Annotated in this window: 411 protein-coding genes, 6 tRNA genes, 1 pseudogene and 1 riboswitch (2 of these 419 cut by a window edge); of the genes and pseudogenes, 269 read left to right on the forward strand and 149 right to left on the reverse strand. The window is 67.9% G+C overall.

Annotation, left to right across the window (positions count from 1 at the left end; genetic code table 11):
* From JF543_RS02390 to JF543_RS02415, 6 genes are all read left to right on the forward strand, one after another.
* Nucleotides 1–509: the 3' portion of a carbohydrate ABC transporter permease gene (locus JF543_RS02390; protein WP_179409460.1), read on the forward strand. 373 nt of this gene lie to the left of the window's left edge; only the last 509 of its 882 coding nucleotides appear in the window; the start codon falls outside the window, past its left edge; the stop codon is at nucleotides 507–509.
* Nucleotides 510–522: 13 nt separating this feature from the next.
* Entirely contained in the window at nucleotides 523–1,557 is a 1,035-nt protein-coding gene (locus JF543_RS02395; protein WP_206822621.1) for an epimerase, read from the forward strand.
* Entirely contained in the window at nucleotides 1,557–2,618 is a 1,062-nt protein-coding gene (locus JF543_RS02400; protein WP_179409458.1) for a dihydrodipicolinate synthase family protein, read from the forward strand. Before JF543_RS02395 ends, JF543_RS02400 begins: the two co-directional genes overlap by 1 nt.
* The gene (locus JF543_RS02405; protein ID WP_242519376.1) at nucleotides 2,615–3,616 is read left to right on the forward strand and encodes a hydroxyacid dehydrogenase; all 1,002 of its coding nucleotides are present in this window, start codon (nucleotides 2,615–2,617) and stop codon (nucleotides 3,614–3,616) included. Before JF543_RS02400 ends, JF543_RS02405 begins: the two co-directional genes overlap by 4 nt.
* Nucleotides 3,613–4,563 carry a hypothetical protein gene (locus JF543_RS02410; RefSeq protein ID WP_206822623.1) on the forward strand — a complete coding sequence of 317 codons (951 nt, stop codon included), beginning with the start codon at nucleotides 3,613–3,615 and terminating at the stop codon, nucleotides 4,561–4,563. Before JF543_RS02405 ends, JF543_RS02410 begins: the two co-directional genes overlap by 4 nt.
* Before the next feature lie 175 nt (nucleotides 4,564–4,738).
* Complete coding sequence (locus JF543_RS02415) at nucleotides 4,739–8,467, forward strand: PQQ-binding-like beta-propeller repeat protein (protein ID WP_206822624.1); 3,729 nt, start codon at nucleotides 4,739–4,741, stop codon at nucleotides 8,465–8,467.
* A 3-nt stretch (nucleotides 8,468–8,470) separates the two neighbouring features.
* Here the strand turns inward: JF543_RS02415 and JF543_RS02420 are convergent, their stop codons facing one another.
* Both JF543_RS02420 and JF543_RS02425 read right to left on the reverse strand, forming a co-directional pair.
* Complete coding sequence (locus JF543_RS02420; protein ID WP_206822625.1) at nucleotides 8,471–9,274, reverse strand: hypothetical protein; 804 nt, start codon at nucleotides 9,272–9,274, stop codon at nucleotides 8,471–8,473.
* 34 nt (nucleotides 9,275–9,308) lie between these two features.
* Complete coding sequence (locus tag JF543_RS02425) at nucleotides 9,309–10,091, reverse strand: GntR family transcriptional regulator (protein ID WP_179409440.1); 783 nt, start codon at nucleotides 10,089–10,091, stop codon at nucleotides 9,309–9,311.
* A gap of 141 nt (nucleotides 10,092–10,232) precedes the next feature.
* Between JF543_RS02425 and JF543_RS02430 the strand changes: the two genes are divergently transcribed.
* The 7 genes from JF543_RS02430 to JF543_RS02460 are packed head-to-tail and all read left to right on the forward strand — an operon-like array spanning nucleotide 10,233 to nucleotide 18,604.
* On the forward strand, nucleotides 10,233–11,438 hold the full coding sequence (locus JF543_RS02430; protein WP_206550781.1) for an amidohydrolase family protein: 1,206 nt from the start codon (nucleotides 10,233–10,235) through the stop codon (nucleotides 11,436–11,438).
* Nucleotides 11,439–11,477: 39 nt separating this feature from the next.
* A complete protein-coding gene (locus JF543_RS02435; protein WP_206821324.1) occupies nucleotides 11,478–13,073 on the forward strand; it encodes an ABC transporter substrate-binding protein in 1,596 nt (531 codons plus the stop codon).
* 46 nt (nucleotides 13,074–13,119) lie between these two features.
* Nucleotides 13,120–14,133 carry an ABC transporter permease gene (locus JF543_RS02440; RefSeq protein ID WP_179409437.1) on the forward strand — a complete coding sequence of 338 codons (1,014 nt, stop codon included), beginning with the start codon at nucleotides 13,120–13,122 and terminating at the stop codon, nucleotides 14,131–14,133.
* Nucleotides 14,130–14,927, forward strand: a complete 798-nt coding sequence (locus JF543_RS02445; RefSeq protein ID WP_179409436.1) for an ABC transporter permease — start codon at nucleotides 14,130–14,132, stop codon at nucleotides 14,925–14,927. Before JF543_RS02440 ends, JF543_RS02445 begins: the two co-directional genes overlap by 4 nt.
* Nucleotides 14,924–16,576, forward strand: a complete 1,653-nt coding sequence (locus JF543_RS02450) for a dipeptide ABC transporter ATP-binding protein (RefSeq protein ID WP_206822626.1) — start codon at nucleotides 14,924–14,926, stop codon at nucleotides 16,574–16,576. Before JF543_RS02445 ends, JF543_RS02450 begins: the two co-directional genes overlap by 4 nt.
* A gap of 40 nt (nucleotides 16,577–16,616) precedes the next feature.
* Nucleotides 16,617–18,323, forward strand: a complete 1,707-nt coding sequence (locus JF543_RS02455) for an FAD-dependent oxidoreductase (protein WP_206822627.1) — start codon at nucleotides 16,617–16,619, stop codon at nucleotides 18,321–18,323.
* Nucleotides 18,320–18,604 (forward strand): metal-sensitive transcriptional regulator, encoded by a 285-nt coding sequence (locus JF543_RS02460; RefSeq protein WP_179409433.1) that lies wholly within the window; start codon nucleotides 18,320–18,322, stop codon nucleotides 18,602–18,604. The genes JF543_RS02455 and JF543_RS02460 overlap by 4 nt, the downstream gene beginning before the upstream one ends.
* 64 nt (nucleotides 18,605–18,668) lie before the next feature.
* On the opposite strand, the gene JF543_RS02465 is transcribed toward JF543_RS02460, so the two are convergent.
* The 5 genes from JF543_RS02465 to purL all read right to left on the reverse strand — a co-directional run bounded on the left by JF543_RS02465 (nucleotide 18,669) and on the right by purL (nucleotide 26,552).
* Nucleotides 18,669–21,035: an arylsulfatase gene (locus JF543_RS02465; RefSeq protein ID WP_206822628.1), complete on the reverse strand. Its 2,367-nt coding sequence runs from the start codon at nucleotides 21,033–21,035 to the stop codon at nucleotides 18,669–18,671.
* A 134-nt stretch (nucleotides 21,036–21,169) separates the two neighbouring features.
* Nucleotides 21,170–21,865 (reverse strand): GDSL-type esterase/lipase family protein, encoded by a 696-nt coding sequence (locus JF543_RS02470; RefSeq protein WP_206822629.1) that lies wholly within the window; start codon nucleotides 21,863–21,865, stop codon nucleotides 21,170–21,172.
* Nucleotides 21,866–21,868: 3 nt separating this feature from the next.
* Nucleotides 21,869–22,015, reverse strand: a complete 147-nt coding sequence (locus JF543_RS02475) for a hypothetical protein (protein WP_179409430.1) — start codon at nucleotides 22,013–22,015, stop codon at nucleotides 21,869–21,871.
* 126 nt (nucleotides 22,016–22,141) lie between these two features.
* The gene (locus JF543_RS02480; RefSeq protein ID WP_206822630.1) at nucleotides 22,142–24,163 is read right to left on the reverse strand and encodes a BCCT family transporter; all 2,022 of its coding nucleotides are present in this window, start codon (nucleotides 24,161–24,163) and stop codon (nucleotides 22,142–22,144) included.
* A gap of 67 nt (nucleotides 24,164–24,230) precedes the next feature.
* Nucleotides 24,231–26,552 carry a phosphoribosylformylglycinamidine synthase subunit PurL gene (purL, locus tag JF543_RS02485; RefSeq protein ID WP_206822631.1) on the reverse strand — a complete coding sequence of 774 codons (2,322 nt, stop codon included), beginning with the start codon at nucleotides 26,550–26,552 and terminating at the stop codon, nucleotides 24,231–24,233.
* A gap of 258 nt (nucleotides 26,553–26,810) precedes the next feature.
* Between purL and JF543_RS02490 the strand changes: the two genes are divergently transcribed.
* Entirely contained in the window at nucleotides 26,811–27,044 is a 234-nt protein-coding gene (locus tag JF543_RS02490) for a PLDc N-terminal domain-containing protein (RefSeq protein ID WP_206822632.1), read from the forward strand.
* A gap of 102 nt (nucleotides 27,045–27,146) precedes the next feature.
* Here the strand turns inward: JF543_RS02490 and mtnK are convergent, their stop codons facing one another.
* The 5 genes from mtnK to mtnA all read right to left on the reverse strand — a co-directional run bounded on the left by mtnK (nucleotide 27,147) and on the right by mtnA (nucleotide 33,245).
* Nucleotides 27,147–28,367 (reverse strand): S-methyl-5-thioribose kinase, encoded by a 1,221-nt coding sequence (mtnK, locus tag JF543_RS02495; RefSeq protein WP_206822633.1) that lies wholly within the window; start codon nucleotides 28,365–28,367, stop codon nucleotides 27,147–27,149.
* Between the two features lie 46 nt (nucleotides 28,368–28,413).
* Nucleotides 28,414–29,460, reverse strand: a complete 1,047-nt coding sequence (locus tag JF543_RS02500) for an ABC transporter permease (protein ID WP_179409425.1) — start codon at nucleotides 29,458–29,460, stop codon at nucleotides 28,414–28,416.
* Nucleotide 29,461: 1 nt separating this feature from the next.
* Complete coding sequence (locus JF543_RS02505; RefSeq protein WP_179409424.1) at nucleotides 29,462–30,991, reverse strand: sugar ABC transporter ATP-binding protein; 1,530 nt, start codon at nucleotides 30,989–30,991, stop codon at nucleotides 29,462–29,464.
* 82 nt (nucleotides 30,992–31,073) lie between these two features.
* On the reverse strand, nucleotides 31,074–32,177 hold the full coding sequence (locus JF543_RS02510) for a substrate-binding domain-containing protein (RefSeq protein WP_206822634.1): 1,104 nt from the start codon (nucleotides 32,175–32,177) through the stop codon (nucleotides 31,074–31,076).
* Nucleotides 32,178–32,222: 45 nt separating this feature from the next.
* Nucleotides 32,223–33,245, reverse strand: coding sequence for an S-methyl-5-thioribose-1-phosphate isomerase (mtnA, locus tag JF543_RS02515; protein WP_206821314.1), 1,023 nt, complete (start codon nucleotides 33,243–33,245; stop codon nucleotides 32,223–32,225).
* A gap of 178 nt (nucleotides 33,246–33,423) precedes the next feature.
* Here mtnA and JF543_RS02520 point away from each other — a divergent pair, with 178 nt between their 5' ends.
* Both JF543_RS02520 and JF543_RS02525 read left to right on the forward strand, forming a co-directional pair.
* Nucleotides 33,424–34,140 (forward strand): GntR family transcriptional regulator, encoded by a 717-nt coding sequence (locus JF543_RS02520; protein ID WP_179409422.1) that lies wholly within the window; start codon nucleotides 33,424–33,426, stop codon nucleotides 34,138–34,140.
* Between the two features lie 68 nt (nucleotides 34,141–34,208).
* Nucleotides 34,209–34,844 (forward strand): class II aldolase/adducin family protein, encoded by a 636-nt coding sequence (locus JF543_RS02525; RefSeq protein ID WP_206822635.1) that lies wholly within the window; start codon nucleotides 34,209–34,211, stop codon nucleotides 34,842–34,844.
* A gap of 241 nt (nucleotides 34,845–35,085) precedes the next feature.
* On the opposite strand, the gene JF543_RS02530 is transcribed toward JF543_RS02525, so the two are convergent.
* The 4 genes from JF543_RS02530 to JF543_RS02545 all read right to left on the reverse strand — a co-directional run bounded on the left by JF543_RS02530 (nucleotide 35,086) and on the right by JF543_RS02545 (nucleotide 38,206).
* On the reverse strand, nucleotides 35,086–36,378 hold the full coding sequence (locus JF543_RS02530; RefSeq protein WP_206822636.1) for an MFS transporter: 1,293 nt from the start codon (nucleotides 36,376–36,378) through the stop codon (nucleotides 35,086–35,088).
* Nucleotides 36,368–36,475: riboswitch (TPP riboswitch) on the reverse strand. Its footprint overlaps the gene before it by 11 nt.
* Nucleotides 36,476–36,484: 9 nt before the next feature.
* A complete protein-coding gene (locus tag JF543_RS02535) occupies nucleotides 36,485–37,264 on the reverse strand; it encodes an HAD family hydrolase (RefSeq protein WP_206822637.1) in 780 nt (259 codons plus the stop codon).
* A gap of 4 nt (nucleotides 37,265–37,268) precedes the next feature.
* Nucleotides 37,269–37,697 carry a riboflavin kinase gene (locus tag JF543_RS02540; RefSeq protein WP_347401071.1) on the reverse strand — a complete coding sequence of 143 codons (429 nt, stop codon included), beginning with the start codon at nucleotides 37,695–37,697 and terminating at the stop codon, nucleotides 37,269–37,271.
* A 2-nt stretch (nucleotides 37,698–37,699) separates the two neighbouring features.
* Nucleotides 37,700–38,206: a flavin reductase family protein gene (locus JF543_RS02545; RefSeq protein ID WP_410340484.1), complete on the reverse strand. Its 507-nt coding sequence runs from the start codon at nucleotides 38,204–38,206 to the stop codon at nucleotides 37,700–37,702.
* Nucleotides 38,207–38,389: 183 nt separating this feature from the next.
* On the opposite strand from JF543_RS02545, the gene JF543_RS02550 reads away from it, so the two are divergent.
* Genes JF543_RS02550 through JF543_RS02570 form a run of 5 tightly spaced genes read left to right on the forward strand, consistent with a single transcriptional unit; the run spans nucleotide 38,390 to nucleotide 43,419 of the window.
* Complete coding sequence (locus JF543_RS02550; protein ID WP_206821311.1) at nucleotides 38,390–39,496, forward strand: ABC transporter substrate-binding protein; 1,107 nt, start codon at nucleotides 38,390–38,392, stop codon at nucleotides 39,494–39,496.
* Complete coding sequence (locus JF543_RS02555; RefSeq protein ID WP_274368060.1) at nucleotides 39,493–40,296, forward strand: ABC transporter ATP-binding protein; 804 nt, start codon at nucleotides 39,493–39,495, stop codon at nucleotides 40,294–40,296. The genes JF543_RS02550 and JF543_RS02555 overlap by 4 nt, the downstream gene beginning before the upstream one ends.
* Entirely contained in the window at nucleotides 40,289–41,140 is an 852-nt protein-coding gene (locus JF543_RS02560; protein WP_206822638.1) for an ABC transporter permease, read from the forward strand. The genes JF543_RS02555 and JF543_RS02560 overlap by 8 nt, the downstream gene beginning before the upstream one ends.
* Before the next feature lie 33 nt (nucleotides 41,141–41,173).
* The gene (locus JF543_RS02565; protein WP_179409416.1) at nucleotides 41,174–42,532 is read left to right on the forward strand and encodes an NtaA/DmoA family FMN-dependent monooxygenase; all 1,359 of its coding nucleotides are present in this window, start codon (nucleotides 41,174–41,176) and stop codon (nucleotides 42,530–42,532) included.
* Complete coding sequence (locus JF543_RS02570) at nucleotides 42,532–43,419, forward strand: ribokinase (protein ID WP_206822639.1); 888 nt, start codon at nucleotides 42,532–42,534, stop codon at nucleotides 43,417–43,419. The genes JF543_RS02565 and JF543_RS02570 overlap by 1 nt, the downstream gene beginning before the upstream one ends.
* Here JF543_RS02570 and JF543_RS02575 read toward each other — a convergent pair.
* From JF543_RS02575 to JF543_RS02585, 3 genes are all read right to left on the reverse strand, one after another.
* On the reverse strand, nucleotides 43,401–43,967 hold the full coding sequence (locus JF543_RS02575; protein WP_179409414.1) for a PadR family transcriptional regulator: 567 nt from the start codon (nucleotides 43,965–43,967) through the stop codon (nucleotides 43,401–43,403). The genes JF543_RS02570 and JF543_RS02575 overlap by 19 nt on opposite strands.
* Nucleotides 43,968–44,085: 118 nt before the next feature.
* On the reverse strand, nucleotides 44,086–44,874 hold the full coding sequence (locus JF543_RS02580) for an ABC transporter permease (RefSeq protein WP_206822640.1): 789 nt from the start codon (nucleotides 44,872–44,874) through the stop codon (nucleotides 44,086–44,088).
* Nucleotides 44,874–45,839, reverse strand: coding sequence for an ABC transporter ATP-binding protein (locus JF543_RS02585; protein WP_347401072.1), 966 nt, complete (start codon nucleotides 45,837–45,839; stop codon nucleotides 44,874–44,876). The genes JF543_RS02580 and JF543_RS02585 overlap by 1 nt, the downstream gene beginning before the upstream one ends.
* 88 nt (nucleotides 45,840–45,927) lie before the next feature.
* Here JF543_RS02585 and JF543_RS02590 point away from each other — a divergent pair, with 88 nt between their 5' ends.
* A complete protein-coding gene (locus JF543_RS02590; RefSeq protein WP_206822642.1) occupies nucleotides 45,928–46,617 on the forward strand; it encodes a TetR/AcrR family transcriptional regulator in 690 nt (229 codons plus the stop codon).
* 30 nt (nucleotides 46,618–46,647) lie between these two features.
* Here JF543_RS02590 and JF543_RS02595 read toward each other — a convergent pair whose 3' ends face one another.
* Nucleotides 46,648–47,649 (reverse strand): SDR family NAD(P)-dependent oxidoreductase, encoded by a 1,002-nt coding sequence (locus JF543_RS02595; RefSeq protein ID WP_206821306.1) that lies wholly within the window; start codon nucleotides 47,647–47,649, stop codon nucleotides 46,648–46,650.
* A 74-nt stretch (nucleotides 47,650–47,723) separates the two neighbouring features.
* Between JF543_RS02595 and JF543_RS02600 the strand changes: the two genes are divergently transcribed.
* Complete coding sequence (locus tag JF543_RS02600; RefSeq protein ID WP_242519377.1) at nucleotides 47,724–48,293, forward strand: TetR/AcrR family transcriptional regulator; 570 nt, start codon at nucleotides 47,724–47,726, stop codon at nucleotides 48,291–48,293.
* Nucleotides 48,294–48,771: 478 nt separating this feature from the next.
* Here the strand turns inward: JF543_RS02600 and JF543_RS02605 are convergent, their stop codons facing one another.
* Genes JF543_RS02605 through JF543_RS02610 form a run of 3 tightly spaced genes read right to left on the reverse strand, consistent with a single transcriptional unit; the run spans nucleotide 48,772 to nucleotide 51,061 of the window.
* A complete protein-coding gene (locus tag JF543_RS02605; protein ID WP_242519378.1) occupies nucleotides 48,772–49,656 on the reverse strand; it encodes an ATP/GTP-binding protein in 885 nt (294 codons plus the stop codon).
* 33 nt (nucleotides 49,657–49,689) lie between these two features.
* Nucleotides 49,690–49,944 (reverse strand): hypothetical protein, encoded by a 255-nt coding sequence (locus JF543_RS14340; protein WP_242519379.1) that lies wholly within the window; start codon nucleotides 49,942–49,944, stop codon nucleotides 49,690–49,692.
* A gap of 13 nt (nucleotides 49,945–49,957) precedes the next feature.
* A complete protein-coding gene (locus JF543_RS02610) occupies nucleotides 49,958–51,061 on the reverse strand; it encodes a hypothetical protein (RefSeq protein WP_206822643.1) in 1,104 nt (367 codons plus the stop codon).
* A 102-nt stretch (nucleotides 51,062–51,163) separates the two neighbouring features.
* Here JF543_RS02610 and JF543_RS02615 point away from each other — a divergent pair, with 102 nt between their 5' ends.
* From JF543_RS02615 to JF543_RS02630, 4 genes are all read left to right on the forward strand, one after another.
* On the forward strand, nucleotides 51,164–53,113 hold the full coding sequence (locus JF543_RS02615) for a type I restriction-modification system subunit M (RefSeq protein ID WP_347401073.1): 1,950 nt from the start codon (nucleotides 51,164–51,166) through the stop codon (nucleotides 53,111–53,113).
* Nucleotides 53,110–54,405, forward strand: a complete 1,296-nt coding sequence (locus JF543_RS02620) for a restriction endonuclease subunit S (RefSeq protein WP_206822645.1) — start codon at nucleotides 53,110–53,112, stop codon at nucleotides 54,403–54,405. Before JF543_RS02615 ends, JF543_RS02620 begins: the two co-directional genes overlap by 4 nt.
* A gap of 311 nt (nucleotides 54,406–54,716) precedes the next feature.
* On the forward strand, nucleotides 54,717–57,518 hold the full coding sequence (locus tag JF543_RS02625; RefSeq protein ID WP_242519508.1) for a type I restriction endonuclease subunit R: 2,802 nt from the start codon (nucleotides 54,717–54,719) through the stop codon (nucleotides 57,516–57,518).
* On the forward strand, nucleotides 57,515–58,543 hold the full coding sequence (locus tag JF543_RS02630; RefSeq protein ID WP_206821298.1) for a restriction endonuclease: 1,029 nt from the start codon (nucleotides 57,515–57,517) through the stop codon (nucleotides 58,541–58,543). The genes JF543_RS02625 and JF543_RS02630 overlap by 4 nt, the downstream gene beginning before the upstream one ends.
* Nucleotides 58,544–58,677: 134 nt before the next feature.
* Here the strand turns inward: JF543_RS02630 and JF543_RS02635 are convergent, their stop codons facing one another.
* Both JF543_RS02635 and JF543_RS02640 read right to left on the reverse strand, forming a co-directional pair.
* Complete coding sequence (locus JF543_RS02635; protein ID WP_206822647.1) at nucleotides 58,678–59,676, reverse strand: hypothetical protein; 999 nt, start codon at nucleotides 59,674–59,676, stop codon at nucleotides 58,678–58,680.
* A gap of 43 nt (nucleotides 59,677–59,719) precedes the next feature.
* A complete protein-coding gene (locus tag JF543_RS02640; RefSeq protein WP_206822648.1) occupies nucleotides 59,720–61,285 on the reverse strand; it encodes an SIR2 family NAD-dependent protein deacylase in 1,566 nt (521 codons plus the stop codon).
* Between the two features lie 108 nt (nucleotides 61,286–61,393).
* Here JF543_RS02640 and JF543_RS02645 point away from each other — a divergent pair, with 108 nt between their 5' ends.
* The 13 genes from JF543_RS02645 (at nucleotide 61,394) to JF543_RS02705 (ending at nucleotide 77,863) form a co-directional block, all read left to right on the forward strand.
* Entirely contained in the window at nucleotides 61,394–62,038 is a 645-nt protein-coding gene (locus JF543_RS02645) for a cyclase family protein (protein WP_206822649.1), read from the forward strand.
* Nucleotides 62,039–62,096: 58 nt separating this feature from the next.
* Entirely contained in the window at nucleotides 62,097–62,756 is a 660-nt protein-coding gene (locus JF543_RS02650; RefSeq protein ID WP_206822650.1) for an NAD(P)H-hydrate epimerase, read from the forward strand.
* A 346-nt stretch (nucleotides 62,757–63,102) separates the two neighbouring features.
* Complete coding sequence (locus JF543_RS02655) at nucleotides 63,103–64,749, forward strand: PucR family transcriptional regulator (protein ID WP_206822651.1); 1,647 nt, start codon at nucleotides 63,103–63,105, stop codon at nucleotides 64,747–64,749.
* 171 nt (nucleotides 64,750–64,920) lie between these two features.
* Entirely contained in the window at nucleotides 64,921–66,402 is a 1,482-nt protein-coding gene (locus JF543_RS02660) for a diaminopimelate decarboxylase (RefSeq protein ID WP_206822652.1), read from the forward strand.
* A 17-nt stretch (nucleotides 66,403–66,419) separates the two neighbouring features.
* Entirely contained in the window at nucleotides 66,420–67,643 is a 1,224-nt protein-coding gene (locus JF543_RS02665) for an amidohydrolase family protein (RefSeq protein WP_206822653.1), read from the forward strand.
* 77 nt (nucleotides 67,644–67,720) lie between these two features.
* The gene (locus tag JF543_RS02670) at nucleotides 67,721–68,659 is read left to right on the forward strand and encodes an ABC transporter permease (protein WP_242519509.1); all 939 of its coding nucleotides are present in this window, start codon (nucleotides 67,721–67,723) and stop codon (nucleotides 68,657–68,659) included.
* Nucleotides 68,660–68,669: 10 nt separating this feature from the next.
* A complete protein-coding gene (locus tag JF543_RS02675; RefSeq protein ID WP_206822655.1) occupies nucleotides 68,670–69,521 on the forward strand; it encodes an ABC transporter permease in 852 nt (283 codons plus the stop codon).
* A gap of 24 nt (nucleotides 69,522–69,545) precedes the next feature.
* Entirely contained in the window at nucleotides 69,546–71,093 is a 1,548-nt protein-coding gene (locus JF543_RS02680) for an ABC transporter substrate-binding protein (protein ID WP_206822656.1), read from the forward strand.
* A gap of 35 nt (nucleotides 71,094–71,128) precedes the next feature.
* Nucleotides 71,129–71,920: an ATP-binding cassette domain-containing protein gene (locus JF543_RS02685; protein WP_206822657.1), complete on the forward strand. Its 792-nt coding sequence runs from the start codon at nucleotides 71,129–71,131 to the stop codon at nucleotides 71,918–71,920.
* Nucleotides 71,921–71,940: 20 nt separating this feature from the next.
* A complete protein-coding gene (locus tag JF543_RS02690) occupies nucleotides 71,941–72,753 on the forward strand; it encodes an ATP-binding cassette domain-containing protein (RefSeq protein WP_206822658.1) in 813 nt (270 codons plus the stop codon).
* Nucleotides 72,754–72,826: 73 nt separating this feature from the next.
* The gene (locus JF543_RS02695; RefSeq protein WP_206822659.1) at nucleotides 72,827–74,281 is read left to right on the forward strand and encodes a serine hydrolase domain-containing protein; all 1,455 of its coding nucleotides are present in this window, start codon (nucleotides 72,827–72,829) and stop codon (nucleotides 74,279–74,281) included.
* Nucleotides 74,271–76,277 carry an alpha/beta hydrolase family protein gene (locus JF543_RS02700; RefSeq protein WP_242519381.1) on the forward strand — a complete coding sequence of 669 codons (2,007 nt, stop codon included), beginning with the start codon at nucleotides 74,271–74,273 and terminating at the stop codon, nucleotides 76,275–76,277. Before JF543_RS02695 ends, JF543_RS02700 begins: the two co-directional genes overlap by 11 nt.
* Nucleotides 76,278–76,333: 56 nt before the next feature.
* Nucleotides 76,334–77,863 carry an amidohydrolase family protein gene (locus JF543_RS02705; protein WP_206822661.1) on the forward strand — a complete coding sequence of 510 codons (1,530 nt, stop codon included), beginning with the start codon at nucleotides 76,334–76,336 and terminating at the stop codon, nucleotides 77,861–77,863.
* Between the two features lie 50 nt (nucleotides 77,864–77,913).
* Here the strand turns inward: JF543_RS02705 and JF543_RS02710 are convergent, their stop codons facing one another.
* Complete coding sequence (locus tag JF543_RS02710; RefSeq protein ID WP_347401074.1) at nucleotides 77,914–80,076, reverse strand: malate synthase G; 2,163 nt, start codon at nucleotides 80,074–80,076, stop codon at nucleotides 77,914–77,916.
* Between the two features lie 96 nt (nucleotides 80,077–80,172).
* On the opposite strand from JF543_RS02710, the gene JF543_RS14580 reads away from it, so the two are divergent.
* The 5 genes from JF543_RS14580 to panB all read left to right on the forward strand — a co-directional run bounded on the left by JF543_RS14580 (nucleotide 80,173) and on the right by panB (nucleotide 84,619).
* On the forward strand, nucleotides 80,173–80,934 hold the full coding sequence (locus tag JF543_RS14580) for an IclR family transcriptional regulator domain-containing protein (protein ID WP_206822663.1): 762 nt from the start codon (nucleotides 80,173–80,175) through the stop codon (nucleotides 80,932–80,934).
* 61 nt (nucleotides 80,935–80,995) lie between these two features.
* Nucleotides 80,996–81,982: an acetylxylan esterase gene (locus JF543_RS02720; protein ID WP_206822664.1), complete on the forward strand. Its 987-nt coding sequence runs from the start codon at nucleotides 80,996–80,998 to the stop codon at nucleotides 81,980–81,982.
* Between the two features lie 173 nt (nucleotides 81,983–82,155).
* Nucleotides 82,156–82,893: a DUF2520 domain-containing protein gene (locus JF543_RS02725; RefSeq protein ID WP_206822665.1), complete on the forward strand. Its 738-nt coding sequence runs from the start codon at nucleotides 82,156–82,158 to the stop codon at nucleotides 82,891–82,893.
* Nucleotides 82,890–83,753, forward strand: a complete 864-nt coding sequence (gene panC, locus JF543_RS02730; RefSeq protein WP_206822666.1) for a pantoate--beta-alanine ligase — start codon at nucleotides 82,890–82,892, stop codon at nucleotides 83,751–83,753. The genes JF543_RS02725 and panC overlap by 4 nt, the downstream gene beginning before the upstream one ends.
* Nucleotides 83,750–84,619 (forward strand): 3-methyl-2-oxobutanoate hydroxymethyltransferase, encoded by an 870-nt coding sequence (panB, locus tag JF543_RS02735; RefSeq protein WP_206822667.1) that lies wholly within the window; start codon nucleotides 83,750–83,752, stop codon nucleotides 84,617–84,619. The genes panC and panB overlap by 4 nt, the downstream gene beginning before the upstream one ends.
* A gap of 119 nt (nucleotides 84,620–84,738) precedes the next feature.
* Here panB and JF543_RS02740 read toward each other — a convergent pair whose 3' ends face one another.
* Nucleotides 84,739–86,304, reverse strand: coding sequence for an SDR family oxidoreductase (locus tag JF543_RS02740; RefSeq protein ID WP_206822668.1), 1,566 nt, complete (start codon nucleotides 86,302–86,304; stop codon nucleotides 84,739–84,741).
* A gap of 107 nt (nucleotides 86,305–86,411) precedes the next feature.
* On the opposite strand from JF543_RS02740, the gene JF543_RS02745 reads away from it, so the two are divergent.
* Both JF543_RS02745 and JF543_RS02750 read left to right on the forward strand, forming a co-directional pair.
* Nucleotides 86,412–86,981: a PadR family transcriptional regulator gene (locus JF543_RS02745; RefSeq protein ID WP_206822669.1), complete on the forward strand. Its 570-nt coding sequence runs from the start codon at nucleotides 86,412–86,414 to the stop codon at nucleotides 86,979–86,981.
* Nucleotides 86,982–87,001: 20 nt separating this feature from the next.
* Nucleotides 87,002–88,705, forward strand: a complete 1,704-nt coding sequence (locus JF543_RS02750) for an ABC1 kinase family protein (RefSeq protein WP_206824193.1) — start codon at nucleotides 87,002–87,004, stop codon at nucleotides 88,703–88,705.
* A gap of 50 nt (nucleotides 88,706–88,755) precedes the next feature.
* Here JF543_RS02750 and JF543_RS02755 read toward each other — a convergent pair whose 3' ends face one another.
* Genes JF543_RS02755 through JF543_RS02765 form a run of 3 tightly spaced genes read right to left on the reverse strand, consistent with a single transcriptional unit; the run spans nucleotide 88,756 to nucleotide 91,375 of the window.
* Nucleotides 88,756–89,328 (reverse strand): flavin reductase, encoded by a 573-nt coding sequence (locus tag JF543_RS02755; RefSeq protein WP_206822670.1) that lies wholly within the window; start codon nucleotides 89,326–89,328, stop codon nucleotides 88,756–88,758.
* 2 nt (nucleotides 89,329–89,330) lie between these two features.
* Complete coding sequence (locus tag JF543_RS02760) at nucleotides 89,331–90,392, reverse strand: methionine synthase (protein ID WP_206822671.1); 1,062 nt, start codon at nucleotides 90,390–90,392, stop codon at nucleotides 89,331–89,333.
* Nucleotides 90,389–91,375, reverse strand: a complete 987-nt coding sequence (locus JF543_RS02765; protein WP_179409388.1) for a DUF1852 domain-containing protein — start codon at nucleotides 91,373–91,375, stop codon at nucleotides 90,389–90,391. Before JF543_RS02765 ends, JF543_RS02760 begins: the two co-directional genes overlap by 4 nt.
* Before the next feature lie 123 nt (nucleotides 91,376–91,498).
* Here JF543_RS02765 and JF543_RS02770 point away from each other — a divergent pair, with 123 nt between their 5' ends.
* The 3 genes from JF543_RS02770 (at nucleotide 91,499) to JF543_RS02780 (ending at nucleotide 98,957) form a co-directional block, all read left to right on the forward strand.
* Nucleotides 91,499–92,440 carry a LysR family transcriptional regulator gene (locus tag JF543_RS02770; protein ID WP_206822672.1) on the forward strand — a complete coding sequence of 314 codons (942 nt, stop codon included), beginning with the start codon at nucleotides 91,499–91,501 and terminating at the stop codon, nucleotides 92,438–92,440.
* Between the two features lie 168 nt (nucleotides 92,441–92,608).
* Nucleotides 92,609–98,284: a metallophosphoesterase gene (locus tag JF543_RS02775; RefSeq protein ID WP_206822673.1), complete on the forward strand. Its 5,676-nt coding sequence runs from the start codon at nucleotides 92,609–92,611 to the stop codon at nucleotides 98,282–98,284.
* A gap of 28 nt (nucleotides 98,285–98,312) precedes the next feature.
* On the forward strand, nucleotides 98,313–98,957 hold the full coding sequence (locus tag JF543_RS02780; protein WP_206821279.1) for a hypothetical protein: 645 nt from the start codon (nucleotides 98,313–98,315) through the stop codon (nucleotides 98,955–98,957).
* On the opposite strand, the gene JF543_RS02785 is transcribed toward JF543_RS02780, so the two are convergent.
* The 5 genes from JF543_RS02785 to JF543_RS02805 all read right to left on the reverse strand — a co-directional run bounded on the left by JF543_RS02785 (nucleotide 98,880) and on the right by JF543_RS02805 (nucleotide 103,994).
* Complete coding sequence (locus tag JF543_RS02785; protein WP_206822674.1) at nucleotides 98,880–99,980, reverse strand: TerC family protein; 1,101 nt, start codon at nucleotides 99,978–99,980, stop codon at nucleotides 98,880–98,882. The two genes, JF543_RS02780 and JF543_RS02785, sit on opposite strands and share 78 nt — an antisense overlap.
* A 366-nt stretch (nucleotides 99,981–100,346) precedes the next feature.
* Nucleotides 100,347–101,657, reverse strand: a complete 1,311-nt coding sequence (locus tag JF543_RS02790) for a hypothetical protein (protein WP_206822675.1) — start codon at nucleotides 101,655–101,657, stop codon at nucleotides 100,347–100,349.
* A gap of 35 nt (nucleotides 101,658–101,692) precedes the next feature.
* Entirely contained in the window at nucleotides 101,693–102,187 is a 495-nt protein-coding gene (locus JF543_RS14485) for a HEPN domain-containing protein (protein WP_206822676.1), read from the reverse strand.
* A gap of 29 nt (nucleotides 102,188–102,216) precedes the next feature.
* Nucleotides 102,217–102,987, reverse strand: a complete 771-nt coding sequence (locus tag JF543_RS14490; RefSeq protein WP_206822677.1) for a hypothetical protein — start codon at nucleotides 102,985–102,987, stop codon at nucleotides 102,217–102,219.
* 128 nt (nucleotides 102,988–103,115) lie between these two features.
* Nucleotides 103,116–103,994 (reverse strand): hypothetical protein, encoded by an 879-nt coding sequence (locus JF543_RS02805; protein ID WP_206822678.1) that lies wholly within the window; start codon nucleotides 103,992–103,994, stop codon nucleotides 103,116–103,118.
* 345 nt (nucleotides 103,995–104,339) lie between these two features.
* Here JF543_RS02805 and JF543_RS02810 point away from each other — a divergent pair, with 345 nt between their 5' ends.
* From JF543_RS02810 to JF543_RS02830, 5 genes and pseudogenes are all read left to right on the forward strand, one after another.
* Complete coding sequence (locus tag JF543_RS02810; protein WP_206822679.1) at nucleotides 104,340–106,043, forward strand: restriction endonuclease; 1,704 nt, start codon at nucleotides 104,340–104,342, stop codon at nucleotides 106,041–106,043.
* Nucleotides 106,044–106,119: 76 nt separating this feature from the next.
* A pseudogene (locus JF543_RS02815) lies at nucleotides 106,120–107,372 on the forward strand (IS3 family transposase).
* Between the two features lie 754 nt (nucleotides 107,373–108,126).
* The gene (locus JF543_RS02820; protein ID WP_206822680.1) at nucleotides 108,127–108,522 is read left to right on the forward strand and encodes an ArsR/SmtB family transcription factor; all 396 of its coding nucleotides are present in this window, start codon (nucleotides 108,127–108,129) and stop codon (nucleotides 108,520–108,522) included.
* Nucleotides 108,523–108,532: 10 nt separating this feature from the next.
* A complete protein-coding gene (locus tag JF543_RS02825) occupies nucleotides 108,533–109,516 on the forward strand; it encodes an SRPBCC family protein (protein ID WP_206822681.1) in 984 nt (327 codons plus the stop codon).
* Between the two features lie 107 nt (nucleotides 109,517–109,623).
* Nucleotides 109,624–110,655 carry a mechanosensitive ion channel family protein gene (locus tag JF543_RS02830; RefSeq protein ID WP_206822682.1) on the forward strand — a complete coding sequence of 344 codons (1,032 nt, stop codon included), beginning with the start codon at nucleotides 109,624–109,626 and terminating at the stop codon, nucleotides 110,653–110,655.
* A 9-nt stretch (nucleotides 110,656–110,664) separates the two neighbouring features.
* On the opposite strand, the gene JF543_RS02835 is transcribed toward JF543_RS02830, so the two are convergent.
* Complete coding sequence (locus tag JF543_RS02835) at nucleotides 110,665–111,360, reverse strand: ribonuclease H family protein (protein WP_206822683.1); 696 nt, start codon at nucleotides 111,358–111,360, stop codon at nucleotides 110,665–110,667.
* Between the two features lie 53 nt (nucleotides 111,361–111,413).
* Here JF543_RS02835 and JF543_RS02840 point away from each other — a divergent pair, with 53 nt between their 5' ends.
* Nucleotides 111,414–111,746, forward strand: a complete 333-nt coding sequence (locus JF543_RS02840) for a hypothetical protein (protein ID WP_206822684.1) — start codon at nucleotides 111,414–111,416, stop codon at nucleotides 111,744–111,746.
* Here JF543_RS02840 and JF543_RS02845 read toward each other — a convergent pair.
* From JF543_RS02845 to JF543_RS02855, 3 genes are read right to left on the reverse strand one after another with little or no spacing between them, the layout of a single operon-like run.
* A complete protein-coding gene (locus JF543_RS02845; protein WP_206822685.1) occupies nucleotides 111,727–112,053 on the reverse strand; it encodes a hypothetical protein in 327 nt (108 codons plus the stop codon). The two genes, JF543_RS02840 and JF543_RS02845, sit on opposite strands and share 20 nt — an antisense overlap.
* Before the next feature lie 31 nt (nucleotides 112,054–112,084).
* Nucleotides 112,085–113,215 carry a sensor histidine kinase gene (locus JF543_RS02850; protein ID WP_242519382.1) on the reverse strand — a complete coding sequence of 377 codons (1,131 nt, stop codon included), beginning with the start codon at nucleotides 113,213–113,215 and terminating at the stop codon, nucleotides 112,085–112,087.
* Nucleotides 113,215–113,940 carry a response regulator transcription factor gene (locus JF543_RS02855; RefSeq protein WP_206822686.1) on the reverse strand — a complete coding sequence of 242 codons (726 nt, stop codon included), beginning with the start codon at nucleotides 113,938–113,940 and terminating at the stop codon, nucleotides 113,215–113,217. The genes JF543_RS02850 and JF543_RS02855 overlap by 1 nt, the downstream gene beginning before the upstream one ends.
* Nucleotides 113,941–114,061: 121 nt before the next feature.
* Between JF543_RS02855 and JF543_RS02860 the strand changes: the two genes are divergently transcribed.
* From JF543_RS02860 to JF543_RS02870, 3 genes are read left to right on the forward strand one after another with little or no spacing between them, the layout of a single operon-like run.
* Nucleotides 114,062–114,724 (forward strand): glycosyltransferase family 2 protein, encoded by a 663-nt coding sequence (locus JF543_RS02860; RefSeq protein WP_206822687.1) that lies wholly within the window; start codon nucleotides 114,062–114,064, stop codon nucleotides 114,722–114,724.
* Nucleotides 114,721–115,413 (forward strand): TIGR04282 family arsenosugar biosynthesis glycosyltransferase, encoded by a 693-nt coding sequence (locus tag JF543_RS02865; protein ID WP_206822688.1) that lies wholly within the window; start codon nucleotides 114,721–114,723, stop codon nucleotides 115,411–115,413. Before JF543_RS02860 ends, JF543_RS02865 begins: the two co-directional genes overlap by 4 nt.
* Entirely contained in the window at nucleotides 115,413–116,105 is a 693-nt protein-coding gene (locus tag JF543_RS02870; protein WP_206822689.1) for a class I SAM-dependent methyltransferase, read from the forward strand. Before JF543_RS02865 ends, JF543_RS02870 begins: the two co-directional genes overlap by 1 nt.
* Nucleotides 116,106–116,124: 19 nt before the next feature.
* Here JF543_RS02870 and JF543_RS02875 read toward each other — a convergent pair whose 3' ends face one another.
* Entirely contained in the window at nucleotides 116,125–116,610 is a 486-nt protein-coding gene (locus JF543_RS02875; RefSeq protein ID WP_206822690.1) for a hypothetical protein, read from the reverse strand.
* A 196-nt stretch (nucleotides 116,611–116,806) separates the two neighbouring features.
* On the opposite strand from JF543_RS02875, the gene JF543_RS02880 reads away from it, so the two are divergent.
* The 3 genes from JF543_RS02880 to JF543_RS02890 all read left to right on the forward strand — a co-directional run bounded on the left by JF543_RS02880 (nucleotide 116,807) and on the right by JF543_RS02890 (nucleotide 119,070).
* Nucleotides 116,807–117,838 (forward strand): hypothetical protein, encoded by a 1,032-nt coding sequence (locus tag JF543_RS02880; RefSeq protein WP_179409375.1) that lies wholly within the window; start codon nucleotides 116,807–116,809, stop codon nucleotides 117,836–117,838.
* The gene (locus JF543_RS02885) at nucleotides 117,835–118,281 is read left to right on the forward strand and encodes a GntR family transcriptional regulator (RefSeq protein ID WP_242519383.1); all 447 of its coding nucleotides are present in this window, start codon (nucleotides 117,835–117,837) and stop codon (nucleotides 118,279–118,281) included. Before JF543_RS02880 ends, JF543_RS02885 begins: the two co-directional genes overlap by 4 nt.
* 264 nt (nucleotides 118,282–118,545) lie before the next feature.
* Nucleotides 118,546–119,070 carry a VOC family protein gene (locus JF543_RS02890; RefSeq protein WP_206821273.1) on the forward strand — a complete coding sequence of 175 codons (525 nt, stop codon included), beginning with the start codon at nucleotides 118,546–118,548 and terminating at the stop codon, nucleotides 119,068–119,070.
* 63 nt (nucleotides 119,071–119,133) lie between these two features.
* Here the strand turns inward: JF543_RS02890 and JF543_RS02895 are convergent, their stop codons facing one another.
* Complete coding sequence (locus JF543_RS02895) at nucleotides 119,134–120,159, reverse strand: zinc-dependent alcohol dehydrogenase family protein (RefSeq protein WP_206821272.1); 1,026 nt, start codon at nucleotides 120,157–120,159, stop codon at nucleotides 119,134–119,136.
* Between the two features lie 127 nt (nucleotides 120,160–120,286).
* On the opposite strand from JF543_RS02895, the gene JF543_RS02900 reads away from it, so the two are divergent.
* From JF543_RS02900 to JF543_RS02915, 4 genes are read left to right on the forward strand one after another with little or no spacing between them, the layout of a single operon-like run.
* A complete protein-coding gene (locus tag JF543_RS02900; RefSeq protein ID WP_206822691.1) occupies nucleotides 120,287–121,186 on the forward strand; it encodes a helix-turn-helix transcriptional regulator in 900 nt (299 codons plus the stop codon).
* A gap of 60 nt (nucleotides 121,187–121,246) precedes the next feature.
* Nucleotides 121,247–121,645: a (R)-mandelonitrile lyase gene (locus JF543_RS02905; RefSeq protein WP_206822692.1), complete on the forward strand. Its 399-nt coding sequence runs from the start codon at nucleotides 121,247–121,249 to the stop codon at nucleotides 121,643–121,645.
* The gene (locus tag JF543_RS02910; protein ID WP_206822693.1) at nucleotides 121,642–122,016 is read left to right on the forward strand and encodes a DUF2255 family protein; all 375 of its coding nucleotides are present in this window, start codon (nucleotides 121,642–121,644) and stop codon (nucleotides 122,014–122,016) included. The genes JF543_RS02905 and JF543_RS02910 overlap by 4 nt, the downstream gene beginning before the upstream one ends.
* A 57-nt stretch (nucleotides 122,017–122,073) precedes the next feature.
* On the forward strand, nucleotides 122,074–122,958 hold the full coding sequence (locus JF543_RS02915; RefSeq protein WP_206822694.1) for an aminoglycoside phosphotransferase family protein: 885 nt from the start codon (nucleotides 122,074–122,076) through the stop codon (nucleotides 122,956–122,958).
* Nucleotides 122,959–122,967: 9 nt separating this feature from the next.
* On the opposite strand, the gene JF543_RS02920 is transcribed toward JF543_RS02915, so the two are convergent.
* The 5 genes from JF543_RS02920 to JF543_RS02940 form a co-directional block, all read right to left on the reverse strand.
* Nucleotides 122,968–123,516, reverse strand: a complete 549-nt coding sequence (locus tag JF543_RS02920; protein WP_206822695.1) for an alpha/beta fold hydrolase — start codon at nucleotides 123,514–123,516, stop codon at nucleotides 122,968–122,970.
* A 301-nt stretch (nucleotides 123,517–123,817) separates the two neighbouring features.
* Nucleotides 123,818–124,174, reverse strand: a complete 357-nt coding sequence (locus JF543_RS02925) for an SdpI family protein (protein WP_206821266.1) — start codon at nucleotides 124,172–124,174, stop codon at nucleotides 123,818–123,820.
* Between the two features lie 272 nt (nucleotides 124,175–124,446).
* Nucleotides 124,447–124,980 carry a sigma-70 family RNA polymerase sigma factor gene (locus JF543_RS02930; protein WP_179409367.1) on the reverse strand — a complete coding sequence of 178 codons (534 nt, stop codon included), beginning with the start codon at nucleotides 124,978–124,980 and terminating at the stop codon, nucleotides 124,447–124,449.
* Nucleotides 124,977–125,735, reverse strand: a complete 759-nt coding sequence (locus JF543_RS02935; protein ID WP_179409366.1) for a hypothetical protein — start codon at nucleotides 125,733–125,735, stop codon at nucleotides 124,977–124,979. Before JF543_RS02935 ends, JF543_RS02930 begins: the two co-directional genes overlap by 4 nt.
* 322 nt (nucleotides 125,736–126,057) lie before the next feature.
* Nucleotides 126,058–126,615 (reverse strand): hypothetical protein, encoded by a 558-nt coding sequence (locus JF543_RS02940; RefSeq protein WP_206822696.1) that lies wholly within the window; start codon nucleotides 126,613–126,615, stop codon nucleotides 126,058–126,060.
* A 311-nt stretch (nucleotides 126,616–126,926) separates the two neighbouring features.
* Here JF543_RS02940 and JF543_RS02945 point away from each other — a divergent pair, with 311 nt between their 5' ends.
* The gene (locus tag JF543_RS02945) at nucleotides 126,927–127,958 is read left to right on the forward strand and encodes an LD-carboxypeptidase (RefSeq protein WP_179409364.1); all 1,032 of its coding nucleotides are present in this window, start codon (nucleotides 126,927–126,929) and stop codon (nucleotides 127,956–127,958) included.
* 262 nt (nucleotides 127,959–128,220) lie between these two features.
* Here JF543_RS02945 and JF543_RS02950 read toward each other — a convergent pair whose 3' ends face one another.
* The 3 genes from JF543_RS02950 to JF543_RS14355 are packed head-to-tail and all read right to left on the reverse strand — an operon-like array spanning nucleotide 128,221 to nucleotide 129,654.
* Entirely contained in the window at nucleotides 128,221–128,451 is a 231-nt protein-coding gene (locus JF543_RS02950; protein WP_206822697.1) for a hypothetical protein, read from the reverse strand.
* Nucleotides 128,451–129,056, reverse strand: coding sequence for a molybdopterin-dependent oxidoreductase (locus JF543_RS14350; protein WP_242519384.1), 606 nt, complete (start codon nucleotides 129,054–129,056; stop codon nucleotides 128,451–128,453). Before JF543_RS14350 ends, JF543_RS02950 begins: the two co-directional genes overlap by 1 nt.
* Nucleotides 129,046–129,654 (reverse strand): hypothetical protein, encoded by a 609-nt coding sequence (locus JF543_RS14355; protein WP_242519385.1) that lies wholly within the window; start codon nucleotides 129,652–129,654, stop codon nucleotides 129,046–129,048. The genes JF543_RS14350 and JF543_RS14355 overlap by 11 nt, the downstream gene beginning before the upstream one ends.
* Nucleotides 129,655–129,795: 141 nt before the next feature.
* Between JF543_RS14355 and JF543_RS02960 the strand changes: the two genes are divergently transcribed.
* The 3 genes from JF543_RS02960 to JF543_RS02970 are packed head-to-tail and all read left to right on the forward strand — an operon-like array spanning nucleotide 129,796 to nucleotide 133,117.
* On the forward strand, nucleotides 129,796–130,653 hold the full coding sequence (locus JF543_RS02960; protein ID WP_206822698.1) for an MTAP family purine nucleoside phosphorylase: 858 nt from the start codon (nucleotides 129,796–129,798) through the stop codon (nucleotides 130,651–130,653).
* A 5-nt stretch (nucleotides 130,654–130,658) separates the two neighbouring features.
* Nucleotides 130,659–131,726 (forward strand): NAD-dependent epimerase/dehydratase family protein, encoded by a 1,068-nt coding sequence (locus JF543_RS02965; protein ID WP_347401145.1) that lies wholly within the window; start codon nucleotides 130,659–130,661, stop codon nucleotides 131,724–131,726.
* Nucleotides 131,723–133,117, forward strand: a complete 1,395-nt coding sequence (locus JF543_RS02970; RefSeq protein ID WP_206822699.1) for a hypothetical protein — start codon at nucleotides 131,723–131,725, stop codon at nucleotides 133,115–133,117. The genes JF543_RS02965 and JF543_RS02970 overlap by 4 nt, the downstream gene beginning before the upstream one ends.
* 10 nt (nucleotides 133,118–133,127) lie before the next feature.
* On the opposite strand, the gene JF543_RS02975 is transcribed toward JF543_RS02970, so the two are convergent.
* From JF543_RS02975 to JF543_RS02985, 3 genes are read right to left on the reverse strand one after another with little or no spacing between them, the layout of a single operon-like run.
* Nucleotides 133,128–133,361: a hypothetical protein gene (locus tag JF543_RS02975; RefSeq protein ID WP_206822700.1), complete on the reverse strand. Its 234-nt coding sequence runs from the start codon at nucleotides 133,359–133,361 to the stop codon at nucleotides 133,128–133,130.
* Nucleotides 133,362–133,408: 47 nt separating this feature from the next.
* Nucleotides 133,409–133,771, reverse strand: coding sequence for a protealysin inhibitor emfourin (locus JF543_RS02980; protein WP_206822701.1), 363 nt, complete (start codon nucleotides 133,769–133,771; stop codon nucleotides 133,409–133,411).
* Nucleotides 133,749–134,834 (reverse strand): M4 family metallopeptidase, encoded by a 1,086-nt coding sequence (locus JF543_RS02985; protein ID WP_206822702.1) that lies wholly within the window; start codon nucleotides 134,832–134,834, stop codon nucleotides 133,749–133,751. The genes JF543_RS02980 and JF543_RS02985 overlap by 23 nt, the downstream gene beginning before the upstream one ends.
* Nucleotides 134,835–134,942: 108 nt before the next feature.
* Here JF543_RS02985 and JF543_RS02990 point away from each other — a divergent pair, with 108 nt between their 5' ends.
* The 9 genes from JF543_RS02990 to JF543_RS03030 all read left to right on the forward strand — a co-directional run bounded on the left by JF543_RS02990 (nucleotide 134,943) and on the right by JF543_RS03030 (nucleotide 143,637).
* Nucleotides 134,943–136,451, forward strand: coding sequence for an SDR family NAD(P)-dependent oxidoreductase (locus JF543_RS02990; protein ID WP_206822703.1), 1,509 nt, complete (start codon nucleotides 134,943–134,945; stop codon nucleotides 136,449–136,451).
* A gap of 81 nt (nucleotides 136,452–136,532) precedes the next feature.
* The gene (locus JF543_RS02995; RefSeq protein ID WP_179409352.1) at nucleotides 136,533–137,363 is read left to right on the forward strand and encodes a MurR/RpiR family transcriptional regulator; all 831 of its coding nucleotides are present in this window, start codon (nucleotides 136,533–136,535) and stop codon (nucleotides 137,361–137,363) included.
* Nucleotides 137,364–137,527: 164 nt separating this feature from the next.
* A complete protein-coding gene (locus JF543_RS03000) occupies nucleotides 137,528–138,199 on the forward strand; it encodes a tyrosine-protein phosphatase (RefSeq protein ID WP_179409351.1) in 672 nt (223 codons plus the stop codon).
* Nucleotides 138,196–139,002: a metallophosphoesterase family protein gene (locus JF543_RS03005; protein ID WP_206822704.1), complete on the forward strand. Its 807-nt coding sequence runs from the start codon at nucleotides 138,196–138,198 to the stop codon at nucleotides 139,000–139,002. The genes JF543_RS03000 and JF543_RS03005 overlap by 4 nt, the downstream gene beginning before the upstream one ends.
* A gap of 8 nt (nucleotides 139,003–139,010) precedes the next feature.
* The gene (locus JF543_RS03010) at nucleotides 139,011–140,051 is read left to right on the forward strand and encodes an ABC transporter substrate-binding protein (RefSeq protein WP_206822705.1); all 1,041 of its coding nucleotides are present in this window, start codon (nucleotides 139,011–139,013) and stop codon (nucleotides 140,049–140,051) included.
* Nucleotides 140,051–141,712, forward strand: a complete 1,662-nt coding sequence (locus JF543_RS03015; protein WP_315900737.1) for an ABC transporter permease — start codon at nucleotides 140,051–140,053, stop codon at nucleotides 141,710–141,712. The genes JF543_RS03010 and JF543_RS03015 overlap by 1 nt, the downstream gene beginning before the upstream one ends.
* A gap of 21 nt (nucleotides 141,713–141,733) precedes the next feature.
* Nucleotides 141,734–142,816 carry an ABC transporter ATP-binding protein gene (locus JF543_RS03020; protein WP_206821246.1) on the forward strand — a complete coding sequence of 361 codons (1,083 nt, stop codon included), beginning with the start codon at nucleotides 141,734–141,736 and terminating at the stop codon, nucleotides 142,814–142,816.
* Nucleotides 142,813–143,352, forward strand: coding sequence for a histidine phosphatase family protein (locus JF543_RS03025; RefSeq protein WP_206822706.1), 540 nt, complete (start codon nucleotides 142,813–142,815; stop codon nucleotides 143,350–143,352). Before JF543_RS03020 ends, JF543_RS03025 begins: the two co-directional genes overlap by 4 nt.
* Nucleotides 143,353–143,448: 96 nt before the next feature.
* Nucleotides 143,449–143,637, forward strand: a complete 189-nt coding sequence (locus JF543_RS03030) for a hypothetical protein (RefSeq protein ID WP_206822707.1) — start codon at nucleotides 143,449–143,451, stop codon at nucleotides 143,635–143,637.
* A 49-nt stretch (nucleotides 143,638–143,686) separates the two neighbouring features.
* Here the strand turns inward: JF543_RS03030 and JF543_RS03035 are convergent, their stop codons facing one another.
* Entirely contained in the window at nucleotides 143,687–144,394 is a 708-nt protein-coding gene (locus JF543_RS03035; RefSeq protein WP_315900738.1) for a FadR/GntR family transcriptional regulator, read from the reverse strand.
* A gap of 149 nt (nucleotides 144,395–144,543) precedes the next feature.
* Here JF543_RS03035 and JF543_RS03040 point away from each other — a divergent pair, with 149 nt between their 5' ends.
* From JF543_RS03040 to JF543_RS03080, 9 genes are all read left to right on the forward strand, one after another.
* Nucleotides 144,544–146,142, forward strand: coding sequence for an ABC transporter substrate-binding protein (locus tag JF543_RS03040; protein WP_206822708.1), 1,599 nt, complete (start codon nucleotides 144,544–144,546; stop codon nucleotides 146,140–146,142).
* Nucleotides 146,143–146,205: 63 nt separating this feature from the next.
* Nucleotides 146,206–147,162 (forward strand): ABC transporter permease, encoded by a 957-nt coding sequence (locus JF543_RS03045; RefSeq protein WP_347401075.1) that lies wholly within the window; start codon nucleotides 146,206–146,208, stop codon nucleotides 147,160–147,162.
* A gap of 3 nt (nucleotides 147,163–147,165) precedes the next feature.
* On the forward strand, nucleotides 147,166–149,214 hold the full coding sequence (locus JF543_RS03050; RefSeq protein ID WP_206822709.1) for a dipeptide/oligopeptide/nickel ABC transporter permease/ATP-binding protein: 2,049 nt from the start codon (nucleotides 147,166–147,168) through the stop codon (nucleotides 149,212–149,214).
* Nucleotides 149,211–150,014 carry an ABC transporter ATP-binding protein gene (locus JF543_RS03055; RefSeq protein WP_206822710.1) on the forward strand — a complete coding sequence of 268 codons (804 nt, stop codon included), beginning with the start codon at nucleotides 149,211–149,213 and terminating at the stop codon, nucleotides 150,012–150,014. Before JF543_RS03050 ends, JF543_RS03055 begins: the two co-directional genes overlap by 4 nt.
* Nucleotides 150,015–150,032: 18 nt before the next feature.
* Nucleotides 150,033–150,974, forward strand: coding sequence for a dihydrodipicolinate synthase family protein (locus tag JF543_RS03060; RefSeq protein WP_179409341.1), 942 nt, complete (start codon nucleotides 150,033–150,035; stop codon nucleotides 150,972–150,974).
* Complete coding sequence (locus JF543_RS03065) at nucleotides 150,974–151,924, forward strand: ROK family protein (RefSeq protein WP_206822711.1); 951 nt, start codon at nucleotides 150,974–150,976, stop codon at nucleotides 151,922–151,924. Before JF543_RS03060 ends, JF543_RS03065 begins: the two co-directional genes overlap by 1 nt.
* The gene (locus JF543_RS03070; RefSeq protein WP_206822712.1) at nucleotides 151,924–152,631 is read left to right on the forward strand and encodes an N-acetylmannosamine-6-phosphate 2-epimerase; all 708 of its coding nucleotides are present in this window, start codon (nucleotides 151,924–151,926) and stop codon (nucleotides 152,629–152,631) included. The genes JF543_RS03065 and JF543_RS03070 overlap by 1 nt, the downstream gene beginning before the upstream one ends.
* Nucleotides 152,631–153,551, forward strand: coding sequence for a DUF4862 family protein (locus JF543_RS03075; protein ID WP_206822713.1), 921 nt, complete (start codon nucleotides 152,631–152,633; stop codon nucleotides 153,549–153,551). Before JF543_RS03070 ends, JF543_RS03075 begins: the two co-directional genes overlap by 1 nt.
* An 81-nt stretch (nucleotides 153,552–153,632) precedes the next feature.
* Entirely contained in the window at nucleotides 153,633–156,533 is a 2,901-nt protein-coding gene (locus JF543_RS03080; protein ID WP_206822714.1) for an exo-alpha-sialidase, read from the forward strand.
* Nucleotides 156,534–156,651: 118 nt separating this feature from the next.
* Here the strand turns inward: JF543_RS03080 and JF543_RS03085 are convergent, their stop codons facing one another.
* The gene (locus tag JF543_RS03085) at nucleotides 156,652–159,147 is read right to left on the reverse strand and encodes a DEAD/DEAH box helicase (protein WP_206822715.1); all 2,496 of its coding nucleotides are present in this window, start codon (nucleotides 159,145–159,147) and stop codon (nucleotides 156,652–156,654) included.
* 152 nt (nucleotides 159,148–159,299) lie between these two features.
* Nucleotides 159,300–159,659 (reverse strand): zinc ribbon domain-containing protein YjdM, encoded by a 360-nt coding sequence (locus JF543_RS03090; RefSeq protein ID WP_179409336.1) that lies wholly within the window; start codon nucleotides 159,657–159,659, stop codon nucleotides 159,300–159,302.
* Between the two features lie 62 nt (nucleotides 159,660–159,721).
* Between JF543_RS03090 and JF543_RS03095 the strand changes: the two genes are divergently transcribed.
* From JF543_RS03095 to JF543_RS03125, 7 genes are all read left to right on the forward strand, one after another.
* Nucleotides 159,722–160,087, forward strand: coding sequence for an ArsR/SmtB family transcription factor (locus JF543_RS03095; RefSeq protein WP_179409335.1), 366 nt, complete (start codon nucleotides 159,722–159,724; stop codon nucleotides 160,085–160,087).
* Nucleotides 160,084–161,709: a SulP family inorganic anion transporter gene (locus JF543_RS03100; RefSeq protein WP_206822716.1), complete on the forward strand. Its 1,626-nt coding sequence runs from the start codon at nucleotides 160,084–160,086 to the stop codon at nucleotides 161,707–161,709. Before JF543_RS03095 ends, JF543_RS03100 begins: the two co-directional genes overlap by 4 nt.
* Before the next feature lie 31 nt (nucleotides 161,710–161,740).
* Nucleotides 161,741–163,528, forward strand: coding sequence for a helix-turn-helix domain-containing protein (locus JF543_RS03105; RefSeq protein WP_179409333.1), 1,788 nt, complete (start codon nucleotides 161,741–161,743; stop codon nucleotides 163,526–163,528).
* A gap of 157 nt (nucleotides 163,529–163,685) precedes the next feature.
* Nucleotides 163,686–164,960: a hydroxymethylglutaryl-CoA reductase, degradative gene (locus JF543_RS03110; RefSeq protein ID WP_179409332.1), complete on the forward strand. Its 1,275-nt coding sequence runs from the start codon at nucleotides 163,686–163,688 to the stop codon at nucleotides 164,958–164,960.
* Entirely contained in the window at nucleotides 164,957–165,901 is a 945-nt protein-coding gene (locus JF543_RS03115; protein WP_242519386.1) for a hydroxymethylglutaryl-CoA lyase, read from the forward strand. Before JF543_RS03110 ends, JF543_RS03115 begins: the two co-directional genes overlap by 4 nt.
* 14 nt (nucleotides 165,902–165,915) lie before the next feature.
* Nucleotides 165,916–166,344: a hypothetical protein gene (locus JF543_RS03120; protein ID WP_206822717.1), complete on the forward strand. Its 429-nt coding sequence runs from the start codon at nucleotides 165,916–165,918 to the stop codon at nucleotides 166,342–166,344.
* Nucleotides 166,341–167,729 carry a tripartite tricarboxylate transporter permease gene (locus tag JF543_RS03125; protein ID WP_179409330.1) on the forward strand — a complete coding sequence of 463 codons (1,389 nt, stop codon included), beginning with the start codon at nucleotides 166,341–166,343 and terminating at the stop codon, nucleotides 167,727–167,729. Before JF543_RS03120 ends, JF543_RS03125 begins: the two co-directional genes overlap by 4 nt.
* Before the next feature lie 68 nt (nucleotides 167,730–167,797).
* Here JF543_RS03125 and JF543_RS03130 read toward each other — a convergent pair whose 3' ends face one another.
* Nucleotides 167,798–168,847 (reverse strand): FUSC family protein, encoded by a 1,050-nt coding sequence (locus tag JF543_RS03130; RefSeq protein ID WP_206821234.1) that lies wholly within the window; start codon nucleotides 168,845–168,847, stop codon nucleotides 167,798–167,800.
* Between the two features lie 159 nt (nucleotides 168,848–169,006).
* Between JF543_RS03130 and JF543_RS03135 the strand changes: the two genes are divergently transcribed.
* From JF543_RS03135 to JF543_RS03145, 3 genes are all read left to right on the forward strand, one after another.
* A complete protein-coding gene (locus JF543_RS03135; protein WP_307858882.1) occupies nucleotides 169,007–170,086 on the forward strand; it encodes a DUF998 domain-containing protein in 1,080 nt (359 codons plus the stop codon).
* A gap of 112 nt (nucleotides 170,087–170,198) precedes the next feature.
* Entirely contained in the window at nucleotides 170,199–171,626 is a 1,428-nt protein-coding gene (locus tag JF543_RS03140; protein WP_315900742.1) for a glycosyltransferase family 2 protein, read from the forward strand.
* Nucleotides 171,623–171,829, forward strand: a complete 207-nt coding sequence (locus JF543_RS03145; RefSeq protein WP_241263490.1) for a hypothetical protein — start codon at nucleotides 171,623–171,625, stop codon at nucleotides 171,827–171,829. The genes JF543_RS03140 and JF543_RS03145 overlap by 4 nt, the downstream gene beginning before the upstream one ends.
* Here JF543_RS03145 and JF543_RS03150 read toward each other — a convergent pair.
* Nucleotides 171,791–172,531 carry an EAL domain-containing protein gene (locus JF543_RS03150; RefSeq protein ID WP_206822718.1) on the reverse strand — a complete coding sequence of 247 codons (741 nt, stop codon included), beginning with the start codon at nucleotides 172,529–172,531 and terminating at the stop codon, nucleotides 171,791–171,793. The genes JF543_RS03145 and JF543_RS03150 overlap by 39 nt on opposite strands.
* 33 nt (nucleotides 172,532–172,564) lie before the next feature.
* Here JF543_RS03150 and JF543_RS03155 point away from each other — a divergent pair, with 33 nt between their 5' ends.
* The 6 genes from JF543_RS03155 to JF543_RS03180 all read left to right on the forward strand — a co-directional run bounded on the left by JF543_RS03155 (nucleotide 172,565) and on the right by JF543_RS03180 (nucleotide 178,666).
* Nucleotides 172,565–173,587, forward strand: coding sequence for a GGDEF domain-containing protein (locus JF543_RS03155; protein ID WP_206550700.1), 1,023 nt, complete (start codon nucleotides 172,565–172,567; stop codon nucleotides 173,585–173,587).
* A 120-nt stretch (nucleotides 173,588–173,707) separates the two neighbouring features.
* Nucleotides 173,708–174,772: an ABC transporter substrate-binding protein gene (locus tag JF543_RS03160; protein WP_347401076.1), complete on the forward strand. Its 1,065-nt coding sequence runs from the start codon at nucleotides 173,708–173,710 to the stop codon at nucleotides 174,770–174,772.
* Between the two features lie 46 nt (nucleotides 174,773–174,818).
* Complete coding sequence (locus JF543_RS03165; protein WP_206822719.1) at nucleotides 174,819–175,865, forward strand: FecCD family ABC transporter permease; 1,047 nt, start codon at nucleotides 174,819–174,821, stop codon at nucleotides 175,863–175,865.
* Nucleotides 175,862–176,905, forward strand: a complete 1,044-nt coding sequence (locus JF543_RS03170; RefSeq protein ID WP_206822720.1) for an iron chelate uptake ABC transporter family permease subunit — start codon at nucleotides 175,862–175,864, stop codon at nucleotides 176,903–176,905. Before JF543_RS03165 ends, JF543_RS03170 begins: the two co-directional genes overlap by 4 nt.
* Nucleotides 176,902–177,714: an ABC transporter ATP-binding protein gene (locus JF543_RS03175; protein WP_347401077.1), complete on the forward strand. Its 813-nt coding sequence runs from the start codon at nucleotides 176,902–176,904 to the stop codon at nucleotides 177,712–177,714. The genes JF543_RS03170 and JF543_RS03175 overlap by 4 nt, the downstream gene beginning before the upstream one ends.
* A complete protein-coding gene (locus JF543_RS03180) occupies nucleotides 177,704–178,666 on the forward strand; it encodes a siderophore-interacting protein (protein WP_179409324.1) in 963 nt (320 codons plus the stop codon). The genes JF543_RS03175 and JF543_RS03180 overlap by 11 nt, the downstream gene beginning before the upstream one ends.
* Before the next feature lie 111 nt (nucleotides 178,667–178,777).
* Here JF543_RS03180 and JF543_RS03185 read toward each other — a convergent pair whose 3' ends face one another.
* Nucleotides 178,778–179,443, reverse strand: coding sequence for a DNA alkylation repair protein (locus JF543_RS03185; protein ID WP_206822721.1), 666 nt, complete (start codon nucleotides 179,441–179,443; stop codon nucleotides 178,778–178,780).
* Nucleotides 179,444–179,535: 92 nt separating this feature from the next.
* Between JF543_RS03185 and putP the strand changes: the two genes are divergently transcribed.
* Nucleotides 179,536–181,050: a sodium/proline symporter PutP gene (gene putP / locus JF543_RS03190; protein WP_179409322.1), complete on the forward strand. Its 1,515-nt coding sequence runs from the start codon at nucleotides 179,536–179,538 to the stop codon at nucleotides 181,048–181,050.
* 8 nt (nucleotides 181,051–181,058) lie between these two features.
* Here the strand turns inward: putP and JF543_RS03195 are convergent, their stop codons facing one another.
* Complete coding sequence (locus JF543_RS03195; protein ID WP_206822722.1) at nucleotides 181,059–182,084, reverse strand: LacI family DNA-binding transcriptional regulator; 1,026 nt, start codon at nucleotides 182,082–182,084, stop codon at nucleotides 181,059–181,061.
* An 88-nt stretch (nucleotides 182,085–182,172) separates the two neighbouring features.
* Here JF543_RS03195 and JF543_RS03200 point away from each other — a divergent pair, with 88 nt between their 5' ends.
* Nucleotides 182,173–183,942 (forward strand): glycoside hydrolase family 35 protein, encoded by a 1,770-nt coding sequence (locus JF543_RS03200; RefSeq protein WP_206822723.1) that lies wholly within the window; start codon nucleotides 182,173–182,175, stop codon nucleotides 183,940–183,942.
* Between the two features lie 276 nt (nucleotides 183,943–184,218).
* On the opposite strand, the gene JF543_RS03205 is transcribed toward JF543_RS03200, so the two are convergent.
* Nucleotides 184,219–184,521, reverse strand: coding sequence for a hypothetical protein (locus JF543_RS03205; protein ID WP_206822724.1), 303 nt, complete (start codon nucleotides 184,519–184,521; stop codon nucleotides 184,219–184,221).
* Nucleotides 184,522–184,601: 80 nt separating this feature from the next.
* Here JF543_RS03205 and JF543_RS03210 point away from each other — a divergent pair, with 80 nt between their 5' ends.
* On the forward strand, nucleotides 184,602–185,165 hold the full coding sequence (locus JF543_RS03210; protein ID WP_206822725.1) for a hypothetical protein: 564 nt from the start codon (nucleotides 184,602–184,604) through the stop codon (nucleotides 185,163–185,165).
* 93 nt (nucleotides 185,166–185,258) lie between these two features.
* Here JF543_RS03210 and JF543_RS03215 read toward each other — a convergent pair whose 3' ends face one another.
* From JF543_RS03215 to JF543_RS03225, 3 genes are all read right to left on the reverse strand, one after another.
* A complete protein-coding gene (locus tag JF543_RS03215) occupies nucleotides 185,259–186,167 on the reverse strand; it encodes a carbohydrate ABC transporter permease (protein WP_179409318.1) in 909 nt (302 codons plus the stop codon).
* Nucleotides 186,168–186,169: 2 nt separating this feature from the next.
* Nucleotides 186,170–187,153, reverse strand: a complete 984-nt coding sequence (locus JF543_RS03220; RefSeq protein WP_347401078.1) for a carbohydrate ABC transporter permease — start codon at nucleotides 187,151–187,153, stop codon at nucleotides 186,170–186,172.
* Between the two features lie 88 nt (nucleotides 187,154–187,241).
* The gene (locus JF543_RS03225) at nucleotides 187,242–188,543 is read right to left on the reverse strand and encodes an ABC transporter substrate-binding protein (protein WP_242519387.1); all 1,302 of its coding nucleotides are present in this window, start codon (nucleotides 188,541–188,543) and stop codon (nucleotides 187,242–187,244) included.
* Nucleotides 188,544–188,817: 274 nt separating this feature from the next.
* Between JF543_RS03225 and JF543_RS03230 the strand changes: the two genes are divergently transcribed.
* The 5 genes from JF543_RS03230 to JF543_RS03250 all read left to right on the forward strand — a co-directional run bounded on the left by JF543_RS03230 (nucleotide 188,818) and on the right by JF543_RS03250 (nucleotide 196,897).
* Nucleotides 188,818–189,069 carry a hypothetical protein gene (locus JF543_RS03230; RefSeq protein ID WP_206822727.1) on the forward strand — a complete coding sequence of 84 codons (252 nt, stop codon included), beginning with the start codon at nucleotides 188,818–188,820 and terminating at the stop codon, nucleotides 189,067–189,069.
* A gap of 50 nt (nucleotides 189,070–189,119) precedes the next feature.
* Entirely contained in the window at nucleotides 189,120–191,993 is a 2,874-nt protein-coding gene (locus JF543_RS03235) for an ATP-binding protein (RefSeq protein WP_206822728.1), read from the forward strand.
* A gap of 105 nt (nucleotides 191,994–192,098) precedes the next feature.
* Entirely contained in the window at nucleotides 192,099–192,308 is a 210-nt protein-coding gene (locus tag JF543_RS03240) for a heavy-metal-associated domain-containing protein (protein ID WP_179409314.1), read from the forward strand.
* 37 nt (nucleotides 192,309–192,345) lie between these two features.
* Nucleotides 192,346–194,697, forward strand: a complete 2,352-nt coding sequence (locus JF543_RS03245; RefSeq protein ID WP_206822729.1) for a heavy metal translocating P-type ATPase — start codon at nucleotides 192,346–192,348, stop codon at nucleotides 194,695–194,697.
* Between the two features lie 13 nt (nucleotides 194,698–194,710).
* Nucleotides 194,711–196,897 carry a heavy metal translocating P-type ATPase gene (locus tag JF543_RS03250; protein WP_206822730.1) on the forward strand — a complete coding sequence of 729 codons (2,187 nt, stop codon included), beginning with the start codon at nucleotides 194,711–194,713 and terminating at the stop codon, nucleotides 196,895–196,897.
* Between the two features lie 3 nt (nucleotides 196,898–196,900).
* Here the strand turns inward: JF543_RS03250 and JF543_RS03255 are convergent, their stop codons facing one another.
* From JF543_RS03255 to JF543_RS03280, 6 genes are read right to left on the reverse strand one after another with little or no spacing between them, the layout of a single operon-like run.
* Complete coding sequence (locus JF543_RS03255) at nucleotides 196,901–197,572, reverse strand: response regulator (protein WP_206822731.1); 672 nt, start codon at nucleotides 197,570–197,572, stop codon at nucleotides 196,901–196,903.
* A complete protein-coding gene (locus JF543_RS03260) occupies nucleotides 197,569–200,076 on the reverse strand; it encodes a DUF4118 domain-containing protein (RefSeq protein WP_206822732.1) in 2,508 nt (835 codons plus the stop codon). The genes JF543_RS03255 and JF543_RS03260 overlap by 4 nt, the downstream gene beginning before the upstream one ends.
* A complete protein-coding gene (kdpC, locus tag JF543_RS03265; protein ID WP_206822733.1) occupies nucleotides 200,073–200,684 on the reverse strand; it encodes a potassium-transporting ATPase subunit KdpC in 612 nt (203 codons plus the stop codon). Before kdpC ends, JF543_RS03260 begins: the two co-directional genes overlap by 4 nt.
* 33 nt (nucleotides 200,685–200,717) lie before the next feature.
* Nucleotides 200,718–202,838, reverse strand: a complete 2,121-nt coding sequence (gene kdpB, locus JF543_RS03270) for a potassium-transporting ATPase subunit KdpB (protein ID WP_206822734.1) — start codon at nucleotides 202,836–202,838, stop codon at nucleotides 200,718–200,720.
* A gap of 1 nt (nucleotide 202,839) precedes the next feature.
* Nucleotides 202,840–204,516: a potassium-transporting ATPase subunit KdpA gene (gene kdpA, locus JF543_RS03275; protein ID WP_206821219.1), complete on the reverse strand. Its 1,677-nt coding sequence runs from the start codon at nucleotides 204,514–204,516 to the stop codon at nucleotides 202,840–202,842.
* A complete protein-coding gene (locus tag JF543_RS03280; RefSeq protein ID WP_206550680.1) occupies nucleotides 204,516–204,605 on the reverse strand; it encodes a potassium-transporting ATPase subunit F in 90 nt (29 codons plus the stop codon). Before JF543_RS03280 ends, kdpA begins: the two co-directional genes overlap by 1 nt.
* Before the next feature lie 305 nt (nucleotides 204,606–204,910).
* On the opposite strand from JF543_RS03280, the gene JF543_RS03285 reads away from it, so the two are divergent.
* Genes JF543_RS03285 through JF543_RS03295 form a run of 3 tightly spaced genes read left to right on the forward strand, consistent with a single transcriptional unit; the run spans nucleotide 204,911 to nucleotide 206,868 of the window.
* Nucleotides 204,911–205,801, forward strand: a complete 891-nt coding sequence (locus JF543_RS03285; RefSeq protein ID WP_179409305.1) for an intradiol ring-cleavage dioxygenase — start codon at nucleotides 204,911–204,913, stop codon at nucleotides 205,799–205,801.
* Between the two features lie 58 nt (nucleotides 205,802–205,859).
* Nucleotides 205,860–206,528, forward strand: coding sequence for a GTP pyrophosphokinase (locus tag JF543_RS03290; RefSeq protein ID WP_179409304.1), 669 nt, complete (start codon nucleotides 205,860–205,862; stop codon nucleotides 206,526–206,528).
* A gap of 37 nt (nucleotides 206,529–206,565) precedes the next feature.
* The gene (locus tag JF543_RS03295; protein WP_179409303.1) at nucleotides 206,566–206,868 is read left to right on the forward strand and encodes a hypothetical protein; all 303 of its coding nucleotides are present in this window, start codon (nucleotides 206,566–206,568) and stop codon (nucleotides 206,866–206,868) included.
* Nucleotides 206,869–206,892: 24 nt separating this feature from the next.
* On the opposite strand, the gene JF543_RS03300 is transcribed toward JF543_RS03295, so the two are convergent.
* A complete protein-coding gene (locus JF543_RS03300) occupies nucleotides 206,893–208,350 on the reverse strand; it encodes an alanine/glycine:cation symporter family protein (RefSeq protein WP_206822735.1) in 1,458 nt (485 codons plus the stop codon).
* Nucleotides 208,351–208,450: 100 nt separating this feature from the next.
* Here JF543_RS03300 and JF543_RS03305 point away from each other — a divergent pair, with 100 nt between their 5' ends.
* The gene (locus tag JF543_RS03305) at nucleotides 208,451–209,650 is read left to right on the forward strand and encodes an MFS transporter (protein ID WP_274368170.1); all 1,200 of its coding nucleotides are present in this window, start codon (nucleotides 208,451–208,453) and stop codon (nucleotides 209,648–209,650) included.
* 8 nt (nucleotides 209,651–209,658) lie between these two features.
* On the opposite strand, the gene JF543_RS03310 is transcribed toward JF543_RS03305, so the two are convergent.
* The 3 genes from JF543_RS03310 to JF543_RS03320 form a co-directional block, all read right to left on the reverse strand.
* Nucleotides 209,659–210,663, reverse strand: coding sequence for a LacI family DNA-binding transcriptional regulator (locus tag JF543_RS03310; protein ID WP_179409301.1), 1,005 nt, complete (start codon nucleotides 210,661–210,663; stop codon nucleotides 209,659–209,661).
* 141 nt (nucleotides 210,664–210,804) lie between these two features.
* Nucleotides 210,805–212,466 carry a glycoside hydrolase family 13 protein gene (locus JF543_RS03315; protein ID WP_206822736.1) on the reverse strand — a complete coding sequence of 554 codons (1,662 nt, stop codon included), beginning with the start codon at nucleotides 212,464–212,466 and terminating at the stop codon, nucleotides 210,805–210,807.
* Between the two features lie 182 nt (nucleotides 212,467–212,648).
* The gene (locus JF543_RS03320; protein WP_347401079.1) at nucleotides 212,649–213,584 is read right to left on the reverse strand and encodes a 2-hydroxyacid dehydrogenase; all 936 of its coding nucleotides are present in this window, start codon (nucleotides 213,582–213,584) and stop codon (nucleotides 212,649–212,651) included.
* 70 nt (nucleotides 213,585–213,654) lie between these two features.
* Between JF543_RS03320 and JF543_RS03325 the strand changes: the two genes are divergently transcribed.
* Nucleotides 213,655–214,083, forward strand: a complete 429-nt coding sequence (locus tag JF543_RS03325; RefSeq protein WP_179411689.1) for a DUF1761 domain-containing protein — start codon at nucleotides 213,655–213,657, stop codon at nucleotides 214,081–214,083.
* 379 nt (nucleotides 214,084–214,462) lie between these two features.
* Here the strand turns inward: JF543_RS03325 and purQ are convergent, their stop codons facing one another.
* The 3 genes from purQ to JF543_RS03340 all read right to left on the reverse strand — a co-directional run bounded on the left by purQ (nucleotide 214,463) and on the right by JF543_RS03340 (nucleotide 216,010).
* Complete coding sequence (gene purQ / locus JF543_RS03330) at nucleotides 214,463–215,170, reverse strand: phosphoribosylformylglycinamidine synthase subunit PurQ (RefSeq protein ID WP_179409299.1); 708 nt, start codon at nucleotides 215,168–215,170, stop codon at nucleotides 214,463–214,465.
* Nucleotides 215,167–215,415: a phosphoribosylformylglycinamidine synthase subunit PurS gene (purS, locus tag JF543_RS03335; RefSeq protein WP_179409298.1), complete on the reverse strand. Its 249-nt coding sequence runs from the start codon at nucleotides 215,413–215,415 to the stop codon at nucleotides 215,167–215,169. Before purS ends, purQ begins: the two co-directional genes overlap by 4 nt.
* A gap of 76 nt (nucleotides 215,416–215,491) precedes the next feature.
* Nucleotides 215,492–216,010: an adenine phosphoribosyltransferase gene (locus JF543_RS03340; RefSeq protein WP_179409297.1), complete on the reverse strand. Its 519-nt coding sequence runs from the start codon at nucleotides 216,008–216,010 to the stop codon at nucleotides 215,492–215,494.
* Between the two features lie 175 nt (nucleotides 216,011–216,185).
* Between JF543_RS03340 and JF543_RS03345 the strand changes: the two genes are divergently transcribed.
* Nucleotides 216,186–217,607, forward strand: coding sequence for a glycoside hydrolase family 1 protein (locus tag JF543_RS03345; protein ID WP_206822737.1), 1,422 nt, complete (start codon nucleotides 216,186–216,188; stop codon nucleotides 217,605–217,607).
* A gap of 16 nt (nucleotides 217,608–217,623) precedes the next feature.
* The gene (locus tag JF543_RS03350) at nucleotides 217,624–218,616 is read left to right on the forward strand and encodes a substrate-binding domain-containing protein (protein ID WP_206822738.1); all 993 of its coding nucleotides are present in this window, start codon (nucleotides 217,624–217,626) and stop codon (nucleotides 218,614–218,616) included.
* A 4-nt stretch (nucleotides 218,617–218,620) separates the two neighbouring features.
* Here the strand turns inward: JF543_RS03350 and JF543_RS03355 are convergent, their stop codons facing one another.
* The gene (locus JF543_RS03355; protein WP_206822739.1) at nucleotides 218,621–219,757 is read right to left on the reverse strand and encodes an ROK family protein; all 1,137 of its coding nucleotides are present in this window, start codon (nucleotides 219,755–219,757) and stop codon (nucleotides 218,621–218,623) included.
* A 238-nt stretch (nucleotides 219,758–219,995) separates the two neighbouring features.
* On the opposite strand from JF543_RS03355, the gene JF543_RS03360 reads away from it, so the two are divergent.
* The 8 genes from JF543_RS03360 to JF543_RS14585 all read left to right on the forward strand — a co-directional run bounded on the left by JF543_RS03360 (nucleotide 219,996) and on the right by JF543_RS14585 (nucleotide 228,600).
* Nucleotides 219,996–221,126, forward strand: coding sequence for a substrate-binding domain-containing protein (locus tag JF543_RS03360; RefSeq protein WP_206822740.1), 1,131 nt, complete (start codon nucleotides 219,996–219,998; stop codon nucleotides 221,124–221,126).
* A gap of 63 nt (nucleotides 221,127–221,189) precedes the next feature.
* Nucleotides 221,190–222,200, forward strand: a complete 1,011-nt coding sequence (locus JF543_RS03365) for a phosphotriesterase family protein (RefSeq protein ID WP_206822741.1) — start codon at nucleotides 221,190–221,192, stop codon at nucleotides 222,198–222,200.
* Nucleotides 222,197–223,117, forward strand: a complete 921-nt coding sequence (locus JF543_RS03370) for an ROK family protein (protein WP_206822742.1) — start codon at nucleotides 222,197–222,199, stop codon at nucleotides 223,115–223,117. The genes JF543_RS03365 and JF543_RS03370 overlap by 4 nt, the downstream gene beginning before the upstream one ends.
* Complete coding sequence (locus tag JF543_RS03375) at nucleotides 223,114–224,085, forward strand: ABC transporter permease (RefSeq protein ID WP_206822743.1); 972 nt, start codon at nucleotides 223,114–223,116, stop codon at nucleotides 224,083–224,085. The genes JF543_RS03370 and JF543_RS03375 overlap by 4 nt, the downstream gene beginning before the upstream one ends.
* A gap of 3 nt (nucleotides 224,086–224,088) precedes the next feature.
* Nucleotides 224,089–225,324 carry an alanine racemase gene (locus JF543_RS03380; protein WP_206822744.1) on the forward strand — a complete coding sequence of 412 codons (1,236 nt, stop codon included), beginning with the start codon at nucleotides 224,089–224,091 and terminating at the stop codon, nucleotides 225,322–225,324.
* Nucleotides 225,321–226,106 carry an ATP-binding cassette domain-containing protein gene (locus tag JF543_RS03385; RefSeq protein WP_179409288.1) on the forward strand — a complete coding sequence of 262 codons (786 nt, stop codon included), beginning with the start codon at nucleotides 225,321–225,323 and terminating at the stop codon, nucleotides 226,104–226,106. Before JF543_RS03380 ends, JF543_RS03385 begins: the two co-directional genes overlap by 4 nt.
* A gap of 27 nt (nucleotides 226,107–226,133) precedes the next feature.
* The gene (locus tag JF543_RS03390) at nucleotides 226,134–226,904 is read left to right on the forward strand and encodes a LamB/YcsF family protein (RefSeq protein WP_179409287.1); all 771 of its coding nucleotides are present in this window, start codon (nucleotides 226,134–226,136) and stop codon (nucleotides 226,902–226,904) included.
* Nucleotide 226,905: 1 nt separating this feature from the next.
* Nucleotides 226,906–228,600: a 5-oxoprolinase/urea amidolyase family protein gene (locus JF543_RS14585; RefSeq protein WP_206822745.1), complete on the forward strand. Its 1,695-nt coding sequence runs from the start codon at nucleotides 226,906–226,908 to the stop codon at nucleotides 228,598–228,600.
* 12 nt (nucleotides 228,601–228,612) lie between these two features.
* Here JF543_RS14585 and JF543_RS03400 read toward each other — a convergent pair whose 3' ends face one another.
* Both JF543_RS03400 and JF543_RS03405 read right to left on the reverse strand, forming a co-directional pair.
* The gene (locus tag JF543_RS03400; protein WP_206822746.1) at nucleotides 228,613–229,941 is read right to left on the reverse strand and encodes a uracil-xanthine permease family protein; all 1,329 of its coding nucleotides are present in this window, start codon (nucleotides 229,939–229,941) and stop codon (nucleotides 228,613–228,615) included.
* Nucleotides 229,942–230,060: 119 nt separating this feature from the next.
* Nucleotides 230,061–230,924: a phosphoribosylaminoimidazolesuccinocarboxamide synthase gene (locus JF543_RS03405; RefSeq protein ID WP_423494586.1), complete on the reverse strand. Its 864-nt coding sequence runs from the start codon at nucleotides 230,922–230,924 to the stop codon at nucleotides 230,061–230,063.
* 206 nt (nucleotides 230,925–231,130) lie between these two features.
* On the opposite strand from JF543_RS03405, the gene JF543_RS03410 reads away from it, so the two are divergent.
* A complete protein-coding gene (locus JF543_RS03410) occupies nucleotides 231,131–233,371 on the forward strand; it encodes a hypothetical protein (RefSeq protein ID WP_206821208.1) in 2,241 nt (746 codons plus the stop codon).
* A 59-nt stretch (nucleotides 233,372–233,430) separates the two neighbouring features.
* On the opposite strand, the gene JF543_RS03415 is transcribed toward JF543_RS03410, so the two are convergent.
* Nucleotides 233,431–233,916, reverse strand: coding sequence for a hypothetical protein (locus JF543_RS03415; RefSeq protein WP_179409282.1), 486 nt, complete (start codon nucleotides 233,914–233,916; stop codon nucleotides 233,431–233,433).
* A 110-nt stretch (nucleotides 233,917–234,026) separates the two neighbouring features.
* Here JF543_RS03415 and JF543_RS03420 point away from each other — a divergent pair, with 110 nt between their 5' ends.
* The 4 genes from JF543_RS03420 to JF543_RS03435 are packed head-to-tail and all read left to right on the forward strand — an operon-like array spanning nucleotide 234,027 to nucleotide 237,154.
* The gene (locus JF543_RS03420; protein WP_179409281.1) at nucleotides 234,027–234,221 is read left to right on the forward strand and encodes a helix-turn-helix transcriptional regulator; all 195 of its coding nucleotides are present in this window, start codon (nucleotides 234,027–234,029) and stop codon (nucleotides 234,219–234,221) included.
* A complete protein-coding gene (locus JF543_RS03425; RefSeq protein WP_179409280.1) occupies nucleotides 234,208–234,654 on the forward strand; it encodes a hypothetical protein in 447 nt (148 codons plus the stop codon). Before JF543_RS03420 ends, JF543_RS03425 begins: the two co-directional genes overlap by 14 nt.
* A 29-nt stretch (nucleotides 234,655–234,683) precedes the next feature.
* Nucleotides 234,684–235,214, forward strand: coding sequence for a GNAT family N-acetyltransferase (locus JF543_RS03430; protein WP_179409279.1), 531 nt, complete (start codon nucleotides 234,684–234,686; stop codon nucleotides 235,212–235,214).
* A 59-nt stretch (nucleotides 235,215–235,273) separates the two neighbouring features.
* A complete protein-coding gene (locus JF543_RS03435; RefSeq protein WP_206821207.1) occupies nucleotides 235,274–237,154 on the forward strand; it encodes a heavy metal translocating P-type ATPase in 1,881 nt (626 codons plus the stop codon).
* A gap of 198 nt (nucleotides 237,155–237,352) precedes the next feature.
* Here the strand turns inward: JF543_RS03435 and purD are convergent, their stop codons facing one another.
* Nucleotides 237,353–238,630 carry a phosphoribosylamine--glycine ligase gene (gene purD / locus JF543_RS03440; RefSeq protein WP_206821206.1) on the reverse strand — a complete coding sequence of 426 codons (1,278 nt, stop codon included), beginning with the start codon at nucleotides 238,628–238,630 and terminating at the stop codon, nucleotides 237,353–237,355.
* Between the two features lie 182 nt (nucleotides 238,631–238,812).
* A complete protein-coding gene (locus JF543_RS03445) occupies nucleotides 238,813–239,502 on the reverse strand; it encodes an NUDIX hydrolase (protein ID WP_179409276.1) in 690 nt (229 codons plus the stop codon).
* Between the two features lie 136 nt (nucleotides 239,503–239,638).
* On the opposite strand from JF543_RS03445, the gene JF543_RS03450 reads away from it, so the two are divergent.
* From JF543_RS03450 to JF543_RS03460, 3 genes are read left to right on the forward strand one after another with little or no spacing between them, the layout of a single operon-like run.
* On the forward strand, nucleotides 239,639–239,995 hold the full coding sequence (locus tag JF543_RS03450; RefSeq protein ID WP_179409275.1) for a sterol carrier family protein: 357 nt from the start codon (nucleotides 239,639–239,641) through the stop codon (nucleotides 239,993–239,995).
* A gap of 20 nt (nucleotides 239,996–240,015) precedes the next feature.
* Nucleotides 240,016–240,468 (forward strand): hypothetical protein, encoded by a 453-nt coding sequence (locus JF543_RS03455; protein WP_206821205.1) that lies wholly within the window; start codon nucleotides 240,016–240,018, stop codon nucleotides 240,466–240,468.
* A gap of 38 nt (nucleotides 240,469–240,506) precedes the next feature.
* On the forward strand, nucleotides 240,507–240,833 hold the full coding sequence (locus JF543_RS03460) for a potassium transporter Trk (RefSeq protein WP_179409273.1): 327 nt from the start codon (nucleotides 240,507–240,509) through the stop codon (nucleotides 240,831–240,833).
* A gap of 8 nt (nucleotides 240,834–240,841) precedes the next feature.
* On the opposite strand, the gene JF543_RS03465 is transcribed toward JF543_RS03460, so the two are convergent.
* Together JF543_RS03465 and JF543_RS03470 are read right to left on the reverse strand one after the other, a co-directional pair.
* Complete coding sequence (locus JF543_RS03465) at nucleotides 240,842–241,441, reverse strand: zinc-binding alcohol dehydrogenase (RefSeq protein ID WP_179409272.1); 600 nt, start codon at nucleotides 241,439–241,441, stop codon at nucleotides 240,842–240,844.
* A gap of 83 nt (nucleotides 241,442–241,524) precedes the next feature.
* Complete coding sequence (locus JF543_RS03470) at nucleotides 241,525–241,827, reverse strand: hypothetical protein (protein ID WP_179409271.1); 303 nt, start codon at nucleotides 241,825–241,827, stop codon at nucleotides 241,525–241,527.
* Nucleotides 241,828–242,068: 241 nt separating this feature from the next.
* Between JF543_RS03470 and purM the strand changes: the two genes are divergently transcribed.
* From purM to JF543_RS03485, 3 genes are read left to right on the forward strand one after another with little or no spacing between them, the layout of a single operon-like run.
* On the forward strand, nucleotides 242,069–243,187 hold the full coding sequence (gene purM / locus JF543_RS03475) for a phosphoribosylformylglycinamidine cyclo-ligase (RefSeq protein WP_206822747.1): 1,119 nt from the start codon (nucleotides 242,069–242,071) through the stop codon (nucleotides 243,185–243,187).
* 23 nt (nucleotides 243,188–243,210) lie between these two features.
* The gene (gene purF, locus JF543_RS03480) at nucleotides 243,211–244,677 is read left to right on the forward strand and encodes an amidophosphoribosyltransferase (protein WP_179409269.1); all 1,467 of its coding nucleotides are present in this window, start codon (nucleotides 243,211–243,213) and stop codon (nucleotides 244,675–244,677) included.
* Nucleotides 244,674–245,990, forward strand: a complete 1,317-nt coding sequence (locus tag JF543_RS03485) for an MFS transporter (RefSeq protein WP_179409268.1) — start codon at nucleotides 244,674–244,676, stop codon at nucleotides 245,988–245,990. The genes purF and JF543_RS03485 overlap by 4 nt, the downstream gene beginning before the upstream one ends.
* A gap of 221 nt (nucleotides 245,991–246,211) precedes the next feature.
* Here the strand turns inward: JF543_RS03485 and JF543_RS03490 are convergent, their stop codons facing one another.
* Nucleotides 246,212–246,397 (reverse strand): DUF3073 domain-containing protein, encoded by a 186-nt coding sequence (locus tag JF543_RS03490; RefSeq protein ID WP_179411688.1) that lies wholly within the window; start codon nucleotides 246,395–246,397, stop codon nucleotides 246,212–246,214.
* Nucleotides 246,398–246,548: 151 nt separating this feature from the next.
* Here JF543_RS03490 and JF543_RS03495 point away from each other — a divergent pair, with 151 nt between their 5' ends.
* On the forward strand, nucleotides 246,549–247,091 hold the full coding sequence (locus JF543_RS03495; protein WP_206821202.1) for a universal stress protein: 543 nt from the start codon (nucleotides 246,549–246,551) through the stop codon (nucleotides 247,089–247,091).
* A 166-nt stretch (nucleotides 247,092–247,257) separates the two neighbouring features.
* Here the strand turns inward: JF543_RS03495 and JF543_RS03500 are convergent, their stop codons facing one another.
* Complete coding sequence (locus JF543_RS03500) at nucleotides 247,258–247,890, reverse strand: PadR family transcriptional regulator (RefSeq protein WP_206822748.1); 633 nt, start codon at nucleotides 247,888–247,890, stop codon at nucleotides 247,258–247,260.
* Nucleotides 247,887–248,726, reverse strand: coding sequence for a DUF4097 family beta strand repeat-containing protein (locus tag JF543_RS03505; RefSeq protein ID WP_179409265.1), 840 nt, complete (start codon nucleotides 248,724–248,726; stop codon nucleotides 247,887–247,889). The genes JF543_RS03500 and JF543_RS03505 overlap by 4 nt, the downstream gene beginning before the upstream one ends.
* Nucleotides 248,727–248,880: 154 nt before the next feature.
* Between JF543_RS03505 and JF543_RS03510 the strand changes: the two genes are divergently transcribed.
* From JF543_RS03510 to JF543_RS03540, 7 genes are all read left to right on the forward strand, one after another.
* Complete coding sequence (locus JF543_RS03510) at nucleotides 248,881–249,651, forward strand: MerR family transcriptional regulator (RefSeq protein WP_179411687.1); 771 nt, start codon at nucleotides 248,881–248,883, stop codon at nucleotides 249,649–249,651.
* A gap of 135 nt (nucleotides 249,652–249,786) precedes the next feature.
* Nucleotides 249,787–251,184, forward strand: coding sequence for a sulfatase family protein (locus JF543_RS03515; protein WP_242519389.1), 1,398 nt, complete (start codon nucleotides 249,787–249,789; stop codon nucleotides 251,182–251,184).
* 124 nt (nucleotides 251,185–251,308) lie between these two features.
* The gene (locus JF543_RS03520; RefSeq protein ID WP_206821200.1) at nucleotides 251,309–252,580 is read left to right on the forward strand and encodes an ABC transporter substrate-binding protein; all 1,272 of its coding nucleotides are present in this window, start codon (nucleotides 251,309–251,311) and stop codon (nucleotides 252,578–252,580) included.
* Nucleotides 252,581–252,590: 10 nt separating this feature from the next.
* Nucleotides 252,591–253,553, forward strand: coding sequence for a carbohydrate ABC transporter permease (locus JF543_RS03525; protein WP_206822749.1), 963 nt, complete (start codon nucleotides 252,591–252,593; stop codon nucleotides 253,551–253,553).
* Nucleotides 253,546–254,436, forward strand: a complete 891-nt coding sequence (locus JF543_RS03530) for a carbohydrate ABC transporter permease (protein WP_179409261.1) — start codon at nucleotides 253,546–253,548, stop codon at nucleotides 254,434–254,436. Before JF543_RS03525 ends, JF543_RS03530 begins: the two co-directional genes overlap by 8 nt.
* A gap of 2 nt (nucleotides 254,437–254,438) precedes the next feature.
* Nucleotides 254,439–255,503, forward strand: a complete 1,065-nt coding sequence (locus tag JF543_RS03535) for a LacI family DNA-binding transcriptional regulator (protein ID WP_206822750.1) — start codon at nucleotides 254,439–254,441, stop codon at nucleotides 255,501–255,503.
* Nucleotides 255,504–255,526: 23 nt separating this feature from the next.
* A complete protein-coding gene (locus JF543_RS03540; RefSeq protein ID WP_179409259.1) occupies nucleotides 255,527–256,699 on the forward strand; it encodes a Gfo/Idh/MocA family protein in 1,173 nt (390 codons plus the stop codon).
* Between the two features lie 103 nt (nucleotides 256,700–256,802).
* On the opposite strand, the gene JF543_RS03545 is transcribed toward JF543_RS03540, so the two are convergent.
* Nucleotides 256,803–257,885, reverse strand: coding sequence for a substrate-binding domain-containing protein (locus JF543_RS03545; RefSeq protein WP_206822751.1), 1,083 nt, complete (start codon nucleotides 257,883–257,885; stop codon nucleotides 256,803–256,805).
* A 20-nt stretch (nucleotides 257,886–257,905) separates the two neighbouring features.
* Nucleotides 257,906–258,913: a hydroxyacid dehydrogenase gene (locus JF543_RS03550; RefSeq protein ID WP_206822752.1), complete on the reverse strand. Its 1,008-nt coding sequence runs from the start codon at nucleotides 258,911–258,913 to the stop codon at nucleotides 257,906–257,908.
* 189 nt (nucleotides 258,914–259,102) lie between these two features.
* Here JF543_RS03550 and JF543_RS03555 point away from each other — a divergent pair, with 189 nt between their 5' ends.
* Genes JF543_RS03555 through JF543_RS03570 form a run of 4 tightly spaced genes read left to right on the forward strand, consistent with a single transcriptional unit; the run spans nucleotide 259,103 to nucleotide 264,670 of the window.
* The gene (locus JF543_RS03555) at nucleotides 259,103–260,137 is read left to right on the forward strand and encodes an ABC transporter permease (RefSeq protein ID WP_374222196.1); all 1,035 of its coding nucleotides are present in this window, start codon (nucleotides 259,103–259,105) and stop codon (nucleotides 260,135–260,137) included.
* Nucleotides 260,127–261,068 carry a carbohydrate ABC transporter permease gene (locus JF543_RS03560; protein ID WP_224818326.1) on the forward strand — a complete coding sequence of 314 codons (942 nt, stop codon included), beginning with the start codon at nucleotides 260,127–260,129 and terminating at the stop codon, nucleotides 261,066–261,068. Before JF543_RS03555 ends, JF543_RS03560 begins: the two co-directional genes overlap by 11 nt.
* A 27-nt stretch (nucleotides 261,069–261,095) precedes the next feature.
* On the forward strand, nucleotides 261,096–262,727 hold the full coding sequence (locus tag JF543_RS03565) for an extracellular solute-binding protein (protein ID WP_206822753.1): 1,632 nt from the start codon (nucleotides 261,096–261,098) through the stop codon (nucleotides 262,725–262,727).
* Nucleotides 262,728–262,738: 11 nt separating this feature from the next.
* Nucleotides 262,739–264,670: a DUF2264 domain-containing protein gene (locus tag JF543_RS03570; protein ID WP_206821197.1), complete on the forward strand. Its 1,932-nt coding sequence runs from the start codon at nucleotides 262,739–262,741 to the stop codon at nucleotides 264,668–264,670.
* Nucleotides 264,671–264,739: 69 nt separating this feature from the next.
* On the opposite strand, the gene JF543_RS03575 is transcribed toward JF543_RS03570, so the two are convergent.
* Nucleotides 264,740–266,182: an alpha-L-fucosidase gene (locus tag JF543_RS03575; RefSeq protein WP_179409254.1), complete on the reverse strand. Its 1,443-nt coding sequence runs from the start codon at nucleotides 266,180–266,182 to the stop codon at nucleotides 264,740–264,742.
* A 109-nt stretch (nucleotides 266,183–266,291) separates the two neighbouring features.
* Here JF543_RS03575 and JF543_RS03580 point away from each other — a divergent pair, with 109 nt between their 5' ends.
* A complete protein-coding gene (locus JF543_RS03580; RefSeq protein WP_206822754.1) occupies nucleotides 266,292–267,680 on the forward strand; it encodes a flavin monoamine oxidase family protein in 1,389 nt (462 codons plus the stop codon).
* Here the strand turns inward: JF543_RS03580 and JF543_RS03585 are convergent.
* Nucleotides 267,601–268,317 carry a Pr6Pr family membrane protein gene (locus tag JF543_RS03585; RefSeq protein WP_347401080.1) on the reverse strand — a complete coding sequence of 239 codons (717 nt, stop codon included), beginning with the start codon at nucleotides 268,315–268,317 and terminating at the stop codon, nucleotides 267,601–267,603. The two genes, JF543_RS03580 and JF543_RS03585, sit on opposite strands and share 80 nt — an antisense overlap.
* Before the next feature lie 109 nt (nucleotides 268,318–268,426).
* Between JF543_RS03585 and JF543_RS03590 the strand changes: the two genes are divergently transcribed.
* The 4 genes from JF543_RS03590 (at nucleotide 268,427) to JF543_RS03605 (ending at nucleotide 273,371) form a co-directional block, all read left to right on the forward strand.
* A complete protein-coding gene (locus JF543_RS03590) occupies nucleotides 268,427–268,831 on the forward strand; it encodes a fluoride efflux transporter FluC (RefSeq protein ID WP_347401081.1) in 405 nt (134 codons plus the stop codon).
* The gene (locus tag JF543_RS03595; protein ID WP_206822755.1) at nucleotides 268,828–269,187 is read left to right on the forward strand and encodes a fluoride efflux transporter FluC; all 360 of its coding nucleotides are present in this window, start codon (nucleotides 268,828–268,830) and stop codon (nucleotides 269,185–269,187) included. The genes JF543_RS03590 and JF543_RS03595 overlap by 4 nt, the downstream gene beginning before the upstream one ends.
* 77 nt (nucleotides 269,188–269,264) lie before the next feature.
* Nucleotides 269,265–269,828: a TetR/AcrR family transcriptional regulator gene (locus JF543_RS03600; protein WP_179409251.1), complete on the forward strand. Its 564-nt coding sequence runs from the start codon at nucleotides 269,265–269,267 to the stop codon at nucleotides 269,826–269,828.
* Between the two features lie 57 nt (nucleotides 269,829–269,885).
* Nucleotides 269,886–273,371 (forward strand): efflux RND transporter permease subunit, encoded by a 3,486-nt coding sequence (locus tag JF543_RS03605; protein WP_242519391.1) that lies wholly within the window; start codon nucleotides 269,886–269,888, stop codon nucleotides 273,369–273,371.
* Between the two features lie 299 nt (nucleotides 273,372–273,670).
* Here the strand turns inward: JF543_RS03605 and JF543_RS03610 are convergent, their stop codons facing one another.
* A complete protein-coding gene (locus tag JF543_RS03610) occupies nucleotides 273,671–274,570 on the reverse strand; it encodes an aldose 1-epimerase family protein (RefSeq protein ID WP_242519392.1) in 900 nt (299 codons plus the stop codon).
* 243 nt (nucleotides 274,571–274,813) lie between these two features.
* Between JF543_RS03610 and JF543_RS03615 the strand changes: the two genes are divergently transcribed.
* Nucleotides 274,814–277,138 (forward strand): DEAD/DEAH box helicase, encoded by a 2,325-nt coding sequence (locus tag JF543_RS03615; RefSeq protein ID WP_206822757.1) that lies wholly within the window; start codon nucleotides 274,814–274,816, stop codon nucleotides 277,136–277,138.
* A gap of 269 nt (nucleotides 277,139–277,407) precedes the next feature.
* On the opposite strand, the gene JF543_RS03620 is transcribed toward JF543_RS03615, so the two are convergent.
* Nucleotides 277,408–277,947 carry a YaeQ family protein gene (locus tag JF543_RS03620; protein WP_206822758.1) on the reverse strand — a complete coding sequence of 180 codons (540 nt, stop codon included), beginning with the start codon at nucleotides 277,945–277,947 and terminating at the stop codon, nucleotides 277,408–277,410.
* 22 nt (nucleotides 277,948–277,969) lie between these two features.
* Nucleotides 277,970–280,051 (reverse strand): intein-containing Rv2578c family radical SAM protein, encoded by a 2,082-nt coding sequence (locus JF543_RS03625; RefSeq protein ID WP_206822759.1) that lies wholly within the window; start codon nucleotides 280,049–280,051, stop codon nucleotides 277,970–277,972.
* A gap of 94 nt (nucleotides 280,052–280,145) precedes the next feature.
* Between JF543_RS03625 and JF543_RS14590 the strand changes: the two genes are divergently transcribed.
* Together JF543_RS14590 and JF543_RS03635 are read left to right on the forward strand one after the other, a co-directional pair.
* The gene (locus JF543_RS14590) at nucleotides 280,146–281,075 is read left to right on the forward strand and encodes a M15 family metallopeptidase (protein WP_347401082.1); all 930 of its coding nucleotides are present in this window, start codon (nucleotides 280,146–280,148) and stop codon (nucleotides 281,073–281,075) included.
* Nucleotides 281,076–281,222: 147 nt separating this feature from the next.
* Entirely contained in the window at nucleotides 281,223–282,386 is a 1,164-nt protein-coding gene (locus JF543_RS03635; RefSeq protein WP_179409245.1) for an acyl-CoA dehydrogenase family protein, read from the forward strand.
* 170 nt (nucleotides 282,387–282,556) lie between these two features.
* Here JF543_RS03635 and JF543_RS03640 read toward each other — a convergent pair whose 3' ends face one another.
* Nucleotides 282,557–283,408, reverse strand: a complete 852-nt coding sequence (locus JF543_RS03640; RefSeq protein WP_206822761.1) for an energy-coupling factor transporter transmembrane component T family protein — start codon at nucleotides 283,406–283,408, stop codon at nucleotides 282,557–282,559.
* A complete protein-coding gene (locus JF543_RS03645) occupies nucleotides 283,405–285,075 on the reverse strand; it encodes an ABC transporter ATP-binding protein (RefSeq protein WP_347401234.1) in 1,671 nt (556 codons plus the stop codon). The genes JF543_RS03640 and JF543_RS03645 overlap by 4 nt, the downstream gene beginning before the upstream one ends.
* Nucleotides 285,076–285,133: 58 nt before the next feature.
* Here JF543_RS03645 and JF543_RS03650 point away from each other — a divergent pair, with 58 nt between their 5' ends.
* The gene (locus tag JF543_RS03650; RefSeq protein ID WP_206822762.1) at nucleotides 285,134–286,021 is read left to right on the forward strand and encodes a sugar kinase; all 888 of its coding nucleotides are present in this window, start codon (nucleotides 285,134–285,136) and stop codon (nucleotides 286,019–286,021) included.
* Nucleotides 286,022–286,027: 6 nt separating this feature from the next.
* Here the strand turns inward: JF543_RS03650 and JF543_RS03655 are convergent, their stop codons facing one another.
* Both JF543_RS03655 and JF543_RS03660 read right to left on the reverse strand, forming a co-directional pair.
* The gene (locus JF543_RS03655; protein ID WP_206822763.1) at nucleotides 286,028–286,570 is read right to left on the reverse strand and encodes an ECF transporter S component; all 543 of its coding nucleotides are present in this window, start codon (nucleotides 286,568–286,570) and stop codon (nucleotides 286,028–286,030) included.
* A gap of 35 nt (nucleotides 286,571–286,605) precedes the next feature.
* Nucleotides 286,606–286,899: a GNAT family N-acetyltransferase gene (locus tag JF543_RS03660; protein WP_179409241.1), complete on the reverse strand. Its 294-nt coding sequence runs from the start codon at nucleotides 286,897–286,899 to the stop codon at nucleotides 286,606–286,608.
* A 99-nt stretch (nucleotides 286,900–286,998) separates the two neighbouring features.
* Between JF543_RS03660 and recQ the strand changes: the two genes are divergently transcribed.
* The 32 genes from recQ (at nucleotide 286,999) to JF543_RS03815 (ending at nucleotide 326,765) form a co-directional block, all read left to right on the forward strand.
* Nucleotides 286,999–288,996 carry a DNA helicase RecQ gene (gene recQ / locus JF543_RS03665; RefSeq protein ID WP_206822764.1) on the forward strand — a complete coding sequence of 666 codons (1,998 nt, stop codon included), beginning with the start codon at nucleotides 286,999–287,001 and terminating at the stop codon, nucleotides 288,994–288,996.
* Nucleotides 288,997–289,146: 150 nt separating this feature from the next.
* Nucleotides 289,147–291,216: an acyl-CoA dehydrogenase gene (locus tag JF543_RS03670; protein WP_206822765.1), complete on the forward strand. Its 2,070-nt coding sequence runs from the start codon at nucleotides 289,147–289,149 to the stop codon at nucleotides 291,214–291,216.
* A gap of 37 nt (nucleotides 291,217–291,253) precedes the next feature.
* On the forward strand, nucleotides 291,254–291,829 hold the full coding sequence (locus tag JF543_RS03675) for a DNA-3-methyladenine glycosylase I (RefSeq protein WP_206822766.1): 576 nt from the start codon (nucleotides 291,254–291,256) through the stop codon (nucleotides 291,827–291,829).
* A 186-nt stretch (nucleotides 291,830–292,015) separates the two neighbouring features.
* Nucleotides 292,016–298,084 carry an Ig-like domain-containing protein gene (locus JF543_RS03680; protein WP_206822767.1) on the forward strand — a complete coding sequence of 2,023 codons (6,069 nt, stop codon included), beginning with the start codon at nucleotides 292,016–292,018 and terminating at the stop codon, nucleotides 298,082–298,084.
* A 46-nt stretch (nucleotides 298,085–298,130) separates the two neighbouring features.
* Nucleotides 298,131–299,102 carry an AAA family ATPase gene (locus JF543_RS03685; protein ID WP_179409236.1) on the forward strand — a complete coding sequence of 324 codons (972 nt, stop codon included), beginning with the start codon at nucleotides 298,131–298,133 and terminating at the stop codon, nucleotides 299,100–299,102.
* On the forward strand, nucleotides 299,102–300,355 hold the full coding sequence (locus JF543_RS03690) for a DUF58 domain-containing protein (RefSeq protein ID WP_179409235.1): 1,254 nt from the start codon (nucleotides 299,102–299,104) through the stop codon (nucleotides 300,353–300,355). Before JF543_RS03685 ends, JF543_RS03690 begins: the two co-directional genes overlap by 1 nt.
* Complete coding sequence (locus JF543_RS03695) at nucleotides 300,352–302,736, forward strand: transglutaminaseTgpA domain-containing protein (RefSeq protein ID WP_206821183.1); 2,385 nt, start codon at nucleotides 300,352–300,354, stop codon at nucleotides 302,734–302,736. The genes JF543_RS03690 and JF543_RS03695 overlap by 4 nt, the downstream gene beginning before the upstream one ends.
* The gene (locus JF543_RS03700) at nucleotides 302,733–304,061 is read left to right on the forward strand and encodes an RDD family protein (protein WP_206821182.1); all 1,329 of its coding nucleotides are present in this window, start codon (nucleotides 302,733–302,735) and stop codon (nucleotides 304,059–304,061) included. The genes JF543_RS03695 and JF543_RS03700 overlap by 4 nt, the downstream gene beginning before the upstream one ends.
* Complete coding sequence (locus tag JF543_RS03705) at nucleotides 304,058–304,870, forward strand: PP2C family protein-serine/threonine phosphatase (RefSeq protein WP_179409232.1); 813 nt, start codon at nucleotides 304,058–304,060, stop codon at nucleotides 304,868–304,870. The genes JF543_RS03700 and JF543_RS03705 overlap by 4 nt, the downstream gene beginning before the upstream one ends.
* Nucleotides 304,867–306,261, forward strand: a complete 1,395-nt coding sequence (locus tag JF543_RS03710) for an FHA domain-containing protein (RefSeq protein ID WP_206822768.1) — start codon at nucleotides 304,867–304,869, stop codon at nucleotides 306,259–306,261. Before JF543_RS03705 ends, JF543_RS03710 begins: the two co-directional genes overlap by 4 nt.
* Nucleotides 306,258–307,889 (forward strand): serine/threonine-protein kinase, encoded by a 1,632-nt coding sequence (locus tag JF543_RS03715; RefSeq protein WP_206822769.1) that lies wholly within the window; start codon nucleotides 306,258–306,260, stop codon nucleotides 307,887–307,889. The genes JF543_RS03710 and JF543_RS03715 overlap by 4 nt, the downstream gene beginning before the upstream one ends.
* Nucleotides 307,886–308,599, forward strand: a complete 714-nt coding sequence (locus JF543_RS03720) for a hypothetical protein (protein WP_179409229.1) — start codon at nucleotides 307,886–307,888, stop codon at nucleotides 308,597–308,599. The genes JF543_RS03715 and JF543_RS03720 overlap by 4 nt, the downstream gene beginning before the upstream one ends.
* Entirely contained in the window at nucleotides 308,596–310,044 is a 1,449-nt protein-coding gene (locus JF543_RS03725; protein WP_206822770.1) for an RDD family protein, read from the forward strand. Before JF543_RS03720 ends, JF543_RS03725 begins: the two co-directional genes overlap by 4 nt.
* Before the next feature lie 25 nt (nucleotides 310,045–310,069).
* A complete protein-coding gene (locus tag JF543_RS03730) occupies nucleotides 310,070–314,578 on the forward strand; it encodes an FtsK/SpoIIIE domain-containing protein (RefSeq protein ID WP_206822771.1) in 4,509 nt (1,502 codons plus the stop codon).
* Nucleotides 314,579–314,657: 79 nt separating this feature from the next.
* The gene (locus tag JF543_RS03735) at nucleotides 314,658–314,963 is read left to right on the forward strand and encodes a hypothetical protein (RefSeq protein ID WP_206822772.1); all 306 of its coding nucleotides are present in this window, start codon (nucleotides 314,658–314,660) and stop codon (nucleotides 314,961–314,963) included.
* Nucleotides 314,960–316,186 carry a hypothetical protein gene (locus JF543_RS03740; RefSeq protein ID WP_206822773.1) on the forward strand — a complete coding sequence of 409 codons (1,227 nt, stop codon included), beginning with the start codon at nucleotides 314,960–314,962 and terminating at the stop codon, nucleotides 316,184–316,186. Before JF543_RS03735 ends, JF543_RS03740 begins: the two co-directional genes overlap by 4 nt.
* 43 nt (nucleotides 316,187–316,229) lie before the next feature.
* On the forward strand, nucleotides 316,230–316,847 hold the full coding sequence (locus tag JF543_RS03745) for a hypothetical protein (RefSeq protein ID WP_206822774.1): 618 nt from the start codon (nucleotides 316,230–316,232) through the stop codon (nucleotides 316,845–316,847).
* Between the two features lie 9 nt (nucleotides 316,848–316,856).
* A complete protein-coding gene (locus JF543_RS03750; RefSeq protein WP_206822775.1) occupies nucleotides 316,857–317,477 on the forward strand; it encodes a hypothetical protein in 621 nt (206 codons plus the stop codon).
* Nucleotides 317,465–318,280, forward strand: a complete 816-nt coding sequence (locus JF543_RS03755; RefSeq protein ID WP_206822776.1) for a hypothetical protein — start codon at nucleotides 317,465–317,467, stop codon at nucleotides 318,278–318,280. Before JF543_RS03750 ends, JF543_RS03755 begins: the two co-directional genes overlap by 13 nt.
* Nucleotides 318,281–318,327: 47 nt before the next feature.
* A complete protein-coding gene (locus JF543_RS14510; protein WP_277987081.1) occupies nucleotides 318,328–318,450 on the forward strand; it encodes a hypothetical protein in 123 nt (40 codons plus the stop codon).
* On the forward strand, nucleotides 318,438–319,208 hold the full coding sequence (locus JF543_RS03760) for a hypothetical protein (protein ID WP_206822777.1): 771 nt from the start codon (nucleotides 318,438–318,440) through the stop codon (nucleotides 319,206–319,208). Before JF543_RS14510 ends, JF543_RS03760 begins: the two co-directional genes overlap by 13 nt.
* Nucleotides 319,209–319,362: 154 nt before the next feature.
* Nucleotides 319,363–319,650: a WXG100 family type VII secretion target gene (locus tag JF543_RS03765; RefSeq protein WP_206822778.1), complete on the forward strand. Its 288-nt coding sequence runs from the start codon at nucleotides 319,363–319,365 to the stop codon at nucleotides 319,648–319,650.
* A 41-nt stretch (nucleotides 319,651–319,691) separates the two neighbouring features.
* Nucleotides 319,692–320,258 carry a hypothetical protein gene (locus JF543_RS03770; RefSeq protein ID WP_206822779.1) on the forward strand — a complete coding sequence of 189 codons (567 nt, stop codon included), beginning with the start codon at nucleotides 319,692–319,694 and terminating at the stop codon, nucleotides 320,256–320,258.
* The gene (locus JF543_RS03775) at nucleotides 320,255–321,577 is read left to right on the forward strand and encodes a hypothetical protein (RefSeq protein ID WP_206822780.1); all 1,323 of its coding nucleotides are present in this window, start codon (nucleotides 320,255–320,257) and stop codon (nucleotides 321,575–321,577) included. The genes JF543_RS03770 and JF543_RS03775 overlap by 4 nt, the downstream gene beginning before the upstream one ends.
* Nucleotides 321,474–322,346, forward strand: a complete 873-nt coding sequence (locus JF543_RS03780) for a hypothetical protein (RefSeq protein ID WP_206822781.1) — start codon at nucleotides 321,474–321,476, stop codon at nucleotides 322,344–322,346. Before JF543_RS03775 ends, JF543_RS03780 begins: the two co-directional genes overlap by 104 nt.
* Nucleotides 322,347–322,518: 172 nt before the next feature.
* Nucleotides 322,519–322,971, forward strand: a complete 453-nt coding sequence (locus JF543_RS03785; protein WP_206821165.1) for a hypothetical protein — start codon at nucleotides 322,519–322,521, stop codon at nucleotides 322,969–322,971.
* Between the two features lie 208 nt (nucleotides 322,972–323,179).
* On the forward strand, nucleotides 323,180–323,467 hold the full coding sequence (locus JF543_RS03790) for a WXG100 family type VII secretion target (protein WP_179409214.1): 288 nt from the start codon (nucleotides 323,180–323,182) through the stop codon (nucleotides 323,465–323,467).
* Nucleotides 323,468–323,564: 97 nt separating this feature from the next.
* Nucleotides 323,565–323,774, forward strand: coding sequence for a hypothetical protein (locus JF543_RS03795; protein WP_206821164.1), 210 nt, complete (start codon nucleotides 323,565–323,567; stop codon nucleotides 323,772–323,774).
* Nucleotides 323,771–324,046, forward strand: coding sequence for a hypothetical protein (locus JF543_RS03800; protein WP_179409212.1), 276 nt, complete (start codon nucleotides 323,771–323,773; stop codon nucleotides 324,044–324,046). Before JF543_RS03795 ends, JF543_RS03800 begins: the two co-directional genes overlap by 4 nt.
* A 3-nt stretch (nucleotides 324,047–324,049) precedes the next feature.
* A complete protein-coding gene (locus tag JF543_RS03805; RefSeq protein ID WP_206822782.1) occupies nucleotides 324,050–325,615 on the forward strand; it encodes a hypothetical protein in 1,566 nt (521 codons plus the stop codon).
* A 128-nt stretch (nucleotides 325,616–325,743) separates the two neighbouring features.
* Nucleotides 325,744–326,112, forward strand: a complete 369-nt coding sequence (locus JF543_RS03810; protein WP_179409210.1) for a hypothetical protein — start codon at nucleotides 325,744–325,746, stop codon at nucleotides 326,110–326,112.
* Nucleotides 326,109–326,765, forward strand: a complete 657-nt coding sequence (locus JF543_RS03815; protein ID WP_206821161.1) for a hypothetical protein — start codon at nucleotides 326,109–326,111, stop codon at nucleotides 326,763–326,765. The genes JF543_RS03810 and JF543_RS03815 overlap by 4 nt, the downstream gene beginning before the upstream one ends.
* A 6-nt stretch (nucleotides 326,766–326,771) precedes the next feature.
* Here JF543_RS03815 and JF543_RS03820 read toward each other — a convergent pair whose 3' ends face one another.
* Nucleotides 326,772–327,236, reverse strand: a complete 465-nt coding sequence (locus tag JF543_RS03820; protein WP_410339521.1) for a recombinase family protein — start codon at nucleotides 327,234–327,236, stop codon at nucleotides 326,772–326,774.
* Between the two features lie 35 nt (nucleotides 327,237–327,271).
* A complete protein-coding gene (locus tag JF543_RS03825; RefSeq protein WP_206822783.1) occupies nucleotides 327,272–328,261 on the reverse strand; it encodes a malate dehydrogenase in 990 nt (329 codons plus the stop codon).
* A 51-nt stretch (nucleotides 328,262–328,312) separates the two neighbouring features.
* Here JF543_RS03825 and ypfJ point away from each other — a divergent pair, with 51 nt between their 5' ends.
* Entirely contained in the window at nucleotides 328,313–329,191 is an 879-nt protein-coding gene (gene ypfJ, locus JF543_RS03830; RefSeq protein ID WP_206822784.1) for a KPN_02809 family neutral zinc metallopeptidase, read from the forward strand.
* A gap of 148 nt (nucleotides 329,192–329,339) precedes the next feature.
* Here the strand turns inward: ypfJ and JF543_RS03835 are convergent, their stop codons facing one another.
* Nucleotides 329,340–331,106, reverse strand: a complete 1,767-nt coding sequence (locus JF543_RS03835; protein WP_206822785.1) for an aldehyde dehydrogenase family protein — start codon at nucleotides 331,104–331,106, stop codon at nucleotides 329,340–329,342.
* 48 nt (nucleotides 331,107–331,154) lie between these two features.
* A complete protein-coding gene (locus tag JF543_RS03840) occupies nucleotides 331,155–331,418 on the reverse strand; it encodes a glutaredoxin domain-containing protein (protein WP_206821157.1) in 264 nt (87 codons plus the stop codon).
* 105 nt (nucleotides 331,419–331,523) lie between these two features.
* On the opposite strand from JF543_RS03840, the gene JF543_RS03845 reads away from it, so the two are divergent.
* A complete protein-coding gene (locus tag JF543_RS03845; RefSeq protein ID WP_347401084.1) occupies nucleotides 331,524–332,738 on the forward strand; it encodes a glycosyltransferase family 2 protein in 1,215 nt (404 codons plus the stop codon).
* A gap of 261 nt (nucleotides 332,739–332,999) precedes the next feature.
* Nucleotides 333,000–333,260, forward strand: coding sequence for a DUF6458 family protein (locus JF543_RS03850; RefSeq protein ID WP_179409203.1), 261 nt, complete (start codon nucleotides 333,000–333,002; stop codon nucleotides 333,258–333,260).
* A 148-nt stretch (nucleotides 333,261–333,408) separates the two neighbouring features.
* Here JF543_RS03850 and JF543_RS03855 read toward each other — a convergent pair whose 3' ends face one another.
* Nucleotides 333,409–334,905, reverse strand: coding sequence for a deoxyguanosinetriphosphate triphosphohydrolase family protein (locus tag JF543_RS03855; protein ID WP_206822787.1), 1,497 nt, complete (start codon nucleotides 334,903–334,905; stop codon nucleotides 333,409–333,411).
* A 339-nt stretch (nucleotides 334,906–335,244) separates the two neighbouring features.
* Between JF543_RS03855 and JF543_RS14595 the strand changes: the two genes are divergently transcribed.
* The 8 genes from JF543_RS14595 to JF543_RS03895 all read left to right on the forward strand — a co-directional run bounded on the left by JF543_RS14595 (nucleotide 335,245) and on the right by JF543_RS03895 (nucleotide 342,909).
* Entirely contained in the window at nucleotides 335,245–336,261 is a 1,017-nt protein-coding gene (locus JF543_RS14595) for an Lrp/AsnC family transcriptional regulator (protein WP_206550600.1), read from the forward strand.
* A 115-nt stretch (nucleotides 336,262–336,376) separates the two neighbouring features.
* A complete protein-coding gene (locus JF543_RS03865; protein ID WP_206822788.1) occupies nucleotides 336,377–337,867 on the forward strand; it encodes an aldehyde dehydrogenase family protein in 1,491 nt (496 codons plus the stop codon).
* On the forward strand, nucleotides 337,864–338,616 hold the full coding sequence (locus tag JF543_RS03870; RefSeq protein ID WP_206822789.1) for a gamma-glutamyl-gamma-aminobutyrate hydrolase family protein: 753 nt from the start codon (nucleotides 337,864–337,866) through the stop codon (nucleotides 338,614–338,616). Before JF543_RS03865 ends, JF543_RS03870 begins: the two co-directional genes overlap by 4 nt.
* Nucleotides 338,613–339,083: a DUF3830 family protein gene (locus tag JF543_RS03875; RefSeq protein ID WP_179409198.1), complete on the forward strand. Its 471-nt coding sequence runs from the start codon at nucleotides 338,613–338,615 to the stop codon at nucleotides 339,081–339,083. Before JF543_RS03870 ends, JF543_RS03875 begins: the two co-directional genes overlap by 4 nt.
* Before the next feature lie 55 nt (nucleotides 339,084–339,138).
* Entirely contained in the window at nucleotides 339,139–340,227 is a 1,089-nt protein-coding gene (locus JF543_RS03880) for an extracellular solute-binding protein (RefSeq protein WP_206822790.1), read from the forward strand.
* Nucleotides 340,224–341,057, forward strand: a complete 834-nt coding sequence (locus tag JF543_RS03885; RefSeq protein WP_179409196.1) for an ABC transporter permease — start codon at nucleotides 340,224–340,226, stop codon at nucleotides 341,055–341,057. The genes JF543_RS03880 and JF543_RS03885 overlap by 4 nt, the downstream gene beginning before the upstream one ends.
* On the forward strand, nucleotides 341,054–341,854 hold the full coding sequence (locus tag JF543_RS03890) for an ABC transporter permease (RefSeq protein WP_179409195.1): 801 nt from the start codon (nucleotides 341,054–341,056) through the stop codon (nucleotides 341,852–341,854). The genes JF543_RS03885 and JF543_RS03890 overlap by 4 nt, the downstream gene beginning before the upstream one ends.
* Complete coding sequence (locus JF543_RS03895) at nucleotides 341,854–342,909, forward strand: ABC transporter ATP-binding protein (protein WP_206822791.1); 1,056 nt, start codon at nucleotides 341,854–341,856, stop codon at nucleotides 342,907–342,909. Before JF543_RS03890 ends, JF543_RS03895 begins: the two co-directional genes overlap by 1 nt.
* Before the next feature lie 116 nt (nucleotides 342,910–343,025).
* Here the strand turns inward: JF543_RS03895 and JF543_RS03900 are convergent, their stop codons facing one another.
* Nucleotides 343,026–343,919 carry an HNH endonuclease family protein gene (locus JF543_RS03900; protein WP_347401085.1) on the reverse strand — a complete coding sequence of 298 codons (894 nt, stop codon included), beginning with the start codon at nucleotides 343,917–343,919 and terminating at the stop codon, nucleotides 343,026–343,028.
* 180 nt (nucleotides 343,920–344,099) lie between these two features.
* On the opposite strand from JF543_RS03900, the gene JF543_RS03905 reads away from it, so the two are divergent.
* Complete coding sequence (locus JF543_RS03905) at nucleotides 344,100–345,329, forward strand: Fic family protein (RefSeq protein WP_206822792.1); 1,230 nt, start codon at nucleotides 344,100–344,102, stop codon at nucleotides 345,327–345,329.
* Nucleotides 345,330–345,633: 304 nt separating this feature from the next.
* Here JF543_RS03905 and JF543_RS03910 read toward each other — a convergent pair whose 3' ends face one another.
* The 6 genes from JF543_RS03910 to JF543_RS03935 form a co-directional block, all read right to left on the reverse strand.
* Nucleotides 345,634–346,563: a hypothetical protein gene (locus JF543_RS03910; protein WP_206822793.1), complete on the reverse strand. Its 930-nt coding sequence runs from the start codon at nucleotides 346,561–346,563 to the stop codon at nucleotides 345,634–345,636.
* A 1-nt stretch (nucleotide 346,564) separates the two neighbouring features.
* On the reverse strand, nucleotides 346,565–348,316 hold the full coding sequence (locus JF543_RS03915) for an AAA family ATPase (protein ID WP_206822794.1): 1,752 nt from the start codon (nucleotides 348,314–348,316) through the stop codon (nucleotides 346,565–346,567).
* A gap of 250 nt (nucleotides 348,317–348,566) precedes the next feature.
* The gene (locus JF543_RS03920; RefSeq protein ID WP_206822795.1) at nucleotides 348,567–349,244 is read right to left on the reverse strand and encodes a hypothetical protein; all 678 of its coding nucleotides are present in this window, start codon (nucleotides 349,242–349,244) and stop codon (nucleotides 348,567–348,569) included.
* 162 nt (nucleotides 349,245–349,406) lie between these two features.
* Nucleotides 349,407–349,479: transfer RNA gene (locus tag JF543_RS03925), tRNA-Phe, on the reverse strand.
* 70 nt (nucleotides 349,480–349,549) lie between these two features.
* Nucleotides 349,550–349,623 (reverse strand) — tRNA-Asp (locus JF543_RS03930).
* A gap of 27 nt (nucleotides 349,624–349,650) precedes the next feature.
* Nucleotides 349,651–349,723, reverse strand: a tRNA-Glu gene (locus JF543_RS03935).
* 209 nt (nucleotides 349,724–349,932) lie between these two features.
* Here JF543_RS03935 and JF543_RS03940 point away from each other — a divergent pair.
* Nucleotides 349,933–351,318, forward strand: coding sequence for a peptidoglycan DD-metalloendopeptidase family protein (locus JF543_RS03940; RefSeq protein WP_206822796.1), 1,386 nt, complete (start codon nucleotides 349,933–349,935; stop codon nucleotides 351,316–351,318).
* A gap of 80 nt (nucleotides 351,319–351,398) precedes the next feature.
* Here the strand turns inward: JF543_RS03940 and ppa are convergent, their stop codons facing one another.
* Nucleotides 351,399–351,890: an inorganic diphosphatase gene (ppa, locus tag JF543_RS03945; RefSeq protein WP_179409192.1), complete on the reverse strand. Its 492-nt coding sequence runs from the start codon at nucleotides 351,888–351,890 to the stop codon at nucleotides 351,399–351,401.
* A gap of 101 nt (nucleotides 351,891–351,991) precedes the next feature.
* Here ppa and tilS point away from each other — a divergent pair, with 101 nt between their 5' ends.
* Complete coding sequence (gene tilS, locus JF543_RS03950; protein WP_206822797.1) at nucleotides 351,992–352,987, forward strand: tRNA lysidine(34) synthetase TilS; 996 nt, start codon at nucleotides 351,992–351,994, stop codon at nucleotides 352,985–352,987.
* Between the two features lie 4 nt (nucleotides 352,988–352,991).
* Here the strand turns inward: tilS and JF543_RS03955 are convergent, their stop codons facing one another.
* On the reverse strand, nucleotides 352,992–353,519 hold the full coding sequence (locus JF543_RS03955) for a DUF937 domain-containing protein (protein ID WP_179409190.1): 528 nt from the start codon (nucleotides 353,517–353,519) through the stop codon (nucleotides 352,992–352,994).
* Nucleotides 353,520–353,627: 108 nt separating this feature from the next.
* On the opposite strand from JF543_RS03955, the gene hpt reads away from it, so the two are divergent.
* The 10 genes from hpt (at nucleotide 353,628) to JF543_RS04005 (ending at nucleotide 362,180) form a co-directional block, all read left to right on the forward strand.
* Nucleotides 353,628–354,179: a hypoxanthine phosphoribosyltransferase gene (gene hpt, locus JF543_RS03960; protein WP_179409189.1), complete on the forward strand. Its 552-nt coding sequence runs from the start codon at nucleotides 353,628–353,630 to the stop codon at nucleotides 354,177–354,179.
* A gap of 63 nt (nucleotides 354,180–354,242) precedes the next feature.
* Nucleotides 354,243–356,249, forward strand: coding sequence for an ATP-dependent zinc metalloprotease FtsH (gene ftsH / locus JF543_RS03965; RefSeq protein ID WP_206550590.1), 2,007 nt, complete (start codon nucleotides 354,243–354,245; stop codon nucleotides 356,247–356,249).
* A 1-nt stretch (nucleotide 356,250) separates the two neighbouring features.
* Entirely contained in the window at nucleotides 356,251–356,856 is a 606-nt protein-coding gene (folE, locus tag JF543_RS03970; RefSeq protein ID WP_206550589.1) for a GTP cyclohydrolase I, read from the forward strand.
* A complete protein-coding gene (folP, locus tag JF543_RS03975) occupies nucleotides 356,853–357,662 on the forward strand; it encodes a dihydropteroate synthase (protein WP_206821147.1) in 810 nt (269 codons plus the stop codon). The genes folE and folP overlap by 4 nt, the downstream gene beginning before the upstream one ends.
* The gene (folB, locus tag JF543_RS03980) at nucleotides 357,649–358,014 is read left to right on the forward strand and encodes a dihydroneopterin aldolase (RefSeq protein WP_179409185.1); all 366 of its coding nucleotides are present in this window, start codon (nucleotides 357,649–357,651) and stop codon (nucleotides 358,012–358,014) included. The genes folP and folB overlap by 14 nt, the downstream gene beginning before the upstream one ends.
* Nucleotides 358,014–358,550 carry a 2-amino-4-hydroxy-6-hydroxymethyldihydropteridine diphosphokinase gene (folK, locus tag JF543_RS03985; RefSeq protein WP_206550586.1) on the forward strand — a complete coding sequence of 179 codons (537 nt, stop codon included), beginning with the start codon at nucleotides 358,014–358,016 and terminating at the stop codon, nucleotides 358,548–358,550. Before folB ends, folK begins: the two co-directional genes overlap by 1 nt.
* Nucleotides 358,547–359,011: a DUF3180 family protein gene (locus JF543_RS03990; protein WP_179409183.1), complete on the forward strand. Its 465-nt coding sequence runs from the start codon at nucleotides 358,547–358,549 to the stop codon at nucleotides 359,009–359,011. Before folK ends, JF543_RS03990 begins: the two co-directional genes overlap by 4 nt.
* Complete coding sequence (locus JF543_RS03995; protein ID WP_206822798.1) at nucleotides 358,980–359,711, forward strand: PH domain-containing protein; 732 nt, start codon at nucleotides 358,980–358,982, stop codon at nucleotides 359,709–359,711. The genes JF543_RS03990 and JF543_RS03995 overlap by 32 nt, the downstream gene beginning before the upstream one ends.
* Nucleotides 359,708–361,477 carry a PH domain-containing protein gene (locus JF543_RS04000; protein WP_347401086.1) on the forward strand — a complete coding sequence of 590 codons (1,770 nt, stop codon included), beginning with the start codon at nucleotides 359,708–359,710 and terminating at the stop codon, nucleotides 361,475–361,477. Before JF543_RS03995 ends, JF543_RS04000 begins: the two co-directional genes overlap by 4 nt.
* Nucleotide 361,478: 1 nt before the next feature.
* Nucleotides 361,479–362,180: a DUF2520 domain-containing protein gene (locus tag JF543_RS04005; protein WP_179409181.1), complete on the forward strand. Its 702-nt coding sequence runs from the start codon at nucleotides 361,479–361,481 to the stop codon at nucleotides 362,178–362,180.
* A gap of 41 nt (nucleotides 362,181–362,221) precedes the next feature.
* Here JF543_RS04005 and JF543_RS04010 read toward each other — a convergent pair whose 3' ends face one another.
* A complete protein-coding gene (locus tag JF543_RS04010; protein WP_179409180.1) occupies nucleotides 362,222–364,012 on the reverse strand; it encodes a DUF2207 domain-containing protein in 1,791 nt (596 codons plus the stop codon).
* A 94-nt stretch (nucleotides 364,013–364,106) separates the two neighbouring features.
* On the opposite strand from JF543_RS04010, the gene lysS reads away from it, so the two are divergent.
* Nucleotides 364,107–365,627, forward strand: a complete 1,521-nt coding sequence (gene lysS, locus JF543_RS04015) for a lysine--tRNA ligase (protein ID WP_179409179.1) — start codon at nucleotides 364,107–364,109, stop codon at nucleotides 365,625–365,627.
* On the opposite strand, the gene JF543_RS04020 is transcribed toward lysS, so the two are convergent.
* Nucleotides 365,620–366,741 carry a DUF4192 family protein gene (locus tag JF543_RS04020; RefSeq protein ID WP_206822799.1) on the reverse strand — a complete coding sequence of 374 codons (1,122 nt, stop codon included), beginning with the start codon at nucleotides 366,739–366,741 and terminating at the stop codon, nucleotides 365,620–365,622. The genes lysS and JF543_RS04020 overlap by 8 nt on opposite strands.
* 123 nt (nucleotides 366,742–366,864) lie before the next feature.
* On the opposite strand from JF543_RS04020, the gene JF543_RS04025 reads away from it, so the two are divergent.
* From JF543_RS04025 to JF543_RS04035, 3 genes are all read left to right on the forward strand, one after another.
* On the forward strand, nucleotides 366,865–367,038 hold the full coding sequence (locus JF543_RS04025) for a hypothetical protein (RefSeq protein WP_179409177.1): 174 nt from the start codon (nucleotides 366,865–366,867) through the stop codon (nucleotides 367,036–367,038).
* A 69-nt stretch (nucleotides 367,039–367,107) separates the two neighbouring features.
* Complete coding sequence (gene cls, locus JF543_RS04030) at nucleotides 367,108–368,568, forward strand: cardiolipin synthase (protein ID WP_206822800.1); 1,461 nt, start codon at nucleotides 367,108–367,110, stop codon at nucleotides 368,566–368,568.
* A gap of 42 nt (nucleotides 368,569–368,610) precedes the next feature.
* Nucleotides 368,611–369,333 (forward strand): hypothetical protein, encoded by a 723-nt coding sequence (locus JF543_RS04035; RefSeq protein WP_206822801.1) that lies wholly within the window; start codon nucleotides 368,611–368,613, stop codon nucleotides 369,331–369,333.
* 40 nt (nucleotides 369,334–369,373) lie between these two features.
* Here the strand turns inward: JF543_RS04035 and JF543_RS04040 are convergent, their stop codons facing one another.
* Nucleotides 369,374–370,372, reverse strand: a complete 999-nt coding sequence (locus tag JF543_RS04040; protein WP_179409174.1) for a diacylglycerol/lipid kinase family protein — start codon at nucleotides 370,370–370,372, stop codon at nucleotides 369,374–369,376.
* Between the two features lie 52 nt (nucleotides 370,373–370,424).
* Between JF543_RS04040 and serS the strand changes: the two genes are divergently transcribed.
* From serS to JF543_RS04055, 3 genes are all read left to right on the forward strand, one after another.
* The gene (serS, locus tag JF543_RS04045; protein ID WP_206822802.1) at nucleotides 370,425–371,738 is read left to right on the forward strand and encodes a serine--tRNA ligase; all 1,314 of its coding nucleotides are present in this window, start codon (nucleotides 370,425–370,427) and stop codon (nucleotides 371,736–371,738) included.
* Nucleotides 371,735–372,529 carry an HAD-IIB family hydrolase gene (locus JF543_RS04050; RefSeq protein WP_206822803.1) on the forward strand — a complete coding sequence of 265 codons (795 nt, stop codon included), beginning with the start codon at nucleotides 371,735–371,737 and terminating at the stop codon, nucleotides 372,527–372,529. Before serS ends, JF543_RS04050 begins: the two co-directional genes overlap by 4 nt.
* Nucleotides 372,530–372,600: 71 nt before the next feature.
* Nucleotides 372,601–372,685: transfer RNA gene (locus JF543_RS04055), tRNA-Ser, on the forward strand.
* A 72-nt stretch (nucleotides 372,686–372,757) separates the two neighbouring features.
* Here the strand turns inward: JF543_RS04055 and JF543_RS04060 are convergent.
* The 7 genes from JF543_RS04060 to JF543_RS04090 all read right to left on the reverse strand — a co-directional run bounded on the left by JF543_RS04060 (nucleotide 372,758) and on the right by JF543_RS04090 (nucleotide 381,737).
* On the reverse strand, nucleotides 372,758–374,248 hold the full coding sequence (locus JF543_RS04060; RefSeq protein ID WP_206821141.1) for an arylsulfatase: 1,491 nt from the start codon (nucleotides 374,246–374,248) through the stop codon (nucleotides 372,758–372,760).
* Nucleotides 374,245–376,083, reverse strand: a complete 1,839-nt coding sequence (locus JF543_RS04065) for a glycoside hydrolase family 35 protein (protein ID WP_206821140.1) — start codon at nucleotides 376,081–376,083, stop codon at nucleotides 374,245–374,247. Before JF543_RS04065 ends, JF543_RS04060 begins: the two co-directional genes overlap by 4 nt.
* Nucleotides 376,084–376,177: 94 nt before the next feature.
* Nucleotides 376,178–377,827: an ABC transporter substrate-binding protein gene (locus JF543_RS04070; RefSeq protein ID WP_206821139.1), complete on the reverse strand. Its 1,650-nt coding sequence runs from the start codon at nucleotides 377,825–377,827 to the stop codon at nucleotides 376,178–376,180.
* 23 nt (nucleotides 377,828–377,850) lie between these two features.
* Nucleotides 377,851–378,684, reverse strand: a complete 834-nt coding sequence (locus tag JF543_RS04075; RefSeq protein WP_206821138.1) for an ABC transporter ATP-binding protein — start codon at nucleotides 378,682–378,684, stop codon at nucleotides 377,851–377,853.
* Nucleotides 378,681–379,721 (reverse strand): ABC transporter ATP-binding protein, encoded by a 1,041-nt coding sequence (locus JF543_RS04080; RefSeq protein ID WP_206550573.1) that lies wholly within the window; start codon nucleotides 379,719–379,721, stop codon nucleotides 378,681–378,683. Before JF543_RS04080 ends, JF543_RS04075 begins: the two co-directional genes overlap by 4 nt.
* Nucleotides 379,718–380,632 (reverse strand): ABC transporter permease, encoded by a 915-nt coding sequence (locus JF543_RS04085; RefSeq protein ID WP_206821137.1) that lies wholly within the window; start codon nucleotides 380,630–380,632, stop codon nucleotides 379,718–379,720. The genes JF543_RS04080 and JF543_RS04085 overlap by 4 nt, the downstream gene beginning before the upstream one ends.
* Before the next feature lies 1 nt (nucleotide 380,633).
* Entirely contained in the window at nucleotides 380,634–381,737 is a 1,104-nt protein-coding gene (locus JF543_RS04090; RefSeq protein WP_224817192.1) for an ABC transporter permease, read from the reverse strand.
* A 226-nt stretch (nucleotides 381,738–381,963) separates the two neighbouring features.
* On the opposite strand from JF543_RS04090, the gene JF543_RS04095 reads away from it, so the two are divergent.
* From JF543_RS04095 to JF543_RS04135, 9 genes are all read left to right on the forward strand, one after another.
* The gene (locus JF543_RS04095; protein WP_206821136.1) at nucleotides 381,964–383,346 is read left to right on the forward strand and encodes a sulfatase-like hydrolase/transferase; all 1,383 of its coding nucleotides are present in this window, start codon (nucleotides 381,964–381,966) and stop codon (nucleotides 383,344–383,346) included.
* Between the two features lie 84 nt (nucleotides 383,347–383,430).
* On the forward strand, nucleotides 383,431–384,696 hold the full coding sequence (locus JF543_RS04100; RefSeq protein WP_206821135.1) for an LCP family protein: 1,266 nt from the start codon (nucleotides 383,431–383,433) through the stop codon (nucleotides 384,694–384,696).
* A 47-nt stretch (nucleotides 384,697–384,743) separates the two neighbouring features.
* Entirely contained in the window at nucleotides 384,744–385,337 is a 594-nt protein-coding gene (locus tag JF543_RS04105; protein ID WP_206822804.1) for an amino acid deaminase, read from the forward strand.
* An 80-nt stretch (nucleotides 385,338–385,417) separates the two neighbouring features.
* A complete protein-coding gene (locus JF543_RS04110; RefSeq protein ID WP_206821133.1) occupies nucleotides 385,418–386,086 on the forward strand; it encodes an HAD family hydrolase in 669 nt (222 codons plus the stop codon).
* A 47-nt stretch (nucleotides 386,087–386,133) separates the two neighbouring features.
* Nucleotides 386,134–387,147: a phosphate/phosphite/phosphonate ABC transporter substrate-binding protein gene (gene phnD, locus JF543_RS04115; protein WP_206550568.1), complete on the forward strand. Its 1,014-nt coding sequence runs from the start codon at nucleotides 386,134–386,136 to the stop codon at nucleotides 387,145–387,147.
* Between the two features lie 19 nt (nucleotides 387,148–387,166).
* Entirely contained in the window at nucleotides 387,167–387,952 is a 786-nt protein-coding gene (gene phnC / locus JF543_RS04120) for a phosphonate ABC transporter ATP-binding protein (RefSeq protein ID WP_179409161.1), read from the forward strand.
* Nucleotides 387,949–388,788 (forward strand): phosphonate ABC transporter, permease protein PhnE, encoded by an 840-nt coding sequence (phnE, locus tag JF543_RS04125; protein WP_206550567.1) that lies wholly within the window; start codon nucleotides 387,949–387,951, stop codon nucleotides 388,786–388,788. Before phnC ends, phnE (JF543_RS04125) begins: the two co-directional genes overlap by 4 nt.
* Nucleotides 388,785–389,603, forward strand: a complete 819-nt coding sequence (phnE, locus tag JF543_RS04130) for a phosphonate ABC transporter, permease protein PhnE (RefSeq protein WP_206821132.1) — start codon at nucleotides 388,785–388,787, stop codon at nucleotides 389,601–389,603. The genes phnE (JF543_RS04125) and phnE (JF543_RS04130) overlap by 4 nt, the downstream gene beginning before the upstream one ends.
* A complete protein-coding gene (locus tag JF543_RS04135; protein ID WP_206821131.1) occupies nucleotides 389,581–390,438 on the forward strand; it encodes a MurR/RpiR family transcriptional regulator in 858 nt (285 codons plus the stop codon). The genes phnE (JF543_RS04130) and JF543_RS04135 overlap by 23 nt, the downstream gene beginning before the upstream one ends.
* A gap of 19 nt (nucleotides 390,439–390,457) precedes the next feature.
* On the opposite strand, the gene JF543_RS04140 is transcribed toward JF543_RS04135, so the two are convergent.
* From JF543_RS04140 to JF543_RS04160, 5 genes are all read right to left on the reverse strand, one after another.
* Nucleotides 390,458–391,867: a rhamnulokinase gene (locus JF543_RS04140; RefSeq protein ID WP_206821130.1), complete on the reverse strand. Its 1,410-nt coding sequence runs from the start codon at nucleotides 391,865–391,867 to the stop codon at nucleotides 390,458–390,460.
* Nucleotides 391,864–393,900 (reverse strand): bifunctional aldolase/short-chain dehydrogenase, encoded by a 2,037-nt coding sequence (locus JF543_RS04145; protein ID WP_206821129.1) that lies wholly within the window; start codon nucleotides 393,898–393,900, stop codon nucleotides 391,864–391,866. Before JF543_RS04145 ends, JF543_RS04140 begins: the two co-directional genes overlap by 4 nt.
* A gap of 76 nt (nucleotides 393,901–393,976) precedes the next feature.
* On the reverse strand, nucleotides 393,977–395,275 hold the full coding sequence (locus tag JF543_RS04150) for an MFS transporter (RefSeq protein ID WP_206822805.1): 1,299 nt from the start codon (nucleotides 395,273–395,275) through the stop codon (nucleotides 393,977–393,979).
* Between the two features lies 1 nt (nucleotide 395,276).
* Nucleotides 395,277–396,440: an L-rhamnose isomerase gene (gene rhaI / locus JF543_RS04155; RefSeq protein WP_206550561.1), complete on the reverse strand. Its 1,164-nt coding sequence runs from the start codon at nucleotides 396,438–396,440 to the stop codon at nucleotides 395,277–395,279.
* Nucleotides 396,437–396,817: an L-rhamnose mutarotase gene (locus JF543_RS04160; protein ID WP_206821127.1), complete on the reverse strand. Its 381-nt coding sequence runs from the start codon at nucleotides 396,815–396,817 to the stop codon at nucleotides 396,437–396,439. The genes rhaI and JF543_RS04160 overlap by 4 nt, the downstream gene beginning before the upstream one ends.
* Nucleotides 396,818–396,965: 148 nt before the next feature.
* Between JF543_RS04160 and JF543_RS04165 the strand changes: the two genes are divergently transcribed.
* From JF543_RS04165 to JF543_RS04175, 3 genes are all read left to right on the forward strand, one after another.
* Nucleotides 396,966–397,979, forward strand: coding sequence for a LacI family DNA-binding transcriptional regulator (locus tag JF543_RS04165; RefSeq protein WP_206821126.1), 1,014 nt, complete (start codon nucleotides 396,966–396,968; stop codon nucleotides 397,977–397,979).
* Between the two features lie 57 nt (nucleotides 397,980–398,036).
* Nucleotides 398,037–398,128, forward strand: a tRNA-Ser gene (locus JF543_RS04170).
* 154 nt (nucleotides 398,129–398,282) lie between these two features.
* Entirely contained in the window at nucleotides 398,283–398,915 is a 633-nt protein-coding gene (locus JF543_RS04175) for a hypothetical protein (protein WP_206821057.1), read from the forward strand.
* 9 nt (nucleotides 398,916–398,924) lie between these two features.
* Here JF543_RS04175 and JF543_RS04180 read toward each other — a convergent pair whose 3' ends face one another.
* Nucleotides 398,925–401,015, reverse strand: a complete 2,091-nt coding sequence (locus JF543_RS04180) for a bifunctional lysylphosphatidylglycerol flippase/synthetase MprF (RefSeq protein WP_206821056.1) — start codon at nucleotides 401,013–401,015, stop codon at nucleotides 398,925–398,927.
* Nucleotides 401,016–401,233: 218 nt separating this feature from the next.
* On the opposite strand from JF543_RS04180, the gene JF543_RS04185 reads away from it, so the two are divergent.
* The 6 genes from JF543_RS04185 (at nucleotide 401,234) to JF543_RS04210 (ending at nucleotide 407,920) form a co-directional block, all read left to right on the forward strand.
* Nucleotides 401,234–402,292, forward strand: a complete 1,059-nt coding sequence (locus JF543_RS04185) for an extracellular solute-binding protein (protein WP_206821055.1) — start codon at nucleotides 401,234–401,236, stop codon at nucleotides 402,290–402,292.
* A gap of 26 nt (nucleotides 402,293–402,318) precedes the next feature.
* Nucleotides 402,319–403,311 carry an ABC transporter ATP-binding protein gene (locus tag JF543_RS04190; protein WP_206822806.1) on the forward strand — a complete coding sequence of 331 codons (993 nt, stop codon included), beginning with the start codon at nucleotides 402,319–402,321 and terminating at the stop codon, nucleotides 403,309–403,311.
* Nucleotides 403,308–405,080, forward strand: a complete 1,773-nt coding sequence (locus JF543_RS04195; protein WP_347401087.1) for an ABC transporter permease — start codon at nucleotides 403,308–403,310, stop codon at nucleotides 405,078–405,080. The genes JF543_RS04190 and JF543_RS04195 overlap by 4 nt, the downstream gene beginning before the upstream one ends.
* On the forward strand, nucleotides 405,077–405,970 hold the full coding sequence (locus JF543_RS04200) for a hypothetical protein (RefSeq protein ID WP_206821053.1): 894 nt from the start codon (nucleotides 405,077–405,079) through the stop codon (nucleotides 405,968–405,970). Before JF543_RS04195 ends, JF543_RS04200 begins: the two co-directional genes overlap by 4 nt.
* On the forward strand, nucleotides 405,967–406,824 hold the full coding sequence (locus tag JF543_RS04205) for an endonuclease/exonuclease/phosphatase family protein (RefSeq protein ID WP_206821052.1): 858 nt from the start codon (nucleotides 405,967–405,969) through the stop codon (nucleotides 406,822–406,824). Before JF543_RS04200 ends, JF543_RS04205 begins: the two co-directional genes overlap by 4 nt.
* A gap of 79 nt (nucleotides 406,825–406,903) precedes the next feature.
* Nucleotides 406,904–407,920 carry a substrate-binding domain-containing protein gene (locus JF543_RS04210; RefSeq protein WP_206821051.1) on the forward strand — a complete coding sequence of 339 codons (1,017 nt, stop codon included), beginning with the start codon at nucleotides 406,904–406,906 and terminating at the stop codon, nucleotides 407,918–407,920.
* A 24-nt stretch (nucleotides 407,921–407,944) separates the two neighbouring features.
* Here JF543_RS04210 and JF543_RS04215 read toward each other — a convergent pair whose 3' ends face one another.
* From JF543_RS04215 to JF543_RS04255, 9 genes are all read right to left on the reverse strand, one after another.
* The gene (locus JF543_RS04215) at nucleotides 407,945–408,685 is read right to left on the reverse strand and encodes a potassium channel family protein (protein ID WP_206821050.1); all 741 of its coding nucleotides are present in this window, start codon (nucleotides 408,683–408,685) and stop codon (nucleotides 407,945–407,947) included.
* A gap of 61 nt (nucleotides 408,686–408,746) precedes the next feature.
* Nucleotides 408,747–410,369, reverse strand: a complete 1,623-nt coding sequence (locus tag JF543_RS04220; RefSeq protein WP_206822807.1) for an amidohydrolase — start codon at nucleotides 410,367–410,369, stop codon at nucleotides 408,747–408,749.
* Nucleotides 410,370–410,379: 10 nt separating this feature from the next.
* Nucleotides 410,380–410,844 (reverse strand): VOC family protein, encoded by a 465-nt coding sequence (locus tag JF543_RS04225; RefSeq protein ID WP_206822808.1) that lies wholly within the window; start codon nucleotides 410,842–410,844, stop codon nucleotides 410,380–410,382.
* A 104-nt stretch (nucleotides 410,845–410,948) separates the two neighbouring features.
* Entirely contained in the window at nucleotides 410,949–412,289 is a 1,341-nt protein-coding gene (locus JF543_RS04230) for an ABC transporter substrate-binding protein (protein ID WP_179409147.1), read from the reverse strand.
* A gap of 46 nt (nucleotides 412,290–412,335) precedes the next feature.
* Nucleotides 412,336–413,559 (reverse strand): branched-chain amino acid ABC transporter permease, encoded by a 1,224-nt coding sequence (locus JF543_RS04235; protein WP_206822809.1) that lies wholly within the window; start codon nucleotides 413,557–413,559, stop codon nucleotides 412,336–412,338.
* On the reverse strand, nucleotides 413,556–414,494 hold the full coding sequence (locus JF543_RS04240) for a branched-chain amino acid ABC transporter permease (protein WP_206822810.1): 939 nt from the start codon (nucleotides 414,492–414,494) through the stop codon (nucleotides 413,556–413,558). The genes JF543_RS04235 and JF543_RS04240 overlap by 4 nt, the downstream gene beginning before the upstream one ends.
* Nucleotides 414,491–416,404 (reverse strand): AMP-dependent synthetase/ligase, encoded by a 1,914-nt coding sequence (locus JF543_RS04245; RefSeq protein ID WP_206821046.1) that lies wholly within the window; start codon nucleotides 416,402–416,404, stop codon nucleotides 414,491–414,493. The genes JF543_RS04240 and JF543_RS04245 overlap by 4 nt, the downstream gene beginning before the upstream one ends.
* Nucleotides 416,401–417,237 carry an ABC transporter ATP-binding protein gene (locus tag JF543_RS04250; RefSeq protein ID WP_206550550.1) on the reverse strand — a complete coding sequence of 279 codons (837 nt, stop codon included), beginning with the start codon at nucleotides 417,235–417,237 and terminating at the stop codon, nucleotides 416,401–416,403. The genes JF543_RS04245 and JF543_RS04250 overlap by 4 nt, the downstream gene beginning before the upstream one ends.
* Entirely contained in the window at nucleotides 417,234–418,019 is a 786-nt protein-coding gene (locus JF543_RS04255) for an ABC transporter ATP-binding protein (protein ID WP_179409142.1), read from the reverse strand. Before JF543_RS04255 ends, JF543_RS04250 begins: the two co-directional genes overlap by 4 nt.
* A gap of 330 nt (nucleotides 418,020–418,349) precedes the next feature.
* On the opposite strand from JF543_RS04255, the gene trxA reads away from it, so the two are divergent.
* The 7 genes from trxA (at nucleotide 418,350) to JF543_RS04290 (ending at nucleotide 423,691) form a co-directional block, all read left to right on the forward strand.
* Nucleotides 418,350–418,733 (forward strand): thioredoxin, encoded by a 384-nt coding sequence (gene trxA / locus JF543_RS04260; RefSeq protein ID WP_206550546.1) that lies wholly within the window; start codon nucleotides 418,350–418,352, stop codon nucleotides 418,731–418,733.
* Nucleotides 418,734–418,810: 77 nt separating this feature from the next.
* Nucleotides 418,811–420,433, forward strand: coding sequence for a sodium-dependent transporter (locus tag JF543_RS04265; RefSeq protein WP_179409140.1), 1,623 nt, complete (start codon nucleotides 418,811–418,813; stop codon nucleotides 420,431–420,433).
* The gene (locus JF543_RS04270) at nucleotides 420,430–420,564 is read left to right on the forward strand and encodes a methionine/alanine import family NSS transporter small subunit (protein WP_206822811.1); all 135 of its coding nucleotides are present in this window, start codon (nucleotides 420,430–420,432) and stop codon (nucleotides 420,562–420,564) included. Before JF543_RS04265 ends, JF543_RS04270 begins: the two co-directional genes overlap by 4 nt.
* Nucleotides 420,565–420,625: 61 nt before the next feature.
* Nucleotides 420,626–421,273: a GntR family transcriptional regulator gene (locus tag JF543_RS04275; protein WP_206550544.1), complete on the forward strand. Its 648-nt coding sequence runs from the start codon at nucleotides 420,626–420,628 to the stop codon at nucleotides 421,271–421,273.
* Between the two features lie 30 nt (nucleotides 421,274–421,303).
* Nucleotides 421,304–421,948, forward strand: a complete 645-nt coding sequence (locus tag JF543_RS04280) for an asparagine synthase (RefSeq protein WP_274368312.1) — start codon at nucleotides 421,304–421,306, stop codon at nucleotides 421,946–421,948.
* 71 nt (nucleotides 421,949–422,019) lie between these two features.
* Nucleotides 422,020–422,092, forward strand: a tRNA-Arg gene (locus tag JF543_RS04285).
* A 102-nt stretch (nucleotides 422,093–422,194) separates the two neighbouring features.
* Nucleotides 422,195–423,691 carry an L-serine ammonia-lyase, iron-sulfur-dependent, subunit alpha gene (locus JF543_RS04290; protein WP_206822812.1) on the forward strand — a complete coding sequence of 499 codons (1,497 nt, stop codon included), beginning with the start codon at nucleotides 422,195–422,197 and terminating at the stop codon, nucleotides 423,689–423,691.
* A gap of 21 nt (nucleotides 423,692–423,712) precedes the next feature.
* Here the strand turns inward: JF543_RS04290 and JF543_RS04295 are convergent, their stop codons facing one another.
* The gene (locus JF543_RS04295) at nucleotides 423,713–424,753 is read right to left on the reverse strand and encodes an alpha/beta hydrolase family protein (RefSeq protein ID WP_206822813.1); all 1,041 of its coding nucleotides are present in this window, start codon (nucleotides 424,751–424,753) and stop codon (nucleotides 423,713–423,715) included.
* A gap of 14 nt (nucleotides 424,754–424,767) precedes the next feature.
* Between JF543_RS04295 and JF543_RS04300 the strand changes: the two genes are divergently transcribed.
* The 4 genes from JF543_RS04300 to JF543_RS04315 all read left to right on the forward strand — a co-directional run bounded on the left by JF543_RS04300 (nucleotide 424,768) and on the right by JF543_RS04315 (nucleotide 427,780).
* Entirely contained in the window at nucleotides 424,768–425,352 is a 585-nt protein-coding gene (locus JF543_RS04300; RefSeq protein ID WP_206550541.1) for a GNAT family N-acetyltransferase, read from the forward strand.
* The gene (locus JF543_RS04305) at nucleotides 425,349–426,164 is read left to right on the forward strand and encodes a PaaX family transcriptional regulator (protein WP_206822814.1); all 816 of its coding nucleotides are present in this window, start codon (nucleotides 425,349–425,351) and stop codon (nucleotides 426,162–426,164) included. Before JF543_RS04300 ends, JF543_RS04305 begins: the two co-directional genes overlap by 4 nt.
* A gap of 81 nt (nucleotides 426,165–426,245) precedes the next feature.
* Nucleotides 426,246–427,049, forward strand: coding sequence for an ABC transporter ATP-binding protein (locus JF543_RS04310; protein ID WP_431522682.1), 804 nt, complete (start codon nucleotides 426,246–426,248; stop codon nucleotides 427,047–427,049).
* Nucleotides 427,046–427,780: an ABC transporter permease gene (locus tag JF543_RS04315; RefSeq protein WP_206822815.1), complete on the forward strand. Its 735-nt coding sequence runs from the start codon at nucleotides 427,046–427,048 to the stop codon at nucleotides 427,778–427,780. The genes JF543_RS04310 and JF543_RS04315 overlap by 4 nt, the downstream gene beginning before the upstream one ends.
* A gap of 6 nt (nucleotides 427,781–427,786) precedes the next feature.
* On the opposite strand, the gene JF543_RS04320 is transcribed toward JF543_RS04315, so the two are convergent.
* From JF543_RS04320 to JF543_RS04330, 3 genes are read right to left on the reverse strand one after another with little or no spacing between them, the layout of a single operon-like run.
* Entirely contained in the window at nucleotides 427,787–429,442 is a 1,656-nt protein-coding gene (locus tag JF543_RS04320; protein WP_206822816.1) for an alpha/beta hydrolase, read from the reverse strand.
* Between the two features lie 31 nt (nucleotides 429,443–429,473).
* A complete protein-coding gene (gene hrpB, locus JF543_RS04325) occupies nucleotides 429,474–432,023 on the reverse strand; it encodes an ATP-dependent helicase HrpB (RefSeq protein ID WP_206822817.1) in 2,550 nt (849 codons plus the stop codon).
* Complete coding sequence (locus tag JF543_RS04330; RefSeq protein WP_206822818.1) at nucleotides 432,017–432,670, reverse strand: metal ABC transporter ATP-binding protein; 654 nt, start codon at nucleotides 432,668–432,670, stop codon at nucleotides 432,017–432,019. The genes hrpB and JF543_RS04330 overlap by 7 nt, the downstream gene beginning before the upstream one ends.
* Before the next feature lie 54 nt (nucleotides 432,671–432,724).
* Between JF543_RS04330 and aztB the strand changes: the two genes are divergently transcribed.
* From aztB to aztD, 4 genes are read left to right on the forward strand one after another with little or no spacing between them, the layout of a single operon-like run.
* Nucleotides 432,725–433,615: a zinc ABC transporter permease AztB gene (gene aztB, locus JF543_RS04335; RefSeq protein WP_206822819.1), complete on the forward strand. Its 891-nt coding sequence runs from the start codon at nucleotides 432,725–432,727 to the stop codon at nucleotides 433,613–433,615.
* Nucleotides 433,612–434,829: an ABC transporter gene (locus JF543_RS04340; protein ID WP_206822820.1), complete on the forward strand. Its 1,218-nt coding sequence runs from the start codon at nucleotides 433,612–433,614 to the stop codon at nucleotides 434,827–434,829. The genes aztB and JF543_RS04340 overlap by 4 nt, the downstream gene beginning before the upstream one ends.
* Nucleotides 434,830–434,834: 5 nt before the next feature.
* Nucleotides 434,835–435,755 (forward strand): zinc ABC transporter substrate-binding protein AztC, encoded by a 921-nt coding sequence (aztC, locus tag JF543_RS04345; protein WP_206824218.1) that lies wholly within the window; start codon nucleotides 434,835–434,837, stop codon nucleotides 435,753–435,755.
* A gap of 49 nt (nucleotides 435,756–435,804) precedes the next feature.
* Entirely contained in the window at nucleotides 435,805–437,010 is a 1,206-nt protein-coding gene (gene aztD, locus JF543_RS04350; RefSeq protein WP_206822821.1) for a zinc metallochaperone AztD, read from the forward strand.
* A 96-nt stretch (nucleotides 437,011–437,106) separates the two neighbouring features.
* On the opposite strand, the gene JF543_RS04355 is transcribed toward aztD, so the two are convergent.
* The 4 genes from JF543_RS04355 to JF543_RS04370 form a co-directional block, all read right to left on the reverse strand.
* The gene (locus tag JF543_RS04355; RefSeq protein ID WP_206822822.1) at nucleotides 437,107–438,741 is read right to left on the reverse strand and encodes an SPFH domain-containing protein; all 1,635 of its coding nucleotides are present in this window, start codon (nucleotides 438,739–438,741) and stop codon (nucleotides 437,107–437,109) included.
* A 142-nt stretch (nucleotides 438,742–438,883) separates the two neighbouring features.
* Nucleotides 438,884–440,230 carry an HNH endonuclease signature motif containing protein gene (locus JF543_RS04360; protein WP_206822823.1) on the reverse strand — a complete coding sequence of 449 codons (1,347 nt, stop codon included), beginning with the start codon at nucleotides 440,228–440,230 and terminating at the stop codon, nucleotides 438,884–438,886.
* A gap of 113 nt (nucleotides 440,231–440,343) precedes the next feature.
* Nucleotides 440,344–440,778 carry a MarR family winged helix-turn-helix transcriptional regulator gene (locus tag JF543_RS04365; RefSeq protein WP_206550530.1) on the reverse strand — a complete coding sequence of 145 codons (435 nt, stop codon included), beginning with the start codon at nucleotides 440,776–440,778 and terminating at the stop codon, nucleotides 440,344–440,346.
* 184 nt (nucleotides 440,779–440,962) lie between these two features.
* The gene (locus JF543_RS04370) at nucleotides 440,963–442,219 is read right to left on the reverse strand and encodes a PucR family transcriptional regulator (RefSeq protein ID WP_206822824.1); all 1,257 of its coding nucleotides are present in this window, start codon (nucleotides 442,217–442,219) and stop codon (nucleotides 440,963–440,965) included.
* A gap of 174 nt (nucleotides 442,220–442,393) precedes the next feature.
* Here JF543_RS04370 and JF543_RS04375 point away from each other — a divergent pair, with 174 nt between their 5' ends.
* From JF543_RS04375 to JF543_RS04395, 5 genes are all read left to right on the forward strand, one after another.
* Nucleotides 442,394–443,926: a flavin-containing monooxygenase gene (locus tag JF543_RS04375; RefSeq protein WP_206822825.1), complete on the forward strand. Its 1,533-nt coding sequence runs from the start codon at nucleotides 442,394–442,396 to the stop codon at nucleotides 443,924–443,926.
* Nucleotides 443,919–444,863, forward strand: coding sequence for an alpha/beta fold hydrolase (locus tag JF543_RS04380; protein WP_206822826.1), 945 nt, complete (start codon nucleotides 443,919–443,921; stop codon nucleotides 444,861–444,863). The genes JF543_RS04375 and JF543_RS04380 overlap by 8 nt, the downstream gene beginning before the upstream one ends.
* Nucleotides 444,860–445,555, forward strand: a complete 696-nt coding sequence (locus tag JF543_RS04385; RefSeq protein WP_206822827.1) for a hypothetical protein — start codon at nucleotides 444,860–444,862, stop codon at nucleotides 445,553–445,555. The genes JF543_RS04380 and JF543_RS04385 overlap by 4 nt, the downstream gene beginning before the upstream one ends.
* A gap of 32 nt (nucleotides 445,556–445,587) precedes the next feature.
* A complete protein-coding gene (locus tag JF543_RS04390; RefSeq protein WP_206822828.1) occupies nucleotides 445,588–446,700 on the forward strand; it encodes an alcohol dehydrogenase catalytic domain-containing protein in 1,113 nt (370 codons plus the stop codon).
* A gap of 92 nt (nucleotides 446,701–446,792) precedes the next feature.
* The gene (locus JF543_RS04395) at nucleotides 446,793–446,936 is read left to right on the forward strand and encodes a hypothetical protein (RefSeq protein WP_206821027.1); all 144 of its coding nucleotides are present in this window, start codon (nucleotides 446,793–446,795) and stop codon (nucleotides 446,934–446,936) included.
* Between the two features lie 32 nt (nucleotides 446,937–446,968).
* Here the strand turns inward: JF543_RS04395 and JF543_RS04400 are convergent, their stop codons facing one another.
* Complete coding sequence (locus JF543_RS04400; RefSeq protein ID WP_206822829.1) at nucleotides 446,969–447,754, reverse strand: NUDIX domain-containing protein; 786 nt, start codon at nucleotides 447,752–447,754, stop codon at nucleotides 446,969–446,971.
* Nucleotides 447,755–447,869: 115 nt separating this feature from the next.
* Here JF543_RS04400 and JF543_RS04405 point away from each other — a divergent pair, with 115 nt between their 5' ends.
* Together JF543_RS04405 and nhaA are read left to right on the forward strand one after the other, a co-directional pair.
* Nucleotides 447,870–449,369, forward strand: a complete 1,500-nt coding sequence (locus JF543_RS04405; protein WP_179409119.1) for an arylsulfatase — start codon at nucleotides 447,870–447,872, stop codon at nucleotides 449,367–449,369.
* Nucleotides 449,370–449,505: 136 nt separating this feature from the next.
* Nucleotides 449,506–450,804: a Na+/H+ antiporter NhaA gene (nhaA, locus tag JF543_RS04410; protein ID WP_206824219.1), complete on the forward strand. Its 1,299-nt coding sequence runs from the start codon at nucleotides 449,506–449,508 to the stop codon at nucleotides 450,802–450,804.
* 84 nt (nucleotides 450,805–450,888) lie between these two features.
* On the opposite strand, the gene JF543_RS04415 is transcribed toward nhaA, so the two are convergent.
* The gene (locus tag JF543_RS04415; RefSeq protein WP_179409118.1) at nucleotides 450,889–451,230 is read right to left on the reverse strand and encodes an ArsR/SmtB family transcription factor; all 342 of its coding nucleotides are present in this window, start codon (nucleotides 451,228–451,230) and stop codon (nucleotides 450,889–450,891) included.
* 82 nt (nucleotides 451,231–451,312) lie between these two features.
* Here JF543_RS04415 and JF543_RS04420 point away from each other — a divergent pair, with 82 nt between their 5' ends.
* The 4 genes from JF543_RS04420 to JF543_RS04435 all read left to right on the forward strand — a co-directional run bounded on the left by JF543_RS04420 (nucleotide 451,313) and on the right by JF543_RS04435 (nucleotide 455,245).
* Nucleotides 451,313–452,647: an NAD(P)-binding domain-containing protein gene (locus tag JF543_RS04420; protein WP_206822830.1), complete on the forward strand. Its 1,335-nt coding sequence runs from the start codon at nucleotides 451,313–451,315 to the stop codon at nucleotides 452,645–452,647.
* Between the two features lie 62 nt (nucleotides 452,648–452,709).
* The gene (gene arsB / locus JF543_RS04425; protein ID WP_242519395.1) at nucleotides 452,710–453,849 is read left to right on the forward strand and encodes an ACR3 family arsenite efflux transporter; all 1,140 of its coding nucleotides are present in this window, start codon (nucleotides 452,710–452,712) and stop codon (nucleotides 453,847–453,849) included.
* Complete coding sequence (locus tag JF543_RS04430) at nucleotides 453,846–454,850, forward strand: metalloregulator ArsR/SmtB family transcription factor (RefSeq protein ID WP_206822831.1); 1,005 nt, start codon at nucleotides 453,846–453,848, stop codon at nucleotides 454,848–454,850. Before arsB ends, JF543_RS04430 begins: the two co-directional genes overlap by 4 nt.
* Nucleotides 454,850–455,245, forward strand: a complete 396-nt coding sequence (locus JF543_RS04435) for an arsenate reductase ArsC (protein WP_206822832.1) — start codon at nucleotides 454,850–454,852, stop codon at nucleotides 455,243–455,245. Before JF543_RS04430 ends, JF543_RS04435 begins: the two co-directional genes overlap by 1 nt.
* Nucleotides 455,246–455,516: 271 nt before the next feature.
* Here the strand turns inward: JF543_RS04435 and JF543_RS04440 are convergent, their stop codons facing one another.
* Nucleotides 455,517–456,413, reverse strand: a complete 897-nt coding sequence (locus tag JF543_RS04440) for a sigma factor (RefSeq protein ID WP_206822833.1) — start codon at nucleotides 456,411–456,413, stop codon at nucleotides 455,517–455,519.
* Nucleotides 456,414–456,433: 20 nt separating this feature from the next.
* Nucleotides 456,434–456,877 carry a carboxymuconolactone decarboxylase family protein gene (locus JF543_RS04445; RefSeq protein ID WP_242522211.1) on the reverse strand — a complete coding sequence of 148 codons (444 nt, stop codon included), beginning with the start codon at nucleotides 456,875–456,877 and terminating at the stop codon, nucleotides 456,434–456,436.
* Between the two features lie 325 nt (nucleotides 456,878–457,202).
* Here JF543_RS04445 and thrC point away from each other — a divergent pair, with 325 nt between their 5' ends.
* The 3 genes in view from thrC to JF543_RS04460 are tightly spaced (at most 38 nt apart) and all read left to right on the forward strand, a layout consistent with a single transcriptional unit that may run on beyond the window.
* Nucleotides 457,203–458,621 carry a threonine synthase gene (thrC, locus tag JF543_RS04450; protein WP_206822835.1) on the forward strand — a complete coding sequence of 473 codons (1,419 nt, stop codon included), beginning with the start codon at nucleotides 457,203–457,205 and terminating at the stop codon, nucleotides 458,619–458,621.
* A gap of 38 nt (nucleotides 458,622–458,659) precedes the next feature.
* Complete coding sequence (locus JF543_RS04455) at nucleotides 458,660–459,991, forward strand: M20/M25/M40 family metallo-hydrolase (RefSeq protein ID WP_206822836.1); 1,332 nt, start codon at nucleotides 458,660–458,662, stop codon at nucleotides 459,989–459,991.
* Nucleotides 459,992–460,028: 37 nt separating this feature from the next.
* Nucleotides 460,029–461,373, forward strand: the 5' portion of a protein-coding gene (locus tag JF543_RS04460; RefSeq protein ID WP_206821020.1) for an MFS transporter. Its footprint extends 110 nt past the window's final position; 1,345 of the gene's 1,455 nt are visible here — the first part of the coding sequence; the start codon lies at nucleotides 460,029–460,031; its stop codon lies off the right edge, out of view.

The raw sequence follows: 461,373 nt of genomic DNA on the forward strand, positions 1-461,373 counted from the left end.
TGATGTTCTGGTCATTCCTGGCGATGGTCATGGTGCCGTTCCACGTCACGCTGATCCCCACGTTCTTGCTGATCGCCAACCTCGGCGGTGTTGACGAATACTGGGGTTTGATCGTGCCGACGCTCGCGAATGCCCAGGCGGTGTTTCTGATGCGTCAGTTCATCCAGGGGCTGCCCGACGAGCTGTTCGAGGCCGCCCGCATCGATGGTGCGAGCGAGATGCGCATCTTCCTGCGCATTGTGCTGCCACTGTGCAAGCCGGTGCTGGCGACTCTCGGCATCTTCGTGTTCCTGTGGCACTGGAACGACTTCCTCTGGCCGCTCATCGTCGCCAAATCCAATGACATGTTCACCCTCACGGTGGGCATCTCCTCACTGCAGCAGCAGGATGTTCCGCTGAGTGTGATGCTCGCCGGTTCGGTCGTTGCTCTCGTCCCCATCTTCATGGCGTACCTCATCGCGCAGCGCTACGTCCAAGAAGGCGTCACCGGCTCTGGAATCAAGGGCTGAAAGGAAACACACTGTGACAACGCACACGTTCACCTCCGAGGCGGAACTCGAGCAGGTGCTCGGAACGCCCAGTGACCAGCTGGTCGCCGACTTCGAGAAGCTCACCGGCGACCTCGTGATCCTGGGCGCCGGTGGCAAGATGGGCCCCACCCTCGCCATGCTCGCGCGGCGCGCGATGGATGCAGCGGGGCGCAACACCGACACCGTCTACGCCGTGTCGCGCTTCGGCGACCCCGTGGTCGTCGAACGTCTGAAGGCCGCCCGCGTCGAGGTCGTTCCCTTCGACCTCATCGAGAACGACGACTTCTCGTCGTTGCCGGATGCCCCTCATGTGGTGTTCATGGTCGGGGCGAAGTTCGGTGCCGCGACCAGCCCGTCATGGGCATGGGAGGTCAATGCCGCGCTACCCGATCGTGTTGCCCGTCGCTACCGCGACAGCAGCATCGCCGTGTTGTCTACGGGCAACGTCTATCCGTTCGTGCCGGCCGCTTCCGGCGGCGCCGCAGAAGAAGTGACGCCGGCGCCGATCGGTGAGTACGCGCAGTCATGCCTCGGTCGGGAGCGGGTGTTCGAGTTCGGTGCACAGGAGCGCGGCACCAGAGTGTCGATCATTCGGCTGAACTACGCCGTCGACCTGCGTTACGGCGTGCTCGCCGACATCGGCAGCGCCGTCTTCGCCGGCGAGCCGGTCTCGCTCGCCACGGCGAACGTGAACGTCATCTGGCAGGGGTACGCCAACGAGGTGGTGCTGCGCAGCCTGCTGCATGCCTCCGACGACGTGTTCACGATCAATCTCACCGGTCCTGAGCTGTTGAGCGTCGAGTCGATCGCTCGCCGTTTCGGGGTGCTGCTGAACCGCGACGTGACGTTTGTCGATGAGCCGCAGCCGACCGCACTGCTCAGCGATGCCCGCCGGTGCATGGCCCTGTTCGGCTACCCGACGGTGCCGGCTGAGACGCTCATCGAGATGCAGGCGGCGTGGATGCAGGCCGAGCTGCCGATGACGGCCAAGCCGACCAAGTGGGCCGTCCGGGACGGGAAGTTCTGATGTCCGCTGTTCCTGCCCTTCGTCCTGAAGCCGCTCGAACGCTCGCGCAGGGCGCCGTCATCCCGGCCCATCCGCTGGCACTGACGGCGGATCGCACGCTCGACGAGCGCCGGCAGCGCGCGCTGACCCGCTACTACCTCGCCGCCGGCGCGGGTGGTCTCGCCGTCGGTGTGCACACGACGCAGTTCGAGATCCGTGACCCCGAGCACGCCCTTTTCGAGCCGGTTCTCGCGCTCGCCGCGGAAGAGCTGGACGCTGCCGGGGCCGACATGGTGCGCATCGCCGGCGTTGCCGGGGGAACCGCGCAGGCGGTGGCCGAGGCCGAGCTGGCACGCAGCCTCGGATACGACGCCGTGCTCGTGAGTCCCCGTGTCTCGGGCGCTGACGAGCGCGCGCTGCTCGATCGCGCGCGAGCGGTCGGCGAAGTGCTGCCGGTGGTCGGCTTCTATCTGCAGACGGCGATCGGTGGCCCGGTGCTCGACCGCGACTTCTGGCGCGATTTCGCATCGATCCCCTCCGTGGTGGCCGTCAAGGCGGCACCGTTCGATCGGTACCGCACGCTCGAACTCGTGCGCGGCGTGGCGGCATCCGGTCGCGCGGATGAGATCGCGCTGTACACCGGCAACGATGACGCGATCGTCGCCGATCTGCTCAGCGAGTTCCACGTCGACGCTCCGGACGGCCCCCGCACACTGCGGTTCGTCGGCGGGCTGCTCGGCCAGTGGGCGGTGGGGACGCGGGCTGCGGTGGCGATGCTCGAGGACGCCCAGCGCGCGGCCCGAGGAGACGTTGGGGCCTATCACCGACTGGGCCGCCTGGCCTCGGACATGGTCGACGTCAACCAGGCGGTCTTCGATCCGGGCAACGACTTCCACGGCGTCATCGCCGGCGTGCACGAGATGCTGCGCCAGCAGGGGCTGCTGGAGGGCACCTGGTGCCTCGATCCTGCCGAAGGACTCTCTCCCGGTCAGGCCGAGGAGATCACGCGGGTGCGGGCGGCATACCCCCAGCTGAACGATGACGCGTTCATCGCTGAGAACCTGGAGGAATGGCTGCGATGACCGCTGTGAGCATCCTCGCCGTCGTCTCGGAGGGCCTTTTCGACGAGTTCTTCTCGGGCGAGGATGCTCGTCGCCTGCGAGGCGCTGCAGAGCGGTTGGGTGGAGACCTGCAGCGCGTCGATCGGCTTGACGCCGCCGCCGACCTCCACCGCGTGCGGATCCTCATCACCAGCTGGGGCGTCGGCCCGCTCGACGCAGAACTGCTGGATCGGATGCCGGAGCTCGCGCTGGTGGCGCACACGGGCGCCACGGTGAAGCCGTTCGTCACCGACGCGATGTTCGACCGGGGCATTCTCGTCACCCAGGCCGGCGCCGGCATGGCGCGCTCGGTCGCCGAGGTCTCGCTCGCGTTCACTCTGGCGATGCTGCACCGCATCCCGATGATGCATGACGCGATGCGCGACGGCGGGTGGTACGACGCTCCCACCGTCGGTGTGCAGCATGAGATCCGCGATGCGCCGATCGCCGTGATCGGCGCATCGCGCACCGGCCGGGCGTATCTGCAGATGATCCGCGCGCTCGGCGCTCGCCCGTTGCTGGTCGACCCGACGATCGATCCGGACGCCGCTGCGGACCTCGGGGTGGAGCTCGTGCCGCTCGACGAGGCGATGCGACGCGCGCTCGTCGTGGCTGTGCACGCGCCCACGCTCGCCGAGACGCACCACATGATCGGCGCCCGCGAACTGGCGTTGATGCCCGATGGGGCCGCGCTGGTGAACACGGCGCGTTCGTGGCTGGTCGATGAGGAGGCTCTGCTGGCCGAGGCGCGCAGCGGGCGGATCGTGGTCGCCCTCGACGTCTTCGACGAAGAACCGCTGGCGGAGAACAGCGGATTCCGCGCTCTTCGTGGTGCGCTGCTGACCCCGCACCGGGCTGCGGGAACACGCGAAGGGCGATTGAGTCTCGGGCGCATCGTCGCCGACGAGATCGACTCGTACCTCTCGGACGCTGGCCTCGTCCACGGCATCACCCGCGACATGCTCTCGTCGATGGCATGACGGTTCGTCCGTTGCGCGTCGGCTTCGCCGGACTCGCACATTCCCATCCGTACACCGACGCCGCGAACGCGCTCGCCGAGGGGGCGGAGATGATCGCGGTCTACGACGCCGATCCCGGTGCGGCGGCCGGCTTCGCCGAGCGGTTCGGGGGTCGTGTGGTCGCGACGGGTGCAGAGCTGCTCGCGCAGCGCCCCGATGTGGTCATCGCGACACCGCGCCCAGCCGAGACGGTGCCGTTCCTGCGCGAACTCGCCTCGGCGGATGCCAGGATGCCGGTCTTCGTCAACAAGGTCGTCGCGGCCACGGAGGCGCAGTTCGCTGCGTGGGAACGGGCGCTCGTTGATGTGTGCGCGCCGGTCGGAACCGCTTCGGTACTGCGCTTCGCGCCGGCGTTGCAGCGCCTGGCCCGCGACCTCGATGGTGCTGAGGTCCTCGGCATCCGCGTGCACGTGCAGCACGACAACACCGGATTCCAGCGCGGGAATCGTGCGTGGCAGGACGATCCCTCCTGTGGTGGCGGCACGGTCGTGACCGTCGGAGTGCATGCCTGGGAGATGATCGACGTCCTCCTGCCCGGGGCGATGCTGGGCGAGGCGTCGGGGTGGACTCGGTGCGCATCAGGCTCGCCGACACGATCCGAAGACGCTGCGGGGGTCAATGGCGTGGTGCGGCCCGCCATTGGGGGTCCCACCGTGCCCGTGCAAGCGACCATCACCGGCGTTCCGGGGCCCGACCGCTACGCCGTCGAGGTACTCACCTCGGCGGGCGTGCGCGAGCTCGAGCTCGACGTCGATCAGGCGAATGAGCACCTGGGGTTCGCAGGGCTCGTGCGAGCGCTGCTCGCCGATGCCCCTGCCGGCCGGGTTCCGATGCCCTGGGTGCAGTCGCGCGTCGTCGTCGCCAATACGATCCGCGCCGCCGCGGCGGCGCGGATCGGGTGCGCCTGATCCTATCGACAGGGGCATTGCAATTAACAAACTGCTGTGTGATTATTAACCACAAGCTTTACCCACTCCTGCTCGCACAATGATGTGTTTTTGCATCTTGAGTGTGTGATTCACTTCCGGCGCGCCCGAGTGTCGCCGAGAATCGCCGTGAGCACCCGATCACGACGGAGAAGTCATGAAACGCCTGTCGCAGCTTGTCGCCAGTCTCACCATCGTCGCCGTGGGGGTGCTGTCCGCCCTTACGGCCACCGCGGCCTCGGTCGAGCCCCTTCCGGCACAGTTCCCGAATGCCGACTTCGAGAAGACCTCGGCCGACGGCTCCATCCCCGACTGGTCTGAGCGCTACACCGGCGCGGGCGGGGGGTTCGCTCTCGTGGGCGATACTGCGCTCGGCGGGTCCCAGGCGGTGCGGATGACTGACACCTCTGCCGCCGAGCAGATCGGGCTGCTCAGCGGTGCTGTCGCCGTCCGTGGCGGGACGGATTATCAGATCGCCGCGTGGGGCAAGGTCGCCCAGGGGATGCCCTCAATGATCGTCTGGTTCTTCGACGACACGGGTGCTCGCGTCGGGACGGCTGACACGCGGGTGCGCCAGCCCTCGGGTACCTGGGAAAGGTACTCGTTCGAGGCGACCGCGCCGGTTGACGCGGTCTCAGCCCAGATGCTGCTCTACTCGGCGACCGCGGAGATCACCGACGTGCTGTGGGACCAGGTGGGTATCTCCGAGACGACCGACGCCTCCGTCATCCCCAACGCCGGTTTCGAGGACCTCGTCGTCGACGCGCTCCCCGCCCGGTGGTCTCAGCGGTACGTAGGTGCGGCATCGACCATCGAGGTCGTCAACGATCCTGTGCGCTCGGGTGCGAGGTCGCTGCTGATCGACGATCCGAGTGCTTCGGAGCAGGTCGGCCTGCTCAGCGAGAGCTTTCCGATCGTCGGCGGTGGCTCATACGAAGCGGGCGGGTGGGTCCGCGTCGAGAAGGGCGTGCCGTCGTGGATCCTGTACTACTACGACGCTCTGGGTGCCCGCATCGGCCAGTCGAGTCATCGCGTCCCCGTCGCCGCGGGGGAGTGGTTGTGGGAGTCGGAGTCGGTCGAGGTGCCGGCCGACGCCGTCAGCGCGCGCTTCCTGGTCTATTCGTCCACGCAGGACGTCACCCGCGCCCACTGGGACGACCTCTCGGTGGAGCCTGTGACGCCCTGGGCAGAGGAGTTCCTCGGGCACCCGGTCGAGGCATCGAACATCATCGACACCTCGTACGGCATCGGCAGTGACGGCCGCGCAAAGGTCTATGCCGTCACGGCCGGCGTGCCCGCCACATTCATGGTCTTCGACGTTCTCACGGCGCGTCTGGAGCAGTCTGCAGCGCTGCCGGCCGGATCCACCGGCTCGTGGGCGGTGAAGACGGCATCCGACGGCACGGTCTACATCGGGACCTACACGAACGGCAAGCTGTTCCGCTGGTTGCCGGGGGAGTCGCGGCTCGTCGATCTCGGCGCGGTGACCTCGACAGCGAAGTACCTGTGGGACCTCGAGGAAGACGGTGAGGGTCGCATCTGGGGCGGGAGCTTCCCAGGAGGAGAACTGTTCAGCTTCGACCCCCGTGAGGGAGTCGTCACCGGCCACGGCCGGTTGAGTGCCGACGACTACACGCGCAGCATCGCCGTTCACGACGGCATCGTCTACGCGGGTACCGGCAGCACGTCGCCGACGATCATCACCCACGAGATCGCCACGGGGCAACGCGGCGAGGTGGCGCTTCCCGAGAGCATGCGCGACAACGAGTTCGTGTACTTCATGGATGTGCGCGACGACCTGCTGTTCGCTCGTATTACTCCGATTGGTCACACGCTGGTGTACGACCTCTTGACCGGTGAGTGGGTGGACTCGCTGGGGGCGACGGGATTCGGGTCGGTATCGGAGGCGGACGGCGCGGGCAACGTGTACTACGTCGACAGCGCCGGAACGCTCGCAACGTACAACCTCACCTCGCGGGTCAAGGCGAAGACGGGCGTCACCGGCCTGCACCCGGCCCGTGACTTCGGCATCGTCGAACTCAACGATCCACGCTTCCCCGGCGAGAGCGTCGCTTTCATGTACGAGTCGGGCGATCTGAACATCTACAACATCCAGACCGGTACGCTCGTGCGGGAGCTGACCGACGCGATTACCTCGCCCATCAAGATCCAGGGAATCGCCGTGGGGCCCGACGAGCGGGTCTACATCGGCGGGTACATGTACGAGGGTGTTACCGCGTTCGACCCGCAGACGCAGGAGTTCGAGGCCTATCCGCGAGGTGTCTTCGGGCAGATCGAGGGGATGCTCGCCCACGAGGACGACCTGTACGTCGGAACCTATACCCGCGCGAACCTGTTCCGTTTCGATCCGGCGCAGCCCTGGAACGTGGGAACGAGCCCGAAGCGGTTCGCCTCGCTCGGCGAACAGCATCAGGATCGACCGTACGCCTGGGCGTCGGCGGGTGACGTGCTCGTGGCGGGCACTGTTCCGACGTATGGCGTGCTCGGCGGGCTCCTTGTGACCTACGACCCGGTGACCGGCGCCGTCGAGACGCACGCTGACGTCATCCCCGATCACAGCATTGTGGCGCTGTCGTCGTTCGACGACATCGTGTACGGCGGAACTTCTGTCTACGGCGGGCTGGGCGCTGCGCCGACCGCGCAGGAGGGCGTCGTGTTCGCGTGGGACCCGGCGACCGAGCAGCTCCTGTGGCAGACGCAGGTCGGCGCCGGCATCGCTGCGGTCACTGCCGTGCAGGCCGGCCCGGACGGTCGCCTGTGGGCCGTCGACAGCGGCAGGCTGTATGAGCTCGACCGTGGCACCGGGGCCGTGCTCCGCAGCGTACGCCTGATGGCGGATACGTGGAATGGAAGCTCGATCTGGAAGTCGGGAGACATCAAGTTCGGACCCGACGGTGCGATGTACGTTCTCAGCCGGGGCAGCGTCTTCCACGTCGAGCAGCAGGATCTGCGTCCACGCAAGCTCGCCAGCGGGATCGCGAATTACGTTTTCGCCGTTCAGGGCAACGATATCTACTTCACGAAGGCGGATGCCGGGCTGTATCGGGTGCGTGGTCCGGAGGTGCGGGTCGAGATGAGTCTTGCCGGGGCGACGGAGCGTCAGGCTGTCACGGGTGAGGCTGTGGCGCTGAGGCTCGGGGAGGTTACCGGCACGGGGCTCAGTGCTGAGGGTCTCAGCGTATCGATCGACTGGTCGGACGGGCACGACGCGGACGCACAGGTGGACGTCCTCAGCCCGTTCAAGGGGGTGGTGAGGACGACGCGGACGTTCGCGGCTGCGGGTGAGTACTCGGCACTGGTGCGCGTGAGCGACGGCGAGATCACCCGTGAGGCGAGCGTGCGAGTTGTCGTCGCTGACCGGGTGTACGCCCCCGCCCTGGAGGCGGACGAGGCGGTGACCGCGGGATCGTCGTTGACGCTCAGCGGGACCGGGTTCGCTGCAGGGGAGCACGTGGATGTGGTGCTGGCGCCGAGGGCGGAGGCCCGCTCTGCGGGGCTCGCGTCGAACGGCATTCGGCTCACGGTCGACTCCGACGCCACCGGAGGCATCAGCGGTGTGCTCGCTGTGCCCGCCTCTTCGGCCGCGGGTGATTACACGCTGACGGCGATCGGCGAGGTGTCTGCCGTGCCGGTGAGCGTGGACATGCGGGTGCTCGCGGCGGAGGGTGGCGGCACCACGGGGCCGGGCGAATCGCCCAACGGCACGGACGGCGCCCCGGTCGGCGAACCTCGCAGCGATGACGGCAACGCGAGCGGCGGCTTGGCGATGACGGGAGCTGCCAGCGGAGCCCTCGTGCTTCTGGCGCTGCTGCTGCTGGCTGCCGGCTCTGCGCTGGTTGTGCGGCGACGGCGGCTCCGTGCTTAGCGCCTAGTGCTCACCTGAGTTGAGCGGCCCTCGACCCGGCGACGCACCCGGCTCGGGGGCCGTTCCGGTGCTTCGCGGCGCCGCCAGCTCGCCGGCGACCTTCTTCTTGAGCGCGTCGACGGCCTCGTCAGAGAGCAGGATCAGCCCGTCGAGCTCTTCGCGCACGCGCTTGTAGGCGACGTTGCGCTCGGCCTGGGTCGCCGCGTCGTCGAGGGCGACGGCGAGCATGTGCTGGGCGCGGTCCAGGCGCTTGCGCTCGTCTTCGCTGAAGCCCGAGTCGCGCACCCGGCGCGCGTCGCGTTCCGCGACGTCGAACGCCACGGCGTAGTTGCCGACGGCATCCAGGTACTCGGCGATCTCGGACTCGCTCACGGTGGCATCCGATGACTCCGGGCGCACAGCGTCGGCGGTCTTCTTGGCGCGCAGGAAGGCGGCCGTCAGCGGCTGGCGGCCGTCGCTCATCGCGGGGAACGCGATGAGCTTGGCGACGTCGAGCTCATAGTCGAGCCAGCGCGCAGTGATCTCGTCGTGCTCGGCGAACAGCTTCTCGAGCATCTGGCGGCTCGCGGCGCGTTCGTCGTCGTCGGCGCGACGCTTCTGCTCGCGGGTCGGGACGGTGCCGCGCGCGGCGAGCTGAGCGGCCTTGATCTCACCCTTCACCCGCAGCGTCTCGAGGCGGCGCTCATGGCGCCGTTTGGCGGCGCGCTCCCACGCCTTGCCGGCTCCGCCGGCCATGCCCATGATCGGGAAGATCAGCCACCAGTAGCTTCCGGCGAAACCCCAGAATCCTTCGAGGAACGCATCCATGATGCGCTCAGCCTACTGCGCGTCGCCGCCGCACTCAGCGGGGTCCGACCCGCCACGGCTCCTTGACCGTGCGGATGAACGAGTACGTCACCAGGTCGCGATGGTGCACCTCGCGGGCGTGGTAGATGTGCTTTCCACTCACGGTGACGCCGACCGTGGTCCACATCTTGGCCACTTCGCCCTCGGGCTGCTCCAGCTGCGTGGCCTCTTCGGCGGTGAGGGCCGTCACGCCGGCCGATACGACCTCCCACACGATGCGCTCCGACCACAGGTCCGCGGCGATGTCGAACACCGAACGGGTGGGGTCGATGAAGGGGCGCTCGGTGCCGGCGGGCAGAGGCAGGATGTACGTGCCGACCATGGCCGGCTGGTCATCGGCGAACCAGCGCAGCACGATGCGGGCCGAGACCGGTTCGACGTCGGGGTGCAGCAGCGGCGCGATGTCGGCGGGGGTGGGTTCGAACGAGGCCGACAGTACCTCGACCGAGGGGGTGTACCCCATGCGCGCCAGCACATCGCCGTACTCGACGCAGGCCTCGAACCGTGCGCTCAGCCGCAGGGCAAGCGGGTCGATCGTGGTCGCCGCGCCCTGACGCCGGGTGACGATCCCGAGGTTGCCGAGCTCGGCAAGAGCGTGGCGCACCTGCTGGCGGGTGCAGTCGAGCAGTTCGGCGAGCCGATGCTCGCCGGGGAGGCTTGTTCCGGCGGCGGCGGATTCGCGGACGTGGCGCAGAACTCCGCTGAGGATGCGCTCGTCTTCGGTGAGCGGCGTGCGCGGCCTTCGCTCGCTCCACGCGCTCATCGTGCCATCGGTCATCTGCGTCCCCCCGCCTTGGACAGCATAGGCGTCGTCACAATCATCACAACAAGTCAACAAGTTGGGCGATGATGGAAATAACCTATCAACAAGTGCGGGTGAGTCTGTTAGCGTCAGTCGATCCCTACAAAGGAGTGAGCAGTGACGACGACGGAGAGCATCCGGGGAATCCACCTCTGGGACGGCAGTGCCTATCGCGGCACGAGCCGCATCGACTGGACCGGCGACCGCATCGATGCGGTGCAGTCCGATGAGGGGACGCTCGACGAGCTCTGCGTCATCCCCGGCCTCGTCGATACGCACGTGCACCTGGGCGCCTACTCGGGAACCGGGCATGCCGACTGGTCGTCATGGCCGCTGATCACCCCGTGGGAAGAGCAGGTCTTCCACATCGCCAACAACGCCCAGAAGGCCGCGCGCGCGGGCGTCACCACCCTGCGCGATCTGTCGGGCGACGAACGGCAGTTGGCCGTCAAGCGCGCGTTCGACGAGGGCATCCAGCCGGGGCCGCGCGTGCTCGTCCACGGCGCCGTCGGCATGACGGCCGGTCACGGCGACCTCTTCATCCCGCCGCACTACCCCCACCGTGGCCGCACGGCCGACAGCCCCGACGAGTGCCGCAAGCTCGTGCGCGAGTACGCCCGCATGGGCGCCGACGGCATCAAGATCTTCGTCAGCGGCGGCGTGCTGTCGATGGGCGACAAGGTCGGCTGGCGCAACCAGACACTCGATGAGATCCGCGCCACGATCGACGAGGCCCACGCCCTCAGCATGCCCGTCGCCGCTCACAGCCACTCCGCCGAGGGCAACGAGATCGCCCTCTCGGTCGGCGCCGACTCGCTCGAGCACGGCACGGGCCTCGAAGCCGACCAGTGGGAGCGCCTCGTCGCAGGCAACATCCCCGTCGCGCCGACCCTGCTCATCAACGACGCCATCGCCGATGGTCGCGTCGCCGTCACCGACGATGCCCGCGACAAGGCGAAGGACGTCGTGGCCTACCGCGACTCGCTCTTCGGTGACGCCGGTCGCGCGGGCATCCGCTTCGTGCTCGGCACCGACGCCAACGGCATCTTCGTGCAGTTCGGCGACCAGATGGAGGAAGTGCGCCTGATGGCCGACATGTTCGGCTGGGACGCGGAGCGCGCGCTGCGCGCCGCGACGTCGGATGCTGCTGATGTCGTCGGCCTGACCAAGCGCGTCGGCACCCTCGCGGAGGGCTACGGCGCCGACTTCGTCGTGCTGCGCGGCCGCCCCTGGGAGAACATCGCCGACCTGCGCGTCGAGAACATCGTCGCCGTCGTCTCACGAGGCCGCCTCGTGCACGGCGCCCTTCCCACCGCGGCCTGACCGCCTACCCGACCCGCTGGACCCTGAGAGAGGACGATCGTGAACACCCCCGTACGACACGCATCCACACGCTGGATCGCCGCCTTCGGCGCGGCTGCACTCGGAGCCGGTCTGCTCGCCGGCTGCACCCCCGCCACCACCGACGGTGGCGAGGCGAGTGACGAGCTCTACATCGCCGTCCAGGACGACCCGGTGTGCCTCGACCCGCAGCAGGTCACGCTGACCACGGCGCTGAACATCAGCCGCCAGCTGGTGGACTCGCTCGTCGACCAGGATCCCGAGACCGGCGAGATCGTCCCGTGGCTCGCAGACGCATTCGTCGCGAGCGACACATTGAAGGAGTTCACGTTCACCCTGCGTGACGGTGTCACCTTCAGCGACGGCTCGGCGCTGACGCCCGCGACCGTCAAGGCCAACTTCGACGCGCTGTCCGCGCTCGGCAGCACCGCACCTCTGGCCTCGCAGTATCTCGCCGGCTATCAGGCGACCGAGGTCGTCGACGAGTCGACGGTGAAGGTCACCTTCGCCGAGCCCAACGCGCAGTTCCTGCAGGGTGCGAGCACCATCACCCTGGGGATGCTGTCCGATGAGACCGCCGCGCTGACCGCCGAGGAGCGTTGCCTGGCGCCCGTCGGCTCGGGTGCATTCGTGCTCGACGAGTACACCGCGAACGATGCGGTCGTCCTCTCGGCCCGTGAGGGTTACGGGTGGGGCTCGTCGCTGCGCGCGAGCAGCGGCGACGCGGCGATCAAGAGCATCACGTTCGCGATCACGCCGGAGCCCGGCGTGCGCACGGGTGGTCTGCAGACCGGCGAGTTCGACATGATCTTCGATCTGCCCGCGATCGACGAGCAGCGGTTCAGCACGGGTGACTACGAGATCTACGCGCGGGCGAACCCGGGCATCCCGACGTCGCTCGTGCCCAACACCGAGCGACCGATCGTCTCGGACCCGGTCGTGCGCCAGGCGATGATCCTTGCCACCGACCGCACCGAGATCGCCGAGCTGACCGGCTCGAGCATGGTGCAGCCCGTCGCCGGCGTGCTCAGCTCGGCCACGCCGTCATTCCTCGACCAGGCCGACGCGCTGGCCTTCGACCTCGACGCCGCCGAGCAGCTGCTCGACGACGCCGGATGGAAGGTCGGTGCAGAGGGCACCCGCGAGAAGGACGGCGCGCCCCTGACGGTGTCGGTGACGGCGTTCTACGGGCAGGACGTGCTTGAGGCGACGCAGGTGCAGCTGGCCAAGGCGGGGATCGACCTGAAGATCAACATGGTCACCGCGGGCGACTTCTTCGGTGCTGTCGCGTCGAAGGACTTCGACTTCCTGTCGGCGGGCCTGACCCGCACCGACCCCGACGCACTGCGCGTCATGCTCTCGCCGGCATCCGAGGCGCACTGGGCTGTGATCGACGACGCCGAGCTCGAAGCGCAGCTGACCGCGCAGGCCGCGACGGCCGACCCGGTGGAGCGCACCGCGATCCTCGCAGAGGCGCAGCAGCGCATCGTCGAGCAGGCCTACCTGGTGCCGCTGCTCGAGGTCGCGCAGGTGCACGCCTCGCAGAAGGGCGTCTCGGGCGTCGCGTTCGACTCGTCGTCGCGGGTCAACCTGTACGACGTCACCGTCCAGCGCTGAGCCGGATTCGGTAGGAAGGTGATCAGGAGATGACGGGCACGACCTCATGAACGCGACACTGAATGCGCTGCGCTACATCGCACCGAAACTGGCGCAGTTCCTGTTCGTGGTGCTGGCGACGTACACCGTCGTGTTCCTCCTGGTCACCTTCCTGCCCGGCGACCCGCTGCTCGCCGCGATCGCGAGCAAGAGCGGCGGCGACACCGTCGTCGATCCCGAGACGCTCGAGCGGATGCGCGAGCAGTACGGTCTGGCGGGCACCCCGTGGGAGCAGTACTGGCACCGCCTCGGGATGCTGGCTCAGGGTGACCTCGGGATCTCGATCGCCACCGGCCAGCCGGTCGCGACCATGATCGCCCGCGCGCTGCCGAACTCCGTCGAGATCGCCGCGATCGCCTTGGTGATCGCGATCATCATCGCGGTGGTCTTCTCGTTCCTCGCCTTCCTGGCGCCGACGCGCTGGCTGCGCAACCTGCTGCTGCAGATCCCTCCCTTCGGCGTGGCGATCCCGGCGTTCCTCACGGGTCTGCTGCTGATCAGCTTCTTCTCGTTCACACTGGGCTGGCTGCCGTCATCGGGCAGCCGCCAGCCGGGCAGCGCGATTCTGCCCGCGATCACCCTTGCCCTGCCGGTCGGGGCGATCCTGTTCCAGGTGTTCTCTGCGGCCGTGCTGGAGGCCCAGGCCAGCCAGCACGTGTTCACCGCGGTCGCCAAGGGCGTACCGCCCCGCCGAATCTTCACCGCGCACCTGCTGCGCAACGCGCTGCTGCCGACGATCACCGTGCTGGGATTGACGATCGGCTACCTCGCGGCGGGCACGGCCGTGGTCGAGACGGTCTTCTCCCGTGACGGCATCGGCCGGATGACCGTGAACGCCGTGCTGGCCAGGGACGTCAATGTCATTCAGGGCATCGTGCTCATGGTCGCCGCCGTCTATGCCACGGTCAACCTCATCGTCGACCTGGCGTACGGCGTGATCGACCCGCGCACGCGCCGCTCGGGCCGTTCGGCGGCACGCGGCACTCAACCGGAGACGTCGCAGAAGGAGGCGTCGGCATGAGACTGTTGCGTCAACCCGGATTCACGCTCAGCGTGCTGGTGCTGATCACCGTCGCCGTGGCGATCGTCGCCCCGTCGCTGCTTGCCACGCACGATCCCTACCTCTCGGTGCCGAAGGATCGGTTGCTGCCGCCCAGCCCCGAGCACCTGTTCGGCACCGATAACCTCGGCCGCGACCTGTACTCCCGAGTCGTGCACGGCACAGCGCTGTCGATCGTGTCGGCGGCACTCGCCGTCGTCGTCGGTGTCGTGGTCGGCGGGCTGATCGGTCTCGCCTCGAGCTTTCTCGGGGGTCCGGTCGACTTCGCGATCATGCGCGTGGTCGACGTGCTCGTCGCGATCCCGGGCATCCTTCTCGCCCTCATCGTCGTGGCCACGCTGGGATTCGGGCCGATCTCGATCGGTCTGGGCGTCGGTCTGGGAGCCGCCGGTAGCTTCGCGCGCGTGATGCGCGCGCAGGTGCTGAGGGTGCGCAACGAGGAGTACGTCGAGGCAGCGCGCACGCTCGGCGCGCGCACGCCGGCGATCCTCTTCCGCCACGTGCTGCCCAACGCCGCCCGCCCGGTGATCGCGGTCGCCGCCCTCGAACTGGGCACCGCGATTCTTGGCGTCTCCGCACTTACGTTCCTCGGATTCGGCGCGCCACCGCCCGCGCCGGAGTGGGGCGCTCTGTCTTCGGCCGGCCGCGACTTCATCGCGACGCAGCCGTGGCTGAGCATCATCCCCGGCCTGGTGATCCTGGTGGTCGTGCTGTCCGTGAACCGGGTGGCGCGCGCAATCGGAGGTGAGCGATGACTGCGCCGCTGCTCAAGGTCGAAGATCTGCGGGTCGAGTACGCCACACGTGGCCGGAGCGCCGAGGTCGTGCACGGTGTGTCCTTCGACGTGCACGCCGGCAAGGTCGTCGCGCTGGTCGGTGAATCGGGCTCGGGCAAGTCGACGGTCTCCCAGGCGCTGATCCGGCGTCTTCCCGAGAACGGCCGCGTCAGCGGGGGCGCGATCCACTTCGCCGGTGAGGACCTCGCGCGTCTTCCCGAGCGGATGCTGCGCAAGGTGCGCGGTGCGCAGATCGGCTTCGTCCCGCAGGACCCCGGTTCGTCGCTCAACCCGCTGATGCGGGTTGGTGAGCAGATCGCCGAGACGCTGCGGATCCACCGGCGGATGCCGCGCGCCGCGGCCGCCGCGCGTGCGGTGCAGATCCTCGATGAGGTCGGCATCCCCGAGCCGGCGCTGCGGGCGACGCAGTATCCGCACGAGCTGTCTGGCGGTCTGCGTCAGCGGGCCCTGATCGGCATCGCCTGGGCGTGCGGGCCGCAGCTGGTCATCGCAGACGAGCCCACGAGCGCCCTCGATGTCACGGTTCAGCGGCACGTGCTCGACCAGCTCGACCAGCTCGTGGCCGACCACGGCACTGCGGTGCTGCTGATCACGCACGACCTCGCGGTCGCCGCTGACCGGGCCGACGAGATCATCGTGATGTACCGCGGTGAGATCGTCGAGCGCGGTGCCACGGCCGACGTGCTCAGCGCACCGAGTCACGAGTACACCCGTCGCCTGGTGGCTGCCGCCCCGGGGCTGCGTCAGGGGCGCCTGACGCCCCAGGCGCCGGATGCTGTCGAGAGCGGCGTCTTCGCGGCATTCCGTGAGCGAGAGATGCGCCCGCAGAGCGGCAGCGACAGCATTCTCGAGGTGCGGTCACTGAGCAAGACGTACGGCGTGCGCGGCGGGTCGTTCCTCGCGGCTGACGACGTCTCGTTCGCGGTGCCCCGGGGGCAGACGCTGTCGATCGTCGGCGAGTCGGGGTCGGGCAAGACGACCAGTGCGCGGATCGCGGCTCGGCTCGTGTCGGCCGACTCCGGCACCGTGCTGCTCGACGGCACCGACATCACCCACGCCCGGGGTGAGGAGCTGCGTCAGCTGCGCCGGCGGATGCAGGTGGTGTATCAGAACCCGTTCGGATCGCTCGATCCGCGCATGACGGTGGAGCGCATCGTGTCGGAGCCGCTGCGGTCGTTCCGCATCGGTGATCGCGCGTCGCAGGCGAGCCTGGTGCGCGATCTGCTGGAGCGCGTGCGGCTGGCGCCCGAACTGGCCGACCGTCGTCCGGTCGAGCTCTCGGGCGGACAACGCCAGCGCGTGGCCATCGCCCGGGCGCTGGCGATCGGGCCCGAGCTGATGATCCTCGACGAGCCGGTGTCGGCGCTCGACGTGTCGGTGCAGGAGCAGATCCTGCAGCTGCTCGTCGACCTGCAGGCCGAGTTCGGTCTGAGCTATCTGTTCATCTCGCACGATCTGGGCGTGGTGAGTCAGATCTCCGACCGCATCGTCGTGATGCAGAAGGGGCGCGTCGTCGAGAGCGGCGATGCCGAGCGCGTCTTCGCCGAGCCGGCGCACGATTACACGAGGGAGCTCATCGCCGCCATCCCCGGCACCCAGCGCGCATGATACCCTAGGGGGTATCTTTGAGCGCAAGGGGAGTCAGTAGATGCGCGTGATCATCATCGGGGGCGTCGCCGGCGGTATGTCCGCCGCCACACGTCTGCGGCGCCTCGACGAGTCGGCCGAGATCATCGTGATCGAGCAGGGCGACTACGTCAGCTTCGCCAACTGCGGCCTGCCGTACTACGTCGGTGGGGTCATCCCCGAGCGGCAGGCACTGCTGCTGCAGACCCCCGAATCGCTGCGCGCGCGCTTCGAGCTCGACGTGCGCACCCGCCACGAGGCGGTCGCGATCAACCGTGAGGCCCAGACCGTAAGCATCCGCGATGCGCGCACCGGCGCCGTGATCGACGAGGCGTACGACCACCTGATCCTCGCCGTCGGCGCCACTCCACGCGACGCGTTCGGCCAGATCGACGGCGGCCCGACGGTCTCGACCCTGCGCACCGTCGACGACGTCGACCGCATCACCCTCGCTCTCGAAGAACTGGCCCTCGATGAGGCACCGCGCGCGGGACGCGCGGTCGTCGCCGGCGGCGGCTTCATCGGTCTCGAAGCCGTCGAGAACCTCGTGCACCGCGGACTCGACGTCACGCTCGTGCAGAACGGCGCCCATCCGCTGAGCCCCCTCGACTCCGAGATGGCCGCTCTCGTGGTCGATGAGCTCGCCGCTCGCGGCGTCGACCTGCGCATGCGCACCTCGGTCGCCTCGGTGGATGCCGACGGCGTGCACCTCGACGACGGCACCACCGTCGCCGCCGACCTGCTGATCGACGCCCGTGGCGTGCGCCCGGCGGCATCCATCGTTACGACCGCGGGTCTCGCGACCGCACCCAGCGGCGGCATCGAAGTCGACGCCCTGCAGCGCACCAGCGACCCGCGCATCTTCGCCGTCGGCGACGCCGCGCTGAAGGTCGATGCGATCTCGGCCGAGCCGACCCTGGTCACGATGGCGGGCCTGGCGAATCGGCACGGCCGCACCGCGGCCGACGTCATCGCCTGGGAGCACGGACAGCTCGACGAGCGCCCCGCCGACGCCCTTCCGGCGGTCGGTACGGCGATCGTCGGGGTGTTCGGCCTCGCCGTCGCGATGGTCGGGTGGAGCGAGCGACGCCTGGCGGATGCCGGACGCGCGCACCGCGTCATCCACGCGCACCCCGCCGACCACGCCGGCTACTACCCCGGTGCCGAGCGGCTCACCATGAAGCTGCTGGTCGACCCCGGCACCGATCTGATCCTGGGCGCTCAGGTGATCGGCCGCAGCGGTGCCGACAAACGCATCGACATCATCGCCACCGCGATGCAGGCGGGGCTCACCGCCACGCAGCTGAGCCGCCTCGAGCTCGCCTACGCACCGCAGTACGGTTCGGCGAAAGACCCGGTCAACATGCTCGGCTACATCGCCGACAACGCCGCGACCGACCTCACCGGCAGCATCCAGTGGCACGAGCTCGACGCCGCCGTGGCGGCCGGCGCGACCCTGATCGATGTGCGCAGCGAGACCGAGCACGCGGGCGGCGCCATCCCGGGCAGCATCAACGTTCCGCTCGATGAGCTGCGCGCCCGACTCGGCGAGCTGCCCGACGGTGAGCTGATCGTGCACTGCCAGGTCGGCCAGCGCGGGCACACCGCCACGCGCCTGCTGCGCCAGCACGACCGTCGCGTGCGCAACCTCGACGGCGGCTACCTCACCTGGGTGGCCGGAACGCGGATGCACGCCGACACCCGCACGACTGTGAAGGAGTACGCATGAGCCCTCAGGCATCCGATGAAGAGATCCGCAAGGTCGTCAACCGTCTCAAGCGGGCCCGCGGCCAGCTGACCGCCGTCATCGACGCGATGGAAGACGAAGCCGACTGCCGCGACGTCGTCATCCAGCTCGCCGCCGTCGGCAAGGCCATCGACCGCGCCGGCTTCTCGGTGATCAGCACCGCGCTGCGCAGCTGCGTGACCGACGCCGAGCAGGGCACCGCCCGCGAAGACGACGCCCCCACCGTCGCCGAGCTCGAGAAGCTGTTCCTGACGCTCGCCTGACACCGTCGGATGCCCGAGACCGGCCGGTCTCGGGCATCCGACTCTGCGCGCGTATCAGCGGCCGTCAGTCCATCTGCGTGGCGAGCTTCAGCCGCTCGTGTCCAGTGACGGGTCGCATGTTCGGGAAGTCGAACGTCACCTCGTGGATTCGGCCGGTGAACGGGAACAGTCCGCGGTCGTCGTAGTCGGCGCAGACCGGCGAGACGCAGTCCATGCCGACGTCCATCGTCTCGGTGCCGCACCGCATCGGGATCTGCTCGGGCAGGTGCAGATCACCCGCCGGTGCACCGTCGATCGTCATCGTGACGTCGGCGGGTCCGCCGGGGCGCGGTGTCTGCGGAGTGATCGTGACGGTGAGCGTGTGCCGTCCCGGTGAGAGGTCGGCATCCGACGTCAGGTCGTAGCGGCGGATGCCGAAGAAGTTGTAGTGGAACCGGGCGCGGCCCTCCCACCCGAACAACGACCACCCGGCGGCATCCCCACCGACGGCGAAGACGACTCCTTCCGCACCGGACTCCGGCACGTCGATCTCGGCGGTGAGCGTCAGAGGAACACTGACCATCCGGGGCCCGCTGCCCTCGGGTAGACGCACCATTCCCTCGTGGAAGGTGACCCGGTCGCGTCCGGCGAAGTAGCTCGGGCGCAGGGTGACATCGAGCCGTTCGGCGAAACTGTCGTCGAGGGGCAGCACGTTGTACCGCGCCGCCTCGGCCATGAACATGTCCTGCAGTTCGCGCAGGCGCTCGGGATGCTGGTCGGCGACGTCGTCGGCCTGGCTGAAGTCGTCGGTGATGTTGTACAGCTCCCACGTGTCGTCGTCCCAGCTGTACGTGCCCGAGGTCTCCCAGGGCAACCGGCCGTGCCGGCACGAGGCGATCCATCCGTCGGAGTACATGGCGCGGTTGCCGAGCATCTCGAAGTACTGCTTGGTGTGCCGGCTGGGGGCATCGGCGTTGTCGTCGGCGAACGTGTAGGCGAAGCTCGTTCCCTCAATCGGCTTCTGGATGAAGCCGTTGACCTCGGTCGGATGCGCGACACCGACGATCTCGAGCAGCGTGGGCGTCACATCGATGACGTGATGGAACTGCGAACGCACCTTTCCGGTGTCGGTGATGCGCTCGGGCCACGACACGATCATGCTGTTGCGGGTGCCGCCGAAGTGCGACGCGACCTGCTTGGTCCACTGGAACGGGGTGTCGCCGGCGTGCGCCCAGCCGACCGCGTAGTGCGGTGAGGTGCCCGGCAGGCCCCACTGGTCGATGAACCCGATCGCCTCATCCATCGACGGCTGGCGTCCGTTCAGACTCATCAGCTCATTGGGCGTGCCCACCAGCGACCCTTCGGCGCTCGACCCGTTATCGCCGATGATGTAGATGACGATCGTGTTGTCGAGCTGGCCCATCTCTTCGATGGCGTCGACGACGCGGCCCACCTCGTAGTCGGTGTGCTCCAAGAAGTCGGCGAAGTTCTCGGCCTGGCGGGCGAAGAGCCTGCGGTGCTCTTCGGGCTGGCTGTCCCACGAGGGGATCTGCTCGGGCCGCTCGGTGAGCTTGGTGCCCGGCGGGATGATGCCCGCATCGAGCTGGTTCTGGTGTACCTGGCGGCGGTACTCATCCCACCCCATGTCGAACCGGCCCTCGTTGCGGCCTCGCCAGTCGAGCGGAGGCTGGTGCGGGGCGTGCGCAGCGCCGGGCGAGAAGTAGGCGAGAAAGGGACGGTCGGGTGCGATCGCCTGCTGCGTGCCGATCCACGAGATGGCCTTGTCGGCGAGGTCGCGGGTCAGCTGATAGCCGTCCTCGGGGCGAGCGGGCGGCTCGACCGCGCGGGTGTTCTCGTACAGCGACGGATAGAACTGATCGGTCTCACCGGCGATGAACCCGTAGAAGTAGTCGAAGCCCTGATGGGTCGGCCAGTTGTCGAACGGGCCGGCGGGGCTGGTCTGGTTGTCGGGCACGTTGTGGTTCTTACCGAACCAGGCCGACGTGTAGCCGGCGTGCTTGAGCATCTCGGCGAAGGTGGCCGTGCCCTTGGGGATGATGCCGCTGTAGCCCGGATACCCGGTCGCCATCTCTTGGATCACCCCGGTTGCGACGGTGTGGTGATTGCGCCCGGTGAGCATGGCCGCGCGGGTCGGCGAGCACAGCGCGGTGGTGTGGAACTGGTTGTAGAACAGGCCGCGCCCCGCCAGGCGCTCAGCGGTGGGCATCCGCACGAGCCCGCCGTTCACACTCGGCCAGCCGAAGCCGACGTCGTCGAGCAGCACGAGCAGGATGTTCGGCGACCCCGCCGGCGCTTCGCGCATCGGCGGGAAGTCGGGCTCGGAGTCGACCGCGTGGGTGCGGATGCGGGCCGACGGATACGTCCATTCCGGTTCGGGGAGGTGGTTCCGATCGAGGTGCACCGGAAAGTCGTCGTTGGGCGTGGTCGACATCGTTACCGCCTTCTGCTCGCGTCGGGGGAACTCACGGTGTTTCGTAGCGAGTGTGCCCCGGCAGGCGACGGTCGGCATCGGGGGCATCGCCCGGGCGGGGTGAGAGGGCGGCGTGCGTCCGGCGACGCGCTGCGTCAGCCGGCGTCGGCGACGCGCTGCGCGAGGTGCGGCAACACGCGATCGGATGCCGGTGGCGCCTGCAGCCCGAGTACGCGGGCGATCTCCAGGGCGAGCACGGCGTGGCCGGTTGCACCGGGATGGAACGGGTCGTTCAGCAGGTGGTGGGCCACGCCGCCCGCGCCGAGTTCGGTGAACCGGGCGAACTGGTCGATGAGGATGACGTCCTGCCTCGCGGCGACATCGCGGGTCGCCTGGGCGAACTCGGCGATGCGTGCGCGCTCGGGGGCGTGGGCGATGTCGATCGTCGGCGGCGTCTGCAGCACCGGGATCGCGCCGATCTTGCGCACGCGCTGCACGAACTCCGTCACCGATGCCGCGAACTCGTGCGGCGCGACGACGCCCGCCTTGGCGGTCGTCGAGCAGTCGTTGGTTCCGATCATGAGGGTGACGATGTTCGGATGCCAGTGCGCGACGCGCCGGTCGAAGTCCTTGAGCAGCTGCGTGACGCGCCAACCGCTGATGGCGGTGTTGATCAGGGCATCCTGCACGCGACCCATATCGCCGCGGATCAGCTCATGCAGGTGGTCGACGTAGTTGCGCTCGCCGCGGGTGTGCAGCAGGCCGTGCGTGATCGAGTCGCCGGTCAGTACCCAGGTGAGGGGCGTCTTGGATGCCAGGGCATCGCGCAACCGGTCGCGTTCGCCGCCCACGGATCAGCCGAGCAGCAGGGTCAGCACGGTAGCGCCGCCGCCGACGAGGATCAGCGAGACGATCGTGATCCACGCGACGATGCGGATGCGGCGCTGGCGTCCCTCGCTGTAGACGGAGAGGTCTTCGGCTTCTTCGTGGTGGGAGTTCATCAGGCTCTTCTCTGGTGCGATGCGGTTCGGGCGGGGGACGGCTCGGCGCCCGTCGAAACCCTGCACGAAGCGTATCGCGTGTGTTCCTTCCGGCGCCCGTCACGCGGGCGCCGGAAGGAACGACCGTCACTTCTCGTCGGGTGACTCCGGGGTCGACGGCTCGTCGCCCGGGGCCTGCTCATCCGCGTGCTCCTGCTCGCGGCGCTGGCGGCGCAGCTCGCGACGGTTCTCACCGACGGTGAGCGACGCGTCGCCGGATGCCGTGTGCGTCGGATCGTCGGGACCCTTGGGCTGGATGCGTCCGGGAGTGAGCGTGCGGTTGATGTCTTCGGCGGTGACCATCGGGATCTGACCGGTAGCCGTCTCGTACCATTCGGTGAGCGCCGGGTCGTCCGAGTCGATGGATGCTCCCGCGCCCTCTTCGGCCGCGACCTCGGTCGCACCGAACACGAAGTCGTCGCCGTGCTCGGCGATACCGCGGCGCACGCCCTGCGCGATGGCGGCCTTCGCGTAGCGCTGACGCAGCATGTACGGGTCGGTGGCCAGCTCCTTCGCCCACGAGATCATGATGCCGATCACGATGAACGCGAAGGGCAGTGCCGTCACGACCATCATCGACTGCAGACCCGACAAGGCCGTCTCGCCACCGGCGAGCAGCAGCGCGAGAGCCGCGGCGCCGAGCAGGATGCCCCAGGCGAGTGTCACCCACGTGGCCGGCTCGGGCCGGCCGCGCTGGCTCATCGAGCCCATGACGATGGCGGCCGAGTCGGCCGAGGTGATGAAGAACAGCACGATCGAGACCATCGCGATCACCGACAGCACGACACCGAACGGCAGCTGGTCGAACAGCGCGAACAGCACGCCCTCCGACGAACCGACCTCGCTCAGCTCACCGTTCTGGCTGTCGAAGTACATCGCGGCGCCGCCGAGTACGCCGAACCAGACGATGCAGACCGACGAGGGCACCATGATCACCACGGTGACGAATTCACGCAGGGTACGGCCGCGCGAGATCTTGGCGATGAACATGCCCACGAAGGGCGTCCACGAGATCCACCAGGCCCAGTAGTAGTTGGTCCACGATGACATGAACGCGGCCTCGGCCTCGCCCTGACCGGCGTTGCGCGAGAGCATCACCCACAGCTCGCCGAGGAACGTCGAGACGCTGGCGGGGATCATGTTCAGCAGGAACAGGGTCGGGCCCGCGATGAACACGACGATGCCGATGGTGCCCGCGAGCACCATGTTGATGTTCGACAGGGCGCGGATGCCGCGCTTGATGCCCGACACCGCCGAGACCACGAACGCCGCGGTCAGCACGGTGACGACGATGATCAGCGCGCCGTTGCCGAGCGGTCCGATGCCCGCGACGAACTCGACGCCGCTGGTGATCTGCAGCGTGCCGATACCGAGGGTGACAGCCGTACCGAACAGGGTGACGATGATGGCGAACACATCGATGATGGCGCCGAGCCAGCCCTCGGTGCGCTGCCCGAAGATCGGGTAGAAGATGGCCGAGATCAGCGGAGCGCGGCCGCGGCGATAGGCGGCATAGGCGATCGCCCCACCGACGAGCGCGTAGAACGCCCACGCCATCGGACCCCAGTGCAGGATCGACTGGGCCAGGGCGTCGAGCATCGCGTGTGGGGTGCCCGCCTCGGAGTCGAACCCTGGCGGCACGGCGTTGAAGTAGCCGAGCGGTTCGGCCGGTCCGAAGAACAGCAGCCCGATGCCCATACCCGCCGAGAACAGCATCGCGATCCACGAAACCGTCGAGAACTCGGGCTCTTCGTCATCCGCTCCCAGGCGCACCGCGCCGGTGCGCCCGTAGCCGACGACGAGCATGAACGCGAAGACCAGGATGGCCAGGAGCGAGAACAACCAGCCGAAGTTCGCGGTGACCCACGTCAGCGAGGTCGACCCGGTGGCGCTGAGGTTATCGGGTGCGGCGAAACCCCAGACCACCACCGCGAGCACCAGAATGCCGGCGACGCCGAAGACGAACCAGTTGGTGTTGAAGATGCGAGGCGTGTCCTCGACGCCGATTCCAGGAATCAGCGCGGGGTGCGTCACCTCTTTGAGGATCTTCTTGTCTTTGAGCAGCTTCTTCGGCGCGGGTTTCTGTTGTGTGTTCTCTGGAGGAGACATTCCCCCACGGTAGCGAACCCCCGTGCGGCGCACGGGGGAGGTTCCGCGGCGGGCCGCGGAACCCGCCTCAGGCGTCGGTGGCGATCGTCGGCCCGAAGACGGCCGGCAGCGTGCCGCGCGAGGTCTCGCGCAGCTCGTCGACCGAGACGGTGAAGACGTCCTGCACCTCGAGTGCCGGCTCGGTGTCGGTGACACCGATGCGCAGCACCGGGTAGCCGCGTCCCTCGCACAGGCCGCGGAACTTCACGTCGTCCTCGCGGGGAACGGTGACGATGACACGACCGGTCGACTCCGAGAAGAGCGCGGATGCTGCATCCACGCCGTCCCGCTCGATCAGCTCGGTCAGCCACACCCGGGCTCCGACGCCGAAGCGCATCACGCCCTCGGCGAGAGCCTGACCCAGGCCGCCTTCCGACAGGTCGTGCGCCGACGAGATCAGCCACTCCTCGCGCGCAGCTCCGAGGAGCCCTGCCAGACGACGCTCGCCGGCCAGATCGACCTTGGGCGGCAGGCCACCCAGGTGGTCGTGCACGGTGTCGGCCCATGCCGAACCCGACAGTTCGGTCGAGGTGACACCGAGCAGGTAGATGTTCTCACCGGCGTCCTGCCAGCCCGACGGGATGCGACGCGAGACGTCGTCGATGATGCCCATCACACCGACCAGAGGCGTCGGGTGGATCGGCACATCACCGGTCTGGTTGTAGAACGAGACGTTGCCGCCGGTCACCGGGGTGCCCAGTTCGTAGCATCCGTCCGCCAAGCCGTCGACGGTCTGGCCGAACTGCCACATGACCTCGGGGTTCTCGGGGCTGCCGAAGTTGAGGCAGTCGGTGATGGCCGTCGGCGTCGCGCCGGTGACGGCGACGTTGCGGTACGCCTCGGCCAGGGCCAGCTGCGCACCCGCGTACGGGTCGAGCTGGCAATAGCGGCCGTTGGCGTCGGTCGAGATCGCGAAGCCCAGGCCCGACTCCTCGTCGACGCGGATCATGCCGGCGTCGTCGGGGAAGGCGAGGGCCGTGTTGCCGCCCACGTAGTAGTCGTACTGGTTGGTGATCCAGCTGGTGTCAGCCAGGTTCGGCGAGCCGAGCATCGCCAGGAACTGCGCCCGCAGCACCTCGGGCTCGTTCGAACGGGGCAGGTCTTCGGCAGCATCCGCCTGCAACGCGTCGATCCACGTCGGGTACGCGACCGGACGGTCGTAGACCGGGCCGTCGACGGCGACCGTCGACGGGTCGACGTCGACGATGCGCTCACCCTGCCAGTCGATGACGAGGCGACCGTCTCCGGTGACCTCACCGAGAACGCTGGTCTCGACGTCCCACTTGTTGACGACGGCGAGGAACGCGTCGAGCTTCTCGGGGGCGACGATGGCCATCATGCGCTCCTGCGACTCCGACATGAGGATCTCCTCAGCGGTCAGGGTGGGGTCGCGCAGCAGCACGTTGTCGAGCGAGACGTGCATGCCCGAGTTGCCGTTGGCGGCGAGCTCGCTCGTAGCGCACGAGATGCCTGCGGCGCCGAGGTCCTGGATGGCCTCGACGAGCTCGTCGCGGTACAGCTCCAGGCAGCACTCGATGAGCACCTTCTCGGCGAACGGGTCGCCGACCTGCACAGCGGGACGCTTGGTGGGGCCGCCGTCGTCGAACGAGTCGGATGCCAGGATGCTGGCGCCGCCGATGCCGTCGCCACCCGTGCGAGCACCGAACAGCACGACCTTGTTGCCGACGCCGGTGGCGTTGGCGAGCTTGAGGTCCTCGTGGCGCAGCACACCCACGGCGAGGGCGTTGACGAGCGGGTTGGCCTGGTAGACGCCGTCGAAGACGGTCTCGCCGCCGATGTTGGGCAGGCCCAGGCAGTTGCCGTAGAAGCTGATGCCGCTGGTGACGCCGTGCACCACGCGCGGGGTGTCGGGGTGGTCGATGGCACCGAAGCGCAGGGCATCCATGACCGCGACGGGGCGAGCGCCCATCGAGATGATGTCGCGGACGATGCCGCCGACGCCGGTCGCCGCGCCCTGGAACGGCTCGATGAAGCTCGGGTGGTTGTGCGACTCGGCCTTGAACGTCACGGCCCAGCCCTCGCCCACGTCGACGACACCGGCGTTCTGGCCCATGCCGACCATCAGGCGCTCGCGCATCTCGTCGGACACCTTCTCGCCGAAGCGGCGCAGGTACTTCTTGGACGACTTGTACGAGCAGTGCTCCGACCACATCACCGAGTACATCGCCAGCTCGCCCGAGGTGGGGCGGCGGCCCAGGATCTCCCTGATACGCGCGTACTCGTCGTCCTTGAGGCCGAGCGCGCCGTAGGGCTGCTCCTTCTCAGGCGTCGCGGCAGCGTTCGCGACAGAGTCGGGAACGTGAGTGGTGGTGGTGTTCGGGGTGGTCACGCGGGCTCCAAGCGAAGAGGGAGGCGGGGCAGGATCAGTCTACTGGGGGCGCGCCCCGCCCGCCTTGCGGCCCTTGCTGTGTGCCCTTCCGCCCCTTGCTGCGTGCCCTTCCGCTGAGAAACCACTTCCCGTACGAAAAACCACCTGCCACGTGGTGTCTCACACGGGAAGTGGTTTCTCAACGGGTGAGACGGCGGGCGAGGGGGACGGCAGGCGAGTAGGCGGGCGAGGGGAGGGCGGGGGCGGTAGCGTCGGAGCATGACGTCCAGCAACCCGTTGATTCCGGCCGGCTATGACATCGTGTGGACGGCGCTGGCGATAGCGGTCGTCGTGCTGGCGGTCGTGGCATTGGTCTCGCTCGCCCGTTCGGCGAAGAGGCTCAGCGCACCGCAGGCTTTGATCTGGGTGCTGATCGTGCTGCTCGTGCCGGTGCTCGGCCCGATCGCCTGGCTTGCCGTAGGTCGTCGTAGCACGCGGCCCGTGCGCCGCTGAGAAACCACTTCCCGCACGAAAAACCACCTCCCACGTGGTTTCTCACACGGGAGGTGGTTTCTCAGCGGATGGGTACGCGGCGGGCGAGCGCAGCGCGCCGCGTCAGGGCAGCAGGTGGGTGCGGAGCGTGGTGCGGATGCCCGAGATCGACGTGATGTCGGTCCACTCGGCGGCCAGTGCACGGGCGGCCACGAGCACCGAGCGGGCCGCGGGTGCGCGCAGCGCAGGCTCCAGCGTCTCGATGTCGGCGACCTTCGCGGCCCCGACGATGCGCCGTGCCATCTTGGCCGCGGCGAACAATGCCGATTCCCGCAGGATCTCGGCCACCCGGCGCCGCGCGAACGCGTCATCGAAGAGCTTCGTCTCGTGCCAGGTCGCCGCAGCGGCGAGATAGGCCTCTTCGAAGCCCGTCCAGGTCTGCTCGATCAGCGACAGCGCCCATGCGGCGCGTTCGTCATCGCCCTGGGCGCGGGCGCGGGCAGCGGCGAAGGCGTAGTTCGCGAACAGTGCACCGATGTCGAAGGCGACGGGGCCGTAGAACGCGAACTCCGAGTCGAACACCTTCACCGATTCGGTGGCCTCACCGCGCCGGCCGCTGCCACGCACCATGACCGAGCCGGTGTGCAGGTCACCGTGGATCAGGGCCTCGGCGCGGGTCATGAATCGCCACTTCGCTTCGCTCATCGCCGTCGCGAATGTGGCATCCGCCGCGAGAGCGGCAGCATCCGCCTCATTCTCGGGGAGCACCGCGTTGCGACCGATGTCGAAAACCGGTTCGGTGAAGACGAGGTCCTCGGTGATGACGCACAGTTCGGCGTTCTGCGAACGTGCCGCGGTGTCGGCGACCTCTCCACGGCTCTGTCCGAGCACCGAGGTGCCGACCGCGACGCCGGCGACGTAGCGTCCGAGCTCGATGGCGACGCCGTCGTGGCATTCGCCGTCGTTCAGCGCGCCGCGCCACACGCGGTGGTCCGACAGGTCTTCGAGCGCGAGGATGTACCGGTCGTGGTCGTACTTGACGACCTCGACCACCAGGTCGGGGCTGATGGCGTGGTGCGCCACCAGAGACTCGGCCTCGCGCCGAGCCCGATCGGGCGTCATGGGCCAGCCCTCGCCCGTCATCCGCACGTACGGCAGTGCCTGCTTCAGGATCAGCGAGCGACCCGCCGCGTCGCGCACATGGAAGACGAGGTTGAGGTTGCCGTCGCCGATCTCGCGGATCTCAGCCAGGGCGGAGCCGTCGATGCGCTGCTGAAGCTCGGGGTGAGCGGTGATGTACTCGCCGATGTTCGCCTCGGTGAGGAATTCGTACTCGTGGGACATTCGTCCGTTCCTTCGTTGGGGGACTGATGGTGGGGTCGGCCGCGGGCTATGTCGCCGGCGAGTACCGCGACTTGCGGCGCGACAGGGTGAACGAGAACAGCAGCGCCACGATCAGCACGAGACCCTTCGCCGTGTCCTGGAAGTAGTACTGGAATCCGGCCATCGTCATACCGGTCAGCACGATCGCGATGAGCACGGCGCCGAGCAGGGTGCCCCAGGCGTTCGGCTTGCCCATGCCGAGCACCGAGGTGCCGACCAGGGCGACCGCGACGGCTTCGAGCAGGCTCGACGAACCGGCGTTCACATCGCCCTGTCCGATGCGCGAGACCAGGATGATGCCGGCGACCGACGCGAACAGTGCCGAGATGACGTACGCGCTGCCGCGGTACATGCCCACGCGGATGCCCGAGAGGCGAGCAGCCTCAGGGTTCGCGCCGACCGCGTAGAGCACACGGCCCCAGGTGGTGCGGGTGAGCACGAACCAGGATGCGACGACCAGCACGAGCATGATGACGACGGGGATCGGCACCGGGCCGATGGTGCCGCGGTCGATCAGCAGGAAGGTCGGGTCGAACTTGCCGGGAGCGGTCGAGCCGTTGGGCAGGATCATTCCGGATGACACCGACTGGCCGGCGACGGGGATGAGCTTCACACCCTGGATCACGAACATCACGCCCAGCGTCGCGAGCAGGTCGGGGATCTTGCACACCACGATCAGGAAGGCGTTGAGCACGCCGACCAGCAGACCGGCGATCAGCGCGACGCTCACGGCGGTGACGCCGGTGAGGTTGTAGAACACCATCGTGACGGCGACGAGCTGCACGGCCAGTCCGGCGACCGAGCCGATCGACAGGTCGAGGCCGCCGACGATCATGCTGAACATGACGCCGAGCCCGAGGATCGCGGTGACCGAGGCGAACTTCAGCATCGAGAACAGCGATTCCGACGTCGCGAATGCGGGCTGGGTGAAAGCGAAGAAGACGAACGCGATGACCGTCACGGCGATGAAGCCGTACTTCACCACGCTGTCGCGGACGACGTCGCCCAGATGGGTCTCGCGCTGCTGTGCGCGAAGGGTCGTGGTGTCGGCCATGTCAGGCCACCTCCGTCATGCTCTGGACGATCTCATCGTCGGAAACTGTGTCGATACGGGCGTCGAGGGTGATGCGTCCCTCGACGAGGACGAGGACGCGGTCGGCGATCTCACGCAGCTCGTCGACATCGCTGCACAGCATCACCACGCAGCTGCCGTCGGCCGCCTGCTCGCGTGCGCGCTTGGCGATCTCGCGCCTGGCGCCGATGTCGACGCCGCGGAACGGCTCATCGAGCAGCAGCACCTCGGGCGGGGTCTGCATCCAGCGCGCCACCATGACCTTCTGCTGGTTGCCGCCCGAGAGGGCGTCCACCGACTGCCCGGGGCCGGTCGAGACGACCCCGAAGTCGGTGATCGCCTGTGCCGCCCGGGTCGTCTCGGAACCCTGCTGCAGCAGCGGGCCGCGGGCGAAGCGTGAGAGGAACGGGAGCGAGAAGGTGCGCGCGATCGACCAGCCGGGCAGCATGCCCTGGGCGGCGCGATCCTCGGGGACGAGGAAGACACCGCGCGCGATCGCGTCTTTCGGATGCCGGGGTGCGTAGGCCTTGCCGTCGAGCTTCATCGTGCCGGTGCCCGACGCCGTGGACTCGCCGAACACGTACTCGGCCAGCTCGGTCTTACCGGCGCCGATCAGTCCGATCACGCCGGTGACCTCTCCGCTGCGCAGTGCCACCGACATCTCGGGCGCTTCGGGGAACACGCGCAGGCCGTCGATCTCGAGGGCGACCTGCTCACCGGTCAGGTGCACCAGCTGCTCGATGTCGCGTTCAGCGCCTTCGCCCAGCATGGAGGTGACGGCGGCGGCGAAGTCGAACGGGCGCTCCTGCGTCGCCGTGATCCGGCCGTCGCGCAGCACCACGATGTCATCGGCGAGCTGGTCGATCTCGGCGAGCCGGTGCGAGACGTGCAGGATCGCGACGCCCCGGTCGCGCAGCGCGAGGATGGTTTCGAAGAGCCGCTCGGCCTCGGACTGCGACAGGGTCGAGGTCGGCTCGTCGAGGATGAGCACCTTGGGGTCGGTGACGAGAGCGCGCGCCAGCAGGAGCATCTGGCAGTCGGCGATGCCGAGTTCGAAGACGTCCTGGCGCAGGAACGCGTCGTCCCAGTCGAGTGAGAGCGCCGCGGCGACCTCGCGGGCACGCGGCAGCAGCGACTTCGGCGACGAGATCGAAGGCGTCTCGCCGAGGGCGATCTGCTCGAAGACGAGGTTCTCGGCGACGCTGAGGCCGGGGATGATCGCGTCGTCGATCCGCTGGTGAACGGTGCGCACACCCAGCCGGGATGCGGACATCGGGTTCTCCAGCTGCACCGGGGCACCGTCGAGAAGGATGTCGCCGCCGGTGGGCTGGTGCACGCCCGACAGGGCCTTGATGAGCGTGGACTTCCCGGCGCCGTTCGCGCCAAGGAGTGCGGTGATGCGGCCGGGGCGAAGGGTGAGATCCACGCCCTTCAGTACGGTGTTCGCACCGAAGGACTTGCGGATGTCGCGCAGCTCGAGAACGGGCGGGTGGGCGTCGCGCGGCGTGGTCATGATGTGGGTGCTCCTCGCTGAGCGGGTGTGTGCGATGGGGGCGGTGGGACGGCGTCGGGGCGCCGTCCCACCGTGGGATGCGTCAGAAGCTGACGACCGACATCCAGTCTGCGGTCGACACCTGCGACAGGTTCAACTCAGAGACGGCGGCGCGCAGGTCTTCCATGTTCTTGATGTCGTCCTCGCGCAACATCTCCTGCGTGACGAGCACCGGCGGGAACTCGACGAGCTCGGCATCGAGCTCACCGGCCATCGACAGCGCGAGCGTGCGCAGCACGGCGGCGCCGATCGCGTTGGGGTCGGTCGCGCCGGTGGCGACCCAGCGGCTGCCTTCCGCGCGCATGAGCTCGATGTCGGCGTTCGAGATGTCGGCGCCGTAGACGAGCACGTCGTCGCTACCGCTGACCTGGTCGAGGCCGGTCAGCGTGCCCTTGGTGAACTCGTCGTAGGGTGCGTAGATCGCGGTGACCGACGGGTTGGCCTGCATTGCGGCGGCGACCATCGGGGCGCTGTCGCTGGCGGACGAGCTGGTGAACGAGCCGGTCTTGAACAGCTGGTCCCAGCCGTTGTCGGCGACGAACTGGCGCCAGACGGCGTCACGGCGGTCGAGCGGCGCGATGCCCTCGACGTTGACGTAGCCGACGGCAGCGCCTTCGCCGACGTCTTCGAGCATGCGGTCGAGCACGAGCTGGGCCATGATCTCGTCGGACTGCTGGGTCTGGATCACGCCGTCGGCGCACTCGGACACGTTGACGTCGTAGGCGATGACCGCGATGCCCTTGCTGATGGCGTCGTTGACGCCGGGGCACAGCGTGTCCGGGAAACCGTGGCGCACGATGATCGCATCCACGCCCGACGAGATCGCCTGCTCGAGCTGAGTGGCCTGGGTGGCGTTGTCGCCCTGCGCGTCATAGGCCGAAAGCTCGAAGCCGAGGGCTTCGGCCTGCTGGCGCGTGCCGTTGAGGTACTGCTGGAAGTAGTCGCCCTGGCCGGACTGCTGAACGATGGCGACCTTGGCGCCGACCAGCTCTGCGGGCATCTCGCTGCTCGCCTCGCTGACAGCACCGGAGTCGGCGGACTCCTGTGTGGCCGGCGCGCCCTGGCTGCAGGCGGTGAGTGCCAGTACGGCGGTCAGTCCGACCGTTCCGGTCGCGGCGAGCCTGCGCCGCAGACTCCGGGATGACATGCGCTTCATTGCGATTCCTTTCTTGGATGCTTCGGCTGATCGCGTTCAGGCGAAAGCGGGTTGGGTGACCGTCGGCTCGACCACGCCGTGCTCGGTGACGATGCCGCTGATCAGGTCGTACGGGGTGACGTCGAAGGCCGGGTTGAATCCGCGCACGCCCGGAGCCGACATCGTGGTGCCGCCGAAGGCGAGCACCTCGTTCTCGTCACGCTCCTCGATCTCGATGAGGTCGCCCGAGGCCAGGGTGGCATCGACGGTCGACATCGGTGCCGCCACCAGGAAGGGGATGCCGGCGCGGTGCGCCGCCAGCGCCACCGAGACCGAGCCGATCTTGTTGGCGGTGTCGCCGTTGGCGGCGATGCGGTCTGCGCCGATCACGGCGAAGTCGACCAGTCCGCGCAGGATGGTGCTGCTGGCGGCGCCGTCGACCTCGACGACGTGGGGGATGCCGTCCTTCGCGAGCTCCCAGCTCGTGAGCCGGGTGCCCTGCAGCAGCGGACGCGTCTCGTCGACGTAGACGAGTTCGAGCGCGCCGCGCTCGTGCAGTTCCTTGAGTACGCCGTATGCGGTGCCCCATGCCGTCGTCGCCAGAGCGCCGGTGTTGCAGTGGGTGAGCGCACGCAGCGGACGCTTGCCGATGCGCTCGAGCAGCCAGTCCGCGCCGAGCCGCGAGAGTTCGCGGTTCGCGGCCTCGTCCTCTTCGGCGATGCGGTGTGCCTCAGCGAGAGCCTGTCCCGAGCCGGTGCGGCGCACGGCGTCCACGCGGCGGGCGCCCCATTCGAGGTTCACGGCCGTCGGACGAGCCAGGGCCACCCGCTCGATCTCTGCGTCGAGTCGATCGGCGCTCCATCCTTCTGCGCCGCCCTGGCGCTCGGCGAGGGCGACACCGTAGCCGCCGGCCGCGCCGAGTGCGGGAGCTCCACGAACAGCGAGACGCGCGATCGCGTCGACGAGCTGATCGACGGTGCGCAGGTCGAGGTAGGACTCAACGGTCGGGAGCACGGTCTGGTCGATGATCCGCACGGCCGGGCCGTCGGCATCCTCAATCCATTCGATCGCTTTAACCACCGTGTCTCTCCTTTCGCGTACTCCGTCGTCGGGGTACAGCCGGGACGCTAGCAGTTGTCAGACAACCATGTCAACAAGAGCAAACAACTGGGCGATCTGACATGATGTCTCTACGACCCGTGGCCGCACTGGAGCGGCCGGGTCGACAACGGCAGACCGAGCGATGGAGGGGTTCGCGATGGCACGGAGGGCATCCCGCGTCGATGCGGTGGTCGCGGGCATCCGCGCGGGCATCGGCGACGGCACCTACCCGGTGGGTGACCGCCTGCCGACCGAGTCGGAACTCGGCGAGTCGTTCGAGGTCTCGCGCCCGACGGTGCGCGCCGCGCTGAGTGAACTGAAGACCGCCGGGCTCGTGCACACGCGCCACGGCGTCGGCACCTTCGTCTCCGAGCCGCCGGCCGTCACCGCGGGACTGGAGCGCCTCGAATCCATCACCGAGTCGATCCGCCGCACCGGGCGCGAGCCGGGCATGCGCTACCGCAGCCGCACGATCAGGCCGCTGCTTCCGGAAGAGGCGGCGAAGCTGGAGCTGACGGCGAACGACCTCGCGCTCGAGACGCGCCGTGTGATCCTCGCGGACGACGAGGTCGTCGCGTACTCGTACGACCTGCTGCCGATCGGGGTCTTCCCCGAGGGGGAGTCCCCTGAGGTGCTCGACGGATCGGTGTTCGGGTATCTGCGCGAGGCTCGCGGCATCATCCCGGTGCGCGCGGTCGCCGAGATCCACCCCGTCGTCGCCGACCATGTGATCTGGGATGCCCCGCAGGGGCGCAACGGCCTGGCGCTGCTGCTCGATCAGGTGCACTACGACCAGACCGAGCGTGCGGTCGCCTACTCGCGCACCTACTTCATCGACGGGCGCTACACGTTCTCGATCATTCGACACGCGTGACTTCTCGTCGTCACTTTCGTCCAGTAGTGTTGTCAGACAACAGCTTCTGAGCGATTGGGACAGACTCGATGACGAACCACTCCACATCCGTTGCTGATGCCGTGCAGCAGCTCATCCGCGCCGGCTCTGAGATCGTGCAGTCCGGCTTGGCTCTGGCCAGCGCCGGCAATCTGTCGATCCGACTTGACGCCGACCGTTTCGTGGTGACGGCGTCGGGTACCTGGCTGAATCGCCTGGATGAGACCTCGTTCACCGTCATGGACCTGGGTGGCAACGTCGTCGACGGCGCGACCAAGCCTTCGAGCGAGTGGAAGCTGCACCAGCGCGCCTATCGTGCGCGCCCCGACGTCGGGTCGGTCGTGCACGTGCATCCCGCCCACGCGATCCTGCTCGACGCGCTGCGCCGGCCCATCCGTCTGGTGACTCTCGACCACGCGTACTACGTGGGATCGGTCGGGCGCACGCCGTACTACCCGAACGGGTCGGATGAGCTCGCCGACACCGCCGCCGAGCAGCTCGCCGAGCACAACTGCGTGATCATGGGCAACCACGGATCGACGACCGTCGGCGACGACTGCGACATGGCGCTGCGGCGCGCGCTGAACCTTGAGAACGCCGCCGAGCTGACCTATCGCGCGATCCTCGCCGGCAATGGCGACCTCGACTTCCCCTGGGAGTCGGAGCCTCACCTGCACCACGCCTGACCCGCTCGCGCGCGCGCTCGCGCGCCCGCGCTCGCGCCGCGCCCGCTCGCGCCGCGCCCGCCCGCTCGCGCCGCGCCCGCTCGCATCCGCCGAGAAACCACTTCCTGTTTGAGAAACCACCAGCCACGTGGTTTCTCGAACGAGAAGTGGTTTCTCAGCGGGGGTGGCCGCAGGGCAGGCCAGGCAGGCCAGGCAGGCAGGCGGGCGGGCAGCGGCGCGCGCGGCGCGGGCGCCGCGCGCGCTACGCCAGCGGAGCGTCGCGGGCGGGTTCGGGGCCGAGCGCGGCCCCGGCGACCAGCAGGGCGGATGCCACAGCGAGCACGGCGCACACGGCGAGAACCGGCCCGATGCCGGCCTGCAGGCCCGGCAGCCAGAACGGGTACAACGCCGGCACGACGATCGAGAGCGAGTAGCCGACGCCGTATCCGCTGGAGCGCACTCCGGTCGAGAAGCGTTCGGCGAGGTAGGCGCCGACGGGGCCGTAGGCCGAGACGGTGACGACCTGCACGAGGGTCACGGCGGTGATCAGGCCGGCTCCGTGCGAGCCCAGCGCCCAGGCGAAGGCCAGCGGTGCGGCGATGAGTGCGACTGCGCCGAAGATGACGAAGAACCGGCGGCGCCCGATGCGTTGCGAGACCACCCCGGCGGTGTACATGCTCACGGCCGAGACGAGCGTGGCGATCAGCATGATGAAGGCGACCTCTGACGGCCCGACCTGCGGGGCGTCGCGCAGCATGCCGGTGAGCACCGGAATGGCCATCTGCGTGAACAGCCACAGTCCGGTCATCAGCACGAAGACCTGCCAGAGCTGACGGCGGTAGGGCCCGGCGAGGATGTCGCGCACCGGGTGCGCGCGACGGGGAGCGGATGCTGTCGCCGGCGCGTCCATGACATGCGCGGAGTAGTACCAGAGCAGCCCGAAGGCCATGATGGCACCGACGATGAATGGCAGGCGCCACCCCCAGGCGGCGTAGGCCTGCACGCCGAGTGTCTGCACGAGCAGCAGGGTGAGCGCGGCGATGGTGGCGTTGGCCAGGGGCGACATGGCCATGATGCCGCCGCTGAGCATGCCGCGGCGGCGTGGTGTGGTCCATTCCATGGCGAGGGGGATCGCCGCGGTGTATTCGCCGCCGAGAAAGGTGCCGCCGACGAAGCGCAGGGCCACGAAGGCCCACAGTGTCCAGACTCCGCCGATGTCTTGCCCGGGGATGAAGGCGATCATCAGCGTGGTGATGGCGATGCCGGCGATCGCGATCTTCGTGGTTCTGGTGCGGCCGTGGCGGTCGGCGATGCTGCCGAAGATCGCGGCGCCGAGGGGGCGTCCGAAGAGCGTGGCGACGAAGATGAGTCCGGTCTGGGCGGCCGCGCTCTCGGGCCCGAGCACGAGGGCGGCGACGGGGGCGAGTGCGATGATCGGCAGAAAGATGTCGAACTGGTCGACGAAGTTGCCGAGTAGGCCGGCGCGCACGGCGGGACGGGACCGCGAGCGACGGGTGGTGGGCGTGCGGGTGGGCTCGGCGACGGTGCGCCACATATCGACTCCCTACGGCGGCATGATCCGCATCAGGTAAGACGGTCGGCGCGGTGGCAGCGCCCTCTCAGCCCGTACCCGGGCTCCCGTGTGAACGACAACAGCCTAGCTACGGGATGAGCCGGTCGAGTGTCTGCGCCACGCCTTCTTCGGCGCACGTGGGCACGATGCGGTGTGCGATGGCCTGCACCGAGGGGTGTGCGTCGGCGACGGCGTAGGCCGTGCCGGCCCATTGCAGCATCGGGATGTCGTTGGGCATGTCGCCGAACGCGAGCACCTGTGCCGACGGCACGCCGAGGTCATCGCAGAGCCGCGCGAGTGCGCTGGCCTTGGTGACGCCGGGGGCGCTGATCTCGGCGAGGCCCTGCACCGACCAGGTGACTGTCGCGCGGTCACCGACGACATCTGACAGTCGTGAGGTGAATTCGTCGCCGGCGAGGTCGGGGTGGCGCACCAGCAGTTTGGCGGCGGGGGCGTCCCAGATGTCGGTCAACGCCGCCCGGCGCGGTGCGGCGCCGCCGCGCGCGCTCGCCGGGTAGGTGGGATCGAGGCGGATGCCGTCGACGCACTCGATGGCGAACTGGGCGCCCGTCATCTCGTCGGCGATGTGGCGGCACAGTTCGAGACCGTCGGTGGGGGTGATGCCCGCCAGGTGGGTGACTTCACGACCGGGTACGTTGAAGGTGATCGCGCCGTTGGAGGCGATCGCGACGCCGTGCGCGCCGACGTGCGGCCAGAGCCCTTCGAGCCAGCGCAGCGGGCGCCCGGTGACGAACACGACGGGCACGCCCTGCCGGTCGAGGCGTTCGAGCACGCCGGCGGTGAACGCCCGCACCGTGGTGCCGGCGTTGGGGATGAGGGTGCCGTCGAGGTCGGTCGCGATGAGCATGGTCTCAGTCGGTGCCGGGAGCGTCTGCCGGTGCGTGGTGGATGCCGGGTGGCGGGGCAGCCGCGAGGAGTCGTCGGGAGACGACGAGGTCTGCGGCGGTTCTCTCGATGAGTCCGGCGACATCCTCGAATGATCGCATGTCGCGGATCAGGCTGACCAGCACGACGGTGGCGTGGGTGCCGTACAGGTCTCCGCTGAAGTCGTGGATGTGGCATTCGACGCGAGTGTCGGTGACGTCGCCGAACGTCGGGTTGTCGCCGATGCTGACGGTCGCTTCGCGCCAGAGCGGCTCATCGGCCACGCGCGCCCAGGCGGCGTAGACGCCGTCGGGGCAGCCGACGTGAGGCACGTGCAGATTCGCGGTCGGGAACCCGAGCCCGTGCCCACGGCCGTCGCCGTGCACGACGGTGCCGGCCAGTGTCGTGGGCTGCACGTTCAGGCCACGATCGAGCGATAGCGGCTCTGGTGGAACACGAGCGGCTCGACCTCGTCGAAGTGCTGCAGGCCGTCGATGCCCAGCAGGGCGATGGTGTGATCGCCGGCTTCGACCAGGCGGTGGAAGTGGCAGGTGAGCCAGAGCGCCGCGCCTTCGAGGTGCACTGCTCCGCTCTCGTCGGCGACCCAGTCGACGTTCTCGAACCGGTCGCCCTCGCGGGCCGAGAGGCTGCGGCTTGCGTGCTCTTGCCCGTGACCCAGCACGCTGACGCCGACCGAGGTGGCTTCGGCGAGCCGGGGCCAGGTGCGCGAGGTGTTGGCGACGCTGATGGCCACCAGCGCCGGGTCGAGCGAGATCGACGTGAACGAGTTCATCGCCATCCCGACGGGGGAGTCTTCGCCGTCGGGCAGGGCGCAGACGGCGACGACACCGGTGGGGAACGACGAGAACGCGCGGCGCAGGCGCAGGGCGAGGGGCATCTCGGACGGGGTGGTTTCGATCAACACTGATCCTCCAATGAACTAGTCAAAGTTGTTCAGTCACGCTAGCACTCGATTCCTCGACGTGCGCAAGTTGCGACCTGTGGGGCGCCAGGCCCCGGGGTGGCCGCGGAATCCACTCTTGCATGAATCACTCAAACTTGACTAGAGTCACTCGAACCAGCCCTCAATGACGAAAGGCAGCGTTTGATGAACCTCATTACCCGAGAAAGACGAGCGGTCATCCTGAGCGGGGTCCTCCTCGGAGCGCTCACGCTCGCGGCGTGCAGCAGCTCACCGGCAGACAGCGGCGATACCCCGAATGACGCGCTGATCAGCCAGGAAGACTGCCAACGCAACGCCGATGCCGGCACCATCACCTACATCTCCGGCTATGGATACTCGGCCAGCGCCGGACAGCTCGATGTGTTCATGGCCGACGACCTCGGATACTTCGACGACCTGTGCCTCGACGTCGAGATCAATGCCGCCGGCGGCAACGGCCAGCAGCTCGTGTCGTCCGGCAAGGCGCAGTTCACCGCCCTCGGCTCGGCCGAGGACGTGCTGATGGCCGCCGCGAACAGCAAGAACCTCACCGCCGTCGCCACGTACGGCACGACCTCTCCGTTCTGCATCTTCGCGAACGAGAAGGTGAAGTCGCTCAAGGACCTCGAGGGCGGCACGCTCGGCTACTTCATCAACCTCACGCCGGTGGCGGGGGCGATGCTGGATGCCGCGGATGTCGACGAGTCGAAGGTCGACTTCATCAAGATGACCAACTACGACCCCACCGTCGTGCTGCGCGGTCAGGTCGACGCGGTCGTCGGCTACGCCTCCAACCAGTGCGCCACACTCGACGCGATGGATGCCGCCTACTCGAAGTTCCTGCCCGAGGACCTCGGCGTCGATGGCACCTACAACGTCATGGAGGTCAACTCCGAGTTCCTGGCGAAGCACCCCGAGGCCGTCTCGGACTTCATGCGCGCGAGCCTGAAGGCTCTGCAGCACTGCCTGGATGACGAGGCCGACTGCATGCAGCGCATCACGGCACTCGCCGAAGAGGGCGGGCAGGCCAAGGCGTTCCCGCTCGAGCAGCAGGAGCGCACCTGGGCCGTCGAGTCGCAGTGGGTGCGCGACAGCACCGCCGGCGCGCCGGGCGTGCAGGCGATCGAGGAGTGGCAGCACGCCGCCGAGATCGTGCAGCAGTACGGCACGGTCAAGGACATCCCGGCGGTCGACTCGGTCATCGACGTCGACCTCGTCGCCGACCTGTACGACGCCGATGGTGCCCTGATCTGGCCCGGTGATGCGCAGTGACGACCAATGCCGCCGGTGAGGGTGTGCAGATCTCACACCTGGTGAAGAAGTTCGGCCAGCCCGGTCGCGAGATGCTCGCGCTCGACGACGTCAGTCTGACGGTGGCGCCCGGTGAGTTCGTGTCGGTGATCGGTCCGAGCGGATGCGGCAAGTCGACGCTGCTCAAGGTGGTCGCCGGGTTGCTGGATGCCGATGGCGGATCGGTCATGATCGGATCCGACAGTGTGCGCATGGCCACCAAGCGCAAGACGATCGGTCTGGTGCCGCAGGCGCCGGCGCTGCTGCCGTGGCGCACCGTGCGCGAGAACGTCAAGCTGCCGGTGCGCATCAACCCACGGGCGAACGCCGGCCGTTCGCTGCGCGACCCTGACGAGCTGCTGACATCGTTCGGGCTCGGGCATGCGCTCGACAAGTACCCGAAGCAGCTCTCGGGCGGCATGCAGCAGCGCGTGGCGATCGCCCGGGCGTTCGCGTTCGACCCGAACATCCTGCTGATGGACGAGCCGTTCTCGGCGTTGGACGAGATCAATCGCGATCAGCAGCGGATGGGGTTGTTGGAGTTCTGGCAGTCCAACCGCAAGTCGGTGATGTTCGTGACGCACTCGGTGCCCGAGGCCATCGTGCTCTCAGACCGGATCGTGCTGATGGCCGCCCGGCCCGGGCGGATCGCCGAGATCATCGACGTGAACCTGCCCCGGCCCCGGCATGAGGATGCCTACGCCAGCGACGAGTTCCGCGACCTCGAGGCGTATGTGCGCGATCGGCTGGCCGCGGTGATGGAGGAGGGCGCTCATGTCTGACACGCTGAATATCTCCAACACCCAGGTGATCGCGGCGCAGGGCGCCCGCGGCGCGGAGGGCGGCGTGGCGCAGCTGCGTCGGTGGCTGCGCCCGGCGGTGTGGATGCCGACGGCTGTCGTGTTCGTCATCGTCGCGGCTCTCTGGGAGCTCGTCGCGCTGACGAACCCGTACATTCTGCCCTCGCTTGGGGCGGTTGCCGCGGCACTGCTCGACGACCCGGGCATGTACTGGCAGAACTTCTTCATCACTCTGCAGGAGGTGGCGGTCGGTGCCGGCGCGGCGATCATCCTGGGCTACGCGATCGCCGTGGTGATGAGCGAGTTCGAGATCGTCGAGCGCGCTCTGATGCCGCTGATCGTGCTGGTGATGGTCACCCCGGTGATCGCCATCGCCCCGGCGCTGGTGGTCGCGTTCGGCTTCGGGATGCTGCCGAAGTACATCATCACCGGCATCGTGGTCTTCTTCCCGGTGCTGGTGAACTCGCTGGCCGGTCTGCGCAGTGTCGACCCTCGGGCTCGCGACGTGTTCCGCACCCTGCACGCGACGCGGTGGGAGATCTTCCGCGACCTGCGGTTCCCCGGTTCGATGCCGTACTTCTTCGCCGGGCTGCGCATCAGCCTGCCGTTGGCCGTGGTTGGCGCGGCGGTCGCCGAGTTCGTGGCGGCGGGCACCGCCGCCGGGCTCGGGTCGCTCGTGACCACCTCGGCGGCGCAGGCGAACCTCGAGGTCACCTGGGCCAGCATCTTCATGCTGTGCCTGATGGGGGTGCTGCTGATCAGCATCCTCGCCATCGTGCGCAAGCGCGTGCTGTGGTGGAGCGACGGCGAACCGACCGCGCAGTGACCGACACAACTCTTTGATCTGAAAGGAAGCACCGTGAGGAAACTCCACTTCGGTCTGTTCGAGAACGCACAGGCCAACGACACCGGCCGCGCCACCTGGCGCCACCCCGATAACGAGCGCGACCAGTACGACACGCTCGACTACTGGCTCAAGGTCGCCAAGGTGGCTGAGGAGGGCGGGCTCGACTTCCTGTTCCTCGCCGATGCCTGGGGCTGGGCCGAGGTCGACGGGGTGCGTCCCGATGTGGCGTCGGTCGAGGGGCTGGATCTGCCTCGACTGGATCCGTTCATCGTGGCATCCGCGATTCTCGCCCACACCGACAAGCTGGGCGTCGTGATGACGGGGTCGACTCTGCTCGAGCAGCCGTACGCGTTCGCGCGGCGGATGGCGACCCTCGACCAGCTCTCGAAGGGCCGGGTGGGCTGGAACATCGTCACCACGGGCACCGCCGACACCGCCGTGAAGGCGTTCGGCGTGCCGATGGTGGCGCACGACGAGCGCTACCGCATGGCCGATGACTTCGTCGAGGTCGTCTACAAGCTGTGGGAGGGCGCGTGGGAGCCGGATGCCCTCACCAAAGACAAGCAGGGTAACTTCGCCGACCCGGCCAAGGTGCACCAGATTCATCACGAGGGCCCGTACTTCCGCAGTGAGGGCTACGGCAACTCGGCGTACTCGCCGCAGGGCACGCCCGTGCTGTTCCAGGCGGGGGCCTCGCCGGCCGGTCGCGCATTCGGCGGCAAGCACGGTGAGTGCATGTTCGTCGGCGGCGGCAGCGTCGAGCAGCTGGCCGAGCACAGCCGTGCGATCCGTGCCGCGGCGGTCGAGTCGGGGCGCGATGCCGATTCGGTGCGTGTGATGGCCGAGTTCCGCTGCGTGATCGGTGAGACGCGTGAAGACGCGCAGCGCCGCTACCAGGAGGTGCTCGACTCGCAGACCCCCGAGGTCACGGTGGCGTCGTACGCGTGGTTCACGGGGCTCGACCTGTCGTCGTACGACCCGGCGACCCCGATGACCGATCTGCACACCGAGCTGTCGCAGTCGCAGGTATCGCGCTTCGCCGGCAAGACCGTGGGCGATGTGCTCAAGGACTGGCACGAGCACGGTGCCGGGTCGAAGGCGTTCGTCGGCACCGCCGAAGACGTCGCCGACCGCATCATCGAGCTCGCCGAGGGCGCCGACCTGGACGGCTTCCTGTTGGCGCCGGTGATCCAGCCCGGTTCGACGATCGACTTCGTCGAGCAGGTGCTGCCGATCCTGCGTGAACGCGGTGCCCTGGGTGAGAGCGTGGGGGCCACCCTGCGCGAGCGGCTGGTCGGCGCCGACGAGGCGACGATCCCCGAGAACCACCCGGCTGCTGCGCACCGTGCGCGGGTCGCGAGCGCGGTCTGATGGATTCGGGCCCCGTCTGCGTCGTCGGAAGCATCAACGCAGACCGCTATGTCGGTCTCGCCCGGCTGCCTCAGCCGGGCGAGACCGTGCTCGGCGCCGGGCTCGGCTCGTATCCGGGCGGCAAGGGGCTGAACCAGGCGGTGTCGGCCGCGCGGTGCGGTGCTGCCGTGCGCATGTGCGGTGCGGTCGGGGCGGATGCCGATGGCGCGATGCTGCGGGAGGCGATGGCGGCCAGCGGTGTGGACGGCGACTGCGTCGTCGATACCGATGCCGTCACCGGCGTTGCGTATGTGTTCTCGTTGCCGGGCGCTGAGAACAGCATCGTGGTGGCGCAGGGCGCGAACGGGCGGGTGCGCGGTGAGGACGCGGCGGCCGCGGTGCGCGGCGCCCGCGTGCTGCTGACCCAGCTGGAGATCGAGACCGAGGTGGCCGCCGAGGCGCTGCGCGCGGCGCGTGCGTACGGGGTCACGACGGTGCTCAATGCCGCGCCTGCGCACGTCGCGACGTGGCAGATGCTGCCGTTCGTCGACGTGCTGATCGTCAACGAGTCCGAGGCTGCCGCGCTCGGCGGACTGGATGCCCTGCGTGAGCGCACGACCGTCGTGCAGACCCGTGGGGCAGAGGGCGTATCGGTGTTCGGCCGGGGGGAGGAGCCCTTCCACGTGCCGGCGTTCCCGATCACGCCGGTCGACACCACGGGGGCTGGGGATGCATTCTGCGGCGGCTTCGCCGCGGCGTTGGCGCGGGGCGACAGCATCCGCCATGCCACGTTCGACGGTGCCGCCGCCGGGGCGATCGTGGCGCAGCATCGCGGAGCGCAGCCCGACGCGCTGAGCGCGGAGGCGGTGCGCGGTCTGGTGGCGGGCGTCTACTCGCCCGCGAACTGATACTCGCCCGCCTGCACGCGCTCGAGCAGGGTCTGCGCCCAGGTCTGCTCGGCGCGCAGGCGGGCCGAGGCGAGGTCGAAGATCTCGCGCACGTAGGTGGGCGTCGTCTCAGACTTGAGGGTGTCTTCGACATGGAAGGTGTTGGTGGTGATCAGCGCGTCGATCTTGGTGATGCGGTGCTCGATGCCGGCGACCACCTCGGCACGGGTGAGCACGAACATGAACGACACCAGCGCCAGGGCGCTGCGGGTGTCGAAGGTCTGTACGTCCCACAGCACGTCGCGCACCATGCGCAGCAACTCGACCTCGCCGGTCGATGACATGCGGTAGGTCGTGCGGGCGGGGTAGTTGCCCTCGGAAGAGGTGCCGTCCTCTTCGATGTATCCGTCTTTGACGAGCGACTTCAGCGCGTTGTAGATCGAACCGGGCCGTGTATTGGCCCATTCATCGGCGTGCCACGTCGACAGCTCGCGGCGCAGAAAGTAGCCGTGGACAGGCTGAAACTGGTGAACAGCGCCGAGCACCATCAGAGACGTATATGTGCGCATCGCCCCATGCTAGGGGGCGTGCGTTGTATTGACTAGTCAAACTGGCCGTGTGAATCGCGTGGGGGCCGCGGCACCGGTGCCCCGGCCCCGACGCCGCGGGCTGGTCACTGCGTTCGCATCATCCCCGCCGTACCAACGCGCGCACGCTGGCAACAAGCGCGACGATGCACCAGAGCGACAGCGTGACCAGGTCTCGCGCTTCTGCTGTGTAGGTGTCTGAGAGAAGTCCGGCCCGGATGAGATCTGCGGCCGGGCGGAACGGCAGAACATCATGCACCATCTGAAACCACACCGGCAGCTGGCTACTCGGGAAGGTGATGGGCGAGAACAGCATGACGAAGAAGACGAGGACCTGCGTCACGAGTTGCGTCACCATCGGTGGTAGCGACACCGCGATTGCGTACCCCATCGCGGATGCGGTGATGGCGGTCAGGATGGAGGCGGCGATCAGCAGGGGCCAATCAAATGAGTAGTCGAACCCGTAGCGCCAGTGGGCCACGAGCACGGAGACTGCCACGCCCGGCAAAGCCACAAGAAGCCACACGGTGAGATCGGCAACGAGCAGCAGCGCGCGCGGAATGGGCAACGCGCGAAGGTAGGTGAAGGTGCCCGTGGTGCGGGACTGGGCGACGCCCGCCGAGACTATGGCGAGCCCGACGATCATCAGCAGCACTGTCGGTGCCCCGGTAGAGATGAACTGGGCTGAGGCGGTGTCGATGCCAGGGATCAACAGGCCGAAGCCGACGATGATCCCTGCGGCCAGCGCTACCTGCACGACGATGACGAAGGGCAGCATCGGGCCGGACTGGGTGAGTGTCCAGCGCAGGAGAGTGCGAAACGTCACGCCCAGCCCCGGGCGAGGAAGAGGTGCGGCGGTTCGGGCCATGGGTGAGGTGGTCGTGGCCATCAGACGCCTTCTTTCGTGGCTTCAGCTAGTTCGTCGCCTGCGGAGGTGATGGAGAGATACGTGTCTTCGAGAGTCGTCGGGGTGATCGCGTAGCTCTCGACCTCGCCTCGGTCGCGGAGTGACGCAGCCCAGGCGACGGCGGTAGCTGCGTGAGTGGCGGCGATGGTGAGAATTGTGCGTCTTCCTGCGGTCACCTGGCGTACGACCGGAAGCGGCGGCGAGATCGGTTCTGTCGCAAATGCGTCGGTGCGGAAGAGTTCGACATGGAGGTCATTGTCACGGGTGCCGCGTAGCTCGCGGGGCGTGCCCGTGGCGACGACGCGGCCCCGGTCGAGGAGCACGAGCGAGTCGACGACTCGTTCGGCTTCGAGGACGTTGTGCGTGACCAGAAGCACGCCGGCGCCTTGGTCGCCGAGTCGGCGTACGGTCTGCCAGAGGAGCCTGCGACGTGAGGCATCGACGTCGTTCGTCGGTTCGTCCAGGACGACGAGGGGAACGGGGGCGACTGCTGCCATGGCGAATGCCGTGAGGCGACGCGCCCCGCCAGACAACCCACCCTCTGGTACTGCGCGCCGGGTGAACCACTCGCCGATGTCGAGGTCATCGGCAAGCCGCAGCGCGGCCGCGCGGGCGTCGGAGGTCGATAGCCCGCGCAGGCGCGCGGCGATCTCGATCGCCTCTTTCGGGGTGAGTCCATCCAGTGGCGCTTGCGCCTGCGGTTGGAGCGCCACGGCGCGTCGCGCTGCCGCAGGATCCTTGATCGCGTCGATGCCTGCCACGCGGATAGCTCCACGGTCGGGGCGCAGGAGCCCGACAAGCTGCGAGACGAGTGTCGTCTTTCCTGCCCCGTTGTGTCCGAGCAATCCGACCACTTCGCCGGGGTGCACGCGCAGATGAATGTCCTCGTTCGCGACCACTTTCCCGAACGTGCGGGTGAGGTCGCTCACCTCCAGAACGGCGCTCACAGCAACCGCCCCCTTTCGCATACCGTTGGTATCTGAGATACCGACAGTATCTAGATTTGCGGAGGGGGTCAAGAAGTAGGATCGGGGGATGGCAGATTCCGGCTCCCGGCGCGCTCATGCGCAACGTCAGCAGGAGACCCGCAACGCACTGGTCTTTGCGGCGCTCGCAGCCTTTGCGCGGGACGGATATCACGCAGCAAGCCTCGAGGGAATCGCCAACGACGCCGGGTTCTCGAAGGGTGCGATCTACTCGAACTTTGACGGCAAAGCCGATCTGTTTCTCGCGGTCATGGACAACAACCTGGCAATGGTGCGAGGCGATGGGTGGGATCCGCTCGACAACCACAGTCAGGGGGAGGATGCTGCTGACGAGCCGTCAGAGATGGATCTGCCCGCACTGGTTCGCGGCTTCGCTCTTGCCACACTGGAGTTCATCGCGTCCGCTGCGCGTGACGAGAAGCTCGTCACCGCACTGCGCGCGCGCAATCAGCTCATGATCGACGCCTATCAGCGCATCGCAGAAGAGCAACGCGCCGAAGGTGAGATGCTCTCGACAGGTGATGTCGCGCGCCTGATGGTCGCTCTCAACCAGGGCATCTCGGTGGTGGCGTTGAGCGGCATCAGCGATATGGACGACTCCCTCATGCGCGTGGGAATGCGCCGCCTGCTTGACCCGGCGGGGTCAGCAGGCGACGCTTCCCTGCGGACGCCGGGAGGGTTCCCGGGAGTCGAAGACGTTCAGAGAATGTTGCGAGACGCGGCCGACAGCGAGAGATGATCGCTCGCCGCCGGCGCTGCCGTTGCGGGCTTACTGCACCGACCACCCGCCGTCCGAGGTCAGCACGGCGCCGTTGATGTTGACGGCGTCGTCGCTGAGCAGGAAGGTGATCGAGGCGGCGAGCTGTTCGGCGGTCGCGACCGACGGGATCGCCTGCTGGAACGGCGCGAGGCGCGCAGACCCGTACTCGGACATGTGGGGCGGCATCGGGATGCCCGTGGCGACGCCGCCGGGTGCGACCGAGTTCACGCGGATGCCCTTCGGCCCGTACATCACGGCGGCCGAGCGGGTGACGCCGATGATGCCGTGCTTGCTGGCGGTGTAGGCGTTGCCCGAGGCATTGCCGCGCAATCCCGCTTCGCTGGAGACGTTGAGGATCGCCCCGCGGCCGGCCTGCTCCATGAGCGGCAGTACGGCGCGCATGAGCTTGAACGGAGCGGTGAGGTTGATCGCGATGACGCGGTCCCAGGTGGCATCCGATGTCTCGCCTGCCGGAGAGAAGTCGTCGTTGATGCCGGCGACGTTCGCGAGGCCGTCGATGCGGTCGCCCGCTGCGGCGACTACGGCGTCGATCGCGGGCTGAGTGGTGAGGTCTCCGGCGATGACGGTGATGTCAGCATCCGACAGTTCGTCCTTGAGGGCGTCGAGCTTGTCGGCGGCGATGTCTGAGGCGATCACGCGTCCGCCTTCGCGCGCGATGCGCGCGGCGGTGGCCCGGCCGATTCCGGATGCTGCGCCGGTGACGATCACGGTCTTGCCGGCGAAGCGGGCGGGGGTGATGCGTTCGGTCCAGCCGGTGTCTTCGGTGTCGGTGGGCATCTCGCCGCCGTTGGCGGCGCGCACGAGGTCGTCGACGACCGACTGGGGCATGGCGCCCTGGCTCATGGCGACGAGTTGCTGCAGGGGGAGGCCGAGCACGGGGGTGAGCTGTTCGGGGTCGGCGCCCGATTGGGCGAGCAGGCCGCGGATGAGGTCGCCGCCGATGTCGTCGTTCAGCCACTCGCCGATGGTGGAGTGTGCGGTCAGTGCCATGGGATCTCCTTCACTCGTGCGATAACGCAACGTTGCGTCTCGTAACTCGACTATACGCCCGATACTCTGAATGAATGCCCCGACCTCGCAGTGAGAAAGCCCGCCGGGCCGTGCTGGAGGCGATGCGCAGCGCGCTCGCCGAAGACAGCTACGCCGCCGTCACGATCGAGGGGCTCGCCGCCGAGGCGGGGGTGTCGAAGCAGACGATCTACCGCTGGTGGCCGTCGAAGGCCGCCGTGCTCGGTGAGGCGCTGCTGGAGGGGGAGCTTCCGGGAGCGGATGCTGCCGTTCCGATGACCGACGACCTCGACACGGATCTGCGTGCGTGGCTCACCGCCATGTCGGCACGTCAGAGCGATGGTGCGACGCTCGAGATCGCGCGGGCGCTGATCGCCGTGACCGCCACCGATGCCGAGCTGGGTGCGCTGCTGAACGAGCGCCTGGCGGCGCCCGTGCGCGACTGGGTGACCGTGCGGTTGACTGCCGCTATCGCCGCCGGCGAGGTGCGTGCCGATGCGGATGCTGACGCCATCGCCGACCAGTTCATCGCCTTGGCCAGCTACGCCGCGCTGCTGGGGCAGCCGCTGGGAGAAGAGCGGGTGGATGCCATCGTGCGGATGGTCATGCGGGGGATTGGGGTGTAGGTGGTGGGCGGGATGTCACCTCGCCGGCGTGATTGGACCTGGCGGGTGCTGTCGAGCCTCTGCGCGTATCGGAAGTGGAAAGGCCGGAAGGAGGCGTCGGCGCTCAGCCCACGTAGGGTGACTAGTTGATGACGCCTCACAAGCCGCTACGCTACCGGTGATCCCGAATCCCAAACGTCGGCGTACTCGTCACGGACTTGCGGCCAGATGATGCGGAGGCCTGCTTCGACGGAGCCTACGTTTCTCGCCGTTTGGCCGAGGAGTACAAAATCGTGCGCGATCGGGCGGCCAGCGCGGTCGATTCGCCCCTCGGGGTCAGCCAACCTCAACGCAGCCCGGTCCCCAACGGCTTGATACCCCTGAGGTCCGAGCTCGGTCGCGTCGAAGACTGCTTCGTACGTCGGCAATGGGTCAATGAATCCGCCTGTGCGTAGAAACCTGAATCCCCAAGATCTGCCACGCGTTGCCCAGATAAATGTCACTTCAGGCTCCGCAGCAGTATTCGTTCCTGCTCGGCATCCTCTAGGTCGATGCGGAAACGAGTGAGCACCGCGGTCAGATAGTCATGCCGTGAGAGCGCTTCAGCCTTCGTTTCTTCGAGCTTCGAGCGCCCCATGCCGACCAGCTTGTCAATGGCGTCTTGCGAGAGCGCTCGCGCGAGGAAGGGCCCGATGGCAGCCATAGGCCCGGGGAGCTTGACCTTGCCGAGGAACGGCGCGACGAACGCCATCGCCGTGGCGATCTTGTCGGCGTTGTTGAGCAGTTCTTCTGCGACCTTCTGAGGGAGTTGCTGAGCTCTCACCCAGTGCACGTGTCGCTCGAACGGAAGAACTGCTGCGATCGGGAGGATCAGATCGACGCCGACGCGCTCTGTCACCTCGATCTCTTCGGGGGTGAACTTCGCAGAAGAGAGCAGAAGGAAATCCTCGCCGACCGCGAGGGCGTCTGGCGCTTGCACCATGTCCGCGATGGTGTCGCGCAGACGGTTGAGATCATCCCCGCTCTTCTCGATCACGAGTTCCTTGAGGCGGTGGACGTCCATCTCCGGGATCAGGTCCGATTTGGAAAGCGCGACCATCCAGATCCGAGGAAAAGCGACGAGCGGTTTGCCGTCGTCGAGAATCTGGTCTCGGAGTCGTCCGAGGCCCTCCCGGTAGTTGCGGAAAAGGGACTTCAGGTAGGCCTCTTCTTGACCTGCGTTGTCGAGCAGCCGCTGTGCGTCGACGAGGAGCAGAGCGACATCCGATCCGAGTAGGGAGCGGAATCCTTCGACCCTCCGATCCGCCTCCTCGCCGCTGACGTCTTGTTCGAACCACTCGCCAGGATAGTCGTGCCAAACCAGGCGCAGGGTGTCGAACGGCACGTTCTGTTTCGGCGCCGACGCGAGTGCCTTGGCTCATCGAATCGAGAAGGAGTAAGCGATCGATCGAAACTTGTTGGGTTCAGGGACCCGCGCGGACTTCTTCATCCCGAGGTAGTTCTGATAGAGCTTGACGCCCTGACCGGCATCGTCCGCGACGATATCGAAGAGGTTCCGTTCGCCATACCCCTGTTCCTCGGACGGCCCGAAGAAAGACGACAACAAGACTGTCTTGCCGCTTCCGCTTTCCCCGAAGACGGCGATGTGCTGTTCCAACACCTTGTTCGACATGCTCGTGCTCCTCTCAGCGTCGCCAGCGTAGCGGACCGCTGATGAAGCCATCGCCGGCAGTTGACCTAAGGAGTCGTTCCCAGAATCCGCTCGTCTTGCCCGCGCGCGCCTGTTCGTCATTCCAAAGTTCGCCGGCTTCGGTCCGAGCCGCCGAAGATCGCTCAAGTGAGCGAGAAGTGAAAGCAGCGGCAACTCCCAAGAGCTTCCGTCGGCCGATCCAGGGGGCGGGCAGCCAGAGCGCGATGGCGTGTAGCGCGGTGACAGCGAGAATCAGCCAGCCCAAGCCGCCGACCGTGGGCCCTGCGACGAAGAGGATCCCGGCGAAAAGCGCGCTGGCGAGGGCGCCAACCGCGGCGAATACGCTGACCGTCCACCTACGTGTGGACGGCGAGTCTGCCTTGTTCGCCGTGGCGATCCAGGCGAACGTCAGCAGAATCGGTCCGAAGGAGAGCAAACCCATCATCACAACCGTTGTGGGATGAGTTGCCCATTCGATACCCCAGGTGATCATCGAGTAGAGCGTTCCCGAGATGGTCATCACCACGATCGGACAGATCGTGTAGAGCGTGAGGGTGGGCCAGGTCCTTTGACGTGGTACCGTCTGCCATCCGGCGCCCAGGGCGTCGTTCGCCCATCGCGAGCGGCGAGCATGATTCTGGTATGCGAGGAGGTACCTCTGTTCGGCTGAGAGCAGCTGGGGCGGCGCGAGCCGTTCCGCCAGCACGTAACTTACGAAAGCAAGGAGAACGGCGAACGCGACGAACGCAGCGGACGTCGGTTGAGACCAGACCATGATGGCCGCGCCACTGAGAATGGTGGTCGTTGCGAGTTGCAGGGCGCGGGCGATCTTCCGATTTCCCTCGGCGTAGGCGTCGTTCAGTGGTTGGCCGCTCAGCGCCGCAAGCAGACTGAGGACGGTAGTGAAGAAGAGCAACTCTGTCGAGTACAGAGGACTGATGAACGCATGCAGGACCCCCAGCGATGTGTCAATCGAGACGTTGAGCGGGGTCAATTCCGCTAGCACCACCAACGCGAAGACGATCGTGAAGTTTCCACCAGCCGCGAGCACGAACCAGGCTGCGAGCTTTCTGCCAAGCGATGTTCCTTGTGCGCTCATGCGCATTGGTCTATCAGCAGGCACCGACGTCTCCTTCGCGCGATGGTTCTGCGCCATGATGGAGACGGCGCGCGTTCGGCGCCAGGGACAGGGGCATTCTTCGTGGTCAATCACGTCAACTTCATCTGGAACATCGCCGAGTCGTTGCGGGGGCCGTTCAAGCCGTCGGAGTACGGATCGGTGGTTCTGCCATTTACGGTGTTGCGGCGCCTCGACGCAGTGCTGGCAGAGACGAAGCCGAAGGTCGCCAACGTCGCGAAGGCGACCGAGACGATGCCTGACGTGCTGCGGCATCTGCGGCTGACGGAGGCTGCCGGCCACCAGTTCTACAACACGAGCACGTTCGACTTCGCGAAGCTGGTTGCCGACCCGCAGGACCTTCGTGCCAACTTCTCGGCGTACCTGGCCGGGTTCTCGGAGAACGTGCGCGACATCTTCGAGCGATTCGAGTTCGAGAAGACGCTCAACAAGCTCGCCGAGAAGAACAAGCTCTACTCGGTGACCGAGAAGTTCGCGCAGGCCGACTTCCATCCCAACGTGGTCAGCAACATCGAGATGGGCCTCATCTTTGAGGAGCTGATCCGGTGGGCCAACGAGCGCTCGAACGAGACCGCGGGCGATCACTACACGCCCCGCGAAGTGATCGCGCTCATGGTGCAGTTGCTGTTTGCGTTGGATGACGACGCCCTGTCGAAGTCGGGCGTGGTCCGTTCCATCTACGACCCGACCGCGGGCACTGGCGGGATGCTGTCGGTCGCGGATGAGTTCCTGCGGAAGATGAACCCCGACATTCAGTTGAACCTGTACGGGCAGGACTACAACGACGCGTCCTACGCGATTTGCAAGGCCGACATGGTGATCAAGGGTCAGGACGTCGACAACATCGCGCTTGGCGACACTCTCACTGAGGATGCGTTCGACGAGAAGAAGTTCGACTACGGGCTGTCCAACCCGCCCTTCGGCGTCGACTGGAAGGACCAGCGGGCGTACGTCGACGAGGAGCACGCGCGCCTCGGGTTCAACGGACGCTTCGGTCCCGGAACCCCCGCAGTCAGTGATGGGGCGATGCTGTTCCTGCTGCACCTTGTCTCGAAGATGCGCAAGAAGGAAGACGGCGGCTCGCGCGTCGCGGTCGTCCTCAACGGTTCGCCGCTGTTTTCCGGCGGCGCCGGTGGTGGCGAGTCGAACATCCGCAAATGGCTGCTCGACAACGACCTCGTTGAGGCGATCATCGGGCTGCCGAAGGACATGTTCTACAACACCGGCATCTCCACCTACATTTGGGTGCTCACCAACCGTAAGGACGATGATCGCAAGGGCCGGGTGCAGCTCATCGACGGTCGCGAGATGAAGGAGAAGCTGCGCAAGGGCCTCGGCTCGAAGCGCAACGAACTTTCGACTGACAACATCAAGGACCTCGTCACCCTTTACGCCGGATTCGAGGACGGCGAGCACTCGAAGATCTTCCGCAACGAGGACTTCCTCTACCGCACCATCACCGTCGAACGCCCCCTCAAACTGAACTGGCACGCCACCGCCGAACGGATCGATGCAGTCTTCGCTGCGAAGGCGGTGCAGAAGCTCAAAGAAGAGGACGCTGAGGCTCTGCGGGCCACGCTCAACCGACTCGACTCAGACACGGTGTGGAAGAACCGGATCGCGTTCCAGAAGGCGCTGAAGGATGCTGCGAAGATCGAAGGTCTCGCTGTCCCGGCGCCGCTGCTCAAGACCGTGACGACCGAACTCGGTGAGCAGGATGACACCGCCGACGTTTGTGTGGATGCGAAGGGCAAGCCCGAGCCGGACGCTTCGCTCCGCGACACCGAGAACGTACCGTGGGGCGAAGATGTCGATACCTACGTCGCCCGCGAAGTCCTCCCTTATGCTCCGGATGCGTGGGTCGATCACGCGAAGACCAAGGAAGGCGCGGAGGTCCCCTTCACCCGCCACTTCTACCAGTACATTCCCCCGCGTCCGTTGGAAGAGATCGACCGTGATCTGGATGCTGTCATGGATGAACTCCGCGCGATGCTCATGGTGGTCGAGGCATGACGCGAGAGCTCGGTGACTCCGGAACGGGGTGGCTCGGGGACATTCCGACGGACTGGTCCGTTGTCCCGGCGCGCGCCATGTTCGGCGAACGCAAGCAGAAGAGTTCGGCAACCGACGTGCACCTGACGCCTTCCCAAAAGTACGGCGTGTTGCCTCAGGTCGAGTACATGGACATCACTGGGAACAAGGTTGTACTGAACCTGTCCGGCGCCGACAACATGCGTCACGTCGAGGCGGGCGACTACGTGAGTCATCTTCGGAGCTTTCAAGGTGGCCTCGAGTTTGCGGGTATGCCGGGCAAGGTGAGTGCGGCGTACACGGTGCTGAAGCCGAAGGTGGCGATCGAACCCCGATTCTTCAAGTACCTGTTCAAGAGCGACCTCTATATCCAGGCTCTCCAGACCACGACTGACCAACTTCGCGATGGGCAATCGATCCGTTACGGGCAGTTCGCCCTGATCCCGTTGCCGCGCCCAGCAATCGAGGAGCAGCGGGCGATTGCGGACTATCTGGATCGGGAGACGGCGCAGATCGACGCGTTCATCGCGAAGAACGAGGAACTCATCAGCCTCCTCACCGAACGCCGCGCCGTGGCAGTCGATCGCGCAATCGGCTGGGGAACTACGCCAGATGTGGCAACAGGCGAGTGGCTTGGCTGCGTGCCGAACGGATGGTCGCTCGCGCCGCTACGCCGGTGGATGAGGTTTATAACCAGCGGGTCCAGAGGATGGGGCCAGTTCTATTCCGACGAAGGATCGGACGTCTTCCTTCGGATCGGTGATCTGCAGCGTGACCGACTCGAGTTGCGCCCTGTCGCACGGCAACGAGTAGAGCTTCCGGTCGGCGAGGAGGGCGTTCGCGCACGGACTCAGCCTGGAGACCTACTGATCTCTATCACTGCGGATCTGGGCTCAGTGGCGGTAATCGACATAGCTGATGCTGGCGCCTACGTGAGCCAACACGTCGCGCTTGTTCGACTCGACAAGGAACGGTTGAACTCACGGTTCGGCGCGTACGTTGTTTCTTCCTCCGCCGGGAAGACGCACTTCGAGAAGGCAGCATATGGCGGCACGAAGATCCAGCTCAGCCTGCCCGATGTCAGGGAGATGCCGATCGCGGTTCCCTCGCTGGACGAGCAAGTCCGCATCGTTCAGCACCTCGACGCTGTGACGGACGACGTCGACGAAGCGATCGAAACTGCGCGACGAGCGATCGAGTTGGCGCGCGAGCGTCGTGCGGCGCTGATCTCGGCCGCGGTGACGGGGAAGATCGATGTGGGGGTGGCTGAATGAGTGGCGTTGCGGGAGCACATCTGGAATCGGTGCTGGAGAACGAGATCGCGGAGCATCTCGACGCGAACGGCTGGCTGTACTCGCCGACCGATGCCGGCTACGACCGAGAACTCGCCCTGTTCTCTGAGGACGTGCTCGGCTGGCTGGAGGATTCACAGCCGACCGAGTTCGCGAAGGTGGTTCGTCCGAACGATACAGAAACCCAGCGGGACGCCGCCGGTCGCGACATCCTCGTTCGCCTCGCGAAGTCGCTGGATCTTGACCCGCTAAAGAACGGGGGGACGATCCGCATCCTGCACGAGGGATTCTCGATGGTCCCTCAACAGGGCGGTGCGGTGAAGTTCCGCCTGGCGCAGTTCCGCCCGGTGACGACGAACAACCCGGAGACGCTCGCCGCGTACGCGAAGATGCGGGTGCGCGTGATGCGTCAGGTGCACTACTCGACGAAGCATCCGAACAAGGCCCTTGACCTGGTGCTTTTCGTCAACGGCATCCCGGTCGCCACGATCGAGCTGAAGACGGACTTCACGCAGTCGATCGGGAACGCGGTGAATCAGTACCGGTTTGACCGGTCGCCGTCGGGTGAGCCGTTGTTCGCGTTCGCAAAGCGGTCGCTCGTGCACTTCGTCGTTTCGAACAGCGAAGTGCGGATGACGACCAAGCTCGCGGGAGCCGAGACACGTTTCCTGCCATTCAACCGAGGGCATGATGAAGGGGCCGGCAACCCGCCCAACCCGGCCGGTTCCGCATCCTCGTACTTCTGGGAGGAGATCCTGCAGCGCGACACGTGGTTGCAGGTGCTCGGCTCGTTCGTGCATCTGCAGGTGGAGGTCGACGTTGACCCCGACACAGGGAAGAAGACGCGCACGGAGAAGATTCTGTTCCCGCGCTACCACCAGTGGCGTGCCGTGAACAGACTTGTAGCGGCGGCACGACAGGAGGGTGCCGGCCGCCGCTACCTCGTCCAGCATTCGGCTGGTTCGGGAAAGACGAACTCGATCGCGTGGCTCGCGCACCGGCTGTCGCAGCTACATGACGAGCAGAACGAGAAAGTCTTCGATACGGTGGTCGTCGTCACCGACCGCACCGTTCTGGACAAGCAGCTTCAAGATGCCATCGCCCAGTTCGAGAAGCACGCTGGCGTCGTGCAGTCGATCACGCGCGACGGCGGCGAATCGAAATCGAGCGAGCTGGCCTCAGCGCTGACCGGCGGCAAGCAGATCGTGATTGTGACGATCCAGACCTTCGAGGCGTTGATCACGACGATCCAGTCGAAGCCAGAATTGCGGGGTCGCAGATTCGCCGTGATCGCCGACGAGGCGCATTCGTCACAGACCGGGTCGACGGCCGGCGCGCTGACCAAGGTGCTATCGCCGCAGGAGCAGGCGGCGGTGGCCGAGGGTGCGCCGATCGACTCGGAAGCGTACTTGCAGTGGGCGATGGAAGTCACGGCGAACGCGTCGAACATCTCCTACTTCGCGTTCACCGCGACGCCGAAGCCGAAGACGCTCGAATTGTTCGGTCGGGAGCCCGTCGGCGGGGGAACGCCGGAGCCTTTCGACCTGTATTCAATGCAGCAGGCGATCGAGGAAGGGTTCATTCTCGACGTGCTGCAGAACTACACCCCGTACAAGGTGGCGTGGCAGCTCCAGCATCCGGGATCTGACTACGACGCGCCTGGCGAAGTCGACGAGTCGACCGCGGTGAAGGCGCTCGTTCGGTACGTGCGGCTGCATCCCACAAACATCAGCCAGAAGGCGAAGATCGTCGTCGATCACTTCCGCCAGTTCGCGCAGCCGCTACTCGGCGGCAAAGCGAAGGCCATGGTCGTGACCGGTTCTCGCGTGGAAGCCGTGCGCTGGAAGAAGTACCTCGACGCGTATCTGTCGGACTCGCACATTCAGGGAGTGAAGGCACTGGTGGCTTTCTCCGGCACGGTTGAAGACCCCACAGATGTGGGTGAGGGGCTGACCGAGAAGACGCAGAATCCTGGCCTGTGGACGTCCGACCTCGCGGCCGCCTTCAAGCCATCGACGTACAACGTGATGATCGTCGCGGAGAAATTCCAGACCGGATTCGATCAGCCTCGTCTTGTGGCCATGTATGTGGATCGCAAGCTCGGCGGCGTGCAGGCGGTGCAGACCCTGTCCCGGCTCAACCGGACGTACCCCGGCAAAGACAAGACGTTCGTGCTCGACTTCGTGAACGAACCCCTCGACATTCTCGATGCGTTCAAGGACTACTACCGCAAGGCGGAGCTGACCGCGACGACCGATCCGAACCTCATCTACGACCTGGTCACGAAGCTCGACAGCGCGGGCATCTACACGATGGCTGAGGTGTCACAGGCGTTCGATGCCGCACTTGCCGCTGGCGTGAACGCCAACAGCGCGGTGAGCGCAGCGACTGCGCCAGCCGTCGATCGGTTCGCGAAGCGCTGGTTCAATGCGGTCACCGACGGGGATGCTGCCGAGCAGGATGAACTGAAGCTCTTCAAGAGCGATGCGGGTCAGTTCGTGAAGTTCTACGACTTCATCTCGCAAGCGCGGAACCTCGAGGACACCGACCTGCCTCGCCGGCACTACTTCTTCCGCCGCATCCTTCCACAGCTGGTGACGGCGACCTGGGAAGAGCCGGTCGACATCTCGAAGGTGAAACTGTCGGAGTACAGCGTCACTCCGGGCGATGCCGTCAAACTCAACCTTGAACAGGGCAAGGGTCTGGAGCCGATCACCGCAATCGGCTCGGGTGCTATCCACGAGAAGCACCGCAGCGCACTCGAAGAGATCATCGGCAAGCTCAACGAACGCTTCGGTGACAAGTATGGCGTTGGCGCCGTTGACCTCACGGTGAATCACATCGTCGGGAAGCTCGCGGTCGATTACGACCTCGCGCGCCAGGCCGAGGTGAATACGCCCCAGCAATTCGCCGAATCACCGGCGCTGCCGAAGGCGTTCGCAAAGGCAGTGATCGAGGTGCGGGATGAGACGCCCATGCTCGTCGATGACATGCTCAGCGACAACGGACTGTTCGCGGAGTTGAGTAAGGCTTTGCCGGCGATGCTGTACGAATTCTTGAGTGGCAAACAGTCCAAGGAAAGCGGTGTGGAATGAACGTCTGGGGAGTGCACAACGACTCATTGACGAACGAGCTGGTCGACGAAGGATTCATCAGCATCGGCTGGGATCGCCTCGGTGCCCTCTCAGAGATCAGGCAAGGTCGTGAGGGGCTCAAGCGGGCACTCACGAACCTTGACCCTGATGCCAAGCCGCGTTCTATTGCGGGTCAGGCCGGCGTGCTGGTCCGGTTCCGTGACGAGATGAAGCCAGGCGACGTCGTCGTCGCACCCTACAAACCCACGTCGACGATCAACATCGGTGTGCTTGTCGGTGATTACTACTACGACGCATCGGCGGGAACGCATCGGCACCGTCGGCGGGTCGAATGGCGCAAGACAGAGCTTCCTCGAACAGTTTTCTCGCAATCCGCACTGTACGAGATCGGGTCGGTCCTCACAGTCTTCCGGGTGCGCAATCATGCAGAAGAGTTTCTCGCGGCATTGGAGGAAGACGGGCAGACAGTTGAGCAACTTACCCACAAGGTAGATCAGATCAGCGATGAGCGAGCGGCCGATGAAGAATCGGATGATGAGCCGCGGGCGTCGCGTATCGAGCGTCACACTCGCGACTTCGTCCTGAACGCACTACACCGCAAGCTGACGCACCAGGAATTCGAGGAATTCACGGCGGAACTGCTGCGGGTGCTGGGGTACCAGGCACGGGTCACCCAGTACTCGCAGGACGGTGGTGTCGACGTAATCGCTCACCGCGACCCCCTCGGCGTCGAGCCCCCGCAAATCAAAGTGCAGTGCAAGCATCACACGGGGACCATCTCGGCACCCGAAGTGCAGCAATTGGTCGGGACGCAGGGGCCGAACGAGCTTTCTCTATTCGTGACGCTCGGCAATTACTCTCGGGATGCGCGGATGATCGAACGGCAGCGCACCGGTCTGCGCCTGCTGTCTGGCGAAGACGTTGTCTCGTTGGTGCTCGAGCACTACAGCGATCTCCCGGAATCTCGGCGGGCCTTGATGCCGCTTACCCCGGTGCTCGTTGTCGCTGACGCAGCCGACGTGTGAGTTCTTCTCGAGGCGATTGAGCGGCGCAGTTCTGCGCCGTCAGCCGACCTCCGACCGAACTGCGTGCCAGTTCTGCGGCATCCGTGATCTCTCCCAACGCGAGCTGTTGTGACTCGGTCTGCGCGTCCAGCGGACTACAACTCCGATGTCCAGCGTGCGCCGCTCGTGAGCTTCTCAAGCCGCGTGTAGCGCTGTCCCAACGTCCACGCCCAGCCGCGGCCCGTTGAGGTCTGGGTGTCATTCTTGATCGGCGCATCGAGTTGCACCGTTCGTGGGTCGTCCTCCCGCGAAAGGAGCATGATGCCGTACGCCGCATCGTGGTCGCGACTTCCCTCCTGAAGCAGAGCCGTGACCAGGTCCGCTGCGTGGTGTTGACCGATAGCCCGCAACTCGGCAGCTCCTTCATCGGAGAAGGCGACGGATGGTAGATACTGATCGATCCGCGCGATGGTCGGCTTGATCTCCCCCTGAGCGTAGAAGCCGAAGTGTGTGATGTCGGCACGAAACGATCGATCCGGTTGACAAACGTATGCGCCGTGCCTGATGTACTCGGGCCAAGCGTTTCGCGCTGCAACGACGACGGTGTCGTCCGCACTGAGCAAGCCGTCGGCCTCGTAGAGTGCGATGAGTTCACTCAATAGGAATCTGGTCTGTTCAGGGACGAGGCGTGTGGCGTCCTCCAGGTGCGCCCGAATCGACCTGGTCAGGTCCGCGAACGAGAACCAGACGATGCGTGACGCCGCATCCTCGGCAACACCATCGGGATCAGCGAGCCAGGTAGGCTGCGCGGCATCCGGTGTCAGGACGAAGAGGTAGGCGTCAGGATCGCCGACAAGACGCGCGGCATGCGAGCGGACCTGTTCACGATCGTGCCCCTCGGCGTCATACCCGTGCGGGACGGTCTTCGTCTCAAACCACCAGGTGAAGCGTGCGCTGATGCGAGCATCGGGGACCGAGCCCTTCTCGACGACCTGATTTTCGAACGAGACAGCACGCAATTCCTCGCCGATACCCGACGCGTTTTGCAGTAGCTCTTTGACGGTGCTCAGATCGATACGCTCGAAGACGGCAATAGTCGATGACGTGACGCGGTTTTCGCCCGCGCGGTATGTCGAGAACAACGGGTTCGGCATGTTCACCACGATTCCATATCTCGGTGGCGCTGGCGTAAGTCCATCAACGAAGCCCTTCCGGCAACGGCCTCGGCGACGGCGAGGCTTCGCCCGTCCGCCAGCCGAGATCATCAAGCATCGTCGACACCGCGGCCCAGGCGGTCCCCGACCGCGCAGACTCCGGCACGGAAGCAATCATCGACTTCAACGCATTCGACACAGTCCGGTCTTCCTCTGCCAATGCCGATGCGTAGCCGTGCGCCAGAAGATACGAGTGCGACGTGGCCCCGTACGCCAGGACCGCGTCGAGGAACATTTCGAGCATGCGTGCGGTCGACAGCTGTACGAAGTCGAGATCGTTGTGCCACAACCCATGCTTGATCGGATCCTCGTCGAACGTGAGTACCGTTCCGAGCTTCTGCCGTCCGGCAGGCATGGCCCGGCGCACGTCATGAACGATCTCGTGGAAGTGGGGGTCTCGAACCCCGAACCCCACGAACAGCAGATGCCGGGTCATCAGCGTGGCCTTCACCAATGAGCTGAGCGCCGCGCGGTCGGAGTTGAAGCCGAGATAGTCATCGCGTGTGAGCACGATCGACTCGGGCTTGTCGACCGAGCCGTGCAGCTTCAGCAGCCAACGCACCTCCTCGCCCGGCTCACCAGGGATGACACGTCGCGGGCGCTTCCCATCGAGTGCCGCCCATTCAAAGAGCCGGTCATAGTTGAGCGTGATCGCCTGTTCCGCATCCAGGGCCGCCAACAGCGGCGGTGCGATGCCATAGCGCTGCACGTTGACGGCATCCGCAACGGCTTTGCCGAACGCCGTGTCAGCGGCGCGACGCTCGAACGCGATCTGAACATACGCGGCCTGGTCGAGCGTGTCGTGCTTCTTGAGTTCGGCGACCACTTCGGGATCGAGGCCTACGGCATCCGCCAGACGCGTGATCAAGCCATCCCAGCTCGGTGCGCCACTCGCGATACTGATGCCGGCGCCCATGAAGGGCACAAGCCGGGCTTGCGTCGCGAGCTGTCCGAGCCGACGTGCCGCTGCTTGCTCGTCTGGCGCTAGCTCTGGCCAAGCGTCGCCGCTCTCGCGGCGGATCATCTGGGCGAGTGCGTAGTCTCGCGGGTTCGACAGCACGATGGCGACGTCGATGCCATGCTCGTTCGCTGCCTCGAGACTCTGTTCGTAGACGAGCCGAAAAACGTCTCCACGCACGTAGTCGGCACCACCGCCAGCCGTGCCGAAAAGCGGGACGGCGAGCAACGGCCGCTCACGCTGCGAAAGCACAGCGGTGACACCGCGTCGTCGTGCGATGTCGGTGCCGACTCGGAAGAACTCCTGCAGCCGCGGAACGAACTCTCGCGGGTGCGTGACGCCGTAGTACGGAACAGCAGTGAGGATCGTCGCAGGCTCATTCGGATGCTCGGCGCGATCGAGCAGAGGCAGGGTGAAGCGGTTCTCGGTCTTGTATGCGTCAAGCAGATGCGGATCGAGGCGATTCGGCGCGTCCGGAGCTGATGTGGTCCAGCCGCCTCCGGCGCGCAAATCCCGGTCTGTGGCGTGAAGGTACGCGTCGCATGCAAACCGGCGGATGTCGCCGGGGACGACGAAGACATGACCAGTCATGCTCTGATCCTGGCATCGTCAGCCCGCAGCGGCGACCCCGCCGGCCACCTTGCTCACAACTCTATGCACACGGTGGCACGAAGACCTCCACCACGAGAGGATGCCCTCATGCTCCACGATCTAACCCACCCGATCACGGACGGCATGATGGTCTACCCCGGCGACCCGACCGTGGGCATCCGCCCCGGGCTGACTCTCGACCGTGACGGGGTGGTCGTCGAACGGGTGCAGATGGGCTCGCACACCGGTACGCACATCGATGCGCCCGCCCACACGATCTTGGGCGGGCGCACGATGGCCGATGTCACACTCGATGAGCTCGTCGGCGACGCCCTCATCCTGCGGGTGCTGACCGCGCAGCCGAACCGGCCGTACACCTGGGACGACCTCGTTGTGCCCGGCGGCATCCCCGACGTCGTGCCGTCGATCGTGATCATCGACACCGGGTGGGCGCGCTACTTCGGCCAGCAGGCGGCCTTGCAGCATCCGCATCTCGACGCGGAGACCGCCGCCGAACTGTGGCGCCGCGGCATGCGCCTACTCGCCGTCGACACGCTCAGCCCAGACGAGACGGACGCAACCGGCGCGCCCACCGCCTCGTTCCCCGTGCACGAGATCGTTCTCGGCGGTGACGGCCTCATCGTCGAGAACATCCGCGGCCTGACCGACCTGCCGGCGCGCGTGCGGATCGGTTTCTTCCCGCTGAACCTGCAGGGCGACGGGGCGCCCGTGCGCGCGGTGGCGTTCACCTGAACGCACGACATCCGCGATTCTCTGTGGGTCACTCGCCCGGCTGGCTACCCTGACTCACATGACCGCCACCGTTCCCACATACACCGCCGCACAGGTGCGGGCGGCCGAAGCGCCCCTGCTGGCTGCAGGAGTGCCGCTGATGCGCCGGGCCGCAGCCGCGCTCGCCGCGGTGATCGCCGAGGGGCATCCGCGGCGGATGCTGGTGCTCGCCGGCGCCGGAGACAACGGCGGTGATGCGCTGTTCGCCGCCGCCTCCCTCGCTGGGCAGGGCGTGGACGTCGACATCTTGTGCACCGCTGACCGGGTGCACGACGAGGCCCTCGCCGCGGCGACTCGTGCCGGGGCAAGGGCCATCGCCCTCGGCGCCCTCGACCCGGATGCCTACGAAGTGATCGTCGACGGCATCCTCGGCATCGGCGCCCGTGGGGCACTGCGCGCGGCCGCACGCGACGTCGTGGAGCGGCTTCAGCGGGCACCCGCGCTGGTCGTCGCCGTCGATCTGCCCAGCGGAATCGACCCCGACAGCGGCGAGAACGACGGCGTCGTGCTCACCGCTGCGACGACCGTCACCTTCGGCGCGGTCAAAGCCGGCCTCACCTCGGATGCTGGCGCTCAGCACTCCGGACGCATCGTGCTCGTCGACCTCGGGCTCGACCTCTCCACCGCTGAGGCCACGGGAACAGCATCCGTTTCAGAAGTGCGCGACGGAACGCGCTGACGGCAACGTTTCTGTGGTTGCCGTCAGGTGAGCGACCCGAACCACACGCGTCGGATTCGTGGTCATTTCGGTCAGCGTGGCCGTGAGATGCGGCTGCAATGAGTGCCCGTTTGCCTCGGATCGAGTGGTCAGCATAGCCTGCACTCGCGGATCGAGATACCTCGTTGACGAGGGGTAGGCGAAGGGCTTGAATCCCTTGGCATCCACCCTGCATAGTCCGTCACGTCGCACAAACCGATCCCGTCATGTCCTGTGTCTTCCGGGTCCCCACCGCGAAGGTAGCGATCACGACGATGCCTGATGCCGGGGTGATCGGGGCCAACTCTAGGTCTGGTTTGATGGAGTGATGAGTGATGAGAGCAGCCTGAGCCTCGCCCGACTGCTCCGCGAAACGGAAGGGTATCTGCTGCCGCTCTCGGAGCCCACAGCAGATGCGACTGTCAGCACCATTGACTTCGACCTCGACCTCAAAGACTGCGCGCCGGGCGCAGTGGTGTTGCTCACCCGATCGCCTAGCTCGCATGTGGAACTTGAAGAGATCTGTACGCGCTTCGCGGCGGCGACGGCCCTGGTCGCTGCGCCTGGTCTACACGAACTTCTGGACGAACATGGCATGCGAGCCGAGGACGAGGGCCTGCCCTCTGGGCCTCTTCTTCTCGAGTGCGCTGACGGTGTCACATGGGCCGAGGTGCTTATACATCTTCGGCAACTTGTAGAAGGAGCCACGAGCGCTTTGGCTTGGCCCGACATCGACGACCTTGCCGGACTTGCCTCCGTCATTGCCAACATGACAGGCGCATCGATCACGATTGAGGATCCGCAGTCACGGGTCCTCGCTCATGCAAACCGCGACGGATCAATCGATGAGATCCGGAAAGAGACGATACTGACGGGCGCGATACCGGAGTGGCGGATCGCACAACTTGAGGAGTCAGGTTTTCTCCCGGCGGTGCGCGCCGCGACAGATGTGGTCGAGCGATGCGCTAGCGACGGTGAGCCGGCGAGGTCAGTGTTGCCACTTCGGAGCGGTGGAGAACTGCTCGGGACGATCTGGGCGGCGTACGGCGACGGAGTCGATCCGGCAAGCGTACGGGAGGTTCTGCGCGAGGCAGCAGGTGCCGCGCGTCCAGTAATGCTGCGCACTCTCCGTCGGTCGCCGTTCGAAAAGCGGGTCCGTCGAGAGGCGCTTATGTCTATCTTGACCGGCGCCAGGAACCTGGCCCCGCTCGCCGCGATGCTCGCGCTTCCCTTCCGTAGTCACTACGTCGCTGTCGCGATCGCAGGGGTGCAACCGCAGCACGAGCCTGCCGTGCGATTTCATCTCCGTGCGGCTTTCGCGGACGCGGCGCTGGCGCCGGTCCCATGGCAGACCATGCCGGATGTCAGGTGCATGGCGGCTCTGGTGCAAACCTCGTCACCGCTCACACCCGAGGAAGTCCGAGACCGCATCGCAAGGATCTTGAACCGCGCCGAGGACGGGGAGTATGGCTGGTTGTTCAGCGTTGGCCGCGTCGTGGGGCGGCTTGACCAGGTGAAGGATTCGTGGGACGAGGCCGCATACGCTCTCCAAGCGGCCAAGGTTGCCGAAACTGAGTCAAGCCACTGCGTAGCTTCACGTGTCGCGACGCCACTCGCGCGGCGGGGCTCAAGGGGGATGATTGCCACGGAACTTGAGTCGGAGATTCTCGGACTGCGGGTGGCCGACACCCTGGGCGACGCGTTGCCTGAGATCCTCCGTCCAGCGAAGGTGCTCGTTGCTCACGATCAGGCGCGCCAGGGGCAGTTGTTCGAGACACTGCGAATCTACTTCATGACCGTGGGGAACTCAGCTGAAGCATCGCGCCGACTGCACGTTCATGCGAACTCGCTCCGAAACCGCCTAGCGAGGATCGAGGAGCTGACGGGGTTGTCCCCGTTCTCTCGTGCTGATCGGCGTTGGCTCGAACTGTCCTTGCTCGTGTACGAGCGTTCGCCCCGAAGCCCCGTCGCGTGAGTTCGAGAGCCAAACCGCTGTCCGTGTGAGTGTGAGGATCACACAGTTGGTCGGCAGAAACTCCGGTGGATTGACGATGTAGTTCCTCCCGCGGTGGCCTCTAGCATGGAGACAGTCATAGGCGACCATTCACTATTGGATCGCTGAACGCCACCCAATAGTGAGGACTACATGACTTTCGCGCGCTCTTCCAGTATCGGCACAGCACTTCGGCGCGATGCCGTTGTTGCGGAAATCGCGAACGCTGATTGTCCGACTGTTGAGCTGAGCACGGTTCCCGTTCTCAGTGATGAGAACTTGGTTATCGGTCTGATCGATATCGACCTTATTGAGCAACAGTATGCCAAGCTCGTCCAGGCCTTTGCCAATGGTCGGCGAGAGACACGCAGTCTTCACGCCATCGCGTGCAAAGCCGTTCCGCTACGGCCGATTCTTCGACTTTATGCCCAGCTCGGCGCAGGGTGCGAAGTTGCAAGTGAGGGCGAACTGGAGCTCGCTGTCGCGACCGGATTCCCACCGGAAAACATCGTGTTTGACTCCCCGGCGAAAACGCAGTCTCAACTGCGGCGTGCCCTTGCGCTCGGCGTCGTGATCAATATCGACAACTTCGCAGAGTTGACGCGTATCGATGCGCTTCGCGCCGAGTTGGGCGACACCGATCGGGCATCGACTTTTGGGATGCGTGTGAATCCCCAGACCGGCGCGGGGACGATCGAGGCATTGAGTACAGCCAGCCCCAACGCCAAGTTCGGCGTTGGCCTCGCCGACGAGGGGGCTCGCGAGGCCATCATCGCGGCCTTCCTGGAGCGCCCTTGGCTCACCCAGCTTCACGTGCATTCCGGATCCCAAGGAGTAGCGCTCTTGCACGCGGCCCGAGGGATTCGCGCCGTAGTGGATCTTGCATTGGAGATCAATCGGCTTACGGAAAGAATCGGACGAGGGCAGCAGGTCTCTCGAATCGATATTGGGGGAGGCCTGCCGGTGAACTTCGAAGGAGAAGACGCTGTTCCCACGTTCGCGGAGTATCGCGCCGTACTTGAGCGCGTCGTTCCTGAGCTTTTTGAGTTCGACATCGTGACAGAGTTTGGTCGAGCGCTTGCAGCGAAAGCCGGCACTGTTCTCACTCGCGTGGAGTACGCCAAAGCGATGGGGGAGCGGCGGGTTGCGATCACACATGCCGGCGTGCAGGTCGCGACGCGCACTGCGTATGCTCCGGAGGATTGGCCCCTGCGCATTCTGGCTTACGATGCCTCGGGCCAACCCATTGCATCTCGCGCACTCGTCTCGCACGACGTCGCGGGACCGGCCTGCTTCTCGGGCGACTTGCTCGCTAGTGATCGGGAGCTCCCCGAGTTGCATTCAGGTGACCTGATTGCGATACCGGATACCGGAGCCTACTACTTCAGTAGTCCTTATTCGTACAACCTCCTGCCACGCATCCCGATCTATGGGTATCGCGATGGGCGCATTCAAGAAAGTGAATCCTCCCATCCGGGAAGATCCGAGTCCGCGTTTGACTATCTTGTGGTCCACAAAGGCGAAACCGTCACCGATGTCATCAACAACGTCGGTCCACGCGAACTGGAGCCCTACGTGAATTGGGGGACACAAGACGTCCGCGTTCCGATGGTGGCGGACGGGAAAGGTCGATGATGGAGTCGGGAGATATGGTGAGCAGCGCATTGATCGTGCGCGGCGTAACCGTTCTTGATGGGAAGGGCGGGCGCTCGTCCAGCCCGCGTGACGTCCTCATTGAGGAAGGACGAATCACTGCGGTCAGGCCACGAATCAGCCCAGCCGAGGACGTACGTGAGATCGACGGCACCCGACGCTTCTTGCTGCCCGGCTTTATCGACGCGCACGTACATCTGCGCTTGCCTGGCACGCCAATCAACCCCGCGACTTCTCTTCATGAGCCGCCGACGCTGAGGCTTTATCGTGCGACGAAGAACATGCGCGCAACGCTACGGGCCGGAGTCACTTACGTGCGTGATCTCGGCGGGATTGACTACGGAGCGAAGATGGCGGTCGACTACGGCGAGATCCTCGGGCCCAGGATAGTCCCCGCCCTGCAGGCGATCGGTCCCACCGGCGGCCACACAGACTACCGGACGCTCGGCGGATTCGCGCAAGATCGCGATACACCGGGGCTGAGCATCAGCCCTCTCGCTGATGGCCCAACGGAAGCCGTCCTCCGTACCCGTGAGCTCCATCGCGCAGGAGCAGGTGTCATCAAGGTGATGGGAACAGGCGGAGTGTGGAGCCCGCGTGACTCCCCCGAGCACGATGGATTCTCGCCTGAGGAGCTCAGCGCGATAGTTAAAGAAGCCACTAATCGGGGGCTTCCGGTGGCATCCCATGCGCAAGGAATCAACGGCATAAAGAACTCCATCCGAGCGGGCGTGACGAGCATTGAGCACGGGTACTCCATCGATGACGAGGCTATCGAGCTCATGCGATCTGGTGGTGTCTGGCTGGTGCCGACGCTTCTTACCGGAATGACGCCGCCGACGGGCGCTGACGTGCCAGATTACGCGCGAGCCAAGAAGGTTCGCCTGCAGCAGTCGCTTAGAAACAACATCTCGCGCGCAATAGAGGCGGGCGTCAAGATTGCCATGGGCACCGACTCGGGAGTTGTTCCGCATGGTAGAAATCTGCTGGAACTCGCCCACCTTGTCGAGTGTGGTATGACGCCGATGCAGGCCATCGTGGCGGGCACGTCGCATGCAGCAGAACTGCTTGGAATCGACGAAACGGTTGGCTCAGTTGAGGTTGGCAAGGACGCTGACCTCGTAATCACAGATGTCGACCCCGAGCATGATGTAAAAGCGCTTTCCGATCCCAGGCGCATCAAGATCGTAATGCAACGGGGGCGAGTGGTGCACGCGAATTGATCCGTGACCTTCTTCTGAATCCAGGAGAATGAATCTCGTTCCAACATTATCAAAGGAGATAGGCGACCTCAGTGGGTATGCACCTTTTGAGACAAACCGGCCAGCTCGTGGCCGTGCTACTTGCAGTCTCGGTTATCGTATTTCTCAGTGTTCATCTTGTTCCCGGTGACCCCGCGAGAATTATTGCAGGTGAAGATTCTTCCGAGGCGGACGTGATGGCGGTTCGCGAAAGCCTCGGCCTGGATCGAAGCTTGATTGTTCAGTATTTCGACTACATGATGAACCTGTTTCGGGGAGACTTGGGCTACTCGTATCAGACGAATCGACCGGTGGCCGACCTGATTGCCGCACGACTGCCAGCCACCATTACCCTCGGTGTCTCGTCCCTAGTGTTCGCAATTGTTATTGGTATTCCACTCGGCGTGATCGCAGCCGTCAAGAGGAAGACGGTTTGGGACACCCTCGCGTCGTCCACCGCTCTCCTCGGGGTATCCATTCCGAACTTCTGGCTCGGATCGATGCTGATCCTCGGGTTTGCGGTGGTCCTGCCCATCTTCCCTGTTGCCGGCTTGCAGTATCCGTGGTTCACGAGGGAGGGACTGCTGGAACTCGTGCTCCCGTCTATCACGTTGGGCACCGCAACGGCAGCGCTTCTGGCGCGCATGACCAGGTCTTCTCTGTTGGAGGTTCTCCAGTCGGATTTCGTGAGGACCGCGAGATCCAAAGGAATGCCAGAAAAGCAGGTGATCATGGTACACGCGTTGCGCAATGCAATGATCCCGATCATCACGATCATCGGACTCAGCTTTGGAGGCATTCTCAGTGGGGCGATCGTGACGGAACAGGTCTTTGCAATCAATGGGATCGGGCAGCTCACTGTTAGTGCGTTGACCAACCGAGACTTCCCCGTCATCCAGGCCGTGACGTTGATGATGGCGACCACATTTGTGCTCGTGAACTTTTTGGTAGACGTTGTCTACGCCCTAGTGGATCCGAGGATCAATGTTGTTCAATGAGAAGGCTACGGTGAACAGGGTGACGGGCCGCATTTCGCTGTTCAGGACGCTCCGGGAGAATGTGCTGGCGTTGGTCGGTACCGTCATCATCGTCATTTTCGTAGTGGTCGCACTCGGTGCCAACGTGTTGACGCCTTACGAGCCAAACGTTCAAGACCCCAATGCGGTGGGTCTCTCGCCCGGCTCTCCAGGCCATCTGCTTGGAACTGATAGCTACGGACGGGATACGGCTACACGTCTGTTTTACGGTGCGCGCATCTCACTTTGGGTCGGGATCGCCGTTGTGATCATCACCGTGGTTTTCGGGGTTTTCTTCGGAATATTGGCTGGCTACTACAAGCGTCTAGACGCCGTGATCATGCGAGGCGCGGATATTATGTTCGCGTTTCCGGACATTCTGCTGGCGCTCCTGATCATGTCAATCTTGGGCACCAACATCACGAACATCATCATCGCGATTAGCATTGGTTCCATTCCTTCGTGCGCGAGGGTCGTAAGGGGAAGTGTCCTCCAAGCGCGCGATAAGGACTATGTCGGCGCAATCCGTGCACTCGGCGGTTCAGACCTCCGCATCGCTGTAAAGCACATCTTGCCGAACGTTATGGCGCCGGTAATCGTGTTTGCAACGATGCGTCTGGGGTCCGCAATTCTGTCTACAGCGGCTCTCAGCTACCTGGGTCTTGGCGCCCAACCTCCGACGCCGGAGTGGGGCGCCATGATCTCGGAGGGGCAAAAGTATATGTTTACGCTGCCGCACTTGATCATTGTGCCTGGCGTGGCAATAGCGCTCGTAATATTCTCTTTCAATGTCGTCGGCGATGCATTGCGTGATCGCCTTGACCCCAAACTGGCAAAAGCATAAATGCTCTGAGGAGGGCAAAATTCAATGACTGTAAGAAAGATGGTTCTTGGCGCCGGTGCTTTGCTGATTGCTGGCGTCCTCGTAATGACGGGATGCAGCGCGGCAGACCTCAAGGACGGCGGCGCTGCCGGAGAGGGGACGGGCAAGATTGTTCAGCTGCAGTCTGGCCAGATCTCAGGCCTCGCCCCCTACGCGAACAACAACTCGGCGTCGAACAACGCGATGCTGCAGATCTACGAGGGCCTTGTCGCCAGAGATCTCGAAACGAATGAGGTCGCGCCGCGTCTTGCGGAGTCATGGGAGCTCACCGACGACGTGACTTGGGTCTTTCACCTTGAGGAAGATGTGACGTTCCACGACGGAACGTCACTCAACGCAGACGCCGTTGTCTACAGTCTCGATCAGGTGGAGAGCAACCCCAGGGCGTCCCGAAAGTCGATGATGGAACCGATTGCGGACGTGACAGCGCTCGATGACCTCACGGTGCAGATCACGACGAAGGAGCCGTACGGGCCGCTGCTCGACCTTCTCTCGCGCCCGCAGATGCGCATCATCAGCCCGGACGCCGATCAGAACTCGGACCTCAACCTGCATGGTGTGGGAACCGGTCCGTATGAGTTTGTCGAGTGGGTCCAGGGAGACCGGTTGACACTGAAAGCATACGGGGACTACTGGCGTGGCCGTCCTGTCGCGGATGAGTACATCATCCGTCAGGTGCCGGACTACAACACCGCGTTGTCGATGATGCAGTCCGGTGAGGCGGATTTCGTCGGGGGTATCCCGATGCAGCAGGCCGGACGCGTGGAGTCGATGCAGGGCGTGGACCTCTATGAAAGCAGAGGAACGGGCGTTCGTTACCTGGGCATGAACATGGACCGGGAACCGATGAACAACGTCGAGTTCCGTCGCGCAATCTCAATGGCAATCGATCGGGACGCCTACATCGATCACATCGGCGGTCTGGGCCAGCGCACGGACAGCTACGCAGGTACTGGCACTTTCGGCTATGACCCTTCGTCCGATGACCGTGGTGTTGCATACGACCCCGATGGTGCTCGCGAGATCATCGAAGACAACGGCTGGGTCGGTGAGAGCATCGAGCTGGTCGCAAGCAACGCCGAAGACACGGTGGACATGGCGACGGTGATCCAGGCCGCGCTGGTAGATGTGGGTCTCGACGTCGACATTCAGCTGTATGACGGTCCGACTGCCCTCGAGCGCGGCAGGGCCGGCGATCACGACATGTTCATCGCAGGATTCGCGTCTGGTGGCAGCAGCATGCTGTTCGACACGCTTCACTCGCTGAGCATCGACAACGGGAGCAATATGGCTCGGTTCTCGAACTCGGAGTTCGACGCGATGATCGATACGGCGAACGCGACAGTTGATTCGGAACAGCGCGCGTCGATCCTCGCCGAGGCGAATCTGTTTGCGATGGAGCAGATGCCGTGGGTTGTGATGCGACACGACATGAGCGTCGTGGCCATGGATGAGGAGACCTCCGAGATGATTCGTCTCGGGCCGACAGGCGACGGTCACGTTCGCATCGTTCCGGCTGACGAAGCGAACTGACGTGGCTTCGGTTCATCACTGTGAGGAGAGTTGCCGTGGCATCGCTGCTTGAAGTGCGTGGTCTAACCGTTTCGGCCGAGACCCGCTCAGGGCACCGTGACCTTGTCAAAGGGATCGACTTCACGGTCGAAGAAGGAGAGGTAGTCTGCATCGTCGGTGAGTCGGGCTCTGGCAAGAGCATGTCTTCGCTGTCGATCATCGATCTACTGCCGGCCGGGGTAATGCGGCGCTCCGGAGAGATCATGTTCGACGGTCGGCGAATCGACTCGCTTTCGCGCCGGGATATGTCTCGGCTGCGCGGTTCCGAGATCTCGATGATCTTTCAGGAGCCGATGACGGCACTCAATCCTGTCTTCGAGATTGGATTCCAACTGGTGGAGCCGCTGATGTATCACCAGGGACTCAGCCGCGCTGAGGCGCTGAAGGTCGCAATCGAGAGTCTTCGCCTATGTGGTATTCCGAACCCCGACCAGCGGGTGAAGCAGTACCCTCACCAGCTGTCTGGTGGCATGAGGCAGCGAGTCATGATCGCGATGGCGATGTCCTGCCAGCCGCGGCTTCTCCTCGCCGACGAGCCGACCACGGCGCTTGACGTAACCGTGCAATCGCAGATCCTTCACCTGCTGATGGACCTGCGAAGACGCTTCGGCACAGGGCTCTTGTTCGTGACTCATGATATGGGCGTCGTGGCTGAAATCGCGGATCGCGTGATCGTCATGAAGGCAGGTTCGATTGTTGAATCCGGGCCGGTCGTGACGGTCTTCGAAAACCCGGCGACGGAGTACACGAGGAACCTTCTAGCCGCTGCGCGTGCTGTCGCCTCGTGATCGCGCATTGAGGAAATGGAGTGAGTTTGGTGGATCCGATTCTCGAGTGCGAGTCGCTGGTCAAAACATACAAAGGTCCCTGGTCAAAGGGGAAACGACGGAACGTTGATGCATTGCACGACGTTTCGCTGCAGGTGCGCGCAGGGGCGACCCTTGGCATCGTCGGGGAAAGCGGCTCCGGTAAGTCGACGCTCGGACGACTGTTGATCAATCTTGAGACTCCAACGTCTGGTTCCGTGAGATTCAGGGGACGTGAACTCAGAGGGGGAGGGCGTCGTGAAGCACTGGAGATGCGGAAGCAGCTGCAGATCGTTTTTCAGGACCCGTACGAGTCGCTCAACCCGCGCTTGCGAGTCGGAGATGCGCTGACTGAGGCACTGGAGATCCAGACGCGCATGACGCGTAGAGAGCGGCGGGCAAAGGCGCTTGATTTTCTGGCACGCGTCGGGCTCAGCGCCGAGGACTTCGCGAAGTTCCCGCATCAATTCAGTGGCGGCCAACGACAGCGCGTATGCATCGCTCGCGCACTCATCGTCGATCCTGCGCTTGTGGTGTGCGATGAGGCGGTGTCAGCGCTCGACGTGTCCATCCAAGCCTCGATACTTGAGCTTCTGGGTGAGCTGCAGAGAGACCTAGGTCTCACGTACGTCTTCATCTCCCATGACCTTGGGGTCATCAAGAACATCGCGGATGACGTTGTCGTGATGCAGTCGGGACGCGTCGTGGAGAGAGGAACCGTCAACCAGATCTTCGCGTCGCCGCAGACCGACTACACGCGCGAGCTTCTCGACGCCGCGCCAATCGTAGACCCACACTCCACGCGCTACCGATGACTTGTCTCACCTTGAGCGTTCAGTCGGTGTAGTGCCGTTGTTGGAGGGAGAGCGACTCGTTGGAAGAAAGAACATGACAAACACTCTGAAGTCCCCGTCATTCGACCCGACGCCGTGGGAGTCCTATCTCGCGGAAGTAGCGCGAAGATATCACGTGCCTGGAGTTCTCGCCGGAGTCGCACAGATCGATACCCGAACGGGGCGTCAGAAACGCTTCGTCGCTAGTGCGGGCCTGACGTCGCTGACAACCCGAGTTGCGACCGACCGTAGCACCGTCGGCCAGATCGGGTCCGTGACGAAACTCTTCACGTCGCTGATGATCATGCAGTTACGTGAAGAGGGAAAGCTCAACCTTGACGACAGGGTGATCGATTTCCTTCCCGAGTTTCGGCTCAGCAGTGAGTTCTATCGAGATGTGACTATCCGACACCTGCTCACGCACACGTCCGGTATCAACGGTGACGTGTTCTTCGATGCGGGACGAGGCGAGGATGCCATCGAGAGGTTCGTCGGCTCACTGGCATCGGTCGGGTCGATCTTCGCCCCGGGGCGAGGATGGTCGTACTGCAACGCGGGGTTCACGATCGCGGGACGCGTCACGGAGGTTCTCGACGGGCGCCCATGGGCTGAATCACTGGACCAGCGTGTGAGAAAGCGTCTCGGACTCAAGAACTTCTTCACTCTGCCGGAAGAAGTGATGGCTCATCGCTACCTAGTGGGGCACGTCCGCGAAGGCGGACAAGGACTCTGGAAGCCAGTCCCGGTCCCAGACATGCATCAGGGCAGAAGCCCGGCCGGGATCGTCATCAGCGACGTTGACAGCCTGCTCGACTTCGGGATCGCCTGCATGAGAGGTGGGGACGCAGGGAACGGGCAACGACTCGTGTCGCCCGAAACCGTCGCGGAGATGTGGAAACCCGCGGTGGATCTCGACGCTCGCCTGTCGGCCGCCACGTCGGCGCAGCGCACGCTGGGGTGGATGCACGATCAGTGGGGCTCTCATCGAGTGGTGGGCCACGGGGGCAGCAAGCTGGGAAACAACGCATGGTTCCGAGTCCTCCCCGACGACGGAACGGTTTTCGCTGTTCTCTGCAACGGTGGTCTCGCGGCCGACGCGGGAAACGAGATCTGCGCCGCGCTCGCGGAAACCTATGTCGGTGCTGTGGTGCCGCCCAGGTCAGCCGCCCTCCCCAACGCGAAGGTCGAGATCGAGGACAGCTGGTTAGGCACCTACAATGACGCGGTGACGACGCTGAAGGTGGCGCGCGCGGCTGACGGTGGATACTCGGTGACCGTCGATAGAAGCCGGCTTCGAACACGTCGCTCAGCCATGGCAACGTCCGCACCGCAGCAGATGATGCTGCGTTCTACGGGGATCGCGTATCAGTTCCTCGCGCGAGCAGACGAGCTCTCGAGCTTCACGCCAGTTGCGTTTACCGAGGTTGACGGCGAACGTTGCGTCTACCTCGGGACACGCTGCCTTCCACAGAACCGAGGTACCTATGAAGGCGAGCAAAATGAATCCTGACGACGTCTTCTCTGATTTCGGTGACATCGAAGCCTTCTCACGGGTATGCCGGATCGACTCGATTGCGGCGTCCGCAGCCGGAAGGGTCGTTGCGGAGGTGCGTTGGCCGGTGAGCTCCGGCGCGCGGCTGAAATCGTCGCTCTGGGAGCTTGACCCTCACGGCGAGAAGCGAGCGCGACGCATCACATTCTCGGAGGAGGGGGAGCGAGCGCCGCGATTCTGTGCGGACGGTTCGTTGATCTTCGTCTCACGTCGGCACGGTGGTGCGGGAGAGGGAGAACCGCGCCAGACGTCGCTATGGCGGCTTCCTGAGCACGGGGAGGCCCACAGGCTTGCCGGTTTTGCGGGTGATCTCACCGTTCACGGGATTGCCGAAGACGGCACCGTTCTGGCGTCCACCAGTGTGCTCGTGGGCAGCAATCTGGACAACGACGCAACGCGACGCAAAGAACGTCGCGAGTCCGAGAGGAGCACTATTCTCCACACGGGGATGCCCATCCGTCACTACGACCGGGAGTTGGGGGAGGCCTGCCCCCATCTCGTTCTGGTTCGACCTGATGGCGGCGTCGTCGACTTGACTCCCGACGTCGACGCGATCGCGCTGGTCGGGGTCACCGCTGATATCTCGCCCGACGGGCGGCGGGTCGTGACGACGTGGAAAGAACGACTCACCGGCGCTGCGACGCGTGCGAACCTCATGCTCATCGACACGCACACTCTGGAGCAGACGCCGTACCTGTCCTGTGCCGACGGGGCCGATTTCACCGCACCTGTCTTCTCGCCAAGCGGGGCGCGACTCGCGGTCACCCGCACGACACGCCCCACTCCGACCGACCCGCAGTACGCGTTCCTCGAGATCCGAACCCTCGATGGTGACGCCGACGCCGTTGTAGCCGACGTGGGAGATATGACGGTCAAGGAGTACACCTGGCAAGCTGAGGAGAATCTCCTGGCTACGGGCGACCTGCATTCGTCTGGCGCGGTTATCTCCATCGACTCGGCGAATGGGCGCTCTGTCGCGATCGTGACTGGCGGTGTCTTCGCTTCGTTGGCCACCACGGCTGGAGAAGATGTCTTCGCCCTACGCAACAGCCTGCTCGCGCCGTCTGAACCCGTTCGCCTGCGACATCCGGACCTGCCTTTTGCGTTGCCCGCGCCCGGCCGCATCGGCGCTCTTCCCGGGCGGCTGGAGCGCGTCGAGGTGGAGGTGGACGGCACCCGCGTCGGCGGATGGCTGTGCACGCCGAACTCCGCGACAATTTCCCATCCCGCCCCAGCCATGTTGTGGGTGCACGGCGGGCCCCACAGCTCGTACAACGCGTGGGGATGGCGCTGGAACCCGTGGCTGGCCGTTGCTAGAGGGTATGCAGTACTGATGCCGGACCCCGCGATGTCGACGGGGTACGGGCACAGCGGGCTGAAGCGCGGGTGGCCGAGGCGGCCAGACGTGGTGTATCGGGAATGCGAGGCGCTCTTCGATCAGGTCATTCGCCGCGACGAGATCGACCACACCCGCACGGCGATGCTTGGAGGATCCTTCGGCGGCTTCATGGCCAACTGGATTGCTGGGCAGACCGATCGGTTCGATGCGATCGTGAGTCACGCGTCGCTTTGGGCTCTAGACCAGCAACACCGCACAACGGATCTGGCAACTGACAAGATGCGCGCTCACGGGCACGAGGCCGACAACGCCGATTGGTATCGTGCATTCTCACCCAACGTCAACCTGTCTCGCGTGGTGACTCCCATGCTGATCACGCACGGAAATCAAGATTATCGGGTTCCCGTCAGCGAGTCACTGCGCATGTGGTGGGACCTTGTGTCGAGCTGGGACGGGCCCCCGGAAACAATGCCGCACCGCTTTCTGCAAATGACGAACGAGAACCACGCAATCGTTCGACCGTCGAATACGAAGACTTGGATTCAGGTCGTTCTGGCGTTCTGCGATCAGCACGTCCTGGGCGCGGGCCCTATCAGTGAGGAGCTTGTCTCGTGAACCGCGCGCCAGCTGGAAAGACTGTGCTTGGCCCAAACGGTGACGAAGAGTCACGAATGACGCCCACGGCAGACCGTTCGTTGGATGTCGTTCTGGTGAACGGTCGGGTGATTGACCCCGAGTCGGGCGTCGACGGACTGCGACACGTCGGCATCCGAGGTAGCAAGATCGTGAGCATTCAGTCGGCTAGTGAGCCTCCGCCGCACGCGACTCGATTGATGGATATCGCCGGTTCTGTGATTGCTCCCGGGTTCGTCGATGTTCACAGCCACGCTCAGACGGTGAACGGCCTGCGTCTTCAAGCGCTTGACGGTGTGACGACCAGCCTCGATCTCGAAGCGGGGGTTGGCCCAGTCGCTGCGACCCACGTGGAGGTCGCGGCGCAAGGGCGGCCGACCAACTACGGGTATGCGTCGAACTGGCTTGCCGCGAGAGTAAGCGAGATCGAAGGGATCGCTCTCGAGCCGAACGGGAACGTGAAGAACGGCTCCGCGTCTGTTCTGGGTGCGAAGCTCGGCAGGGATGCCTGGCGCCGGCCCTCTACGCCGGACGTCGTAGACAGGATCATCGACCGTGTCGCGGCGGGGGTTGCGGAGGGCGGCATTGGCGTTGGAGTTCTCCTTGGCTATGCACCGGACTCGGGAAGGGTTGAAATGCTGAAACTCGCGCGACGCGCGAGTGCTCTCGGTGTGCCGCTGTTCGTCCATGGTCGATACAAGGAAGCGGATGATCCGCTCTCCGGGATTGAGGGTGTCTTGGAGCTTATCGCTCTAGCCGCCGCGACCGACGCTCATATTCATCTCTGCCACATCAACTCGACGTACTCTCTCCAGGCGGATCTCATCCTCGATGCCATTGAGGGAGCGCAGAAGAGCGGAATTCGGGTGACGACGGAAGCATATCCATATCACGCATCCTCTACCGTCATCGGTGCACCTTTTCTCTCGCCCGAGCAGATGTCGAGCCGCGGAAAGCGGCCAACGAGTATCCGATACCTAAAGACCGGCGAGCGGGTTTCAGACTTCCAGCGACTCGCCCAGCTGAGATCCGAGGACCCCGGAGGGACCGTTGTCGTGGACTACCTGGATCCCGATGATCCGGCACAGATCGCATTGCTCCACAAGATGGTGAGTTTCCCCGGAACCGTCGTGGCCTCCGACGCGATGCTGCTTCAACTCAACGGCCGCCGGAATGGCGCAGACATCGAGACCCGATGGCCTGTGCCGCCGGGAGTCTTCGCGCATCCGCGGACTGCTGGGACGTTCTCGCGGACACTCGGACACATCAGTCGTGAGCTCGGGCTGATGTCGTTGAACGAGGCGATCTCGCGTTGCAGTTATCTTCCGGCGAAGATGCTAGAGGGTTTCGTCCCGGCGATGCGCACCAAGGGGCGGATCCAAGTGGGTTGCGACGCGGACATCGTGGTGTTTGATCCCGAGACCATCCGTGACCGCGCCGACTTTGAGACTCTGAAACCGTCGATAGGCGTCGAACAGGTGCTCGTCAACGGCGAGTTCGTCGTGCAGAACGGCACGCTTCTTCCTGAGGCACTGCCTGGTCGCGCGATCCGGTCGGAGGTCGGCTGAAGCCACGGCGTGATTCGCCTGTATGGCTTGCGCGCATCCGCACGTCCCACCTACACCAGTACCGCTTTCTTCTCCCGTCGCATGCCATGCAGCAGCGGCTCGGTGTATCCGCTCGGCTGGCTGGCGCCTTCCAGAATCAGTCGCCGTGCGGCGGCGTACGCGATCCTCGGCCCAGCACCAGAGAGGGGCTCGTATGCGGCATCCGATGCGTTCTGCCCGTCGACGACGGGGGCGAGGCGCTGCAGGGCGGCGTCGACGTCGGCCTCGGTGATGACGCCGTGCTGCAGCCAGTTCGCCAGCAGCTGGCTCGAGATGCGCAGCGTCGCGCGGTCTTCCATGAGGGCGACGCCGTGGATGTCGGGCACCTTCGAGCATCCGACGCCCTGATCGATCCACCGCACCACGTACCCCAGGATCGACTGCACGTTGTTGTCGAGCTCGGTCGCGACGACGTCGGCCGTCAGATCGCCCGTACCGGCGAGCGGCGGCTGCAGCAGCACATCCAGCGATGACGGCTCATATGCCGGCAGCGTTTGACGCACCTCGAACGGGTCGACCTGGTGATAGTGCAGAGCGTGCAGTGTCGCCGCCGTCGGCGAAGGAACCCACGCCGTCGACGCCCCCGAACGGACGTGACCGATCTTCTGCTCGAGCATGTCGTGCATCAGATCGGGCATCGCCCACATGCCCTTGCCGATCTGCGCCCGCCCGCCCAGACCCGACGCCAGCCCGATCGCGACATTGCGGTCTTCGTAGGTCTGCATGAACGGCTGCGCCTTGATGCCCGACTTCGGCAGGAACGGCCCGGCGTGCAGCGACGTGTGGATCTCATCGCCCGTGCGATCGAGGAACCCGGTGTTGATGAACACCACCCGGTCGGATGCTGCCGCGATGCACGCCGCCAGATTCGCCGACGTGCGCCGCTCCTCATCCATGATCCCGACCTTCAGCGTGCGCTCGGGCAGCCCCAGCAGCGCTTCGACTCGGCCGAACAGCTCGACGGCGAACGCCACCTCGTCGGGGCCGTGCATCTTCGGCTTGACGATGTACATCGACCCGGTGCGCGAGTTCGCACCGCGCCGAGCGCCCGTCAGGTCGGGCAGCGCACCCAGCGCGGTCATGATCGCATCGAGGATGCCCTCGAAAACCTCACCACCGTCGGCATCGAGCACGGCATCGGTGCGCATCAGATGCCCGACGTTGCGCACGAACAGCACCGACCGGCCCGGCAGCACCAACTCGCCGCCCGACGGCGTCGTGTACCGGCGGTCATCGTTCAGCCGGCGCGTGAACGACTGCCCGCCCTTGCTCACCGTCTCGGTCAACGTGCCATCCATCAACCCGCGCCAGTTGCGGTACCCGAGCGCCTTGTCATCGGCGTCGACGGCGGCGACCGAGTCTTCCAGGTCCATGATCGTCGTGATCGCCGACTCCAGCACGACGTCTTGCACGCCCGCAGCATCCGTCCGCCCGATCGCGCCGTCGCGATCGATGACGATCTCGACGTGCAGTCCGTGATGACGCAGCAGCACCGACGTCGGAGCATCGGCCGGCCCCGCGAACCCGACGAACGTCGCCGGGTCGCTCAGACGTCGGATGCCCGATGCCGTCGCCACGGCCAGGCCTTCGGCATCCACCCGATAGCCGGTGGCATCCGCGTGCGAACCCTCGGTGAGCGGCGCCGCCTGGTCGAGCAGCGCGCGACCCCGTGCAATCACCTCGGCGCCGCGAGCGGCGTTGTACTCGCGGCCCGGGGCGAGCTCGACGGTCTGCTCGATCGCATCGGTGCCGTAGAGCGCGTCGTACAGCGACCCCCACCGGGCGTTCGCGGCGTTCAGCGCGAAGCGCGCGTTCAGCAGCGGCACCACGAGCTGCGGGCCGGCCATCGTCGCGATCTCGGGATCGACGTTCTCGGTCGTGATCCGGAACGGTGCCGGCTCGGGAACGAGGTAGCCGATCTCGGTGAGCAGCGCCCGGTACTGCGCCGGGTCGGGACGCCCGGGGGACGCCCGGTGGAACGCGTCAATGCGCTGCTGCAGGTCATCGCGGATGCGCAGCAGCTCAGCATTGCGCGGCGCGAGGTCATGGATGATCGCGGCGACACCGCTCCAGAATGCGCTCGCATCGAGCCCGGCATCGGCCAGGGCGGTCTCGGCGAACTCGGCGATCGGATCGGCGACCGACAGGCCGGCACGGTCGAGGTACGTGGTCACAGTCCTTGTCCTTCCCTGTGGGCGCCCGGGCGGCGCCGACTCCCACGGTAGGCAGAATGCTCGATTTCGGAGCGCCGATTTCATATCGTGGAACGCGTGACAGCATCCGACAGCTCTCCCGCACCCGGCGGCGTGCAGTCCGTCGCCCGCACCTTCGCCCTGCTCGAAGCCCTCGCCGACGCCGGAGGAGAAGAGGCGCTCGCCGCGCTCGCCGCCGCCACGGGCCTCGCCGTGCCGACCGCGCACCGCCTGCTCAAGACACTGCACGGCCTCGGCTACGTGCGCCAGCTCGAAGACCGCCGCTACGCCCTCGGCGCCGGGCTCATCGCCCTCGGGCAGCAGGCCGTGCCGCCGCTGGCCGATGCCGCACTACCCGCACTTCGGCAGCTCGAAGACGCCTTTCACGAGACCGCCAACCTCGCCGTGCTCGACGGTGACCTCGTGCTGTACGCCGGACAGGTGGCCTCGCGTCAGCGCATGCGCATGTTCACCGAGGTGGGCCGGCGCGTGCTGGCGCACTCGACCGGCGTCGGCAAGGCGATGCTCTCGACCATGCCCGAACCGCACGTCCGCGCCCTCATCGCCCGCACCGGACTGCCGCGCTTCACCCCGCAGACCCTCACCGACCCGGATGCCTTCATCGCCGACCTGCGCCGATCGCGCAGCCGCGGGTTCGCCGCCGACGACAGCGAACAAGAGGTCGGCGTGCGCTGCATCGCCGTCGCCGTGCCCGGACTGGGCCAGCCCGCCGCGATCTCGGTATCGGGTCCCGCCGCCCGCATCACGGATGCCCGGGTGCCCGACGTTGTCGACGCGCTGACGCAGGCGACCGAGCATCTGGCAGCTGCCGGCCGCTGAGCCGCGCGCCACCTGCGGTGCTCGATACACTTCCTTCGACCCCGACTCGAAGGATGCCCCGATGCCGCGTTTCGACCTGCCGCCCGAGCAGCTGCGCACCTACTCGCCCGACGTGACCGAACCGGCCGACTTCGACGAGTTCTGGCAGCGCACCCTCGCCGAGTCGCGCGCCGTCGCTACCCCGCCCGTGCTGCGCCGGGTCGACTCTCCCCTGCGCACGGTCGAGGTCTACGACGTCACCTTCAGCGGCTACGCCGGTGATCCCGTGCACGCCTGGCTCGTGCTGCCCGCGCACATCGACGGCCCGCTGCCGGGCATCGTCGAATACGTCGGGTACGGCGGCGGCCGCGGTGTCGCCCACGAGCAACTGCACTGGGCATCGTCCGGATACGCGTACCTGCGCATGGACACCCGTGGCCAGGGCAGCGTCTGGGGCAACGGCGGCTCGACCGCCGATCCGCACGGCACCGGTTCGTCGTCGCCCGGGTTCATGACCCGTGGCATCCTCGACCCGCACGACTACTACTACCGCCGCGTGTTCACCGATGGCGTGCTCGCCGTCGACGCGCTGCGCTCGCTCGACCGCGTCGACGCAAGCCGTGTCGCCGTCGTCGGCTCGAGCCAGGGCGGGGGCATCTCGATCGCCGTCGCCGGCCTCACCGAGGGGCTGATCGCCGTGATGCCCGAGGTGCCGTTCCTGTGCCACTTCGAACGCGCCATCGGCATGACCGACCGCGACCCTTACCAAGAGGTCGTCCGTTACCTGTCGGTGCACCGCGACGCCGTCGAGCCGGTCTTCCGCACCCTGTCGTACTTCGACGGTGTCACCTTCGCGCGCCGGGCAACGGCCCCGGCGCTGTTCTCGGTTGCCCTGATGGATGCCACCTGTCCGCCCTCCACGGTGTACGCGGCTAAGAATGCCTGGGCGGCCGACGCCGAGATCATCGAGTACCCGTTCAATGACCACGAGGGCGGCCTCGGCGTGCACTGGGCGCCGCAGGCGCAGTTCCTCGCCGCGCACGTGGGGGAGCCCGTCTCCGCCGGGTAAGCGCCCTCCCGAACGGCGAAGGGCGGAGCGAAAAGATAAGAGCGATACTCCTTCGTATGGCGTAAGTGCATGCTCGTGCGTGGCGGGCTGCGCTTTTTGCTCCCAGATTTTGGGAGCCAGCCCATGCGGGCGCATACTCGTGACACCCCATCAGCCTGTTCTTGGGAATCACAATGACGTCCTTCGCACCCGCCCCGAGCGACACGACCATCGCCATCATCGGCGCCGGTCGCCTCGGCACCACACTGGCTCGTGCGCTACGCGCCGCCCGCTTCCGCGTCTTCGGCCCCCTCGGGCCGGGCACCCCGCCCCGCGCCGACATCGCCCTCCTCTGCGTCCCCGACGCCGCCATCAGTGAGACCGCGCGCGCAACCAGACCGTTCGCCCGCCTCATCGGTCACGCCTCGGGTGCGACCCCCCTCAACGACGTCGACTTCAGCATCCACCCGCTCCAGACCTTCATCGGCACCGAGCCGCCCGAGATCTTCCACGGCATCACCGCGGCCATCGCCGGACGCACCCCCGACGCGCTCGCCGCAGCCGACAGCATCGCGCGCGCCCTCGGAGCCCGCCCGATCGCGATCGACGACGTGCACCGCGCCGAGTACCACGCCGCGGCCTCGTTCGCGTCGAACTTCGTGCTCACCGTGCTCGACGCCGCCGAGCAACTCGCAGAGCGGGCGAACATCCCGCCCGCCGACGCGCGCGAGCTGCTGGCACCACTCATTCGGCAGAGCGTCGACAACTGGGTCGCCACCGGGGCGGGCCCCGTGCTCACCGGCCCCATCGCCCGCGGAGATGAGGCCACCGTCGCCCGCCAGCGCCAGGTCGCCGAGGCAGCTGGGCTCGACGAGCTCTTCGACGCACTCGCCGATCGCACCCGCGCACTCACCGACAGACCCGCCGCATGAAGATCGTCCGCACGATCGCCGAGGTGCGCGCCGCCGTGCGCGACACCCGCAGTCGTGGCGGGCGCATCGGCCTTGTGCCCACCATGGGCGCCTTCCATGACGGGCACCTCTCGCTCATGCGTCACTCCCGCCAGCACAACGACCTCGTCGTCGTCTCGCTGTTCGTCAACCCCACCCAGTTCGGCCCCGCCGAAGACCTCAGCCGCTACCCGCGCGACGAGCAGCGCGACGCCGCCCTGGCCGAGCAGGCCGGCGCCGACGTGCTCTTCGCCCCCGATGTGGCCGAGATCTACCCCGATGGCTTCGCGACGAGCATCCACGTCTCGGGTCTCACCGACGTGCTCGACGGCGCCGCCCGCGGTGCGCACCACTTCGACGGGGTCGCCACGGTCGTCACCAAACTGCTCGGCATCGTGCGGCCCGACACCGCCTACTTCGGGCAGAAAGACGCCCAGCAGGTGCTCGTCGTCCGCCGCGTCGTGCGCGACCTCGACCTCGACGTGCGCATCGAAGCGCTGCCCACCGTGCGTGAACCCGACGGGCTCGCCATGAGCTCGCGCAACATCTACCTCGATGCGGATGCCCGCCGCCGGGCCGCCGCGCTGAACAGGGCGCTCACGGTGGCATCCGACCTGCACCGCTCCGGCGAACGCGACGCCGCCACCCTCGTGGCCGCCGCTCGACGGGTGCTCGATGCCGCAGGGATCACCCCCGAGTACCTCGAACTGCGCGACGCGACCGACCTGCGCGCGCTCACCCGTGTCGACGACGACGCCCTGCTCGCGGTCGCCGCGCGCGTCGGCGACGCCCGCCTGATCGACAACCACCTCCTCACCGCCTCGCCGAAGAAGCCGTCATGAGCTCCCACGCCGCCCCGCGCCGACGCGTCACCCTCGCAGACCTCGCCGCCAAGAAACGCGCCGGCGAACCACTCGTGATGGTCACCGCGTATGACCACCCCGGCGCGCAGATCGCCGAGGCGGCGGGCGTCGACCTCGTCCTCGTCGGCGACTCGGCCGCGATGACCGTACTCGGCTACGACAGCACCGTGCCGGTCACCGTCGACGAGATGCTCGTGCTCACCAGGGCTGTGCGCCGCGGACTCGACGCGCCCCTGCTGGTCGGGGATCTGCCGTTCGGCTCGTATGAGGCATCCGACGCCCTCGCGATCGCCACCGCCCAGCGCTTCGTGAAAGAGGCCGGTGTCGACCTGGTCAAGATCGAACGCGGCGGCACGAGCGTTGCCCGGGCCCGCGCCCTCGTCGACGCGGGCATCCCCGTCGTCGGCCACGTCGGACTCACCCCGCAGAGCGTCGCCGCCCTCGGTGGCTACCGCGCGCAGGGGCGCACCGCCGAGGCGGCGCTCGCCGTGATCGACGACGCCATCGCACTGCAGAACGCCGGATGCTCGCTACTGGTCGTCGAAGCCGTTCCCTCGCCCGTCACGGCGGCGATCGTCGACCGCGTCGACATCCCGGTGATCGGCATCGGCGCCGGTGCCAGCGCCGACGGGCAGGTGCTGGTGTTTCACGACCTGCTCGGCATCTACGACGGCCCCGCCGCCCGGTTCGTCAAGCGCTACGCCCACCTGCGCGACGCCGCGATCGACGGCGTCGCCGCCTACGCACGCGAGGTGCGGTCGGGTGCCTACCCCGCGCCCGAGCACGGGTACGCGATGGCGGATGCTGAAGAGCAACGCCTGCGCGAACTGCTCGACCGGCGCTGACGGCGGCCCGCCGTACGTTTGGCGGGAGTCTGAACGTCTGGCGGGCGACACGCCGCGTATACCGCTGGCATCCGTACAATTCCCCGCCAAACGTACGTGACTCCAACTCGGCACGGGTGTCACCCACCCGAACCGGCGGCACCCGACTCGGCCGCGGCCGTGATGCGCGCCGCCATGCCGGCGAAGATGAACCCGTGGAACGGCAGCACGGCCAGCCAGTACAGCCGTCCGGTGAGCCCGCGAGGAAAGAACACGGCCCGCTGCTCGTAGCGCGTGCCCGTGGCATCCGGCACAGCTCTCAGCTCGAGCCATGCGGCGCCGGGCACTCTCATCTCGGCCCGCAACCGCAGCAGGCCGCCCGCTTCTGCATCAGCGGTCGGTTCGCGAACTGCCTCGACCCGCCAGAAGTCCACGGCGTCTCCGGGGCGCACGCGGGTGCGGCTGCGCCGCCCACGTCGCAGACCGACGCCGCCGATCACGCGGTCCATGATGCCGCGCAGCGCCCACAGGAACCGTGACGAGTACCAGCCGTTCTGCCCGCCGATGCCCACGATCACCCGCCAGACCTCTGCCACGGGCGCGCTCGTGTGCACGGTGCGCTCATCGGTGAACACGGTCCGCCCCGCCCAATCCGGGTCGCTCGGCAACGGGTCGCTCGGGGCGCCCGACACCTCGGCATCCTGCCAACTCGTCTCGACGCCATCCGCGTCGACCCGGCCGAGCGCCAGCGACACCGCCCGCCGGTAGGGCATCAGCCCGCCTTCGGGGCCCGGGATCAGGTCGTCGATCGCCCGGTTCTTCATCACGCACTCGTTCTGCAGCGACTCCACGAGTGGGCGCGCGATCGCCCGCGGCACCGGCGTCACCAGATTGACCCACAGCGACGCCAGGCGAGGAGTCAGCACCGGCAGAGCCGCGATCGCCCGCTGCGGCAACCCCGCTTCGAGCGCGTACCCGTTCATCATCTGCCCGTAGCGCAGCACATCGGGGCCGCCGATGTCGACCGCGGCGTTCACCGTGGCATCCACCCGCGCCGCGCCCAGCAGGTAGTGCAGCACGTCGCGGATCGCGATCGGCTGAATGCGGTTGCGCACCCACTTGGGGGCGGGCATGTACGGCAGCACCTCGGTGAGGTGGCGGATCATCTCGAACGACGCCGACCCCGAGCCGATCACCACGCCGGCCTGCAGCACCAGCGTGGGCACTCCCGAGGCGAGCAGGATCTCACCCACCTGCACGCGCGAGCGCAGATGCGGCGACAGCTCGGCGCCGTCCGGGTGCAGGCCACCCAGATAGACGATCCGACGAACCCCGGATGCCGCGGCGGCATCCGCTACGGCGTGCGCGGCCTCGGCATCGCGGGCGTCGAAGTCCTTGCCTCCGCCCATGGAGTGCACCAGGTAGTAGACGACGTCCACATCGTGCATGGCACGGGCGACGGCATCCGCGTTCTGCGCCTCTCCCTCGACGATCTCGACGTCGTCGCCCCACGCGAACGATCGTGCGCGGGCCGCATCGCGCGCAAGCACGCGCACGCGGTAGCCGGCGTTCAGAAGGCGGGGCGTGAGGCGCCCGCCGATGTACCCGGTCGCGCCAAGGACGAGCGCGCGCGGTGCGGTGCCGTCATCGCGGGGCGCCGCGCGCAGTTCGCGTTCGCGGCCGGTCGGTGTGGTCAGGTCGCTCATGCACACAGGGTAGGTCGAGAGAGCCGCACGGCAAAAGGCCGACCCACCCTTGCCGAACGATTCATAGCGACATATCGTTAACCATCGTCCAATTCGAGGAGGACATCATGAGCAACGCATTCCCCAGTGGCGGCTTCGGCTTCGGAGCCAGCAACGGCGCAGGAAACCCGCTCGCGGGTGTGTGGGAGGCGATGGACCAGCTGCGCAGCACCTTCGAGCAGCGTCCCGGCACCTCGCGCATGGCCCGCGGCGACGTACGTGCGGCCGTCATCTCGCTGCTCGCCGAGAAGCCGATGCACGGCTACCAGATCATCAGCGAGATCGGCGAGCGTTCGGGCGGCGCCTGGAAGCCGAGCGCCGGATCGGTCTACCCGACGCTGCAGCTGCTCGCCGATGAGGGCCTGATCACCGCCGAAGAGCAGGGTGGACGCAAGACCTACTCGCTCACCGAAGCGGGTATCGCCGAGTCGGAAGAGGCCGCCGCCAAGCCCGCCCCGTGGGAGAACGCCGGCAACCGAGCGCCCGGACACCTCGCCCTGCTTCCCAAGGCCGGCATGGAGCTCGCCAGCGCCACCGCGCAGCTCGCCCGCACCGGAACCCCCGAACAGGTCGACGAAGGCGTCGCCGTGCTCGAAGACGCGCGCCGCAAGCTGTACGCGATTCTCGCCGAAGGGTGACGATCGACGAGGGAGCATCGATGGCGGATGCCCGAGACTCGCGCGTCGCCGAACCGCGCGCCGGCAGGGACGCCGCGGGACGCGCCCGCTACCGGCGCATCCTGCGCTTCGCGGCGCGCGCGTTCGTGCAGATCTGGTGGTTCGAACTCGTGCTGCCCCGGGTGGGGATGGCGCATGTCGCCGAACGCACGCGCGACGAGCGGATGCTGGCGCTCGCCCGCCGGTTCCGCGCGCTCGCCGTCGCGCTGGGCGGGCTGATGATCAAGATCGGCCAGTTCATGTCGTCGCGGCTCGACGTGCTGCCGCCCGAGATCACGGCCGAACTCGCCGCATTGCAGGACGAGGTACCCGCGGTGCCGTTCGAGCAGATCCGCGTGGTGGCCGACACTGAACTCGGCATGCCGCTCGAGCGGGCGTTCGCCTCGTTCGATCGGATGCCCGTGGCTGCGGCATCCCTCGGTCAGGCGCACCGCGCCACTCTGCTGCCCGCGGATGCGGCCGAGACCGGTCTGGACGCGGTGATCGTCAAGGTGCAGCGTCCCGGCATCGACCGGATCGTCGAGGTCGACCTCGCGGCGCTGCGGCGGGTCGCCCGCTGGGCCCAGCGGGTGCGCATGGTCTCGGACCGCGTCGATGCGCCCGCCCTCGTCGAGGAGTTCGCGCAGACCTGTCACGAAGAGATCGACTACCTGCACGAGGCCGTCAGTGCTGAGCGCTTCGCGCAGGACTTCATCGATGATGACCGTGTCGGTGCCCCCGCGATCGTCTGGGAGCGCAGTACGCGCCGGGTGCTCACCCTCGAAGACGTCACGGCCATCAAGATCAACGACACGGTGGCGCTGCGCGCCGCCGGCATCGACCCGGCCGACGTCGCCCAGGTGTTCGCCGGGGTCATGCTCGATCAGGTCTTCACCCACTCGTTCGTGCATGCCGACCCGCACCCCGGCAACATCTTCGTCACCCCGCTCGACGGCAGTGCGCGGGGCTGGCGGCTGACGTTCATCGACTTCGGCATGATGGCCGAGGTGCCCGATGATCTGCGTGCCGGGCTGCGCACGCTGGTGATCGCGGTCGCCGCCCGCGATAGCCGCGGACTCGTGCGCGCCGCGCAGCAGATCGGCGTGCTGCTGCCGTCGGCCGACACGGTTCAGCTCGAACGTGCTCTCACCGTGCTGTTCGCCCGCTTCGGAGGGATGGGCTTCAGCGAGCTGCGCGACGTCGACCCCGAAGAGCTGCGGCAGTTCGGCATGGAGTTCGGCGACACCGTGCGCAGCCTGCCCGTGCAACTGCCCGAGAAGCTGCTGCTGCTCATGCGCGCCGTCTCGCTGACCTCGGGCATGTGCAGCGCGCTGGATGCGTCGTTCAACATCTGGGAGCCCGTCGAGCCGTACGCCACCAAGCTGCTGCGCGACGAGAGCGGAAACCTGGTGCAGGATCTCGTCGCGCAGTCGACCGCGAACATGGGGGCGCTGTGGCGCATGCCCGCACGCGTGGACGGACTCATCGACCGCTTCGACGCCGGCACCCTCACCTTCGACATCTCCAGCCTGGAACACCGACTCGACCGGATCATCCGCGTGGCGGTGCGGGCCGTGTCGGCGGTGCTGTTCGGTGGACTGCTGATCGGTGGCGCACTTCTCCTCGGCCCGGTCACCTGGCTCGGGGTCACGCTCATGAGCGTTTCGGTGCTGCCGCTCCTGCACGCGGTGTTCGGGCGGCGGTAGGTTCTGCGGGTCGGGATGGGGCAGCCCGGGGCGGGGCAGTCCGGGGCGCGTCAGCCCTCGATACGAGACTGCGCGCTCAGCCGGTGCCACCCGCGGTTGTGATAGACCAGCGCGTCTCCCGGAGCACCGGGATCGACGTCGCGTGCGATGTGCGACTCCAGCGCATGAGCGGCGATGACGGTCGAGGTTCCGGCATCCATGCGGTTGATGACGGCGCACCGCACCCACGCGCGGACGTCGGCGTACACCGGCTCGCCGGTGCTCAGGCGAGACCAGCGGTGCGTCTGAGCGAAGCGATCGATGCCACCGGTCGCGGCGAGCTTTGCGAGGGCGAGATCCTGCGTGTCCAGCAGGTGCACGACCACGCTCTCCGCGCGTGAGAGAACGTCGGATGCTGACGACAGGGCCGAGACCGAGAAGATCAGCAACGGCGGCTCGGCGCTCACCGACACGACCGACGTGGCGGTCAGCGCGACCGGCCCGTCTCCGGCATCCGCGGTGATGACCGCGACGCCACCGGGGTGTCCGCGGAACAGTGCCTTGAACTCGTCAGCCGAGAGCGAGGCCGAGAAGCCGTGCGCCGACTCCTCGGCCCACGCCGCGGCGGGATACGCGTGGAACACGGTCAGACCCCTCGGTCCGCGAGTTCTTCGCGAACGATGCTCGCGCCCGCGCTGAGGGCGCTGAGCTTCGCCAGCGCGACATCGCGACGCAACGGAGCCATTCCGCAGTTCGTGCTCGCGACGAGCTTGTCGGCATCGACGAACGCGAGCGCCTTTCGCAGCGTGTCGGCGACCTCTTCGGGGGTCTCGACCTGCTCGGTCGCGACGTCGATCGCGCCGAGCATGACCTTCTTGCCACGCAGCAGTTCGATCAGATCGGTCGGCACGCGAGAGTGATGCGACTCCAGCGAGATGGTGTCGATGCTCGACTGCTGCAGCAACGGGAACGACTCCTCGTACTGCCGCCACTCCGACCCGAGCGTTGTCTTCCACTCGTTGTTGGCCGTGATCCCGTAGCCGTAGCAGATGTGCACGACCGTCTCGGCGCGCAGTCCTTCGACCGCGCGTTCCAGTGCTGCGACACCCCAGTCCTTGACCTCATCGAAGAAGACATTGAAGGCGGGCTCGTCGAACTGGATGACGTCGACGCCGGCGGCTTCGAGCTCTCTGGCTTCTTGGTTGAGGATCGTCGCGAACTCCCACGCCAGCTTCTCGCGGCTGCGGTAGTGCGCATCATGCAGGGTGTCGACCATCGTCATCGGGCCGGGAAGAGCCCACTTGATCGGGCGGTCGGTCGCCGCGCGCAAGAACTTCGCGTCGTCGACGAACACGGGCCGCTCGCGCGTGACCGCCCCGACGACGGTCGGCACGCTCGCGTCGTAGCGGTCGCGGATGCGGACGGTCTCACGCTGCTCGAAATCGACGCCACTGAGGTGCTCGATGAACGTCGTGACGAAGTGCTGGCGGGTCTGCTCGCCGTCGCTGACGATGTCGATACCGCGCGCCGTCTGCTCCTGAACGGCCGAGCGCAGAGCATCCTGCTTGCCCTCGGCCAGCTCGGTGCCCTGCAGCTTCCACGGCGACCAGAGGGTTTCGGGCTGCGCGAGCCACGACGGTTTCGGCAGGCTGCCGACGGTGGAGGTCGGCAGGAGCGTGTGCGTGCTCGACGCCTCGTGACCGGTCATGCGGCGGGGGTGAGGTAGTCGGCGGCCCACCGCTCAAGGACGTCCTTGTGCGGGGTGATGAAGTGCTCTTCGGTGTACTTGCCCTGGGTGACAGCGAGCTGGCTGCGCTCGACCCGGTCGTACGCGATCCGCGTCTGCGAGTAGTCCTGCTGCTGCAGGCTCGGGCGGTACACGGCCGGAGCGGCCGCGTTGGCGTTGTAGATCTCGGGGCGGTAGATCTTCTGGAACGTCTCCATGGTGCTGATCGTGCCGATCAGCTCCAGGTCGGTGTAGTCGCCCAGCAGGTCGCCACGGAAGTAGAAGGCGAGCGGTGCGACGCTGCCACGGGGCATGAAGTACCGCACCCGCAGCCCCATCTTGCCGAAGTAGTCATCGGTGAGCGACGAGTCGTCCTGCTCGTACTCGACGCCGAGAACGGGGTGGTGGTTGCCGGTGCGGCGGTACGTGCGGCTCGTCGAGACGCTGATGCAGATCACGGGCAGCTTCTCGAAGCGCTCCCGGTAGGCGTCGGATGCCAGAAAGTGCGCGAACAGCTTGCCGTGAAGGTCTCCGAAGTCGGCGGGGATGCCGGCGTCGGCGGACTTGATCGCGGGCAGCAGCACGCTGAAGTCGAAGTCGCGCACGTAGGACGAGAAGTTGTTTCCGACGATGCCGTGGTGGCGGGCGCCGGTGTGCCGGTCGACGATCCAGATGTCGAGCACCTCGAGCAGCGGGAACTCCCGGTCTTCGTCTGCTGCGGTGAACTCCAGCTGTGCCGAGACGATGTCGAGCTCGAGTGCGTAGCGGTCGCCGTCCGGGTTGTCCCAGCCGGCGAGGTCGTTGAAACGACGGTCGATCATGGTCAGCGCATTGCGCAGGTTCTCCTGACGGTGCTCGCCCCGGGCCAGGTTGGCGAAGTTCGTCGTCGCGCGCGAGCTCTGCGAGGGGGAGTAGTCCTCGTCGAAGCGAGTGGTGGTGATGCTGAAAGCGAAGTCGTCCGCCATGAGGGGCCAATCCGGTGTCGAGGGGGCCTGGTGCGGCCTCCGGGAGAAGATTGATCCATCGTGCGTGAGGCACTCGGATATCGGGTAACTCGACTTGGGTATGGGTTGCCATAGAGTTTGCCTATGGCACAAGGATCGAGCGGTCTCACGCTGCAGCAACTGCGCTATTTCATCGACGTCGCAGCGGAGGGGTCGATCTCTGCCGCGGCCGATCTTCTCTTCGTCGCGCAGCCCACGATGTCGGCGGCGATGAAGGAACTCGAGGCTCGTGTGGGCCGCGCCCTTCTTGTCCGTTCTGCGCGCGGCGTCACCTTAACCCCTGATGGTGCTGAGTTTCTGGGCTACGCACGGCAGGTCGTCGAGCAGGTGGCGCTCCTGGAGCAGCGCTATCTCGGTCGGGCGCCGTCCCGGCGACTGCTCGGCGTCTCGACCCAGCACTACTCGTTCGCCGTCGACGCGTTCGTGCGGATGGTGAAGGCCAGCGGCGCGGCCGAATACGAGTTCTCACTGCGCGAAACACGCACGTGGGACATCATCGAAGATGTCCGCACATTACGCAGCGAGATCGGCATCCTGTACCGAAACGAGTTCAACCGCCGGGTCATCGACAAGCTGCTGCGCGATTCGGGGCTCGTGTTCCACCCGCTCTTCCTCGCCGAGCCGCACATCTTCATCTCGCGGGGCAACCCCCTGGTCGCGCAAGAGCGGGTCACGCTCGACGACCTCGCCGAGCTCCCCCGACTCACGTTCGATCAGGGCGTGAACAACTCGTTCTACTTCGCCGAAGAGATCCTCTCGACGCTGTCGAGCAAGCAGGAGATCCGCGTGTCCGACCGGGCGACGATCTTCAACCTGATGATCGGCCTCGGTGGCTACACCATCTCGACGGGCATCATCAGCGACGAGCTCGACCCCGCGATCGTCGCCATCCCGCTCGACGTCGACGAACGCATCGAGATCGGTTGGATCGACCATGCTGCAATCCCGCTCACCGAACTGGCACAGCGCTACCTCGCCGAAGTGCGAGCGGTCGTCGCCGGGTTCGGTGTCGAAGTGCTCGGCTGAGGCAGAGGTTCACCTGCCGTTCGCTTGCCGGAAGGAGCGTGTTCGTCGGCGCCACCTACCGTCGAGCGAGTGCGCGTACTGACCCCTGCCTCCGCCCCTGCCCCTCGCGGTCGTGTCCTCCACGGCGACGAACCACCCGAGACCCGTTCGGGGCGACGCGCGGGCGCGATGATCGCCGGCTCGGTCGCGCTCGGCCTGGTAGCCACGCTGCTGACCGCACCGGCGGCCCACGCGGCCGACCCAGCGATCGATGGCACCAGTGCGCATCCGACGTTCCTGGGCAAGACCCACTACACGGGAGAGTTCCACTCACACACGTCGATCAGCGACGGAGTGAAACTGCCCGAAGACGCCTACACGTACGTCGCCGAGAACACCGACGTCGACTTCTTCTCGGCCAGCGAGCACGACGTGACGATGGACGTGCGCTCGGCAGACGACTGGACGGAAGATCACGAGCACGCGCACTCGAACGAATGGAAGTACCTCAAGAGCGGCGCGGAGCGGCACAACGCCTCCGGTGACAGTGAATTGGTTGCCGTGCCTGGTGAAGAGGTCACCTGGTACGACGCGACCGGACACATCAACCTGTTCAACGCGGAGTGGTTCGTCACCGCGCCGGGATACGTGCGCGGGTCGGGCGACAACCTGGGAGGCGTGTTCCCGGTCGGCGACTTCATGTACGACCTGCCCACGTTCTATGCGCGCCTCGCGGCCGACGGTGACGTCATCGGCCAGTTCAACCATCCTTCACCCACCGGCAAGGGCAACTTCGGCGGTTTCGCGCACCTCACCCCCGAGGCTGACGCGCGCATGTCGCTGTTTGAGCACAAGGGTCCCGCCTATGACGCCCAGTGGCAGCTCGCGCTCGACAGCGGCTGGCACGTTGCTCCGGTCTTCAACGGCGATGAGCACAGCGCCAACTGGGTCACCTCCAATCCCGCACTGACGGGTGTCTGGGCCGACGAGAAGTCGCTCGACGGTGTGCATGGGGCGATGCGCGAGCGCAGCATGTACTCGACGCTCGACGAGAACGCGATCCTCGCGTTCAGCGCGAACGATCAGATGATGGGGTCGATCCTCCCCGGCGACACCGCGAAGATCGACGCGGTCGTGCAGCTGGCCGATCCGGATGTCGACGACTCGTTCAGCCGCGTGCAGATCGTCAGCAACGCGGGGCGGGTGGCGCACGACTTCGGCGCTCTCAGCGGTGCCGTGCAGAACCTCGAGGTGAGCCTCGATGTTGCTGACGGTGACTATTACTTCGTCAAGGCCACGCAGGCCGACGGAGCTCAGCTCGTATCAGCGCCGATCTGGGTCGGTGAGATGGTGCGCGGAGCCGACTACGCACCGCGGATCACCGTCGATGCGGCGGCACCCGAGCACGCCGAACCAGGCGAGCGCATCGCCCTTCCGTCGTTCACCGCCACGGATGACAGCGGAAAGGACCCGGCCACGACAGTCGAGGTCTACAACTCCGAGCACCGCCTCGCGGTGACCGACGGCGCGTTCGTCGTGGAGGGCTACGACGACCACTTCGTCGTCATCAAGGCCACCGACAACAAGGGCAACACCGCGGCGACCGTGCACCGTATCCAGATCGCCGCTGACGACTTCGATCCGGAAGCGGTCTTCCGGCACCTGGGCACCGTCGCCACCGTGGGCGCCGAGGCCGGTGAAGCCGGTCTGAGCGTGGCCACCGACATCGCCGTGGAGAAGGTCTGGGCCAAGGTCGCGCCCGCCGGGGCGCTGTTCGGCCTGGGAGCCACCACGGTGGCATCCACCAACGACCGCGTCTTCGAGGTGGACTCCATCGCCACCGAAGCCGACACGTACCTCGACAGCATCACCGCACACGCCCTGCGCAGCCATGAATTCGATCTGACCGACCTCGACCCCGGCACCCGCTACGAGTACAGTTTCGGTGTCACAGAGAACGGACCCTGGACCGACGTACGCGGTGAGTTCGTCGCCGGCGGTGCCGATGACGCCCCTGTGTACGTGCTCGGTGATGTGCAGGTCAACAGCGGAAAGCAGTCCGATTACGAGCTGCCCGCACAGATGCTCGACCAGCTGCGCGCCCAGCGCACCGGGGGAGACACCGTGATCCAGGTCGGAGACCTCGTCGACAACGGTGGCAACGCCGCGCAGTGGCAGGGTACGTTCGACCACTCGCTGAAGGACCTCGATCTGCAGTTCGCCCCCATGGTCGGCAACCACGAGACATACGGCGACCGCGAGGTCAGCACCGCGCTGTCTGTCGAACGCAGCCGCATCTTCAGCTCGATGTTCGATCTGCCCAAGAACGGCAGCGAGATCGGCGAGAGCAACTACTCGTTCGACCGTGGCAGCATCCACTTCTCGGTACTGAACTCGAACTACGATCTCGACACGCAACTCGCCTGGCTCGAGAGCGACGTGCGCGCCAGCGACGCCGAATGGAACGTCGTGATGGGGCACTTCCCCTACTACGGCGGTCGGCACAGTGGCGATGCCGGTATGTCGGTGGCCCGCGCCAAGATCACCCAGACGCTGCACCAGCTTGGCGTCGGACTGCACATCGGCGGCCATGACCACGTCTACAAGCGCAGCACCATGCTTGACGGTGAGCTCGTGACCGACGACGCACTCAAGGACCGCGGCACCACGTTCGTCACGATGGGGTCGAGCGGCCCCAAGTTCTACGACAACCAGGCGCAGTGGTGGGACGACACCGTGTACGACGTCGACACGCAGACGGGACTCGTGCTCGAAGCCGTTGAGGGTGAACTTCAGGCCCGGGTCTACACGATCGACGGCGAACTGGTCGACGAGTTCGCGGTGAGCAAGCCCGAGGCCGAGTTCCGTGTGACCTCGCACGACGTCGTCGACGGCGCGCTCGCCGAGATCGGTGTGCTCAGTACTGAGGGCGCCCGCGACAATGCCACCCTCATCGCCGCCGCCTACGACCTCACCGGAGAGACGCTGCTCGATGTGCGCACCGCGACCGTCGAACTCGACCACCGCGGCACCGAGCAACTCGTCGCGTTCGAGTCGCCGTTGCCGGTGCGCTCCGACAGCACGGTGCGCCTGTTCGCCTGGGACGGTCTCGACACCGGGAGGCAGCTCGCCGAGGGCATCCTCGTACGCGAGGGAATGCCCGGCGAAGGAACCGCCGAGAGTCCGTATGAGCTACGTACCTGGGCAGACGTCGAGAAGATCGTGCACGCTCCCGATGCCCACTACGCGCTGATGAACGACCTGAAGCTCGACGGTGAAGAGCGCGCACAGATCGGTTCGGGCGCTACCCCGTTCGCCGGTGTCTTCGACGGGCGTGGCCACACCGTCAGCGGCTACGTCTCGGCCGGGCTCAACGGCGCCGGACTCTTCCAGACCAACGACGGCACGATTCACGATCTCGCCGTGGTCGGCGCAGATGCCTCGTCGGCGATCGGCCCGGTCGGCATCCTCGCCGATGTCAACAACGGCACGATCGAACGGTCGTGGACGAGCGGTTCGATCACGGCACCCTCGCGTGCCGGTGGCCTCGTGGGTGACTCGTCGGGGCAGATCCGTGACAGCTACTCGACCGCCGACGTGCACGTCACGCACACCGAGTCGGGCGGACTGATTGGAGTCGCGCTGGCCGGTTCGACCACCGAGAACGTCTACTCGTCGGGCGCGGTCTCTGCTGCTACCCGCAACACCGGTGGCGTCGTCGGATACGGCTACAACGAGACCAGCATCCGCAACGCGATGTCGCTGAACGTCGCGGTGACCGCACCCAGCTACGCACACGCCGTGCTCGGAAGGGTGCTCTCGGGTCACCAGGCGAACCTGGAGAACAACCACGCCTCCGACGAGACGTTCGTCTCGGCCGAGTCGCTGTCTGATGCCCCGGCTGCCGACAACCTCAAGGGCGCACGGGTGACCGCAGCCGTTGCGGGCACGCCCGAGCACTTCGGCACCACCCTGGGGTGGAACCTGGACGACGTCTGGGTCTGGAACCCCGACGCCGAGCGCCCGGTGCTGCGCTCGAACCCTGAAGAGTATGTCAAACCGACCCCGGATCTGCCGACGAACGAAGACGGCTTCTTCGAGATCGGCGACGGCGAGCAACTGCGCATGATGGAGAAGTTCCCCGAAGAGCGCTTCGTGCTCACCCGTGACATCGCGCTCGCCGACCAGCCCTTTGCGCCGCTTGCCGCTCGGGTGCCGTTCACCGGAGAGCTCGACGGTGCAGGCCACATCATCACCGGTCTGCGGTCCCAGGCAGGCGGTCTGTTCGACAAGAACGGCGGCTACATCCACGACCTCGGCATTGAGGACGCCCAGGTGAGTGCTTCGGTGGCGCGGGCGGGCATCCTCGCCAACGTCAGCATCGGCGTCGTCGAACGGGTGTACACCACGGGAGAGATCACCGCTCCGAGCCGCGTCGGTGGCATCCTGGGTGACTCCAGCGGAGAGCTGCGCGACGCCTACACGACCGCAACGGTGCATGGCGCCGCGACCGAGGTCGGCGGTGCCATCGGCGTCGCGCTCGCCGGCTCGCTCAGCGAGCGTGTCTACGCCACCGGATCTGTCGCCGCGGATACTCGCAACACCGGCGGTGTCTTCGGATACGCGTACACCGGCACGGTGATCCGCGACAGCCTTTCTCTCGGTCAGACGGTGACAGCCCCGTCGTGGGCGCACCGCATGCTCGGTCGTGTGCTCTCGGGCAACACGGCGACGCTTGAGAACAACTGGGCATCGGATGCCACCACCGCGGCAACGCAGACCGACACGGCTGCGCCGGCAACGACGAACCTGCACGGCGGCACCGCCACCACCGCCCAGGTGCAGGGCCCCGCGTTCTACCGCGACACGCTGGGCTTCAGCGCCGACGTGTGGCAGTGGAGCAATGAGCGCGAACGACCGCTGCTGATCGGGGTCGGTGACGCCCGTGGGCGCGACGACAGCGACCAGCAGGAGCCAGGGTCGGCCGGGCCGAACCTGCCGACCGGCGAGCAGGGCGAGTACCTGATCGACGCGGCGGCCGACTTCGCCGAGATGGCCGCCTATCCGGGACAGCACTACCGGCTGGTCGCCGACATCGACCTGAGCGGCAGCGGCGTGCGCGTCACGGCGACGTTCTCGGGAACATTCGATGGTGGCGGGCATACGCTCAGCGGCTACACATCGTCGGCGGGAGGGCTCTTCGCCGAGGTTACCGGCACGGTGCAGAAGGTGGCGCTGGCGGATGCCGCGGTGTCAGCGTCGTCGGCCGAGGTGGGCCTGCTGGTCGATCGCCTCGCCGAGAGCGGCGTCGTCTCCGAGGCGCGCACGAGCGGATCGATCACGGGCGCATCCACGGTCGGCGGTGTCGTCGGGTACCTCTTCGGAACGGTGCGCGACACGTACTCGCAGGCCGACGTGACGGCGAACGCCGGGCGGCAGGCCGGCGGGATCGCGGGAATCGCTGGCCGTGGCAGCCTGACGCAGCGCGTGTACGCGACCGGCGCCGTCGAGGTCGTCGCGAACCAGAACGCCGGCGGTCTGGTGGGGTACTCGTACGCCACCACCACCGTGGCCCAGTCGGTGGCCCTCAACGCGTCGATCACGGCGTCGTCGCATGCCGGACGCATCGCTGCGCGCGAGCTCGGCACCGAGAAGGCCACGTTCATCGACAACCTCGCCGTCGACACGATCACCCTCACGGGGCAGACGGTCACCGACGAGGGACACGACACCCGCAACGGTGAGACCGTGACCGCCGCGGCGGCGCAGAAGCAGTCCACATATGAAGGAATCGGCTGGGACTTCGAGAGCACCTGGCGGTGGGATGCCGACACGCAGCGCCCCGTACTGGTCAACGTCCGATAGCCGTCGCAGAGGCGAGGAGAACACACTCATGAACAGCAAGAACACCATGATGCGTGCTGGTTGCGCACTCGCTCTCGGTGCCGTGCTGGCGCTCGCCGGTGCGCAGGCTGCGAGCGCCGCCGAGCACGAGGCGACGACCAGCGAGGGCGTGGCCGAGGTGCGGATCGCCTTCGGCGCAGAGTTCGCCGGCGCAGCCGCGACGGTTCTCGTGCTCGACGCGGATGCCGATCCGTATGCGCCGACGCAGGGCGACATCGCCTACGTCGCCGAGGTGGTCGCCGACGCCGAGGGCGCTGCGTCCTTCCGTGCGGCCCTGCCCGCCGGGCTCGACTATTGGTTGGCCAGCACCCCGGCAGAGGGGGAGCGCTATGTCGCCATGCTCGACGGCAGCGCCGGCGGTGGCGATGGGGGCGGTGACGGTGACGGCTCGGGCGGCGATGGTTCGGGTGGGGACGGCTCGGGCGGCGATGGTTCGGGTGGTGACGGTGAGGCCGACGGTTCCGACGGCGACGCTGACGGTTCGGATGCCGGCGGCGGCGGATCGGATGCCGGTGCCGAGGGCGACCTGGCCACGACGGGCCAGGCCGCCTGGCTGCTACCGCTGGGGATCGTGCTCGCCGGAGGGCTGATCACCACGGGGGCTGTGCTCTACCGCCGTCGCTCGGTCGACTGAGACGGGCCGGTTACGGCGTCTGCGCGCCCGAAACAGTGGTTCGGTCGTCGCGAGTTCATCCTCGGTGGCGACCCGGAAGACACCGGCTGCCCGTGTCTGCACCTCGTGTCGGCCCTGCCCGCGCGTCGCGCGCAGGCTGGCGATGATCGAGACGGCGATGATCGTGGCGACCACGACGAGGCTGACCGTCGTCGGGATGTAGATGACCTCGAGCAGCAGCATCTTGATGCCGACCCAGACCAGCACGAACGAGAGCCCCGCTTTGAGGTAGACGAAACGGTGCACGAGGTCGGCCAGCAGAAAGTACATCGCCCGCAGGCCAAGGATCGCGAAGGCGTTGGCGGTGAACACGAGGAAGGGCTCGTTGGTGACGCCGAAGATGGCGGGGATCGAGTCGACGGCGAAGATGATGTCGGTAACCTCGACGAGCACCAGAACGGCGAGGAGGGGAGTGGCTACGATGGCCCCCGCCCTGCGGATGAGGAATGTCTGCCCGTGGTACGCATCGGTCATCGGAACCAGTCGGCGGAACACCCGCAGGATCCGCGACTTCTCGGGCTGAATGTGCTCGTTGCGCGAGCGGAACATGTGCCAACCGGTGTAGATCAAGAACGCGGCGAACAGGTACAGCACCCACGAGAAGTTGTCGATCAGTGCGGCACCCGCGGCGATGAAGATGCCGCGAAAGACCAGGGCCCCCAGTACTCCCAAGAACAGCACCCGGTGCTGATACTCACGAGGAACAGCGAAGGCGGCGAAGATGATCGCCCAGACGAAGACGTTGTCGACGGCGAGCGACTTCTCGATCAGATACCCGGCGAAGTACTGCTGACCGAACTCGGCACCCCACAGCGACCATACGACGACGCCGAAGCCCACTCCCAGAGTCACCCAGACGATCGACCAGGCTGCGGCTTCGCGCACGCCGATGACGTGCGCCTTGCGGTGCGCGACCAGATCGATCGCGAGCATGGCGAGGATCACGCCCAAGACGGCGAACCAGGCCCACAGGGGAACAGACATGACAAAGACCTCCACGAGAATCGTGAAGGTCTCATCGGCCCGAGGGCTCTTCGCACCGGATCCCACTCGGGAGCGTACTGACGATGCGAAGCGAGGATTACTCCCCTTCGAAACGATGAAAACACGTCAGCGTTCTTGCCGTCAAGTGGGCTCCCACTGTCGGAATCGCAGTGAGATGACACTGAATGTCACGCAAATCGGGGCTTAGAGAGAGCATCCGTCGTTCTATGTCGTGACACTTTCCACCATGCATGCGAGAAGACGTTGGGCTAGGACGATAGTTCTCCCTTGCGGGTAGGATCTCGTCGCTCGTCGGCTGGCTAATTGTTGTGACGGCCTCAGGCGTCGGCCCGGTCCAGATCAATGTCACCCCGTTATTCCGGAGATGACCGAGCGTAGCGGGTCCCGCCAATCCGCTCGCGCGACGTCGACATCGAAGCTGCCTCTAAGAACCTCGTTCACTTCGCCTGCGGTGAGGCGCCAGGTCGCGGTCACCTTGCCGGGGATGCTGTCCGGCTTATCGACAAACAGAACGAGAACCACGTCCTCGTCAGGAGTTGTCACCGTCTGCTCCGCGTGCAGACGGCGGACCTCAACGACGAGTTCGGCCGGCCCCTCAGAAGCAATTCGTATCGAACCGTTGTATGCGTCCGGCGTGACGACAGGCCCCATCCCTCTCAGCGAGATCCCAGTGAGATACGTGTCGTCTCCCCAACCCGACGGTCTATCCGGAAAGAGATTGATTGTGTTGCTCTGCTTTTCCCAGTCCAGCGCAGTGACGGGCACATCGAACGTCACGTCGAGCCTGACTTCCTTCAACGACGTGGTCGCATTGTTGATGATGCGCAGTGCGAACGGGCGAGTCATCATCGCCGCGAGCTCGTGCAGACCCGATGAGGGCACTTCGAGCGCACTATCACGCCAGTCCTCGACCTCATCGAGGAACTCCTGGGGGCTCCGTCGGTCCGACATGTAGGAAGCGTGTAGCGCTGCGAACGGCGAGCGTGTCGGTGTATTTTCGACCTGTTCTTCTAGGCGTTTGGCGTGCCACTCAACAAGCTCGCGGAGTTCGGTCGAGTCGATGACAATCGCCTGCGCCGGGCCTAGAGACTCGACCGTTACATCCAGCAGCGGTTCGTGCTTGGGCGCGTGAGCTCTACCCACCATCGCGGCGAGTTCAGGCCCGGTGACCTTTCGGGTAGCACCTTCAACCCGGATGTAGACGTCCCCGCTCACCAGTAGATCGCTGGATTGAAGCACAGGAAGGATTCGCCCGTCCGGTGGATCAACGATGATGAGAACGAAATCTCGGCCGTCGTCCGCCGGTACCAAGTCGATGTCCCAGCCGGGCGGATGGGCGCCCGCGAACGTCACGATGTCGCGTTCGAGGTCCATGACCTCGAACTTCGGCACTCCCCTTACGTCGTCAAGCGGTAGGCCGAGTACCATCACCGCATGCCCTTCAAAGTGACGAGCGGCTTTAGCGGGGTCACGATGCGCGGCGCCGAGGATGAACTTCACGACTTTGCGTCGGTCTGCCTTGAGGTTTAGGTCGAAGCCGCTCTTGACTTCGAGGTAGTGGCGCTCAACGCGGTCATCGCTAGCTTCCAATGCCGCGACGAACGCCGCCCGCGCTCGGTTTCCCGTCGGCAGCTTGCCGGTCTCTACCACTCCCATGGGTCGATTCAACCCCCATAGGGCGCAGACAGGTGTCAAGACCACGGAGTCTTCAACACTGTTGACGCGGCGCGGCGCTGGACATCGGCAGGCATCCCGAGTTCGGCCATAAGAACGAGGGAGATGACTGATGAGGTGGCACACTCGAGCTCGAAGATGTCTCGCTCAGCATCATCGTTGCCGGTATGAGCGAGCGTGTTGCGCGCTCGGTGAAGGTCTCGAGCCCACGCCTCGATGTCCGGAACGACGTCCGCGATAGCTTGTTGGTCGGGGATGGCGGCAAGCCCCCGAAGTCTCATGCGATACGACACTCCGTCGGTGCCGCCGAGTCCGACGCTTAGCGCCTCTGCGACTATCGCAACGAGCAGCAATCGCGCTTCTGCGTAGGTCGGCCTTGCGTACTGCAAGCCGAAGAACACATTGCATGCATCGGCTGCTCTCCTCCGAAGGCGTATCCAATCGGGGACGATCTGCACGAACGACAATTCGGCGCACCGGAAGCGAAACTCCCAGTCGCGCGGGGCGCTCATTTCGGGCTCTGCGGTGTGAATCCTCCCTCCTAAGGATCCACGCGCGTCTCGAACTCGACGTTGGATCCGTGTCGTTCCGGCAACACTTGATTGTCGCGGTGGATGAGCGTGAGCTTGATCTGCCCACACGGCCTTCCCGAGGCGAGAGTGAGGAGGTCCATGAGTTCAAGAATGACCGAATGGAAGTCATGCGCGGGCCGAGGCTCGGGCGGGCGTAGGACCAGGTAACAGGCGATGTGGCTGCTCACGCTCGCTTTGGCGTGTTCGAGGTGAGAGGAGAACGGCTGGACTGTTCGTCGTGTCGTGATTGTCCACCCATCGATCTCCGCCTTCAGGTCTTCGAGGCGGGTAAGCGCGACAGTCTCCCCGTTATCGTCGCTTCTTCGATGCACCTGGTCGTCGACTCCGAGCCACGCGGTTAGGTTCTCGATCTCGACGATTGCTGAACGGAACGCTGGCTCGTCATGTTCAACGTGAGCTCCGACGAGCGCGCCCTGAACCGAGATGTCGAGGCGCGAACGACCACGGTGTGAAACTCCGTCAGCATTGCCTGCGAAGCAATTGAGAAGGGTGATCGGCTGGCCACGCACTTGTCCGAGTATCGAGTGCACGCGCTCTTGGCGGATCGCTTTCGCTTCCGAGTCATCCGGGTGCTCGAGTGCCGCCGCCGCCCGGAGATCAAGACTTCCGACGAGTTCGAGAGTGCATCGCCCAGACTGATCGACAACCAGCTGACCTGGTGCAACATGAGCAGGCAGTCCGGGAAGCCACCAATGCCCCCGATAGGTGTTCGCGCTCATGAGCTCCCAGATCGTCCGCGAAGTAGTGCGTCAGCCCAGAGTAAGTCCGTGCTCCGACGTTCACGCCCCGTTTGCCAGCTCGAACCTCTGCGCCATTCTCCTGGGATCGCTGCCACTGGTCCATTGGCTCAGCGTGTGAACGTCGGCACGACGGGCACCGGCACAGGACGCTCACCGTTGACACGGATCTTGCTGTCACGCCAAAAGTCCAACGCTCTGTTCGCGGCATGGGCGCCGAAGGAAACCACGCTCGCGAGCCAACTAGTGTGCGTTGAGAGGACGCCTGTAAGCACATTCCCCTCGACGTCTGTCGGGGCGAACTCCAGCACTGATGCTCCGCGCCGAAACGAAGGATGGGTAAAGCCGCTCGCAAGACGCCAGATCACGACGAGTTCATCTTTCTCAAGCCCCATCGTCTCGCTGGCATGCCTGACGATGAACTCCCAGCCGGGAAGCGCGTTCTCATACTCGTCTCGCTCGATGGAGTTTGCATCACCCACGGCACGAATGAGTGCCTTGTGCTTTTGCTGGCGAAGCGCTTCCGAACGCCGAAGCCGCTGCTCGTCTGAGACGCTGCGACCTTTGAGCGCGCTATTGGTCAGAGCCTTCTCGTGGATCAACTCATCGTGAGCCGCTTGCAGTCGTCGCAACACGCGACTCCGCCGATCCGGTCCACTCATGACCCATAGAGCCATGCTGGCGCTCTCGACCTGTGCTCGCACCAACGGGTACATGGCCATGAGTGGGAGCTCCATGGTGCCGTCTTCGCTTCGCGTCATGGCGCACATCGATCGCCCGAGATCGACGGCTTGCACAAGGCAATAGGCAACGAACTGTTCCACCTGTAACGGGTTGGTGGCCGTGTTGTCGGCGCCCATGACCGAGGCCGCCTGCGCCCGCGCGGCCTGTACGCGTTCGTGGGTCTCATTGAGCGCCGCTTGCCTCGTGAGCGCGAGCTCGAAGATTGCAGAGCTCTCCGCATCCTCACCGATCAAAATATTGCCCACAGTTCCTCGCTCTGCCGTGCCGCCAATTATCAGGTTACGAGACGCGCGTGTCAAAGAAATGAGTTGACGTCTTTGCCGAGCGATATGACCAGCACCACATCGTGATCGTGAGCCCGAACGCGAATGGTTGGATAAGTCACAGAGGACTTTCGTGCATCCGCGCTGGACCGGTGCCTTGGTGCTTGGTGTTGCCTCCGCCGGGACTGTGATCTCGACGCTTTGCGATATCACCAGCCGCCAGGGGGAGTGTGGCCGGTCGGCTTGAGTGTTTCGTCGGGTGGGCCCCGCTATGGTGACCTCAGGGTGCGAGCATGGTCGCATCGCTAACGATGAAAGCGGGCTCTGATGACACGCGTCGCTTGGGAACGATATGAGGGCAATGACATCGAAGCTGTCGTCGCGATGCTCATCAACCTGAAACGCCCAAACTCTGTGCGCATCACACCGTCAAGAGGCGATGGCGGAGTCGATATCCTCGACAGAGGCGCGGCCGCGAAGGGCGGCGACGTCGTGTATCAGGTCAAGCGCTACACAGGGCCGCTCTCAACGACTCAACAGAAGAACGTCGAGGAGTCATGGACTCGGCTACAAACCGACCCCCGGTGGGCGACACTCGACGTCCAGGAATGGCATCTAGTGACGCCTTGGGATCCGACACCCGAAGCTGAAGCTTGGCTACAAGGCCTCGACGACAGCGCGCACACTGTCGTCTGGCACGGCCTGACCTACATCGAGGCCCTCGCCGCAAAGTACCCAGAAGTCATTGACTACTACCTGGAGGGTGGTAAGAGCCGCATTGAAGAGGCCTACCAAGCAGTCGTTGCCCTGCTCGCCCCAGCCGACGCAAGTCAGACACTGGATGTCCCCACCGTTTCATCCAAGTTGGCGAAAGCGTTAACAGTTCTCGACGGCGACCCCCACTACCGGTACGAGCTCCGGCTAGGGGACGGAGAGCTGCCGGGCCTGATCAAAAGGCCGAATCTGATGATGACATGGATCCAATCCGACGGCCCGGGCAAGAAGTGGCAGGCCGTCGACGTCATCGCTCGATGCGCAGCCTCGGCAACTGAGCGTCCTATCGTGATATCCGGAACTGTGAGTGCAGAAGGCGGCTCTGATCTGGCGACGGCTCTTCAAGATTTCTTCGACTACGGCGCACCGTTTGCGGCACCGGCTGGGGCTTTTGCAGGCAGTATCGACGCGCCCGGCGGACTCGGCGGGCCCCTGACGAATGCGGCGATGCAAGTCCTTCCGGTTGATGATGAGGTGGGAGCTGACCCGGACCTCATCCTCACCGTCCGCACCGCCGAGGGTGTGACGATCGCTGAGACCGAGGTAACCCGTGTTGAGCGAAGCGAGGGTACGAAAGGCCTCCGCGTGGTGTTACAACAGAAAAACAACGTCTTCGCGATCGAGGACCGCTACACAGCGTCGGAGGGCGGGAAACGACAGTTCCGCTTCGGTGACTACTCGAACCAGCCCGCGCTTGACGTACGCAACGCTTTGGCCTTCATCACATCAGCATCGCCGCCGAACTCTGTCCACGTACGGCGGAAAGGCGCCCCTCCTCTGAGTGCGACGGTCGATCCGAACTGGATCATCGCCTTCCCTGATGAGATTCGCGAGGTCCTCGATGGCATCGCGGTTCCCGTTGACGCGCTTGCACGTTTACAACAGCACACGGGCGCCATCGTCCGAGTTCCAGACCTGACCGAGACCACCTTCGCTCAGGTTGCAGAGTGGCGTCGCGCGGCCACAATCCTCGAGGGGAAGGAGGCCATAGCTGCTTACCCCGAGGCGCACGCCCTGGGGGTCGAGCTACCTGCGGAGGTCGACACGATTTCGGGCCCACTGGCAATCGAAGTCCCTCTTGACGTGGTGATAGGCCAGCAGAAGATCCACTTCGGCACGGCTCTGATGTGGATCGAAGACGCAACCATCCTCGAACGACGCGAAGTCGAAGGTCGTTTGGTGCATTGGCTCACGACCCCCAACAGGCGCATCCGATTCTCCTTACCTAAGGACCATTTAGGCGACACAGCAGGTTGAGGTGGCCCACCCCGGTTGACGGAGCTGACTCGCCCCGGTGTGTCCCGAGACAGGATTCCTTGGAAGGATCTGTCTCATGGGACGTCCCAGTAAGTATCCGCGCGAGCTTCGTGAGCGCGCTGTCCGTATGGTCGCCGAGGTGCGAGCCGACTATCCGAGCGAGTATCAGGCGATGACCGCGGTCGCGCAGATGCTCGGCATAGGTTCGCCGGAAACGATCCGCACCTGGATCCGTCGGGAGCAGGTCGACGCGGGAGACCGGCCGGGTGTGACGACTGACGCGACAGTGGAGATCAAGCGCCTGAAGCGGGAGAACGCCGAGCTGCGGCGGGCGAACGAGATCTTGAAGGCGGCTTCAGCTTTCTTCGCGGCCGAACTCGACCGGCCACACAAGCGATAGTCGCCTTCATCGACGAACACAAGGACCGCACCGAGGGTGGGATCCGATGGGGTGTCGAGTCGATCTGCGCCGTGCTCACCCAGCACGGCGTGTAGGTCGCCCCATCGACCTACTACGACGCCTGCGGGCGCGGACCGTCATCTCAGGCCGTGTCGGATGAGCGGTGGAAGCCGATCATCGTGGCCGCGTGGCAGGCGCACCGCAAGGTGCTCGGGGCCCGCAAGCTCTGGTTGCGGCTGCGCCGTGACGGGCACGACATCGCGCGCTGCACGGTCGAGCGTCTCATGCGTGAGCTCGGGATCGCCGGCGTGCTCCGTGGGAAGCGGAAACGCCCTGTCGACACGGATCCACGCGAGACCCGCCCCGCGGACCTCGTCGACCGGCACTTCGCCCGGTTCCGCACAAACCAGCTCTGGGTCGCCGACTTCACCTACGTGTGGACCTGGTCCGGTTGGGTCTACGTCGCATTCGTCTTCGACGCGCACTCCCGCCGCATCATCGGATGGCGCGCCGCGACGAGCATGACCACCCCGCTCGTGCTCGACTGCCTCGACATGGCGCTCTTCACCCGCCGCCGCGAAGACATCACAGGGTTCGCCGGGCTCACGCACCACACCGACGCGGGCAGCGTCTACACGTCAATCGCCTTCACCGACCGGCTCGTCTACGAAGGCATCGACCCGTCCGTCGGATCCGTCGGCGACGCCTACGACAACTCCCTCGCGGAGTCGCAGATCGGGCTCTACAAGTCCGAACTCATCCACCACGAGGGTCCCTGGCGAGACGTCGATCAGGTCGAGGCAGCGACCGCGTCCTGGGTGCTCTGGTTCAACACCGAACGCCCCCACGGCTCCATAGACGACCTCACGCCCCTCGAGGTCGAGCAACTCGACTACGCTCGCAACGAACCGGTCACGAGAGCCGGCTGACACCAGCAAAACACTCTCCGGACATGCCGGGGCGAGTCAAGCGCTCCGGGCTGTGCCCACAATTGGTCCACCTGGCCGCCGTAGTCCAGCCACAGCACTTCCCACCGTTCCTCCTGGGACTCGCACCAAACGTGGGAGCGGGTGCGGCGCCAGTAGTACATCGCTGGCGTGGAGCGATGCCGGATGCCCTTGGAGGTGCGTACCCTCAGTGGGTCGATGGCGGTCCAGTCACGCTCGTCGAGTTCCCGGTCGACGACGGCGTACTCCTGGAGAGCCGACGAGTTGCGAGGGGTGTCTTGGCTCGCACGAGGGATCCAATGGAGCTCGGCATGACGAGATCTGCGTCGAGCCATGATCTGTCTCGCCCCATCGACCGGTCTCATCATGAACCTCGTCTCGCTTGCCGTGTGTTGTATCGGACTGACATTGGAGGCCCGCCACGCGGTCAAGCGCAACTGGTTGAACAACACCGTAGAGCCGCTGGGAGGGCATGAAAGAAGCGCTTGAGGGGGCTGAGCCCGGTGTCGATCCGGTGCACGCAAATAGGTTTGCTCGTAGATGAGAAGAAGCTGACGAACGCACCGTCATGGGTGGATGAAACCGGTGAGTTTTCAGGCTTTGTCGCCCGGGCGTGTTGCACTTAGTGTCATGTCAACGTGCACCATTGCCACGTAAAGACCGCTAGTGCCACGAGGACGCGTTCCCGACACCCACCTCTTGACAGACTCCTTCTCGAGGCATAACGTACAACCAAATGGTTGCACAAAGTGAACTCAGTGAGACGGCGGTCGACCGTGTCTTTCATGCACTGGCGGCGTCGACACGGCGCGACATCCTGCGCCGCACCGTCGAACGCGAGCAGTCGGTCTCGGCACTCGCCGGCGACTACGACATGTCTTTCGCAGCCGTGCAGAAACACGTCTCGGTGCTCGAAGCCGCGGGCCTCATCATCAAGCGCGCCGAAGGACGCGAGCGCCTCGTGCGCGCCAACCCCGAGATGATCGCGAAGGCGCGGGCTCTGCTGGCCCGCTACGAAGAACTCTGGCGGGCGCGCATCGCCAGACTCGACGACCTGTTCGCAGCCGAGCAACCGCCTGCGTCGCGCGGCCGATCACCGCAAGATCCCACCGAGCAAGACCCTTCCCTATAAGGAGAGTGAAATGCCTGTCATCGATATCGCCACCGACACAGAGAACCTGACGATGACCGTCACCGCCGAGTTCGCCGCGCCGATCGAGCGCGTATGGGACGCCTACAGCGACCCGCGCCAGCTCGAGCGGTTCTGGGGTCCTCCCGGGTGGCCGGCCCGCTTCTACACCTGGGACCACACGGTCGGTGGGCGCGCCGACTATGGCATGACCGGCCCGCGCGGTGAGAGCTCACGCGCCTACTGGGAGTTCCTCGCCATCGAGGCGCCGCACCGGTTCGAGGTGCTCGACGGTTTCAGTGACGACAACGGCGATCCCAACCCCGACTTCCCCTCGATGCGTATGGAGTTCGCGTTCGAATCGGTCGGCGAAGCGACGCGCATGGTCACCACCTCCTACTTCGACTCGCTCGAAGCACTCGAGCAGATCGTCGAGATGGGCGCCATCGAGGGCACGCGCCTGGCCATGTCGCAGATCGACGCGGTGCTGCAAGACCTGCGCGAGTACGCCCAGGGCAAGGGCACGCGCGTCGAGCTGCTCGACGACACCCACGTGCGCATCACCCGCCTGGTCGACGGGCCGCGTGAACTGGTCTGGCGTGCGCACACCGAACCCGAGCTGATCCGCAAGTGGATGCTCGGGCCCGACGGGTGGGAGATGACCGAGTGCGTGGTGGGCAACGCCCCCGGCGAGAGCTACCGCAACTCGTGGGCCCCAGTCGGCGACACCGAGGGCGAGCCCTTCGGCTTCGAGGGCGAGACGCTGCTGGTCGAGGCGCCGCGCCGCTCGGTCACCACCGAGCGGATGCAGGGCATGCCCGCCCCCGAGACGCTCAACGATCTGAACCTCTACGAAGAGGACGGCGCGACGCTGATCACGGTGCTCATCGAGTATCCCGACAAGGACACCCGCGACATGATCCTCGGTACCGGCATGGCCGACGGCATGGAGGAGTCGTTCGCGCGTCTTGAGCGTGAGGTGCTCGTCACCGCCTGACGTTCGTAACTCCGGAGAAACCGGCCGGTTCCACCCGGAACTGGCCGGTTTCTTGTGTGCATCCCCGAGATTTCCGGAGTTGCGAACGGGGCACCTAGGGTGGACGGATGATCGATTGGACCTCCTGGACCGGAACCGGCGTCGCCATCGGTATCGCCCTCGTCGTCGCCCTCGCCATCGTGCTGGGTCTGCGGCTCGTGGCACGGCTGCTGAGCCGCCGGGTGCCGTGGATGCGCGACCTCGATCACCGCGTGCGCCGCGCCTGGGTGACATTCTGCATCGTCCTGGCCATCTGGATCGCCGGCGCCGTGACCGCACCGGGCCGTCAGGAATGGTGGGGGTCGGCCTCGCATGTGATGTTCATCGCCGCGATGGTCACGGCCGGATGGCTACTGGCCGCGCTGGTCTCGTTCGGCTTCGAAGGCCTGATCGCCCGCGAGCAGGTCAGCTTCTCGGGCGCCGACTTGCGCCGCCGCCGCACTCAGCTGATCGTTCTGCACCGGCTGACCCTCGTCGTAATCGGCGTGATCGCCGTCGGCGCGGTGCTCTTCTCCTTCCCGGCGCTGCGCGTGGTCGGCACCAGCCTGCTGGCATCCGCGGGTATCGTCAGCGTCATCGCGGGCCTCGCGGCGCAGTCGATCTTCGGCAACCTCATCGCGGGCATCCAGATCGCCTTCACCGACACGATCCGCGTCGGCGACGTCGTGGTCGTCGAGGGCGAGTGGGGCACGATCGGTGAGATCAACCTGTCGTACGTCGTCGTCTACATCTGGGATGAGCGGCGCCTGGTCGTGCCGTGCAGCTACTTCACGACCAAGCCGATCGAGACGTGGACCCGCAAGTCGGATGCCATCCTCGGCACGGTGTTCCTCGATCTCGACTGGCGCGTGCCGATCGATGACGTGCGCGCGAAGTTCGAGCAGATCATCGAGTCGCTCCCGGAGTGGGACCGTCGTTCGTCGAGCTGCTGGGTCACTGACTCGCAGGGCGGCCATGTGACTGTTCGACTGGTGATGTCGGCGAAGAACTCCGACGACCAGTGGGTGCTGCGCTGCCAGGTGCGCGAGCAGATGGTGACCTGGCTGCAGCAGGAGCATCCCGAGGCGCTGCCGCGCACACGCGTGTCGGTCGAGAGCTGACCGCGCCCCTCAGATCAGGCGCCGCAGGGCCTCTTCGAGCGAGATGCCCTGCGCGTCGGCACGGTCGCGCAGCCGGGCGTGCTCGGCGGCGGTCAGTGAGACGGTGAGCCGCGTGGGAGCGGATGCCTCGGGCTCGTCGAAACCCGAGAACAGGTCGGTCGTCTCAGCCCACAGCGGCGCCGAGAACTGCGGTGCGGGTGGCAGCGGTGCGACAGGCTGGGGTGCAGCCGCTTCGGGTTCCGCGCCGGCGAAGCCGGGCCCCGTGCGCGGTTCCTCGCCCTTCTGATAGGCCCGTGCCGCCGCGTTGGCGCGCTCGTCGGCGGCCTCGTTGAGCGGATGCCCGGCGTGCCCCTTCACCCAGGTGAACGTGACGTCGCGCCCGCGCATGGCCTCGTCGATGCCCTCGAGCAGATCGCGGTTCAGCACCGCGCCGCCATCGGACTTGCGCCAGCCGCGGCGCTTCCACCCGGGCATCCACTTAGTGACCGAGTCGATCACGTAGCGGCTGTCGCACTCGATCACGAGGGCTTCATCGGTGCCGGCGGTCGCGCGCAGCAGTTCGAGCACGGCGCGCAGTTCGCCCTGGTTGTTCGTGCCGTGTGCCGATCCGCCCGCCGCCCATCGTGCGTCGTCGATGTACCAGGCCCAGCCGTTCGGGCCGGGGTTGCCGAGTGCGGAGCCGTCTGCCGCGGCGGTGATCGTCATCCTTCAACCGTAGGGCGTGCGCGGCGGGCATCCGCACTTGGTACCGTCGGGGGATGTCCGGATTCGCGCTGAAGGCCGTGGTGATCGTGATCGTGATCGCCCTGATCGGGGTGATCGCGGCGCGGGCGTTCCGGCGCGTGCGGCCGTCGAAGCCGGCCGCGGCCGCCCCGCCGGCGAAGGCCGGAACGCTGGCTCAGCGGATGCCCGTGCTGTTGCTGCCGCTCGCCGGAGCGGTGCTGGTCGTCGCGGGCTTCTTTCTGGGGCTGATCTCGTTCACCTCGCGGTACACAGCCGACCTGCTGCCACTGCGGATCGCGGCGGTCGCGCTGTTCGTCGCCGGTATCGGTGTGCTGCTCGTCGGGCCGCTCAGACGGCGCGGAAGGTGAAGAACGCCTCGATGCCGCCGTGGTTGACCACGCCCTCGCCGGTTCCCCACATGCGGGACGAGGTGGTGGCGCCGCTCTCGACGAACGCGTAGCCGGTGTGCTCCAGCCGCCACCCGACGCGCTCGACCTCGCTCAGGAAGTAGCCGACGTGGTCGTCGCGCTGCATGCGGTTGTCGGCCGAACCCCACGACGAGGCCTGACCGGTCAGATGGGCGATGTCGACCTGCAGGTGCAGTAGGGCGTCGCCGCGGGTGCGGGCATCGTGGGCGAGACGGAGCAGGCGCGTGGCCTCGTCGGCAGAGGGCATGCCCACGATCCTACGGGCCGACAGCGCCGGCCTATGCGGGCAGGTGCACGTCGAACCGGCATCCGATGTCTTCGTTGCGGGCCGTGATGCGCCCGCTGTGCGCTTCGACGATGCCCTGGGCGATCGCGAGGCCCAGACCCGCCCCGGTGTGTCCGCTGCCGGGTGGCCGCGGCGTGCGCGCATGCGTGCCGCGCCAGCCCGGATCGAAGACGCGATGCAGGTCTTCGTCGGCGATGCCGGCGCCCGAATCGTGCACCGAGAGGGTGACTGCATCAGACTCGCGGGCCGTGCTGATGCGGATCACCCCGCCCTGCGGGGTGTGCTCGATCGCGTTCATCAACAGGTTCGAGACCACCCGAGACAGTTCGGCGGGGTCGCCGACGACGACATGATCAGAGCTGGTGCTCTCGACCAGCTCGATGCGTTTGGCGTGCGCGACCGGTCCGAGCTCGGCGGCGATATCGCTGACGATGTCGCGCAACGACAGCGGTTCCAGCGTCAGCACGAGCGTGCCCGACGAGATCTTCGACAGCTCGAACAGGTTGTCGACCAGCGAGGTCAGGTGGTCGACCTGCAGGCGCATCTGGCGGTGGAAGCGCGCCGGGTCGTCGGCGAGGCCGTCTTCGAGCGCCTCGGTCATGGCGCGCAGGCCGCTGAGCGGAGAGCGCAGGTCGTGCGAGATCCAGGTCATCAGTTCGCGGCGCGACTCGTCGATCGCCTGAACTTGAGCGCGGGCCTCGGCCAGTCGGGCGCTGGTGGCGGCCAGTTCGTCGGCCACCTGCTGCAGTTCACCGCCCGCAGCCAGCGCCGCCCCGCTGGTGACCAGTTCGCCGTCGCCCACCGAGTGCGTCAGGGTCTGCAGGGTGTGTGCGGCGCGCGAGAGGCGCAGGCCGAGTACCAGGGCGATGGCGACCGCCATCAGTGTCGAGACCACCGTCACCACGACGACGACGAGAAAGTCGTGGGCCGAGATGTACATGGCCTGGGCGACGGCCAGCACGCCCGCCGCAAGCGTGAGGGCCTCGGCGAGAACCACGACGCACAGCTGTACGATCAGCCCGCGTCGACGCGCGAGGTGGAGGGCTCCCAGGCCGAGCGCTCCGACGAGCAGTGCGGCGCCGAGAGCGAGGCCGATGATGGCGAGCAGGTCGGGTAGTGGCATCAGGTCTCCTCGATGTCCAGACGGTAGCCGACGCCCCAGACCGTGACCAACAGCGTCGGATGCGCCGGGTCGGCCTCGATCTTCTCGCGCAGCCGGCGGGTGGTGACGGTCACCGTCGAGAGGTCACCGAACTCCCACCCCCACACGCTGCGTAGCAGCGTCTGACGGTCGAACGTCTGCCGGGGATGCTTGAGCAGAAAGGCGAGCAGGTCGAACTCGCGCGCCGAGAGCACCAGTTCGGTGCCGTCGCGGCTGACGCGTCGGGCCGAGGCGTCGAGGTGGAAGGGGCCGATGTCGAAGGGCGCCTCAGGGGTGTGCGGGGCGAGACTGCGCCGTAGCACCGACTGCACGCGCAACACCAGTTCACGGGGTGAGAACGGTTTGGTGAGGTAGTCGTCGGCGCCCGCTTCGAGTCCGGCGATGCGGTCTTCGGTCGATCCCAGTGCGGTGAGCATGATGATCGGCACCGCAGAGGTGGCGCGGATGCGCCGGCACACCTCGGCGCCGTCGATGCCCGGTAGCATCCGATCGAGCACGATCAGGTCGGGTGGGGTGCGCTCGACGGCCGTGAGTGCCGAGAAGCTGTCGGATGCCACATCGGCGAGCAGTCCGGCGGTGCGCAGGTAGGTCACGGCCACTTCGGCGACGGTGGCGTCGTCCTCCACGACGAGAACGCGCCGGTCGGTGAGATCGACGCCCTGTTCACCATTGGACGGGAGGGACATGCCCTCAGAGTAGGCCGCCGAGGGCGCCGGGTGAGGGCATCCGCGCCCCGCGCAGCGACCCTTCTTCACTTCGTAAGGAATGGAGCAACCACGCCGGGGTGCAACTTTCTACGGTCAGAACATGGAAATCGCCGTCGATGTCGTGCTCCCGTGTCTCGATGAGGCCGAGGCGCTGCCGGGTGTGCTGGCGGGGCTTCCCACCGGGTGGCGCGCCATCGTCGTCGACAACGGTTCGACCGACGGGTCGGCCGCGGTGGCTGAGCGGCACGGCGCGACGGTCGTGCATGCGGCGCAGCGGGGGTATGGCGCGGCCGTGCATGCGGGCCTGATGGCGACCACCGCGCCGATCGTCGCGTTCAGCGATGCCGACGGCTCGTTCGACCTGGCGCAACTGGCGGCTGTGGTCGGACCCGTGCGGTCGGGGGATGCTGATCTGGTGTTCGCGCGGCGGGTTCCGGCGCGGCCGGGGGCGTGGCCGCCGCACGCGCGGTTCGCGAATGCGGCGCTGCTGTGGTGGGTGCGGCGACGGATGGGCGTCGACGTGCATGACCTGGGGCCGATGCGGGCCGGGCGCCGGACCGACCTGATCGGACTCGATCTGCGTGATCGGCGTAGCGGGTATCCGCTCGAGCTGCTGTTGCGGGCGCAACGCGCGGGCTGGCGCATCGATGAGGTGCCGGTGCCGTACCTGCCGAGGGTGGGGCGTTCGAAGGTGACGGGCACGGTGCGCGGCACGGTTCAGGCCGTGCGCGATATGACGACGATGCTGCGGAGGTACGCATGACCACTCTGATCGTGATGGCGAAGGAGTGCGTGCCCGGGCGGGTGAAGACGCGTCTGCACCCTCCGTTGAGTCTGGCGGATGCTGCGCGGCTCGCGCAGGCGTGTCTCGACGATACGGTCGCCCGCACCCGTGCGGTGGGTGAGCGCCGGGTGCTGTGCCTGCAGGGCAGTCTGCCCCCGATCGCGGGATTTGCGCAGGTGCCGCAGGTGCCGGGTGATCTCGACGAGCGGATCGGAGCCGTGCTCGATCAGGTGCGTGGGCCGGTGCTGTTGATCGGCATGGACACCCCACAGGTCGATCCGGTGCTGCTGCAGCGCCTGGCCACCGAGTGGCCGCGCGACGTGGATGCCTGGTTCGGGCCCGCCGCGGATGGTGGCTTCTGGTTGTTGGGGCTGTCGGAACTGCCCGGCAGGAGCCGGGGGGATCTGGTGCGCGGCGTGCCGATGTCGCGCAGCGATACGGGGCGCAACACGCGTGATCGGCTGGTGCGGGCGGGACTGCGGGTGCGTGATGTGCCCGAACTGAGCGACATTGATGACATTTCGTCGCTGCGGGTGGTCGCGCGCGAGGTCGATCCGGCGGGCCGCGTCGCTTCGGTGCTGCGGGAGTTGCGTCGGGAGGGCGCGCTCGACGGTGTCGTGGTGCCGCGCGGGGGTCTCGTCGCGCGACGTGGGGCGGAGGTCGCCTGATGCGCCGCGTGGTCGCTCCGGTCGATGAGCAGACGGTGGTCGACGCCTACTATGGCGCCGGGGGAGACGCCCCGTACGAGCTCGCGTTGCGAGGTGGGGGAGGGATGCTGCAGATCATCGAGCACGGTGCCGCGGACGGTGGGCGCCCGGTCGAGCTCGGGCGGTTTCTCTCGGCGGCCGACCATGCGGATGCCGCGGTGATCGCGCGGGCGCACGGCACGGTGCTCGATGTCGGGTGCGGGCCGGGACGGATGATGCGCGCGTCGATCGTCGCGGGACACCTGAGTCTGGGGCTCGATGTATCGGCGGCGGCCGTCGAACACGCGACAGCGCAGGGGTTGCCCGCACTGCGGCGTTCGGTGTTCGACCCCGTTCCGCGCGAGGGTGAGTGGGACACCGTGCTGCTGATCGACGGCAACCTCGGCATCGGCGGCGATCCCGTGGCGTTGCTCGCCCGCTGCGCCGAGCTGCTCGCTCCTGGTGGCTCGGTGTTGGCCGAACTGCACGCCGATAGCCGCCGCGACCGTGGGTTCGCGGCGCGGCTGGTCGACACCGACGGCAGAACCAGCGCGCCGTTCCGCTGGCACGAGGTCGGGCGTCGTCCACTGCCCGGCTACGCCCGGCGCGCCGGCCTGCGATGCGTCGAGGTGTGGGCGGATGCCGGACGCGTATTCGCGCACCTGCGGCGGTGAGGGTTCGGCGGTGCCGCAACTACAGGAGAACGCTCAGCGCCGCGAGGGCGGCACTGATGATGATGGCCCCGACCCCTACCCGTCGTCGGTGACGTGCGGGAATCAGCACAGCCGCCAACGTCACGATGAAGCTGAACGCGAGCACGAACGGCGCCATCACTGCAATGGCATACAGCGCGTGCGACCCGGGTGCGACCACACCGAGCACTGTCCAGAGTGAGGCACCGCCGAGTAGCACGATCGCTGCGGCGAAGAGCGGGGCGACGATACGTGGCTGGCGGGATGCGTGCTGCACGGCGATCGCCGCGCCTCCCACGGTTCCTGCCGTCAGAGCCCAGACAGCGGTGAGTTGAAGTGCGCTTAGCGGATCGGTCGGGGCCTGCGCAGCGAGGAAGAACAGTGCCGGAGGCACAAGGCCCAGCGCCGCCGCGAACCCCGCGGCTGTGGGGAATCGTGTTCGGAATCGTCGCCAGCGATCGGCGACAGACGTGCGCCAGGAGGTCACTTCGCTACGTCCTCTCCGGTGCGAGGTGGAAAGGGGATGCCATCGTCTGAGCCTCGCAGGTGCGTGTTGCTTTCTTTGGCAGGTCGACGGTGATCTTCCCGATGTGAGTGGACCTTCGACCAAAGAAACACACTTTGTGCTTTGAGGATGACACAACTTGTGATAGAAATGTGGCACAACTCGTCTAGGGGGAGCAATGCCAACATCACGCAGTCTTGCTACCGGTGTTACTGAGACGCTGGGCGCCGCGTTCTCGACGCCGTTCGTCTCGCTGTTTGTCGCCCTGCTGGTGAGTGTGGGCTTGCTGGCAATCGTCGCGCGGATGCACCCCCTCGAAGCAGTCGCCGGGGATGTTGCCACCCGACGATACGCGCCAGAGCGAAGCGCGCTTGGAATCACGGCGGCTGCAGTCATCGCCTTGTTCGCTCTTGAGAACGTTGTGCGCGGGTACGTCGTGGATCTCGCCGACGTGGTGTCGTGGTGGCGCTACGCGCTTCCCTTGGCTGGCGCATCGCTCGGGCTCTTCGTCGTCGTTGTGAACGTTCTCGTACGGGGAACGACCCAGCCAAGAGCACCAGGCGCAAGCGTTGCGCGTCGCACCTGGACGACGTTCGGCCCGCGGTGGGGGATCGTCGCAACGTGCATCTCGTTCGTGGCGCTACTGGTCACAACGGTCTGTGCAGGTGTGGTGTCCTCGCCAGATGCGCACGGACGGTACATCTGGCTCGCGATCCCGGTTCCGAATGAGGCCGACGTCGACCCGGTCCGTGTGTGGTTCTATGGCTGGGAGTATGGGCTGCCCGTGCTTGTCTGCCTTGGCGCGCTCTCAGTGGTGACGTGGTCGGTGCTTCACTTCAACGCGTCGCGCCCGTACATCCGCCCAGAGACTGTGACCGATGAGAAGCGGTTCCGTCGCGAGATCGCTGCCAGTACTGTTCGCGTTGCCTGCGCTACGACGCTGATCGCTCTCGCTGGCGCATGGCGGTTCATCGCCCAGGCCGGCACTGTTTCGCAGTTGGCTGTCGGAGCTGAGGATCACGGTCAGCCGTTTGAGGCCACCTGGCGGTACGCAGAGTTCGCGATCGCTGCCGGTTGGCTCGCGCCTGTACTCGAGATAGCGGGCTTCGTGCTTTTGTTCTTCGTCATGGCAGGCGCCGCTCGTCGCACCGGGAGACGCTCAGTGCGACGTCGGGCCGATGCCGTTGCTCGCGAGACGGCGATGCCATGATGGCAAGCCATCTGCAGGCATCCGCCGACGAGGGGAGCCCGACGCTCGACATCTACCGTCGGTTTCGAGGCATGATCGCTTCGGGGCAGCTCGGTGCAGACGAGCGACTGCCGACAGTGAGACAGACGGCCCGCGACTTCGGGGTCGCGCAGGGGACCGCCGCGAAGGCGTACCGGATGCTCGAACAGGAAGGCCTGGTCGTCACCCGTACTGCCGCCGGAACGCGTGTCGCCGCGACAGCAGCAACGTTGCCTCACCGTGTTGTTGGTCCGATCCGTGAACTTGTCGATGCGGCAGAATCAGCGGGCGTGCAGCTCAGCGACGTCATCGATGTGCTGCGGGTGACCTGGCAGAGCCGCGTCGGCGCCGCAGACGACTCCGGGCGCGAGGAAGAGGGCGGTCGCGTCGCCGAGAAGGGCGCGTCGGGCCAGAGGCACGGGTAGCCCGCGTTCTCCGCCCATGCTCACCGAGAAGGTTCGAGCCGCCGCTGTGGCTGGTGATGATCGAGGCTGTCACCGACTCTCTGGTGTCGGGTGTGCCCCGGCCAGAGCGCTGCTGCGGCGAGCCCGAGGAGCGATCGTTGTACAAGTGGCCCGCGCAACCCTCGCGGACAGAGGTTGCTAGAGACAGATCGGCACGCTCTTTAGGGCAGAAACTGACCGCATTGGCCCCTAGGGTCGAGTCACAACGTACATGCGGAGGACAGATTGACTATTCAGCCGAGCTACCAGGCCGAGGGATACACAACTGTTGCGCCATGGGTGGTGACAGACGACACCGGCGCCTTGCTCGACTTCATCGCTGAGGCGTTCGGCGGGGTAGAGGTGGCGCGCGTCGTGACAGAAGACGGTGCGATCGGCCACGGTGAGATCCGTGTCGGCGACACCGTCGTGCTCGCGTTCGATCGTCAGGCCGATTGGCCCTCGCTGCCTGCGCTACTTCGTGTGTGGGTGCCGGACCCTGATCGCGCTGTCGAGCGGGCGGTGCGGGCCGGCGCCACGATCGTCACGCCGCTCAGCGACAACGCGTTCGGTCAAAGGGGTGCCCGGATCCGCGATCCCTTCGGCAACATCTGGTGGGTAGAGACACAGGTCGAACTTGTCGCGGAGGACGAGATGTGGGCACGGCTGCAGCAAACCCCGTACGCAGAAGACATGAAGGTCGCTCAAGAAACCCTCGATGCCGCACTCAGCGGTCGCCATCAAGGACGAAGCAGCGCACCCATCCAATAGCCACGGCCGGCCCGCGTGGGAATCCATCACGATGGTGCTCGGGCACACTCATCGCGTCTCCGATCAGAGGGTCAGGAGCACCTTGATGGCGCGGCGCTCATCCATGGCCTTGTAGCCCTCAGCTGCGTCGTCGAGCGGGAGAGTGAGATCGAAGACCTTGCCGGGGTTGATCTCGCGCTTCCAGATCTTCTCGATGAGTTCGGGAAGGAAGCGCCGCACGGGCGCGGGGCCACCATGCAGGTGCACTTCAGCGAAGAACAGCTGGTCGAGGGGAAGAGTGACGCCTTCGTGCGCCACACCGACGAAACCGATGTGTCCGCCGCCGCGGGTCGCGTGGATCGCCTGCAGCATCGACTCTTCGGTGCCGACGGCCTCGATGACGCTGTGGGCGCCGAGGCCTCCGGTCAGCTCCTTGATGCGTGCGGCTCCTTCTGAGCCACGCTCTTCAACGATGTCAGTGGCGCCGAACTCGCGGGCTAGTGCCTGTCGGTCGGCATGCCGCGACATCGCGATGATTCGTTCCGCGCCAAGCTGCTTCGCGGCAAGAACGCCCATGAGCCCGACGGCACCGTCACCGACCACGGCGACGGTCTTGCCAGGACCGACCTCGGCGGCGACCGCGGCGAACCAGCCCGTGCCGAGCACGTCGGAAGCGGCGAGTAGTGACGGAATGAGGTCGGCGTCCGGCTGACCGGGGGTGGCGACGAGCGTGCCGTCGGCGTACGGGATGCGAGCACGCTCGGACTGCGTGCCGATACCCATCGACACGAACTGGGCGTGCACGCACTTTGAGGGGTAGCCAGAACGGCAGATCTCACACGTGTTGTCAGAGATGACGAACGAGCCGACGACGAAGTCGCCGACCTTCAACGTCTTCACGTCGTCGCCGATCTGCTCCACGACACCGACGTACTCGTGCCCCATCGCGGTGTGATCCACGGGCTCGACACCACGGTACGGCCACAGGTCCGACCCGCAGATGCAGGTGGCGGTGAGCCGGATGATGGCATCCGTCTGATCGATGATCGTGGGGTCTTCGCGTTCTTCGACCCGAACGTCACCCGGGCTGTGCATGACGACTCCGCGCATGATGGTCTCCTTCGTCTGAGGCGTGTTGACATCAGTCAACGCCCCGCGAACCGTGCGGGGGAGTCCCTGATGAGAGGTGTACCAAGAGGGCATCCCTCGTCAGCAAGCGCGGACGTATCGTCGGGGTATGGATAACCGATCAGAGGTGCGGGAGTTTCTGATGTCGCGCCGTGCGAAGGTCTCTCCTGCACAGGCCGGTCTGCCGGCGGGGCCGAACCGTCGCGTCGACGGCTTACGTCGCGCTGAGGTCGCCATCCTTGCCGGGGTGAGCGTGGAGTACTACGCCAAGCTCGAACGCGGTGCCATCGCCGGTGCTTCGGCCGCAGTTCTCGACGCCGTGGCGGGAGCACTGCAGCTCGACGAGACCGAGCGCGCGCATCTGCTCGACCTCGCCAGGGCCGCCGACGGCATCCCCGCCTCGGGTCGTCATCGCCGACGCGCCAGCAAGCCCGGCCCGCTTCGCCCGAGTCTTCAATGGGCGGTGGAGGCTGTGGGAGTCGGCGTCGCCTTCGTCCGCAACACCCGCCAAGACATCCTTGCGACCAATGAACTCGGCAGGGCCTTCTACTCACCCCTCATCGGCGACGGGGGCCGCACTCCGAACCTGGCACGCTTTCAGTTTCTCGATCCGGCCTCGCGCGATTTCTATCCCGACTGGGATCGCTTCGCCGAGATGTGCGTCGCCATCATGCGTGCTGAAGCCGGTCGAGACCCCCACGACAAGGGCATCCAAGACCTGGTCGGTGAACTCTCCACGCGCAGTGACGTGTTCCGGCGTCTCTGGGGCGCGCACGACGTGCGCAGCCACGGTGCCGGAACGAAGCGCTTTCAGCATCCGGTGGTCGGCGAACTGACCCTCGCCTACGAAGAGCTCGCCATCACCGCCGAGCCCGGCAACGTCCTGGTGATCTACACCGCGGAACCGGGGTCACCAAGCGCCGAGCGGCTCGCCCTTCTCGCAAGTTGGTCAGCGCCACGCGGCACTGACCTGGTGCCTGCGGATACTCCATCCGACGATGCCAGGTAGCAAGGCATCGTCCGTCGCATCCATCGTCCGTCGCATCCGAAGCGCAACAGAGAGGTCCCCATGGAAATCGACACCAAGAAGCCCACGGTCAAGAACCCGCCCGAGCAGTTCACCGGTGACGTGTACCTCGACATGATCGCCGCGCCCCGTGCCGAAGGCCAGCGCATGGTCGTCGCCAAGGTGCGTTTCATGCCTGGCGCTCGCACAGCATGGCACTCGCACGCCCTCGGGCAGACCCTTCACATCACGGACGGCGTGGGCCTGATCGGAACGAGGGACGGCCGAGTGATCGAGGTGACGCCGGGGCAGACGATCTACACACCTCCGGGCGAAGAGCACTGGCATGGTGCGACCCCCGACGACTACATGGAGCACCTTGCCATGATCGACACCGCCGACAACCCCGCTGACACCACCATCTGGCTCGAGCACGTCTCGGATGAGGAGTATCGCCGATGACTCAATGGGCGCCTGAAGACATCCGTAGCATCCGTGAAAGCGACGACTTTCACATCGCTCCGTTCCGGGACGACGGGACGACCCCGGGAACTCTGACGTGGATCTGGGCAGTGGTCGTCGACGATGCCATCTACGTGCGCGCCTACAACGGCACGTCGTCGCGTTGGTACGGGTCAGCCGTCGCACAGCGCGCCGGACGAGTCTCGATCGGCGGGACGGTGCACGACGCGACATTCGTTCCCGTCGACGACACCGACCTGAACGAGCGCATCGACGAGGCTTATCGGGCCAAGTACGCGGGAAGCCCCTATCTTCCGCCCATGCTCACCGAGAAGGTTCGCGCCGCCACTGTGCGTGTCGACGCTCGCTGATCGTCGTGCGCCGCCTGGATCTCTGAGCGCTCGCGAATCGCCGACTAGGCTGGCGCGATGACGGCCGCTTCCGGAGAGATCACTTCTGCGTTGGTCCAGTCCCTCGTGTCGGAGCAGTTCCCTCAGTGGGCGCAGCTGCAAATCCGGCCGGTGGAAGCTCAGGGGTGGGACAACCGCACTTTCCGGCTTGGCGACTGCATGGCCGTGCGTCTCCCGAGCGCTGATGGCTACATCGCCGGCCTGGTTCGGGAGGAGCAAACCCTCGCGACCCTCAACTCGCGGATCAGCGTGGCGATCCCTCGCGTCTTAGCGACCGGGGCGCCCTCGGCGGCGTTCAACCGGCCGTGGTCTGTGCGTGAGTGGATCGACGGACACACTCTGGCTGCGGTTGACGCGTCCGACCGAGAGCGCGCCATCGATAGCTTGGGCGACGCCTTGGCGAAGTTGCAGGCCTGTGACACGGGCGGAGGCCCGTGGGCGGGAAGGGCATCTGCCTACCGCGGCTGTCACGTCAGTAGCGTCGGTGAGGACGTGCAGGGTTGGCTCCCGCTTCTGAATGGACGTGAAGCAGACGGATGCCGGAAACTCTGGGATGCGGCAGTGGCCACGGTGTGGACAGGTGCGCCAGTGTGGGTGCACGGCGATGTCGCGCCAGGCAACATGTTGTTCGGCAGCAAAGGTCAGTTGGCGGCGCTCATCGACTTCGGACAGACGTGCGTTGGAGACCCCGCCTGCGACCTGGCCTTCGCATGGTTGAGTTGCAGTGCCGGTGAACGTGATCAACTGCGCGACAGGCTGACACTGCCTGAGGATGCCTGGCTGCGAGGTGCAGCCTGGGCGCTGTGGAAGGCTCTCATCAGTTCCCCCGAAGACGTGCTCGCCAAGTATGGGCGCTCGCGTGACGCCGTGCTGAGCGATGTGGCTGACTTGACAGCGGGCTAGGACTGCCGCTCAGACGCCGGCGAGGAACCGCTCGACCGTGTCAGCGAAGCCTGAATGATCCTGTGGTCTGTGGTTGACGCCGCGTAGCTGAACGTGAGTCGCGCCTTCTTCTATCAAGACACCCGCTATCGTCTCGTACTCCGCATTCCACCCTCCCGTGATGACAAGGGTGGGCACTCCGACAATCGCGGAGCTGGCCACGCCGAATCCCCACGGCGGCTGCTTCGCTTCAAACCTTGCAGCGGTCTCCCGCTCTTCGTCCCACCGAGAACGATCGGCGGGACCTCCGAACATGAGCGGGCGGACGATCGACCAGTAGCCGAACAGGTCACCACTTCGAGAAAGAGCTCGGGCGCGCGTGATCGCATCGATGTGATCTTCGATCACAGGTACGCCCCTCGCAACGTCGTAGAGCGCAGGCTCTACGAGAACGAGGGCACGCGCGGCTATCTGACGCGCCTGTACAGCCAGAAACACGGGCACGGCGCCAGCCGAGTGTGCGAACACGACCGAGTTGCGCGGACTGAGCGCCGCGAGGGATGCAACGTTCGCGTCCATCGGTCCGGTGAAGTCAAGACTCGCAAAACGCGAACCCTGGTCCGGGATTGAAGGCCAAGCGTCGCGGCCTTGACGCCCCGCGCCATGAACATACACTCGCATCCGCCCAGGGTAGTGGTGGCTTCCGGACTCCCTGCCGAAGTTGACCTGTGACGATAGTTTCCGGTGCGCCTCGCGAAGCGAGCGAAGCTCGAGCCGACGACGATCGTTTGCGGCGGTATCCGAGTATCGGAGCCGGCGCGTAGGTCGAGAACGCTCGCACCGAGCGTGCCCGACATTGTTCGGACAGCCCGAGCGTCGATCAATCGCTCGGAGAGTTCTCTGCCTGACGGGCGGCCTTTCCTGCCACCACTGATCCGATGACGAGCCAGATCGCGATCCAGGCACAGCCGACGGCGGCCGCACCGATGGCGTAGTCCTCACCGACGAAGACAGCGGTTGCGGCCGCGGCGATGAGGCCGAACCCACCTATCGCAATGGGAATCGCGGCGGCGGCGTGTCCGTGACTCCAAGCGTCCTCGGAGCGAAGGGTCATTGTGGTCCTGATGCCTGTCCAGAAGTTCATAGGGAGGGCGCGACGGTAGGCCCGATAGGCAGTCCACACCATGATGACCCCCGCGATGAGCAGAGGGATTGCGGTGCTGATGGCGATGATCATGGAGAGGAGCTCCGTCCGTGGTCTTCGAATGTTGTGGCGCTGCCGTCTGGGCCAGAACCCGTCACCGATTGGATCCGCTCAGAATACTGAGCGCCCGTCGAGCAAAGTCCCGCGTACGGGTTTCTCGGTAAAGGTCCTGGACGCTGCCCACACTGCTCAAGGTTGGTGGTTGCCGAAAGCGATCGTTTACGGCGGCGGCGCGCTACATAGCTCGGGACCAGCGCCGTAATCGTGCGCCCCAACCTAGTTTCGGCAGGGGTTATTGGAGACCGTCAATCGGGTGATGACAGCTGTTGACGGAGCTTGCCGCGCGCACGAGAGTAACGAGCCCTCGCAGCTTCCGGGGTGAAGCCGAGAACGCGGCCAGCGTCGGCGACCGTGAACCCGTCCCAGCCGACGAGTAGAACGAGTTCGCGGTCTTTCGCCGTTAGGGTTGCCAGGGCAGCTCGAAGTTCGAGGTCGGGTTCAGGGTTGGTGACGGCATCCTCGCGCACGACAGCGCGGAGACGATCGGCGAGTGCGTTCCTGCGGACTGCTCCTCGACGTGTGCTCTGGAGTACGTGTCGCGCGATCCCGAAGGCGTATCGGCGGGCATCTTCGTGAAGCAACGGTAGAGACTTTTGCTTCCGCCACAGCACGAGAAGAGTATCGGCGACGGCGTCCGCGGCGTCTTCACGGTTGGTGAGGCGGTTGGTGAAATATCCAAGCAGATCGGGCACTAGTTCGGCGATCAAGATGTCGAGAGAGGCCGCGGGCCGCGCGGACGTCACGGCCGGAGGCAGCTCGTTCACGTCCGTGGCGCTCACTTGCTCGCCTCATAGTCATTCAAGAATGTCTCGTAGTACGAGTCAGGTCTGTTGGAGCGATCAACGCCGTCCCAGCCCGAAGCCCCCTCGATCTGTGCAAGTTCCTGCGCCGCTTGCACGTCCTCGGCGGAGATCTCTTTCCCGAACCTGGCCATGATGTACGTGATTCCGCCGCCGTCTGTCTGGACGAACGCAGGCCATGTCGCCGCGTCGGAGATCACCTTCGCCGCGGCCGCCATACGGGTCTTGTCGCCAGCATCGTGCGCAGTAAGCCACTCTTCGATCCAACCGACGTACGCGGCATGTTCGAAGCTCCGGATCAACCCGACTCGCTGTGTAACACCGGGCTCTGCGGAGTGTGCAGCTCGCACCTGTTCGATCAGACCTTTCTTGGTCTGGCCCGGCGCCAGCTGAAGCTGCGCTGGATAGATAGTTTCGAGGTACTCGCCCAGATCAGACGCTGAGGTGTCAACGAACTCGCTGTCCTCGATCACCTCGGAACCGCCGAACACGATCTCGGTCTGGGCGATGAAGTGCCGAATGGTCTCTGCAACAGCCGGCGCTGCGAACACTCCGCCGCCGATCACAGCTGCGCCAGCAACTGCCGCGCAGGCGCGTCTTCTCCATGACGCAGCTGCTGCTTCAGACCGAGCTTCTGAAACGAGGAGCGCGACCATTCCGGACGGCAACGGCTGCTGCTCGCCTCGTCGGCTCTCGGCCGAAAGCCGTCTCGTCAGTTCATCATCGCTGATCATGGTCATCTCCATCTTGTGGCCTGCTTCACCTGAGACATGGCCGGGACGGAAGGAAGCGTGACATCCGTGCGCGGGGGTGATCCACGCCAGGCAGCGCGGACGCCTCCGCCGAACACAATCGTTTCCGGTGCAACGGCGGTCGTCATTGATCCCGGCCGCCATAAACCTGGGCCACACGCGGGGTTCGATAGACGTTGTCGGAGCGAGCCAGATCAGAGGTCACCTAACCGTGCAGCAGTCCCGGGGCATACGGCGCAGCCCTTATGCGTCGGGAAGCTCTCGAGTTCGGGCGTTGCGTCGTTCAGCCCGAGACTGCACTCGCTCAGGTGGGCTGATGGCGCCGGCGCGGTGGGAGGCGAAGATGCATGGTGGCGAACGCCATCAGAGCGAGGGACGGGATCAGCAGCCGCCACTCCGGGACGTAGCCGTCAACGAGCGGCCAGTCGGCTTCGTCGTACTTGATCGGTCCGGCGTCACCCACGACGTACGACAGGAGTATGCAGACGACAGCGAGTCCGAGCAGCGCGAGGAACCAGGACGTGTGTTCCCTCCACCAGCGACGAGCGCGCGGAGCGAGGCGAAGGGGAAGCCCGACAAGAAAGGCTAGGACGGTGAGCGGGGTGGAGGCCAGCGCGATTCCGAAGAGTTGCAACCCCTCTGAGTAGCCGATTGCGGCAGTAGAGCAGATCGCGATCACGATGTAGGTGGTCAAGCCCGTGACAAAGATCTGGATCGCGGTTAGCATCAGGCCGACGCGCCCAGGATCGTAATCCTCAGGTGCGCTGGCGATTGACACGTCGGGGCCGATCTGATTCTCAGAAGTCACGGTCGAATCGTATTGCGTGGACGTGACGTCGAAGCGTCTTAGTTCAACGCTCACGTCTATCCGCCTGCAACTATCGCTTAAGCCGCGACACAGCTCTCGGCCGCGAAACGCCTCCTCCAAGTGCTCATTCGGATCGACAAACCTCGGGCCTTGGGCTGCTTCACACTCGTACCACGCGCGGGCGGTCTGGCTCGCACCTCCAATCGGAGTCCAGTCGTCACCGAAAACGATCGTTTACGGCGGGAGCCTATTCAACTGCGGCCGACTGCCGCCGCAAAGGTTCGTCAGAACCCCCTAGCGGCAGACGTTTTCGGCTGGAGCCGGGTGGGCTGGGCGGTTCCTTCACCTCATTGAGAGAATGACGTGTGACCATCCGCTTTCCTGCACCGCTCAGCCCCGGCGACACCATTGCCGTCACCTCGCCGTCCAGCGGCGTCACACCTGAAGAGATGAAACGGCTGGATTTCGCGGTTGAGGGACTGAGGAATTCCGGCTTTCGCGTCGTCGTCGGCGACTGCATTGGTGGCGCAGCGCATGTCAGCGCCCCAGCATCTGAACGCGCACAAGAACTCACTGCCTTCCTGACCGATCCAAGCGTGCATGCCGTCGTGCCGCCCTGGGGTGGGGTCATGGCGATCGACCTCCTGCCGCTCTTGGATTGGGAAGCGATCACCGCCGCAGAGCCCGCGTGGTTCGTGGGCTTCTCCGACATCTCGACGCTCCTGACACCGTTGACCCTGCGAACTGGCATCGCCACCATCCACGGGAACAACCTCATGGACACCCCGTACCTCGTTCCCGACGGGCTACTCGGCTGGCTCGACATCGCGACCAAGCCTGCAGGCAGCTCATTCGCCCAGACTTCGCCAGGCCGGTTCCGCGCGCATGGGTGGGACGATTACCTCAGCCATCCGGATGTCACCGAGATGACTCTCGACACTGCAGGTTCCTGGACCCGCTTGGACTCCGGAACGGGCGATGTCGATGTCACCGGGCGCCTCATTGGCGGATGCATCGACACGCTTTGTAACGTCGTGGGCAGCCGCTATGGCGATGTGCCGACCTTCGTGGAGAAACACGCGCCGGAGGGAACCATCGTGTACGTCGAGGCGTCCAGCCACGACGCGCTCACTATCTGCCGCAATCTTCATGGCATGCGTCTGTCGGGCTTCTTCGACGAAGCCAACGCGGTGCTCGTCGGCCGAACACTCGCGCCCGACACCTCCTACATGACTCAAGATGAAGCTGTGCTCGACGCCCTCGACGGTCTCGACATCCCAATCATCGGTAATGTCGAATGCGGCCACGTGCAACCGTTCATGCCCATTGTGAACGGGGCTCTCGGCCGTGTCAGGTTCGGTCCTGCCCCCGGTTCACTGACGCAGACGCTCGCCTGAGCTTCTCTCTCCTCAACCTGCCGAAAACGATCGTTTTCGGCAGCCTCCGCCGGCCTGCTCCGAACGGCCCGCCGCAATCTCCCGACGAAACCCGGTATCGGCAGGGGTTTCTGGCGGGTTCCTTGCGGGTGGGGCGCGGTGCGGTGGGCCTGCGTCACCCGACCGAAACCCCCTGCCGAAACCAGCGCCCGCCGAGAGACCCTCGGCACCGTTTTCGGCCGGCGTCGCGTCAGCATCCGACACCGCCCGCTGATGCCCCGCGCTACTGCCCTCGCGCGCGGCGCCGGCGCGCGCCGTCGCGCACCGCGTCGACGCCACGATGCGCTGCGGTGAGCAGCGGCACGAGCAGGGCGTCGTGCACGACGACCGCCGCGACCAACCAGACGGCGACACCGAGCAACTGCTGCGGGTTCTGCGTGGTCATCAGCAGCCACGCGCCGTAGGCGATGCCGGCAGCCCCGACCGCCCACAGCAGCATCCGTGTGGCACTCATCAGAGCACCTCGATCGTGTGCAGCCACTTGGTCTGCAGCACTCCCGGCCGCCCCGGCGCGATCACACGCGCCGGGTAGCCGTGATCGAGCGAGAGGCGCTCGCCGTTGAGGCGCAGGGCGATCAGAGTGAGCGGATCCTGCGCGTACACGGCAGGCATCGTCGTCACCGAGAACGCTCCGCGCTGCTGAAGACTGCGCAGGCGCAGGTCATCGCCGGGTCCCGCCCCGACCAGCATCATCAGCTCAGCCAACCGCACCCCCGACCAGTCGGCCACCGCAGTCCACCCCTCGACGCACGCGATCGGCAGCGTCTCGGTGCGCTGCGGCAGCCCCGCCAACTCCTGCGCCGACAGCACGGCCGTACGCGCCCCGTTGCGCAGTGTGAGTCTCCAGTCGGGATCGGATGCCAGCGCGACCGCTCCGGCCTGCGCAGCCGTGCGGTTCACCGGCACCCGCTGCGGTGCATCCAGCCGGCGCCGCTCATCGGCGAGGCTGAACGGCCCCCACGGCAACACGCTGTGTGTCAGCGCCAACGCCCCCATCGCCGCCGAACCCGCCGCCACCCCCGTCAAGAACCGGCGACGCGAGACACGCTCATCGGTCATCGTCGGCCTCCTCGCCCGCATCGCGCCGCCAATGCCGTCGGATCGCCGGCAGCTGCACGCCGATGTGCACCAGCAGCGCGCCCATCAGCATCCACGACAATGCGAAATGCGTGCGTCGAAAAGAGAACGTCCACGGATACCACTCGAGCGCGTTGAGCACACCCGTCACCGGCACCACCAGCGCGGTCGCCACGAGCACGGCGATCGACGCCCGCTCGATCAGATCGGCCGCGCCGCGCACCGGCGGCCACCGGAACAGTCGCGGGTACACCGTCCACAGCTTCGCCAGCAGCAGAGGCAGCAGCATGCTGCCCGAGACGACATGGACGCCCTGCGTCCATGCATACAGACCGATCGGCCGTATCGGCAACGGCAGCCACGGCAACGGGCTCTGCAGCAGATGGCTGTACACCCCGGTGGCGAAGCACACCACCAGCGCCAGCGCCAGCATCCGTCCGATCACCACCGCCATGCGCGTGTCACGCACCGGTGAACGCAACAGTTCCTGCACCTGCTGCGATCGCCGCTGCAGCATGCCAGACACCCGGTCGACGACCGAGACGGTCGCGCCGGAGTCTGCCGCGTGGGGGGCATCCATGACGACAGTGTGCGCCGGTGCGATCCGGGTGGCATCGGGCATCCGCTTACGAGACCGTGACAGTCACCCCTCGCGGGCGCTGTCACCGCGCTGTAAGGAACAGGGGTACCGCGACGCGCCACCCCGACCCATGCTGGACACATGCACCCCGCGCACACACCCGTCGACATCGCCGTCGTGGGCGGATCCGGCCTCGCCGAGATCCCGCTGGACGATTCCCGTGCTCTCCCGCCCGTCGCGACTCCGTACGGTCCCGTCCCCGGCATCACCGTCGGCGACCTCGCCGGACGCCGCGTCGCGTTCGTCGCCCGCCACGGGGCCGGCCACCGCGTGCCGCCGCACCGGCTGAACAGCCGTGCGCATCTGTGGGCGCTCGCGGCGCTCGGCGCGAAGACCCTGCTGTCGACCAACGCCGTCGGCGGCCTCACCGCGACCTTGCGCCCCGGCGACCTGGTGCTCACCGACCAACTCATCGACCGCACGCACGGCCGCGCCGATACGTACTTCGACGGCGACGACAGCACCGGCGGGGTGCAGCACCTGCCCTTCGCCGAGCCGTACAGCCGCCGACTGCGGCGTCACGCGCACGCCGTACTGGTCGGCATGGACGAGCGCGTGCACCCTGCGGGCGTCAGCGTGGTCATTCAAGGTCCCCGCTTCGCGACCCGCGCCGAAGCCGACTGGCACCGCGCGATGGGAGCCGACCTGGTCAACATGACCCAACTGCCCGAGGCCGCGCTCGCCGCCGAACTGGGCCTGGAGCACCTCAACATCGCCGTCGTCACCGACACCGACACCGACGCCGGGATGGGCGACGACGACACCTCAGCGACCGCCGAACGCGTCTTCGCCGTCATGGCCGCGGCCACCCCGCGGCTCATCGCCGCGGTGCGCATGATCATCCCGGCTCTGCCGCTCGACGGCCCGCCCAGCCCCGCTCTGCCACCCGAAGCGACGCGCGCCATTCTGGAACGGCAGGTGGGGGCGGGGTCACCGTGAGCGCCATCGGTCGGATGCTGGTCACCGGCGGCGCCGGCTTCATCGGCGGCACCGTCGTGGCGCAGGCGCTCGCCGCGGGGTGGCAGGTGCGGGTGCTCGACTCGCTGCGCGCTGACGTGCACGGCAGCACAGCGGATGCCGAGCCGCCTTCGGATGTCGAGACGATCATCGGCGATGTGCGTGACCGCGACGTGCTGGATGCCGCCCTGCGCGACGTCGACCTGGTCTGCCACCAGGCGGCCAAAGTCGGACTGGGCGTCGACATCGCCGACGCCCCCGACTACGTCGCCTCGAACTCGCTCGCTACGGCTGTGCTGCTGACCGCGATGCGTGATGCCCGTATCGACCGGCTCGTACTGGCCTCTTCGATGGTCGTCTACGGCGAAGGGCTCTACCGCGATGGCGATCGGCTCGTCAGCGCACCCCCGCGCGCGCGGGTAGATCTCGAGCGCGGCCTGTTCGAGCCGCGCTCGGCGTCTGGCCGGCCATTGCAGCCCGAGCTCATCGACGAAGACCGGCCATGCGACCCGCGCAATGTGTACGCCGCGACCAAACTCGAACAAGAGCTGCTCGCCCGCGACTGGGCCCGGTCGACCGGCGGCCGGGCCGCGATGCTGCGGTACCACAACGTGTACGGGCCGCACATGCCGCAGGGCACGCCGTACGCCGGGGTCGCGGCGCTGTTCCGCACGGCGCTCGAACGCGGACAGACACCCCGAGTGTTCGAAGACGGGCATCAACGCCGCGACTTCGTGCACGTCAGTGATGTCGCCTCAGCGAACCTGGCCGCCGCGCGCTGGACCGACGGGCAGGCCGCCGGCACCAGTCGGGCCTTCAACGTCGGCAGCGGCGACGTGCACACGATCGGCGAGTTCGCGCAGGTGCTCTGCGATGCGCTGGGTGCCCCCGCTCCGCAGATCACCGGCGAGTTCCGCATGGGCGATGTGCGGCACATCACCGCCTCATCCGCCCGCATCCGCGCCGAGCTCGACTGGCGGCCCCAGGTGCCGTTCGACGCGGGCGTGCGGGCGTTCGCCACCGCACCGCTCCGTCCCGCGGCGGTGCGGGTGTGACCGCGCAGAGGACTGCTGCCGGGTCGGTCGCGCCGCACACCGCCGAGCCGAGCGGGCGGCTCGCGCTCTGGGGCGCCGTCGCCGCGTTCGTGCTGATCGCCGCTGCGATCGCCGTGCCCGCGGTCACCGGGTGGAACGTGCACGTGCGCTGGTTCCCACCCATGCACGCCGAATGGGCACCGCGCGTCGGACCCGGCCTGCCCGTGGCGATCGCCGTCGGAGTGCTGGTGATCGCCTACGGCGACCGGGTCGCCCGAACCCTGCGCTGGGGCGGCCTGCTGCCCGTGGTGTTCGCCGCCGCTCTGGCCTGGTTGCTCTCGCTTGCGCTCATCGACGGCCTCGACGGCATCGGCACGATCCTCGATCACCGCTACGAGTACCTGGGCACGGCGCGCGAGGTCACCGACTTCACCGCCACGCTGCGCGAGTACGTCTCACGCATCCCGTTCGCACATCCCGACAACTGGCCGGTGCACATCGCCGGCCACCCGCCCGGCGCCCTGCTGTTCTTCTACCTGCTGGTCCAGCTCGGGCTGGGCAGCGCGCTCGCCGCGGGATTCGTCGTCACCGTGATCGGCGCCACCATCCCGATCGCCGTCCTCGACACGATGCGCACACTCGGCGCCGAGACCCATGCGCGCCGGGCAGCACCGCTGCTGGCCATCGGCCCGGCGGCGATCTGGATCGCTGTCTCGGGCGATGGCATGTTCGCGGCCGTTGCCGCATGGGGCATCTGGGCACTCGCGCGGGCGACGCGCGCCGGGCGCCACCGACGGGTCGGCAAGACGATGCTCTGGGCGGTGCTGGCCGGCCTGCTGCTGGGATACTGCGTTATGCTCTCGTACGGGCTGCCCCTGCTGGGCGTTCTCGCGGTCGCCGTACTGATCGCCGGTCGCAGCTGGTGGCCACTGCCGGTCGCGGCCGCAACCGCGCTGGCTGTCGTGCTGGCATTCGCCGTCGCCGGGTTCGCCTGGTGGGAGGCATTTCCGGTGCTGCACCAGCGCTACTGGGACGGCGTGGCATCGAACCGGCCGGCCGCCTACTGGTTGTGGGGCAACCTCGCGGCCTTCGCCATCAGCGCCGGACCCATGGTCGGTGCCTCCCTGGCCGGCGCGGTGGGTACCGCCGCGCGCGGCTTCCGCACGCCCCGCGACGAGCATCCGAGTGGCATCCGAATCGTACTGTTGCTCACCCTCGCCGGGTGGCTGATGGTGCTACTGGCCGACGTCTCGGGCATGAGCCGCGCCGAGGTCGAACGCATCTGGTTGCCGTTCGTGCCCTGGGCGCTGCTGGGGCTGTCGCTGTTCTCACCGAAGGTGCGCCGGGTGGCGCTGGCCGTGCAGGTGGTGTTCGCGATCGTCGTGCAGTCGCTGCTGCAGACGGGGTGGTGACCGCGGTGCTTCAGTCGGTGGGGTCGCCGGATACCGCCGAATCGGATGCTGCTCCGTCGGCCTCGTCAGCCGTCGGCGTCACGGTGATCGGAACCGTCACGTGTGTGGTGCCGAGGTCGATGCCGAGCAGATCGACGGGCGGGGCCTCGTCGAGACGCTCGGTGGTGTCGTTCGGCTCCAGCGGTTCACCGGGCAGCGCGGCCCATGCGCTCGGTTCCTGCGGCTTCTGCGTGAACATGCCCATCTGACCATTGTCGCGCGCACCTGCGCCGGGTGGGTCACAGAACGGCGTCAGCCGCGGGCATCCACACCTCTGCCGGCATCCGCATCACGCACGGCGTCGACGAGGTCGCGCCACGGGCCGCGCAGGTGGGAGTCGGGTACGACCTGTTCGAGCTGCTCGTCACGCTCTGAGGCGTTGACCCGCACATGGATGGTCCAGACGTAGCGGTCGGCGCCCGGCATGTCATCGCCGGGTGGGTTCTCGGCGTCGTCGTTCCACGGGCACCGTTCGACCAGCGTCTTCCACTGCGGGGTCTGCGCCGGTGGGGGCTCGGCCCGCCAGCGTCGCCGCAACCCGGCGATCCCGCCAGTGCGCACCACGGCGATCACGAGGTGCTCCGGCTCGCCGTCAGAGGGGGTCTCGGCGGGCATCCGCTGCTCCTCTCTGCGCGTCGAGCACTCCCACCGCGATCCACGCCTCACGCACTGCCCTCTCGACGGCGTCGCCGACGGTTGAGGCTTCGATCAGTGTGCGCTCGGCGAACTGCACGAAGTCGGCGTCGGCCGGCAGGCCGCCCGTCAGCGTGCGATACCAGATCTGACCCGCGCCTTCCCACGCGTACCCGCCGAGCGTGCGAGCCGCCAGCGCGAACGCACGATTCGGGATGCCCGAGTTGATGTGCACACCGCCGTTGTCTTCGGCTGTGTGCACATAGTCGCGCATGTGCGCCGGCTGCGGATCACGGCCCAGCTCGTCATCGTCGTACGCCGTGCCCGGGTGGAGCATGTCGCGCAGCGCGCGGCCCTGCACGGCATCGGTGAAGATGCCTTCACCGACCAACCAACTCGCCTCGTGAGCGGTCTGCCCCTGAAGATGCTGCTCGGTGAGCGCCCCGAGCACGTCGGCGATCGACTCGTTCAGCGCGCCCGGCTGCCCCTGATAGATCAGACCGGCGCTGCTCTGGATCACTCCGTGCCCGAGCTCGTGCGCGATCACCGACACCGAGCAGGTGAACCCGCCGAACACCTCACCGTCGCCGTCGCCGAACACCATGCGCGAACCGTCCCAGAACGCGTTGTCGTAGTCGACGCCGTAGTGCACCGTCGCGTTCAGCGCCGCCCCAGCCCCGTCGAGTGAGTCGCGCCCGAACGCGTCGAGCAACAGAACGAACGTCGCCCCGAGCCCATCGAACGCCTCATTCACCGTTTCGTCGGAGACGGGTGGGTCGTCTTCGCCGCGCACCCGCACACCCGGCAGTCGTTCGGTGTTCTGCGCGTCGAAGATCGTGCGGGTGGGGGCGTCCGTCACCTCGGCGACCAGCGCCCCCGAGGCGTCGATCGACAGCTCGAGCGTGGAGTGGTACGGCGGACGCCCCGCGATCAGCGTCTGCCTGGCCGCCTGCGCGGCGTGCGAATAGCGCCCCGACGCCGCCAGACGGGCCAGCAGGTACCCCGGCACGATGCCCTGTCTCGAATACGGCCGGATGCTGTCCATGCGCCCGACGATACGCCTGGTCGCCGACAGAGGGCAGGGGCATCGCCGCCTCGGGGGCCCTGGTGATGCTGTGGGCCGTGCACACCTGAGCCGCGTAGAATCGGCCCAATGACCGATGCCTCTTCTGCATCCCCGTCCGGCATCGACCCCGACGACCTCGCGACCACGCTGCGGGTGCTCGGCGACCTCGACAAGGTCGATCAGCAGCATCCTGACTACATCGCCGTCCGACGCGCGACCGCGAACATGTTCAAGGCCGTCAAACGTGCCCGCCGCAAAGAGATCCGCGACGCGATCGCCGAGGCCGACAAGGCCGTTGTCGCGCGCACCGCGACCGGAGCCCCCGACCGCATCGATGACGAGACGCGCGGCAACGATCTCGCCTCCAGCGTCGTCGACGCCCCCATCGCGGGCGAGCTGCTCAAGCCCCGCAACTGCTACATCTGCAAGCAGCCGTACACGCTCGTCGACGCGTTTTACCACCAGCTGTGCCCCGACTGTGCGCGGTTCAGCCACGCCAAGCGCAGCGCCCGCACCGACCTGACCGGTCGCCGCGCCCTACTGACCGGCGGTCGCGCCAAGATCGGCATGCACATCGCCCTGCGCCTGCTGCGCGACGGCGCGCACCTCACGATCACCACGCGCTTTCCGCGCGACGCCGTGCGCCGGTTCTCGGCGCTGCCGGATGCCGCTGACTGGCTGCACCGGCTGCGCGTGGTCGGTATCGACCTGCGCGACCCGGCGCAGGTGATCGGCCTGGCCGACTCGGTCGCGGCCCAGGGGCCGCTCGACATTCTCATCAACAACGCCGCGCAGACCGTGCGCCGCTCGCCGGGTGCGTACTCACTGTTGGCGGATGCTGAACTGCAGCCGCTCCCGGATGGACCGCTGCCCGAGATGGAGACCTTCGGGCACACCGCCGATCCGCACCCGCAGGCGCTGCAGGCCTCGGTCGACGCACATCCGCTGCTCTCTGTGGCGGCGCTGGGCGGCACCGTCGCCGAGCAGGGCGGTCAGGCGTTGACGGCCGAAGATCTCGCGCGCCTGGCTATGGCCCCCGGCTCGTCGTCGTTGCAGAAGCACGCCGATGGCACGGCTATCGACGCCGGTGGGCTGGTGCCCGACGTGAACCGCGTCAACAGCTGGGTGCAGTCGGTCGAGCAGGTCGATCCGCTCGAGATGCTCGAGGTGCAGTTGTGCAACACGACGGCGCCGTTCCTGCTGATCAGTCGCCTGCGGGCCTCGATGGCGGCCTCGACCGCCCGCCGCACCTACGTCGTGAACGTCTCGGCCATGGAGGGCCAGTTCTCGCGCCGCTACAAGGGTCCGGGGCACCCGCACACCAACATGGCCAAGGCGGCGCTGAACATGCTCACCCGCACCAGTGCCGGCGAGATGCTCGAGACCGACGGCATCCTGATGACCGCGGTCGACACGGGGTGGATCACCGATGAGCGCCCGCACTACACCAAGGTGCGCCTCGCCGAAGAGGGATTCCATGCGCCCCTCGACCTCGTCGACGGCGCCGCCCGTGTGTACGACCCGATCGTGCAGGGTGAGGCCGGGGTCGACCTGTACGGCGTCTTCCTGAAGGACTACAAGCCCAGCCCCTGGTGATTTCCCTGCGCGTCGCCTGAACCCGCTACGCTGTGCCGCTATGACCAGCGGAACCACGACGCCGCAGCGGAGAGCCCGGCGATGAGCATCGTCCGACCCGACCTCAGCGTTCATGCGCGCGTGCGCGCGTCAGCATCCGCACTCGGTCCCAGTGAGGGCCGGGTCGCCGCGGTCATCATGGAGCGACCCGACGACGTCGTCGACTGGTCGGCCGCCGAGCTCGCGGCGGCGGCCGGCACCTCGACGGCCACGGTGATCCGCGCCTGCCAGAGCCTCGGGTTCCGCGGGTTCCAGCACCTGCGGCTCGAACTCGCCCGCTCGGCGCCGCTGACTCCCCGCGACAGCGACCCGGTCGCCGCCGGCGGCACCTTCGATGATGCGGTGGATGCGCTGCGCCTGGCCCAGGAGAGCGTCGACCCCGAACGCGTCGAGGCCGCCACCGCCGCTTTGCGCGGTGCGCGTCGTGTCGTGCTCGTCGGCAACGGGTTCTCGGGGCCGCCACTGCAGGACCTCGCGATGCGGCTGAGCAGTGTGGGGCGCGCCGTCGAAGCGCCCGTCGACCCGCTCGCCCAGCAGTTCGCGGTGCACTCCCTCTCGGCGGACGACGTGTGCCTGGCGTTGAGCTACTCGGGCGCCAACGTGCAGACGCTGCGTGCCTGCACGGCCGCGTCCGAACGCGGAGCGACCGTCGTGCTGGTCACCAGCTACTCCCGCTCGCCGCTCGGGCGGCTCGCCGACATCGTGATCGCGACCGGGCCGGTGGGCTCGGCCCATGACCTCGACCCCTACCTCGCGCGGCTGGGGCACACCGTCGTGCTGCACACGCTGCACGGCGCGCTCGCCGGCGATGCCCGTCATGCCGACGTCGCCGATCTGCGGCACGTCGTGGCCGACGCGCTCAGCGAGGACTGAGCGAAGGCGCCTTCGCGCGCACCCGCAGGCCCGCGCTCCAGCCGGTTCTGGGGCGTTCTCTGATCGGTCGCGTGTGCTTCACCTGCCGTACACCTGCGGCTGTGATGGTTCCCATGTAACGAGATTCCAAGCGCGGTGAAACGCGCGAAATCAAGAGGGTGCACATGCAGACGATCGCCATCGACGGGCTCTTCAACGTGAGGGCCACCAGCCCCACCGAGCCGTGGCTCGTACGCACCGGCGCCCCCGAGAACGTCACCGCCGACGGCGTGCGCGCGCTGCGCGACCTGGGTGTCACGACGATCGTCGACCTGCGCGAGCCCTCCGAAGCCGGCGCCCGCTCGCACGACATCCCCGTACAGCAGGCGGGCATCTACGGCGCCGAGCCGCCGGCGTCCGGCCGTCTCGAAGACATCTACACGCTCATGCTGCGTGAGCGGGGCGGCGCGCTTACCGCGGCCGTCGCCCTGATCGCCGACACCGAGGGTGCCGCGCTCGTGCACTGCACCGCCGGCAAGGACCGCACCGGCCTCGTCGTCGCGCTCGCGCGCCTCGCCGCCGGCGACAGCGCGGATGCCATCGTCGACGACTACGTGCTCTCGGCCGAGCACGTGCGCCCGGTGCGCGAACCCGCCGTGCGCGACCTCGTGCTGGCGCTGCCCGAGACCGAGCGCGCCGAAGCGCTGCGTCTACACCTCGAAAGCCCCCGCGAGGCGATCGTGCACGCACTGGCGATCATCGACGAGCTCGGCGGCGCGGGCGCCTACCTCGCCCGCCACGGCCTGACCGACGCGCAGCTCACCCGGCTGCGTCACAAGAACGAGGATGCCCGATGAGCCGCGCAACCGGACGCTCGACCGTGCTGCACATCAGCGATGTGCACGTCACCGAGCGCGGCCTGCTGTACGACGCCGTCGACGGCATCGCTCGGCTGCGCGCCGTCGGCGACTACGTGCGCGCTTCGCAGATGACGCCCGAGGCCGTGCTGATCACCGGCGACCTCGCCCAGCGCGGCAACCCCGGCGCGTACGGAGCCCTCCGCGACGCGGTGGCTGAACTGCGCGAAGCAGTGCAGGCACCCGTGCTCACCATCATCGGCAACCACGACGACACCGAGGCCGCGCGCACCCTCGACGGACACGAGCACTCCCACCACCGCACGGTGCTCGTCGATGGCATCCGCTTCGTGCTGCTCGACTCTTCCTCCGGCGAACTCGGCGCCGCCCAGCGGCAGTGGCTCGCCGACGAGCTCGCCACCCCGCACGGCGAGGGCACGGTCGTCGCCGTGCACCACCCGCCCCTCGGTTCCCCTCTGCCCACGCTCGCCAAGGCGGGCCTGCGCGATGCCGAGCAGCTGCTCGACATCCTCGTCGGCACCGACACTCGTGCTGTGCTCGCCGGGCACTTCCACCACCCGCTCGCCGCGCACGTGCGCGACATCCCCGTGATGGTGGGGCCCTCCCTCGCCTATCACCAGGTGATGGACGGCCGTGCCGACCGCATCAGCGGGCACGACCGCGCGATGTTCTCGGTCGTGCACCTGCACGCCGATGCCGTCACCGCCACCAGCGTCAGCCTCGAGACGCCCACCCCGCTCTTCTCATCCTCCGTCGCTGTACCCCCAACCCTGCACAGATAAGGAAACCCATGTTCCGCTCGCACAGCCCCGCAGCGTTCGCCGTCCTCGGCGTCGCCGCACTCGCCCTCACCGGCTGCTCGACCGCGGCGTCCACCGCCGACGACGCCCAGCCGTCGGCCGGCGCGCTGGAGTCGACCACCATCACGCTCTACACCTCGGAGCCGCAGGAGAAGGCCGACGCACTCGTCGAGGCCTTCAACGAGGTGCACCCCGAGATCACCGTCGAGGTGTTCCGCGCCGGCACCGGCGACCTGACCACCCGCGTCGCCGCCGAGAAGGAGACCGGCAAGATCCAGGCCGACGTCTTCCTCGCCGCTGACGCCGCGACCTTCGAGAACTACGCTGCTGACGGCATGCTGCTCGAGCACACGCCCGCAGACGTCGATGCTCTCGACCCCGCCGTCGTCGACCCCGAGGGCTTCTACGTCGGCACCCGCATCATCCCGACCGTCATCGCCTACAACACGTCGATGGTCGACGCGGCCGACGTCCCCGCCTCGTGGGCCGACCTCACCGCAGCCGACTACGCCGACCGCATCGTCATGCCCAACCCCGACGTGTCGGGCGCAGCCGCCTACAACGCGGCCGTCTGGCTCGACGAAGACACCCTGGGTGAGGAGTGGATGACGGCGCTCGCCGCCAACCGCCCCGTCATCGCCGACAGCAACGGCCCCGTCTCGCAGGCCGTCGCCACCGGCACCCAGCCGATCGGCATCGTCGTCGACTACCTGGTGCGCGAGCTCGCCGCCCAGGGGTCGCCGATCGCCGTGTCGTACCCCAGCGAGGGGGTGCCGTTCGTCTCGCAGCCCGCCGGCATCTTCTCGGACACCGAGAACGCCGATGCGGCCCGCGCGTTCGTCGACTTCCTGGTCAGCGCTGACGGCCAGAAGCTCGCCGTCGAGCAGTCCTACCTGCCGGTGCGCGGCGACGTCGGAAGCCCCGAGGGTGCCCCCGAGCTCGAGCACATCGCGCTGCTGGCCCCCGAGCTCGAGACGATCCGCGCCACCCAGCCCGGCGCCGTCGAGACCTTCCGGGAGCTGTTCCAGTAGTGAGCACCATCGCCACCGCCCCGGGTCCGGCCATTGGCCGGGCCCGGGGCCTCGACGGGGTCAGTGCCCTGACCGTGACCCTCTGGGTCGCGTGCGGCGCACTGATCCTGGTACCCCTTGGAGCGATCCTCGCCCTCTCCGCGGGCGGATCCCAGCTCAACGTCCTGCTGCAGGGCGACGTCGTCGAAGCCGGCATCAACAGCCTCGTCTCGGCGACAGCATCCGCCCTGTTCGCGGTCGCCATCGGCGCCGCCTTCGCGCTCATCCTCGAACGCACCGACCTGCGCCACCGCGGCGCTCTGCGCATCATCGCCCTCACCCCACTGCTGATGCCCCCGTTCGTCGGTGCGATCGCATGGCTCGGCGTCGCCGGCCCGGCAAGTCCCCTCAACCTCTGGTGGCGCGAGCACTTCGGCGGTCCGCTCTGGTCGATCTACGGCGCCGACGGCGTCATCATGCTGCTGACCGTGCACAGCTACCCGCTGGCGATGCTCATCGTCTCAGCCGCACTGCGACGCATCCCCTCCGACCTCGAACAGGCCGCCCGCATCTCCGGCGCCGGACCCGCACGCACCATGTTCAGCGTCACCGTGCCGCTGCTGCGGCCCGCGCTGCTGTCGTCGTTCCTGCTGATCGCGGTCGGAAACCTGGCCGACTTCGGCATCCCCTCGATCATCGGTCTGCCTGAGCGGTACGTCACCCTCGCCACCCTGGTCTACCGGTACCTGCAGTCCGGCACGGTCGACGAACCCCTCGCCGTGGTCGCCACCATCGGTGTCGTGTTGCTCGTGCTCGCCATCGGCGCGCTCGTGCTGAACGCCCTGGTCAAGGGCAGCGGGTGGGAGCTCGACGCCTCGAGCACGCCCGTACAACCGCTGCCGCTGGGGCGCGCCCGCACGCCGCTCGGCATCGTCATGTGGACCGTCGTGCTCGGCATCACCCTGCTGCCGCTGCTCGCCCTGCTCACCCAGACCCTGCTGCGCGCGCCCGGTCTACCGCTGACCCCCGAGAACCTCACCCTCGACAACTTCGCCAAGGCGCTCACCTCGAGCACCGCCCTCGACGGGGCGGCCAACTCGATCATGCTCGCCACCGGCGCAGCCCTGATCTGCGGCGTGCTCGGGCTGGCCATCGGCGTGGTCACCACCCGCGTGCGCACCCGGTGGACGCGGGGACTCGGCCCGGTCGCGATGCTGCCGCAGGCCATCCCCGGCATCGTGATCGCAGTCGCGTGGCTCATCATCGCCCCGCGCATCGGCCTGTTCAACACCCCGTGGCTCATCCTGGCGGCCTACATCACCTCGTTCACCGCGTTGGTGGTGCAGTCGGTGTCCGGGCCGTTGGCCAGCACACCGTCCAGCGCCGAAGAGGCGGCCCGCGTCGCCGGCGCCGGGCGACTGCGCGCCCTGATCGACATCTCGTCGCGCATGGCCCTGCCCGCCGCGATCTCGGGAGCCGTCGTCGTCGCCGCCACCGCCGTGCGCGAGCTCACGCTGTCGGTGCTGCTGCTCTCACCGGGCTCGCAGACCCTGGGCGTGGCGATCTTCAACTTCCAGCAGGCGGGCGCCTACAACACCGCGGCCGCATGGTCGCTGGTCGTCGCCGTCGCCGGCATCGCCGTGATCGGACTGGCCACGCGCCGGCCCAGAGACACAAACTGAGAGACAACCTGAGAGGCCACCATGGCATCCGTCACCCTCGACTCCGTATCCGTCCGTTACCCATCCGGGGCCAGCGGCCTGGTCGGCATCGACCTCACCATCGCCGACGGCGAGTTCGTCGCCCTGGTCGGGCCGTCCGGCTCGGGCAAGACCACCCTGCTGCGCACCATCGCCGGGTTCCTCACACCCACCAGCGGAGCCGTGCGCATCGGCGACCGCACCGTCGCCGGCGACGCGCAGTTCGTGCCGCCCGAGCAGCGCGAACTGGGCATGGTGTTCCAGCAGCACGCCGTCTGGCCGCACTGGAACGTCGGCCGCAACGTCGAGTACCCGCTGCGTCGCGCCGGCGTGCCGCGCGATCAGCGCAAGACGCGTGTCGCCGAAGCACTCGACCTGGTCGGACTCGCCGGCTACGAGAAGCGCGACCCCGCAACGCTCTCGGGCGGGCAGCGCCAGCGCGTCGCACTGGCGCGCGCCCTGGTCGCACGCCCGCGCGTGCTGCTGCTCGACGAAGCGCTCTCGGCCCTCGACGAGCCCCTGCGCGACCGGCTGCGCCTCGAACTGCAGACCCTCACGCGCGAACTCGGGCTCACGGTCGTGCACGTCACGCACGACCGCGCCGAGGCGTTGGCGCTCGCCGACCGGGTGGTCGTGCTCGACGGCGGGCGCATCCAGCAGGTCGGCGCGCCCGACGAGCTGGTCACCCGGCCCGCCAGCGGCTTCGTCGCGCGCTTCCTCTCCGACGCCACGCTCGTCGACGGAGTGCTCAGCGACGCCGGCTTCCAGGCCGACGGGCATCCGCTGTCCGTGCCGCGCGACACCTCCATGCCGGCGGCGGGACGCGCGACCGCGGCGATCCTGCCCGCCGCGGTCACCGTGACCCCCTCGGATGCCGGTGACGCGGTCGTGCGCTCGTCGCTGTACACGCCCGACGGCGGCGACGCCGTCATCGACTGGGCCGGAGTGACGCTGCGCGCGCGCACCCGTGGCATCCGCCTGGCGGTGGGACAGACGGTGCGCGTCGACGTCGACCGTGTCGTGGTCTACCCGGCCGAGTCGCTCGACGCGGCCGCGTCTGCCGCGCCGACGCTGGTGAGCGCATGACCGTCGCCCTCGTGCGTCACGGCCGCACCGCGTGGAACCTCGCCCGCCGCATGCAGGGCCGCACCGAGGTGCCGCTCGATGACCACGGGCAGGCGCAGGCGGACGCCGCAGGGGCCCTGCTGGCTCGCGCCGAGTGGATGCACCTGATCGCCTCGCCCCTCGGCCGAGCCGTCGACACTGCCGACCGCATCGGCGAGCACGTGACGGGCGTGGCGCGCGAAATCGACGACCGGCTGATCGAACGCGACTACGGCGCCGCCGAAGGCCTCGCCGTGAGCGAGGTGCACGAACGCTGGCCGGACGGCGGCTATCCCGACGCGGAACCGCTCGACGCCGTCGCCGCGCGCGCGGGTTCGGCACTCACCGAGATCGCCGCGCGACGCGGCAACAGCATCGTCGTCGCCCACGGCACGCTGCTGCGCGTCGGCGTCGAGACGCTCACCGGCAGCCCGTGCCCGCGCATTCTGAACGGACAGATCGTGATGCTCGAAGCCGAAGAGGCGGGCCGGTTCACGGCCCGGTTCCTCACCGAGTAGCGATCGCCCTCAGGGGCCGAGTGACCCTTTCCGGAACGCCCACGCTGTGGCACTCTGGCAGGAATCACGCATCGGTACCCAAAGGAGGGCGATCGTATGCTTTTTGCGACATCTGCGCTGGTCTTCGGACCGCCGGAGTGGCTGTTCACCGGCTTCATGGCCATGCTGATCCTGGGGATCGCCGGCCTCATGAGCTACGTCCGCGTCAAACGCGAGCGACATGCGCTCGAGCGAATGCACCGCTTCGGCGGGGTGAGCGCGGTCAGAGGCGATCGACACCGCTGACGGCGATGACGGCCTCTCCGGCCTCGTCGGATGCTGCCAACCGGAGCAGTCAGGACGACTGGGCGAGCACGCGCTGCAGGGGCGCGTAGTGCTCGATCACGGCACGGCGATATGCCTCGACGTCTCCGGCGCGCACCGCGTCGAGCATGTCGCCGTGCGCTTTCGCGGTTCTCTCGATATCGGCGGGGGGTGCGATCTGCAATTGCGGCAGCACTGCCGTATGCACATCCCAGAATGCGCCGACGAGTTGACCGACCAGATGGTTGCCGGTGCGGGCGAACAACTGCGTGTGGAAGGCTCGATCGGCTTCGAGGAAGTTCTCGCCGCGGCTTGCTTTGTCGACCATCTCGTCGACGAGGTCGGCGAGCGCTGGGTGCTCCGTCTGAGCAGCGCCGGCTTCGACGACCCGGTCAGCCATCGAAAGGTCGAGCGCAAGGCGCACCTCAACGACCTCGCGCAGCGCCTGCAATGACCCTTCGGGGGAGAGCACCCCGCGGAACACCAGGGCCTCCACCATCGGGTCGAGCGACATCTCGCCAACGAAAGTGCCGTGCCCGTGGCGGACATCGACGATGTCGAGAGTCGACAGGGTGCGGATCGCCTCGCGCACGGAGGATCGTGAGACATCCAGTGCCTCGCACAGTTCTGATTCGGTCGGCAGTGGGTCGCCGGGACGCAGACTGCGCGTGAGGATGAGCTGCTTAATCTGATCCGCCGTCGTGGCGCGGCGCATGCGGGACGCACGTGATCGGGTCACTGTCAACTCGCACTTCCTCTCGCGTCACGTTGATCATCTCATTGGGACGGGCGGGTGGCTGTTGTTGAGAACGCCGCCCGTCTGTGTTTATAGTACATCAGACATCTGATGTCCCGACGATGTCGTCCCTCCCACAACTGGAGCATCACATGACCCGTTACATCCCCCGCAGGCGTGGGACCCGATTCGCGACGGCGCTGGCCGGCTCGATCGCGGTCGCCGTCGCGCTCTCCGGCTGCGGTGCCGCAGCCACCGACAAGAACGATTCGGGCGCCAACGCCGGCGAGATCGATCTTGACGCGATCATCGAGGCGGGCATCTCATACTCGCTGAACGGCAGCTTTGACCCGATGGTCGCCTCCGGTGCCGTCACCGTCTCGGCCAACTGGCACATCTTCGAGGGGCTGGTCGACCTCGACCCCGTCACCCAGAAGCCCGCGCCGGCACTCGCCGCCGATCTTCCAAAGAAGGTCGACGACACCACGTACGAGATCGACATCCGCGAGGGCGCGACCTTCCAGAACGGCGACCCGGTGACCTCTGAAGACGTCGTCTTCAGCTACGAGCGCGTGCTCGACCCGGCGAACAACTCGCTGTTCCTCTCGTTCGTCGACTTCATCGACACGGTCACTGCCGTCGACGAGGACACCGTCCAGATCACCACCGACTACCCGTTCTCGCTGATCAACGACCGCCTCGGCGTCGTGAAGATCGTGCCGAAGGCGGTCGTCGAGGCCGACGCCGAGGGCTTCGCCTCGAACCCCGTCGGCTCGGGTCCCTACACCCTCGTCTCGGCAGTGCCCGAGGACAAGATCGTCTTCGAGCGCTACGAAGACTACAACGGCCCGCACCCGGCACTCGCTGCCGGCATGAACTGGAACCTGCTCGCAGACCCGTCCGCACGCGTGACCGCCATGTCGACCGGCACCATCCAGGCCATGGAGGACGTGCCCTACATCGACGTCGACACGCTCGCGTCGTCCGCCGAGGTCGAGAGCGTGCAGTCGTTCGGCCTGCTGTTCATGATGTTCAACACCAAGGCCGCGCCGTTCGACGACCCGCGCGTGCGTCAGGCGCTGCACTACGCGCTCGACATGGACAAGATCATCGAGACCGGCATGCTCGGCAACGCCACCGCCGCCACGTCGTTCCTGCCCGAGAACTACGAGAACTACAACAAGGCGTCGACGGTCTACACGTACGACCCCGAGAAGGCGAAGGGCCTGCTCGCCGATGCGGGCGCTTCCGACCTGTCGATCACGCTCCTGACCACCGACACCGGCTGGGTCAAGGAGGTCGCGCCGCTGATCAAGGAATCGCTGGATGCCGTGGGCGTCAAGACCACGCTCGAGATCGGCCAGTCCGCGGCGATGTACGAGAAGGTCGACTCCGGCGACTACACGGTCGCCGTCGCACCCGGCGACCCCTCGGTCTTCGGCGTCGACCCCGACCTGCTGATGAACTGGTGGTACGGCGACAACGTGTGGTCGAACACCCGCACCGCCTGGGCTGACTCGCCCGAGTACGCCGAGCTGACCGCACTGCTCGACCAGGCCGTCCAACGGGAGGGCGACGAGCAGCAGCAGACCTGGAACCAGGCCTTCGATCTGCTCTCCGAGCAGGCCGTGCTCTACCCGCTGTTCCACCGCAAGCTGCCCACCGCGTGGAGCAGCCAGCAGCTGGTCGACTTCAAGCCGGTCCCGACCACCGGACTGTCGTTCCTCGACGTCGGGGTCGCAGCCAAGTGATCCCCCTCCGGGCGGCGCGCACTCCGCGCCGCCCGGAGATCCTCCTCGAACAAGAAGGCCCCCGTGTCCAGCACCCTCAGTCTCATCGGTCGCAGGCTCCTGCAGCTGCCCGTGATGATCCTGGGCATCACGTTCCTCGTGTTCTTCGTGATGTCCTTCTCGCCCATCGACCAGGCCAGGGTTGCCCTCGGCGAGACCGCTTCGCCCGAGGCGCTCGAGGCATACCGTGAGGAGAACGGCCTCAACCTGCCGCTGATCGCGCGCTACCTCGGCTTCCTCGCCGGGCTGTTCCGCGGCGATCTCGGCACATACTCCGCGCGCAGCCTCCCCGTCATCGACGAGGTGTCCCGTGCCTTCCCTGTCACCCTCTCGCTGACGTTCTTCGGTCTCATCATCGCCGTGGTGATCGCCTTCGCCATCGGCGTCCTCGCTGCGGTGTACCGCGACCGCTGGCCCGACCAAGTGATCCGTTTCTTCGGTGTTGCGGCTCTGTCGACGCCGTCCTTCTGGCTGGCCATCCTGCTCATCCAGGTCTTCACCCTCGGACTCGGCGTGCTGCCGGCATCCGGTCCGCTGCCCGACTTCTGGACCGACCCTTCTGGCTGGCTCGCCCGCATGACCCTCCCCGCGGTCGCCCTCGCCGTGCCGGTGATCGGCCAGCTGTCGCGCGTCGTGCGCACCTCGATGGTCGAGGAGCTTGACAAGGACTACGTGCGCACCGCCCTCGGCGCGGGCATCCCCCGCGTGGTCGTCGTCGGTCGCAACGTCCTGCGCAACGCGCTGATCACCCCCGTAACCGTCCTCGGTCTGCGCATCGGCTACCTGCTGGGTGGCGCGGTCGTGATCGAGATCATCTTCGCCATCCCGGGCATGGGCACGCTCATCCTCAACGGCGTGACCAACAACGAGCCCAACCTCGTGCAGGGCGTGACGCTCGCAGTCGCCCTCGCCTTCGTCGTGATCAACATCATCGTCGACCTCCTGTACGTGCTCATCAATCCCCGAATCCGGGCGGTGTGACCCATGCGACGCAAACTCACTGAACGACTTTCCGTTCCCGGCCTGCGCTTCGGCGGCCTGTCGGTCGGATCCCTCATCTGCATCGCCATCCTCGCGATCATCGCCCTGGCGGCCGTCTTCGCGCCGCTCGTAACGGCGTATGACCCGCTCGCCTCGGGCAGCCCGGTGCAGCCGCCCAGCGCCGACCACATCTTCGGCACCGACCGACAGGGTCGCGACATCTTCTCGCGTCTCGTCTACGGTGCGCGCTACTCGCTGGTGATCGGCCTCGGCGCGACGCTCGTCGCCCTGGCCGTCGCCAGCGTGCTCGGCACCATCGCCGCCACGGCGCCCAAGTGGGTGTCCGAGACGCTGATGCGGGTCATGGACGTCATCATGTCGTTCCCCGGCATCGCCCTCGCGGCCGTCTTCGTGGCGGTGTTCGGCAAGTCGCTGCCCGTGCTCGTGCTGACCATCGCGTTCCTGTACGTGCCGCAGCTCACGCGCATCGTGCGCGCCAACGTGCTCGACCAGTACGGCGAGGACTACGTCTCGTCGGTGCGGGTGACGGGCGCTCGCACGCCGCGCATCATCATCAAGCACGTCGCCCGCAACGCGATGGCGCCGGTGCTCGTCTTCGCCACCGTGCTGGTCGCGGACGCGATCGTGTTCGAGGCCTCGCTGTCGTTCCTGCAGGCGGGTGTGCCGGACCCCGAGCCCAGCTGGGGCAATGTCATCGCGGCCGGCCGCAACCTGCTGATGTCCGGCGCGTGGTGGGCGACGTTCTTCCCCGGCATCCTCATCATGATCACGGTGCTGTGTCTGAATATCCTCTCGGAGGGACTCACCGACGCGATGGTCTCGCCGCGGGCGCGCAAGATCACCGCCGACGCGGCCGGCACTGAGGAGTCGACCACCGCCCTCGAGCACGCCGCGTTCGACGACACGCACGTCGTGCCCACCGTCGACACCTCAGTGAACCTGTCGGTGCCCAGCGGCGTGCCCGAGCCGCGCTTGCCGCAGACCGCCGTGGTGCCCCTCGCCGAGCGCCTAGCCGACCTGCGCACACGCGAGCTCGCGCGCACCGACCGGCTGGTCTACACCGGCGATGACGCGCCGCTGCTCGAGGTGCAGGACTTGTGCATCTCGTTCCCGCGTCACGGCGACGTCGACGTGGTCGATCACGTCAGCTTCACCGTCCGCCCCGGCGAGACCATGTCGCTGGTCGGCGAGTCCGGCTGCGGCAAGTCGATCACTTCGCTGGCGATCATGGGCCTGCTCGACCCGAAGGCGAACATCCGCGGGCGCATCATGTTCGACGGCGAGGACCTGCTGCAGATGGCCCCCGAACGGCGCAACGCGCTGCGCGGACACGACATCGCGATGATCTACCAGGATGCGCTGAGCTCGCTGAACCCGGCCATGCTCATCCGCTCGCAGATGAAGCAGCTCACGCGCCGCGGCGGCACTCGCACGGCCGAAGAGCTGCTCGAGCTGGTCGGCCTCGACCCCAAGCGCACCCTCGCCTCGTACCCGCACGAGCTCTCGGGCGGTCAGCGCCAGCGCGTGCTGATCGCGATGGCGCTGACCCGCGACCCGCGCCTGGTGATCGCCGACGAGCCCACCACGGCTCTCGACGTCACCGTGCAGGCGCAGGTGGTCGAGCTGCTCATGCGGCTGCAGCGCGAGCTCGGCTTCGCGATGATCTTCGTCTCGCACGACCTCGCTCTCGTCGCCGAGCTGACCCACCGCGTCACCGTCATGTACGCCGGTCAGGTGGTCGAGCAGGGGACGACGCGCGAGGTGCTCACCCAGCCAGTGCACGAGTACACCCAGGGCCTGCTCGGCGCGGTGCTCTCGATCGAGGCCGGCTCCGACCGCTTGCACCAGGTGTCGGGTGTCGTGCCGTCGCCGCGCGACTTCCCCCGCGGAGACCGCTTCGCACCGCGCTCGTCCGACCCCGCGCGCTACGCCGGAGTCACGCCGGTGCGCCGGCAGATCGTCGGCACCGAGCACTTCTACTCCGCGCATCCCGATGATGCGCCCGTCGAGCCGATCGGAGCAGGACGATGAGCGAACCCGTCATCGAGCTGAAGGACGTGCACGTCCGCTACCGCACGCGCACCTCGACGCTGTTCAAGCCGAACTACGTCGACGCGCTGGCCGGCGTTTCGCTCACCGTCAAGCGCGGTCAGACACTGGGCATCGTCGGCGAGTCCGGTTCGGGCAAGTCGACGTCCGCCAAGGTGCTGATCGGGCTCGAGAAGCCCACCAGCGGGCAGGTCGTGTTCGCCGGCGAACCGGTGCGCTCGTTCACCCCGGCGGTGCGCAAGCGGCTGGGCCGCATCCTCTCGGTCGTCTTTCAGGACCCGGCCACGGCGCTGAATGCCCGCATGACCGTGCGTGACGCGCTGCTGGATCCGCTGCAGGTGCACGGCCTGGGAGAGGTGGCCTCGCGTCAGCGCAAGGTGCGCGATCTGCTCGGGCTGGTCGGCCTGCCGCACTCCGCCCTCGACGCGCTGCCCGGCCAGCTCTCGGGCGGCCAGCGCCAGCGCGTGGCGATCGCCCGTGCCCTCGTGCTCGACCCGCAGGTGATCATCGCCGACGAGCCGACCTCGGCGCTCGATGTCTCGGTGCGCGCGCAGATCCTCAACCTGCTCACCGACCTGAAGGACCAGCTCGGTCTGGGCATGGTCTTCATCTCGCACGACATCCAGACCGTGCGCTACCTCTCCGACGAGATCGCCGTGATGAACCGTGGCCGGATCGTCGAGTTCGGCGATGCGGCGAGCATCTTCGACAACCCCTCCGATGACTACACCCGCACACTGCTCGGCGCCGCGCCCTCGCTGCTCGAGCCGGCATCTCACTGACTAACGAACCGGAACCTCATGTCCACTGCATCCCCCGCCTTCACCGGCATCGTCCCCCCTGTCGCCACGCCGCTTCTGCCCGACCACACCGTCGACCACGAGTCGCTCACCCGACTCGTCGAGTACCTCGTCGACGCCGGCGTCGCCGGCTTGTTCGCGCTGGGCTCGACCGGCGAGACGGCGTACTTCACCGACGGCCAGCGCGTGGAGATCCTGAAGACCATCGCCGCGGCCAACGCCGGCCGCGTGCCGATCATCGCCGGTGCCATCGAGCTCACCGCGCCGCGGATCATCGAGACCGCTCGCCGGCTCGTGGAGGCCGGGGCTGACGCGATCGTCACCACCGCGCCGCTGTACACGCTGAACTCCCAGGCCGAGATCGCCGACCACTTCCGCACCATCGCCGCCGCGATCGACGCGCCGCTGTGGGCGTACGACGTGCCTGTGCGCGTGCACAAGAAGCTCGGCCTCGAGCTGCTGATCCAACTCGGCACCGAGGGCGTCATCGCGGGCGTCAAGGACTCGTCCGGAGACGACGTCGGCTTCCGCCGTCTGATCGCCGCCAACGAGGCGGCGGGCCGCCCGCTGCAGCTGCTGACCGGCCACGAGATGGTCGTGGACGCCATGCTGCTGGCCGGCGCCGACGGCGTGGTGCCCGGTGCGGCGAACGTCGAGGCCGAGGGCTACGTGCGCCTGTTCGATGCCGCCCGCCGCGGTGACTGGGACACGGCTCGCAGCGAGCAGGAGCGCATCAACCGCATGTTCGACATCGTCTTCCAGCCGACCGGGCTCTCGGGCGACGCGACCGGAGTCGGCGCGTTCAAGGCCGCGATGAAGGCACGCGGACTGATCGAGCACGCGACCATGGCGCACACGGTGACCCCGCTCGACGGCACGGCCGTCGACAAGGTCGGCGGCGTGCTCGCCGGCGTCGGACTGCTCCCCGCCGCGGCACGCTGATGGCAGAGGTCGTCCTGGCCGTCGACGTGGGCGGCACCAAGACCGCAGCCGCGCTCGCCGGCCGGGACGACATCCCGCTCGCGACGCGCGTCGCGCCGAGTCGCGCCGCAGACGGACCGGACGCGGTGATCGCCACGATCACGGACCTCGCCACGTCACTGCTCGACGCGGCGGACGCCGAGACCGGCGAGCGCACGGTGCTCAGCGGGGTCGGCATCGGCACCGCCGGTGTCGTGGATGCCCGCGCCGGCACGATCGTGTCGTCGACCGATACCTTCGCCGACTGGCCGGGCACCGATGTCTCGGCCCGGGTGCATGCCAGGCTCGCCGACCGCCTGATCGAGGGTGCCGTCGTCGCCGTGCAGAACGACGTGGACGCGCACGCCGCTGGCGAGTACCGACACGGCGCAGCCGCGGGCGCCTCGAGTGCGCTGATCGTCGCGGTCGGCACGGGAATCGGCGCCGGAGTGATCGTCGACGGTCGCCCACTGCGCGGGGCTCACCACGTGGGCGGCGAGCTCGCCCACCTGCCGATCCGAGGCGCTGATCACCTGCGCTGCCCATGCGGACGCATCGGCCACCTCGAGGCCATCGGCGCCGGCATCGGACTGCACTGGCACTACCTGTCGCTCGGCGGCGATCCCGCGGTGTCCGACTCCCGCGCCGTCGCCGCGGCGGCGACCGCGGGCGACGAGCGCGCCCGGCAGGCCATCGCCGATTCGGCGGCAGCGGTCGGCCGTGCCCTCGCGGGTGCCGCATCGCTGCTCGACCCCGAGCGGATCGTCGTGACGGGCGGCGTCCCGCGAATCGGCGAGGCGTGGTGGGATCCCATGCTCGCCGCCTATCGCGCCGAGGCCATCGACGCACTGCAGACCACACCCATCCTGCCGGGAGCCCTCGGCGACGACGCACCGCTGCGCGGAGCCGCGGCATCCGCATGGAGGAACTGATGCGATTCACCGATGTCCCCGAGCGGCTCGCGGGCCGCCTGATCGTCTCGTGCCAGGCCTACCCCGGCGAGGCGATGCGCGACCCGCGCACCATGTCGCAGGTCGCGCAGGCCGCGATCGTCGGCGGAGCCGCGGGCATTCGAGTGCAGGGGATCGCCGACATCCGCGCCGTCGCCGATCTCGACGTGCCCGTCGTCGGCCTCTGGAAGGACGGTGACGACGATGTCTTCATCACGCCGACCCTCGATCACGCGCGTGCGGTGATGGACGCCGGTGCCGACATCGTCGCCATCGACGGCACCCGCCGTGCCCGCCCCGACGGGCTGACGCTGGCCGAGACCATCCACGGCATCCGCGCGCACGGCGACGTGCTGGTCATGGCCGACTGCGGTTCGCTCGCCGATGCGGTCGCCGCCGAAGCGGCCGGTGCCGACTTCCTCGGCACCACACTGTCGGGGTACACCGGCGAGCGGCCGAAGACCGACGGCCCCGATCTCGAGCTCATCTCGCTGATCTCCGACGCCTGTGAGCGTGCGGTCATAGCCGAGGGGCGCCTGCACACGCCCGCCCAGGCCGCAGCGGCCATCGGCGCGGGCGCCTTCGCCGTCTGCGTGGGCACGGCGATCACCCATCCCTCGACGATCACCTCCTGGTTCGCCGACGCGGTCGCCGACGCGGGCGGCGGCGCGACCCGGACCGCGGGCTGATGCCCCGCCCCGTCGTTGTCAGCGCGTATCCGCTGTCGCCGGCGTTCGCGAACTGGGACCCGGCGGTCGAGGCCGACGTGCTGCACGGGCTTGCCGGGTTGCCGGGCGTCACGGCGCTCGAGGTGCCGTGGATCGATGGCATCCACCCCCACGACTCCGCCTGGTTCCTCGCGAACGCGCCCGACGTCGCGCTCGCCGTCACGCCGCTGCCGTTCGTCATGCGCCGCCTTGCGACGCCCGGCTACGGCATCGCCTCGCCCGATGGCGACGGCCGCCGGGCGGCGATCGCCGACCTGCGCCGTGTGGCCGCGGACGTCGCCCAGATCACCGAGCGCAGCGCCGCTCACGTCGCCGTCGTCGAGCTGCACACCGCCCCGCGCGGTGAGGCGGATGCTGACGCGCTCGCGCGTTCGCTGGCAGAGCTGGGCGAGTTCGACTGGTCTGGCGCCCGCCTGATGATCGAACACTGCGATGCGCACGTGCCGGGACAGACCCCCGAGAAGGGCTTCCTGTCGCTGCCCGATGAGATCTCGGCGATCCGGGCATCCGGTGCCGACGTCGGACTCTGGATGAACTGGGGACGCTCGGCGATCGAGCTGCGCGACCCCGACGCCGTCGCGGCGCAGATCGCTGCGGCCGCCGACAGCGGGCTGCTCGACGCGCTCGTGCTCTCGGGGGCCTCCGACCGTGAGAGCCCGTATGGCGGGCCGTGGATCGATGCACACCACCCCTTCGCCTCCCTCGACCCCGAGGCCGAGTCGCTGCTCACCGACGACCGCGTGCACGCCGCCGTGCGCGCGCCCGACGACGCGGCGTGGCTGGGACTCAAGGTGAGCCGCCATCCCGGTGTCACCACCGCAGCCGAGGTGCTGCGCGTCGCCGAGCGCCACCTGCAGGTGCTCGCCGCCGCAGCACCCTGACCGACCCCCTCCCCGCACGAACAGAAAGGCCTGTCCATGCACTGTCGTACCGAGTCCTCCCACCGCCACCGGCGGCGCAGGTTGCTCTCCACCGCCCTCGTCGGGGCACTGGCACTCGCGCTCAGCATCCCGGCGCAAGCCGCCTTCGCCGCTCCCGGTTACCTCACCGATCCCACGCTGCCGCCGGGCAGCTACCAGGAACAGAACCTCGGCGCCGATCGCACGGCCGACGACTTCTTCTACCGCATCCCCGCACTCGCTCACCTCGGCGACGGCGTGATCCTCTCCTCGTGGGACGCGCGCCCGGGCAGTGCGGCCGACGCGCCGAACCCGAACTCGATCATCCAGCGCCGCTCCACCGACAACGGCAAGACGTGGAGCGATCTGCAGATCATCGCGGCCGGTGACGCCGCCGCGCCCAAGTACGGCTACTCCGACCCCAGCTACGTCGTCGACCACGAGACCGGCCGGGTGTTCAACTTCTTCGTCTACTCGAAGGAAGTCAGCTTCCAGGGCAGCCGCTACGGCAACGACGACGCCGACCGCAACATCATCAGCGCCGCCGTCATCCACTCCGACGACCAGGGCGTCACCTGGAGCGATCCCGAGCTGATCACCGACGTCGTCAAGCCCGCCAACGGCGCGGTCGTGAACGGGACCTACCAGCCGGTCACAGGTGACGTGCGCGGCGTGTTCGCGACGTCGGGCGAGGGCATCCAGCTGCGCTACGGCGCGCACGCCGGGCGTCTCATCCAGCAGTACGCCGCGCACGTGCGTCAGGCCGACGGCAGCGAGGCCATCCAGGCGTACTCGGTGTACTCCGACGACCACGGCGCGACCTGGCAGCGCGGCGCATTCGTCGGCACGGGCATGGACGAGAACAAGACCGTCGAGCTCTCGGACGGCCGCGTCATGCTCAACTCGCGCGACAGCTCGAACGGCCGTCAGCGCAAGGTGGCGATCTCGACCGACGGCGGCGCGACCTACGGCGCGGTGACGCGCGACGCTGAGCTACCCGACCCGACCAACAACGCCTCGATCACCCGACTGCACCCCGATGCCCCGCAGGGCAGCGCGGATGCTCGCAAGCTGATCTTCACGAACTCCAACAACGGCGTTAACGGCAGTCGAGTGAACGGCTCCGTTCGCCTGTCGTGCGATGACGGCGAGACGTGGCCTGGCCTGCGCACGTTGAAGACCGGCTTCTTCGCCTACTCGTCAGCGACCGCGATCGATGACGGACGCGTCGGCGTGCTGTGGGAGGGCAACTACACCGACCAGATCCGGTTCTCGTCATTCGATCAGGCGTGGCTCAACGCGGTCTGCGCGCCGATCTCGGTGCCCGAGACGGGGCTGCAGCCGGGCGTCGCCGAGACAGTGCCCGTGACGGTCACGAACCAGGAGGACACGGCGCTCACCGGCACCGTGTCGTTCCACACGCCGGCCGGCTGGACAGCATCCGACGCCGCGGTCACCGCCCTCGCACCCGGTGCCAGCGTCACGGTCGACGTGTCGGTCACCGCGCCCGCCGGCGCGGAGGGCGCGCAGCGCCTACAGGCGGCATTCACCGCCGCCGACGGCCGGATCAGCCAGGCCACGGCGACCCTGCAGCTGCCGCTGAGCGCGAAGCTCGGCGCGACGCTCAGCGTGACGAGCACCTCGCCGGCCCGCGACGTGGTCGCCGACCCGTACACGGTGGGCGAGCAACTCGCGTTCACCGTGCGCGTCGCCGGCACCTCGAACGTGGTCAGCACGCTCACCCCGGCCGACGCCACGTTCTCGACCGGTTTCGCGCCGACTGCCTGCCGCTGGCAGAACTTGGCGGTGGGCGGCGCATACAACTGCACCACTCCGCGCCGCACGCTGACGCAGCAGGACATCGACCGCGGCTGGTTCGCACCCGAGTTCTCGTTCACCATCACCGGTGGTGGGCTCGCGCCCGTGACGGTGAGTCACACCGGTGCGGCGGTGCTGTTGCGCGACGGACTGCTCGCCGCCGACATCGCCGGCACGCGCGCCGACGCCGGCCGCGACCTGGCCGCTGACCCGTACGCCGCCGGCGAGCAGGTGCCGTACTCGTTCCGGGTCGACAACGCGACCCCGGGCACGGTCACCGTGGCACCCGTCGCCGGACCCTTCGCGCCGTTCGTCGCGCCGGGCGCCGGCAACTGCCGCTACCAGAACCTGCCGAAGGACGGCGGGTACACCTGCGCCACCCCGCGCCACACCGTGACGCAGGACGACGTGGACCGCGGCTACTTCATCGCCGACACCACCTGGCGGATTGAGGCCGCCGGTCAGACGGCGAAGGACATCGAGGTCACCGGGGGTGAGGTCGACGTGATCGACCGCGCCCCGGCGCTCGCCGCCTCGATCAGCGGCGAGTGGACGGATGCCAACGGCACCGGCGTCGCGGACGCCGGAGACACCGTCACCTGGACGCGCTCGGTGCGCAACACCGGCAACGTCGTGCTCGATGAGGTCGTGGCAGACGGCGCCGAGCTGGGTGCCCTCGCGAAGGGCGAGAGCGGGCAGCTCGATGCGCAGGTCGTGACGCTGACCGTCGACGACATCGCCGCCGCGAAGGTATTGGTCGAGGGGTTCGCGGTGGCCGCGTCGAACGGCCGTCTCGACGTCACCGCTCAGGCCGACGCGAGTGAGCTCATCCTGCCGATCGCACCGCTCTGGTCGGCCGGAACCGTGTACCTCAAGGGCGATCAGGTCACCTACCAGGGCAGGCTCTGGCAGGCGGGCTGGTGGACGCGCGGCGAGAAGCCGGGCTCTGCGGCCAAGGGGGCCTGGCAGGAGATCGCGGTGAACACCGACGGCGAGGTGCTGTGGACGGCGACGCGGGTGTTCCTCGTCGGCGACGTGGTCGTGCACGACGAGCAGCGCTACGAGGCGCGCTGGTGGACCCGCGGCGACGAGCCGGTCGCGACGCCCCAGAGCAAGCGTCCCGGCGCCTGGAAGCCGCTCGGCTGATCGGCTGATCGGCTGAGGCGCGTCGCGGATGGCGCGCGGATGCACACGATTCCCCGTTCTGCACATGATTCCACCGAATCCGTGTGCAGAACGGGGAAATCTGTGCCAGGGTGGCGGGCTAGAGCCGGTCGAGCCCTGTGACGGTCACCACGGCCTCACCGGCCTCGTCGGATGCCGCCAGGTCGACGTTCGCCGTGATGCCCCAGTCGTGATCGCCGGCCGGGTCGTGCAGGATCTGGCGCACCGTCCAGGTGCTCGCGCTCTGTTCGATCAGGAGCAGCTGCGGGCTGCGGGCGTCGGCGTCGGTGAGGATCTCGTCGTGCTCGGCGAAGTAGGCATCGAGTGCGTCGTTCCACCCGTCGGCACCGAAGTCGGCATCGAGCGAGGCCAGCTGCTCGACGTCCTCGCGCGCCGCGAGCAGCACACGACGGAACATCTCGTTGCGCACCAGCACACGGAACGCCCGCGTGTTCGCCGTCAGTCGCTTGGGGGCCGGCGGCACCACCGGCTCGTCACCGGGCCGGTCGAAGGCGCCATTATCGGTACCGTCGATCAACTCCTGCCACTCGTCGAGCAGGCTCGAATCGACCTGGCGGATCAGCTCGCCCAGCCACTCGATCAGGTCGTGCAGCTCGTCGTTCTTGAGGTGCTCGGGAATCGTCTGCGAGGCCGCACGATAGGCATCCGACAGGTATCGCAGCACGACGCCCTCTGACCGTGCGATCTTGTAGTAGGCGACATATTCCCCGAACGACATGGCTCGCTCGTACATGTCGCGCACCACCGATTTCGGGTGCAGCTCGAAGTCGCGGATCCAGGGCTGCGATGCGCTGAAGGTGTCGAAGGCCGCGCTCAGCAGCTCCTCCTGCGGCTTCGGGTACGTGATCTGCTCGAGCAGCTCCATGCGCTCGTCGTACTCGATACCCTCGGCCTTCATCGCGGCAACCGCCTCGCCGCGGGCGAGGAACTCCTGCTGGCCCAGCACGGCGCGCGGGTCATCCAGGGTTGCCTCGACGATCGAGATCATGTCGAGCGCGAACGTCGCCGATTCGGGTTCCAGCAGCTCGAACGCCGCCAGCGCGAACGGCGAAAGCGGCTGGTTCAGCGCGAAGTTCGGCTGCAGGTCGACCGTCAGACGGATCTGACCGTCGACGTTCTCGACGATGCCCGATTGCACCAGGGTGCGGTAGATCCCCAGGGCGCGCACCGCCAGCATCCGCTGTGTCGAACGCGACTCGTGGTTCTCATATACCAGCGCACGCATATTGCCGAACACGTCGCCGCCGCGCGCGATGACGTTCAGGATCATCGCGCTCGTGATCTGCATGTGCGAGGTCAGCGTTTCGGGCTGCGACCCCACGAGCTTCTGGAACGACGGCTCGCCCCACGACACGAAACCGTCGGGAGCCTTCTTGCGGATGATCTTGCGCTTCTTCTTCGGGTCATCGCCCGCCTTCTTGAGCGCGGCGAGATTCTCGGATTCGTGCTCGGGCGCCTGCGCCACCACCGTGCCCGCGGTGTCGTAGCCCGCACGTCCCGCACGCCCCGCAATCTGATGGAACTCGCGGGCGTTGAGCTGCCGCATCCGCTTGCCGTCGAACTTCGTCAGCGCGGTCAGCAGCACCGTGCGGATGGGCACATTGATACCCACCCCGAGCGTGTCGGTGCCGCAGATGACCCGCAGCATGCCGCGCTGCGCCAACTGCTCGACCAGTCGCCGGTACTTGGGCAGCATGCCCGCATGATGCACCCCGATGCCCAGTCGCAGCAGCCGTGACAGCGTCTTGCCGAATGCGGTGGTGAAACGGAATCCGCCGATGAGGTCGGCGATGGCGTCGCGCTGCTCGCGCGTGGCGACCTTTGCGCTGGCCAGCGCCTGGGCGCGCTCCATCGCCGCTGCTTGAGAGAAGTGCACGATGTAGATCGGTGCCTGGCCGGTCTGCAGCAGGTCGTCGATCGTCTCGTGGATCGGGGTCGTCTCGTAGTAGAAGTGCAGCGGCACGGGGCGTTCGACGCCGGTCACGACTGCCGTCTCGCGTCCGGTGCGGCGGGTGAGGTCGGATGCCAGCTCGCTGACATCGCCCAGCGTCGCCGACATGAGCACGAACTGCGCCTGCGGCAGCTCGAGCAGCGGCACCTGCCAGGCCCACCCGCGGTCGGGGTCGCCGTAGAAGTGGAACTCGTCCATCACGACCTGGCCGATGTCGGCATCCGCGCCCTCGCGCAGCGCGAGGTTGGCGAGGATCTCGGCCGTGCAGCAGATGATCGGCGCATCGGCGTTGACCGAGGAATCGCCCGTGATCATGCCGACGTTCTCGGCGCCGAAGACGTCGACCAGGGCGAAGAACTTCTCGCTCACCAGCGCCTTGATCGGTGCCGTGTAGAACGTGGTGCGGTCATCGGCGAGCGCGGCGAAGTGCGCGGCGATCGCCACCAGAGACTTGCCGGTGCCGGTGGGGGTCGACAGGATCAGGTTCTGGCCCGAGACGATCTCGATGACCGCCTCGTCCTGCGCCGGGTACAGGCTGATGCCGGTCGACTCCGCCCACTCGACGAAGGCCAGGTAGATGGCGTCCGCATCGGCGTCGCGCAGGGGAGTGGGATCGAGAACCATGATGTCTCGATCCTTTCATCCCGTGCGGGTCGCCGCCGTTCGCCGTTCGCCGTTCGTAACTCCGGAGAAATGCCCCGTTCCGGGGCGCAGGGGCCCGCTGGTGCGGGATCAGCCGTGGTTTCTCCGGAGTTGCGTGCAGCGGGGTGGCCCGATCAGGCCTTCTTGACCAGGCTCGACTTCAGCAACATTGCCCCGAAGCCCTCGACGCGGCAGTCGATGTCGTGGCCGTTGACGGGATCGATCAGGCGGATGCCGCGCACCTTCGTGCCCGCCTTGATGCCCTGCGGTGACCCCTTGACCTTGATCGAGGTGGTCACCACGACGGTGTCACCGTCGGACAGCACGTTGCCCACGGCGTCTTTGACGACCCGCTGGACGGGCCCGTCGTCCGGTGTCGCAGCGCTCTCTTGCGGTGCCCATTCGTGTCCGCACATCGGGCACACCAGCAGGGCGCCCATCTCATAGGTGTGCTCGCTGGAGCAGTCGGGGCACGGGGGAAGGGAGTCAGCCATGCCTCGATGGTATCGCGATATGATGAATCCGTCAGATCACTGCCCGTGCAAGAGAGGCCTTCATGCTCAGCGACCCGAACCGCCCGCTGTACGAGGTCAAGGCAGGACTGTTCAAGGGGCTGGCCCACCCGATCCGCATCCGCATCCTCGAGGTGCTCTCGGGCACACCCGAGGCCACCGTCAGCGACCTGCTGCGCGTCGTCGAGCTCGAACCCTCGCACGTCTCGCAGCATCTCGCCGTGCTTCGCCGCAACCGCCTGGTCGTCTCCGAGCGCCGGGGCAGCCTGGTGTTCTACCGCCTGGCCTACCCGCAGGTGGCAGACCTGCTGCACGTCGCCCGAGAACTGCTCGGTGAGATTCTGCACACCACCCAGCAGCAGCTCGTCGAGAGCGAACACCTCCCGCACATCACAACACCTCGCCCATGAACGCCTGGTCACCCCGCACTCTGCTGCCGTCGGTCGGTGACTACCGCGACCTGCCCCGCACCTGGCGTGGTGACCTGCTCGCGGGCGTCACCGTCGGCATCGTGGCGCTGCCCCTCGCCCTCGCCTTCGGCGTCAGCTCGGGCGCCGGCGCCGAGAGCGGATTGGTCACCGCCATCATCGCCGGGGTCGTCGCCGCCGTGTTCGGCGGGTCGCACGTGCAGGTCTCGGGGCCGACCGGCGCCATGGTCGTGGTGCTGGCACCGATCCTCGCCGTGCACGGCGCCGGCGCACTGGCCGCCATCTGCCTGATGGCGGGTCTGCTCGTACTGGCCGCGGGCGCCCTGCGCCTGGGGCGTACCGTCGGCTACATTCCATGGCCCGTGATCGAGGGGTTCACCCTCGGCATCGCCGTCATCATCTTTCTGCAGCAGGTGCCCACCGCCACGGGTGCCCCGCCCGGCGAGAGCACCAACGCTCTCATCGCCGCGGTGCAGTCGCTGGGCGCGCTGTCCTGGCCGAAGGCGACCTGGTCGCTGCTGCTCGTGGCGGTCGTGGTCATCATCATGGTGATTTCGATGCGCGTGCATCCGCGCTTCCCAGGGTCGCTGCTGGCGATCGTCGCTGCCTCTCTCATCGCCGCCGTCGCGGGGCTCCCCGTCGACACGATCGGCGAGCTGCCCGCCGGGCTGCCGTCACCGACCCTTCCGACGATCGACGTGGCGACGACCCTGGCGCTGATCGGCCCGGCGGTGGCGGTCGCCGCGCTCGCCGCCATCGAGTCGTTGCTGTCTGTGCGGGTCGCCGCGACCCTCGCCGAGACCGGCCCGTACGACGCGGACCGCGAGCTGGTCGGGCAGGGGCTCGCCTCGATCGCCGCCGGCCTGTTCGGCGGCATGCCCGCCACCGGCGCCATCGCCCGCACCGCCGTCAACGTGCGATCCGGTGCGCGCACCCGCATGGCCGCCATCGTGCACGCCCTGCTGCTGCTGGCGATCGCCTCGGTCGGTGCCGCGGTCGTCGCCCACATCCCCCTGGCCGCCCTCGCCGGTGTGCTCATGGTGACCGCGGTACGCATGATCGCCCCCGCCACGGTGCGCACCGTCCTGCGATCCACGCGTGCCGATGCCGCCGTGTTCGTCGTGACCGCCGTGGTCACCGTGAGTGTCGACCTGATCTATGCCGTGCTCATCGGCCTGCTGGCCGCCGGGTTCTTCGCCCTGCGTCAGCTGGCCAAGGCCAGCGGCGTGCACCGCGAAGAACTGCCAGCACCCTCGCAGCCCGGCGATGAGCGCATCGCCCTGTTCCGCCTCGAAGGGGCCCTGTTCTTCGGAGCCGCCGAACGGATGCTCGAACGCGTCGCCGCACTCGACGACATCGAGGTCGTCGTGATCCGCATGGCGCAGATGCGCATGCTCGACGCCACGGGGGCGCAGGTGATCACCGAGTTGATCGGATCGCTCGAGCGCCGCGGCATCACGGTGCTCATCAAGGGCATCCCCGCAGAGCATCTGCCCCTCGCCGAGCGGGTGGGCGTGCTGTCGTCGTTGCGGCACCAGAACCACCTCTTCGACGACCTCGATGCGGCGATCGCGCACGCACGCAGTCATGTCTCCCGGTCATGAACCGCTGTGCCGCACCGGCGAGAATGGAGGGATGAGCTCCGATCTCGCGGCGATCCTGCGGGCGATCGGCGACGGCGCGACGCCCGAGCCCGATCGCATCCGCACCGCCCTCGGAACCGACTCCGCCACCGCGGATGCCCTGGTCGAGCTCGCGTATCGCGTCGAGGGGCTGCGCCAGCGCAGCGCCGAACTGCGGGTGATGATGTCGTCGACCCGTGAACTGCTCGCCGAACCCGACGCCGACCTGATGCTGCAGCGCATCGTCGATCACGCGCACGAGCTGATCGCGGGCGATGTCACCTACCTGTCGGTCTACGACCCGACGCGCGACGAGCTGCGGGTGCGCGCCGCGAGCGGCACGATCTCGTCGCGCTTTCTGGGCATGGTCGTACCGGCCGGGGTCGGGCTCGCGAGCCGCGCCGTGCACACCCGCCACCCGCAGTGGGTGGAGGACTACACGACGCTGACCTCGGTTCCGCACGATCCGACGATCGACGCCATCGTGCACGAGGAGCGGCTGCGATCGATGCTCGGCGCCCCACTGGTGGTCAAGGGTGAGGTGCTGGGTGTGCTCTTCACCGCCGGGCGCGACGCACGTGCGCACCGGCCCGACGAGATCTCGCTCCTGTCGGCCTTCGCCGGGCACGCCGCGCTGGTGCTGCACCTCGCCCGGTTGCTCGGGCGGGCCACCGACGCCACCGAACAGGCCGCCGTGCGCCAGCGTCAGGCCGAATGGGCGGCGGGACTGCACGAGGAACTGACCCGGTTGGCGGTGACCGGCCATGATGCCGAGGGCATCGCCGCGGCGCTCTCTGACGCGCTCGGGCGCCGCGTCACCCTGCGGCGCGCGGTCGAGGGCGGCGACCCCCTCGGGCAGGTGATCCGGGCCTCCGGTGATGGCGGACGCAGCACCGTGCTCGACGACGGGCCGATCGAACTCGTCGCGCCGATCCTCGGTGCGACCGAGGTCAGCGGAGCGCTGCTGGTCGAGCGCGCCGGTGAACCATTGACGGCCGTCGAACGGCGCACTGTCGAGCGGTCGGCGCTCACCGCAGCGCTCGTGCTGCTGCGCCGCGACGCGCTCGCCGACGCCGAGGAGCGCGTGCGGGGCGAACTGGCCGCAGAGCTGCTGGCCGCCCCGGCGCGCCGAGAGGCGGCGCTGGCGCGGGCGGCCGGCCGCGGGCATCCGATCGCCGCACCCTGGACCGCCCTGGTGGTGACCTGCGCCGCCGAACAGCGCGCGTCCCTGCTCAGTCGCCTGCGTCTGCGCACGGACTGGCTTGTCGCGCCTCACGGCGACGGGATCGCCGTTCTCGCCCCCGGCGACCCCGAGCCGGCGGTGACCGATGCCGAGGCGACGAGCGGCGTCGATGCCGCGCTGCTGGTGTTCGGTCGCGCCCGCAACCTCGACGAGGCCGCTGACGCGGTACGCGACATCGGGCTCACCGCGCGCCTCGCGCACGGTCTCGGCATTCACCGAGGACGGATGGATGCTGCCGTGCTGGCCCCCTACGCGCCGCTGTTCCACGGCGACGGGGCGCGGCTCGCCCGCTTCGTCGACAGCATGTTGCATCCGGTCGTCGACTGGGATGCCGCCAAGGGCACCATGCTGTTCGCGACGCTCGTCGCGCTGTTCGATCAGCGGTGGCAGCTCGCGGCGACCGCCCGCGAGTTGCACGTGCACGTCAACACCCTCGCCCAGCGCATCGCCCGGTTGCGGCAGATGCTGGGCTCCGTTCTCGACGCGCCCGAGGCCCGCTTCCGGCTGGAGATGGCCGTGCGGGTCGAGCAGGCGCGCAGAGCACTCGAACAGACATAGTCAAGCGCCCAACAGTGTGCGAATCGCACCTGTTCTGGCGCGCACCGCACTGGTTGGCTGTCGATCTGGCGGAGGGCCCGACCCGAACGGTGCTCCGCCGGTCCGGCAACGGCGCCCACCGGGAGCCGTCCGGCCGCTCACAAGGAAGGACGACGACGTGGCCACGACATCACGGCTCAGCGGACTGCGGAACCTCAGCATCGCCGACCGGCGCACCGCAGTGACAGACGCGATCGGCGGGCAGCCCGAACTGCTCACCGCACTGGACCCCACCTCGGACGAGGCGCTGACCATGGCGCAGGCCGATCGCATGGTCGAGAACGTCATCGGACAGATCGGCATCCCCGTCGGCGTGTGCACGAACCTCGTGCTCAACGGCCGCGAGGTGCTCGTGCCGATGGCCACCGAGGAGCCCAGCGTCGTCGCGGCGGCCTCGAACATCGCCCGCATGTCGCGCACCCTCGGCGGCGTCACCGCCACGTCGTCCGAGCCGGTCATGCAGGCCCAGGTGCAGCTGCTCGACGTCGCCGATCCGCAGGGCGCCCGCGCACGGATCCTCGAGCGCAAGGACGACGTGCTCGCCCTCGCCAACGCCCAGGACCCCAAGCTGGTCGAGGTCGGCGGAGGCGCCCGCGACCTCATCGTGCGCACCGTGCACGGCCTGCTCGACGACCACCTCATCGTGCATCTCGTGGTGAACGTCGGCGACGCGATGGGCGCGAACGCCGTCAACACCATGGCCGAGGCCATCGCCCCGCTGCTGGCCGAGATCGCCCAGGGCCGGTCGCTGCTGCGCATCCTCACCAACCTCGCCGACATGCGCATCACCCGCGCCCGCATCGCCATCGCCCCCGACCAGATCGGCGGCCCGCAGGTGATCGACGACATGATCGCCGGTGCCGCACTCGCCTATGACGATCCGTATCGCGCCGCGACCCACAACAAGGGCATCATGAACGGCATCTCGGCCGTCGTGCTCGCCACCGGCAACGACACCCGCGCGGTCGAGGCGGGCGCGCACGCCTACGCCGCCCGCGACGGACAGTACCGGGCCCTGTCGCGGTTCGAGAAGGACAGCGCCGGCAACCTCGTCGCGACCCTCGAACTGCCCATGGCCGTTGGGCTCGTCGGCGGAGCCACCAAGTCGCACCCCACGGCCCGTGCGGGCGTCGCCATGACCGAGGTGACCACCGCACGTGAGCTCGGCGAGATCATCTGCGCGATCGGGCTGGCACAGAACGTCGCCGCCGTGCGTGCGCTCGCCGCCGAGGGCATCCAGCGCGGACACATGGGGCTGCACGCCCGCAACATCGCCGTCGCCGCCGGGGCCACCGGCACCGAGGTCGACGACGTCGCCGCCGAACTCGTCGCGCGCCGGGCCGTGCGCGTCGACGTCGCCGAGACGGTGCTCGCCGAACTGCGCGCACGATGAGCGCGGTGCGCCAGCTCGGCCTGCCCATGACGCAGGCCGACCCGGGCATCGATGTCGACACGGTCGAGATCTGGGAGGTCGCCCCGCGCGACGGACTCCAGGCCGAGAGCGTCACCCTCGACGCCGACACCAAGGTCGAGCTCATCGAGCGGCTCGCGCAGGCCGGGGCGCGGATCATCGAGGCGGGCAGCTTCGTGCGCGCCGACCGCGTGCCGCAGATGGCCGACTCGGCCGAGGTTCTCACCCGCACCGCGGCGCTCGACGTGCGCACGCCCGTGCTCGTTCCGAACCTGCGCGGATACGAACTGGCCCGCGCCGCTGGTGCCGACGACATCGCCGTGTTCCTCAGCGTCACCGAATCGTTCTCGCAGCAGAACCTCGGCGCCGCCCGGGCGACCATGGAGACGGCGGCCGGCGAGGTCGTCGCGCGAGCCATCGCCGATGGCGTGCGGGTGCGCGGCTATCTGTCGATGGTGTTCGGCGACCCGTGGGAAGGGGCGGTCGCGACCGACGAGGTCGTGCGTCTGGCATCCGTCATGCGCTCGTGGGGTGTCGAACAGCTCTCGCTCGGCGACACGATCGGCGTCGCGACGCCGGGGCAGGTGCGCGGGATCGTGCGCGCTCTCGTCGACTCGGGCCTTCCCGTGGGCGAGATCGCCCTGCACATGCACGACACCTACGGCATGGCCGTCGCCAACGTGCACGCCGGCCTCGAAGAGGGCGTGCGCGTCTTCGACGCCGCCGCCGGCGGGGTCGGCGGATGCCCCTTCGCGCGGTCGGCGACCGGCAACCTCGCCACCGACGACCTCGTGTGGATGCTGGAAGGGCTCGGCATCCGCACCGGCATCGACCTCGATGCCCTCACCGAAACGAGCATCTGGCTCACCCGGGCGCTGGGCAAGGCGCCCACGTCACGCGTCGCGACGGCGCTGAGCCGCTGAGAAAGGAACTACCCGTGCAACAGCAACGACTGCTGGAGGTGTGGGGCGACACGGTCGACAGCCGGCACCTGCTCGGCGCCATCGGCCTGGGCGTCGGCATCGCCGTACCCGTCTACCTCTTCGCCGAGTGGGGCTTCGCCCAGCTCACCGACGGTGACGCCGTCGGACGCTCCTACGCCCTGGTGACGGGCCTGGCGGCCTGCATCGTCGCCGCCGTGATCGCGGCCAACATCTTCAAGCCCAAGCGAGTGGTCACCATCGGTGCCGCCGCTGCCGGCGGTCGCGAAGACGCGATGGACGCCATCGAGGCAGAGCTCGGCCCGCTGGGCAACCCCGACGAGCTGCCGGCCGCCGCGCTGGCCGAGGTCAAGGAACTCGGGCTGTACGACGATCTGCTCGCCCAGCATCGCAAGAACCAGGCCCGTCAGGAGGCCGCACGATGATCGACACGCTGCTCGAACCCACCCTGTGGGCGCTCGGCATGGCCCTGGTCGGAACGATCGTCTTCGCCCTGATCGGCCTCGTCTCGGGAACGGATGAGACCGCCACGATCGCTCCGCTGACCCTGCTGGTGATCCTGCTCGGCGTGCCGCCGGCGGGCGTGTTCGCCTTCTTCATGGCATCCATCGCCGCCAAGCACATCACCCATGCGATCCCGACCACCCTGCTGGGGATCCCGGGCGACACCATGGCCGCACCGCTGCTGCGCGACGCGCAGATGCTGCGCGAGCTGGGCGTGCCGCACATCGCCCTGCGCAAGGCGATCTCGGGCGGTGTGATCGCCGCGGTCATCGCGGTGCCGATGGCGGTGTTCTTCGCATGGGTGCTCACGCCGTTCTCCGAGGCGATCAGCGCGGTCGCACCGTGGCTGTTCCTCGCCGCAGCGCTGCTCATCGCCGTGCTGTCGAAGGGACGCTGGGCGGCACTGATCGCTCTCATCCCGTTCGTGCTCGTGGTGGTGGGTCTGCAGAACTTCGCCGTCGGCGCCCTCGGCAAGGGCCTGTCGATCAGCTTCTTCCTGGGCATCGCGATCGGACCGCTCATCCTCGACCTGTTCCTGGCGTCGAGCCCGGCCGGTCGTGCCGGCCTCAAGCGCGACGCTCCGCGGTCGTTCGAGCTGGCCGCCGATGTGCGCACCTGGAAGGGACGCATGCCCAACCCGATGCGCGTGCTCGACCGCACCCAGCTGGGTGGCACGGCGGGAGCCGCGGTGATCTCCAGCGCGACGTTCGTGTTCTCGCCGGTGGCGATGACCGTGCTGATGGGTGAGATGTTCGGCGGCCGCATCAAGAACGGCTACCGTCGTCTGACCACGATGATGGCCGTCAAGAACGGCACGACCGAGTCGACCTACATCGCCGAGACGCTCATCCCGCTGATCGCCATCGGCCTGCCGCTCTCGCCCATGGCCGCCGGGCCCGCGAACCCGCTGTTCAACGCCCCGCCGGTGTTCACCATCAACGCCGAGACCGGCGAGACGAACAACCTGCACGACATGCTCGGGCCGTGGGAGTTCCTGGTGTTCGGCCTCGCGGCGGTGCTGATCGCCCTGATCATCACGTATCCGTTCGCCATGACGCAGGCCCACAAGGCTGCGGCCTGGATCATGAAGAAGGTCTCGCACGAGGCCATCATCGGCGCCTTCGCCGGACTGATTGCCGTGATCTGCCTCTACGAAGGTGGCGTGGTCGCGCTGCTGGTGGCGATCAGCATCGGTCTCGTCGGTGGCCTGCTCAACCGCATGTTCCACATGCACACGGGCGTGCAGTTCATGGGCTACTACGTCGCGGTGCTCACAGTTCCGGCGGTCACGGCCCTGTTCGCCTGATCGACCCCCCCCCGGGGTGACAGGGCTCCTCGTGCGTCGCACGGGGAGCCCTGTCGCATTCCGGCGGATCAGTCGCCGGCCAGCTCGTTGTGGATGCGCCGCAGATCTTCCATGAGCGATCCCACGAGGATCCAGTGATCGGATGCCGGCGGCCGCACCACCAAGGGGGCGGTCAGCGCCGGGATCACCGATGTCTCCGGCATGGCCGGGTCGCGGGCATCCGAGGCCTGATGCGCGAGGTTCTGCACCGCGAGACGCACGTCGTGGCCCGCACGGTGCAGCTGCTCGGCGATGGCCTGCACAGCGGGATCGTCGGCGAGGGCATCGTCGTAGTGGTCGAAGTACGCCCGCGTCATGCCGATCACCTGCGTCACGATCGCTGACAGCCGATCATGCAGTGCGCGGATGTCGACCAGGTCATCGCGGTGGCGAGAGCGACGCGGATTCAGTGACAGCGATTCGTCGGCGGCGTGCAACGACTCGTCGGCCGACACCTTCATCGGCCGCAGCAGGCGCACCTGCAGCATCAGCTCGTGCAGCTGCGGTCCGGTGCGCACCGACGGCAGGGCATCGGCCAGGCGGTCGAGCGAGGCCGCCACCTCGCGCCCCAGCATGATCACGTCCCGCCGCGCGGGGGCCGCGAGCACCGGGGGAACGATGGCGATGTTCACGATGAAGCCGATCGCCGCGCCGATCAGCGTCTCGATGATGCGCTCCACGGCATAGGCGGGGTCAGAAGCGCCGAGGGCGAGCACGAGCAGCGCCGAGATGGCGACCTGATTGCCGGTTCCCGGAGACGCACGAAGCGCCCAGGCGACCAGCATCGCCACGACCACCGCGGTCAGCACCACCCACCGCTGCGAGCCGAGCAGCATGGTCAGCAGTACGGCGATCACCACGCCGACGACCACCCCGGCGCTGCGCTCGAGCGCCTTGGCGAGCGACTGGTTGACGCTGGGCTGAACCACCAGAAGGGCGGCGATCGCGGCGAACACCGGCAGCTGCCCGGGGACCAGCCAGCCCGCCAGCAGCCACGCCGCGATCGTCGCGGCGGCCGACTTCAGCACCTGCAGCAGAGGACCCCGCTGCGGGGCGCGGATCGCGGACGGCAGTCGCATACCTTCACGGTAGTCGTGGTCACCGGCGCCCCGCAGTCATCGACACCCCCAGCTGCTGTCGACACCCCGTGCTGTGGGCGTCAACAGGTAGGGGTGTCGACGCGAGGTGGGGGTGTCGGCGGGAAAGGGCTCGACAAGAGACATGGTTCGATAAGAGACGTGGACAATACCCAGCGACTGCTGCACGCTCAGGCGCGCGCCCTGTGGGCGACGCTGTTCTGCTTCGTGCTCGGTGCCGTCGCCGGTCTCGCCGCGCTGTGGGGCACGGCGCGTCCTTTCACCGGCGAGGGGTCGGTGATCGTACCGACGGCCCTGATTACCGGTGTGATCACCGCCGGTGCGTTCGTCGTCAGCACGCTCATGCATCGACGCGGTGAGACGTTCCCGATGCCGCGCTGGCAGGCCGTCATCTCGGACATCGCGGCGATCGCCGTGACGATCGCGATCGCGGGGGTCGCCGGACTGGGCGTGCTGCTGGCCGGTGAGATCATCGGCACCGGACTGCAGGGTCTCGAGCTCTCGCCGATCGGCGGTGGCCTGATCGTCGGTGTCGCGGCCGCCGTGGGCGGGCGCCTGGCATTCGACGCGGGTATCGAGCTGCGCACCGGCGACATCGCTGCGCTGCTGTTCGCCTTCCTGATCATCGGCACGCTGTTCGCGATGATCACCGCCGCCGACCCGACCTGGTGGCAGCGCAACTTCTCGCAGCTCGGTTCGGGAGGTGGCGGCTGGGCCTTCAACGGCACCCTCGTGATCGCCGGCATGCTCGTCGCCACGACCGGCCTGTACATCGGTCGCGATCTGCACCGCCTGTATGGGGATCGGATGCTGCGACGCATCGCCGTCGTGGCACTGGCCTGGGTGGTGTCGGGCACCGCATTGGCCGCCGTCGGCCTGCTGCCGATCAACAGGTTCCCGACCGCGCACGACATCCTCGCGGTCGGCACGATGGTGCTGATCGTGGTGGCGGTGGTGCTGTCGGCCCGCGTGCTCGCGGGTGGGCGGATGCTGCGGGTGATCACGACGGTGCTGGTCGTGCTGGTCGCCGCCGCGGTGGTCATGACGGTGGCGTTCTCACTGATGTCGGTCACCGCTCTGGAGAGCATCGTCATCGGCCTGGTGCTGCTGTGGATGACGACCTTCGCCCGCGTTCTGGCCATTCTCGGCCCCACCCGATCGCGGCCTTCGCACACGGGGTCGCCACTGCGTACCGAGGCGCGCACGCCCCATCCGGCGTAACCTCTCACCGAACGTTCGGCTTCCCAGCGCAGAAGATGGCATTGTTGGTGGTGAAGCGGTGGGGACGCGCGGAAATACGGTGCCATTTCGGGTACCGGAGTGGAGTGCGCGCGTGAACCGGTTCTTCCAGCGGATCGTCGGCCTCGCGGTGGTTCTGATCGTGGCGCTCGCCGCGGGACTGCTGTGGTGGGGCATCGCCGTCACCGACCCGCCGTCGATGTGGCAGCCCGCGCACGTCACGCTCTCGGGCATCTGGGATGTCGTGTACAACACCCAACTGCCCGATCTCGGCGTGCTCGCCGTCGCGCTGGCGATCGCGCTGATCCTGGTGCTGTTCGTCGTGGTGGGCGAGCGCGTGGTCGCCAATCGCTATCGCCGCGCGGGGGTCGAGGTGACACGGCTCACACTCGCCCCGCAGACCGTCATGGCACGCACCCGCGGGGTCTTCGCCGGTGAGGTGACCGTGACGGTGCTGATCCCCGCGCACAATGAGCAGGCGTCGCTGCCCCACACGTTGACGTCGTTGCGTGAGCAGACGCTGGCGCCGCTGCGCGTGCTCGTCGTGGCCGACAACTGCACCGACCGCACTGTCGAGGTCGCGCGCGCCCACGGCGCCGATGTCTTCGAGACCGTCGACAACGCCCACAAGAAGGGCGGCGCACTCAACCAGGCGCTCACCGACCTGCTGCCGAGCATGGGCGACAACGACTGCGTGCTGGTGATGGACGCCGACAGTCAGATCGGAACCGGCTTCATCGCCGAGGCCACCCGCCGGCTGACCGACGACCGCGCGCTGATGGCCGTCGGCGGCCTGTTCGAGGGCGAAGAGGGGCATGGGCTGCTCGGCCAGTTCCAGCGCAACGAGTACACCCGGTACCGGCGCGAGATCAGCCGACGCGACGGGCGCGTGTTCGTCCTCACCGGTACGGCGTCGGTGTTCCGGGCATCCGCTCTGCGCGCGGTCGCCGACGCGCGCGGCCGTGACCTGCCGGGCAAGCCCGGCGAGGTCTACGACACCGCCGCGCTCACCGAGGACAACGAGCTGACCATCGCCATCAAGTCGCTCGGCGGGCTCACCGTCTCGCCGAAGGGCTGCACCGTGATCACCGAGCTGATGCCGACGTGGCGGATGCTGTGGGCCCAGCGGCTGCGGTGGCAGCGCGGCGCGCTCGAGAACCTGGGCGCCTACGGCGTGACACCGCAGACGATGCGGTACTGGGCGCAGCAGATCGCGATCGGCTACGGCGTGATCGCCCTGTTCGCGTACTTCGCCCTGCTGTTGCTGATGGTGCTGGCGATGGACACCTGGGTGTGGTTCCCGTTCTGGCTGTGCATCGGTCTGCTGTTCGCCGTCGAGCGGATGGTCACCGCGTGGCGCGGCGGATGGCGGGCTCGCGTGCTGGCACTGCTGATCTTTCCCGAGCTGGTCTACGACTGCTTCTTGAACCTCGCGTTCCTCAAGGGCGTCGTCGAGATCGCCTTCGGCCGCAGAGCGACCTGGAAACACGTGCAGCACGCGCCCGAGGAGGTGGCGTCATGATCGCGCCGACCGGGATTCTGCTGCCCGAGAGCCTGCTGTACACCGACTGGTTCGGTGTGCTGGCCACGTTCGTCGCGATCAACACCGTGATCTACGTCGTGCTCGGCGTGATCAAGATGACGCCGAAGATCCGATGGGGACGCCGCACCGGCGCCAACCGCAGGTCACAGACCCGGAGCATCCACCCCGATGCGGCGCCGTAGTTCGGAAAGCTCCCTGCCCAGCTCGGGGGCGGGCGTGGGCATCCCGAGATGGAAGCCCTGGCCGAGACGTGCTCCCAGGCCGCGCGCGACATCGAGGTGCTCGGGCTGCGAGATACCCTCGACGACCAGTGGTGCGCCGACCTCGCGCGACGCCGCGAGCGCCGGTTCCAGACGGGCGCGCGCGTCGGCATCCGCCACGATCTCCCAGAACGGGGCGCGGTCGACCTTGACGATGTCTGGACGCGCGGCGAGGATGCGCGCGGCATCGGCGTCGGCGGTGCCGGCGTCGTCGACCAGCAGCATGCCACCGAGGTCCGTCACGAGGGCGCGGATCTCGGCCAGATCAACATCGGTGGGACCCTCGGTCAGCTCCAGCCCCCACGGGCGGCGAAGCCCCGCCAGGACGTCGGGCAATGCCGGATGCCGAAACGTTGCACCCGCGGCATTCACTGTGACGAACAGGCCGTCGGGCAGTGCCGCTGCGGCGACGACCGCGGTGCGGATCAAGGCGATCTCGAGGACAGTCTGCTCGCCGCATCGGGCGGCGTCATCGAGATGCTGCACGGGGGAACGCCCGTCGGCGAAACGCGCGAGTGCCTCACAACCGACGACGCGCCATTCGGCCAGATCGACGATCGGCTGGAACACGGCGCTGTGTGCGACCGGCACTCCTTCAGAGCCAGGTCCACCGCGCGAGATCACGATTCAGTCTACCCCCGGGGAGCGGAGACACTGATGGACACACACCGGATCGCCCTGCCAGAAGCCGACGAGATGCGGTGGCTGCGCTCGGACGTGATGCGCGGCATGCTGCGGCGCACCTCCACGTACTCGATCGTGACGGCCGCGCTCATGCTGCTTTACTCGGCGCTGGGGTTGGCCGAGCTGTTCGAGGACGACATCTCGCTGTTCGAGGTCGTCCTGTCGTGCGCGATCTTCGCCGGCGGTCTGCTGTTCGCCCTTCTGGTGGCCGTCGGTGGCAAGGAGCTGCCGCGATGGGTGGGGCTGGGGCTCGTCGTGGCGCACACGAGCGTATCGGTCTACTACCTGGGGTTCTCGGATGAGCGGCAGAACGCGATCGCCGCACTGCAGGAGGCGCCGATCATGGCGATGTACTTCTCGTGGTTCTACGGTGCCCGTCTCGCGCGGCCCGGGTGGCTGATCATCCTCGGACTGCTGGGAGCGGCGATGCTGGTGGGTCCGTTCGCCGGCCCCGATGCCGATCAGGCGCCCGCGCTGCTCGGGCCGGTGAACATCATCTCGGCGGGTCTGTTCACCTGGCTGTGTCTGGAGGCGGGGCTCTTCGTGCGGCATCGGGTGCGGCTGGAGAGCAACACCGATGAGCTGACGGGCGTGCTGAATCGGCGTGGGTTCCTCGGGCGTGCACGGGGCGAGCTGCGCCGGGCGCACCGCTACCGGCGCCCGGTCAGCATCGCGCTGATCGACCTCGACAAGTTCAAGGAGATCAACGACGGCGCGGGCCACGCAGCGGGAGACGACCTGCTCAAGACGCTCACCGCGCAGTGGATCTCGCTGTCCCGATCCTCTGACACGGTGGGCCGGCTCGGTGGTGACGAGTTCGCGTTACTTCTTCCTGAGACCGATGAGCAGGATGCCCGAGTGGTGCTGCGGCGCATGCGGGGGCTCGCATCGCACCCGTGGTCGTGGGGCGTGGTGCAGGCGTTGCCGAGCGAATCGGTCGACGACGTGCTGGCCCGCGCGGATGCGCAGATGTACGACCGCAAGCGATCGGAGTGAGCGGGGGCGCCTTTTCGGTTTCGACGCCATGGTGTTAGGTTAGGTGAGGCTTACCAAAGCAGGCCTTCGCCGGTTCTCCTCTGCCGGCACCTCCCGAAACCCGACCCGAAAGGGACGCCCGTGCACATTTCCCGTCTGATGGGCCTCGGAGCCGTTGCGGCCGTGGCCGCCGGCCTCGTCGCCTGCTCGCCCGCCACCACGCCGGAATCGATCGCCGGCGCGGACTCCTCCGGCGCGTTCCCGGTCACCATCGAGCACGTCTACGGCGAGACGACCATCAACAGCGCGCCGGCGCGCGTCGCCACCGTCGCCTGGTCGAACCACGAGGTTCCGCTGGCGCTCGGCATCGTGCCGGTCGGCATGAGCAAGGCCACCTGGGGCGATGACGATGGCGATGGAGTGCTGCCCTGGGTCGAAGACGAACTCGCCGAGCTCGGCGTCGACACCTCATTGATCGGCGACGAGCAGGCCGCGGCCGCCGGTGAGGTGCCCGTGCTGTTCGACGAGACCGACGGCATCGACTACGAGGCGGTCGCCGACACGAACCCCGACGTCATCCTGGCCGCCTACTCGGGCCTGACCCAGGAGGAATACGACACGCTGTCGAAGATCGCTCCCGTCGTCGCCTACCCCGAGGTCGCCTGGGCCACTCCGCTCGACCAGATGATCGAGATGAACTCGGCTGCGCTCGGCCTCGCCGCCGAGGGCGACGCTCTCATCGACGACCTGCAGGCGCAGATCACCACGGCACTCGATGCCAACAGTGCGCTCAAGGACTCGCGGGTGCTGTTCAGCTACCTCGACATGAACGACCTCAGCCAGATCGGCGTGTACACCAGCCACGACACCCGCCCGGGCTTCCTGGAGGGCATCGGCCTGCCCACCCCGGCCATCGTCGAAGAGGTCACCGAGGGCACCGACGGCTTCTACGTGACCGTCAGCGCCGAGCAGGCCGAACGCTTCAACGACGTCGATGTGTTCGTCAGCTACGGCGACGACTCGACCATCGCCACGCTGCAGGCAGACCCCCTGCTGTCGAAGATTCCGGCAGTCGCCGCCGGCAACATCGCCATCCTGCAGGACAGCACTCCGCTGGCCGCCTCGGCCAACCCCTCGCCGCTGTCGATCGGCTGGGGCATCGACGAGTACTTCGCACTGCTGGCCGACGCCGTCGCCGGCGAGTGACCCCGCAACGCCCGAACCGACAGCATCCGACAGGCACCGCGAGATCATGACCGTGACCGCCGCACCCGCCGCTGTGTCGGGCGCCGCAGACCTGCGTCGCCCGACACTGGTGCGCATCGGCTGGCTCGGCGTCGGGGTGCTCGTCCTGCTGTTGCTCTGCGCGCTCTCGGTGGCCTTCGGATCGCGCTCGGTGACGATCGAGGACATCCTGGCCGGCCTCGCCGGACACACCGACACCGTCTCGCAGGCCGCCGTCGTCAAGCGCATCCCACGCACGGTGCTCGCCATCCTCGTCGGCGCCGCGCTCGCGCTCGCCGGGGCCACCATGCAAGCCGTCACCCGCAACCCGATCGCCGATCCGGGCATCCTCGGTGTCACCAACGGCGCATCGCTCGCGATCGTCATCGGCATCGCGTTCGTCGGTATCACGCATCCGCTCAGCTACATGGGGTTCGCGATCGTGGGCGCCGCGCTCGCGGCGGTGTTCGTCTACCTGGTCGGTTCGCTCGGCCGTGGGGGAGCGACCCCGCTGAAGCTCGCGCTGGCGGGCGCGGCCACCTCGGCGGCCTTCGCGTCGCTCATCAGCGCGATCCTGTTGCCGCGGGTCAACATCCTCGGCAGCTTCCAGGCCTGGCAGGTCGGCGGAGTGGGAGGCGCGGAGTGGTCGCGCATGGCGATGGCCGCCCCTGTGCTCGCCCTCGGCGCCCTGATCTGCGTGCTGAGCGCACGTGGGATGAACTCCCTCGCGCTCGGCGACGACATGGCGGCGGGGTTGGGTGAGAACGTCGCCCGCACGCGGATGCTGTCAGCGCTGGGGGCCGTGATCCTCGCCGGCGTCGCCACGGCGATCGCCGGCCCGATCGGCTTCGTCGGGCTCGTCGTGCCGCACATGTGTCGGATGCTGGTGGGCACCGACCACCGGTGGTTGCTGCCGTTCTCGGCGTTGGCCGGTGCCGCCCTGCTCGTCGCCGGCGACGTGATCGGTCGGGTCGTCTCACCCACCGAGGAGATCCAGGTCGGGATCGTCACCGCGATCATCGGCGCCCCGCTGTTCATCTGGATCGTCCGCCGACAGAAGGTGCGTGAACTGTGAACGTCGTCGCTGCATCGGGTGCGCAGGCCGTCATCGCGGGGCGTCGACGTCGGCGGCGCCGGCATGCCGTGTCGAGCATCGTGCTCGCCGCGCTCGTGCTCGCCCTCTTCGCCGTGTCGCTGATGGTCGGCAACACGTTCTACCCGCTCGAGCAGGTGCTCGCGGTGATCCGCGGTGAGCAGGTCGCCGGAGCATCGTTCACCGTCGGCGAGCTGCGGCTGCCGCGCGCGATCACGGCGGTGCTCGCCGGAGCGGCATTCGGCATCGCGGGCATCACCTTCCAGACCATGCTGCGAAATCCGCTGGCATCCCCGGACATCATCGGCATCACCGCCGGCGCCAGCGCCGCGGCCGTGCTGGGGATCGTCGCCTTCTCGCTGTCTGGAGCGGGCGTGTCGCTGTTCGCTCTCACCGGAGCGCTGCTGACCGCTCTGGCGATCTACCTGCTCTCGTACAAGGGCGGATTCTCGGGAGTGCGGCTGATCCTGATCGGCATCGGCGTCGCCGCGATGCTGCAGGCGGTCATCTCATACCAGCTCTCGCGCGCCGCCGACTGGGACATCCAGTCGGCGATGCAGTGGCTGACCGGCAGTCTCAACTCGGCCAGCTGGGAGCGGCTGCCCCCGCTGCTGGCGGTGTGCGCGATCGTCATCCCGCTGATGCTGTTGCGCCAGCGCAGCCTGAGCGTGCTGCGCCTCGGCGACGACTCGGCCGCAGCCCTCGGGGTACGCGTGTCAGCCACCCGGCTCGTGCTGATCATCGGCGCCGTCGCGCTGCTGGCGTTCGCGACCGCCGCCGCCGGCCCGATCGCTTTCGTCGCCTTCATGTCGGGGCCCATCGCCGCCCGCATCACCGGGCCCGGCGCGAACCTGCTGGTGCCATCGGCGCTGGTGGGCGCGCTGCTCGTGCTCGGCGCCGACTTGATCGGTCAGTTCGCGCTCGACGGGCGCTATCCGGTCGGCGTGATCACCGGCATCCTCGGCGCCCCCTACCTGATCTACCTGCTCATCCGCACCAACCGCTCGGGAGGATCACTGTGACCGAGCCCACGATTCCGCATCACACGCTGAGCGCCGAGGGCGTCACCCTCGGCTACGGCGACCGCACCGTGATCGCCGACCTCGATCTCGCCATCGCACCGGGGCGCATCACCGCGATCGTCGGCGCGAACGGCTGTGGCAAGTCGACGCTGTTGCGTGCGCTGGCGCGCCTGCTGCGACCGGATGCCGGCGAGGTGCGCCTCGACGGCGCGCCACTGCGCAGCATGCACACCAAAGAGGTCGCCCGCGTCGTCGGCCTGTTGCCGCAATCGCCGCTGGCGCCCGAGGGCATCGCCGTCGCCGACCTCGTCGGGCGTGGGCGGCACCCGCACCAGAAGGCGCTCGCGCGCTGGACCGCCCACGACTACGAAATGGTCGCCGACGCTCTGCAGGCCACCGGCATCGCCGACCTCGCCGACCGCAGCATCGACGAACTCTCGGGCGGGCAGCGCCAGCGCGTCTGGATCGCGATGGCCCTCGCGCAGGAGACCGACATTCTGCTGCTCGACGAACCGACCACGTTTCTCGACGTCGCCCACCAGGTCGACCTGCTCGACCTGCTCACCGATCTGTGCCTCTCGCGCGGCACGACGATCGTGATGGTGCTGCACGACCTGAATCTCGCGGCGCGCTACGCCGATGAGCTCGTCGCGATGAGAGCGGGGCGGGTGCACGCCTGCGGTGCGCCCGAGCAGATCCTCACCAGCGAACTCGTCGAGGAGGTCTTCGGGATGGCCAATGTCGTCACCGCGGATCCCGCCTCAGGAAAACCGATGATCACACCGATGGGAAGGCACCATGTCCTCTGAAACGAACGCGCCCACCGCCACCCGCACGCGGCCCTCCTTCGTGCTCGGCCTCGCCGAGGTGAAGACGGTCGAACGCGTCTCGCCGAGCTTCGTGCGCATCACGTTCGGCGGTGATGAGCTCGACGAGTTCGGTACGCCGGGAGATGTCTTCGACGTGCGGATCAAGCTCGTCTTCCCGCCGGCATCGGGCATCCTCCCGCCGGTCGATCGCGACGACGACGATTGGTGGGGCGCCTACCTGGCCGTGCCCGAGGCCGAGCGCGGGTCGATGCGCACGTACTCGGTGCGCGACCTGCGGGTCGGTCCAGACGGCACCGAGATCGTCGTCGACTTCGTGCTGCACCTGGAGCCCGGCCTGACCGGTCCGGCGTCTCTGTGGGCGAGCACCGCGGCGCCGGGTGATGCGGTGCTGATGGCCGGTCCGCGCCGGGGGCGCCCCGACCGCGGCGGCATCGAGTACGCCCCTGGTGATGCGGCGCAGGTCTGCCTGGTCGGTGACGAGACGGCGGCGCCGGCGATCGCGCGCATCCTCGAAGACGCCCCGCGCGACCTGCGCGGCATCGCCTTCATCGAGGTGCCGCAGGCTGCCGACGAACTCGCGATCGACGCGCCGAAGGGCGTCGAGGTGCACTGGCTGCCCCGCGGCGATGCCGCACATGGTCTGCGGGTGATCCCGACCGTGCTCGACTACCTGGGCGAGTCCACGGGCGACGCGATCGTCGTGCAGGACGCCGAGGGCGAGGACCTGGTGTGGGAGACGCCCGTGTACTCGGGATCAGGTGAGAGGATCAACGCCGCGGATACGGCGACCGCCGAGCGCTACTTCTGGATCGCCGGCGAGAGCGGCGTCGTCACGACCCTGCGCCGACACCTCGTGAAGGGGCTCGGCATCGACCGTGCCCAGGTCGCATTCATGGGCTACTGGCGCCGCGGCGTCGCCATGCGCGGCTGAGTGCGGCGTCTCCGAAAACAGACTCGTTACCGAGAACAGGATGGATCCGTGGTATCCGTCCTGTTCTCGGGATTTGTCCTGTTTTCGGGAGGTGGGAGCGGATGCCCGGGCTCAGCCCTGGCGCCGCACCATCTCGGCGATCCACGCCGGAGCGAACGGCGAGGTGCAGTTCGGCGGGGTCGGGTAGTCGGCGAGCACCTGCAGGCGGTTGCCGATCTCGAGGGCGCGCTCGCGGTACGTCGGATGCTGGATGCCGATCTGCGCGAGGGTCTCGTTCATCGCCCACTGCTCGCGCGACGGAGCATCCTTCAGCTCGCGCTCGATGCGGTCGAGCAGCGCGTCCAGGTCGAGCCCCTCGGGCTTCTTTACCACGCGCGCCGTGGTGAGTGACCAGGCCGCGGCGCGCGCATCGGCATCCGCGTCATCGAACCACTGCTCCCGCAACGCCTCGGCGTGGGGTGACTTCTTGGCGATGTAGTTGACCAGCCAGTCGTGCGCCTTTGCCGAACGCGTGCTGCGCAGCATCCGATCCACGTCGGCGACAGACAGCTCGCGTGGCTTGCTGATCAGCACGCCGAGCAGCTGCCCCGCGACGTCGTCACTCGCCCACAGTTCGCGCGCCAGATCGGTGTCCATGCCCACCCGCTTGGCCAGTGCTCGCAGTTTGGCCAGATTCACCCCGTGGGCGTCGCCGTGCCGCTCATTGACGGCACGCGCAGTGGGGTCTTCGAGTGCAGCGATTTCTGCCAAGGCATCAGTTGCAGTCATGGTCGACATGCTCATCATGGTAGGCGTGCTGTTGGCAGAAGTGGCCCCGGTTTTCTAGAATCGGTAAGACCGCGGTGACCGCCACCGCAGGAGGGACGTCGATGTCCGACCAGATCTTCACTTATGCTGCGCTCGCTCTCTACTTCGCGGCAATGCTCTTCATCGGCTACATCGCCTATCGGCGAACCGATGACCACGAGGACTACATGCTCGGCGGGAGGAATCTGCCGCCGTGGGTCGCGGCACTCAGCGCCGGCGCCTCCGACATGTCGGGCTGGCTCGTCATGGGTCTGCCCGGTGCGATCTACCTGACCGGCCTGATCGAGGCGTGGATCGCCATCGGTCTGACGATCGGTGCGTACCTCAACTGGCTGCTGGTCGCCCCGCGACTGCGCGCCTACACCGAGGTCTCGCGCAACTCGATCACCGTGCCGAGCTTCTTCGAGAACCGCCTGCGCGACAACACGCGCCTGCTGCGTATTCTCTCGGGCATCGTCATCCTGGTGTTCTTCACCCTGTACATCTCGGCCGGTATGGTCGCCGCGGGCGTGTTCTTCGAGAGCTCGTTCGGCGGTGAGTACCTGTTCGGCGTGGTGCTGATCGGTGTGATCACCCTGCTCTACACCCTCTTCGGCGGGTTCTTGGGGGCCTCGTTCACCGACGTCGTGCAGGGCGTGATGATGATCATCGCGTTGATCGTCGTGCCGATCGCGGCGGTCATCGCCATCGGCGGTATCGACGAGACCACCAGCCTGATCGCGGCGAACACCGGCGACGGACACCTCTCGTGGTTCGGTGGCACGGCCATCACCGGCGCCACGATCCTGGCGATCGTGTCGTCGCTGGCCTGGGGCCTGGGGTACTTCGGGCAGCCGCACATCATCGTGCGGTTCATGGCGCTGCGCTCGCCGCAGGAGGCCAAGAGTGCCCGCCGCATCGGCATGTCGTGGATGGTGATCTCGCTCTTCGGCGCAATCATCTCGGGTCTGGTCGGTATCGCCTACATGGCGGCCAAGGGCATCGACCTCGCCGACCCCGAGACGGTCGTGCTGGTGATGTCGCAGACGCTGCTGCACCCGTTCATCGCGGGTCTCGTGCTGGCCGCCGTGCTGGCCGCGATCATGAGCACGATCTCCAGCCAGCTGATCGTCTCGTCGTCGGCGCTGGTCGAGGACCTGTTCAAGGTCGTCCGCAAGGACGCGCCGAAGCCGAAGACGCTCGTGCTGATGGGGCGCGCGACGGTGCTGGTGATCGGCCTGATCGCCATGCTGCTCGCGTTCACCCCGAACGACACGATCCTCGAGCTGGTCTCGTTCGCGTGGGCCGGATTCGGTGCCGCGTTCGGTCCGCTGATCCTCCTCAGCCTGTTCTGGCGCCGCCTGACCAACTGGGGCGCCCTGGCGGGCATGTTCGTGGGAGCCGCGACGGTGTTCATCTGGAAGGCGCTTGACACCGGCCTCTACGAGTTGCTGCCGGCGTTCGTGCTCGCCCTCGTTGTGGCGGTCGTGGTGAGCCTGCTCACCTACCGTAAGAACGACGAGATCGAGAAGGAGTTCACCGACACCGGGACGATGCTCACGCTGCCGCGTCCGCACGCGGTCGGCGACATGCCCTGAGTCGGATGCTACGGGCGTGGCGGAGCCGTCGACGCGCGTACGATCAGTTCCGGTCGTACGTCGACGGCATCCGTCACGTCCGTGCCTTCCAGCTGCGAGATGAGTCGCAGCGCCGCCGCACGCCCCATCTGCTCGAAGGGCTGGCGGACCGTGGTCAGGGCTGGTGACGCGAAGCCGGCCAGCGCGATGTCGTCGACGCTGACCACTGAGACGTCCTCGGGCACGCTGCGCCCCGCCTCGTGCAAGGCGCGGATCAGCCCGAACGCCATCTCATCGCTCGAGACGAACACTGCTGTGGCGTCGGGGATCGAGGCGATGATGCGCCCGGCGCGGTAACCCGACTCCGGCGTCCAGTCACCGGCGATGACCGGTGGCGGAGTGATGCCGCGCTCGGTGAGCACCTGTTCCCACGCCTCTTGACGCTGCTGCGTCTCGAGCCAGTACTCGTCACCGGGTACGTGCCAGACGGTCTTGTGGCCGAGATCGAGCAGGTGCTCGACGGCGAGCCGCGCGATCGCATGCTGGTCGAGCAGCAGAGGCGCATCCGGATCGACCGAGGCGCGCTCGTTGCGCGTCGACGGGGTCCGGTCGGTGCGCAGTCGCATCGCCGGGCTGTCGAGTTCGACGGGGACGCCGAGGACGATGCCTTCGGCGCCCTGCCGTTCGAGGCGGTCGAACGCCTCGATGAACGCCTCGGGCGAGGCGTGATCGGCGACCGAGGCGGTGGTCACGGTGTAGCGGTGGGCGGCGGCGGCCTGCTCGATGCCGACGCCGACCGCGGCGGTCGAGTAGCGGTCGGTCGAGACGACGATGACGCCCAGGATGCGCGACCGGCCGGATGCCAGTGATGCCGCGGCCGCGTGCACCCGATAGCCGAGCTCTTCGACGGCGGCGAGCACGCGTCGGGCGGTCTCGGGGCGCACGTTCTGCTGCCCCGACATCACCCGCGAGACGGTCTGCGTCGAGACCCCGGCCATGCGGGCGACGTCGACCTGGTTGGGTGCGCGATCTTCGGAAGGGTGACGCGGAGACATGTGCTCATGTTAGCGACCGTTCAGGATTGGCCGGTTCGCCCGGTGGATGCCACAATGAGAGCGCAAACATCGTCTTCAAGGGAGATTCATGTCCACCTCCGTATCCCCGTCGCTCGTCTGGCGCGACGGCGAGATCCTGCGCGACGGCAAGCCGCACCGCATCCTGTCCGGCGCGGTGCACTACTTCCGTGTGCACCCGGATCAGTGGGAAGACCGCCTGCGCCGGTTGGCGGCGATGGGCGCGAACACCGTCGACACCTACATCGCCTGGAACTTCCACGAGCGCGTCGAGGGCGAATACGACTTCTCGGGCTGGCGCGACGTCGCCCGCTTCATCCGCATCGCCGGCGACGTCGGCCTGGACGTCTTCGTGCGCCCCAGCCCCTACATCTGCGCCGAATGGTCGAACGGTGGCATCCCGTTCTGGCTCTCGGGACGCACCCGCGCCCTGCGCACGATCGACCCCGAATTCCTCGCCGCGGTCGATGCCTGGTACGACCAGCTGATTCCGCAGCTCGTGCCGTTGCAGGCCGCCCACGGCGGGCCCATCCGCCTGATCCAGGTCGAGAACGAGTACGGGTCCTACGGCAGTGACGCCGACTACATGTCGCACCTGCGCGACGCGCTCACCCGGCGCGGCATGGTCGAACTGCTCACCACGGCCGACGGCACCACCGCCGACATGGTGCACAACGGCAGCACGCCGGGCGCCATGGGCACGTTCACCTTCGGCACCGGCGTGCCGGCCGCCGTCGACCTGCGCCGCGACGACGAGCACCTGATGTGCAGCGAGCTGTGGGGTGGCTGGTTCGACCACTGGGGCGAGCAGCACCACGTACGCTCGGCAGACAGCATGATCGCCACCGTCGACGAGCTTCTGCAGGCCGGCGGATCGGTCAGCATGTACATGGCGCACGGCGGCACCAACTTCGGGCTGTGGGCCGGCGCGAACCACGACGGCATCATCCAGCCGACCGTCACCAGCTACGACTCCGACGCCCCAATCGGTGAAGACGGCACGCTGAACGACAAGTTCCACGCGCTGCGCGCGGCCTTCGCCCCGTTCCACGACGGCGAACTGCCCGCGGTGCCCGACGCTCCACGGCGCCAGTCTGCGGCATCCGCACCCCTGGCGACGCAGGCGACCCTGCTCGACATCGTCCGCGCAGTGCCGGTGACGGCGCACGCACCGGTGCCGCTGACGTTCGAGGCGCTCGGCGCCGAAGACGGGCTCGTCGCCTACGAGGCCGACATCACCTACCCCGAGGGCGCGACGGTCGGCATCCTCGGGCTGCGCGACCGCGCCACGCTCTACCTCGACGACGTGCGCCTGGGTACGTTCGAGCACGACGGTGAGCACACCCTTGCGCTGCCCGCAGACGGCGGCAGCGGACGCCTGACGATCATCGTCGAGAGCCTGGGACGCATCAACTACGGCCCGTTCACGGGCGAGGCCAAGGGCATTCTGCAGGGCGTCGTCATCAACGGCCGCCGTTACGTGCATGGCTGGGACCACCGGGTGCTCGGCGACGCCGCGCCGTCGGGTGCGGGTGCGGGTGCGGATGCCGGCGGTGCGGCCGATGCCGCTGGCCTCGCTGCGGCCACCTTCGATGTGACCGATGTCGCCGATGCGTGGCTCGCGTTCCCCGGCGGGGCCAAGGGCATGGTGTGGCTGAACGGCTTCCTGCTCGGCCGCTACTGGGAGCGGGGCCCTCAGGAGACCCTGTACGCCCCGGCACCCCTCTGGCACGCGGGCACCAACGAGATCGTCGTGCTCGACACCGACCGCCTCGGCGCCACCGTCGAGATCCGCGAACAGCCCGCCTTCGGCCCCGTCGAGGAGTTCATCGGCAGCTGACGCGCCGCTCGCGCCGCTGCCGCGCCGCGCTCGCGCCGCTCTTCCGCTGAGAAACCACTTCCCGTTCGAGAAACCACGCCACACGTGGTTTCTCAGACGGGAAGTGGTTTTTCACGGGCAGGGGGCGGGACGAGGGGGCGGAGCGAGGCGGGGAGGGAGTTGTCCACAGGGGGTGGGGGAGAGGGACGCGAACTTTCCACAGGCGGGTTTCGGATGCCCGTGACCCGCCATCATCGTCGGATGCCGTTCCAACTCGTCGACCGTGCCGTCACCGTTTCACCGTTGCCCCTGCTCCTCATCGAAGAAGCGCGGATGCTCGGGCAATCTGTCTCGCGGGCGACGCACCGCCGCATCCGCAAGGGTGTGTATGTCGATGGCGCCGCCTACGATGCGCTGAAGCCCTGGGAGCGGTACGCCGTGCGGGTGCTGGCGTTCGCCCGGCGGCATCCGTCGGCGGTGCTCTGCCTCGAATCCGCGGCGGTCGTGCTCGGACTGCCGACGTTCGGCGAAGCCCGCGACATCCACGTCTACGATCCGGATCGCGCGGCATCCCGGCGCTTCGGCGACGTTGCCGTGCACACCAGCGACGATCCTCGCGCAGTGACGTCGGTCGATGGCATCCTCGTGACGACGATGACCGACACCGTCGTCTCGTCCGCGTGCTGCCGCCCGCCCAGGCCCTCGCCGTGGTCGACGCGTCGATCTCTTCCGTGCAGGGCGGCTCGCAGGCCCTGCCCGAACTGTCGGCGCGGGCGGCGTCGCAGCGCGCTCGTCGAGGCCGCGTGCACCTGCGGTGGCTCTGGGAGTTCGCCGACGGGGCCGCCGAATCGCCGACCGAAAGCGTCAGCCGGGCGGTGATCGAGTGGGCGGGCTTTCCACGGCCGGTGCTGCAGCGCACGTTCCGGTACGAGGGGCACCGCGATCGGGTCGACTTCCACTTTCCCGAATCGGATGCCATCGGCGAGGTCGACGGGTGGGAGAAGTACGCACTGGCAGATCCGGCTGCCGCGGCGCAGCGCCTGGCTGATGAGAAGCGCCGGGAGGACCGGTTGCGGCGCTACGGGCATCCGTTCGCTCGGTGGGATCTGGCCGAGGCGTGGCGGGTGGATCCCCTTGTTCGGGCGCTGCGCGCCGCCGGCATCCGACGACCGTACGCTCCCCACTTCACGTTCCTGGCGACTCTCTCGTCATACTCCCCACGCACGGTCCGAGCCTCTCGCTGAGAAACCACTTCCCGTACGAAAAACCACCTCCCGCGTGATTTCTCAAACGGGAAGTGGTTTCTCAGCGGAGGGCGCGGTGCGCGCGAGCGCGGGTCAGCCCTTCACGGCGCCGGCGGCCAGGCCGCTGCGCCAGTAGCGCTGCAGCGTGAAGAACAGGATCACCAGCGGGATGACCCCGAGCAGCGCGCCGAGCATGACCGCGCCCTTGTCAGGCGAGAAGTAGCTCATCATGCCGTACAGGCCCAGCGTGACGGGCTTGAGCTCGGGGCTCGAGACCATCATCAGCGGCAGCAGGAAGTTGTTCCACGTGGCCACGAAGATGAACAGGAAGATCGTCACCATGGCCGGGCTCAGCAGACGCAGCACGATCGTGAAGAAAATGCGCGCCTCACTGGCGCCGTCGATCCGTGCGGCTTCGAGCAGCTCGGTCGGAACCGACGACTGCGCGAACACCATGCCCAGGAAGACCCCGAACGGCGAGACGGCCGACGGGATGATGATCGCCCAGATCGTGTTGGTCAACCCGAGCGCACTGAACTCGATGTACAGCGGCACGGTGAGCAGCGCCACCGGCAGCAGCAGGCCGGCCATGATGACGCCGACCGCGATCTTCTTGCCAGGGAACGCGAACTTCGCGATCGCGTAGCCGGCCATCACGGCAAACAGCGTGCCGATCACGCCGGCGCTGACCGAGTACAGGATCGAGTTGGCCACCCAGCGCCAGAACAGGCCCTGGGTCCAGCCCATGAGGCTGTCGTAGTTGGTGTGCAGGTTCCAGTCGGCGAACCAGAACCCGAACGACGAGGTGAGGTCGGCGTTGTCCTTGGTGGAGGCGACGATCAGCCAGAACACCGGTACCAGGAAGTACAGCATTGCCACGACGAGGACGATGACGCCGAGCGTGCGGGCCAGCGGCGTCGGCGCGATCGAGCGGGGCGGCTCATCGGCACCGCGGGGCTTGCGTGCGCGACGGGGAACGGTTGTGAGAGTCGTGGATGCCATGATCATGCATCTCCCTTACGGCGCTGCAGCAGCGCGTAGACGATTGCGAGCGCACCGGCGATGACGGCCATCAGCAGGGAGTAGGCCGAGGCGGGGCCGCTGCCCGAGGGCGAGATCTCACCCATCATCGAGTTGTACGTGAGCATCATGGGCGTGAAGTCCTTGCCCATCCATGAGTTGGCGCCCTCCATGATCACCGGTTCGTTGAAGAGCTGGATCGTGCCGATGATCGACAGCAGCACGGCCAGCAGCGCGGCACCGCGCACCATCGGCACCTTGATGCGCGTGGCGATCTGAAAGCCGGTGGCGCCGTCGAGCCGGGCGGCCTCATACAGGTCGCGCGGGATCGCCTGGAGCGCCGACAGGAAGATCAGCATGTTGTAGCCGGTGTACGCCCACGTGGTCATGTTCGCCATCGACAGCAGGATCGTGCTCGGCGCCATGAAGTCGGTGCCGGCGGGCAGGTAGTCCATGAATGGCGACACCTCTGGCGTGTACAGGTACAGCCAGATCATCGCGGCGATCACGCCCGGCACGGCGTAGGGCAGGAAGAACGACAGTCGGAACAGCGCCGGCCGACGCACGATGAACGAGTCCAGCAGCAGCGCCAGGGCCAGCGCCACGATGATCATCACCGGGATCTGGAACGCCGCGTAGAGCACGACGCGGCCCATGCCGATCCAGAAGGCGCTGTTGCCGATAGCAAGGGCGAAGTTATCGAAGCCGACGAAGGTGTCGACCAGTTCGCCGCCGCCGTAGAGCCCTCCGCCGGCGGGCATCTGGCTGTAGAACGCCGAGCGGATCGAGACGATGATCGGCACGAGGAAGACGACCGCGAACAGGATCGCGAAGGGCAGCAGGAACAGCCAGCCCGTGAGTCCTTCACGACGGATGCCCTTGCCTCGTCGTCTGCGCGGATGGAGGGTATCCGGGTTTCCGCCGGGCTGCGGCCCGGCGTTGCGCGTAGCACTGAGGGTAACGGTCACGGCTGGTGCGTCCTTACTGCTCACAGCGACGGCGGAGGGCCCGGGGGTGCCCTCCGCCGTCGGCATCATGTGTTGTCGCGATTCGCGATCAGTCGGCGACCGGAAGGCCGAGGTCGGTCAGCGCGGTCACGGCGCTGTCCTGAGCTGTGGCGAAGATGTCGGCGACCTGAGCGCCGCCCGTGGCTGCCGCGGCGGCCGTCTCGTTCATCTTCGACAGCGTCGAGAAGCCGGGGGCGTACGGGAAGTCCGGGTTCATGTTGGCCGTGGCGGTGGCGAGCTCGGCCATGACGTCCTGGCCACCGAACTGGCGGAGCATCTTCTCGGGCGTCTTCACCTCGCCCTGGGCGGCGACCACCAGGCCCTGCGAGGCGAGGTCATCGATCTGGGTGTTGAACCAGTCGTTGAACTGCATGGCCTCGGCCGGGTACTCGCAGCCCTTGAGCACGGCGACGCCCGAGCCGCCGTCGGGGCCGCTGAGCGCTCCGGCGCCGAAGTCGGGCAGCTGTGCGACGCGCCAGGTGCCTTCGGCGTCGGTGCCGTCGAGCGAGTCGAGCAGGAAGCCGGCCTCCCAGGCCGCGCCGATGTGGCCGATCAGCGTGCCGTCGTTCAGGGCAGCGGTGAAGGCTTCGCCCCAGCGCTCGGTGGCCAGGGTCTGGTCGTTGTCGAGGAGGTCCTGCCAGAAGGCGGCGACCGTCTCGGAGCCCGCACCCTGGGCGTTGACGGTCCACGCGTCGCCCTCGGTGCCGAACCAGGTGTTGCCGGCCGCGGCCGACTGCGCGGCGAGCCAGTTGTGGGCCTCATCGGGGGTGAAGGCGGTGGCGTACTTGCCGGCCGCCGCTGCCGTTGCCGAACCGGCGGTGAGCTCGTCGACGGTGGTCGGCACGTCGAGACCGAGCTCGGCGAAGGCGGCCTCGTCGTAGAAGTAGACCAGGGGGCCCACGTCCTGCGGAAGGCCGACGATGGCGTCGCCGACGCGCATGCCGCTGAAGGCTCCTGCCGAGTAGTTGTCCTCGTACGTGGTCGCCTCGTCCGCGACGTCTTCGAGCAGGCCCTTGACGAACAGCTGCGGCACCTCGGAGTACCCGGTCTGCGCCAGGCAGGCGGCGTTCCCGGCCTTGACGTCGGTCTCGAGCTTGAGGATCATGTCGGTCGCCGCGCCGTCGAACTTCGTGGTCTTGACCTGGATGTTCGGGTTCTCGTCGTTCCAGCGCTGGACGATCTCGTTGACGGACGTCATGCCCTCGCCGTCGGGCAGGCGGTGCATGTACTCGATCGTGATCGGCTCGTCGCCGGCGGATGCGCCGCCGGATTCGCTGCTGCACGCGGCCAGGCCGAAGGCGGACAGAGCGCCGACCGTGACGACGGCGGCGGTGCGGGTGATTCGAGACATGGATGCCATTGCTGTGCTCTCCGGTGAGTGCGTAGGGGTAGGGGCGGATGCGCCCGCGCGCGGGGCCTCCGTGGTCATTTAAACACCAGAGTGTTTGCGCTCACAAACCGAGATGTATGGGGAAAACCCACCTACCAGAAGTTTCTAGGTAACGCTCACATCGAATCTTCAGCGTCGGGATCTGAGGTGGCGCGTGCGCGGAATAGGGCACCTGTCCGATGCGTCGGGCGTGCCTCAGCGAGGAACGTGGACAGCGTCGTCGAGAGGAGCAACCATGTACGACACGATCTATCTGCACCAGCGCGTGGCGACGATCGACAGCGAGCGACGCGACGTGTTGCTGGAGCGGGCCCGCATCGCACGCGAGCACCCCGAGCGGATCGCGCCGCGTCGCACCTTCGTGCGTCGCCTGCTGCGGGGCTCGTTCGCGCCCGGCAAGGCAACCGCCGACGCGACCGTAGCCGCGCCCGCCGTGATCGACGCGCGCGCGTGCGCGACCGGCCGCGCCGCCGCTGAGGCCCTATGAGCTCGTCGGAAAGGGTCCGCGGTGTCGGCGCTCGGTGGCACGATGAACTCATGGCCGTCATCGCACCGAGCGCCGACATGGTGGGCCGCGACGCCGAATCGCGCCGACTCGACGCCGCCCTGCAGCGCGCGCGCAGTGGAGCGGGCGGCGCGGTGCTGGTCTCTGGTGAGGCGGGCATTGGCAAGAGCCGTCTTCTGCGGGAGTTCCGTGGCCGGTGGGACGGCGACCTCGACGTCGTGATCGGCTGGTGTCTGGACTCGGGGGTCGCGCCCTCGCCGTACGGGCCGCTTCCGGGCATCCTGCGGGGAGTCCTCGAGGCTCTCGGCGATCCGACGGCGGCGGCGGCAGGGCCGGCGCGAGCCGCGTTGCGGCTGCTGCTACCCGAACTGGGTGACGGCCCGATCGACCGTGCTCAGACCTCGCCCGAGGCCCTGCGCGAGGCGATCGTCACGCTCTTCGAGGCTGCCGCGGCGGTCAGGCCGGTCGTGGTGATCGTCGAGGACCTGCACTGGGCCGACGACGCCACCCTGGCGATGCTCTCGTACCTGCTGCGCGCGCTCGCCGATGCGCGGGTGCTGTTCGTGCTGACCTGTCGCGTCGACGAGGTGCGTCGGGGGTCGGCCGTGCGGGCGTTCCTCGCCGAGGTCGAGCGTGCGCGGCTGATGGAGCGGGTCGCGCTGCAACGGCTCACCGATGTCGAAGTGCGCACGCTCGTCGAGGCCCTCGTCGGTCCCATCGACGATGGCGTGTTCGAACGGGTGCAGGAGCGGGCCGAAGGTGTGCCGTTCTTCGTCGAGGAGCTCTCGTGCAACGCCATCGGGCCGATTCCCGAGACGTTGCGCGAGGTGCTGTTGGCCCGATACGACGCGCTCGGCGATGATGCACAGCGAGTGGTGCGCACGGTGTCGGGGTCGGACGCCCCGATCGACCATGATCTGCTCACGACCCTGGCCGAACTGCCCGATGACAGGCTCGATGAGGGCATCCGAGAAGCGGCGAACATGGCGATCCTCGCGGTGCGTGCCGACGACACATACGGTTTCCGGCACGCGCTGCTGCGCGAGGCGGTGCATGAGGACCTGCTGCCCGGCGAACGTGCGCGGCTGCACCGCGCCTTCGCCGAGGTGCTCGAGCGACGCGTGCAGGAGGGCAGCGGATGCCAGGAATCCGCGCTCGCGTACCACTGGCACCAGGCGCGTGACCCGCGCCGTGCGCTGATCGCGGCTATCGGTGCGATGGAGCGCTCGCGGAGCAGCTTCGCCTTCTCGACGGCGGCGCGCTACGGCGAACTCGCCCTGGATCTGTGGGACCAGGTGCCCGACGCGGGCGAGGCGACCGGCATCGATCACATCGCCCTGCTGGCGCGCCTTGGGTCGATCCTGCGCAACGCCGGAGACGGTGATCGCGCGCTGATGGTGGTGAACATCGCCCTCGACGAGGTCGACGCGCAGACGGTCGACCCCGGAGTGCTCGTGCGCCTGCTGCGTGACCGGAGCATGTATCTCACCAGCCTCGGCAAGCCTCAGCAGATCGAGGCGCTGCAGCAGGCGCTGTCCGAGTACGAGGCCCGCGCCGTCGACGAACCCCGCCTTCATGCGCTGCTTCTCACGTTGCTCGCCGCCCGGTACATGATCGTCGGTCGACTCGAAGAGGCCGTGCGGCTGGCCGATGAGGCATTCGGTGTTGCTGAGCGCGCCGGCGACGAGGTGCGGATGTCGATGGCGGCGAACGTGCGGGGTAACAGTCGCGTGCACCTTGGTGATGTCGATACGGGGCTGGCCGACTTCCGGCTCGCCTGGAGTCTCGCGTCGAACCTTGAGGCGCAGCTGCGCTACCGGGTCAACTTCTCGGACACGCTGACCAATCTGGGGCGCTTCGACGAGGCTGTGAGGCTCGCCCAGGGTGGGGTCGAAGACGCCCGCCGCTTCGGTGTCGAGCGCACGAGCGGCTCGATCCTCACCCAGAACCGTGCCGAGCCCCTGCTCGAACTCGGTGACATCGCGCGCGTCGAGCAACTGCTTGCCGCCGATCTCACTCTGCGCACGCATCGGATCTTCCGCACGTACACGACGGCCACCCGTGTGCGGGCACTCGCGTGGCGCGGGCGGTTCGCCGAGGCTGATCTGCTGCTCGACGAGTGGCGTCCTCATATGCATCAGATCGCCGAGTCGGAGCGGCAGGTGCGCTATTCGCTGTGGCGCACCGAACTCGATCTGACCCTGGCGCGTGGGGACGTGTCAGGTGCCGTGCGCACTCTCGAGCAGATCCTCGCCGACACCGGTGCCGATCTCGGTCAGAAGCCGCGGCTGCTGCTCGAAGGGGGTCGTGCAGTGAGCGGGCTGCGCGCCCAGGGGGACGAGGCGGCGGCTCTCGTGCTGGCGGAGCGTACGAGGGCATCGTGGGAGCACCTGCCCGCCGCGTTGCGTCCGCGCACCTGGTGCAAGGTGCTGGATGCCCTGCTCTCCGGCGCTCCTGAGGCGTGGCGCGCGGCGATGGCCGCCGCCGACAGTGACGACGTGCCGGTGCTCTTCCAGACGGTCGCGCGCATCGAGCTCGCCCGCGCGCTGATCGTCACGGGTGATCGTCCCGCTCGTCTCGAGGCATCCGCCCTGCTCGTCGACGCCGAGGAGCGAGCGGTCGGGTACGGGCACGCGGGCCTGAAGCGCGAGGCGGCTGCACTCGCCGAGGCGGCCGGGCTCACCGACGCTGCCGCCTCGGGGCTTGCGGCACTCACCGCGCGCGAGAACCAGGTGTTCGCCCTGGTGGCCGAGGGGCTCAGCAATCGGCAGATCGGTGAGCGTCTCTTCATCAGCGTGAAGACCGTGAGCGTGCATGTGTCGGCGGTGCTGCGCAAGCTCGGCGCTGCGACGCGCACCGAGGCGGCTGCGCGCTACCGCAGTGAGGGTGCGCCGGCCGAGCGCTAGCATCCGATTTTCGGATCCGCACCCCTCTGGGAATACCCCAGGGGGGTATCTTGTAGTACCGTGGTGGAGGTACCCCCAGGGGGTACTCGAATCGAAGGAGAGAACATGACCACCACCGAGTTCCAGATCACCGGGATGACCTGCGGCCACTGCGAGATGTCCGTGCGCGAGGAAGTCACCCAGGTTGCCGGCATCGACAGCGTCGACGTCAGCCACACCACCGGTCGCCTCGTCGTCACCTCCGCAGCCCCCGTCGACGAAGCCGCCGTCATCGCCGCCGTCGACGAAGCGGGCTATCGGGCCGTCTCGGCCTGACCCGCAGCATCTGCCCACCCCCACCGTCAGGAGCATCATGACCACCCCCGCGCAGAGCAGCATCGATCTCGAGATCGGCGGGATGACCTGCGCCTCGTGCGCGATGCGCATCGAGAAGAAGCTCAACAGGATCGACGGCGTCACCGCGACGGTCAACTACGCCACCGAGAAGGCGCAGGTGACCGTCGACGGAGACCTCGACACGGCGCGGCTGATCACCGAGGTCGAGAACGCCGGGTACACCGCTACGCTGCCGGCGCCGCCGGCTCCGGATGCCGTCGGAGCGACAGCATCCGATCAGGGTGAACCCGACGACCCCGAGTTGCGCACCCTGCGTCAGCGACTGATCGGCTCGATCGTGCTGTCGGTGCCGGTGATCCTGATGGCGATGATCCCGCCCCTGCAGTTCCCCTACTGGCAGTGGCTGTCGCTCGTGCTCGCCGCGCCGGTGGTCGTGTGGGCTGCCTGGCCGTTCCATCGCGCCGCGTGGATCAACCTGCGACACGGCGCCGCCACCATGGACACCCTGGTGAGCTTGGGAACGAGCGCCGCGCTGCTCTGGTCGCTGTACGCGCTGTTCTTCGGAACGGCGGGCATGCCCGGCATGACGCACGGGTTCAGCTTCACGATCGAGCCGTCCGACGGTGCGGGCAATATCTATCTCGAAGTCGCCGCCGGGGTGACGATGTTCATCCTCGCGGGCCGCTACTTCGAGAAGCGCGCCAAGCGCCGGGCCGGCGCCGCGCTGCGCGCCCTGCTCGAACTCGGAGCGAAAGAGGTCGCGGTCCTGCGCGACGGCGTCGAGGTGCTCATCTCGACCGATGATCTGCACGTGGGTGACGAGTTCGTCGTGCGCCCCGGCGAGAAGATCGCCACCGACGGCGTCGTCGTGTCGGGGGCATCCGCTGTGGACCAGTCGATGATCACCGGCGAGTCCGTTCCCGTCGAGGTGACCGAGGGTGACACCGTCACCGGTGCCACGGTCAACGCGGGCGGCCGACTCGTGGTGCGCGCGACCCGCGTGGGCGCCGATACGCAGCTCGCCCAGATGGCGAAGCTGGTCGAGGAGGCGCAGACCGGCAAGGCCGAGGTGCAGCGCCTCGCCGACCGCGTCTCGGGCATCTTCGTGCCCATCGTGATCGTGATCGCGGTGGCGACGCTCGGCGTCTGGTTGGCGCTCGGCTTCCCGGCATCCGCCGCCTTCACCGCGGCCGTCGCGGTGCTGATCATCGCGTGCCCGTGCGCGCTGGGTCTGGCGACGCCGACCGCGCTGCTGGTGGGCACGGGTCGCGGGGCGCAACTGGGCATCCTCATCAAGGGCCCCGAGATCCTGGAGTCGACGCGACGCGTCGACACGATCGTGCTCGACAAGACAGGCACGGTCACCGAGGGGCGCATGAGCGTCGTCGAGGTGGTTCCCGAGGCCGGAACGGATGCTGGCGAGCTGCTGCGCCTGGCCGGTGCGATCGAGGACGCCAGTGAGCACCCCATCGCCCGCGCGATCGCCAAGGCCGCGAGCATCCGCCCCTCCCACCCCCACCTCTCCTCCCACGAGGGGTCAGAAAACGTCGTGTCGGAGGGCCTCAACACGACAGAAATTGACCCCTCGTGGGGTGGGGCGGGGGCGCTGCCGGCGGTCGAGTCGTTCCAGAACATCGAGGGGCGCGGGGTCACCGGCGTCGTCGAGGGGCACGCGCTGCTCGTCGGGCGGGTGTCGCTGCTGGAGGACTGGTCGATCCAGCCCTCCAAGCACCTGCTCGATCGCAAGGCCGCGGCAGAGGCCTCGGGGCAGACCGCCGTGCTCGTGGCCTGGGACGGCGAGGCACGCGGAATGATCGTCGTCGCCGACGAGGTCAAGCCCACCAGCGCCGAGGCCATCGCGTCGCTGAAGGCTCTCGGGCTGCGACCCGTGCTGCTCACCGGCGACAACCGCGCCGCCGCAGAGCACATCGCCGCGCAGGTCGGCATCGATGAGGTCATCGCCGAGGTGCTGCCCGCTGAGAAGGTCGACGTCGTCACTCGACTGCAGTCCGAGGGGCGCGTCGTCGCGATGGTCGGCGACGGTGTCAACGACGCCCCGGCGCTCGCACAGGCTGATCTCGGCATGGCCATGGGCACCGGCACGGACGTCGCGATCGAGGCATCCGACATCACCCTCGTGCGGGGAGACCTGCGCGCGGCCTCCGACGCGATCCGCCTTTCACGCCGTACCCTCGGCACCATCAAGGGCAACCTGTTCTGGGCGTTCGCGTACAACACGGCCGCGATCCCCCTGGCAGCGCTCGGGCTGCTCAACCCCATGCTCGCCGGGGCGGCGATGGCGTTCTCTAGCGTCTTCGTGGTGGGCAACAGCCTGCGGCTGCGCCGCTTCCGCTCGCTGATCAAGTAGACGGAGGAGCATCATGACCGATCCGCACGCACACGAGGGCCACGAGCAGCACGCTGCGCACCGCGGGCATGCGCCCGCGGCATCCGCTCGGGAGGAGAACCCGGGTTCGGGAGGAGGCCACGCGCACGGGCATCCTCCCGAGGGCGAGAACTCCTCCCGACCGGGAGCGGATGCCAACCACGCGGCCCACAGCAATCACGCCGACCACAGCAACCATGCGGCCCACGGCGATCATGTCGGCCAGTTCCGCAGGCTGTTCTGGATCAACCTGCTGATCGCCGTGCCGGTGGTGGCCCTCTCGCCGATGTTCGCCATGCTGCTCGGCTACGAGATCCCCGATCTGCCGGGGGCGGCCTGGGTCGCCCCCGTGCTGGGCACCGTGATGTACGTGTGGGGCGGCCGGCCGTTCCTCACCGGGGCCGTCAGCGAGCTGAAGGCCCGCAAGCCCGGCATGATGCTGCTGATCGGGTTGGCGATCACGGTCGCCTTCCTCGCCTCGTGGGGCGCGAGCCTGGGGCTGTTGCATCACGAGCTGGAGTTCTGGTGGGAGCTCGCGCTGCTGATCGTCATCATGCTGCTGGGGCACTGGCTCGAGATGAGGTCGCTCGCGCAGACGACGTCGGCGTTGGATTCGCTGGCCGCGCTGCTGCCCGATGAGGCTGAGCGCGTTGCCGGCGATGGTGTCGAGACGGTGAGTCCCGACGATCTGCGCGTCGGCGATGTCGTCATCGTGCGTCCCGGGGGCAGTGTTCCCGCCGACGGGGTGATCGTGGACGGCCGCGCGAGCATGGACGAGTCGATGCTCACGGGGGAGTCGCGCACGGTCGGCCGCGGTGTCGGCGAACGCGTGACCGCGGGAACCGTGGCCACCGACTCGGGGTTGCGCGTCGAGGTGGATGCCATCGGCGACGACACGGCGATCGCGGGCATCCGCAAGCTGGTCTCCGACGCGCAGGCGTCGAGTTCGCACGCGCAGCGCCTCGCCGACCGGGCGGCCGCGTGGCTGTTCTGGTTCGCGCTCGGCGCCGCGGCGCTCACCGCGGTCGTGTGGACCGCGGTCGGCGATCCGGATGCCGCGGTCGTGCGCACCATCACGGTGCTGGTCATCGCGTGTCCTCATGCGCTGGGGCTGGCGATTCCGCTGGTCGTCTCGATCGCGACCGAGCGGGCGGCCCGTGCGGGTGTGCTGGTGAAGGACCGCCTGGCCCTGGAGAGCATGCGCACGGTCGACGCGGTGCTGTTCGACAAGACGGGCACGCTCACGAAGGGCGAGCCGACGGTCTCGGCCATCGCCCCCGCGGGCGGCTGGAGCGCCGAGGAGGTGCTCGCGCTCGCCGCGGCCGCTGAGGCCGACAGCGAGCATCCGCTGGCCAGGGCGATCGTGCGCGCCGCCGCCGATCGCGACCTGACCGTCGCCACGGCGACGGGCTTCAGCTCGTCGCCGGCCGTCGGCGTGACGGCCACCGTCGACGGCGCCGAGGTGCGCGTGGGTGGCCCGTACATGCTCACCGAGGTGGGTGCGGAAGAGATCTCGGATGCCGATGGCTGGCGTTCTGAGGGCGCCATCATTCTGCACGTCGTGCGCGACGGGGAGGTGATCGGCGGGCTGAAGCTGGCCGATGAGATCCGGGCGGAGTCGCGGCAGGCGGTCGAGGCGTTGCATGCGCGCGGCGTCGAAGTGGTGATGATCACCGGTGATGCCGAGGCTGTGGCGAATGCGGTCGGACGCGAACTCGGCATCGATCGGGTGTTCGCCGGGGTGCGCCCCGAGGACAAGGCCGCGAAGGTCGCTGAACTGCAGCGTGAGGGCAAGAAGGTCGCGATGGTCGGCGACGGCGTCAACGATGCGCCGGCGCTCGCCCAGGCCGACGTCGGCATCGCGATCGGCGCGGGCACCGATGTGGCGATCGCCTCGGCCGGGGTGATCCTGGCCTCTGACGACCCGCGTGCGGTGATCTCGGTGATCGAGCTGTCGAGCGCCAGCTACCGCAAGATGAAGCAGAATCTGTGGTGGGCGGCGGGGTACAACCTGATTTCGGTGCCGTTGGCGGCCGGTGTGCTGGCGCCGGTCGGGTTCGTGCTGCCGATGTCGGTGGGTGCGATTCTGATGAGCCTGTCGACGATCGTGGTGGCGTTGAACGCCCAGGCGCTGCGACGCCTCGACCTGCGCCCCGAGGCCGTCATCGGTCGCGATGCCTGAGCGTCAGAGCACGAGTCGGTAGCCCATGCCCTGTTCGGTGAGCAGGTGTACGGGCGCCGACGGGTCTGCCTCGAGCTTCTTGCGCAGCTGCGACATGTACAGGCGCAGGTAGCCGGTGTCGGTGGCCTGCTCGGTGCCCCACAGCTCGCGCAGCAGCTCCTGCCGGGTCACCAGGGCGCCGGGGTGCCGCACCAGGTGCTCGAGCATCCGCCATTCGGTGGGGGTGAGGTGCACGTGCGCGCCCGCGCGTGCGACGGATTTCGCGGCCAGGTCGACGACGACGTCGCCGAACGCCACGGTCGCCTCGCCCGCGCCGGCGCCCGCACGGCGTGACAGCGCCCGCAGACGGGCCAGCAGCTCGTCGATCTGAAAGGGCTTGGTGACGTAGTCATCGGCGCCGGCATCGAGGGCGTCGACCTTGTCGGCCGAACCGGTGCGGCCCGACACGACGATGATCGGCACGGTCGTCCATCCGCGCAGCGCGTGGATCACCTGCACGCCGTCGAGCTGCGGCATGCCCAGGTCGAGCAGCACGATGTCGGGGTGCTCCTGTGCGGCGAGCTGGATGGCTGCGGCCCCGTCGGGCGCCGCCACGACGTCGTAGCCGTGGGCGGCGAGGGTGATGCGCAGCGCCCGCACCAGTTGCGGGTCGTCATCGGCGATCAGCAGTTTCATGCGTCGGCACCGGTCGGGTGGGTGGTGTCGGATGCCACCGGCAGGGCGATCACCATCGTCAGGCCCCCTCCTGGTGTGTCCTCGGGGCTCAGGCTACCGCTCATGCCCTCGGTGAACCCGCGCGACAGGGCCAGCCCGAGGCCGAGGCCGACGGTGTTGTCATGGTCGCCTTCGCGCTGGAACGGGGCGAACATGCTCTGCTGCCGTTCGAGGGGCACGCCTTCGCCGCGGTCGACGATGCGGATCTCGGCGGTCTCGCCCAGGCGGCTGGTCGTCACGAGTACCCGGCTGCCGGGCGGGGTGTGCCGGTGGGCGTTGGCGAGCACATTGACGAGCACCCGTTGCAGCAGCACCGGGTCGGCGCGCAGCGCGGGCAGGTTGGGATCGAGGCCGAGCTCGACGTCATCGGGGCCGAAGCCGAGTTCATCGAGCGCGCTGACGACTGCCGCCCCCGCGTCGACGTCGGTGAGCGATACGGCGAGCACGCCGGCCTCGACGCGGCTGGCGTCGAGCAGGTCGGTGACGAGTTTCGACAGAGTGCCCAGGCTCTCATCGGCGGTCTCGAGCAGCTCGGCGCGGTCGGCACTGGAGAGTCGGCTGGATCCGCGCAGCCCGCCGACGGCCGCCATGGCCGCCGCGAGGGGCCGGCGCAGGTCGTGGCTGATGGCCGAGAGCAGAGCGCTGCGCACGCGGTCGGTCTCGGCGAGCACGTCAGCGCGCCGCGCCGTGGCGGTCAGGTCGGTGTGTTCGATCGCGGCTGCCAGCTGGGCGACGATTGCGTCGAGCAGTCGTCGGGCGGGGGCGTCGAGGGTCGATCCGTGCAGTTCGAGCACCGCGTGGGCGCCGACCGGCACGATCTCGGGGGTGGTGTCGGGCAGCGGTTCGCCGTCGGTCGCGAGGACGTGCCCGTCGCGATCGAGTAGCCGCACACCGCTGAACCCGAAGGCTTCGCGTGCTCTGCTGACCAGGGCCAGGGGGGCGCTGTCGCCGCGTAGCACGCTGCTGGCCACGGCGGCCAGCAGTTCGGCCTCGGCCGAGGCTCGGCGCGCGGTGCGGGCGCGGCGGGCGGCCTGATCGACGACGATACTGACCAGTACGGCGCTTACGACGTACATCACCAGCGCCAGTGTGTGCAGCGGGTCGGCGATGGTCACGGTGAAGAGTGGTGCGACGAACAGGAAGTCGAGGGTGAGGCCCGAGAGCACGGCCGCGAACAGGGCAGGGCGGATGCCCCCGACCAGCGCCACGACCACGACGAGCAGCTGGTAGGCCAGGACATCCGAGGTGATCGATGCGGGGGAGCGGAACGAGTACAGCAGCCACGACAGCAGCGGACCGCCGACCAGGGCGATGGCGAGGCCGAGAGCCTGCCGGCGCCAGCCCAGGGGGCCACCGGTGATGCGCGGCAGCGCGGCGTGCGTGCCAGCAGCGGCGTGGCTCACCATGTGCACATCGATGTCGCCCGAGCGGCGGATCACCTCGGCCCCGATGCCGGGGCCCGTGAACACGGCGGCCAGGCGGCTGCGTCGGCTGACGCCGATGACGAGCTGGGTGGCATCCGACGTCTGGGCGAACTCGACGAGCGATTCGGCCACGTCGTCGCCCACGATCTGGTGGTAGCTTCCGCCGAGCGCGGACACCAGCCGCTGCTGGGCCGACAGCGCCCCGGGCGGGCTGCCTCGCAGGCCGTCCTGCGTCAGCACGTGCACCGCGAGCAGCTCTCCGCCGGCCGAGCGGGCGGCGATTCGCGCACCGCGGCGCAGCAGCGTTTCGCCCTCGGGGCCACCGGTGAGGGCGACGACGACGCGCTCTCTCGCCTGCCAGGTGCTCGCGATGCCGTGCTCGTCTCGGTAGCGGCGCAGTGCCGAGTCGACCTCGTCGGCGAGCCACAGCAGCGCCAGCTCGCGTAGCGCGGTCAGGTTGCCGAGGCGGAAGTAGTTCGACAGCGCGGCATCCACCCGCTCGGCGGGATACACCGACCCGGCCGAGAGACGGTCGCGCAGCGACTGCGGGGCCAGGTCGACCACCTCGATGTCGTCCGCGGCGCGCACCGCGGCGTCGGGCACCGTCTCTTGTTGAGCGATACCGGTGATCTGCTCGACGACCCCGCCGAGCGACTCGATGTGCTGCACGTTGACGGTTGTGATCACGTCGATCCCGGCATCGAGCAGCGCTTCGACGTCTTGCCAGCGCTTCTCGTTCGTCGATCCGGGGGCGTTGGTATGGGCGAGCTCGTCGACCAGGGCGATCTGCGGCGCCCGCGCGATCACGGCATCGAGGTCGAGTTCGCCGAGGGCGACGCCGCGGTGCATCACCGTACGCAGTGGCACCCGTTCCAGTCCGACCACCTGCGCGGCCGTCGCCGCTCGCCCGTGATCCTCGACGACGGCGATCACGACGTCGTACCCCTCTGCCTGAAGCCGATGGGCGTCGGCGAGCATCTCGTACGTCTTGCCGACGCCGGGAGCCGCGCCGAGCAGTACTCGCAGACGCCCTCGGGTCATCGGATCTCTTCCTGTGCGGTATCGAGGGCGACGTTGAGGTCGAGCACGTTGACGCGCTCCGCGCCGATGAAGCCGAGGTCCGGCGTCTCGATGCGCGCGGTGACGATCGCCCGCACGTCATCTTCGCTCATGCCGCGCTCCGCGGCCACTCGCGACACCTGCAGCAGGGCGTACTGCGGGCTGATGTGCGGGTCGAGTCCCGATGACGAGGCGGTGACGGCATCCGCGGGCACCTCATCGGGCGAGACGCCCTCGCGGGCCGCGATCCGCTGGCGGCCCGCGTCGATCGCGGCGACCAGGTCGGGGTGCGAAGGTCCGAGGTTGCTGCCTCCTGAGGAGGCGCCTTCGTAGTCGGATGCAGACGGTCGGGGCTGGAAGTACTGCGGCAGGGCGTTGCCATCCGCGTCGGCGAACGTCTGGCCCAGCAGGGCGCTGCCGACCGGTTCGCCGTCGTGGGCGACGACCGAGCCGTTCGCCTGCCACGGGAAGGCGAGCTGGCCGACGCCCGTCATGGCGAGCGGATAGGCGAGTCCGAGCAGGGCCGTCATCACGAGGACGGCGCGGATGGCGACCCCGGCGGTGCGGGTGGTGGTGCGGGTCTTCGACATGGTCGTTCCTTTGCGAGGTTCAGAAGCCGGGAATCAGAAGCCGGGAATCAGGCTGATGACCAGGTCGATCAGCTTGATGCCGACGAAGGGGGCGATCACGCCGCCGAGGCCGTAGATCAGCAGGTTGCGCTGCAGCATCCGCTCCGCGCTCGCCGGACGGTACTTCACACCGCGCAGGGCGAGCGGGATCAAGAAGACGATGACGATCGCGTTGAAGATCACGGCGCTGAGCACGGCGGATGCCGGCGAGTGCAGGTGCATGATGTTCAGGGCGCTCAGGCCGGGGAATGCGGTCATGAACAGGGCGGGGATGATCGCGAAGTACTTCGCGATGTCGTTCGCGAGCGAGAACGTGGTCAGCGCGCCGCGGGTGATCAGCAACTGCTTGCCGATGCGCACGATGTCGATCAGCTTGGTCGGGTCCGAGTCGAGGTCGACCATGTTGCCGGCCTCTTTCGCGGCCGACGTGCCGGTGTTCATCGCGACGCCGACGTCGGCCTGGGCGAGCGCGGGGGCGTCGTTGGTGCCGTCGCCGGTCATCGCGACCATGCGTCCGCCCTGCTGTTCGCGACGGATCAGCGCCAGCTTGTCTTCGGGCGTCGCTTCGGCGAGCACATCGTCGACGCCGGCCTCTTTCGCGATGGCGGCCGCGGTGAGCGGGTTGTCTCCCGTGATCATCACCGTGCGGATGCCCATCGCACGCAGTTCGTCGAACCGCTCGCGCAGCCCGTCCTTGACGATGTCCTTCAGGTGCACGACACCGAGGATGCGCGTGTTCACCGCGACGACGAGCGGCGTACCGCCGGCCGCCGCGATCTCGTCGGCGTGGCGGGCCGCCTCGGCGGCGGCATCACCGGCATCCGCTCCCTGCGTCGCGAGCCAGGCGCGAATCGCCGACCCGGCACCCTTGCGGATCATGGTGCCGTCGGGCAGATCGATGCCGCTCATGCGGGTCTGGGCGGTGAACGGCACGGTCACCGCACCTTCGGGCGAGGTGACGTGGATGCCACGGGTGACGGCGAGGTCGACGATCGACGCACCCTCGGGGGTGGGGTCGGCGAGCGAGGACAGCGCGGCGGCGCGCAGCAGCTCGTCGGCGTCGACGCCGGCGACCGGCCGCACGTCGTCGGCGCGGCGGTTGCCGTAGGTGATGGTGCCGGTCTTGTCGAGCAGCAGCGTCGACACATCGCCGGCAGCTTCGACGGCGCGCCCCGACATCGCCAGCACGTTGCGCTGCACGAGGCGGTCCATCCCGGCGATGCCGATCGCGCTCAGCAGCGCACCGATCGTGGTGGGGATCAGGCACACCAGCAGGGCGATGAGCACGGGGATGCCGACGGGCGACGCGACGTACGCGGCGAGCGGGTTGAGCACCAGCACGGCCACCACGAAGACGATCGACAGGCTCGACAGCAGGATGTTCAACGCGATCTCGTTGGGCGTGCGCTGACGGTTCGCTCCCTCGACGAGGGCGATCATGCGGTCGACGAACGTCTCGCCGGGGCGGGAGGTGATGCGTACCACGATGCGGTCCGAGAGCACGCGCGTGCCGCCGGTGACGGCGCTGCGGTCGCCTCCGGACTCGCGGATCACCGGGGCGCTCTCGCCGGTGATGGCCGACTCGTCGACCGTCGCGATGCCGGCCACGATGTCGCCGTCGCCGGGGATCGCCTCACCGGCCGCGACAACCACCAGGTCGCCGACCGCGAGGGCCGACGATGCGGTCTCGGTCAGCGGCGTGCGCTCAGCCAGCGGGTCGGACGAGTTGTAGCCGAGCACGAGCCGTGCGGTCGTCGTGGTGCGGGTCTTGCGCAGGCTGGCCGCCTGGGCCTTTCCGCGCCCCTCGGCGACCGCCTCCGACAGGTTGGCGAACAGCACGGTCAGCCACAACCAGCCGGCGATCGCCCACGTGAAGCCCGCCGGGACGTCCGGATCGGCACCGCCGAGCAGCGGCTCGGCGATCGCGAGCACGCTGGTGAACGCGGCGCCTGCCCACACCAGCAGGATCACCGGATTGCGCAGCAAGCGTGCCGGGTTGAGTCGGCGCAGAGCGCCGGGCACGGCGGCCGCGAGCTGCGCGCCGCTGAACGCCCGTGACGGGGCCGGTGCCGGTTCGGATGCCCGGGTGTCCGGGCGGGGGTGCGTGAGGGTCATGTCAGACCAGTCCTTCTGCGAGAGGCCCGAGCGTGAGCACGGGGAAGTACGTGAGAGCAGTGATGACGACGGCGATCGTCGAGAGCATCCCGACGAACAGCGGCCGGTGCGTGGGCAGGGTGCCGGCCGTCTGGGGCACCGGGCGCTGCGCCGCGAGCGATCCGGCCAGAGCCAGCACGAGCACGATCGGGATGAACCGGCCGAGCAGCATCGCCACACCGAGTGCGGTGGCGAACCAGGGGGTGCTGGCCGTGAGCCCTGCGAACGCCGAGCCGTTGTTGTTCGCCGCCGAGGTGAAGGCGTACAGCACCTCGCTGAGCCCATGCGGACCCGGGTTGAGGATGCTGGTCGAGACGACGTCGTCGCGGATCGCGGGGATCGCGAAGCTGAGCGCGGTGCCGCCCAGCACGAGCGCGGGAACGACGAGGATGTACAGGCTGGCGAGGGTCATCTCGCGCGGGCCGATCCGCTTGCCGACGTACTCGGGGGTGCGGCCGACCAACAGGCCACCGACGAAGACGGTGATCACGGCGAGCACGAGCATGCCGTACAGGCCCGAGCCGACGCCGCCGGGGGCGACCTCACCGAGCATCATGTTGAGCATCGGCATCATCCCGCCCAGGGCCGTGTACGAGTCGTGCATCGAGTTCACGGCACCGGTCGAGGTGAGCGTCGAGGCGCTGCCGAACAGGGTGGAACCGAGGATGCCGAAGCGCACCTCCTTGCCCTCCAACGCCGCACCGGCCAGTTCGGGAGCAGGTCCGCGGCCGGCGTACTCGACGATCGAGAGGATCGTCGTCGAGGCGAGGAACAGCACGCCCATCACCGACACGATGGCGTACCCCTGGCGGTCGTCGCCGACCATCCGACCGAAGGCGCGGGGAAGCGAGAACGGGATCGCGAGGATCAGCAGAATCTCGAACAGGCTGGTCCACGGCGTCGGGTTCTCGAACGGGTGCGCCGAGTTGGCGTTGTAGAAGCCACCGCCGTTGGTGCCGAGCAGCTTGATGACCTCCTGTGAGGCCACCGGGCCGCCCGGGATCTGCTGGGTCGCGCCGCTGAGGGTCTGCACCTCGGTGAACCCGGCGAGGTTCTGCGCCACACCGCCGGCGATGAGCACGAGCGCGCCGACCACCGAGATCGGCAGCAGCAGCCGCAGCACACCGCGGGTCATGTCGACCCAGAAGTTGCCGATGGTGGTCGAGCCGTGGCGGGCGAAACCCCGCACGAGCGTGATGGCGATGGCGATGCCGACCGCCGCCGACAGGAAGTTCTGCACGGCGAGCCCGGCGGCCTGCACGAGGTGACCCATGGTCTGCTCGGGCGAGTACGACTGCCAGTTGGTGTTGGCCACGAACGAGGCGGCGGTGTTGAACGCGAGCCCCTCTGGCACGGGCGGCAGACCGAGCGACAGGGGCAGCAGGTGCTGCGTGCGCTGCAGCAGGTAGACCAGCAGCATGCCCGCCGCCGAGAAGAGCAGCACGCTGCGTGCGTACGATCGCCAGGTCTGCTCCGAGGCCGCGTCGACCCCGATCAGACGGTACAGCCCGCGTTCGACGCGCAGATGCTTCGCACTGGAGTAGATGCGGGCGATGTAGTCACCCAGCGGGCGGTACAGCAGCACCAGCATGAGGACGACGGTGGCGGCCTGCAGCACGCCCAGTCCCACGGCGCCCATCAGAACTTCTCCGGTCGCACGAGCGTCACGAACAGGTAGGCGATCGCGGCGACACCGAGCACGGCGGCCGCGATCTCGAAGACGATCATCGCTGCTCAGCCCCCTTCGCGATGAGAGAGACGAAGACGAAGATCAGCGCGGTCAGCGCGAGGTAGATGAGATCGAGCACTCACCGATTTCACCGCCGGAGGCATGCCCGATGGCCGATCCTCACGAGATCCTCACGCCCGGGGCGCGAATCCATGCACCACGTCGACGCTGCGTGCCGACCCCGGCGCTCATAGGCTTCGCAGAGGATACCCACACGTTTTGCGCGGGCGGCACCTATGGCCTCGCCAGTCTCACCTGGTGTCGTGTGATTCTGGGCCGTCGAGCCCGCGAGAGGAAGACAGACATGAGCACCGGAACCGACCCCCGCTGGCTGGACGCGAACGGAACGGAGATCGACGAGGACCACCGGGGTCTGACCTACGACATCCGTACCCTGATCAATCGTCGACGCGCGCTCGGCATCTTCGGCGGGATCGCCGCGACGACGCTGCTCGCCGCGTGCTCGCCGATCACTCAGACCGACGCGTCGACGGCCCCGGCTCAGCCGGGAACCGGCGGCCCGGGCGCACCGGGCGGCGCCGCGCCCGAGCAGGACAACAGCGACCTGCTCGACGGTGAGGTGCCCAATGAAACCGCCGGGCCGTACCCGGCCGACGGGTCCAACGGCATCAATGTGCTCGACGACTCCGGCATCGTGCGCCGTGACATCCGCTCGAGCTTCGGCTCGTCATCCACGACCGCCGAGGGCGTGCCGCTCGAGATCGTGCTGACCGTGCGGGATGCTGCAACGGGCGCCGCGCTGGTCGGGGCGGGTGTCTACCTGTGGCACTGCGACCGCGAGGGCCGCTACTCGCTGTACTCCGACGGGGTGGAAGACGAGAACTACCTGCGCGGGGTGCAGCCCACCGATGACACCGGCACCGTGCGCTTCACCTCGATCTACCCGGCTTGCTACTCGGGGCGTTGGCCGCACATCCACTTCGAGGTCTACGAAGACGTGGCCAACGCGGTCGCCACCGGCCCGATCGTGAAGACCTCGCAGATCGCCCTGCCCGATGAGATCAACGCCAAGGTGTACGCGACCGCCGGGTACGAGGCCAGCATCCGCAACGCCTCACAGGTGACTCTGACCGGCGACAACGTCTTCGGCGACGACGGCGGCGTGCTGCAGGTCGCCACCGTCACCGGCAGCGTCGACGACGGATACGCCGCCGCGCTGTCGATCGCGGTGTGACAGGCAGAGCAGGTGAATCACCCAGCCGTTTCCGAACCCGGAGAGGTAGCGTCGAGACATGACAACGCTCCCCGTCGACGACGCGGCGATCGCCGAGGCCCGGCAGCTGCGCGACGAGTTCCAGCGGTTCCTGCGCGAGTACGAATTCGGCATGCGCGAGATCGAGACGAAGATCTCGATCCTGCAGGACGAGTTCACGCACATGCACGCGTACAACCCGATCGAGCACGTCAAGAGCCGCCTGAAGTCGCCCGACAGCATCGTCGAGAAGGTCGCCCGCCGAGGCATCGAGGCCGACTTTCCCAGCATCCGACGTGAGATCACCGACATCGCCGGCGTCCGCGTCACGTGCAGCTTCGTCAGCGACGTCTACCGTCTGTTCGACCTGCTCACCGCGCAGGACGACGTGACCGTCCGCATCGTCAAGGACTACATCGCAGGCCCCAAGCCGAACGGCTACCGCAGCCTGCATGCGATCGTCGAGGTGCCGGTGTTCCTGTCGACGGGCACGGTCTCGGTGCCGGTCGAAGTGCAGTTCCGTACCATCGCGATGGACTTCTGGGCCAGCCTCGAGCACAAGATCCACTACAAGTTCTCGGGACGCGTGCCCGGTCACCTCGTGCAGAGTCTGACCGAGGCCGCGGATGCCGCCGGCGAGCTCGATGACCGCATGGAGCGGCTGCACCGTGAGGCGCACGAGGTCAACCAGCGGGTGATCGAGGCCTGATCCCGTCGCCCAGGCGCAGGATGGGAAGATAGCGGTGATGCATGCCACCGTGACCCCCGTCGACACCGAGATCGAATCCGCCGAGCACACCGACACGGCGCAGAACGTCGACCTCAGCGAGATGCCCTCGCTCGACGGCGGCGACGCTCCGCGGTGCGAATGCGATCACGGTACCGAGACCGAGTACATCCCGTGCGGGCGCCGCGCCCGCTGGCGGGTGAGCATCGACTGCCAGTGCGGTGAAGGGCATCCGAGGGTCGTCGAGATCCTGTGCTCGCGCTGCCTGCGCACCCTGCGCCGCAACAACGATCGCGAAGCGATCACCGCGCGCCGCCTCTGAGCGACGCGCGGGCGGCGGATGCTGTCAGCGCCGGCGCTGAACCGGGATCGGGCCGGTGACGCTGAGTTCGTCCTCCCAGCACTGGATGCCCGTGACATCCGGCATCCGCTCCCGGGTGAACACCGGATCGAGCCCGGCGCGCCGCTGATCGAGAAAGTCACGCAACAGACGGAACGCGACGCCCGAGAGCAGCGCGATCGCGATGAGGTTCACCAGTGCCATGATGCCCATCACACCGTCGGCCGTGTTCCAGATGAGATCGGCCGAAGCGATCGAGCCGACGAAGATCGCCACGACCGCCAGTGACCGGTAGGTGGTCAGCACGCTGCGGCGCGTGGTGATGAACTCGATGTTCGACTCGCCGTAGTAGTAGTTGCCGAGGATCGAGCTGAACGCGAGCAGGAAGATGATGATGCTCAGCAGCACGTTCGACCATTCGCCGAGGCTGTTCACGATCGCGGCCTGGGTCAGCATGATGCCGCGCTCGGCGCCGGCCAGGTCGGGGGTCGCCACCAGAATGATGAACGCCGTGATGGTGCACACCAGGAACGTGTCGAAGTAGACGCCCAGCGTCTGCACCAGTCCCTGCTTGACGGGGTGCGTGACGGCGGCGCTCGCGCCCGCGTTCGGGGCCGAACCGAGGCCGGCCTCGTTCGAGAACATGCCGCGCTTCACACCGGTCATGATGATCGTGCCCAGCGCCGCGCCGACGACCTCGTTGAACCCGAACGCCTGCGTGTAGATCGACGCGAACACCGCCGGGAGCTGTTCGATGTTCAGGGCGACGATCACGAGCCCGACCAGCAGGTACAGCAGCGCCATCGACGGCACCACCGCCTGCGTGACGTGGGCGATGCGGCGCACGCCACCGAAGATCACCAGGCCCGTCAGCACCGCCAGGGCGATGCCGACCACCCAGGGGATCCAGCCCACGTCGCCGCCGAAGCTCGACGACACCGTCGCGCTGATCGTGTTGGCCTGCAACGAGCTGAACGCGAAGGGGAAGCACACGATGAGGATCACCGCGAAGACGATGCCCATCCAGCGGGCCTTCAAGCCGTGCTGCATGTAGTACGCCGGACCACCGCGGAAGCCATCGGCGTCGCGCACCTTGAAGAGCTGGCCGAGCGTTGACTCGATGAAGCTCGAGGCGCCGCCGATGAACGCCATCGTCCACATCCAGAACACGGCCCCCGGGCCGCCGATGGCGATCGCCGTGCCGACACCGGCGATGTTGCCGACGCCGACGCGGGAGGCCGCCGAGATCGTGAACGCCTGGAAGGCCGACACCGACTGCGGGCGACCGTCCGCGTCGGTGGGCGTGCGGTTCGTCAGCGTGCGGAACATCTCAGGGATGAGGCGGAACTGCACCACCCCGGAACGCACCGTGAAGTACACGCCGAGCAGCACGACGACGGGCAGCACGGCCCACGTCCACAGGCGGTCACCGAGGAAGAGCACGATGTCGTTGAGGGCTTCCATTGGGAAACAGTAACGCCGCGGATGCCCGGAAACACGGTGCCGTGCCGATCGCTTGACGCAAACAGGCGACCACAGGTCGGATGTCTGATTGGATAGTGCGGTGAACAAAAGCGACGAGGCTCGTCCCGCCGGATTCGGCGCCCTGCTGTGGCTCGCCCTGGCGACTTTCTCGATGGGTATCGACGGCTATGTGCTGGCCGGGCTGCTGCCGCAGATCTCCGAAGACCTCGACGTGTCGAACGCGGCAGCCGGGCAGTTGGTGGCGGTGTTCGCCCTCACCGCCGCGATCGCCGGTCCGGTGCTCAGCGCCTTCACCGGGCGCTGGGAGCGCAAACTGGTGATCTCGCTCTCGCTGGCGGTGTTCCTGGTCGGCAACCTGATCATCGCTCTGGCCGTGGACTACGCGATGGCGATGACCGGTCGCATCGTCTCGGCCGTCGGCGGTGCCCTGCTCAGCGCCGTTGTCAGCGCCTACGTGCTCGCCAAGACCGCACCCGAACGGCGCGGGCGCGCGCTGTCGTTCGTGCTGGGCGGATTCCTCGCAGCCACCGCCCTCGGTGTGCCGGTGGGACTGGTGATCGGCCAGGACGACTGGCGCATGCCGCTGTTCCTCGTCACCGGCGTCGGCGCGGTTGCCCTTGTCGGCATCCTGATCAAGGTGCCCCGGCTGCACCTGCCCGCCCTGTCGCTGCGCGCGACGCTCAAGCCACTCACGCAGCCCGCGCTGATCGGGGCGATCCTCGTCGCCACCGGCATCATGTGCGCCAGCTACCTGTGCTTCACCTACGCGACCCTGATCTTCGGCCCCCGCGTCGGTGAGGGGCTGCCGATCATCGCCGCGATGTTCGGCTACGGCGTGGTCAGCCTGATCGGCAACATCATCTCGGGACGCGCCACCGACCGCTTCAACCCGGTGCACGTCATCACGCTGATCATCGGGATCCTGATCGCTGTCGCCGTGCTCGGCACGTTCGGTCTGATGCTGCCCGGTCTCGCCGGGGCGGTGGCCGCCTTCGTGTGGTTCTTCGCCTGCGCGTTCTTCAACGGCGGCTCCGGCGTCGCCCTGCAGTCCCGCCTGGGCGACCTGGCACCCGACTCGATGTCACTGGTGCTGGCGCTCAACGGCAGCGGCATGCAGCTCGGCTCGGCGCTCGGAGGCATTCTGGGTGGTGCACTGCTGGCATCCGGTGTCGAACCGGACGGGCTCGTGCCGGCATCCGCTGTCGTCCTCGCTGCGACCATGCTGCTGCACCTGATCGTCTCGCGCGCCACCCGTGGCGGCGTGCGCGCCGCGGCCTGACGCGCCGCTCAGACGCGCGCGGTCGTGCCGCGCACGATCAGCTCGAACGGCAGTTCGCCGCCCACAGCGGCCTCGGTGTCGCCCTCCAACTGAGCGAGCACCGCGCCCGCGGCGCGCTCACCCTGCCCGAGCGGGAACTGGTCGACCGTCGTCAACTGGAAGAACTCGCCCAGCTCATGACCGTCGATGCCGACGATCGACAGGTCTTCGGGCACCCGGAATCCGAGATCGCGCGCGGCGAGGATCGCCCCGATCGCCATCTCATCGGATGCCGCGAAGATCGCCGTCGGGCGCGGACCGGGCCGGCCGAGCAGCTGCTTGGCGGCGCGGAAACCGCCATCTACGGTGAAGTCGGCCGGTTCGAGAAAATCGGGGTTGGGGGTGATGCCGGCATCCGCCAGCGCCTGCTCGAAGCCGAGCCTGCGACGCGTGGGGATGTGGAAGTCGATATCGAACTCGGGATTCGCGCCGATGTGCGCGATCGCCCGATGGCCGAGCCCGATCAGGTGCTCGGTCGCCAGGCGCGCCACCGCCGTGTCGTCCACCGTGAGGGTGCGCAGCTGCGGGTTCGGACCGCCGATCGCGATCACGGGCAGGCCGAGCGCCTGCAACCGCCCCGTCTCATCGTCGTCGAGCTCGATCGAGACGGCGATGACGGCATCCACCCGCTTGCGTCGCAGGAACGTCGAGAAGACGTCCTTGCGCACGTCGGCGTCGGCGGTGATGTTGTACAGGGTGATGTCGTAGCCGGCGCGCATCAGCGCGCTCGATGCCCCGGACAGCACCGTGCTGAAGAACCAGCGGTCGAGGAACGGCACGATCACGCCGACGTTCTGCGTGCGCCCCGACGCGAGGCTCGACGCCCGCGACGAGACGACGTAGCCCAGCGTCTCGGCCGCGATGCGCACACGCTCGCGCGAGGCCGGTGATACGTGCCCGCGCCCACTGAGCGCACGTGAGACGGTCGCCGTCGATACCCCGGCGAGCTTCGCGACCTCGTCAATGCTCGTCATCTCACTCGCCCTCTGTTGTTCTGCAGCCGTTCTGTGGCGGTTCACACCGTTCACACCCCGCGAGAAACCATATCCCGCGTGAGAAACCACGTCGTTCGTGGTGTCTCATACGGCACGTGGTTTCTCACGGGGAGGTGGATGCTATGCGCGCGTGAACCAGGCCGCGGTGTTCGGGGGCAGGGCCGTGCCGCTGAAGCGCTGGCTCTGGATCACGAACGACACGTTCCCACCGAGCTCGATCGGCGTCTCGCCCAGGTTGGCGACGACGTGAAGGTCACCACGGCGGAAGGCGACAGCATCCGATCCGGCGTCCTCCCACACCAGCGAGCCGCCGCCGAGACCGCGCTCGCGGCGCTCGGCGAGCAGGCGCTTGTACAGGTTCAGCGTCGACTCCGCGTCGGCCTCTTCGACATCGCGGGCGAAGCCCGCCCACTCCGCCGGCTGCGGCAGCCACGAGGCGCCGGTCGTGTTGAAGCCGTACGCCGGAGCCTCCGCCGACCAGGGCAGCGGCACGCGGCATCCGTCGCGTCCGTACCGCTCGCCGTTCGTGCGGAACCACGTCGGATCCTGGCGGAACTCGTCGGGAATCTCCATCGCCTCGGGCAAGCCGAGCTCCTCGCCCTGGTACAGGTACGACGAGCCGGGCAGCGCGAGCATCAGCGTCGTGGCCGCACGGCCACGCGCCAGACCGATCGTCTGGTCGGGCTTGCCGGGCGAGAGCGGACCGATGCCCTCACCCTGCGGGTTGTCGGCGGTCAGTGCCAGGCGCGAGGCGTGGCGCACCACATCGTGGTTCGACAGCACCCAGGTGCTCGGAGCGCCGACGCCGCCGAACGCGTCGAGCGAGTCGCGGATGACCCCGCGCAGCGCCTCGGCGTCCCACGCGGTCATCAGATACGGGAAGTTGAAGGTCTGGTGCATCTCGCCGGGGCGCACCCACAGTGCCGTCTTGGCGAGCGTGGGCAGCCAGGCCTCACCGCACAGGGCGCGGTCGCCGTCGTACTCGGCGAGCAGCTTGTGCCAGTCGCGGTAGATGTCGTGCACGCCGTCCTGCCCCCAGTACGGCACGTTCTCCTCACCGCCGCCCATCGAGTCGGCCTCGATCGGCGGGGTGTAATCGGGAAGGCCCTCGGCCTTGACCATCCCGTGCGCCACATCGACGCGGAAGCCGTCGACACCGCGGTCGAGCCAGAAACGCAGGATGCTGCGGAACTCCTCGCGCACCTCTTCGTTGGTCCAGTCGAAGTCGGGCTGGGTGGGGTCGAAGATGTGCAGGTACCACTGGCCGGGCGTGCCGTCGGGGTTGGTGGTGCGGGTCCACTGGCCGCCACCGAAGACGCTCTCCCAGTTGTTCGGCGGCAGGTCGCCGTTCTCGCCCCGGCCGTCGCGGAAGATGTAGCGAGCGCGCTCGGGGCTGCCGGGCGCGGCCTTCAGTGCCTGCTGGAACCAGACGTGCTGATCGCTGGAGTGGTTCGGAACGAGGTCGACGATGACGCGGATGCCACGGGCGTGCGCCTGGGCCAGCATCTCGTCGAAGTCGGCCAGGGTGCCGAAGATCGGGTCGACGTCGCGGTAGTCGGCCACGTCGTAGCCGGCATCCTTCTGCGGGCTCGTCATGAACGGGCTCAGCCAGATGGCGTCGACGCCGAGCGCGTGCAGATCGTCGAGTCGGGCGGTGATGCCGGGCAGGTCACCGATTCCGTCACCCGACGCGTCGGCGAACGAGCGCGGGTAGATCTGGTAGATGACTGCTGTGCGCCACCACTCGGAACCGGGGGCTGCGAACTGTTCGACCTGTGCCATGCGACCCAGGCTACTGCAAGCGCTTACAGTTTTGGAAGAGTCGGATCGAAACGGTTCGAGTCTGTTGCGGGGCGCGAGTGTCGCTCAGGTTTGCAGGACGATTTCACTTCCACAGGATGCCGGGCGGCAGAGTCTCCTGTAGAAGTGCAATCGTCCTGCCGAGTTGAGGTGCCCGGGTGGGCTCAGGATGCCGGCAGCACCACGTTCAGCGGGTCCTCGCCGGCCAGCATCCGATCGATCTGCGCCCGCACCAACCGTGCGATGCGCGGATTCATCGCCGTCGAAGCGCCGCCGCAGTGCGGGCTGATCAGCAGATTCGGTGCCTCCCAGAGCGGATGCCCGGCCGGCAGTGGCTCCTTTTCGAAGACATCGGATGCTACCCGGATACGGTTCTCGCGCAGCGCCGCCAGCATCGCCCCGGTCTCGACCAGCGCGCCGCGCCCGACGTTGACCAGCAGCGCACCCGGCGCCATACGCGCGATCATCGCTGCATCGAACAGGTGCCGGGTCTCGGCGCTCGCCGGCAGGCTCAGGATCACGATCTCGGCGTCGGGCAGCACCTCGGGCAGCTCGTCGAGGGCGTGCACGGTGACCTCGCCGACGCCGTCCAGCTCGGCTGTGCGGGCGCTGCGCGCCACGGCCAACATCGTCACCTCGAACGGTGCCAGGCGCTGCGCGATGGCCTTGCCGACACCGCCGAAGCCGACCAGCAGCACGCGCCGATCGGCAAGGCTCTCGGTGAACGCGGGAGACCACTCGCCGCGCTCCTGCGCGAGCGCGAAACGGGGCAATGCGCGCTGCGCGGCGATCGTGAGTCCCACGGCGAGTTCCGCCGTGGACGCCTCATGCACGCTCGCGGCATTGGCGAATGGGATGCCCGGCGGAAGGGCATCCGCCACCCCGTCGTACCCGATCGACTGCCCCTGCACCAGAGTGACATCGATGCCGGTCAGCGCCCGCAGGGCGCCGGTGCCGTCCATGTACGGCGGCACGACGATGTCGATGCGCTCGGCGGGCGCGGGCGTACGCATGTCCCAGATCTTGACCGACACGCCCTCGGGCAGAGGTCCGAGGTTCTGGGCCAGGCGTTCGGTGGGGACGGTCACGAGAAGGCTCACTCGCCGAGCCTATCGACCCGCACGGGGTGGAGGGGTAGCGTCAGGTCTAGCCGACCTAGGAGGACACATGATGGTTCCTGAGATCAACTACTGGGCGGTGCTGATCGCCACCGCGTCGAGCATGGTGGTTGGGTCGATCTGGTACGCGCCGAAGGTCTTCGGCACGCGGTGGTCGAAACTGGCCGGCGTCGACATGAACCGCCCCGGCGCCACGGCGATCGTGCCGATCATCACCACGGTCATCGTCAGCTTCATCACGGCGTGGGTGCTGGCCGGCGCATCATCGATCGCATGGCACTTCTATGAGGGGTCGTACTTCTGGGCTGCGGTGGTGACCGCGGTCGCGCTGTGGGCGGGGTTCACGGCCGCGCGCTTCATCACCCACGATGCGTTCGAGGGGCGCTCGACCAAGCTCACGACGCTGAACATCGCGCACGAGCTGGTGACGGTCGTCGTGATGGCCGTGATCATCGGCGTCTGGCCGCCCGCGGGTATCTGAGCGGGGCGCGTTGGCGCCTTCCCCAAGCACGAGGGGTCAAGAAACGTCGCGTTCGCGCACTCGGATGCCGCAGAATTTGACCCCTCGTGGGTGAGGGGTGCGTGCGTGCGGAAGGCGTGCGTGCGCGGGATGGGGCGGGTGCGCGGGCGTAAGCGGGCCCGGGTGTCGGCGAAGCGTCGGCATCGGGCATCCGAGAGTCCCCGCCGAGACCCCTGCGTGGCGTCCACACCCCGTGCTACGGGCGCAGCCAGCTGGGGGTGTCGACGCGAACTAGGGGTGTCGACGAAGCGCCGCACGTAGCGCGCACCGAATGCAACGCGCGTGCCGCGCAGCAAACACCGCCCAGCACACACCGCGCTACTGCGCGAGGCGCGACCGGTTACGCGGCTGCGCGAGTGACCGCGGCGACAGCGCTGGTGAAGAAATCGAGGCCGTCGACGCCCGAGCGCATCGCGGCATTCGTGTCGGGGCCGAAACCGGCCTCGATGGCGTGCTCGGGGTGCGGCATGAGGCCCACCACGTTGCCCGCGGCGTTCGTCAGGCCAGCGATGTCGCGCAGCGAGCCGTTCGGGTTGACGCCGGCGTAGCGGAACGCCACCAGGCCTTCGCCCTCCAGGCGGTCGAGGGTGTCTTCCGAGGCGATGTAGCCGCCCTCGCCGTTCTTCAGCGGGATGACGATCTCCTGGCCCGCGTCGAACGCACTCGTCCACGCGGTGTCGGCGTTCTCGACGGTCAGTCGCTGATCGCGACGCACGAAGTGCTGGTGGTCATTGCGGATCAGCCCACCGGGCAGCAGGTGCGCCTCGACGAGCATCTGGAAGCCGTTGCAGATACCCAACACGGGCATGCCCTTGGCGGCGGCATCCTTCACCTCGGCCATGATCGGCGACAGAGCCGCGATCGCGCCCGAGCGCAGGTAGTCGCCGTAGCTGAACCCGCCGGGCAGCACGAGTGCGTCGACGCCCTGCAGGTCGTGCGAGCCGTGCCACAGGGCGACGGGCTCGGCGCCGGCCATCCGCACGGCGCGCTGCGCGTCGCGGTCGTCCAGGGAGCCCGGAAAAGTGATGACCCCGACGCGTACGGTCACGGTGCGACCTCGACGCCCACGACGTCTTCGATCACCGAGTTCGAGAGCACGTCCTCGGCGAGGCGTCGCGCCTCGGCGAGCACCTCTTCGGTGACCTCACCGTCGACGGTGAGCTCGAACCGCTTGCCGATGCGGACACCGCTGAAGCTCTCAACACCCATGCGCGAGAAAGCGCCGGCAACGGCCTTTCCCTGCGGGTCGAGCAGTTCGGCCTTGGGCATGACGTCGACGACGATGGTGGGCATACCCATGATTCTAGGTGATCGCGCGCGGGCTCAGCGCCCGTGAGCGGCGGGGGTCATCGCCCGAGCGTGATCGGGCTCACGCGGAGTGGAAGACGGTGTGCAGATCGCCGATCAGGTCGCGTCCGCCGAGGCCGTCGATCTCGAACAGCACGCTGATTCCGGCGACGGCGTAGCCGAGGGTCTCGACCAGTTCGCGTCCGGCCGCCAGGGTGCCACCGGTGGCCAGCACGTCGTCGATCAGCAGTACGCGCGTACCGGCGGGCAGGTCGTCGTGCATCTCGACGGTCGCCGTGCCGTACTCGAGGGCGTAGTCGATCGACGCGGCGGGCTGGGGCAGCTTTCCGGCTTTGCGAATGGGGGCCAGGCCGACGCCTGCGGCGATGGCGGCCGCGCCCGCCAGGATGAATCCGCGGGCTTCGATGCCGGCGACGACGTCGAAAGTCCCCTCGAACGGCTCGATGAGTGCGCGCGTGGTCGCGTGCAGTGCGTCGTGGTCGGCCAGCAGCGGGGTGATGTCACGGAAGAGGATGCCGGGTTCCGGGTAGTCCGGGATGGAGCGGATCAGTGACTCGGCGCGGGCCAGTTCGGGGTTCACCCGTTCAGGCTACCGCTCGCCCCTGCGCCCACCCTTACCCGGAGCTCCACCCGTCTATGCGTCACAAACCCGAGCTATCGGCTCTGAATAGCGCGGGTTCGTGACAAATAGACGGAAGCTGGCCCAGCGTGGGAGCGCTCCCACCAGACCCCCGGATCATGTGAGAATGGAGCGCATGACCCGGTCCTTCCCTGATGGCTTCCTGTTCGGCGCGGCGACGGCCGCCTACCAGATCGAGGGCGCGGCCTTCGAGGACGGCCGCACGGCATCCATCTGGGACGCCTTCGCGCGCGTGCCCGGCGCCGTCATCAACGCCGAGAACGGCGATGTCGCCTGCGACCACTACCACCGCTACGCCGATGACGTCGCACTCATGAAGGACCTCGGGCTTCAGGCGTACCGCTTCTCGACGTCGTGGTCGCGGGTGCGACCCGACGCCGGGCCGGTCAACCCGAAGGGCGTCGATTTCTACAGCCGGCTCGTCGACGAACTGCTCGCCGCCGACATCGTGCCCTGGTTGACGCTGCATCACTGGGATATGCCGCAGGCGCTCGAAGAACGCGGCGGTTGGGCGAGCCGCGAGGTCGTCGACCGCTTCACCGAGTACGCGCTGACGATGCACGACGCCCTCGGCGATCGCGTGCAGCACTGGACCACGCTCAATGAGCCCTGGTGCTCGTCGTTCCTGTCGTACACGGCCGGTGTGCACGCGCCGGGACGCACGAGCATCCGCGATGGCCTGCTCGCCTCGCACCACCTGCTGCTCGCGCACGGTCGCGCGGTGCAGGCGCTGCGCGAGCGCGATGCCGGCCTCGATCTCGGCATCACTCTCAACCTCACCGTCGCCGACCCTGCCGATCCGACTGACCCGCGCGACGTCGATGCCGCGCGGCGCATCGACGGGCAGTTCAACCGCTGGTTCCTCGATCCGCTCTTCCGCGGCGCGTACCCCGCCGACATCGTGCGCGACCTGCGCGAGGTGGATGCTGACGCGGTCAGCGCCTGGCAGGAGGCCGTGCACGACGGCGACCTCGAGGCGATCTCGACGCCGCTCGATGCGCTCGGTGTGAACTACTACCACGGTGAGCTGCTCTCGGGGCATCCGCAGCCGGGCGGTGGCGACCCGCACCAGACCGACGGACTCGACCTTCGTGAGACGGCGTCGCCGTTCCCCGCCGACGCCGACGTGCACTGGGTTGAGCGCGGCCTGCCGCGCACTGCGATGGGCTGGGAGGTGCAGCCCGAGGGGCTCCCCCGCCTGCTCGTGCGGGTGGCCGAGGAGTACGCGCCGGGGGTGACGCTGTACGTCACCGAGAACGGCGTCGCCTACGACGACACCGTGGATGCCGAGGGCCAGGTGCCCGACGTGGATCGGGCCGAGTTCGTGCGCGCGCACCTCGCGGCGGTGGTGGATGCCATCGCGCAGGGCGTCGATGTGCGCGGCTACTTCTACTGGTCGCTGATGGACAATTTCGAATGGTCGTGGGGATATGCCAAGCGGTTCGGCATCGTGCGCGTCGACTACGAGACGCAGCAGCGCACGGTGAAGCAGAGCGGTCGCGAGTACGCGCGCATCATCGCGGCGCGCGCCGTCTGATCGGCGGGAGGAGCGGATGCCACGTTCGACCATCGAAGAGGTCGCCGCGCGCGCCGGCGTCTCGCGTTCCACCGTGTCGCGGGTGGTCAACGGTTCGACGGCTGTCAGCCCCGCGGCGCTAGCGGCTGTGCAGCGCGCGATCGCTGACCTCAACTACGCGCCCAGTCGTGCGGCGCGTTCTCTGGCGAGCAGGCGCACTCATGCGATCGGCCTGGTCATCCCTGAAGACACCACGCGTTTCTTCGGCGACCCGTTCCTGGCCTCGGTGGTCGCGGGGATCGGCGAACGGCTGGCCGAGTCCGACTATGTGCTGACGCTGTTGATCGCCAGTGCCGATCCGGGTGGCAAGATGACCCGGTTCGTGCGCAACGGCGGTGTCGACGCCGCGATCATCGTCTCGCATCATGCGGGCGACGCGTTCGTCGATCGCATCGCCGATGCCGTGCCGGTGGTCTACGGCGGCCGGCCCCTGCAGCGCCACGACGGCGATTACGTCGTCGACGTCGACAACGTCGCCGCCGCGCGTCGGGCGACGCAGCACCTGATCGAGCGCGGGCGCACGCGGATCGCCACGATCACGGGGCCGCTGATGATGGGGTCGGGCATGGACCGCCGCGAGGGCTTCCGTGCCGCGCTGGCGGATGCCGGACTCGAGCCCTTCGCCGAGGAGGAGGGTGACTACAGTGAGGCCGGCGGGGCGGCATCCGCACGTCGCATCCTGGCGGGAGGTCGACCCGACGCGATCTTCGTGGCCAGCGATCTGATGGCTCGCGGCGCGTTGACGGTGCTGCAGGCCGCGGGCATCCGCGTTCCCGACGATGTCGCGATCGTCGGTTTCGACGACTCGCCGGTGGCGCAGAGCACCGATCCGCAGCTCACGACGATCCGCCAGCCGATGCGCGCGCAGGGCGTGGTGATGGCCGATGTGCTGCTGGCGCGTCTGGGGGGCGAGACGCCGGAGCGCACGACGATGCTGGCGACCGAGTTGGTGGTGCGCGCTTCGGCCTGAGCGTTCAGGCGGGGAGGGTGGCGAGTTCGGTTTCGCGGACGCCCAGCGCACGGTACCGGTCGTGCAGTGCGGCGACGGCTGCGCCGTGCGCCCCGGCGTACTCGCCCAGGGTCGAGAAGACCAGCCGCGGGGCGACGCCCAGGTGGTGGGTCAGCATGGCCTCGTAGCGTTCGAGGTCATCGGCGAGTGAGGCTGAGACGCCACCGCCGAGCACGATCAGCTCGGGTTCGCACGACACGGTCGCGGCGGTGAGCACGATGAGCAGCGCCTGATCGAAGTGCGCGCGCAGTGCGCGCAGCGGTTGGGGGGCGTCGTGCGCGAAGACCTCGGCGGGGGAGTCGATGCGGATGCCCGATTCGGCGGCGAGATGCGTGAGCCCTGGGCCGGTGACCATGAGCTCCAGGCGGGTGCCGAGGGGGCCGGCGGGCAACTGGCCGAACTCACCGACGACGCCTCGCTTGCCGCGGAGGATGCGTCCGTCCACGGCCACGCCGGCGCCGAGACCCGCCCCGATCGTGATCATGACCGCGGTCGGTACGCCCCGTGCGGCGCCGAAGTGTTGCTCGCCGAGCAGGGCGAGGTTGGCGTCGTTGTCACCGGCGACGGGAAAGCCGAGGGCATCCGAGAGCGTGGCGATGAACTCCGAGCGCTCGAGCTGCGGCATGTTGGGGGCGTTCGTGATCGTGCGGCCGTCGCTGCTCACGGCGCCGGGCAACCCGACGTAGGCGCTGCGCAGATGGGGGCGGTCGGGGCCCGCGAGTCGCGCGACCTCGTCGGCGACCCAGGCGGCGAGGGCATCGGGGCCGGCATCCTGGGGCGTGGGCAGGCTGACCTGCGCGCGGATGCCACCGACGAGGTCTGCCGTGACGATGCGGGTGTTCGAGGCGCCCAGGTCAATGCCGGTGACGACGCTGCGGGGGGCGACGACGTCGAGCAGCACGGCACGGCGTCCTCGCTGCTCGGACACGAGCTCGGAAACTTCGTGCACGATCCCGTCGGCGATCAGCTGGTCGATGGTGCGAGTGACCGTGGCGGCCGAGATGCCGGTGAGATCGGCGAGCTGCTTGCGGGTGATGGGCCGGTGGCGCAGCAGTTCGGCGAGCACGGTGGTGCGGTTGATGTCGCGTGTGTCGTGAACCACGGGTCTCCTCGGGCATGGGCTGTCGCCTGCACCGACCATACTTCCACATTCGCATCATGAAGAGTTCAAAAAAGAGGCGAATCCGTGGGTGAGCCGGGTTATCGCCACTACGCCTCGGCGGATTCTCGAGATTTCTCTTGACTTTGGTTTTGTCGTGCAATCAAATAGGGGGAGTCAACGGCGACGCCCACCTCGGGATCAGCCCTCCCTCGCATCGCAGATACGAAAGGCACCCCTCATGACCTCACGAATCGCCCGTCGGGGCGTTCACGCCACTCTCGCCGGCATCGCCGCCGGTGCACTGCTGCTCACGGGATGCTCCGCTCCCGCGCAGACGAACACGCAGGCCACCGAGTCCTCCGCCCCGGCTGCCGAACCGAGCCTCGAGTTCGTCGGCCCGAACGGTGAGAAGCCCGGCGCGCTCGCCGAGGTCACCCTGACCGCCGATGAAGAGAAGCAGATCGCCGACGGCGAGCTCACCGCGGCCTTCATCTGGCACACGTCCGGAGACTTCGTCGCCGCGGTCGAGCAGGGTGCACGCCAGGAGTTCGAACGCCTCGGCGTCGACGTCGTCGCGAGCACCCAGGCCGGGTTCGACGCGGCCACCCAGGCGAACAATGTGCAGACGGTGATGGCGCTCGACCCCGACATCGTCGTTGCGATCGCGGTCGACCCGACCTCGGCAGCCACGTCGTTCCAGCCGATCAAGGACGCCGGTGCTCAGCTGGTGATCATGACCACGCCGCCCGCGGGTTGGGAGGCCGGCACCGACTTCGTCTCGATCGTGACCGAGGATCTCGCCGAGGCCGGCCGCGCGAACGCCGAGATCCTGGGCGATGCCCTCGGCGGCGCCGGAGAGATCGGCTACCTCAGCTACAACGCGAACTTCTGGTTCACCAACCAGCGCGACCAGTCGTTCAAGGACTGGATGGCTTATTCCTACCCCGACATCTCCATCGTCGAGGAACAGGGCTTCGCGCAGGAGACCGATACTCAGGCGATCGCGTCGGCGATGATCGCGAAGAACCCGAACCTCACCGGCATCTACGTCTCGTGGGCCACGGCGGCGCAGGGTGTGCTCGCCGCCATCAAGGCCTCGGGCCGCTCCGACATCCAGGTCGTCACCAACGATCTCGACACGACGATTGCGGCCGCCATGCTCACCGGCGACAACGTCGCGGGGATGGTGGGCAACGGTTCGATCGACATCGGTGTCGGCCTTGCCCGGGCCGGTGCCTACGGGGTTCTCGACAAGCCGGCACCCGCTCTCGTGGCGAGTGACCCCACCAAGGTCAGCGCCGACAACCTCGAGGACGGGTGGCTCGCCGACTACGGAGTCGAACCGCCCGCCAGCGTCACCGGAAAGTGATCCTCGAAGGCAGGGGGCGCTACTCCGCCCCCTGCCGCCCGCCCACTCCCTGAAAGAGAGTCCATGTCCTCTGTGATGACGGTCTTCGGGCCCGTGCCCTCAGCCGACCTCGGCCGGGTGATGCCGCATGAGCACCTGCTGTCTCTGGTGCCCGGTCCGTGGCTCACCGGCGGCCGCGCCGACACCCAGGTCGACCTCGCCGTCGACGCACTCGGCGGGCTGCACGCCGCCGGCTTCGGCACCGTGGTCGATCTTTCGCCCTATGGCGTCGTCGGCCGCAGTGCCGACGGGTCGAACGTCGCACGGCTGAAGGAGATCTCGCACCGCAGTGGCATCGACATCATCGCGGGCACGTCGATCTACCTCGAGGCCTATGCGCCCGCGTGGGCGCGCGAGGCGACGCTCGACGAGCTCGTCGCACGCCTGATCGCCGACGCGGCGACCGGCATCGGCGACACAGACGTGTGCGCCGGCGTCTACGGTGAGCAGGCCACGAGCCTGGGCGAGATCACGCCGTTCGAAGAGCGGATGCTGCGGGCCGTCGCCCGCGCACACGCGACCAACGGGTTGGCCGTGTTCACCCACACCACCCACGGCACGATGGCGCAGGAACAACTCGACATCCTCGAATCCGAGGGTGCCGACCTCGACCGGGTCGTGATCGGGCACATGGACACCCAGCTCAGCATCGACGTCGTGCGGGCCGTGCTCGATCGCGGCGCTCTCATCGCCGTGGACACCATCGGCAAGGAGACCTGGGACTTCTTCCTGGAACCGGCACCCCCGCATCGGCCCGACGGCGAGTTCGTGAAGCACTCCTTCGCCCGCAGCGATGTGGGGCGGGCAGACCTGGTCGCGGCACTGGTCGCCGAGGGCTATGCGGAACGCATCCTGCTGGCACAGGATCTGACCGGCGCCGAGGTCTGGATGAACCCCGGCACGCACGGCGTGCAGGGCTACTCGTATCTGTCGGAGGTCTTCCTGCCGATGCTGAGCGAACGCGGCGTCGGCGAGCAGGCGATCGAGATGATGACGGCGGCGACGCCGGTGCGCATGCTGGAGGTGGCCGCATGACACGGTCATGGATCGGAATCGACCTCGGCGGCACCAAGACGCACATCGGCATCGCGCCTCTGGATGACGGCGGTCATGCGCCGCTCTCCCTGACCGCGGAGCGCGTCGTGCCGACGCCGCGCGCCGGCGGCGCCGCACTGTGCGAGGTGATCGGCGCCACCATCGACGAGCTGATGCGGCAGACCCAGACCGACCGGCTCATCGGCATCGGCATCGGCGGTGCCGGGGTTCCTCAGGCCGACGGCGGGTTCACCGCCGCGCCCAACCTGGGCGATACCGCATTCGACTTCGGCTCGGCTCTCAGCAGCCGCTTCGAAGCCCCGGTCGAGATCGACAACGACGCCAACGTCGCCGCGCTGGGTGAGCTGGTGGCCCTTGGCGATGAGCAGGCCTCCTTCGGCTACGTCGCCGTCGGCACGGGCATCGGCATGGGGCTCATCCTCGAAGGCCGGCTCATCCGAGGTGCCTCGCTCGCCGCCGGTGAGATCGGCTACATCCCCGTGGGAGCAGACCCGTTGGATGCTGCCAACCACCGCCGCGGAGCCCTGGAAGAGGCGGTGGCCGGCGATGTACTGGCCGCCCGCGACCCCGGAGCGTCCACCGTGCGCGAAGTCTTCGAACGGGCAGCGGCCGGCGTGCCCGAAGCGCGTGAGGCGCTCGACGCGCAGGCACGCTGGGTCGCGTACGCCCTCGCGACGGTGATCGCCGTCGTCGATCCGGGCGCCTTCGTGCTCGGTGGTGGCATCGGCTCGCGTGAAGAGCTGCGCGCGCCGATCCAGCACTGGCTGGAGCGCTTGGGCCACCCCGACGTGCCCGTGCGGATCTCCACGCTGGGCTCGGCCGGAGCCGTTCTCGGAGCGATCGAGCTCGCTCGACGCTCACCCTCAGTGTCAATGCCGACAGGAGCACATCAATGACCGCGGTCATCACCCCCGCCCCGGCGCTGCAGCAGATCCGCCACGATTGGCGCAAGTACGTCGTCTACATCGGCTTCGTGCTCGTGTTCTGCTTCTTCGCGATCACCCAGGGCAGTAACTTCCTCAACGTCACCACGCTGGTGAACATCGCCACGCAGGCGGCACCGATCACGATCATGGCCGTCGCCACCGTGTTCGTACTGAGCCTGGGCGAGATCGACCTCTCGATCGGTTCGACCGTCGCGCTCTCCGCCCTCTCTGCCGCCGTGGCCCTTCAGATCACCGGCTGGTGGTGGGCCGGCGCGCTCGCCGGACTGCTGGTCGGGGCTCTCGTCGGCTTCATCAACGGGGTGTTCATCACCGCGTTCCGTCTGCCGTCGTTCCTCGTCACGCTCGCCACGATGGGGCTCGTCGCCGGGCTCGCCCAGCAGATCACCAACCTGCAGTCGGTCCCCGTCACCGATCCGGCATTCGTCTGGATCTTCGGCGGCGGAACTCTGGCGGGCGTGCCGATCCTCATCTGGTGGTCGCTCGCGATCGCCGTGCTGGGGTGGCACGTGCTGAGGCAGCGCCGTGCGGGCGCCCACGTGCTCGCGGTCGGCAACCACGCGCAGGCGGCCCGTGTGAGCGGCATCAACGTCGCCCGCGTGCGCCTTCTCGTGTTCACCGCATCCGGCGCCGCGGCCGCTCTCGCGGGCATCCTGTACGCCGGTCGCCTGGCGGGCGCCACGTACACGCTCGGCACCGCCGACCTGATGAGTGTGCTGGCCGCCGTGATCGTCGGGGGCACCGCCCTCACCGGTGGTCGCGGATCGATCATCGGCGCGGTCGTGGGCAGCCTTTTCATGAGCATGATCAACTACGGCCTGCTGCTGGGCGGCCTGACCGTCGCGCAGCAGATGATCGTGCGCGGTGTCATCATCCTGCTCGCCGTCACCCTGTCGCTGCGCGGCAAGAAAGGTCAATGACCGATGTTCCTCTCCATCCTTCAGCGTCGCAACGCCCCTCTGCTGCAGGCCGCGGCGCAGTTCCACCGGCGCGGTGAGATCCCCGCCAACACCTTCGTCATCGACCTTGATGCTGTCGAGCGCAACGCGCGCACGATTGCGGCTGAGGCGAGCCGGCTGGGGCTGAGGCCCTTCGCCATGACCAAGCAGATCGGCCGCAACCCCGACGCGTCGCGTGCGATCCACCGCGGCGGCATCACTGAGGCGGTCGGCGTCGACCTCGAATGCGCTGTCGCCGCTGCGACCGGTGGGCTTGCCACGGGGCACCTCGGCCACCTGGTGCAGATCCCTCGCCACCGCGCCGCCGAGGCGGCCGCGTTGCATCCGCGGTACTGGACCGTCTTCTCGGAGCAGAAGGCGCGCGAGGCGGGAGCCGCTGCCCTCGCGCAGGGACGTGTGCAGGACGTGCTGCTGCGTGTGGTCGCACCGGGCGACCGCTTCTACACAGGCCACGAGGGCGGCTTCACCGCCGACCGCATCGTCGAGCACGCACGCGTCGTGGACGCCCTGCCCGGCGTGCGCGTGGCCGGTGTGACGACGTTCCCGGCCACGCTCGTCGACGGTGAAAGCGGCGAGGCGCAGACCACCCCCAACCTGCAGACGCTCGCGGCGGCCAAGCGCGCGTTGCAGAGCGCCGGGTTCGACGACGTGCAGATGAACGCCCCCGGCACGACCTCGACCGTGACGCTCGAGCGCCTGGCCGAGGCCGGGGCGACACAGGTCGAACCCGGTCACGGGCTGACCGGCACGACGCCGCTGCATGCGCGGATCGATCTGCCCGAGGATCCCGCCATCGCCTACGTCACCGAGGTCTCCCACGTCTGGGACGACCGCGCCTACGTCTTCGGCGGCGGACTCTACGTCGACCCCGTGCACGGCATCCCCGCGACCTCGGCGCTGATCGTGCGCGACGGCGACGACCCGGCGACGGTCACCGCCCGCCCGGTCGAGATGCCCGCACCCGAGGCGATCGACTACTACGCGCGCATCCCGCTCGACGGTCGTGCCGATGCGGCTGAGGGCGACACGGTCGTCTTCGGGTTCCGCCCGCAGGTCTTCGTCAGCAGGGGGCTGACCGCGGGCATCCGAGGTCTCTCCACCGGCACGCCGAGGGTCGAGGGGATCTGGGCATCGAACGGTGCGGCGCCGCTGCAGGCGACGGTGCAGACCGCGCGGCGCGTAGAGGAGCAGAACGCATGACGACCAACACGAGCGGCGCCGAAGGCGCTGCGGCGGCCCTCACCGACGCGCCTCTCGAACTGCGGGGCATCACGAAGAGCTTTGGCGCGGTCACGGCGATCAAGAACTTCGACCTGCGCGTCGAGCCGGGCGAGATCGTCGCCCTCGTCGGCGACAACGGCGCGGGCAAGTCCACGCTGATGAAGATCATCGCGGGTGTGTACCAACCCACGGGCGGCGAGATTCTGCTGCGCGGACGCAAGGCATCGCTGACGGATGCTTCGGCGGCGCGCGCGCAGGGCATCGAAGTGGTCTATCAGGACCTTGCTCTCGTCGACCAGCAGCCCGTGTACATGAACCTCTTTCTCGGGCGCGAGCTGGTGCGGGGCATCTGGCCGTTCCAGATCCTCGATCGTGCCGAGATGGCGCGGCAGACGCAGGAACTGGTCGACGAGCTCGATGTGCGCATCCCGAGTGCGAAGGCGACGCTCTCTGACCTGTCGGGTGGGCAGCGGCAGGCCATCGCCATCTCTCGGGCCACGCACTGGGCCAGCAACCTGGTGCTCATGGACGAGCCGACGGCAGCACTCGGCGTGGCCGAGACCGCGAAGGTCGAGTCGCTGATGATGCGGCTGCGTGAGCGAGGGACGGCGGTGGTGGTCGTCAGTCACAACATGGAGCAGGTGTTCCGGGTGGCGGATCGGGTCACGGTGCTGCGTCGAGGCACCCAGGTGGGCACGATGCGCACGGCCGACACCACCCACAACGAGCTGGTGTCGATGATCACCGGATTGGCCGGATAGCCGCATCCGACCGCCTACGGTGGGTTCATGCCGGTCATCGATCTGAACTCGGATCTGGGCGAGAACACCGCCGAGCGCGTCGTCAGCGATGACGCCGCGATGCTGGGCATCGTCACCAGCGCGAACGTCTCGTGCGGGGTGCACGCCGGGAGCCCGGAGGGCATCCGCGAGACCCTCGCCGCCGCGGTCGAACGCGGCGTCATCATCGGCGCGCACCCCTCGTACGACGACCCCGACACCTTCGGGCGGCGGCCGATGGACCTCGAACCGGCGGTGCTGCAGGCGCTGGTCGAGCGGCAGCTCGTCGCGCTCGCCGCGCAGGCCGCGGATGCCGGCGGACGCATTGCCTACGTCAAGCCGCACGGTGCGCTGTACAACACCATCGCGCGCGACTCGGGGCAGGCCGGCGCTGTCGTCGCGGCCGTCCGCGCGGTCGACCCGCGGCTGGTGCTGCTGGGACTCGCCGGCGGCGTCGTGCTCGACGTCGCATCGCGTGCCGGGCTGGCGGTGGCATCCGAGGCGTTCGCCGATCGCGCCTACCTGCCCGACGGCCGCCTTGTGCCCCGCACGCAGCCCGGTGCGGTGCTGCATGATGCCGGCGACGTCGCCGAGCGCATGCTGCGCTTCCTGGAGACCGGCACCATCCGCTCCCTCGACGGAACCGATGTGCGCATCGACGCGCAGTCGATCTGCGTGCACGGCGACACCGCGGATGCCGTGGCGATGGCATCAGGCATCCGCCGTCGCCTCGAGGTGTCCGGTGTGACGATCGCCCCGTTCGCCGGCCGCGGAGCCTGATGTGCGCATTCTCACCGCGTCGCAGACCGCCCTGCTGGTCGAGACCAACGACCTCGACGAGGCGGTGCGGCTGAACGCCGCGTGGGATGGCGTGCCGGGGGTGATCGAACGGGTGCCGGGCGCCCGCACCGTGCTGGTGCGGTTCGACCCGCGACAGGTGACGGCCGAGAGGCTGGCCGAGACCCTGCGAGCGACGGCGTCGGATGCCCGTGACGTGCCGCCCGGAGCAGAGGTGACCATCCCGGTGCGCTACGACGGCGACGACCTCGATGACGTCGCCCGTGCGCTGAACATCTCGGCCGATGAGTTCGTCGGTCGTCACCTGGCCGCCGGTTGGCAGGTGGCCTTCACGGGCTTCGCCCCGGGGTTCGGATACCTGGTGTGCGACGACCCGCTGTTCGATGTGCCGCGCCGGCTGTCGCCCCGCACCCGCGTGCCGGCCGGCTCGGTGGCACTCGCCGGGGGATTCACCGGGGTGTATCCGCGCGAGAGTCCCGGCGGCTGGCAGCTGATCGGACGCACCGATGCCGTGCTGTGGGATCTGCAGCGCGACCCGCCGGCCCTGCTGGCGCCGGGCACCCGGGTGCGTTTCGTGCGGGCATCCGGGCGTGATCACGTCGTCGGTGCGTCGGAAGGCCCAGCGTCGGAGATCTCAGCGTCGGAAATCCCAGGCGCAGCGCCCGCTGAGCGGCGTGTCGCGGCCCGACACGCGGATGCCGGCGCCGACGGTCTGGTGGTTCCGACAGCATCCGACGCTGGAGTAGCGCCCGCAGTGGGGCGCGCGATCGAGGTCGTGCGGCCCGGCCTGCAATTGCTCGTGCAAGACCTGGGGCGCCCAGGATATGCGGCGCAGGGCGTCTCGGCATCCGGTGCCGCCGACCGCACCGCACTGCGCGATGCGAACCGCGCCGTCGGCAACCCACCGGGCGCCGCTGCCCTCGAGAGCGTCGGGGCCGTCGCGCTGCGGTTCCGCGGCGAGGGCGTCGCGGCCGTCACCGGCGCGATCGGTGAACTCTCGATGACGGATGCCCGCGGCGATGAGCGTCCCATCGCGCACGGCATCCCGTTCGCGACCCGCGACGGCGACGAGCTCGTACTCGGAAGCCCGGCACGGGGACTGCGCTACACGATCGCCGTGCGCGGCGGACTCGCGGTGCCGGCGGTGCTCGGCAGTCGATCGAGCGACACCCTGGGCGGGGTGGGACCCGCGCCGCTCACCGCGGGCGATGTCGTCGCGGTCGGTGCGGATGCCATCGACGCGGTCGATGTCTTCCCCTGGGAGCGGATGCTGCCCGCACCCGGTGATCTCGTCGACCTCGACATCACTGTGGGGCCGCGCGACGACTGGTTCACGGATGATGCGCTGCGCGTGCTCACCGCGCAGGAATGGCGCGTGACGTCGCAATCGGATCGCGTCGGCATGCGCCTGCAGGGCGACGTGCCTCTCGAACGTGCGCGTGCCGGCGAACTGCCCAGCGAAGGGGTCGTGACGGGTGCGATCCAGGTGCCGTCCGACGGTCAGCCGGTGCTGTTCCTGGCCGACCACCCGGTCACCGGCGGCTATCCCATCATCGCGGCGCTCACCGAAGCGAGCCTTGACCTGGCCGGGCAGCTTCCGCCGGGCGCGCGGGTGCGGTTTCGGGTGAATGCCGCGAGGGCGACGCCTCCCGCAGGAAGCGCCGCCCTCACAGCGTGATCAGATCGGCGGTCAGGCCGGGTCGCCACCGAGCGGTCCGACGGCCGCGAGCGGCTTGGGGTCGTCGGCGCCGGTCTTGCGCAGACGCGCGATGAGGTTTCCGAGGTGGTAGATCAGGATCGCGCCGACCGTGGCGAGCACGATGCCGCCGAGCTGGAAGCCCGAGTCGGGGTCGATGATCTGGAAGCCGCCCACGGCGACGATCAGGCCCACCGCGGCGGTGTACTGGTTCACCGGGCGCGAGAAGTCGACCTTGTTGTCGACCCAGATCTTGATGCCGATGACACCGATCAGACCGTACAGGGCCGTCGTGACGCCACCGAGCACACCGGCGGGCACCGAGTTGATGACGGCACCGAACTTCGGCGACATGCTCAGCAGGATGGCCGTGAATCCGGCGACCCAATAGGCGGCGGTGGAGTAGACGCGGGTGGATGCCATCACGCCGATGTTCTCGCCGTAGGTGGTCGTACCCGACCCGCCGAAGAATCCGGCCAGCGACGTCGAGATGCCGTCGGCGATCAGAGCCTTGCCGGTCTGCTTGTTGATCGCCGGGTCTTCGACCATGGTCGCCACGCCGCGCACGTGACCGACGTTCTCGGCGATGAGCACCAGCACCACGGGCAGGAACATCGCCATTGCCGACCAGGTGTTCGGGTTGACGAAGTCGGGCATCTCGAAGGTTGGGAAGCCGAGCCAGGCGGCCTTCTCGACAGCGGTGAAGTCGAGTTCGCCGCGGAACCCGGCGAAGATGTACCCCGCGATCACACCGAGGAAGATCGAGATGCGCCCCAGGAAACCGCGGAAGACCACCGCGAACAGGATGGTCACGGCCAGGGTGAACGTCGCGGTGATCGGAGCCAGTTCGTAGTTGCCGCGTGCGGCGCCGGCCAGGTTGAACCCGATCAGCGCGACGATCGTGCCGGCGAGCACGGGCGGCAGAAAGCGGTCGACCCACTTCACACCGGCGATGTGCACGACCACACCGATGATCGCCAGCAGCAGACCGACGGCGACGATGCCGGCCAGAGCCGACCCTGTACCGGCCGTGGCGGTCGCGGCGGTCACCGGGGCGATGAACGCGAACGACGAACCCAGGTAGCTCGGCAGCTTGTTGCGGGTGATCAGCAGGAACAGGATCGTGCCGATACCGCTGAACAGCAGCGTGGTCGGCACCGGGAAGCCGGTGAGGATCGGCACAAGGAACGTCGCGCCGAACATGGCGACGACGTGCTGCACGCCGATGGCGATGGTGGCGGGCCAGTTGAGGCGTTCCTCGGGACGGACGACGGCGTCGGGCGCGACGGTGCGTCCATTGCCATGGATCTTCCACAGCGGCATGATGGCTCCTCGGGTCAGGATCGGGGTCAGGGCTGACGAAACACTATCGGTTCATCAGCCCGAGCATCCGAGGAGACTGCGGCGCGCGGGGCGCGACCGCGCGCGGTCACCGGCGCGGGTCAGCCGCGCAGACGCTCGATCAGTGCGCGGTAGCGGTCGGCGGTGCGCTCGATCACGTCCTCCGGCAGCGCCGGCGGCTCGCCCTGGCGGTCCCAGTTGGCAGCCATCCAGTCGCGCACGATCTGCTTGTCGAAGCTGGCCATGCGCTCGTCGGGGGTGCTGCCCGTGCGCCAGGCCTCGGCGTCCCAGTAGCGGGACGAGTCGCTGGTGAGTGCCTCGTCGGCCAGGCGCAGCACGCCATCGGCGTCGACACCGAACTCGAACTTCGTATCGGCGAGGATCAGCCCCTTCGACTCGGCGATCTCGGCTGCACGCCGGTAGATCGCCAGCGAGGTGTCGCGCAGCTGCGCGGCGCGCTCGGCGCCGACGAGCTCGACCGCCCGCTCGAAGGTGATGTTCTCGTCGTGCTCGCCCATCGGCGCCTTGTACGCCGGGGTGAACAGCGGTTCGGGAAGGCGGTCGCCGTTCTTCAGGCCCGCCGGCAGGGGGATGCCGCACACCGTGCCCCGCTCGACGTACTCGGCCCAGCCCGATCCGGTCAGGTAGCCGCGCACGACGCATTCGATCGGCAGCATCTGCAGGGCCATCGCCAGCATCGAACGGCCGGCGACAGCATCCGGGATCTCGCCTTCGGCGATGTGGTTCGGCACATCGTCGAGCTGGTCGAACCACCACATGCTCAGGGACGTGAGCAGCTCGCCCTTGTGCGGGATGCCGGGCGAGAGCACCGAGTCGAAGGCGCTGACCCGGTCGGATGCGACGACGAGGATGCGGGTGTCGGCCGGGTCATCCGACGCGTACAGGTCGCGGACCTTGCCCGAGTAGATGTGCCGCCAGCCGGGGATGCTCTGTGCTTCGCTCACGCGTCCCATTATCCCCGGCTCGCGTGCGGAGGATCGACGGTCGCATTAACACAATCAAATTGGGTATTCCCATTGGCTCTCTTGCTAGCTACTGTCGGCTATTACAAAACCTTTATTTTGTTAGGGGTGCTGGCGCAGCGACGTCGCAACGCCTGATCGCACCCGAGCACATCGATGACGCGTACGGCGTCGGTGAGGAGAACCTGGTGGTTTACGCAGGCAGGCGACATTTGCGCTCGGCGGTGGTGGGCGTTCTGACCGCCGCGCTCGTTGCGGCGGCGGTTCCCGCTGTCGCGGAGGAGGCGCCGGGAAGTAAGACCTTCCACGGTGTGACGTTCGGCGCTGAGCAGACCGTCGGAATCCCGGTGCAGGTGCCGAGCATCATCGACATGGCTTTCGGCGAACTCAACGGGCGCACCGTGGGCTACACGGCGACGTCCTCGGATGGCTCGCTGTTGAACGTCATCGATGTGGCCTCGAACACCTTCGTCCAGTCGGCGTCGATGCCGAGCGTGATCCAGGTCTGGAAGCTGGAGATCGCGCCGAACGGCACTGTCTACGTCGCCGCGATCGGCAAGGACGCTGCCGGGCAGCAACGGGGTGAGCTCTGGGCCTACGACCCGGTCGCGAACGAGGCCGAGCTCGCCGGTGTGGTGCCGGGGGCGAGCTCGAACTGGTCGATGGTGGTCGATGAGCACTCCAACGCCTACATCGGCACCTACAAGACGGGCGAGGTCGTTAAGTACGATGCCGTCGCGGGGACCTTCACGCGGTGGGACCGGGTCGAAGGGCAGGAGTACGTCCGCTCCATCGAGTACCACGACGGCTACATCTACGCGGGAACGGGCGCGACCGGATCGGTGGTCAAGATCAACGTCAACGATCCCGCCGATCGCGTGCGCATCTCGGATCCGCTACGAACCGTGCTAGGCGTCGATGTGCTTCCCTGGGCATACGACATGCAGAAGGTCGGCGATTGGCTAGTCGTCAACTTCACGGGCGGACTCGCCACCTCGGCGTTCTACAACCTCGTGACCGAGCAGTGGAGCTCCGCGACGCTGAACAAGTCGAGTATTCCGGGAACGCCGACGCAGAACGGGGTGCCCGGATTCACTCAGCTCGCCCCTCGCGATGGCAAGATCTATCTGACCTACAACGGCACCATCGCTGAGGTCGACCTCACCGGCGCCGAGCCGAGCTTCCGCGACGTCGGGATCCCGTTCGGGTTGGGCATGCGCGGTCAGACATGGGCCGACCTCACCGAGGCGGGTCATCCGGGCGAGTGGCTGATCACCGGTTCGCGTCAGGGCAAGCTGCGGGCGCTTGACATCGAGGGAAGACGCGAGCTCGTGCTGCCCAACCAGGTGCAGACGAGCACGGGGACGCCCCTGCATAACATGGCGTTGAACCCACAAGATGAGATCTATATGGTCACCTATCCGGCCGGTACGGGCGCCGTGTACGACACCAAGACCGGCTCACTGTCCAACTTCGGTGCCGAGCAAGCCGAGTCGATGCTCACTGTGGGCGATGCGACCTACTTCGGTCTGTACCCCGGCGGGCACATCGATCGCGTCGTCACCGGTGAGGACGGGAGGCCCCAGTCGTCGCGCGTGTTCACCATCGGTGAAGGGCAGGATCGGCCGTACCACATGGTCGAAGAGGATGGGCAGTTGCTGATCGGCTCGATTCCCAAGTACGGCCTGCACCAGGGGGCGTTGACGATCCACGATCTCGATACCGGAGAGACCACGGTGGAAACTGGCATCGTCGAGAACCAGAGCGTTGTGGGGCTCGCGGTCGATGACGGCGTCGTCTACGGATCGACCACGATCGTCGGTGGACTGGGTGCGGACCCCGTCGCGACCGAGGCGAAGCTCTTCACCTATGACCTCGCTCGGGGAGAGAAGACCGGCGAGTACGCACTCAATCTGCCTACCGGGCAGAAGCCGAAGCACATCAGCGCGTTGTCATTCGGCGAAGACGGCAACCTCTGGGGAACCACCGACGGATGGGTGTTCGCCCTCAACCCGGAGACTATGCAGGTCATCCCTGAGAAATCCAAGAACATCTTCCCCGAGGTCACGCGCTACGGCATGTGGCGACCGGCCAGCTTCGCATGGTTCGAGGGTGACTTGTTGATCAACGTCGCCTCGCAGCTGACGGTGATCGATCCGGAGACGATGGAGCACCGCACTCTGACGGAAGGAGAGGAGATAGCCCGGTTCATCATTGCCCCGCTGGCTGTGCAGCACAGAGATGATGCTGATGTCGCCCAGGACGGGCTGTACCTGTTCGGCAGCTCTGATTCGGGAACGCTGCGGGTGATTCCGCTTCAGGTCGATTCTGAGGAGCCCGTTCAGTGCCGACCAGGCAACGGCAAGGGGAACGCCTATGGTCACGATAAGGGCAAGGGGCCCAATCCCAACGCCTGCAAGAAGAGGTGAGTGAGGCGGGGGCGCATGTCGTGCATGCGCCCCCGCGTCCTTACGCATGCGGCTCGCCCTCAGCGCAGCAGCGCGATGCCCGCCTGGCCGATGCCGGCGAAGATCAGCGCCCACATGATGATCGAGACGATCTGCCAGAAGATGACCGCGTTGCGGTTGGCGCCGAACGAGACCATCATCCCCGAGGTGATCTGGCTGGGCAGCACGGTCTGCCCCAGCAGGCTGACCCCGGGCACCCCGAACCGGTCGAACATGCGCTTGACCTTCTGGCGGCGCGCTGAGGGTTCGGGCAGTTCCTCGCCCTGCGCCCTGCGGGCCAAGACCTTCTGCCGTGCGGTCGCGGCGACGAACACGAAGGCGAGCATCGAGAGGGTGTTGCCGATGACCGCGGCGGCGACTGCGATGGGCAGGGGGACGCCGGCGACGACACCGATCAGGGTGCCGAAGTACGACTCGATGAACGGAATCGCCGCGGCGAGCATCACACCCGCCCACTGCAGCCAGGTGGGAAGGGACTGGGTGAAATCGACGAGCGCTTCGCTCATGACGGCCTCCGGAAGTGTAAAGCGTACTTGACGTGACAAGTGTGCTTGACACGAGTGGGCCCTGTCAAGCTCGCTTTACACAGGTGTGTCTCCTGTCCTACGGTTGACACGTGCGCAGCCGTGTCAAAGAGCTCAGAACCCAGCAGGGGCTGTCTCAGCAGGCGCTCGCGAGCGCCGTCGGCGTCTCGCGGCAGACGATCAATGCCATCGAGACGGGCCGCTACGACCCGTCGCTGACGCTCGCCGTGCACCTCGCCCGCCATTTCGGATCGACCGTGGAAGAGGTCTTCGATGTCGATGGATGACCCCGGCTCGACTCAGGCGACGTCTGCCAGGAAAAGCCGACGCTGGCCGCTCTCGCCGCACAACACGATCCTGGTGGCGGGCTGCCTGATCGCCGCGGTGGTGTGCTTCATTCTGGGGCAGACGTACATCGGCGTCGTGGTGACGCTGGCGGCCATCGCCGCCGGTGTCGGGGCCGTGTTCGCACGTCGAGGTCGCGCCGGCGACCTCGAACGCATCAACGCCCTGGAATACGCCGACGAGAGAGACCGTGCGGCAGCCACCAAGGCCCTAGCCGCCGTGGGCGTGCTCGCCCTGGTGCTTGCGCTGGTGCAGCTGATCGTGCTGGTCATCATCGAAGCCGATCCGCTGACCCGTCTGCTCAGTGCCGGGCTGGTTCTCGCGCTCTCGTTCGGGTGGCTGTTCGCCAACTGGTACTTCGTGCGCCGCGGATGAGCCCGCGCAGATCGTGATCTAATCGACGGATGCCGATCACACTCGCCGCCCCGTCGCTGTCACTCTTCGACCCCTGGGCCGACGCCGTCACCGAGTACGGCGACGTGCACATCCACGGCGCGGGTCTCGAGCGCGGCACCGTGCCCGATCAGCAGGCCTGCGAGGCCTTCGTGGCCAAGGCCGAGCTGTACGCGCGCCCGGGCGCAGAGCTCCCCGAGGGGCATGTGCCCTGCGAGTACTTCTGGATCACTGATGGCCCCGACGTCATCGGCTTCATCGCCTTCCGTCGTGAGCTGAACGACTGGCTGCGCACCTACGCCGGCCACATCGGGTACTCGGTGCGGCCGTCCCGGCGTCGCGAGGGCGTCGCCGGCGCCGCGCTCGGCCTCGTCCTCGATCGCGCGCGCGAACAGGGCTACGACCGCGTCATGCTCACCTGTGACGACGACAACGTCGGTTCGGCGCGCACCATCGAGGGCGCCGGCGGCGAGCACGTCGACACGATCGACGGATCGGATGCCGGACACGGGCCCATGCGCCAGTACTGGATCACGCTGTAGGCGGCATTCCCGCGACCGCCGGCCGCACGCAGACGCGCCGCGTGGGGCAGAGTGGAGCCATGACCCTGCTGCGTCTCGCGAAGCGGTATCCGATCCTCACCGGCGGACTGATCGCCACTCTCGCCGTCATCGTGCTGTCGCTGGCCGCTCTGCCCGAGCCGGCGCGCTGGATCGCGACGATCGTCGTCATCGCGGTGATCGTCTGGACGGCGTGGGGGATGCTGAAGGACATCCTGCGCGGACACTTCGGCCTCGACGTGCTCGCCCTCATCGCCATGATCGCGACCCTGGTGGTCGGCGAGTACATCGCCTCCCTCGTGATCGTGCTGATGCTCTCTGGTGGCGAGGCGCTCGAGGACTACGCTCAGCGGCGCGCGGCGCGTGACCTCACGGCGCTGCTCGATCGTTCGCCGCAGATCGCGCACGTGCTGGATGCTGCGCAGTCCGACCCGCGTGACGTGCCGGTTGACGAGGTCGAGCCCGGACTGGAGCTGCTGGTGCGGCCCTCCGAGATCGTGCCCGTCGACGGCGTGCTGCTGAGCGCCGAGTCGAGTTTCGATGAGTCCTCGCTCACCGGCGAGAGCGTCCCGGTGACGCGTCAGGCGGGTGAGGAGGTGCTCTCGGGCTCGGTGAACGGTTCCAACGCCGTACGCATCCGCGCGCTGCGCCGCAGCGGTGACAGCCAGTACCAGCAGATCATCGCCCTTGTGCACGAGGCGCAACAGAGCAAGGCCCCGACCGTGCGCCTGGCCGACCGCTTCGCCATCCCGTTCACCCTCGTCTCACTCGCGATCGCCGGTGTCGCCTGGGCGCTCTCGGGCGACCCGCTGCGCTTCGCGCAGGTGCTGGTGCTCGCCACACCGTGCCCCCTGCTGATCGCCGCGCCGGTCGCCTTCCTCGGCGGACTCTCGCGCACCGCGAAGGAGGGCGTGATCGTCAAGGGCGGCGCGGTGCTCGAACAGCTCGCCCGCGTGCGCTCGGTGGCCTTCGACAAGACCGGCACGCTCACGCAGGGCCGCCCCGAGCTGATCGAGGTCCGTCCGGCCGGAGGCATGGATGCCGACGAACTGCTGCGATTGTCAGCATCCGCAGAGCAGTACTCCAGCCACGTCCTCGCCGAAGGTGTGCGCCGGGCTGCAGCCGAGCGGGGGCTGGCGCTCGCGCCGGCCGAGCACGCCGAGGAGGTCGCGACCAACGGCGTGACCGCCGTCATCGAGCGGCGCACCGTCGTCGTCGGCAAGCCGGCCTACGTCGCCTCACTCGCCCCCGACGCCGTGCGTACCCCGCTGGTCTCGGGCCAGCTCGCCGCCTACGTCGCCGTCGACGGTCGGTTCGCTGGCGCGCTCGTGCTCGCCGATGCCGTGCGCCCCGAGGCCGGTGACGTCGTCGCCGGATTGCGCGAGCACGGTGTGCAGCGCATCGCCATGCTCACCGGCGACGCCGAGGCGACGGCATCCGCGATCGCTGCGCCCCTGGGCGTGACCGAGGTGCACGCCGAGCTGCTGCCGGCGCAGAAGGTGGCGCTCGCCGCCGACATGGCGCCGCGACCCATGCTCATGGTCGGCGACGGGGTCAACGACGCGCCCGTACTGGCGGCGGCGGACGTCGGCATCGCGATGGGCGCGCGCGGTTCGACGGCCGCGGGTGAGGCGGCGGATGCCGTCGTGCTGAAGGACTCGCTCGAGCCGGTGCTGCGTGCGGCCGAGGTCGGTCGGCACACCCTGAATGTCGCTTATGCAGCGATCTGGATCGGCATCGTCCTCAGCGTCGGACTCATGCTGATCGCCACGACCGGCGTGATCCCGGCCGTCGCGGGAGCATTCATCCAGGAGTTCGTCGACCTCGCGACGATCCTCTACGCGCTGCGCGCCCTCACCGGCCCGAAACGCCGGGCCTCTGTCGCGCCGGTCGCCACTCCACGGCCGGTCGCGGCGCCGTAGGCATCCGGGTGTCGGGGGCCGTCACCCGAGTGCCGGGGGTCGGCACGCGTCACTGAGAACAGGCTCGTTGCCGAGAACAGGCTGGTTTCCGAGAAAAGAGCCTGATCTCGGCAACGAGCCTGTTCTGGAGCGCGGCGCAGGCGAGGGAGCGGCGCCAGGTGTGGCGCAGGGCCGGGAAAGCCGCTGGATCGGATGCTGTCAGCCGGCGACCCGCGCGGCGATGTCGTGCCGGTAGTGGGCGCCGTCCAGTGCGATGCGGCCGATGGCCTCGTACGCCCGCGCGCGGGCATCCGCAAAGTCCGACCCGGTGGCGACGACGTTCAGCACACGTCCACCCGTCGCGACCAGCGATCCACCCGGCGCGTCCGGCGCGCCGGTCGCGGCGTGCACGAGTGTGACGCCCTCGACGGCCGCCGCCTCGGCGAGGCCCTCGATCAGGCGCCCCGTCTGCGGTGCCTCGGGGTAGCCCTCGCTGGCGAGCACGACCGTGATCGCGACGTCGTCGGAGAACTCCGGCATCGGCTCGTCCTCGAGGTGGCCGGATGCCGCCGCGAGCAGCAGGCGCGAGAGCGGCGTGCGCAGCCGCGGCAGCACGACCTGCGTCTCGGGGTCACCGAAACGGGCGTTGAACTCGATCACGCGCACACCGGCGGGAGTCAGGATCAGGCCGGCGTAGAGCAGGCCGATGAAGGGTGTGCCCTCGGCGTCGAGCTGGCGGATCACCGGCATCGCGACGGTCTCGGTCACCTGCGCGACGAACTCGTCGACGCCGCCGAAGTCCTCGGACAGCCACGGCAGCGGCGAGTATGCACCCATGCCGCCGGTGTTCGGGCCGCCGTCGCCGTCGAGTGCGCGCTTGAAGTCCTGCGCGGGGCTGAGCGGGCGCACGGTGTCGCCGTCGCTGAGGAAGAACAGCGACACCTCGGGGCCCGTCAGGAACTCCTCGACCAGCACCGGACCGCTCGGCAGGTACTGCTCGGCGTGGGCGAGCGCCGCGGTACGGTCGGCGGTGACGATCACACCCTTGCCCGCGGCAAGGCCATCGGCCTTCACCACGTACGGTGCACCGAACTCGTCGAACGCGGACTCGACCTCGGCGGCGGATGCTGCGCGCACCGCGCGCCCGGTCGGCACGCCTGCGGCATCCATGATCCGCTTCGCGAACGCCTTCGACCCCTCAAGCTGTGCAGCCGCCTTACCCGGGCCGAAGACCGGGATGCCGCGCTCGCGCAGCACATCGGCCACGCCCGCGACGAGCGGTGCCTCGGGGCCGACGACGACCAGGTCGATGCCGTGCTCGTTGGCGAACGACGCCACAGCCGAACCGTTGAGGGCATCCACGTCGACGAGCGTCGCGTCCTGCGCGATCCCGGCGTTGCCGGGGGCCGCGAAGATCTCGTGCTCGGCCTCTTCCGACCGCAGGGACAGGATGATCGCGTGCTCGCGCGCGCCGGAACCGAGGACCAGGATCTTCATGCGGCCAGCCTACCGGCGGGCGCGTGCGGGCATCCGCCGTGTTCCGGTCGCAGTTCTGCACGCGTCGCGGCGCGGCGTCGTCATTCCGGTCGCAATTTCTCCCGTATCAATCCGGGTGATGCGGGAGAAATTGCGACCGGAACACGGCGCACGGATGCCCGGCGCGGGGCCGCCCCGGCGCGTCAGCCGACGTCGGACGGCGAGACGGGGCGCTCGTGCGCCCGGTCCCAGGGCAATGCCCAGCCGGTCGCATCGAACAGGGCGTCGAGGATGCCCGCCGTGAACCCCCACACCACGGTGCCGTCAATGTCGAACGCCGGCCCGCGATAGGTCTGCCCGCCGCGGGTGAGCGTGGCGGTGTACCGGCTGGCGGGATCGAGCATCTGCGCCACCGGCACCCGGAACACATCCACGGTCTCGGCGTGATCGACCGCGGCGACCCGAGACGGGCGCCGCCACCAGCCCAGCACCGGCGTCACCAGGTAGTTGCTCACCGCGAGGGGGATCTCGGGAAGCGCCCCCAGCACCTCGACGCCGTTCGGGTCGAGGCCGGTCTCTTCCTCGGCCTCGCGCAGTGCCGTGGCTACGACATCGGCATCGCCGTCGTCCTGCCGCCCACCGGGAAAGGACACCTGTCCGGGATGTGACGACAGCGTCGCCGCGCGCCGCTGCAGCAGCACGTCGAGATCGGCCGGGACCGTCAGCTCGTCGCTGCGTGCGGGGATGCTGTCGAGCCGGCCGAACAGCACCAGCACCGACGCCGGGAGCGGATTCACGGTGTCGAAGGGGAAGGACGGCAGCCAGTCCGCGCGACGCGTCACGGCGAGCAGGTCGTCCCTGGCGCTGCGGATCGTCTCGGCGGAAGCACTCATCGAGGTCGAGCCTATGCCTGGCACGCGCGGCGGTGCACGGAACTCCGGAGAAACCTGCCAGCAGGGTGCAGAACCGGGCTGTTGGCCCGGCCGCAGCCAGAAATCTCCGGAGTTGCGAACGGCGTAGCCTGAAGACATGGCCGGGCGAAAGATCGACGTCGGGGCGGGGCGCGACGCGCTGGCCGCCGTGAGCTCTGGTGCCGCGGCGCGGCCGCAGCTTGCGACCGCTGTGCGGTACCTGTTGCAGCTTCTTGACGAGAAGGCGCCCGGCAACAGCGTCGAGGTGCGGGTTCCGCCGTTCGGTGCGGTGCAAGTCGTGCAGGGGCCGCGCCACACGCGCGGCACACCCCCGAACGTGGTCGAGATGGACGCGTCCACCTGGATCGGCGTCGCCACCGGGGCACAACAGTGGGCGGATGCTATCGCCGCGGGTCGCATCGTCGCCTCGGGCACCCGCGCCGACATCTCTGCGCTGCTGCCGCTGCGGCCCTGAGTGCCCCTATGGTGTGAGGCATGAAGCGGATCATCGGCGGCGTGCTCGCCATCATCGGAGCAATGGCGCTAGCGGGATGCTCGAGCGCGACGGCGACACCGGACGAGCTGCAGCAATGGATGGATGACCAGCATGCAGCATCCGATGACGCGAAGGCGCGCGTGACGGCCTTGGCGCTCGTGCCTAGTGCCGACTCCACGCTCGATGACCTCGGCGAACAGTTCCGCGTCGATTTCGAGGAGCCCGAGCAACTCACGGAGTTCGAGTTCTCCTGTTTCGGGGCCGAGACCATGGACGTGAGCGTGTACATGCACACGGAAGCCGGAATCGTCGGTACAGCGGCGGTCGACGTGCTCTGCAGTGATGGCCCGAAGACGTTGAATCCCGGCATTGGCGATGCCGCTGTGCATGCCGTGACCGCCTCGGCCTTCAGCGCCGACGGCGCGGGGGCCTGGTCGCTGGCTGTCCGCTGAACACCCCGCCCATAGCGTCGCCGTGGGAGAATGAGGGCATGTCCCGCCATTCCACGCCTGAGACCGTCGAGGCCACGGTTCGTCCCGTCCCGCGCTACGGCGTGTTCATCGGCATCGGGGTCGTGCTCGGCATCATCGCCGCAGGCGTCCTGACGGCGATGGGCAGCTACGAGCCCTCGCGGACGCTCGATGTCGTCTACCCTCCGGGTCAGGTCTTCGGGTTCGCGCTGCTGTGGATGGTGCCGATCGGTATCGCTCTCGGCGGGGCAGTCGCCCTCATCCTGGATCGGGTTGCGCGTCGTCACGCCCGTGTCGTGCGGGTCGAGCACGAGCGGATCGCCGAAGTGGACGACGACGCGTCCTGACCCGCCGGTCAGGCAAGCTCGCTGATCACCGGGCGCATCGCCGCGTCGAAGGCGACCACGTCGCGTCGCAGCCCGTCGGTGACGGCCACGCTCAGAGCGCCGATCCACCAGATCCCGCGCTGCGTGAATGGCAGCACCTGCACGTTCAGTTCGAACGAGTGGGCGCGGCGCCCGACTTCGCGTTCGAACTCTGCGATCGCACTGGCATAGGCGCGGTAGGCGCCGCCCGATGAGCTCACTGAGTCGACATACCGGTTGTGGGTGCTCTGCGCGTACCGCAGGGCCGTGTCGGCGTGCGGGGCGATGGCGCGGCGCAGTTCTTCGGCTCCGGTGGTGGGCAGCGCGACGAGTGTGTCGAAACCGTCGACCAGGTCGAGCGGCACCTCGGATCGATGTGCGCGCGGTTCGACGGTCATATCCCAGTAGTCGCGCCACTGCGCCTCGAGCGCATCGTCGACGTCAGCGGCCTCGGGGGGGCGTACGGCGAGTCCGCGCAGGGCCGGTAGGTCGGACGGTTCGCGGATGCCGATCAGCTGGCGCAGTGCGAGCGCGACGAGCACCGATGTGCCGGCGTCTTCGCGAATCAGCCACTGCGGCTTGTCGACCATGGCCCCATCGTAGGGTGATCACCCCTCGCATATGGGGGTTGATCGGTCAAAGGGCCCGCAGAACGACTCGTCAGGGGTGCGGGTCAGCGGCGGCGGGAGAGGATGCGGCGGCGCAGACGCTCTCTGCCGCGCGATGGCGGACGGGTGGCATCCACCAGCGCCTGCCGGGCGGCGGCGAGCGTGGGGTAGCTGCCGATCCGGCGGCTGTGACGGTCGTGCACCACATGGGTGCTGTTGTCGACGGTGACGAAGCCGGCGAACTCGCCGCTGTTCGTCGCCACGAACACGTCGTGGTCTGCCTGGCGCCATGCCAGTTCTGCGGATGCGGGGATGGGGTTGCTTTCGATGGGCGCGCCGGAGCGCGCGGAAGTGTCGGTACTGCTCATGTCTCTTGATTCGTGTGCGGGCGGCAGGTTGCCACCGTCATGCGGCCTGGGCGAGCGGATCCGCTTCGGTGCGGTTCCGGCCTTCACGGCCCTGGCCGGGGTGTGCGCTGTGCCGGTGAGATTCGGCGAAACATTGCGCAACCGTCTACCTTAGCAGATCTCGGCGCGGGGTCGGATGCTGCCGGTGAACGCCGGGTGACTTCCGACCTGAGATGTCCCTGCGGGCCGGTAGGCTGTTGCCGTGGCAGAATCCTCCACCAATCCCTACGCCCAAGCCGGTGTCGATACCGCTGCCGGTGACCTCGCCGTCGAACTCATGAAGGCCTCGGTGCGCGCCACCCACGGGCCCGAGGTGCTCGGTGGTGTCGGCGGCTTCGCCGGCATGTTCGACGCCAGCGCCCTGCTCGGCTACCGCCGCCCGCTGCTGGCATCCAGCACCGACGGTGTCGGCACGAAGGTCGCGATCGCGCAGGCCATCGACAAGCACGACACGATCGGGCAAGACCTGGTCGGCATGGTCGTCGACGACATCGTCGTGGTGGGTGCGAAGCCGCTGTTCATGACCGACTACATCGCGTGCGGCAAGGTCGTGCCCGAGCGCATCGCCGACATCGTCCGCGGTATTGCCGAGGCCTGCTCGGCGACCGGTACCGCGTTGGTCGGGGGAGAGACGGCAGAGCACCCGGGTCTGCTCGGCCCGCGCGACTACGACGTCGCGGGCGCCGCGACGGGAGTCGTCGAGGCGGATGCTGTGCTCGGGGCCGACCTGGTGCGCGACGGTGACGCCGTCATCGCGCTCGCCTCGAGCGGTCTGCACTCCAACGGGTACTCGCTGGTGCGTCACATCGTCGCGAACGCCGGCATCGGTTACGGCGACACCGCCGCCGACTTCGGCACGACCTGGGGCGAGGCCCTGCTCGAGCCGACGCGCCTGTACACGACACCGCTGCTGAAGCTCATCGAGAGCCTTCCGGCGGGTAGCATCCACTCGCTGAGCCACGTGACCGGCGGCGGCATCGCGGCCAACCTCGCCCGTGTGCTCCCGCAGGGCAGCTGGGCCGACGTCGACCGGTCGACCTGGTCGCCGAGCCCGGTGTTCCGCGTGCTCGCCGACATCGCCGGCACGCCCATCGTCGACACCGAGGGCACCTGGAACCTGGGCATCGGGTTCCTCGCCGTCGTCGCGGCCGAGCACAAGAACGCCGCGATCGCGAACATCGAGGCCCAGGGCATCCCCGCCTGGCAGGTCGCGACGGTGCACACCGGCGCGCGCCCCGAGGGCGAGTACGAAGAAGGCGCCAAGGGCGTCGACGGTGGAGCGGTGCGCCTCGTGGGTGCATACGCCGAGACCGCTCACTGACAGAACGGATGAAGTAACACTCCATGTGCGGCATCGTCGGAATGGTCGGAAACGGCCCCGTCAACCAGGACATCTACGACGCCCTGCTGCTGCTGCAGCATCGCGGTCAGGACGCCACCGGCATCGCGACAGTCGAGTCGAGCGGCGTCATGCACATGGCGAAGGCCTCGGGCATGGTGCGCGAGGCCTTCCGCACGCGCGATATGCGCGCGCTGCTCGGTAACGTCGGCCTCGGGCACGTGCGCTATGCCACCAAGGGCACGGCCTCCAACGAAGAAGAGATGCAGCCGTTCTACGTGAACGCGCCGTACGGCATCGTGCTCATCCACAACGGCAACCTCACGAACACGCGTGAGCTCACCGCCGACATGGCCTACCGCGACCGTCGGCACCTGAATTCGTCCAGCGACACCGAGCTGCTGCTGAACGTGCTCGCCGGCGAACTGCAGACCTCGACTTCGACCGTCGACCTCGACCCGGACCGCATCTTCGACGCCGTCGAGCGCACGCACGCGCGCATCGAGGGCGCGTACGCGGTCATCGCGATCATCGCCGGCTATGGTCTGCTCGCGTTCCGCGATCCGTTCGGCATCCGCCCGCTCATCCTCGGCCGCCGCACGAGCGCGGCGCCGGGCGATGCCGATGAGTGGGTCGTCACCAGCGAGTCGCTGGTGCTCGAGAATGCCGACTACGAGATCGTGCGCGAGGTCGCCCCCGGCGAGGCCGTGTTCATCTCGAACGACGGTGAGCTGTCGACCCGCCAGTGCGCGAAGCAGACGCAGCTCACGCCGTGCGCGTTCGAGTACGTCTATCTCGCCCGTCCCGATTCGGTCATGAACGGCGTCTCGGTCTACGAGTCACGCTTGCGGATGGGCGACAAGCTGGCCGACACGATCGCTAAGCACGTGCCGCTCGACGAGATCGACGTGGTCATGCCGATCCCCGACTCGTCGCGTCCCGCGGCGATGGAGGTGGCCCGCAAGCTCGGCAAGGAGTACCGCGAGGGCTTCTACAAGAACCGCTACGTCGGTCGCACCTTCATCATGCCCGGGCAGGCGGTGCGCAAGAAGAGCGTGCGGCAGAAGCTGAACGCGATGTCGACCGAGTTCCGCGGCAAGAACGTGCTGCTCATCGACGACTCGATCGTGCGCGGCACCACCAGCCAGCAGATCATCCAGATGGCACGCGACGCCGGCGCCAAGTCGGTGATCTTCGCCTCGGCCGCGCCGCCGGTGCGCTACCCGCACGTGTACGGCATCAACATGCCCTCCAAGCACGAGCTGATTGCTCACGGGCGCACCATCCCCGAGATCGCCGAGGAACTCGGTGCCGATCGCATGGTCTACCAAGAGGTCGAAGACCTCAAGGCGGCGATCATCGAGGGCACCGATCTGACCGACCTCGACCTCAGCTGCTTCGACGGGCGCTACGTCACCGGAACCGTCACCGACGAGTACCTCGACTGGGTCGAGAAGTCCCAGACGTCATGACCCGGGCGAGTGCGCGCCCGCTCTGGCGGGGCCGCGCGCTCGCCATGCTGGGCATTGTGCTGTGCGCGTTCTCTCTGCGCTCGGCCGTGGCATCGCTGTCGCCGGTCATCGAACTGATCGGTGCCGACTTCACCGTGTCGCCCACGGTGCTCGGCATCATCGGCACGATTCCGCCGGTCTGCTTCGCGCTGTTCGGTCTGATCACTCCGATGCTCGAGCAGCGCTTGGGCATCGAACGGGTCGCCGTCATCGCTCTGCTGACGATCACGGCCGGTATCGTCTCGCGTGGACTGGTGGGCGACTCGGTCGGGCTGCTCGCGGCGACGGCACTGACATTTGCCGGGGTCGGGATGGGCAACATTCTGCTGCCCCCGTTGGTGAAGAAGTACTTCCCCGATCGCATCGGGCTGATGATGACGTTGTACACCACGGCGATGTCGTTCTCGACGTTCCTGCCGCCGATGGTGGCTGTGCCGGTGGCCGAGGCCACCGACTGGCGGTTCTCGTTGGCGATGTGGGGTGCGTTCGCTCTGGCCGGGGCCATTCCGTGGATGCTGATGCTGCTGCGCCCGGCGGATGACAGCATCCGCCACTCCACGCCGCAGGAGGCGCCGCGCACGGCACCGGTGACCCGGCCGTCCTCGGGCGGCGACGAGCCGGCGCTGACCGGCCCGATCGCGACGGCGCCGGCGACACGGCGCATCTTCGGCCGGTTGCGGCGGATTCCGCTGGTGTGGGCGCTGGCGTTCACCTTCGGCACGTCATCGACGATGGCGTACGTCACCTTCGCCTGGATGCCGGTGATCCTCGTCGATCTGGCGGGAGTGAGCGCGGCGACCGCCGGGTTCCTGCTGTCGCTGTTCGCCACCGTGTCGTTGCCGGCATCGCTGCTGGTTCCGGTGCTCGTGGTGCGGTTCCAGGCGACGCGTCCGTTGTTCGCGTTCGGGTCGATCGGCGGGCTGATCGGTCTGATCGGACTGCTCCTGGCTCCGCTGCCGGGGCTGCTGCCGCTGTGGATGGTGCTGTTCGGCCTGGTCGGTGTGCTGTTCCCGTTGTCGCTGGTGCTCATCAGCATCCGTTCGCGCACGCCCGAGAGTGCCGTCGTGCTGTCGAGTTTCGTGCAGAGCGTCGGCTACACGTTCGCCGCGGTCTTTCCGCTGCTGATCGGCGTGCTGCACGACCTGACGCATGCGTGGACGGTGCCGCTGCTGATCGTGGCCGGTGTGCTGGTCGTGACGTTCCCGGCGGGGATGATCGCCGGCAGGCGCGTCACGGTCGAGGACGAATGGGAGCGCCGGCACGGGACGTGGTGAGGGCGAAGCGGGCCGGGGCAGACCTGGGCGCGCAGACGTCATCCGCAACAGGCTCGTTACCCAAAACAGGATGATTCGGAGCGATTCAGTCTGTTCTCGTCAACCGTCCTGTTCTCGTGCGCGGCAGGCAGGCCTCTGAATTCCACCGAGTGGCAACGACGAAACCCTGGTCGACCCAGCGGATGCTGGTCGCCAGGGTGTCTGTCGTGCGGAGAAGCGGATCAGGCTCGCTCGAGCTCGTCCTCGTCTTCGTCTTCGTACATGTCGGCCCACTTGTCGACGTACTGGTCCTCGGACGAGGGATGCCCGAGTTCACTCTCCAAGGCGGAGAAATTCACATCCGGACTGTACGACTTGAGTTCGCGAGCAATCTTTGTGTGCTTCGCCTTCTGACGGCCACGGCCCATGCGCGAGACCCCCTTATACGAGTTCAGCAGCGGGCGGTGCATGCCCGATGATATTCACGGCACCGGCTCGAGGCCGGTAAGAGTAGCATTCAGGATAGCACGCACGCCAGACCACCAGGCCGTCCTGCGGCCTTCGAGCGGAAGGATCGACATGACGGATTCCACGCCCGCAGCATCCGACGAGGCAGCACAGAACGCCGCCCTGCAGAAGGCGGTCATCGTCGGCCTGCAACCCGGCCAACCCGGGCACGTTCTCGATGAGGCAGTGAAGTACGCGAAGCTGCTCGGTTCGCCGCTCGTTGTCGTGCACGTCGACGTCACGCGGTTCGTGACGTACGAAGACCCTGACGGCTATGTGCACTCGGCGCCGATCGACCTGAACATCGACTCGGGCATCGCCGAGTTCGAAGAAGTGCAGCAGGCCGCCGAGCAGCTGCTGAAGAAGGCCGATGTCGTCTGGACCGCACGCCAGCTGGTGGGTGACCCGGCCCTGGCGATCAAGCAGCTCGCCGAGCGGCTCGATGCGCAGCTGATCGTGGTGGGTACGCGCAAGCGCGGCCTGGGGGAGTCGATCCGGGAGTTCTTCACCGGGTCGGTCGCGGCACGCCTGGCGCATCGGCAGCACCGCTCGGTGCTCGTCGTGCCGCAGGAGGAGCCGGTGCCCGACGACCAGGAAGACGTCTGGACCGAGTAGCCACGTCGCGCGCACTCGCGCCGCGCGCCGACACCCCCAGTTCGCGTCGAGACCCCCACGTGTGGACGTCCATACGTGGGGGTCTCGACGATACGTGGGGGTCTCGGCGACAGGTGCCGGGCGCGACACGGGCCAGCCCAGACACGGGGCCGGCCCAGCCGCGGGGTCAGTCCTGGGGCGGAGCGGCCAGGGCGCGGGTCACCGCGCGGGCCGCGTCGTCCAGCGCCTGCTCCAGGTCTGCGACGACGGATGCCGGCAGTGCGCCACCCCGCGCCACATGGGTGCGCAGATCGGTGCGCACCTGTGCGCGGAAGGCGTTGAGGGCAGCATCCGCCCGGCCCAGCTGCTCACGGCTGGTGGTGCGCTCGTCGCTCATCGAGTCGGCGTGTGCGCGCTCCTTGGCATCCCGCTGCTCTTTCTGCGCGGCGGTGGCGAGGTCGGCGCGCAGGCTGCGCATCGCCTCTTGCACGCTGTGCCGCACCTCGCTGGCGATCAGGCGCACCGAGTCGGACAGCCCCTCTTCGATGCCCTCCAGCTCGCCCTCGCGGGCCGTGAGCTCGGCGCGGCCGGCGTCGGTGATCGCGTAGATCGTGGTGCGCCCGTCGACGGTCTTCGACACCAGGCCCTCTTCCTCGAGCTTCGCGAGTCGGGGGTAGATGGTGCCGGCGCTGGGGGTATAGGTGCCCCCAGTGCGGTCGGTGAGCGCCTGGATGATGCCGTAGCCGTGCTGCGGAGACTCGGCGAGCAGCGACAGCAGGTACAGCCGCAGGTCGCCGTGCGAGAAGACCGCGGGGGTCATGATTCCCACTCCGCGTCGTCGGCGACCGACACCTGCGGGCGGCGCAGCACCGCGATCGATCCTGAGACCGAGTTGGCGCGCACGTCGACGAAGCTGCCGGCGAGCTCGCCCTTCTGTCCGGTGTAGGTGGCGGGGCCACCGCCAGAGCGCTCGATGCCGTCGACGGTGAGCTTGCCGCTCATGCTGCGCAGCACGTAGTTGGCGGGCAGCGTCTCGTCGAGGCGGATCCGGGTGGAGCCCGAGACGGTGTTCAGGTTGATGGTGTTCATGTCGCCGATGGCCTCGACGAGCACGTCGCCCGAGACGGTGTCGACGGTCGCCTTGTGCATGGTGCCGGTGACGGCCACGTCGCCCGAGACGCTGTTGGCGTTGATCGAGCCGGTGAGGGCGCGCACCTGCACGTCGCCCGAGACGCTGTTGAGCGTCAGGTCGCCTGAGATGTTGTCGGCGATGATGTCGCCCGAGACGGTGTTCAGTCGCGCGTCGTTTCGGATGCCCGAGATCAGGGCTCCGGCACTGACCACGCCGAGCGTGAGGGCGATGCTGCGCGGAACGGCGATGCTGATCTCGGCCTTGGGGCCACCGGCGCCGAAGTTGCGGAAGACGTCGAGGAAGTTGTCCCACCCGATCTGGGGGTGGTCGATCTCGACCTGGGTGCCGTCGGATTCGATGCGCAGGTCTTTGATGGTGACCCCGTGCACCTCGATGCGGATGCCGGGTTCGTCGTGCGCCACGACGTCGACCTGGCCGCCGACGAGCCCGACCTTGAGCCGGGACGCCGAGGCGATGTCGATGACGCGTTCCTCGCCGGGGGCGATGAGCCACTTCTCGGTCATGTCGTTCTCTCCTGAGTTCGGCGATATCGAGATATATCGCGTTGAAGCGAGAATAACACGATATATCTCGATTGCGCCTGGGGGTTTGCCGAGAAGGATTGACCTTGACGCAGCGTCAACTTCTAGCGTGGTCCTCAATGACGGAAAGGATGCCATGGACTGGTCGATCCAAGAGATCGCGAGACTCGCCGGAACCACGAGCAGAACGCTGCGGCACTACGACGACATCGGACTGCTCGCGCCGTCGCGCGTCGCGCGCAACGGCTACCGCCACTACGACCGGACGGCGCTCGTGCGCCTGCAACGCATCCTGCTGCTGCGCGAGCTCGGGCTCGGCCTGCCGCAGATCGCCGACGTGCTCGACCGCGGCGAATCCGAGGAGGGTGCGCTCGAAGCGCACCTGGCCTGGCTGCGCCAGGAACAGGAGCGGATGCTGCGGCAGATCGCTTCGGTCGAGAGCACCATTCACGCGTTGAGAGAAGGAGGGCCGATCATGGCCGAGAACATGTTCGACGGGTTCGACCACACCCGCTACAAGGAAGAGGTCGAGCAGCGCTGGGGCAAGAACGCCTACGCGGCGGGTGACCGCTGGTGGCGTGGCATGAGCGCCGATGAGCGGCGGGAGTGGCAGCAGCGCGTCGCCGACCTGGCCGGCGATTGGGTGGCCGCGGCCGAAGGTGGGGTCGATCCGGCATCCGATGCCGCGCAGGACCTCGCGCGCCGTCATGTCGCATGGCTCATGAGCGTGCCCGGCACGCCGGCATCCGACAGTGAAGGTGACACGAAGGCGTACGTGCTCGGCCTCGCCGATATGTACGTCGCAGACTCGCGCTTCGCGGCCAACTACGCCACCCGCGACGGCGGCACCGCCGGTGCGGAGTTCGTGCGCGACGCCCTGCGTGTCTACGCCGAGGCGGCGCTGTAGTCCACATCGCGGGGGTGCGGGCGGCGTCCGCACCCCCGTCGTGCGCGTCTGATCGTGAGCGTTTGTGCAACGTGCGGGGCAGGGGCTAGCGTCGGATTGCTAAACGTTTCAGGTTCGATGAGGAGTCCGATGTCCATGCCCGAGTCCCGCCGCCCCAATGTTCTCGTGATCGTCTCGGACGACCACGGCTATGCCGACAGGTCCGCGCTCGGCGTCGACCCGGCGGTGCGCACGCCGTCACTTGACCGCCTGGCGGCCGAGGGTGTCACCTGCGACGAGGCCTACGTCACCGCGCCGGTGTGCTCCCCCTCGCGGGCCGGACTCATCGGCGGGGCCTATCAGCAGCGCTGGGGCGCGCACTGGTTCGACGACTCCGCCGTGCCGGGAGCCGACCACCTGACGGTCGCCGAGCGCCTGCGCGATGCCGGCTACCGCACCGGGTACTACGGCAAGGTGCACTACGGGGGCGAACGCGAGGGGGACCGCGGTACCCCGCCCCAGCATGGCTTCGAGGACTCGTTCTACGGCCTGGCCGGTCAGTCGATGGGGCGCCTGAACTACCTGCGCCATTCCGACGCCGCGGTCGCCGAGTACGGTGAGGCGACCCGCGCCATGGCCGTGCAACCCCTGTCGGCCAATGGCGAGCCGGTCGAGGTCGAGCGCTTTCTCACCGACGAGATCGCCGATCGTGCGGCGGCGTTCATCGCCGATGACGACGAGCGTCCCTTCTTCGCAACCGTCGCCTTCAACGCCGTGCACAACTTCTGCTGGCAGCTGCCGCCCGAAGAGCTCGAGGCGCGCGGGCTGCCCGCCTTCGAGGACTGGTACCCGGGCGCAGCCGAGTACCTCGACTGGTACGACGGTGCGATCAGCCCGAACCTGCCGAACGGACGCGAGTACTACCTTGCGCAGCTCGAGTTGATGGATGCCCAGATCGGCCGCCTGCTCGATCTGCTCGACGATCTCGGCATCGCCGAGGACACCATCGTCGTCTACACCACCGACAACGGCGGCTCGAACTGCAACTACGGCGTGAACACGCCGCTGAGCGGGTCGAAGTACACGCTGCTCGAAGGGGGCATCCGCGTGCCCTTCCTGATGCGCTGGTCGGGGCAGCTGCCTGCGGGTGCGCACCGGCGGGGGCTGGTGAGTTCGATGGATATCGCCGGCACCGCCGTCGCCGTCGCCGGCGCCGACGACTCGGGCCTCGATGGGCGCGATCTGCGCGCCTTCCTGCGCGGCGAGGCGGATGCTGTGCGCGACGAGCTGCACTGGGACTGCCGCTGGCAGTGGGCCGTGCGGCAGGGGGACTGGAAGCTGCGGTACGTCGACGACGCGTCCGGGCACGCCGAGGAGATCCGCAGGACCGAGCACACCGAGCCCGGTGCCGGACTCTCGTTGGTGAACCTGCGGTCGGATGCTGTCGAGCAGCGCGATGTCGCCGCTGAGCACCCCGAGATCGTCGAACGGCTCCAGGCTGCGCGCGCTGCCTGGCGTTCGCAGATGGACCTCGCCGGCGTCGGTCGCGGCTGAGGTCGCGGCCGAGTGTTGTGATCGTCGGGATGCTGTGATTACACTGCTGTTAATCGTTTAGATAAACGATTAACACGTATCCCGGCATCACAGCCCGACCCCAACAGATCCAAGGGAGGATCGCATGCGATCGACAGCATTGACCCGACGGGGAGGCACCGCACTCGCGGTGACCGCAGCCGCAGCACTCGCCCTCACCGGCTGCAGCAGCTCCGACGCCGGTAGCGCCGATCCGGACGAGAAGATCGTTCTCGAATACGGCATCTGGGATCAGAAGCAGGAGCCGGCGATGCAGGCGATCGCCGACGCGTTCACCGCCGAGAATCCCAACGTGTCGATCAAGCTCGTGACCACTCCGTACAAGGAGTACTTCACGAAGCTCCAGACCTCGGTCTCGGGCGGCGCGGCTCCCGACGTGTTCTGGATGAACGGCCCGAACTTCCAGCTGTACGCATCCAACGGTGTGATCGCACCGCTCGAGGGCGCTGACCTCGACCCCGCCGATTACCCCGAGGGGCTCGTCGACCTGTACACCTTCGACGGCGCCCTCTACGGTGCGCCGAAGGACTTCGACACCATCGGCCTCTGGTACAACAAGGAACTCTTCGACGAGGCGGGCGTCGCCTACCCCACGGCCGGTTGGACCTGGGATGACATGAAGGACGCCGCGGCCAAGCTGACCGACCCCGCCAAGGGCCAGTTCGGCATCGCTGCAGCGCAGGCGGGCCAGGAGAACTACTACAACTCGATCGCCCAGGCCGGCGGCGAGGTGATCAGTGCCGACGGCACCACCAGCGGCTACGGCACGCCCGAGGCGCTCGCCGGTATCGAGCTGTGGACCGACCTCATCGAGGCGGGCTCGTCGCCGACCGCGCAGCAGATGACCGATACCTCGGCGCAGGACTTCTTCCTGTCGGGCAAGGTCGCCATGTTCCAGAACGGCTCGTGGGCGGCGCACACCTACGCCGACAACGCCGACATCGCCGACAAGGTCGACGTCGCCCCGCTGGCCGCCGGCCCCGCGGGCAACCAGAGCGTGATCCACGGTCTGGCGAACGTCGTCAACGCCAAGGGCGACCACGTCGAGGCGGCTACCGAGTTCGCCGTCTTCGCCAGCAGCGAGGCCGCGGCCGACATCATGGCCGACTCGGGCACCGTGATCCCCGCATTCGACGGCAAGCAGCAGGTCTGGGTCGACGCGCTCCCGCAGTACAACCTGCAGGCGTACATCGACGCGCTCGACACGGCCGTCGCCTACCCGGCATCGCAGAACACCGCCGCCTGGACCAGTGTCGAGGGCGAGATCCTCTCCCAGGTCTGGGCGGGCAACGTCACCCCGGCAGATGGCCTGCAGGAGCTTGCATCGAAGATGCAGGCAGCCCTCGACTCCGAGTAAGGAACACAGCATGACCGACGTCGTCGCGCGCAGCGCCGACACGTCGACCGAGCGGATGCCGGAGGCGAAGACCTCCGGCATCCGCCACCGTCGGCGCAATCCCGGTGCCTCACCCTGGTGGGCACTGGTCTTCATCGGCCCCACCGCACTGGGCCTGCTGGTGTTCTACCTGTGGCCCACCGTGCGCACCATGTTCATGTCGTTCACCGAGTCCGGACCCTTCGGTGGCTCGGAATGGGTGGGGCTTGCCAACTACGAGCGGCTGTTCCAGGACCCCGAACTGATCGGGGCGCTGCGCAACACCGCCATCTACACGGGCATCGCGCTCATCGGCATCCCCGTCGCCGTGGCGATCGCCGCGCTGCTGAACACCGCGGGCCTCAAGGGCCGCAGCGTCTATCGCACCCTGTACTTCATCCCCGTCGTCACGATGCCCGCCGCGATCGCGCTGGTCTGGCGCATGATCTACAACGGCGACTTCGGTGTGCTCAACACGATGCTCGGCTGGTTCGGCGTCGAGGGACGCAGTTGGCTGACCGACCCGAGCACGGCGCTGGTCGCCATCGCGGTCGTCGGCATCTGGGCGGGCCTCGGGACGAACGTCGTGATCTTCCTCGCCGGGCTTCAGGGCATCCCGGACACGATCATGGAGGCCGCCGACCTCGACGGCGCCGGCCCCGTGCGCAAGTTCTTCTCGATCACAATCCCGCTGCTGTCGCCGAGCATCTTCTTCGTCTCGGTGATCAGCGTGATCGGCGCGCTGCAGGTCTTCGACCTGATCTACATGATGCTCGGGGTGAACAACCCGGCCATGCCGAACACCCGCACGATCGTCTACCTGTTCTACGAAGCCGGCTTCATCGACAACGAGCGCGGCTACGCGGCCGCGATCGCGTTCCTGTTGCTGCTGATCATCCTCGTCCTGACGGTCGTCCAGTTCCGTCTGCAGAAGAAGTGGGTGCACTATGAGTGAGATCTCGCTGGACACACGCGCCGTGGTCGACGCCTCCGGGGTCTCGCAGCAGGCGGGGCGCTCGCCGAAGAACCGCGGCGTCTGGATCGTGCACATCGTGCTGATCCTCGGCGCCGTGGTGATGGTGTTCCCGTTCATCTGGCAGACCCTGACCGCCTTCAAGACGTTCCAGGACTCGGTGCAGGTGCCGCCGGTGGTCATCCCCGACCCGTGGGTGTTCACCAACTTCGGCGAGGTCTTCGACTCGATGCCCTTCGCGCAGATGTTCACCAACTCGGTGCTGTTGACCATCGGCCGCACGGTCGGCCAGGTCGTACTGTGCACCATGGCCGGCTACGCGTTCGCGCGCATCCCGTTCCCCGGTCGCAACGTCGTGTTCGTGCTGTTCCTGTCGGTGCTGATGGTGCCCTCGCAGCTGTACCTGCTGCCGCAGTACGAGATCATTCAGTCGCTCGGCTGGCTGAACACCCTGCAGGCGCTGATCGTGCCCGGCATCTTCAGCGCGTTCGGCACGTTCCTGATGCGGCAGTTCTTCATGTCACTGCCGGCGGAACTCGAAGAGGCGGCGCGGATCGACGGCGCAAACCCGTGGCAGACCTTCTGGCGCATCATGGTGCCGTTGGCCAAGCCCGGCATCGTCGCCTTGACGGTGTTCACCGTGCTGTGGTCGTGGAACGACCTGCTCTGGCCGCTGGTTGTCACCACCGATCCCGAGAAGATGCCCCTGTCGGTCGGTCTGGCGCAGCTCGTCGGACTGCACGGCACTGACTACCCTGTTCTGATGGCGGGAGCGCTGCTCGCGACCCTGCCGATGCTCGTGACCTTCATGATCCTGCAGAAGCAGTTCATTCAGGGCATCGCCTTCTCAGGATCGAAGGGGTAAACATGGCGGATTCTCTCAGCGCTGACGGAGTCTCGACGACACGTCGACGGCCGACTCTGCGGATGGTGGCCGAACGGGCCGGGGTGTCGACGGCGACCGTGTCGTACGTCTTCTCGGGCCGTGACGGGGTGTCCGGGGCCGGTGTGGCCCCGGACACCATCCGGCGCGTGCGAGAAGCCGCCGAACAGCTCAACTACCGGCCGAACCGCTCGGCGCGCGCCATGCGCACCGGGCGCACCGAGACGGTGCAGCTGGCCCTGCACATGCTGAGCGATCCGTGGGCGCTCGCGGTCGCCGACGCGGTCAACGCCGAGGCGAAGCAGCACGACCTGACGACGCTGATCCTCGCGGACGGCGACTGGCACGCGGCACTCGATCGCATCGAGTGCGATGTGGCCTATCTCGATCAGGCTCCCGACACTGAGCCCGGTCGCCGTCACCTGGCAGACCTGGTCGAGCGCGGTCAGCGCCTGGTGGTGTTCTCGGAGACGCTCGAGCCCAACGGGTTCGATGTGATCCGCTCCGAGGCGCTGCCGGGCTGCGAACTGGCGATGGATCACCTGCTTGAGCGGCATGTCGAGATCGGCTGCCTGGCCGCCGAGAGCATGCTGGCCACCGATGACCGCTCCCGGTACAGCGTGTACCAGGAGAAGATGGCCGCTCACGGGTTGACGGTCGACCCGTCGTGGGTGCAGAGCTACACCACGACGCACGCGAGTGCGTTCGAGGCCGCGGTGGCGCTGCTGTCGTCGCCGCGGCGCCCGACCGCGGTGTACGCGACGACCGACTTCGCGGCCATCGCGGTGATCAACGCCGCCCACATGCTGGGCCTGCGCGTGCCGCACGACCTCGCGGTGACGGGTGTGGGCAACACGCCCCATGCGGCATCCGTCGCTCCCACGCTCACCACTGTCGGACCCACCGACTTCTACGTACGTCAGGCGAAGGTGATCGTCGACCGGGCCCTGGCCGACGACACCGACCCGACGCGCCTGCATGAATTCCCGTGGTCGCTGTTCCCCGGCGGCTCCACTGACCTCGACGCCCCGGGCGCGACACGGCTGTGACGAAGAAATCAGAAGGAGAACTCTTGGACCTCAAGATCGGCATCATCGGATTCGGTGCCCGCGCATCGCTGCGCAGAGAAGTGCATCGTCCCGAAGAGGGATCGCGCGTGACCGCGGTCTGCGATCCCGCCGAACGCGCCCGTGAAGACGCACGTCGTGAACTGCCCGACGCGCTGATCACCGACTCACTGGACGAGCTGCTGGCATCCGGCGTCGACGCCGTCATGGTGCTCACGCCCGACAACACGCACGCCGAGATCAGCATCCGTGCCCTCGAGGCGGGCGTGCCGGTGTTCTGCGAGAAGCCGCTGGCGATCGACCTCGCCGACGCCGACGCGATGCTCGAGACCGCCCGCCGCACCGGCACCCGCCTGTACATCGGGCACAACATGCGCCACATGCCCGTTGTGACGCTCATGCGCCGACTGATCCAAGAGGGACGCATCGGTGAGGTGAAGGCCGTGTGGTGCCGTCACTTCGTCGGCCATGGCGGCGACTACTACTTCAAGGACTGGCACGCCGACCGCACCCGCACGACGGGGCTGCTGCTGCAGAAGGGCGCGCACGACATCGACGTGATTCACTGGCTCGCCGGTGCGTACACCGAGCAGGTCGCCGCGATGGGTGAGCTGAGTGTGTACGGCGGCATCGACGACCGCCGTGACCGCACGGGCGAGCGGATGCCAGACTGGTTCAGCCTCGACAACTGGCCGCCGACCTCGCTCGACGGGCTGCACCCCACGGTCGACGTCGAGGACATCTCGATGGTCAACATGCGCCTCGCGGGTGGTGTGATGGCCTCGTACCAGCAGTGCCACTTCACCCCTGACTACTGGCGCAACTACACCGTGATCGGCACCGAGGGGCGCATCGAGAACATCGGCGACTCGTCGGGTGGCGAGGTGCGTCTGTGGAACCGTCGTCACCGCGGCTACGCCGAAGCCGACGAGACGTTCCCGATCGAGTCGGCCCCGGATGCCGGACACGACGGCGCCGATGGTCTGCTCGTGGCCGAGTTCCTGCGCTTCGTGCGTGACGGCGGTCTCACTGAGACGTCGCCGGTCGCCGCGCGCGAATCGGTCGCCGCGGGCATCCTCGCGACGCAGTCGCTGCGTGCCGACGGCTCCGCGATCGATGTGCCGGCGCTCGACGAGGATCTCGTCGCCTACTTCGCCCGCGGCCAGGTCGAGGCCTGAGCCGCGAACGGCCCCGCCCCGTGCAGACGGAGGCGGGGCCGTTCTGCATTCCTCGGCGGGAACGGTGCGGGCAGAGCCGGAGGCAGTGCGGTGGGCGACGGCGTCAGTGCGCCGGGGCAGCCACCGAGTCGCGGTGCACCAGGTAGGTGCCCAGCGTCACGACCTCGTCGGGGTCGCGCGAGAAGGCGTCGCGGTCGGCGAGAGCCGCGCGCAGCGCTTCGCGGCCGAGCTGTTCGAGCGGCACGTGCACGGTGGTCAGCTTCGGCGTGAGATCGGTGGCCAGGGGAGTGTCATCGTATGCGGCGACGGACATGTCGTCGGGAATCCGCAGGCCGGCCTCGGCGAGGGCTTCGTAGACGCCCGCGGCGATGGTCTCGTTTACCGCGAGGATCGCCGTGGCGCCGGTGCTCTCGCCCAGCAGGGCTGCCGTGGAAGTGCGGCCGGAGTGCCGACCGAATCCGTCCATGCGAATCAGCGTCTCGTCGATCTCGATGCCCCGTGCCGTCAGTGCGCGCAGATAGCCGTCGAGGCGGCTGCGCATGGCGGGAAGCGTGCGCCGTCCGCCCACCAGGGCGATCCGGCGGTGCCCGACCCCGATCAGGTGCTCGGTGATCGCGAACGCGCCACCCTCGTTGTCGTAGGCGACGGTGCGACTGGGGCTCGGCTGGGGCAGTGGCGGATGCGCGCAGAGCACGAGACGGCTGCCCATGCCCTCCAGCGACTCGGCGCGCTGCGCCAGCAGGCGGTGGTACGAGGGCTCGTCGCGGGCGCCGCTGACGACGATGACGGCGTCGACGCGCTGCTCGCGCATGCGGTCGATCAGCGCCATCTCGCGCTCCGGCTCCCCGCTGGTGGTCGCGACGATCAGCAGGCGCCCGGCCTCTGCGGCTGCCTGCTCGAGACCATGGATCAGGTAGCCGAAGAACGGGTCGACGATCTCGGGCACGACGACGCCGATGATCTCGGTGCCGGCCCTGGTGAGCGCCCGGGCATTGGCGTTGGCCGCGTAGCCCAGTTTCGCGACGGCCCGCATCACCCGGTCGCGGGTGGCGGCGGCAACGGGGTAGTTGCCGTTGAGAACGCGCGAGACCGTCGCCGTCGACACCGACGCCAGTTCGGCCACGTCGCTGATCGTGGCTGCGCGTCGGTGCGCGGTGCGCTGTGCGGGGTCAGCTGGTGATGACACGTTCCCTCGAGACGAAGCGGCTACGCCATGATCGCGAAGTCTGCGGGGCGCACTTCGTGGTCGAATCTATCATCGGCGGCGAAGCGGGACACCTCTGCCACGGCCAGCTCGCCCAGCCGCGAGACCTCGTTGCCGAGCGCGCCGGCGATGTGCGGCGTGATGGTGACGTTCGGCAGCGTGTACAGCGGCGAATCCGCCGGCAGCGGTTCGGGGGCGACGACATCGAGGTAGGCGTCGATGCGCCCGGTGACCGCCTCGCGGGTCAGGGCGTCGGTGTCGATCAGCCCGCCGCGGGCGGTGTTGATCAGTACGGCACCGTCGCGCATCAGTGCCAGTTCCCGTGCGCCGATCATCCCTGCGGTGGTGTCGGTCAGAGGGGCGTGGATGCTGATGACAGCGCTGCGCCGGCACAGCTCGTCGAGGCTGACCAGCTCCGCGCCGAGTGCCTGTGCCTCTTCGGCCGAGATGTAGGGATCGCTGAGCAGCACGTGGGCGTCGATGCTGCGCAGCATCCGCAGCATCTCCCTGCCGACGCGGGACGCGCCGACCACGCCGACGGTCACTCCGTAGGCGCCGATCGGTGGCATCCGCCGGGTGTCTCGCGTGCCCTTGGTGGCGTGCAGTTGGGCGACGAAGCGGTTGGTGCGCTTGAGTCCGAGGATCGTGCAGGCGAATGCGAACTCGGCGACGGGTACGGCGTTGGCGCTGGCGCAGCTGCTGACGCGGATGCCGCGTTCGAGCACGAGCGGGTCGAGGAACAGGCGCACAGTGCCCGCGGCGTGGACGATCGCGCGCAGCGCGGTGGCGTCGTCGAGGGTCGTCAGGTCGATCGACGGTGCCCCCCAGCCGGTGATCAACAGATCGGTCTGCGCGAGAGCCGCTCTCGCGCGGTCGGAGCGCAGGTCGCCGAGCGGCGCGGGGTCGACGACGGTTGCGATGCGAGCGAGGCGCTCGAGCGTGTCGGGCAGGAAAGCCGCGGCGTGCGCTGCCTGGTCCATCGCGAAAGCGACGCGGGGCGGCGGGTTCATGTACATCTCCATCGATCGAAAATAGTAACCGTTTTCTATCAGGGTTTCGAGCGTCGGGGCAAACCGCACCGCTGGAAACGGGTTTCAAACGCACATGTGATCGCCGGCTTTGACACGTTGTGAGGATCTGGGCTACGTTGCATAGAAATCGCTTACTATTCGGTACCACCCCACAACGACGTTCGGAGGATCGCGGTGACATCAGCACCCGTCGCGAGCAGACCTGCACCGTCTGCGCCTGAGTTGCCGCAGAACACCCCGCCGCCCGGCGCCCCGAGACGACCGCGGCGCGGTCGCAGAGCCGACACCAAGCTGAGCTTGCGTGCGCACCTGCGGCGCGACCGGATGATGCTGCTGATGGTGCTGCCCGGATTCCTGTACTTCGTGGTGTTCCACTGGCTGCCCATCCCCGGCAACATCATCGCCTTCGAGGACTATCAGCCCTACCTCGGCTTCTTCGACAGCGTCTGGGTCGGCCTCGACAACTTCGCCATCGCGTTCACGGATCCGGCGTTCTGGTACGCGCTGCGCAACACGCTGGTGATCACCCTCATGCAGCTGGTGCTCTTCTTCCCGGTGCCGATCATGCTCGCGTTGCTGCTGAACAGCATCATGTCGCCCGGGCTGAAGAAGTTCGTGCAGAGCGTGATCTACCTGCCGCACTTCCTCGGCTGGGTGATCATCATCTCGATCTTCACGCAGATCCTGGGGCCCACGGGGGCGATCCCGAACCTGCTCGACTCGATGGGGCTGCCGCGCATCAGCCCGATGACCAACCCCGAGACCTTTCCGCTGCTGGTGACCCTGCAGACGATCTGGAAGGACGCCGGCTGGGGCACCATCATGTTCCTCGCCGCCCTCGCCAGCATCGACGAGGAGCTCTACGAGGCCGCCGCTGTCGACGGCGCGGGCCCGTGGCGGCGCATGTGGGCGATCACCATCCCCGGCATCATGCCCATCGTCATCCTGCTGCTGATCCTCAACCTCGGCACGGCCCTGTCGGTCGGCTTCGAGCAGATCATCCTGCAGCGCAACAACGTCGGCGCCGAGGCCGGTGAAGTGCTCGACACCTACGTCTACTTCCACGGCATCGTCGACGGCCAATGGGGCACAGCCGCCGCGGTCGGACTCGTGAAGGGCGTCGTCGGACTGTTCCTGGTGCTCGGCGCCAACAAGCTCGCTCACATGTTCGGACAGGATGGGGTGTACTCCCGTGACCGTTGACGCACCGACGACCGTCGTGAACCTCGGCGAGAAGAAGGCCCGCAAGCTCACCTCCAGCCGGCGACCGGTGTGGATGGAGAAGCCCTCCGCCGCCACGCAGGGGGTCAAGGGCCTGGTGCTGCTGCTGATCTGCATCGCCGTGATCTATCCGTTCATGATCGTGATCGGCACCAGCCTGTCGACGCAGGAGGAGATCGCCCGCAACAACGGCTTCGTGCTGTTTCCGGCCGAGCCGACCCTCGCGGCATATCAGACGATCTTCGCCGGCGGCATCGTCACCGAGGCGCTGCTGCGCAGCGTTGGCATCACGCTCGTCGGCACTGCGCTGTCGGTGACACTGACCGTGCTGATGGCCTACGGGCTCTCACGCCGTGGCCTGCTCGGCGGCGGATTCTTCCTGATGACCGCCCTGCTGACCATGCTGTTCACGCCCGGCATCATCCCCACGTTCCTGGTGGTCAAGGAACTCGGAATGCTCGACACCTATGCGGCACTGATCCTGCCAACGGCGCTCTCGGCCTTCAATCTCGTCATCGTGCGCTCGTTCATGATGGGCATCCCCAGCGAGCTCACCGAGGCGGCACGCCTCGACGGGGCGGGCGACCTGCGCATCTTGTGGCACGTCGTGCTGCCGCTGTCGAAGGCCGTGATCGCGGTGGTCGGTCTGTTCTACGCCGTCGGCTACTGGAACGCCTTCTTCAACGCGATGCTCTACGTCGACAGTGACAAGTGGCCGTTGGCCATGGTGCTGCGGCAGTACGTGCTGTTGGGCTCATCGATCGACCAGAGCGCCGCGGCCGAAATCGCCGCCCCCAGCCAAGCGATCCAGATGGCCGTCATCGTCATCAGCATCGTGCCGATCCTGTGCGTCTACCCGTTCCTGCAGAAGTACTTCACCAAGGGTGTGCTCACCGGAGCCATCAAGGGCTGAACACCCATTCGTCAGAGAGGACTGAACATGTCAATCAGTGATTTCACCGCCGACCGGCGCACCTTCTTCAAGGTCGCGGGCCTCGGCATCCTCGGCGCCGCTGCGGCGGGGTCGTTGGTCGGCTGCGGAACGCGGCAGGAGCTCGTCGTCTCGAGCGCCGACTCTGTGAAGCTGCCCGCGTTCGTGAAGGCGGACGGGCTGGTCGCCGACCTGGCCGGCACCGCCGAGGGCGTGCCCGCCGCGTTCTTCAACTACCCGAAGAACCCGGTGCGCACCGTCAGCACTCCGCCGCTCAAGGGTGAGACCTTCTCGGCGATCACCAACATCTTCGGACCGCCCCCGAACGGGCGCGACAAGAACCCGGCATGGCAGCAGATCGAGAGCCGCCTGGGCGGCAAGCTCGACATCTCGGCGGTCTCGTCGGACGACTTCACAGCGAAGATCAACACCACCATCGCCGGCAACGACGTGCCAGACATGATGCTCGATGACGGCGCATCGATTCCCGACATCATCGGCTTTCTGCAGGCCAAGTGCCAGGATCTGACGCCGTTCCTGTCGGGCGACGCGATCAAGGACTACCCGAACCTCGCCGCGATCCCCGAGCTGTACTGGCGACAGACCGTGCGCGACGGCAAGATCTACTTCCTGCCCATCCCGCGCGGCGGCGCGGGTGGCCTCGGCTTCTACAACGGCAACCGCTTCGCCGAGGTCGGTGTCAGTGACACCTCGAAGATCAAGAACGCCGACGAGTACCTGTCGGTCATGAAGGAGCTCACCAACGCCAAGGCGAACCGTTGGGCGTTCGGGTCGAGCGGTTTCGGACTGAGCGTGTTCCAGCAGCTGTTCGGCGTGCCGAACGTGTGGCGCGAAGAGAACGGCAAGCTCACCTACTTCGCCGAGACCGACGAGTTCCTCGAGGCGATCCAGTTCGTGCAGAAGGCTGCCGCTGCCGGCTACATCGTGCCCGGCAGCGAGGCGTGGACGAAGTCGCAGATGGTCAACGCGTTCACCAACGGCCAGGTGGCTCAGATCTACGACGGGTTGCCCGCGTACTTCAAGTCCGACGGCTACGGCGTCACCGTTCCCGGCTCGGCACCGTTCGTGCCGTTCGCCGCGGCCGGTGGCAAGCCCACCGCGTGGCTGGACAATGTCGTGTTCGGCCGCACCATGTTCAAGAAGAACGACGAGGCGTCGATCAAGAAGCTGCTGGGCGTCGCCAACCTGCTGGCCGCTCCGTTCGGCAGCGAGGAGTACCTGCTGATCAACTATGGCGTCGAGGGCACCGACTACACGCTCGACGGCAACGGTAACCCGTTGGCCACCGCCGATGCGCTGGCAAACACGACCGTGCCGTGGAAGTACATCGCCGCGCCCAGCCCGGTGCTGTACCTGCCGCAGCAGGAGCAGGTGATCCGCACGACCCACGAGGCTTACTCCGCGCTGATCCCGACGGGCGTCGAGAACCCGACCGCCACCCTGTTCAGCCCGACCTTCGCCAAGAAGGGCAGCACCATGCGTCAGGGCATCATGGACACCGCGATCAGCTACATCGCCGGCCGCAAGTCGTTCGACGACGTCAAGGCCTCGGTCGAGTCGTGGCGCACCGGCGGCGGCGACAAGGCCCGCAGCGAGTACGAGAAGGCGCTGGGCGCCTGATCATGGGCCACGTGGCAGACGGCGCGTCCGCGCGCGCACACTGGAACGGCATCGCCGACCTCTGGCTGAGCGCCGTACTGCAGCGTGGCGCTCCCAACCCGGCCGGGGTGATTCTCCCCGGCCGGGTCACGGCCGACGGCATACGCCGGGAATCGATGGAGACGATCGGGCGCAGCTTTCTGCTCGCGTCCTCCCGCATCGCGGGAGCAGAGCCGTCGGATGCTACCGCCGACGCCCTGATCGAGTTCTACGCCCAGGCCATCGTCGACGGCACCAGCCCGGACCACCCCTCGCGCTGGCCGCTCGGCGTCACGTGTCGGCCTCCGCTGACGGGGATCACGAACTCGATCGTCGAGGCGGCCAATCTGGCCTTCGGTCTTTACACGGCCGGAGACCGCTTCTGGCAGCGCTTCAGCGACGCCGAGCAGCAGCAGGTGCTCGGGTGGCTGCGCCATCACGCTCAGCGTGAGGTCTGGCAGAACAACTGGCAGCTCTTCCCGGCCATGGCCGAGGCGTTCATCCGGCACCGCGGCGGAGACAACCGCGGGCTGCGCAACGAGCGCAACGTCGCACGGGTCGAGGGGTGGTACCTCGGCGACGGGTGGTACACCGACGGCCCGGGCCATGCGATCGACTACTACAACGCGTGGGCGATCCACCCGTATCTGTGGGCCTGGTACCGCATGACCGACCGCACTCAGACGCCCGACGGGCAGCGGCATCTCGAACGGCTGACACAGTTCGTCGATGGACTGTCGACGTTCATCGCCACCGACGGCGCTCTGGTGCATTTCGGCCGCTCGCTCACATACCGCACCGCCGCGCTCGCGCCGCTCTGGTGCGCCGAGATCTCGGGTGTGAGCCCGCTCTATCCTGGGCATACCCGGCGGCTCGCGACCTCGGTACTCGACGGTTTCGTCGGCCACGGCGTCGGCGCCGACGGTCAGCTCAGCCTGGGCTGGTACGACGAGTGCCTCGACAGCATGCAGGACTACAGCGGGTTCGGCTCGCCCTATCTCGCCGGTATCGGCTTTCTCGGACTGAGCCTCGGCGACGGGCATCCGGTGTGGAACGCACCTGCCGAACCGGTCGCGGCCCCGCCGCTCACCCGCACGTTCGACGACACCGGACTCAGCATCACCACGGCGGGCGGCGACGCCCCGGTCGTGCTGATCAACCACGGCTCGGACCACGCCGACCTGCCGGTGCAGAACCACGGCATCCCCGACGGCGACGACCCGCACTACGCGTCGTTCGCGTACTCGACGCACACCGCCCCCGAGGTCGGTGCAGGGTGGCTGCAGGCCGTCGACGGGCACATCGCGCTGTTCGACTCTCACGGTCGCCCAAGCCGACGGGTGAAGATCCGCGGCACGGCGGTCGAAGGCGCGATGAGTGCCTCGGTGCATCTGCCGCAGATCGACGGAGCACTGATCCCCGGCGCCCATATCGTCACCGCCTCGGTCGTGAACCGCGGCATGGAGGTGCGCGCGCACCTGGTCACCGCGCCGCTCGCCCACGACCGGCTGCGTGAGGGCGCGTTCGCGCTCGCCGCGGGCGCGCCGCCGGCGGTGTCGTCGGATGCCCGCGCGCTCACCGCCGAAGCCGTGGGCGACGCGCATCGCGTCGTGCTCACCGGGCTGCACGGCTGGGAGGAGCCGGCCGTCGTCGAACACCGCGGCGTCAACGCCATGGGCGAGTACTCGGCCATCCCGACCCTGTGGGCGACGCGCTCCTCGGCGCAGACCGTGCACGTCGCGCTGCATCAGCTGCTCGGCGCCGACGAGGATCCGGTCGCCGCGCGTCGGGATCTGCAGGTGTCCGTCGACGGAACGCGCATCTGCGTGCAGTGGCCGGACGACGGCATCCGCGTCGATCTCGATCTGTGCACGGTGGTGCCGTGGGACGGCCAGCCCGGCCGCATCGGCGGCGCCCGGGTCTGACACCCGCCTCTCCTGACGATGCCCGCATCGGCCGATCCGGCTGATGCGGGCATCGTCGTGACAGGAGTGTCACATGAAGGCGTCGGCGCGGTCGGCGTTCTGCGCGGTCGGCCGCCCGAGTGCGAGCTCGATCACGAAGGCACGGCCTGTGGTGAAGTCCGCCGGGATGAGCACGTCGTAGTGGATCGCGGAGTCGAGGTCGTACCCGATGTCACGGCGGTGCAGCTCGAGTGGCTTCCCGGTCGCGAGCAGGCGCGCGGTGACGGGCACCAGGGTCGCGGAGCCGGGGAAGCGCAGGCGCGCGACGCCCGTGACCGGTCGGTGGGTCACGGTGACGTACAGGCTGTCGTCGTTGCCGGTGAGGTGCCCCATGCCGGTGGGCTCGAGATCGACGTGCGAGGCGTCGTAGACGGCCGCAGCGTTCTGCGCCACCCAGTCGCCGAGCTGCTCGGCAACCCGGGTCTCGTGCGCCGTCATGCGACCCGAGCCATCGGGGCCGAAGTTGACGACCAGGTTGCCGCCCATCGATCGGCACCGCATCAGCAGATCGACGAGGTCGTCGGCGGTCTTCTGGTAGTGCCCGGAGGTGTCGTGCATGTACCCCCAGGCGTTCGGACCGATCGTCATGGCGCAGTCCCAGTCGTTGCCGTCGAGCATCTCTCGGTTTCGCGGAAGCTTGCGCTCCCAGCCCTGCTCGTAGTCGCCGAGGAGCGCCCCGGTCGAATCGAAGTGGCGGGCACCGTGCTCGTCGTTGCGCAGCCGCGATCCGATGATCAGCCCGGGGCGGCGCTCGCGCAGCTCTTGCTCGAGGCGGTGGGTGAATTCGTGCGAGGCGATCCAGGACTCATCCCACGTGCCGTCGAACCAGAGGCCCCGCGCGGCGGGGTACCGATCGAGCAGTTCGAGCAGCTGTGCGCGGGTGTAGTCCAGGAAGTCCTGCCACCCGGCCCGGCTGTCGTCGCAGGCGGGCACGGTGCGGGTGTATCCGGGATGCGACCAGTCGAGTACCGAGAAGTACAGGAAGACGTCGATGCCCTCGGCCGTGTACGCGTCGACGACCTCGCCGACCAGGTCGCGGTCGCACGGCGACGAGGCGACGGTGTACTCGGAGTACGCCGACGGCCACAGTGCGAAGCCGTCGTGGTGCTTGGTCGTGAAGATCACGTACCGGGCGCCCATCTGCTTCGCCTGCCGGGCCCACGCGCGGGCGTCGAGCTCGGTCGGGTCGAACACCTCGTTGAGACGGTCGTACGTCTCGGTCCAGTTCTCGGGGGCGTCCGGTCCGCGCCAGGAACGGATCCACTCGGGAGCCGGTGAGGTCGAGGTCTTGCCGTTCCACTGGTTGCCGGGGATGGAGTACAGGCCGAAGTGGATGAACTGGCCGAGGCCGTAGGAGCGGAACCGGCGCATGGCGTCGTCGTCCCGGCGGGTTACGAGCGGGCCGTACTGCACGGGTCGTGCGGCCGCTTCGTCGCGGCGGCGATCGGTCCAGGGGGAAAGAACGACGGGCATGGCGGCCTCTCGATAATTGGAAAGCGCTTACCTTCAATTCTAGGCAACCGCGTCTCGGATAGGCAACGTTCCAGCCGTCGGTGAGGGCCGCGGGTAGTCTGTCAGGACGATGAGCATCACTCGCCGCACCCTGCTCGCCGGCGCCGGTACCGGTGCCGTCGCGGTGCTCCTCGCCGCCTGCACGCCAGAACCTGTGCCGACGCCGACCCGCACCAGCACGCCGGGTCCGAAGCCCTCGCCGCCTGTCGGCGTCCCTGCACCCGCGGCATGGGCGCGATCCGCCTGGTCCACCGACCCGTACTCCCTCGGGGCGGTCAGCTACCTGCCCGCCGGCTCCGATCCGCAGCGCCGCGAGACCCTTGCCGCTCCCGTCATGGACCGGCTCTTCTTCGCCGGCGAGGCCACCGATGCCGCGCACCCGGGAACCGTGCTGGGGGCCGTCGACTCGGGGCGCCGCGCGGGCCAGGAGGTGCTGACACGGGCATCCGATACCGAACGCGTCGCCGTGATCGGCGCCGGCGCAGCCGGGGTCGCTGCGGCGCGCACCGTCGCTGACGCCGGCCACACCGTCACGATCTTCGAAGCCCGCGAGCGCACCGGAGGGCGGTTGCTCACCCGCGGGGACGACGACGGCTGGCCGTTTCCCGTACAGCTCGGCGCCTGGTTGCTCAGCGACGAGGACGTCGATGCTCTGGAAGCGCGACTGATCACCGTCGGCGAGGGGCGGATCGCGTTCGACAGCGCCACCGGATGGACCGCCGACGGGCCGACCGACACGCTCGATGTCGAGCCGGTCGTTCGGGCCGTCGAGCAGGCGGGCGAGTTGCCGACCGACGTCCCCGTCGCCGAGGCCGTCACTCTCAGCGGCGCCGACCCGACCGATCCCGCACTCGCCGCGGCGCTGGCGTGGATGTCTGCCACCACCGGCGCCGACCCGGAACGGGCGTCCAGCTGGTACGCGCCCGATATGGCGCCCGATGCGCTCACCGGCGTGACCGGCGACCTCAGCGCCTTCATCGACGACAGTCTCACCGGCATCGCCGTCACGCTCGCCTCTCCGGTCGTGCGGGCCGCCTACGACGAACGCGGCGTCAGTCTGCGCATGGGCACGGGCGAATCGCTGTCGTTCGACCGCGTCATCGTCACCGTTCCGCTCGGCGTGCTGCAGCAGCAGGCCATCGAGTTCGCGCCCGCACTGCCGTTCGCGCACCGCGGCGCGATCGCCGACCTCGCGGCCGGCTACATCGAGACCGTGTGGATGCGGTTCGATGAGCCGTTCTGGGATGCCGAGCAGACGATCTGGCACGTCATCGGCGGTGACGGCATGATCCGCACCTGGCTCAACCTGCTGCCGGTCACGGGCGAGCCGGTGCTCATCGGGTTGGTCGGCGGTGCCCCCGCACAGGAGTTCGCCGGCCTCAGTGACCAGGATGCGAAGGACGCCGCACGGGCGTCACTGGCGTTCTTCGCGCCGGTTCCGGACGTGCAAGGGCAGTGACCGCCCCGTCGCCCGCGGTCGGACGCAACCGGCTCAGCAGCACCAGGGCGGTCGCCACGAACGCGAAGATCGACAGCGCGACCAGGCTGCTGAGCACCATCTCGACGATGCCCGACACCTGCCGCGGGTCGAGGAAGTAGTACGGGTACCAGCCGATCACGCTGCCGCGCCAGATCGTGAACACACCCCACAGCAGCGGGTACAGCAACACGAACGGCACCACGCGCCACGGCGCGCCGCGCCGTCCTGGTCCGAGCACCCAGGCCGCGACCGACCAGGCGGGCAGCACGAAGTGCAGCACGACATCCGACCAGGGGACGGTGATCGGAATGCCGCGCACGCCCGCCTGCCAGACGATCAGGGCGAAGGCGAGGCCGGCGGTGATGGTCCAACTCAGCACCAGCGCGCGTGCCGTGGTCAACCAGGCCGGATCTTCATCCGTGCGCAGAGCGATGACGCCGGCGACCAGGGCGAGCGCCGCGAAGGCGGTGTTGGACTGGATCGTCAGATAGGCGAAGAAGTTGTCGCCGGCGACCGTCTGGGCGCCCATGCCCCACAGCATCCGATGCCCGAGCGCGACGACGCACACGACCGCGGCGAGCAGTCGCGACCACCCGAAGATCCGTCTCGTCAGCACTCGGTCGTCGTCCTCCTGACGCTGTCGCTCGTCCGCGCGGGCGTCTCCCGAGTCTACGGAACCGACGCCCGGGCCTCGGCCGTCACCCGCCGCGGCTAGAGTGGCGCAGGTGACGAACCCCACGCCCCCGCGCACCGTCGTGCGCCGGGCCGCGCTCGCCGCGGCGGGCGGTGCGATCGGCACCGCCGCGCGGCTGGGAGTCGGGATGCTGGTGCCGGGGGCTCTGGCGCACGGGGCGGCCATCGGCGTGCTCGTGGCCAATGTGCTGGGCTCGCTGCTGCTGGGGGTACTCGTCGCACGCCTGCCGTCCTCGGATCTGCGGATCTTCGTCGGCACAGGCATGCTCGGCGGGTTCACCACCTACAGTGCGTTCGCCGTCGACACCGTCGCGCTGTGGGAGACCGCCCCGGCGCTCGCCGTCGGCTACGTCGTCGTGAGCATTGCGCTCGGTCTCGCTGCGGCCGCCCTCGGGCTGCGGCTCGGGCGTCGGCCGGTGCGGGGGAGTGCGGCATGACTCCGTTGCTGTTCGTGCTCGCGGCCGTGTGCGGAGGTCTTGGAGCCGGCGTGCGCTATCTCGTCGACACGATGGTCGCGCGGTACGCGGGTGCCCGATTCCCCGGGGGCGTGATGCTGATCAACGTCACCGGATCGCTCGCCCTCGGGGTTGTGGTCGGTGCGCTGCCGGAATCCGCGTTCGTCATCGGCGCCGGATTCCTCGGCGGATACACGACCTTCAGCACCGCCATGGTCGACACCGTCGCACTGTGGCGCGACGGCGCGCGACGGGCATCCGCTCTCAACGCGGTCGGGATGCTGGTTCTGGCCATCCTCGCGGCAGGCGGCGGACTGCTCATCGGCCGGGCGCTGTGAACTGACGCGCAGCGGCTCGTGTTCCCAGCGACCTCCAAGCTCTGCAAATGTACAAATGTACAGAAGGGGGGGTGGGGATGCCCGAGACCGCACCGCGCCGACGGCGCGACCCAGAGAGCAGACGTCGCGCCATCGTCACCGCGACGGCCGAACTGATCGTCGAGATCGGCGTCGGCGCCGTCACCCATCGCCTCATCGCGGCCCGCGCCGACGTACCGCTCGGCGCCACCACGCAGTACTTCGCCACCCTCGATGACCTCCGTGCCGAAGCGCTGCGATTCCTGGCATCCGAAGTGGATGACCGCGTCGATCGCATCCGCACCGTCCTCGCCGAGCACGGCGCCACCCCGGCGGTTCTCGCCGAACTCATCGAGCGCGGACTCGACGACGCCCGCGCGCTCGAAGCCGACCGTGCCGTCGTCACCGCCGCCGTCAACGACCCGCCGCTGCGGGAACTCGCCCGCCGCTGGTCACAGCGCATGCGCGACTTCCTCGTCGACGACTACGGCCGTGACCGAGCCACCGCCGCCGCGATCTTCATCGACGGCGTGCTCTGGCAGGCGCGCATCAGCGATGAACCGCTCACGCGCGACTTTCTGCAGAGCTCCCTCGCCGACATCCTCGGCGTGCCCACCGACTGATCCGCCCACCCCGCCCGCCGACACCACCGTCCACGCACACCGACCCAGAGAACGCACATGTCGAAACTCGCCGTCCTGAGCCTGCGGAACCGCGCGCTCATCGCTCTCATCACGATCGTGTCCGCCGTCTTCGGGGGCCTCGCGCTCACCAACCTCAAGCAGGAGCTCATCCCCTCTCTCGAGCTGCCCGCGCTGGTCGTCATGACCAGCTATCCCGGTGCGTCACCCGAGGTCGTCGAGAACGACGTCTCGACCCCCATCGAGCAGGCCGTGCAGGGGGTGCCAGGGCTGGAATCGACCACCGCCACCAGCACGACCAACGCCTCGATCGTGCAGGCGATGTTCACCTACGGCACCAACCTGGCCACCGCCGAGCAGAAGATGCAGCAGGCCATCAACCGCATCGCGCAGCAGCTGCCCGAAGAGGTCAGCCCGCAGGTGCTGTCGGTGTCGATCGACGACTTCCCGGTGATCCAGATCGCCGTGACCGGATTCGATGACGTCGACACCGCGCAGGCCGACCTCGAGAACGTCGTCATCCCGAACATCGAGGACGTCGACGGGGTCAACGCCGCCGAGGTCGTCGGCGGCTCCGGGCAGCGCATCACCGTCACCCCCGACGACGCGAAACTCGCCGAGCACCAGGCCACCACGCAGCAGATCACCCAGGCCATGCAGCAGAACGGTGCGCTGTTCCCCGGCGGCTCCATCACCGAGGGCGATGAGACCCTCACGGTGCAGACCGGCGCCAAGCTCACGTCGGCCGACGAGATCGCCCAGTTGCCGCTGGTGGGCACCGACGTCACGATCGGCGACGTCGCGACCGTGGCTCAGGAGACCGACCCCATCACCTCGATCTCGCGTGTCGACGGAGAGGATGCCCTCTCGATCGCCGTCACCAAGCTGCCGGCCGCGAACACCGTCGAAGTCTCGACCGGTGTGCTCGCCGCCATCGACGACCTGCGCAAGACCTTCCCCGACGCCGAGTTCACGGTCGTGTTCGACCAGGCGCCGTTCATTCAGCAGTCGATCGACACCCTCGCCGTCGAAGGCCTGCTGGGCCTGGTCTTCGCTGTCGTGGTGATCCTGGTGTTCCTGATGTCGATCCGCTCGACGCTGGTCACCGCGATCTCGATCCCCACCTCGGTGCTGGTCACCTTCATCGGTCTGCAGGCGTTCGGCTACTCGCTGAACGTGCTCACGCTGGGCGCCTTGACGATCGCCATCGGACGCGTCGTCGACGACTCGATCGTCGTCATCGAGAACATCAAACGGCACTACGTCGAAGGCGCCGACAAGGGCGACGCGATCCGACTGGCCGTGCGCGAGGTGGCATCCGCCATCACCGCATCGACCCTGACGACCGTTGCGGTGTTCCTGCCGATCGTGTTCGTCGGCGACATGGTCGGCGAGCTGTTCCGTCCGTTCGCGATGACCGTCAGCATCGCCATGGCCGCCTCGCTGCTGGTGGCGCTGACGATCGTGCCCGTGCTGGCCTACTGGTTCCTGCGCCCGGGCAAGCCGCTCGTCGACGACAACGGCGTGCGCATCGACCCCGAGGACCCCGCCGCCCCACCGACGCCGCTGCAGCGGATGTACCGGCCGATCCTGAGCTGGACGCTGAAGCACTCGCTCACCACGGTCGCCCTGGCTGTGGTCGTGCTCGTCGGCACCCTCGCGATGGCACCGTTGATGAAGGTGAACTTCCTCAGCGACTCCGGCCAGAACACGATGACCGTCACCCAGGATCTCGGCCCCACGGCCAGCCTGCAGGCGAAGTCCGACGCCGCGCTGCGCGTCGAAGAGGCACTCGACGACGTCGACGGCATCGAGCACGTGCAGGTGTCGGTCGGTTCGAGCGGTTCGGCGCTGATGGACGCGTTCTCAGGTGGGGCGGGCGTGACCTACTCGATCCTGACCGATTCCGACGTCGATCAGGAGCAGCTGCGCGCCGATGTGCAGGACGCCGTGAACGAGCTCGACGACGTGGGAGAGATCAGCGTCGCCGGTTCGTCCGGGTTCGGGTCGTCCGACATCACCGTCACGGTCACCGCCTCGAACGGCGAGGACCTGCAGACGGCCACCGACGCCCTGGTCGCAGAGCTCGAAGGTCGCGACGGTGTGGGACAGGTCACCGACAACCTCGCCGCGTCGCTGCCCTACATCGCCGTCGTCGTCGACCGTGAGGCCGCCGCTCAGCGCGGGCTTTCAGAGGTCGCGGTCGGCTCGATGGTCTCTGACGCCATGCGTCCCCAGCAGATCGGCTCGGTCGAGATCGACGACACCGCGTTGACCGTCTACCTCGCATCCGAGGAACCGCCGACGACCGTCGCCGCGCTGCGCGAACTGACGATCCTCACACCGCTCGGACCGACCGAGCTGCAGGACGTCGCCACGATCGAGGAGCGCGAAGGCCCCACGACGATCACCACCCAGCAGGGGGTGCGCACCGCCACGGTGACCGTGCCACCGGCATCCGACGACCTCGCGGTCGCGACCGCCTCGGTCACCGCCGCCATGGAGGCGGTCGACCTTCCGGCCGGCGCCGACGTCGAGATCGGCGGCGTCGCCGAGCAGCAGGCCGAGTCGTTCTCGCAGCTCGGACTCGCGATGCTCGCGGCGATCCTGATCGTCTACGTCGTCATGGTCGCGACGTTCAAGTCGCTGCGTCAGCCGCTGCTGCTGCTGATCTCGGTGCCGTTCGCGGCAACCGGCGCGATCCTGCTGCAGATCATCACAGGTGTGCCACTCGGTGTGCCGTCGCTGATCGGTGTGCTGATGCTGATCGGCATCGTCGTCACCAACGCGATCGTGCTCGTCGACCTCGTCAACCAATACCGCGAGAAGGGGCTGACGACGCACGACGCCGTCATGGCCGGTGGTGAGAAGCGTCTGCGCCCGATCCTGATGACCGCGCTCGCGACGATCTTCGCGCTGACCCCCATGGCGCTGGGCATCACCGGGCACGGCGGGTTCATCTCGCAGCCGCTGGCGATCGTCGTGATCGGTGGCCTGGTGTCGTCGACGGTGCTCACGCTGATCGTGCTGCCGACGCTGTACAACCTCGTTGAGGGGGCGCGCGAACGCCGTGCGGCACGTCGGGCGGCTCGTGACGCGTCTGATGGCTCTGGTGACTCGGGTGGCTCTGGCGGCACTGGTGGCTCGGGCGGCTCGGGTGATGGTTCGGGTGTCACGCCCGGTGGTGCTGCGCTCGCGCAGCCGCCGGTTGCGGATGCTGGTGACGGTGCTGATGAGCCGGCCGTGCCGGCGTCGGATGCTGCGTCGGATGCTGCGGAAGAGGAGACGGCCGGTGTCGTCGCCCCGCGCACGACGGAGACGGCGGTCGTGGTTCCGCAGAGCGCGCGCAGCGGGCATCCGATGATGGCGGCCGCCGCGGCGGCTTCGGCGGCGGCTGCCGCTGCGTCGGCCGCTGCTGCTGCGGCGTCGGTGGTGGCGTCGGTTGCGGCGGAGGAAAGCGAGTACCACCCCACCCGCCGCGAGCTGCGCTCCCGCGGCCTGCCGTCAGCGAACCACGTCGACTGACCGTTCGTGCGGGCGCTTGGCGCTTGGCGTACTTGGTGCTTGGCGTACTTGGTGCCTGGCGCTTGGCGTACTTGGTGCCTCCCCTCCCACGAGGGGTCAAAAAGAACGCTTTCCCGCGCGAAAAGGCGACACATTTTGACCCCTCGTGGTGAGGGTGCAACGTCCCACCTCACGAGGGGTCAGAAGATGCGCTTTCCCGCGCGATAAGGCGACATATTTTGACCCCTCGTGGTGGGGTGCATGGGGTGCGCGTGGGGGTGCGTGGGTTGCGCGTGGGGTGCGTGCGCGAACGCGACCGCTCAGGCGAAGCGGATGCCCCAGGTCAGCGTCCACGACTCGCCGGCGCCGAGGCGGCGCACGCCGCGGCCCGAGTTGAACGCCTCGGCGGGCGCCGTCATCGGCTCGACCGCCACGGTCAGCGACTGCCCCGGATACCCGGTCGTCGTGTACGCCTGGATGTAGTCGAACCCCTCGCCCTGATGCAGCGTGACCGTGCGGCCGTCCGGCGCCGACAGCGTCGTGCGCACCTGCCCATCGGCGTCACGGTGCAGGTTCGCGAAGCCGGTGTCGAGCTCGACGTCGCCCAGGCGGCGTCCGGCGCGCAGATCCGTGGCGGCCGACACGGGCGATTCGCCGATCGGCAGCATCCGATCATCCGTCTCGAAGTAGGTCTCGGCGGGCAGTCGCAGCACGAGATCGCGTGGGTCGACGCCGCCGATGGTCAGGAACGGGTGCGTTCCGAGGGCGACGGGAGCGGATGCCGTCGACTCGTTGGTCAGCGTGTGCGCCACGTCTATGCCCGTGTCGGTCAGGGTGTAGGTCACGCTCGTCTCGACGAGGTACGGGTACCCGGTCTGCGGCACGATCGACGCGCGCAGGGTGACGCTCTCGTCGGACTGCGACGCGATCTCGTAGGCGGTGAAGCGCAGCAGGCCGTGGCTGGCATTGCGCAGCTGGGGTTCGGTCACCGCGAGCGCGCGGGTGGTGGGGCCGTCCTGCCAGATGCCGTCGCGGATGCGGTTGGGCCAGGGCGCGAGCACGACACCTGAGCACGACGGCGTCGCCGCATCCTCGGGGTACGGCGGCACGATCTCGGTGCCGGCGACGACGAGGTGACGAAGCGATGCACCGACCTGGGCGATCTGCGCGGTGACCGCGCCGCGGCGGAGGTGGATCTGGACGCCGGTGGGGGAACTCATCTGCACATCGTACGACTGGGGGCTCTCCCAGGTGGGCCCGGTAACATGGCGGGGTCGGCTTCGGGCAGCCGCGGTTCCTGTGCGGAACGCGGGCGTGTGACGAGTGTGAGCCCAGGGGCCGATGGTTCATAACCATCACATGAATGGCCCCGGCCGACGATTGCCCGGGTATGTCCGCCGTGCGCTGATCTCTGTGCGCCGTCGCGGACGCTGTTCTCGTGTCAGAGACAGTCAGGAAACACCATGCCCAAGAATGGCAAGCCCAAGGGCGGACGTCCGTCCCGCAACTTCGAGCCGCGCTACGCGAAGAAGACTTCGTTCCACGACCGCCACGCCGGCGGACGTGACGGTGGTCGCCCCGTGCGCGACGGCGGTCGCGACGAGCGGTCGGATGCCGGTGACCGGCGCTACGCGGATGCCCGTCAGAGCAACCGCCCCGGCAGTCGTAGCCCCAAGCACCGCGGATACCGTCCGGCTGAGGAGGGCGCGGCTGCGCCCAAGCGCCGGTGGACGGATTCCGAGCGTGCCGGACGCGATGAGGCCCGTAGCATCCGCAATCGCGCCGAGTCGGGACGCCGTGAGGCGCCGCACCACCGCGACGACCGTGATCGCGGTTTCGGCGGACGCCGCTTCGACGGCGGGCAGCGCCCCGATGCGGGGCGGCGGTTCGACGACCGTCCGCGTCGGGACGATCGTGGCGAGCGTCGCTTCGACGACCGTCCGCGCCGGGATGACCGTGCCGGTGGGCGTGGCGGGTATGACCGCAACGACCGTCCTTCGCGCGACGACCGCTCGTTCTCGCGCGACGGCGGTTCGCGCTTTGACCGCAACGACCGTGGCGGCGACCGCGCCCGTTTCGGGCGCGACGAGCGTCCGCGCTTCGACCGGGACGATCGTGCGCGTCGGGATGACCGCGGCGACCGTCGCTTCGACGACCGTCCGCGCCGGGATGACCGTGCCGGTGGGCGTGGCGGGTACGACCGCAACGACCGTCCTTCGCGCGACGACCGCTCGTTCTCGCGCGACGGCGGTTCGCGCTTCGACCGTGGTGGCGACCGTCCGCGTTACGGGCGCGACGAGCGTCCGCGCTTCGACCGGGATGACCGCGCGCCGCGTGGCGACCGTCCGCGCCGTGACGACCGGGGCTTCGAGCGCCGCGATGAGCGCCCGCGCCGCGACGACCGTGATTTCTCTCGCCCGAACCGCGACGAGAAGCCGCGCTTCGACCGCAGCGACCGGCCCGCGCGACCCGCTCGTGAGGACCGTCCGAGCCGTAGCGACTGGAACCGCACCGAGACGGTCAAGAAGCACGAGGAGCACGTCGACGTCGTGCACGAGCGCCTCGAGGCGCAGGCCGTGCAGGCCACCGAGGTCGCCGATGTGACCTTCGCCGACCTCGGCCTGGGCTCGAACATCACCGAGACGCTCGGCAATATGGGCGCCCAGACGCCGTTCCCGATTCAGGCGGCGACCATCCCCTCGATCCTGGGTGGACGCGACGTGCTCGGCCGCGGTCGTACCGGCTCGGGAAAGACCATCGCCTTCGGTGCACCGTTGGTGGAGAGCATCCTGAAGTCGCAGGCCGGCAAGCGCCGCGAGATCGGGCGCAAGCCGCGCGCGATCATTCTCGCGCCCACGCGCGAGCTCGCGCTGCAGATCGACCGCACCGTGCAGCCGATCGCGCGCAGCGTCGGACTGTTCACGACCCAGATCTACGGCGGCGTGCCGCAGGCCCGCCAGGTGGGTGCGCTGAAGAAGGGCGTCGACATCATCATCGGCACCCCGGGCCGCATCGAGGACCTGATCGAACAGGGCAAGCTCGACCTGTCGGAGGTGCGCATCGCCGTACTCGACGAGGCCGACCACATGTGCGAGCTGGGCTTCGTCGAGCCGGTGCAGCGCATTCTGCGCAAGACGGCAGAAGGCAGCCAGAAGCTGCTGTTCTCGGCCACGCTTGACCGCGAGGTCGCGTCGCTCGTCGATGAGTTCCTCGTCGACCCGGCCGTCTACGAGGTCGCCGGTGAAGACCAGAACTCGGGCACGATCGAGCACCGCGTGCTCGTGATCGAGCACCGCGACAAGGCCGAGACGCTGACCTCGCTCGTCGACCGCGACGGCCAGACCCTTGTCTTCGCGCGCACCCGCGCGTACGCCGAGATGCTGGCAGAGCAGTTCGAGGATGCCGGTATCGCCGCGGTCTCGCTGCACGGTGACCTGAACCAGGGCAAGCGCACCCGCAACCTGCAGAAGCTCACCTCGGGCAAGGTGAAGGTGCTCGTCGCGACGGATGTCGCAGCCCGTGGCATCCACGTCGATGACATCGACCTGGTCGTGCAGGCTGACGCTCCCGACGAGTACAAGACGTACCTGCACCGGGCCGGACGTACGGGCCGTGCCGGTCGTTCGGGTCGTGTGGTCACGCTGATCACCCGTCACCGTCGTCGCCGCATGGAGGACCTGCTCTCGCGCGCCGAGATCGACGCGCCATTCGAGACCGTCGAGCCGGGCGATGAGGTCATCGAGGAGATCACCGGCCGCGTGCCCACCGCCGCCGAACTCACCAGCTGACGTCGACCTCAACCCACCCCACCCACGAGGGGTCAGAAAACGTCGCGTCGGAGCCTTCCGACACGACGGATTCTGACCCCTCGTGTGTTTGTCTGGCGGTTTGCTTGCTTGCGGGCTTGTGCGGGCTTGCTTGCGGGCGGGAGTGGGCGTGCGCGTAACTCCGGAAGAACCACCGGAATCTGGGCGCAGCTGCCAGAATCAGCCGATATCCCGACGAACTTCCGGAGTTGCGTGCACAGGGCCGGGCCAGCACAGGCCCGGGCGCGTGCTCAGCTCAGCGAGTGCTCGTGCACGGCGGATGCGAGCATCGTGCCGTTGAGGTCGAGGTAGAGCATCCGCTCGGTCACGGTGATCGAGCAGGTGTTACGCCTCTCGAGCTGGGGCGTCGCCTGCTCGATGAAGCCCGGGTCAAAACTGAACACCTTGATCTCGTCGGAGCGGTGGATGCGCTTGCCCGCCCACGCCGCGATGACCTTCGCCGGGTCGCGGTGGGTGTAGACGACGGTGCGCTCGGCAAGTCTGCTGCCGCGGTGAAGGCGCTCGGCGTCGGGTGCGCCCACTTCGATCCATGCGGTCACGCTGCCGGTGAGGTCGCGCACGAGCACCGCGGGTTCTTCAGCCTGCGAGATGCCGCCGCCGAAGTCGATGCCCTCGGCATGCTCGAGCGCGTGAGCGAGCACACGCGTCAGCATGTACGCATCTGTCTCGGACGGATGCTGCGCAACCCGCAGCGAGTAGTCCTCGTACACACCCCGATCGGTGTCGGCCAGCTGCACCTCGAAGGTGATGATCGTCGAACCGATTGCCATGGTGATCGAGCCTACGCGACCGTCAGAACAGCATCGGCGCCGCCGGTCTCACCACCGCGGCGGCCGCAGCCCCGACTTGTACCCGACCCATGCCGCGTATCCGGTCGTGCTCGGGTTCGGATCGCGCCTCGAGCCCGTGCACGCGGATCAACGGGCGCATCCGCCGGGCGAGCCACTGCCGGTACGCCTTCGGTGCTTCGGCCGAGCTGCCCGGGTACAGTCCGCGGTACGACGACAGCAGTTCCGGATGCTCGCGCTCAAGCCACTGCAAGAACCAGGGCTTCACTCCGGCGCGCAAGTGCAGCGCGCCATAGACGACATGGTCGGCGCCAGTCTCTTTGATGCGCCGCAGTGCTTCATCGATGGCCGCGATCGAGTCGGTGAGGTGCGGCAGTACCGGCATCAGGAAGACGCCGACCCGAAAGCCCGCGTCGGTCAGCGCGCGCACGGTGTCGAGTCGTGCCTGTGTCGATGGGGTTCCCGGCTCGATCGAGTGCTGCAGCTCATCGTCGTACATCGCGATCGACATCTGCACATCGATCGGCACACGCCGGGCCGCTTCGGTCAGCACGGGGATGTCGCGGCGGATCAGTGTTCCCTTGGTGAGGATCGACATCGGTGTGCCCGACTCGGCGAGAGCCGCGATGATGCCGGGCATCAGTCGGTAGCGGCCCTCGGCGCGCTGATAAGGGTCGGTGTTCGTGCCCAGGGCGACGGTCTCGTGTTGCCATGATCCGCGGCGCAGCTCGCGCCGCAGCACGTCGACCACGTTCGTCTTCACGACGACCTGGGTATCGAAGTCCGCACCGCCGTCGACGTCGAGGTACTCATGCGTGCCGCGGGCGAAGCAGTTGTGACTGATTACTCCGTTCGCGATGAAGTCACCTGTTCCGGTGGTGATGTCGATGAGTTCGCGATCGCCGTCGAGCGGTTCGATGGATACAACCCTCAGGTCTGCCGCGGTCTTGACAGCGCTCCCCACCACGTCGAGCTTTCGCGTGATCGCTGGATTGGCGACAAGAAAGAACCGCTGTCGCATCGGTAGCCCTCCCGTGACCCGTATGTCGGTGACGCCGTTCGTACGCGCACGCTCCCGAGTGTGCGTCACCCCGAGAAGGTCGCAACTGGAGCCGATCAGGTCAAGCAGTTCGGGGTCCTTGTTGCTGATGCGAAGGATCCCGCGTGAACAACTCCCTCCAGCGTCAAAGATGCCTCCCAGGAAACCTCGGTGCCATTCGAGAGACGGCGAGGCCGGGGTCAGCACGAGTGCCTCGATCGCTGCAACGTTCATTGCAGCCGCGGTGTGAATCGCGTTCAACGCCCTACGCTTGGCAGTCGCCGGCGCGAACTGCCGCGCATGCGTCTTCACTCCTTCCTGTTCGAGGTACTCACGCGCTCGTGTGAGTGCTTCGTCATCGATCAACGCCAGCCGGAACGAGTTGATCTTTCTGGTCTGCTTGCCGACACGGTACTCGCCGTGGAAGATGGCAGCGTCGCCTCGGATGATCCCAGCAAGGTAGCCGCGGCGATAATCTCGGCCAAGCGTCGCGTTCTCCGATGACGGGCCGACGCCGAAGCCCATCAGCCTGTTGTTCACCGTGAGGTGCGGGCGTTGACCGACCTCAGCGTCCGCGACATGCTTCCATCCGCGATCCGTCAGAAACCGATGATCACCGCTGGCGGTTAGCGTCGTTCCGTCCGCGAGTGTCACCTTGAAAGCCGGTTTCGTTGTCTGCCACTTCGCTTCGATACGCGTCTTCTGGTATCGACGGTAGGAGCCCTGCTTCACGGTGCCGATAACCTCGTCGCCGACTTCAAGCGCACCGAGTGCGCGCTGTCGGCCATCCGCACAGAGGATCAGGGTTGCCGGATCTAAGCAGTACACGCAGGCATGGCTGCATCCGCGATAGGGGTTGATCGTCCATCGGAACGGCATCTTCGAGGGCCCGGGAACACTGTTCAGCGCCGACTTCGCCAGCACCTCGTGAAAGGTCATCCCCGCGAACTCGGGCGTCGTGACCGAGCGCACGATGCCGCTGCGGTTCTCCAGCCCGGGTAGCGCAGCGGCATCCGCGTCGTCGAGCGTCTGTCCCTGCCATCGCATGCATTCATTCGAACAAACAATCGAGAATCTGTCAATCCTGAATCGAACAGGCTTTCGTCACCCCTCAGCCATGAACGTGGGCCACAATGGAGCGGTGAGTGCCGTGCAGCCCCGCCATGCGGCGCGTGAATCGCTCGCCGTCCGGATCGCTGTTCCGTTTGGCGTGCTGTTCACCGCGCTGGCGTCGTTGTCGACGATTCTCGGCGGCATCGAGATCGAACCCGCGGCGGCGCAACAGCCTCCGACTCCGGCTGCCGTGTTGCGCCTGCCCGCCGTCGATGTGCTGGCGGCCGAGGCGGTCGATCCGTGCGCCGACAAGGTGGTGATCGCCGCGCTCGCCGCGGATGATGACGATGCCGCTGTCCGCGCGTTCGGGGGTGGTGCCGAGTTCCGCGCCGCTGTCGCCGCGGGTAGCGCACCGTGTGTCTCGCTCGACGATCCGAACCGCATCTGGGTCGTCGTAAACAAGCAGCGTCCACTGCAGCCAGAGGGCTTCGCTCCGGCATCCCTCTCCGGCACCGACCTGCGAGCGACGTCGCTTTCGAACGAGATGCTTCCCGAGGTGACGGTCGCGCTCGAGCGCATGGCGGCGGCCTCGGCCGCCGAGGGGGCCGGAACCCTCGGTATCAACAACGGCTACCGCTCGTACGACGTGCAGACCCGCACCTATGAGTCGCACGTGATCGCGCGCGGGCAGCCGGGAGCGGATGCTGTCTCTGCGCGCCCTGGATACTCGGAGCACCAGAGCGGGCTCGCGTTCGATCTGATCGCGTGCACGGCCGAGTGTGGCATGCATGAGGAGTTTGGCGGGACCTCGCAGGGGGAGTGGGTGGCCGCGAACGCCTGGCGGTTCGGATTCATCGTGCGCTACGTGCAGGGTGAGACCGGAACGACGGGTTATCTGCCTGAGCCGTGGCACATCCGCTACATCGGACCCGAGCTCGCGGCGGCATATCATCACGGCGGGTTCCGCACGTTGGAGGAGTTCTTCGGCTTGCCGGCGGCGCCCGACTACGCGCACTGACGGCGCTGTTGCGGCATCCCACAAATGCGGAACGCAGTGTCACGTTTGGTGAGACGCATTCCCACAATGGACTGTTCCGCGTCGGTGTCTCGCCGTAGACTCGCGGTGCGAAGACGCACCTACCCCCACGACGTTCAGGAGGACGAAATGGAACGCGACATCTACGAAGAAGACCACGAGGCCTTCCGCGACCTGGTCAAGGACTTCGTCAAGCGTCATGTCTCGAACGAGTCGATCGAGAAGTGGGATGCTGCGGGCGAGATCGACCGCGCCACCATGCTCGCCGCAGGTGAAGCGGGTCTGATCGGACTGTCGGTGCCCGAGGAGTTCGGCGGCGCGGGCATGCTGCAGGACTACCGCTTCCGCACGATCGTCATGGAAGAGGTCATCGCGGCCGGTGCCGGTTCGCTCGCGGGTGCGTTCGGCATCCAGGACGACCTCGCGGTTCCCTACCTGGTGCACATGGGCACGCAGGAGCAGAAGGAGAAGTGGCTGCCGCGCATGGCCACCGGTGAGGTGCTCGGTGCGCTCGCCATGACCGACCCCGGCGCGGGTTCCGACCTGCGCGGCATCAAGACCAACGCCAAGAAGGTCGACGGTGGCTACATCGTCAACGGCGCCAAGACGTTCATCTCATCGGGCACCACGGCCGACATGGTCGTCACGTTCGTCAAGACCGGTGAGGGCAACCGCCCCGACGCGTTCAGCCTGCTCATCCTTGAGAAGGGCATGGAAGGCTTCGACCAGGGCAAGAAGCTCAGCAAGATGGGCTTCCACGGGTGGGACACCGCTGAGCTCAGCTTCACCGACGTGTTCGTGCCCGACGAGAACCTGATCAGCGGCAAGGAAGGGCAGGGCTTCATCCAGCTGATGATGAACCTGCCGCTTGAGCGCCTGTCGATCGGTGTCGCCGCGGCGGCCGCCGCACAGGCCGCGACCGACTGGACGATCACCTACACCAAGGAGCGCGAGGCGTTCGGTGAGCGCATCGCCGACTTCCAGAACACCCGCTTCCAGCTGGCCGACATGGTCACCACCACCGAGGTGATGTGGGCCTACATCGACCGTGCGCTGCTGGCGTACAAGGATGGCAAGCTCACCGCCGAGGATGCTGCCAAGGTCAAGTACTGGGCGACCGAGCGCGAGTGGGAGCTGCTCGACATCGGCGTGCAGCTGCACGGTGGCTACGGGTACATCATGGAGTACCCCATCGCCCGGGCGTTCACCGACGCTCGCGTGCACCGCATCTACGGCGGCACGAACGAGATCATGCGCGATCTCGTCGGTCGCCAGATCGCCGGCAAGCGCTGACCTCCCGCTGACAAAGGGCCGCTCGGAAACGAGCGGCCCTTTCCGCGCCCGCGCCCGCGCGCTCACGCCGCGCGCTCGCCCCCTTGAGAAACCACTTGTCGTACGAGAAACCACCTGCGGCGTGATTTCTCGAACGGGAAGTGGTTTCTCAGCGGCCGACGCGGGCGGGATCAGGCGGCGAGCCAGGGCCAGGTGAGGGTGAAGAGGGCGGCGGATGCTGTCAGCAGAGCCACCAGGAACACCGTGTCGCGTGCGCGCCACGGCACCAGGTGCCGCTCGGTGCGCGTGGGGTGGGCGCCGAAGGCGCGGGCATCCATCGACAGTGCGACGCGTTCGGCGTGGCGGATGCCCGAGGCGAGCAGCGGCACGATGTACCCCCATCCGCGCATCAGACGGGCGATCGGTCCGCGCCCGCCCCACCGTCCGCCGGCGCCGCGCACACGGTGCGCCGCTCGGATGACCGACAGCTCGTACCCGAACCGGGGCACGAACCGGTAGGCGGCCAGCGCCGTGTAGCCGACGCGGTACGGAACATGCAGCTGTTGCACAGCGGCGCGCACCAGGTCGGGGCCGTTCGTCGTGAGTCCGCCGATCAGGGCGAGCGCGAGGATCGCGCACAGGCGCAGCGCAGTGGCCAGGCCGATCGCCAGGGCGCCTTCGTAGAGCACCCAGTCGCCGATGCGCAGCACGGCGGGGGTGTCTGACACCAGGGTGTCGTCGATCCAGATCGAGAAGCCGAAGGTGAGCAGGGCGACGCCGGCGGGCACGGCCAGGAACAGCAGCGCCACGACTCCACGGCTCAGGCGAGCGCCGGTGAGCAGCAGCAGATACGACAGGGCGATGAACGCCAACGGGGTGTCGAGGTCGCGGGTGAACGCGAGCAGCACCATGGCCGGTACGACGGCGGCGATCTTCGTCAGTGGGTTGAGATGGTGCAGAAAGTGCGACGGCGCGGCCACCGGGGTCGCGAACGGATCGACCGGGGTCGGGGCGGTGGCCACCGAGACGGGCATGCCGGTCATGCCGCCCTCCCCTCAGCGAGCACCCGCAGCATGGGTGGTAGTCGCAGTCCGGCGGCGGCGAACACGGCCGGGTCGGCGAACAGGTCGGCTGTGCGTCCGGCGGCGTGCAGGGCGCCGTCGCGCAGCATCACGGTGTGCGTGCTGTACTCGGCGACCAATTGCAGGTCGTGCGTGACGATCAGCACCGTGGTGCCTTCGGCCTGCAGTTCTTTCAGCAGGGTCAGCAGTTCGGTTGCCCGTGCGCGATCCTGTCCGAAGGTGGGCTCGTCGAGGGCCAGTACGCCGGGGCGTGCGATCAAGGCCGTTCCCACCGACAGGCGCCGCTTCTCGCCGCCGGAGAGCAGAAACGGGTGCACGTCGGCCTTGTGCATCAGCCCGAAGCGGGCCAGCATCCCGTCGACGCGTTCGTCGATCTCGGTCGCGGGCAGCCGTTGCATGCGTAGGCCGTGCGCGAGTTCCTCCCGCACGGTTCCGGCGATGAACTGGTGCTCGGGGTTCTGGAAGACGAATCCGACGCGCGACGCGAGCTGGCGGGGAGCTGCCCGACCGGCGTCGAGGTCGCCGATCATCACGGTGCGGCGCGGGGCGGGTACGACGCCCGCGAGCGCTTGCAGCAGGGTCGTCTTGCCCGCGCCGTTCGCCCCGACGATGGCCGTGAACGAGCCCTCGGGGATCTGCAGCTGCGGAACCATCAGCACGGGTTCGCGACGCTTGACAACGGTCATATCGCGCACCGTGATCGCGCTCGGAGCATCGGCGCGCGGCATCTGCGCAGGGGCGGGAAAGAGGTCAGCGGGCAGGTGCGCAAACTCGTCGGGCGTGACCGGCAGCACCGGGATGTCGGCGCCCGCGGCGCGCAGGCGCAGCGCTGCCAGCGTGCTGGACGGCAGCCACACGCCGAGCTCGAGCAGCGCGTCGGCGTTGTTGCGGATTGTGTCTCGTGCCGGGCCGTCGAGCACGACCCGGCCGTCGTGGTCGAGGACGACCGCCCGGGTGGCGAAGCGCATGGCGGCGTCGAGGTTGTGCTCGACCAGCACGATGGCGCGGTCGGCGTCGTGCGCCAGCTCGCCGAGGGCGTCGTAGACGTCGTCGATTCCCTGCGGGTCGAGGTTTGCGGTGGGCTCGTCGAGCACGATCACGCGCGAACGCATCGCCAGGGCGCACGCGATGGCCAGGCGCTGGCGCCCGCCGCCCGAGAGCAGGTCGGGGTTCCATGAGCGCTTGTGCCACAGGCCCATGCGTCGCAGCGCCTGCTCGCTGCGGGTGAGCACCTCATCGACCGGCAGCAGCAGGTTCTCCAGACCGAAGGCGACCTCGTCGAGCACGGTGCCGGTCACCAGCTGCGAGTCCGGATCCTGGAACACCATCGAGATGTGCCGGCTCAGTTCGGCGACCGGGGTCACGCGGGCATCCATCCCCGCCGTCTCGACGCGACCGGCGACCTCGGCGGTCACCGACTGCGGGATGAGCCCGTTCAAGGTCAGAGTCAGGGTGGACTTGCCGGATCCGCTCGGTCCGAGCACGAGTACGACCTCACCCGGATGAACGTCGAACGAGACGTTCCGCGGGGAGGGATGCGCGCTGCCCGCGTGCGTGACGCTCAGGTCGCGCACGCGGAGGAGAGGGTCGGATGCCGGCACGGCGGGCCTTTCTCGGCGTCGGGTCACCTTCTAACTTAGTCGGGCCTTACCTTTCCAAGACCCGTGGGATGAGAGGATCGTCCGGATGACTGCACAGCCCCCCGCACCGCGCCTGATCACGATCGGCGAGACCATGGCGCTCGTCGCCCCGATGGCTGCCGAGCCGTTGCTCACCGCCCAGGACTTCCGCCTGGGGATCGGCGGCGCCGAGTCGAACGTCGCGGTGCATGTCGCCGCGCTCGGGCATCCGACGGCGTGGGTGAGTGCTCTCGGTGACGATGTGCTCGGCGAGCGCGTGCGCGCGGTGATCGACGGCTTCGGCGTCGACACGCGCTGGGTGGCGACCGATGCGACGGCGCCCACCGGGGTGTACTTCAAGGATCCCGGCCGCGGTGTGCAGTATTACCGGGCCGGGTCGGCGGCGTCGCGGATGCGCCCTGCCTCGCTCGATGGCGTGCCGCTTGAGCAGGCCGAGATCGTGCACATCTCGGGCATCACGCCTGTGCTGTCGGCGTCGTGCGCCGAACTCGTCGAGGCGGTGCTCGACCGCATGGCTGCCGCACAGGGCATCGTCAGTTTCGATGTGAACCATCGTGCCGCGCTGTGGTCGGCCGCCGAGGCGGCCCCTGTTCTGCGGCGACTCGCCGAGCGCGCCGACCTCGTCTTCGTCGGACGCGACGAGGCCGAGACGCTGTGGGGGTGTGAGACGGCGGCGGATGCCAGGGCGCTCCTCCCCGGTGTACCGACGCTCGTCGTCAAGGACGGCGACGTCGGCGCGACGGAGTTCTCGGATGCCGGTGAGGTGTTCGTCCCGGCGATTCCGACCGAGGTTGTCGAGGTGGTCGGTGCGGGGGATGCCTTCGCAGCCGGTTACCTGGCCGCGCTGCTGGCCGGTGCTCCGGCATCCGAGCGTCTTCTGGCCGGTCACCGGCGGGCGAGTCTGGTGCTGCGTTCGACCAGCGACCTCGTCTGAGGAGGATTACTTCGGGGCGACGCCGGCGCGACGCAGGGCGTTGCCCACCGCGATGCCGATCGCGGTCCACACCACCGGTCCCAGCACCGACACCGTGAGGTACATCACCTTCGCCCAGGGGTCGAGGGCGTCCATGTGCGCGGCGAACCACACCACGACGGCGACGAATACGCCGATGAGCAGGGCCGAGACGAAGAAGCGCCAGCGCCCCCAGGCCTTGTAGCGGGTGAGCGCCGCCACGCCCTCCTGGATCGCGCCGAACAGCAGCGCGGTACCGATGAAGCGCAGCGCCCAGACCGGGTTGAACGCGCTGGCGATCAGCGCGGCGAACACGTGCGTGATCAGGGCGACCAGCGGGCGTCGCAGTACCTCCTGCGCGATGATGCCCGGCAGCACGTGCGACCCCAGCACCAGCCCGTACAGGTACGGAGCGACAGCGAGCACGCCCAGCGTGACGGCCCCGGCGATGCCGCCGAGAATGCCCGTGGCGACGCCGATGGCGGCGCAGACGAGGAGTGTGCGCGTGCTCAGAGCGGGTCGGGATGCCACCCTCTCAGGCTACCGGCACGAGGGGCGCGTACCCGTCAAGTGTTGGGCCAGCGCACCTGCGCGCCGGGAACGTCGTTCTTCTTGAGGTATCGGGCGATGTAGGGGCAGTACGGCACGATCGTGTCGCCGGACGCCGCGGCGTCGGTGAGGGCTTCGCCGGCGAGCCGGCCGGCGAAGCCGCGGCCCTGGAAGGCATGGTCGATCTCGGTGTGCGTGAAGCGGATCTCGCCGGGGCGCCGTTCGAACTCGGCGAAGCCGGCGAGGACGGTGTCGGAGTGGATCTCGTAGCGTGAGGCGTCATCGTTGCGGGTGACGGTCAGTTCGGGCATGGCTCCTCCTTCGATGTCCCACCCAACTTATGCCGGATCCGGGGTGGATGGGCTGTGGAGGGCATCCGCGGTGTCTGTCGCGCTGGCTACGCTGGAAGCATGCCGCAGACCCCTCGTGACCCCTATGAGGGGCTGCCGTACCCGGACGAGCCGTGGGACACCGAGCCCGGCGATCCCTCCGAGCCGATGGACTGGGAACCGCCGGCCCACGGCTGGGAGCCACCGCTCGACTGGGGAACCGCGCCGATGACCCCGGCGGCGCCGCCGGCGACGGTGGCGACGCCGGCTCAGCATCCGACGGCAATCGATGCGCTGCGCACCGTGTTCGGTTACGACGCGTTCCGCGGCGACCAGGCGGCCGTCGTCGAGCACGTCATCGCCGGTGGCGATGCGGTCGTACTGATGCCCACGGGTGGCGGCAAGTCGATCACCTACCAGGTGCCGGCGCTGGTGCGCGAGGGCACGGGGCTGGTCATCAGCCCGCTCATCGCGCTCATGCACGATCAGGTCGATGCGCTGCGCGCCAACGGCGTGCGCGCCGCCTACCTCAACTCGACGCAGTCGATCGACGAGCGCCGCGAGGTCGAACGCGCCTACGTGTCTGGCGAACTCGACCTCATCTACGTCGCCCCCGAACGCCTGTCGTCGCCGCAGACCACGCAGCTGCTGCAGCGCGGCGTGCTCAGCGTGATCGCCATCGACGAGGCGCACTGTGTGTCGCAGTGGGGGCACGACTTCCGCCCCGACTACCTGGCGCTGGGCGATCTGGCAGAGCGGTTCCCCGGTGTGCCGCGCATGGCGCTGACCGCCACCGCCACCCGCGCCACGCACCGTGAGCTCACCGAGCGCCTGCACCTCGAGCGCGCTGAGCACTTCGTGGCGAGCTTCGACCGTCCGAACATCCAGTACCGCATCGTGCCCAAGGTCGATCCGCGCAAGCAGCTGGTCGAGTTCATCCAGGCGCAGCCCGCCGGCGCGGCGGGCATCGTCTACGCCCTCAGCCGCAAGTCGGTCGAGCAGACCGCCGAGTATCTGGCATCCCGCGGCATTGAGGCGCTGCCGTACCACGCCGGACTCCCCGCCGAGGTGCGTGCGGCCAATCAGGCGTGCTTCCTGCGCGAGGACGGCATCGTCATGGTGGCGACCATCGCGTTCGGAATGGGCATCGACAAACCCGATGTGCGCTTCGTCGCCCACATCGACCTGCCCAAGTCGGTCGAGGGCTACTACCAAGAGACCGGTCGCGCCGGCCGCGACGGTGAGGCGTCGGTCGCATGGATGGCCTACGGGCTCGGCGACGTCGTGCAGCAGCGCCGGCTGATCGAGCAGAGTCCCGGCGACCGCACGTTCAAGATGCGCATGGGGCAGCACCTCGACGCCATGCTGGCGCTGTGCGAGACGGTCACGTGCCGCCGGCAGAATCTGCTGGGTTACTTCGGGCAGGACAGCGGGGCCTGCGGCAACTGCGACACGTGCCTGCAGCCGCCCGACACGTTCGACGGGCTCGTGCCGGCGCAGAAGCTGCTCTCGACGATCGTGCGGTTGAAGCGTGAGCGCAACCAGGCGTTCGGCGCCGGGCAGCTGATCGACATTCTGCGCGGGGCCTCGACCGATCGCATCCGCAAGATGCGCCACGACCAACTGGCGACCTACAGTATCGGGGCCGACCTGTCTGATCAGGACTGGCGCAGCATCGTGAGGCAGCTGCTGGCCCGTGGCATCCTGCTCGCCCAGGGAGACTACGGCACGCTCGCGCCGGGCGAAGCGGCCGGGGGAGTGCTGCGCGGTGAGACTCCCGTGCCGCTGCGCCGCGACACGATCGGGCGCACCACCGCGACCCGTCAGCGCAAGGCGTCGGCCGCTGACGCGCTCGCCGAGGGCGACCGGGGGCTGTTCGAGGCGCTGCGCGCGTGGCGTGCCGAGACCGCTCGCGAGCAAGGGGTACCCGCCTACATCGTCTTCGGCGACGCGACCCTGCGCGCGCTTGCCGAGCACCGGCCGACAACGACCGGGCAACTCGACGGCATCAGCGGTATCGGTGCCAAGAAGAAAGAGGCGTACGGCGATGCCGTGATCGCCGTGATCGCCGAACACTGAGTGCGAACGCGCGCCCGCATCTGTCGTGAGGTGACAACGTCGGATGCCGTCGCGACGGCATCCGTTTGTGGATGCTGTACATTCGACTTCCGGAGTTGTTGTCGGAGTTCTACCGTTGGGTGTTCCCACCCCCAACCGAGAGGACCCGTCATGGTCGACGCAGCCGTCCGCAGCGAATCCACCTCGAACGCCGCCGAGCACACCGAGGCCGAGCCCGCGATCGACGTGCAGCGGGTCAACGATCTGCTGATGGGCACGTGGGCGCACACGCGCCGCACGTCCCGCGAGATGATCAAGGACTCGGCGTTCTGGCGCGACGACAGCCTCGGCATGGACGCGCACCGCGAGCGCGTGCTCTCGCAGCTACACCTGCTGGTGCAGAACAGCGCCGTGCACCGCGCATTCCCCAGGGCCTTCGGCGGTGACGAGGACAACGGGGCGAACATCGCCGGCTTCGAAGAGCTGGTGGTCGCCGATCCCAGCCTGCAGATCAAGGCGGGCGTGCAGTGGGGGCTGTTCGGGTCGGCGGTGCTGCAGCTGGGCACGGCCGAACACCACGAGAAGTGGCTGCCGGGCATCATGAACCTCGACATCCCCGGTGCCTTCGCGATGACCGAGATCGGGCACGGGTCGGATGTGGCGTCGCTGGGCACGACGGCCACGTACGATCCCGAGACCGACGAGTTCGTCATCCACACGCCGTTCCGCGGTGCGACGAAGGAGTACCTCGGCAACGCCGCGCTGCACGGTATCGCCGCGACGGTGTTCGCGCAGCTGATCACCAACGGCGTCAGCCACGGCGTGCACTGCTTCTATGTGCCGCTGCGCGATGAGAACGGCGTCGACCTGCCGGGCATCAATCGCGAGGATGACGGACACAAGGGTGGCCTGAACGGCATCGATAACGGGCGTCTCTCGTTCGACCAGGTGCGCGTTCCGCGCACCAACCTGCTCAACAAGTACGGCGACGTCGACGCCTCGGGCACCTACTCCAGCCCGATCGACAGCCCCGGCCGCCGCTTCTTCACCATGCTCGGCACGCTCGTGCAGGGCCGCGTCTCACTCGATGGGGCCGCTTCGTGGGCGTCGGCGCTCGGGCTGAAGATCGCCATCACCTACGCGACGCAGCGTCGGCAGTTTGACGGAGCCGACGGCCACGAGACCGTGCTGCTCGACTACGGCAAGCACCAGCGGCGGCTGCTGCCGCGGTTGGCCACGACCTACGCCCAGTTGTTCGCGCACGACGAGTTCCTGCAGAAGTTCGACGCCGTTTTCTCGGGCCGCTCTGACACACCGGATGACCGCGAAGACCTCGAGACCCTCGCCGCGGCGCTCAAGCCGCTGTCGACGTGGCACGCCCTCGACACCCTGCAGGAGGCGCGTGAGGCCTGCGGCGGGTCGGGTTTCATGTTCGAGAACCGTCTGGTCGGTCTGCGCGCCGACCTCGACATCTACGTCACGTTCGAGGGCGACAACAACATCCTGCTTCAGCTGGTCGGCAAGCGTCTGCTCACCGACTTCGCGGCCCAGTTCAAAGACAAGGACGCTGCCTCTCTGGCCCGCTACGCGGTTGAGCAGACGGCGGGCAGGGTGTTCCACGGTGCTGGACTGCGTCAGTTCGGTCAGGCCGTGGCAGACCTCGGTTCGACGGCGCGTTCGGTCGAGTACGGGCTGCGCGAGGAGCAGCAGCACGAGATGCTCGCCGATCGCGTGCAGCAGATGGTCGCCGATATCGCCGGGCGCCTGCGCCCCGCCGGCAGAGACAAGGTGCTCGGCGAGAAGCTGTTCAACGAGAACCAGGCTGAGCTCATCGAAGCCGCCCGCGCGCACGGCGAGCTGCTGCAGTGGGAGGCGTTCACCGACGCCGTCAACGACGTCGACGACGAGGACACGAAGCAGGTACTGACCTGGCTGCGCGACCTGTTCGGCCTGCAGCTGATCGAGAAGCACCTCGCGTGGTACCTGATCAACGGTCGCCTGTCGGCACAGCGGGCGGCATCCGTCTCGCGCTACATCGACCGGCTGTGCCGGCGGCTGCGCCCGCACGCGCTCGACCTCGTCGACGCGTTCGGGTGGGAGCCCGAGCACATCCGCGCACCCATCGCGAGCGGTGCCGAGCAGCAGCGTCAGGATGAGGCCCGTGCGTACTACGCCGAGTTGGAGGCATCCGGTCGCGCGCCGATCTCGGAGAAGGATCTCAAGGCCAAGAACAAGCGCTGAGTGCGCCGCTGTCGGCGGCCGGCGATAGCGTGAGGAGATGAGCTCATTGCACGCCGGCCCCGATGATCGATTGCGCTGCGGCTGGGTCGGTGACGACGAAGAGTACCGTCGCTACCACGACGACGAGTGGGGTCAGCCGTTGCACGGCGACCGCGCGCTGTTCGAGAAGATGGCGCTGGAGGGATTCCAGGCGGGGCTGTCGTGGATCACGGTGCTGCGCAAGCGTCCGCGGTTCCGTGAGGTGTTCGCGGGGTTCGACCCGCAGGCGGTGGCGCAGTTCGGTGCCGACGATGTGGAGCGTCTGATGGCAGATGCCGGCATCATCCGCAATCGGGCGAAGATCGTCGCAACGATCTCGAACGCGGCACTCGTGCGCGACATGGCCGACGGTGAGCTCGACTCCTTGATGTGGTCGTTCGCGCCTGGCGCAGCGCGGGCGCGTCCGCGCGAACTCGGAGATGTGCCCGCGGTCACGGCCGAGTCGACGGCGATGAGCAAGGCGCTCCGCGCGCGCGGGTTCCGCTTCGTCGGACCGACCACGATGTACGCGCTCATGCAGTCGACCGGCATGGTCGATGACCACGTGGTGGGCTGCTGGCGCGCCGGCGGGTAACCGGATCGAGGATGGGGAGTTCTCCCCATCCTGACGATGCAGCCGCGAACTTCTACGCGGGTAGTATTGCCCCGGCGCGTCGTGCATGCATAGCGGGGGGAACTTGCTAGTAGGACCATCGAGGTCTCGGGGCTACCCGTGCGCTCGCCGCCGTCACGCTGATGAACACAGCCGGAGGAGACCGCGATGAGAGCCCTGACGTGGATGCGCACGCACCCCAAGACTCTCGCGTCAACCGCAGGCGTCATGATCGGCGCCGTCGCTTTGACCGGCATGGCAGTGGCCTACGACGGCCTGCCGACCACGAAGGTCGACCTGAACGACGCGGGCGTGTGGCTCACCAAGTCGTCGAGCCTGCTCGTGGGACACTTCAACAACGCTTCGACGGTGATCGACGGCGGCCTCCGCACCAGCGGTGACGAGTTCGACATCGTGCAGGACGAGCAGCACGTGCTCGTCGTCGACTCGGGCAACGCCACCGTCACGGCGGTCGACCCGGCGACCGTCTCGTTGTCGGACTCGGCTCCGATCCCCGGGAACGCGAAGGTCACGCTGGGCGGCACGACCACGGCGATCCTCGACCGCACCTCCGGCTTTCTCTGGGTCACCCCCGTCGATGAGCTGTCGGGCTTCGACCTGAAGGTCGCCGACCCGGTCGCGAAGCTCGGAAAGAACGCGGATGCCACGGTCGGCCGTGACGGCACGGTCTATGCCGTCTCTGCCGAGGACAGTCTGGTCTTCAGCGCCACGATCGACCCGCAGGGCGAGATCAGCACGGCCGAGAACGGACTTCAGGAGCTCGGCAAGGGGGCCGTGCCGACGATCACCGCGGTGGGCAGTACTCCGGTGGTGCTCGACGCCACGAGCGGGGTGGTACAGACCCCGGGCGGGTTCCGTACCGAGGTCGATGGCGCTGAATCGGCGGTTCTGCAGCATCCGTCCGCCGCGGCGGATGCCGTCACGCTCGCCACGACGTCGCACCTCGTGCACGTGCCGCTCGACGGCGGCGATGTGCGCACGATCTCGACCAACGCTCAGGGCAATCCCGCAGCTCCCGTCTCGTTGCGCGGCTGCACCTACGGCGCCTGGGCGGGGTCCGCCCGCTTCGTGCGCGACTGCGTCGGTGATTCAGCCGACGTCGACGAGACGATTCCGGGCGCCGACAAGGCTGAGCAGTTGGTGTTCCGGGTCAACCGCGATGTCATTGTGCTCAACGATGTGTTGACCGGTGCGGCGTGGCTTGCCGACGAGAGCCTCAAGCAGGTTGATGACTGGAGCGTCCTGACGCCGCCGGAGGGCAACGAAGAGGACGAAGAGAACACCACCGAAGAGACGGTGGAGACGACCCTTCCCGAGCGCAGCGAGAAGAACACCCCGCCGACGGCGGAAGACGACCGGTTCGGCGTGCGTCCGGGTGGGACGACGATGCTACCCGCCGTCGACAACGACAACGACCCCGACGGCGACGTCCTTGTCGCCTCGCTGGCCGACAGCCAGCCGACGGTCGGCGACGTGCAACCGATCTTGGGCGGCGGCGCCCTGCAGATCATGACGGACGAGGATGCCACGGGCTCGGCCACATTCCGATACCAGGTCGATGACGGCCGTGGCGGAACCGACACCGCGAACGTGACCGTCGATGTACACGACTGGGACACGAACGGGGCACCCGAACCGCGACGCGTGACCAAGCTCGCCGTCGAGTCGGGTGGCACGGTGTCGTACAACATCCTGCCCGATTGGATCGACCCCGACGGGGACGACATCTACTTGCGTTCGGTGACCCCGGCGTCTGGCGACGAGGTCGACTTCACCACCGATGGGCAGATCACCTATCGTGCGGTGGCGAGCCTGCAGGGACGCAAGAAGATCGAGATCTCGGTCGCCGACGCCCTCGGTGAGGTCTCCAGCAATTCGATCTACATCACCGTCAAGCCCCAGGGCACGATGGACCCCCGGACCAACGCTGACCATGTCGTCACCCGGGTCGGTGAGTCGGTCACCGTGTCGCCGCTCGCGAACGACTCCAGCGCCGGCCGTGAGTTGCTGCGACTGACCAACGTCGATGCGGTCGAGGGCGCCGAGATGACCCCCGACTACCCGAACAAGCAGTTCACCTTCAAGGCCCCGACGGCCGGTGTGTACTACGTGCAGTACCTGGCATCCGCCGGCGCGAAGAGCGCCATCGGCATCGTCCGAGTCGACGTGCTCGACGAGAATGAGAGCAAGCAGCCGCCGGTCGCCGTCCGCGACGTCGCGCTGCTGCCCAGCGGCAAGGAAGCGCTGATCGGTGTGCTCGCCAACGACTCCGACCCCGGCGGTGGAGTCCTGGTGGTGCAGTCGGTCACCGTGCCACCCAGCAGTGGTATCTCGGTCTCGGTGCTCAACCACGAGACGCTGCGCATCACCGACCAGGGCGCCCTGGACGAGCAGGTGCGCATCCGCTATCGCATCTCGAACGGCACGCACACGGCCGAGGGAGACGTGATCGTCGTTCCGATCCCCGCACCATCGAAGCTGCTGCCGCCGGTGGCGAATGATGATGAGGCCTTCGTGCGCGTGGGTGACGTGGTGACGATCCCCGTGCTCGACAACGACACCCACCCGAACGACGACGCCATGCACGTCGCGCCCGACCTCATCGAGCCGCTCGTGGATCCCGAGGTCGGCGAGGCGTTCGTCTCACAGGACGTCGTGCGGTTCCGTGCCGGCGCAGAACCCGGCACCGCCTACATCACGTACGAGGTCGTCGATTCGCTGGGCCAGAAGGACGCCGGCTATGTGACCGTGCAGATCCTGCCGATCGACGACGACCGCAATGCCGCGCCTAACCCGCGCGATCTGACCGCGCGAACCGTCTCGGGCACGACGGCGAACATCATCGTCCCGCTGCACGGCATCGATCAGGACGGCGACTCGGTCGAGCTGCTGGGGCTGGCGACGGCACCATCGAAGGGACGTGTTGTTGAGGTCGCCCAGGACCACCTCGTGTATGAGGCGTTCGATGACGCCACCGGCCTCGACACCTTCACCTACAAGGTGCGCGACCGGCTCGGCAAAGAGGGCATCGCCAGCATCCGCGTGGGAATCGCCCCGCCCGAGACGGTCAACCAGGCGCCCTACGCCGTGAAGGACGCCGTCGTGGTGCGCCCCGGTCGTTCGGTCGCGGTGCCGGTGCTGGCCAACGACTCCGACCCCGACGGCGACGAGATCGCCCTCGTCGACGGGGGACTCGAGCTGCCCGATGCCGACGGACTCACCGCCGAGGTCTCGGGCGACCGGGTCGTCATCGACGTGCCGGAGCGCGAGCTGGAGACGTCGCTGCAGTACACGATTCGCGATGCGCGCGGTGCCGAGGCCATGGCGCCGGTACTGGTCACCGTCGACGAGGACGTCCCGCTGTTGTCGCCGATCGCTCGCGATGACCGGGTGATGGTGTCGGATGTCAAGGACACGCTGAGCGTCGACCTCGACATCATCGCCAATGACGAGGACCCGGACGGCACCGCCGAGGGGTTGAAGATCGATATCGAGGAGGGCGCAACAGCGCTGCCCGGCGGCAAGGTCAGGGTCACGATCGGCGAGAAGCGGCAGTTGATCCGCTACACCGTCACAGACCAGGACGACCTGTCGTCGTCGGCATTCGTGTTCGTTCCCGCACTGAAGGAGCTCAGCCCGACCCCCAGCAGTACCACACCGGTGACGGTGAAGAGCGGCGAGACTAAAGAGCTGCCGCTGTCGGAGTACGTCACGGTGGCCGGTGGAGGGACGGCGCGGATCACCGAGGCGGCGACCGTCAGTGCGATTCACTCGGACGGTTCCGAGCTGATCAAGGATCCACACACGCTGGTGTACACGTCGGAGGAAGGCTACTTCGGTCCGGATGCGCTGACCTTCGAGGTCACCGACGGCGCCGGCCCCGACGATCCGAATGGGCGCAAAGCGACCCTGACCATTCCGATCGAGGTGCTTCCGCCCGAGAACCAGCAGCCGCAGTTCGTCGACGGGCAGATGCAGGTCGCCCCCGGCGAGGACGCCGCCTCGATCGACCTGGCGGCGTTGACCACCGATCCCGACCCCGAAGACGTCGACAAGATCGAGTACACGATCACGGGGCAGCCCGGTAGTGGCGTCTCGGCGCGCATCGAGGGAACCACGCTGTTGGCCGAGGCCGAGTCCAATGCGCGCAAGGGCACATCCACGGTCATCGAGCTGCGCATCGATGACGGCACCACCGAACCGGTGCGGGGCCGCGTGACCGTGATGGTGACGGCATCCACTCGGAGCCTGCCTGTGGCCAGCCCTGACACCGTCGAGCGTGCCGATCAGGGCGAGACGATCCGGGTGCCGGTGCTCGCCAACGACATCAACCCGTTCCCGGAGACGCCGCTTGAACTGACCGCGTCCACGCTCGAGAGCGGTCAGGGTAGGCAGACGATCGTCGGTGATGAGATCGAGATCACACCGGACTCCGACTTCGTCGGAGTGATGGTGGTGCGCTACCGGATTCAGGATGCGACCGAGGACCCGGACCGTGAGGTCGACGGCCGTGTCACGGTCATGGTGCAGGGTGTTCCAGATGCCCCGGGCCAGCCGACGGTATCGAGCATTCAGGACCGCACGGTCGTGTTGTCGTGGTCACCCCCGGCCAACAACGGCGCTGAGATCACTGAGTACACGGTCTCTTCGGTGGGCGGTAACGCGTACACGCGGACGTGCGCATCGACGACGTGCACCCTCGACGGCCTGACGAACAACGTCGAATACACGTTCCAGGTGACGGCGACCAACCGGGTCGGCGAGGGGCCCGCCTCACCTGCGTCGAACCCGCCGGCGCGTCCCGACGTGCGACCCGATACCCCGCTGGCTCCCAAGCTCGTCTTCGGCGACCGATCGCTCGATGTGTCGTGGACGGCGCCGAAGTCCAACGGTTCGCCGGTGGAGTCGTACACGCTGCAGATCTCGCCCGCGCCGCCATCAGGCTCCGCCGAGAAGACCGGCGTGACGGGAACCTCACTGGTGTGGGAGGGCCTCGAGAACGGTACGAGCTACATCGTGCGCGTCCAGGCGCACAATCGCGTGCCCGACCCGTCGAGCTTCAGCCCGTGGTCGGTCAACGAGATTCCGGCGGGGCCGCCGTTGCCGCCCGCGCAGCCGACCACCAAAGAGCTCTCGCCCGTGGGTAAGCAGGCCCAGCTGGAGGTCAGTTGGCAGCAGCCGAACACGAACGGCGACGCGATCCGCGGTTACCAGATCCAGGTGTTCAACGGCGGCGCGCCGGGTGCGGTCGTCACGGCAGGCGCCGATGCGCGCTCGCAGGCCATCGTCGTCAACACCAGCGAGAACGGCTACACCTTCAAGGTTCGGGCCGAGAACAAGGCGGGCTGGGGCGACTGGAGTGACGCGTCGGCCGCGCGTCGTGGTGTCGTGGCGCCGGATCCGCCGACCGAGGTGACAGCGACCCCGAAAGACCGCTCGATCCAGGTCGGGTACGTGCAGGGCACACGCAACGGCGCCAAGGCCACCGAGATCAGCATCCAGTACGACATCGGCGGTGGCTGGAAGAGCAACTGGGACGGGAAGACCATCGGCGGCCTGTCCAACGACACCACTTACACCGTCCGGTTGCGTGCGGTCGCGACGGTCGACGGTTCGACCTACGCCAGCGGTGCGTCCGGGGCTGCGAGCGCCAAGCCGTACGGTACGCCGCGGGCTCCCGAGGTATCAGCCAGAAATGCGGGCAGCGAGGTCGTGCTGTCGTGGAATGGCAGCAACTCGGACAACGGCCGTCCCGTGACCGTGCAGGTGAGCATCGACGGCGGCGGGTGGCAGTCCGTGTCGACGACGGACGAGCGGCGGCTGGGCGGTGGCTACAGCAAGACTCACTCGATCAAAGCGCGCGCGGTTGCTGATCCCGGAGGAACCTCACCGGAGTCGCCCACGCGGTCGGCGACGACCGATCCGAAACCGACGCCTCCGCCGGCATCGGCGTGGACCAGCCGTGGGCCCAACTCGGGCAAGTGCTCACCAGACACCTGCTACTACCTGAGATTGAACGTGAGTAACTTCCCAGCCGGCGAGTACGTGCTGACCTGCCTGGAGAACGGCGTGAAGTTCGCCGGCGGGTGGAAGCACAACGTTCCAGCGAATGGCTACGTCGACACCGGGTGCTGGCACGGCGGCTACAACTCTCAGTACGAGCTCTCGGTCCGCATCGAAGGATGGGGAACGGCCTCAGGAACCAGGTGGGACTAGTGACAACGCGACCCGAGCACTTCAGCACACAGACAGGAACGAACGCATGAGCATGACCCCCGAACAGGCCGCCTGGTTCCAGGGCACCTTCACCCGCCTCGTCGACAACGTCGACAAGGCGCTGCAGGGCAAGCGCGACGTGGTGGGGCTGGTGGTTTCGGCCATGCTGGCCGAGGGGCACGTGTTGCTCGAAGACGCCCCGGGTACGGGCAAGACCAGCCTCGCCAAGGCGCTCGCCGCCACCGTGCAGGGCACCAGCTCTCGCATCCAGTTCACGCCCGACCTGCTGCCCTCCGACGTCACCGGAGTGACGATCTACGACCAGCAGGCTCACCGGTTCGAGTTTCATAAGGGGCCGATCTTCGCGTCGATCGTGCTGGCCGATGAGATCAACCGTGCCTCGCCGAAGACCCAGTCGGCGCTGCTGGAGGTCATGGAGGAGTCGCGGGTCACGGTCGACGGTGTCACTCACGAGACGGGCCGCCCGTTCCTGGTGATCGCGACGCAGAACCCCGTCGAGCAGGCCGGCACGTACAAGCTGCCCGAGGCGCAGCTCGACCGTTTCTTGATCAAGACGTCGATCGGCTACCCCGATCTGGCCGTCGCCGAGCGCATCCTCGCGGGGGCATCGCAGCGTAACCCCTCGGCGGCGCTGTCGGCCGTGATCACGACGGGTGCTGTCGCTGACATGGCCGATCTTGCCGCGACCGTTCACGTGGAGGGCGCTGTACTGCGCTACGCCGCGGAGCTTGCCGAGGCGACCCGCAACGACCCGGCGATCCGACTGGGTGTCTCGGTGCGCGGTGCCATTGCGATGGTCCGTATCGCGAAGGTGTGGGCTGCGGCGCAGGGGCGCCACTATGTGCTCCCGGATGACATCAAGATGCTCGCGCGTCCGGTCTGGCAACACCGACTGCTGCTCGACCCCGAGGCGGAGTTCGCGGGCACGACGGCCGAGACCGTCATCGCCCGGGTGCTGGAGGGCGTCGCGGCTCCGCAGGCGCGCACCGCAGCCTGATGGCGCAGGCGACGGCGGCCCCGGTGGGGGAGCAGCAGGCGGGGTGGCGCGATGTCGCCGCCCTGCTCGGTGCGCGTGCGCTGCGCCGGCTGCAACTCATCGCTTCGGCCGTACGCCCTCTGGGATGGACGCTGATCGGTCTGACTGTGCTGTTCTGGGCCGTCGGCGCCGTGTGGGGCTGGCGTGAGCTGATTGTCGCGGCGTGGATGCTGGGCATCGTGCTGCTGATCTGCGCGGTGTTCCTGATCGGTCGCACCACCTATGACGTGACGCTCGATCTGGCGCGCACGCGGGTGGTGGTCGGGGAGCGGGCGATCGGCGCACTGACGCTGGCGAACCGCAGCACTCGGGCGATCCTGCCCTCGCGCGTGGTGCTGCCGGTCGGCACGGGGCGCGGCGACTTCTCAATCCAGCGACTCGCTGCGGGCGAAGAGGCCGAAGAACTGTTCACGATCCCCACTCAGCGTCGCGGTGTGGTGCAGGTGGGGCCGGTCAGCATCGTGCGCGGCGACCCGCTGGGCGTGTTCGAGCGGGCGCATCGTCGTGATGAGCCGGTCGATCTGTACGTGCATCCCAAGACGGTGCTGTTCGGCGGTCAGTCACTCGGCTTCTTGCGCGACCTGGAGGGGCTTCCGGCCGCCGATCTGTCGCGTGATGACGTGTCGTTCCACGCGCTGCTCGAGTACCAGCCCGGTGACGACCTGCGGCATGTGCACTGGCGCTCCACTGCACGCACGGGCGTGATGATGGTGCGGCAGTTCGAAGAGACCAGGCGTTCACACTTCGTGATCGGTCTCTCGCGCTCGCGGGCCGACTACCGCACCGACGACGAGTTCGAACTCGCGATCTCGGCTGCCGGCTCGATCGGGTTGCGCGCGCTGCGCGACTCGCAGCGGGTGGACGTGCGCGTGCAGGGCAGGGAGCTTCCGGCGAGCACCGGCAAGCGCCTGCTCGACTCGCTCGCGCTGGTTGAGCAGTCCAAGCCCCGCGAGGGCGGTATCGCCGACCTCGCCGGTGTGCTGGCCGCCACGATGCCGTTGGCGAGCATCGTCGTGCTGGTGTGCGGGTCGAGCGTGCGCGCCGAGGATCTGCGGCAGGCGTGTGCCCGGATGCCCTTCGGAGCCAGAGCACTCGCGGTCGTCGTCGAGTCGGGACGGGAGCAGCCCGCGCTGCGCCGCATCGGCGAGGCCGACGTCGTCACCATCGGCGCCCTCGACCAGCTTCCCCTCGCACTTCAGAAGGTTCTCGCATGACCGCTCCCGTCACGCCCGCGCTGCCGGTGCGCCGCCTGGTACTCGACCTCGTCAGCGTCGGGGTGCTGCTGGTGGTCGCCCTGCTCGGCTTCTGGCCGACGTTCGCCGGTCCGTCCTTCCTCATCGCCGCGATCGGCGGAGTACTGCTGGGGCTCGGCGTCGCGGCGGTGTGCGCGTTGCGGCGGTGGGGCATCCTGATCGTTTCGGGCATGACGATCGTCGTGTACTTCGTCTTCGGTGGTGCACTGGCTCTGCCGCACACGACCATCGCCGGGGTCGTGCCGACGTGGGACACCCTCAGCGGGCTCGCGCTGGGCGCGATCACCTCGTGGAAGCAGTTGTTGACGACGGTCGCCCCGGTCTCGGCGCACGACGGACATCTGCTCGTGCCCTTCCTGATCGGTCTGGTGTGCGCGGTAACCGCAGCATCGCTCGCCCTGCGGTTGCAGCGCGCCGTCTGGGCGCTGATTCCGGTCGTCGGCGCCATCGTGCTGGTGATCGCCCTCGGCGTTCCCCAGCCGGCGTTCCCGATCGTGCAAGGCACCGTCATGGCGGCGGTCGCCGTCGTCTGGCTCTCGCTGCGCGCCTGGTGGGCTCCGCAGGCGTCGGCTGTCGACGTCGCCGAAGCCGACCCGAGCCGTACCCGGCAGGTGCGCACGCGCCGCCTGATCAGCGGTGTCGCCGTTATCGCGGTGGCAGCCGGTGCCGGTATCGGCATCAGCGCCGTGACCGAGCCGTCGCAGCCGCGCCACGTGTTCCGCGACGCGATCATCCCGCCGTTCGACATCCGCGACTACGCCAGCCCCCTGCAGTCGTTCCGCAAGAACGTGCGCGACCAGAAGACAGAGACGCTGTTCACCGTTGAGGGCCTGCCCAAGGACGCACGCGTCCGCATCGGCGCGATGGACCACTGGGACGGCATGGTGTACAACGTCACCGATGGTGGCCCCGGCTCGTCCAGCGCCTTCACCCCACTGCGCTCGGACATGGCGCCCGAGGCGCAGGGCGTTCCCACCACGCTGCGTTTCACGATTGATCAGTACGCCGGGGTCTGGGTTCCCGGTGCACCGGCGATCGACGAGATCACCTACACCGGGTCGCGGGGCGAGCAGCTGCGCCGCAGCAGCTACGTCAACACCACCACCGACACGGCGGTCGCGACCGCCGGCCTCGAGAAGGGCGACACGTACACGATCGAGGCGATCGTGCCCGTGACGCCGACCGATGCGGAGCTGAAGGATGCGGCGTTCGCGAACGTCAAGCCGCACACGCCCGCGTACGCCCCCGAGGACCTCGCGAAGATCGCGGCGGATGCTGTCGCCGACGCCGAGACACCGATCGAGCAGGTGCGTGCGCTGGAGGTGCACTTCTCGAAGGAGGGTTTCTTCAGCCACGGTCTTGAAGGAGAGGTGCTGTCGCGGGCCGGCCACACGGCTGAGCGCATCAGCACGCTGCTCGGGGGCGATCAGCTGGTCGGCGACGACGAGCAGTACGCCGTGGCCATGGCGCTCGCGGCAGGCGAGGTCGGGATCCCGGCCCGAGTGGTGATGGGCTACTACCCGGGCGATGACCGCGCGGGCAAGGAAGTGTTCGAGGCGACCGGCGACGACGTGCACGCCTGGGTCGAGGTGCCCTTCGAGGGCATCGGCTGGGTGGCGTTCGACCCGACGCCGCCCGAGGACCAGGTGCCCAGGAACCAGAACACCAAGCCCCGGGTCGATCCGAAGCCGCAGGTACTGCAGCCGCCGCCTCCGCCGCAGGAGCCGGTCGATCTGCCGCCGACGGTGCCCGACGAGCGCGAACCCCAGGACGAGAAGAACAACATCCTCGGCATCCTCGGGATGATCCTGGCCATCGCCGGACTCTCGCTGGGCGCACTGTTGCTGCTGCTGTCGCCGTTCATCGTGATCGGGGTGTGGAAAGCGGCGCGCCGCCGCGCTCGCCGCACCGCCGGGACGCCCACGGATCGAATCAGCGGCGGATGGGACGAGCTCACCGACCGTGCCATCGACCACGGCGCCCGGCTCACGCCGGGGGCGACGCGGGGTGAGGAGGCGGCCGTCGTCGCCTCGGCCGTCACGGTACCCGCGGCCACGGCGCTCGCCGACCGGGCAGACCGACAGGTCTTCGGTCCGGGCGAGCCGACCGCTGAGGAGGTCGACCTCTTCTGGCGTGAAGTGGACGAGGCGGTCGGCGGCATGCGCGCCGGCGTCGGATTCTGGGCGCGGGTGAAGGCGCGCCTCAGCATCCGCTCCCTCGCGGGCGGCACCCGTCTGGTCGAGCGCGTGCAGGATCTGCGCGCGGCTGCTGCCGCGCGCATGCGCCGCGAACCTGGCAACATCGATACGAACCGCCCGAGCTCCGAGAGTGAGACCCGATGACGATGCTTCCCTTCGGCGAGGTCGCACCCATTCAGCGACGCGTCATCGCGTACATCCTCGACGCTCTGATCGCGGGTGTCATCCCGGTTGTGGGCACGATCATCGTCGTCGGCATGCTGACCGCGGCGGCCACTCCAGACGACCCGACGGCAGGGGTGCTCGCGGCGACATTCGTCGTCATGCCGATCATCGGGCTGGCGCAGTTGGCCTGGCTCATCGTCTACACGCTGATGCAGGCGGGATCGGGGTCGATCGGCATGCGCGCCCAGGGGCTACGGCTCGCCTCGGCGCGGGACGGCGAACCGATCGGCTTCTGGCGCGCGCTGCTGCGCAACATCGTGTTCGCCTTGGCGGGCTCGATCGTGGTCGGGTACTTCTCGCCGCTGTTCGATGGTTCGGGGCGGTATCAGGGGTGGCACGACAAGGCGGCGGATGCCGTGATGCTGAACGCCCGCGCGGCGGTGCCGGAGGCGTCCCTGAGCACGATGGCGATGCCCGTTCCCGAGACCGGTGCCCCGCTGCCCCGGCCCGGTGCCGGGTTCGCGACCCCGCCGATGCCACCGATGCCCGCTCCGCCGCTGCCGACAGCCTCGGTCGGCCAGCCGATCGCGCCGGAGTCGTTCGCGCGTCCCGCGTCGTCGGATGCGGCAGCACCCGGCGTTCCGGAAGAGACCGTCGTTGCTCCGCACCGTACTGAGGCGTTGCCCGATGACCCGCTCATCTCATTCGTGCCCGGCGTGACACAGCAGCCGCCCGCGGCGCCCTCAGCACCGCCCGCGACCGCAGCACCCCCAGTAGCGCCGAGGCCCGCAGCGGCCCCAGCACCGCCGGCGCTCGCAGCCCCGGCCACTCCGCCGGCCACTCCGCCGACCCCTACCGCGCCCGCTTCCGATTCCGCGCCCGCTTCCGACCCGGCGCCCGAGCAGTCCGTGGCATCCGCTCCGGAGCCGGCGTCGTTCCACGCCGAGGGCGATCTCGACTCGACCCGTATCAGCATCCCCGGGCACCGGCTGGTGTTCACCTGGGATGACGGCCAGCGCGCGACGGTCTCGGGCCGCACGCTGTTCGGACGCAACCCCGAGGCCGAATCCGGCGCGGCGGTCGTCGCCGTGCGCGACGAGACGCTCTCGCTGTCGAAGACGCACTTCGAGGCCGGAGCCGAACCGACCGGCGGCTGGATCATGGACCGTGAATCGACCAACGGCACCACCGTCGTGCGCGACGGTGTGCGCATCGCATGCCCTCCCGGGCAGCGGATCCCGGTACGGCTCGGGGATGCGATCGAGATCGGTGACCGCATCGTCACCATCGGCGGTTTCGCATGACCGCACCGCTGACGGTGGTCGCCGGTTCATCCACGCATACCGGCCGACGTCGAGCGCTCAACGAGGACTCCTCTCTGGCGTGCGCGCCGGTCTTCGTCGTCGCCGACGGCATGGGCGGACACGAGGCGGGTGAGCGTGCCAGCGCCGCAGTCACGACAGCGTTCGCTGCGCTGATCGGGCGTGAGGCGCTAGGTCTCGACGACGTACGTCAGGCGCTCGCGCGTGCCCGCGGGGCGGTCGATGCCCTCGTCACGACGACGTCCTCCCGCGCGGGTACGACGCTCAGCGGTGTGGTGATCTCGTCGGTCGACGGTCTCGGCTACTGGCTGGCGTTGAACATCGGTGATTCGCGCACGTACCGGTTCGCCGGTGGTGAGCTGGAGCAGATCACGGTCGATCATTCGGTGATCCAAGAGCTCATCGATGCCGGCGAGTTGACGGCCGAGACGGCCATGCACGACACCCGGCGCAACGTCATCACCCGCGCGATCGGGGGCGGTAGCAGCGGAGACGCCGACTTCTGGCTGTTCCCGGCCGATGCGGGTGATCGGATGCTGGTGTGCTCGGACGGTCTCACCGCCGAGGTGCCCGATGCACGCATCCGCGAGGTGCTCGCGCAGGAGCGCGACCCGCAGCGCGCGGCGGCCGTGCTCACGGCCGAGGCAGTCGAGGCGGGCGGACGCGACAACATCACGGTCATCGTCGTCGACGCGACGGCGGTGGCCGCACGACCGGGGGCGGTCGTGCTGTCGGATGAGGTGGATGAAGCCACTCGTCCGCGTGAAGTTCTGAACGGAGGGGCTCGATGACTCATTTCTCATATCGATCCGGTACCTGGCAGGTCGTCGTGGAGGACGGCGGCGTGGTCGCCGTCCCGGGCGACGTCGCGATCGATCGCGTCGTGCGCCTGACGCGGATGCTGCAGCAGGGCACCCCGGCGCTGACCGACGTCATCGATGTGCTCGCTGCCGGCTCCATCGCCTCGCTGGGCTCGTTCGCCATCGCGCTCACACCGGGAGGTTCCGTGCGGTTCGCCGTGCGCGGCTCTGTCTCGGTGAGCATCGAGGCAGAGACGGGCACCGAGAGTGTCTCGGGTGCGGATGTCAGCACCTGGAGCGAGCGTTTCGTCGTCGACCCGAAGGGGTTCGCTCTGACGCTGGAAGAGGCGCGCGGCCACACGGCGCTGCCGATCCGCTCCGGAGTGGTGCTCGCCGCGTCCATCACGACGGGGCAGGACGCCCCCGCAGAATCCGTCGTTGCCACGGCGGATGCCACGGGCACAACATCCGCGCCGGCATCCGACGTTGTGGCCTTACCCCCGGCGCCGGTCGCCGCCGACGGCGGGCACGCGCAGCACACCCTGATCCCGGCGGAGTACACCTTCGGCTCGGAGACCGAAGCGCTTCTCGGGGCGGATGCCGCAGACGAACCCGCCGCTGATGAGCCCGCCACCGAGGATGCGCCGGTCGCGCCCGTGCCGGCGGTCGATGCGGCTCCCGTGCCGGAGCCCCTGTCGGATTCGGCGCTCGAGCAGACGATCCACAAGGCACCGACGCCCCCGACGCTTCCGGCGCACGTTGTCGATTCGACGCCTCCGGCGCCCGGTGTCGCTTCGCCGCCTCCGGCCTCCCCTGTCGCTCCGCCTCCCGCGCCGCCCGCGCCTGCGGCATCCGCTCCGTTCCCGACCATCGCCCCGCCCCTGCCACCGGCACCGCCCGCGCCGGTCGTTCTTGGCGACCACGACGGGGCGACGATCTCACTCGCCGAGGTGCGCCGGCTGCGCGCCGAGGGGAGCGCTGCGCCGGCTGACCCCGAAGCGCCGACCGAGATGATCCCGACGGTTGACGAACCCGCGGCCGCACACGGGACGGCGCGGCTGTCCACCGGCCAGGTCGTCGAACTCGATCGCACCGTGATCATCGGGCGCCGTCCACGCACGACGCGTGCCAGCGGTGAGTCGATGCCGCACCTCGTCGCGGTCGACTCGCCGCAGCAGGACATCTCGCGCAGCCACCTCGAGATCCGCCCCGAGGGCGACTCGGTCGTCGTGATCGACCTGCGCACGACCAACGGGTCGACGCTGATCCGGCCCGGAACCGACCCGGTGCGCCTGCACCCGGGTGAGCCCACCCTGGTGCTCGGCGGTGACGTCGTCGACCTCGGCGACGGCGTCACGGTCGCCTTCGAGGGGCTTGCATGAGCAGGCCGCCGTCCGTCCCGCCCCAACTGCCGGGGTTCACATTCGTCCAACCGCTGGGGGCCGGCGGCTTCGCCGATGTGTTCCTGTACGAGCAGCAGATGCCGCGCCGTCGCGTCGCGGTCAAGGTGCTGCTCGCCGACCGCATCACCACCGGCGCCGCGCAGGAGTTCACCGACGAGGCGAACGTGATGGCGATGCTGTCGACGCACCCCGCGATCGTCACCATCTACCAGGCGGGCGTCGCCGGCGACGGACGCCCGTACCTGGTGATGGAGTACTGCCCGCGTCCGAACCTGCAGGCGCGAGCACGCAAGGAGCCGTTCTCGGTGGCCGAAGCGCTGCGCGTCGGCATCCAAGTAGCAGGTGCGGTCGAGACCGCGCACCGCGCCGGCGTGCTGCACCGCGACATCAAGCCGGCGAACATCCTGGTCACCGAGTACAACCGGCCCGCGCTCACCGACTTCGGCATCGCCTCGACCGCCGGGGCCGTGACCGAGGCGGCCGGGATGTCCATTCCATGGTCGCCGCCCGAGTCATTCGCCGAGCCGCCGCGCAGCGGACCCCGCACCGACGTGTACGCGCTCGGCGCCACGGTCTACACGCTGCTGGCCGGGCGCTCGCCGTTCGAGCGGCCGGGGGAGCGCAACACCAGTGCCGACCTGATCGAGCGCATCGAGCGGATGGCGGTGCCGCCACTCGGACGCCCCGATTCCCCGGCCAGCCTGCAGGCCGTTCTCGAGCGCGCCATGGCGAAGAAGGCCGATGACCGCTATCCCAGCGCCGTCGCCTTCGCCCGCGCCCTGCAGAAGGTGCAGATCGAGCTCGCCCACTCGGTCACGCCGATCGACATCGTCGACGAGCACCACGCCGGTGACGACCACGAGGATGACGACGACGGACTCACGCGCGTACGTGAGGTCACGTCGATCCAGCCGAGCGCCCCCGGCGAGACGCGCCCCTCGGCAGCCACCGAACCCCGCTATCAGCCCGTCTCCGACGCACCGCGCTTTGACAGTCCGCCCGCGGCGGTGCCCCTCGAACAGACGCAGGTGCGCGCGCCCGCCCCCGTGGCGCCCGACGCCGATGATCGTACGCAGTTGCGTGCGCCGGCCGTGGTGTCTCCGACGGGCCCGGCCGCTCCAGCGGCGTCTGCCGAACGGCCCGCGGCTCACGCCGCCGACGGGGCTCCCGCGGCGGCAGAGCCGGCACGACCACGGCGGCGCGGCTGGATCGGCTGGACCGCCGCGGCTGTGGCGGTCGTGGTACTCGGCGTCTTCCTGGTGTTCAGCGATGCCATCACCGGCGCGCTGATCCCCGCACCGCAGCCCGTGGCATCCGACGAACCGCAGCCGCAGGACGTCGTGTCGAAGATCGTCCCACCGGTCGACGATGTGCAGGGCACGCGGTCGGGCGACGAGGTGACGTTCTCATGGGTGAACGCCGAACCGCAGGACGGTGACACCTACATCTGGCAGCAGGTCACGCTCGACGGCGGTGAGTCGCCGATGAGCACCGAGACGACGACGGTGACGCTCGACGGCGCCCATCCCGCGCGCACGTGCATTGAGGTCACGCTGGTGCGCAGCGATGCCAGGGCATCGCAGCCGGTCCGGGGGTGCGTCGATTGAGTACTGTGACGATCGAGTTCGCGGGGGAGTACTTCACGGTCGAGGCGGACTCGTCATTCACCGTGGGGCGCGAGGGCGATCTCGCCCTGGATGAGAACCTCTACCTGCACCGGAACTTCCTCGAGATCGTGCATAACGGCGACCTGTGGTGGCTGGCGAACGTCGGCAGCCGGCTCACCGCGACGGTGACCGACTCCCAGGGCGGGGTGCAGGCCTGGCTCGCGCCCGGGGCGCGCCTGCCTCTCGTCTTCGAACGCACCACGGTGGTCTTCGCCGCCGGGCCGACCACGTACGAGCTGACCGTGCACGCGGCCGAGCCCGCGTTCCGGGCGACGCGTCGAGCCTCAGACGGCGACGGCGTGTCGACCATCGGTGAGGTGCCGCTGACCGAGAGTCAGAAGCTGCTCATCCTGGCGCTCGCTGAACCGCAACTGCGTCGGGACGGCACCGGCATGAGCGAGATCCCCACGACGGCGAAGGCCGCGGAGCGTCTGGGCTGGACCGTCACGCGGTTCAACCGCAAGCTCGACAACGTGTGCCAGAAGCTCGACCGCGTCGGGGTGCCCGGTATGCGGGGCGGCCAGCGCAGTTTCGCCACCAACCGCAGGGCTCGACTGGTCGAGCATGCCGTGGCCACGCGGCTGGTGACCCGCGCCGATCTGACGATGCTCGATGCGCCCCAGGCCGACCCCGAAGGAGAACTGGAGTGATCTGGGAGATCGACGACGGCGCGAAGGCCATCGAGGGGCTTGACGCGCACGGCCGCGCCGACCCCGCCTACGCCGCCGCGCTGGGGCTGCGCCCCGCGCCGGGCGGGCGCCGCGCCCTGGCCGCACTGATCGAGGTGTGCATTCTGCTGGTGCTGGCACTCCCCGGTGTGCTGGCGATGGCACCGGTCGCCGTGCGGGTGGCGTCGGGCGATGCCGACCTGGAGCGGATGCTGGCGCGGGGCGAGTTCGCATGGCCGATCACGGCGATGATCATCTCGAGCGTCCTGGTGACGATCTTCGTCGTGGTGCAGTTGTTGCTGCACGGCCGTAAGGGTGTCACGGTCGGCAAGGCTCTCTGTGGCATCCGCACGGTGAACGTGCGCACGCTGGAGCGCCCCGGGTTCTGGCGCGGCGCCGTCGTGCGGTACCTGGTGCTGAGCGCGTCGTTCCTGATCCCGCTGCTCGGACCTCTGCTCGTCGTAGCGTTCTCGCCGCTGTTCGACAGTGAGCGCCGCGGTCGCGGCTGGCTCGACCAGGCGGCGGCGACTTGGCTGGTCGACACCCGGCAGGGGCTGAACCCCTACGACGTCAAGCGCATGCGCATCGCCCGCAAGACGCTGAGGACCCCGGAGCACAGCCAGAAGCCCGCGCTGCCGTCGCTGGCGACACCGGTGGACCGCGATGCGCCGTCCGAGTACATCCCCACGGGCCGATTCTCGGGTGGAGTGATCGGCGCGCACCGCACCGCCTCCGCCCCGCGGACGGGGGAGACCGGTGCGATCCCGCCGGGCGCACCGGCACCTGTATCCACGGACGCTGTCTCCGCGGCCCCGGTCTTATCGGAGTCTGGGGCGGGCTTCGCGCCCGCCGCACCGTCGGGGGTGGTGGATGCTGTACCCCCGCCGCTCGCATCGGGGCAGCTTCTGGACTCATTCGCCTCGCGGGCATCCGATGCACCGGCAAGCCCTGCCGCTGCGCCGATTGCACCGACCGCCGCGCCCGCTGCGCCACCCGCCCCGGCGCCGGCACCCGCCCCGGCGCCGGCACCCGCCGTGGCCAGTCCTGCCGAGGCCGCGTCTATAGCATCCGACCCCACGCCGAGCGGTGCGGTCAGCGCCGCCCGCGCCGTGCTCGTTCTCGACACCGGCGTACGCGTCGAGGTGCGCGGCGCGACACTGGTCGGTCGCGGCCCCGCACCGGTCGCGGGCGAGGGGCCGGTGCAACTTGTGCCGGTGCCCGACGACACCCTCTCGGTCTCCAAGACCCACCTGGCGTTCCTGCCCGCACGGCGGGGAGTGCTCGTCGTCGACCGAGGATCCACCAACGGCAGCAGCCTGCTGCGCGCCGGCGGCGAGATCCCGCTGACACCCGGAGACCCGACACCACTGCAGACCGGCGACATCGTGCGCTTCGGCGATCGCTCGCTGAGCGTCGAGCGCGCATGACAATCGTGAAGATCCAGGAGAACCGATGAGGGTCAAGCTCACCCTGCGCCGGCCCGGCGCACCGCTGACGGACATCGTCATCATGGCCGATTCGACAGCGACGGTCGCCGACGTCGCGGGGCAGATCGCCACCGCTGACCCCCAGCGCACCATCGCCAGCCGCGACGGCGATGTGCTGAGCCTCGCCGTCGCACCGCCGACGAGCGATGATCTGGTCACGCTGAACCCCGACCTGCTGATCGGCGACGCCCCGGTCGGCTCGGGCTTTCTCACCGAGATCGTCAACCTCGGGCCGAATCGCGCGGCAACCGCCCCGACGAGCAACCGACCCGCAGCGCTGCTCACCGTGCTCTCCGGGCCGGCGGCGGGGCAGGAGTTCCCGCTGCCGGTGGGGCACTTCTTCATCGGGCGCGATGCGGCCAGCGACGTCACCCTCAACGACCCGCTCGTCTCGAAGCGCCACGCCCGCATCGAGGTCGCCCCGACCTTCGTCGAACTTGTCGACCTGAACTCGGCCAACGGCATCCTCGTCGACGGCGGACTCGTGCAGCGACTGCGTGTGATCCCCGGGCAGAGCTTCACGATCGGCGACTGCGAGCTCGTCGTGCGCCTCGTCGGTGACTTCGACGGCTCGGCCGAGACCGACCCGGTGCTCGAGCGCGGTGGCGCACTGCTGTTCAACCGCAGCCCCCGTGTCGAGGAACGCTACGTGGGCGACGACCTGCCCGAGCCGCGCTACCCGAAAGACCAGGTGCAGCGGCTGTTCCCCTGGCCGATGCTCATCGCGCCGATCCTGTTGGGCGCGGCGATGTTCTTCATCTTCGATAACCCGCGCTCGCTGCTGATCATGGCGATGTCGCCGATGATGATGTTCGGTAACTTCATCTCGCAGCGCACACACATCGGCCAGCGACTGCGCAAAGAGGTCGAATCGTTCGAAGAGCAGTTCGAGCGGCTCGAAGAGAAGCTGTACCACGCGCATCCTCACGAGCGTGAGGTGCGGCAGAACGAAGTTCCCGCCGTCGCCGTCGTGTTCGACGAGGCCATGCGTCTGGGACCCCTGCTGTGGACCCGACGGCCCGAGCACTGGAACTTCCTCGCGGTGCGTCTCGGGGTGAGCGAAGACCTCGCACGGACGCGCATCAAGCGGGCGGAGACGCCCGAGGCGCTGGTGGAGTACGTCGAGCGCGTCGACCGCCTCGAAGAGCGCTACAAGATGATCGGTGACGTGCCGATCCTCGAATCGCTGCAGAGCGTGGGGTCGATCGGCGTCGCCGGACCCACGTCCGTGGCGAGCGATGCCCTGCGCGGACTGGCCGTGCAGCTGTTCGGTATGCACTCGCCCAATGAACTCGTCGCGGTCGCCCTCACCGAACCCGGCTGGGCTCAGGAACTCGACTGGCTCAAGTGGCTTCCGCACACCTCCAGCGAACGCAACCCGTTCAAGGACGTGCCGCTGGCCGATTCGGCGTCAACCGGCACAGCCCTGCTGAGCGGGCTCGAAGAGCTGATCATGCGCCGAGCCAAGGCAGCGAGCTCGCCCCGCCCGCCCTACGGCGACGACTGGGATCCGACGTACTTCGGCACCGACGTCAAGCGCGCGGCCGAAGAGGCGAGCTTTCCCGGGCAGACGGCCGTGCTCGTCATCGTCACAGGCGACGCCCCCGTCGACCGCGCCCGCCTCACGCAGATCCTTGAGCGCGGGGCCGACGTGGGCGTGTACGCGCTGTTCGTCGCGCCGGTCGTCGAAGCGCTCCCCGCGGCGTGCCGGAGCTTCATCGACGTCACCGGCGGACTCGCGGATGCCACCGTCGGCACGGTGCGCAACGGCGTCGACTATCAGCGCGTGCAGGTCGAGGGCGTCTCGCACGCGTACATGACGATGCTCGCCAAGCGGCTCGCGCCCGTGGTCGATTCCAGCACCGTCATCGAAGACTCCTCAGATATCCCGGGCTCGGTGATGTTCCTCTCGCTGGTCGGCTCGGAGGTGGCATCCGACCCCGCCGCGGTCATCGACCGCTGGCGACAGAACAACACGATCATCGACCGCTCGGGCACCCCTCAGTCGCGCCTGAAGAAGGCCGGCACCCTGCGCGCGATCATCGGTCAGTCGCAGACCGACGCCATGACGCTGGATCTGCGCACCCAGGGCCCACACGCCCTGGTCGGCGGTACCACGGGTGCGGGAAAGAGCGAGTTCCTGCAGGCGTGGGTGCTCGGCATGGCCGCGGCGCACAGCCCCGACCGGGTCACGTTCCTGTTCGTGGACTACAAGGGTGGTTCGGCCTTCGCCGACTGCGTCGACCTGCCGCACACGGTGGGCCTGGTCACCGACCTGAGCCCGCATCTCGTGCGCCGAGCGCTGACCAGCCTGCGTGCCGAGCTGCACCACCGCGAGCATCTGTTCAACCGCAAGAAGGCCAAGGACCTGCTCGAGCTCGAAAAGCGGCGCGACCCCGAAACCCCGCCCGCGCTGGTGCTCGTCATCGACGAGTTCGCCGCGCTCGCCGGTGAGGTGCCCGAGTTCGTCGATGGCGTCGTCGACATCGCCCAGCGCGGCCGGTCTCTTGGCATCCACCTGATCATGGCGACGCAACGGCCCGCCGGCGTCATCAAAGACAACCTGCGCGCCAACACCAACCTGCGCGTCGCACTGCGCATGGCCGACGAATCGGATTCGAAGGACGTCGTCGACGACCCGATCGCCGCGTCGTTCCCCCCGTCGATCCCCGGGCGTGGCATCGCGAAGACCGGGCCGGGTCGGCTGGTGCCGTTCCAGTCGGCGTACGCCGGCGGCTGGACCACCGACGAGGAGCAGGTCGCCGAGGTGAAGGTGGCCGAGCTGCGCTTCGGATCCACCCAGTTGTGGGAGGCCGAGCAGGAGCCGGAGTCCGACTCGCACGATGAGGATCTCGGACCCACCGATCAGAAGCGCATCGTCGCCTCGCTCGTGAAGGCCGCATCGCAGGCCGGCATCCCGGCGCCGCGGCGCCCGTGGCTGGACGACCTCGAGCACGCCGTCGACCTGCGCGATCTGCCGCTGCGCGGCGACGGCGAGATCGTGCTCGGCAAGACGGACGTCCCGGCGCGGCAGCTGCAGGAGCCGACGTACTTCGTGCCCGATCGGGACGGCTCGCTGCTGATCTACGGCACCAGCGGATCGGGAAAGTCGACCGTGCTTCGCACGATGGCGATCGCGGCGGGTCACGACCCGGCGTCGCACGTCGAGGTGTACGGGCTCGACTTCGGTTCGGGGGCGCTGCGCGCGCTCGAAGTGCTGCCGCACGTCGGCTCGATCATCGCCGGCGACGACGCGGAGCGCGTGCAGCGCGTCCTGCGCTCGCTCGCGCGCGTGCTCGACGAGCGCGGCAAGCGCTTCAGTGCGGCGAATGCTGCGAACCTCACCGAGTACCGTGAGCTGACCGGGCGCGACGAGTCGCGCATCCTGCTGCTCATCGACGGATTCGCGCAGTTCCGTTCCGAGTGGGAGTCGACGACGGCGCGGATGCCGTTCTATCAGACGTTCATGCGGATCCTCGGCGAGGGGCGACCGCTCGGTGTGCACGTGGTCGCCACCGCCGATCGTTCCGGGTCGGTGCCGACGGCCGTCAGCGCGAACGTCTCGCGACGCGTCGTGCTGCGTCTTGCCGAGGAGTCCGCGTACGGCATGCTCAACGTGCCGAAGGACGTGCTCGATGAGCGCTCCGCGCCCGGACGGGCGATCGTCGACGGCCTCGAGACGCAGATCGCCACGCTGGGGGGAACGCCGAACGTGGCGGAGCAGACCAAGCTGCTCGAGAAGCTCGCCGCCGACCTGCGGACGGCCGGCGCCCGCGAGGTAGCCGAGATCGGCGCACTGCCGACCAGGCTCTCGGCGCGCGAGCTGCCGGACCGCGTCGGGGAGTTCCCGGTGCTCGGTGTGGCCGAGGACACCCTGGCCGCGCGGGACTTCGATCCGGTGGGAACGTTCGTGGTGGCGGGCCCTCCGCTGTCGGGCAAGACGAACGCGCTCAAGGCGATGGTCACGTCGATGCGCCGCTTCGACCCCGAGGTGAAGCTGTTCCACTTCGGCGGTCGACGGGCACAGCTGAAGGACTGGGCCGACTGGACCCGCAGTGCGGTCACCCCCGATGCCGCCAAGGAGCTGGCGAAAGAGATCACCGAGTTGGTCGCCGACGAGGCGCTCCCCATGCGGCTGATGATCGTCATCGAGGATGTGCCGCAGTTCGCCGACAGCCCTGCTGAGCGCGACATGAAGGCGCTGTTCCAGGCGATAGGCCGCAGCGATCACTTCCTCGTCGGCGATGCGGACGTCACGCAGGTCACCAGTGGGTTCGGATTCATCGGTGACTTCAAGTCCGGCCGCAAGGGCATCATCCTCAAGCCCGACGCCTTCGACGGTGACTCGGTGTTCAAGGTGCCGTTCCCGAAGGTCAAGCGCACCGACTTCCCCGAAGGTCGAGGCATCTTCGTGCAGGCGGGCCGTCAGGTGACGGTGCAGATGCCGCTCATCGAGGGGGAGCGGCTGGGATGACTCGGATGGGGAGTTCTCCCCATCGCAGGGCCCGGCGACGGGCCAGTAGATTCTGTGCGTAGCCGGAGGAAGGGCCGACATGGGTGTGAAGGTCAGTTATGACCAGCTGGGAAATCTGTCCACCCAGCTGAAGAGCGTTGTCGACGAGTTCGAGCACGCGGGATCCCGCGCAAATGACCTGCGGGATGACGTCGGGCGGCCATACGGTGAGTCGGAGCTGCGCGATCTCGCGGGTGACTTCGAGGGTCGGTGGGACGATCGGCGCAAGAATCTGATGGAGAGCTGCAAGGCCGTGGCCGAATACGTCGACGACGTGTTGGAGGCTTTCAAGGACTTTGATCAGGACGCAGCGAGCAAGTTCGATGAGAAAGGCGGGCAGCGATGACGGTTTCCATGCACATGCCGTATCAGACCCCCGTTGGCGGAAACCGCATCGATGAGCTCGAAGGCGACGGCGCAGACATCACGGCCCGGGGCATTCAAGTCTCAGAACTGGGCAAGGCCATGGAGGACGCCTGGAAGCTGATCGCTCGCCTCGTCGACGACGGAGCCGAGATGGAGGGCGACGCGGTCGAGAAGCTCCGCGAGGTTGCTGAGGATGTGAATGCCGATCTTCGCAAGGGCGGCGAGCTCTACACAGCGGTCGGCCCTCACATCGAGAAGTACGGCAGCGCGGTCAGCGCGTCCAAGCCCACTCTCGATAGTCTGGCCAGCGATCTTCGCGAGACGTGGCAGAAGTACTACTACGCATCAGAGTACGCGCGCGCGGCGGGCCTCGCCGTTCCGAACGTGCCTGACAGCGACGCCGAGCCGTCCGAGCAGTACGCGTACGACAGCGCAGAGCAGAATGCCCAGGATGCGCAGGACACTGCGAACGGGCACAAGGCGAACTGGGATGACTACGCCGCACAGTACGACCGCGAGTACAACACGTGGTTCAACGCCTATGAAGAAGCTGTTCGCGAGATCAGATCCGGCATCAGCGGCAAGATCGAGGACAGCTGGAAGGACGACGTTCGCGGAGCGCTTGATGCGCTGGCCGACATTCTGGCTGTCGCCGGCCTCGTGCTCGCCGTGCTGGCGATCATCGTCGGTGGGCCGATCGTTATGGCTCTCGCCGCGGCGGTGGCTGTGCTGACACTTCTGACGCAGGTCGCGAAGTTCGCAGTCGGGGACGGCGACTGGTTCGAGCTCAGCCTGGCGATCGTCGGCTGCATTCCGTTCATCGGACCTGGCTTCAAGTTCTTCAAGGGACTGGCGCAGGGCAGCAGCGGCTTCCCCGGTTTCCTCGGGGCACTCAAGACTGCCCTCAAGACGGATGCCTTCCGATTGGCCGGTGTCGGCGCGGGGTCTCCCGCAGCGTGGCTGCGCGGTCTGAATGATCTGGCCGGTGCCACGCCCGCGGCGAAGGCGGGGGAGTTCGTCACAGAGTTCTTCAGCGGCAAGGGCGTCACCGAGTGGGGGACCATGGGGGCACGCGGCATCGACGCACTCGATACCGTCTCCACGGTGTGGGCCACCAAGCTCGGCATCGTGGGGAACATCAAGTCTGCCGCGGACGGCACCTTCGGCAACTTCTTCGATCCCGATCAGAACCGCTTCAGCTGAGTGAGCAACCGCGGGTGGCACGCGCGGGTGAGAGAGTGAATGCATGAGCGATCTGCGCAATGAGCTGCTGGGCAGTCGGACACCGACTTTGCCTCCATACCGAATGCTGGTTCCTCCGGGCTGGGAGGTCTTCGAGCTCGGTGAGCAGGACGAGACTCAGTTGATCGGTCGAGCCGCCGCCAGACTGAAGGCGAACAATCGTGGTGATCTCACGGCGGCTGTCGGACGGTATGTGCGCGATGCGCTGACGGATCTGCGCAGGCAGAACGCGTTCGCGTACGCCATTCCCGGCGAAGAGGCACCCACCTGGGTGCTCGGTTCTGCCAGCCTGGTGGGAATCAGGCGCGTTTCGACGCCTGATCTGACTCTGGACGACGTCGTGCGCAATGCGGTGGCGCAGCACGGTGGTGCACCTCTGGGCGAAGATGCTCGGATCATGAGCTGGGCGGAGAGCCGCACGGTGACGATGGATGGTGAGACGGTGCGTTCGCTCATGCTGAACTACCTGATCCCGATTCCGGGAACCCGGCGCACCCAGGCGGTGCACTGGGTGGTCAACGCGGCACATGCAGAAGATATGCCGGACGACGATCCGAAGCTCGAAGCGTGGAAGCTGCTGTTCGACGTGCACGTAGCGACGTTCGCTTGGCTTGCGGAATGAGAAGGCACCATGAGTGAATTCGAACTGAACTATCGCACCGACCTCGCCATCCCGATCGCGCCGATCGCATCGGTGGCCGAACGCACCGAGTGGGCGCGCAGCCGTGCCCAAGAGTTCATCACTGCGTCGACTCTGGTCGCCGGGGCCGCTGATCGGATCGAGGCGGCGCTCGCCGACCTGGCGGGAAAAGCCGACGACGATTCCATGATCGCGTTGCTCGTCTCGGAGGACGCGAGCGTTCTCGCGCCGCTGACGATCTATACGACAGCTCAGTCAATGTCTGACCGTGAGGTTGCCCGGTTCCTGTCCACTCCGGCGACGCTCCTGCCCCCGACCGGACAGACCACGCAGACACAGCACCTGGGTGTGGGGTTCTCGTCGACGCTGCTTGAGAGCAGCGACGAGGTGAACTACTCCACCCGACGGTGGGTGTTCTTCGGCGAATCCTCTACGGTCACGGCGCTGCTCGGACCCGTGATCCCTGCGCAGGCCATCGTGCTGGTGGAGCCGATCGCCGAGGTGATCCTTGAAGCGTCCCGCGCCGTCGACTTCGAACCTGCGCAGGACCCGCACCGGGTCACGCGGCTCCTTGCCATGACCGAGAAGGTTGGCGACAAATGGGAGATCTGACACATCGGCCGCTCGCTCCCCTGATCGAAGAGGCCGAGGAATGGACACCGCTGGACTGGTGGAAGCTCGAGATCAGGTCTTTCATCGTGGCGCCTGCCGTTGTCCGCGACTTGTCGATCATCGCGCCGCAGGAGGCCGTGCAGGCTGAGTACACGAAGATCACGGGTGCCAGCTGCCTGCGCTCGCTCAGTTACCTATACGCGATCGTCGGCCCGCTCGTCGGCGCGGCGATGATGATCCGGTGGGCGTGGACCAGCGGCGACAACTTCGACCTGCCTCTGGCCACGGCCGGCATTCTCACAGCCCTCGCGCTCATCGTCGGCGTCTACGGCCAGGTCCAGGAACACAGGCACCCGCGGGCGGTCACGGCAGGCAGCCTGCGCACGCTTGCGCTGCTGCACATCATCCCGGCGGCCGTGTCACTTCTCCTCGCCGCAACTGCGGGCCGGAGCCAACTGACCGGGCCTGACGTGCTGTGGATCGTCGTCATCGCGGCAGATGCGCTCTTACACGTCGTACTCCTGGTGCGCGGTCCGGTGCGACCAGGTGGTCCGCAGAATGAAGTCGACAACATCAGGCAGGGCCTCACTGAGACGCCGCAGCACGTCCTCGATGAAATCCAAGATCGGCGCCGTTCCGCGATCGAGCTGCTGCGTTCGCGCGACCTCATCGACGCTGGGGGCGCCGCGCGGGCGAATGCCGCGCCGATGGGTGAGCTCGGTCTGACGATGGCGCCCGAACTGGCAAGGCATCTGCCTGACGCGCCCGCCGGCGCTCCTCCCAGGCATGAGGTCGATGGGTAGTTGTCGCCATCGACGCTGCCCAACGGGAACGGCGCAGTCCTTGTGCGGTGAACCTGGTGGCCGCGGTCGTCGCCGTGCAGGGACTGGAAGCCGACGGCCTGCCCTTCGCCCAGCAGGAGCCCGTGGCTCTTGTGCCCGCCATAGACGAGGATGCCGCATGGGACAGGTGAAACGAGAAGCCAGCGCTGTCGCACAGGTCGAGCAGATGACCACATGGCATCCGCTGGAGTGGTGGCGCATCGAAGCGGGCGCATGGAACGGGCACCGCGAAGTGTTGGATGCGCTGCGCGCGGTGGCTCCGTCCGCGGTGCGGCCCACGTTCGCGCCCGGTCGGCCGCCCATCTGGGCGATGCTCTACGTCGCACTCAGCCTTGCGGCTGCCGTCACCCCCGCCGCCGCAGCCTTCATCGCCTACCGTGCTGTCGTGCGCGACCGCGTCGACCCGCTGGTGCTGGCACCACTGGGTATCGCAATCCTGCTGGCCGCTCTCGTGCTGGCCGCCGATCTAGTGCTGTTCCGCAACGTCACGCGTGCACGAGTCGCTTCCGGCTCGCATGCCCTGGGGCTTGCCCACCTGATCCCGTCGCTGACGCTGCTCGGACTGATCGCCTTCTGCGCCGCAACCGGGCGGCTGGGGCCCGACGCGTGGTGGACCTGGGCGGTGGTGCTTGATGTTCTCGTCGGCGTGGTGCTCATCGTACAGGGACGCCCGGCACGGGCGACGGCACCCGAGACGCCGGACTTCTCGGCGGTCGACGCCGTAGTCGCCGGTATCACGCCCCCACAGCGGGACGCGGTGCGGGCAGACCTCGAGGCCGCGATCGCTCAGCTTCAGCAGCGTGGCGTGATCGGCGACGAGGAGGCCGCCATCGCGCGCTCTGCACCGCTCGGTCGCCTCGGCTCGACCCTCGTCGTCCCGGCGGCCTGACAGACCCGGTCTTCGTCGGACGTCGCACCCCGGTCCAGACAATCGGCAGTCGAACGGGGAGTTGTCCCCATCGACGGCCGTCGTGATTGTTCCGTAGGGTTGTGGTTGTCGGGCCGGCTGGTCCGGTCCAATCGATTTGGCGGCGGTGTTGACGATGGCCGATTTCGGTGCGTCTTATGCGGAGATGGAGCAGGTGGCGTCGTCGTTGTCGCAGGCTCGTGATGACATTCAGGGTCAGCTGGACACGCTGAAGGGTCAGGTGGACACCCTGCTGGGTGAGGACTTCAAGACGCAGCACGCGTCGAGCAAGTTCGGTGAGGGCTATGGCGAGCTCACTACCGGTCTGAAGAGTGCTGTTGACGGCATCAATGACATGTCGGAGTCGCTGCTGGGCATGATGCGCGCGATCCAGGATCTGGATCAGCAGCTCGCCGGCAGCTGACCACTTCAACAACTGTGCAGAGGGGGCGACCGATGATCCCGGTGCCCGCGACCATCGACGCCGATGTGGAGTCCTGGGCGCGGGACAGGGCCGAGCCGCTGCGCTCCGTGCACGGTCTGGACGAACAGCGGACCTCAGTGATCGTGGCTGCGCTCGTGGTGGCGCACCGGCTGGCGGCTAGGGGGCGCGGCCAGTTCTTCCTGCTCTTCGATCCGCTCAGCAAGCTCGTCGCGCCGTTTCACGTGGTCATCTCCGAAGGCGAGCTGGCACCCACAGCGCAGCGGAACTTCCTGCTGCCGACAGCGCCGCGGCCACCTGAGCTTCGACTCACGTCGGAAACAGCGTTCGGCGTCGGCTGCTCGTCGACGCTCCTGACCACGCGTCCCGGGACGGCCGAGATCCGGTGGCTCTTCGTCGCCACCGGGATGACCCTGGCGGCGACGCTCGCGCCGGTGGCGACTGTTGCGACGATGTCGATGGGCATCACCGCTGAGGATCTCCTCGGCGCGCTCAGCGTCGAAGGCGGACGACTGGGCCGCTCTGCTGTTTTCGAACCGGAGGCGCCCATCGCCGAGACGCGTGATGCGCAGGAGGAGTGGGCGCTGTGAGTGTGGACGTGAGTCGGGAGATCGTCGAGAACGCCGAACGCTGGGGCGGGCTGAACTGGTGGGAGCTCGAGGCCGGGCTCTTCCGCGATCATCCGAAGATTCGCAGCGCACTCAGCACGATGTCGCCGGCTGCGGCCCGATGGTACTTCGCCAAGGGCAGGATCGATCCTCTGCAACCGATCATTGCGCTCATGCACCTCGTCGCACCGGTGCTGCCGGCGGTCGCGCTCGTCGTGCTCGCCTCCCGTCACCTTCCGCGTCCGGACGGTGCGAGTTTTCTGCCGGCTGTGATCCTCATCGCGATCGCGGTGCTGCTCGGAACGATCAGCCTGATCGGCAATGTGCGTCATCGCGATGAGGTCGAACCGCGCACCGCGATCATGATCGGCTGGGCCCACCTCGTTCCGTCGCTGATTCTGCTGGTCTTCGTCGTTCAGGCGCTGGCTACCGGCCGCTCGGCCGATGTGCAGCCGTGGATGGTCGTCGTGTTCGCGCTTGACGCCATCGTTGGTGTTCTCTACCTCGTGCTCACACCGCGGCCGAAAGATCGCGCTGCAGCGCGGGTCGAGCGTGCGCGTGCGCTCTGGCGCAACGCGATGGCGACGCTGGTTGCGGCGGACGAAAAGAAGGTGCGCGCAGAGCTCGCCGGCGCGATCGATGTCCTTCTCGAACGCGACCTCATTGACCGGGAAACCGCCGATCGTGCGCGGGAAGCGCCGCTCGGCCTGCTGGGCGTTACGCTCGCGCCCGCATTGATGGCGAAGGCGAGCTCTCCAGGAGGGCATGATGCAGAGAGTCGGCCGCTCGCTCCCCTGATCGAAGAGGCCGAGGAATGGACACCGCTGGACTGGTGGAAGCTCGAGATCAGGTCTTTCATCGTGGCGCCTGCCGTTGTCCGCGACCTGTCGATCATCGCGCCGCAGGAGGCCGTGCAGGCTGAGTACACGAAGATCACGGGTGCCAGCTGCCTGCGCTCGCTCAGTTACCTGTACGCGATCGTCGGCCCGCTCGTCGGCGCGGCGATGATGATCCGGTGGAGCTTGGTCTCACGATGGCGTCCGAACTGGCAAGGCATCTGCCTGACGCGCCCGCCGGCGCTCCTCCCCAGGCGTGAGCTCGCGGGGGGAGCCCTCCCCATCGGCGCTGCCCAACGGGAACGGCGCAGTCCTTGTATGATGCAATCGCCCTGGCCATGGTCTGGGTCGACCAGGAGGCATGATCGGTATGGCTACGGCGGGAATCGTGCGTCTGAAGGGCGAAGACGAAGAGGTGGTCGCGATCGCCGTCGCGGCGAAGCGGGCCGTCGCCTACCACCGTGACCTGCAGCGTGAGCTGATGCCGCAGCTCAGCGCGCTGCACGCAGCCCGGCGCGAGATGACAACTCCGCATCCGCAGTTGCAGATGCCGTCCGCAGAGACCGCTGCCCGGGGGCGCGGAATCGTGTGGACCTTCCTGTTCGCGGTGAGCCTGGTGGCGGCAGTCGTCGCCGTTGCGATGCTCTCTCCGCTGGGTCCGCGCACGAAATGGGTGGCCCCTGATGTCGCGGTGCAGATCGCCATGCCGGCGCTGATCATCGCCGCGATCGCCGGGGTCGGTGCACTGATCTTGCGACCCGCACGAGGACGCGCCGCAGTCGCGACCGTGCTCTCGTCCATCGTCACCATTCTGCTTGCCGCCGTCTTCCTGTTCCGCCTGGTCGGTGGAGGAGGGGACAGAGGCTTCACGGCCGAGCAGCTCGGCCCCTGGCTTGCTGGCGCAGGCATCCTGCTCGTGCTCCTGATCGCCCTGACCTGGCGGCTCGACCGCCTTCGCCGGAGCGATGTGTTTGCCGAAGGAGGCATCCCGAAGGGCAATCGCGAGGCGCAGGCCGACGCTCGTCGTGTGAGGGAGTCCGCGCGGCGAGCGGCGAACCTGACGCCAGCCACCGCCGCAGCGCGGGATGAACTCCGACAGCAGTGGGCGCATGCGCTGCAGCAGCGCGGCGCGCGCACCGAGGCCGCGGACCAGGCCGCAGAAATCGGGCCTGTGGCGTGGCTCGTCTGGACGGTGTACGACGGCGACCTGGATGTCTCCCTGCTGCTTCGCTGACGGCCTGCTGGTCGCGGTCGAGAACGAAGGAAGCTGATTCACGAGCGACGCGCCCTCGACGCAGCGGCCAACGCCGCGACATGGTGATTGGCTACGGTTGAGTGGTGGCTCATCCACCCCCTCGCATGCCCGGTGGCAACGCAGAGCGACGACCACCTACCTGCTGTTGAGGATGCTGCAGGCCGCGACCTTGATCGTGTATCTCGTCGGCTCGCTTCTACTGACGGGCGGCCAGTTCAAACAGGGGCACGGGCCGATGTGGGGCGAGGTGCTGTACTTTCCGCTCTTCTCCGTTCCGGGCTGGTTGATGGTCGGCGTGTCCGTGCTCGGTGTGCTTCTCGTGATCCCCGTGCTCGTACTGGCGAGGGTGAGTGACGCGGGCCGGATCGGCGGTGTGTTCGCGGCGACAGGCGCCGCGGCGGCGGCGTCCTTCATGTTCGCGGCGGTGCTCCCCGCGGAAAGCGCTGGCGATCTCGCCCTGCGGTGGACGGCGGCCTGGACGGATGGCGCGGTCGCCGTCGTGCTGATGGCTCTCTCCCTTGTTCTCTCCGTCCGTTCCGATCGTGCACGCGAGCAAGCAGGACTGCCCAAGTGGACAGGGATGGATGATGACGACCAGCAATGACGTCGGTCGGTCAGGGACAGGAAGCCGAGGCATGCGTGCCGCACGTGCGAAAGATCCTTCGCGCTCAAAGGCGCAGACGGACCGAACATCGCCCAAGACCGACGTCGATGGGGAGTTCTCCCCATCGACGGGTTCTGTCGGGGGCCCGTAGGGTGGGTGTTGTCGGGCCGGGGTGGTCCGGTTCGGGTAACTTTCGGAGGTGTTGTTGATGGCCGATTTCGGTGCGTCTTATGCGGAGATGGAGCAGGTGGCGTCGTCGTTGTCGCAGGCTCGTGATGACATTCAGGGTCAGCTGGACACGCTGAAGGGTCAGGTGGACACTCTGCTGGGTGAGGACTTCAAGACGCAGCACGCGTCGGGCAAGTTCGGTGAGGGCTATGGCGAGCTCACTACCGGTCTGAAGAGTGCTGTTGACGGCATCAATGACATGTCGGAGTCGCTGCTGGGCATGATGCGCGCGATCCAGGATCTGGATCAGCAGCTCGCCGGCGGCTGAACACCCACCGAGTCTTTTCCAGAAAGGGCCGACCATTTCGGTCGGCCCTCTCTGCGTCTGACGGAGCCCGCCGCCGCGGGGCGAGGAGAGATACCGCATGACGATCGACGATGATGCGCTCCAGCGTGCGCTGGCGGGACTGCACGTGCGGATTCCCCGATCGGACGAGGATGCCGCGCAGCTGCGCGCAGAGGTGCGCGCAGCGGACGCCGCTCTCGGCGCCGCACTGCGTGCTGCCGACCGGCGACGCGCTCACACCATGCCGGCGGAGGCACCGGCATCCGAAACAGGACAGGACCAGGCATGAGCGACGTCCGGATGGATCTTGCCCAGCTCGAGTCGACCGCCCAGGCCGCCAAGGGACTCGCCACGACCTTCGATGGAGCGGAATCGTTCGCTGCCGATGTGGGATCGCTCACAGGGCACAGCGGGCTGAGCGCCAAGGTCGACGACTTCGGCGGCAAATGGGACATCGCCAGGGAAGACCTGAGTGAGAGCCTGCGCTCTCAAGCCGAATTCATGCAGGCGATCGTCGACACGTTCCGTGACCTCGACGCGAAGATGGCTCAGGGGGAGTAGAACATGACGGTGCTTCCGGGGCATCCCGAAGAACTGAGTGCTCGCGCGACGACCCTCGTTGCCTCGGCCGACGTCATCCTCGAGGTCATCGGTGCGCTCCGGGGCATCGTCGCCGACGACGAAGGTAAGGCCGTTCACGCGCTCTACGAACAGAACGAGCAGATCTCGGCTGATCTGGAGCGCATTCATCCGCGCTACCGCGGCACGGCCGATGCGATCACCGAGTACGCCGTGGTGCTCACCGACGCCCATGCTCGCGCAGAGAGCGCCCAGGCAGACCTGGACGATGCGCTCGACTCGCATAGCAGCGCCAGCTCGGCACTGAGAGATCTGACCGTGCGTGTGAGCGCCGCAGACGATCCGTCGCCGGAGCTCACCGATCAGATGCCCGGGGCCCAGCGGGCCGTCGACGCCGCCGTGGCGGCCATGGGCGACGCACTCTCGCGCATCCGCGCGGCGCGGGATGACATGGATGCTGCCGCCGAGACCGCGATGAACCGGATCGACGCCGCCATCGACCCGTCCAACGAGGGGTTCTGGGACGGCGTGGGAGATTTCTTCGCCGGGGTCGGGGACTTCCTCTCGGGGATCGGTGAGTGGATAGGCGACTTCCTGCAAGACGTCGTGAACCTGCTGAAGGCGATCGCCGACACACTGGTGGCGATTCTGGGTGTGCTGGTCGTGCTCGTGCTGATCGTCGCCGTCGGGGCGTTGTTCGGCACGGTCGGGCTCGTCATCGGCGCGGTGATCGCGATCGCACTCGCCGCCTTCTTGATCTGGAGCGTGCTGTCGGACGTCGCGCGCGACACGCCCGCTGTGGCGGGCAAGAACCCCTACGCGGGTGCCAGCAAGAAGGAGATACCCGACGACCCGAGCCTCGCCAACGTGCTCGATGGCGCCGGTGAGGTCGATGCCCTCGGCCTGGAAGACGAGAGCGTGGTGAAGATCTCGAAGGTGCTGGGCCCGGACGGCTGGCACTACACGGTCACCTTGCCGAGCACGCAGGAGTGGCTCTCGCGATTCGGCGACAAGGGAGCGGTCAACGACCTCGACAGCAACCTCGCGCTCATGCTGACACCAGCGCTGCAGACGCAGTACGAGCGCGCTGTGCTCGATGCGATGCGCCAGGCGGGAGTCGGCCCCGACGATCCGGTCATGCTCGTCGGCTTCAGCCAGGGCGGGATCATGGCCGGGCATCTCGCGGCGTACAACTCCGACTACAACTGGCAGGCCGTTGTCGCAGCCGGGGCTCCCATCGATCACATGCCGATTCCCGGCGACATCGACGTCGTCTCGGTGCAGCACAACGGCGACCCGGTGCCGAGGTTGGATGCCATTGCCGGCGACTTCGACAGCATTGAGCACGGGGCGAACTGGACATCGATCCGAGTCGACCCGCCGAACCCGAACGCTGTTCTCGGCGTCGACGTCGGTGCGCACAACGCCGACAAGTACTCCCAGACCTACCAGGCTCACCTCGACCAGGTGCAGGCAAGGCATCCTGGGCTGGCGGACTTCTTCAACGATGATGGCTACACCGACGTCTCGTACTACCACTGGAGCGAATGACAATGCAGCATCGAAGCGTGCGGGGACGGCGATTGCTCGCTGCGGCTGTGGCAGGAGCGTTGCTCTCCGGCAGCGTGGCGGGGTGTGGGGTGCTGCCCCCGAGCGGCGGACAGACAGAGGAGCAGACTGTGGATTACGGTGACGTCTCGAGTGCTGTGGTGGCGGGCGTGCCACGCGTGGTCGCCGTTGACGGCTTGGAACGATCGCGCAATGGCTTCGGGCATCGACTCAGCATCGGCGTGGTCACCGATTCGCCCGAGCCGTTCACCAGCGATGAGCTCGATGCGCTCCTCGAGGCAGTGTGGCGCGCGCTTCCCTGGGAACCGAACACGATCAAGGTGGTCGCGGGCACGAGCGCAGCCGAGGGGGAGGAACCGGTCGATCTCCGAGCGGCGGCGGCCGAGCTCAGCCCGCTCGGCGTGACCAACGCCGGTCAGGGCGGAGTCAGCCTGACCGATATGGATGTCCGCTACGGTGCGTGGACGGGGCCGGAGTGACCGGTCCCGAGCTGCGGTTTCGTCTGCCGGGACGCTGGTTCTCGGTGGATCTCTCCGGAGACGATGCCACACGGGCATCCATCCAGGCGATCGCGAAGAAAGCCATCGGCGTCGCCGATGATCGTGCCGCAGAACGTGCGCGGGTGCGCGCCCAGTTGCAGGAAGCGGTGTCGGCGGGCGCGCGGGGAGAGACCCGCGCCATCATGTTCTCCACCGAGATCGCGCCCGGCACGCCACTGCCGGTGACGCTGCTGGTCTTCGAACCGGCCGATCTGCGGATGAGCCCGGCGATCGGTACGGCGCCGCAGGCGGTGCTCGGCGTCATGGCAGAAGGACTGAAGCAGATCGATCCCGCCGCGCACGCATCGCTGGCCGAGGTGCGGGGGCCGGGCACTCCGGCACTGCGCACGCATCGCGTTGAGACGATCGACGACGGCAGCGAATCGCAGGGGATCACGCGGTTGATCGCCGACTACTGGGTGCCCGTGCCCGCATCCAAGCGCCTGCTGATGGCGAGGTTCTCGACACCGCTCGGTGACCTCGAGAACCTCATGCTGTCACTGTTCGACGAATTCGTAGCCGCCGCCCGCTTTGTCAGCTCCGGATCTCTGCGCGACGAGCTGATGGGCTCATCATCTGTCACCGCGCGGTAGCGGCGCTCAGGCCTCGACGTCGACCAGGTGGCGGGACTGGTGTCCGAGGATCTTGACCATGATTCCGTGCCGACGCAGCTCGGCGACCGTGCGCGACTCCTCGTCACGGTCGCGGCCCAGCGCATGCACGTTCGCGACCACCAGCACGTCACCGCGCTGCAGCGTCTCGATCAATCGCGCCAGGCGGTCGCCCCAGCTCTCCAGGATCTCGGGTGCGGGATGACGGAAGCCCTCGATCGGCACACCGAAGCGGGTGAGGTCCTCACGCTGCTGGGTGACCGAGGGCATCCCCTCGCGCGAGACGACCAGGCCGACCAGTCGGGCGCTCTCGGGGCGCATGGACCACCAGCCGTGGTCATCGTGGGCCAGGCACTTCGGGCATGACGCGGCCGCGTGCGGCAGCGTCAGCGGACTGGTCAGCGCAGCATCCGCGTGAGCGTTCGGCGCACTCATCCCGTCGTTCATCGTCATACCTCCCGCATCCATTCTGCCCGAGCGGCGGCGCTTCAGAGCATCCCGAGCGCGCGCACCGCGTCGCGTTCGTCGGCGAGTTCGGCGACGGAAGCATCGATGCGCGTCCGTGCCCACTCGTCGAGCTCGAGTCCTTCGACGATCTGCCAGGCCCCGTCGATCGATCGCACCGGGAACGAGCAGACCAGCCCCGCGGGCACGCCGTACTCACCGTGCGAGACGACGCCCGCGCTGGTCCAGTCGTCGGTACCGAGCATCCAGTCGCGCATGTGCTCGATCGTGGCGTTCGCGGCGGAGGCGACCGACGACGACCCACGCACCTGGATGATCTCGGCGCCGCGCTTCGCGACGCGCGGGATGAACGTCTGCTCCTGCCACGCGCGAACGTCGCCCACCTGCGTGCTCAGAGCGTCGACGACCGGGCGGCCGTCGATCGTCGCATGCGAGATATCGGGAAACTGCGTCGCCGAGTGGTTGCCCCAGATCGGTACACGGCGGATGCCGCCCACCGGCGCGCCGAGGGTCTGAGCCAGCTGCGCGCGCGCCCTGTTCTCGTCGAGTCGGGTGAGTGCGGTGAACCGCTCAGCGGGAACGCCGTCGGCAGCCGAGGCCGCGATCAGGGCGTTGGTGTTGGCGGGGTTGCCCACCACGACGACGCGCACATCATCGGCCGCGTTCGCACCGATCGCCGTGCCCTGCGGTCCGAAGATCCCGGCGTTGGCGGCCAGCAGATCTGCCCGCTCCATGCCGGGGCCGCGGGGGCGCGCGCCGACCAGCAGAGCGGCGTTCGCGCCGTCGAAGGCCACAGCCGGATCGTCGGTGACCTCGACGTGTTCGAGCAGTTCGAAGGCGCCGTCCTGAAGTTCGAGTGCGGCGCCCTCGGCCGCGCCCATTCCCTGCGGGATCTCCAGCAGCCGCAGCCGAACCTTCTCATCCGGCCCCAGCATGTCGCCCGCCGCGATGCGGAACAGCAGCGCGTAGCCGATCTGTCCGCCGGCCCCCGTGATCGTGATCGTCGTCGCCATGTCTCACAGCCTATTGCGGTGCGCCGACGTCATCAGCGGTATTTTTGGGGCATGACCTTCAACCCGAACGCCGACATCTCGGGCAACACCACCCGCAGGCGCGGCCGCAATGCCGCCATCGGCGGTGGCATCGGTGTCGGGGTGATCGGCATCCTCGCGCTGCTCATCGGGCCGATGCTCGGGGTCGACCTGTCGGGCCTGGTCGGTGGCGGTACGGTGCCGTCGGGCGGTGGCAACAGCATCGAGGGGACGCTCACCGAGTGCGAGACCGGGGCGGATGCCAACGAGAACGACGACTGCCGTATGGCGGGTGCCGAGGTCGTGCTCAACGACTACTGGGAGGCGCATGTCGACGGCTACGTCGCGCCGACGATGACCGTGGTCGAGGGGCAGACGCCCACCCAGTGCGGCACCGCGTCGAACGCAGTGGGTCCGTTCTATTGCCCGCCCGAGATGGGCGTGTACATCGACCCCGACTTCTTCGCCATCATGCGCCAGCAGTTCGGCGCCTCAGCGGGCGAGCTCGCCCAGTTGTACATCGTCGGCCACGAGTGGGGTCACCACATCCAGAACATCACCGGGGTGATGCGCGAGTACCCGAACAACGGCACGGGCCCCGACAGCAACGGGGTGCGCATGGAGCTGCAGGCCGACTGCTACGCCGGTGCGTGGCTCGGTGATGTCACCACGCTCGAAGACGACAACGGGGTGCCGTACCTGCAGCCGCCCACCGAGACCCAGTTGCGCGATGCGGTCAACGCCGCCTACGTCGTGGGCGATGACCACATTCAGCAGCAGTCCGGTGGCTTCGTCAGCCCCGAGAGCTTCACGCACGGCTCGAGCGAGCAGCGCAAGTACTGGTTCGCGAACGGCTACACCAACGGTCTCGGCGTCTGCGACACCTTCGCGGTTCCCGGCGACCGGCTCTGACCCACGCGTCGTTTCCGCCGAGACCCCCACCTGTCGCCGAGACCCCCACCTGCGGGCGCCCACACGTGGGGGTGTGGACGCGAGATGGGGGTGTCGGCGAGTGAGGCCAGGCGCGCAGAGCGAGGCCAGGGTGGTGCGCAGCGTGAGGTCAGGCGCGCAGCGCCGCCAGCAGCGTGCGCACCAGGCCGAGTCCGCCGCCGCGGGCGCGGAAACGCGTCAGGCCCGCCGACACCTCCGTGCCCGTGCGTGCCGAGACGAACCACGGCGGTTTGGGCAGGATGCTGAAGCGCCCGCCGCCGTTGAGTACAGGCAGCGACCGCGGGAAGGGGCGGAACGGCCCGCGCACCACCGAGCGCTCCACGTCATCGAGCAGCAGCGCGTTGTGCACGACGCCGATACCGCTGCCCACGTCGTCGATGGTGTTGCCGGGGAACGCCCCCCACGTCATTGTCGGCACGATGAAACCGAGCGCCGTCCAGGTGTTGATCGCGATCGACCCGTAGCGGAACTCGGCGATCGCCCGCTCGAATCCGGCACCCATCGCCTTCTCGGTCGCCGGATCGATGATGATGTTGCCGCCGAGGGTGCCGACGAGTTCATCGTTCGCGTACGTCACAGCCGCGTCGAGGAACGCCTGGCCGGTACCGTCGAGCTCGACCACGCCCAGCACCGGGGCGAAGTACTCGGTGGACTGCAGAGCGGTGGCATCCGCGTTCTCATCGATCTCGACGAGCAGACGATCGGCGAGCACCAGGGCATCCGGGTAGTCCTCGGCGGCCGCACCCATGCGCTTCGGCGACCCGGGGTACCAGATCGGACGTTCGGGAGCGCTGGCGTAGGCGCGCCGCAGCGCGGCGCGGAACTGGTCGGCCTGCGCCCAGTCGCGGGACATGATCACGACCTGTCCGGCGATGCAGTTGTGCCCGCTGTTCTGCAGTCGCATCGTTGCGACGTGCTCGGCGTGGAAGGTGATGTCGGCTTCGGTCCACTCACCGGGGACGACGATGATCGGCGAGACCCCGCCGAGCTCGGCGGTGATCGGCTTCTTCAGCAACGGTCGGTTCTCACGCCGCCGCCGGGTGGTCGCCGCCTTCTGCGCTCCGGTGCCGTTCGACGGGCCCCACACGATCGCATCGAAGGTCGCCGCGGCACCGGTGATGTGCACATGGTCGAGGTCGGGATGACCGGTCAGGTAGGAGCCCACGGCGGCGCCACCGCGCACGATCCGCAGGAATCCGGGCGCGATCAGCGGGGCCAGCGCCCGCTCATACACGGGCACCAGGGCGTCCTGGGTGGGATTGACCTTCAGTAGAACGACGCGGTTGTGCGCGAGCAGCTCGTAGAACACATCGAGCACCGGGATCGAGGTGATGTTGCCGGCGCCGAGCACCAGGCCGACGCCGCCGGGGGCATCCGGGGTGAGCTGGGCCAGGCCGGCTTTTCGTCGCGCGGATGCCGGGGTGGTGCCGGGCTTCAGCCACACCTCACCACTGAATCCCGCCAACAGGATCTGGTCGCTACGGGTCAACGGGAATGCGTCTACACGGGTGCGCCCACCGGGGGCGCGGCCGATCGTGAGCCCGTCGAGCGTGCTGCGACCGCCGGCGAGCTTCGTGAGGGTGTCAGCGTAGGCATCCAGTGCGCCCAGCGTCGAGTACGGACCGCTGAGCCATTCCTCACCACGCAGCGGATGCCCCGAAGGCAGCCCCTTGGAATCGGCGGCTGTGTCAGCCCAGTCCTCGATCGTCGCCGACACCGAGTCGCGCAGCGCGCGCAACAGGGTTGCCCGCTGCGACAGCGTCAGACCCGACCACGTGGCCGCGCCCTTGCGCAGCACGGTGATGTGCGCGTCGAGTTCGGCGCGCTCGGCGTCGTCGAGGGCGGATGCCGGGGCGGGCGCGGTCGTGGAAGTCATCGTCGTCTCCTTCAGCGTCGCCCCAGCGTATCGCCGGGAAGCGGTGGGTCAGATGAGGGCGAGCTCGCGCAGCTTGGCCTCGACGTCGGCGTTCGACGGCTCGACGTGGTGGCTCGAGTCGGGGTACACGACCACCGGGATGTTCATGCGGCCCGAGATCTCCTTGGCGACGTCGGCGGCGGCCGGGTCGGCTACCAGGTCGATGTAGGTGTACTCGATGCCGAGGTCGTCGAGCTGCTTCTTGGTGCGGCGGCAGTCACCGCACCAGTCAGCGCCGAACATAGTGAGGGAGTCGGATGCAGGGGTGCTCATACCTCCAGCCTACGACGGCCACAGACACCCGGCGCCAAGCGAAAGATGGCACGATTGAACGCACGCGTCAACGCACGGCCGATCGCCGATCGGGGGAGGGATCACGTGAGCGCCACCGCCCAACCGCCCGTCGCAGTCGCACCGGTCACCGTGATCGTGCCGACCTACAACGAGCGCGAGAACGTGGCCGAACTCGTGCGGCGCATCGGCGTGGCGCTTGGCGGGTACCGCGCTGAGATCCTCTTCGTCGACGACAGTTCCGACGGCACCGCCGACGAGGTGGCCAGGGTCGCGGCATCCGCGCCTCTTCCCGTACGAGTCATCCATCGTGAGAGCAACAGCGGCGGTCTCGGCGGTGCGGTTGTGCTGGGGCTGCAGCAGGCGGCGTACGACGTATGCATCGTCATGGACGGTGATCTGCAGCATCCGCCCGAGCTTCTGCCGGCCATGCTCGCACGTTACGCGCGGGGCGACGCCGACGTCGTCGCGGCGTCGCGCTACATCGGGGGCGGTGACTCCGCAGGGCTCGGGACCGCACTGCGTTTGGGTGTCTCGAAAGCGGCGACCGCCGTCACGAAGGCGATGTTCCTGCGCCGGCTGTGGCGCAGCACCGACCCGATGACGGGCTTCTTTCTCGTCGACCGCGCCCGGGTCGACGTCGATGTGCTGCGCCCGCAGGGGTTCAAAATCCTGCTCGAGATCCTGGTGCGGGCGGGCGAACGTCACGACCTGCGGATCGCCGAGGTGCCGATGGCCTTTGGTGCCCGTCAGCATGGCAACTCGAAGGCCACGCTGCGTCAGGGGGCGACATTCCTCGCGCACCTGGCCCGACTGCGATTCGGCAAGATGGGCCTGTTCGCCCTGATCGGTGGCATCGGCGCCGTCGCGAACATCGGCATCATGTGGGTGCTCACCCAGGCCGGGATGGACTACCTGATCGCCGCGGTGATCGGCTCTGCCGCGACGATCATCGGCAACTTCGTCCTGCAGGAGCAGTTCGTTTTCCGGGCAGAGCGCCACGATGCGTCACGGCTGTGGGTGCGTTTTGCCGCCTCGGTATCGTTCAACGGCATCGAGGCCGCTCTGCGTATTCCGGTAATGGCATGGATGGTCGAGAGCTGGCATATCTCCAGCGTTCTCGCCACGGCGATCTCGTTGGTCGTCGCCTTCTTCGCCCGGTTCCTGTTCCACGCGCTGGTCGTCTACGCGCCGCGCAAGCGCAAGACGGCGGATGCAATCGCCGAGCCGGCCGTCGACACCGCGGCGATGCGCGTGCTGCGGGCGATCGACGCCGAGGCCATGCGCCCAGGCGAGCTCTGACCCGCTGCCGCTGCCGCTGTCGCGTCGTCGCGTGCCGCGCCCTCCGCTGAGAAACCACTTCCCGTTCGAGAAACACCTCCGCACGTGGTGTCTCATACGGGAAGTGGTTTCTCAGCGGCGGGCCAGTACGCCAGCAGGCGGGCACAGGGCGGGGGCGTTGCGGATCGCAGGGGGTGCTGTCAACCCCTTGCATCGGCCGGTTTGGATTCGAGAGCCTGGGGGCTGTCGCGGTGGACCCCGCGGCGCGAAAGGAGCCCTGCCATGAGCATCGGAACCGGAATCGCCCTCGTCGTCATCGGCGCCATCCTGACCTTTGCGGTGAACGTCGACGTCGCGTGGCTCGACCTCGACCTGATCGGGTACATCCTGATGGGTGCCGGAGTCGTCGTGTTCCTCATCGGCATCGTGCTGATGGCACGCCGTCGTCGCACCGACGTCGTCACCCGCACTGAGACGGCGCCCGACGGCACGCAGCAGACGCGCCGCTCGACCCGTTCCCCCGGCCCCGACGACGTCATCTGACTCCGCCGGTCGGCAGCATCCGCTGAGAAACCACTTCCTGTTCGAGAAACACCTCCGCAAGTGGTGTCTCAAACGGGAAGTGGTTTCTCACCGGAGAGAGACGGCGCGAGACGGCGCGAGACGGCGCGAGCGGCGGGCGAGAAACGGGCTAGAGGCCCTGGCCGGCGTCCCAGAGGCGTTCGGTCTGACCGGCCAGCAGGGCATCGAGCGACGAGGCCTGCGCGTCGGTGAGTGAGGCGACGTAGTCGATGATCCCGCGTCCGCGGGCGAGCCGGTCGAGGTCGTCGTTGGTGCGCGCCCCCACCAGGTCGGGGGCGTCCTGCCGCAGGCGACGGTAGTCGTCGGTGGCGAGTTCGACCAGGTCGATGAGCCGGCGTGGAGCGCGACGTGCGTCGCCCGGGTCGTCGAGCCAGGCGGCGAAGCCGTCGACGAGCCGCACGAGGATGTTCGCCTGCCCGCGCTGGTAGACGGTCAGGTCGGGGCGTTCGAGGATGAAGCGCTCGTGCAGGAACTTCAGCACGGCGACCTCATGCCACGCCTGGCGGTTGAGACTCACATGGCCGCAGCGTTCATCGGGATGCCGGTGCACTTCGATCGACGACTGCAGGCGCGCGATCCATGCGGTGGTGAAACGCGCCAGGCCGCGTTCGCTGGCCAGCGAGCCGTCGAACGGTTCGGCGACGAGACCGTCGATGACCTCGGCCGAGACCTTTGCGACGGCTTCGCTGAAGGCATCCGCATCGGCGATCCAGGCGTCTTTGCTCTGCAGGCGGCGCCAGAGCAGCTCGAGCGAGTGGCCGGGTGTGCGGGTGTCGGCTTCGAGCGCGTCGCGATCGGATGCCCGTAGCCGGGCCAGGTCGCGGTGCCAGGAGTGGAATTCGGCCGACAGCGTCGCGGGGTTCAGCAGTCCGGCGCGGTAGAAGTCGTCGAGGTCGTGCAGCGAGTAGGCGATGTCGTCGGAGATGTCCATGATCGAGCATTCGACGGTCTGCTGACCGGGCGCGATGAGCGGGTACGCCGACAGCGCCGCGCGGGCGTCCTGCTCGTCGATCGCGTAGTAGTTGAACTTGCTCGCCCCACCGCGTCGGCGTCCGCCGTCGCCGCGGCGCCAGGGGTACTTCAGGACGGCGGCGCGTACGGCTGCGGTGAGGTTGAGGCCGACGCCGGGGCGGTCGTGTTCGTCGAGGCGGGTGAGGATGCGGTAGGTCTGCGCGTTGCCCTCGAAGCCTTCGCTCAGCCCGAAGCGAGTGCGGGCGAGGTGGTCGAGGGTTTGCTCGCCGAGGTGCCCGAACGGCGGATGCCCGAGGTCGTGCGCCGCGGCCGCGGCCTGGACGACGACGGGGTGCGCGCCGCCGAGCTCGGCGACGGTGCGACCTGCCTCGTCGTCGCGTGTCGATAGGTGCGTGGCGATGGCGCGTGCGACGGCGGCGACCTTGATCGAGTGGGTGAGCCGGTTGTGCACGGCGAGCCCCGCGCCCGCCTGCGAGATCACCTGCGTGACGGCCGAGAGGCGTGAGTAGAAGGGTGAGAAGCGGATGCGTTCGACATCGACCCGGAACTGCGGGTGCCCTTCGGCCCGCTGGAACTCGTTCAGCGTCTCGGGAAGACGCCGCGCCTGCCGGGGATCGTTCGGATGCTGGGGCATGCAGTCAGTGTGGCACGGCGGATGCCACGGCTGCGCCTGTGTTCCGGGTCGGCGCCGCGGTGTGTCAGGGGTGGTTCTGCAGTGCCGCGGCCATGCCGGTGACCTGGGCGATGACGGCGTCGCGTCGGGTCGATGTTGTGGCGGTCGGGGTGACGAGCGCGGCCAGGTGGGCAGGCAACGTCTTGAGATTTCATGACCCCGCTGACCAGGTCCCTGCTCGTCCTCGTCAGGCCTCGTGAGGTGCAGGTCAGCGGTCCGTGGCGGGTCGAGACCGCGTGTGAAGTGCGCAGAGCCACCGGTCATGAAGGCGCCTAGGTAACGTTTCGGTAGCCTTCAACTGTGAACGACCTTAAGGCCGATGACTCCGACCGACTGATCGCCGCCGCCCTGCAAGTGAACGGCCGAGCCTCATGGGGCGAGATCGGGCGGGCGTTGGATCTGCCTGAGCGCACCGTCGCCCGGCGCGGTCAGCGCCTTCTCGACAGCGGCCTCGTACGGGTGTCGACCTATGTCGATCCGGCGCGCGTACTGCATGCGCGCGCCGTGCTGTTCCGCATCACCACCCAGCCGCGGGCGCTGTGGAGTGTGGCTCGTTCGTTGGCGCGGCGGCCCGATGCGTCGTCGGTGTCGGTGCTCGAAGGCAGCAGTGACGTCACGGGGATGCTGCTGCCGCGTGATGATGCGGCGATCCGCGAACTGCTGTTCACCGACTTCCGCGAACTGCGCGGAGTGGAGTCGATTCACGTCACCACGGTGCTGAAGTTCTTCCGTTCCGGGCATGACTGGAGGGTCGACATTCTCAGCGACGAGCAGGTGCGGATGCTCGACCCGGGCCCGTCCGGCCCCTTGGATCCGGGTGATTCGTTGTCTCCCGATGAGCATGCGCTCATCGAGCTGCTGCTGCGCGACGGGCGGATGCCGGTGGCGCAGCTCGCGCGCGACGTGGGCCTGAATGTCACCACGACGCGTCGCCGCATGGAGTCGCTGCAGCGGCGCGGGCTCATGCATCCGCGAACCGAGGTGCTGCCGTCACTGTTCGGTCTGGGTCTGGAGGCTCTGGTCTGGTTCCGTGTGCCGATGGCAGACATGGAGGCCGTGGGGTCGGCGCTCGCCACGGCCCCCGAGGTGAAGTTCATCGTGGCGACCACGGGAACCTCGCAGTTGCTGTTGAACGTGCTCGTGCGGGACGAAGCGGAGTTCTACGAGTTCCTGACCGGTCCGACGATCGCTCAGCACGAGGGCCTGGAGGTTGTCGATTCGCTCGTGGTGATCGCGCCGGTTCTGCGCGGTTCGCTGATGGTCGACACTCTGATCGACGCCGATGAGGAGCCGCTTACGGGGGCCATCCGAATATAGCGAGATCGCTCACAAATCCCGCCCTAGTGGCGAGATAGTTCATCTACGGTTGCATTTCTGGCGAAAACCGGCGATTATCATCATCTGTGGGACTTCCACAGATGAAAGGATCATCGTGTTCACGGCAACGGGTAGCGACTGGGAACAGCGCGCAGCGGCACTTCACCTCCGGACGGGCTTGCTCATCGATGGCGAGTGGGTGCAGGGATCGGCGGAGCCGCTCACCCCGATCAGCCCGCGCGACGGACGTGCACTGCCCGCGATCTCGGCGGCATCCGATGCCGACGTCGACCGCGCCGTGCGCTCGGCACGCGCCGCCTTCGACAGCGGATGCTGGTCGCAGCGCGCGCCCCGCGAGCGCGGACAGGCGCTGATCGCCTTCGCGCAGAAGATCCACGACAACGCCGAAGAACTGGCCCTGCTGATCTCGCTCGAGATGGGCAAGCCGATCCGCGAAGCGCTGCAGACCGAGATGCGCGCCGTCGTCAACTGCTTCCGCTGGTACGGCGAAGCCGTCGACAAGGTGCTCGACGAGCTTCCGGTCACCTCGCCCAACAGCCTCGCGCTGGTTACCCGCGAACCCGCCGGTGTCGTCGCCGCCGTCGTGCCCTGGAACTTCCCCCTCACGATGACCGCGTGGAAGCTCGCCCCCGCGCTCGCCGTCGGCAACAGCGTCGTGCTCAAGCCCGCCGAGAACTCCAGCTTCTCGGCGCTGCGTCTGGCCGAACTCGCCCTCGAAGCGGGCATCCCCGCCGGCGTGCTCAACGTCACCCCGGGCCGGGGCCACGAGGCCGGCCGCGCGCTCGGCGAGCACAACGACGTCGACGTCATCACCTTCACCGGCTCGCCCGAGGTGGGACGCAAGTTCCTCACCTACTCGGGTCTCTCCAACGGAAAGCGCGTCTGGCCCGAGCTCGGCGGCAAGACCGCCAGCCTCGTGCTGCCCGATGCCGACCTCGAGCGCGCCGTGCGCGCCACCGCCGATGGGTGCTTCTACAACCAGGGCCAGATGTGCACGGCCTCGTCGCGGCTGCTCGTGCCCCGCGCCGACCGCGATCGTGCTCTCGAGATCGCCGCCGAGGTGGCGCGCACCACGCTGCCCGCCGACCCGTTCGAGGTGACCACCTCGATGGGAGCGATCGTGAGCGAGAACCAGCTGCGCAGCATCGCCGGTTTCGTCGAGCGTGCGGATGCTGAAGGCGCCGAGATCGCCGCCGGTGGCGCTGAGCGCTTCGACGCCGTCGCGGGCGGCAGCTACTTCGCTCCCGTCGTTGTCGGTGTGACTCCCGAGAACGAGGTTGCACGCCGCGAGGTGTTCGGCCCGGTGCTCTCGGTCATCGCCTACGACGACCTCGATGACGCGCTGGCGATCGCCAACGGCACGGAGTACGGTCTGGCCGCCGCGCTGTGGAGCAACGACCTCAACGCCGTGCACCGGGTCTCGCGACGCATCAAGGCCGGTGTCGTGTGGGTGAACTGCTTCGAAGAGGGCGACATGACCATGCCGTTCGGCGGAGTCAAGGGCTCCGGCTACGGGCGCGACAAGAGCCTGCACGCTCTCGAGAAGTTCACCGACCTCAAGTCGACGTGGATCGAGCTGTCGTGACCGCCCCGCTCATCGGCATCAGCACCTGGCGCCGCACCTTCGACACCGAGCTCGGCGACGCCCGCCCCATGCACACGCTGGGGGCCGAGTACGCCGCTCCGGTCGAAGCGGTCGGCGGTGCCGTGGTGCTGCTGCCCCCGACCGCCGCTGTCGATACGGTGCTCGACCGCATCGACGGACTGGTGATCTCGGGTGGGCAGGATCTCGACCCGTCGCGCTACGGTGCGGCCCCCGAAGCCGGCAAGACCTACGACCCCGCCCGCGACGAGTACGAGATCGCCCTTGTGCGCGGTGCGCGCGAACGCGGCATCCCGGTTCTGGCCATCTGCCGCGGCATGCAGGTGACCAATGTGGCCTTCGGCGGCAGTCTGATCGTCGACATCGATGCGACGGTCACTCACCGCCCCACCACCGGTGCGGCGCAGCTCGATGAGCGCCACCCGGTGCGCATCGACGCCGGCAGTCGTCTGAGTCGTGCCTACGGGGTGACCGAGCGCACCGTCAACACGATCCATCATCAGGCGGTCGACCGCCTCGCCGAGGGGTTCCGGGCGGTCGCCTGGGCGCCCGACGGCATCGTCGAGGCGATCGAGCCCGACGACGACTGGGCCTACTGGGGCGTGCAGTGGCACCCCGAGAAGCTTGCCGGCGCGGAAAGCGCCGAAGAGACCCCCCTGTACGCGGCGCTGATCGCCGCAGCACAGGAACGAGCAGCCGGCGCGTGCGCCGCGAAGAAAGGAACAGCATGACCAAGCAGATCTTCCTCGAGTACGAAAACGGCACGCGCGCCATCGCCACGCTCCTTGAGGACCTGGCGCCCGAGACCTGCGCCGCGCTGTGGGGCGCACTCGAGAAGCCGGTGACGATGCAGGCGATGCACGCCATGTACGCCGGCCCCGAGGTTATGGTGGGCCTGCCCGAAGAGGCACAGGGCTTCGACCCCGAGGCGATCCCGCACGAGAACCAGCAGGTCGTTCCGGCCCCCGGAGACCTCATGTGGTACTGGCAGCGTCCCATGCAGATGGGCGGCCTGCCCTTCGAGTGGTACGAGATCGGTGTGTTCTACGCCGGTGGCGCACGCGTCTTCGGCCCGCTCGGCTGGACCCCGGTTAACATCTGGGCCCGCGTGACCGAGGGCCTTGAAGAATTCGCCACCGAGAGCGCCGCGATCCGCATCGACGGTGCCAAGAACCTCACCATCGGCCGCGTCGCCTGACAGCACGCGACCCGAGGACCTCTCCGTCCCCGATGATTGATACGAAGGAGTATGCATGAAAACCCGAAAGTTCATGACCCTCGGTGCCCTGGCGACCATCGGAGCGCTCGCGCTCACAGGTTGCAGCGGCGCCGCTGACACCCCGAGCGCCGACGGCGACGCCGACAAGCCCTACGCCGGCGAGACCATCGTCGTCACCACGTTCGGTGGCGACTGGGAGAAGGCGTTCGTCACCGCCGTCGTCGACCCGTTCGAGGCCGAGACCGGTGCCAACGTCGAACTCGTCACGCTGTACAGCGCCGACGCGCTCGCCCAGGTCACCGCGCAGAAGGCCAGCCCGCAGATCGACGTCGTCCACTTCTCGGGCGGCCAGGAGTACACCGCCGCGCAGGAGGGGCTGATCGACCCGATCGCCGCTGACGACCTGTCGGAGTACGACAACCTCGTCTCGGTCGCAACCGCCGGCCTGGAGCGCGGCGAAGGCCCCGTGATCCAGCTGGCCCCGATCGGCCTGGTCTACAACACCGAGTCCGGTGCACCCGCGCCGACCTCGTGGGAAGACCTGTTCGATGAGGCCTACGCCGGTCACGTCGCCCTGCCCGACCTGAGCAACTCGTACGGCGTGCTGTCGATGCTGCGCGTCGCAGACGTGCTCGGCGGCGGCATCGACGACACCGAGCAGGCCATCGCCGACCTCGGTGCACTCGCGGCATCCGGTGACGCGATCGTGGTTCCCACCTCGCCCGACCTGCAGACGGCATTCGCCCAGCGCGGCACGTGGCTTGCCCCGTACGCCATGGACTACGCCGGCACCCTGCAGGACGCGGGTCTTCCGGTCGAGTTCATCGTTCCCGAAGAGGGCGTGACTGCCTCGCTGATCACCGCCAACGTGGTCTCGGGCCGTGAGAACACCGAGCTGGCAAAGCTGTTCGTCGACTTCGAGCTGCGCCCCGAGGCGCAGAAGGTGTTCGCCGAAGAGATGCGCTACTCGCCGGTCAACTCGGCCACCGAGCTGTCGGCAGAGGCTGCCGAGTCGGTGCTCACCGGCGATGCCCTCGACGCGGCCGTCGTCTACGCCCCCGGTGACATCGCCGGTGAGCGTCAGGCGTGGATCGACTCCTGGAACGCACTGATCACCCAATGAGTATCCGAACCCGTAAGGAGCCCTGGCTGCTCCTCCTGCCGGCGCTGGCTCTGCTCACGATCGGCTTCGTCACCCCGGTTGCCGGCATGCTTCTCATGAGCGTTCAGGCGTCGGCAGGCGGGTTCACTCTGGAGAACTTCACTCGTCTGTTCACCAGCGAGTACCACCTCCAGGCGGCGTGGCGTTCACTCCGCCTGGGGGTCATCCAGACGCTCGTCACCCTGCTGCTGGCCGTCCCGCTGTCGTACATCATGGCCAGGGCCGGCGCGAAGGTGCGGTCGTTCCTGCTGATCGTCATCATCCTTCCGCTCATGACGAGCGTCGTGGTGCGCACGTTCGGCTGGGTCGTGCTGATGGGCCCGATGGGCCTGCTCATGCAGATTCCGGGTGCCGAGTGGATCGCGCAGAGTGCGCAGGGCTTCCTCGGCACCGAGGTGGGCGTCGTCATCGCGATGGTCCAGGTGCTGCTGCCGTTCGCCGTGCTCAGCATCCTCGGGGTCATCTCGGGCATCCGTCCGCAGCTCGAAGAGGCCTCACGCACTCTCGGTGCGGGCTTCTGGCGCACGCTGTGGCACGTCGTGCTGCCGCTGTCGATCCCCGGGATCGTCGCGGGAGCGTCACTGGTGTTCGTGCTCTCGGTGAGCTCGTTCATCACCCCCCGCTTCATCGGTGGGCCGCAGATCCCTGTGTTCGCGCAGACGATCTACGTCGACGCCACCACCAACCTGAACTGGCCGTTCGCTGCCGCCCAGGCCGTGCTCCTGTTCGCAGGGGTCATGCTGGTGCTCGCCGCCACCGCCCGAATCGGAAAGGCACCGGTGCGCGCATGATCCGCTCAGTGCCGATCGTCGGCAAGATCCTCGCGATCCTGCTGGGGATCTTCATCACCCTCTACATGCTCGTGCCGCTGCTCGTGGTGGCCGGTGCCTCCATCAGCGAGAGCCGCTTCCTGACGTTCCCCCCGAAGGGATTCACTCTGGAGTGGTACGTCGACGCGCTGACATCCGACACGTATCTTGAGCCGTTCCGTCTCAGCCTGCTGGTCGGCGTCGTCGTGGCGATCCTCGCCGCGACGATCGGCACCGCGGCGGCGCTTGCGCTCACCCGGTTCCCGATCCCCGGGGCCGGCGCGATCCAGGCGTTCCTGATGTCGCCGTTGACGCTGCCGACGATCATCCTCGCGATCGGTGCGCTGTCGCTGACGTCGATGACGATCGGTGCCCCCAACGTGGGTGTGCTGATCGTGGTGCACGTCGTGATCGCGATCCCGTATGTGATGCGCACCGTCACCGGAGTCATGGCCCGCGCCGACCACTTCACCGAAGAGGCATCGCGCACCCTCGGCGCCAACGCATGGAACCGCTACCGTCTCGTCGTGCTCCCCATTGCGCGACCGGGTATCGCGGCGGGGGCGTTCTTCGCCTTCAACATCTCGTTCGACGACGCGGTGATCGCCCTGTTCCTGCGCAGCCCGCAGCTGGAGACCCTGCCCATCGCGATCTACGGGCAGCTGGAGTTCAGCACCTCGCCGACGGTCGCCGCCGTCTCTACCCTCATGGTTCTCATCACCGTGGCCCTGATGATCGTGCTGGAGCGCATCATCGGCCTGGGAAGGTTGTTCGTCTGATGACTACGCTCACCATCTCTTCGCTCACGAAGGACTTCAAGAGCACGCAGGTTCTCAAGGGCATCGACCTGGCGGTCGAGTCCGGTGAGTTCATCTCGCTGCTCGGGCCGTCGGGATGCGGAAAGACGACGCTGCTGCGTTGTATCGCAGGCCTCGAATCTCCCACGAGCGGAACGATCGAGATCGGCGGCACCGATGTGACGCGCCTGCCTCCGGAGAAGCGCCACCTGGGCATGATGTTCCAGAGCTACGCACTCTTTCCGCACATGACCGTCGTCGAGAACGTGCGCTTCGGTCTGCGCATGGCGGGCGACAAGCCGAAGGCCGAGCAGCGCGAGCTGTCGCATCGTGCGCTGGAACGCGTGCAGATGGGGCACCTCGCCGACCGGCATCCGGCGCAGCTTTCGGGAGGACAGCAGCAGCGCGTGGCGCTGGCGCGGGCGATCGCGTTCGAGCCGCGTGTGCTGCTGTTGGATGAGCCCCTGTCGAACCTGGATGCCCGTCTGCGCGAAGACATGCAGATCGAGCTGAAGGAGCTGCACCGCACGCTCGGCCTCACCACGATCTTCGTCACGCACGACCAGGAAGAGGCGATGAGCCTGTCGGACCGCGTCGTGCTGATGAACGGGGGAGTGATCGAGCAGGAGGGCGCGCCCACCGACCTGTACGGCGCTCCGCGTTCGTCGTTCGCGGCCGACTTCATCGGCTCGGCGAACCTGCTGCCCGCGACGCGCTCCGGCGCCACCGCCTACCTGCAGGGCAGTGACGTCGCGGTGACGATCGGGGGCTACGCCCCCGTCGGAACGGTCGACGGTGAAGACGGCCAGGTGATGTTGCGTCAGGAAGACCTGCACGTGCGTGCGGCGGTGGATGCTGACGCACCGGTGCCGGTCGAGATCGTCACCTCGGTGTACCGCGGTGCGGATGTCGTGTACGTCGTCGAGCTGGCCGGGCGCCGTCTGCGTGTCGTGGCCCCGCGTCACGAAGTTCTGCTGCCTGCCGGGCCTGCGGGCCTCGGGTGGCGCGAGGGCGCAGCCCTCTGGCTCGCTGCGTAACCCGAATCGCGGCTGATTCCAATCGGCCCGGATCCTGCGTCTCCTCCCCTCGGAGAGGCGGGGTCCGGGCCGATTTCTGTGCCCACGGCGTTTGGTTCGGCTGCTGTGGTGCGTGGTCAGGAAGACGGAACCGAGAGCGTCGACGCCGGTAGCGGCTGGTCGGGGCAGGTGTTGAGCACTCGTGTGATCGCGTCGTGTTCGGCGGGCGTGACCCACAGGTTGTAGGCGGCCTTCACGGCGACCTGGCGTGCGACGTAGTCGCACCGGAAGGCGCGGTTCTTGGGCAGCCAGGTGGCGGCGTCGCCGTCGCCCTTCTGCGCGTTGGCTGAGCCGTCGACGGCGAGCAGGTTGAGGGGGTCGTTGGCGAACGATGCGCGCTGGTCGGTGCTGAGCTGTTGGGCGCCTTTCTGCCAGGCATCCGACAGGGCGACGACGTGGTCGATCTGCACGAGTTCGCTGGTGCCTTGACCTCGGATGAAGTCGATCGTCTGCCCCGTGAAGGGGTCGTCGAGTGTGCCCGTGGTGACGCGGCAGTTGCCTGTGCGGGTGATGTCGGTGAGGTCGCGGGCGAGGATGTCGTTGCGGGTGTCGCAGCCGTTGCGGTCGACGTCTTGCCAGCGGGGGCCGAACTGTTCGCGGGAGTAGCCGGTCTTGGGTGCACGGCCTTTGACGGTCAGGGTGTCGAGTGTTTGCAGCGCGGTGACGTTCTGGAGGTCGTCGGGTGTGCCTGCGGGAGCGTCGGGCGACGGTGCGGTGGCTGGTTCGGTCGGCGTCGGGGTGGCGGTGAGAGACGGCGGATGTCCGACATCGTCGCCGAACACGACGTTGGCGAGGCTGCCGATGAGCAGGACGGCCACGCCGAGCGCCACAAGCCCGAGCGTCTTGCGGCCCCGTCGGAGGAGCTTCTTCGATGCCGTGCGCGCGCTTGCCATCATGTTCACCGCTCTGCCGGCGCACCGCTGCACGCGCACCGCGCATGGAAGGCCGGCGATCAGGTGCGCCGGGCGCACGATCGGATACTGACCCCGTGCCTCGGGGTGCAACGCGCTGTTCGGGTGGCAGCGCACTGTTAATCGTAGGAGGGGGTGGGGACACTCGCGCATGGTTGACCGCCACGGTCGACTGAAGTAGTCTCACGCTTATTCCAGTTTATGTGGCATATTCTTGAGTATTACCTGCCATAATCAAGCATGCACGCTTCACAGTTCACCGGGCATCAGTGGCCGCCCCACGAGGTGGAGGTGTTGCCTTGGCGTCAGCAGGTGCGTGGAGGAACCCGCGCCGACCGGATGCTGACTGTCGTACAGGCGACGATCCCTCCGATGATCGAGCACGCGGAGTATCTTCCTCCGATGCCGGTCATCGTGGCATCCGAGCACGCGTTGCTGGCCGTTGCTCAGGCAGACACGGATGCTGAGGGGCATTCTGCGGCGATGAGCCGCTTCATGATGCGTACGGAATCGGTTGCCTCGTCCAAGATCGAGCGGATCACGGCCGATGCGGTCGACTACGCCAAAGCTCTGGCCGGCAACCGCTCGAACATTTCCGCGTCGAGCATGGTGGCGGCCAGCACAGCGTTGCACGAGCTCGTCACCGTGACCGGAGATCGTGGTCGATTCGAACTGGACGACGTCCTCGCCGCACACCACGCGCTCATGAAGGACGACCCGCAGGAAGCGTCCTACGCCGGCCGCCTGCGTGACATGCAGAACTGGATCGGCGGAAGCGACTACTCGCCTCGAGATGCGCTGCACGTGCCGCCCGCCTCCGAGCGTGTCCCCGCACTGATGGACGACCTGCTCGCCTATCTGAACCGCGATGATGTGCCCGTGCTGACGCAGGCGGCGATCGGGCACGCCCAGTTCGAGTCGATCCATGCCTTCACCGATGGCAATGGCCGTATCGGCCGAGCCTTGGTCTCCGCTGTCTTTCGTCGGCGAGGTGTGACGCGAAACGCTGTCGTTCCGCTGGCCAGCGGTCTGCTCGCCGAACGCGATAGCTACTTCGCAGCCCTCGGGGCATATCGCCTCGGCAACCCCGCTCCGTTGGTCGAGCTGTTCGCACGTTCCGCTCGCGCGGCGGCGACGTGCTCTCGCGTGTCCATCGCGCGCATCAAGGCGCTCCCGGGAGAGTGGATGGCAGAGGTCCAGCCACGCACGGGCTCTGCGGCCGCTGCTCTCATCCCCGCCTTCTATGACCATCCGGTGATGACGGTCTCGGAGATCGAACAGTACTCCGGCGCCTCTACGCAGGCGACCTACACGGCGATCGATCGGCTTGAGGATGCCGGCTTCATCCGCGAGATCACAGGACGCAAGCGCGACCGGGTCTGGGTGGCGTCTGAGCTTCTGGCTGAGCTCGACGATCTCGATCGGCGCATCCAGGCCGCAATGGTCAAGGGGTTGCCGACTCAAGGCTGAGCCCGCGGCTCATCGACGAATCCATCTACCAAGAGCAGTCAGGGCAACGACCGGGGGAGGGCAAAGCAAAACCCCCGCGATGTAGAAGCTACGCGAGGGTTTCTGGGATCACTGTAATGATGATCCTTGTGGCTCCGACCGGCATCGATCCGGTGACCTTTCGACTTCAGTTGGATGCGGCGGGGTAACGGGTGCCTGTTGGTCGTCGGTTGCCGCGTGATTCCGCGGAAGTCGTCTGCGTTGGTCGCGGCTGGTTTGGGGTGGATTCAGTGGAATTGCCAGCACGGGACCGGCACATGGTGATCTAGATCGAAAGATGATCGATGATCGTGCCAACATAGACGACCTCGTCGGCCACGAAGAAGTGAATACGATTGACGTCGGGCCGGAATTTGGTGTGCCACTCGCAACGGATGGTGCGGCCATCGAAAACGAAGTCGCGTTCCTTCATTGCTGCAGAATTACGTCGTGTCTTGGGGCTTTCTGGGGAGGACGTCACTCCGAGCGAGCCAAAGGCCGCCTCGCGGTCTGCTGTTTCGGTGAAGGTGCGCCAGATGTCCCGCGCGTGGTCGTTGAGCGCTGATAGGTGCAGAACCAACGCGTCAAAGACAGCAGGGTGATCTCCCTTGAGCGTGTTTACATCGGCCCAGGCGCGGTCAGCGAAACGCAGGTTCGGGAATAGGCGTTCTGCATTTGCTTGTACTGCACCGATGTCCTCCGGGAACTCCGTAAGTACGCTCTGCCGCCAAGCTGCAGCCAGGTCCTGTCGGCTCGCGATCCTCCGCGTTACATTGAAGAAGCGAGCATCCTGGCAGGCAGCACAGTCCAAGGGCTCAGACCAGCATGCGTCGACCGTAGCTAGGGCTATCACGGTGCCAGCGCCCGTGGCGGCAGCATCTGACATTAGGGTCAGGGCGTTGGTGTCTGATCCGAGGACCGGGCTGTAGATCGACGAGAAGTGCTCTCTGCAGAGTGAGCGCTCTGTTCGCTGTGCTGTGTAACCGCGATTGACGATCTTTCCTAAGATCGACCACATGTCCCCGGTGGGCAGGCCGTCGACACGCGGGAGGTTGCTCATCAGAGCATACAACGCCTGCATCGTGGTCGGCCCTACCCGAGGGTCTTTGTCATCGGCTCGCTCGTCGAGTCGTTTCCAGAAGGCCAAGCTGCCGACCGAACTAGGCGATGGGATGATCAGTTCTGGGTCAAACAACCGGAATATTTCTGCCGCCATGCTAACTCGCCGTAGAGCGTGCGATGTTTGCCATGAGTATTGCGCGGACGTCTTCCTCGGCGGAAGATAGGAAACCGCTCGGCCATTCGGTCAGGTCGCCGAACTCTGTAACGTTGAGAGTCCGCGCCGTTGAGCCACCGTCACCTGGTTCCACAAAAATTATGTCAACCGAATCCGGTGCCACTTGGTCTTCAGCAACACGACGGCGAATGCGGGTGACAAATGCATCACTGTGTGTTTCTATAATGATCGACATGTCCGGACGAGCAGTTATTAGAAAGTCTGCGAGCCGCGCCTGTACTGCCGGGTGAAGATGGAGTTCAGGCTGCTCGATGATGAAGATTGCATCTCTTGGCGCGGCGAGCACGCCGACGACAAGGGGGAGAGCTTGGCTGACGCCAACTCCCACTGAAGTCAGATCACGGGTGTGGCCATCAACGATAAGGTCTAGCCCGACACCAAGCTTCCCGTGGGAGCGGGCGGAAACGGTCTCGCCAATCTTCAAGTATGACAACCAATGATCCACTGCCGTGTTTAGCGAGCGCACTTGATCTTCGCCGTCTGACGAGCGATATGGGACCAATGTCGTCTGTGCCCGTGACAGTACTGCTGCACTGTACTCGCCACGCGTACCGACCGGGAGGCCTTTGGCAATTTCGTTCCAGTGATTCCATACAACACGCGGTTCATCGCGCAGAGGGCCAAGGTACTGTACTCGTTCGCCGAGGGCTTCCATCGCGTTCTCTACAGCTTGCAAGGCAACGTATGTATCACCGAGTGTTACTTCGAGGATTCCTTCAAGTAAGCCATCGGCAACTGATCCGTGGCCCCAGAGTGAACCGCGAACTGGAAGAAATATGAAATCTCGACGCTGGCGCTCCTGGGCCGCAGCGTCGAGAAGGAGATCCTTCTCCCTAAGGCTTAGACGCCCCCACATTCGATCGAGTAGGTGGGGCGGCATTGTGCCGCGGCTGAAACCGTGCTCCTCCAGCAAGGCTCTTGCGGGGTGATCTTTCGAGCGTCCCGCTGCACGCGACGCATGTCTCACGAACTCGTTGATGAGCGTGGCTCCGGCGACCCGGGAAGAGGACGTGTTCGAGGACTTCTTCGACGCAGCTTGCTGCCTGCCGTCAAGTACTGCTTGGATAGCACGCCGATATGAGTCTCGGAGGCTATCCGGTTGTTTGAACTGGATTACCCCGATCGGGCGGAGCCCTTGCAGAATCACGTAGGTGCGCAGAAGATCTGGGGCGCCGTCGATCATTGACTTGAGTCGTAGTGCGTCGACGGTTCCGATTCCCCGCAGCAGATCTTCTGCTCGGTTGCGGTCGCCAGTTCGAGAGTGTGCGTGTTCGAGCACGAGCGGCGGGGTTGCGTTGTCGCCCGGGATGATCTCGATGCGGGTAGGGGTGAGGGTAGAGCCGTCTGGCTTTGGGGAGAGACTGAAAGTTGCCTGTAGCTCTCGGCCGTGCAGCAATTCCTCGTTTCGCTCGGCCTTGAGCTCCATGTTGATGGTGATCGCATTGCCGCCTGATGCTTCCCGTACCAGATCGGTGGCTTCCCCGAGCCGTACAAGCGGACCGTTGAGGACGAGCGGGCCCTCACTGTGGAGGCTCTGAGCGAGGAGGAGTAGGGACTGAATGATGGACGATTTTCCGCTGCTGTTGATGCCCGTGAGAATCGTTGTCTTTCCGCTTCGGGTGTCCAGTTGTGCTGAGCGCACACCCTTGAAATCGTTGACCTGCCAGAGCATCGATACCCCTCCTCACCGCGAGTGTAGCGTCCGTTGGGAAGTTCGAGCGTGTCGCGCCGACGGGGAGCGCTCGGGCCGCAGCGGAGCGAGGACCGGACGCGCCGCAGGCGGTGCTGTCGGCCGGAGGTCGGCCTTGAACGAGTAAAGAAAGTCCTCACACCTCGCGTCACTTCGTGGACCGCCGAGCTCGCGTGGCTGTTGCCTTGACGTCTTCGGGGTTGACTGCGCGGGCCTCGAAGCGTCGGTGCCACTAGTCAAACACCGAGAGCAGCTTTGGGTCGCGGCGCTTCAGCGCTACTGACATGAACGACGCCAGATCATCGATCGGTCGAGTGATCCGTTCATCCGCGGGGTTTCTGACGAATCCGAGCTGCTTCGATGCGTTCTTGCCGAACAGGGCCGTGAACTCCTCAGAGACGATGGAGCGCATCCGTCTGCGCCGCTTCAGCTGCTCGTCCAGGGCGGGGGAGATGCCGCTGAAGTCCCTGTCGATGACCGAGAGGAACGGCGCGAGGAAGATGTCGACCAGTGGGTCCGCCTTGAGCAGTTCCCGTACCGCCTGCACATGGTGGTCGTTGTATCGGTGGCGGAGTGCACTCGGCGACACCGGCTGCCACTTGGCAAGCATGGCGAGCTTGGGACGCGGATCGGCGACTGTTTGCGCGTGAGTAGTCAGTAGAGCGTGGATGTCGGCCGAGCGATCGGCTAGTTCAGCGCTGACGCCGGCAACCCGCTGGAGCCACTCCTCGGTGTCGTCGTCGGGGAGGTCGGCCGCTGTTGGGGTCCAGCGCGGCGGCGTTGAGTGCTCGAAGTCGGCCGCAGGGCTGGTCCAGCAGGCTGCTGGACTGGCTTCGCGCTCATGCTCGAGGTCGGTGGGGGCGGGGTGGTTTCGACGCCGCCACCGGCACAAAACCGGCACAAGGCCCACGGGCGGCGCGTTTCGTCTCGCTTCGCTCGCTCAACGACCGGGGCTGGGTGGAGGCGTTTCGTCGCGCTTCGCTCGCTCGACGACCGGGGGAGGGCAAAGCAAAACCCCCGCGATGTAGAAGCTACGCGAGGGTTTCTGGGATCACGGTAATGATGATCCTTGTGGCTCCGACCGGCATCGATCCGGTGACCTTTCGATTTTCAGTCGAACGCTCTACCAACTGAGCTACAGAGCCGCGCGGCACTTCGTGGAACTGCCGCGTCCGATACGAAAGGCCTTCTCGAAAGAAGGCCCGTCGCTTGGAGCGACCCTGACGGGACTTGAACCCGCGACCTCCGCCGTGACAGGGCGGCACGCTAACCAACTGCGCTACAGGGCCATACTTGTTAAATTGTATCGGAAAGAGTGACCCCAACGGGATTCGAACCCGTGCTACCGCCGTGAAAGGGCGGCGTCCTAGGCCGCTAAACGATGGGGCCGGATGAGATCCCCGGGGGGTTCCCTTGCCGACGCTCAAGCATAAGCGGTTTTTCCTCCAAAAGTGAAATCGAGGGCGGTTCGGCTTGTATCCCGGGCGTTTCGAGGCAGGATGGAGGTGCCTCGCGCGCACGCGCGAGACCGACGAGACCTGTTGCAGTTGTGACGAATGTTGTTAGTGTGGCAACTGTGAAACGGGGGACGATGCCGTGTGAACGATGACGTGCTGAAGGATGCGACTGCAGCATCCGATGACTGCGACTGCGCGCCTACATCCGCAGAGCGACGCTCCCTCTGGCCCTCGGCCAAGGTGTCGCGCCGCGGCGCGATCACCGTTGGTGCACTCAGTGCCATCGCGGTTACCGCCTTCGGAATCTCTGCCGGCAGCCCCACCGCCCACGCCGCCGACTACCCGAGCTGGGATGACGTTCAGCGCGCGAAGGCCAACGAGGTCGCCAAAGCCGGCGAGATCACCCGTATCCAGGGTCTGATCGAGCAGCTCACCCAGCAGGCCGCCGCCGCCGAAGAAGCCGCACGCAAGGCCGGCGAGGAGTTCTACGCCGCCCAGCAGGCGTACTTCGAGCAGGCAGACAAGGCCGAAGACCTGCAGGCTCAGGCTGACGAGCAGTCGGCCATCGCTGATGAGAGCGCGCAGAAGGCCGGCCAGGTCGCCAACCAGATCTACCGCAACAACGGAGACGACGCCGCTCTCGAGATGTTCCTCTCGAACTCGGGCGACGGCGCCGACGACCTGCTGGAACGCCTCGGCAGCATGGACAAGCTGCTCGAGTACAACCGTGCAGTTGCCGACCGCGCCGCCGCCGCCCGCGACTCGGCGCAGTCGCTCACCGACCAGGCGGTCAAGGCGCGCGACGAACGCGATCGGCTGCAGAAGGTCGCCGAGCAGAAGATGATCGCCGCGCAGCAGGCCGCGGATGCCGCCCAGGCGGCCCTGCAACAGAAGCAGGACAACCTGCTCACGCTCGAAGCGCAACTCGCCGCGCTCAAGGACACCACGACCGCGACGGTCGCCGGTTACCAGGAGGGCGAGCGCAAGCGCAAGGAAGAAGAAGAGCGTCGCCGCCGCGAAGAGGAAGAGCGTCGTAAGCAGGAGGAAGCCGCCAACAACAACGGCGGTGGCGGCTCCGGCGGCGGAGGAGGTGGCGGTGGCACCGGCGGATCGGGCTCCGGCGCCTGGCGCCGCCCGCACGGCGGGTACATCTCGTCGCACTATGGCCCGCGCCCCCCGCGCTGTGTCAACGGCGTCTGCCGCTCGACGTTCCACCGCGGAACCGACTTCGCCAATGGGTGCGGCACGGGAATCTACGCCGCCTCATCCGGGCGCGTCGATGCCGCGTTCTACAACGACGGCTACGGCAACTACATCCGCATCCAGCACGGCGGCGGCGTCGCCACCGGCTACGCGCACCTCAGTCGATTCGCTGTGAGATACGGCCAGCAGGTCAGCGCCGGGCAGCTCATCGGCTACGCCGGCAACACGGGCGCCTCGCAGGGGTGCCACCTGCACTTCGAGGTCTACACGGGCGGCGGAACCACCAACCCGTACAACTTCCTCAGGGCCCGCGGCGCGATCTGATCGCGTGCATCCGCCACAACGACGAAACCCCCGGCCGCTCGGCCGGGGGTTTCATCGTTCGGGCTCAGGGCCCGCGAAGATCAGTGGCCCTCGGCGCCGAAACGCTCGATCGCCTCGTCGAGGATGCGCTGGGCCTCAGCGGCATCGCCCCACGCGTCGACCTTGACCCACTTGTTGGGCTCGAGGTCCTTGTAGTGCTCGAAGAAGTGCTCGATCTCCTTCTTCGTGTACTCGGCCAGGTCGCCCAGGTCCTGGATGTGCGCCCAGCGCGGGTCCTTCGAGAGCACGGCGACCAGCTTGTCGTCGCCACCGGCCTCGTCGCTCATCTTCAGAACGGCCACCGGGCGCACGTTCACAACCACGCCGGGGTAGATCGCGTGGTCGAGCAGCACGAGCACGTCCAGCGGGTCGCCGTCCTCACCGAGCGTGTTGTCGAAGTAGCCGTAGTCAGCCGGGTAGCCGAACGTCGTGTACAGCACGCGATCGAGGTGCACGCGCCCCGTCTCGTGGTCGACCTCGTACTTCACGCGGCTGCCGCGGGGGATCTCGATGACGGCGTCGTGTGCGCCCATGGGTGCTCTCCTTGAAAGACGATGAAAAAAGACGGTGGATGCCGGTGACCAGCCTACTTCGCGATGAGCGCCGCGCTCGTTCGGGCGGCTAGCGTGGGAGGGTGCCTTCGCTGAATCCCGCCGTCGCCGAGGTCCGCCGTGCGGTGCGCTCGGCCATCGCCGAGCTCCCCGAGCGGTCGACCGTGATCGTCGCGCTGTCCGGGGGTGCCGACTCGCTCGCACTCACCGCCGCCACGGTGTTCGAGGCCAGGGCGCGCGAGATCACCGTGCTCAGTCTCACCGTCGACCACCAGCTGCAACCGACGTCGGGCGAGGTCGCGACCGTCGCGGCCGTCGCTGCCGAACACCTGGGCGTCGACAACGCGCTGAGCACCAAAGTCGAGGTCACCGCGACCGGGGCGGGCCTCGAAGCCGCCGCTCGTGACGCCCGTTACGCCGCGATCGGCGGGATCGCCCGCGCCGAGAACGCCGCTGCCGTGCTGCTGGGACACACCCTCGACGATCAGGCCGAGACTGTGCTGTTGGGGCTCGCCCGCGGCGCAGGCGCCGCCAGCCTGCAAGGAATGCCCCCGGTGCGCGTCGACGACGACGGCCTTGCCTGGATGCGCCCGCTGCTGGGCGTGCGCCGCGCAACCACGCGGACGTTCTGCGCAGCATCCGACATCGCGGTCTGGGACGACCCGCACAACACCGACGAACGCTTCGCGCGGGTGCGCGCGCGCCAGCGCGTGCTGCCCGTGCTCGAAGCCGAACTCGGACCAGGCATCGCCGAGGCGCTCACCCGCACCGCCGAGCAGTTGCGCGAGGACACCGCCGCCTTCGACGACATGATCCACGAGACGATCGAAGACATCGTCGAGCACGCCGAAGCGGGCATCTCGGTCAGCGCTGCCGCGCTCGCTGCCAACCCGGCCGCACTGCGCAACCGCATCATCCGCCTGGTCGTCGACAGCGAGTTCGGCGTGAGCCTCACCCGGGTGCAGACCCTGGAGGTCGCCCGGCTGGCCACCGACTGGAGCGGGCAGGGCCCCATCGACCTGCCCGCCTGCACGGCGCGCCGCCACGGCGGGCGCATCGTGTTCACCGCACGAAGCTGACGTCCTACTTGCGTCCGCCGAGCAGTCCACCCAGCAGGTCGCCGATGCTGCCGGCCAGTCCACCGTCGTTCTGACCGCCGCCGTTCTGACCGCCACCGAGCAGACCGCCGATCAGATCGCCGATGCCCCCGCCGCCGGACTTGTCCTTGTTCGCGTTCGCGATCAGCCCCATCACGATGGGGGCGAGAACGGGCAGCAGCTTGCCGAAGTCGATGCCGCCGGCCGTCTTCTCGGAGGCCGTGAGACCCTCGACGACCTGCTTCTCGTCGCCACCGAACACGTGACCGATAATCTTCTCGCCGTCGGCCGCATCGACGTCGTCGACCGAGGATGCCCCGGTGAACCCCTCGTGGCGGCTCAGCGCCTTCTCGATCGCCGAAGAGCCCTCGGCGGTCTCGGCGTTCTTGGCGAGGCCGCCCAGCAGAGCCGCACCACCCTCCTCCGCCGCCCGGCGGGCGACGTCGGGGCTCACGCCGAAGCGCTCGGCGATGTCATCGACCGGCACCTGCTTGAGAATGTCGTCGAGGTTCATGTGTTCCACCTTCCCCACGGGCGCACGCCCGCTCCTGTCGTGCTCACAGTAGCCGCCCGCATGCGGAAGACGACAGGAATCGGCGCGCATCCGATTTAGACTCGAGGCATGCGCGCCGCCGATATTCAGGACGACCTCACCCAGATCCTCGTCACCGAGGAGCAGATCCAGGCGAAGCTGGCCGAGCTGGCCGAGCAGGTCGCCGCCGACTATGCGGGCAAGGACCTGTTGCTCGTCGGTGTTCTCAAGGGCGCCGTCATGGTGATGGCCGATTTCGCCCGCGCCCTGCCCTGCCACGCTCCGATGGACTGGATGGCCGTGTCGAGCTACGGCGCGAGCACCAAGTCGAGCGGTGTCGTGCAGATCCGCAAAGACCTCGACACCGACCTCAACGGCAAGCACGTGCTCATCGTCGAAGACATCATCGACTCGGGCCTGACGCTGAGCTGGCTGCTCGAGAACTTCCAGTCGCGTGGCGCCGAGTCGATCGAGGTGCTCGCCCTGCTGCGCAAGCCCGAAGCGGCCAAGGTCGAGATCGACTGCAAGTACGTCGGCTTCGACATCCCGGTCGAGTTCGTCGTCGGCTACGGCCTGGACTACGCCGAGCGCTACCGCAACCTGCGCGACGTCGCCGTGTTGGCACCGCACGTGTACTCCTGACCGCTACGCCGTCGGTGAACGCACAGCGGCCCCCAATGGCGCGGGCGGTACGCTGAACCCATCATGGGTGTCAAGAAGGTCTCCAAGAATCCGCTGATCTACATCGCGTTGATCGGCGTTCTGCTGTTCGCCGGCTTCCTGCTGATCTCGAACCTGTCCGCGCCGAAGCAGATCACGGTGCAGCAGGGTCTCGAGCTGCTCGGCGGCAAGACGGTGACGCAGGTCGTCAACACCGACGGCGACCAGCGTGTCGACCTGACCCTGTCGAAGGAGTTCGAGGGCGCGACGAACGTCCAGTTCTACTACGTGCAGGCCCGCGCCGACCAGGTCGTCGAGGCGATCGACGCGGCCGGTATCGAGGCCGCCGACACCAACGACGTCGTGCCCCGCGCCACCTGGTTCGACGGCTTCCTGTCACTGCTGCTGCCCCTGGTGCTGCTCGGTCTGCTGTTCTGGTGGCTGCTCTCGTCGATGCAGGGCGGCGGCAGCAAGGTCATGCAGTTCGGCAAGTCGAAGGCCAAGCTCGTCAGCAAAGAGACGCCGACCGTCACCTTCGCCGACGTCGCCGGGTCTGACGAGGCCATCGAGGAACTGCACGAGATCAAGGAGTTCCTGCAGGATCCCGCCAAGTTCCAGGCGATCGGTGCGCGCATCCCCAAGGGTGTGCTGCTGTACGGCCCTCCCGGCACCGGAAAGACCCTGCTGGCCCGCGCCGTGGCCGGCGAAGCCGGTGCCCCCTTCTACTCGATCTCGGGTTCGGACTTCGTCGAGATGTTCGTCGGCGTCGGTGCCTCCCGTGTGCGCGACCTGTTCACGCAGGCCAAGGAGAACGCCCCCGCGATCATCTTCATCGATGAGATCGACGCCGTCGGTCGTCACCGCGGCGCCGGCATGGGTGGCGGCAACGATGAGCGCGAGCAGACCCTGAACCAGATGCTCGTCGAGATGGACGGCTTCGACCCCAACGCCAACGTGATCGTCATCGCGGCGACCAACCGCCCCGACATCCTCGACCCCGCACTGCTGCGCCCGGGCCGCTTCGACCGCCAGATCGGCGTTGACGCCCCCGACCTCAAGGGCCGCCAGCAGATCCTCGAGGTGCACTCCAAGGGCAAGCCGCTCTCGCAGTCGGTCGACCTCGAGGTCGTCGCCCGCAAGACCCCCGGCTTCACCGGTGCCGACCTGGCCAACGTGCTCAACGAGGCCGCGCTGCTGACCGCGCGCTCGAACGCGCAGCTGATCGACAACCGTGCCCTCGACGAGGCCATCGACCGTGTGATCGCCGGTCCTCAGCGCCGCACCCGCGTGATGAAGGACAAAGAGAAGCTCATCACCGCGTACCACGAGGGCGGACACGCGCTCGCGGCGGCCGCGATGAACTACACCGACCCGGTCACCAAGATCACCATCCTGCCCCGCGGCAAGGCACTCGGCTACACGATGGTCATGCCGCTGGACGACAAGTACTCGGTCACTCGCAACGAGCTGCAGGACCAGCTCACCTACGCGATGGGCGGCCGCGTCGCCGAAGAGCTCGTCTTCCACGACCCCACAACCGGGGCCTCCAACGACATCGAGAAGGCCACCAGCATCGCCCGCAAGATGGTCATCGAGTACGGCATGACCACCGAGCTCGGCCCGGTCAAGCTCGGCTCCGAGGGTGGCGAGCCGTTCGCCGGCCGCGACATGGGCCGCGGACGCGAGTACTCCGAGACGATCGCCGAGCGCGTCGACGCGCAGGTGCGCGCCCTCATCGAGCAGGCGCACAACGAGGCCTACCAGGTGATCAGCGCCAACCGCGACATCCTCGATCGCCTCGCCCTCGCGCTGCTCGAAGAGGAGACCCTCGACCACAACCGCATCGCCGAGATCTTCACCGAGGTGCGCAAGCTGCCCGAGCGCCCACTGTGGCTCTCGAGCGAGGAGCGCCCGGTGTCGACCGTGCCGCCGATCGAGGTTCCCCGCCGTTCCGAGCAGGGCATCGCCGCGCAGACCCCCGCCGGCAACGACGCCCCGCGCGCATCCGAGGCGCCCGCCGGTGGCGGGCAGGCGCGACCCGCGACGGCGTGACGTGACCGTCGACAAGCCCCGCATCGAGCGACTCACCCGCGAACTGCTCGAAGCGATCGGTGAGGACCCCGACCGGCCAGGGCTCAAGCAGACCCCCGGACGCATGGCCGAGCTGTACGCCGAGTTCTTCGCCGGCGTCAGCGAAGACCCCGCCGCGCACCTCGAACGCACCATCAGCATCTCGCGGGGCCCGGCGCCCGACACGCTGCCGTCGGGTGCCGTGCTGCTGCGCGACATCCGCTTCCGCTCGGTGTGCGAGCACCACCTGCTGCCGTTCGCGGGTGTGGCGCACCTCGCCTACCTGCCCGGTGAGCAGGTCGTCGGCCTGGGCGCGCTGGTCAAGGTCGTCGAGACCCTCGCGACCCGTCCGCAGGTGCAGGAGCGCCTGGGCGAGCAGATCGCGGATGCCATCGACGAGCACCTCGACACCCGTGGCGTGCTCGTCGTGCTCGACGCATCACACGGGTGCGTGACCATGCGCGGGGGACGCCAGCCCGTGGCATCCACCGTCACGATCGCCGCACGCGGCGCCTACACCGAGCCGATCGCCCGGGCTGAGCTGATCGCCCTGATCGGGTCGGGCGGCGCCCACGGGGTGTCGTCGTGACCATCATCTGGGGCATCCTCAACACCACCCCCGACTCGTTCAGCGACGGCGGACGCTACGTCGACCTCGACGCCGCAGTCACCCATGCTCTCCGTCTGCGTGAGCAGGGCGCGGCAGTGATCGACGTCGGCGGCGAATCGACCAGGCCCGGCGCCGAACGCGTGCCGGTCGCCGTCGAGCAGGCGCGCGTGCTGCCGGTCATCGAGGCGCTCGCCGACGCCGGCGTGCCGACCTCGATCGACACGCTCAACACCGACACCGCCGTCGCCGCCGTGCGCGCGGGCGCGCGCATCGTCAACGACGTCTCCGGCGGCCTCGCCGACGATCGGATGCTGTCGGCCATCGCCGACCTCGACGCCGACGTCGCCCTCGGTCACTGGCGCGGGCCGTCGGCCGACATGTACGCACGGGCCCAGTACAGCCGGGTGGCCCGCGAGGTGGCATCCGAACTGCACGAGCGCGTCACCGCCGCCGCAGCGGCGGGCATCGCGCCATCCCGAGTGATCGTCGATCCGGGCGTCGGCTTCGCGAAGTCGGGCCCGCAGAACTGGGAGCTGCTGCGCGATCTCGACGAGATCGCCGCACTCGGACACCGGGTGCTGATCGGCACCTCGCGCAAGCGGTTCCTCGGTGAGGTGCTCGGCGCGGATGCCGATGAGCAGCGCCGAGACCTCGCGACCGCGGTGACCAGCGCGCTGGCTGCCCGCGCCGGGGCCTGGGCCGTGCGCGTACACGACGTCGCCGCGACCCGCGATGCGCTCGCCGTCGCCCGCGCCTGGGAGGGAGACACGCATGACCGCCGATGAGATCACGCTCACCGGACTGACCGTGTTCGGTCGGCACGGGGTGTTCGAGCACGAACGGCGCGATGGTCAGGACTTCACGATCGATCTGACCCTGCGGGTGCCGTTGGCCGGCGCCGCGGCATCCGACGACGTCACCGACACCGTGCACTACGGCGAACTCGCCGATCGGGTCGCCGCGATCGTCGCCGGCGAACCCGTGAACCTCATCGAGACGCTCGCGCAGCGCATCGCCGACGCCGCGCTCGAAGACGCGCGCGTCGAGCATGTCACCGTCACTGTGCACAAGCCGCATGCCCCGATCGCCCAGACGTTCACCGACGTCTCGGTGACTGTGCGCCGGGGGAGGGCCTGATGGATCGTCGCCTCACCCACCTGGAGGGGATGCCCGATCCGCGACCGGGCAGGGAGCCCGAGGTCGCGGTCATCGCCCTCGGTTCGAACGAGGGTGATCGCGGCGAGATGCTGCGCAGCGCCGCCGAGCGGCTGCGGCGCCTGCCCCTGGTCGACGCGTTGCGCATGTCGGAGCCGATCGAGACCGTCGCCATCCGCCCCGACGGCCCCGACCCCGATGCGCCCCCGTACTTGAACGCTGCGGCGCTGATGACGACGAGACTCGCGCCATCCGTGCTGCTGGGCATGCTGCACGCCGTTGAAGAGGAACAGGGGCGCGTGCGCAGGCAGCGCTGGGGCGATCGCACCCTTGACCTCGATCTGATCGCCTACGGCGACTTCGTCAGCACCGCCGCGCACCTGATGGTGCCGCACCCGCGTGCCGCCGAGCGGCTCTTCGTGCTCGAACCCTGGCTCAGCCTCGACCCCGAGGCCGTGCTGCCCGGGGCCGGTCGGGTCGACGAACTGGTCAGGCGCCTCAAGGACGGCGGCCAGTGAAGCGTACGTCCGCCGCAGTCTTGGCGGTGCTCGCCCTGCTCGGCGCGGGCGCCGGTTTCGGCTTCGACCACCTGCTGACGATCACCGGCCGTGCCACGTTCACGCCCTCGCCGTTCCTGCCGGTGCTGCTCGTGCTGATCGCCGCAGCCGTGCTGGCCCTGGCCTGGCCCGTGCGCCGCAGCACCCGCGGGGGCACGCGTATCGATCCGTTCCGTGCCGTGCGCGCGGCCACGCTGGCGCGGGCGTCGAGCCTGCTCGGCGCACTTCTGGCCGGATTCGGTACCGGCCTGCTGACGTTCCTGCTCACCCGACCGATCCCCGCGCCGGTAGGGTCGGTGGTGGCGATGATCGCCCTCGTCGTCGGCGCGCTGGTGCTGGTCGGGGTCGCGCTCGTCGCGGAACAGTTCTGCACGCTGCCGAAGGACCCTGATGACCGAGAGCCAGACGCCCACGCCGAGTGACCCGAACCCGTTCGGCGCACCACCGGTTCCGCCGGCTGCGCCCACGGTTCCGCCGTCTGCGCCCCCGGTTCCGCCCGCGCCCGCGGCTGCAGAGGGCTCGGCACCGGCATCCGCCCCCGCCGCACCTGCACCCCCTGCCGTCCCCGCCGCGCCTGCCGCACCGGCCGCGCCGGCCGGTCTCGACGACGGCACCTACTCCGAGCTGCGCACGCCGCGCAGTGCGTCGGCGCTCGCGCTGGACGGCACCTGGCACCAGATCTCGCCGCGCTACGTCGTCTCGCAACTGCTGCAGAACGCGCTGCTCGTGGTGGGCATCGCAGCCGCCGCGCTCGTGCTGGTGCTCGTGTTCCATCAGACCTGGGCGTGGATCCCCGCCGGCATCGTGATTCTCATCACGCTGATCACCATGGTCATCCTGCCGCGTCAGGCCAAGGCCGTTGGCTACATGCTGCGCGCCGATGACATCGTCTTCCGTCGGGGCATCATCTGGCAGCGCATGGTCGCCGTGCCCTACGGTCGCCTGCAGCTGGTCGACATCACACACGGCCCGCTCGACCGCGCCTTCGGCGTCTCGCAGCTGAAGATGGTGACGGCCGCCGCCACCACCGGCGTGCAGATCCCCGGACTCACCCAGGCCGCTGCCGAGACGCTGCGCGACACGCTGATCGAGGTCGCCGAGACGAGGCGGACCGGCCTGTGAGCACTCCCTCCGCTCCCGGCCCCGAGGCATCGCCGGCACCTGCCACCGTGCTGCCCGAGGGCGGCGACTCCAGCCTCGCCGACGGTGCCTGGCACCGCATGCATCCGCTGACGCCCCTGTTCAAGGGCGGGCTGGTGCTGATCGTCGTCGCCGGCATCGTGATCTCGAACATGCGCGACCGCATCATCAACTTCTTCGTGCAGCGGTTCGCGCCCGACGAAGTGGACTACACCGACTACCCGGGTGACCCCGTCGACTGGGTACTGGCGAACAACCTCGTGCTGCTCGCCCTGCTCATCGTCGTCGGTGTTGTGGTCGCCTTCATCATCGGCTTCTGGGTGGTATGGCGCTTTCACCAGTTCCGCATCACCGGCTCGCACGTCGAGGTGCGCAAAGGCATGCTGTTCCGTTCGCAGCGCCGCGCGCCGCTCGACCGCGTGCAGGGCGTCAACCTCACCCGCCCGTTCCCCGCGCGCCTGATCGGACTCGCCAAGGTCGAGGTTGTCGGCGCCGGGGCCGACTCGAACGTCGACCTGGAATACCTCGCGACGGCCAAGGCCGAATCCGTGCGGGCCGATATTCTGCGTCTCGCCTCCGGCGCCCGCTCGGCACGCCTGGCGGCCGCCGGAGGACCGGCGGCCGCGTCAGCGGGTCACGGCGGCGTGCGCGAACAGCTCGTGGGGTCGATGAACGCCGGCGTCGCCGGCATGATCGAGGGCGTCGACCTGGCCGATGTCGCGCCCGAGAGCGTCGTGAAGATCCCCACCGGACGACTGGTCGGATCCCAACTGATCTCGGCCGCTCTGTGGGTGCTCTTCTTCGGCGGGATCTTCGTCGTCACACTCGCCGCGGCCTACTTCGGCATGACCGCCGATGGTGAGACCGGAGTCGAGATCGTCATCGCGATGGTCGGCATATCCCTCGGCATGGGTATCCCGCTGGTCATCGCCGTGGTCGGTATCACCTGGGCGCAGATCTCGCGCTCGCTGCGCTACTCGATCGCGCCGACCAGCAATGGCATCCGCCTGACGTTCGGCCTGCTCACGACGATCACCGAGACCCTGCCCCCGGGCCGCATCTTCGCCGTCTCGGTGTCGCAGTCACTGCTGTGGCGTCCGTTCGGCTGGTGGACCGTGCGCATCAACCGCATGACCGGCAAGTCGGCGTCGCAGGCGCAGTCGAGCAGCGCCCAACAGTTCAACGTCGTGCTGCCGGTCGGCAAGCGCGCCGACGTCGAGCGGGTGCTCGAACTGATCTTCCCCGACATCACCGCTGAGCAGCTTGCGCACCTGTGGGAGCACGGGGTCATCGGCGCAGCATCCGACGACGCGTTCCGCACTGTTCCGCGACGTGCTGCCTGGCGGCACCCGTTCAGCTGGAAGCGTCACGGCTGGGCCGTCGTGCCCGGCGCGCTGCTGCTGCGCAAGGGCTGGATGTGGCGCCAGCTGGCGATCTTCCCCCTCGCCCGCATGCAGGGCATCTCGGTGGCACAGGGACCGATCTCGCGCGCGCAGAACGTGGCCTCGATGCAGGCCCACACGGTGACCGGCCCCGTCTCGGCGACGCTGTCGGCCTTGGAACGCGACGACGCGCAGGCACTGATCGACGAGGTCGCCCGCGCGGCGGTGGATGCTGTCACCAGCGACCACAGTCACCGCTGGGGCGAGCAGGATGCGGCGGGGAGCGCACCGCAGCAGCCGGTCACACCGCCACAGCCGGTCGCGCCCTACCCGCCGGTGACGTCGCCGGCACCGGAGCAGAACTGAGATGGCGGCACCGGGACGCCTCGGCGTAGGCATCATCGGCGCGGGACGTGTCGGGCCCGTCATCGGGGCCGCGCTCGCGGGGGTCGGCCACGCGATCACCGGCATCACCAGCGGATCGGATGACGACCGTGCCGCCGCGGTGCTGCCCGGCGTCCCGGTGCTCGACGCGGTCGAGATCGTGCGCCGCAGCGAGCTTGTCGTGATCGCCGTGCCGCACGCCGAGCTACCGGGGCTCGTGCAGGGCATCGCCGACGTCGGAGGTTGGCAGGTCGGTCAGCTCGTGCTGCACACCGACCCCGCCTACGGCACCGATGTGCTCGGCCCCGCTGCCGAGCGCGGCGCGATCCCGCTGGCCGTGCACCCCGCCATCACGTTCAACGGCACGTCGGTCGACCTGCGTCAGCTGCAGGCATCCTTCGCGGGCGTCACTGCACCCGCAGCCGTTCTGCCGATCGCGCAGGCGCTCGCCGTCGAGATGGGGTGCGAACCGGTGATCATCGCCGAACACGACCGCGCCGCCTACGCCGAAGCGATCGCGACAGCATCCGAGTTCTCGCGCTCGATCGTGCAGCAGGCGACGGGCCTGCTGCGCGGTATCGGCGTAGACAATCCCGGGGGTTATCTGTCGGCGCTGGTGTCGTCGGCGGTCGAGCGCGCGCTGCGCGATGAGTCCGACCCGCTGGGCACGCCGCCCGAGCTCTGACGACGCGAGCCCGAGCAAGACTTCTTCTCTGAAACGGTGCGTCAGCGCCCGCCCGAGAACCCGCCGCCACCGCCGCTGCCTGAGTACCCGCCTCCCGTCGAGCCGCCTGCCGAGCTCGACGAAGGCGTGTAGGTCGACGCCGAGTGAACCGAAGACGAGTAGTCCGACAGTCGCGAGTTGATCGACACCCCTGTCGAGAGGCCGATCCAACCCGGGCTGCGGTCATCGTTCTCGTACGCGGTGTCGAGCACCTTGCCCCAGGTCTTCTCCTCGCCGAGCAGCATCGCGTACGGCAACAGCTTCTCGTACAGGTGCACGACGTCGACGCTGCCGTCGCTGCGACGCTCTGCGCCCCGATACGACTGCAGCATGCGCAGCCGATCGGTCTCGGCGACGCGGATGAACTCCTTCACGCCGAGCAGGTACTCGTACATCTCGGCTCCTGCCGGGGTGAGCACCGTGTGCTTCGAGAACGCCACGAACGCGGAGACCAACGCGATCGCCGACGTGACGATCATCGCGAGAATTCCCAGGATCAGCAGTTCGCGGTCGAGCGTCGTCGACCAGATGAACAGGCCGAGCGCCGCGGCGAAGAGCCCCACCGAGATCCACCCGAACACGACGGCGGCGCGGCTGCGTTCCTTCGTCGTCAAGTCGCGCGCGGCCGCCTGGGCGGTGCCCTTCTTCGTGAGTTTCGTCATGCGCTTGGCGAACTCGGTGCTCTTGCGCGGGATGAAGCGCAACGCTCCCGGTGCGCGCTCGCCCTCGAACACCGCGTCGACTGCCGCCCGATCCAGCGCCGTCGGAGCCAGGTCGCGGTCGATCAGTCGCACCGCGGGGCGGTCATCGTCCGCTTCGCCCTCGAGGCGGATGGCGCCGTGCACTGCGAGGTGCACCAGCTGTGCCGGAACGGGGTTCTGCGATCCCGGCAGCAGCGCTGCGGCCGTGAGCGGCGGCAGGTCCGCTGGAACATCGAACTGGGCGATGATGATTCCCGTCGCTGTGCGCCGCCGACGTGCGAGCCGGGCCACCGACACCCACGCGCCCGCGGCTGCCAGAGCCGAGAGGCCCCCGACAGCGGCGGTGCCGTAGTCGGCGAGCGGGCTCGGTTGGCGCGAAGCGGGCTGGGTCACCGTGCCAGGGGCGAAGCCGATCGCGACGGTCACGCCGTCGCCGGCGGCACGGGCGCCCGATGACACCGAGAACACCTGGGCGCCGTCCTGCGCGACAGGGCCCGAAAGCGTGCAGCGTGCCCTGTCGTGCTCGAAGCCCTCGTAGCAGGCCGTGTCGCCGGTGAGCTGTGCTGCGAGGTCGGCAGAGAAGGCGATCTCGGCGTGGAAGCGGTTGACGGCCTGGGTGCTCGTGAGGGCCAGCATGTCCCAGTGGAACTCGTCGTTGCCGGATTCCTCACCGGTGACCATGACGTCGCGCATCGTGTACTCGATGACGTAGGTCTGCTCGCCGCGGACGTAGTCATCCGTTCCGGTGAGCACGTACAGCACTTCGCTGTCGGAATCGATCTCGGTCTCGTACGGCACGTCTTGGCCCGCGGCATCCGTCACCGAGACGATATCGAGGCTCACGCCCGCGCCCTCGTACCGCTGCGGATACCCGCGCACGATCCCCCTGTTCTGATCGAAGTCGGGGAACGCCGCCACCAGGGTCTCGGTGACGTGGGCGACCGCGCGACCCTCGTCGTCGAGAGACACGTCGAATCGCACATCCCACGACGAGTACGAGAAGTCGTCGACGTCCGCGACGGCGGATGAGGGCAGCAACGCCACGGTCAGCAGTCCGAGCACGACGGCGATCAGGGCGGTGAGACGACGCATGCAACGAGGCTAGCCTGCGCGGCCGATCCGACTCCGGCGTGCGACAGCGGGGTCGGTAGACTTGGGGCTGACTTTTCATCAAGGAGCCCCACCCATGACTGACGCGCCCGCGCCGACCCCCGCACCCGCTCTCGAAGACGACGTCTTCGAACAGAAGGCGGTGCGGCTGGCCAAGCGCGAGAAGCTGATCGAGAACCGTGCGGATGCCGGCGGCGGGGCGTTCCCGGTGGGTGTGCCCGTCACGCACGGCATCCCGGCGCTGCGCGCCGAGTACGGTGATCTCGAGCCCGACACGCAGACCGGTCTGATGGTCGGCGTCGCGGGGCGCGTGGTGTTCAGCCGCAACACCGGCAAGCTCTGTTTCGCCACGCTGCAGGCCGGTGACGGCTCACGCATCCAGGCGATGGTGTCGCTGGCGAACGTCGGCGACGAGTCGCTGGCGGCGTGGAAGGAGCTCGTCGACCTCGGCGACCACGTCTTCGTGCACGGCGAGGTCATCTCGAGCCGTCGCGGCGAGCTGTCGATCATGGTCGACCAGTGGCAGATTGCGTCGAAGGCGATCCTGCCGCTGCCGAACGTGTACGGCGAGCTGAACGAGGAGACGCGTGTGCGCAGCCGCTTCCTCGACCTGATCGTGCGCGACCGTGCTCGCAGCACCGTCCGCGCTCGTGCGGCCGTGAACGCCAGCCTGCGGGCGACGTTCACCGGGCACGACTACCTCGAGGTCGAGACGCCCATGCTGCAGGTGCAGCACGGTGGGGCGTCCGCTCGTCCGTTCATCACGCACTCGAACGCGTTCGACACCGAGCTGTTCCTGCGCATCGCGCCCGAGCTGTACCTCAAGCGCGCCGTCGTCGGTGGCATCGAGCGGGTGTACGAAATCAACCGCAACTTCCGCAACGAGGGTGCCGACTCGACCCACAGCCCTGAGTTCGCGATGCTCGAGGCCTACCAGGCCTACGGCGACTACAACCAGATGGCAGCCCTCACGCAGGAGCTCGTGCAGAACGCCGCGATCGCCGTGGCCGGTTCGACCACGGTCACCTGGGCAGACGGCACCGAGTACGACCTCGGCGGCGAATGGGACCGCGTGTCGATGTACGACTCGCTCTCCGAGGCGTCGGGTCGTACCGTCACCCCGCAGGACTCGGTCGAGGACCTCATCGCCTTCGCCGAGGCCAACGGCGTCGACATCCCGCCGCACCCCACGCACGGCAAGCTCGTCGAAGAGCTGTGGGAGCACTTCGTGAAGGTCGACCTGGTGCGTCCGACTTTCGTGATGGACTTCCCGGTCGACACGTCGCCGCTGGTGCGCGAGCACCGCTCGATCGCCGGCGTCGTCGAGAAGTGGGATCTGTACATCCGCGGCTTCGAGCTGGCCACCGGCTACTCCGAGCTGGTCGACCCGGTCATCCAGCGCGAGCGCTTCGTCGAGCAGGCCAAGCTGGCTGCGCGCGGTGACGTCGAGGCGATGCCGGTCGACGAGGAGTTCCTGCGCGCCCTCGAGCACGGCATGCCGCCGTCGGGCGGAATGGGAATGGGCATCGACCGCCTGCTGATGGCCATCACCGGCCTCGGCATCCGCGAGACGATCCTGTTCCCGCTGGTCAAGTAGCAGGCTTCAGGGCCCATTCGGGCAGCATCCCCGACGACAGCATGGTCGAGATCAACGACGCCATGCTGTGTTCGGGGTCGATGGCCAGGGCCTGGTCGACGTATGCGCCGGCATGCGACGACCGGCCCAATGCCCACGCCAGCCAGGCGGCCGCGGTGAGCGCGCCGACCTTGGCCCCGCGTGGCGCACGGGCGGCAGCCGAGCGCACGACCTGCAGAGCACAGCCCAGCCGGTCGGCATCGGGGCGCGGCCCTTTGCCGAGAAAGATCTGCCCGACGGCGTCGGGAACCCCGCCCGCGCCGGCGGCGAACTGCAGTTGCGAGTCGAGCGCGTACTCGCCCATGGCCAGATCTGTGGCCCACTGCACCAGTACGGCGTCGCGCAGCACGGGTCGGTTCACACACCACAGCAGCGCCGCGCAGCCGTAGACGTCGTCACCTGAGGGCGATTCCAGTAGCCCTTCGGCGAAGGCGGGCAAGTCATCGAGCACGTCTTCGGCGGTGATCAGGGCCAGCGGGTTCTGCGTGCCGAGCGCGTGGCCCTGGCCCAGCCGGTGCTGTTCCAGGATGTGTTCGAGCTCGCGCAGCGCGCGGCCAACCCGCTCCCGCTCGACCAGGTTGCTGGGCGGCAGATCGGCGCCGGCGGTCTGGTCGCCGCTGACATCGCCGAGGCCCGGCACGCCGTCGGGGCGGGGGATGCTGTCGAGCGGGTGCAGCGCCGGGTCCTCGGCGAGGTAGTCGCTCCATCCGTCGGGTGTCACGCACAGCGCCTCGACGATGCGCAGCCCGGCCTGCGTGGCGACGTCGAGCACAGCCTCGACGGTGGCCAGGTGAGGCAGCAGCATCCCGTCGGGCACCGACTGGGCCGGGGTGTCTGTGTAGGCGACCAGGGCTGTCGCGTCGACGTTCTGCACCTGCAGCAGCGCCTGTAGCACGGCGTGCGCGAAGTCATCGGCGTCGGCCCCGTCGACGGGCAGATCGATGCGCATCGCGCCGCGCGTGCGCGAGCCCTGGAACGGCAACAGCACCAGGCTCTGCCGTGGAGTGAAGCCGGCCAGGGCCGGGACGAGGCCGAGGAACTCGGCGGGATGTGTCGCGTGGATGATCGTGGTCATGAAGCGAGTGTGAGCGTCGCCGGGCGGTGGAGGTCCCGCGAATCCCAGAGGCTGAGTACAACGCATCGGATTCGCGTGGCTGTGTAGGGCAAGTGATCAGTGACCACGCGTACGATGGAGGGTATGGACAACTTCTGGATCGCTGCCGCCTGGTCGCTGCTGCCGACCATCGGCGTGAGCATCGTCTTCGTGATCGTGCTCCGTGGCATCCTCCGTTTCGACCGCACCGAGCGTCGCGTCCACGCCGAGATCGAGGCGCAGGAGCGCGCGGCGCGCGGACTTCCGCCGCGCAGCTGACGCGGCGTTGGCTCGTATTCTCTCCGCGCCCGCTACTCTGATGGCTAGCGGAGCGACGGGGGAGGGTCGGTGAACACTAGCGCCTGGCCGTTGTGGCTCACCACCATCTACCTCGTTATCGACCTCACCGTGCGCGTCGTCGCCGTGATCGTCGTCCCCCGCAACCGCAAGCCGACGTCGGCGATGGCCTGGCTGCTGGCGATCTTCTTCATTCCGGTCATCGGCGTCCTGCTGTTCCTGTTGATCGGAAACCCCAAGCTGCCCCGTGCCCGTCGCCGCAAGCAGGAGCGCATCAACGCGTACATCGCCGAGGCGGCGAGCTTTCTGAACTTCGGCACCTTGCGGCCCGATGCGCCCGACTGGTTCCCGCCGCTGGTGGCGATGAACAAGCACCTCGGTGCCCTGCCGCTGTCGGGCGACAACGGCGTGCACCTGATCAGTGACTACCAGGAGTCGCTGGACGCGATGGCCGCCGAGATCCGCACGGCGCAGGAGTACGTGCACGTCGAGTTCTACATCCTGCAGAGCGACGAGTCCACCGACAACTTCTTCCGTGCATTGGAAGAGGTGGCTGCCCGCGGGATCCCCGTGCGGGTGCTGCTCGACTACTGGGCGAACCGCTGGAAGCCACGCTATCGAGAGACCCTGCGGCGTCTCGAGGCGATGGGTGCCGACTGGCACCTGATGCTGCCCGTACAACCGCTGCGCCGCCACATTCAGCGCCCTGACCTGCGCAATCACCGCAAGCTCCTGGTCATCGACGGACGGTCGGGTTTTCTCGGATCGCAGAACGTCACCGACTCGTCGTACAACCTGCCCAAGAACATCCGCCAGGGGCTGCACTGGATCGACTTGATGGTGCGCGTCGACGGCCCCGTCGTCTCGAGCCTGAACGCCGTCTTCCTGAGCGACTACTACGCCGAGACCGATCGGGTGCCCGAGGGCATCCACATCAGCCGGGTCGAGCCGGGCACCGGTGACCTCGACTGTCAGATCGTGCCGTCCGGCCCAGGGTTCGAGGCCGAGAACAACCTGCGACTGTTCCTCGCACTGCTGTATGCGGCGAACGACAAGATCATGATCGTCAGCCCCTATTTCGTGCCCGATGAGGCACTTCTGCTGGCGGTCACCGCGGCCGTCGACCGCGGGGTCAAGGTCGAACTGTTCGTCTCGGAACAGGGCGACCAGGCGATGGTCTATCACGCGCAGCGCAGCTACTACGAGGCCCTGCTACGCGCCGGTGTGCGCATCTGGCTCTACCCCAAGCCGTACATCCTGCACACCAAGAGCCTCACGATCGACGACCAGGTCGCCGTGATCGGGTCGAGCAACATGGACATGCGCTCGTTCGGCCTCAATCTGGAGGTGTCGATGCTCGTGCGCGGCGAGGAGTTCGTCGATGAGATGCGCGTCGTCGAGGACGAGTACCGCACGCTCAGCCGCGAGCTGACGCTCGACGAGTGGATGCAGCAGCCGTTGCGCTCGACGGTGCTCGACAACCTCGCCCGGCTGACCTCCGCACTGCAATGACCCGTTGAGTGCGGCGCGCAACCGGTCGGGTACTCTGAGCGCATGACCGCCTCTCGAATGCGAATCGTCCTGTCGGCTCTGGCCCTCGCCGGGGCGACGCTGCTCGTCGCGGGGTGCACCGTAACGCCCGAGTCGCCCGCTCCCACCAGCACCGACGGCGGGACGACCACCACGGCGCCCGATGACGACGTCATCGGCGACGATGTCGAGGCCGCCTGGCTCGACGGCGGACGAGCGATCGGCGTCGTCACCTGGGGATCCTCCAGCTGCGTTCCGATCGTCGATGACGTCTCGGCGGACGGTCAGATGATCTCGGTCGCGCTCAGCGACGGCGATGAGAACCAGCCGTGCACCAGCGATCTCGTGCCCCGCGCGACGTTCGTCGCCGTGCCCGAGGGCGTGGATGTCACCCAGGACGTCGAGATCGCGATCGCCTACGGTGCCGCTACCGAGGACGCCGACCTCGACGGCCTCGCCGAAGCCCCCGACGGTATGAGCGAGAACGGGCCATCGGCCGGATGGTTCGCCGACGACGGCGTCGTGCTGCTGACGTGGGGATCGTCGACCTGCCAGCCGATCATCGAGGACATCGAGCAGTCGGATGCTGGAGCGACCGTGACCTTCCAGACCATCGACCGCCCGTGCACGATGGACTTCGTGCCGCGCCTGACGACGATCACGTTGCCGATGGAGCACGTCGACGGCCCGTTCGAGCTGACGCTCGTCGGCGACAACCTCGACGCAACGGTGCCCGTGCAGGACTGATCACGGGCATCCGCCCCAGCCCTCGCGAGAGCCGCGCCCGTCAGAAGCCCGACGTGTCGTGCCCGCTGGGCAGCACGATCTTCAGTGCGCCGGGCTGCACCCGGCAGCGCATGCGCACCGCCGCACCGAACTCGTCGCCGTCGAGTTCGATCGAGGTCGGTGACACCATCGCCGCTTCGGCTGTGCCTCCGGTGAGATAGCGGATCGAGGCGTCGCGACCGCGACGCTGCAGTACGAGTCGGCCGGCGCGGCTGCGGCGCAGCACCGAGTTGTCCCACCAGATCTTGCGCCACAGGCCCAGCCAGCCGAGCGGGCCACTGGGTTGGATCACCGCGATGTCGAGCTGTCCGTCGTCCAGCGAGGCGTCGGGCATCAGTGCGATCCCCGCCGGCAGCGCGCCACAGTTCGCGAACAGCATGCTCTGCACCTTCGCCGAATGCAGTTTGCCGTCGTCGACCTGAAAGACGATCCGGAACGGCTTCGCTCCCGGCAACGACCGCGCGGCGCCGTCGAGATAGGCCACCCAGCCGACCGACTTCTTCAAGTCGGGGTTGGTCTTGGCGATCATGTCGGCGTCTCGCCCCATGCCCGCGAGAACGACGAAGCCGTGCTCGTCTTCGGAGCCATCGTCGCGGGTGAGCATCGCCCACCCCATGTCGACCGGATGCGTGAAGCCGGTGAAGACGGCATTCATCATCGACTCGGGCTGGGTGAGCGGCAGAGACATGTTGCGTGCGAACAGGTTGCCGGTTCCTCCGGGCAGCACCGCGAATGGCACGTCGCTGCCCGCCATCGCCTCGGCGACGGCCCGCACCGTGCCGTCGCCGCCGGCGACGAGGACGGCCGATGCGCCATCGGCCAGGGCGCGGCGGGCAGCCTCGGTGCCGGGGTCATCGACGGTCGTCTCGTAGAACCGCGGCGGCTCCCAGCCGTGCAGCGCAGAACGCGATTCGAGAGAGGTGCGCAGGCGGAGGACGTCGACCTTGATGGGGTTGAGCACGAGAGCCGCGTGCCGCTGCTCGCTCCCGGATGCCGTCATGCGGCCACTCTACGGCGGAACGCCCGTCGGACGCGCTCGCTAGACTTGCACAATGATCGATCTCGCCCTTCTCCGTGACGAGCCCGAGCTCGTCCGTCGTTCACAGATCGCCCGCGGAAACGCGCCTGAGACGGTCGATGCGGCACTGGAGGCGGACCGATCGCGCCGTAGCGCGCTCAGCGCGTTCGAAGAGCTGCGCGCCGAGCAGAACGCCTTCGGCAAGACCGTCGCCAAGGCACCCAAGGACGAGAAGGCGGCGCTGGTCGCTCAGGCCAAGCAGCTCGCTGATCGCGTCAAGCAGGCGCAGCAGGCAGCCGGTGCGGCCGCCGAGGCCGCGGCATCCGCTCTCGACCGCATCGAGAACGTGATCATCGACGGTGTCCCGGCCGGCGGCGAGGCGGACTTCGTCGAGCTGCGCCGCGTCGGCGACGTGCCCGCGTTCGACTTCGAGCCCCGCGATCACCTCGAGCTGGGAGAACTGCTCGGGGCGATCGACATGGAGCGCGGGGCAAAGGTCTCTGGTGCCCGCTTCTACTTCCTCAAGGGCATCGGTGCGCGCCTCGAGATCGCGCTGATGAACCTCGCGCTCGACAAGGCGCTGCAGAACGGCTTCACGCCGATGATCGTGCCCACGCTGGTGCGTCCCGAGATCATGCAGGGCACCGGCTTCCTCGGTGAGCACGCCGACGAGGTCTACCACCTCGACAAGGACGACCTGTACCTGGTCGGCACCAGCGAGGTGCCGCTCGCCGGCTACCACAAGGACGAGATCCTCGACCTCGGCGACGGCGCCCTGCGCTACGCCGGCTGGTCGACCTGCTACCGCAGCGAGGCGGGCTCGCACGGCAAGGACACCCGCGGCATCATCCGCGTGCACCAGTTCAACAAACTCGAGATGTTCGTCTACACGACGCCGGGTGAGGCCGAGGCCGAGCACGACCGTCTGGTCGCTCTGCAAGAAGAGATGCTCACCGCACTCGGGCTGGCCTACCGCGTGATCGACGTCGCCGCGGGCGACCTCGGCTCGAGCGCGGCCCGCAAGTTCGACATCGAGGCGTGGGTGCCCACCCAGGGTGCGTTCCGCGAGCTCACGTCGACCTCGAACTGCACGACGTACCAGGCGCGTCGCCTCGACGTGCGCTACCGTCCGGCATCGGATGCCGCGGGCGAGACGGTCAAGACGACGAACGTCGCCACCCTGAACGGCACGCTCGCCACCACCCGGTGGATCGTGGCGTTGCTGGAGACCCACCAGCAGGCCGACGGCTCGGTGACCGTACCCGAGGTGCTGCGCCCGTACCTGGGCGGCATCGACGTGCTGCGCCCGCTCGGGTGGACGCCCCCGGCCGACGAGGGCGAGGCGTGACGCCGCGGGGCCTGGTCGGCCTCGACATCGACGGCACCATCCTGCTGCAGGACGAGACCCCCAGCCCCGGTGTGCTCGACGCCGTCGCCGAGGTGCGTGCAGCCGGCTACGAGGTGATGCTCGCGACCGGTCGCAGCTGGTCGGGTACCCAGCACGTGCACGAGATGCTGGGACTGACCAGCGAATACGTGGTGTGCTCGAACGGTGCCGTCATCATGCGTCGGGTCGACGGTGAATGGCAGCGCTGGCGGGTCGAGGTGTTCGACCCCAATACAGTTCTCGAGCTGCTCGGCTCGCACCTGCCCGAGGCGAACTACATGGTCGAGCTCGCGTCGGGTGAGCGGCTCTACACCGGGCGCATCGACGAGTGGTCGCCCGACAGCGGCCGCCAGGTCGGGTTCGACGAGCTCGGCACCCGGCCGGTCTCGCGCGTCGTCGTGGTCTCGCCGCAACATGACGAGGCCGACTTCGAACGCGTCGTCGCTGCCGCCGGCCTCAACGAGGTCTCGTACGCCATCGGCTGGACCTCGTGGCTCGACATCGCCCCGCAGGGCGTCGACAAGGGCACGGCGCTCGAGCGCGTGTGCGCACAGCTTCAGGCGCCCCGCGACAGCGTGCTCGTGGCCGGTGACGGTCGCAACGATCTGGGGATGTTCTCGTGGGCGCTCGCCGGAGGCGGACGAGCCGTCGCGATGGGGCAGGCCGTCGACGAGGTGCAGAACGCCGCGGGAGAGCTGACCGGCATGGTCGAGGACGGCGGACTGGCCGTCGCCCTGCGCACGTTGCTCTGAACCGTCTGGCATCGGCATCGCCGGGAAACGGATAGACTCGACCCTTGATCGCCCGATGCGGATCGGGTGATGGAGGGTTGTCCGAGCGGCCGATGGAGCTGGTCTTGAAAACCAGTGGGCAGAGATGTCCCGTGGGTTCGAATCCCACACCCTCCGCAGAAGACGAGTGAAGCGCCGCCCCACCGGGCGGCGCTTCACTCATTCATCGGGCGGTGCGGTGCGAGGCGGTCATCCTGCGTCTAGCACCTCGCGCAGATGCGGCAGCACTGCGGAGACGGCGACGCCCGTCTGCAGCATCCCGTCGCGCACAAAGCCCTCGGGACGGTCCTGAAGCGCCGCGATCAACTGCGCACGGCACCGGAGCAGCGCGTCGCGCGCGCTCTCGTCGCGCGACAGATCCGTTGTCTCATCGGGGTCCTCGACGAGATCGAACAGCTGCTCGACCCCGTCACCGGATGCCCACACGTACTTGTAGCGCCCGTCGGTGACCCATTGCAGCGACTGACCCCAGTAGACGTGCTCGCCGTGGAGCCAGTCGCGGTGCGCGGTGTCATCCGCGGTGCCCGTCACAATGCTGGCGAGCGAGGCTCCGTCGACGGTGTCGGGTACCTCGATGCCCGCGAGTTCCAGCAGGGTGGGCATGACGTCGCGCAGCTCGCCCAACGCCGAGCTGACTCGTTTGGTCGCCGCGCCGCCGGCGCGCGCGGGAGCATCCGCGACGATCAGCGGGACGCGGGCCGAACCCTCATAGGGAACCGCCTTGCGGTAGATGTCGTGGTCGCCGAGCATCTCGCCGTGGTCGCTGGTGAACAGCACCACGGTGTTCTCGGCCTCGCCCGCCTGCGCCAGCAGTTCGAGGAACCGGCCGATCTGCAGATCGACGTGCGCCATCGCCCCGTAGTAGCCCGCCCGGGCCCGCCGGATGACGTCGTCGGGCATATCGCCCAGCGAGGTCTGATGCCCGCCATCGTTGCGATGGGCGTCCCACACCCCGTTCCAGTCGCCGCGCACCGGGGCGTGCGGTTCGGCCGCCAGGTACTGCTCCAGAGCCCACGCCGGCGGGTCGTAGGGAGGGTGCGGGCGGTGATATGACAGGTACAGGAAGAACGGCTGCGTGGGGTCGCGTCGCTCGAGGAAGCGTCCCGCCGTCGAGGTCACCCAGTTCGTCGGATGCAGGTGCTCGGCCTTGTCCCAGGGGCGGGTTACCACCGAGTTGCATCCGGCGCCGTGGTCGAAGTACTCCTCGTCGGCGCTCACCCCCGGCTGTCGGCGCAGCCAGTGCACGTAATCGTCGATCGGCTCCAGGTGACCGCCGTGCTCCCGACGGGCGTGGTGGAGGAACCCGTCGTGCAGCTGCACATCGTCGAAGCCCAGACGCGCGCGTTGCGGCCAGACATGCATCTTGCCGATCGCCTGAGTCTGATAGCCCGCATCGCGGAAGACGCCGGGCAGAGTGACGGGCTGGGCGAGCGTGCAGTCGACGCCCTCGACGTAGCCGACCAGACCGTGTCGCTCCTGCGACTGCCCGGTCAGCAGCGCGGCACGGGCCGGGACGCACGTCGGGGTCGCGGAGTACGCCCGGTCGAACCGTACGCCCCGTGCGGCGAGCTCGTCCAGCACGGGGGTGCGCACGACCGGGTGCCCTGCCGCAGAGAGCGCGTCGCCGCGCCATTGGTCCGCGACGATCAGGACGACGTTCGGGCGCCGGCCGCCGGTCATGGCTGAGCCGGTTCGCCGAGGTCGGGGCGCGCCAGCAGGCTCATGCCGCCGTCCGTGACCGTCGGTGAGGGGTCGGTCTCGAGGACCGTGACGGTGTGGGAACCGGCGGATGCCAGCAGCGGGCCGGGGCAGTACAGGCTCTGCTGCGGGCCGATGTGCCAGAACCGCCCGAGCATGCTGTCGTCGATCCACAGGAACCCGCGACCGCGCTGCGCCGTCGAGATGTTGGCATCCGTGCCCGCTTCGTCGGCACCTACCGCCAGCTCATACTGTCGATAGGTCAGGCCGTCGGCCTGCGGCGCCGGGCGGTCCTGCGTGCACAGCGCGGAGACGGCTGCGCCGACGACATCGAGGGCGAGCGGGTATGCGCGCCAGCCGTTGATGAAGCGGTTGCCCCACCACACGCCGGTGAGAATCCCCTTGCGGTCGCCCAGCAGTGGCCCGAAGTTGATGCGTCCCTGAGACTCGACGAGCACGTCGATACGCAGCACACCCCGCTCGGCGGTGATCTCAAGCGTCTCGGGAGTGCCCTCATCGCGATTGACGATGCCCACCAGCCGCCCGTCGATGAACACGTGCGCACGGTCGTGCAGGCCGTGCAGGCGCACCGGAACCGTGCCGCCCGCGTGGGCGACCTCGGAGCGCAGCAGCAGCATCCCGCGCTCCAATCCGAGCTGTTCGAACGTGGGTGGTTCGGGCACGGGCTCGGTGACGGTGCGCAGCCCTGGCACCTGCGGTGCCGTGGCCAGCGAGAGCTCCTGCAGGTCGTCGCACGTCAGCACGCCCGACGTCGTCAACGGGAGGTCTCGCGGTGTCAGCGCCGGCGGTGCGACGGCGAGATCGGCGGGCAACTCGGGCACCGGAAGGTACTCGGCGATTATGCTGCGGAACGCGTGGAACTTCGGCGACAGCGAGCCGTCTTCGCCGATCGGTGCGTCGTAGTCGTACGAGGTGATGGTCGGCTGGATCACACCGTCGTGGTTCGAGCCGTTCCACAGCCCGTAGTTGGTGCCGCCGACGGCCATGTAGAAGTTCGTGCTCATGTTGCCGGCGAGCATCGTGCGCAGCTCATGGGCAGCCTCTTCGGGGGCGCGCGTGTGGTGCTGCTCGCCCCAGTGATCGAACCAGCCGTGCCAGTACTCCATGCACATCGGAGGAGTGTCGGGGAACTCCGCGGCGAAGGTCTCGAGGTGCTCGGCGGTGCGCGATCCGAAGTTCATCGTCGGCAGAGCACCCTCGACAGTGCCGGCGAGCAACCAGCTCATCCGGGGGCCGTCGCTGGTCACGAGCGGCACGGTGATGCCCCGGGCCAGCAATCCGTCGCGCAGGTGCTCGAGATACTGCAGGTCGTCGCCGAACGAGCCGTACTCGTTCTCGATCTGCACGAGGATGACGCGTCCGCCCTCCGGATACTGGCGGGCGGCGATCAGCGGGATCATCTCATCGAACCAGCGGTCGACCTCGGCGAGGTACGCCGGGTTGCTCGTGCGCAGGCGCATGCCGGGGTCGGCGAGCAGCCACCCCGGGAAGCCGCCGTTCTCCCACTCACCGCAGGCGTACGGGCCGGGGCGCACCAGGATGTCGAGGTCCTCGGCGGCAGCGGTGTCGAGGAAGCGCTCCAGATCGGCCGCCCCCGAGAAGTCGTACACGCCAGGAGCGGGCGCGTGGAAGTTCCACGGCACGTACGTCTCGACGGCGTTCGCGCCCATCGCGCGCAGACGGCGCAGCCGGTCGGCCCACTGATCGGGGTGCACGCGGCTGTAGTGGAACGCTCCCGACACGATCAGGTGCGGCTCGCCGTCCCGCAGGAAGCGGGTGCCGGAGGTGGTGAACATGATGGCCTTTCTCAGGGGTAATGACGGGGAAGAACAGAGCGGGTATGCCGATGGCGGGGCAGTCGAGACCGCCCCGCCATCGACCGTGCGGGCATCAGCCGCGCGGTTCGAGATTCATGATGGTGAGAATCGCGTCGGCCGGCAGCGTCGGGTTCGGGGCGTAGTCGTCCTCGCCGGGGACCGGGAAACCGGTCCACCGCGTCTGGTTCGCGACAGCCTTCCAACCCGCGGTCGCCGTGGCGATGAACGGCGCCTCGTCGGCCATGATCTGCTGGGCCTGTGCCGACAGCTCTGCGGCGCGCGCCGCGTCGGAGCCGGGGGCGATCGCACCCAGCTCGGCGACGACGGCGTCGAACTCGGCGTTCTGCCAGCGGCCCTGGTTGTAGACCGCGGCCTCACCGATCGGCTTGTAGGCGAGAGCGGTCATCGAGCTGTACGCCACGTACGGAGTCGACCCGAAGATCGGCGAACCCGACAGCATCCCGAACTGGCCGGTGCTGCTCGCCTCGGTGAACGGGGCATCCGCCATCTGGTTGACCGCGACGTCGAGTCCGAGGTTCTCCCGCCACTGGTCGGCCATGATCGTGCCAGTGCGCACCCACTCCTCGTAGGGCTGGTACACGTCGTAGCGCAGCTCGAAGCTCTCGCCATCCTTGACGAGCTTGCCGTCCTCGACGCTCCAGCCGCCGTCTTCGAGCTCCGCGAGTGCCGCGTCGACGTCCTGCTTCTGCTCGGTGCCCTCGGCGAGCTGGTCGGCGTAGACGACGTCCGAGACGCCGGCCTGGGTCGGGACGTCGTAGCCGACGGCGGCGATCTCGGCGCCGATCTGCAGATCGAGCGCCGCGCGCAGCGCGCGACGCACGTGCGGGTCGTCGTAGGGTGCGACCTCGGTGTTGAAGATCAGTCCATCCGACGTGCCGGTCGGGTAGAAACCATAGAGGTTGTTCTCGGGGTCCTTGGCGATGAACTCCTCCTCGGCGTTCGACCATCCGAAGGTGCCGAAGTCCATCTGGCCCGAGATCAGCTGGCTCATGCGCGCGTCGCCGGTCACCGCGTGCATGTTCAGGGTCTCGACGCCTGCCGACTCACCACCCCAGTAGTCGTCGCGCAGCGTGAACGAGATCTGCTGCGGCGAGAACTTGTCGAGCACGGCGGGCCCGGTGCCGATCGGCTCGGGGTTCGTCCACTCGCGGACGTTCTGCTCGGACCAGATGTGCTCGGGAACGATCTGACGGGTGGCGAACGACGCCAGGTCGGCGAAGGACTGCTTGTCGTACGTGACGGTGACGGTGTGCTCGTCGGTCGCCTCGACGCTCGTGAAGGGGTACGCCTGCGGGGTCTCGCCGGCCAGGACGAGGTTCCAGGTGAACGCCACGTCGGCCGCGGTGAACGGCTCGCCGTCGGCCCAGGTGACGTCGTCGCGCAGCGTGAAGGTCAGCTCGGTGCCGTCCTCGTTGAACCCCCACTCGGTGGCGAGGTGCGGCATGATCTCACCGGCCGACACGCGGTTCATGCGGATCAGCGGCTCGTACACGTACGCGGTTCCCGGAGTCACGGCCACGCCGGTGGGCGAGAACAGGTTGAAGTTCTGCGTCCAGGTGGTGCCGCCCCAGCCGATCTGGTTGATCACGGTCGGCGTATCGGCGTCGGAGGTCGTGGCACCGGCGTCGAACGAGCATCCGGTCAGCGCGATCGAGGCCGCGAGAGCGACGCCCGCGGTCGCGATGAGTCTGTTCTTCTTCATTGAATCTCCTGGTTGTGGTGGGGTCAGACGGACTGCGGATAGCGCGTCGGCTTCACGCGCGAGGGATCGGGGGCGGCATCCAGCAGTAGCCGGGTGTATGGATGCTGCGGGTTCGAGATCAGCTCCTCGGTCGGGCCGGTCTCGACCATCCGGCCGTGATACATGACGCACATCCGATCCGAGACGTAGCGCGCGCTCGCGATGTCGTGCGTGATGTAGAGGATGCTGACGCCCTGCTCGCGGCGGATGCGGTCGAGCAGATTCAGCACGTCGAGGCGGATCGAGACGTCGAGCATCGATGTCGGCTCGTCGGCGAGGATCACGCTCGGCTCGACCGCCAGTGCGCGCGCGATCGACACGCGCTGGCGCTGCCCGCCCGAGAGCGAGGTCGGATAGCGGTCGATGTAGTCCTTGCTCGGGGTCAGCGCCACCAGCTCGAGCAGCTCGTGGATGCGGGCGTCGACGTCACGGCCCGAGAGCTGCGGGTGGTGGATGCGGATGACGCGCCCCAGGATGTGGCGGAGCGTCTTGAGGGAGTTCAGCGACGCGAACGGGTCCTGGTAGACCAACTGCACCTGCTTGGCGTACTCCAGGCGCTTCGTGCGCTTGGTGATCGCCGCGCCGTGCAGCCGGATCTCGCCGTCGCTGGGAGTGAGGATGCGCGCGAGCGCACGGGCGATGGTGGTCTTGCCCGAACCGGACTCGCCGACGAGGGCGACGATCTCGCCCGCGTGCAGCGCCAGGCTGACGCCGTCGCAGGCCCTGACCGTTGTGCGGCGACCCTGTTCGTCACGGCCATCGAAAGTGATCGTCACATCGTCTGCCGCCAGCACGACGGGGCTCTCTGCGGTGTTCATCGGGTGGCTCCTGTCGAGGCGAGTGCGGTGCCGGCGACGAACTCCTCGTGCCGCACATGGCATGCCGTGCGGGAGACACCGAGATCGACGAGCTCCGGGCGCGTTGTGCCGCACTGCTCGACGGCTTCGCGGCAGCGTGCGCGGAACGGGCAGCCGCTCGGCAGCGCGCGCAGATCGGGCGGGCTGCCGGGGATGCCGTGCCGCACCTGACGCGGCTCGTGCAGCGATGGGAACGAGTTGCGCAGCCCCTGGGTGTACGGGTGCTGCGGGTTCTCGGCGATCGTTCGCGCGGGCGCGAGTTCGACGATCCGTCCCGCGTACATGATCGCGACGCGGTCGGCCATCTCCAGCAGAAGCGAGAGGTCGTGCGTCACGAAGATCACGGCGAAGCCCAGCTCTTCCTGCAGGCGCAGGATGTGCGTCAGAATCTGGCGCTGCATGACGACGTCGACCGCGGTCGTCGGCTCGTCCATCACGATCAGGTCGGGTTCGCAGGCGAGAGCCAGGGCGATGAGCGCGCGCTGGCGCATTCCGCCCGAGAGCTCGTGGGCGTACTTGTCCATCGCGGTGGGCGCGATACCCACCATCTGCAGCAGTTCGGCGGTGCGGGTGCGGATCTGCGCGCGGCTGATACGCGGCTGATGGGCGCGAAGTGTGTCGGCGAACTGCGCGATGAGCCGCGTGACGGGGTTCAGGCAGGCCATTGCCGATTGCATGACGATCGAGATGTCCGACCAGCGCAGCGCGCGCATCTCGCGCTCGCCGGCCTGCACGAGGTCGATGCCGTTCGGGTGCTTCTCGTCGTACAGGATCACTTCGCCCTTGGGCGTGACCGCGGGTGGGTTCTGCAGACGGGTGATCGCGGTGAGCAGGGTCGACTTGCCCGAAGCGGACTCGCCGGCGATTCCGAGGATCTCTCCGCGGTGCACGTCGAGGGTGATGTCGGAACACGCTTTGACGTTCTGGTCGTCGGTCAACCCGAGGTACATGACATCGAGGTCGCGAACGCTGAGCAGGGGGATGGGTGCGTCGGTCATGCCGTGACCTCCTTGTTGCGGCGGCGCTCGGCCCGCTGGCGGGCGGTGTAGGCCCGGGTGCGTGCGGCGAGAGTCGCGTTCAGGCGAGGGTTGGTGACTTCGTCGAGACCGAAGTTGATCATCGCGGTGGCGAAGCCGATCAGAGCGATGCACAACCCGGGCGGCAGGAAGTACCACCACTGGCCGCGGAGGATCGCCCCGGAGGACTGAGCCTGCGCGATCATCGTTCCCCAGGTGATCCCCGACGTGTCGCCGAGCCCGAGGAACGCCAACGATGCCTCGGCGAAGATGCCCCCGACGAGCGCGGTCAGGAACATCGCCGAGATGATGCCGTAGAGGTGCGGGATCACCTCGACGACGATGATGCGCCAGGTCGACTCGCCGGATGTGCGTAGCGCCGACGTGAAATCGCGGCTACGCAGGCTGAGCGTCTGTGAGCGGATGACGCGGGCGCCGCCGGGCCAGGCGAGCAGGCCGATGACCATCGCGACGAGCACATATCCGGGGTTCTGCACGTAGCCGGCGATGATGAACAGCAGCGCGAAGCCGGGCAGTGTCATCAGGATGTTGACGATCGCATTGATGGTGCGGTCCGTGTTGCCGCCGAGGTACCCGGATGCGGTGCCGACGAGCACGGCGAGCACGGTCGCGATGGTGCCCGAGAGTACGCCGACCACCACCGAGCCGCGGGCTCCGATGATGAGCTGGGCGAACACATCCTGGCCGGTCATGTTCGTGCCGAGCCAGTGGTCGGACGAGGGCGGCGAGGCGATGGCCTCGTAGTCGACAGCGATGGGGTTGATGCCCAGTACACTCTCGACGAACCACGGCCCGAGCACCGCCAGCAGGGCGAAGAAGCCCAGGATGCCGATGCCGACGGCGACCTTGGGATTGCGCATGATGCGAGGCATCTCAGGACTCCTTGGTTCGCGGGTCGAGCAGCACGTACAGCGAGTCGGCGATGAAGTTCGCCACCAGCACTGCAAGGACGATGATCAGGAAGATCGCCTGCATCAGCGGGAAGTCCTTGGTGGTGATCGCCTGGTAGAGCAGGTATCCCATGCCGGGGTACGTGAAGACGATCTCGGTGAGTACGACGCCGCCGATGATGCCGCCGATGGCGGTGGCAAGCCCCGTGACGTTCGGCAGCATCGCGTTGCGAGCCGCATAGCGGAAGATCACTCGGCTGTTCGACAGGCCCTTGCCGCGCGCCAGCGTGACGAAGTCTTCGCTGGTGGTGGTGACCATCATGTTGCGCATCGAGAACATCCACCCCGAGAACCCGACGAACACCCCGGTGAGGATCGGCAGGGCGGCGTACTCGAAGATCGACAGCACGAACCAGAAGTTGTTGATCTGGAACGGCACATTGGGGTCGTAGCCGCCCGATGAGGGGAACCAACCGAGGGTGAGCGCGAACACCCAGAGCAGAATCAGCGCGATCCAGAACGATGGTGTCGACGAGAAGAACTGCGACACCGGGGTGAGCCAGGTGTCGAGGCGTGAACCGGGTCGGAAGCCGACCAGAATGCCGAGTGCGGTGCCGATGATCCACGCGGCGATCGTGGACACGCCGACGAGGAAGAGGGTCCAGGGCAGCGCTTCGGCGATCAGGTCGAGGACCGGAACGGGGTAGCGCGACACCGACAGGCCGAAGTCGAGTGTGAAGATGCTCGTCAGGTAGTCGATGTATTGCTGGAGCAGGTTGGCGTTCGGGTCTCCGTACAGGTTGCGGATCGATGCCATCATCTCGGGCGTGAGGCTCGCCCCGGTCTGGCGGGTGATCTGCAAGGCCAGTGTTTGAGCGGGATCGCCGGGCATCAGGCGCGGGATGAAGAAGTTGATCGTGATCGCGACCCACGCCGTGACCAGGTAAAAGCCCGCGCGCCTGCGCAGGAAGCCGCCCGCTTTGCGCCGCTTCTGCGGTGCCGGGGCGTCGAGCGCTTGCTGCGGATCGTCCGTCGGGGGCGTGCGAGGGGCGACGCCGGGGGCGTCGTTCGATCTCGTGGGAGTCACGGTGCCGCCTGTTCTCTACGTTGATGTCGGTCGAGCCCGGCGACGTTGCTCCCGCATGTGGAGTCTGATCGACGGTGATCATTTGTGATTAGTTAAACGATAAACACACACGAAATGCAACTGCAAGTCTGGATGTGAGAATCGCGTGTCGCAGGGGAGATGTACTCTGGGGGCGCAAACATCCACACCGCCTGAACACCCGTGCTGACGACGACAGGAGTCCCGCGTGAACACCCCGAATCTGGTGCTGATCCTGATCGATGACCTCGGGTGGCGTGACCTCGGTTGCACGGGGAGCGACTTCTACGAGACGCCGCACATCGACGCGCTCGCCGCGCAGGGCGTGCGGTTCACCGATGCGTATGCGGCGTCGTCGGTGTGCTCGCCGAGCCGGGCGAGCATGCTCACCGGCAAGCATCCGACCCGCGTCGGGATCACCGACTGGATCGGCGGCCACGGGGTCGGCGCACTCGCGGACGTGCCCTACCTGCACGCGCTGCCCGAGAACGAGTACTCGGTCGCACGGGCGCTGCGCGACGCCGGCTACCGCACCTGGCACGTCGGCAAGTGGCACTTGGGTGACGGCCGCAGTGCGCCCACCCGTCACGGGTTCGACCTGAACATCGGGGGCTCCCACGTGGGGCATCCGCCGTCGTACTTCAGCCCCTACGGTCTGAGTGGGCTCGCCGACGGTCCCGACGGCGAGTACCTCACCGATCGGCTCACCGATGAGGCCATCGCGTTGATCGAATCGGCCGATGAACGACCGTTCTTCCTGAATCTGTGGCACTACGCCGTGCACACCCCGATCCAGTCGCCACCGGCCCTCATCGACAAGTACGAGGCCAAGCTGAACGGACGCGACGTCGCGGGCGACATCGTCGAGGGCGAAGAGATGACCGCATGGCATCTGCGGGGGCGCCGGGTGCGCCGTCGCATTGCGCAGAGCGACACCGGGTATGCGGCGATGATCGAGAACCTCGACGACAACATCGGTCGGCTGATGGACGCACTGCGGCGCACGGGCAAGGCCGACGACACGATCATCGTGTTCACGAGCGACAACGGCGGTCTGTCGACCGCCGAGGGGTCGCCGACGTGCAACCTGCCGTTGCGCGAGGGCAAGGGGTGGATCCATGACGGCGGCACGCGCGTGCCCCTGATCGTCGTCGATCCGCGCGTCGAGGGGAGCGGGCGCACGTCGGATGCCATCACCTCGACGCCCGATATCTACCCCACACTGCTCGAGCTCGCCGGTCTCGACGCGCTACCCGCGCAGCACATCGACGGCACCAGCCTCGCGCGCGTCGTGCGTGACGAACCGGGGCACGTCGCGCCGCCCGTGTACTGGCACTACCCGCACTACGCCAACCAGGGCGGGAAGCCGACCGTCGCCGTGAGGCACGGCGCACTCAAACTGGTGCGCGACCTCGAGACGGGAGTGCAGCGCCTCTTCGACATCGCCGCCGACCCGGGCGAAACGACCGACCTGGCGGCATCCGGCCCCGACTCCGTCGCCGAACTCGCGGCGGGACTCGATGCCTGGTTGCTCGACGTCGGCGCCATCCTTCCCCGCCGCAACCCCTACCCGGCGCCCTTCGCCGACTGAGGCGGGCCAGTCGCCGTCACGGGGTTTCTCTCAGGGTGGCGCGCTAGATTGCGGATATCCCTGCCCTCCGGTGAAAGGCATTGAGTGAGCAAGTCGAGCACACGTCGGCGCCCGGTCGCGCGCCACGGTCAGCTGAACTCGCCATCGGCGGTCAACCAGCTGCTGAAGCTGGTCGGCATCGCCGTCGTCGTCGTGCTCGTCAGCGGAGTCGGGGTGCTCGGTTTCGTCGCGGCGAGCCTGACCGGGTCGGTCAGCGCCAATGCCGTTGAGCTGGACGGGCAGAAGGAGCTGCCTCCGGACATCGCCGCCTACGAGGGCGGGTTCGACATCCTGCTCACCGGTGTCGACACGTGCGAGGACAAGTACGCGCACCTGTTCGGCGAGCGTTGTGAGAAACGCACGGGAGACGCGACGCTCAACGATGTGAACCTGCTGGTGCACGTCTCGGCCGAGCCTCGCAGGGTCACCGCGGTCAGCTTTCCGCGTGATCTGATGGTCGAGATCCCGGAGTGCACCGACGCCAACGGCACCACCCGATCTGCCATGAGCAAGCAGCCGTTGAACGCCGCCTACGAGCACGGTGGTGAGAAGGGCGGCCTGAACTGCGTCGCCAAGACGATCTCCACGCTGACGGGTGAGGACATCGAGTTCGCCGCGAAGCTCACCTTCGGCGGTGTGATCGAGATCACGGATGCCATCGGCGGCGTCGAGGTCTGCCTCGCGAACCCGATCAAGGACAGCGCGACGGGGCTGGACCTCGCCGCGGGAGAGCACACCGTGCAGGGTCTTCAGGCCCTGCAGTTCCTGCGCACCCGTAAGGGGGTGGGTGACGGCTCGGATCTGGGGCGTATCGGCAACCAGCAGCAGTACATGTCGAGTCTGGCGCGCAAGATGATCAGCGGCGAGGTGCTCGGCAATGTGCCGGTCATGCTTCGACTGGCCGATACGGCGCTCAGCAACGTCGAGGCTTCCACATCGCTGGCAGACCCGATGAAGATCGTGCAGATCGCACTGGCCGTCAAGAGCGTGCCGTTCGAAGACATCGTGTTCGTGCAGTACCCCGCCGTCGACGACCCGAGTGACCCGAACAAGGTTGTTCCCGATGTTGCGGCGGCGACGGCTCTCTGGGATGCCATCTCGGCGAACAAGCAGCTGCAGATCACGCACGAGAACACGGCCAGCGACGGTGTCGTGGTGAAGGATCCCGTCGAGGACGGTGACGCCAGCGCGACGCCGACGCCGACACCGGCGCCGAGCGGCGAGCCGACGGACGTCGTCGCCCTGCCCGACTCGATCAAGGGCAACTCCGCGGCCGTGCAGACCTGCTCGAACGGCAACGTGCGCGGCTGATCAACGCCGTGTCGGACCCTGCTTCGTCGCGCCCTGAACTCGCACGGGTGCTCGCTTTCATCGCTGCCGACGCGCGACACGGACGCTTCGCCAACTGGGGACTGTCGACGGTGATCGACGAGAACACCGGCGGGCCCGTCATCGAGGTCGACGTGTTCGACGCGCTGCACGCCGCGGCCGGCATCGACGCGCACTACCCGGTCGGCAATGCGGGTGTGCTGCACGTGTACGGATACTGGTTCTCTGAGGTGATGACCCCTTACGGGCGCAAGCGCGACCGGTGGCAGGACGGCGAGCTGGCGCTCGCCCTCGGTCAGGCGCCGGATGCTTTTCACCTGAGCGACGTCGGTGCGACGACGCCCCTGCAGCGGGTCACCGCGGCTGCGCTGCCGTATCTCGAAGCGCCCGGCGACGATGTGGTCGCGCGTGGTGATGTGCGCCTTGGCGGCCTGGACGCCCGTGTGGTGCTCGTGCGTGCGGACGCATCGTCCGTGCATGCGCTGATCTATGGCATCCGCGTCGAGGGGGCGTGGCGCCTGATCACGACGTTCCCGTTCTCCGGCGACGCGGATGCTGTCGTCGCGGAGTTCGTGGCGGAGCCGCGTCTGCGCTGGAACGCGGCCGCATCGGAGGGTGCGTAACCGAATGTTCACCTCCTAGTAGACGGCGCGTCCGCAAATGCGGTCTAGTCTGGACGCACTGTCCAAACAAAGGAGCGCCTGTGACCCCCAGCATCATCTTCGACTTCGACGGCACCCTCGCCGTCGGTGACGGCCCCGTCCTCGCATACGCGCGGTATGCCGCCGAAGCTGCTGCTGATGACTACCTGGAGCGCGTCCAGGTCGAACTCGACAAGCACGCCGTCGGCGCGTCAGCGCTGCGCGACGGCTACGACGTCGTCGGAACCCTCGCCCGCACCGACGGCGTCGACGAGCAGACGCTGAACGCCGCCTACGCGCACAGCCGCACCCGGCTGGGAACGGCGGATGCCCCCGTCTCGCCGGCCCCCGGACTGCTCGACCTGCTCGCCGCGCTCGACCCCGGCATCCGCATCATCCTCGCCACCAACGCACCCGATCAGGGCATCCGCGAGCTTCTCGCCGCCTGGGGCATCGCCGACCGGTTCGCCGCGCTGCACTTCGCGGTCGGCAAGCCGGCCGGGCTCGAACCGATCCTGCTTTCGGCGCTCGCAGACGGGCCCGTGCTCTCGATCGGCGACATCTTCGCCTTCGACCTCGCGCCCGCCCGGGCCCTCGGTGCAGCGACGGCACTCGTCGGCGCGACCGCCGAGACCTCGCCCGAGTCGCCGACCATGCGCGGCACGACGCTCGAAGACGTCGCACCCGCGATCCGCACCTGGGCGACCTCGGTGCTCACCCCCACAGCTTGACCCTCCCGCAGTACACACCCATCACCCCTCCTGAAAGGTATCTGCGCATGCGCAAGTCCATCGCCGCGGTCGGCGTCCTCGCCGCCGCCACCCTCGCACTCACCGGCTGCGGTGCTGCGGAGAGCACGGCCGACAGCACGAGCGGCGACGCCGCGTGGCCCGAAGAGATCACGATCTCGCTGGTGCCCTCGACCGAGAACGCCGACCTCGCCGAGGCGCTCGAGCCACTGACCAGCTACCTGAGCGACGAGCTCGGCATCACCGTCAACGGTGTCGTCGCCGACAACTACGCCGCCACGGTCGAGGCGCTCGGTGCAGACCAGGCGCAGGTCATCATCACCGACGCCGGCTCGCTGTACCACTCGATCAACCAGTACGACGCGAAGCTGATCCTGCGCGACGTGCGCTTCGGCGCCAGCTCGTACGCCTCAGTCGCGTTCACGAACAACCCCGACAAGTACTGCGACGACGAGCCGGTGATGGCCACGTACGCCGCCAACGACGTCGCCCTGAGCTACTGCAACGGCATCGAAGAGGCGGATGCTGCCGCGACCGGTACCGGCGCCGCAGGCCTCGACGCGCTGAAGAGCATCGACGCGGGCACCAAGGTCGCCCTGCAGGCGGCCACCTCGCCCGCCGGGTACCAGTACCCGATCGTGGCGATGCAGGATGCCGGTATCGACACCGACAAGGACATCACCCAGGTTCCCGTCGAGGGCAACAACAACGCCGTGCTCGCCGTGTACAACGGTGACGCCGAGGTGAGCTTCGGCTACTGGGACGCTCGTTCCAGCGTGCTCTCGGAGGCCCCCGACGTGGCCGAGAAGGTCGTCGCCTTCGCCTACACCGACATGATCCCCAACGGTGGCGTCGCCGTCAGCAGCTCGCTGCCCGACGACCTCGTCGCCCAGCTCACCGAGCTGATGGACGGTTACGTCGACTCGTCCGAGGAGGCCAAGCAGGTCATGAGCGACCTCGTCAGCCTGACCGACTGGACGGCCGAGACCAACCAGGACGAGATCGACCGCTACGGCGAGATCCTGCAGAAGTTCGCCAACTGATCACCCAGAGGACACATCCATGAACAGCTCCTGGCACGTAGCCCTTGACGGTGTCTCGGTCACGTATCCGAACGGCACCCGGGCACTCAAGGATGTGTCCTTGCGGATCGACGCGGGTGAGATGGTCTCGATCGTCGGTCTCTCCGGCTCGGGAAAATCCACCCTGATCCGCACGATCAACGGCCTCGTGCGGGCCACCGACGGCTCTGTCGCCGTGGGCCCGCACGAGGTCACCTCGCTCAGCGGACGCGGTCTGCGCGAACTGCGCGGCCATGTCGGCATGATCTTCCAGGGATTCAACCTGGCTGAGCGCACCAGCGTCTACCAGAACGTGCTCGTCGGGCGGTTCGCGCACTCGCCGGCCTGGCGCAACCTGCTGGGGATGCCGTCGGCACACGACCGCGAACTCGCTCTCACCGCCCTCGACTCGGTGGGCATGCTCGAGAAGGTCTGGGCCCGCGGCGGTGCGCTCTCGGGCGGGCAGAAGCAGCGCGTGGCGATCGCCCGGGCGCTCACGCAGGAGCCGAGCATCATGCTCGCCGACGAGCCCGTCGCCTCGCTCGACCCGCCCACGGCGCACGCGGTGATGAGTGACCTGCGCCGCATCAACCAGGAGCGCGGCCTGACGGTCATGGTCAACATCCACCTGATGGACCTCGCCCGCGAGTACACCACGCGCATGATCGGACTGCGCGGCGGCGAGATCGTCTACGACGGACCGGCGCACGAGGCGACCGACGCCGACTTCGAGCAGATCTACGGGCGGCCCATCCAGGTGCGTGACCAGTTGGGCGCCGCGGGATGAGCGCCCCCGCCCCCGTGGCCGAGGCGCCCGCGGCGGTGAAAGCCGCGCCGGTGCTGCCCCCGCGCCCGCGCAACGTGCGGCGCACGGTACTGATCGTCACCGTGCTGGTCGCGTTCACGGTCGCCACGTGCATCCCGGCGATCGGCGGCGTCGAGATCGACCTGTCATCGATCGTCAAGCACTGGCAGAACGGCGCCAACAAGCTCGCGCAGCTGATGCAGCCCAACTTCGCCTTCCTGCCGCGCACGATCGAGCCGATGCTCGAGACGCTGCAGATGGCACTCGTGGGTGCGGTCATCGCGGCGTGCATCTCGGTGCCGCTGACCCTGTGGGCGTCCAAGCCCACCAACGGCAACCGGTTCGGCCGCACCGCGGTGCGCACCGTGATCAACGTGATCCGCTCGGTGCCCGACCTCGTCTACGCATCGGTGCTGGTGGCGATGGTGGGCGTCGGAGTGCTGCCCGGCATGATCACGCTCGTGCTGTTCGATATCGGCATCATCGTGAAGCTGGTCTCGGAGGCCATCGACTCGGCCGACCATGACTACATGGAGGCGGGCAAGGCCGCCGGCGGCACCCAGTTCCAGATCAACCGGGTCACCGCGCTGCCGCAGACTCTGCCGCTGTTCGCGAATCAGTGGCTTTACACCCTCGAACTCAACGTGCGCATCTCGGCGATCCTCGGATTCGTGGGTGCCGGCGGCATCGGTCGCATCCTCGACGAACGACGCGGCTTCTACGCCTACGGTGACGTGTCGGTGATCATCCTCGAGATCCTCGTCGTCGTCGTGCTGATCGAGCTGCTCTCGAACTTCCTGCGAAAGAAGCTGACATGACCGCGCTGAACGTTCCGGCCCGACCCTCGCGCCTGTGGCAGACGGTGGCCGCGGTGCTCGTGGGGCTCGTGATTCTCATCGCCGCGGCAGGGCTGCCGATCTCGTGGTCGGACATCCCGAAGATCCCCGAGAACGTCGCCAAGTACCTGGGATTGATGTTCGGTCCGCCCAACTGGGAGAAGCTGCCGCGGGCCCTGATGGAGATGTGGCGATCGATCTCGATGGCCTGGCTGGGCGCCATCATGTGCGTCGTGATCTCGATCCCGCTCGGCATCCTCGCCGCGCGCGATGTGGGGCCCGCGTGGCTGCGGCTGTCGCTGCGCGGCGTGTTCGCGGTCATCCGCGCCGTACCCGAGGTCATCATCGCCCTGATCCTGCTCACGGTCACCGGACTCACCCCGTTCACCGGCATGCTGGCGCTGGGGATCGCCGGCATCGGCACGCAGGCGAAGTGGGTGTACGAGGCGATCGAATCGGCCGAGGAAGGGGCATCCGAAGCGGTGCGCGCGGCCGGCGGCACCACCGCCGAGGTGACGCGCTGGGCGCTGTGGCCGGCGGTCTCGCCGGCGCTGATGTCGTTCGCGCTGTACCGGTTCGAGATCAACATCCGCACCTCGGCGATCCTCGGAATGGTCGGCGCCGGCGGCATCGGCAGTATGCTCACCAACTACACGCAGTTCCGCGAGTGGGACACTGTCGGCATGCTGCTGATCGTCATCGTCGTCGTCACGATGACCATCGATGCGATCTCCGGCGCAGTGCGTCGTCGGATCATGGAGGGAGCCCGTTCGAGTGAGCTGGCACGGAGCGTCTGACGCCTCACCATCGGCGCGGATCGCCGCGCTGCTGCCGTCACTGCAACGGGGGGAGCGAAAGGTCGCCGACGCGATCCTCGCCGACCGCGACAGCACGGTCGAGCGCACGGCGCAGGACCTGGCGGATGCTGTCGGCGTCGGCCGCACCACGGTGATCCGGGCCGCGCAGTCACTCGGCTACGAGGGGTACCCGCAGCTGCGCGTCGCGCTCGCTCAGGAGCTCGCGACCGAGAGCATGCCGCTCGAAGAAGGCGACGGCACCATGGTCGGCGCGGTGCGGGCCGGGGTGGGACGCTTCGCCGCGAGACTGAGCAACACGGTCGCGGCGCTCAACGAAGACGACATGCTGCGGTTCCTGCAGCTTCTCGACCGATCGCAGCGCGTGCTCGTGATCGCCAACGGGCTCTCGGGCGCACTCGGCATCGACCTGGTGCTGCGCTTGAACTCGGCCGGGCGTCCAGCCGAGATGCTGCCCGACGCGCTGTCGCAGCAGATCTCGGCGCGGCAGCTCGGCGCCGGTTCGCTGTGCGTCGTCGTCTCGGGCTCCGGGGCGAACCGGGCCACGCTCGATGGCATGCGGGCCGCGCGCGCGAGTGGCGCCAACATCGTCGCGATCACATCGTTCGCGCGCTCGGCCGTCGCCGAGATCGCCGATGTGACCCTGGTGGTGCCGCCGATCAACGACACCTTCCAGGACGAACTCATCCACACGTCGCGGGCGGCGATGATGCTCGTGCTCGAACAGCTCGTCGAGCAGTTCATCGCCTACCGTGGCGAACGCGGCCGCGAGGCGCAGGCCACCTCGGTGTCGCTACTCGGCGGCATCCTCGAGTGATGCGCCTCGCGTACCCGGGTCAGCGCGGGTCGTAGCGGTGCACGTCCGCCGTTGCCGCGACGAGCGCGCGGAGACCGGCGAGGTCGGCGGGAGCAGCACCGGCTGCGCGCGCCTGCACCAGCACGTTGCCGAGCGCCGTCGCCTCGACGGGGCCGGCGATGACGGGAACACCTGATCTGTCGGCCGTCGCCTGACACAGCAGGCGGTTGAGGGAACCGCCGCCGACGAGATGGATGCTGTCGACCGGGCGACCGGCCAGGGTCGCGGCGTCGGCGATGGCATCCGCAAAGGCCTGCGCAATCGATTCGACGATGGTGCGGACGAACGCCGCCCGCGACGACGGTGCGGCATCGCCGAGCAGCGCGCCGATGCGCGCGGGCATGTCGCCCGGAGCACTGAGCGATGAGTCGTTCGCATCGAACAGCGGCACCGCGCCGGCGGTCGCGGCGGCCTCTGCCAGCAGCGTTGGCAGGTCGATCGGGGCGCCGTCGGATGCCTCCCACTCGCGCAGCGTCTCGCTGAGCAGCCAGAGACCGGTGACGTTGTGCAGAAAGCGGATGCGTCCGTCGACGCCGAGCTCATTGGTGAAGTTCGCGGCGCGGGCGGCATCCGATACGACCGGTTCGGTGAGCTCCAGGCCGACCAGGCCCCACGTGCCGCACGAGATGTAGGCCGCGTGCGGCGTCGACAGGGGGGCCGCGGCGACGGCCGAAGCGGTGTCGTGCGAGGCGACGGCGACGACGGGAAGGTCGCGGGCGATCCGCGCCGCGAGCTCGGGGCGGATGCGACCGATCGTCTCACCCGGATCGACCAGGCCCGGCAGGATGCCGGTGGGAATGCCGAGGCGCTCTGCAAGCTCGAGATCCCACTGCGCATCGTCGACGCGCAGCAGCCCGGTGGTCGAGGCGTTCGTGCGCTCGGCGACTCGTCGTCCCGTGAGCAGGAAGGCGAGCAGGTCGGGCACGAGCAGCGCCGTGTCGGCGTCGCTCAGCAGGGCATCCACCCGGTACTGGTAGAGCGTGTTGAACGGCAGGAACTGCAGACCGTTGCGACGGTAAAGCTCTTCGAAGGGGACGACTGCGTGCACCGCCTCGACGCCGCGCGCGGTGCGATCGTCGCGGTAGTGGAACGGTTCGGCCAGCAGATCGCCATCGTGCAGCAGGCCATAGTCGACCGCCCACGAGTCGATGCCGATGCTCTCGATCGTGGGCTCACGCCGCACGGCCTCGGCGAGTCCGTCGAGCACGTGCTCGTACAGGGCGCCGAAGTCCCAGTGCAGGCCATCGGCCCGCTGCACCGGACCGTTCGAAAAACGCGTCACGAGTTCGAGATCGAGCGCGTCGGTGCCGACGCGCCCGATCATCACCCGTCCGCTCGTCGCGCCGAGGTCGACGGCGGCGAACGAGCGGACGACTGCTGACGCCGTCATCGCAGGAATGCCGCCGCGACGCCCGAGTCGACGGGGATGTGCAGACCGGTCGTACGGCTCAGCTCGGGGCCGGTCAGCACGTACACGGCGTCGGCGACGTTCTCGGGAACGACCTCGCGCTTGAGGATGGTACGGTTGGCGTAGAACTGGCCGAGGTCCTCTTCGGCGACGCCGTAGGTGGCAGCGCGGTTGGCGCCCCATCCGGAGGCGAAGATGCCCGACCCGCGGACGACGCCGTCGGGGTTGATGCCGTTGACGCGGATGCCGTGCTCGCCGAGTTCGACGGCGAGCAGTCGCACCTGGTGCGCCTGGTCGGCCTTGGTCGCCGAGTAGGCGATGTTGTTGGGGCCCGCGAAGACGGAGTTCTTCGACGAGATATAGATGATGTCGCCGCCGAGCTGCTGAGCGATCAGGGCTTTCGCCGCGGCCTTCGAGACCAGGAACGAGCCCTTGGCCATCACATCGTGCTGCAGATCCCAGTCCTTCTCGGTGGTCTCCAGCAGCGGCTTCGACAGTGACAGGCCCGCGTTGTTGACCACGAGGTCCACGCCACCGAACGCGAGCACGGCCTCATCGAGAGCCGCCTGGACGGCATCCGCATCGGCGACGTTCGCGGCGACGCCGATCGCGACATCCGTGCCGCCGAGTTCGGCGGCCGCGGCCTGCGCCTTGGCGAGGTCGAGGTCGGCGATCACGACGCAGGCGCCCTCGGCGGCCAGGCGCGTGGCGATGGCCTTGCCGATGCCCGAGGCGGCGCCGGTGACGAAGGCGATCCGGCCCTGGTGGCTCTTGGGCTTGGGCATCCGCTGCAGCTTGGCCTCTTCGAGCGCCCAGTACTCGATGCGGAACTTCTCAGCATCCGAGATCGGGGCGTACGTCGAGAGCGCCTCGGCGCCGCGCATGACATTGATGGCGTTGACGTAGAACTCGCCCGCGACGCGAGCGGTCTGCTTGTTCGCGCCGTACGAGAACATTCCGACGCCGGGGATCAGCACGATCAGCGGGTCGGCGCCGCGGATCGCAGGGGAGTCAGCGGTCGCGTGCGCGTCGTAGTAGGCCTGGTAGTCGGCGCGGTACTCGGCGTGCAGCTCGTGCAGCCGAGCGATCTGCTCATCGACGGTGGCGGTCACCGGCAGGTCGAGGATCAGCGGCTTGACCTTGGTGCGCAGGAAGTGATCGGGGCAGCTGGTGCCGAGGGCGGCCAGCGCCGGGGCCTTCTCGGATGCCAGGAAGTCGAGCACCACGTCACTGTCGGTGAAGTGACCGACCATGGGCTTGTCGTGGCTGGCGATGCCGCGGATGGTGGGGGCGAGGGCAGCGGCGCGGGCGCGGCGTTCGGCGTCGGGCAGCGCGGTGAAACCGGCGCGCGCTGCACCGAGCGGGGCGGGGCGTCCGTGCTCGGCGATGTAGGCCGCGGCGGTGTCGATGATCCACAGCGAGTTCGCCTCGGCCTCGTCCGAGGTGTCGCCCCAGGCGGTGATGCCGTGCCCGCCGAGGATTGTGCCGATCGCCTGCGGGTTCTGCTTCTTGATCTCGGCGATGTCGAGACCGAGCTGGAAGCCGGGGCGTCGCCACGGCACCCACACGACCTTGTCGCCGAAGATCGTCGCGGTCAGCGCTTCGCCGTCGGCCGCGGTCGCGATCGCGATGCCCGAGTCGGGATGCAGATGATCGACGTGCGCGGCGTCGACCAGCCCGTGCATGGCCGTGTCGATCGACGGCGCTGCACCGCCCTTGCCGTGCAGGCAGAAGTCGAACGCGGCGACCATCTCGTCTTCGCGGTCGAGGCCGGGGTAGACGTCGACGAGCGCGCGCATGCGGTCGAGGCGCAGTACCGCCAGACCCTGTTCGGTGAGCGTGCCCAGGTCGCCCCCGGACCCCTTCACCCACATCAGCTCGACCGGCTGTCCGGTGACCGGGTCGGTGTCGACGCCCTTGGCCGAGGTGTTTCCCCCGGCGTAGTTGGTGTTCTTCGGATCGGCGCCGAGGCGGTTCGACCGTGCGATCAGTGCGGCGGGGGTGGGGGTGGTCATGCGGGGTCCTTTGAGGATGCGATGGTGAGAAGGATGAGGACGAGGGGGCGGCGTGGCGCCCGCCCCCTCGTGGTGGTCAGCGTGCGCTGGCCACCGGCTCGCCGTAGCGCTCGCGCTCGATCTCGTCGAGCGACTTGCCTTCGGTCTTGGGCGCCCAGATCGTGCCGATCAGCAGAGCCGCGACCAGCAGACCGATGATGAGCAGGCCGAGCTTGCCGAGGCCCATCGACTCCAGCAGCACGGGGAAGACCAGGCTGAGCAGGCCGACCATGACGCGGGCGAGCATGAAGAGCATGCCCTGGGCGCTGGCGCGGTAGCGGGTCGCGAACAGTTCAGCCGTCCACAGGCCGTAGAAGGCCTGCGCGCCGACACCGGCCGAGATACCCCACGCGGTGGCGAAGAACAGCAGCGAGAACATTCCGGGAGGGGCGTAGATCAGCACGATCCAGGCGATGACGCCCAGCAGTGCGCCGCCGAAGTACAGCCAGCGGCGGCTGACCCGGTCGCCGTAGCGCATGAATCCGAAGTACGTCGCCGCGGCGGTCAGCGTCCAGACGAGCACCTGCAGCAGGTTCTGCTGGGTGGCATCCTCGAGCCCGGCCGCCTCGTAGACGCGCGGCTGGAAGATACCGGCCTGCCCGGCGACGGTGTTCCACAGGCCATACACGCCGAGCAAGAAGGCCAGCGCGCCGAGGTTCTTCTTGTTCGACAGCAGTGCGCCGATGCCCGAGAACAGCGACACCTTCTGGCCGCTGGCGCGCTCGGCCTCGCGCTGCTCCTTCCAACGGCGCGACTCGGGGAGTCCGCGACGCACCCACCACGTGATCGCGGCGATGACGAAGAGGTGGAAGAAGATCAGACGCGCGCCGACGATGCCGAGCGGGCCGACGATCACGGCGAGCAGGAAGCCCACGGCCGGGCCGATCGACCAGGCCAGCTGGGCCGTGCCGACGTGTGCGGCGCGCTGCTCGCTGGGGGCCTCTTCGGCGATGTAGGTCCACGAAGCGGGCACACCCGCACCGACCGAGATGCCCATCATGATCACGCCGATGAGCAGCATGGTGAAGTTCGTCGAGAACGTCACCACCAGTGCACCGGCCATGAACAGGATGAGGTCGTAGGTGTAGATGAACTTGCGGCCGAGGCGGTCGCAGAGCGGACCGCCGATGGCGGCACCGATCGCGGCGCCGAACGCGTTGGCGCTGAGGGCCGCGACGAGACCGACGGCGGCGTTGTCGAAGCCGAACTCGGCCTGCCACAGCGTGAGGCTGGTGGCGAGAGCGATGATGGCGCCCGCTTCGATGTAGTTCGACATGGCGACGGCGATGGTCGCCTTCCAGGCCGTGAGCGGCCGGCGAATGGAGGTGGTGGTCATGTCAGGCTCCCCATCCTGCCTGGGTTCCGCCGACGCGATCGGCGGCGATCTTCTGCTGGTATCCGGATGCGGCGTACGCGGCCATCGGGTCGGCTGCCAGTCCCCGCGACTCACGCCACTCGGCCAGTGCCGGGCGGACGTCCGTGTAGAACGCGTCCATGAAGACGGCGTTGGCGGCGAGCACATCGCCGCTCTTCTGGGCACTGCTCAGCGCGTCGCGGTCGACGAGCAGGGCGCGCGCGGTCATCTCTTGCACGTTGAGCACCGAGCGGATCTGACCGGGGATCTTGTCTTCGACGTTGTGGCACTGGTCGAGCATGAACGCCACGTCGGGGTTGTTCAGCCCGCCGCCGCGCACCACCTCGAACAGGATGCGGAACAGCTGGAACGGGTCGGCCGCGCCCACGATCAGGTCGTCGTCGGCGTAGAAGCGCGAGTTGAAGTCGAACGAGCCGAGCTTGCCGAGGCGCAGCAGCTGCATGACGATGAACTCGATGTTGGTGCCGGGGGCGTGGTGGCCGGTGTCGAGGCAGACCATGGCCTTGTCGCCGAGAGAGGCGACCTGCGCGTAGCTGGTGCCCCAGTCGGGAACATCGGTGTGATAGAACGCCGGTTCGAAGAACTTGTACTCCAAAACCATGCGCTGCTCGGCGCCGAGACGGGCGTAGATCTTCTCGAGCGAGTCCTGCAGGCGATCCTGGCGACCGCGCATGTCGGCCTGGCCGGGGTAGTTCGACCCATCGGCGAGCCAGATCTTCAGGTCGCGGCTGCCGGTTGCATCCATCACGTCGATGCACGCGAGGTGGTGGTCGATCGCCTTCTGGCGGATCGCCGCGTCTTCGTGCGTCAGCGCACCGAACTTGTAGTCGTCGTCCTGGAAGGTGTTCGAGTTGACGGTGCCGAGCGCGACGCCGTGGTCTTCGGCGTGCCTGCGCAGGGCGTCGAAGTCGCACATGTCCCACGGGATGTGCAGCGCGACGACCGGGGCGAGCGCGGTGTGCTTGTGCACCTGTGCGGCATCCGCGATCTTCTCGAAGGGGTCGCGCGGGGTGCCGGGCGTGCCGAACACCTTGAAGCGGGTACCGGAGTTGCCGAACGCCCACGAGGGGAGTTCGATCGACTGCCGCTCGAGCTGAGAGCGGATGTCGGGTGTGAGGATGCTCACGATGGACTGCTTTCGTTGTCGGGGGTGGATGCGGGAACGTCGGATGCCGAGGCGAGCTGGGCGTCCAGATTGAAGACTTCGGGCAGGCGCGTCGCGGCCTGGTCGGGACGACCGTCGAGCCCGATGAAGAACCGGCTCATCTCGGCCTCCCAGCGCGTCGCGATGGGGGATTCGGCGAGGTAGGCCTGGGCGGCTTCGTCGTCGTCGGTCTCGTAGTAGCCGAAGAGGCGGCCGCCGTCGCCGAGGAAGAGCGAGTAGTTGCGGCGGCCGGATGCGGCGATCTCGGCGAGCATCTCGGGCCAGACCGGCGAATGGCGCTCGAGGTACTCGTCGAGCAGTTCAGGGCGCACCTGCAGCTGGAAGGCGACGCGGGGCATGGGTGAATCTCCTCGTTGAGTCCGGCGTGTCTGAATCGTTTCAGAGCACTCTAGGTGCCCGTATCGGGGAAGTCAAAACCGTTGTGCGCGGCGGGTGGAAAGCCTGTCGAGTAGCGTGTGGGGAGGCCGCGGTGGAGGGGGAAGACGGATGGCAGTGGGTGTGAAAGATGTTGCCGTTGCGGCCGGCGTCTCGGTGGGAACCGTCTCGAACGTGCTCAATCGGCCCGAGCTGGTCTCGCCTCGCACGGCTGAGCGCGTGCAGCGGGTCATCGACGAGCTCGGGTTCGTTCGCAATGACGCGGCCCGCCAGTTGCGCGCGGGGCGCAGTCGCAGCATCGGCCTCGTCGTGCCCGACATCGGCAACCCGTTCTTCGCCGAGGTCGCCCGCGGGGCTGAGGACCGCGCCGCTGAAGCGGGGATGACTGTGCTGTTGGGCAACAGCGACGAGAGCGATCAGCGACAGGGCGCCTACCTCGACCTGTTCCTCGAGCAGCGCGTCAACGGAGTGCTGCTGACGCCGACATCCGACGATCTCGCCGTGCTACACCGCCTCGATGCCGGGGGAATGGCGGCCGTGCTCGTCGACCGCGAGGATCGCGGCGGCGCGTTTCCCTCGGTGTCGGTCGACGATGTTGAGGGTGGGCGGCTCGCTGCGGCACATCTGCTTGCCGCCGGCCGTCGGCGCCTCGCGTTCGTCGGGGGACCGTCGTCGGTGCGGCAGGTCGCCGAACGATTGCAGGGGGCGCGAGACGCTGTGGCTGAGGTTGACGGCGCGGTGCTGGAGGTGATCGAGCGTCCGTCGCTGACAGTGCTGCAAGGGCGTGCTGCCGGCGAGGCACTCGTGGCGCGGGATGCTGCGGATCGGCCGGATGCCGTGTTCGCGGCCAACGATCTGCTCGCGGTCGGACTGCTGCAGGCTCTGAGCTTCGGGTCGCAGGTGCGGGTGCCCGACGATATCGCTCTGGTGGGCTACGACGACATCGACTTCGCCGCTGCTGCCGTCGTGCCCCTGAGTTCGGTGCGTCAGCCCGCCCGGCTGATCGGCTGGACCGCCGTTGACCTGCTGCTCAAAGAACTCGAAACGCCGGGCAGCGCTGACAGCGTGCGCTTTCGGCCCGAGCTGATCGCTCGCGCGTCGAGCGCTGCGGTGCTCGATTCGTGACTGGCCCGGTGAACCGTTATGATGGCTAGGCGCGTCCACTCTTCGGAACGGACGCACGGAGACGTCGCATAGTCAGGCCTAGTGCACCACCCTGCTAAGGTGGAGTCCTCGCAAGGGGACCGAGGGTTCAAATCCCTCCGTCTCCGCCATTTTTCCCCTGGTCAGAACCCGTTTTGTGGGTGCGCTTGACCTTGCTCTTCTCGGATGCCGCGCGCCAGCGACTACGTCGCGTGCCTGCGAGACGATCTCTCCGCGTCTCTTGGGTCAGCGAGTCGGATCGTGCACCTTCGGTAGCCTGGGCGCATGCGTGGACGGCGGCTCACATGGTTGGCGGGCGGGATTGGATTGATCGTCTGCGGTGTTTTCGGAATGTCGACGGGTGCCCTGTCGGGAATTCCGGGGGCGAGCACCGTCATCGTGCTGCTGAGCGACCTGTCATGGGCCGCCGCAATCCTGCTCCTCGCTATCGGGCTGGTCCGTGAAGACAGCGTCGTCGCACGCAAGCCGCTGGGCATGGCGGCCGCCGCCGTCGTCGCGCTGTGGCCGGCAATCGACACCCTGGTGAACCTCGCCGCCGGCTCTCAGCTGGGTCCAGACGCGGCGTTCTGGCCGATCTGGAGCTATCTCTCCTGGGTGGTCCCGCTGATGTTCGGGCTGATCGCAGCCACGCAGGTCGCCCGGGCCGGGGTCGTCCCCACCCCTTGGAACTGGGCGCCGCTCTGGGCCCTTGGCATCCGAACGGTCACCTCGCTCATCCCGGCGCTGGTCGCCGTCGCCTCCCCGAACACCTTCATGACGATGGGGGACGTCCTTCCTCTTCTCGGCACCCTCGGCTACGTGCCGATCACCTTCGGGCTCGGAGTCCTGGCCGTAGCCCTCTCCACCCGCACACGTTCGGCGACGGTGCCGGTGTTCGACTCTTGCACCGCCAAGTAGGCGTGCGGGCTACTCGCGTTCGCCGCCGCGCTGAACGAGTTCGAGGCCGGCGCTGGCGAACTGGCGCGCGGTGGCATCCGGAAGGAATGCGCGCGTGAGCGCGAGTCCAATCCGCGGCAGGTCGCCCTCGTCACGGTAGAGCAGGTAGAGCGTCTCGTAGCGGGGATGGAACTTCTCTTTGAAGCGGTGCAGCGAACGGAACCCGTACACCGGCTCGAGCATGTCGGCGAGCTTGTCGCTGAGATCGGCGATCACTCGGGCATCCGGCGGGTACTCGTGCGCCAGCGGCGCACCCGACAGTGACAGGATCTCGGCGCCCTCGTCGCGGAAGTGAGCGGCCGACATGCCGATGAGGTACTCCATGACCGGGGGGAACCCTCCGTCGCGGCGCCGCATCAGATCCAGCGTCCACCCGCGTACCCGACCCTCGCCGTAGACCGGCAGCCACGACAGGAATCCGTCGACGTCGCCGTTGGGAGCGAGCGCGAGGGCGATCCGCACCTCGGGGTCTTCGGCCTGCTCCAGCGAACCGAGGGTGAAGCCCATCTCGGGCAGCCCCTTGTCGCCGACCCACATCTCCGAGATCGCATGCAGCTGCGCGCGCACGCCCCACGACTCGTCGCGCAGCGTCGACATGCGGAACGTCATCTCTTCGCGTCCGGCCCGGTTCATCGAGGTGCGGATGGATGCCCATCGCTTGCCCGTGTACTCCAGGCCGGGCAGGTCGACGATGGTGTCGTCGGCCACGACGAGACTGCGCCACGTCGCAGGAACGGCAGCGCGGGTGGCCTCCCCGGCGCTGAAGAAGCAGGGTGCGAGGCCGGCGCGCTCGGCGTCGTCGATGAACTCCGCGACCGACGCGGCGCGCCCTTCTTCTGGGCCGAGAGGATCGGCGAGGGCCAGCGCGACACCGGCGCGCTGTTGATACGCGACGGACCCGTGCTCGGTGTGGGTCGTCGACATCCCCTCCCACGTCGTCATCCACGACAGCGTGCCGCCACCATGGGCGCGCAGCAGCTTCTTCGTCTCGTCGTGGTCGGTGGGATGCCCGGGAGACAGTGTGCGCCTGTGGCGCGGCGGGAAGGCTGCGCGGACCCACACCAGGTAGATGAACACGGCGAGAGCGACGCCCGCCGTGGCGATCGTCAGCGCCACGCCACCGTCGAACGCCGCGTGGACATCGGCCTGGTCAGCGGCCGCGAGCAACGCAAGCAACAGCACGCCGAGCAGGGCGTTGATGCCCAGCAGTACAAGCGAGACGACCCACGCCCAGCGACGCGCCCTGCGCAGCCCGTCGGCGATGAGCACGACGACCAATGTCTCGACCACTGTCGTCCACCACGGGCCGGCCAGCGGCGCCGAGGTGCCGAACGGGCCGTCGGTGGGCACGAAGGCGAAGATCACCTGAGTCGCCGCGAACGCGAGCACGCCGATGAAGGCGATGAACCGTTGCTCGCGCACGGTCGCACGCTGCACGTGCAGCGAGCGGTCGACCAGCAGGACCAGGGCGAGCGCGACCGCGTGCTCGAGGTCGGCGACGGTGCCCAGGAATAGCAGTCCGATCGTGGCCACGGCGATCAGCAGCAGAAGCACCCGCACCCGCCAGGGCGACGCGAACAGTGCGGCGGCAGCGGCCATGCAGGCGAACGCTCCGCCGCTGGGGCCCACATCCAGGGTCGCCGCCTGCTCTGCCGCCCACGCCCAGTTCGGAATGAGTGCGAACATCCACAGCAGCAGTGCGGAGGTGAAGATCGCGAAGAGCTGGCCGATCGCGAAGTACGCCGCGGCGACCTTCCACCCGCGCAGGTACTCGAGCACCGCGAAGCCCCACAGGATGAGGAGCGTGGGAATGTACACCAGCGGTTGCACGACGAAGAAGGTTCCGGTGAGTGGCGTCCACCAGCGTCCCGCCTCCAACGCGGGTAGGCCATAGGCCACGGCTTCGAATGCCGCGCTGTCTTCGAACGGTCGCCAGAGCCCTTGCGAGACGATGCCGCAGGCCAGCAGGATCGCGATGAACGCGATGGTCGCCGGTAGCCGGCGGAGCACGCTCAGGAAGGGTCTGGTGCTCGGCTGCGTGGGCTTCTCTGCGTCGCGCATGCACAACACGATAGCGATGGCGGTCGACTGGTGGGTGGTTGAACTCCACGTGCTCACGCCTGCCGCTGCGGCGCGGCGTCGCACGAGCCCGCCGTCGCGTTCCTTTTCTGTTCATCTTCGAGCTACGTGCGCGACGTGTTGGGGTCGTACGTTCGGGAACGTTCCCGCCTCGGGAACGTTCCCGAACGCGTGATCCCTTGATCTGAAGGAGCACTTCTATGCATGCACGACGCACCACCCTGATCGCCGCTGCAGCAGCGGCGGCATTCACCCTCGCCGGCTGTTCCGCGGCGTCCCCCTCGGCGCTGCCCGCCGACGGGGAAGACGGCGGATCGCTCGTCGTCTATGCCCCCATGGACGACGCCCGAATCGACTTCGTGACAGAGCAGGCCAAGGAAGACCTCGGCATCGAACTGACGATCGTCGGCGGCGGTGGAGGCGATCTGGCGACCCGTCTGGAAGCCGAGAAGAACAACGCGCAGGCCGACGTGGTCGTCGGACTCGGCGAATCCTTGCTGAACCGGCTGGACGCGCAGGACATGTTCGACCACTACACGCCCGCATGGGCAGACCTGATCCCTGAGCAGTTCCGCGACGACGATGCCGGCTTCTCGCTGTTCACGCAGACGCCGATCGTCATCGGCTACGACACTGCTCACCTCGGCAACGCTGAGGCGCCCGACGCATGGCTGGACCTTGCCGCGCCAGAGTACGCCGAGAAGTTCGTCTTTCCCGCAACGACAGGTCAGACGGGTCAGGCCGCCATCGTCGGCATCCTCTGGCGCTATGCCGACCCCGAGACGGGTGAGGTCTCGCCCGAAGGTTGGGACGCGCTGGCTGCAATCCTGCAGAACGCGAAGCAGCTCTCGGATGGTCAGCAGTTCGACTGGGATTGGGTCGCTTCCGGCGAACTGCCTGTGGTCGTCAACTGGCTCGGCGGTGTGCAGATCGGCGCTGACGACAACGACCTGGACATCGCCGTCGTCGACACCGACGGAGGAACACCGTTCGTCTCTACCGGAGTTGCGATCGTCAACGGAACGGATCGTGCAGAACAAGCACAGCGGTTCCTCGACTGGTTCGGCTCGGCGGACTTCCAGGTCGCCTACGTCGAGGCGACCCACAACGACACCCCGCTCAACTCCGACGCCGTCGCGCGGCTTCCCGAAGCCGCTGCCGCTCTGGACTCGCTCACCAAGCAGGACATCGACTGGTCCGTCGTCACCCCGCACCTGACCGAGTGGATGCAGAAGGTCCAGCTCGAGATCCTCGGCTGATCCGAACCGTACGAACAGGAGCCATCATGATCACGATCCGCGACCTCGCTGTCGCCTACGCGGGCAGGGACGTACTGCAGGGGATCGACCTCACGGTCGATGCCGGAGAGTTCGTCACGCTCCTCGGCCCATCCGGGTGTGGCAAGTCCACGCTGTTGCGCGCGATCGCTGGATTCGTGTCGACGCGTGCCGGAGCGATCGAGATCGGCGGTCGTGACGTGACGCGGTTCGATCCGGAGGCGCGCGGTGTCGGGTTCGTGTTCCAGAGCTACGCCCTGTTCCCGCATCTCTCGGTGGAGGACAACGTCGCGTTCGGGCTGGGGGTGAGAGGCATCCGTGGTCGTGAGCGTCGCGAACGCATCGACCAAGCGCTCACGGCCACGGGGCTGACCGCGCACGCACGGGCGATGCCCGCGCAGCTCTCCGGCGGTCAGCAGCAGCGAGTAGCGATCGCCCGCGTACTGGTCACGCGCCCGTCCGTTCTGCTGATGGACGAACCGCTGTCGAACCTTGATGCGACTCTCCGGGTGCGGCTCAGGGCCGAGCTCCAGCGTCTGCATCGCGAGCTCGGCATCACGACGCTGTACGTCACCCATGACCAGGAAGAAGCGTTGTCCCTGTCCGACCGCGTCGCCGTCATGCGAGACGGCGCATTCGACCAGATCGCACCGCCCCGTGAGGTCTACCAGCGGCCGACGACCGAGTATGTGTGCCGGTTCGTCGGAGAGGTGAATGAGCTCGGCGGCGCACTGCGCGCTCTGATCGAGCCGCATGGGGCGACGGCCGTCTTCGTCCGCCCCGAGAACATGAGACTGTCCGTCGTGCCGACACCGCGCACCGTCACCCGTGGCCAAGTGCGTCTGCTCACCTTCCTCGGATCCGCGACCCAGTACGTCATCGACGTCGACGGGCATGAAGTCGTCGCGGTGCTCCCGTCCCGACAGGACGACGATCACGCCGTCGGCGATGAGGTGTACGTCGGCTTCGACGAGGCGGATCTCATCAGGATCGCCTCGTGAGCGCGGTCGTTGAACGCGGTAGCATCCGCGGCGGACGTGCGATGGCGCGTTTCGTGGGCTCCGCCGCCTGGCGTCTGATCGCGTGGGGTATGTTCCTCAGCTGCGCGTGGTTCGTCGTGACATTCCTGTACGTTCCCAACATCGGTGTGCTGCGAGAAGTCATCTTTCCCTCGTCAGGAGACCCGCTCGCGACCGCGGTCGAACTGTTCTCATCAGCGCGTGTGCTCGCAGCCATCCGCGACACGCTCATCGTGACCGCAGTCTCGTTGGTGACAGTCAGCGCGGTCGGGATCACGCAGGCGTTCATCTTGGAGGCGTTCTGCATCCGCGGCAAGGGGTTCCTCACCGTGGCCTACGCGATTCCCCTCGTGTTCGGATCCGTAGCCGCCGTCACGGGATACGTGATGGTGTACGGAGCCGGCGGCCCCATCACCATCGGCCTGCAGCGACTCCTCCCCGGATTACCCGACGATTGGTTCTCGGGCATTCCCGCCGTCATCCTCGTACACACCTTCACGATGACCGGATACCACTTCCTCTTCCTGCGCCCCGCGATCCGTCGTATCGACTTCTCCATGGTCGAGGCCGCTCGCTCGCTGGGGATGAGCCCGGTCCCCGCCTTTGTCCGTGTCGTGCTGCCCGTGCTGCGGCCCATGATCGTGGCCTCGCTGCTCATGGTGCTGATCGGATCGCTCGGGTCGTTCGCCGCCCCCAACATCCTCGGTGGGGGGAGCTTCACCATGGTGGGTCCGCTCATCCGCACCCTCACCTCGCTCGGACGCCCCGACATGGCAGCGCTTCTGGGCGTACTGCTGGCACTGGCGACGGTCGGCCTACTGGCTTGGGCGCTCCGCGCAGAACGTCGCGCGAGCCTCTTCTCGGCGGCGAAGAGCACACGTCCGTTCCAGCCGACCCGCGTGGGCAATCCCATCGGCCGAGCGACCTTGTACGCAGTGGCGTACGCCCTCGCCCTGGTCAACATGCTGCCGGTTCTCGTCACCGTGCTCATGGCGTTCTCGCCCGTGGAGGCGATCCGCAACGGGCAGCTGTGGGGCGGACTCACGCTCGACAACTTCGCAACGGTCTTCGGAGACAGCGGCGCTGTTGCGCCGCTGGTCAACTCCTTGCTGCTGTGCGTCATTGCGATCCCCGTCGCCCTGACTATCGGCACGGCACTGTCGCACTTCGTCGATCGACACCGCGGCGCAGCCACCGATGCGCTGCAGATGACCTTCTTCCTGCCCTACTTCTTGCCAGGAGTCCTCATCGCCCTGGGGTTCTTGATCGTCTTCGGTGCGCCGCACGTTCTGACCGGCGGACACGTGCTTGTCGGATCGTTCTGGATCCTGCCGCTGGCCTACGTGGTCATCCTTCTGCCGACCGTGGTCCGATTCGTTCGCGCCGCCGTCGCCGGAGTGGATCCCGCGCTCGACGAGGCAGCGCGGGCGCTCGGCGCACGTTCGCCGCGTCGCTTCGCTCTGATCACTCTGCCGATGCTGGTACCCGTGTTGGTGCAGGTCGCCGCGCTCTCTTTCAACGCGACATTCGACGAGTACACCGTGTCGGTGATGCTCTACAACGTCAACAACCGTCCGCTCGGCGTCGCGATGGGCGCGCTGGCGGCGACGCCTGATCCAGAGCTGGTGGGTGTCGCCACCGCGTACGTCGTGCTGAACACGGTCATCGCGCTGGGCGTGGTGCTCTTCGCCGACCGGATGGCCGCCTGGCAGTCCCGCCGCGTGGTCGGCGCAATGGGAGGGGCACGATGACGCCGGTGTTCCCCGCCGCCGACGGGTATGACGTCGACTCCCTGATCATCGCCGGTGGATGGCCGAGCAACCTCTCGGAGCTGTTCGTCCGCGCCAAAGGACCGGCGCGTCGTTCGGAGGACATCGTGGCCGTCTCGGACGACTACGTCGCCGTGATCGATGGGATGTCCAGCCCGCTGCGGGGCGACGGCAGGCCCGCGAGCGGACGCGAGTTTGCTCGCGCCATCGGCACGGCGCTCACCGCGTTGCCGGGCGACCTCGACGCGCGTGAGTGCGTGGATCTGCTCACTGCGGCGGTCGGGCGCATCACGGCGGCACACGCCGGACCGGCGGGCGCGGTCGCCGCGATCTACTCGGTGCGACGCCACCAGGTGTGGCGCATCGGCGACGTGCATGTGCGGGTAGGGCGGCACGCATTCCCCGCCCAGAAGGGCATCGACGATGCGCTCGCCGCTTTCCGCGCCGCCTACAACCTCGCCCTCCTCGCGGGCGGTGCCTCCGTCGCCGAGATCATCGAGACCGACCCCGGGTTGCGCGCTGCGTTTCCGCTTCTCGAAGTGCAGCCGGCGCTGGCGAATGCGCGCTCTCCACTCGGCTACGGCGTGTTCGACGGGACGCGTGTACCGAGCCGGTTCATCGAGGTGTTCGACGTGGGGGAGAGTGACGAGGTGGTGCTCGCCAGCGACGGCTATCTCGCGCCCGATCGCAGTCTTCGCAAGGCGGAAGACCATCTGCGGCACGCGCTCGACACCGACCCCGCAGCGCTCGGCGCACTCGCCGCAATGGCCAAGCCATTGCTCCCCGGCGCCTGGTCCGCAGACGATCGCAGCTACGTGCGCCTGACCTCATACCGTCCCGAAACCGATTCCGACGAAAGCAGCCTTCCGTGAACGAGAACCTTCGCATCCTGACCTGGAACGTCCTCTACCGCGACGTCGATGCCCGACTGCCTCTGCTGGTGCCACGGGTCGAGGCGATCCGCCCCGATGTCTTCCTCGTGCAGGAGACGACCGCTGCGCATGCCCGCGCACTCGCCTCGGCGACGGGCATGCATCTCGTCGCCGAGGGAGAACGCACTCACCCCACCGCACCCACGATCAACGCCATCCTTGCCGCGGAGCCTCCGATGCGTGCGGCCTCGCACACGATCGATGCGGGGGCTCGCTGCACCTATCTGACGGCTGACTGGCAGGTCGGAAGCACGCTCCTGAGGGTCGGCACAACACACCTGCGACACACCCATCAGGCGGGGCGCATGGGCGTCGATTCTGGCTACCGCGCGGTCGCGCGTGGCGCGGACGCCGCTGCGATCGCCTCGGATTCCATCCGCGAGAGCGTCTCCATGCGTCTGGCGCAGCTCGCCGAGATCCGCCGTCTGCGGGAACAGGACGCCGTCGACGCGGAGGTGCTGACCGGCGATCTCAATTTCGTGCCCGATGGCGCCGAGTACGGTGAGATCGTTTCGTGGGGCTTGAATGATGCCTGGCGCGCCGCACCGCGGCTGGGGTCGGGAGCGACGATCGTCGAGCGCAACGATCTCATTGGTGACGGCCGCGGCGTGTACCGCGATCTTCGCGACGGCACCATGCCGGGTGCCGGCGGTGATCTTGACTACACCCTCGACTACCAGTTCTCGCGTGGCGCGATCGACGTCGGGCACGCCTGGATCGTGGGAGATGTCGATCCGGGGGAGAGCTTCCCCAGCGACCACCTCGGGATCGTCGTCGAGTACCGGATCGACTGACACGAGTGGATTCGTCGGCCGGTGGCGGCACGAAGTGGGACACTACGTTCTGGTGCACGACGATCGAGAGGGGGCACGTGTGGATCAACGACTGAGCGCGTCGGCGCATGGTGACAGCGGCCACGCCTCGATCATCGACGTGGCGGCCGTCGCCGGTGTGTCGAAATCGACCGCGAGCAGAGCTCTGCTCGGGCAGCCCGGCGTTTCCGAACGCACGAAAGAGCATGTGCTCGAGACGGCTCGTCGGCTGGGGTATGTCAAAGACCTGCGTGCGCAGTCGCTCAAATCGGGGCGCAGCGACACCGTCGCCATCCTCGTCCGTGCCGTGCAGCTGTCGTACTACGGCGAACTGATCCGCACGGTGCAGGAGACTCTCTCCACGCGGGGCTTCCGTCTCGCTGTCACAATGGCCGACCCGCGCGACGATCGGCCGCTCGACGCCGTGATGAGCCTGAGGCCGGAGGGCGTGATCATCGCATCGGGGCGGGTCGGTCTCGACGACTTCGCCGATCTCTCCGACGTGCCGGTCGTGGTAGTCGGGCCTGACGCGGTTCCCCCACGGCTGAGCGCGATCTCCGATGACGGGTCCGGCGTCGAGGCCCTGATCGATCTCGTGGTGGCGGAGGGGCACCAACAGATCGGAGTGATCGATTTCCCCCGATCGCGCTCGGCGACCCTCGGGGCGCGGTCGGATGCGTTCATCAGGGCTGTCCGGTCGCACGGTATCGACCCCCTGATCATCCCTGCGGAAGCCGACGGCGATGGACCGGACCCCCGGGCACTCCGAACAGTCGCGAGTGACGCCACGGTCGTGGTCTGCCCCAGCGATCCGATCATGGTGCGCACCTGGGAGCTGTTGCACTCCTGGGGTCTCGATGTGCCGGAGGACATCTCGCTCACCGGATACGACGGTCTTGGTGATCTTGCTCGCCCGGTGATCGGCGCGACGACGTGGATGCAACCGGTCGAGGCCATGGGGCGCGCGGCGGCCGAAGAGATCATGGCGCGCATCGGCGGGCGGCACGAGCCGACACGACGGCAGTTCCGCGGCTCGATGATCAGAGGGCGAACGCTGAAGAACGTCGGTCACGTTTGAGAAGTTCATCCCTACGGGGGTGCACTACTCGGAGCGGTCGCTGCGATCCCGCCGCGTGGGCCGCGCGGGCGGCTCGTGCGATGCGGCCTGGCGGATGCGATCGGTGAGTGCCGAGACGACCGTCGCGCTCGTCACGCCGATCACGACGAGGCCACCGAGCATCAGCCCGACGGCGATGATGCGGCCGAGTGCGGTGATCGGCACGAGGTTGCCGTATCCGACGGTGGTGATGGTGGTGAACCCCCAGAAGAGAGCATCGTCGAAGCTCAGGATGGTCGCGCCGGCGGCATTGCGTTCGACCAGCCACACGGCCCACGAGGCGAGGTAGACGAACATCAGGGTGAACAGTGTGAGCGTGACCATGTAGCGGATGCGCTGCTTGGCGGGGCTGCCGTAGCGGAACACCGGCAGTCGCCACACGTAGACGACGATCAGCAGGGGGCGGATGAACGGCAGCACGAGCGTCACCAGCTCGAAGACACGGGAACGCACGAACTCCCGTCGGGCAGCGCCCGCGATCGCGAGCCGCACCAGGTAGTCGGCGATGAAGCCCAGCCACAGCAGGACCGCGACCAGTGCGGCGGCCGCACGCGCCAGCACCGACGAGTCCTGCACCGCCACGACCCAGGTCGAGGCGCCGAGCATCACCACCGCAGCGGCGAACAGCGGCCACGCCGTGAGGTCCTCCCACCGGACGACCCGTGCGAGGGAGGAGTCCGCGTCGGATTGCTCGGAGAGCGGGCGGTCATCGGCGCGCGTGTCCATCGCCACACACTAAAGCCAACGGTGCCCCGGCGGAAGTCCCACCGGGCCCGCCCCTCTCTTCCTACGCCTGATAGACGGTGCGCCCGCCGACGATCGTGCGCTGCACGGTGATGTCGGCGATGGTGCTCGGGTCGACCTCGGCGGGGTCGGCGTCGAGCACCACCAGGTCGGCGAACTTGCCGACCTCGATGGTGCCGGTCGTGTCGTCGGCGTGCACCTGCCAGGCCGCGTCGACCGTCTTCGCCTTCAGCGCTGTGTGCACGTCGACGGCTTCGGCCGCGTTGAGCGGCAGCCCGCTGCCACGGCGGATGCGGGTGACCTGCGTCTGCACCTCGCGCAGCGGCTCGAAGTCGGTCACCGTGTAGTCGCTGTGGGTGCTCACGCGCAGCCCCCGGCGTCGCGCGCCCGCGACCGGATCGAGCAGCTGTGCCTTCTCGGCGCCGACGATGCGCTCCTCGAACGCATCACCCCAGTAGTACAGGTGGCCGATCAGAAAGCTCGGGCTGAGCCCGAGCGCCGCCATCCGGTCGAGGTGCTCGGCGTGCGCGAACGAGCAGTGCTCGATGCGATCGCGATGGTCCATGCCGCTGCGCCCGTCCAGCGCTTGCTCGTAGGCGTCGATCGTCTCGTCGATCGCGGCGTCGCCATTGGCGTGCACCATCACCTGCCAGCCGTGCGCGTGCGCGGTGCGGATGCGGTCGACCAGCGCCGCGTGGTCGTAGTTCGGTGCGCCGCGGAAGTCGCGTCCCTGGTAGTTCTCGCGCTGGAAACCGCTGCGCCCCTGGTTCGATCCGTCGCTGATGATCTTCCAGGCGATCGCGCGGCACATGTCGTCACCGGTGAACGGCGTCAGGCCGTTGGCGATCGCGGCATCCATGGCGTAGTCGTGCACCGCGAAGGTGACACGCCCCGCCAAGCGAGGCGCGAGCTGCAGCAGCAGGTCGACCTCTTGCGGGCCGATGGTCAGGCCCGTGCCGGCGTCGTGCGTGCGCGTGTAGCCGCGCTCGGCCGCATGCTGATTGATGCGCACGATGTTGTCGAGCAGTCGCTCCTGGCTCAGCGGGGGCACGACCCGCATCATCGCCATCATGGCGGGCACCTCGCCCAGGCTGCCGTTCAGGCGTCCGCTGTCGTCGCGGCCGAACGTGCCGCCCTCGGGATTCTCGACGTCTTCAGAGATGCCCGCCGCGGCCAGTGCCGCCGAGTTCACGTACGCGAAGTGCAGCGACGCGTTCATCACCATGATCGGGCGGTCGGGGCTGACCTCGTCGAGCACATCGCGGGTGAGTTCGCGCTCGCCGTCGACGAGCGCGGGATCATACAACCGGCCGAGCACCCAGTCGCCCTGCGCCGGCTGCGCCTCACGCAGACGAGCCAGCACGTCGTCGAACGTGGCGCCGTCGCGCGTGCTGCAGTCGACCCAGTCGAGCTGCATCGCCGACGCCCAGTAGTGCATGTGCGGTTCGACGAACCCGGGGTAGACGACGCCGTCGGTGACGGTCAGCACCTCTGTGTCGGCGGTGGCGAGCGCGCGGATGGCGTCGGTCGTTCCGATCGCCGTGATCCTGCCGCCGGTCACCGCGATGGCCTCGGCTTCTGGGCGGTCGGCATCCATCGTGCGGATGCGACCGGTCACGATCAGATCCGGTCCTGAGCTGCGCCGATCGGGAGAAGAGTCTGTCATGAGCGACAACCTATCGCGGACGCTCGTCGTCGGTGACGAAACCCTCTCGCTCCGACCGCTGCTGCAGCGTCTCCAGCTCTTGGAAGAACGTCACCTGCCAGCCGGCAGGACCCTGCACGCGCGCGTTGAGACTCTGGAACGGCGTGTGCACGGGCTCGGCGATCACCTCGGCGCCACCGTCGCGAGCATCCGCCACCGCTTGTTCGGTGTCGGCCACTTCGAGAGCGAGACGCAGGGTGCCGGGGGAGTGCGGCGCACCCTCGACGGCATCGATGTTGCGCGCGTGTGCCGAGGTGGCGAGCTCGATCGTGGCGATGCCGGCGTGCAGGATCGCGACGCGATCGTCGCCCTCGGTCGCGAACGCGAGCTGCTCGGGCATCCCCAGCACATCGCGGTAGAACCGCAGTGCGGTATCGAAGTCGTCGGTCTCGATGATCAGGCGCAGCTGCGTGGGAGCGTTGGCGTTGTCGGTCATGAGCAACATTCTGCGGGGTGCGCAGCACCCCGGGGCCGGATACCGCGAAGACACAGGAAAGGGGAGGCGGATGCCGGGCATCCGCCTCCCTCGGTGCGACGCGCTCAGCCGGTCGCGACGCAGGCGGCCGAGTAGTCGGTCTGGTCGAACGACGTGCCGGTGTAGAAGCTGTCGACCGTGCGGATGCCGAGGTCGACCTCGGGGTCGGGCGTGCCGATGTTCACGGCCTGGTTGGCGTTGGCCTGCGGGTCACCGCCGTAGGTGTGCTCGGGCAGCAGGCCCGAGAAGTCCACGGTCAGGCCCTCGACGACGGCCGCGATGCCCTCGGGCGTCAGGTCGCCGGCCTCAGCCGCGGCCTCGAGCGCCGCCTTCAGCGGATACCCGATTCCCCAGCCGATGATGTATCCGCCGTTGGTGGGCAGCTCGCCACCGAGCGACTCGCGGATCTCGTCCATCGCAGCGCTTGTGCCGTCCCAGTTCTCGTAGGGCGACATGTGGTTGAACAGTCCGATCAGCGCGGGGGCCGCCGCCGAGTCCAGCAGCGCCGGGTTCCACGTGGGCAGTGCCCCGAGGAAGCGCCCCGAGAATCCGCCCGCGGCCAGCTTGCCGACGATCTCGGCCGTCTCGGCCGGTCCGATGGCGAGCACGACGACGTCGGGCGAACCGGCCAGCACGGCCGACACGACGGCATCCTGGTTTCCGACCACCTGGTTCGGGCCGGTGCCGATCGCCTCGAGGGCGGTCGCCCCGTTCACCTCGGCCCAGCGCTTGACGCCCTCAGCCGAGTCCCCGCCGTAGTCGCCGGGGTAGCCGACGGCCTGCACGGTCGCGGGCGCGTCGTGGTTCTCGCTGAACCAGTCCAGGCCCACCAGTGCCTCGGTGCAGTACGAGTAGCCGGTCTCCAGAAGCAGACCGCCGTCGTTGTCGTCGAACGCGTAGCCCGACCACCACGACGTCGGCACCGTCACCAGACTGCGCTCGATCATGTCGGGCAGTACTGACTCGGTGTTGACCGTACCGAGCGACTGTGCGATACCGGCGATATTGCCGGCGATCTGCTGGTACTGGGCCGCGTGCTCAGCCGCCTGGTACTTCGTGTCGCGCGTGTACGTGTCGATATCGATGTCGTACCCCGAGATGCCGCCGTCCTCGTTGACCTTCTGCCAGAACGCCCGCTGAGCGTCGGTGATCGGTACGGCGAGGGCGGCGAACGGCCCCTCGGTGAGGTCCGACAGGACGCCGAGATAGATGCATCCGTTGTCGGCGTTGACCGCATCCGGACACGGTTCGGCGGTGACGCCGGCGCCCACGGTGATCTCGCCGTCGGCGGTCCCGTCGCCGTCAGAGGTGTCGCCGTCCGGCGACACCTGGGTGCAGGCGGTCAGGACGAGAAGCCCTGCCGCGGTGAGGGCCACTGCCGCGCGGCCTCTTCGACGCATGGTCATGCTGTGCTCCTTCGATTGTGTGTGGTGTTCAGTTGTGGGTGCCGGGTCAGTACGAGAATGGCCAGGCCTTGAAGTAGTTGCGTACGCGCACCCACAGCCCGAACAGGCCGCGGGGTTCGAGGGTGATGAACAGGATGATCAGCACACCGAACACGATCGTCTGCAGCTGGAAGACGTTCAGCACGCCGCCGCTCGAGACGGTGATCCACGGGATGACGGTGGTGAGCTCTTCGAGCAGCCGCGGCACGAGTACGACGAAGCAGGCGCCGATCAGCGTGCCCGAGATGGTCGCGATGCCGCCGATGACGATCACGGCGAGGAAATCGATCGACAGGAACAGGTTCCACTGCTCGGGGGCGATGCGTCCGATCAGCATCGAGAACAGGGCACCGGCGATACCGGCGTACGCCGACGACAGGGCGAAGGCGAGCGTCTTGGTGCGCAGCAGGTTCACGCCCATCACCTCGGCGGCGATGTCGCGATCGCGCACGGCCGCGAAGGCGCGCCCGTACCGGCCGCGCATCAGGTTGCGTGCGGTGAAGCCCAGAACCACCAGCAAGACCAGGCAGAGCAGATAGAGGGATGCCGCGGGCGTGACGATCACGGGACCGATCGCGTAGGTGGCCGACAGGTCGGCGCCGAACAGCGTGCGCTGCGCCACGCCGCGGCCGACGCCCTGCCCACCGGTGATCGGCGTCATGATCTTGAACAGGTGCTCGCCGAGAATCAGCAGCCCCAGGGTGAGCACGGCCAGGTACAGCCCGCGCACGCGTGTTGCCAGTGGCGCCACGATCAGGCCGATCACGCCGGGGATCACCGCGGCCGCCGGCAGCACGATCGCCAGGTCGAGCCCCAGCCCCCACGTGGTGTTGCCCGGGGCGCCGCCCAGTACTGCTGCGGTGTACGCGCCGAGCCCCAGAAAGAACGCGTGACCGAGCGAGACCTGTCCGGCGTAGCCGGTGAGCAGGTTCAGACCGATGCCGCCGATGGCGTACACGACGGCCATGGTCAGCAGGTAGGTGAGGTCGGCGGCGATCAGGAACGGCGCGGCGACCGCGATCACCAGCAGCACGACGAACCAGAAGCGTTTGACCGGGGTGTTCAGCAGCGCCTGATCGGCCGTGTAACTGGTGTACAGCGACGGGCGCCCGCGCCGCACGGCGCGCGAGACGCGACCGGTGCCGCCGGCGAAGTCGTACTCCTGCGCCGCGCCGGTGAGTCTGTGCGCCACGGTGCTGAGCTGTGACTGGCCGCGCGATGACTGGTTCATACCCGCTGCACCTCCCTGGTGCCGTAGATGCCGTAGGGGCGTACCAGCAGCACGATGATCATCAGCAGGTACGGCACGACGTTGTCGAAGTTCGTGCCCAGCCAGGGGGCGAACTGCGGTTGATACGTCTTGGTCAGCGCCATCGCGATACCCACGATCAGGCCGCCCAGCACGGCGCCCTTGAGCGAGTCGAGCCCGCCGATGATGATCGCCGGCAGCGCGACGAGGGCGAACAGCGCATCGGTGGCCTGCACCACCGAGCCGTTGGCCCCGAGCAGCGCGCCCGCCAGTGCCGCCAGCGACCCACCGATCGCCCACGAGATCGAGAACATGCGGCCCGCCGAGACGCCCTGGGCCAGCGCCGTCTCCTGATCCAGCGACGTCGCCCGCATCGCCAGACCGATCTTCGAGCGGGTCAGCCACCAGCCCAGCAGGCCGATCACAACCAGCGAGATGACGAACCGGGCGATCGCGTTCTCGTAGATCTGCACGCCGCCCGAGCAGCCGGTGACGCCGAACGACTCGGTCGTCTCGCCGCCGAGGCAGACGGATGCCAGTTGCCAGGGGTCACCGACCGTGCGCGGCTTCGAGTCGAACAGGCGGAACGCGACCACCAGCAGCGCGATGAAGAGCCCGACGGTCACCAGCGCGGCCGAGAACGGCGGGCGTCCGATCATCGGCCGGATCGCGACGCGCTCGATACCCACCGACAGCAGGCCGACCACGATCATGGCCAGCAGTGCCGACACCGCGAACGGCAACCCCATCTGGGTGGCCGCGACGCTGGTGACGAAGGTGCCCAAGATCAGCAGCGCCGGCTGTGCGAAGTTGAGCACGCCCGTCGCCCGGTAGATGATCACGAAGCTCACGGCGATCAGCGCGTACACCGCGCCCTGGCCGAGCCCGGTCGCCAATGATGACAGCAGGGTGTTCATCCGTTCCTCCCCAGGTCGGCGCCCGGGTACGCCGTCGAGTCGGCGTACATGTCGTCGATCAGGTGCGGCACGGTCGCCGCGAAGGCGACGCGTTTGAGCTTCTGCGTCGCGGTGAGCTCGCCGTCCTCATGATCGAGCTCTTTCGTCAGCATCCGGAACTTGCGCACCGACTCCACGCGCGCGAACCGTTCGTTCGCCTCGCGGATGATCCCGGCGATCAGCTCGACCACCTCGGGCTTGCTGGAGAGGTCGCGGTAGGTGGTGAACTCGATCTTGCGCCGGGCGGCCCAGTCGGCGACGGTGTCGTACTCGATGCCGATCAGGGCGGTCAGGTAGGGGCGGCGGTCGCCGATCACCACGGCCTCCTTGACGTACGGCGACGCCTTGAACGAGTTCTCGACCTCGCTGGGCGAGATGTTCTTGCCGCCGGCGGTGACGATGATGTCCTTGATCCGGTCGACGATCCGCACGTGCGTGCCCTCGACCCATTCGCCGACGTCGCCGGTGTGCAGCCAGCCGTCCGCATCGACGGTCTCGGCGGTCGCCTCGGGGCGCCCCCAGTACCCGGCGAAGGTGCCCGGATGCCGCGTGAGCACCTCGCCGGTCGTCTCATCGAGTCGAAGTTCGGTGTGCGGATGCGGCTCGCCGACGGTTCCGACGATCATGCGCCCGGCGAAGTTCGATGTCGCGATCGCGGAGTTCTCGGTCATGCCGTAGGCCTCGTACAGCGGGATGCCCAGGCCCAGGAAGAACGACAGCACATCGGGGGCGATCGGTGCGGCGCCCGAGATGGCGTGGCGCACGTGCAGCAGTCCCAGCCGTTTGCGCAGCGGCCGGTAGAGCGGCCAGTAGCCGAGCGCGTACAGCATCCGCGCCCGCGGCGTGAACGTGCCCCCGTGCGCGATCCGGTCGGCCGCGATCACCTCGCTCCACCGCCCGCCGATCGCGTACACACCGCGCTTGAGGCGCGTCGCGCCGGTCATCTTGATCGCCACACCCGCCTGGATCTTCTCCCAGATGCGGGGAACACCGAACAGCACAGTCGGCTGCACCTCGGCCAAGTCCGCCGAGACGGTGTCGATGGACTCGGCGAAGTGCACGACGGTGTGCGTGCGCAGGTTCGCCCAGGTCGAGATGCCGCGTTCGACGACGTGCGAGAGCGGAAGGTACGACAGCAGCGCGTCGTCGGGGCCGATGCTCGCGCCGAGCAGGCCGCCGGGCAGAGCGAGGATCGTCGAGGCGAATGACACGTTGCGTGCCGTCAGCATCGCGCCCTTGGGAGGGCCCGTGGTACCGGATGTGTAGATGAGCGTGGCCAGGTCGTCGGGGGAGCGCGTCGCGTCGATCTCGTCCAGGAGCAGCGGATGCTCGGCGCGGTGGCGCTCGCCGCGGGCGATCACCTCGTCGACCGAGAGGAGCTTCGGATGCTCGTAGCCGGCCAGCCCGCGGCCGTCGAGCGAGACGATCCACTCCAGGCCCGGGCAGTCGTCGACGGCGCTGAGCGCCTTGTCGACCTGTTCCTGGTCCTCGGCGACGAGCACGCGTGCACCGCTGTCCTGAAGCAGGTAGGTGACCTCGGCGAGGGGGTTCGTCGGGTACAGGCCGACGATCGCGGCCCGCAGCGACGCGGCCGCGACGTCGGAGAAGAGCCATTCCGGTCGGTTCTCGGACTGAATGGCCACCCGGTCGCCGGCGCCGACACCGAGCGCGGCGAAGCCGTACGCCAAACGTTCGACATGCCGTTGGTAGTCGGCCCAGGTGATGTCGCGCCAGACGCCGGTCTGCTTGACCCGCAGCGCCGTGCGGTCGGGCATCGCTGCGGCCGCTGCGCGGAGCAGGCGCGGCAGGTACGACGTCTCGGACGAGACGTCGGGGCCTCCGTCGACGGTGAGGGGCGCGGGATCGGTCATCGTGCGTCCTCCCGATCGGATGCTGCGGGTCCGTCGAGCTCGTCGTGAACCTGCTCGGCCATCTCGGCGGTGGCGCCGCCCAGGTAGGCGGCGATGACCGCGGGGTCGCGTTGCACCTCGTCCGGCGTGCCCAGGGCGATGCGCTTGCCGAAGTCGATGACCATCACCCGGTCGGCGAGGTCCATCACCAGGCGCATGTCGTGTTCGACCATGATCATCGAGGTGCCCAGTTCGCTGCGGATGTCGAGGATGAACCGGGCCATGTCCTCGGTCTCTTCGGTGTTCATCCCGGCGACGGGTTCGTCGAGCAGCAGCAGGCGCGGCTCCATCGCCAGAGCGCGTCCGAGCTCGACCCGTTTGCGGATGCCGTAGGGCAGGATGCCCACCGGCATGTTGCGCACGCCGGCCAGGTCGAGGAACTCGATCAGGTCTTCGATGCGTCGGCGTGAGATGAGCTCTTGTCTGCGGGCGCGTCCGAACCAGACCATCGCCTCGGGCCACGAGTAGCCGGCGCTGATGTGGCGCCCGAGCAGCAGGTTGTCGAGCACGGTCAGGTTGTCGAACAGCTCGACGTTCTGAAAACTCCGGGCGACGCCGCGGCGCGCGACCTCGTCGGGGGCGCTGCCCAGCAGGGGCTCGCCGTCGAGCAGGATCGACCCGGCCTGCGGGCGGTACACCCCCGAGATGCAGTTGAATGTCGAGGTCTTGCCGGCGCCGTTGGGGCCGATCACGGCGAACAGCTCGCCCTCGGCGACATCGAATGAGACGCCGTCGAGCGTGGTCGCGCCGCCGAAGCGCAGGGTCAGGTCGCGCACATCGAGCAGAGCGGTCATGACAGCCACCGCTTCCGTCGCTTGTAGTGTTTGACGTCTCGCAGGCTGCCCGACGTGGCGCCGGTGCCGAGGTAGAACTCGCGGATGTCGTCGTCGTCGCGCAACGCCTGGGCGGGGGCATCCATCACGATCTTGCCGTTCTCCATCACGTACCCGTGGTCGGCGATCGACAGGGCCATCGCGGCGTTCTGCTCGACCAGCAGCACGCCGGTGCCGTCGTCGCGGATCGTGACGATCAGGTCGCGGATCTGCTCGACGATCTGCGGGGCAAGTCCCAGGCTCGGCTCGTCGAGCAGAATGTAGCGCGGCTCGGCCATCAGCGCCCGACCGATCGCGAGCATCTGCTGCTCACCGCCCGACAGGTAGCCCGCGCGCTGTCCGCGGCGGTCGCGCAGGATCGGGAACATCGTGTAGATGCGGTCGAGTTTGCCGGCGACGCCGGAGCGGCTGCGCGTGTAGGCGCCGATGCGCAGGTTCTCTTCGACGGTGAACTCGCCGAAGACCCGGCGCCCCTCCATCACCTGGCTCACCCCGGCGCGCACGACGTCGGGGGCGCGGCGGGTGTCGATTTCGGCGCCGTCGATCGACACGTGTCCGCGCGAGATCCGGCCGCGGTGCACATCGAGCAGTCCCGTCATGGCCCGCAACAGCGTCGTCTTGCCGGCGCCGTTCGCGCCGAGCAGGGCGACGATGCCGTCCGCGGGCACGTGCAGGCTCGCGCCCTTGACCACGAGCATCACGTCTTCGTAGACAACCTCGATGTTGTGTACCCCAAGTGTCATAGCGTCCCCTTCGCTGCGGCGCTGTGATGGCGTCAACCCAGCAGCGGGCCGGGGCGTGTGGCCCTTTCGTTATGAATGCGAGACTCACAGAAGTTGAGACTCGGTCTCAGGCGAGGTGAGGGGTTGTGCGGCAACGATTTGACACCTCTGATACCCCCGGGGGTATACTCATTCTCAAGCCACCCCTGAAAGGATTGAACTATGTGTGCACGAGTGACCTGTGGAATCTGCGGCAAGGCGACCTGGGACGGCTGCGGCCAGCACGTGGAGGAGGCCCTGGCGGGCGTCCCCGCGGAGCAGCGCTGCGCCGGCCACTGAGCTGAGCCGACGATGACCACCCGGACCATCACCGCTGCCGACCTGCGCAGCACCATCGACGACAACGACATCGTCCTGCTCGACTTCTGGGCGGCATGGTGCGGACCCTGCCGCGCCTTCGCCCCGGTGTTCGAGAAGGCATCGGATGCCAATCCCGACATCGTGTTCGGAAAGATCGACACCGAGGCCGAGCAAGAGCTCGCCGCGGGATTCCAGATCCGCTCCATCCCGACGCTGATGGTGTTCCGCGGCGGCATCCTGGTCTTCTCGCAGCCCGGCGCCCTCAACGAGGCGCAGCTCGACCAGGTCGTCACCGCCGTGCGCGGGCTCGACATGGACGAGGTGCGCGCCGAGGTCGCGCGCCAACAGGCCGAGCAGCAGACCGCGAACGGCTGAGTCACGGGCATCCGACACACCTGAGCGCCCCGGCGATCCCCCTCACTCCCGCCGGGGTGCTCAGGTAGTGTCGTGCCATGGCTAACGCGACGACGCAGGCACCACGACGCGAGGCGTTCAGCTCTCGCAACGTCTTCATTCTCTCGGCCATCGGCTCGGCCGTGGGGCTGGGGAACATCTGGCGGTTCCCGTACGTCGCCTACGAGGGCGGCGGTGGTGCCTTCCTCATCCCGTACCTGTGCGCCCTGCTGACCGCGGGTATTCCGCTGCTGTTCTTCGACTACGCGATCGGGCACCGCTTCCGCGGTTCGGCTCCGCTCGCCTTCCGTCGTATGCACCGCGCCGCCGAGCCGCTGGGCTGGTGGCAGGTGCTCATCTGCGTCGTGATCGCCGCCTACTACGCCGTGATCATCGCCTGGGCGGCGATGTACACCTGGTTCTCGGCGCGGCTCAGCTGGGGCGCGGGTAACGAAGAGAACTTCTTCTTCACTGAATTCCTGCAGCTCGGCGACGTCGGTGCAGATGGCCTGTCGGGCAGCTTCGTTCCGCAGGTGGGCCTCCCCCTGATCGCCGTCTGGCTGGTGGTGATCGCGATCATGGCGCTCGGCGTCAAGCGCGGTATCGGTCGGGCCAACATGGTGCTGATGCCCCTGCTGACGGCGATGTTCGTGATCCTCGTCGTGCAGGCGTTGTTCCTGCCGGGTGCTGCCGACGGACTCAACGCGTTCTTCACCCCGAACTGGGCGGCCCTCGCCGACCCCGCCGTGTGGGCGGCCGCCTATGGGCACATCTTCTTCTCGCTGTCGGTGGCCTTCGGCATCATGGTCACCTATTCGTCGTACCTCAAGCGAAAGACCGACCTCACCGGCTCGGGCTTGGTCGTCGGCTTCGCCAACTCGGGCTTCGAGATCCTCGCCGGCATCGGAGTGTTCGCGGCGCTCGGCTTCATGGCGCAGGCAGCCGGCACTGACGTCTCGAATCAGGCCAGTGCGGGTATCGGTCTGGCGTTCGTGGCCTTCCCCACGATCGTGTCGCAGGCCACCGGTGGTTCGATCATCGGAGTGCTGTTCTTCGGTGCGCTGGTCTTCGCCGGCATCACGTCGTTGATCTCGGTGCTCGAAGTCGTCGTCTCTGCCCTGCAGGACAAGCTCGGCTGGGGGCGCGTGCGCACGACCCTGGTTGTGACGATCCCGATCGGACTCGTCTCGATCGCACTGTTCTCGACAACCACCGCGCTGCTGGTGCTTGACACGGCCGACGCGTTCATCAATGCGTTCGGCATCATGGCCGGCGCCTTCGTCTCGGTGATCGTCGTGTCATGGGTGCTGTACAAGCTGCCGGTGCTGCGCGAGCACCTCAACCGCCGCTCCAGCTTCCGCGTCGGTCGGGTGTGGATGCTGCTGGTCGGCGTGCTCGCCCCGGTGGTGCTCGGCTACCTGCTCGTCAGCGAGATCATCGCCAAGTCCGCCGAGCCGTACGGTGGCTACCCGGTGTGGTTCCTGTGGGTGTTCGGCTGGGGCATGGTGATCGGGCTGATCGTGCTGGCCGTGCTGCTGTCTCTGCTGCCGTGGAGCAGCCGGTCGCACGCCAAGGACGACCCCGATTACGACGAGTTTCTGCAGGTCGAGAGCTACGCGCCCGACTCCGAGACCGGCACCGTTCGATTGCCGGATGCCACACAGAAGGGAGCAGGCGCATGACCACCACAGCCGTCGTCATGATGGTCGTCGCGATGGCCACCGTCTGGGGAGGCCTGATCGCCGCGATCGTGAATCTGGCGCGCCACCCCGAGGTAGCCGAGAACGAGCCCGCGCCCCCGATCGAGCTCTGAGCCGCGGCGCACTGTTGCGTGACACTGGTGTGCCGCGGCGTCCGGGTGGTTGAATCCGAAGATGGAGATCGAACGGACCACCGAGCTCGAGTCGGTGCGCGTGGCAACGGCGCTGCGTGACGACATCATGCTGGGCCGCCGGCTTCCCGGTGACCGTTTGATCGAACGCGACATCGCTGCTGAGCTGCAAGTGTCGCGCCTGCCGGTGCGCGAGGCGATCAGGCAGCTCGTGGCCGAGGGCGTCGTGGTGACCAGGCCGCGCACGTGGGCGGTCGTGCGGGAGTTCTCTGAGAAGGACCTGAAGGACTTCGCTGAGGTGCGCGAGGCCATGGAGACACTGGCTTTCGTGCTGGCGGCAGAGCGCATCGACGGTGACGGTATCGCGCAGCTCGAAGCCCTGGTCGTGCACGAAGAGGCTTCGGCGATGTCCAACGATGTGGACGCCGCCTACGACGCGGCGGCCGCCTTTCACATGACCGCCGTGCACCTGTCGGGCAACGCGATGCTGATCGAGTTGGCCGAGTCTCTGGTCACCCGGTTGCGCTGGCTGTTCGGGCAGCACGAAGACCTGGGGCAGATGGCCAGCGCCCACCGGGTGATCCTCGAGGCGATGCGTGCCGGTGATGCCGAGGCCATGCGCGTCTTGATCCCGGAGCACCTCGAACACGGACGCGCGGTGGCCGAAGACAGGCTGCGCCGAGGTCGGTGACTGCCGGTACGCTCAAGTTGGGAGGTGCTCGTGGGACGAACAGCGGATGCCATCGCCGAGGGTGTCGCCATCGCCACGGCGGCCGCCCGCCTGGCTGTGAAGAACCAGATCCTGGTCGGCACGATCGCGCGCGACGGAACGTTCGACATCGATCATTACAAGGCCGAGGCGCGTAAGGCGCTGCTGGCCATGGCGCACGAGTCCGAAGAAGCGGCCGAGTTGCTGACGCGACTGCGCAAGCGCGCGCGGGGGCGGCACTCCGACCCGCACGGCACGCACGACTACCGTGACCGTGACGTGCGCAACCTGCGCCGGCGCGCCCGGCAGTCGCTGGGTGTCGCCGACAACCTGCGCAAGATGGCCGACGACTCCGAGGCGTTGCGCGCCCTGGTTGAGGATGCCAGGGCAGCGGCCTGGGCCGATGTGCGCAGCAACCTCGATCGGCGGTTGCAGGTCGAGGGCATGCGACCCGAGCAGGACCCCGAGTACGAGACCATGCGCGAGGCGCGCATGCAGGCGCTGAAGCTGGTTGATCTGCAGGCGCTGTCGTCCGAGCAGCGGGCTCGCCACAAGCGTGAGAGTGCCGCGCGAAAGGCCGCCGAGAAGGACACCGTGAAGGCGACGACGCGCGCTGAGCGGGCCGGCCGACGCGGCGCGCGCGCGGTCGGCGGGTGACCTCAGGGGCTCGATTTCGCATATGCGCGGATCGTGTTGTAGTCTATTCAACGGCCCGCTGAGCGGGCCGTGCGCCCCTAGCTCAATGGATAGAGCATCTGACTACGGATCAGAAGGTTGGGGGTTCGAGTCCCTCGGGGCGCGCACTGTGTTGAGACAGTATTGAAACCCCCGTCGCGAAAGCGGCGGGGGTTTCGTCCTTTCCGGGCGACCCCGCGAGGAGCCTGCGGGACGTAGGCTTGAAGGGTGACTGCGTACGTCTCGGCTTTCGACCTGTTCTCCATCGGTGTGGGGCCTTCGAGCTCCCATACGGTCGGACCGATGCGGGCCGGTGTGGATTTCGCCGCCCGCCTGCGCGCGGACGACATGCTCGACCGTGTCGCACGCGTCTCGTGCGAGCTGTTCGGTTCGCTGGGTGCGACCGGCATCGGCCACGGTACGCCGGACGCCGTGCTCGCCGGGCTGCAGGGGCTGTTGCCCGAGACCTGCGATCCCGACGACGTACGCGCGCTGTGGACCAACTGGACCGAGGGGCGTGAGCTGCTGCTGGCCGGCGAGCACGCGATCGCCTTCGCCAAGGACGACATCGTCTTCTTGCCGCGCACGCGGCTTCCCGGGCATCCGAATGCCCTGACGCTGCACGCCTTCGACGCCGAGGGTGCGACGGTGCTCGAGCAGACGTACTACTCCGTCGGTGGCGGGTTCATCCGCCGCGATGGCGAGCAGCCGCGCGTCACCACCGCCGAACAGCCGTACCCGTTCCGCGACGCCGAAGAACTGATGGCGCTGTGCGATGAGACCGGCATGTCGATCGCCGAGATCGCCCGCGCCAACGAGACGGCGCTGCGCAGTGAGGAAGACGTCGCAGCCGGTCTGGATGCGATCTGGGACGCGATGTTCTCGTGCGTCGACGCCGGGCTGCACTCCGGTGGCACGCTTCCGGGCATCCTCAAAGTCAAGCGCCGCGCCGCCGACATCCGCGAGCAGCTGGAGGCCTCAGAGGCGGATGGGCACCGCGAACTGCCGGGGGAGTGGCTGGGTGCGTTCGCGCTGGCCGTGAACGAAGAGAACGCTGCGGGCGGACGGGTGGTGACCGCACCCACCAACGGTGCCGCCGGCATTCTGCCCGCCGTCGCGATGTACTGGTGGCGCTTCATGGCCGATTCCGGTCTGGGCGTCGGCAACGCCGTCACGCCGCACGGTGAGCTCGTCGGCAGCGCGCTGCTCGGCTTCCACGCGGCCGGTGACGACCCGGTCGCTGTCTCGGACGATGAAGAAGAAGCGGTCGCCGAGGCGAACCGTCGCCGGGGCATCCGCCGCTTCCTGCTGACTGCGACCGCGCTGGGGTCGCTGTTCAAGGCCAACGCATCGATCTCGGGAGCCGAGGGCGGATGCCAGGCCGAAGTCGGCTCGGCCTGCGCCATGGCCGCCGGTGGCCTCACGGCCGTCATGGGCGGCACTGTGCGGCAGATCGAGAACGCCGCCGAGATCGCCATGGAGCACCATCTGGGGCTCACCTGCGACCCGATCGGCGGCCTTGTGCAGATCCCGTGCATCGAGCGCAACGCGATCGCGGCCTCCACCGCGGTGACCGCGGCGCGGCTTGCGCTGCGCGGCGACGGTCACCACTACGTCTCGCTGGATGCCGTGGTCGAGACCATGCGGCAGACCGGGGTCGACATGTCGACCAAGTACAAGGAGACCAGCGAGGGCGGCCTCGCGGTGAACGTCATCGAGTGCTGAGGGCCCGGCTCTCGCCTCGGCTCACAGGCCGGCGAGGTACCCGCGGTACGTGTCGAGCACGGACGGCGCGAACAGCGCGCGCGGCCAGATCACGGCGGTGATCGCGCCGATCACGGGCGCGTCTTCCATCACGGGGCGCGCCAGCGGATGCGTCGCGTCGAAGTGCTCGACGCGCACGGCGTCGCCGAGCAACCGCTGATAGGTCCGCGCGGTCTCGTCGACATCGACGTTGCGGTCGCGGTCACCGAGCATGAGCAGCACGGGCACGTTGGCCTGGGCGAGCCCTTCGAGGCTCTCGGTGGCATCCGACGCGGCGTTCCGCTTCGCGAACCGCCAGCGGTCCTCGCTCATCGGGTCGGGGTCGCCGCTTTCGGCGAGATACCGGTCGTAGTCGGCATCGGCGGCTATGAGGGAACGGATGCTGTCGCTGAGCGCGATCGCACGCTCGCGTTCGGCGGGTGTCGCGCCGGTGTCGTCGAGGCCGGACAGCAGGTGGTAGCGCCCCTGGCGCAGCCAGTTGATCGCCGGACCAACAGCGACAACGGCGTCGATGTCGTCGCGTGTGGCGGCGAGATCGGGCAGGACCCACCCCGCCTGACTGGCGCCCCACAGCACGATCCGCGTGGTGTCGATGTCGGGCTGTGCGTGCGCCCAGTCGATCGCTTCGGACGCCTCGGCGGCGCGATCGGCCATGCTCTGATGCAACCAGTGACCCTCTGAGGTGCCGACGCCGCGTTTGCTCCACGACAGCGTCGCGAACCCCGCGTCGGCGGCGGCCTCGAACCAGGGCAGGTACAGCCCGTCGTGGGTCGCCTCGACCGGGCCATCGCCGTGGATGACGATGACGAGTCCGCGGGTGTCGCCGGATGCCGGGCGCGTGAGCGCCCCCTCGAGCGCGCCCTGTGCGGTGGGGATCAGCACCGGCTCTTGGCGCAGGCGGTAGTCGTTGCCGATCACCGCGGTGATCGCGACGCCGACGACGAGTGTCACTGCGGTGACGCCGGCGGTGATGAGAAGGCGAGTCCATCTATTGATCTTCTTGCGCACGTTCGTAGCGTACATGATACATTCTTGGCATGGACGTGCAGATCTCACGCGGTTTCACACCCGACGAGCGCGCCGAGGTAGGGCGCCTGTACTGGGAGGCCTTCGGTGCGAAGCTCATCGCGGCCTTTCCCGACGAGGCGACCGGTTCGGCGCTGATCACCGCGGGCCTGCAGCCCGAACATGTTCTGGTGGCCCGGGCCGACGGCGACGTCGTCGGCGTCTGCGGCTTCAATGAGGATGGCAGCGGGGCCGTCGACATGAGCTGGGCGCACCTGCGCACCCGGCTCTCGCGCACCCGCTCGGTTTGGGCGGCGATCGTGCTGACGATCCTGGCGCGCGGCGAGCAGTCGGGCGTGCTGGTACTCGACGGCATCTGCGTGAACGCCGACCGGCGCGGACTCGGCATCGGTTCGGGTCTGCTGTCGGCGGCTGCCCTGGTCGCAGCCGAACGCGGCGATTCGCACGTGCAGCTATCGGTGATCTCGACGAACCCGCGTGCCGAAGCGCTGTACCGCCGTTCCGGGTTCGAGACCACCGACTACGGTTCGCTGGGCCCGCTGCGTCACCTGTTCGGGTTCGACCGGTACTCCACGATGCGCCGGGCACTCGCATGAGCACACCCGCGCTGGCCATCAGTCCGCGTACGGTCATCGAGGCGTTCCTGCCGCAGCAGGGCGCCGCATCGATGCGCGAGATCCTCGACACCGCCAATGCCGTGGGCCTCGACGACCATCCCGTGCGATTGGCCGTGCGCCGACTGATCGCCGCGGGAGAGGTGACCCAGACCGGTCGCGGTCGGCACGGTGAGATCCACCTGACAGAGAGCGGACGCCGGCGTCTCGCGGGCGATCGGCTCGCCCTCGGTCTCGCCTTCGCACAGGACGACGGACGGATGCCCTGGGATGGCCGCTGGCACCTGATCTCGGTGACCGTCCCCGAGACCCGGCGGGCCCTGCGCGACGGGCTGCGTCGCTCTCTGCGTGAGCTGGGGGCAGCACCGCTCTCGACCAGTCTCTACGTCAGCGCGCACGACCTCGCTGATCTCGCTACCCCCGACCTGCCTGAGCACCTCGTGCTGGCGGTGGCCACCGAGCTGAATGTGCACGGGGTCACCGACTCCCGTGAGATCGCGGCGCTGTTGTGGCCGGCCGCGCCGGTGCTCGCCGGATATGCGGCGATGGACGAGGTGCTGCGCTGGGCGCAGCAGCATCCGCTCGGTACGGAACAGGATGCCGTCGTTGTGCAGCTCTTCCTCGCGGAGGCCCTGGAGCAGGCCATGCGCGTCGACCCCTTGCTGCCGCCCGAACTGCGCCAAGACGCGTGGATGCCGGCGGACGCCCGCCACACGTGGCGGCGGTGCTGGGAGCGCGCGGGCGCCGCGTTGCCCGGCGATGTGCTCTACCGCGGGTGGCTCGTGGCCGACTGAGCAGAGGTCTTCGTGGCGGATGCCCGCACCCGTGCGTATGACCGCTTGACGTGCCCGCCGCGGGGGAGGAGAGTTCTGCTCGTGGCGGGTGACACGCACGATGCGGTGATCATCGACGGGCTGCAGGTCCGCCGAGGCGGTCGCATGGTGCTCGACGGCCTGTCACTGCACATCCCCGCCGGCCAGGTGATCGGTCTGCTCGGGCCCTCGGGGTGTGGCAAGACCACCCTGATGCGATCGATCGTCGGCGTGCAGCGTGTGCGCGGCGGCACAGTGCGGGTGCTCGGTGAGTCGGCTGGTGCCGTCGGCCTGCGTCATCGCGTCGCGTACGGCACCCAGGATGCCGCGGTGTACGGAGACCTCGCCGTGCGCGAGAACCTGCGCTACTTCGCCGCAGTGCTCGGCCTGCCCTCGGCCGATGTCGACCGGGTGATCGACGAGGTGGGGCTGACCGAACAGGCGGGGCGCGCGGTGGATGCCCTCAGCGGCGGACAGGTGAACCGGGTTTCGTTGGGGATCGCGCTGCTGGGGTCTCCCCAACTCGTCGTACTCGACGAGCCGACCGTCGGACTCGACCCGGTGCTTCGGGTCGAGCTGTGGGAGCTGTTCCGCCGGATTGCGTCGGGTGGCACGACCATGCTCGTCTCGAGCCACGTGATGGATGAGGCGTTGCGCTGCGATCGTCTGCTATTGATGCGAGAGGGGCGCATCATCGCCGATACGACGCCCCAGCAGCTGCGCGACGAGACCGGCGAGTCCGATCCCGAGGCTGCGTTCCTCGCGATCATCGAACGCGACCTCGCCGCGGCGCGGCAGGCTGACGACGGGCATCCCGAGACGCGTCGCGAACGGCGCCTGCGTCAACAGGGTGAGGAGGACGCATGAACCCGCGTCGCACCCTCGCCACCACCGGTCGGGTCCTGAACCAACTGCGGCACGACCCGCGATCCATCGCGCTCATGCTCGTCGCGCCGAGCCTGCTGGTGGGCCTGTTCGCCTGGCTCTTCGTCGATCAGACCGGCGTCTTCGATGTGTTCGGCGGGGCGATCCTGGCGCTGTTCCCGTTCACCGTGATGTTCCTCGTCACCTCGGTGACGACGCTGCGCGAGCGGCGGTCGGGCACGCTTGAACGGCTCATGACGACGCCGCTGGGCAAGGGCGACTTCATCATCGGATACGCGCTGGCGTTCGGGTTGATGGCGGTGCTGCAGGCCACGATCACGGTGCTGTTCGCCGTCTACATGTGCGGTCTCGAGGTGAATGGTCCGCTGTGGCAGCTCGGCGCCGTCGCGGTGGTCGACGCGGTGCTCGGCACCTCGTTGGGGCTTCTGGCCAGTGCGTTCGCGCAGACCGAGTTCCAGGCGGTGCAGTTCATGCCGCTTCTGGTGTTTCCACAGATCATCCTCGGCGGGCTGTTCATGCCGCGCGATCAGATGCCCGACGTGCTGTATGCGATCTCGGACTGGCTGCCCCTGAGTCACGCGATCGACGCGATGGGCGCGGTCACCCGCGGTGATGAGGGATGGGACGTCGGCGGGCCGTTGCTGATCGTCGTCGCGTTCACCGTCGCGTTCCTCGTTCTCGCGCCGTTCACGCTGCGGCGGCGCACCGACTGACGACCGCTACTCGGTGTACGACGAGATCGGCGCGTATGTCTCGATCTCTGCCTGGATGCGCTCGATCGCCTCGGGCGACAGCGCGGCATCGCCGGTCACCTGACGCCATCCCGTGACGACGACATCGCCGTAGTTGTGGCCGTGCTGGGCCGGTACGGCCTCGCCGCCCAGCATGTCCACGGTCACCTGCAGGCCGGTCACGACCGGGATCCACCGCATCGATGCGCTCACATCCGAGCTGCGCTGAGCGGACTCGAGCCATTCCGGTGAACGGAACAGCAGCTCGGGCGAGAGCCAGGTCACCGGATCGTTCGCATGCTGCAGGTAGAGCACCCGTGGCTGCTCCCACGGGCCCGTCAGCAGGTCCTCGTCGCCGGCACGCGACATCCAGCGCACCTCACGGCCGGCGTCGAGCACCGGCTGCCAAGCGGGGCTGTCGGCATCGCGCGCGGCCTGCAGCGAACGCCACAGCGATGAGCCATTCGGGCTGCCGACGAACATCGCGGCGTCGGTGCGCGCGCGCACGTCTTCGAGGTCGGCGAAGACCGCCTGGCTGCCGTGCGCGCCGAGGCTCAGGCCGTACGAGACCAGCAGCGGGCGCTCATCGACCGGCAGCTGCAGCCACCGCTGCTCGACGGCCTCGAACAGCGCCCGGGCGGCTCCGACGGGGGCATCCGGGTCGAAGACGAACGAGACCCAGCTGGGAGTGTAGGCGTACTGCATGGCCGCGATCGCGGTGTCGCCGCCGTGCAGGTACTCCAGCGCGTCGACGGTCTGCGGTTCCAGCCAACCCGAACCGGTGGCCGTCGCGACCACGAGCACCGACCGCTCGAAGGCGCCCGTGCGTTCGAGCTCGGCGACGACCAGGTCGGCGCGCTCCTCGATGGACGGCGCGGACTCGAGCCCCGCATAGACGCGGATGGGCTCGAGAGCGGGCGCTCCGGTGAGCTGGGTGATCTCGGCCGCGGTCGGACCGCCGCCGACGAAGTTCGCGCCGTGCCGGCCGAGTGACTCCCACGCGATCGACGAGGCCTCGCCGGCCGAGTGGAAGTCGGAGGTGGGCTCGGCGACCTCGGCGTCGGGCAGGGCGTTTCGTGCGAGGTAGATGCGATCGACGCCCACCACGGCGGCGAAGACGAGACCACCGACCACAGCGACGACGACGATCGCAGACGCGGCGGTGGCGAGCACGGCACCGATGCGCCGCCGCAGGTGGCCGAACATGCTCGCGGTCGCCTTGCCCGCGGCGAGCAGCAGCACCGCCAGCAGCAGGAACGAGAGCAGGAATCCGGTGACGTTGACCCCGTCGAGTGGTGGCATCGCGACCAGGCCGCGTACGTCGTTCTGCCAGTCGAGGGCCAGGGCCGAGAGGCCGAGGATCGCGGCCACCCAGATCGCGGCGTACACGAACCACCACCCCGGACGGAACGGCGGCACCGTGCCGCCGCGCCACAGCAACCGGCGCACGAGCGCCCAGACCACGGCCCCGAGCAGGTATCCCACGGCGAACGAGATGCCGGCCAGCGCGCCCTGCAGCACGGCGGGGCGCGGCAGCAGCGACGGGGTGATCGACAGCACGGCGAACGCGAGCCCCACGAGGGATCCGGCGGGGTCGAGCGCCCACCAGTGGCGGGTTCTCGTCTGCGTGGAGCGCGACGTCATCGTTGTCCTGCTTCCTTGGTTCTGTTGGCTCTTAGTTCTGTTCGCGCGCGGCGCGCGCTTTCGTGTGCCGGGTGGCGGTCGCGGCCCAGGGGTCCTCGGGCCACGGATGCTTCGGATACCGCCCGCGCATCTCGGCGCGCACCTGCGTGTAGGGGCCCGACCAGAACGACGCCAGGTCGGCGGTGACGGCGAGCGGCCGTCCGGCCGGTGACAGCAAGTGAAACAGTACCGGCACGCGGCCGTCGATCAGGCGCGGGGTCTCGGCCCAGCCGAAGCATTCCTGCAGCTTCACCGCCACCACGGGAGGAGCGTCGATGTCGTCGACGGCCGGGTAATCGATGCGGATGCGCGACCCGCTGGGCACCGTCAGGCGTTCGGGCACGAGGTCGTCGAAGGCGGTGGCGGCCGGCCACGGCAGCAGACGGCGCACGGCCGGTGCGAGATCGATCCGATCGGCGGGAGTGCCGGTGGCGAGAGCATCGAGCTCGGGGCCGAGCCAGTCGTCGAGACCCGCGACGAGGGCGTCGTCGGTCATGGCGGGCCAGGGTGCGCCCAGCGTTCGGTGCAGCAGCGCGAGGCGACGGCGCAGGCCGTCGGCCGCCTCCGACCAACGGAACAGCCCCAGTCCCTGTGCTTTCAGCGCCCGCGCTATGGCCTCGCGCGCCTCGACCAGAGATGGGCGCACCGGCACCGACGAGCGCACGATGGCGCCGACGCGCTGTTCGCGCCGCGCCGTCAGACGCCCCTCGACGAACTGCGCCTCGACGCGGTCGGTCAGCAGGTGATCGGCGGCCCGCTCCACCTGCTGCTCGGTGAGCACCGCGGCGGTACGGATGACGGCGCCCGACCCCGCGGCGGTGCGGCCCGTGGCGCGGGTTACTTCGGCGACCGCGAGCCACTCGGCGTGCGCCAGCGATCCCCGTACCCCGGCCCGCGTGCCCGACGCCAGCAGGAACGTCGCGCCGTCGGCCGATCGGTCCACCCGTCGGGCGATGCGATCGGGAAAGGCGAGCGCGACGACCAGCCCGATGTCGTCGGTGCGGCCGGTGTGCTCGGTGTGCGGGGCGTGGCGCAGCATCCGCTCCACTTCCTGCGACCAGCGCCGGGCATCGGGGCCGCCGCGGCGCAGGCCGACGATCGCGGCGGCGATGTCGGCATCGGGCATTCGAGTGTCTCCCCCGAGCAGCGCGACTACTTCGGCCGCCAGCCGCGCGCCCGTCAGGGCGCTGCCCTCATGCAGAGCCCTGGCCAGGCGCGGGTCGGCGGGCACGCGCGCGAGAGCGCGTCCGGTCTCGGTGACCCGGCCGTCCTCGTCGATCGCGCCGAGGCCGTGCAGCACGGTCGTCGCGTCGCGCAGACTATCGGCCGGCAGCGGATCGATCAGGCGCAGACCGGCCCCGCCGGGCGAGCCCCAGCAGGCGAGCAGCAGGGCAGCATCGGCGAGGTCGGTCGCGGCGATCTCGGGGGCGTCGCGCAGCGGCGCTGCAGCATAGGTGCGCTCGTCGACGCAGCGGATGACGGTGCCCGCGCCCTGACGGGTCGCACGGCCGGCACGCTGCACGGACGCCGCGCGCGACGCGGCCGTCGTCACGAGGCCGGTCATGCCGCGTGCCGCATCGCGCTGTGGGCGCCGGGCCAGTCCGCTGTCGATCACGAGCCGCACGCCGGGAACCGTGAGCGAGGATTCGGCCAGCGATGTCGTCACGATGAGTCGCCGGGGTTCGTGCGCCGCGCGTCCGCGGATCACGGCGTCCTGCTCGGCGGCACGGATCTGCCCGTGCAACTCGCGCACGTCGATGTGGGGAGCATCGTGCCGCAGACGGCGCGCGACCTCGCCGACCTCCCACGCGCCGGGCAGAAAGACGAGGGCATCCGCGGCAGGATCGTCCAGCTCTCGCACCGCGGATGCCGCCGTGCCGGCGACATGATCGAGGAATGCCCGGGTGACACCGCGCTCATCGAGCCGCGGTGACGGACTCGGCGCCCAGCGCTCGGTCAACGGGTGGGCCGGCAACGTGTGCTCCACCACGGGCGCCGGTGCCTGATCGGTACCCAGCACGGTGGCGAGCCGATCGGCATCGAGCGTCGCCGACATGGCGATCACGACGAGGTCGTCGCGCAGCTCGCGAACCTCACCCAACAGGCCGACGAGCAGATCAGTCTCCAGACCCCGCTCGTGCACCTCGTCGAGCACGACGGCATCGACGCCTTCGAGGCCCGGGTCATCCAGCATCCGCCGCAGCAGCACTCCGGCGGTGACGAACTCGATGCGCGTGGACGGGCCGACCGCGCGCTCGCCGCGGACGGTGAACCCCACGCGCTCGCCGAGCGGCGACCCGTCGAGGCGGGCGAGGCGCCGCGCCGCAGCGCGGGCGGCCACGCGGCGCGGCTGCGTGACGATGATGCGACCGGGGGAGCGGGATGCCAGCAGCGGAGGCACCAGCGTCGTCTTGCCCGTGCCGGGCGGGGCGGTGATGACCACCGCCGTGGAGCGCGCCAGCGCGGCTTCGACGTCAGCGAGTGCGGCGGCGAAGGAGAGGCCGTCGCCGATGCGGGCCAGGTCGAATGTCGCGTTCACCACCCATCAAGTGTGGCCTGTTCGGGCACGAGTGTGCCGCGGTCGAGCAGGATCACCCGATCGGCGGAGGCGATGGCCGCGTCGTGGTGGGTCACGCAGGCGACGGCTGCGCCGCGGGCGGCTTCTTCGGCGAGGATCTGCTGCGTGCGGTCGATGCTCTCGCGGTCGAGGCCCGCGGCGGGCTCGTCGAGCAGCAGGATGTCGGGGCGGCGCACGATGCCCTGGGCGAGGAACACGCGTTGGCGCTGCCCGCCCGACAGCGCGGTGAGCGGGCGCGAGGCATGGTCGGCCATGCCGACGCGGCCGAGGGCGTCGGCTATCGCCGCGCGCCGGGTGGACGCGCTCATGCGTGTACCGCGCTTCCAGGTGCCGATGGCCACGGTATCGGCGGCGGTGAGAGGGAGCGACGGGGGCGCTGTGGGGCGCTGCACGGCGAGCGCGAGATCGCCGTGGCGGATCACCCGTCCGCTGCTCGGCGTGCGCGTGCCGGCGAGGATCTCGAGCAGCGTCGTTTTGCCGGCCCCGTTGGCTCCGGCGATCGCCACCACCTCACCGTGGAAGAGCTGCGCCGAGACGTCGTGCAGCACGTCTTCGCGGTCGTAGGCGAAGCAGATCGAGTGCGCGGCGAGGGCGGTGTCGGTCGGGGCCATGACGCTCACTGTAGCAATTGATAATCATTCTCATTCTCATGTACGGTGTGACGCGTGCTCATCCTCACCGACCCGCTCAGCTCTGCCTTTCTGGTGCGCGCCCTCATCGGCGGCGCCCTCGTGGCCGTGATCTGCGGCGTGGTCGGCACCTGGGTGGTCATTCGGGGCATGGCGTTTCTCGGCGAGGCGATCGGCCACGGCATGCTGCCCGGCGTAGCACTGGCGACCGTGCTCGGTCTGCCCGTCCTGCTGGGTGCGGCGGTCAGCGCCGTCGCGATGAGCGCCGCCATCGGTCTGCTGCAGCGCCGCGGGCGCCTGTCGTACGACACCAGCATCGGACTGCTGTTCGTGGCCATGCTGTCGCTCGGCGTCATCATCGTGTCGCACTCGCGCAGCTTCGCCACCGACGCCACCGCGTTGCTGTTCGGCGACATCCTGGCGATCGGCACCGCCGACATCACCGGACTCGCGATCGCCCTGGTCATCACCGTCACGGTCGCTGTCGTGCTGCACCGTTCCTTCGTCGCGACGGGCTTCGATCCGCGCATCGCCGCCAGCCTGGGGTTGCGGCCGCAGTTCGCCCACGTCGCCCTGGTCGGACTGATCACGCTCGCCGTCGTCGCCTCGTACCAGGCCGTCGGCACGCTGCTCGTCGTCGCGCTGCTGCTCGCACCCGCTGTCGCCGCGCGCGCGTGGACAACCCGCATCCCCGCCACCATGGCGCTCGCCGCCGTTGCGGGCACCGTCGCCGTGGTGCTCGGGCTACTCGCGTCCTGGTACTTCGGCACATCCGCCGGTGCCTCGATCGCGGGAGCGGCGATCGTGCTCGCGGCACTGTCATCGGGCATCCGATCGCTCGTAAGCCGTCCTACCCGTCACGCCCTCCCGAACCGTCACACCGTTCCGACTACTCACGCCCTTCCGACTCCGCAAAGGACCGCATGAAGATCCGCAGACCCGTCGCCGCCCTGCCGGCGCTGCTCGCCGTCACGATCGTGACCGCGTGCGCGTCGCCGACGACCGGCGCCGCCTCCGACACGACCGCTCCGGATGCCGGGAACTCGGCCGGACACGGCGAGATCGCCGGCGCCGCCGAGGTTGCCGAGGCGCCGCTGGCGCTGCTGTCGGTCGACCGGGACGGCGGTGTGGGGATGCTTGATCTCGCCTCTGACGAGAGCGTCGACCTGGGGCGCATCCCGCTGGCGGGTGGCGCGGCGCTGACCGCACTGGCCAGCGACGGGCGCTACGGCTTCGTCAGCACCGGCGATGGACTGCAGATCATCGACAGCGGGCGATGGAGCTGGCATCACGGAGATCACTTCCACTTCTACCTGGCTGAACCGCGCATCCTCGGCGACGTGCCGGGAGAGGGGCCGGCGACCGTCAGCACGGGCCTGCTGTCGACCGCGGGCACGACGGGGGTGTTCTTCGCCGGATCCGGCGAGGGCGTGCTGCTCGACAACGAGGCGCTGTCCGACGGCGAGATCGTCGAACTCTTCCGCATCGACACCGGTGCGAACGACGGGCTGGTCGCGCCCCTCGGGCCGGGCGCCGCGGTGGCGGTCGGCGACCGCATCGACGTCCTCGACGCATCCGGCGCGACGGTCGGCTCGTCGGAGCCGTGCGTCGCCGCGTCGGGCGCGGTCACCACGACCGTCGGCCTGGTCATCGGCTGCGCCGACGGCGCCGTGCTGGTCACCGTCGACGACGCGCAGGCATCGTTCGAGCGCATTCCATACCCGGGCGACGTGACCGCCGAGCGGGCGACGACTCTCGACGGACGCAAGGGGCGCACCGCCGTCGCGGGCGCGGCCGGAGACGACGGCTTCTGGTTGCTCGATGCGCGCGAACGCGCCTGGGAGTTCGTTGCCACTGACGCCGCGCTCGTGCACGTCAGCGCCGTCGACGACGAGGCCGAACACGTCGTCGGCGTCGATCGGGATGGTCGGGTGCACGTACACAGCGCGGAAGGCGTCGTCGTGACCGATCCGGTGGTGACCGGCGCGGTCGGCTCGCTGACGGTCGACGCGCGGCGGGCATACCTCAACGATCCCGAAGACGGTGTCGTGATCGAGATCGACTTCGCCGACGCGGGGCGCGTCGCGCGCGTGCTGTCGACGCCGACTCGCCCCTGGCTGATGGCGGAGGTGGGGCGATGAAGCGGATGCGACGGCCCGCACTGGTCGCCGCGGTTGCTCTGGTTGCTCTTGTCGGCGGTGGTCTGGTCGGATGCGCTCCCGCCACGGCCGGGTCCGACCGCCCGCAGGTCATCGTCACCACGAACATCCTCGGCGATGTCGTCGAGAACCTCGTGGGCGACGAAGCGCAGGTGACGACGCTGATGAGGCCGAACGCCGACCCGCACTCCTTCGAGATCTCGGTGCAGCAGGGCGCGCAGCTCGACGCCGCCGACCTGGTGATCTCCAACGGGCTCGGCCTCGAAGAAGGCCTGCAGCAACACCTCGACCGCGTCGCCGAGAGCGGCGTGACCCAGGTCGTCGCGGGGGAGCACATCTCGGTGCTCGACTACACCGACACGGATGCCGGAGGCGCGCCCGACCCCCACTTCTGGACAGACCCCGCGCGCATGCTCGACGTCGTCGACGCCATCGAGGCGGCGCTGATCGGCATCGACGGCGTCGATGCGTCGCAGATCACCGCCAACGGCGAGGCGTACCGCGACGAGCTGGAAGCTCTCGATGCCGAGATGACCGAAGCGTTCACGGCGATCCCCGTCGAGCGACGCGCGCTGGTCACCAACCATCACGTCTTCGGATACCTCGCCGAGCGCTTCGACTTCCGCGTCGTCGGTGCGGTGATCCCCGGCGGCAGCACGCTCGCCGCGCCCAGCGCCGCAGACCTGCGCGAACTGGCATCCGCCATCGACGAAGCGGGCGTTCCCACGATCTTCGCCGAGTCCTCGCAACCCGACCGCCTCGTTCAGGTGCTCGCGGCCGAGGCGGGCGTCGAGGTGGCGGTCATCGAACTGTTCACCGAATCGCTGACCGAGCCCGACGGCGAGGCCGGCACCTACCTGACCATGATGCGCGCCAACACCACGCGCATCGCCCACGGGCTGGGCTGACGCCCGCCCCTGTCCCGCCCCGTCCCGGGGCATGCACCGAGAGGAACACATGAAGAAGTACACCAGAACGGGAGCGGCCGTCGCGGCGCTCGCCGGCGTCTCGCTGCTCGTCGCCGCCTGCGCGAGTCCCGCGGATGCCGGTGATGCGGCGGCACCGGCATCCGACTCCGCCGGACACGAGCACTCCGACGGCCGGGTGGCGGTGGCGTTCGAGGGCGGCGTCGCCGTGCTCGACGCCGAGACGCTCGAGGTGATCGAGGAGTTCGAGACCGAGGAGTTCATCCGGCTGAACCCGTTCGGCGACGGCCGCACAGTCGCCGTCACCACGTCGGAGGGGTTCCAGCTGCTCGACACGGCGACCCCCCGGCTGACCGACTTCGTCTTCCCGGCGACCGCGCCCGGGCACGTGGTGCCGCACGAGGGGCGCACGGCGCTGTACGACGACGGCACCGGCACGACGACGATCCTCGACACGGATGCGTTCGCGGACGGCTACGACGTGCAGCCCGAAACCTCGACGTACGTCGCCGATGACGCGCACCACGGCGTCTCGATCGTGCTCGAAGATGGCCTGCTGCTGACCACGGTCGGCGATGAGACGTCGCGCAGCGGAGCGGTCGCGCTGCATCCGCACGATGACCACTGGCACGACGAGGCGACGAGCGACCAGTGCCCGGGCATCCACGGTGAGGGCACGGCACAGGACGAAGCCGTCGTGTTCGGGTGCGAGAACGGCGCGCTGTTGTTCGTCGATGAGGAGTTCGTGAAGCTCGACTCTCCTGATGAGTTCGGACGCGTGGGAAACATGTTCGTCTCAGAGACCAGCCCGATCGCCGTCGGAGACTACAAGAATGATCCGGATGCCGAGGGTTACCTGCTCGATGCGGTGACGCTGATCGACACCGCCGCGCGCACGCTTGACGTTGTCGAGCTGCCCGACGAGGTGCGGTACACGTTCCGCGATATCGCGCGTGGTCCGGGTGACCTTGCCTACATCCTCTCTGCCGATGGGCAGATCCACGTGCTCGACCCGGAGTCGGGTGAGCTGACCGCCGCGTACCCCGTGGTCGCGCCGTGGGAGAGCCCCGCGCAGTGGCAGGAGGCCCACCCGGCGATCAAGGTGCACGGTGACATCGCGTACGTCACCGAGCCGGCCGCTGATGCGGTGCACGCAGTCGACCTCACCTCTGGTGACGTGATCGCTACGGTCACGTTGGGGCACACCCCCAACGAGATCGCGCTCGCCATCGGCTGAGGGGCTTCGCGCGGCTGAGCGGCTTCACTCGGCTGACGAAGCAGGAACCGGCGGAGGGGGCTGTGCCCCTCCGCCGGTTCTGTGTGTGTGGACGCGTCAGTCGGCGTCGGTGTGCTCTGCGTTCTCCGCCGTGGCGGGGGCCGTGGCGGATGCTGCGGTGCGCTGCTTTGCCGGCTGCTTCGCGGGCTGCCCGGTCGGGTCGGCCGGGGCGGGCTGCGCCATGCCCGAGCCGATGCCGCGGCCGACGGCCTGGCCCTGGATGATGGCGGCCAGGTCGAGACCGGTGGCGGCGTTGACGCTGTCGAAGACGGCGCGCATCGCCTTGGCGTTGTCGCCGCCGATGACGTCGGATGCCCCGTCGTCGCCGCTGCCGCCGATGATCGACACGTTGCCGATCGCGGAGTAGCCCTTGGCGAACTCCGACATGATCGCCGGGAGCACGTCGAGCACGCGCTGCGACAGGAAGGCTTCCTGGTTGGAGGCGATCGCGTTCGCCTCGGCCTCGACGGCGGCCGCGCGGGCCTCACCCTCGGCACGGATGGCTTCTGCTTCGGCGTGGGAGCGCAGGCGGCGGGCCTCGGCTTCGGCTTCCGCCTGTGCGCGCAGCGCGTTGGCGTCACCGGCGGCCTTCGCTTCGGCGGCGGCGGCTTCACCGGCCGCGCGGGCGCGGTCGGCTTCTGCCTGCTGCTCGGCGATGCGGGTGCGCGCCTCGGCCTGCTTGATCTGTTCGATCGCGGCGGCCTCGGCAGACTTCTCACGGGTGAACAGGTCGGCCTGCGCGCGGGTTTCGGCCTCGTAGCGCTGCGCGTCGGCGACGCGCTTGACGTCGGCGTCGAGCTGAGCCTGTCGGTTCTCGGCCTGCTGCTGCAGGACGGCCTGCTCGGCCTGGGCGCGGGCGAGGTGCTCGGCCTGCTCGGCTTCGGCGCGGGCGCGGCCGATGCCGGCGTTGGCGTTTGCCGTGTTGGTGTCGAGCGCGGTCTGCTCGATCAGGTTCGCCTCTTCGTTGGCGATGTGCTTCTGGTTGATCGCGCGGTCGGCGTTGGTCTGCGAGATCTCGGCGGCCTGACGCTTGGCCTGGATCTCGGGGGCACCGAGTGACTGGATGTAGCCGACGGCGTCAGTGATGCCCTTGATCTGGAACGAGTCGAGGATGAGTCCCTGCTCGGCGAGCTCGTGCGAGACGTCGGAGGCGATCTGGTCGGAGAACTTCTTGCGCTCGCGCATGAGCTCGACGACCGACAGGGTGGCGACGATGCCGCGCAGGGCACCTTCGAGCTGTTCGGTGGTGAACTGCTCGATCGCTTTGTCCTGCGATGCGAAGCGCTCGGCGGCGCGGCGCACGTACAGCGGGTCGGAGCCGATCTTGACGATGGCGACGCCGTCGACGTTGAGCGTGACGCTGTCGAGCGACTGCGCCTCGGCGTTGAGTGACACCTGGCGTGAGCGCAGCGAGATGATCTCGTGGCGCTGCGTGATCGGGTTGACCAGCGACTTGCCGTTGACGATCACGGTGACCGGCGATTCGGCGAGTTCGGAACTGGTCGAGCCGTCCGGGTTGATGAGGGCGCGCTGCACCTTCTGTTTGCGACCCGAGATGACGAGCGCCTCGTCGGCCCGCGCCACCTTGATCCAGCTGCGTGCGAACAGCAGCATGATCAGTAGGACGACGATGGCGGCGACGACGGCGATGCCGATGATCAATAGGATGCCGACGATTCCGGCGATCTCCATGGTTTCTCCCTAATGGTTGCGTTCCCCTCGAAGGCAACCCCCACACACCTTGCCAGAGCCGGGCGCAGTACTCGACCCCCAATAGTTGTCACGCGTAACTGGTGCGCACTCCGTGGCGCTGCCGCGCGTTCCCTGGCGCGAGCTACGCCGCGAGGCTGTAGCGCGCCAGACCGCCCCGCCGGGGTGTTCGCGACGGGTCCACGCTGGGCGGTGGGATGAGCCACACTGCGGCCGATGCGCCGGTACCGTCGATGCGGATGTCCCACCCGTTGTCGTGGATGCGGTGATGACAGGTCTCGCAGAGCAGGACGCCGTTGTCGAGATCGGTCGGTCCGGCATCTCGTTGCCACCATCTGATGTGGTGGGCGCGTGTCATTTCGGGCGGCAGGCCGCACATCGCGCATCCGCCGTCGCGTTCTGCCAGTGCCAGACGCTGTGCGGAGGTGAAGAAGCGACGTTTGCGTCCCCAGTCGAGCGGTTCGCTGTCGGATCCGAGCACGCACGGGATGACACCGCCGGATGCTGCCATGCGGCGCACGGCGCCGATGCTGACGGCGGTGTCTGAGCCGTCGATGGTGCCGTAGCCGGTGCCGTCGGTCAGGTCGCTGAGGTCGACGCGCACGATCACCGTTGCGCCGGCCAGGGCCGGGGCGTCGTTGTCGCACCCGATGACGTGCGCGCAGAGCGTGGTGAGTGCGTCGGCCTGCAGCTGCGGGACGGTGCGGTGATCGGCGTCGGGGGCGTCGGGGTCGATGGCGTCTTTGCGGGCGGCGAACTGCGCGGAGACGTATCCGTTGATTGCGGCGCGCAGGGGAGCCGCCGCCTCGATATCGAAGACACCGTTGAGATGGAATGCGCCATCGCGTTCGAACATGGTCACCGAACGCTGCGAGCGGATCTCGTCCTCGCGCGGGGCCACACCCTCGGGATCGAGCCAGGCCTCGGCGCGGGCGAGCAGCTTGCGCACGTCGTCTACCGAAAGGCCGGAGGCCTTCTCGACCAACTGTTCCTCAGCGGCGGCGAGGTGCTCGGGCGTGACCTTGAAGCGGACCTTGTCGAGCAGCGCGATGATCAAACCCGATGTGCTGGCGCCCAGGGCGCCTGCCCACAGTGCGGACTGCACTGCAGGGTACTTGGCGGGGAGCCGGTCGCCCACCAGGTCTGTGCGCGGCGCGGTCGCTTCTCCGACGCGCACCTGTCGAGAGGCCTCGGCCGTCGAGATGCCCGTCGTGGTGGCGATCATCTGCGTCGCGTTGCGGAATCCCTGCTGCTTCGCCAGCGAGTCGGGCCCCAGGCTCGTCCGAGATTCGGACGCGATGCCCGCCGCGATCTCGGTCTGCAGCGCATCGGTGAGACGGCGCACAGCGCCGAGCGCGTCGTTCGCATCGATCAGCTGCGCGCGGGTGAGGTCGGTCGCGTCGTGCGCACCTGACCAGGCCGCGTGCAGGCGTTCGATCGCCTCACTCAGCGGGGTCAGGTGGTTGGTCATGAGACCAGGCTACGGAGACTCAGATGTATAGTCAAACATTTGTTCGATTTTTCTTGGAAGTATGCCGAAATCCCGGCATTCGATGTTCGAATCGCGCGTGCGCGGATTCGTTGTTATCTTCGACTATCGCGGAGTTTCGACGTGAGCTCCAGCAGGCTGCGCAGTTCGTCGTCGTCGAGCGCTGCCATCATCTCGGCGATCGAACGCCCGTGCGTGGTGGCGACCTGCCGGAACGCGCGTGCGCCGGCATCCGTCGCGGTGAGTACTGAGCCGCGGCCGTCGTCGGGGTCGGCGCTCTTCGTGACCAGGCCGCGGTCGACCATCCGGTCGACGAGGCGTGACACGCTGGGCTGGCTGATCAGCATGTTCGTGGTGACGTCGCGCAGGCGCACGGTCATCTGCGGCGCGCGTACGACGGTGAGCAGCACGTCGTACTCGGCCTGGGTGATCGGTGCGTCGTTGAAGTCGGAACTCATGGCGGTGAAGAGCTCGTGTTGCGCGCGGAACAGGCTCTCCCACGCGCGGAGCGCCAGTTCGCGGTCTGTCATGTCGACAAGCGTAGTGCGGCGCGAAGCGCGGCCGGCGGATGCATGAGGGCCGGCCGGAGAGGCGTCCGGCCGGCCCTTGTCCCTTGCACCAAGAGTGTCCTGCAATCACATGCGGTGGATGCCACAGCAAACATTCACCGTGCGATCACTCTATAACGGCGAGGTAACGAGTGCAACGGTTTGGTCACGGAAATCTGAGGTGTGTCTGTGCCGCATCAACGAGTTCCGGGGCGAGATCCAGCACCAGCAGCGCGGCGGCGACGTGGGTCGGATTGTCTTCGACCTTGATGATCGACAGTTCGTTGGCCCGTGATACCCGACGCTCCACGGTGTTCCTGTGCAGGTACAGCTGCGCTGCGGCGCGTGTGGTGTTGAAGCCGCACTGCACGTAGGTGAGCATCGCTTCTCGCAGGGTCGCGTCCGCCGTCGCCAGCGGGCCGAGGGCCTTGGTCACGAACCGCTGGGCACCGGCGCGATCCTTCGTGAGGCTGTCGATGAGCTCGACGTCGCTGTACACGGTGAATCGGCGATTCGACTCGAGTCGTGTGAGCATCACGTGGGTGGCGAGAGCGTCCTGATGGCTGGAACGGAACGCCTCGAGGCCTTCGCCCGGTTTGCCGAGCGCAGCGCGGACGACCCCCGCCCCCGATACCGCCTTCTCGATCTGGTGCCGGCCGGGTGCGTCGGGGCCGGACAGCCAGACCCAGCGCGAGGCCACGCTGGCACGTGCCACGAGCATGGCACCCGCGCGCGCGACGGTGCGTAGCGCGGCCACCGCCCTGTCGAGGGCACCGTCGTGATCCGGGGCATCCGTCCACAGGATGACGGCGACGTGCCGGCGCCCTAGTCGGTAGCCCAGTCGCTCCTCAGCGACGCCCTGCGTCATCGGCGCGCCGCCGACGAGCAACTGCAGCATGGCGAGCGTCTGGGCGTCTGCATTGCCCATCGACGCCGCAAGGTTGACCTCGCGCAGCACCGCCACCGAGTCGAGCGCGTACTGCATCAGCGAGTGCGCCGACACGTCCAGCACCTCGACGAGCAGAGCGGGATCGGAACAGCGCGCCACGCAGACCTCCAGCCACCGTCGCCATGCGATCGACATCGCTGCCCGCCACCCCGCGACGTAGTCGGGGGTGATGCCCCGTGAGACGAGATCCGCGATGTACGCCTCCGACCTCGGCCCGACATAGGGGTCCACACGACGCCCCGGATGCTGGATGTTCGACGTGAGCCAGTGCACGGTGTCGGCGCGAAGGAGTTCACGATCCTCGGCCAGGAGCGACGCATCCGCGAGCAGCGCCGCATTGCCGTGCGCTTGGGCCATCGCGGTCGATTCGGCGAAGGCATCCGCGAAGCTGTCCGCGTCGGCCAGGAGATGCTCGCAGATCGAACGAAGCATCGCAGCTGCCGCGGGGCTGGGCAGGGTCCACAACTCTTCCATCCCAGCAGTCTGCCCTCGCACCCCGGCGTTTGTCGCCGGTCCTCGCATTCATTCGGCCAAGGCGTGTGCATGCTGCACCTGCGTCGTCAGAAGCAGGTGCGTCCTGACGTGGCGACCGGAACAGGTCGCCGATCAGGCTTTGGAAAGCAGTCGTCGAGGTACAAGGAGTCAAGGATGACCGACAGGAGTTCTGACGTGGTCGAGGAGTTCGACATCGTCGTCATCGGGGCGGGGATATCGGGAATCGGCGCGGCGACGTACTTCAGCCGAGAGCTCCCCGGAAAGTCGCTGGTCGTACTCGAGGGTCGGGAGAGCATCGGCGGAACGTGGGATCTGTTCCGCTACCCGGGCATCCGCTCGGACTCGGATCTGCACACCTTCGGCTATGAGTTCAAGCCGTGGCGTCATGAGAACGCGATCGCCGACGCCCCGTTGATCCTGGACTATCTCCACGAGACGGTCGACGAGAACGCGCTCTCACCTTTGATCCGAACGGGGCACCGCGTGCGGAGCGCGGAGTGGTCCTCGGCGGACGCGAGGTGGACACTCACCGTCGCGACGACGGATGCCACCACCGGGGCGACCGTGACGAAGACGATCCGGGCGGGGTGGGTGTTCGCCGCGACCGGCTACTACCGCTACGACGAGGGGTACGCCCCGACCTTCGCCGGGAGCGACGACTTCGAGGGCACCATCGTGCATCCGCAGCACTGGCCGGAAGACCTCGACTACAGCGGCAAGAAGGTCATCGTGATCGGCAGCGGCGCCACCGCCGTGACGGTGGTGCCGGCAATGACGAAGGGGCCAGGCGCCGCCGCGCACGTCACGATGCTGCAGCGCACCCCCACCTACGTCATGCCGCTGCCGCGTGTCGACCGCCTCGCGCTCGCCCTCACGAAGGTGCTCGGCGAGAAGCGCGGGTATGCGGCGACGAGGTTCAAGAACATCTGGCAAGAGCACTTCATGATCGAGGCTCTCCGTCGGTTCCCCCGCGCCGGACGCGCACTGATACGCCGCAAGAACATCAAGAGCCTCGGCAACGACTTCGATGTCGACACGCACTTCAACCCGCCCTACGACCCCTGGGACCAGCGGTTGTGCGCAGCGCCCGACGGCGACTTCTTCCAGACGCTCAAAGCGGGTGACGCCTCGATCGTCACGGGTGGCATCGCCCGGTTCAGCGAGCGCGGGGTGGTGTTGAACTCGGGCGAAGAGCTCGAGGCCGACATCATCGTGACCGCGACCGGCCTCAACCTTCAGCTCTTCGACGGCATGCCGATCGTCGTCGACGGGCGTCAGATCGACGTCGTCGACACGGTCGCGTATCGCGGAACGCTGCTCAGTGGCATCCCGAATTTCTCGATGGCGATCGGCTACACCACCTCCTCCTGGACTCTCAAGGTGGGCTTGCTCTGCCGCTACGTCATCGATCTCGTGAAGCACATGGACGCGCGCGGGTTCGACACGGTCGTGCCCGTGGCGACCCCGGGCATGGAGACCAAGCCGCTCATGGATCTCCAGTCGGGGTACGCCAAGCGCGGCGAGAGGATGCTGCCACGGCAGGGCAGGGCGAAGCCGTGGCGCACGATGATGTCGTACCCGCAGGATGCCAAGGCGCTGCGCGGTCCGGTCGTTGACGAACACCTCAGGTTCGGGACCAGGACCGGGCCCAGCCCGATCATCGAAGAACGAGTCGCTCATGTGTGAGCTCTCTGCGGCGAGCGTCGACCGGTTCGCCACGGCGCCCTCCGGAACGCGGATCTGCTTCCGCGATGCGGGTGACAAAGACGATCCGGCGATCATGCTCATCGCCGGACTCGGCGAAGACCTCACGTCGTGGACCGAATCGGTCGTGACCGCACTGGTCGAGCAGGGCTTGCGAGTGATCTCCATCGACAACCGTGACGTCGGGCAGTCCACCTTCGCGACAACGCCGCCACCCGGAGTGTGGCGTCAAGTGCTCGCGCGTCCGCGAGCCGACGGCTACACGCTGGCGGACATGGCTCAGGACGCGGTGGGCGTACTGGATCATCTCGGCATCGAGCGCGTGCACCTCGTCGGCAGGTCGATGGGCGGCATGATCGCGCAGACGATCGCGGCGACGCTGCCAGATCGTGTGGCGTCGCTGACGTCGATCTACTCGACGACGGGGGCGCCCAGGGTCGGTCAGCCCGCGCGATCGAGCCTTCGGATGCTGATGGGGCCCGATCCGCGAAACAGGACGGATGCGGTGCGCGCTCACCTGCGGCTCACGAGACATATCGCCGGGAAGGACTTTCCGATCGACGACGCGGTTGAGGCCGCCATCGCCGCCCGCATCTGGGATCGGGCCGCGGGCGACCTGGGGGCCGGAGGGGCACGGCAGATCCAAGCCATCCAGCTATCGGGTGACCGCACTGCGCAGCTGCGCGGCATCACCGCACCCACGCTCGTCATTAACGGAGACCGCGATCTGCTGGTCGCCGAGACCGGCGGCGCGGCCGCCGTCAGGGTGATCCGCGGGGCGCGGCACATCGTGATCCCCGGGATGGGGCACCACATGCCCGAGTCCCTGGTCGAGACGATCACCGGGTACATCGGGCAACACGTTGACCGTGTCCGCCAGGCGGTTCCCTCGGCACATCGGAAAGGAACAGGCCAATGATCGAAACGCTGTTCATCATCGCAGCCCTGTGGTTGGCCTTCGTCGGCCTCGTCTTCGGGGTGAAGTTCATCCGCGGATATCGCAACTACCTTCTGGGCATCGAGTGGATCATCGTCGGAACCTCGGCGATGAACTTTCTGCTCTGGTCGGTGCTCGGCGGCGACCCGAAGAACCCCATGTACAACCTCGCGTACTTTCTCGACGCGTTCTCCCGGTCGTTCGGATTCACACTCGTCCTGATCCTCGGGCTGATGATGGTGACGCAGCGCTACAAGCCGGCGCTCTGGCACGAGATCGGCGCCTTCGCCCTCTCGATCGCGGGCGGTGCCTACCTGGTGACGCTCCATCAGGACGGCATGTACGAGGGCGGTCCGGCGACGTTCTTGGTCGTCACGAACCTGATCGCATCGGTCTTCGTGTTCTTCTTCGCGACGCGGGTCTGGCGTGCGGGCGCGAAGGGGTGGGCCGTGGCGACCACGGCCATCACGCTGGTGGCGATGGTGATCGCGGCCAGTTACGACTTCTTCCCGTGGCCGTTCGACGACGCCTACCGCACGTACTTCTACACCGCTGCGCTGGCGACGTGGGGTACGCAGGGGTTCGTCTACTACTTCGGCTATAAGGCGGTGCACGCGCACAATGCGCGAGCCGATTCCGCTTCGGCCCTGCAGAACGCGAAGGTCGCGTCATGAATCCCGAACCGCATTCGAAGGAGAAGAAGCCCATGAAGGCCGTCGTGTTCCGTGACCCGGACAACCGTGTATCCCTCACCGACGTCGAGCTCGCAACGCCGAAGGCCGGTGAGGTGCGGGTCAAGATCGCGGCCGCCGGGGTCTGCCATTCCGATCTGCACGTGCGCCGGGGAGAATGGCCGGCGCCCGCGCCGATGGTGATGGGTCATGAGGGATCCGGCGTCGTCGTCGAGGTCGGTGACGGAGTCACGTCGCTCGCGGTCGGCGATCACGTTGTGCTGTGTTGGGTGCCGCCCTGCGGCGAGTGCCGCTACTGCCTGCAAGGGCGCGAAGCGCGCTGCCAGAAGGTTGCAACGGTCGTCGCTCCCCAGGGCGTGCTGTTCGACGGCACGTCGCGGCTCAGCATCCGCCACAGCGATGGTGACGATGAGCCCCTGCACCACTACCTCGGCGTCTCTTCGTTCGCCGAAGAGGTGGTCGTTCCGGCATCCGGGGCCATCAAAGTGCGCGACGACGCACCGCTCGACGTCATCGCCGTGGTCGGCTGCGCGGTCGCGACCGGTGTGGGCGCGGTCACCAACACGGCGGCGGTCGAGCCGGGATCGACCGTCGCGGTCATCGGATGCGGGGGAGTGGGCCTCAACGTGGTGCAGGGCGCCAAGCTCGCGGGCGCTGAGCGCATCGTCGCGATCGACGTCGTACCCGAGAAGACCGAGGCGGCGATGCAGTTCGGCGCGACGGACCGCATCGATGCCTCGCAGGGTGACGCGGTGCAGCAGCTCTTCGCGCTCATCCCCGACGGTGTGGACTACGCCTTCGACGCGATCGGTCGCACGGTCACGACCGAGCAGGCGATCCACATGCTCGGTCTGGGCGGCGCCGCGGTGATCGTCGGGCTGCCGCCCGCCGGCGCGCGCGCATCGTTCGAACCGCTCGTGCTCGCCGAGGCAGACCAGCGGATCATCGGGTCGAACTACGGCTCGGTGCGCCCGTCGGTCGACATTCCCGCGCTCGTCGACCGGTACATGGATGGCCAGCTCCAGCTCGACCCGCTGATCTCGGGCCGCCGCCCTCTCTCGGAAGCAGCCGAGGCGCTGGACGATCTCGCGGCCGGCGGTGTCTTGCGCACGCTCCTCATCCCCTGAGCCGGGGTCGCGGCAGCTCTCGCCTCATGAGTTGAACGGTCACCCGCCCGCGGACGCCGCTGGGTTTGCCGTCGTTGACAACGAGGCATACCGTGGCCCGCATGGAGTGGATGTGGGTGGCCGGTGGGGGCCTGCTGGTGTTCGGAGCGGCAGTCTGGTCGACAGGGGCGCTGATGGCACGGTCGCGGCGTCGTCGCATCGGGCGCGGCGCGGCCGAGGCCACCCGCGGCGACTGACAGCACACACGGTCAGTCCATGGGCTGACCGATCACCCGCCCGCGGCGGCGTTCGCGTCGACCGCGGCGTCGCGGAACGCCGCCCGGCGTCGCGCGACGGCGTGCGCGTCGTCCGCACTGTACTCGGCAGAACGGATCAGCGCGCCCAGCGGTAGATTCCCCGCGAGCAGCCGAGTGGCGACGCCGTGCAACACACCGAGCTCGACCGCGATCTCGTCGGCGGTCGCGCCGTGCGCCCGTCGCCGGGCGAACGCCGCCTCGGCGAGATCGACAGCATCGTTCAGCGCGCGAGCCCGGTCCGCCGCCGCCTGTACGGCGCTCCGAAGGTCACCCGCACCGCTACCGTGCTGCACGACGACGGCATCCGCTTTGTCGACCGCGACGAATCGGATGCCGTCCGTCGGCCGGCCGCGTGTGATCCAATCGACCAGCGCGGCGCGGCCGGTGGGCGGCATGGGCAGGTCGTCGAACGCCGCGTCGAGCGGGAACCAGCGCAGCTCGCCCTCGGTGCAGGTGATCGGTGCCTCGCGGTCGTCGCGTAGCCGCCCGGCGAAGTAGTAGTTGATGCGCACCTCGTCGCCCATCTCGCGCACCGCCACACACCGCAGACCGAAATCCATGAGGTCGTCTTCGGTGAGACCGACCTCTTCGCGAAGCTCTCGAAGAGCGCCCTGCGCAGGGTCGGCGGTCTCGTTGTCGTCGAGGTGCCCGCCGATCCCGACGTACGAGTCGGGGATGACGCGCGAGCCTCGACGCAACAGCAGCAGCACCTCATCGTCGCGGTGTATCCACACCGACGTCATCTGTCGAACCCTCATCGCCGCCTCCGCTCGCCTCTTGCGTCGATACCAGTCTGGTCAACGGACCGCCGCCCTGCTTTACTTGCGCTCGAAGGACCCTATGACACCGCACGCACCGACGCGAGGAGTGACCATGGCCGACAAACCCAACGTTCTCATCATCTGGGGTGATGACATCGGGATCTCGAACCTCAGCACCTATTCGGACGGCTTGATGGGCTATCGCACGCCCAACATCGACCGCATCGCCGACGAGGGTGTGAAGTTCACCGACTACTACGGCGAGCAGAGTTGCACGGCGGGCCGTGCCGCGTTCCTCACCGGCCAGAACCCGTACCGCACGGGGCTCACCAAGGTGGGGATGCCGGGGGCGAAGCTCGGCCTTCAGCCCGAGGACCCGACGCTCGCCGACGCCTTCAAACATCACGGCTACGCCACCGGACAGTTCGGCAAGAACCACCTCGGCGACCGCGACGAGCACCTGCCCACCGCGCACGGCTTCGACGAGTTCTTCGGCAACCTGTACCACCTCAACGCCGAAGAGGAGCCCGAGCACCCGGACTATCCGACCGACGAGGAGTTCCCGGGGTTCACCGAGCGGTTCCGCCCGCGCGGCGTGCTGCGCTCCTGGGCGAACGCCGACGGCACCCAGCGCATCGAAGACACCGGACCTCTGACCAAGAAACGCATGGAGACGGTCGATGAGGAGTTCCGCGACGCCGCCGCCGACTTCATCCGTCGGCAGGCCGACGATGACAACCCGTTCTTCGTGTGGTTCAACTCGACGCACATGCACTTCCGCACGCACACCAAACCCGAGAGCAAGGGACGCGCCGGGCGATGGCAGTCCAACTACCACGACACCATGCTCGATCACGATGACCTCGTGGGCAGCCTGCTCGACCTTCTCGATGAACTCGGGCTCGCCGAGAACACCATCGTGATGTACTCCACCGACAACGGCCCGCATATGAACAGCTGGCCGGACGCCGGCATGACACCGTTCCGCAATGAGAAGAACTCCAACTGGGAGGGTGCATACCGCGTGCCCGCCATGGTGCGCTGGCCCGGACACATCCCGGCCGGCACGACGTTGAACGGGATCGTGAGCCACAACGACTGGTTCGTCACCCTGCTCGCGGCCATCGGCGACGACGACATCGCCGACCGGCTCAAGGCCGGAACCGAACTGCACGGCACCGACTTCAAAGTGCACCTCGACGGGCTCAATCAGCTCGACTACATCACCGGCGCCGCCGACCACAGCCCGCGTCGGCACTTCTTCTACGTCTCGGATGACGGCGACCTCACGGCGCTGCGCTTCGAGAACTGGAAGCTGGTGTTCCTCGAGCAGCGCGCCGTCGGCACGTTGAGCATCTGGCAGGAACCGTACATCGAACTGCGCTTTCCGAAGCTGTTCAACCTGCGCACCGACCCTTACGAACGGGCCGACATCACCTCGAACACCTACTGGGACTGGGTGCTCGATCACGTCTTCCTGTTCGTGCCCGCGCAGGCCTATGTGGCGCACATGCTGCAGACGCTCGTCGAGTTCCCGCCCCGGCAGAAGTCGGCGTCGTTCACGATCAATCAGGTGATGGCCAAGCTCGACTCCACCGTCGGCAGCTCCTGACGATCACCTCGGCCGGCCTTCGTGGGATGGCCGGCCGAGGTCGGATGCTGCCGCTCGACCCCGTACGATAGAACGCGGAGTGTCGGGAAGTCTGGTCGACGAAGCCCGTTACCCCCACCCGAAGGACTCCTTCATCATGGCCAAGAAGCCCTCCCGGTTCGCGCGAGTGCGCAACATCTTCCCCACCACGTCGCGCGCAGAGTCCCTGCGCGTCGGAGAGATCCTGCGCAAGGAAGCCGTCGGCGGCATCCTGCTCGTGGCCCTCGCCGCGATCGCCCTGGTGCTCGCCAACTCACCGTGGTCTGATGCGTATTTCAGCCTGCGCGACTTCGAGATCGGGTACGAGCCATGGCATCTCAAGCTGAGCCTCGGTGCGTGGGCGGCCGACGGACTGCTGGCGATCTTCTTCTTCCTCGTCGGTCTCGAGCTCAAGCGCGAGTTCGTCTCGGGTGACCTGCGCCAGTTCAGCACCGCTGTGGTGCCGATCGTCGCCGCCATCGGCGGCGTCATCGTTCCCGCTGGCATCTACCTGGCGATCGCCGCCAGCTCGCCGGATGCCGCACGCGGCTGGGCCATTCCCACCGCCACCGACATCGCCTTCGCCGTCGCCGTGCTCGCCCTGATCGGCTCGCACCTGCCCAGCGCGCTGCGCGTGTTCCTACTGACCCTCGCGGTGGTTGACGACCTGATCGCCATCGGCATCATCGCGATCTTCTACACCGAGACGATCGACCTGCTGCCGCTGGTCGCCGCTCTCGTCGTGATCGTGATCTACGGCGTGATCGCCCAGCGCTACCGCGACTTCTTCCACCTGCGCCCGTCGGCGGCATGGCTCATCCTGCTGCCGATCGGCGTCATCGCCTGGGCGTTCATCCACGCCTCGGGCATCCACGCCACGATCGCGGGTGTGCTGCTGGGCTTCACGATTCCGGTGCTGCACAAGCGCGGCCTGCGCGGACCCGACGCCGGTCCCGGGCTGGCCGAGATCTTCGAGCACCGCTTCCGTCCGCTCTCGACCGGTTTCGCCGTGCCGATCTTCGCGTTCTTCTCGGCGGGCGTCGCACTCGGCGGCGCAGAGGGCATCGCCTCGGCGTTCGTCGACCCGATCGTCATCGGCATCATCGTCGCGCTCGTCGTCGGCAAGCCGATCGGCATCACCCTCGCCACGTGGGCGATCACTCGCATCCGCCGCATTGATCTCGATCCGTCGCTGCGCTGGATCGACATCACCGGCGTCGGCCTGCTCGCCGGTATCGGCTTCACCGTCTCGCTGCTGGTGGCCGAGCTCAGCTTCGCACCGGGCAGCCCGGCGTACGACCACGCGAAGGTCGCGATCCTCGCGGCATCCGTGCTCGCCGCGACCGTGGCATCCATCCTGCTCGGATCGCGCAACCGTCGCTACCGCAAGATGGCGCTTGCCGGCGAACAGAACTGACGCGCTGATCTGACGCGAGACGCGCCCCGGCCCATGCGGCCGGGGCGCGTCGCCATACATGCCGCCGTTACGCGCGGCCTGTCGTCATGCGGGGCGGAGCGCGTCTGCGGCCGATGCCAACGCCTCGCGGTTGACCGCGTAGTAGGCCCAGCGGCCGCGCTGCTCGCGTGTGACGAGACCGGCCTCGGTGAGGATCTTCATGTGGTGCGAGACCGTGCCCTGAGACAGCCCCACCGGCTCGGTGAGGTCGCACACGCACGCCTCGCCGTCGGTGCTCGCGGCGATCAGCGAGAGCAGCATGACGCGCGTCGAGTCGCCGAGCGCCTTGAACGTCTGCGCGGCCCGTGCAGCTTCCTCGCCGTCCAGCGGCGAGGTGACGCGGGGCACGCAGCAACGCGCATCGGCGGCGACGATCGGGAGGCTCATGCGGCCAGTCTCTCACGTATTGACATTCTTCGATAGGAGGAGCACGCTTTCATATCGAAGAACATCGATCTGAGGAGATGTCATGCCTGAGCTTCCCGTCGTCGTCATCGGAGCGGGCCCGCAGGGTCTCGCGGCTGCGGCCCATCTGGCTGGGCGGGGGATTGAGGCCATCGTGGTCGAACGCGGCGACGGGGCCGGTGCGGCGGTCGCCGAGTGGGGGCACGTGCGTCTGTTCTCGGCCTGGCCGGAGCTGATCGACGACGCCTCGCGGCGACTGCTCGAATCCCGCGGCTGGCAGGCTCCCCAGCGCGGATATCCGACCGGTGCGCAGTGGGTCGAGGACTACCTCGCCCCGCTCGCCGAAGCCCTCGGCGATCGTGTGCGGTACGGCACCGAAGTGACCGGCATCGCCCGCGTCGGGCGCGACAAGGTCGTCGACGGCGGTCGTGCGCAGCAGCCCTTCGTGGTGCATACGCGTGACAGGGAGGGTCGCGAGGAGCGGATGCTTGCGCACGCCGTCATCGATGCGAGCGGCACCTGGTCGACACCCGGGTCCGCCGGTGCGGACGGACTGCCCGCTATCGGCGAGATCGCGGCGGGGGAGCGGATCTCGTACCGCATTCCTGATGACGTGTCAGCGCTCGCCGGGACGCATGCGGTCGTCGTCGGTGCGGGGCATTCCGCCACCCATGCCGTGCTGCGCCTGAGTGAGCTCGCCCGCCGCGCACCCGGTACCCGGGTGACCTGGCTGATCCGTCGGAGTGGCGTCGAAGGCGTCTACGGCGGCGGTGCCGGCGATGGGCTCCCGCGGCGCGCTGCGCTCGGATCGCAGGCGCGCAAGATGATCGACTCTGGTGTCGTCGACGTGGTCACCGGATTCCGCGTCGCCGAGATCGCCGCCGGTGAGTCCCTGACGATCCGGGCAGAGGACGGTCGCGAGATCCCCGGCGTCGCCCAGATCTTCGCCCTGACCGGATTCCGGCCCGATATCGGCATGCTGCGCGAACTGCGCATCGCACTCGACCCGGCGCTCGACGCCGTGGCCGGCATCGCCGATGAGATCGATCCGAACCTGCACTCGTGCGGATCCGTCTCGGCGACCGGAGCGCGTCAACTCGCGCAGCCCGAGCAGGACTTCTTCATCGTCGGCGCCAAGTCGTACGGGCGGGCGCCCACGTTCCTCGCCCTGACGGGCTTCGAGCAGGTGCGCAGCGTTGTCGCGCACCTCGCCGGAGACCACGAGGCTGCGGCGCGCAACGACCTGGTGCTGCCCGCGACCGGTGCGTGCGGCGGTGCGGGCGATTACGACTCTGCCAACGGATCCGAGGTGGCCGGCTCTGACATCGGCGGATGCTGCGCCCCGGCGCCCGTGCTGCAGCTCGGTACCCGTCCTGCGGTCGATCCGGTGCCGAGATGACCATTCGGTGAACACCCTCGCCTGAGTTTGCGGCCTGATTCGACATGCATCAATATAGAAACATGTCGAATCAAGCCGTAGTCACCCCGTCGGGCCGGGCGGTGCCCCGCCTCTCGACGCTCGATCGCTGGCTGCCCCTGTGGATCGCGCTCGCCATGATCGGTGGGCTGCTGCTGGGCCGCCTCGTACCGGGCGTCTCCGACCTGCTCGCGCGCCTCGAGGTCGGCGGCATCTCGATCCCGATCGCCCTCGGCCTGCTGGTGATGATGTACCCCGTGCTGGCCAAGGTGCGCTACGACCGGGTCGCCGCGGTCACGGGTGACAAGCGTCTGCTGATCTCCTCGCTGGTGCTGAACTGGCTGATCGGCCCCGCACTGATGTTCGTGCTGGCATGGACCTTCCTGCCCGATCTGCCCGAGTACCGCACCGGCCTGATCATCGTGGGCCTGGCGCGCTGCATCGCCATGGTCATCATCTGGAACGACCTCGCCTGCGGCGACCGCGAAGCGGCGGCCGTGCTCGTGGCCATCAACTCGGCATTCCAGGTCGTGGCCTTCGCTCTGCTCGGCTGGTTCTACCTCACCGTGCTCCCGGGCTGGCTGGGCCTCGACACCCAGGGGCTCGACGTCTCGATCGGCCAGATCGCCCTCAACGTGCTGATCTTCTTGGGGGTTCCCCTCGTCGCCGGCTTCGCCTCGCGGTACATCGGCGAACGCCGCCGCGGGCGCGACTGGTACGAGCAGCGCTTCTTGCCGCGCGTCGGCCCGTGGGCCCTGTACGGCCTGCTGTTCACCATCGTGCTGCTGTTCGCCCTGCAGGGCGAGCGCATCACCTCGCAGCCGTGGGACGTCGCCCGCATCGCCGTTCCGCTGCTGGCCTACTTCGCGATCATGTGGTTCGTGGGGTTGCTCACCGGCAAGGCGATCGGCCTGGGCTACGCCCGCTCGACGACCCTGGCGTTCACCGCCGCGGGCAACAACTTCGAGCTCGCCATCGCCGTCGCCATCGGCACGTTCGGAGCCGCCTCGGGGCAGGCGCTCGCCGGAGTGGTGGGCCCGCTGATCGAGGTTCCCGTGCTCGTCGGCCTCGTCTACGTCTCACTGTGGGCGGCGCGCCACTGGTTCGGCACCGACCCCCGCGCCGACATCGCCACCCCCGCCGCCACGGACACGCGCACGCACACCGAGAGGACACCTTCGTGAAGATCTACCCCAAGGACCTTGATGCCTGCACCCCCGTCGCGACGCACGCCATCGGGCAGGACGCCGCCGCCGGTGTCGCCGCCACCCTGAAGGCGCTGGCCGACCCGCTGCGGCTGCGGATGCTCTCAGCCATCGCCGCCGACCCGCGCGGAGAGTCGTGCGTCTGCGACCTGGCCGAGCTCGCCGATGTCTCGCAGCCGACGATCTCGCACCACCTCAAGGTGCTCAAAGACGTCGACGTGCTCCGCTCGGAACGCCGCGGCACCTGGGTCTGGTACCGCATCACTCCCGGTCGGCGTGCCGCCGTCACCGCGCTGCTCGACTCGTTCGCACCCGCCGCGGTTGCTCCGGCATCCGACGCGCCTGCTGCCGACGACGCACCGCGCCCCGACTTCGATGCGCGCGTCACCCACCTCGCCGAGCAACTGGCCGCAGAGACGCCCGCGCTCGCCGCGGACGTCGTCTTCAGCACCGTGCGCGAGTCGTACACCGCCCTCGCCCGCACCGCCCGCGTGACCTCAGCGCTGATGCCGCTCACCGAGCGGTTCGCCCGCCAGCGCCTCGCCGACCTGATGCGCGACCGCGCGGTCGATCCGCCGCAGGTGCTGTTCGTGTGCGTCGCCAACGCCGGGCGCTCGCAGCTCGCCGCGGCACTGGTCAACCAGATCGCCGACGGAAAGGTGATCGCACGCTCCGCCGGCTCGCGCCCGGCCGACAGCATCCACCCCCAGGTGCGTTCGCTGCTCGCCGAGATCGAGCCAGACGCATCCGACACGCGCTTCCCGAAACCCCTCACCGACGACGCCGTGCGGGCCGCCGACGTCGTCATCACCATGGGCTGCGGCGACGTGTGCCCGGTGATCCCCGGCATCCGCTACGAAGACTGGGCGGTGGGCGATCCCGCCCTGGCATCCGATGAAGGCGTCGCGGCGATCCGCGACGACATCGCCGCCCGCGTCCGCACCCTCGTCGATACCCTCACCCACGCACAGGAGTCCTGATGACCACGCCCTCCGTCCTCTTCGTCTGCGTCCACAACGCCGGACGCTCGCAGATGGCCGCCGGCTTTGTGCGCCACCTCGCCGGCGACCGCATCGAGGTGCGTTCGGCCGGATCCATGCCCGCCGAGCAGATCAACCCGGTCGCCGTGCAGGCGATGGCCGAACTCGGCATCGACATCACCGCCGAACAGCCCAAGGTGCTCACCACCGAGGCCGTGCAGGCCTCGGACGTCGTCATCACCATGGGTTGCGGCGACGCCTGCCCGTTCTTCCCCGGCAAGCGCTACGAAGACTGGAAGCTTGACGACCCCGCCGGGCAGGGCCTCGACGCGGTGCGCCCCATCCGTGACGACATCCGTCACCGCATCGAGCAGCTCATCGCCGAACTGGTCTGAGGCGACGTCGCGATCAGCGCGGGCTCGATGCGCCCGGCGCTCTCGGCGCCTGGCTCGTGGTGAAGGGAGACCTGTTCGGTCACGGACTGCATCTGACCGGACAGCCCGACGTGATGTCGTCGACAGCGGGTGTCTTCGCGGTATGTCGAGCTTCTGGGAACGCGGAGCGCTCAGGCGGTCGCGCAGGTGCTGCGTGGGAAGACCTCGAGATCGTGCAGCACTGGTGCTCATTCCTCGACGACCCGAAACGGTACTTGAGACACCTGCTCGACTAGGCCGCCGCGAAGGCGTGATGCAGCTTGTGCGGGTTGCAGACCTGGCGGATGCCGCAGACGCGGCCATCGCCGTCGAACTCCAGCGTCAGCACATCGACCCGACCCGAGTGCGCCAGAGCCAACGCCGGCTCGCCGTTGACCTCGATCACATCGAGAGTGAACGGCGTCGCCGCATCGTAGGCCGCGGCCTTCTGCAGCACGCCCAGGTAGAAGCGGCGCACCTTCTCGGCACCGAAGATCGGGTTGAGTGCGGCACCGACGACCCCACCGCCGTCCGACCACAGGATCGCGTCGTCGGTGAGCAGATCGAACAGCGTCGACAGATCGCCGCCGCGCAGAGCATCCACCAGTGCCGACAGGGCGACGGGATCGGCGGGCTTCGGCGCGGGAGCATCCGCATCGAGACCGAGCCGCCGCTCACCGCGTGAGATCAGCTGACGCACCGCAGCGGGGGACTTCTGCAGAATGCCCCCGATCTCGACGGCGGTCATCGCGTACGCCCGATGAAGCACGACGGCAGCCCGCGCCTCGGGTGTCAGCTGCTCGGCCACGTGCAGCAACGCCAATGACAGCATCTCGCGGTCGGCGACGGCGTCTTCGGGCAAGCGGTCTGTGGTCACCGGCTCAGGCAGCCAATGGCCCACGTAGTCCTCGCGCACGGCCGACAGCATCCGCACCCGGTCGATCGAGCGGCGCACGCACGTCGTGGTCAGCCATGCCGGCCACGAGCGCACGGCGCCGGCATCCGCTCGCTCGGCCGTCAGCGCATCGACCGCGACCTCCGAGACGACGTCCTCGGCATGGCCGAGGTCTCCCAGCATCCGATAGGCGATCCCGATCAGGCGACCGCGCTCGGCGTCCCAGGCGCGGGTGGCAGCGGTGGCGGCGCTCATGCACGCCACGCTACCGCCGTTCACACGATCGGATGCTTCACATCGACCGGCGGCAGCATCTGCGTCGCGATGGCGATGCGGTTCCAGATGTTGATCGTGCAGATCGCCATCACGAGGCCGCCGAGCTCGCTTTCGCTGAAGTGCTCGGCCGCGGCATCCCAGATCTCGTCGGTGACCGTGTCGGGGCCGAGCTGCGTGACCGCATCGGTGAGGGCGAGGGCGGCCAGCTCGCGCGGCTCGAACAGATTGTGGGCGTGCTGCCAGGCCCCGACCGCGTGCAAGGTTCGCTGCGGGATGCCGTGCTTCGCCCCGACCGTCGCGTGCATGTCGACGCAGAAGCCGCAGCCGTTCAGGATCGACGCGCGCAGCTTGATCAGCTCGTACAGGCGCTTGTCGACCGCCTTGCTCGAGTACGCCTCCATTCCCAGTACGGCCGCGTAGCCGAGCTTGTTCGTGCGTGCCATGTCGATCCTGGTCATGATCGCCCTTTCTCAGGTCGTCGGGGCGGCCTGTGTGCCGCCCTCATCTGTGTGTCGGATCGCCGCCCCGAAGTGTGACACCCCCTGGCTGCCCGCCGCGCTCCCGCGCCCGCTCCCGCGCGCCCGCGCTCCGCGGCCCGTCGCCCGCTGAGAAACCACTTCTCGTGTGAGAAACCACGTGCGGCGTGGTTTCTCACACGGCAGATGGTTTCTCACGGGGTGGGTGGGGCGCGGGCGGCGTCATTCGGACTGCGCACGGGCGTCGTCCTGCGAGAATGTAAGCCCGAGCAGTCGACCCGAGGAGCGCCACGTGCTGTACATCTCCACCCGCGGCGGCATGCAGCCGCAGCCGTTCAGCGAGACGCTTCTCGAGGGGCTCGCGCCCGACGGCGGTCTCGCGGTTCCCGAGCGGATGCCGCAGGTGGATGCCGAGACGCTCGCCTCGTGGCGGGGTTTGACGTACCCCGAGCTGGCCACCGAGGTGCTCGGCCTGTTCGCCACCGACATTCCACGTGAGGACCTCGCCCGCATGACGGCCGCGGCGTACGCGGACTTCCCCGACGAGGTCGTGCCGCTGCGGTCGATCGGCGGCGGCATCACGCTGGTCGGACTGTCAGAGGGGCCGACGCTGGCCTTCAAAGACATGGCGATGCAGTTTCTCGGACAGGTGCTCGAGTACGTGCTCGAGAAGCAGGATCGCGTGCTGAACATCGTCGGCGCCACATCGGGCGACACCGGATCGGCGGCGGAGCACGCGCTGCGCGGCAAAGAGCGTGTGTCGGTGTTCATGCTGTCGCCGCAGGGGCGCATGAGCCCGTTCCAGCGCGCGCAGATGTACTCGCTCGACGACGCCAACGTGCACAACATCGCCGTGGCGGGCGTGTTCGACGACTGCCAGAACCTGGTCAAGCAGCTCGCCGGCGACATCGACTTCAAGAGGACTCAGAACCTCGGCGCGGTCAACTCGATCAACCTCGGCCGCATCGCCGCCCAGGTCGTGTACTACTTCTGGGCGTGGCTGCGAGTGACCGATGGCGTTGAGCCCGAGTTCCGCAACGGGTTCGAGGTATCGTTCACGGTGCCGTCGGGCAACTTCGGCAACATCCTCTCGGGCTTCTTCGCTAAGAGCATGGGGCTGCCGGTGCGCCGTCTGGTGCTGGCCGCGAACGAGAACAACGTGCTCGACGAGTTCTTCCGCACGGGCGTGTACCGCCCCCGCTCGGCCGCCGACACGCACGCCACGTCGAGCCCGTCGATGGACATCTCGAAGGCCTCCAACCTCGAGCGCTTCATCTTCGACCTCGTCGGGCGGGATGCCTCGAGTGTCGTCGAGGCGTGGAAGGCGCTCGACCGCGAGGGCTTCTTCGACTTTTCGGCAGAGCAGCCCCGCTTCGAGAGCGAGTTCGGCATCGTCAGCGGAACTTCCACGCACGCCGACCGGCTGGCGACCATCCGGGCCGTGTACGACGAGTGCGGCGAGGTCATCGACCCGCACACCGCCGACGGCGTCAAGGTGGCCCGCGAGCACGTTGAGCAGGACGTGCCGATGCTCGTGCTCGAGACGGCAAAGCCCGAGAAGTTCGCCGAGACGATCACCGAGGCCATCGGCGTCATCCTCGACCTCTCGCCCGAGCTGAAGCAGATGATGGCCGCCCCGCAGCATGTCACTGAGATGGCCGACGACGAGCAGGCGCTGCGCGCCTTCGTGGCCGAGCACGCGCTGCGCTGAGACCGCACTGCGTCACCGCGGGCGGCTAGGGTGAGCGGATGAGCACCGTCCGCCCCGGCATCGCCGAGCGCCTGTCGCAGATGATCCAGCTGCCGACCGTGTCGGCCGAGCTCGCGCAGCGCGGGCATGAGCCGTTCGCCGCGTTCGAGCGTCTCATCGCCGAGCAGTACCCGCTCGTGCATGGGCACCTCGCGCTCGAGAAGCACACCGAGTACGGGCTGCTGTTCCACTGGAAGGGTACGCAGCCCGATGCCGCGCCCGCGGTGCTGATGGCGCACTACGACGTGGTGCCCGTCGATGAGTCGGATGCCTGGACGTACCCGCCGTTCGAGGGCCGCATCGCCGACGGGCGCGTGTACGGGCGCGGAACCCTTGACGACAAGGGCCCGCTCATCGTCATTCTTGAAGCCGTCGAGAACCTGCTGGCCGACGGTTTTGTGCCCGCCCGCGATGTCTACCTGTCGTTCGGCGGCAACGAGGAGACGTTCGGGGTCGCAGCTCAGGCCATCAGCGCGGCATTCCATCAGCGCGGCATCACCCCGTGGATCGTCATCGACGAGGGCGGTGCCGTGGTCGACGCGCCGTTGCCCTTCGTACCCGGCCGGTCGGCGATGGTCGGCGTGGGAGAGAAGGGTGTTCTCAGCATCCGCCTCATTGCGCGCGGCGACGGCGGGCACGCCTCGGCGCCGCCGACGCTCACCGCCGTGCGGCGGATCGCCCGCGCGGTCGACCGGCTCGGTCCGGGAACCTTCCCCGCGCGCGCACCGCGTGCGATCTCTCGGATGCTGTCGCAGCTGGCCGCACAGACGCCGGGCCCGGCCCGCCACCTGCTGCGTCTGCTCGGTGCGGTGCCGCCACTGACCGCGCGCCTGTTCGCGGCGCTCGGTGGTGAGCCGGCGGCGCTGGTGCGCACCACCGTCGCGCCCACGATGCAGTCCGGCGGCACCGCCGCCAATGTTCTTCCGTCGCAGGCATCCGCCACGATCAACCTGCGGATCGCCCTCGGTGAGACGGTGGATGCCACGGTGCTGCGCGTACGCGACCGCATCGGCGATCCCCTCGTGGCGATCGAGGTACTCGAGGGCAGCGAGCCCTCGCCCGAGTCGGCCACCGACAATGCGCAGTTCGCGCTGATCTCCGAGGCGCTCAGCGTGTCGCATCCCGACGCCCCCGCCGTGCCGTACGTCATGATGGCGGCCACCGACTCGCGGCATTTTCACCGCTTCACGCCCGCCGTGTATCGGTTCGCGCCGCTGGAGATGTCGAACGCGCAGCGCGCGGCGATCCACGGCGTCGACGAGAACGTCGAGATCGCTGCCCTCGAACGCGGCGAGCGATTCCATCGCGAGCTGCTGCAACGGCTACAGTGATCCCACCCGACTGTTCTGTCTTCAGAAAGGGGGCGCGATGACGCGCTCCGTCACCCTCGGCGCGCTCGCCAGCGTCGTCGGATTCCTCGCCTTCGTCGAGTTCACCAGCGGTGTGCTGCAGGGCTACTACACGCCGATGCTCACCGACATCGCCCGGCATCTCGGCATCCATGACGCCGATGTCAACTGGCTCGAGGGCGCTCAGCTGATGCTGTCGGCGCTCGTCGTGCCGGCCTTCGCCAAGCTCGGCGACATGATCGGGCACAAGCGGATGCTGCTGGTGTCGACCGCGCTGACGGCGGCCGCCGCGCTCGTGCTGCCGTTCACCGACTCGTTCACGGTGTTCCTGATCGGCTGGGCCCTGATGGGCTTCTACGTGGTGTGGCTGCCGCTGGAGATCGCGCTGATCTGGTCGCGCTCGCGGTCGATGGCCTCGCGCTCGATCATCACCGCCCGGGCAGCGGGCCTGCTCGTGGCCGCGCTCGAAGCCGGCGCGATCATCGGTGCGTTGGCCGGCGGAGCGCTGATCGATGCACTGCCGCTGACCGTCGTGCTGCTGATCCCCGCGCTGCTGGTCGTGGTCTGCTTCTTCGTGATCCTGTTCGGCGTGAAGGAGTCACCGGAGATGACCGGCGGCCGCCTCGACACCACCGGCCTGGTGCTGATCTCGTTCGCCCTGATCGCCTTCACCGGCGGACTCAGCCTGCTGCGCCTGCCCGGCGGGCTGACGAGCTTCTGGTCGTGGGGCGTGGTGCTGCTCGGTCTGTTGCTGATCGTGCCGTTCGTGCTGTGGGAATTGCGGCACGACGACCCGCTGATCGACGTGCGCATGTTCCGCTCGCCCGCGCTCGGCCCGGTCTTCCTCACCGCCGGGCTCTTCGGCGTGAGTGTGCTCGGGGCACAGGCGCCGTTGTCGACCTTCGCCCGCACCGATCCGTCGGTGTACGGCTACGGCCTGGGCACGACGGGTTTCGCGACGTCACTGATCATCGGCATCTACCTGATCGCGATGATCACCGGTGCGCTGCTGTTCCCGTTGATCGCCCGGGTCACCACTCCGCGGATCACCCTGATCGGCGCCTCGCTACTGGTCGGGATCGGCTTTCTGCTCTTCCTGCCGTTCCACGACACGTACCTGCAGGTCGTCACGAACATGGTGTTCGCGGGGCTTGGATCGGGCGCACTGGTGGCGGCGTTGCCGGCCGCCGCGGCGTCTGCGGCACCGGCCACCCAGACCGGCGTCGCCACGGGCCTGACGAACTCGGTGAAGACCGTCGGCGGCGCGATCGCGTCGTGCATCTTCGGTATCGCACTGCTCGGCGGTGTCGCCGGGGCCGCCGGTGCGACCGAGGGCACCGCGGGATCTCTCGCGGGCTACATGA

This window comes from Microbacterium esteraromaticum (genome assembly GCF_017303215.1).
Taxonomy (GTDB): domain Bacteria; phylum Actinomycetota; class Actinomycetes; order Actinomycetales; family Microbacteriaceae; genus Microbacterium; species Microbacterium esteraromaticum_C.

Coding starts and splice junctions, on each gene's coding strand:
- JF543_RS02400 (WP_179409458.1), top strand. CDS start 1,557: ATGTCCGCTGTTCCTGCCCTTCGTCCTGAAGCCGCTCGAACGCTCGCG.
- JF543_RS02405 (WP_242519376.1), top strand. CDS start 2,615: ATGACCGCTGTGAGCATCCTCGCCGTCGTCTCGGAGGGCCTTTTCGAC.
- JF543_RS02410 (WP_206822623.1), top strand. CDS start 3,613: ATGACGGTTCGTCCGTTGCGCGTCGGCTTCGCCGGACTCGCACATTCC.
- JF543_RS02415 (WP_206822624.1), top strand. CDS start 4,739: ATGAAACGCCTGTCGCAGCTTGTCGCCAGTCTCACCATCGTCGCCGTG.
- JF543_RS02420 (WP_206822625.1), bottom strand. CDS start 9,274: ATGGATGCGTTCCTCGAAGGATTCTGGGGTTTCGCCGGAAGCTACTGG.
- JF543_RS02425 (WP_179409440.1), bottom strand. CDS start 10,091: ATGACCGATGGCACGATGAGCGCGTGGAGCGAGCGAAGGCCGCGCACG.
- JF543_RS02440 (WP_179409437.1), top strand. CDS start 13,120: ATGAACGCGACACTGAATGCGCTGCGCTACATCGCACCGAAACTGGCG.
- JF543_RS02445 (WP_179409436.1), top strand. CDS start 14,130: ATGAGACTGTTGCGTCAACCCGGATTCACGCTCAGCGTGCTGGTGCTG.
- JF543_RS02450 (WP_206822626.1), top strand. CDS start 14,924: ATGACTGCGCCGCTGCTCAAGGTCGAAGATCTGCGGGTCGAGTACGCC.
- JF543_RS02455 (WP_206822627.1), top strand. CDS start 16,617: ATGCGCGTGATCATCATCGGGGGCGTCGCCGGCGGTATGTCCGCCGCC.
- JF543_RS02460 (WP_179409433.1), top strand. CDS start 18,320: ATGAGCCCTCAGGCATCCGATGAAGAGATCCGCAAGGTCGTCAACCGT.
- JF543_RS02465 (WP_206822628.1), bottom strand. CDS start 21,035: ATGTCGACCACGCCCAACGACGACTTTCCGGTGCACCTCGATCGGAAC.
- JF543_RS02475 (WP_179409430.1), bottom strand. CDS start 22,015: ATGAACTCCCACCACGAAGAAGCCGAAGACCTCTCCGTCTACAGCGAG.
- JF543_RS02480 (WP_206822630.1), bottom strand. CDS start 24,163: ATGTCTCCTCCAGAGAACACACAACAGAAACCCGCGCCGAAGAAGCTG.
- JF543_RS02490 (WP_206822632.1), top strand. CDS start 26,811: ATGACGTCCAGCAACCCGTTGATTCCGGCCGGCTATGACATCGTGTGG.
- mtnK (WP_206822633.1), bottom strand. CDS start 28,367: ATGTCCCACGAGTACGAATTCCTCACCGAGGCGAACATCGGCGAGTAC.
- JF543_RS02500 (WP_179409425.1), bottom strand. CDS start 29,460: ATGGCCGACACCACGACCCTTCGCGCACAGCAGCGCGAGACCCATCTG.
- JF543_RS02505 (WP_179409424.1), bottom strand. CDS start 30,991: ATGACCACGCCGCGCGACGCCCACCCGCCCGTTCTCGAGCTGCGCGAC.
- JF543_RS02510 (WP_206822634.1), bottom strand. CDS start 32,177: ATGTCATCCCGGAGTCTGCGGCGCAGGCTCGCCGCGACCGGAACGGTC.
- JF543_RS02520 (WP_179409422.1), top strand. CDS start 33,424: ATGGCACGGAGGGCATCCCGCGTCGATGCGGTGGTCGCGGGCATCCGC.
- JF543_RS02525 (WP_206822635.1), top strand. CDS start 34,209: ATGACGAACCACTCCACATCCGTTGCTGATGCCGTGCAGCAGCTCATC.
- JF543_RS02530 (WP_206822636.1), bottom strand. CDS start 36,378: ATGTGGCGCACCGTCGCCGAGCCCACCCGCACGCCCACCACCCGTCGC.
- JF543_RS02535 (WP_206822637.1), bottom strand. CDS start 37,264: ATGCTCATCGCGACCGACCTCGACGGCACCCTCATCCCCAACGCCGGC.
- JF543_RS02550 (WP_206821311.1), top strand. CDS start 38,390: ATGAACCTCATTACCCGAGAAAGACGAGCGGTCATCCTGAGCGGGGTC.
- JF543_RS02560 (WP_206822638.1), top strand. CDS start 40,289: ATGTCTGACACGCTGAATATCTCCAACACCCAGGTGATCGCGGCGCAG.
- JF543_RS02570 (WP_206822639.1), top strand. CDS start 42,532: ATGGATTCGGGCCCCGTCTGCGTCGTCGGAAGCATCAACGCAGACCGC.
- JF543_RS02575 (WP_179409414.1), bottom strand. CDS start 43,967: ATGCGCACATATACGTCTCTGATGGTGCTCGGCGCTGTTCACCAGTTT.
- JF543_RS02580 (WP_206822640.1), bottom strand. CDS start 44,874: ATGGCCACGACCACCTCACCCATGGCCCGAACCGCCGCACCTCTTCCT.
- JF543_RS02590 (WP_206822642.1), top strand. CDS start 45,928: ATGGCAGATTCCGGCTCCCGGCGCGCTCATGCGCAACGTCAGCAGGAG.
- JF543_RS02595 (WP_206821306.1), bottom strand. CDS start 47,649: ATGGCACTGACCGCACACTCCACCATCGGCGAGTGGCTGAACGACGAC.
- JF543_RS02600 (WP_242519377.1), top strand. CDS start 47,724: ATGCCCCGACCTCGCAGTGAGAAAGCCCGCCGGGCCGTGCTGGAGGCG.
- JF543_RS14340 (WP_242519379.1), bottom strand. CDS start 49,944: ATGTCGAACAAGGTGTTGGAACAGCACATCGCCGTCTTCGGGGAAAGC.
- JF543_RS02610 (WP_206822643.1), bottom strand. CDS start 51,061: ATGAGCGCACAAGGAACATCGCTTGGCAGAAAGCTCGCAGCCTGGTTC.
- JF543_RS02620 (WP_206822645.1), top strand. CDS start 53,110: ATGACGCGAGAGCTCGGTGACTCCGGAACGGGGTGGCTCGGGGACATT.
- JF543_RS02625 (WP_242519508.1), top strand. CDS start 54,717: ATGGTCCCTCAACAGGGCGGTGCGGTGAAGTTCCGCCTGGCGCAGTTC.
- JF543_RS02630 (WP_206821298.1), top strand. CDS start 57,515: ATGAACGTCTGGGGAGTGCACAACGACTCATTGACGAACGAGCTGGTC.
- JF543_RS02635 (WP_206822647.1), bottom strand. CDS start 59,676: ATGCCGAACCCGTTGTTCTCGACATACCGCGCGGGCGAAAACCGCGTC.
- JF543_RS02640 (WP_206822648.1), bottom strand. CDS start 61,285: ATGACTGGTCATGTCTTCGTCGTCCCCGGCGACATCCGCCGGTTTGCA.
- JF543_RS02645 (WP_206822649.1), top strand. CDS start 61,394: ATGCTCCACGATCTAACCCACCCGATCACGGACGGCATGATGGTCTAC.
- JF543_RS02650 (WP_206822650.1), top strand. CDS start 62,097: ATGACCGCCACCGTTCCCACATACACCGCCGCACAGGTGCGGGCGGCC.
- JF543_RS02655 (WP_206822651.1), top strand. CDS start 63,103: ATGAGTGATGAGAGCAGCCTGAGCCTCGCCCGACTGCTCCGCGAAACG.
- JF543_RS02660 (WP_206822652.1), top strand. CDS start 64,921: ATGACTTTCGCGCGCTCTTCCAGTATCGGCACAGCACTTCGGCGCGAT.
- JF543_RS02670 (WP_242519509.1), top strand. CDS start 67,721: ATGCACCTTTTGAGACAAACCGGCCAGCTCGTGGCCGTGCTACTTGCA.
- JF543_RS02680 (WP_206822656.1), top strand. CDS start 69,546: ATGACTGTAAGAAAGATGGTTCTTGGCGCCGGTGCTTTGCTGATTGCT.
- JF543_RS02695 (WP_206822659.1), top strand. CDS start 72,827: ATGACAAACACTCTGAAGTCCCCGTCATTCGACCCGACGCCGTGGGAG.
- JF543_RS02700 (WP_242519381.1), top strand. CDS start 74,271: ATGAATCCTGACGACGTCTTCTCTGATTTCGGTGACATCGAAGCCTTC.
- JF543_RS02705 (WP_206822661.1), top strand. CDS start 76,334: ATGACGCCCACGGCAGACCGTTCGTTGGATGTCGTTCTGGTGAACGGT.
- JF543_RS02720 (WP_206822664.1), top strand. CDS start 80,996: ATGCCGCGTTTCGACCTGCCGCCCGAGCAGCTGCGCACCTACTCGCCC.
- JF543_RS02725 (WP_206822665.1), top strand. CDS start 82,156: ATGACGTCCTTCGCACCCGCCCCGAGCGACACGACCATCGCCATCATC.
- panC (WP_206822666.1), top strand. CDS start 82,890: ATGAAGATCGTCCGCACGATCGCCGAGGTGCGCGCCGCCGTGCGCGAC.
- panB (WP_206822667.1), top strand. CDS start 83,750: ATGAGCTCCCACGCCGCCCCGCGCCGACGCGTCACCCTCGCAGACCTC.
- JF543_RS02740 (WP_206822668.1), bottom strand. CDS start 86,304: ATGAGCGACCTGACCACACCGACCGGCCGCGAACGCGAACTGCGCGCG.
- JF543_RS02745 (WP_206822669.1), top strand. CDS start 86,412: ATGAGCAACGCATTCCCCAGTGGCGGCTTCGGCTTCGGAGCCAGCAAC.
- JF543_RS02750 (WP_206824193.1), top strand. CDS start 87,002: ATGGCGGATGCCCGAGACTCGCGCGTCGCCGAACCGCGCGCCGGCAGG.
- JF543_RS02760 (WP_206822671.1), bottom strand. CDS start 90,392: ATGACCGGTCACGAGGCGTCGAGCACGCACACGCTCCTGCCGACCTCC.
- JF543_RS02765 (WP_179409388.1), bottom strand. CDS start 91,375: ATGGCGGACGACTTCGCTTTCAGCATCACCACCACTCGCTTCGACGAG.
- JF543_RS02770 (WP_206822672.1), top strand. CDS start 91,499: ATGGCACAAGGATCGAGCGGTCTCACGCTGCAGCAACTGCGCTATTTC.
- JF543_RS02775 (WP_206822673.1), top strand. CDS start 92,609: ATGATCGCCGGCTCGGTCGCGCTCGGCCTGGTAGCCACGCTGCTGACC.
- JF543_RS02780 (WP_206821279.1), top strand. CDS start 98,313: ATGAACAGCAAGAACACCATGATGCGTGCTGGTTGCGCACTCGCTCTC.
- JF543_RS02785 (WP_206822674.1), bottom strand. CDS start 99,980: ATGTCTGTTCCCCTGTGGGCCTGGTTCGCCGTCTTGGGCGTGATCCTC.
- JF543_RS02790 (WP_206822675.1), bottom strand. CDS start 101,657: ATGGGAGTGGTAGAGACCGGCAAGCTGCCGACGGGAAACCGAGCGCGG.
- JF543_RS14485 (WP_206822676.1), bottom strand. CDS start 102,187: ATGAGCGCCCCGCGCGACTGGGAGTTTCGCTTCCGGTGCGCCGAATTG.
- JF543_RS14490 (WP_206822677.1), bottom strand. CDS start 102,987: ATGAGCGCGAACACCTATCGGGGGCATTGGTGGCTTCCCGGACTGCCT.
- JF543_RS02810 (WP_206822679.1), top strand. CDS start 104,340: ATGACACGCGTCGCTTGGGAACGATATGAGGGCAATGACATCGAAGCT.
- JF543_RS02820 (WP_206822680.1), top strand. CDS start 108,127: ATGGTTGCACAAAGTGAACTCAGTGAGACGGCGGTCGACCGTGTCTTT.
- JF543_RS02825 (WP_206822681.1), top strand. CDS start 108,533: ATGCCTGTCATCGATATCGCCACCGACACAGAGAACCTGACGATGACC.
- JF543_RS02830 (WP_206822682.1), top strand. CDS start 109,624: ATGATCGATTGGACCTCCTGGACCGGAACCGGCGTCGCCATCGGTATC.
- JF543_RS02835 (WP_206822683.1), bottom strand. CDS start 111,360: ATGACGATCACCGCCGCGGCAGACGGCTCCGCACTCGGCAACCCCGGC.
- JF543_RS02840 (WP_206822684.1), top strand. CDS start 111,414: ATGTCCGGATTCGCGCTGAAGGCCGTGGTGATCGTGATCGTGATCGCC.
- JF543_RS02845 (WP_206822685.1), bottom strand. CDS start 112,053: ATGCCCTCTGCCGACGAGGCCACGCGCCTGCTCCGTCTCGCCCACGAT.
- JF543_RS02850 (WP_242519382.1), bottom strand. CDS start 113,215: ATGCCACTACCCGACCTGCTCGCCATCATCGGCCTCGCTCTCGGCGCC.
- JF543_RS02855 (WP_206822686.1), bottom strand. CDS start 113,940: ATGTCCCTCCCGTCCAATGGTGAACAGGGCGTCGATCTCACCGACCGG.
- JF543_RS02860 (WP_206822687.1), top strand. CDS start 114,062: ATGGAAATCGCCGTCGATGTCGTGCTCCCGTGTCTCGATGAGGCCGAG.
- JF543_RS02865 (WP_206822688.1), top strand. CDS start 114,721: ATGACCACTCTGATCGTGATGGCGAAGGAGTGCGTGCCCGGGCGGGTG.
- JF543_RS02870 (WP_206822689.1), top strand. CDS start 115,413: ATGCGCCGCGTGGTCGCTCCGGTCGATGAGCAGACGGTGGTCGACGCC.
- JF543_RS02880 (WP_179409375.1), top strand. CDS start 116,807: ATGCCAACATCACGCAGTCTTGCTACCGGTGTTACTGAGACGCTGGGC.
- JF543_RS02885 (WP_242519383.1), top strand. CDS start 117,835: ATGATGGCAAGCCATCTGCAGGCATCCGCCGACGAGGGGAGCCCGACG.
- JF543_RS02895 (WP_206821272.1), bottom strand. CDS start 120,159: ATGCGCGGAGTCGTCATGCACAGCCCGGGTGACGTTCGGGTCGAAGAA.
- JF543_RS02900 (WP_206822691.1), top strand. CDS start 120,287: ATGGATAACCGATCAGAGGTGCGGGAGTTTCTGATGTCGCGCCGTGCG.
- JF543_RS02905 (WP_206822692.1), top strand. CDS start 121,247: ATGGAAATCGACACCAAGAAGCCCACGGTCAAGAACCCGCCCGAGCAG.
- JF543_RS02910 (WP_206822693.1), top strand. CDS start 121,642: ATGACTCAATGGGCGCCTGAAGACATCCGTAGCATCCGTGAAAGCGAC.
- JF543_RS02915 (WP_206822694.1), top strand. CDS start 122,074: ATGACGGCCGCTTCCGGAGAGATCACTTCTGCGTTGGTCCAGTCCCTC.
- JF543_RS02920 (WP_206822695.1), bottom strand. CDS start 123,516: ATGGACGCGAACGTTGCATCCCTCGCGGCGCTCAGTCCGCGCAACTCG.
- JF543_RS02925 (WP_206821266.1), bottom strand. CDS start 124,174: ATGATCATCGCCATCAGCACCGCAATCCCTCTGCTCATCGCGGGGGTC.
- JF543_RS02935 (WP_179409366.1), bottom strand. CDS start 125,735: ATGATCAGCGATGATGAACTGACGAGACGGCTTTCGGCCGAGAGCCGA.
- JF543_RS02950 (WP_206822697.1), bottom strand. CDS start 128,451: ATGAGTGCCACACGGATGCTGCTGTGGGCGGTCGGGGCTGCCGGCATC.
- JF543_RS14350 (WP_242519384.1), bottom strand. CDS start 129,056: ATGACCGATGAGCGTGTCTCGCGTCGCCGGTTCTTGACGGGGGTGGCG.
- JF543_RS14355 (WP_242519385.1), bottom strand. CDS start 129,654: ATGGATGCCCCCCACGCGGCAGACTCCGGCGCGACCGTCTCGGTCGTC.
- JF543_RS02960 (WP_206822698.1), top strand. CDS start 129,796: ATGCACCCCGCGCACACACCCGTCGACATCGCCGTCGTGGGCGGATCC.
- JF543_RS02975 (WP_206822700.1), bottom strand. CDS start 133,361: ATGGGCATGTTCACGCAGAAGCCGCAGGAACCGAGCGCATGGGCCGCG.
- JF543_RS02980 (WP_206822701.1), bottom strand. CDS start 133,771: ATGCCCGCCGAGACCCCCTCTGACGGCGAGCCGGAGCACCTCGTGATC.
- JF543_RS02985 (WP_206822702.1), bottom strand. CDS start 134,834: ATGGACAGCATCCGGCCGTATTCGAGACAGGGCATCGTGCCGGGGTAC.
- JF543_RS02990 (WP_206822703.1), top strand. CDS start 134,943: ATGACCGATGCCTCTTCTGCATCCCCGTCCGGCATCGACCCCGACGAC.
- JF543_RS02995 (WP_179409352.1), top strand. CDS start 136,533: ATGAGCATCGTCCGACCCGACCTCAGCGTTCATGCGCGCGTGCGCGCG.
- JF543_RS03000 (WP_179409351.1), top strand. CDS start 137,528: ATGCAGACGATCGCCATCGACGGGCTCTTCAACGTGAGGGCCACCAGC.
- JF543_RS03005 (WP_206822704.1), top strand. CDS start 138,196: ATGAGCCGCGCAACCGGACGCTCGACCGTGCTGCACATCAGCGATGTG.
- JF543_RS03010 (WP_206822705.1), top strand. CDS start 139,011: ATGTTCCGCTCGCACAGCCCCGCAGCGTTCGCCGTCCTCGGCGTCGCC.
- JF543_RS03020 (WP_206821246.1), top strand. CDS start 141,734: ATGGCATCCGTCACCCTCGACTCCGTATCCGTCCGTTACCCATCCGGG.
- JF543_RS03025 (WP_206822706.1), top strand. CDS start 142,813: ATGACCGTCGCCCTCGTGCGTCACGGCCGCACCGCGTGGAACCTCGCC.
- JF543_RS03030 (WP_206822707.1), top strand. CDS start 143,449: ATGCTTTTTGCGACATCTGCGCTGGTCTTCGGACCGCCGGAGTGGCTG.
- JF543_RS03040 (WP_206822708.1), top strand. CDS start 144,544: ATGACCCGTTACATCCCCCGCAGGCGTGGGACCCGATTCGCGACGGCG.
- JF543_RS03050 (WP_206822709.1), top strand. CDS start 147,166: ATGCGACGCAAACTCACTGAACGACTTTCCGTTCCCGGCCTGCGCTTC.
- JF543_RS03055 (WP_206822710.1), top strand. CDS start 149,211: ATGAGCGAACCCGTCATCGAGCTGAAGGACGTGCACGTCCGCTACCGC.
- JF543_RS03060 (WP_179409341.1), top strand. CDS start 150,033: ATGTCCACTGCATCCCCCGCCTTCACCGGCATCGTCCCCCCTGTCGCC.
- JF543_RS03065 (WP_206822711.1), top strand. CDS start 150,974: ATGGCAGAGGTCGTCCTGGCCGTCGACGTGGGCGGCACCAAGACCGCA.
- JF543_RS03070 (WP_206822712.1), top strand. CDS start 151,924: ATGCGATTCACCGATGTCCCCGAGCGGCTCGCGGGCCGCCTGATCGTC.
- JF543_RS03075 (WP_206822713.1), top strand. CDS start 152,631: ATGCCCCGCCCCGTCGTTGTCAGCGCGTATCCGCTGTCGCCGGCGTTC.
- JF543_RS03085 (WP_206822715.1), bottom strand. CDS start 159,147: ATGGTTCTCGATCCCACTCCCCTGCGCGACGCCGATGCGGACGCCATC.
- JF543_RS03090 (WP_179409336.1), bottom strand. CDS start 159,659: ATGGCTGACTCCCTTCCCCCGTGCCCCGACTGCTCCAGCGAGCACACC.
- JF543_RS03095 (WP_179409335.1), top strand. CDS start 159,722: ATGCTCAGCGACCCGAACCGCCCGCTGTACGAGGTCAAGGCAGGACTG.
- JF543_RS03100 (WP_206822716.1), top strand. CDS start 160,084: ATGAACGCCTGGTCACCCCGCACTCTGCTGCCGTCGGTCGGTGACTAC.
- JF543_RS03105 (WP_179409333.1), top strand. CDS start 161,741: ATGAGCTCCGATCTCGCGGCGATCCTGCGGGCGATCGGCGACGGCGCG.
- JF543_RS03115 (WP_242519386.1), top strand. CDS start 164,957: ATGAGCGCGGTGCGCCAGCTCGGCCTGCCCATGACGCAGGCCGACCCG.
- JF543_RS03125 (WP_179409330.1), top strand. CDS start 166,341: ATGATCGACACGCTGCTCGAACCCACCCTGTGGGCGCTCGGCATGGCC.
- JF543_RS03130 (WP_206821234.1), bottom strand. CDS start 168,847: ATGCGACTGCCGTCCGCGATCCGCGCCCCGCAGCGGGGTCCTCTGCTG.
- JF543_RS03145 (WP_241263490.1), top strand. CDS start 171,623: ATGATCGCGCCGACCGGGATTCTGCTGCCCGAGAGCCTGCTGTACACC.
- JF543_RS03155 (WP_206550700.1), top strand. CDS start 172,565: ATGGACACACACCGGATCGCCCTGCCAGAAGCCGACGAGATGCGGTGG.
- JF543_RS03165 (WP_206822719.1), top strand. CDS start 174,819: ATGACCGTGACCGCCGCACCCGCCGCTGTGTCGGGCGCCGCAGACCTG.
- JF543_RS03180 (WP_179409324.1), top strand. CDS start 177,704: ATGTCCTCTGAAACGAACGCGCCCACCGCCACCCGCACGCGGCCCTCC.
- JF543_RS03185 (WP_206822721.1), bottom strand. CDS start 179,443: ATGTCGACCATGACTGCAACTGATGCCTTGGCAGAAATCGCTGCACTC.
- putP (WP_179409322.1), top strand. CDS start 179,536: ATGTCCGACCAGATCTTCACTTATGCTGCGCTCGCTCTCTACTTCGCG.
- JF543_RS03195 (WP_206822722.1), bottom strand. CDS start 182,084: ATGTCTCCGCGTCACCCTTCCGAAGATCGCGCACCCAACCAGGTCGAC.
- JF543_RS03200 (WP_206822723.1), top strand. CDS start 182,173: ATGTCCACCTCCGTATCCCCGTCGCTCGTCTGGCGCGACGGCGAGATC.
- JF543_RS03215 (WP_179409318.1), bottom strand. CDS start 186,167: ATGGCATCCACGACTCTCACAACCGTTCCCCGTCGCGCACGCAAGCCC.
- JF543_RS03225 (WP_242519387.1), bottom strand. CDS start 188,543: ATGTCTCGAATCACCCGCACCGCCGCCGTCGTCACGGTCGGCGCTCTG.
- JF543_RS03230 (WP_206822727.1), top strand. CDS start 188,818: ATGTACGACACGATCTATCTGCACCAGCGCGTGGCGACGATCGACAGC.
- JF543_RS03235 (WP_206822728.1), top strand. CDS start 189,120: ATGGCCGTCATCGCACCGAGCGCCGACATGGTGGGCCGCGACGCCGAA.
- JF543_RS03240 (WP_179409314.1), top strand. CDS start 192,099: ATGACCACCACCGAGTTCCAGATCACCGGGATGACCTGCGGCCACTGC.
- JF543_RS03245 (WP_206822729.1), top strand. CDS start 192,346: ATGACCACCCCCGCGCAGAGCAGCATCGATCTCGAGATCGGCGGGATG.
- JF543_RS03250 (WP_206822730.1), top strand. CDS start 194,711: ATGACCGATCCGCACGCACACGAGGGCCACGAGCAGCACGCTGCGCAC.
- JF543_RS03255 (WP_206822731.1), bottom strand. CDS start 197,572: ATGAAACTGCTGATCGCCGATGACGACCCGCAACTGGTGCGGGCGCTG.
- JF543_RS03260 (WP_206822732.1), bottom strand. CDS start 200,076: ATGACCCGAGGGCGTCTGCGAGTACTGCTCGGCGCGGCTCCCGGCGTC.
- kdpC (WP_206822733.1), bottom strand. CDS start 200,684: ATGTCGAAGACCCGCACCACCACCCGCACCGCCGGGGTCGCCATCCGC.
- kdpB (WP_206822734.1), bottom strand. CDS start 202,838: ATGACCCTCACGCACCCCCGCCCGGACACCCGGGCATCCGAACCGGCA.
- kdpA (WP_206821219.1), bottom strand. CDS start 204,516: ATGGGCGCCGTGGGACTGGGCGTGCTGCAGGCCGCCACCGTCGTCCTC.
- JF543_RS03280 (WP_206550680.1), bottom strand. CDS start 204,605: ATGATCGTCTTCGAGATCGCGGCCGCCGTGCTCGGTGTCGCCGCGATC.
- JF543_RS03285 (WP_179409305.1), top strand. CDS start 204,911: ATGAGCACCGGAACCGACCCCCGCTGGCTGGACGCGAACGGAACGGAG.
- JF543_RS03290 (WP_179409304.1), top strand. CDS start 205,860: ATGACAACGCTCCCCGTCGACGACGCGGCGATCGCCGAGGCCCGGCAG.
- JF543_RS03295 (WP_179409303.1), top strand. CDS start 206,566: ATGCATGCCACCGTGACCCCCGTCGACACCGAGATCGAATCCGCCGAG.
- JF543_RS03300 (WP_206822735.1), bottom strand. CDS start 208,350: ATGGAAGCCCTCAACGACATCGTGCTCTTCCTCGGTGACCGCCTGTGG.
- JF543_RS03310 (WP_179409301.1), bottom strand. CDS start 210,663: ATGACGAGCATTGACGAGGTCGCGAAGCTCGCCGGGGTATCGACGGCG.
- JF543_RS03315 (WP_206822736.1), bottom strand. CDS start 212,466: ATGGCACAGGTCGAACAGTTCGCAGCCCCCGGTTCCGAGTGGTGGCGC.
- JF543_RS03325 (WP_179411689.1), top strand. CDS start 213,655: ATGGTTCCTGAGATCAACTACTGGGCGGTGCTGATCGCCACCGCGTCG.
- purS (WP_179409298.1), bottom strand. CDS start 215,415: ATGCCCACCATCGTCGTCGACGTCATGCCCAAGGCCGAACTGCTCGAC.
- JF543_RS03345 (WP_206822737.1), top strand. CDS start 216,186: ATGACCCGGTCCTTCCCTGATGGCTTCCTGTTCGGCGCGGCGACGGCC.
- JF543_RS03350 (WP_206822738.1), top strand. CDS start 217,624: ATGCCACGTTCGACCATCGAAGAGGTCGCCGCGCGCGCCGGCGTCTCG.
- JF543_RS03360 (WP_206822740.1), top strand. CDS start 219,996: ATGACCTCACGAATCGCCCGTCGGGGCGTTCACGCCACTCTCGCCGGC.
- JF543_RS03365 (WP_206822741.1), top strand. CDS start 221,190: ATGTCCTCTGTGATGACGGTCTTCGGGCCCGTGCCCTCAGCCGACCTC.
- JF543_RS03370 (WP_206822742.1), top strand. CDS start 222,197: ATGACACGGTCATGGATCGGAATCGACCTCGGCGGCACCAAGACGCAC.
- JF543_RS03375 (WP_206822743.1), top strand. CDS start 223,114: ATGACCGCGGTCATCACCCCCGCCCCGGCGCTGCAGCAGATCCGCCAC.
- JF543_RS03380 (WP_206822744.1), top strand. CDS start 224,089: ATGTTCCTCTCCATCCTTCAGCGTCGCAACGCCCCTCTGCTGCAGGCC.
- JF543_RS03385 (WP_179409288.1), top strand. CDS start 225,321: ATGACGACCAACACGAGCGGCGCCGAAGGCGCTGCGGCGGCCCTCACC.
- JF543_RS03390 (WP_179409287.1), top strand. CDS start 226,134: ATGCCGGTCATCGATCTGAACTCGGATCTGGGCGAGAACACCGCCGAG.
- JF543_RS03400 (WP_206822746.1), bottom strand. CDS start 229,941: ATGCCGCTGTGGAAGATCCATGGCAATGGACGCACCGTCGCGCCCGAC.
- JF543_RS03415 (WP_179409282.1), bottom strand. CDS start 233,916: ATGAGCGAAGCGCTCGTCGATTTCACCCAGTCCCTTCCCACCTGGCTG.
- JF543_RS03425 (WP_179409280.1), top strand. CDS start 234,208: ATGTCGATGGATGACCCCGGCTCGACTCAGGCGACGTCTGCCAGGAAA.
- JF543_RS03430 (WP_179409279.1), top strand. CDS start 234,684: ATGCCGATCACACTCGCCGCCCCGTCGCTGTCACTCTTCGACCCCTGG.
- JF543_RS03435 (WP_206821207.1), top strand. CDS start 235,274: ATGACCCTGCTGCGTCTCGCGAAGCGGTATCCGATCCTCACCGGCGGA.
- purD (WP_206821206.1), bottom strand. CDS start 238,630: ATGAAGATCCTGGTCCTCGGTTCCGGCGCGCGCGAGCACGCGATCATC.
- JF543_RS03445 (WP_179409276.1), bottom strand. CDS start 239,502: ATGAGTGCTTCCGCCGAGACGATCCGCAGCGCCAGGGACGACCTGCTC.
- JF543_RS03450 (WP_179409275.1), top strand. CDS start 239,639: ATGGCCGGGCGAAAGATCGACGTCGGGGCGGGGCGCGACGCGCTGGCC.
- JF543_RS03455 (WP_206821205.1), top strand. CDS start 240,016: ATGAAGCGGATCATCGGCGGCGTGCTCGCCATCATCGGAGCAATGGCG.
- JF543_RS03460 (WP_179409273.1), top strand. CDS start 240,507: ATGTCCCGCCATTCCACGCCTGAGACCGTCGAGGCCACGGTTCGTCCC.
- JF543_RS03465 (WP_179409272.1), bottom strand. CDS start 241,441: ATGGTCGACAAGCCGCAGTGGCTGATTCGCGAAGACGCCGGCACATCG.
- JF543_RS03470 (WP_179409271.1), bottom strand. CDS start 241,827: ATGAGCAGTACCGACACTTCCGCGCGCTCCGGCGCGCCCATCGAAAGC.
- purF (WP_179409269.1), top strand. CDS start 243,211: ATGTGCGGCATCGTCGGAATGGTCGGAAACGGCCCCGTCAACCAGGAC.
- JF543_RS03485 (WP_179409268.1), top strand. CDS start 244,674: ATGACCCGGGCGAGTGCGCGCCCGCTCTGGCGGGGCCGCGCGCTCGCC.
- JF543_RS03490 (WP_179411688.1), bottom strand. CDS start 246,397: ATGGGCCGTGGCCGTCAGAAGGCGAAGCACACAAAGATTGCTCGCGAA.
- JF543_RS03495 (WP_206821202.1), top strand. CDS start 246,549: ATGACGGATTCCACGCCCGCAGCATCCGACGAGGCAGCACAGAACGCC.
- JF543_RS03500 (WP_206822748.1), bottom strand. CDS start 247,890: ATGACCCCCGCGGTCTTCTCGCACGGCGACCTGCGGCTGTACCTGCTG.
- JF543_RS03505 (WP_179409265.1), bottom strand. CDS start 248,726: ATGACCGAGAAGTGGCTCATCGCCCCCGGCGAGGAACGCGTCATCGAC.
- JF543_RS03510 (WP_179411687.1), top strand. CDS start 248,881: ATGGACTGGTCGATCCAAGAGATCGCGAGACTCGCCGGAACCACGAGC.
- JF543_RS03515 (WP_242519389.1), top strand. CDS start 249,787: ATGCCCGAGTCCCGCCGCCCCAATGTTCTCGTGATCGTCTCGGACGAC.
- JF543_RS03520 (WP_206821200.1), top strand. CDS start 251,309: ATGCGATCGACAGCATTGACCCGACGGGGAGGCACCGCACTCGCGGTG.
- JF543_RS03525 (WP_206822749.1), top strand. CDS start 252,591: ATGACCGACGTCGTCGCGCGCAGCGCCGACACGTCGACCGAGCGGATG.
- JF543_RS03530 (WP_179409261.1), top strand. CDS start 253,546: ATGAGTGAGATCTCGCTGGACACACGCGCCGTGGTCGACGCCTCCGGG.
- JF543_RS03535 (WP_206822750.1), top strand. CDS start 254,439: ATGGCGGATTCTCTCAGCGCTGACGGAGTCTCGACGACACGTCGACGG.
- JF543_RS03550 (WP_206822752.1), bottom strand. CDS start 258,913: ATGAACCCGCCGCCCCGCGTCGCTTTCGCGATGGACCAGGCAGCGCAC.
- JF543_RS03565 (WP_206822753.1), top strand. CDS start 261,096: ATGTCAATCAGTGATTTCACCGCCGACCGGCGCACCTTCTTCAAGGTC.
- JF543_RS03575 (WP_179409254.1), bottom strand. CDS start 266,182: ATGCCCGTCGTTCTTTCCCCCTGGACCGATCGCCGCCGCGACGAAGCG.
- JF543_RS03580 (WP_206822754.1), top strand. CDS start 266,292: ATGAGCATCACTCGCCGCACCCTGCTCGCCGGCGCCGGTACCGGTGCC.
- JF543_RS03595 (WP_206822755.1), top strand. CDS start 268,828: ATGACTCCGTTGCTGTTCGTGCTCGCGGCCGTGTGCGGAGGTCTTGGA.
- JF543_RS03600 (WP_179409251.1), top strand. CDS start 269,265: ATGCCCGAGACCGCACCGCGCCGACGGCGCGACCCAGAGAGCAGACGT.
- JF543_RS03605 (WP_242519391.1), top strand. CDS start 269,886: ATGTCGAAACTCGCCGTCCTGAGCCTGCGGAACCGCGCGCTCATCGCT.
- JF543_RS03610 (WP_242519392.1), bottom strand. CDS start 274,570: ATGAGTTCCCCCACCGGCGTCCAGATCCACCTCCGCCGCGGCGCGGTC.
- JF543_RS03615 (WP_206822757.1), top strand. CDS start 274,814: ATGCCCAAGAATGGCAAGCCCAAGGGCGGACGTCCGTCCCGCAACTTC.
- JF543_RS03620 (WP_206822758.1), bottom strand. CDS start 277,947: ATGGCAATCGGTTCGACGATCATCACCTTCGAGGTGCAGCTGGCCGAC.
- JF543_RS03625 (WP_206822759.1), bottom strand. CDS start 280,051: ATGCGATGGCAGGGACAGACGCTCGACGACGCGGATGCCGCTGCGCTA.
- JF543_RS03635 (WP_179409245.1), top strand. CDS start 281,223: ATGGAACGCGACATCTACGAAGAAGACCACGAGGCCTTCCGCGACCTG.
- JF543_RS03640 (WP_206822761.1), bottom strand. CDS start 283,408: ATGACCGGCATGCCCGTCTCGGTGGCCACCGCCCCGACCCCGGTCGAT.
- JF543_RS03650 (WP_206822762.1), top strand. CDS start 285,134: ATGACTGCACAGCCCCCCGCACCGCGCCTGATCACGATCGGCGAGACC.
- JF543_RS03660 (WP_179409241.1), bottom strand. CDS start 286,899: ATGCCCGAACTGACCGTCACCCGCAACGATGACGCCTCACGCTACGAG.
- recQ (WP_206822764.1), top strand. CDS start 286,999: ATGCCGCAGACCCCTCGTGACCCCTATGAGGGGCTGCCGTACCCGGAC.
- JF543_RS03670 (WP_206822765.1), top strand. CDS start 289,147: ATGGTCGACGCAGCCGTCCGCAGCGAATCCACCTCGAACGCCGCCGAG.
- JF543_RS03675 (WP_206822766.1), top strand. CDS start 291,254: ATGAGCTCATTGCACGCCGGCCCCGATGATCGATTGCGCTGCGGCTGG.
- JF543_RS03680 (WP_206822767.1), top strand. CDS start 292,016: ATGAGAGCCCTGACGTGGATGCGCACGCACCCCAAGACTCTCGCGTCA.
- JF543_RS03685 (WP_179409236.1), top strand. CDS start 298,131: ATGAGCATGACCCCCGAACAGGCCGCCTGGTTCCAGGGCACCTTCACC.
- JF543_RS03690 (WP_179409235.1), top strand. CDS start 299,102: ATGGCGCAGGCGACGGCGGCCCCGGTGGGGGAGCAGCAGGCGGGGTGG.
- JF543_RS03695 (WP_206821183.1), top strand. CDS start 300,352: ATGACCGCTCCCGTCACGCCCGCGCTGCCGGTGCGCCGCCTGGTACTC.
- JF543_RS03700 (WP_206821182.1), top strand. CDS start 302,733: ATGACGATGCTTCCCTTCGGCGAGGTCGCACCCATTCAGCGACGCGTC.
- JF543_RS03705 (WP_179409232.1), top strand. CDS start 304,058: ATGACCGCACCGCTGACGGTGGTCGCCGGTTCATCCACGCATACCGGC.
- JF543_RS03710 (WP_206822768.1), top strand. CDS start 304,867: ATGACTCATTTCTCATATCGATCCGGTACCTGGCAGGTCGTCGTGGAG.
- JF543_RS03715 (WP_206822769.1), top strand. CDS start 306,258: ATGAGCAGGCCGCCGTCCGTCCCGCCCCAACTGCCGGGGTTCACATTC.
- JF543_RS03730 (WP_206822771.1), top strand. CDS start 310,070: ATGAGGGTCAAGCTCACCCTGCGCCGGCCCGGCGCACCGCTGACGGAC.
- JF543_RS03735 (WP_206822772.1), top strand. CDS start 314,658: ATGGGTGTGAAGGTCAGTTATGACCAGCTGGGAAATCTGTCCACCCAG.
- JF543_RS03740 (WP_206822773.1), top strand. CDS start 314,960: ATGACGGTTTCCATGCACATGCCGTATCAGACCCCCGTTGGCGGAAAC.
- JF543_RS03745 (WP_206822774.1), top strand. CDS start 316,230: ATGAGCGATCTGCGCAATGAGCTGCTGGGCAGTCGGACACCGACTTTG.
- JF543_RS03750 (WP_206822775.1), top strand. CDS start 316,857: ATGAGTGAATTCGAACTGAACTATCGCACCGACCTCGCCATCCCGATC.
- JF543_RS03755 (WP_206822776.1), top strand. CDS start 317,465: ATGGGAGATCTGACACATCGGCCGCTCGCTCCCCTGATCGAAGAGGCC.
- JF543_RS03760 (WP_206822777.1), top strand. CDS start 318,438: ATGGGACAGGTGAAACGAGAAGCCAGCGCTGTCGCACAGGTCGAGCAG.
- JF543_RS03765 (WP_206822778.1), top strand. CDS start 319,363: ATGGCCGATTTCGGTGCGTCTTATGCGGAGATGGAGCAGGTGGCGTCG.
- JF543_RS03780 (WP_206822781.1), top strand. CDS start 321,474: ATGATCGGTATGGCTACGGCGGGAATCGTGCGTCTGAAGGGCGAAGAC.
- JF543_RS03785 (WP_206821165.1), top strand. CDS start 322,519: ATGCTGCAGGCCGCGACCTTGATCGTGTATCTCGTCGGCTCGCTTCTA.
- JF543_RS03790 (WP_179409214.1), top strand. CDS start 323,180: ATGGCCGATTTCGGTGCGTCTTATGCGGAGATGGAGCAGGTGGCGTCG.
- JF543_RS03795 (WP_206821164.1), top strand. CDS start 323,565: ATGACGATCGACGATGATGCGCTCCAGCGTGCGCTGGCGGGACTGCAC.
- JF543_RS03800 (WP_179409212.1), top strand. CDS start 323,771: ATGAGCGACGTCCGGATGGATCTTGCCCAGCTCGAGTCGACCGCCCAG.
- JF543_RS03805 (WP_206822782.1), top strand. CDS start 324,050: ATGACGGTGCTTCCGGGGCATCCCGAAGAACTGAGTGCTCGCGCGACG.
- JF543_RS03820 (WP_410339521.1), bottom strand. CDS start 327,236: ATGACGATGAACGACGGGATGAGTGCGCCGAACGCTCACGCGGATGCT.
- JF543_RS03825 (WP_206822783.1), bottom strand. CDS start 328,261: ATGGCGACGACGATCACGATCACGGGGGCCGGCGGACAGATCGGCTAC.
- ypfJ (WP_206822784.1), top strand. CDS start 328,313: ATGACCTTCAACCCGAACGCCGACATCTCGGGCAACACCACCCGCAGG.
- JF543_RS03835 (WP_206822785.1), bottom strand. CDS start 331,106: ATGACTTCCACGACCGCGCCCGCCCCGGCATCCGCCCTCGACGACGCC.
- JF543_RS03840 (WP_206821157.1), bottom strand. CDS start 331,418: ATGAGCACCCCTGCATCCGACTCCCTCACTATGTTCGGCGCTGACTGG.
- JF543_RS03850 (WP_179409203.1), top strand. CDS start 333,000: ATGAGCATCGGAACCGGAATCGCCCTCGTCGTCATCGGCGCCATCCTG.
- JF543_RS03855 (WP_206822787.1), bottom strand. CDS start 334,905: ATGCCCCAGCATCCGAACGATCCCCGGCAGGCGCGGCGTCTTCCCGAG.
- JF543_RS03875 (WP_179409198.1), top strand. CDS start 338,613: ATGACCAAGCAGATCTTCCTCGAGTACGAAAACGGCACGCGCGCCATC.
- JF543_RS03880 (WP_206822790.1), top strand. CDS start 339,139: ATGAAAACCCGAAAGTTCATGACCCTCGGTGCCCTGGCGACCATCGGA.
- JF543_RS03885 (WP_179409196.1), top strand. CDS start 340,224: ATGAGTATCCGAACCCGTAAGGAGCCCTGGCTGCTCCTCCTGCCGGCG.
- JF543_RS03890 (WP_179409195.1), top strand. CDS start 341,054: ATGATCCGCTCAGTGCCGATCGTCGGCAAGATCCTCGCGATCCTGCTG.
- JF543_RS03895 (WP_206822791.1), top strand. CDS start 341,854: ATGACTACGCTCACCATCTCTTCGCTCACGAAGGACTTCAAGAGCACG.
- JF543_RS03905 (WP_206822792.1), top strand. CDS start 344,100: ATGCACGCTTCACAGTTCACCGGGCATCAGTGGCCGCCCCACGAGGTG.
- JF543_RS03910 (WP_206822793.1), bottom strand. CDS start 346,563: ATGGCGGCAGAAATATTCCGGTTGTTTGACCCAGAACTGATCATCCCA.
- JF543_RS03915 (WP_206822794.1), bottom strand. CDS start 348,316: ATGCTCTGGCAGGTCAACGATTTCAAGGGTGTGCGCTCAGCACAACTG.
- ppa (WP_179409192.1), bottom strand. CDS start 351,890: ATGGGCGCACACGACGCCGTCATCGAGATCCCCCGCGGCAGCCGCGTG.
- JF543_RS03955 (WP_179409190.1), bottom strand. CDS start 353,519: ATGAACCTCGACGACATTCTCAAGCAGGTGCCGGTCGATGACATCGCC.
- hpt (WP_179409189.1), top strand. CDS start 353,628: ATGCGCGCCGCCGATATTCAGGACGACCTCACCCAGATCCTCGTCACC.
- ftsH (WP_206550590.1), top strand. CDS start 354,243: ATGGGTGTCAAGAAGGTCTCCAAGAATCCGCTGATCTACATCGCGTTG.
- folB (WP_179409185.1), top strand. CDS start 357,649: ATGACCGCCGATGAGATCACGCTCACCGGACTGACCGTGTTCGGTCGG.
- folK (WP_206550586.1), top strand. CDS start 358,014: ATGGATCGTCGCCTCACCCACCTGGAGGGGATGCCCGATCCGCGACCG.
- JF543_RS03995 (WP_206822798.1), top strand. CDS start 358,980: ATGACCGAGAGCCAGACGCCCACGCCGAGTGACCCGAACCCGTTCGGC.
- JF543_RS04005 (WP_179409181.1), top strand. CDS start 361,479: ATGGCGGCACCGGGACGCCTCGGCGTAGGCATCATCGGCGCGGGACGT.
- JF543_RS04010 (WP_179409180.1), bottom strand. CDS start 364,012: ATGCGTCGTCTCACCGCCCTGATCGCCGTCGTGCTCGGACTGCTGACC.
- lysS (WP_179409179.1), top strand. CDS start 364,107: ATGACTGACGCGCCCGCGCCGACCCCCGCACCCGCTCTCGAAGACGAC.
- JF543_RS04020 (WP_206822799.1), bottom strand. CDS start 366,741: ATGACCACGATCATCCACGCGACACATCCCGCCGAGTTCCTCGGCCTC.
- JF543_RS04025 (WP_179409177.1), top strand. CDS start 366,865: ATGGACAACTTCTGGATCGCTGCCGCCTGGTCGCTGCTGCCGACCATC.
- JF543_RS04035 (WP_206822801.1), top strand. CDS start 368,611: ATGACCGCCTCTCGAATGCGAATCGTCCTGTCGGCTCTGGCCCTCGCC.
- JF543_RS04040 (WP_179409174.1), bottom strand. CDS start 370,372: ATGACGGCATCCGGGAGCGAGCAGCGGCACGCGGCTCTCGTGCTCAAC.
- serS (WP_206822802.1), top strand. CDS start 370,425: ATGATCGATCTCGCCCTTCTCCGTGACGAGCCCGAGCTCGTCCGTCGT.
- JF543_RS04060 (WP_206821141.1), bottom strand. CDS start 374,248: ATGACCGGCGGCCGGCGCCCGAACGTCGTCCTGATCGTCGCGGACCAA.
- JF543_RS04065 (WP_206821140.1), bottom strand. CDS start 376,083: ATGTTCACCACCTCCGGCACCCGCTTCCTGCGGGACGGCGAGCCGCAC.
- JF543_RS04070 (WP_206821139.1), bottom strand. CDS start 377,827: ATGAAGAAGAACAGACTCATCGCGACCGCGGGCGTCGCTCTCGCGGCC.
- JF543_RS04075 (WP_206821138.1), bottom strand. CDS start 378,684: ATGAACACCGCAGAGAGCCCCGTCGTGCTGGCGGCAGACGATGTGACG.
- JF543_RS04080 (WP_206550573.1), bottom strand. CDS start 379,721: ATGACCGACGCACCCATCCCCCTGCTCAGCGTTCGCGACCTCGATGTC.
- JF543_RS04085 (WP_206821137.1), bottom strand. CDS start 380,632: ATGCCTCGCATCATGCGCAATCCCAAGGTCGCCGTCGGCATCGGCATC.
- phnD (WP_206550568.1), top strand. CDS start 386,134: ATGCGCAAGTCCATCGCCGCGGTCGGCGTCCTCGCCGCCGCCACCCTC.
- phnC (WP_179409161.1), top strand. CDS start 387,167: ATGAACAGCTCCTGGCACGTAGCCCTTGACGGTGTCTCGGTCACGTAT.
- phnE (WP_206550567.1), top strand. CDS start 387,949: ATGAGCGCCCCCGCCCCCGTGGCCGAGGCGCCCGCGGCGGTGAAAGCC.
- phnE (WP_206821132.1), top strand. CDS start 388,785: ATGACCGCGCTGAACGTTCCGGCCCGACCCTCGCGCCTGTGGCAGACG.
- JF543_RS04140 (WP_206821130.1), bottom strand. CDS start 391,867: ATGACGGCGTCAGCAGTCGTCCGCTCGTTCGCCGCCGTCGACCTCGGC.
- JF543_RS04145 (WP_206821129.1), bottom strand. CDS start 393,900: ATGACCACCCCCACCCCCGCCGCACTGATCGCACGGTCGAACCGCCTC.
- JF543_RS04150 (WP_206822805.1), bottom strand. CDS start 395,275: ATGACCACCACCTCCATTCGCCGGCCGCTCACGGCCTGGAAGGCGACC.
- JF543_RS04160 (WP_206821127.1), bottom strand. CDS start 396,817: ATGCCCCGCGTCGCCTTCCAGCTGCAGGTGCGCCCTGAACTGCTCGAC.
- JF543_RS04165 (WP_206821126.1), top strand. CDS start 396,966: ATGGCAGTGGGTGTGAAAGATGTTGCCGTTGCGGCCGGCGTCTCGGTG.
- JF543_RS04175 (WP_206821057.1), top strand. CDS start 398,283: ATGCGTGGACGGCGGCTCACATGGTTGGCGGGCGGGATTGGATTGATC.
- JF543_RS04180 (WP_206821056.1), bottom strand. CDS start 401,015: ATGCGCGACGCAGAGAAGCCCACGCAGCCGAGCACCAGACCCTTCCTG.
- JF543_RS04185 (WP_206821055.1), top strand. CDS start 401,234: ATGCATGCACGACGCACCACCCTGATCGCCGCTGCAGCAGCGGCGGCA.
- JF543_RS04190 (WP_206822806.1), top strand. CDS start 402,319: ATGATCACGATCCGCGACCTCGCTGTCGCCTACGCGGGCAGGGACGTA.
- JF543_RS04200 (WP_206821053.1), top strand. CDS start 405,077: ATGACGCCGGTGTTCCCCGCCGCCGACGGGTATGACGTCGACTCCCTG.
- JF543_RS04215 (WP_206821050.1), bottom strand. CDS start 408,685: ATGGACACGCGCGCCGATGACCGCCCGCTCTCCGAGCAATCCGACGCG.
- JF543_RS04220 (WP_206822807.1), bottom strand. CDS start 410,369: ATGACAGACTCTTCTCCCGATCGGCGCAGCTCAGGACCGGATCTGATC.
- JF543_RS04225 (WP_206822808.1), bottom strand. CDS start 410,844: ATGACCGACAACGCCAACGCTCCCACGCAGCTGCGCCTGATCATCGAG.
- JF543_RS04230 (WP_179409147.1), bottom strand. CDS start 412,289: ATGACCATGCGTCGAAGAGGCCGCGCGGCAGTGGCCCTCACCGCGGCA.
- JF543_RS04235 (WP_206822809.1), bottom strand. CDS start 413,559: ATGAACCAGTCATCGCGCGGCCAGTCACAGCTCAGCACCGTGGCGCAC.
- JF543_RS04240 (WP_206822810.1), bottom strand. CDS start 414,494: ATGAACACCCTGCTGTCATCATTGGCGACCGGGCTCGGCCAGGGCGCG.
- JF543_RS04245 (WP_206821046.1), bottom strand. CDS start 416,404: ATGACCGATCCCGCGCCCCTCACCGTCGACGGAGGCCCCGACGTCTCG.
- JF543_RS04250 (WP_206550550.1), bottom strand. CDS start 417,237: ATGACCGCTCTGCTCGATGTGCGCGACCTGACCCTGCGCTTCGGCGGC.
- JF543_RS04255 (WP_179409142.1), bottom strand. CDS start 418,019: ATGACACTTGGGGTACACAACATCGAGGTTGTCTACGAAGACGTGATG.
- trxA (WP_206550546.1), top strand. CDS start 418,350: ATGACCACCCGGACCATCACCGCTGCCGACCTGCGCAGCACCATCGAC.
- JF543_RS04265 (WP_179409140.1), top strand. CDS start 418,811: ATGGCTAACGCGACGACGCAGGCACCACGACGCGAGGCGTTCAGCTCT.
- JF543_RS04270 (WP_206822811.1), top strand. CDS start 420,430: ATGACCACCACAGCCGTCGTCATGATGGTCGTCGCGATGGCCACCGTC.
- JF543_RS04275 (WP_206550544.1), top strand. CDS start 420,626: ATGGAGATCGAACGGACCACCGAGCTCGAGTCGGTGCGCGTGGCAACG.
- JF543_RS04295 (WP_206822813.1), bottom strand. CDS start 424,753: ATGTACGCTACGAACGTGCGCAAGAAGATCAATAGATGGACTCGCCTT.
- JF543_RS04300 (WP_206550541.1), top strand. CDS start 424,768: ATGGACGTGCAGATCTCACGCGGTTTCACACCCGACGAGCGCGCCGAG.
- JF543_RS04305 (WP_206822814.1), top strand. CDS start 425,349: ATGAGCACACCCGCGCTGGCCATCAGTCCGCGTACGGTCATCGAGGCG.
- JF543_RS04315 (WP_206822815.1), top strand. CDS start 427,046: ATGAACCCGCGTCGCACCCTCGCCACCACCGGTCGGGTCCTGAACCAA.
- JF543_RS04320 (WP_206822816.1), bottom strand. CDS start 429,442: ATGACGTCGCGCTCCACGCAGACGAGAACCCGCCACTGGTGGGCGCTC.
- JF543_RS04330 (WP_206822818.1), bottom strand. CDS start 432,670: ATGGCCCCGACCGACACCGCCCTCGCCGCGCACTCGATCTGCTTCGCC.
- JF543_RS04340 (WP_206822820.1), top strand. CDS start 433,612: ATGAAGATCCGCAGACCCGTCGCCGCCCTGCCGGCGCTGCTCGCCGTC.
- aztC (WP_206824218.1), top strand. CDS start 434,835: ATGCGACGGCCCGCACTGGTCGCCGCGGTTGCTCTGGTTGCTCTTGTC.
- aztD (WP_206822821.1), top strand. CDS start 435,805: ATGAAGAAGTACACCAGAACGGGAGCGGCCGTCGCGGCGCTCGCCGGC.
- JF543_RS04355 (WP_206822822.1), bottom strand. CDS start 438,741: ATGGAGATCGCCGGAATCGTCGGCATCCTATTGATCATCGGCATCGCC.
- JF543_RS04360 (WP_206822823.1), bottom strand. CDS start 440,230: ATGACCAACCACCTGACCCCGCTGAGTGAGGCGATCGAACGCCTGCAC.
- JF543_RS04365 (WP_206550530.1), bottom strand. CDS start 440,778: ATGACAGACCGCGAACTGGCGCTCCGCGCGTGGGAGAGCCTGTTCCGC.
- JF543_RS04370 (WP_206822824.1), bottom strand. CDS start 442,219: ATGGAAGAGTTGTGGACCCTGCCCAGCCCCGCGGCAGCTGCGATGCTT.
- JF543_RS04375 (WP_206822825.1), top strand. CDS start 442,394: ATGACCGACAGGAGTTCTGACGTGGTCGAGGAGTTCGACATCGTCGTC.
- JF543_RS04380 (WP_206822826.1), top strand. CDS start 443,919: ATGTGTGAGCTCTCTGCGGCGAGCGTCGACCGGTTCGCCACGGCGCCC.
- JF543_RS04385 (WP_206822827.1), top strand. CDS start 444,860: ATGATCGAAACGCTGTTCATCATCGCAGCCCTGTGGTTGGCCTTCGTC.
- JF543_RS04390 (WP_206822828.1), top strand. CDS start 445,588: ATGAAGGCCGTCGTGTTCCGTGACCCGGACAACCGTGTATCCCTCACC.
- JF543_RS04400 (WP_206822829.1), bottom strand. CDS start 447,754: ATGAGGGTTCGACAGATGACGTCGGTGTGGATACACCGCGACGATGAG.
- JF543_RS04405 (WP_179409119.1), top strand. CDS start 447,870: ATGGCCGACAAACCCAACGTTCTCATCATCTGGGGTGATGACATCGGG.
- nhaA (WP_206824219.1), top strand. CDS start 449,506: ATGGCCAAGAAGCCCTCCCGGTTCGCGCGAGTGCGCAACATCTTCCCC.
- JF543_RS04415 (WP_179409118.1), bottom strand. CDS start 451,230: ATGAGCCTCCCGATCGTCGCCGCCGATGCGCGTTGCTGCGTGCCCCGC.
- JF543_RS04420 (WP_206822830.1), top strand. CDS start 451,313: ATGCCTGAGCTTCCCGTCGTCGTCATCGGAGCGGGCCCGCAGGGTCTC.
- arsB (WP_242519395.1), top strand. CDS start 452,710: ATGTCGAATCAAGCCGTAGTCACCCCGTCGGGCCGGGCGGTGCCCCGC.
- JF543_RS04435 (WP_206822832.1), top strand. CDS start 454,850: ATGACCACGCCCTCCGTCCTCTTCGTCTGCGTCCACAACGCCGGACGC.
- JF543_RS04440 (WP_206822833.1), bottom strand. CDS start 456,413: ATGAGCGCCGCCACCGCTGCCACCCGCGCCTGGGACGCCGAGCGCGGT.
- JF543_RS04445 (WP_242522211.1), bottom strand. CDS start 456,877: ATGGCACGCACGAACAAGCTCGGCTACGCGGCCGTACTGGGAATGGAG.
- JF543_RS04455 (WP_206822836.1), top strand. CDS start 458,660: ATGAGCACCGTCCGCCCCGGCATCGCCGAGCGCCTGTCGCAGATGATC.